The sequence below is a fragment of the Leptotrichia buccalis C-1013-b genome (assembly GCF_000023905.1).
Classification (GTDB): Bacteria; Fusobacteriota; Fusobacteriia; order Fusobacteriales; family Leptotrichiaceae; genus Leptotrichia; species Leptotrichia buccalis.
The window spans coordinates 171,302-632,674 of the sequence record NC_013192.1; the positions used below are offsets into that span (position 1 = coordinate 171,302).

General features: G+C 30.5%; 408 protein-coding genes, 9 tRNA genes, 9 rRNA genes and 4 pseudogenes (2 of these 430 only partly in view). 283 read left to right on the forward strand and 147 right to left on the reverse strand.

Annotation, left to right across the window (positions count from 1 at the left end):
• From def to LEBU_RS00880, 8 genes are all read left to right on the forward strand, one after another.
• Nucleotides 1-222, forward strand: partial view of a peptide deformylase gene (def, locus tag LEBU_RS00845; RefSeq protein WP_012806287.1) — the final stretch only. It extends 297 nt beyond the left edge of the window; the window shows 222 of its 519 coding nt (coding positions 298-519); its start codon lies off the left edge, out of view; its stop codon occupies nt 220-222.
• A gap of 23 nt (nt 223-245) precedes the next feature.
• Nucleotides 246-1,196, forward strand: coding sequence for a methionyl-tRNA formyltransferase (gene fmt / locus LEBU_RS00850; protein WP_012806288.1), 951 nt, complete (start codon nt 246-248; stop codon nt 1,194-1,196).
• Nucleotides 1,197-1,276: 80 nt separating this feature from the next.
• The gene (locus LEBU_RS00855; protein ID WP_012806289.1) at nt 1,277-1,942 is read left to right on the forward strand and encodes a redox-sensing transcriptional repressor Rex; all 666 of its coding nucleotides are present in this window, start codon (nt 1,277-1,279) and stop codon (nt 1,940-1,942) included.
• Between the two features lie 42 nt (nt 1,943-1,984).
• Entirely contained in the window at nt 1,985-2,836 is an 852-nt protein-coding gene (gene folD, locus LEBU_RS00860; RefSeq protein WP_041760721.1) for a bifunctional methylenetetrahydrofolate dehydrogenase/methenyltetrahydrofolate cyclohydrolase FolD, read from the forward strand.
• A 36-nt stretch (nt 2,837-2,872) separates the two neighbouring features.
• A complete protein-coding gene (gene accB, locus LEBU_RS00865) occupies nt 2,873-3,364 on the forward strand; it encodes an acetyl-CoA carboxylase biotin carboxyl carrier protein (RefSeq protein WP_012806291.1) in 492 nt (163 codons plus the stop codon).
• A 41-nt stretch (nt 3,365-3,405) separates the two neighbouring features.
• Nucleotides 3,406-4,689 carry a hemolysin family protein gene (locus LEBU_RS00870; protein WP_012806292.1) on the forward strand — a complete coding sequence of 428 codons (1,284 nt, stop codon included), beginning with the start codon at nt 3,406-3,408 and terminating at the stop codon, nt 4,687-4,689.
• Entirely contained in the window at nt 4,686-5,159 is a 474-nt protein-coding gene (locus LEBU_RS00875; protein WP_012806293.1) for an NUDIX domain-containing protein, read from the forward strand. Before LEBU_RS00870 ends, LEBU_RS00875 begins: the two co-directional genes overlap by 4 nt.
• Nucleotides 5,160-5,226: 67 nt before the next feature.
• Nucleotides 5,227-5,757, forward strand: a complete 531-nt coding sequence (locus LEBU_RS00880; protein WP_012806294.1) for an adenine phosphoribosyltransferase — start codon at nt 5,227-5,229, stop codon at nt 5,755-5,757.
• A gap of 76 nt (nt 5,758-5,833) precedes the next feature.
• Here LEBU_RS00880 and LEBU_RS11820 read toward each other — a convergent pair whose 3' ends face one another.
• Complete coding sequence (locus LEBU_RS11820) at nt 5,834-5,992, reverse strand: hypothetical protein (RefSeq protein WP_012806295.1); 159 nt, start codon at nt 5,990-5,992, stop codon at nt 5,834-5,836.
• A gap of 875 nt (nt 5,993-6,867) precedes the next feature.
• On the opposite strand from LEBU_RS11820, the gene LEBU_RS00885 reads away from it, so the two are divergent.
• The 5 genes from LEBU_RS00885 (at nt 6,868) to LEBU_RS00905 (ending at nt 12,754) form a co-directional block, all read left to right on the forward strand.
• A 16S ribosomal RNA gene (locus LEBU_RS00885) occupies nt 6,868-8,379 on the forward strand.
• A gap of 112 nt (nt 8,380-8,491) precedes the next feature.
• Nucleotides 8,492-11,396: ribosomal RNA gene (locus tag LEBU_RS00890) — 23S ribosomal RNA — on the forward strand.
• 61 nt (nt 11,397-11,457) lie between these two features.
• Nucleotides 11,458-11,570: ribosomal RNA gene (gene rrf / locus LEBU_RS00895) — 5S ribosomal RNA — on the forward strand.
• Together the 16S, 23S and 5S rRNA genes with 1 tRNA gene alongside form the textbook arrangement of a ribosomal RNA operon.
• Before the next feature lie 16 nt (nt 11,571-11,586).
• Nucleotides 11,587-11,663, forward strand: a tRNA-Asn gene (locus LEBU_RS00900).
• A 644-nt stretch (nt 11,664-12,307) separates the two neighbouring features.
• Entirely contained in the window at nt 12,308-12,754 is a 447-nt protein-coding gene (locus LEBU_RS00905) for a DUF6314 family protein (RefSeq protein WP_012806296.1), read from the forward strand.
• A 911-nt stretch (nt 12,755-13,665) separates the two neighbouring features.
• Here the strand turns inward: LEBU_RS00905 and LEBU_RS00910 are convergent.
• From LEBU_RS00910 to LEBU_RS00920, 3 genes are all read right to left on the reverse strand, one after another.
• Entirely contained in the window at nt 13,666-14,217 is a 552-nt protein-coding gene (locus LEBU_RS00910; RefSeq protein ID WP_012806297.1) for a hypothetical protein, read from the reverse strand.
• Nucleotides 14,218-14,306: 89 nt separating this feature from the next.
• Complete coding sequence (locus tag LEBU_RS00915) at nt 14,307-14,783, reverse strand: hypothetical protein (RefSeq protein WP_012806298.1); 477 nt, start codon at nt 14,781-14,783, stop codon at nt 14,307-14,309.
• A 103-nt stretch (nt 14,784-14,886) separates the two neighbouring features.
• Complete coding sequence (locus tag LEBU_RS00920; protein ID WP_012806299.1) at nt 14,887-16,359, reverse strand: hypothetical protein; 1,473 nt, start codon at nt 16,357-16,359, stop codon at nt 14,887-14,889.
• A gap of 315 nt (nt 16,360-16,674) precedes the next feature.
• Between LEBU_RS00920 and LEBU_RS00925 the strand changes: the two genes are divergently transcribed.
• The 11 genes from LEBU_RS00925 to LEBU_RS00975 all read left to right on the forward strand — a co-directional run bounded on the left by LEBU_RS00925 (nt 16,675) and on the right by LEBU_RS00975 (nt 27,962).
• Nucleotides 16,675-17,589 (forward strand): tetratricopeptide repeat protein, encoded by a 915-nt coding sequence (locus LEBU_RS00925; RefSeq protein WP_012806300.1) that lies wholly within the window; start codon nt 16,675-16,677, stop codon nt 17,587-17,589.
• A 32-nt stretch (nt 17,590-17,621) separates the two neighbouring features.
• Nucleotides 17,622-17,945, forward strand: a complete 324-nt coding sequence (gene ylxM / locus LEBU_RS00930) for a YlxM family DNA-binding protein (RefSeq protein ID WP_012806301.1) — start codon at nt 17,622-17,624, stop codon at nt 17,943-17,945.
• A gap of 245 nt (nt 17,946-18,190) precedes the next feature.
• A complete protein-coding gene (locus LEBU_RS00935) occupies nt 18,191-19,051 on the forward strand; it encodes a MurR/RpiR family transcriptional regulator (RefSeq protein ID WP_012806302.1) in 861 nt (286 codons plus the stop codon).
• 138 nt (nt 19,052-19,189) lie between these two features.
• Nucleotides 19,190-20,611: a 6-phospho-beta-glucosidase gene (locus LEBU_RS00940; protein ID WP_012806303.1), complete on the forward strand. Its 1,422-nt coding sequence runs from the start codon at nt 19,190-19,192 to the stop codon at nt 20,609-20,611.
• Nucleotides 20,612-20,772: 161 nt separating this feature from the next.
• On the forward strand, nt 20,773-21,501 hold the full coding sequence (locus tag LEBU_RS00945) for a TraX family protein (protein WP_012806304.1): 729 nt from the start codon (nt 20,773-20,775) through the stop codon (nt 21,499-21,501).
• A 21-nt stretch (nt 21,502-21,522) separates the two neighbouring features.
• Nucleotides 21,523-22,206: a YczE/YyaS/YitT family protein gene (locus LEBU_RS00950; protein ID WP_012806305.1), complete on the forward strand. Its 684-nt coding sequence runs from the start codon at nt 21,523-21,525 to the stop codon at nt 22,204-22,206.
• Between the two features lie 39 nt (nt 22,207-22,245).
• A complete protein-coding gene (locus LEBU_RS00955; protein WP_012806306.1) occupies nt 22,246-22,632 on the forward strand; it encodes a VOC family protein in 387 nt (128 codons plus the stop codon).
• Nucleotides 22,633-22,725: 93 nt separating this feature from the next.
• Nucleotides 22,726-23,319: a flavin reductase family protein gene (locus tag LEBU_RS00960; protein ID WP_012806307.1), complete on the forward strand. Its 594-nt coding sequence runs from the start codon at nt 22,726-22,728 to the stop codon at nt 23,317-23,319.
• Between the two features lie 242 nt (nt 23,320-23,561).
• Nucleotides 23,562-24,602 carry an FUSC family protein gene (locus LEBU_RS00965; protein ID WP_012806308.1) on the forward strand — a complete coding sequence of 347 codons (1,041 nt, stop codon included), beginning with the start codon at nt 23,562-23,564 and terminating at the stop codon, nt 24,600-24,602.
• A gap of 306 nt (nt 24,603-24,908) precedes the next feature.
• Nucleotides 24,909-26,612 (forward strand): ABC-ATPase domain-containing protein, encoded by a 1,704-nt coding sequence (locus tag LEBU_RS00970; RefSeq protein WP_012806309.1) that lies wholly within the window; start codon nt 24,909-24,911, stop codon nt 26,610-26,612.
• An 81-nt stretch (nt 26,613-26,693) separates the two neighbouring features.
• A complete protein-coding gene (locus LEBU_RS00975; protein ID WP_157859497.1) occupies nt 26,694-27,962 on the forward strand; it encodes a prolyl oligopeptidase family serine peptidase in 1,269 nt (422 codons plus the stop codon).
• A 419-nt stretch (nt 27,963-28,381) separates the two neighbouring features.
• On the opposite strand, the gene LEBU_RS00980 is transcribed toward LEBU_RS00975, so the two are convergent.
• The 11 genes from LEBU_RS00980 to rlmD form a co-directional block, all read right to left on the reverse strand.
• On the reverse strand, nt 28,382-28,999 hold the full coding sequence (locus LEBU_RS00980) for an IS630 family transposase (protein WP_083767513.1): 618 nt from the start codon (nt 28,997-28,999) through the stop codon (nt 28,382-28,384).
• Entirely contained in the window at nt 28,903-29,256 is a 354-nt protein-coding gene (locus LEBU_RS12095; protein ID WP_041760465.1) for an IS630 transposase-related protein, read from the reverse strand. The genes LEBU_RS00980 and LEBU_RS12095 overlap by 97 nt, the downstream gene beginning before the upstream one ends.
• Nucleotides 29,257-29,263: 7 nt before the next feature.
• Nucleotides 29,264-29,536, reverse strand: a complete 273-nt coding sequence (locus tag LEBU_RS12415; protein WP_203415711.1) for an ISAs1 family transposase — start codon at nt 29,534-29,536, stop codon at nt 29,264-29,266.
• A 130-nt stretch (nt 29,537-29,666) separates the two neighbouring features.
• Entirely contained in the window at nt 29,667-29,981 is a 315-nt protein-coding gene (locus tag LEBU_RS00995) for a hypothetical protein (protein WP_012806312.1), read from the reverse strand.
• A 74-nt stretch (nt 29,982-30,055) separates the two neighbouring features.
• Entirely contained in the window at nt 30,056-30,730 is a 675-nt protein-coding gene (locus LEBU_RS01000) for a CPBP family intramembrane glutamic endopeptidase (RefSeq protein WP_012806313.1), read from the reverse strand.
• A 280-nt stretch (nt 30,731-31,010) separates the two neighbouring features.
• Nucleotides 31,011-31,139 carry a hypothetical protein gene (locus tag LEBU_RS12340; protein ID WP_269472519.1) on the reverse strand — a complete coding sequence of 43 codons (129 nt, stop codon included), beginning with the start codon at nt 31,137-31,139 and terminating at the stop codon, nt 31,011-31,013.
• 15 nt (nt 31,140-31,154) lie between these two features.
• On the reverse strand, nt 31,155-31,406 hold the full coding sequence (locus tag LEBU_RS11960) for a hypothetical protein (RefSeq protein ID WP_203415701.1): 252 nt from the start codon (nt 31,404-31,406) through the stop codon (nt 31,155-31,157).
• A gap of 31 nt (nt 31,407-31,437) precedes the next feature.
• A complete protein-coding gene (locus LEBU_RS12455) occupies nt 31,438-31,557 on the reverse strand; it encodes a helix-turn-helix domain-containing protein (protein WP_332069749.1) in 120 nt (39 codons plus the stop codon).
• A 377-nt stretch (nt 31,558-31,934) separates the two neighbouring features.
• Nucleotides 31,935-32,294 carry a hypothetical protein gene (locus tag LEBU_RS11965; RefSeq protein ID WP_203415702.1) on the reverse strand — a complete coding sequence of 120 codons (360 nt, stop codon included), beginning with the start codon at nt 32,292-32,294 and terminating at the stop codon, nt 31,935-31,937.
• The gene (locus LEBU_RS11970) at nt 32,276-32,560 is read right to left on the reverse strand and encodes a type IV toxin-antitoxin system AbiEi family antitoxin domain-containing protein (RefSeq protein ID WP_203415703.1); all 285 of its coding nucleotides are present in this window, start codon (nt 32,558-32,560) and stop codon (nt 32,276-32,278) included. The genes LEBU_RS11965 and LEBU_RS11970 overlap by 19 nt, the downstream gene beginning before the upstream one ends.
• Nucleotides 32,561-32,641: 81 nt before the next feature.
• A complete protein-coding gene (gene rlmD / locus LEBU_RS01015; protein WP_238974493.1) occupies nt 32,642-33,415 on the reverse strand; it encodes a 23S rRNA (uracil(1939)-C(5))-methyltransferase RlmD in 774 nt (257 codons plus the stop codon).
• A 76-nt stretch (nt 33,416-33,491) separates the two neighbouring features.
• Here rlmD and LEBU_RS01020 point away from each other — a divergent pair, with 76 nt between their 5' ends.
• The 24 genes from LEBU_RS01020 to LEBU_RS01120 all read left to right on the forward strand — a co-directional run bounded on the left by LEBU_RS01020 (nt 33,492) and on the right by LEBU_RS01120 (nt 53,743).
• The gene (locus tag LEBU_RS01020) at nt 33,492-34,109 is read left to right on the forward strand and encodes a family 1 glycosylhydrolase (RefSeq protein WP_238974494.1); all 618 of its coding nucleotides are present in this window, start codon (nt 33,492-33,494) and stop codon (nt 34,107-34,109) included.
• Nucleotides 34,110-34,241: 132 nt separating this feature from the next.
• Nucleotides 34,242-34,373, forward strand: a complete 132-nt coding sequence (locus LEBU_RS12345; protein ID WP_275268815.1) for a hypothetical protein — start codon at nt 34,242-34,244, stop codon at nt 34,371-34,373.
• A 131-nt stretch (nt 34,374-34,504) separates the two neighbouring features.
• Entirely contained in the window at nt 34,505-34,669 is a 165-nt protein-coding gene (locus LEBU_RS11975) for a GntR family transcriptional regulator (RefSeq protein WP_021747195.1), read from the forward strand.
• Entirely contained in the window at nt 34,642-35,214 is a 573-nt protein-coding gene (locus tag LEBU_RS01025) for a GntR family transcriptional regulator (RefSeq protein WP_203415704.1), read from the forward strand. Before LEBU_RS11975 ends, LEBU_RS01025 begins: the two co-directional genes overlap by 28 nt.
• A gap of 157 nt (nt 35,215-35,371) precedes the next feature.
• On the forward strand, nt 35,372-36,766 hold the full coding sequence (locus LEBU_RS01030) for a UDP-N-acetylmuramoyl-tripeptide--D-alanyl-D-alanine ligase (protein WP_012806314.1): 1,395 nt from the start codon (nt 35,372-35,374) through the stop codon (nt 36,764-36,766).
• A 183-nt stretch (nt 36,767-36,949) separates the two neighbouring features.
• On the forward strand, nt 36,950-38,038 hold the full coding sequence (mraY, locus tag LEBU_RS01035; RefSeq protein ID WP_012806315.1) for a phospho-N-acetylmuramoyl-pentapeptide-transferase: 1,089 nt from the start codon (nt 36,950-36,952) through the stop codon (nt 38,036-38,038).
• A gap of 127 nt (nt 38,039-38,165) precedes the next feature.
• The gene (murD, locus tag LEBU_RS01040) at nt 38,166-39,545 is read left to right on the forward strand and encodes a UDP-N-acetylmuramoyl-L-alanine--D-glutamate ligase (RefSeq protein ID WP_012806316.1); all 1,380 of its coding nucleotides are present in this window, start codon (nt 38,166-38,168) and stop codon (nt 39,543-39,545) included.
• A gap of 27 nt (nt 39,546-39,572) precedes the next feature.
• A complete protein-coding gene (locus LEBU_RS01045; protein WP_012806317.1) occupies nt 39,573-40,739 on the forward strand; it encodes an FtsW/RodA/SpoVE family cell cycle protein in 1,167 nt (388 codons plus the stop codon).
• Nucleotides 40,740-40,789: 50 nt separating this feature from the next.
• Complete coding sequence (gene murG, locus LEBU_RS01050; RefSeq protein WP_012806318.1) at nt 40,790-41,839, forward strand: undecaprenyldiphospho-muramoylpentapeptide beta-N-acetylglucosaminyltransferase; 1,050 nt, start codon at nt 40,790-40,792, stop codon at nt 41,837-41,839.
• Between the two features lie 35 nt (nt 41,840-41,874).
• Complete coding sequence (gene murC / locus LEBU_RS01055) at nt 41,875-43,224, forward strand: UDP-N-acetylmuramate--L-alanine ligase (protein ID WP_012806319.1); 1,350 nt, start codon at nt 41,875-41,877, stop codon at nt 43,222-43,224.
• 51 nt (nt 43,225-43,275) lie between these two features.
• Nucleotides 43,276-44,145, forward strand: coding sequence for a UDP-N-acetylmuramate dehydrogenase (murB, locus tag LEBU_RS01060; protein WP_012806320.1), 870 nt, complete (start codon nt 43,276-43,278; stop codon nt 44,143-44,145).
• 83 nt (nt 44,146-44,228) lie between these two features.
• The gene (locus LEBU_RS01065; protein WP_012806321.1) at nt 44,229-44,894 is read left to right on the forward strand and encodes a cell division protein FtsQ/DivIB; all 666 of its coding nucleotides are present in this window, start codon (nt 44,229-44,231) and stop codon (nt 44,892-44,894) included.
• 77 nt (nt 44,895-44,971) lie between these two features.
• Nucleotides 44,972-46,105 (forward strand): cell division protein FtsZ, encoded by a 1,134-nt coding sequence (ftsZ, locus tag LEBU_RS01070; RefSeq protein WP_012806322.1) that lies wholly within the window; start codon nt 44,972-44,974, stop codon nt 46,103-46,105.
• 199 nt (nt 46,106-46,304) lie between these two features.
• A complete protein-coding gene (rpsF, locus tag LEBU_RS01075) occupies nt 46,305-46,589 on the forward strand; it encodes a 30S ribosomal protein S6 (RefSeq protein ID WP_012806323.1) in 285 nt (94 codons plus the stop codon).
• 70 nt (nt 46,590-46,659) lie between these two features.
• Nucleotides 46,660-47,091: a single-stranded DNA-binding protein gene (locus tag LEBU_RS01080; protein WP_012806324.1), complete on the forward strand. Its 432-nt coding sequence runs from the start codon at nt 46,660-46,662 to the stop codon at nt 47,089-47,091.
• Between the two features lie 95 nt (nt 47,092-47,186).
• Complete coding sequence (rpsR, locus tag LEBU_RS01085; RefSeq protein WP_012806325.1) at nt 47,187-47,426, forward strand: 30S ribosomal protein S18; 240 nt, start codon at nt 47,187-47,189, stop codon at nt 47,424-47,426.
• Nucleotides 47,427-47,575: 149 nt separating this feature from the next.
• Nucleotides 47,576-47,974, forward strand: coding sequence for an IS200/IS605 family transposase (gene tnpA, locus LEBU_RS01090; protein ID WP_012806326.1), 399 nt, complete (start codon nt 47,576-47,578; stop codon nt 47,972-47,974).
• A 4-nt stretch (nt 47,975-47,978) separates the two neighbouring features.
• The gene (locus tag LEBU_RS01095; RefSeq protein ID WP_012806327.1) at nt 47,979-49,076 is read left to right on the forward strand and encodes an RNA-guided endonuclease TnpB family protein; all 1,098 of its coding nucleotides are present in this window, start codon (nt 47,979-47,981) and stop codon (nt 49,074-49,076) included.
• A 244-nt stretch (nt 49,077-49,320) separates the two neighbouring features.
• Nucleotides 49,321-49,983 carry a hypothetical protein gene (locus tag LEBU_RS01100; protein ID WP_012806328.1) on the forward strand — a complete coding sequence of 221 codons (663 nt, stop codon included), beginning with the start codon at nt 49,321-49,323 and terminating at the stop codon, nt 49,981-49,983.
• A gap of 21 nt (nt 49,984-50,004) precedes the next feature.
• Nucleotides 50,005-50,583 carry a DUF937 domain-containing protein gene (locus LEBU_RS01105; protein WP_012806329.1) on the forward strand — a complete coding sequence of 193 codons (579 nt, stop codon included), beginning with the start codon at nt 50,005-50,007 and terminating at the stop codon, nt 50,581-50,583.
• A gap of 229 nt (nt 50,584-50,812) precedes the next feature.
• Nucleotides 50,813-51,172 carry a fluoride efflux transporter CrcB gene (gene crcB, locus LEBU_RS01110; RefSeq protein ID WP_012806330.1) on the forward strand — a complete coding sequence of 120 codons (360 nt, stop codon included), beginning with the start codon at nt 50,813-50,815 and terminating at the stop codon, nt 51,170-51,172.
• A 15-nt stretch (nt 51,173-51,187) separates the two neighbouring features.
• Nucleotides 51,188-52,447, forward strand: coding sequence for an MFS transporter (locus LEBU_RS01115; protein ID WP_012806331.1), 1,260 nt, complete (start codon nt 51,188-51,190; stop codon nt 52,445-52,447).
• A 5-nt stretch (nt 52,448-52,452) separates the two neighbouring features.
• Nucleotides 52,453-52,593 carry a hypothetical protein gene (locus LEBU_RS12100; RefSeq protein WP_012806332.1) on the forward strand — a complete coding sequence of 47 codons (141 nt, stop codon included), beginning with the start codon at nt 52,453-52,455 and terminating at the stop codon, nt 52,591-52,593.
• Between the two features lie 178 nt (nt 52,594-52,771).
• On the forward strand, nt 52,772-53,743 hold the full coding sequence (locus tag LEBU_RS01120) for a hypothetical protein (RefSeq protein WP_012806333.1): 972 nt from the start codon (nt 52,772-52,774) through the stop codon (nt 53,741-53,743).
• Between the two features lie 70 nt (nt 53,744-53,813).
• Here LEBU_RS01120 and LEBU_RS01125 read toward each other — a convergent pair whose 3' ends face one another.
• Nucleotides 53,814-53,972 carry a hypothetical protein gene (locus tag LEBU_RS01125; RefSeq protein WP_006806112.1) on the reverse strand — a complete coding sequence of 53 codons (159 nt, stop codon included), beginning with the start codon at nt 53,970-53,972 and terminating at the stop codon, nt 53,814-53,816.
• Between the two features lie 216 nt (nt 53,973-54,188).
• Between LEBU_RS01125 and LEBU_RS01130 the strand changes: the two genes are divergently transcribed.
• The 7 genes from LEBU_RS01130 (at nt 54,189) to LEBU_RS01155 (ending at nt 61,371) form a co-directional block, all read left to right on the forward strand.
• Complete coding sequence (locus LEBU_RS01130; RefSeq protein WP_012806334.1) at nt 54,189-56,123, forward strand: ABC-F family ATP-binding cassette domain-containing protein; 1,935 nt, start codon at nt 54,189-54,191, stop codon at nt 56,121-56,123.
• A gap of 258 nt (nt 56,124-56,381) precedes the next feature.
• Nucleotides 56,382-56,513, forward strand: a complete 132-nt coding sequence (locus tag LEBU_RS12350) for a hypothetical protein (protein WP_012806335.1) — start codon at nt 56,382-56,384, stop codon at nt 56,511-56,513.
• Between the two features lie 81 nt (nt 56,514-56,594).
• Nucleotides 56,595-57,215, forward strand: coding sequence for a tetratricopeptide repeat protein (locus tag LEBU_RS01135; RefSeq protein WP_012806336.1), 621 nt, complete (start codon nt 56,595-56,597; stop codon nt 57,213-57,215).
• 246 nt (nt 57,216-57,461) lie between these two features.
• Nucleotides 57,462-58,085 (forward strand): protein adenylyltransferase Fic, encoded by a 624-nt coding sequence (gene fic / locus LEBU_RS01140; protein ID WP_012806337.1) that lies wholly within the window; start codon nt 57,462-57,464, stop codon nt 58,083-58,085.
• Between the two features lie 42 nt (nt 58,086-58,127).
• Nucleotides 58,128-59,255 carry a DKNYY domain-containing protein gene (locus LEBU_RS01145; RefSeq protein WP_012806338.1) on the forward strand — a complete coding sequence of 376 codons (1,128 nt, stop codon included), beginning with the start codon at nt 58,128-58,130 and terminating at the stop codon, nt 59,253-59,255.
• Nucleotides 59,256-59,374: 119 nt separating this feature from the next.
• Complete coding sequence (locus LEBU_RS01150; RefSeq protein ID WP_012806339.1) at nt 59,375-59,773, forward strand: hypothetical protein; 399 nt, start codon at nt 59,375-59,377, stop codon at nt 59,771-59,773.
• A 161-nt stretch (nt 59,774-59,934) separates the two neighbouring features.
• Nucleotides 59,935-61,371 carry an SEL1-like repeat protein gene (locus LEBU_RS01155; RefSeq protein ID WP_012806340.1) on the forward strand — a complete coding sequence of 479 codons (1,437 nt, stop codon included), beginning with the start codon at nt 59,935-59,937 and terminating at the stop codon, nt 61,369-61,371.
• A gap of 105 nt (nt 61,372-61,476) precedes the next feature.
• On the opposite strand, the gene LEBU_RS01160 is transcribed toward LEBU_RS01155, so the two are convergent.
• The gene (locus LEBU_RS01160; RefSeq protein WP_012806341.1) at nt 61,477-62,016 is read right to left on the reverse strand and encodes a phosphatase PAP2 family protein; all 540 of its coding nucleotides are present in this window, start codon (nt 62,014-62,016) and stop codon (nt 61,477-61,479) included.
• Between the two features lie 243 nt (nt 62,017-62,259).
• Here LEBU_RS01160 and LEBU_RS01165 point away from each other — a divergent pair, with 243 nt between their 5' ends.
• Nucleotides 62,260-62,712 (forward strand): putative hemolysin, encoded by a 453-nt coding sequence (locus LEBU_RS01165; RefSeq protein WP_012806342.1) that lies wholly within the window; start codon nt 62,260-62,262, stop codon nt 62,710-62,712.
• A gap of 115 nt (nt 62,713-62,827) precedes the next feature.
• On the opposite strand, the gene LEBU_RS01170 is transcribed toward LEBU_RS01165, so the two are convergent.
• The gene (locus LEBU_RS01170; protein ID WP_012806343.1) at nt 62,828-64,297 is read right to left on the reverse strand and encodes a carbon starvation CstA family protein; all 1,470 of its coding nucleotides are present in this window, start codon (nt 64,295-64,297) and stop codon (nt 62,828-62,830) included.
• A gap of 268 nt (nt 64,298-64,565) precedes the next feature.
• Between LEBU_RS01170 and LEBU_RS01175 the strand changes: the two genes are divergently transcribed.
• The 28 genes from LEBU_RS01175 (at nt 64,566) to secY (ending at nt 83,037) form a co-directional block, all read left to right on the forward strand.
• Entirely contained in the window at nt 64,566-65,276 is a 711-nt protein-coding gene (locus LEBU_RS01175; RefSeq protein WP_012806344.1) for an N-acetylmuramoyl-L-alanine amidase family protein, read from the forward strand.
• Nucleotides 65,277-65,394: 118 nt separating this feature from the next.
• Nucleotides 65,395-66,858, forward strand: a complete 1,464-nt coding sequence (locus tag LEBU_RS01180; RefSeq protein ID WP_012806345.1) for an ATP-binding protein — start codon at nt 65,395-65,397, stop codon at nt 66,856-66,858.
• Nucleotides 66,859-67,214: 356 nt separating this feature from the next.
• Nucleotides 67,215-67,583, forward strand: a complete 369-nt coding sequence (rpsL, locus tag LEBU_RS01185) for a 30S ribosomal protein S12 (RefSeq protein ID WP_006806098.1) — start codon at nt 67,215-67,217, stop codon at nt 67,581-67,583.
• Nucleotides 67,584-67,615: 32 nt separating this feature from the next.
• Nucleotides 67,616-68,086 carry a 30S ribosomal protein S7 gene (gene rpsG / locus LEBU_RS01190; protein WP_012806346.1) on the forward strand — a complete coding sequence of 157 codons (471 nt, stop codon included), beginning with the start codon at nt 67,616-67,618 and terminating at the stop codon, nt 68,084-68,086.
• Between the two features lie 156 nt (nt 68,087-68,242).
• Nucleotides 68,243-70,327, forward strand: a complete 2,085-nt coding sequence (gene fusA, locus LEBU_RS01195) for an elongation factor G (RefSeq protein ID WP_012806347.1) — start codon at nt 68,243-68,245, stop codon at nt 70,325-70,327.
• Nucleotides 70,328-70,401: 74 nt separating this feature from the next.
• On the forward strand, nt 70,402-71,586 hold the full coding sequence (tuf, locus tag LEBU_RS01200) for an elongation factor Tu (protein WP_012806348.1): 1,185 nt from the start codon (nt 70,402-70,404) through the stop codon (nt 71,584-71,586).
• Nucleotides 71,587-71,764: 178 nt separating this feature from the next.
• Nucleotides 71,765-72,070 carry a 30S ribosomal protein S10 gene (gene rpsJ, locus LEBU_RS01205; protein WP_012806349.1) on the forward strand — a complete coding sequence of 102 codons (306 nt, stop codon included), beginning with the start codon at nt 71,765-71,767 and terminating at the stop codon, nt 72,068-72,070.
• A gap of 66 nt (nt 72,071-72,136) precedes the next feature.
• Nucleotides 72,137-72,763, forward strand: coding sequence for a 50S ribosomal protein L3 (rplC, locus tag LEBU_RS01210; RefSeq protein WP_012806350.1), 627 nt, complete (start codon nt 72,137-72,139; stop codon nt 72,761-72,763).
• Nucleotides 72,764-72,784: 21 nt separating this feature from the next.
• A complete protein-coding gene (rplD, locus tag LEBU_RS01215) occupies nt 72,785-73,429 on the forward strand; it encodes a 50S ribosomal protein L4 (RefSeq protein WP_012806351.1) in 645 nt (214 codons plus the stop codon).
• A complete protein-coding gene (gene rplW, locus LEBU_RS01220) occupies nt 73,429-73,713 on the forward strand; it encodes a 50S ribosomal protein L23 (protein WP_012806352.1) in 285 nt (94 codons plus the stop codon). The genes rplD and rplW overlap by 1 nt, the downstream gene beginning before the upstream one ends.
• 210 nt (nt 73,714-73,923) lie before the next feature.
• Nucleotides 73,924-74,751, forward strand: a complete 828-nt coding sequence (gene rplB, locus LEBU_RS01225) for a 50S ribosomal protein L2 (RefSeq protein WP_012806353.1) — start codon at nt 73,924-73,926, stop codon at nt 74,749-74,751.
• 228 nt (nt 74,752-74,979) lie between these two features.
• On the forward strand, nt 74,980-75,252 hold the full coding sequence (gene rpsS / locus LEBU_RS01230; RefSeq protein ID WP_006806086.1) for a 30S ribosomal protein S19: 273 nt from the start codon (nt 74,980-74,982) through the stop codon (nt 75,250-75,252).
• A gap of 46 nt (nt 75,253-75,298) precedes the next feature.
• Entirely contained in the window at nt 75,299-75,637 is a 339-nt protein-coding gene (gene rplV / locus LEBU_RS01235) for a 50S ribosomal protein L22 (RefSeq protein WP_012806354.1), read from the forward strand.
• Between the two features lie 25 nt (nt 75,638-75,662).
• Nucleotides 75,663-76,319, forward strand: a complete 657-nt coding sequence (gene rpsC / locus LEBU_RS01240) for a 30S ribosomal protein S3 (RefSeq protein WP_012806355.1) — start codon at nt 75,663-75,665, stop codon at nt 76,317-76,319.
• Between the two features lies 1 nt (nt 76,320).
• A complete protein-coding gene (gene rplP, locus LEBU_RS01245) occupies nt 76,321-76,746 on the forward strand; it encodes a 50S ribosomal protein L16 (protein ID WP_006806083.1) in 426 nt (141 codons plus the stop codon).
• Nucleotides 76,746-76,937: a 50S ribosomal protein L29 gene (gene rpmC, locus LEBU_RS01250; protein ID WP_006806082.1), complete on the forward strand. Its 192-nt coding sequence runs from the start codon at nt 76,746-76,748 to the stop codon at nt 76,935-76,937. The genes rplP and rpmC overlap by 1 nt, the downstream gene beginning before the upstream one ends.
• A gap of 11 nt (nt 76,938-76,948) precedes the next feature.
• Nucleotides 76,949-77,209: a 30S ribosomal protein S17 gene (gene rpsQ, locus LEBU_RS01255; protein ID WP_012806356.1), complete on the forward strand. Its 261-nt coding sequence runs from the start codon at nt 76,949-76,951 to the stop codon at nt 77,207-77,209.
• Nucleotides 77,210-77,308: 99 nt separating this feature from the next.
• Nucleotides 77,309-77,677 carry a 50S ribosomal protein L14 gene (rplN, locus tag LEBU_RS01260; protein WP_012806357.1) on the forward strand — a complete coding sequence of 123 codons (369 nt, stop codon included), beginning with the start codon at nt 77,309-77,311 and terminating at the stop codon, nt 77,675-77,677.
• A gap of 16 nt (nt 77,678-77,693) precedes the next feature.
• Nucleotides 77,694-78,077 (forward strand): 50S ribosomal protein L24, encoded by a 384-nt coding sequence (gene rplX / locus LEBU_RS01265; RefSeq protein ID WP_012806358.1) that lies wholly within the window; start codon nt 77,694-77,696, stop codon nt 78,075-78,077.
• A 25-nt stretch (nt 78,078-78,102) separates the two neighbouring features.
• Nucleotides 78,103-78,657, forward strand: a complete 555-nt coding sequence (rplE, locus tag LEBU_RS01270; RefSeq protein ID WP_012806359.1) for a 50S ribosomal protein L5 — start codon at nt 78,103-78,105, stop codon at nt 78,655-78,657.
• Between the two features lie 30 nt (nt 78,658-78,687).
• Nucleotides 78,688-78,975: a 30S ribosomal protein S14 gene (gene rpsN, locus LEBU_RS01275; RefSeq protein ID WP_012806360.1), complete on the forward strand. Its 288-nt coding sequence runs from the start codon at nt 78,688-78,690 to the stop codon at nt 78,973-78,975.
• A gap of 21 nt (nt 78,976-78,996) precedes the next feature.
• Nucleotides 78,997-79,392: a 30S ribosomal protein S8 gene (gene rpsH, locus LEBU_RS01280; RefSeq protein WP_012806361.1), complete on the forward strand. Its 396-nt coding sequence runs from the start codon at nt 78,997-78,999 to the stop codon at nt 79,390-79,392.
• A gap of 32 nt (nt 79,393-79,424) precedes the next feature.
• Entirely contained in the window at nt 79,425-79,958 is a 534-nt protein-coding gene (gene rplF / locus LEBU_RS01285; RefSeq protein ID WP_012806362.1) for a 50S ribosomal protein L6, read from the forward strand.
• 13 nt (nt 79,959-79,971) lie between these two features.
• Nucleotides 79,972-80,334, forward strand: a complete 363-nt coding sequence (gene rplR / locus LEBU_RS01290) for a 50S ribosomal protein L18 (RefSeq protein ID WP_012806363.1) — start codon at nt 79,972-79,974, stop codon at nt 80,332-80,334.
• Between the two features lie 18 nt (nt 80,335-80,352).
• Entirely contained in the window at nt 80,353-80,862 is a 510-nt protein-coding gene (rpsE, locus tag LEBU_RS01295; protein ID WP_012806364.1) for a 30S ribosomal protein S5, read from the forward strand.
• 21 nt (nt 80,863-80,883) lie between these two features.
• Nucleotides 80,884-81,063 carry a 50S ribosomal protein L30 gene (gene rpmD, locus LEBU_RS01300; protein ID WP_006806072.1) on the forward strand — a complete coding sequence of 60 codons (180 nt, stop codon included), beginning with the start codon at nt 80,884-80,886 and terminating at the stop codon, nt 81,061-81,063.
• 5 nt (nt 81,064-81,068) lie between these two features.
• On the forward strand, nt 81,069-81,683 hold the full coding sequence (rplO, locus tag LEBU_RS01305; protein WP_012806365.1) for a 50S ribosomal protein L15: 615 nt from the start codon (nt 81,069-81,071) through the stop codon (nt 81,681-81,683).
• Nucleotides 81,684-81,729: 46 nt separating this feature from the next.
• The gene (gene secY, locus LEBU_RS01310) at nt 81,730-83,037 is read left to right on the forward strand and encodes a preprotein translocase subunit SecY (protein ID WP_012806366.1); all 1,308 of its coding nucleotides are present in this window, start codon (nt 81,730-81,732) and stop codon (nt 83,035-83,037) included.
• A 104-nt stretch (nt 83,038-83,141) separates the two neighbouring features.
• Here secY and LEBU_RS01315 read toward each other — a convergent pair whose 3' ends face one another.
• From LEBU_RS01315 to LEBU_RS01345, 7 genes are all read right to left on the reverse strand, one after another.
• The gene (locus tag LEBU_RS01315) at nt 83,142-83,834 is read right to left on the reverse strand and encodes an SH3 domain-containing protein (RefSeq protein WP_012806367.1); all 693 of its coding nucleotides are present in this window, start codon (nt 83,832-83,834) and stop codon (nt 83,142-83,144) included.
• Nucleotides 83,835-83,951: 117 nt separating this feature from the next.
• Complete coding sequence (locus tag LEBU_RS01320) at nt 83,952-85,112, reverse strand: YARHG domain-containing protein (RefSeq protein ID WP_012806368.1); 1,161 nt, start codon at nt 85,110-85,112, stop codon at nt 83,952-83,954.
• Nucleotides 85,113-85,639: 527 nt separating this feature from the next.
• Nucleotides 85,640-86,446, reverse strand: coding sequence for a PhnE/PtxC family ABC transporter permease (locus tag LEBU_RS01325; RefSeq protein ID WP_012806369.1), 807 nt, complete (start codon nt 86,444-86,446; stop codon nt 85,640-85,642).
• A gap of 34 nt (nt 86,447-86,480) precedes the next feature.
• On the reverse strand, nt 86,481-87,275 hold the full coding sequence (locus tag LEBU_RS01330) for a PhnE/PtxC family ABC transporter permease (protein WP_012806370.1): 795 nt from the start codon (nt 87,273-87,275) through the stop codon (nt 86,481-86,483).
• Nucleotides 87,276-87,286: 11 nt separating this feature from the next.
• A complete protein-coding gene (phnC, locus tag LEBU_RS01335) occupies nt 87,287-88,036 on the reverse strand; it encodes a phosphonate ABC transporter ATP-binding protein (RefSeq protein ID WP_012806371.1) in 750 nt (249 codons plus the stop codon).
• Between the two features lie 202 nt (nt 88,037-88,238).
• On the reverse strand, nt 88,239-89,741 hold the full coding sequence (locus LEBU_RS01340) for a hypothetical protein (protein ID WP_012806372.1): 1,503 nt from the start codon (nt 89,739-89,741) through the stop codon (nt 88,239-88,241).
• A gap of 135 nt (nt 89,742-89,876) precedes the next feature.
• Nucleotides 89,877-90,773 carry a peptidylprolyl isomerase gene (locus LEBU_RS01345; protein ID WP_012806373.1) on the reverse strand — a complete coding sequence of 299 codons (897 nt, stop codon included), beginning with the start codon at nt 90,771-90,773 and terminating at the stop codon, nt 89,877-89,879.
• Between the two features lie 656 nt (nt 90,774-91,429).
• On the opposite strand from LEBU_RS01345, the gene LEBU_RS01350 reads away from it, so the two are divergent.
• From LEBU_RS01350 to LEBU_RS01400, 11 genes are all read left to right on the forward strand, one after another.
• Nucleotides 91,430-92,941: ribosomal RNA gene (locus LEBU_RS01350) — 16S ribosomal RNA — on the forward strand.
• 38 nt (nt 92,942-92,979) lie between these two features.
• Nucleotides 92,980-93,056: transfer RNA gene (locus LEBU_RS01355), tRNA-Ile, on the forward strand.
• Between the two features lie 16 nt (nt 93,057-93,072).
• Nucleotides 93,073-93,148 (forward strand) — tRNA-Ala (locus LEBU_RS01360).
• A gap of 74 nt (nt 93,149-93,222) precedes the next feature.
• Nucleotides 93,223-96,127 (forward strand): 23S ribosomal RNA (locus LEBU_RS01365).
• Between the two features lie 61 nt (nt 96,128-96,188).
• Nucleotides 96,189-96,301, forward strand: a 5S ribosomal RNA gene (gene rrf / locus LEBU_RS01370).
• A gap of 16 nt (nt 96,302-96,317) precedes the next feature.
• Nucleotides 96,318-96,394: transfer RNA gene (locus LEBU_RS01375), tRNA-Asn, on the forward strand.
• Between the two features lie 1,197 nt (nt 96,395-97,591).
• The gene (locus tag LEBU_RS01380) at nt 97,592-98,236 is read left to right on the forward strand and encodes a histidine phosphatase family protein (RefSeq protein ID WP_012806374.1); all 645 of its coding nucleotides are present in this window, start codon (nt 97,592-97,594) and stop codon (nt 98,234-98,236) included.
• 404 nt (nt 98,237-98,640) lie between these two features.
• Entirely contained in the window at nt 98,641-99,441 is an 801-nt protein-coding gene (gene cobK, locus LEBU_RS01385; protein WP_012806375.1) for a precorrin-6A reductase, read from the forward strand.
• A 320-nt stretch (nt 99,442-99,761) separates the two neighbouring features.
• A complete protein-coding gene (locus LEBU_RS01390) occupies nt 99,762-100,988 on the forward strand; it encodes an ABC transporter substrate-binding protein (protein ID WP_012806376.1) in 1,227 nt (408 codons plus the stop codon).
• A gap of 30 nt (nt 100,989-101,018) precedes the next feature.
• A complete protein-coding gene (locus LEBU_RS01395) occupies nt 101,019-101,711 on the forward strand; it encodes a GTP-binding protein (RefSeq protein WP_006805894.1) in 693 nt (230 codons plus the stop codon).
• Nucleotides 101,712-101,745: 34 nt separating this feature from the next.
• Nucleotides 101,746-102,762 carry an ATP-binding cassette domain-containing protein gene (locus LEBU_RS01400; protein ID WP_012806377.1) on the forward strand — a complete coding sequence of 339 codons (1,017 nt, stop codon included), beginning with the start codon at nt 101,746-101,748 and terminating at the stop codon, nt 102,760-102,762.
• A 167-nt stretch (nt 102,763-102,929) separates the two neighbouring features.
• Here the strand turns inward: LEBU_RS01400 and LEBU_RS01405 are convergent, their stop codons facing one another.
• The 7 genes from LEBU_RS01405 to LEBU_RS11655 form a co-directional block, all read right to left on the reverse strand.
• Nucleotides 102,930-103,319, reverse strand: coding sequence for a hypothetical protein (locus tag LEBU_RS01405; RefSeq protein WP_012806378.1), 390 nt, complete (start codon nt 103,317-103,319; stop codon nt 102,930-102,932).
• Nucleotides 103,320-103,391: 72 nt separating this feature from the next.
• Entirely contained in the window at nt 103,392-103,607 is a 216-nt protein-coding gene (locus LEBU_RS01410) for a hypothetical protein (protein WP_012806379.1), read from the reverse strand.
• 4 nt (nt 103,608-103,611) lie between these two features.
• Nucleotides 103,612-103,758 (reverse strand): hypothetical protein, encoded by a 147-nt coding sequence (locus tag LEBU_RS11830; protein ID WP_157859498.1) that lies wholly within the window; start codon nt 103,756-103,758, stop codon nt 103,612-103,614.
• Nucleotides 103,759-103,800: 42 nt separating this feature from the next.
• Nucleotides 103,801-104,211, reverse strand: a complete 411-nt coding sequence (locus LEBU_RS01415) for a hypothetical protein (RefSeq protein ID WP_012806381.1) — start codon at nt 104,209-104,211, stop codon at nt 103,801-103,803.
• 32 nt (nt 104,212-104,243) lie between these two features.
• Entirely contained in the window at nt 104,244-104,558 is a 315-nt protein-coding gene (locus LEBU_RS01420) for a hypothetical protein (protein ID WP_012806382.1), read from the reverse strand.
• A gap of 484 nt (nt 104,559-105,042) precedes the next feature.
• Nucleotides 105,043-106,218, reverse strand: coding sequence for an MFS transporter (locus tag LEBU_RS01425; protein WP_012806383.1), 1,176 nt, complete (start codon nt 106,216-106,218; stop codon nt 105,043-105,045).
• On the reverse strand, nt 106,202-106,387 hold the full coding sequence (locus tag LEBU_RS11655) for a hypothetical protein (protein WP_238974495.1): 186 nt from the start codon (nt 106,385-106,387) through the stop codon (nt 106,202-106,204). Before LEBU_RS11655 ends, LEBU_RS01425 begins: the two co-directional genes overlap by 17 nt.
• A 506-nt stretch (nt 106,388-106,893) precedes the next feature.
• On the opposite strand from LEBU_RS11655, the gene ahpC reads away from it, so the two are divergent.
• From ahpC to LEBU_RS01440, 3 genes are all read left to right on the forward strand, one after another.
• Nucleotides 106,894-107,460 (forward strand): alkyl hydroperoxide reductase subunit C, encoded by a 567-nt coding sequence (ahpC, locus tag LEBU_RS01430; protein ID WP_012806384.1) that lies wholly within the window; start codon nt 106,894-106,896, stop codon nt 107,458-107,460.
• Nucleotides 107,461-107,507: 47 nt separating this feature from the next.
• A complete protein-coding gene (locus tag LEBU_RS01435; RefSeq protein WP_012806385.1) occupies nt 107,508-108,140 on the forward strand; it encodes a thioredoxin family protein in 633 nt (210 codons plus the stop codon).
• A gap of 292 nt (nt 108,141-108,432) precedes the next feature.
• Entirely contained in the window at nt 108,433-108,909 is a 477-nt protein-coding gene (locus LEBU_RS01440; protein WP_012806386.1) for a thioredoxin family protein, read from the forward strand.
• 128 nt (nt 108,910-109,037) lie between these two features.
• Here the strand turns inward: LEBU_RS01440 and LEBU_RS01445 are convergent, their stop codons facing one another.
• The 3 genes from LEBU_RS01445 to LEBU_RS01455 all read right to left on the reverse strand — a co-directional run bounded on the left by LEBU_RS01445 (nt 109,038) and on the right by LEBU_RS01455 (nt 111,692).
• A complete protein-coding gene (locus LEBU_RS01445) occupies nt 109,038-109,817 on the reverse strand; it encodes a TraX family protein (protein ID WP_012806387.1) in 780 nt (259 codons plus the stop codon).
• Between the two features lie 209 nt (nt 109,818-110,026).
• Nucleotides 110,027-110,971, reverse strand: a complete 945-nt coding sequence (locus LEBU_RS01450; protein WP_012806388.1) for a GNAT family N-acetyltransferase — start codon at nt 110,969-110,971, stop codon at nt 110,027-110,029.
• Nucleotides 110,952-111,692, reverse strand: coding sequence for an MBL fold metallo-hydrolase (locus LEBU_RS01455; RefSeq protein WP_012806389.1), 741 nt, complete (start codon nt 111,690-111,692; stop codon nt 110,952-110,954). Before LEBU_RS01455 ends, LEBU_RS01450 begins: the two co-directional genes overlap by 20 nt.
• A 421-nt stretch (nt 111,693-112,113) precedes the next feature.
• On the opposite strand from LEBU_RS01455, the gene LEBU_RS01460 reads away from it, so the two are divergent.
• Nucleotides 112,114-112,977, forward strand: coding sequence for a lysophospholipid acyltransferase family protein (locus LEBU_RS01460; RefSeq protein ID WP_012806390.1), 864 nt, complete (start codon nt 112,114-112,116; stop codon nt 112,975-112,977).
• A gap of 172 nt (nt 112,978-113,149) precedes the next feature.
• Here the strand turns inward: LEBU_RS01460 and LEBU_RS01465 are convergent, their stop codons facing one another.
• From LEBU_RS01465 to LEBU_RS01580, 24 genes are all read right to left on the reverse strand, one after another.
• Nucleotides 113,150-114,484, reverse strand: a complete 1,335-nt coding sequence (locus LEBU_RS01465; RefSeq protein WP_012806391.1) for a B12-binding domain-containing radical SAM protein — start codon at nt 114,482-114,484, stop codon at nt 113,150-113,152.
• Between the two features lie 25 nt (nt 114,485-114,509).
• Nucleotides 114,510-115,832: a B12-binding domain-containing radical SAM protein gene (locus tag LEBU_RS01470; RefSeq protein WP_012806392.1), complete on the reverse strand. Its 1,323-nt coding sequence runs from the start codon at nt 115,830-115,832 to the stop codon at nt 114,510-114,512.
• The gene (locus LEBU_RS01475) at nt 115,829-117,133 is read right to left on the reverse strand and encodes a B12-binding domain-containing radical SAM protein (RefSeq protein WP_012806393.1); all 1,305 of its coding nucleotides are present in this window, start codon (nt 117,131-117,133) and stop codon (nt 115,829-115,831) included. The genes LEBU_RS01470 and LEBU_RS01475 overlap by 4 nt, the downstream gene beginning before the upstream one ends.
• A gap of 386 nt (nt 117,134-117,519) precedes the next feature.
• Nucleotides 117,520-118,842, reverse strand: coding sequence for a B12-binding domain-containing radical SAM protein (locus LEBU_RS01480; protein WP_012806394.1), 1,323 nt, complete (start codon nt 118,840-118,842; stop codon nt 117,520-117,522).
• Nucleotides 118,839-120,755, reverse strand: coding sequence for a GH3 auxin-responsive promoter family protein (locus tag LEBU_RS01485; protein ID WP_012806395.1), 1,917 nt, complete (start codon nt 120,753-120,755; stop codon nt 118,839-118,841). Before LEBU_RS01485 ends, LEBU_RS01480 begins: the two co-directional genes overlap by 4 nt.
• Nucleotides 120,739-122,067 (reverse strand): B12-binding domain-containing radical SAM protein, encoded by a 1,329-nt coding sequence (locus LEBU_RS01490; RefSeq protein WP_012806396.1) that lies wholly within the window; start codon nt 122,065-122,067, stop codon nt 120,739-120,741. The genes LEBU_RS01485 and LEBU_RS01490 overlap by 17 nt, the downstream gene beginning before the upstream one ends.
• A gap of 115 nt (nt 122,068-122,182) precedes the next feature.
• The gene (locus LEBU_RS01495; protein ID WP_012806397.1) at nt 122,183-122,923 is read right to left on the reverse strand and encodes a hypothetical protein; all 741 of its coding nucleotides are present in this window, start codon (nt 122,921-122,923) and stop codon (nt 122,183-122,185) included.
• A 283-nt stretch (nt 122,924-123,206) separates the two neighbouring features.
• Nucleotides 123,207-123,869 (reverse strand): tRNA1(Val) (adenine(37)-N6)-methyltransferase, encoded by a 663-nt coding sequence (locus LEBU_RS01500; protein ID WP_012806398.1) that lies wholly within the window; start codon nt 123,867-123,869, stop codon nt 123,207-123,209.
• Nucleotides 123,870-123,981: 112 nt separating this feature from the next.
• Nucleotides 123,982-125,808, reverse strand: a complete 1,827-nt coding sequence (locus LEBU_RS01505) for a peptidylprolyl isomerase (RefSeq protein ID WP_012806399.1) — start codon at nt 125,806-125,808, stop codon at nt 123,982-123,984.
• A gap of 230 nt (nt 125,809-126,038) precedes the next feature.
• On the reverse strand, nt 126,039-126,587 hold the full coding sequence (locus tag LEBU_RS01510) for a chemotaxis protein (RefSeq protein WP_012806400.1): 549 nt from the start codon (nt 126,585-126,587) through the stop codon (nt 126,039-126,041).
• 146 nt (nt 126,588-126,733) lie between these two features.
• Entirely contained in the window at nt 126,734-127,903 is a 1,170-nt protein-coding gene (locus LEBU_RS01515; protein WP_012806401.1) for an N-acetylmuramoyl-L-alanine amidase family protein, read from the reverse strand.
• Nucleotides 127,904-128,025: 122 nt separating this feature from the next.
• Nucleotides 128,026-128,292 carry a preprotein translocase subunit YajC gene (gene yajC / locus LEBU_RS01520; protein WP_012806402.1) on the reverse strand — a complete coding sequence of 89 codons (267 nt, stop codon included), beginning with the start codon at nt 128,290-128,292 and terminating at the stop codon, nt 128,026-128,028.
• A 287-nt stretch (nt 128,293-128,579) separates the two neighbouring features.
• Nucleotides 128,580-129,782, reverse strand: coding sequence for a phosphoglycerate kinase (locus LEBU_RS01525; RefSeq protein WP_012806403.1), 1,203 nt, complete (start codon nt 129,780-129,782; stop codon nt 128,580-128,582).
• An 84-nt stretch (nt 129,783-129,866) separates the two neighbouring features.
• Nucleotides 129,867-130,460: a GNAT family N-acetyltransferase gene (locus LEBU_RS01530; RefSeq protein WP_012806404.1), complete on the reverse strand. Its 594-nt coding sequence runs from the start codon at nt 130,458-130,460 to the stop codon at nt 129,867-129,869.
• A 39-nt stretch (nt 130,461-130,499) separates the two neighbouring features.
• On the reverse strand, nt 130,500-131,303 hold the full coding sequence (locus LEBU_RS01535; protein ID WP_012806405.1) for an energy-coupling factor ABC transporter ATP-binding protein: 804 nt from the start codon (nt 131,301-131,303) through the stop codon (nt 130,500-130,502).
• 51 nt (nt 131,304-131,354) lie between these two features.
• Complete coding sequence (locus tag LEBU_RS01540) at nt 131,355-131,882, reverse strand: hypothetical protein (protein ID WP_012806406.1); 528 nt, start codon at nt 131,880-131,882, stop codon at nt 131,355-131,357.
• A gap of 39 nt (nt 131,883-131,921) precedes the next feature.
• Nucleotides 131,922-132,734 carry a hypothetical protein gene (locus tag LEBU_RS01545; protein ID WP_012806407.1) on the reverse strand — a complete coding sequence of 271 codons (813 nt, stop codon included), beginning with the start codon at nt 132,732-132,734 and terminating at the stop codon, nt 131,922-131,924.
• On the reverse strand, nt 132,731-133,294 hold the full coding sequence (locus LEBU_RS01550; RefSeq protein ID WP_012806408.1) for a macro domain-containing protein: 564 nt from the start codon (nt 133,292-133,294) through the stop codon (nt 132,731-132,733). Before LEBU_RS01550 ends, LEBU_RS01545 begins: the two co-directional genes overlap by 4 nt.
• A gap of 61 nt (nt 133,295-133,355) precedes the next feature.
• A complete protein-coding gene (locus LEBU_RS01555) occupies nt 133,356-134,195 on the reverse strand; it encodes an energy-coupling factor ABC transporter ATP-binding protein (RefSeq protein WP_012806409.1) in 840 nt (279 codons plus the stop codon).
• Nucleotides 134,177-134,932 carry an energy-coupling factor transporter transmembrane component T gene (locus tag LEBU_RS01560; protein WP_012806410.1) on the reverse strand — a complete coding sequence of 252 codons (756 nt, stop codon included), beginning with the start codon at nt 134,930-134,932 and terminating at the stop codon, nt 134,177-134,179. Before LEBU_RS01560 ends, LEBU_RS01555 begins: the two co-directional genes overlap by 19 nt.
• Nucleotides 134,933-134,935: 3 nt before the next feature.
• On the reverse strand, nt 134,936-135,529 hold the full coding sequence (locus tag LEBU_RS01565) for a histidine kinase (protein ID WP_012806411.1): 594 nt from the start codon (nt 135,527-135,529) through the stop codon (nt 134,936-134,938).
• 206 nt (nt 135,530-135,735) lie between these two features.
• Nucleotides 135,736-136,458, reverse strand: coding sequence for an acid phosphatase AphA (gene aphA, locus LEBU_RS01570; RefSeq protein ID WP_012806412.1), 723 nt, complete (start codon nt 136,456-136,458; stop codon nt 135,736-135,738).
• Nucleotides 136,459-136,479: 21 nt separating this feature from the next.
• The gene (locus LEBU_RS01575) at nt 136,480-137,124 is read right to left on the reverse strand and encodes a hypothetical protein (protein WP_012806413.1); all 645 of its coding nucleotides are present in this window, start codon (nt 137,122-137,124) and stop codon (nt 136,480-136,482) included.
• A gap of 290 nt (nt 137,125-137,414) precedes the next feature.
• Nucleotides 137,415-138,149: a vWA domain-containing protein gene (locus tag LEBU_RS01580; protein ID WP_012806414.1), complete on the reverse strand. Its 735-nt coding sequence runs from the start codon at nt 138,147-138,149 to the stop codon at nt 137,415-137,417.
• 215 nt (nt 138,150-138,364) lie between these two features.
• On the opposite strand from LEBU_RS01580, the gene LEBU_RS01585 reads away from it, so the two are divergent.
• The 6 genes from LEBU_RS01585 (at nt 138,365) to LEBU_RS01610 (ending at nt 146,020) form a co-directional block, all read left to right on the forward strand.
• Nucleotides 138,365-138,991, forward strand: a complete 627-nt coding sequence (locus tag LEBU_RS01585) for a TetR/AcrR family transcriptional regulator (protein ID WP_012806415.1) — start codon at nt 138,365-138,367, stop codon at nt 138,989-138,991.
• Between the two features lie 22 nt (nt 138,992-139,013).
• Nucleotides 139,014-140,300, forward strand: coding sequence for a TolC family protein (locus LEBU_RS01590; protein ID WP_012806416.1), 1,287 nt, complete (start codon nt 139,014-139,016; stop codon nt 140,298-140,300).
• Between the two features lie 28 nt (nt 140,301-140,328).
• Nucleotides 140,329-141,450 (forward strand): efflux RND transporter periplasmic adaptor subunit, encoded by a 1,122-nt coding sequence (locus LEBU_RS01595; RefSeq protein WP_012806417.1) that lies wholly within the window; start codon nt 140,329-140,331, stop codon nt 141,448-141,450.
• Nucleotides 141,451-141,615: 165 nt separating this feature from the next.
• A complete protein-coding gene (locus LEBU_RS01600; RefSeq protein ID WP_012806418.1) occupies nt 141,616-144,672 on the forward strand; it encodes an efflux RND transporter permease subunit in 3,057 nt (1,018 codons plus the stop codon).
• Nucleotides 144,673-144,711: 39 nt separating this feature from the next.
• Nucleotides 144,712-145,008, forward strand: a complete 297-nt coding sequence (locus LEBU_RS01605; RefSeq protein WP_012806419.1) for a PG0541 family transporter-associated protein — start codon at nt 144,712-144,714, stop codon at nt 145,006-145,008.
• A gap of 187 nt (nt 145,009-145,195) precedes the next feature.
• On the forward strand, nt 145,196-146,020 hold the full coding sequence (locus LEBU_RS01610; protein ID WP_012806420.1) for an FtsZ/tubulin family protein: 825 nt from the start codon (nt 145,196-145,198) through the stop codon (nt 146,018-146,020).
• Nucleotides 146,021-146,151: 131 nt separating this feature from the next.
• On the opposite strand, the gene LEBU_RS01615 is transcribed toward LEBU_RS01610, so the two are convergent.
• From LEBU_RS01615 to msrB, 5 genes are all read right to left on the reverse strand, one after another.
• Nucleotides 146,152-147,819 (reverse strand): sensor histidine kinase, encoded by a 1,668-nt coding sequence (locus tag LEBU_RS01615; RefSeq protein ID WP_012806421.1) that lies wholly within the window; start codon nt 147,817-147,819, stop codon nt 146,152-146,154.
• Nucleotides 147,816-148,598, reverse strand: a complete 783-nt coding sequence (locus LEBU_RS01620; protein ID WP_012806422.1) for a response regulator transcription factor — start codon at nt 148,596-148,598, stop codon at nt 147,816-147,818. The genes LEBU_RS01615 and LEBU_RS01620 overlap by 4 nt, the downstream gene beginning before the upstream one ends.
• Complete coding sequence (locus tag LEBU_RS01625) at nt 148,599-149,069, reverse strand: redoxin family protein (RefSeq protein WP_012806423.1); 471 nt, start codon at nt 149,067-149,069, stop codon at nt 148,599-148,601.
• A gap of 108 nt (nt 149,070-149,177) precedes the next feature.
• Entirely contained in the window at nt 149,178-149,816 is a 639-nt protein-coding gene (locus LEBU_RS01630) for a cytochrome c biogenesis protein CcdA (protein ID WP_012806424.1), read from the reverse strand.
• 24 nt (nt 149,817-149,840) lie between these two features.
• Complete coding sequence (msrB, locus tag LEBU_RS01635; protein ID WP_012806425.1) at nt 149,841-150,920, reverse strand: peptide-methionine (R)-S-oxide reductase MsrB; 1,080 nt, start codon at nt 150,918-150,920, stop codon at nt 149,841-149,843.
• A gap of 415 nt (nt 150,921-151,335) precedes the next feature.
• Here msrB and LEBU_RS12355 point away from each other — a divergent pair, with 415 nt between their 5' ends.
• From LEBU_RS12355 to LEBU_RS01720, 18 genes are all read left to right on the forward strand, one after another.
• The gene (locus tag LEBU_RS12355) at nt 151,336-151,470 is read left to right on the forward strand and encodes a hypothetical protein (RefSeq protein ID WP_275268826.1); all 135 of its coding nucleotides are present in this window, start codon (nt 151,336-151,338) and stop codon (nt 151,468-151,470) included.
• Nucleotides 151,471-151,585: 115 nt separating this feature from the next.
• Entirely contained in the window at nt 151,586-151,921 is a 336-nt protein-coding gene (locus LEBU_RS12105; RefSeq protein ID WP_238974496.1) for an FtsZ/tubulin family protein, read from the forward strand.
• Between the two features lie 52 nt (nt 151,922-151,973).
• Nucleotides 151,974-152,597 carry a hypothetical protein gene (locus tag LEBU_RS01645; RefSeq protein ID WP_012806426.1) on the forward strand — a complete coding sequence of 208 codons (624 nt, stop codon included), beginning with the start codon at nt 151,974-151,976 and terminating at the stop codon, nt 152,595-152,597.
• Nucleotides 152,598-152,928: 331 nt separating this feature from the next.
• Nucleotides 152,929-153,381 carry a D-glycero-beta-D-manno-heptose 1-phosphate adenylyltransferase gene (gene rfaE2, locus LEBU_RS01650; protein WP_041760738.1) on the forward strand — a complete coding sequence of 151 codons (453 nt, stop codon included), beginning with the start codon at nt 152,929-152,931 and terminating at the stop codon, nt 153,379-153,381.
• A 552-nt stretch (nt 153,382-153,933) separates the two neighbouring features.
• Complete coding sequence (gene tsaE / locus LEBU_RS01655; RefSeq protein WP_012806428.1) at nt 153,934-154,386, forward strand: tRNA (adenosine(37)-N6)-threonylcarbamoyltransferase complex ATPase subunit type 1 TsaE; 453 nt, start codon at nt 153,934-153,936, stop codon at nt 154,384-154,386.
• Nucleotides 154,387-154,415: 29 nt separating this feature from the next.
• A complete protein-coding gene (gene tsaB, locus LEBU_RS01660) occupies nt 154,416-155,204 on the forward strand; it encodes a tRNA (adenosine(37)-N6)-threonylcarbamoyltransferase complex dimerization subunit type 1 TsaB (RefSeq protein ID WP_238974497.1) in 789 nt (262 codons plus the stop codon).
• The gene (gene ftsY, locus LEBU_RS01665; protein ID WP_012806430.1) at nt 155,204-156,394 is read left to right on the forward strand and encodes a signal recognition particle-docking protein FtsY; all 1,191 of its coding nucleotides are present in this window, start codon (nt 155,204-155,206) and stop codon (nt 156,392-156,394) included. The genes tsaB and ftsY overlap by 1 nt, the downstream gene beginning before the upstream one ends.
• A 35-nt stretch (nt 156,395-156,429) precedes the next feature.
• Entirely contained in the window at nt 156,430-157,434 is a 1,005-nt protein-coding gene (gene pta, locus LEBU_RS01670) for a phosphate acetyltransferase (protein WP_012806431.1), read from the forward strand.
• Between the two features lie 139 nt (nt 157,435-157,573).
• A complete protein-coding gene (locus LEBU_RS01675; protein WP_012806432.1) occupies nt 157,574-158,770 on the forward strand; it encodes an acetate/propionate family kinase in 1,197 nt (398 codons plus the stop codon).
• 67 nt (nt 158,771-158,837) lie between these two features.
• On the forward strand, nt 158,838-159,260 hold the full coding sequence (locus LEBU_RS01680) for a flavodoxin domain-containing protein (protein ID WP_012806433.1): 423 nt from the start codon (nt 158,838-158,840) through the stop codon (nt 159,258-159,260).
• A gap of 243 nt (nt 159,261-159,503) precedes the next feature.
• On the forward strand, nt 159,504-160,130 hold the full coding sequence (locus tag LEBU_RS01685) for a DUF445 domain-containing protein (RefSeq protein ID WP_041760478.1): 627 nt from the start codon (nt 159,504-159,506) through the stop codon (nt 160,128-160,130).
• A 371-nt stretch (nt 160,131-160,501) separates the two neighbouring features.
• Nucleotides 160,502-161,515 (forward strand): Holliday junction branch migration DNA helicase RuvB, encoded by a 1,014-nt coding sequence (gene ruvB / locus LEBU_RS01690; RefSeq protein ID WP_012806435.1) that lies wholly within the window; start codon nt 160,502-160,504, stop codon nt 161,513-161,515.
• Nucleotides 161,516-161,552: 37 nt separating this feature from the next.
• Complete coding sequence (locus LEBU_RS01695) at nt 161,553-162,266, forward strand: RsmE family RNA methyltransferase (RefSeq protein ID WP_012806436.1); 714 nt, start codon at nt 161,553-161,555, stop codon at nt 162,264-162,266.
• Between the two features lie 162 nt (nt 162,267-162,428).
• On the forward strand, nt 162,429-162,785 hold the full coding sequence (gene rsfS, locus LEBU_RS01700) for a ribosome silencing factor (protein ID WP_012806437.1): 357 nt from the start codon (nt 162,429-162,431) through the stop codon (nt 162,783-162,785).
• A 61-nt stretch (nt 162,786-162,846) separates the two neighbouring features.
• The gene (gene mrdA, locus LEBU_RS01705) at nt 162,847-164,814 is read left to right on the forward strand and encodes a penicillin-binding protein 2 (RefSeq protein WP_012806438.1); all 1,968 of its coding nucleotides are present in this window, start codon (nt 162,847-162,849) and stop codon (nt 164,812-164,814) included.
• Between the two features lie 56 nt (nt 164,815-164,870).
• Nucleotides 164,871-166,742, forward strand: coding sequence for a ribonuclease J (locus LEBU_RS01710; RefSeq protein WP_041760480.1), 1,872 nt, complete (start codon nt 164,871-164,873; stop codon nt 166,740-166,742).
• Between the two features lies 1 nt (nt 166,743).
• Entirely contained in the window at nt 166,744-167,082 is a 339-nt protein-coding gene (gene yhbY / locus LEBU_RS01715; protein ID WP_012806440.1) for a ribosome assembly RNA-binding protein YhbY, read from the forward strand.
• Nucleotides 167,083-167,108: 26 nt separating this feature from the next.
• Nucleotides 167,109-167,570 (forward strand): divergent PAP2 family protein, encoded by a 462-nt coding sequence (locus LEBU_RS01720; protein ID WP_012806441.1) that lies wholly within the window; start codon nt 167,109-167,111, stop codon nt 167,568-167,570.
• 152 nt (nt 167,571-167,722) lie between these two features.
• On the opposite strand, the pseudogene LEBU_RS01725 reads toward LEBU_RS01720, so the two are convergent.
• Nucleotides 167,723-169,072: pseudogene (locus LEBU_RS01725) on the reverse strand (ISLre2 family transposase).
• A gap of 419 nt (nt 169,073-169,491) precedes the next feature.
• On the opposite strand from LEBU_RS01725, the gene LEBU_RS01730 reads away from it, so the two are divergent.
• The 17 genes from LEBU_RS01730 to LEBU_RS01810 all read left to right on the forward strand — a co-directional run bounded on the left by LEBU_RS01730 (nt 169,492) and on the right by LEBU_RS01810 (nt 186,569).
• Nucleotides 169,492-170,229 (forward strand): TlyA family RNA methyltransferase, encoded by a 738-nt coding sequence (locus tag LEBU_RS01730; RefSeq protein WP_012806444.1) that lies wholly within the window; start codon nt 169,492-169,494, stop codon nt 170,227-170,229.
• A gap of 54 nt (nt 170,230-170,283) precedes the next feature.
• Complete coding sequence (locus LEBU_RS01735) at nt 170,284-171,585, forward strand: S41 family peptidase (protein WP_012806445.1); 1,302 nt, start codon at nt 170,284-170,286, stop codon at nt 171,583-171,585.
• Nucleotides 171,586-171,613: 28 nt separating this feature from the next.
• Nucleotides 171,614-172,312 carry a 16S rRNA (cytidine(1402)-2'-O)-methyltransferase gene (gene rsmI, locus LEBU_RS01740; RefSeq protein WP_012806446.1) on the forward strand — a complete coding sequence of 233 codons (699 nt, stop codon included), beginning with the start codon at nt 171,614-171,616 and terminating at the stop codon, nt 172,310-172,312.
• 770 nt (nt 172,313-173,082) lie between these two features.
• The gene (gene ylqF / locus LEBU_RS01745; RefSeq protein WP_012806447.1) at nt 173,083-173,958 is read left to right on the forward strand and encodes a ribosome biogenesis GTPase YlqF; all 876 of its coding nucleotides are present in this window, start codon (nt 173,083-173,085) and stop codon (nt 173,956-173,958) included.
• Nucleotides 173,959-174,051: 93 nt separating this feature from the next.
• A complete protein-coding gene (locus LEBU_RS01750; protein WP_012806448.1) occupies nt 174,052-175,308 on the forward strand; it encodes a glycosyltransferase family 4 protein in 1,257 nt (418 codons plus the stop codon).
• Nucleotides 175,202-176,242, forward strand: coding sequence for a glycosyltransferase family 4 protein (locus LEBU_RS01755; protein ID WP_238974498.1), 1,041 nt, complete (start codon nt 175,202-175,204; stop codon nt 176,240-176,242). The genes LEBU_RS01750 and LEBU_RS01755 overlap by 107 nt, the downstream gene beginning before the upstream one ends.
• Before the next feature lie 500 nt (nt 176,243-176,742).
• Nucleotides 176,743-177,024, forward strand: a complete 282-nt coding sequence (locus LEBU_RS01760; RefSeq protein ID WP_012806450.1) for a cupin domain-containing protein — start codon at nt 176,743-176,745, stop codon at nt 177,022-177,024.
• Between the two features lie 273 nt (nt 177,025-177,297).
• Nucleotides 177,298-178,080 (forward strand): transporter substrate-binding domain-containing protein, encoded by a 783-nt coding sequence (locus LEBU_RS01765; protein WP_012806451.1) that lies wholly within the window; start codon nt 177,298-177,300, stop codon nt 178,078-178,080.
• A 60-nt stretch (nt 178,081-178,140) separates the two neighbouring features.
• Complete coding sequence (locus LEBU_RS01770; protein ID WP_012806452.1) at nt 178,141-178,932, forward strand: transporter substrate-binding domain-containing protein; 792 nt, start codon at nt 178,141-178,143, stop codon at nt 178,930-178,932.
• Nucleotides 178,933-178,953: 21 nt separating this feature from the next.
• A complete protein-coding gene (locus LEBU_RS01775; protein WP_012806453.1) occupies nt 178,954-179,667 on the forward strand; it encodes an amino acid ABC transporter permease in 714 nt (237 codons plus the stop codon).
• A 1-nt stretch (nt 179,668) separates the two neighbouring features.
• Nucleotides 179,669-180,427 (forward strand): amino acid ABC transporter ATP-binding protein, encoded by a 759-nt coding sequence (locus LEBU_RS01780; RefSeq protein ID WP_012806454.1) that lies wholly within the window; start codon nt 179,669-179,671, stop codon nt 180,425-180,427.
• Between the two features lie 824 nt (nt 180,428-181,251).
• Nucleotides 181,252-181,911: an amino acid ABC transporter permease gene (locus LEBU_RS01785; protein WP_012806455.1), complete on the forward strand. Its 660-nt coding sequence runs from the start codon at nt 181,252-181,254 to the stop codon at nt 181,909-181,911.
• On the forward strand, nt 181,892-182,569 hold the full coding sequence (locus tag LEBU_RS01790; RefSeq protein WP_012806456.1) for an amino acid ABC transporter permease: 678 nt from the start codon (nt 181,892-181,894) through the stop codon (nt 182,567-182,569). Before LEBU_RS01785 ends, LEBU_RS01790 begins: the two co-directional genes overlap by 20 nt.
• Nucleotides 182,570-182,596: 27 nt before the next feature.
• The gene (locus LEBU_RS01795; protein ID WP_012806457.1) at nt 182,597-183,379 is read left to right on the forward strand and encodes an amino acid ABC transporter ATP-binding protein; all 783 of its coding nucleotides are present in this window, start codon (nt 182,597-182,599) and stop codon (nt 183,377-183,379) included.
• A gap of 58 nt (nt 183,380-183,437) precedes the next feature.
• A complete protein-coding gene (locus tag LEBU_RS01800) occupies nt 183,438-184,703 on the forward strand; it encodes a dicarboxylate/amino acid:cation symporter (protein ID WP_012806458.1) in 1,266 nt (421 codons plus the stop codon).
• Between the two features lie 32 nt (nt 184,704-184,735).
• Nucleotides 184,736-185,683 carry an ATP-grasp domain-containing protein gene (locus LEBU_RS01805; RefSeq protein ID WP_012806459.1) on the forward strand — a complete coding sequence of 316 codons (948 nt, stop codon included), beginning with the start codon at nt 184,736-184,738 and terminating at the stop codon, nt 185,681-185,683.
• A 37-nt stretch (nt 185,684-185,720) separates the two neighbouring features.
• The gene (locus tag LEBU_RS01810; RefSeq protein WP_012806460.1) at nt 185,721-186,569 is read left to right on the forward strand and encodes a cysteine ABC transporter substrate-binding protein; all 849 of its coding nucleotides are present in this window, start codon (nt 185,721-185,723) and stop codon (nt 186,567-186,569) included.
• Nucleotides 186,570-186,655: 86 nt separating this feature from the next.
• Here the strand turns inward: LEBU_RS01810 and LEBU_RS01815 are convergent, their stop codons facing one another.
• Nucleotides 186,656-187,120: a hypothetical protein gene (locus tag LEBU_RS01815; protein ID WP_012806461.1), complete on the reverse strand. Its 465-nt coding sequence runs from the start codon at nt 187,118-187,120 to the stop codon at nt 186,656-186,658.
• A 339-nt stretch (nt 187,121-187,459) separates the two neighbouring features.
• Between LEBU_RS01815 and LEBU_RS01820 the strand changes: the two genes are divergently transcribed.
• The 13 genes and pseudogenes from LEBU_RS01820 to LEBU_RS01880 all read left to right on the forward strand — a co-directional run bounded on the left by LEBU_RS01820 (nt 187,460) and on the right by LEBU_RS01880 (nt 205,744).
• On the forward strand, nt 187,460-189,625 hold the full coding sequence (locus LEBU_RS01820; protein WP_012806462.1) for a Tex family protein: 2,166 nt from the start codon (nt 187,460-187,462) through the stop codon (nt 189,623-189,625).
• A gap of 134 nt (nt 189,626-189,759) precedes the next feature.
• Nucleotides 189,760-191,337: an L-lactate permease gene (locus LEBU_RS01825; protein ID WP_012806463.1), complete on the forward strand. Its 1,578-nt coding sequence runs from the start codon at nt 189,760-189,762 to the stop codon at nt 191,335-191,337.
• A 217-nt stretch (nt 191,338-191,554) separates the two neighbouring features.
• The gene (ileS, locus tag LEBU_RS01830; RefSeq protein ID WP_012806464.1) at nt 191,555-194,347 is read left to right on the forward strand and encodes an isoleucine--tRNA ligase; all 2,793 of its coding nucleotides are present in this window, start codon (nt 191,555-191,557) and stop codon (nt 194,345-194,347) included.
• A 74-nt stretch (nt 194,348-194,421) separates the two neighbouring features.
• Nucleotides 194,422-194,922 (forward strand): signal peptidase II, encoded by a 501-nt coding sequence (gene lspA, locus LEBU_RS01835; RefSeq protein ID WP_275268887.1) that lies wholly within the window; start codon nt 194,422-194,424, stop codon nt 194,920-194,922.
• A gap of 403 nt (nt 194,923-195,325) precedes the next feature.
• Entirely contained in the window at nt 195,326-196,201 is an 876-nt protein-coding gene (gene glyQ / locus LEBU_RS01840; protein WP_006805766.1) for a glycine--tRNA ligase subunit alpha, read from the forward strand.
• Nucleotides 196,202-196,304: 103 nt separating this feature from the next.
• Entirely contained in the window at nt 196,305-197,528 is a 1,224-nt protein-coding gene (locus LEBU_RS01845; protein WP_238974527.1) for an AAA family ATPase, read from the forward strand.
• Nucleotides 197,518-198,048, forward strand: coding sequence for a hypothetical protein (locus tag LEBU_RS01850; RefSeq protein WP_012806467.1), 531 nt, complete (start codon nt 197,518-197,520; stop codon nt 198,046-198,048). The genes LEBU_RS01845 and LEBU_RS01850 overlap by 11 nt, the downstream gene beginning before the upstream one ends.
• Before the next feature lie 56 nt (nt 198,049-198,104).
• Nucleotides 198,105-200,141, forward strand: coding sequence for a glycine--tRNA ligase subunit beta (glyS, locus tag LEBU_RS01855; RefSeq protein WP_012806468.1), 2,037 nt, complete (start codon nt 198,105-198,107; stop codon nt 200,139-200,141).
• A gap of 370 nt (nt 200,142-200,511) precedes the next feature.
• Complete coding sequence (locus LEBU_RS01860; RefSeq protein ID WP_012806469.1) at nt 200,512-201,612, forward strand: OmpA family protein; 1,101 nt, start codon at nt 200,512-200,514, stop codon at nt 201,610-201,612.
• 250 nt (nt 201,613-201,862) lie between these two features.
• Nucleotides 201,863-202,201, forward strand: a pseudogene (locus LEBU_RS01865) (CGGC domain-containing protein); the annotation flags it as partial.
• A gap of 20 nt (nt 202,202-202,221) precedes the next feature.
• On the forward strand, nt 202,222-202,515 hold the full coding sequence (locus LEBU_RS01870) for an HPr family phosphocarrier protein (protein WP_012806470.1): 294 nt from the start codon (nt 202,222-202,224) through the stop codon (nt 202,513-202,515).
• Between the two features lie 358 nt (nt 202,516-202,873).
• Nucleotides 202,874-204,676, forward strand: a complete 1,803-nt coding sequence (locus LEBU_RS01875; protein WP_012806471.1) for a S1 RNA-binding domain-containing protein — start codon at nt 202,874-202,876, stop codon at nt 204,674-204,676.
• Between the two features lie 129 nt (nt 204,677-204,805).
• Complete coding sequence (locus tag LEBU_RS01880) at nt 204,806-205,744, forward strand: branched-chain amino acid transaminase (RefSeq protein WP_012806472.1); 939 nt, start codon at nt 204,806-204,808, stop codon at nt 205,742-205,744.
• A 192-nt stretch (nt 205,745-205,936) separates the two neighbouring features.
• On the opposite strand, the gene LEBU_RS01885 is transcribed toward LEBU_RS01880, so the two are convergent.
• A complete protein-coding gene (locus LEBU_RS01885) occupies nt 205,937-206,584 on the reverse strand; it encodes a hypothetical protein (RefSeq protein WP_012806473.1) in 648 nt (215 codons plus the stop codon).
• 501 nt (nt 206,585-207,085) lie between these two features.
• Here LEBU_RS01885 and LEBU_RS01890 point away from each other — a divergent pair.
• From LEBU_RS01890 to LEBU_RS01945, 12 genes are all read left to right on the forward strand, one after another.
• Nucleotides 207,086-208,795: a nitrite/sulfite reductase gene (locus LEBU_RS01890; RefSeq protein ID WP_012806474.1), complete on the forward strand. Its 1,710-nt coding sequence runs from the start codon at nt 207,086-207,088 to the stop codon at nt 208,793-208,795.
• Between the two features lie 4 nt (nt 208,796-208,799).
• Nucleotides 208,800-209,864 (forward strand): sulfate/molybdate ABC transporter ATP-binding protein, encoded by a 1,065-nt coding sequence (locus LEBU_RS01895; protein WP_012806475.1) that lies wholly within the window; start codon nt 208,800-208,802, stop codon nt 209,862-209,864.
• A gap of 371 nt (nt 209,865-210,235) precedes the next feature.
• Nucleotides 210,236-211,990: an adenylyl-sulfate reductase subunit alpha gene (locus LEBU_RS01900; RefSeq protein ID WP_012806476.1), complete on the forward strand. Its 1,755-nt coding sequence runs from the start codon at nt 210,236-210,238 to the stop codon at nt 211,988-211,990.
• Nucleotides 211,974-212,303, forward strand: a complete 330-nt coding sequence (locus tag LEBU_RS01905) for a 4Fe-4S dicluster domain-containing protein (RefSeq protein WP_006805883.1) — start codon at nt 211,974-211,976, stop codon at nt 212,301-212,303. The genes LEBU_RS01900 and LEBU_RS01905 overlap by 17 nt, the downstream gene beginning before the upstream one ends.
• A 42-nt stretch (nt 212,304-212,345) precedes the next feature.
• Nucleotides 212,346-213,248, forward strand: coding sequence for a sulfate adenylyltransferase subunit CysD (gene cysD / locus LEBU_RS01910; RefSeq protein WP_012806477.1), 903 nt, complete (start codon nt 212,346-212,348; stop codon nt 213,246-213,248).
• A complete protein-coding gene (locus LEBU_RS01915) occupies nt 213,248-214,933 on the forward strand; it encodes a sulfate adenylyltransferase subunit 1 (RefSeq protein WP_012806478.1) in 1,686 nt (561 codons plus the stop codon). The genes cysD and LEBU_RS01915 overlap by 1 nt, the downstream gene beginning before the upstream one ends.
• Nucleotides 214,934-214,984: 51 nt before the next feature.
• Nucleotides 214,985-216,016 carry a sulfate ABC transporter substrate-binding protein gene (locus LEBU_RS01920; protein WP_012806479.1) on the forward strand — a complete coding sequence of 344 codons (1,032 nt, stop codon included), beginning with the start codon at nt 214,985-214,987 and terminating at the stop codon, nt 216,014-216,016.
• A gap of 139 nt (nt 216,017-216,155) precedes the next feature.
• Nucleotides 216,156-217,004, forward strand: a complete 849-nt coding sequence (cysT, locus tag LEBU_RS01925) for a sulfate ABC transporter permease subunit CysT (protein ID WP_012806480.1) — start codon at nt 216,156-216,158, stop codon at nt 217,002-217,004.
• A gap of 16 nt (nt 217,005-217,020) precedes the next feature.
• Nucleotides 217,021-217,863 carry a sulfate ABC transporter permease gene (locus LEBU_RS01930; protein ID WP_238974500.1) on the forward strand — a complete coding sequence of 281 codons (843 nt, stop codon included), beginning with the start codon at nt 217,021-217,023 and terminating at the stop codon, nt 217,861-217,863.
• 913 nt (nt 217,864-218,776) lie between these two features.
• Nucleotides 218,777-222,346: a pyruvate:ferredoxin (flavodoxin) oxidoreductase gene (gene nifJ, locus LEBU_RS01935; protein WP_012806482.1), complete on the forward strand. Its 3,570-nt coding sequence runs from the start codon at nt 218,777-218,779 to the stop codon at nt 222,344-222,346.
• 175 nt (nt 222,347-222,521) lie between these two features.
• Nucleotides 222,522-225,515 (forward strand): single-stranded-DNA-specific exonuclease RecJ, encoded by a 2,994-nt coding sequence (gene recJ, locus LEBU_RS01940; protein ID WP_012806483.1) that lies wholly within the window; start codon nt 222,522-222,524, stop codon nt 225,513-225,515.
• A 15-nt stretch (nt 225,516-225,530) separates the two neighbouring features.
• Nucleotides 225,531-226,430 (forward strand): diacylglycerol/lipid kinase family protein, encoded by a 900-nt coding sequence (locus LEBU_RS01945; RefSeq protein ID WP_012806484.1) that lies wholly within the window; start codon nt 225,531-225,533, stop codon nt 226,428-226,430.
• 130 nt (nt 226,431-226,560) lie between these two features.
• Here the strand turns inward: LEBU_RS01945 and LEBU_RS01950 are convergent, their stop codons facing one another.
• On the reverse strand, nt 226,561-227,205 hold the full coding sequence (locus tag LEBU_RS01950; protein WP_012806485.1) for a GyrI-like domain-containing protein: 645 nt from the start codon (nt 227,203-227,205) through the stop codon (nt 226,561-226,563).
• 339 nt (nt 227,206-227,544) lie between these two features.
• Between LEBU_RS01950 and LEBU_RS01955 the strand changes: the two genes are divergently transcribed.
• From LEBU_RS01955 to LEBU_RS11670, 11 genes and pseudogenes are all read left to right on the forward strand, one after another.
• Nucleotides 227,545-229,134: a glycoside hydrolase family 57 protein gene (locus tag LEBU_RS01955; RefSeq protein ID WP_012806486.1), complete on the forward strand. Its 1,590-nt coding sequence runs from the start codon at nt 227,545-227,547 to the stop codon at nt 229,132-229,134.
• Nucleotides 229,135-229,349: 215 nt separating this feature from the next.
• Nucleotides 229,350-231,488, forward strand: coding sequence for a S8 family serine peptidase (locus LEBU_RS01960; RefSeq protein WP_012806487.1), 2,139 nt, complete (start codon nt 229,350-229,352; stop codon nt 231,486-231,488).
• Nucleotides 231,489-231,512: 24 nt separating this feature from the next.
• A complete protein-coding gene (gene rlmB / locus LEBU_RS01965) occupies nt 231,513-232,211 on the forward strand; it encodes a 23S rRNA (guanosine(2251)-2'-O)-methyltransferase RlmB (RefSeq protein ID WP_012806488.1) in 699 nt (232 codons plus the stop codon).
• Nucleotides 232,212-232,422: 211 nt separating this feature from the next.
• Nucleotides 232,423-232,989 carry a hypothetical protein gene (locus LEBU_RS01970; RefSeq protein ID WP_012806489.1) on the forward strand — a complete coding sequence of 189 codons (567 nt, stop codon included), beginning with the start codon at nt 232,423-232,425 and terminating at the stop codon, nt 232,987-232,989.
• Nucleotides 232,990-233,198: 209 nt separating this feature from the next.
• Nucleotides 233,199-233,438: a type B 50S ribosomal protein L31 gene (locus LEBU_RS01975; RefSeq protein WP_006806019.1), complete on the forward strand. Its 240-nt coding sequence runs from the start codon at nt 233,199-233,201 to the stop codon at nt 233,436-233,438.
• A gap of 659 nt (nt 233,439-234,097) precedes the next feature.
• The gene (locus tag LEBU_RS01980) at nt 234,098-235,108 is read left to right on the forward strand and encodes a YiiG family protein (RefSeq protein ID WP_012806490.1); all 1,011 of its coding nucleotides are present in this window, start codon (nt 234,098-234,100) and stop codon (nt 235,106-235,108) included.
• Between the two features lie 323 nt (nt 235,109-235,431).
• Entirely contained in the window at nt 235,432-235,650 is a 219-nt protein-coding gene (locus tag LEBU_RS01985) for a FeoA family protein (protein ID WP_012806491.1), read from the forward strand.
• Nucleotides 235,647-236,056: pseudogene (locus tag LEBU_RS12110) on the forward strand (FeoB small GTPase domain-containing protein); the annotation flags it as partial. The gene LEBU_RS01985 and the pseudogene LEBU_RS12110, both read left to right, overlap by 4 nt.
• Nucleotides 236,057-236,104: 48 nt before the next feature.
• Nucleotides 236,105-236,602 carry a hypothetical protein gene (locus LEBU_RS12115; RefSeq protein WP_238974528.1) on the forward strand — a complete coding sequence of 166 codons (498 nt, stop codon included), beginning with the start codon at nt 236,105-236,107 and terminating at the stop codon, nt 236,600-236,602.
• A 36-nt stretch (nt 236,603-236,638) separates the two neighbouring features.
• Nucleotides 236,639-237,838 carry a ferrous iron transporter B gene (locus LEBU_RS12120; RefSeq protein WP_238974501.1) on the forward strand — a complete coding sequence of 400 codons (1,200 nt, stop codon included), beginning with the start codon at nt 236,639-236,641 and terminating at the stop codon, nt 237,836-237,838.
• A 27-nt stretch (nt 237,839-237,865) separates the two neighbouring features.
• Complete coding sequence (locus LEBU_RS11670) at nt 237,866-238,030, forward strand: FeoB-associated Cys-rich membrane protein (protein ID WP_012806492.1); 165 nt, start codon at nt 237,866-237,868, stop codon at nt 238,028-238,030.
• A gap of 329 nt (nt 238,031-238,359) precedes the next feature.
• Here LEBU_RS11670 and LEBU_RS02000 read toward each other — a convergent pair whose 3' ends face one another.
• From LEBU_RS02000 to LEBU_RS02020, 5 genes are all read right to left on the reverse strand, one after another.
• The gene (locus LEBU_RS02000; protein WP_012806493.1) at nt 238,360-239,424 is read right to left on the reverse strand and encodes a tyrosine-type recombinase/integrase; all 1,065 of its coding nucleotides are present in this window, start codon (nt 239,422-239,424) and stop codon (nt 238,360-238,362) included.
• Nucleotides 239,425-239,510: 86 nt separating this feature from the next.
• A complete protein-coding gene (locus tag LEBU_RS02005) occupies nt 239,511-239,729 on the reverse strand; it encodes a helix-turn-helix domain-containing protein (protein WP_012806494.1) in 219 nt (72 codons plus the stop codon).
• A 224-nt stretch (nt 239,730-239,953) separates the two neighbouring features.
• Complete coding sequence (locus LEBU_RS02010) at nt 239,954-240,718, reverse strand: protein rep (RefSeq protein ID WP_012806495.1); 765 nt, start codon at nt 240,716-240,718, stop codon at nt 239,954-239,956.
• A 122-nt stretch (nt 240,719-240,840) separates the two neighbouring features.
• On the reverse strand, nt 240,841-241,044 hold the full coding sequence (locus LEBU_RS02015; protein WP_012806496.1) for a helix-turn-helix domain-containing protein: 204 nt from the start codon (nt 241,042-241,044) through the stop codon (nt 240,841-240,843).
• Nucleotides 241,045-241,395: 351 nt separating this feature from the next.
• The gene (locus LEBU_RS02020; RefSeq protein ID WP_157859500.1) at nt 241,396-241,995 is read right to left on the reverse strand and encodes a protein rep; all 600 of its coding nucleotides are present in this window, start codon (nt 241,993-241,995) and stop codon (nt 241,396-241,398) included.
• Nucleotides 241,996-242,581: 586 nt separating this feature from the next.
• On the opposite strand from LEBU_RS02020, the gene LEBU_RS11550 reads away from it, so the two are divergent.
• Nucleotides 242,582-243,349, forward strand: a complete 768-nt coding sequence (locus tag LEBU_RS11550) for a helix-turn-helix domain-containing protein (protein ID WP_012806498.1) — start codon at nt 242,582-242,584, stop codon at nt 243,347-243,349.
• A gap of 476 nt (nt 243,350-243,825) precedes the next feature.
• On the opposite strand, the gene LEBU_RS02030 is transcribed toward LEBU_RS11550, so the two are convergent.
• From LEBU_RS02030 to LEBU_RS02040, 3 genes are all read right to left on the reverse strand, one after another.
• Nucleotides 243,826-244,374: a hypothetical protein gene (locus LEBU_RS02030; protein ID WP_012806499.1), complete on the reverse strand. Its 549-nt coding sequence runs from the start codon at nt 244,372-244,374 to the stop codon at nt 243,826-243,828.
• A gap of 229 nt (nt 244,375-244,603) precedes the next feature.
• On the reverse strand, nt 244,604-246,652 hold the full coding sequence (locus LEBU_RS02035) for a DUF262 domain-containing protein (RefSeq protein WP_012806500.1): 2,049 nt from the start codon (nt 246,650-246,652) through the stop codon (nt 244,604-244,606).
• 122 nt (nt 246,653-246,774) lie between these two features.
• Nucleotides 246,775-246,978, reverse strand: coding sequence for a helix-turn-helix domain-containing protein (locus LEBU_RS02040; protein WP_012806501.1), 204 nt, complete (start codon nt 246,976-246,978; stop codon nt 246,775-246,777).
• Between the two features lie 133 nt (nt 246,979-247,111).
• Here LEBU_RS02040 and LEBU_RS02045 point away from each other — a divergent pair, with 133 nt between their 5' ends.
• Nucleotides 247,112-247,438: a helix-turn-helix domain-containing protein gene (locus LEBU_RS02045; protein ID WP_012806502.1), complete on the forward strand. Its 327-nt coding sequence runs from the start codon at nt 247,112-247,114 to the stop codon at nt 247,436-247,438.
• Between the two features lie 263 nt (nt 247,439-247,701).
• On the opposite strand, the gene LEBU_RS02050 is transcribed toward LEBU_RS02045, so the two are convergent.
• Complete coding sequence (locus tag LEBU_RS02050) at nt 247,702-248,385, reverse strand: DUF3800 domain-containing protein (protein ID WP_012806503.1); 684 nt, start codon at nt 248,383-248,385, stop codon at nt 247,702-247,704.
• A gap of 885 nt (nt 248,386-249,270) precedes the next feature.
• Between LEBU_RS02050 and LEBU_RS02055 the strand changes: the two genes are divergently transcribed.
• The 10 genes from LEBU_RS02055 (at nt 249,271) to cobJ (ending at nt 257,716) form a co-directional block, all read left to right on the forward strand.
• Nucleotides 249,271-249,546, forward strand: a complete 276-nt coding sequence (locus tag LEBU_RS02055) for an ACT domain-containing protein (RefSeq protein WP_012806504.1) — start codon at nt 249,271-249,273, stop codon at nt 249,544-249,546.
• 51 nt (nt 249,547-249,597) lie between these two features.
• Nucleotides 249,598-250,962: a PFL family protein gene (locus tag LEBU_RS02060; protein ID WP_012806505.1), complete on the forward strand. Its 1,365-nt coding sequence runs from the start codon at nt 249,598-249,600 to the stop codon at nt 250,960-250,962.
• A 192-nt stretch (nt 250,963-251,154) separates the two neighbouring features.
• A complete protein-coding gene (gene cbiT / locus LEBU_RS02065) occupies nt 251,155-251,724 on the forward strand; it encodes a precorrin-6Y C5,15-methyltransferase (decarboxylating) subunit CbiT (RefSeq protein WP_012806506.1) in 570 nt (189 codons plus the stop codon).
• A 250-nt stretch (nt 251,725-251,974) separates the two neighbouring features.
• Nucleotides 251,975-252,667 (forward strand): NAD(P)-dependent oxidoreductase, encoded by a 693-nt coding sequence (locus tag LEBU_RS02070; RefSeq protein WP_275268889.1) that lies wholly within the window; start codon nt 251,975-251,977, stop codon nt 252,665-252,667.
• Nucleotides 252,619-252,828 (forward strand): NAD-binding protein, encoded by a 210-nt coding sequence (locus tag LEBU_RS11980; RefSeq protein ID WP_203415706.1) that lies wholly within the window; start codon nt 252,619-252,621, stop codon nt 252,826-252,828. Before LEBU_RS02070 ends, LEBU_RS11980 begins: the two co-directional genes overlap by 49 nt.
• Nucleotides 252,829-253,517: 689 nt before the next feature.
• Nucleotides 253,518-253,880: a DUF488 domain-containing protein gene (locus LEBU_RS02075; RefSeq protein WP_012806507.1), complete on the forward strand. Its 363-nt coding sequence runs from the start codon at nt 253,518-253,520 to the stop codon at nt 253,878-253,880.
• Between the two features lie 15 nt (nt 253,881-253,895).
• Nucleotides 253,896-254,663 (forward strand): NUDIX hydrolase, encoded by a 768-nt coding sequence (locus LEBU_RS02080; protein ID WP_012806508.1) that lies wholly within the window; start codon nt 253,896-253,898, stop codon nt 254,661-254,663.
• Nucleotides 254,664-254,707: 44 nt separating this feature from the next.
• A complete protein-coding gene (locus LEBU_RS11555; RefSeq protein ID WP_012806509.1) occupies nt 254,708-255,682 on the forward strand; it encodes a hypothetical protein in 975 nt (324 codons plus the stop codon).
• A 50-nt stretch (nt 255,683-255,732) separates the two neighbouring features.
• Entirely contained in the window at nt 255,733-256,755 is a 1,023-nt protein-coding gene (gene cbiG, locus LEBU_RS02090) for a cobalt-precorrin 5A hydrolase (RefSeq protein WP_012806510.1), read from the forward strand.
• 211 nt (nt 256,756-256,966) lie between these two features.
• Nucleotides 256,967-257,716, forward strand: coding sequence for a precorrin-3B C(17)-methyltransferase (gene cobJ / locus LEBU_RS02095; protein WP_012806511.1), 750 nt, complete (start codon nt 256,967-256,969; stop codon nt 257,714-257,716).
• Nucleotides 257,717-257,869: 153 nt separating this feature from the next.
• Here the strand turns inward: cobJ and LEBU_RS02100 are convergent, their stop codons facing one another.
• Nucleotides 257,870-258,913 (reverse strand): hypothetical protein, encoded by a 1,044-nt coding sequence (locus LEBU_RS02100; RefSeq protein WP_012806512.1) that lies wholly within the window; start codon nt 258,911-258,913, stop codon nt 257,870-257,872.
• Nucleotides 258,914-259,262: 349 nt separating this feature from the next.
• Here LEBU_RS02100 and LEBU_RS02105 point away from each other — a divergent pair, with 349 nt between their 5' ends.
• Nucleotides 259,263-259,487: a hypothetical protein gene (locus LEBU_RS02105; RefSeq protein ID WP_012806513.1), complete on the forward strand. Its 225-nt coding sequence runs from the start codon at nt 259,263-259,265 to the stop codon at nt 259,485-259,487.
• A gap of 143 nt (nt 259,488-259,630) precedes the next feature.
• Here LEBU_RS02105 and LEBU_RS02110 read toward each other — a convergent pair whose 3' ends face one another.
• The 3 genes from LEBU_RS02110 to LEBU_RS02120 all read right to left on the reverse strand — a co-directional run bounded on the left by LEBU_RS02110 (nt 259,631) and on the right by LEBU_RS02120 (nt 261,939).
• Nucleotides 259,631-260,833, reverse strand: a complete 1,203-nt coding sequence (locus LEBU_RS02110) for an argininosuccinate synthase (protein WP_012806514.1) — start codon at nt 260,831-260,833, stop codon at nt 259,631-259,633.
• A 22-nt stretch (nt 260,834-260,855) separates the two neighbouring features.
• A complete protein-coding gene (locus tag LEBU_RS02115; protein WP_012806515.1) occupies nt 260,856-261,455 on the reverse strand; it encodes a peptidylprolyl isomerase in 600 nt (199 codons plus the stop codon).
• A gap of 79 nt (nt 261,456-261,534) precedes the next feature.
• Nucleotides 261,535-261,939 (reverse strand): hypothetical protein, encoded by a 405-nt coding sequence (locus LEBU_RS02120; RefSeq protein WP_012806516.1) that lies wholly within the window; start codon nt 261,937-261,939, stop codon nt 261,535-261,537.
• Nucleotides 261,940-262,244: 305 nt separating this feature from the next.
• Between LEBU_RS02120 and LEBU_RS02125 the strand changes: the two genes are divergently transcribed.
• Genes LEBU_RS02125 through LEBU_RS02135 form a run of 3 tightly spaced genes read left to right on the forward strand, consistent with a single transcriptional unit; the run spans nt 262,245 to nt 265,091 of the window.
• On the forward strand, nt 262,245-262,904 hold the full coding sequence (locus tag LEBU_RS02125) for a TraX family protein (protein ID WP_012806517.1): 660 nt from the start codon (nt 262,245-262,247) through the stop codon (nt 262,902-262,904).
• A 15-nt stretch (nt 262,905-262,919) separates the two neighbouring features.
• A complete protein-coding gene (gene nth, locus LEBU_RS02130; protein WP_012806518.1) occupies nt 262,920-263,579 on the forward strand; it encodes an endonuclease III in 660 nt (219 codons plus the stop codon).
• Between the two features lie 54 nt (nt 263,580-263,633).
• Nucleotides 263,634-265,091 (forward strand): D-alanyl-D-alanine carboxypeptidase family protein, encoded by a 1,458-nt coding sequence (locus LEBU_RS02135; RefSeq protein ID WP_012806519.1) that lies wholly within the window; start codon nt 263,634-263,636, stop codon nt 265,089-265,091.
• Between the two features lie 159 nt (nt 265,092-265,250).
• Here the strand turns inward: LEBU_RS02135 and LEBU_RS02140 are convergent, their stop codons facing one another.
• The 16 genes from LEBU_RS02140 to LEBU_RS02215 all read right to left on the reverse strand — a co-directional run bounded on the left by LEBU_RS02140 (nt 265,251) and on the right by LEBU_RS02215 (nt 287,725).
• The gene (locus LEBU_RS02140; RefSeq protein WP_012806520.1) at nt 265,251-265,772 is read right to left on the reverse strand and encodes an OmpA family protein; all 522 of its coding nucleotides are present in this window, start codon (nt 265,770-265,772) and stop codon (nt 265,251-265,253) included.
• Nucleotides 265,773-266,093: 321 nt separating this feature from the next.
• Nucleotides 266,094-269,774 carry an LPS-assembly protein LptD gene (locus LEBU_RS02145; RefSeq protein WP_012806521.1) on the reverse strand — a complete coding sequence of 1,227 codons (3,681 nt, stop codon included), beginning with the start codon at nt 269,772-269,774 and terminating at the stop codon, nt 266,094-266,096.
• 225 nt (nt 269,775-269,999) lie between these two features.
• On the reverse strand, nt 270,000-270,662 hold the full coding sequence (locus LEBU_RS02150) for a potassium channel family protein (RefSeq protein ID WP_012806522.1): 663 nt from the start codon (nt 270,660-270,662) through the stop codon (nt 270,000-270,002).
• A 14-nt stretch (nt 270,663-270,676) separates the two neighbouring features.
• Nucleotides 270,677-272,014 carry a TrkH family potassium uptake protein gene (locus LEBU_RS02155; protein WP_012806523.1) on the reverse strand — a complete coding sequence of 446 codons (1,338 nt, stop codon included), beginning with the start codon at nt 272,012-272,014 and terminating at the stop codon, nt 270,677-270,679.
• Between the two features lie 57 nt (nt 272,015-272,071).
• Nucleotides 272,072-272,557: a MarR family winged helix-turn-helix transcriptional regulator gene (locus LEBU_RS02160; protein WP_012806524.1), complete on the reverse strand. Its 486-nt coding sequence runs from the start codon at nt 272,555-272,557 to the stop codon at nt 272,072-272,074.
• A 27-nt stretch (nt 272,558-272,584) separates the two neighbouring features.
• A complete protein-coding gene (locus LEBU_RS02165; RefSeq protein ID WP_012806525.1) occupies nt 272,585-273,700 on the reverse strand; it encodes an AI-2E family transporter in 1,116 nt (371 codons plus the stop codon).
• Between the two features lie 22 nt (nt 273,701-273,722).
• Nucleotides 273,723-275,048: a ribosome biogenesis GTPase Der gene (gene der, locus LEBU_RS02170; RefSeq protein ID WP_012806526.1), complete on the reverse strand. Its 1,326-nt coding sequence runs from the start codon at nt 275,046-275,048 to the stop codon at nt 273,723-273,725.
• A gap of 458 nt (nt 275,049-275,506) precedes the next feature.
• Nucleotides 275,507-276,001, reverse strand: a complete 495-nt coding sequence (locus LEBU_RS02175; RefSeq protein ID WP_012806527.1) for a DUF441 domain-containing protein — start codon at nt 275,999-276,001, stop codon at nt 275,507-275,509.
• Between the two features lie 146 nt (nt 276,002-276,147).
• A complete protein-coding gene (locus LEBU_RS02180) occupies nt 276,148-281,157 on the reverse strand; it encodes a DUF4132 domain-containing protein (RefSeq protein WP_012806528.1) in 5,010 nt (1,669 codons plus the stop codon).
• A gap of 131 nt (nt 281,158-281,288) precedes the next feature.
• Nucleotides 281,289-281,708, reverse strand: a complete 420-nt coding sequence (locus LEBU_RS02185) for a hypothetical protein (protein WP_012806529.1) — start codon at nt 281,706-281,708, stop codon at nt 281,289-281,291.
• Nucleotides 281,709-282,062: 354 nt separating this feature from the next.
• A complete protein-coding gene (locus LEBU_RS02190) occupies nt 282,063-283,163 on the reverse strand; it encodes a metal ABC transporter permease (RefSeq protein ID WP_012806530.1) in 1,101 nt (366 codons plus the stop codon).
• Nucleotides 283,164-283,166: 3 nt separating this feature from the next.
• Complete coding sequence (locus LEBU_RS02195; RefSeq protein WP_012806531.1) at nt 283,167-284,123, reverse strand: metal ABC transporter permease; 957 nt, start codon at nt 284,121-284,123, stop codon at nt 283,167-283,169.
• Nucleotide 284,124: 1 nt separating this feature from the next.
• Nucleotides 284,125-284,901, reverse strand: a complete 777-nt coding sequence (locus LEBU_RS02200; protein WP_012806532.1) for a metal ABC transporter ATP-binding protein — start codon at nt 284,899-284,901, stop codon at nt 284,125-284,127.
• A 152-nt stretch (nt 284,902-285,053) separates the two neighbouring features.
• A complete protein-coding gene (locus tag LEBU_RS02205) occupies nt 285,054-285,989 on the reverse strand; it encodes a metal ABC transporter solute-binding protein, Zn/Mn family (protein WP_012806533.1) in 936 nt (311 codons plus the stop codon).
• A complete protein-coding gene (locus LEBU_RS02210; protein ID WP_012806534.1) occupies nt 285,982-286,656 on the reverse strand; it encodes a metal-dependent transcriptional regulator in 675 nt (224 codons plus the stop codon). Before LEBU_RS02210 ends, LEBU_RS02205 begins: the two co-directional genes overlap by 8 nt.
• Nucleotides 286,657-287,134: 478 nt before the next feature.
• Nucleotides 287,135-287,725, reverse strand: a complete 591-nt coding sequence (locus LEBU_RS02215) for a biotin transporter BioY (RefSeq protein ID WP_012806535.1) — start codon at nt 287,723-287,725, stop codon at nt 287,135-287,137.
• A 519-nt stretch (nt 287,726-288,244) separates the two neighbouring features.
• On the opposite strand from LEBU_RS02215, the gene sppA reads away from it, so the two are divergent.
• Together sppA and sfsA are read left to right on the forward strand one after the other, a co-directional pair.
• Nucleotides 288,245-290,029, forward strand: a complete 1,785-nt coding sequence (gene sppA, locus LEBU_RS02220; protein WP_012806536.1) for a signal peptide peptidase SppA — start codon at nt 288,245-288,247, stop codon at nt 290,027-290,029.
• Between the two features lie 88 nt (nt 290,030-290,117).
• Entirely contained in the window at nt 290,118-290,870 is a 753-nt protein-coding gene (gene sfsA / locus LEBU_RS02225; protein WP_012806537.1) for a DNA/RNA nuclease SfsA, read from the forward strand.
• A 196-nt stretch (nt 290,871-291,066) separates the two neighbouring features.
• Here sfsA and LEBU_RS02230 read toward each other — a convergent pair whose 3' ends face one another.
• Nucleotides 291,067-291,300, reverse strand: a complete 234-nt coding sequence (locus tag LEBU_RS02230) for a hypothetical protein (RefSeq protein ID WP_012806538.1) — start codon at nt 291,298-291,300, stop codon at nt 291,067-291,069.
• Between the two features lie 216 nt (nt 291,301-291,516).
• Between LEBU_RS02230 and LEBU_RS02235 the strand changes: the two genes are divergently transcribed.
• The 8 genes from LEBU_RS02235 (at nt 291,517) to LEBU_RS02270 (ending at nt 302,452) form a co-directional block, all read left to right on the forward strand.
• A complete protein-coding gene (locus tag LEBU_RS02235) occupies nt 291,517-291,951 on the forward strand; it encodes a J domain-containing protein (protein WP_012806539.1) in 435 nt (144 codons plus the stop codon).
• Between the two features lie 72 nt (nt 291,952-292,023).
• A complete protein-coding gene (locus LEBU_RS02240) occupies nt 292,024-292,842 on the forward strand; it encodes an FHA domain-containing protein (RefSeq protein WP_012806540.1) in 819 nt (272 codons plus the stop codon).
• A gap of 34 nt (nt 292,843-292,876) precedes the next feature.
• Nucleotides 292,877-293,509 (forward strand): FHA domain-containing protein, encoded by a 633-nt coding sequence (locus tag LEBU_RS02245; protein ID WP_012806541.1) that lies wholly within the window; start codon nt 292,877-292,879, stop codon nt 293,507-293,509.
• 212 nt (nt 293,510-293,721) lie between these two features.
• Entirely contained in the window at nt 293,722-296,091 is a 2,370-nt protein-coding gene (locus LEBU_RS02250; protein ID WP_012806542.1) for a PP2C family protein-serine/threonine phosphatase, read from the forward strand.
• Between the two features lie 16 nt (nt 296,092-296,107).
• Entirely contained in the window at nt 296,108-297,382 is a 1,275-nt protein-coding gene (locus LEBU_RS02255; protein ID WP_012806543.1) for a hypothetical protein, read from the forward strand.
• A 170-nt stretch (nt 297,383-297,552) separates the two neighbouring features.
• Entirely contained in the window at nt 297,553-298,473 is a 921-nt protein-coding gene (locus tag LEBU_RS02260; RefSeq protein ID WP_012806544.1) for a serine/threonine-protein kinase, read from the forward strand.
• Between the two features lie 17 nt (nt 298,474-298,490).
• Nucleotides 298,491-301,175: an acetate and sugar kinases/Hsc70/actin family protein gene (locus LEBU_RS02265; protein ID WP_041760762.1), complete on the forward strand. Its 2,685-nt coding sequence runs from the start codon at nt 298,491-298,493 to the stop codon at nt 301,173-301,175.
• 17 nt (nt 301,176-301,192) lie between these two features.
• Nucleotides 301,193-302,452, forward strand: coding sequence for an efflux RND transporter periplasmic adaptor subunit (locus LEBU_RS02270; protein ID WP_012806546.1), 1,260 nt, complete (start codon nt 301,193-301,195; stop codon nt 302,450-302,452).
• A gap of 42 nt (nt 302,453-302,494) precedes the next feature.
• Here the strand turns inward: LEBU_RS02270 and LEBU_RS02275 are convergent, their stop codons facing one another.
• Both LEBU_RS02275 and LEBU_RS11835 read right to left on the reverse strand, forming a co-directional pair.
• Nucleotides 302,495-303,652, reverse strand: coding sequence for a CapA family protein (locus tag LEBU_RS02275; protein WP_012806547.1), 1,158 nt, complete (start codon nt 303,650-303,652; stop codon nt 302,495-302,497).
• A gap of 1,788 nt (nt 303,653-305,440) precedes the next feature.
• Complete coding sequence (locus LEBU_RS11835) at nt 305,441-305,614, reverse strand: hypothetical protein (protein WP_157859501.1); 174 nt, start codon at nt 305,612-305,614, stop codon at nt 305,441-305,443.
• Nucleotides 305,615-306,247: 633 nt separating this feature from the next.
• On the opposite strand from LEBU_RS11835, the gene LEBU_RS02280 reads away from it, so the two are divergent.
• The 4 genes from LEBU_RS02280 to LEBU_RS02295 all read left to right on the forward strand — a co-directional run bounded on the left by LEBU_RS02280 (nt 306,248) and on the right by LEBU_RS02295 (nt 311,043).
• Nucleotides 306,248-307,759 (forward strand): 16S ribosomal RNA (locus LEBU_RS02280).
• A gap of 112 nt (nt 307,760-307,871) precedes the next feature.
• Nucleotides 307,872-310,776, forward strand: a 23S ribosomal RNA gene (locus LEBU_RS02285).
• A 62-nt stretch (nt 310,777-310,838) separates the two neighbouring features.
• Nucleotides 310,839-310,951, forward strand: a 5S ribosomal RNA gene (gene rrf, locus LEBU_RS02290).
• Nucleotides 310,952-310,966: 15 nt separating this feature from the next.
• Nucleotides 310,967-311,043: transfer RNA gene (locus LEBU_RS02295), tRNA-Asn, on the forward strand.
• Between the two features lie 717 nt (nt 311,044-311,760).
• On the opposite strand, the gene LEBU_RS02305 is transcribed toward LEBU_RS02295, so the two are convergent.
• From LEBU_RS02305 to LEBU_RS02325, 5 genes are all read right to left on the reverse strand, one after another.
• Nucleotides 311,761-312,138: a DUF956 family protein gene (locus tag LEBU_RS02305; RefSeq protein WP_012806548.1), complete on the reverse strand. Its 378-nt coding sequence runs from the start codon at nt 312,136-312,138 to the stop codon at nt 311,761-311,763.
• Between the two features lie 93 nt (nt 312,139-312,231).
• A complete protein-coding gene (locus LEBU_RS02310) occupies nt 312,232-313,149 on the reverse strand; it encodes a PTS system mannose/fructose/sorbose family transporter subunit IID (protein ID WP_012806549.1) in 918 nt (305 codons plus the stop codon).
• Nucleotides 313,150-313,167: 18 nt separating this feature from the next.
• Nucleotides 313,168-313,974 carry a PTS mannose/fructose/sorbose transporter subunit IIC gene (locus LEBU_RS02315; RefSeq protein WP_012806550.1) on the reverse strand — a complete coding sequence of 269 codons (807 nt, stop codon included), beginning with the start codon at nt 313,972-313,974 and terminating at the stop codon, nt 313,168-313,170.
• A 15-nt stretch (nt 313,975-313,989) separates the two neighbouring features.
• On the reverse strand, nt 313,990-314,979 hold the full coding sequence (locus LEBU_RS02320; RefSeq protein ID WP_012806551.1) for a mannose/fructose/sorbose PTS transporter subunit IIA: 990 nt from the start codon (nt 314,977-314,979) through the stop codon (nt 313,990-313,992).
• A gap of 673 nt (nt 314,980-315,652) precedes the next feature.
• Nucleotides 315,653-315,728, reverse strand: a tRNA-Thr gene (locus LEBU_RS02325).
• A 141-nt stretch (nt 315,729-315,869) separates the two neighbouring features.
• Between LEBU_RS02325 and LEBU_RS02330 the strand changes: the two genes are divergently transcribed.
• The 13 genes from LEBU_RS02330 (at nt 315,870) to LEBU_RS02390 (ending at nt 330,251) form a co-directional block, all read left to right on the forward strand.
• Entirely contained in the window at nt 315,870-316,913 is a 1,044-nt protein-coding gene (locus LEBU_RS02330) for a DUF2207 domain-containing protein (protein WP_012806552.1), read from the forward strand.
• A 59-nt stretch (nt 316,914-316,972) separates the two neighbouring features.
• A complete protein-coding gene (locus LEBU_RS02335) occupies nt 316,973-318,112 on the forward strand; it encodes a cysteine desulfurase family protein (RefSeq protein WP_012806553.1) in 1,140 nt (379 codons plus the stop codon).
• A gap of 239 nt (nt 318,113-318,351) precedes the next feature.
• Nucleotides 318,352-318,969, forward strand: coding sequence for a metallophosphoesterase family protein (locus tag LEBU_RS02340; RefSeq protein WP_012806554.1), 618 nt, complete (start codon nt 318,352-318,354; stop codon nt 318,967-318,969).
• 53 nt (nt 318,970-319,022) lie between these two features.
• Nucleotides 319,023-320,795 (forward strand): DUF4032 domain-containing protein, encoded by a 1,773-nt coding sequence (locus LEBU_RS11560; RefSeq protein WP_012806555.1) that lies wholly within the window; start codon nt 319,023-319,025, stop codon nt 320,793-320,795.
• 37 nt (nt 320,796-320,832) lie between these two features.
• Nucleotides 320,833-321,624 carry a Cof-type HAD-IIB family hydrolase gene (locus LEBU_RS02350; RefSeq protein WP_012806556.1) on the forward strand — a complete coding sequence of 264 codons (792 nt, stop codon included), beginning with the start codon at nt 320,833-320,835 and terminating at the stop codon, nt 321,622-321,624.
• 34 nt (nt 321,625-321,658) lie between these two features.
• Nucleotides 321,659-325,216, forward strand: coding sequence for a DNA polymerase III subunit alpha (gene dnaE / locus LEBU_RS02355; RefSeq protein WP_012806557.1), 3,558 nt, complete (start codon nt 321,659-321,661; stop codon nt 325,214-325,216).
• Nucleotides 325,217-325,413: 197 nt separating this feature from the next.
• Nucleotides 325,414-326,181, forward strand: a complete 768-nt coding sequence (locus LEBU_RS02360; protein ID WP_012806558.1) for a hypothetical protein — start codon at nt 325,414-325,416, stop codon at nt 326,179-326,181.
• Nucleotides 326,182-326,234: 53 nt separating this feature from the next.
• Nucleotides 326,235-326,789, forward strand: a complete 555-nt coding sequence (gene rsmD, locus LEBU_RS02365; RefSeq protein WP_012806559.1) for a 16S rRNA (guanine(966)-N(2))-methyltransferase RsmD — start codon at nt 326,235-326,237, stop codon at nt 326,787-326,789.
• A gap of 28 nt (nt 326,790-326,817) precedes the next feature.
• The gene (xseB, locus tag LEBU_RS02370; RefSeq protein WP_012806560.1) at nt 326,818-327,039 is read left to right on the forward strand and encodes an exodeoxyribonuclease VII small subunit; all 222 of its coding nucleotides are present in this window, start codon (nt 326,818-326,820) and stop codon (nt 327,037-327,039) included.
• Between the two features lie 118 nt (nt 327,040-327,157).
• Entirely contained in the window at nt 327,158-328,048 is an 891-nt protein-coding gene (locus LEBU_RS02375) for a polyprenyl synthetase family protein (RefSeq protein WP_012806561.1), read from the forward strand.
• A gap of 96 nt (nt 328,049-328,144) precedes the next feature.
• Nucleotides 328,145-328,855 carry a hypothetical protein gene (locus LEBU_RS02380; RefSeq protein WP_012806562.1) on the forward strand — a complete coding sequence of 237 codons (711 nt, stop codon included), beginning with the start codon at nt 328,145-328,147 and terminating at the stop codon, nt 328,853-328,855.
• A gap of 23 nt (nt 328,856-328,878) precedes the next feature.
• Nucleotides 328,879-329,658: a peptidoglycan editing factor PgeF gene (pgeF, locus tag LEBU_RS02385; protein ID WP_012806563.1), complete on the forward strand. Its 780-nt coding sequence runs from the start codon at nt 328,879-328,881 to the stop codon at nt 329,656-329,658.
• 32 nt (nt 329,659-329,690) lie between these two features.
• On the forward strand, nt 329,691-330,251 hold the full coding sequence (locus tag LEBU_RS02390; RefSeq protein WP_012806564.1) for a hypothetical protein: 561 nt from the start codon (nt 329,691-329,693) through the stop codon (nt 330,249-330,251).
• A gap of 68 nt (nt 330,252-330,319) precedes the next feature.
• Here LEBU_RS02390 and LEBU_RS02395 read toward each other — a convergent pair whose 3' ends face one another.
• The 3 genes from LEBU_RS02395 to LEBU_RS02405 form a co-directional block, all read right to left on the reverse strand.
• Nucleotides 330,320-330,898 carry a 5-formyltetrahydrofolate cyclo-ligase gene (locus LEBU_RS02395; RefSeq protein ID WP_012806565.1) on the reverse strand — a complete coding sequence of 193 codons (579 nt, stop codon included), beginning with the start codon at nt 330,896-330,898 and terminating at the stop codon, nt 330,320-330,322.
• 37 nt (nt 330,899-330,935) lie between these two features.
• Nucleotides 330,936-331,526 (reverse strand): bifunctional adenosylcobinamide kinase/adenosylcobinamide-phosphate guanylyltransferase, encoded by a 591-nt coding sequence (gene cobU / locus LEBU_RS02400; RefSeq protein ID WP_012806566.1) that lies wholly within the window; start codon nt 331,524-331,526, stop codon nt 330,936-330,938.
• Nucleotides 331,527-332,616: 1,090 nt separating this feature from the next.
• Nucleotides 332,617-334,605 (reverse strand): elongation factor G, encoded by a 1,989-nt coding sequence (locus LEBU_RS02405; protein WP_012806567.1) that lies wholly within the window; start codon nt 334,603-334,605, stop codon nt 332,617-332,619.
• Nucleotides 334,606-334,968: 363 nt separating this feature from the next.
• Between LEBU_RS02405 and LEBU_RS11565 the strand changes: the two genes are divergently transcribed.
• A complete protein-coding gene (locus LEBU_RS11565; protein ID WP_012806568.1) occupies nt 334,969-336,153 on the forward strand; it encodes a spherulation-specific family 4 protein in 1,185 nt (394 codons plus the stop codon).
• A 273-nt stretch (nt 336,154-336,426) separates the two neighbouring features.
• Here LEBU_RS11565 and LEBU_RS02415 read toward each other — a convergent pair whose 3' ends face one another.
• Nucleotides 336,427-336,690: a SemiSWEET family transporter gene (locus LEBU_RS02415; RefSeq protein ID WP_012806569.1), complete on the reverse strand. Its 264-nt coding sequence runs from the start codon at nt 336,688-336,690 to the stop codon at nt 336,427-336,429.
• Between the two features lie 133 nt (nt 336,691-336,823).
• On the opposite strand from LEBU_RS02415, the gene glpK reads away from it, so the two are divergent.
• Nucleotides 336,824-338,341 carry a glycerol kinase GlpK gene (gene glpK, locus LEBU_RS02420; RefSeq protein ID WP_012806570.1) on the forward strand — a complete coding sequence of 506 codons (1,518 nt, stop codon included), beginning with the start codon at nt 336,824-336,826 and terminating at the stop codon, nt 338,339-338,341.
• A 79-nt stretch (nt 338,342-338,420) separates the two neighbouring features.
• Here glpK and LEBU_RS02425 read toward each other — a convergent pair whose 3' ends face one another.
• The 5 genes from LEBU_RS02425 to tnpA (LEBU_RS02445) all read right to left on the reverse strand — a co-directional run bounded on the left by LEBU_RS02425 (nt 338,421) and on the right by tnpA (LEBU_RS02445) (nt 343,291).
• Nucleotides 338,421-340,103 (reverse strand): ClC family H(+)/Cl(-) exchange transporter, encoded by a 1,683-nt coding sequence (locus LEBU_RS02425; RefSeq protein ID WP_012806571.1) that lies wholly within the window; start codon nt 340,101-340,103, stop codon nt 338,421-338,423.
• Nucleotides 340,104-340,127: 24 nt separating this feature from the next.
• A complete protein-coding gene (locus tag LEBU_RS02430) occupies nt 340,128-341,096 on the reverse strand; it encodes an FAD:protein FMN transferase (RefSeq protein ID WP_012806572.1) in 969 nt (322 codons plus the stop codon).
• Between the two features lie 21 nt (nt 341,097-341,117).
• Nucleotides 341,118-341,585, reverse strand: a complete 468-nt coding sequence (locus LEBU_RS02435; RefSeq protein WP_012806573.1) for a hypothetical protein — start codon at nt 341,583-341,585, stop codon at nt 341,118-341,120.
• Nucleotides 341,586-341,790: 205 nt separating this feature from the next.
• On the reverse strand, nt 341,791-342,888 hold the full coding sequence (locus tag LEBU_RS02440; protein ID WP_012806574.1) for an RNA-guided endonuclease TnpB family protein: 1,098 nt from the start codon (nt 342,886-342,888) through the stop codon (nt 341,791-341,793).
• 4 nt (nt 342,889-342,892) lie between these two features.
• Nucleotides 342,893-343,291 carry an IS200/IS605 family transposase gene (gene tnpA, locus LEBU_RS02445; RefSeq protein ID WP_012806575.1) on the reverse strand — a complete coding sequence of 133 codons (399 nt, stop codon included), beginning with the start codon at nt 343,289-343,291 and terminating at the stop codon, nt 342,893-342,895.
• Between the two features lie 268 nt (nt 343,292-343,559).
• On the opposite strand from tnpA (LEBU_RS02445), the gene LEBU_RS02450 reads away from it, so the two are divergent.
• The 34 genes from LEBU_RS02450 (at nt 343,560) to LEBU_RS02615 (ending at nt 386,628) form a co-directional block, all read left to right on the forward strand.
• Nucleotides 343,560-344,399 (forward strand): NAD(+)/NADH kinase, encoded by an 840-nt coding sequence (locus LEBU_RS02450; RefSeq protein ID WP_012806576.1) that lies wholly within the window; start codon nt 343,560-343,562, stop codon nt 344,397-344,399.
• Between the two features lie 112 nt (nt 344,400-344,511).
• Nucleotides 344,512-346,191, forward strand: coding sequence for a DNA repair protein RecN (gene recN / locus LEBU_RS02455; RefSeq protein WP_012806577.1), 1,680 nt, complete (start codon nt 344,512-344,514; stop codon nt 346,189-346,191).
• Complete coding sequence (locus tag LEBU_RS02460; RefSeq protein WP_041760492.1) at nt 346,167-347,144, forward strand: tyrosine-type recombinase/integrase; 978 nt, start codon at nt 346,167-346,169, stop codon at nt 347,142-347,144. The genes recN and LEBU_RS02460 overlap by 25 nt, the downstream gene beginning before the upstream one ends.
• Nucleotides 347,145-347,148: 4 nt before the next feature.
• Nucleotides 347,149-347,568: a hypothetical protein gene (locus LEBU_RS02465; RefSeq protein WP_012806579.1), complete on the forward strand. Its 420-nt coding sequence runs from the start codon at nt 347,149-347,151 to the stop codon at nt 347,566-347,568.
• A 144-nt stretch (nt 347,569-347,712) separates the two neighbouring features.
• Nucleotides 347,713-348,306: a DUF1694 domain-containing protein gene (locus LEBU_RS02470; RefSeq protein WP_012806580.1), complete on the forward strand. Its 594-nt coding sequence runs from the start codon at nt 347,713-347,715 to the stop codon at nt 348,304-348,306.
• Entirely contained in the window at nt 348,299-349,567 is a 1,269-nt protein-coding gene (gene murA / locus LEBU_RS02475) for a UDP-N-acetylglucosamine 1-carboxyvinyltransferase (protein WP_012806581.1), read from the forward strand. The genes LEBU_RS02470 and murA overlap by 8 nt, the downstream gene beginning before the upstream one ends.
• A 304-nt stretch (nt 349,568-349,871) precedes the next feature.
• Nucleotides 349,872-350,747 carry a methylenetetrahydrofolate reductase [NAD(P)H] gene (gene metF / locus LEBU_RS02480; protein WP_012806582.1) on the forward strand — a complete coding sequence of 292 codons (876 nt, stop codon included), beginning with the start codon at nt 349,872-349,874 and terminating at the stop codon, nt 350,745-350,747.
• Nucleotides 350,748-350,887: 140 nt separating this feature from the next.
• Nucleotides 350,888-351,700, forward strand: coding sequence for a pyridoxine/pyridoxal/pyridoxamine kinase (pdxK, locus tag LEBU_RS02485; RefSeq protein WP_012806583.1), 813 nt, complete (start codon nt 350,888-350,890; stop codon nt 351,698-351,700).
• Between the two features lie 131 nt (nt 351,701-351,831).
• Nucleotides 351,832-352,356 (forward strand): hypothetical protein, encoded by a 525-nt coding sequence (locus tag LEBU_RS02490; protein ID WP_012806584.1) that lies wholly within the window; start codon nt 351,832-351,834, stop codon nt 352,354-352,356.
• Between the two features lie 38 nt (nt 352,357-352,394).
• Nucleotides 352,395-353,285 (forward strand): immunity 49 family protein, encoded by an 891-nt coding sequence (locus LEBU_RS02495; RefSeq protein WP_012806585.1) that lies wholly within the window; start codon nt 352,395-352,397, stop codon nt 353,283-353,285.
• Between the two features lie 243 nt (nt 353,286-353,528).
• Nucleotides 353,529-354,275 (forward strand): Fe-S cluster assembly ATPase SufC, encoded by a 747-nt coding sequence (sufC, locus tag LEBU_RS02500; protein WP_012806586.1) that lies wholly within the window; start codon nt 353,529-353,531, stop codon nt 354,273-354,275.
• Nucleotides 354,276-354,303: 28 nt separating this feature from the next.
• The gene (sufB, locus tag LEBU_RS02505; protein ID WP_083767540.1) at nt 354,304-355,716 is read left to right on the forward strand and encodes a Fe-S cluster assembly protein SufB; all 1,413 of its coding nucleotides are present in this window, start codon (nt 354,304-354,306) and stop codon (nt 355,714-355,716) included.
• 36 nt (nt 355,717-355,752) lie between these two features.
• Nucleotides 355,753-356,880 (forward strand): Fe-S cluster assembly protein SufD, encoded by a 1,128-nt coding sequence (sufD, locus tag LEBU_RS02510; RefSeq protein WP_012806588.1) that lies wholly within the window; start codon nt 355,753-355,755, stop codon nt 356,878-356,880.
• A gap of 88 nt (nt 356,881-356,968) precedes the next feature.
• Nucleotides 356,969-358,174, forward strand: a complete 1,206-nt coding sequence (locus tag LEBU_RS02515; protein ID WP_012806589.1) for a SufS family cysteine desulfurase — start codon at nt 356,969-356,971, stop codon at nt 358,172-358,174.
• Between the two features lie 188 nt (nt 358,175-358,362).
• Nucleotides 358,363-358,803, forward strand: a complete 441-nt coding sequence (sufU, locus tag LEBU_RS02520) for a Fe-S cluster assembly sulfur transfer protein SufU (RefSeq protein ID WP_012806590.1) — start codon at nt 358,363-358,365, stop codon at nt 358,801-358,803.
• A gap of 32 nt (nt 358,804-358,835) precedes the next feature.
• A complete protein-coding gene (locus LEBU_RS02525) occupies nt 358,836-363,215 on the forward strand; it encodes a PolC-type DNA polymerase III (RefSeq protein ID WP_012806591.1) in 4,380 nt (1,459 codons plus the stop codon).
• A 192-nt stretch (nt 363,216-363,407) separates the two neighbouring features.
• Complete coding sequence (locus LEBU_RS02530; protein ID WP_012806592.1) at nt 363,408-363,587, forward strand: hypothetical protein; 180 nt, start codon at nt 363,408-363,410, stop codon at nt 363,585-363,587.
• Between the two features lie 893 nt (nt 363,588-364,480).
• Entirely contained in the window at nt 364,481-366,151 is a 1,671-nt protein-coding gene (locus tag LEBU_RS02535) for a formate--tetrahydrofolate ligase (RefSeq protein WP_012806593.1), read from the forward strand.
• Nucleotides 366,152-366,190: 39 nt separating this feature from the next.
• Nucleotides 366,191-366,685: a pyridoxamine 5'-phosphate oxidase family protein gene (locus LEBU_RS02540; RefSeq protein ID WP_012806594.1), complete on the forward strand. Its 495-nt coding sequence runs from the start codon at nt 366,191-366,193 to the stop codon at nt 366,683-366,685.
• Between the two features lie 25 nt (nt 366,686-366,710).
• Complete coding sequence (locus tag LEBU_RS02545) at nt 366,711-367,832, forward strand: ATP-binding protein (protein WP_012806595.1); 1,122 nt, start codon at nt 366,711-366,713, stop codon at nt 367,830-367,832.
• Complete coding sequence (locus LEBU_RS02550; protein ID WP_012806596.1) at nt 367,825-368,565, forward strand: hypothetical protein; 741 nt, start codon at nt 367,825-367,827, stop codon at nt 368,563-368,565. The genes LEBU_RS02545 and LEBU_RS02550 overlap by 8 nt, the downstream gene beginning before the upstream one ends.
• Nucleotides 368,566-368,598: 33 nt before the next feature.
• Nucleotides 368,599-369,825: a MalY/PatB family protein gene (locus tag LEBU_RS02555; protein ID WP_012806597.1), complete on the forward strand. Its 1,227-nt coding sequence runs from the start codon at nt 368,599-368,601 to the stop codon at nt 369,823-369,825.
• A 238-nt stretch (nt 369,826-370,063) separates the two neighbouring features.
• Nucleotides 370,064-371,731 (forward strand): L,D-transpeptidase, encoded by a 1,668-nt coding sequence (locus LEBU_RS02560; protein ID WP_012806598.1) that lies wholly within the window; start codon nt 370,064-370,066, stop codon nt 371,729-371,731.
• A gap of 38 nt (nt 371,732-371,769) precedes the next feature.
• Nucleotides 371,770-373,554 carry a L,D-transpeptidase gene (locus LEBU_RS02565; RefSeq protein ID WP_012806599.1) on the forward strand — a complete coding sequence of 595 codons (1,785 nt, stop codon included), beginning with the start codon at nt 371,770-371,772 and terminating at the stop codon, nt 373,552-373,554.
• A 174-nt stretch (nt 373,555-373,728) separates the two neighbouring features.
• Nucleotides 373,729-374,448 carry a queuosine precursor transporter gene (locus LEBU_RS02570; RefSeq protein ID WP_012806600.1) on the forward strand — a complete coding sequence of 240 codons (720 nt, stop codon included), beginning with the start codon at nt 373,729-373,731 and terminating at the stop codon, nt 374,446-374,448.
• 15 nt (nt 374,449-374,463) lie between these two features.
• On the forward strand, nt 374,464-375,168 hold the full coding sequence (locus tag LEBU_RS02575) for a radical SAM protein (protein ID WP_012806601.1): 705 nt from the start codon (nt 374,464-374,466) through the stop codon (nt 375,166-375,168).
• A gap of 209 nt (nt 375,169-375,377) precedes the next feature.
• Nucleotides 375,378-376,016: a precorrin-6y C5,15-methyltransferase (decarboxylating) subunit CbiE gene (gene cbiE / locus LEBU_RS02580; RefSeq protein WP_012806602.1), complete on the forward strand. Its 639-nt coding sequence runs from the start codon at nt 375,378-375,380 to the stop codon at nt 376,014-376,016.
• Between the two features lie 15 nt (nt 376,017-376,031).
• Nucleotides 376,032-377,429 carry an ATP-binding protein gene (locus LEBU_RS02585; RefSeq protein WP_012806603.1) on the forward strand — a complete coding sequence of 466 codons (1,398 nt, stop codon included), beginning with the start codon at nt 376,032-376,034 and terminating at the stop codon, nt 377,427-377,429.
• Entirely contained in the window at nt 377,430-378,110 is a 681-nt protein-coding gene (locus LEBU_RS02590) for a hypothetical protein (protein WP_012806604.1), read from the forward strand.
• Nucleotides 378,111-378,220: 110 nt separating this feature from the next.
• Nucleotides 378,221-380,899: a leucine--tRNA ligase gene (gene leuS, locus LEBU_RS02595; RefSeq protein WP_012806605.1), complete on the forward strand. Its 2,679-nt coding sequence runs from the start codon at nt 378,221-378,223 to the stop codon at nt 380,897-380,899.
• A 23-nt stretch (nt 380,900-380,922) separates the two neighbouring features.
• Complete coding sequence (locus LEBU_RS02600) at nt 380,923-381,759, forward strand: SDR family oxidoreductase (RefSeq protein WP_012806606.1); 837 nt, start codon at nt 380,923-380,925, stop codon at nt 381,757-381,759.
• A gap of 246 nt (nt 381,760-382,005) precedes the next feature.
• Nucleotides 382,006-382,920, forward strand: a complete 915-nt coding sequence (locus LEBU_RS02605; protein WP_012806607.1) for a LysR family transcriptional regulator — start codon at nt 382,006-382,008, stop codon at nt 382,918-382,920.
• 203 nt (nt 382,921-383,123) lie between these two features.
• Complete coding sequence (gene metE / locus LEBU_RS02610; protein ID WP_012806608.1) at nt 383,124-385,412, forward strand: 5-methyltetrahydropteroyltriglutamate--homocysteine S-methyltransferase; 2,289 nt, start codon at nt 383,124-383,126, stop codon at nt 385,410-385,412.
• A 73-nt stretch (nt 385,413-385,485) separates the two neighbouring features.
• Complete coding sequence (locus tag LEBU_RS02615; RefSeq protein WP_012806609.1) at nt 385,486-386,628, forward strand: 5-methyltetrahydropteroyltriglutamate--homocysteine S-methyltransferase; 1,143 nt, start codon at nt 385,486-385,488, stop codon at nt 386,626-386,628.
• A 94-nt stretch (nt 386,629-386,722) separates the two neighbouring features.
• On the opposite strand, the gene lgt is transcribed toward LEBU_RS02615, so the two are convergent.
• Genes lgt through kdsA form a run of 3 tightly spaced genes read right to left on the reverse strand, consistent with a single transcriptional unit; the run spans nt 386,723 to nt 389,638 of the window.
• A complete protein-coding gene (lgt, locus tag LEBU_RS02620; RefSeq protein WP_012806610.1) occupies nt 386,723-387,634 on the reverse strand; it encodes a prolipoprotein diacylglyceryl transferase in 912 nt (303 codons plus the stop codon).
• 38 nt (nt 387,635-387,672) lie between these two features.
• The gene (locus LEBU_RS02625) at nt 387,673-388,758 is read right to left on the reverse strand and encodes a pyridoxal-phosphate-dependent aminotransferase family protein (protein ID WP_012806611.1); all 1,086 of its coding nucleotides are present in this window, start codon (nt 388,756-388,758) and stop codon (nt 387,673-387,675) included.
• A 43-nt stretch (nt 388,759-388,801) separates the two neighbouring features.
• Nucleotides 388,802-389,638, reverse strand: coding sequence for a 3-deoxy-8-phosphooctulonate synthase (gene kdsA, locus LEBU_RS02630; RefSeq protein WP_012806612.1), 837 nt, complete (start codon nt 389,636-389,638; stop codon nt 388,802-388,804).
• Nucleotides 389,639-389,825: 187 nt separating this feature from the next.
• Between kdsA and LEBU_RS02635 the strand changes: the two genes are divergently transcribed.
• The 5 genes from LEBU_RS02635 to mnmA are packed head-to-tail and all read left to right on the forward strand — an operon-like array spanning nt 389,826 to nt 395,484.
• A complete protein-coding gene (locus LEBU_RS02635) occupies nt 389,826-390,947 on the forward strand; it encodes a mannose-1-phosphate guanylyltransferase (protein ID WP_012806613.1) in 1,122 nt (373 codons plus the stop codon).
• Nucleotides 390,948-390,965: 18 nt separating this feature from the next.
• Nucleotides 390,966-391,943, forward strand: a complete 978-nt coding sequence (locus LEBU_RS02640) for a KpsF/GutQ family sugar-phosphate isomerase (protein ID WP_012806614.1) — start codon at nt 390,966-390,968, stop codon at nt 391,941-391,943.
• A gap of 19 nt (nt 391,944-391,962) precedes the next feature.
• Entirely contained in the window at nt 391,963-393,420 is a 1,458-nt protein-coding gene (locus tag LEBU_RS02645; protein WP_012806615.1) for an oligosaccharide flippase family protein, read from the forward strand.
• A 33-nt stretch (nt 393,421-393,453) separates the two neighbouring features.
• On the forward strand, nt 393,454-394,332 hold the full coding sequence (locus LEBU_RS02650; protein ID WP_012806616.1) for a glycosyltransferase family 2 protein: 879 nt from the start codon (nt 393,454-393,456) through the stop codon (nt 394,330-394,332).
• Nucleotides 394,333-394,389: 57 nt separating this feature from the next.
• On the forward strand, nt 394,390-395,484 hold the full coding sequence (gene mnmA / locus LEBU_RS02655; RefSeq protein WP_012806617.1) for a tRNA 2-thiouridine(34) synthase MnmA: 1,095 nt from the start codon (nt 394,390-394,392) through the stop codon (nt 395,482-395,484).
• Between the two features lie 50 nt (nt 395,485-395,534).
• On the opposite strand, the gene LEBU_RS02660 is transcribed toward mnmA, so the two are convergent.
• Together LEBU_RS02660 and trhA are read right to left on the reverse strand one after the other, a co-directional pair.
• Nucleotides 395,535-396,089 carry a helix-turn-helix domain-containing protein gene (locus LEBU_RS02660; protein WP_012806618.1) on the reverse strand — a complete coding sequence of 185 codons (555 nt, stop codon included), beginning with the start codon at nt 396,087-396,089 and terminating at the stop codon, nt 395,535-395,537.
• A 46-nt stretch (nt 396,090-396,135) separates the two neighbouring features.
• Nucleotides 396,136-396,819 (reverse strand): PAQR family membrane homeostasis protein TrhA, encoded by a 684-nt coding sequence (trhA, locus tag LEBU_RS02665; protein WP_012806619.1) that lies wholly within the window; start codon nt 396,817-396,819, stop codon nt 396,136-396,138.
• Between the two features lie 517 nt (nt 396,820-397,336).
• On the opposite strand from trhA, the gene LEBU_RS02670 reads away from it, so the two are divergent.
• The 4 genes from LEBU_RS02670 to LEBU_RS02685 all read left to right on the forward strand — a co-directional run bounded on the left by LEBU_RS02670 (nt 397,337) and on the right by LEBU_RS02685 (nt 400,619).
• Entirely contained in the window at nt 397,337-397,963 is a 627-nt protein-coding gene (locus LEBU_RS02670) for a MotA/TolQ/ExbB proton channel family protein (protein ID WP_012806620.1), read from the forward strand.
• Between the two features lie 43 nt (nt 397,964-398,006).
• Nucleotides 398,007-398,423, forward strand: a complete 417-nt coding sequence (locus LEBU_RS02675; protein ID WP_012806621.1) for an ExbD/TolR family protein — start codon at nt 398,007-398,009, stop codon at nt 398,421-398,423.
• A gap of 46 nt (nt 398,424-398,469) precedes the next feature.
• Nucleotides 398,470-399,453 (forward strand): dermokine domain-containing protein, encoded by a 984-nt coding sequence (locus LEBU_RS02680; RefSeq protein WP_012806622.1) that lies wholly within the window; start codon nt 398,470-398,472, stop codon nt 399,451-399,453.
• Nucleotides 399,454-399,542: 89 nt separating this feature from the next.
• Nucleotides 399,543-400,619 carry a M24 family metallopeptidase gene (locus LEBU_RS02685; RefSeq protein WP_012806623.1) on the forward strand — a complete coding sequence of 359 codons (1,077 nt, stop codon included), beginning with the start codon at nt 399,543-399,545 and terminating at the stop codon, nt 400,617-400,619.
• Between the two features lie 101 nt (nt 400,620-400,720).
• Here the strand turns inward: LEBU_RS02685 and LEBU_RS02690 are convergent, their stop codons facing one another.
• The 11 genes from LEBU_RS02690 to LEBU_RS02740 all read right to left on the reverse strand — a co-directional run bounded on the left by LEBU_RS02690 (nt 400,721) and on the right by LEBU_RS02740 (nt 410,683).
• Nucleotides 400,721-401,374 carry a DUF4240 domain-containing protein gene (locus LEBU_RS02690; RefSeq protein ID WP_012806624.1) on the reverse strand — a complete coding sequence of 218 codons (654 nt, stop codon included), beginning with the start codon at nt 401,372-401,374 and terminating at the stop codon, nt 400,721-400,723.
• Between the two features lie 92 nt (nt 401,375-401,466).
• Nucleotides 401,467-402,063, reverse strand: coding sequence for a DUF2278 family protein (locus LEBU_RS02695; protein ID WP_012806625.1), 597 nt, complete (start codon nt 402,061-402,063; stop codon nt 401,467-401,469).
• Nucleotides 402,064-402,703: 640 nt separating this feature from the next.
• The gene (locus LEBU_RS02700; protein WP_041760499.1) at nt 402,704-403,300 is read right to left on the reverse strand and encodes a hypothetical protein; all 597 of its coding nucleotides are present in this window, start codon (nt 403,298-403,300) and stop codon (nt 402,704-402,706) included.
• Complete coding sequence (locus tag LEBU_RS02705) at nt 403,290-403,493, reverse strand: hypothetical protein (protein WP_012806627.1); 204 nt, start codon at nt 403,491-403,493, stop codon at nt 403,290-403,292. The genes LEBU_RS02700 and LEBU_RS02705 overlap by 11 nt, the downstream gene beginning before the upstream one ends.
• A gap of 227 nt (nt 403,494-403,720) precedes the next feature.
• A complete protein-coding gene (locus tag LEBU_RS02710) occupies nt 403,721-405,052 on the reverse strand; it encodes a bifunctional folylpolyglutamate synthase/dihydrofolate synthase (protein WP_238974502.1) in 1,332 nt (443 codons plus the stop codon).
• Between the two features lie 206 nt (nt 405,053-405,258).
• Nucleotides 405,259-405,528, reverse strand: a complete 270-nt coding sequence (gene rpsP / locus LEBU_RS02715) for a 30S ribosomal protein S16 (RefSeq protein ID WP_012806629.1) — start codon at nt 405,526-405,528, stop codon at nt 405,259-405,261.
• A gap of 116 nt (nt 405,529-405,644) precedes the next feature.
• Complete coding sequence (locus LEBU_RS02720; protein ID WP_012806630.1) at nt 405,645-406,001, reverse strand: MliC family protein; 357 nt, start codon at nt 405,999-406,001, stop codon at nt 405,645-405,647.
• A 52-nt stretch (nt 406,002-406,053) separates the two neighbouring features.
• The gene (locus LEBU_RS02725) at nt 406,054-406,701 is read right to left on the reverse strand and encodes a C40 family peptidase (protein ID WP_012806631.1); all 648 of its coding nucleotides are present in this window, start codon (nt 406,699-406,701) and stop codon (nt 406,054-406,056) included.
• Nucleotides 406,702-407,035: 334 nt separating this feature from the next.
• The gene (locus LEBU_RS02730; RefSeq protein WP_012806632.1) at nt 407,036-408,232 is read right to left on the reverse strand and encodes an META domain-containing protein; all 1,197 of its coding nucleotides are present in this window, start codon (nt 408,230-408,232) and stop codon (nt 407,036-407,038) included.
• 554 nt (nt 408,233-408,786) lie between these two features.
• The gene (locus LEBU_RS02735) at nt 408,787-409,968 is read right to left on the reverse strand and encodes a dicarboxylate/amino acid:cation symporter (RefSeq protein ID WP_012806633.1); all 1,182 of its coding nucleotides are present in this window, start codon (nt 409,966-409,968) and stop codon (nt 408,787-408,789) included.
• A 256-nt stretch (nt 409,969-410,224) separates the two neighbouring features.
• A complete protein-coding gene (locus LEBU_RS02740; RefSeq protein WP_012806634.1) occupies nt 410,225-410,683 on the reverse strand; it encodes a DIP1984 family protein in 459 nt (152 codons plus the stop codon).
• Between the two features lie 242 nt (nt 410,684-410,925).
• Between LEBU_RS02740 and LEBU_RS02745 the strand changes: the two genes are divergently transcribed.
• The 6 genes and pseudogenes from LEBU_RS02745 to LEBU_RS02770 all read left to right on the forward strand — a co-directional run bounded on the left by LEBU_RS02745 (nt 410,926) and on the right by LEBU_RS02770 (nt 418,645).
• Nucleotides 410,926-411,891: a thiamine pyrophosphate-dependent dehydrogenase E1 component subunit alpha gene (locus LEBU_RS02745; RefSeq protein ID WP_012806635.1), complete on the forward strand. Its 966-nt coding sequence runs from the start codon at nt 410,926-410,928 to the stop codon at nt 411,889-411,891.
• Between the two features lie 15 nt (nt 411,892-411,906).
• Nucleotides 411,907-412,899, forward strand: a complete 993-nt coding sequence (locus tag LEBU_RS02750; RefSeq protein WP_006804776.1) for an alpha-ketoacid dehydrogenase subunit beta — start codon at nt 411,907-411,909, stop codon at nt 412,897-412,899.
• A gap of 50 nt (nt 412,900-412,949) precedes the next feature.
• Nucleotides 412,950-413,984, forward strand: coding sequence for a dihydrolipoamide acetyltransferase (locus tag LEBU_RS02755; RefSeq protein WP_012806636.1), 1,035 nt, complete (start codon nt 412,950-412,952; stop codon nt 413,982-413,984).
• Nucleotides 413,985-414,708: 724 nt separating this feature from the next.
• Nucleotides 414,709-415,810: pseudogene (tnpB, locus tag LEBU_RS02760) on the forward strand (IS200/IS605 family element RNA-guided endonuclease TnpB).
• 110 nt (nt 415,811-415,920) lie between these two features.
• Nucleotides 415,921-417,612 (forward strand): dihydrolipoyl dehydrogenase, encoded by a 1,692-nt coding sequence (lpdA, locus tag LEBU_RS02765; RefSeq protein ID WP_012806637.1) that lies wholly within the window; start codon nt 415,921-415,923, stop codon nt 417,610-417,612.
• A gap of 37 nt (nt 417,613-417,649) precedes the next feature.
• Nucleotides 417,650-418,645, forward strand: a complete 996-nt coding sequence (locus tag LEBU_RS02770) for a lipoate--protein ligase (RefSeq protein WP_012806638.1) — start codon at nt 417,650-417,652, stop codon at nt 418,643-418,645.
• 58 nt (nt 418,646-418,703) lie between these two features.
• On the opposite strand, the gene LEBU_RS12425 is transcribed toward LEBU_RS02770, so the two are convergent.
• Entirely contained in the window at nt 418,704-419,696 is a 993-nt protein-coding gene (locus LEBU_RS12425; protein ID WP_012806639.1) for an acyltransferase family protein, read from the reverse strand.
• A gap of 294 nt (nt 419,697-419,990) precedes the next feature.
• Between LEBU_RS12425 and LEBU_RS02780 the strand changes: the two genes are divergently transcribed.
• Nucleotides 419,991-421,598 (forward strand): PAS domain-containing protein, encoded by a 1,608-nt coding sequence (locus LEBU_RS02780; RefSeq protein ID WP_012806640.1) that lies wholly within the window; start codon nt 419,991-419,993, stop codon nt 421,596-421,598.
• Nucleotides 421,599-421,686: 88 nt separating this feature from the next.
• Here the strand turns inward: LEBU_RS02780 and LEBU_RS02785 are convergent, their stop codons facing one another.
• From LEBU_RS02785 to LEBU_RS02820, 8 genes are all read right to left on the reverse strand, one after another.
• Complete coding sequence (locus tag LEBU_RS02785) at nt 421,687-424,152, reverse strand: glycogen/starch/alpha-glucan phosphorylase (protein ID WP_012806641.1); 2,466 nt, start codon at nt 424,150-424,152, stop codon at nt 421,687-421,689.
• Nucleotides 424,153-424,458: 306 nt separating this feature from the next.
• Entirely contained in the window at nt 424,459-426,618 is a 2,160-nt protein-coding gene (locus LEBU_RS02790) for an AAA family ATPase (protein WP_012806642.1), read from the reverse strand.
• 140 nt (nt 426,619-426,758) lie between these two features.
• Nucleotides 426,759-428,540: an oligopeptide ABC transporter substrate-binding protein gene (locus LEBU_RS02795; protein WP_012806643.1), complete on the reverse strand. Its 1,782-nt coding sequence runs from the start codon at nt 428,538-428,540 to the stop codon at nt 426,759-426,761.
• Between the two features lie 19 nt (nt 428,541-428,559).
• Complete coding sequence (locus LEBU_RS02800) at nt 428,560-429,492, reverse strand: ABC transporter permease (RefSeq protein ID WP_012806644.1); 933 nt, start codon at nt 429,490-429,492, stop codon at nt 428,560-428,562.
• An 11-nt stretch (nt 429,493-429,503) separates the two neighbouring features.
• A complete protein-coding gene (gene opp4B, locus LEBU_RS02805; protein WP_012806645.1) occupies nt 429,504-430,466 on the reverse strand; it encodes an oligopeptide ABC transporter permease in 963 nt (320 codons plus the stop codon).
• Nucleotides 430,467-430,469: 3 nt separating this feature from the next.
• A complete protein-coding gene (locus LEBU_RS02810) occupies nt 430,470-431,432 on the reverse strand; it encodes an ATP-binding cassette domain-containing protein (protein WP_012806646.1) in 963 nt (320 codons plus the stop codon).
• A 616-nt stretch (nt 431,433-432,048) separates the two neighbouring features.
• Nucleotides 432,049-433,041 (reverse strand): ABC transporter ATP-binding protein, encoded by a 993-nt coding sequence (locus LEBU_RS02815; RefSeq protein ID WP_012806647.1) that lies wholly within the window; start codon nt 433,039-433,041, stop codon nt 432,049-432,051.
• Nucleotides 433,042-433,360: 319 nt separating this feature from the next.
• Entirely contained in the window at nt 433,361-433,813 is a 453-nt protein-coding gene (locus LEBU_RS02820; RefSeq protein WP_012806648.1) for a hypothetical protein, read from the reverse strand.
• Nucleotides 433,814-433,985: 172 nt separating this feature from the next.
• On the opposite strand from LEBU_RS02820, the gene LEBU_RS02825 reads away from it, so the two are divergent.
• Nucleotides 433,986-434,070, forward strand: a tRNA-Leu gene (locus tag LEBU_RS02825).
• 85 nt (nt 434,071-434,155) lie between these two features.
• A tRNA-Leu gene (locus LEBU_RS02830) sits at nt 434,156-434,240 on the forward strand.
• 182 nt (nt 434,241-434,422) lie between these two features.
• On the opposite strand, the gene LEBU_RS02835 is transcribed toward LEBU_RS02830, so the two are convergent.
• The 4 genes from LEBU_RS02835 to LEBU_RS02850 all read right to left on the reverse strand — a co-directional run bounded on the left by LEBU_RS02835 (nt 434,423) and on the right by LEBU_RS02850 (nt 437,939).
• Nucleotides 434,423-435,037 carry a porin family protein gene (locus LEBU_RS02835; protein ID WP_012806649.1) on the reverse strand — a complete coding sequence of 205 codons (615 nt, stop codon included), beginning with the start codon at nt 435,035-435,037 and terminating at the stop codon, nt 434,423-434,425.
• A 180-nt stretch (nt 435,038-435,217) separates the two neighbouring features.
• Entirely contained in the window at nt 435,218-436,333 is a 1,116-nt protein-coding gene (cobT, locus tag LEBU_RS02840) for a nicotinate-nucleotide--dimethylbenzimidazole phosphoribosyltransferase (RefSeq protein ID WP_012806650.1), read from the reverse strand.
• A 1-nt stretch (nt 436,334) separates the two neighbouring features.
• Complete coding sequence (gene hemL / locus LEBU_RS02845; RefSeq protein ID WP_012806651.1) at nt 436,335-437,648, reverse strand: glutamate-1-semialdehyde 2,1-aminomutase; 1,314 nt, start codon at nt 437,646-437,648, stop codon at nt 436,335-436,337.
• Nucleotides 437,649-437,864: 216 nt separating this feature from the next.
• Nucleotides 437,865-437,939, reverse strand: a tRNA-Cys gene (locus tag LEBU_RS02850).
• A 126-nt stretch (nt 437,940-438,065) separates the two neighbouring features.
• On the opposite strand from LEBU_RS02850, the gene LEBU_RS02855 reads away from it, so the two are divergent.
• The 6 genes from LEBU_RS02855 to LEBU_RS02880 all read left to right on the forward strand — a co-directional run bounded on the left by LEBU_RS02855 (nt 438,066) and on the right by LEBU_RS02880 (nt 446,087).
• Nucleotides 438,066-438,323 (forward strand): SemiSWEET family transporter, encoded by a 258-nt coding sequence (locus tag LEBU_RS02855; protein ID WP_012806652.1) that lies wholly within the window; start codon nt 438,066-438,068, stop codon nt 438,321-438,323.
• A 187-nt stretch (nt 438,324-438,510) separates the two neighbouring features.
• Nucleotides 438,511-441,156 carry a valine--tRNA ligase gene (locus LEBU_RS02860; protein WP_012806653.1) on the forward strand — a complete coding sequence of 882 codons (2,646 nt, stop codon included), beginning with the start codon at nt 438,511-438,513 and terminating at the stop codon, nt 441,154-441,156.
• 394 nt (nt 441,157-441,550) lie between these two features.
• Nucleotides 441,551-441,979, forward strand: coding sequence for an NfeD family protein (locus tag LEBU_RS02865; RefSeq protein ID WP_012806656.1), 429 nt, complete (start codon nt 441,551-441,553; stop codon nt 441,977-441,979).
• 30 nt (nt 441,980-442,009) lie between these two features.
• Entirely contained in the window at nt 442,010-442,909 is a 900-nt protein-coding gene (locus tag LEBU_RS02870; protein WP_012806657.1) for an SPFH domain-containing protein, read from the forward strand.
• Nucleotides 442,910-443,078: 169 nt separating this feature from the next.
• Nucleotides 443,079-443,996 carry a 1-phosphofructokinase gene (gene pfkB / locus LEBU_RS02875; protein ID WP_012806658.1) on the forward strand — a complete coding sequence of 306 codons (918 nt, stop codon included), beginning with the start codon at nt 443,079-443,081 and terminating at the stop codon, nt 443,994-443,996.
• A 135-nt stretch (nt 443,997-444,131) separates the two neighbouring features.
• Nucleotides 444,132-446,087, forward strand: coding sequence for a PTS fructose transporter subunit IIABC (locus LEBU_RS02880; protein WP_012806659.1), 1,956 nt, complete (start codon nt 444,132-444,134; stop codon nt 446,085-446,087).
• Between the two features lie 85 nt (nt 446,088-446,172).
• Here LEBU_RS02880 and LEBU_RS02885 read toward each other — a convergent pair whose 3' ends face one another.
• The 4 genes from LEBU_RS02885 to LEBU_RS02900 all read right to left on the reverse strand — a co-directional run bounded on the left by LEBU_RS02885 (nt 446,173) and on the right by LEBU_RS02900 (nt 451,374).
• Nucleotides 446,173-447,453 (reverse strand): hypothetical protein, encoded by a 1,281-nt coding sequence (locus LEBU_RS02885; RefSeq protein ID WP_012806660.1) that lies wholly within the window; start codon nt 447,451-447,453, stop codon nt 446,173-446,175.
• Between the two features lie 181 nt (nt 447,454-447,634).
• Nucleotides 447,635-448,732, reverse strand: a complete 1,098-nt coding sequence (locus LEBU_RS02890; protein ID WP_012806661.1) for an RNA-guided endonuclease TnpB family protein — start codon at nt 448,730-448,732, stop codon at nt 447,635-447,637.
• Nucleotides 448,733-448,736: 4 nt separating this feature from the next.
• The gene (gene tnpA / locus LEBU_RS02895; protein WP_012806575.1) at nt 448,737-449,135 is read right to left on the reverse strand and encodes an IS200/IS605 family transposase; all 399 of its coding nucleotides are present in this window, start codon (nt 449,133-449,135) and stop codon (nt 448,737-448,739) included.
• A gap of 148 nt (nt 449,136-449,283) precedes the next feature.
• Nucleotides 449,284-451,374: a TonB-dependent receptor gene (locus tag LEBU_RS02900; protein ID WP_012806662.1), complete on the reverse strand. Its 2,091-nt coding sequence runs from the start codon at nt 451,372-451,374 to the stop codon at nt 449,284-449,286.
• A gap of 184 nt (nt 451,375-451,558) precedes the next feature.
• On the opposite strand from LEBU_RS02900, the gene LEBU_RS02905 reads away from it, so the two are divergent.
• From LEBU_RS02905 to LEBU_RS02920, 4 genes are all read left to right on the forward strand, one after another.
• On the forward strand, nt 451,559-452,317 hold the full coding sequence (locus tag LEBU_RS02905) for a nitroreductase family protein (protein WP_012806663.1): 759 nt from the start codon (nt 451,559-451,561) through the stop codon (nt 452,315-452,317).
• An 11-nt stretch (nt 452,318-452,328) separates the two neighbouring features.
• The gene (locus tag LEBU_RS02910) at nt 452,329-452,946 is read left to right on the forward strand and encodes an acyl carrier protein phosphodiesterase (RefSeq protein ID WP_012806664.1); all 618 of its coding nucleotides are present in this window, start codon (nt 452,329-452,331) and stop codon (nt 452,944-452,946) included.
• A complete protein-coding gene (locus LEBU_RS02915; protein WP_012806665.1) occupies nt 452,940-453,515 on the forward strand; it encodes a hypothetical protein in 576 nt (191 codons plus the stop codon). Before LEBU_RS02910 ends, LEBU_RS02915 begins: the two co-directional genes overlap by 7 nt.
• Nucleotides 453,516-454,625: 1,110 nt before the next feature.
• A protein-coding gene (locus LEBU_RS02920; protein WP_012806666.1) for an autotransporter-associated N-terminal domain-containing protein crosses the window boundary here: on the forward strand, nt 454,626-461,373 show its 5' portion. The gene runs 3,122 nt beyond the window's last position; only the first 6,748 of its 9,870 coding nucleotides appear in the window; it begins with the start codon at nt 454,626-454,628; its stop codon lies off the right edge, out of view.

A 461,373-nucleotide genomic window follows, 5' to 3' on the forward strand; every position in this document is an offset into this window, starting at 1 on the left:
GCGAAAATCAAAGTAAAATATTTGAATGAAAATGGGAAAGAAGTTGTTGAAGAACTTGAAGAAATGTGGTCCAGAGCATTTCAGCATGAATTTGATCACATTGAGGGAATCTTGTTTACAGATAAACTTTCGGTTATGAATAAAAGGTTAGTTGCTAAAAAATTAGATGTTTTGAAAAGAGATTTTACTAAAGGTAGAATTTATAGGGATTTGGACGAATAAAGTCAGGAAAGTGAGAAAAATTAATGAAGACAATATTTATGGGAACGCCAGAATTTGCGATACCGAGTCTGGAAGTTGTGTTTAAAAATACTGATTTACAGCTTATTTTTACAAAAGAGGACAAAATAAACGCTAGAGGAAATAAAATTATATTTTCGCCTGTAAAGCAGTTTGGAATTGACAATGATATTGAAATTATTCAGCCAAAAAAAATGAAGGATGAAGAGGTTATAAACAAAATTAAGGAAATAAATCCTGATTTAATCGTAGTTGTAGCTTATGGAAAAATTTTGCCAAAAGAAATAATTGATATTCCAAAATATGGAATAATAAATGTGCATTCTTCACTTTTACCGAAATATCGTGGAGCTTCGCCTATCCATTCGGCTATTTTAAACGGCGATACGGAAACAGGTGTAAGTATTATGTACATTGAGGAAGGGCTTGATTCTGGAGATGTGATTTTAAAGGAATATTGTGAAATTACTGAAGATGATACGCTTGGAACTTTGCACGATAAATTGAAGGATTTAGGAGCAGCTGGACTTACAAAGGCATTAAAATTGATTGAAAATGGAGAAGTTCAGGCGGAAAAGCAAGATGATAGCAAAGCCACTTTAGTAAAGCCGATTACAAAAGAGCAGGCAAAAATCGACTGGAATAGTACAAAGGAAGTTATTTATAATCAGATTCGCGGATTAAATCCATTTCCAGCGGCACATACTTCCAATGAAAAAGGCGAAAACATAAAAATTTACAAAAGTGAAAAAATTGATAAAAATTACAAAGATGAAAATGAAACTGAAATAGAAAACGGTACAATTGTTGAAATTATCAATAAAAAAGGGCCTGTTGTAAAAGTTGCAAATGGCGGAATATTGATTTTGGAGGCGAAATTTGAAGGGAAAAAACTTCAAAAGGGAGTAGATATTATTAATGGGCGTAAAATGGTGATAGGTGAAAAATTATTGTAAGAAATATTGAGTATAAATTTAATGTTAAAGCAATAATTTTTATGTGAATAGTGATTTTCTAATTTTCATAGGAGGAAATTATGAAATTAAAAAAATTGGAAATTTCTGAAAGAGTTGTTCAAAGATTGACAGAATATTTATCTATTTTAAAAGAGGCTCGAAAACGAGATGATGAAATAAATTCCATTGAGCTTGCAAAGATTATGAATACAACTTCTGCTCAAGTACGTAAGGATTTATCCACATTTGGTGAATTTGGTGTACGTGGCAAGGGCTACGATATTGATAATTTGATAGAAATTATTACAAAAATTCTGGGAATAGATAAAATTAATCATGTTATAATTGTAGGACATGGAAAAATGGGAGAAATGCTTTCTTCAAATGTTGAAGTTCTAGGAGAAGGTTTTAAAATTGTAGGAATTTTTGACAAAGATGAAAATAAAATTGGAAAAATTGCCGAAAATAATTTAGTTATTCAAGATGTAAGAAATGTTGAAGAGTTTGTAAAAAATATGAAAAATGAATTTAACATAAAGATAGATACAGCTATTTTGGCAGTTATAAAAGAGCAGGCACAATTTGCAGCTGAAGAGCTTGTAAAAAATGGAATTTGTGCGATACTTAATATGACGACTTATAAATTGGAATTAAATAAAAATATAAAAGTGGTAGATATGGATATTTCTGCCAAATTACAGGAACTAAACTTTTGGCGAATAAATAGTCCGAATGAAAAGATATAACAATGAAAGGAGAAACTGCTAAATTTGATTAGCAGTAAAGGTATGACTATAATTGACGGAAAGATGCTCTCAGATAAAATTTTGAAAGAAATTGAAGAAGAGCATAGTGAATTACAGACAGGAGTTGGCAGAAAAGCTGGACTTGCGGTAATTATAGTAGGTGAAAATCCTGCTTCACAAATCTACGTAAGAAATAAAATAAGAGCATGTGAAAGAGTAGGATTTCATTCTGAAACAATTAGACTTGATGAGCATATTACAGAAGAAAATTTACTTTTGGAAATTGAAAAATTAAACAATGATAATAATATTGACGGAATTTTGGTGCAATTGCCAATTCCAAAACATATCAATGAATTGAAAGTTATAAATGCAATCTCGGCTGAAAAGGATGTGGACGGATTTCATACAACAAATATTGGAAAAATGATGATTGGAGATGAAACAGGATTTCTGCCTTGCACACCAGCTGGAGTAATTCAGATGTTTGAAGAATACAATATCGACTTGGAGGGGAAAGACGTTTTGGTAATTGGGCAAAGTAACATTGTAGGAAAACCGATGACACTTTTACTTATAAATAAACGTGCAACAGTGCAGGTTTGTAATTCAAAAACAAAAAATTTACCTGAAAAGCTGCAAAAAGCTGATGTTGTAGTAGCTGCAGCTGGTTCGCCTAAATTAGTAAAAGGTTCAGATGTAAAAGAAGGCGTTGTTGTAATTGATATTGGAATAAATCGGGTAGACGGTAAAATATGTGGAGATGTGGATTTTGAAGAAGTTTCACAAAAAGCATCATACATTACTCCAGTTCCTGGCGGTGTAGGACCAATGACAATTGCGATGTTAATAAAAAATACATTCAAATCATATAAACAAAAAGTAGGTAAATAAAATTTAAAAATAAATAAAAAGAAAGTGAGAAAATTTATGAAAGATAAAATTAAATTTATTGAAGAACTAGCTAAAAGCATGAATGAAAATAAAATTGAGGCAGTAAAATATGAAGATAATAACTTTGAAATTTCACTGACAAAAAAAAGAAAAGAAAGAAACGTTATTTTAAGTCGAGCTTTATCTCAGCCACAGCCTTTAGCACAAGCACCAGTAAGTACTGAAGAAGAAGTAAAAATTGAAGAAACAGCAGCACCAGCTGAACCAAAAGAAGTAGCTCCTGAAGAAATTTCAGGAACAAAGATTACGTCACCAATGGTTGGAACTTTTTATGCATCACCATCACCAACAGCTGCTCCATTCGTAAAAGAAGGAGATTCTGTAAAAGAAGGTCAGACACTTTGTATTGTAGAAGCAATGAAACTTATGAATGAAGTAAAATCAACAGTTTCAGGAAAAATAAAAAAAGTATTGGTAAAAGATAAAGATAGTATAAAAAAAGGACAGGCGTTATTTATTGTTGAATAGTTTTCTGCTAAAAATATAAATTGAAAAAGAAGGGATAAAATTTGGAAGAGAAGAGGATTTTGTTAGATGTTATTCTGTTATTGGTTCTATTGTTTTTTACATCGTTTTTATCAGCTGCAGAGTCAGCTTTATCATCACTTAAACAAATTCATTTAAAAAGTGATTCAAAAGAAAAGGAAAAAACTAGGGAAAGTGAACTTTTAAAATTTTGGCTGGAAAATCCAAATGAATTACTTACAACACTTTTATTTATAAAGACAATTTCATATTCTTCAATGATTTTCACAGGAATTTACCTAATAAAGAAACTTTATAAGGAAAACCATTATGTAGGAATATCATTTTTTGTATTAATAATGCTGATATTATTATTTTCTGAAATGATACCAAGATTAATTGCCAGAAATAATATTTACGGGGTTTCAAAAACTTTGATAATCCCATTAAACACTCTAAGAATTATTTTAAGACCGTTAATTCGATTATTTATCTATATTTCAAGATTAATTGTTGGTATATTTAAAATAAAAGTAAAGGATCAGATGTTTGAAATAACAGAAGATGAAATTTTGACATTTTTAAAGGCTGGAACGGAAAGCGGTGTATTTGAAGAAGGCGAAGAGGAAATGATTACTAGCATTTTTGAATTTTCTGAAACGACAGTTAAGGAAATACTGACACCACGAAGAGATGTTTTTGCATTAGAAGCAGAAAGTAAAATTGACGATGTATGGAATGAAATTCTGGATCAAGGATTCACACGTATCCCAATTTACACCGAAACAATCGACAAAATTGTAGGAACAGTCCACATGAAAGATTTACTCCGTTACGATAAGCAAACTGGAGAAAATCCGCCAATAAAGGACTTTATGAAAGAAGCCTACTTTGTTCCAATTACAAAGCCTTTAGTAGAACTGCTGGAAGAATTTAAATTAAAGCAGCTTCATATGGCAATAGTTATAGACGAGTACGGAGGAACTCAGGGAATTGTAACAATTGAAGACTTACTGGAAGAAATTGTTGGAGAAATAAGGGATGAGTTTGATCAGGAAGAAGAAAATATTCAGCAAATTCGTGAAAAAATATTCGATATAAAAGGAGACACGCCTATTGAAGAAATCAATGACAAATTGGAAATAGAAATTCCATTATCTGAAGAGTACGACACTATTTCAGGATATATTCAGGATAAGTTGGGAAAAGTTGCTGATGTCTTTGATCAGGTAAAAGGCGATAATTTTGTATTAAAAGTAACTGATGTAGATAATAAGCGTGTTGAAAGAGTAAGAGCGGTTATTATTGAACAGGAAAAAGAAGAATGAGAAAGCAAGGAGAAAAAATGGAAGAAGTTAGACCAAGAATACGTGTAGCAGGAATTCTTGTTGAAAATAATAAAATTTTATTAATTCAACATCATAAGAATAATAAAAAATACTGGTTAATTCCAGGCGGTGGAAATGACTGGGGAGAAACCACAAAACAAGCTCTAATTAGAGAGTACAAAGAAGAAACAAATTTAGATATAGAAGTTGATGAATTTTTATTTTTTTCAGAAACAATTTCACCAAATAAAGAGCGTCATGTTTTAAATCTATTTTTCAAAGTTCATCGTAATAACAAAAACGATGATAATATCCAATTAGGAAATGAAGCAGTTCTTACAGATTTGAAATTTGTAACAAAAGATGAATTAAAATCAATTACTATTTATCCAAATATAAAAGAAAATTTACTAAAAATAGTAAATGGAGAAAAAGTGGGAAATTATTTGGGAAGTTTATGGAATGATTAAAATTTTTATTAATTTATTTTAATCAGATACATTTAATAACAAAAATAGAAAAGAGGAAAAATAAAAAATGACAATAGAAGAAAAAAACAAAATAGAAAACTTAATTCGTTCAGTAGAGGATTTTCCAGAAAAAGGAGTAATTTTTAGAGACATTACAACAGCATTAAAAGATAAAGAAGGACTGGAAATTATCATAAAAGATTTTACAGACAGATACAAGGATAAAGGAATAGATTACGTAGTAGGAGCTGATGCAAGAGGCTTCATTTTCGGAGCTGCAATAGCCTACAATATCGGAGCTGGATTCGTTCCTGCAAGAAAACCGGGGAAATTGCCAGCAGAAGTAGAAAGTGTAGAATATTCATTAGAATACGGTAAAAATAGTATAGAAATTCATAAGGACGCTTTCAAAAAAGGTTCAAAAATACTAATAGTAGACGATTTATTAGCAACAGGCGGAACTGCCAAAGCAATGGTTCAGTTAGTAGAAAAATTGGAAGCAAAAGTTTATGAGCTGGCATTTATGATAGAATTAACTGATTTAAAGGGAAGAGAGTTGCTAGAAGGCTATGATGTCTACTCACAGTTAAAATATTAATTTTAAATTTTTATATATGACCTAGTTCAATATATAAGAAAGTTTAGCTATAATATAAAAAATAGACCTGAGAAATTTAAAAATAAAAACTGGAAATTTCAAAGGTCTTTTTATTTATACTAAAACTCCATTTTGCTTTCACTTTACCCTCTCTACGTTCCTCTTTCCAGATTTCTTTTCTTCTCAAAACAACGGGATATTTAAAATGTAATCCCATTTCATTATCATTATGCATTTTCTATAATATCCGCCTTTCCTGAAATAATCACAACCTTTCCTTCATTTTTTAGGCTCTTCCAGATAAATTGCTCCCTTTAAGCCACCATCATTCTTAATCCAGTAAAATATACCAGGTAATAATGCAAAAAAGAATATAATCATCAAGATACCAAAAACGATTCTTTTTTATCCGCGATTTTCCTCCTCAATTTTTAAATTACAAATCAGATTAATCAATAAGTATTTTTATTATTTCCTTTAATTAAATTATATCTTCATTTTATTATAAGTCAATTTAAGATTATAAAATTATTTTTTAAAAATGAATAGTATATTGTCAAGTCTAACAAAACTTTTTTCTATCCAAGTAAAATGCTTGTAATAACTTTATCACATAAAATTTTGCTACTATAAATCATATCCAGAATAATTCTTTCTAATAGGCTATGTCTGAAAACTCAAAATCTATGTTATTTTTAATGTTTTTTTGATTTTACAAATTATACAAATTACGATAAAATCAATGTTTATTATTTTTGATTTTAGAAAAATTTGTTAAAAATTCATTATTTTGATAGTTTTCAGACACGCCCTATTTGATAAGATATATCAGCATATTATTTTTAGTTTTTTTTATATATTTTTTTGTTGCACTTGATTATACAATACACCACTACAAAAAAACCAAATTTTTTGAAAAAAAGTAGTTGACAAATAAATTTAATTATGATAATATATATCTTGTCGATACAAAAAGGTATCAAAGGACAATGATATAAGAATAGAAGAAGCAATAAGTGTAAAAGATAAATATTAATGTCAAGAACTCTTGTCTATAAGATAAGATTCTCGTCAAGACAAAAGGTGAAATTAAATATATGTAAAATATATTGAATGAAGAGTTTGATCCTGGCTCAGGATGAACGCTGACAGAATGCTTAACACATGCAAGTCTTTGGCAAATCTGTGCTTGCACAGCCTAGCCAAGGCGGACGGGTGAGTAACGCGTAAAGAACTTGCCCTGCAGACAGGGATAACAGACGGAAACGACTGATAATACCTGATACAATTGCTAGCACGCATGTGCCCGGCAATGAAAAGTGATGCTGCAGGAGAGCTTTGCGTCCTATTAGTTTGTTGGTGAGGTAACGGCTCACCAAGGCGATGATAGGTAGCCGGCCTGAGAGGGTGAACGGCCACAAGGGGACTGAGATACGGCCCTTACTCCTACGGGAGGCAGCAGTGGGGAATATTGGACAATGGGGGCAACCCTGATCCAGCAATTCTGTGTGCACGAAGAAGGTTTTCGGATTGTAAAGTGCTTTCAGCAGGGAAGAAGAAAGTGACGGTACCTGCAGAAGAAGCGACGGCTAAATACGTGCCAGCAGCCGCGGTAATACGTATGTCGCAAGCGTTATCCGGAATTATTGGGCATAAAGGGCATCTAGGCGGCCAGACAAGTCTGGGGTGAAAACTTGCGGCTCAACCGCAAGCCTGCCCTGGAAACTGTTTGGCTAGAGTGCTGGAGAGGTGGACGGAACTGCACGAGTAGAGGTGAAATTCGTAGATATGTGCAGGAATGCCGATGATGAAGATAGTTCACTGGACGGTAACTGACGCTGAAGTGCGAAAGCTGGGGGAGCGAACAGGATTAGATACCCTGGTAGTCCCAGCCGTAAACGATGATTACTGGGTGTGGGCATGAAGAGTGTCCGTGCCGAAGCTAATGCGATAAGTAATCCGCCTGGGGAGTACGGCCGCAAGGCTGAAACTCAAAGGAATTGACGGGGACCCGCACAAGCGGTGGAGCATGTGGTTTAATTCGACGCAACGCGAGGAACCTTACCAGATCTTGACATCCTACGAATGCCTGTGAGAACAGGCAGTGCCTTCGGGAACGTGGAGACAGGTGGTGCATGGCTGTCGACAGCTCGTGTCGTGAGATGTTGGGTTAAGTCCCGCAACGAGCGCAACCCCTATCGCTAGTTGCCATCATTAAGTTGGGGACTCTAGCGAGACTGCCTGCGAAGAGCAGGAGGAAGGTGGGGATGACGTCAAGTCATCATGCCCCTTATGATCTGGGCTACACACGTGCTACAATGGCCGGTACAAAGAGCTGCAAAACGGTAACGTTTAGCCAATCTTTAAAGCCGGTCCAAGTTCGGATTGAAGTCTGCAACTCGACTTCATGAAGCCGGAATCGCTAGTAATCGCAGATCAGCAATGCTGCGGTGAATACGTTCTCGGGTCTTGTACACACCGCCCGTCACACCACGAGAGTTGTTTGCACCTGAAGCCGCCGGTCCAACCGTAAGGAGGAAGGCGTCTAAGGTGTGGATAGTGATTGGGGTGAAGTCGTAACAAGGTATCCGTACCGGAAGGTGCGGATGGATCACCTCCTTTCTAAGGAGTAACAAACACTGCTTCTTCTTATGTCTATGTTCATTATTAGGACAATGGGAAATGAATAGTAGGTAAAAGATTACAATAAACTAGAGTAAAAGTTATTCTGGAGAAAAAAGCTAATAAGGGCACACGGAGGATGCCTAGGCAACAACAGCCGATGAAGGACGTGATAAGCTGCGATAAGCCGGGAGTAGATGCACATAATCGTTAATCCCCGGATTTCCGAATGGGAAAACCTGCATATCTGGAGGATATGCGTGAAAACGGTAAGCCCGTGAACTGAAACATCTAAGTAACGGGAGGAAAAGAAAGTAAAAACGATTCCCTAAGTAGCGGCGAGCGAACGGGGATAAGCCTAAACCGTGTCAGTGTCAAGCGGACAGCATTGCTGACACGGGGTTGTGGGACTTCCATTAACGGATTGTCATAATGTTTAAGTTGTATGTATGTAAGTAGAATCAGTTGGGAAGCTGAACCAAAGAAGGTGATAGTCCTGTAGAACATAAAATATATATAACAACTGGAAGCACCCGAGTAGCGTCAGGCACGAGGAATCTGGCGTGAATCAGCGTGGACCATGTCACGTAAGGCTAAATACTGTTGTTGACCGATAGTGAAGAGTACCGTGAGGGAAAGGTGAAAAGAACCCTGAGCAAGGGAGTGAAATAGAATTTGAAACCGTGTGCTTACAAACGGTAGGAGCACTTTATGTGTGACTGCGTGGATTTTGGTTAATCATCCTGCGAGTTATGATCAGTGGCAAGGTTAATAAAGCGGAGCCGAAGGGAAACCGAGTCTTAATAGGGCGTTAAGTCGCTGGTCATAGACGCGAAACCTAGTGATCTAGGCCTGTCCAGGCTGAAGCTGAGGTAAGACTCAGTGGAGGGCCGAACTCACCGCCGTTGAAAAGTTGGGAGATGAGATAGGTCTAGGGGTGAAAAGCCAATCGAACTAGGAGATAGCTCGTTCTCTCCGAAATGCATTTAGGTGCAGCCTTGATGTTAAGATATGTGGGGGTAGAGCTCTGTATGATCTAGGGGGCGTACTGCTTACCGAAATCAAGCAAACTTCGAATACCATATATTAATCGTCAGGAGTGAGTCCATGGATGACAAGGTCCATGGACGAGAGGGGAACAGCCCAGACCGCCAGCTAAGGTCCCTAATTATGTCTAAGTGGGAAAGGAGGTGGATATTCACAGACAACCAGGAGGTTGGCTTAGAAGCAGCCATACCTTGAAAGAGTGCGTAACAGCTCACTGGTCGAGAGTATCTGCGCCGAAGATGTAACGGGGCTAAGACATAAACCGAAGCTGCGGAGGTGTGTTTTCACGCCTGGTAGGAGAGCGTTCTGTAGGCCGTCGAAGGTAAGCTGTAAGGCTTTCTGGAGGCATCAGAAGTGAGAATGCAGGAATGAGTAGCGAGAAGGCGGGCGAGAATCCCGCCGGCCGGAAGTCCAAGGTTTCCAGGGGAAGGTTTGTCCGCCCTGGGGAAGTCGGGACCTAAGCATAAGCAAAAATGTGATGGCGAATGGAAAACAGGTTAATATTCCTGTACCACTATTATCGCTTGAGAGACGGAGTGACGCAGGAAGGTATGTGAGAAGACTGACGGATTAGTCTTTCTAAGGGCGTAGCATGGACACGCAGGTAAATCCGCGTGTCTAAATGTGAGACCTGATGGGCAAGTGCATTAGCATAAGTTACAGATCCTACACTGCCAAGAAAAACTTCTATCGATGAAAAATAGTGCCCGTACTGTAAACCGACACAGGTGGACAGAGTGAGAAACTTAAGGCCGACAGGATAACTCTAGCTAAGGAACTCTGCAAAATAGCCCCGTAACTTCGGGAGAAGGGGTGCCTGATATACCTGAAAGGAGAAACACCTCAAGGGGAAACAGGCCGCAGTGAAGAGTCCCAAGCAACTGTTTACCAAAAACACAGGTCTATGCTAAGCTGAAAGGCGACGTATATGGGCTGACACCTGCCCAGTGCCGGAAGGTTAAGAGGAGGAGTGAGAGCTCCGATTTGAAGCCCCGGTGAACGGCGGCCGTAACTATAACGGTCCTAAGGTAGCGAAATTCCTTGTCGGGTAAGTTCCGACCTGCACGAATGGTGAAATGATTTGGGAGCTGTCTTGGCTGGAGACCTGGTGAAGTTGTAATGTCGGTGAAGATACCGACTACCTGCAGTAGGACGGAAAGACCCCGTGGAGCTTTACTGTAGTTTGGCATTGGGTTTTGGCTGTGTGTGTATAGGATAGTTGGGAGACTGTGAAGTTAAGGCGTCAGTTTTAACTGAGTCGTCGTTGGAATACCAACCATATGCCGTTGAAATTCTAATCTGGTAACGGAGACAGTGCTAGATGGGCAGTTTGACTGGGGCGGTCGCCTCCAAAAGAGTAACGGAGGCGTTCAAAGGTTCCCTCAGGCTGGATGGAAATCAGCCTAAGAGTGCAAACGCATAAGGGAGCTTGACTGCAAGACTGACGGGTCGAGCAGGTACGAAAGTAGGAGTTAGTGATCCGGCGGTTCCGTATGGAAGGACCGTCGCTCAACGGATAAAAGCTACCCCGGGGATAACAGGCTGATACTTCCCAAGAGTCCATATCGACGGAAGTGTTTGGCACCTCGATGTCGGCTCGTCTCATCCTGGGGCTGGAGAAGGTCCCAAGGGTTGGGCTGTTCGCCCATTAAAGAGGCACGCGAGCTGGGTTCAGAACGTCGTGAGACAGTTCGGTCCCTATCCACTGCAGGCGCTTGAATACTGTAAAGATCTGACCTTAGTACGAGAGGACCGGGTTGGACAGACCTCTGATGTACCAGTTGTCACGCCAGTGGCATGGCTGGGTAGTCACGTCTGGAACGGATAATCGCTGAAAGCATCTAAGCGAGAAGCCGTCTTTGAGATGAGTATTCGCAGTATCCATGGAGAACACATGGTTGATAGGCCAGAGGTGTAAGTGCAGCAATGCATTCAGCTGACTGGTACTAATATTACATCTGCTTTTTAGTTAATCTTTTACTACTACTATTTATTTCTCATTGTCTTAACTTGACAATTTAATTTTTGAAGTTTGGTGATGTTAGCAGCAGGGATATACCCGGTTACATTTCGAACCCGGCAGTTAAGTCTGTTTACGCCTAAAATACTTGGATTTGTCCCGGGAAAATAGGTAGTTGCCAAACTTTTTTTCTTTTGCGTGTCTCCGTAGCTCAGCCGGTTAGAGCATCTGACTGTTAATCAGAGGGTCGTTGGTTCGAGTCCAACCGGGGACGCCATTTTTTTTTGTAAAAATTTCATAAGGATTTAAAGCAAAAAGCAAAAAGGCATAAAGCATTGTATAGCATGTTAATGAATGATACTATTATAAATATCAAGATAGTAAATTATTGTGAGAAATATGGCTAGCTTAGACAAGAAAACTTTGATAAAGAAGTATTTTTGTCTTTAAAATAAAAATTGCCTTTAATAAAAGTTGTTTTGATTCTTCATAAAGTTATTATTAATTTAAATAAAATAGAAAAACTCAGATAACATATCTTTTACTGAAAGATTAAAATCTTGAAAATTCATAATAAATATGTTTTTTGATAAAATAAATTTTTTAGTTTTAATAAATTGACAAGGCTTTTAAAAAAGGAAAAACATAATAAAAATAGTAAAAACTGCTATTAAATAAAATAATCTAATACTAAATCTCATTAAAAAATAGAAATCATATTACGAACAAAAAGTTTTAATGATATAATTTAAAATTTGTTAAACATTTCCTATTTAGAGGGTGGGAAATAGTATTAGATAGTTGTAAAATAAATTTGTTTAATTTTATACATGAATTTTAAAAAGTATTTGATGTTTGTAAGGTGGTAATTTTTCTTATAAAAATAGCTAAGTAGTAAATGTATTAGGAGATGTTTGAATTATGGGTGGAAATGGTATGGATAGGATTATCGATATTTATGAAATGATGAAAAATGTTAGAAGGATTTCGTTTCAGGCGAAGAGTTTGGAAGGGTCTTCGACAGGTTGGAATTATGCTGGCAAAGGGAATGTTGTGGTTAGAGAAGAAGGAGATAGGTTGTATTTTATTGAAGAAATTATTCTTGATAATGATATTTGGTATAGTGATAGAAAATTATGGGAGTTTAAGGAAAATTATATTGGATTTTATAGGTTTAGAAATGGGGATTATGAGAAGATATTTGAGTTTCTATTTTGTGATGGGGAATTTATGATGAAGAAAGAGTATTTGTGTAGTTCTGATTTATATTATGGAGAAATGAAGATTTGGGATAATAGAATTTGTCTGCTGATAAAAGTAAAGGGGGAAAAGAAGAATGAAGTTTTGGAATACACGTACTTAACATAGAAATGTAGTCAATTCAGGATTTTTGAAAAGTGTTGAAGTAGAGTGTGTTTAGTGTAGGCCTATTTAGAATTTAATAAAATAAATATTCTGAAGCAGGGGTGTTGCCCTTTGTGGAAATGAAAAAACTTAGGTTAGAGAATATATCTAGTATACTTGATACTAAACTTTGTTTAAATAATTAATTTATTAAACCTGTTCGATAACTATGTTGAATTTGAAAATGTAATGAGATAAATATTACTCTGAAGGGAGCGAGACATCTTATTAGAGATAAAAAATATAAAGTTGCCGAACAAGTCTATTAAAAATATTTTTAATAAGAAATTAAAATGTAGTTTTTGCTTGTTAAACTGATTATAGGATTAAAATTTAGAATTTAGATTAGAGGATGTCTGAAAACTCTTAAAATAATGAATTTTTAACAAATTTTTCTAAAATTAGAAATAATAAATATTGATTTTATGATACTTTGTACAATTTCTAAAATCAAAAAAATATTAAAAATAATATAGATTTTAAGTTTTCAGACACAGTCTATTTTTAAATATTGAAATAAAGTAACTTGTACTAAACCCTATTTAAAAAATAGTAATAAAATTTTATAATAATTAGTTTGATAGCCTTGTAAAAAAAATCAAATCTAATTTTTAAGTATTTGTATAGGAGATTTTTATTCAGATTTTGAAAAACTGCTTATTATTAATAAATAAAATTACAAAAGTTTTTAAGACGAATATTTAATGATTAAATTTAATTATAGGATTTTTATAAGTACATAGATTGTAAATAGTACAATCTTGTACAAAAGGCTTTAACTCGATGAATTTTCTGATTTCTACTATTTAAATGAGAAGTAGTATTAATTCTAAAAAATAATCGCTGTCTTTTACAACAACGGTTATCTAAAAATTCTAACTATTTTCTTTTAGATTATATTTTTTTATATAATCTTCCATCATTTTTAATGCTATTGGTTTCTGACACCTTTTAACAAATTCTAAAGCTGTTAATCCCCACTTGTCTTTTATTAATAATTGTAATCCTGATTGGGAAAAAATTAATTTATATAGTGGAATCATTTCGTTTTCATCAACAAAGTAATTAAAAATATTTTTAAAAACTACAATTTTATACGGTTTGTATAATGCTGTTATATCTGCTCCTTTTTCTAAAAAAATTTTGCATAATTCTGTTGTTCCAGTTATATCATTTCCTCCGCCTTGAAATAAAGGAAAAAATAGAGTAGTTCCTTCCTTTGTTCTACTCTTAATATCAGCGCCTTTATTTATTAAAAACATTGATATTTTATAACGTGCTTCGTCATTATTATTTCTTAAAACATCATATAAAATATTACTTTTCAAAACACTTTCTTTATCTTCATATCCTTTTTCAAATAATTCTAAAAAATCTTCATATGTTCCTAACATTGCTGCTGCTGATACTGTTCTATATTCTGACATTTTTATCTCCTTTTTTAATTTTAATGCTTCATTTTTGTTTTTAAAAATATTTAAAATTTAAAGTTGTTTTTATTTTTGTTCTAGTATTCTTAATAATTGCCTTTCAGCACTTCTACTAGCACACATCTATTTTCTATATTCTTTTCAGGATACTTGTCTATATTTTTTAATATATTTTTCTTTTCTTTTTCTGGTACTGAAATATATTGTATTTTTGCTTCCTTATCAATTCCAAATGCTATTCCAAATAACTTTCTTTTTGTATAGAACCATTTTTTTCCAACTATTTCATAAGCATAATCTGTAGCTTCTCGTAATGAAGCAAAAAATTCATCTTGATTAGCAATTTCTCGCATTTTTCCATTTTCATCATCTATATAAAATTTTATTTGCCTTTCTTTAAAAATCTTATAATTTTTTTCATAGTATTCTTTTCTGTTTGCCATATAGCGATTATTTGGACAATCCGATACATTTATTCTTGCTTTTTTTAAATGATTTTTATAAAATAGACCAATAGCAACTATAAAAGTAAATAACAATAATAATTTGAAAAACTTATTCATAGTTGATCTCCTTTCTTTACTTTATTCGTATTTTCAAATTATATTTTCTATATTATTTATATAATCTGGTTTAGATTTTAATACAGGAAAATTTTTAGTAAAATTACTCTTTTTTAGAAGTTCTTTTTATAAAAGAATTTAGATAGCGGTTATTTTTTCTGCTGTTATAAATCATTGTTCGAGAATAATTTCTTTTTTTCTTTAAGTAAGAAAATCTGTCTATTTTGTTTAATATTATGTAGCGTTTAATTAATTTTAGAATATTAAATAATTCTGTGAGTATTGGGAGCAGGAGTATTATAAAAATTAGCAAGTAGGATTTTGAAAAATAGGATACGAGGACGTTTATTATGTCGTAACCTTTTTTTAGATTTTTGTCAAAAAATAGACTGAAGATAAAATCTCTTATTAGTAACGTTTGAATCAAGGCTATTGGAAACATTAGCAGTTTTATTGTTCTGAGGATTGAAAAAACAGATTTTTTTATTGTTAGAGTATTTTTTTCATTTAGCATTAATTTGGATACTATTTTTTCTTTTTCTTCAAATGGAAAATTGTAGTATTCGTATTCTATCAAAATAAAAATTATTAAAAATGTAAACAAAAAATTATTTATAATTTTTTTGATATTTAAACTAGTTCCCATCACACCAAAATCACTAATTTTTTTACTTTCATCCCGTAATTCAAAATTATTGTTTAATATTAAAGTTTCACCAGTTTCCAGCTTAATTATTTTTCCATATACTTCTCCTTCAATAATCTTTTTATTTTTTAGTTTTATTTTTACGGTATCCCAGTTGAAATAAATTATCTTTCCTTTTAGCCATATTGTTTCATTTTTTTCATTTATAAAAGATAAATTTACATTGTTATTGTCGTCAATTACTGTATCTGTGATATTTATATTTCCCTTTTGAGAGTTTTCGTAAGTAAGAATTTTTAAATTTTTATCTACTTTCCATTTTGTTTTTCCATCTTTGTTTACAATTTCGAGAGTGCTGTTTTTTAACTCGTCTATTGAATTTATTTCTGCGTTTTTTATTAGAATGGATTTTTTATTTAATATTTCAAGTTCGTTTTTGTAAGAATTAAGGAAGTAGCCTACTCCAAAGAAAATTACAGCCATTAGAAAAATTTTTTTAATACTATAGTCGTAAAAATAAGCAGTAAAAATTTTCTTTTTAATAATAAAAGTTATAAGCATTGACAAAAACGATAGTATTATTATAATAACAGCTGAAGCATATATAAAGTAGTTGTATCCTTTTAGATTTAACGCAAGATTTAAAAATGAAATATAAAATAGAACTATGAGCAGAAACCTTAAAACATATCTATTTACATTTATAATTTGTATCTTACCATTTTTTATATTTTGAATTTTTTCCAATTGTTTATTTATTTTAGTTTTATTTGTTTTTTTTAATTTTAGCTTGTTATTTAGCAAGGTTGATTTATTATTTAATTCATTTAGTAATTCTGGTTCATTTTCGAGTTCTTTTTTTCTTTTTTGTATAGAATATTTCTTGAAAAATTCAATAATTATTATTTTGCTTTTAAATAGTTCTTTCATATAATTTTCCTTTTTATTGTATAAATTAGTGTTGTTATTATAGCAACTTTATCTTATTATTAGTAAATATTTTACTTTATCTCGAATTAAAAAATAGATTTATTGCTTGTTTTGTGGTATTATAGAATAAGTAGTATGAAATTTTAAAAGAATAAAACCGAATTTCTTTAAAATCGAATTAATGTAATAAGTGTTAAAACTTAACTTGAAAAGTTATAATTTATTCTACCTAAAGCAAATATTATTTAATTTTATCAGTTCGATATTAAAGGGATTTGGGTATGTTATAAAATTTTAGAAAAGAGGAATTAATAGATGAGTGAGAAAGAAATAAAAGTAGATAAAATAGAGAGTAAAAAGCAAAGAATTGAAGAATTAATTGAAAAAAGGGAAGAATATGTAAATAAGGGTGAGATAGATAAGGAAATTGAAGTTCTGAGAGAATTGAGAATTTTATTTAAAAGTGTTTTTGGAGTGGAAAGTGAAGAAAATATAAAAGTTTTAACGGAGTTAGGAAATTCCTTGAAATATATCGGGAAATTTAAAGAAGCGATAAGACTTTTAGCAAGGGCAGAGAAGATTATTATTAAAAAATATGGTGAAAATAGTATGCCTTTTGTTACTTGTAACGCAAACATGGCAGAAGTTTATAGAACTATGAAAAATTATGATAAAGTTGAAGAGAAATATTTTAAGGCAATAAAAACTTATAAAAAAAATGATTTTAGGAATAGCTATGTATTTGCAGGAATTTGTAATAATTTGGGACTTTTTTATGAAGAAAAAGGACATTATCAGGATTCTATAAATTGGCAAAAAAGAAGTTTAGAAGTATTAAAAGATTCGAGAGACAGGGATAGTGAAATACAAAGTGCAGTTGTATTGAGCAATATGGTAAAGTCTTATATAAAACTTAAAGATGAAGAACTTGCTGAAATAACAATGAATGAAACTTCAGAAATATTGAAAAGGGAAATGGGAGAATATAATACTCTTTATTTGAATATTTTAAATAATTGGGCAAATGTTTATTTTGAAAATAAGAATTATAAAAAGTCATTGGAATTGCTGGAAAAATGTGAGAAACTTTGTAGGATTATGTTAGGGACAGAAAATAAAAATTATGGAGATATTCTGAAAAGACTGAAAATTGTCAAAAAGGAAGTTGATAAGAAAAAAATAGAGCGGTATGTTTGGAAAAATCAGGTTATAAAGAAAATAAAAAATTAGATTAAATCAATCTTATGGGAGCTTGGGAAATTATGGATAAATTGGATGACTTTCTAAAGTATTCAGTACTTTTTTCATATTATGGAGAACTTTTTCCAAAAAAGAAAAAGCAGTATTTAGAACTTTATTTGGAAGAAAATAGTTCACTTTCAGAAATTGCAGAACAATATGGAGTTACGAGACAGGCTGTATTTGATAATATTAAAAAAGGTGTCAAAAAGCTGGATGAATACGAAAGTAAGCTTAGGATATTTGAGAAAGAACGGGAATTGAAAAAAAAATTGGAGTATTTGAAAGAAAATTTTACGAAAGAAAATTTGGAAAAAATATTAGAAGATTTTGAATATACGGAATAAATTTATTTTGTTTAATTCTAAAATTTTAATTTATAATCTGAAAAATTTTAAAAATATAAAAATTTTGTTGACAAATAAAAAAGTTAAGGTATAATAAATGTGTAAAGAATATAAAGTTGTGTGTTTAGGTGTTACTATTTGGATTGGGCAAAACTGAAATGCGGGGGAATTATGCCGTTGTGTTTTTCTGCTTTCAGTTTTGTCTTTTTTATTTGGAAAAAAAATTATCTTCAAGGAGATGCAGGATGATTATTAATAAATTAGAGAAGAAAGAAAATTTTACGAATAATGAGAAGGAAATTGCGGATTATATTTTGAGGCATTTGGAGGAGATTCATTTGCTGTCGGCGGAGAATCTGGCGAAAAAGGCATTTGTGAGTAAGGCTACTGTTGTTAGGTTCTGCAGGAAACTTGGGGTTGAGAGGTATAGGGAATTTCAGAGAAGGCTGGATAAGGAAGTTGAGGAAATGATGAAAATTAAAGGACTGCTTAGTGAAGAGCCTGTAAACAGTGAAACAAAATACGATGAAATTATCTCAATTATTCCATCGCTTTATGAAAGAGTTATTGGGGCTACAAAACTTAATTTGGACACAACTGTTATGGAAAAAATTATTGAAAAACTTAAAAATGCTAAGAAAATTGAGATTTATGGAACTGGAATTTCGTATATATTGGCAAAGCTGACTTCGTTTAAGTTTATGACGCTTGGAATTGAGAGTGCGGCTTATGACGGACTTAATGAGCATTATATTATTTCTGCGGAAAAAGGGGAGAAGGATATAGCGCTTATTATTTCGCTTTCAGGGACTAATCCTTATATGATTAGAATTGCGGAATATTTGAAAAAAAGGAATGTATTTGTTGTAGGAATTGGGAATGGATCATCTGAAGAAATAAAAAAAGCATGTTCGGAATATATTGAAATACATGCTCCAAATTATATTTTGAGTTTTGAGATGGTGTCGCTATTTACTGGGATTAATTATGTGCTGGACATATTTTTCACTTCGCTTTTAGTGTTGAATTACTACAAAAATATAAATACTTCACTGGAAGTCAGTAAAAATTATGAGACAAATGAACCGAAAGTATCAAAAAAATAATTACAATAGACATAATTTTGAAACAATGGGGAAAATTGATAAATGCTCTTGTTTTTGTAAGATTTTAGTGTTATATTTTTAATGTAAAGAAAATTATTAAAAATATTAAATACGAAAATTTTTTAGGAGGAGATAGAAATGGGATTTAGAAAAGACTTTTTATGGGGCGGAGCTACTGCTGCAAATCAGCTTGAAGGAGCTTATAATGAGGATGGAAGAGGACTTGCAAATGTAGATTTGTCGCCAGTTGGGGAAGATAGGTTTGCTGTAATTAATGGGGAGCGAAAGATATTGGAATTTGACGATGAGCATTTTTATCCTGCTAAAGGAGCGATTGATTTTTATCATAGATACAAGGAAGATATTGCATTATTTGCTGAAATGGGATTTAAGACTTATAGAATGTCGATAGCATGGACTCGTATTTTCCCAAATGGAGATGAAGAAACTCCGAATGAAAAAGGGCTTGAATTTTATGAAAATGTATTTAAGGAATGTAGAAAATATGGTATTGAGCCATTAGTTACAATAACGCACTTTGATTTTCCTATTCACTTAATCAAGGAATATGGCGGATGGAGAAACAGAAAAGTTATTGATTTTTATAAAAGATTGTGTACTGTAATTTTCACTAGATATAAAGGGCTTGTAAAATACTGGATTACATTTAATGAAATTAATATGCTATTACATGCACCGTTTATGGGAGCAGGAATTGTTTTTGAAGAGGGGGAAAATAAAAATCAAGTTTTGTATACTGCGGCACACAATGAATTGGTGGCAAGCGCTTGGGTTACAAAAATTGGACATGAAATTGATCCAGAAAACAAAATTGGATGTATGCTTGCGGCTGGGAAATTTTATGCACTTACTTCTAAGCCTGAAGATGTATGGACTGCACTTGAAAAAGACAGAGAAAACTATTTTTTCATAGATGTACAGACTCGTGGATATTATCCTGCCTACGCTAAAAAATTTTTTGAAAGAGAAAATATAAACATTGGAATTACAGATGAAGATGAGAAAATTTTGAGGGAAAATCCAGTTGATTTTGTTAGTTTTTCTTATTATACCACTCGTTGTATCTCTGCAGAAGCTGATAGACTTGGAGAAGGAAACTTGCTAAAAACAATGAGAAATCCTTATATCGAAGTGACAGACTGGGGTTGGGGACTAGATCCGTTAGGATTTAGAACGACAATAAATGAAATTTACGACAGATACCAAAAACCGTTATTTGTTGTGGAAAATGGTCTTGGAGCGGTAGATGTTCCAGATGCAGATGGATATGTGGAAGATGATTATAGAATTGACTATTTGAGAGATCATATAAAGGCAATGAAGGAAGCGGTTGAACTGGATGGAGTAGAACTTCTAGGGTATACAACTTGGGGACCTATTGACTTAGTGAGTGCGGGAACTGGAGAAATGAAAAAACGTTACGGATTTATCTATGTAGATAGAGATAACGATGGAAATGGAACATTGAAGAGAAGCAAGAAAAAATCATTCGACTGGTATAAAAAAGTTATCGCAACTAATGGAGAAGATTTGGATTAGCATTTGAAATTATTTATTGAAAAAATTAGTAAAAAAATAAGGGGATTTTTAAAATAGCGAATCCCCTTTGATTTTGTGTGTGAAACTTTTTAAAATGAAACTGAGAAACTTAAATAGCATTAGAATCTTAGAAAAAATGAAAATATAAAGGGGGAACTGATATGAGTATTAATGGCTTGGACAAGATAAAAGTTTTTTCAGGAGCACAATTAAAATATATTGCTTTTTTATCAATGTTGATTGACCACGTGAATAAGGCTTTGATGTATCCTTTGTTAACGGAAAATGGTTTTTTGAGATATGTGAGCGATGTATTTGATATTTTGGGTAGAATTGCATTTCCGATTTTTATGTTTTTTCTTGTGGAAGGTTTTTTTAAAACTAGAAATCGATTTAAATATCTTTTATACTTGATTGTTTTTGGAATTATTTCTGAAATTCCATTTGACTTATTCCAGTCGGCAGTACTTTTTCAGCCAAACTCAAATAATATAATGTTTACATTGGCTTTAGCCTTACTTATGATTTGGATTATTGATGAATTGAAAGTGCCGAAATCACGTGTAGTTCCTAAAATATTCTGGTTTCCTGTTTCAATAATAATCGTTATAACCACTTGTCTGCTGTCGATGATTTGGGGATTGGACTATGAATATCATGGGATTTTGATTGCGTATTTTTTCTATATATTTCGAAATAATCCAATATTGTCGATTGTAGGAGGATATCTTTCGATTATTAAGACCCCATGGGCTTTGTTAGGATTTGGATTGACGCTTACTTATAATGGGGAGAGAGGAAAACAGAATAAAATTTTGAATTATTTGTTTTATCCTGTACATTTATTAATTTTGGGACTGTTGAGGCTGTGTTTTAAAATAGGAATTTAGAATGGAGAAATGGAGAGAAAAATGAACAGAATGATAAGAGCATATGGATTGTTAATATTACTTACAATATTGGCGGGGATGGAATTAGCACTTTTGGTAAAGATGAATGTAGGAGTAGACCCTTGGAATGCAATGGCACTATCTTTTTCGTTTTTGACAGGAATAAAAATGGGAACAATAGCGATAATATGTAATTTTTTATGTGTATTGGGACAAATTATTTTATTAAAAAAGGAATTTAAAAAGACAAATTTTTTACAAATACCTATTTCCATGTTGCTGGGATATGCAATTAATTTTTTTGTATATACAGTTTTTAAAGATATGGAATTTAGTAACTATATTTTCAGAATAACAACTAATATTATAGTACTTGTATCAGTTGCTTTTACAATGGGGGCAATAGTAGTTTTGGGATTGCCAACATTTGCTCTGGAAGGTTTTTGCAGTGCGGTTCATATGAAAACTGGTATTCCTTTTGCGAAATTTAGACAATGGATAGATTTTTTCTGCGTTGGGATTGCCATTGTGTTGACACTTGTATTTCCTATAGAATGGAGTCTACGTGAAGGAACGATAATTAGCATGGTTCTGTTTGGACCTTTACTTGGAATATTTATGCCAAGAATTGAAAAACTCTATGAAAAATGGTATTTAGTTGATGGAAAAAGTCAAATTGAGAAGGAAATAGAAGGATTGGAATAAAAAAATAAATTTTATAAAAAATATTGAAGGAGATTAATTATGAAAATAAATCATGTAGCAATTTATGTAAAAGATTTGGAAAAAACAAGGGAATTTTATGAGAAATATTTTAAAGCAAAGGCAAATGAGAAATATCATAATAAAAATACTGGATTACAGACTTATTTCTTAAGTTTTCCAGACAGTGAAGTAAGGCTTGAAATAATGTCACGTCCTGAACTTTTGGAAAGAAACGATAAAATAATGAATGAAGGCTTTATTCATATTGCTTTTAGCGTTGGAAACAAAGAAAATGTCGATAAATTGACAGAAAGACTTGTAAATGATGGGTTTAGATGTTTAAGTGGGCCTAGGACGACTGGAGATGGATATTATGAGAGTGTTGTTGAGGATTGTGAAGGAAATTTGATTGAAATAACAGAATGATAAAATATTCGTTTGCAAATTGAGAAAAAAGATTTGGAGAGTATAATTACTAAGAAGGTACATAAAAATTTACAGATACGAGGAGTGGTAATTATGTTTAAAAAATTAGAGAAAAATGGGTTTTATTATGGATTTCCAGTATTACTGATGACTACAAAGGATAAAGAAACGGGCAAAAGTAATGTAACTCCGTTATCATCTTCATTTGTACTTGGAAAATCAATAGTTGTGGGAATAGGATTTGGAAATAAAGGATTTAAGAATATTGAAAATGGATCGGATGTAACTTTTAATATTCCAGATGAAAACTTGTACGAAAGTGTGAAAAAGATTGAAAAATTTACAGGCGATACAGAAATATCAGAAGTAAAGCAAAATCTTGGATATACATATTGTGAAGATAAGTTTAAGATTGCAGGATTTACTGAATTAGCTGGTGAAATGGTAAATTCTGTGAGAATAAAGGAGTGTCCAATTCACATAGAGGCAAAAGTTACAGATATTATCAAAAAAGACTGGTTTGCCATAGTAACTTGCGAAATACAGGGAATTTTTGTTGATGAAAAAATAATGAAGGATGATTCTCATATTGATACTCAGAAGTGGAAACCGTTAATTTATAAATTTAGGGAATATACATCGACAGGCGATAGATTGGGATTGAATTTTAATTTTCAGGAAGTTTAGAAAAACGGTAAATTTATATTGTAAAATAAAAAATAGAGATTGTGCAGTAATTTTGAATGAAAAAAAGAAATATTTTTATTCATAATTAATTGTAAAAAAGGTGAAAAAGATACTCTGGTCTTCATTGATTAGGGTATTTTTTATCTAATTAAGAAAAATGATTTGGAAAATAAAAGGGGAGTGTGATAAAATGAGGTTGGAAATAGAAAAAGATATATAGTTGTTAGGAAGGGGAGAATGGGATGATCAAAAAGGATATAAAGAAAATTTTGAGCGAGATTTTAAAATTAAAAGAAATAAAAAACACAAAAGATTTGCCTTTATTGGCAAGTTTAGCAATGGCAGTGCCGATATTAATAGGATTGTTGTCAAACAACCTAAAATTGGGAATTACTGCTTCATTGGCAGCGATTATGGTTGTGTATTTTCCATTGGAAGGTTCGTTTTCTGAAAGAATACTAATGCTGATAGGCTGTTCATTTGGATTTATATCAGTATATACGATAGGATTGATTTTTAGCTTTAATAGAATAATTTCAGTTATAGTCTTTGGAATCACGGCAGGAATCATTCATTGGGCAGTTTCACACTTTAAATTAAAACCGCCAAAAGATTTCTTTTTCATAATGTTATGCTCAACTGCTATTTCAATCCCACATCAAGCAATACCAAAAATTGCAGAAAATATAGGTTATTTAACTTTTGGAACATTGTCAACTTGTTTGATAGTTTTTTTATACTGTCTGATTATTGGGAAAAAATCTAGTTTGAATAAAACTATGAATGTCCCTCATATTCCGTTAGAAATAAAAAAAAATGTTATAGAGTCAGTTATATTTGGAGTATTTTTGAGCATAGCCCTAGGAGCAGGATACTATTTAAATTTGGTAAATCCGTATTGGGTAGCAGTTGCCTGCATTGCCGTGATGCAAGGAAATTCAGCTCGGCATATTTTTCTAAGAAGTATTCAAAGAGTTACTGGAACGTTAATAGGAGTTATTTTTTGTTGGGGAATACTTTTATTAGTAAATAATCCATGGGAAATATGTATTCTCATAATAATATTTCAATTTATTGTAGAATATTTAGTTCCTAGAAATTATGGAATAGCAATGATTTTTATAACTCCTATGACAATTTTTTTATCTGAAGCCAGTACATTGTTCAGCAAAAACCACATTTTATTTATTCAAGGAAGATTTTTTAACACTTTAGTAGGCTCTTTAATAGGAATTGTTGGGGGTTACATAGTGTATCATAAAAAAATTCGGAAAATAATTTAATTAGGGCGTGTCTGAAAACTATCAAAATGATGAATTTTTAATAAATTTTTCCAAAATCAAAAATAATAAATACTGATTTTATCGTGATTTGTATAATTTATAAAATCAAAAAAACATTAAATATAACATAGATTTTGAGTTTTCAGACACAGTCTAGTAAAAATTGAAAAATTAGGATTATAGGTGTTTTACTTATAAAAAATACTAAATTAGAAGATTTAGAAATGTAACTTTAAATTCAGGTTTAAAGAAGTTACTGTAAAATAAAGAAAAAATACTAATAAATAGAAAGAGAGTTTACAAAATATGAAAAATTATAAAGAATTAGAAAAACTATTATTTTCAATGGATGGAAAAAGTTATTCGGCGTATAAATCGCTTAAAGGAGAATATAAATTTGAAAAGTATATTCTTGCGATTGATCACGTGCAGTCAGATCCTTATGCTCCACCTTCAAAAATGAGGGTTATAATGGATAGAAAAATTTGTGGGATTCCTTATGAGCTCACGGATACGAAGGATAAGAATATTGCAGTTTCGGATTTTCTTACGAGAAATTTTTACAGGGAAATTCAGAAAATTGGAAATGACAGTACGGGAACTGGAGGAAGTGGAAGAATTTTTATTGACAGGTGCGGGCAGGAAATTTTGGAAAGAACTTCAGTTCTGATAAAGAGAGATAAAGTTGAAGTGAGGTTTGAAATGGGGATGCCTGCAAGAGGCAGACGGATAATGGGAAAAGCTGCACAGAAAATCATTTTTGAGCAGTTGCCTGAAATTGTAGAGAAATCCATTATTTATGATAATTTGAATAAAAAAGCATTAAATGAGCAGGTAATCCTAGTGCTGGATCAGGAATATGCAAGAAAAATGTTGAAAGAAAAAGGGCTTGTTGCATTTGTGGCTAATGATTCTGTCCTTCCACGTGAAAGTGGAGTTTCGGATAGACCTATGAAAAATGCAGTTAAGTTTAAAAGTCCAGAAAAATTTGAGATTACATTAAAGCTTCCAAGTGGGAAAGAAATAAGCGGAATGGGAATTCCAAAAGGAATTACGCTAATTGTGGGTGGAGGTTATCACGGTAAATCTACGTTACTTGCGGCACTTGAAAGAGGGGTTTACAACCACATTGCTCAAGATGGGAGAGAACTCATAATTTCTGAATCGGATGCGGTAAAAATACGTGCGGAAGATGGAAGAAATGTTGAAAAGGTGAATATAAGCGGATTTATCAATAACTTGCCGCAAAATAAGGATACAAGGGCTTTTTCAACTGAAAATGCGAGCGGAAGCACATCGCAGGCGGCAAATGTGGCAGAAGCGCTGGAATATGGAACTTCTTTACTTCTAATAGATGAGGACACTTCGGCTACTAATTTTATGATTCGTGACGGAAGAATGCAAAAACTTGTGGCAAAGGAAAAAGAGCCGATAACACCGTTTATTGACAGGGTAAAGGAACTTTATGACAATTTTGGAGTTTCTACGATATTGATTGTCGGTGGCTCTGGAGATTATTTTGATATGGCAAATCACGTTATAATGATGGATGAATATGTGCCAAAAGATGTGACAGAAAAAGCAAAAGAGATTGCAAAATTGGATGAAAACAAGAGAGAATTTTCTTCAAATGATAAATTTAAAGGAGTTACACAGCGAATTCCACTCAAAAAAAGTTTTTCGCAATCTGGAAAACTGGATAAAACAAAAGCCAAAGGGAAATACAGTATTCTGTATGGAAAAGAATTAATCGACATTTCAGGACTGGAGCAACTTGTGGATGACAGCCAGACAAACTGCATTGCTGTAATGATTGACTATTTTAAAAATAAGGTGCTGGATGAAAAGCTGACACTTTCGCAAGCGGCTGACAGGATTTATGAAAAAATTGAAAAGGAAGGGCTTGATTCAATTTCTTCGTACACAGGGCATCCAGGAAATTTGGCATTGCCGAGAAAGCAGGAATTTTGTGGGGCGGTTAATAGATATAGGAAATTAAGAATAAAATAGATTGCTTTTAAATTTTTACTTTATTTAATAATTTTATCAATTAAATTTGAAATAAAAAATATTGTAGAGGAAGTGATGGCTATGAGAACTAAAGTATTGGTATTTGTAGGTTTGTTTTTTGTAAGTATGTTAGGAATTGCATCAGAATTAGTTTTTAAAGGTGGATATGATTTTAATACATATTTATCATTAAAGGCAAAAGTATTTGATTATGGGCAAAATATAGTTTCCATTGAAATTGATACAAAAGGGCAAGGGAAAAATATTCAAAATAAACAAATTGCTAAAGATACATTCAAAGTTTTTGCTAAAGGAACTTTGCCAAAAGATACTGGGATTGTGCTTGACGAAAAAACTAAATCTCTTGGAACATTTGAAGTTGAGAGGGAAATTGAGAATATTTTTGTAAATGATAAGGGGAATATTGTTATTAATTTGAAATATGGAAAAGATGTGGCTGGAGCAAATACTTTGAGTTATGTTACTGGGGATGTTTCACGGAATGTACTGATGGATTTGGAATATAAAGTGGAGCAAAAAAAGACGATAAAGGGTTATAAAGCAGGATTTTATAGACAAGGAAAAATTGTTGATGAGGAAGCTGATAAGTTTGTAGCGGCGAAGTCTAAAAGTGGAGTGAATTATCAATATTTTAAACCTGTTAATAAAGATGATGGGAAGAAACATCCGCTTATAATCTGGTTTCATGGGAATGGTGAAGGCGGATACAAGGATTATCGGAATAATGTTTCACAAAAATTGGCAAATCGTGGGGCAGTGGCTTTTGCAGAAGATAAAACACAAAAGATATTTGGCGGGGCTTATGTTGTGGCACCGCAGGCTGATGACACTTGGTACAATAATTATACCAAAGGGTATATAAAATCAGTAAAGGCTATGATTGATGAGTTTGCTTCTGAAAATAATGTTGATAAAAATAGAATTTATGTTTTTGGAGCTTCTGCTGGTGGATATATGTCCTTTAGAATGATGATTGAATATCCAAATTATTTTGCGGCATTTAGTACAAGTGCGGCTGCTCTTGATAAAGCGGCTACTTCTGGTGGAGTTGCAACTACTACACAGGATTTGATGAAAATAAGAAATAAACCGCTTTGGATGGTTCACGCACAAAATGATCCGACTATTTCCTACGAAAATACAAGTAAAAGAGTTTATGACGTTCTTTTAAAATATGGAGCAATACTTTCCTCTTATCCAAATGTAAAAATTGACGGAACTGAATACAATGGACACTGGAGCTGGATTTACAGCCTTAGAAATATGCCCGTGAATGATAAAGGGGAACATTTGTTTGAGTGGATGGCAAAGCAACGTTTGAAAAAGTAAAAATTTTAGATTACTAGAGATGATAAAATGAAATAGAAAAAAGACTTGCTTGGAATAGTAAATTCTAAGTTTAGTCTTTTTTGTTTATAACTTTATTTTTATACTAAACCCTATTTGAAAAATAGCAATAAAATTCTATAGCAATTAATTTGATAGCTTTGCTAAAAAAATCAAATTTAATTCTTAAGTATCCATCTTAAAGACTTTTATAATTTTATTTATAAGTATTATGACTAATAATAGTTTTTTGTAACGTAAGGGCATCAGACGCCATGCCCTTTTTCGCAATAACAGTTATTTTAACATGTATAAATGGCTAATAATGGCGAAACGTTCTACGAACTACCCCGCAGATTATGAATTAGCTATTGAACAACCCTATTATAAAAATTTATTCTCATTTTTATAGTAAAACCTATTTAAAACTGAACTAATTTATTAAATAAAACAGAAGTAACTGCTTCTTCTAGTGTATTAAAATTATGGGCTATGTCTTTTAATTTTTTCTTCATATTAGCCCATAATTTTTCTATTGGATTTAAATCCGGCGAATACGGCGGAAGAAACAATAGACAATGCTCCGTTCCCTTAATTATCTTTTCTAATATATTCTTTCTATGAAATCTCGCATTATCCATCACTATTAGAACTCTCTTCCCTAATTTTTCAATATCTCTTAAAAGTATTTCCCTGAACCATTCTTCAAAAAATTCACTTTCCATTGTTTCCTTGTATATCATACTTCCTATCAATGCATTCCCTATTTTTCCAGCAACCAGATTTATTCTTGAATATCTTAATCCTCTTTTCTTCCCTTCAATAGATATTCCCCTTTTACTCCAGCCATATTCACGGTAGTAATATTCGTCAAAGCCTGTTTCATCAATATAGATTATTTCTCTGCCTGAACTTGCTTCTGATAATTTCTTTAAATATACATTTACTTTTTTCTCGTCCTGCTCCCTGTATTTTGTCTGTTTTTTTTTCTTGTGTATCCTAATTTTTTCAGTGCTACTCTCACTGTCTCCTTTCCACAGCCAAAATCTTTTGCTATTTCACGGATGTATTTATCTGCATTCTTTGGATTTTTCATATATTCATCAAGTTTTTCAGGATCAAGCACCTTAAATTTTCTTTTTCGTGTTCTTGATGAAAGATCTCCTGTTTCCTTCTTAAGTTTTATCCATCCGTACAATGTGCTGGAACTTATGTTGAACTGAAATAATGTTTTTGTTTTTCCATTTTCGTAATAAAAATTTAAAATTCTTTTTCTATAATCTTTTTCATATGCCATAAAGTTATTATACCCTGTTTTTAGGTCGGTTTTGTATAAGTTTCACTATAAATGTTACATCTAGATACCAATGCATACTTTCTACGCTCCAATGACCTCTCACCGCCCTTGAAAACAAATCTATATCTTCTTTCAAACTGCTTATATAATATCTATATTCTTTCTTTTTCTCTCCTTCCTTTATTATCGTTTTTTCTTCCATACCAATGCTTTTTAGACCTTTCCATTCGTTTTTACAAGCTATCCATTTTATTTCCTCAGTATGATAATACTCATGTATCTTGCTCTATGTGTACTTAGCTTGGTACTTACTTTTGAGCAATAAAAAAGGAAGCATCGGCTATTTGCTTTACCTTCCTCTTTTTATAACTCACTTTTAAAAAATTTATTTTTATATTTTTTCTACTTACTCAGCGAACTGAGCAACCGTATATTAAAGACAACAGTACTGTAATCAATATACGAATTATAATATGAGATAATTGTAAATTTCCAACTATATAACCGGTAAAAATTACCAATGGAATCATTAACACTAAGGAAAGATATACAAGCCATGGTAGATTCGTGACTGTAGCCGAAATCAACAAAATAGCTCCGATAAAATATAGCAAGTGAATGCTTTGAAAACCTATCTCTTTCATTTCCGCAATCACTGCAATAAGAGTCAAAATTGCATACAATGCGATAAATGCTCTAGAAAAAATATTAAGTACAATTTTCAATTTTCTTCCTCCTTTTGAATAAAATTATAAGCAAAACTTTTATATCTTAACAGTTCGATTGTAATTAAACTAAGTTATTTGAGATGATTTATATATATAGGTAACATTATCATCATATATGAAATTGAATTATATCCTATATGAGCAAGGATACAAGAAAATATAGAATCAGTATAAAAATAAAGCAAACCTAAAATTATGCCACATATAAATGAAGGTACTATTTGAGCGATATTAAAATGAAGTATTGAAAAAAGTGCGGCAGATATAAGTAAGGCAACAATTTTCCCATAGTTTGTGGAAAGACCATCAAGCAAGAATCCTCTCATTAAAACTTCCTCAAGAATAGGTGCAAGGATACAAAAATCGAGAAAACTGACAATCGGCGATATCTTTATTAAACGGATAATTTGTTGATAGTTTTCTTTACTTGATGGAAATAAATCTTCAAATATGGGATCTAATCCCTTATCTAAAAGAAAATAAAATAATACGGAACACCCTAACGCTAATGTTATTCCTATAAAGGAAATATTTGAAAACAATTGTAGTTTGAAATTTGTTTTTGTTATAAGTAAATTAAGAAATATCGCCATACATAGAACAACAGTGATTAAGTTTAAAACTCTACTTTGTTCAGGTGCAATCTTCCTCCATATTGAAATATCAAGAATTGTATACAGAATCATAAAACCAAACCAAATAAGTACCCAGAGAACGCCTTTTCCAATAGATATTCTATTACTCATATAATCGCTTCTCCTAGTATCAAACAAAAATAAAATCCTAATTTCATATTTATTCACTCTCCTTTTTGTCATACAATCAACTTACTTGACAACTTGTAAATTTGTTTTATTCTAATTTCCAGCTACCAAGCTCAATTTTAATCAACTCTGGAAATTTCTTACTAATATCCCTTAAAACATTTCCAACTGATTTTCTCACATATTCGCTTACATCTTCTTTTAAGTTGGCAATTCTTTCAATAGCTTCATTCGGATTTTCCTTGAAATATGGTATACTTGTCTATATTCTTAGTCCCTCCGTAACAGCTCTCCTTATATTAGGGTTATTGTTTTTTAACCATTCATCAATTATTGGAAGTGCTTTTTCATATCCTATTTTCTTACAAAATTCATCAAATGCCTTTGCCAATACTTCCTGAACTCTCTAATTGTCATCTTTAGAAACTTCATCTCTCATAAATGCTAAAATATCAGCTTGTTCTGATAAATATCCAAAAAGAAATACACCGTACATTCTTACTTGATAAGTATCAGATTTATATGCTAAAAATGCCAAATTCTTAGCATATTCATTATCATTAGATTTATAATCAGTTGAGGCTCTTTTCTCTTCCTCTTTGAAACCATTTTCTATCAAAAAAAATTCTTTTTCTAAACTCGCAATATATTCTTTCAAGTAATCTCGCCTCCTCACGAAAATACTTTATTTAATTTATTTTCCGTTCAACATATTCATCATCAAAAGAGAATACATCGTTAGGTGTACAGTCAAGTCCTTTGCATATTCTCTCTAAATTTTTAAGTATTATCGGCTTGTTCTTTCCCATCTATGCCATAACATTGGTGGTTAATCCTGCCATTGCTATAACATCAGTTTTCTTTAAGCCTTTCTTTGCAAGTTGTATCATAATGGGTTATAGTTTAATGCCATATTAACCCTGTTTTCTTTTGTAATTACCATTGCCATTACTATCACGTACGCACGAAATGTTATGTCTCCCTTTTGACAAAAATAGTATTTTTAAAAAATTCAATACTTGCCATTTTTTATAAAGCTGCTGAAGTATATCTGGTTGCATATATCATAAAAAAGGGGATTATTCATAATTTATTTACTCATACGTTTGTCCTGCAAATAAGCACATCTGAAGCAGAGAGTTCGGATTAACTCCTGTTTTCTTAGATATGTTCCTAATCGCTCCTTTTATTTGTTCCGGTGTTTTCGCAGCAATACCTCCGAATATTGTTTTAAAGCATATTCCATATTCATCATAATAGCGTATTTCGATAGTTTTAATAAATTTTTCTCCTTGCTCGCAAAGTAAGACTTTATCACTTCACTAAACACTTGTACATCTATTCTGTCCTTATCTTTGATAATATCAAGTATGGTTCTTCCTTTGTCATATGCTGATATTTCTCTACCAAAAGGACTGGTTATAGTTATTTTCCCAATATCGTAATAATCTTTTTTTACATACTTAAAAATAATATTATCTCTTGCCGACTTAACTCTGCTGACATTATCTCCTACCTTTACAGTCATCACATAAACAAGGGGCATACGTGTTGATAATCCTTGTAAATACGCCGCTGTTTCGTGAGAAAAAATACCTTTGGGTATTTCTTGTATGAGAAATAAAGATACTCATCAATATTCTCACTTGGAAGTGCATAGAGCCCATTTGTTATTTTTTCAAGTTCCTTTTTTATAGTTAATTCTTTTAGTACATCTTTATGAATACCAAGATTTATAACTTCTTTAGTAGTTATAATTCCATTATTTTCTTTTATTTTTCTAATTAGAAGTTCACGTTTTCTAATTTCCATCACCACCTTTTTGTTCTTAAATTATATTATTTATAAGAACAAAAGTCAATTTTAAAAAAATCGAAAAAAATATTTTCACTATCACTCTTTCTGTATTAATGCTACAACCTCCACATGATTAGTTTGCGGAAACATATCTACAGTTGACACCTTTTCCAACTTGTATCCATTCTCAATCAGAAATTTTGTATCCGTTGCAAAAGTTGCAGGATTACATGAAATATATACTATTTTCTTAATTTTATTCTTTACAACGCTTTTTAGAGCCTTTTCATCTATTCCCCTTCTTGGCGGATCAAATATTATCGCTTCAGCCTTTTCATTTTTTAGTAATTCAGGCAGTACTTTTTCAACTTTTCCATTTATAAATTCTACGTTATCAATTTTATTTTCAACAGCAGTTTCTCTTGCTGCATTTACTGAACTTTCTACACTTTCGATTCCTATTGCTTTTCTAACCTTTGATGAAAGAGCCATTGCGATTGTTCCTGTTCCTGAAAATGCATCAATTACTGTATTATTTCTGCTTTCACCTAGAAATTCTATTGCCTTGTCATAAAGCTTTATTGCCTGTGATTTATTAATCTGGAAGAAAGAATCTGGATATATATTAAACTTTATTCCTTCCATTTCCTCTTTCAAATATTCATCTCCAAATATATGTTTTGTATCTTCTCCAAGAATAACATTATTTGCATCTATTTTCACAGAAATATACACTGATTTTATAAATTTATTTTCATTATACAGTTTTTCAAGCACCTTCACTAGCTGATTGTATTGGGATTTTTTACTTACAACAATTATAAGCATAACTTCATTTTTTTCATTGTTTCTTACTATGACATGCTTCAAAAATCCTGAATCTGTAATTTCATTATAAACTTTAAATTCATTTTTAGTTCCTGCGATTTATGGTAAATTTTCTGAATTGTTGACAGATATACTGGAAAAGGATGGAGTTTTGTGGGAAAGCACAGAAGAGGAACTAAAAATTATTTCAGAAAATACAGTTGACTTTCTGGGAGTGAATTATTATCAGCCTAGAAGAATAAAGGCAAGAGAAATAGAGTTTGATATTTCCAAGAATGGCTGCCTGCCTGATAAATATTTTGAAAATTATGATATGCCAGGGAAAAGAATGAATATTTACAGAGGATGGGAAATTTATCCGCAGGCGATTTATGATATTGCTAAAAATATTCAGGATAACTATAAAAATATAAAATGGTTTATTTCAGAAAATGGAATGGGTGTTGAAGGAGAAGAAAAATTTAAGAATGAACAGGGGATAATTGAAGATGACTATAGAATAGATTTTTTTAGGGAACATCTGACACATCTTCATAGAGCAATAGAAGAAGGATCAAACTGCTTTGGCTACCACACTTGGACACCAATAGACTGCTGGTCCTGGACAAATGCCTACAAAAACAGATACGGATTTATCTCGGTAGATTTACCAACGCAAATAAAGACGATAAAAAAATCAGGGTACTGGATAAAGAAAGTTTCTGAAACTAATGAAATTGATAGTTGGGATATTTAAATTTAAGTAAAACATCTATAACTTCTGAGTTTTGGCTTTAAAGTGTTTTTACTATAAATTTATAAAATTTTGAAAAATAACAAAAAATAGAAATTATTTGGAATAAGCGGAACGCTTGCAACAAATTCTATTATGGGAGGGGTAATACAAATAGTAGGTTTCGTTGTAATGGTGCTTTTATGGATACCGTTTATACTGTATTCCCAAAAGCAGTATGAAGAGGAAAAAAGAAAAAAAGAAAATGAAGCGAAAGAGAAAGAATAGTTATTAAAAATTATGGGCTATGTTATTTGAACAAATATAGTCCATTTTTTCTCCGTTCCACTTTTTTACAATATTGACTTTAAAGGATAAATATTTTATAATGAAAAAAATTATTTAAGGAGATGGAAATAGTGTTAAAATATAGAGAAATTGCTCAGGAATTAAGAAATAAAATAATAAATGGAGATTATATTCCAAATGAAAAGCTTCCAAATGAAAAGGAAATGTGTGAAAAATACAAGGCAAGCAGGATTACCGTAAAAAAGCCATGGATTTACTGGTTTCAGAAGGGCTAATAATCAAAAGAAGAGGCTCTGGAACATTTGTAAAGGATATGAGAGATGACGAAGCAATAGAAATCGCCATGAAAAAGCAATTTATGGGATTTAAAGCAACTCACGGAAATAAAAGGGTTACCTCTGATGTTATAAAGTTCAAAGTTATCCCAGCTTCAGCCGAAATAGCCGAAAAGCTAAAAATAGAAAGAAATGATTTTGTCTATTATATCGAAAGAGTGCGTTATTTAAACGATGAGCCGTATGTTGTTGAATACACCTATATGCCAATATTGATAATTAAAGGGTTAAAGGAGGATGTGTTAAAGGATTCAATTTACGAGTATATAGAAAATACATTAAATTTGAGTATTCAAAGTGCACATAGAGTAATAAAGGCAGATTTGCCGACAGATTTGGAAAAGAAATATTTAAAAATGAAAAAATTAGTTCCTATTTTGGAAGTTGAGCAAATTGCCTTTTTATCAAATGGACAGATTTTTGAATATTCAAAATCACGACATAGGGGAGACAAGATAGAGTTAAAAATGATAGAGGTGAAATGATAAAAATAACATAGTAATTATTAAAATCAGATTATTCTAAATAAATTCTGAAAAATTTAAAAAATATATTGAAAAAATAATCTTCAAATGATATAATTTCATAATGTGAATAAATATAAAAAAAGTATTAAATTAAATAAGAATTTGGAGAAATTTTATGAATAAAAGCGAAGTATTCCAAAATTTTTTTAACAGGGAAAAAATATCAGATTTTAAGATAAATAATGTTTCTATTAATTCAAAAGAACTTAATAAAAATGATATTTTCGTTGCTATTAGAGGTGGGAACAGCTTTGTTAATGAAGCGTTGGAAAAAGGAGCTTTTGCTGTTTATGACAGCGAGGCTGTGAAAATTGATGAAAAATATGCCGAACGTGCATTTTTTGTCAAAGATAGTATTGAATTTTTACAAAAATTTGCTAGGGAATGGCGAAAAAACTTAGATATAAAAGTAATTGGAATTACGGGAAGTAACGGGAAAACGACAGTAAAGGACATGATTTACCACTTGCTTTCACAAAAATATAAAGGGAAAAAGACGGAAGGGAACTACAATAACCATATTGGACTGCCCTTCACTTTGTTACGTGCGGAAAAGGATGATGATTTTATCATTCTGGAAATGGGAATGAGTGATTTTGGGGAAATTGATTTGCTTGGGCAGATTGCCCTGCCTGATATTAATGTAATTACAAATATTGGAGAATCACATCTGGAATTTCTAAAAACGAAGGAAAATGTGTTTTTAGCAAAAACGGAAATTATTCCACATATTAAAAGTACGCTTGTAATCAATGGGGATGATAAATATTTGAAAAATGTAAAAGCTGAAAATATTGAAATTGTAAGGGCTTTGAATTTAAGAAATAATGAATATGAGGATAAGACATCTGATTTTTATTACGGAGATATTCATTTTGATGAAAGTGGGACTAATTTCTTTCTAAAGTATTTTGGGAAAATGTGTCAAAGTACAGTTGAAAGAAATTACAAGACAAATGTTCTAGGAGAACATAATGTACTAAACTTAGTTATGGCGATTGCCGTTGCTAAACAATTTGGAATGGAAGATAAGATTATCAGTGAAGCTGTAAAAAATATAGAACTTACTGGAATGCGGTTTCAAATAATTGAAAACGGGAATACAACATATATCAACGATGCCTATAATGCAAGTCCAATGTCTATGAAAAAGTCGCTTGAAACATTTTCGCTAATTTTTAACGATAAGTTGAAAATTATGGTTCTGGGCGATATGCTGGAACTAGGAGAAAGAGAACTGGAAATTCATAGAGACCTTTTTGATACAATAAAAAATACCAATTTTGACAAGCTGTATCTTTTTGGAGAAAGAATGAAAAGTTTGCTTGAAAAAATAAAAGAAAATATGGACAATGGTAATTTAGAGAATGAAAGTTTAAAAAATAAGGAATTTGAATATTTTGATGAAAAAAATAAAATAAAAGATAGAATACGAGAGATTTCAGAAAGTAAGGCGGTGCTATTAAAAGCATCACGTGGAATGAAACTGGAAGAAATTATAGAAAAATAATATTTGAAATTTGGAAAGGAGAGGAATTTTTTTATTATTGTATACTCAAATTTTTTTAATATTGAAATTATAGAAAAAATTAGAATTTGAGTAATTTGTTTTAAAGTAATTTTACTGTACCACAAATTTACTTGAAAGTTGAAATTACTGAGTATAGATAAAAGGATTCTACAATATAAAATAATGCTATATTTATTACAGGAGTTATTTATAAATAACTGGAAAGTTTTACGTATTTTTAAGTCAATAATGTTAAGGGCCTCTGTAGCATTTATGATTGCATTTCTGTTTATGCTGGTTTTTGGGAAGCCGTTTATTGTCTGGCTGAAAAAGAAAAAATATGGAGATACTGCAAGGGAGGAAGGTCCAAAGTCGCATTTTGACAAATCGGGAACCCCTACAATGGGAGGACTTTTAATAATTGGTGCAATTTTATTCGCAACTGCCATCGCTGGAAATTTTACAAACAAATTTGTCGTATTTTTATTCGTAATTACAATTTTATTTACAACAATAGGATTTTACGATGATTATTTAAAATTAACAAAACATAAAAATGGACTTTCTGGAAAGAAAAAAATATTGGGACAAATGATAATCACGGCATTGACATTTTGGTTTGTTTATAAATTCGGACTTGTCAATAAAACAATTGATTTTTCAATAATCAATCCGTTGATAAAAAATTCCTATTTATATATAACGCCAATTTTATTTTTTGTATTCATAGCATTCGTAATTATTGGGTCTTCAAATGCTGTGAATCTGACGGATGGACTGGATGGACTTGTGAGCGGTCCAATAATTGTAGTGAGCATTACATTACTAATAATAACATATTTGACAGGACATCATAATTATGCAAGATACTTGAATTTATACCATATACCTGAAGTTTCAGAAATAACAGTATATTTAGCCTCAATAATTGGTGCATTAATTGGATTTTTATGGTATAATTTTTACCCTGCTCAAATGTTTATGGGAGATACAGGTTCCTTGACGCTTGGTGGAATTTTAGGAATAATCGTTATTTTTATAAAACAGGAATTATTACTTCCAATCGCTGGATTCGTATTTATTATGGAAGCATTGTCAGTTATGATTCAAGTCTGGCATTTTAAGACTTTTGGAAAAAGAGTATTTAAAATGGCGCCGATTCATCATCATTTTGAATTGTTGGGACTTCCTGAAACGAAAGTTACAATAAGATTCTGGATTGTTTCAATAATGACTTGTCTATTAACATTTGTAATTTTAAAATTAAGATAAATAAAGCGGGGGATTTTTCCCCTGCAATCTAGTTTTATATTTTAAAAATTATATTTTTATTTATTATTTTATTGAAAAATGAAGTAGATAAATAAGAACGTAATTTAAAAAGAGAGGGAAAAATCACATGGATAAAGCGATAGTTTTTGGAGCAGGCTTAAGTGGGCTTGGTGCAAAAGAATTACTTGAAAAAAAAGGATATGAAACATATTTGATAGATGACAAGGTGGCAATGCCTTCAACAGAGGGAATAAAACTTTTGAATGAAGAAAAAATTGAATTTATAGTAAAAAGCCCCGGGATACCTTGGAAAGCTGAACTTTTGAAAGTTGCAAAAGAAAAAAATGTTAAAGTTATTTCAGAAATTGATTTGGCTTATAAATATGTGGATAAAAATGTAAAAATTATTTCGTTTACTGGAACAAATGGGAAAACTACTACTTCTACAAAAATGGCAGAACTATTGAATTTTTCTGGATTTCGTGCTAAACTAGCTGGAAATGCAGGATTTTCATTTGCAAAGCTGGTGGCTGATGAAGAAAAGTTGGATTACATTGTGCTAGAACTTAGCAGTTATCAATTGGAAAATAATCCGCAAATTCATTCAAATATCGCTGGAATAATTAATTTGACACCAGATCACTTGACACGATATAATTCAGTTGAAGATTATTACATTACAAAATTTAATATTTTTGATAAGCAAGTGGAAAGTGATTTTGCATTAATTAATCTGGATGATAAAGAATTTGAAAAATTGTATGAAAGAAATGAAATAAAGGAAAAAATAAAATCTAAGAAGATATATTTGAGTACAGAAACTAAAGGAACAATTTTTGTTTATAAAAATGATATTTGCATAATGAAAGATTTTAAAAAACGTATTGATGAAATTGAAAATTTTGACGAAAATGTGGATAAAGTGTCAGAAATTTTGATGAAAACAGATGAGTTGTCGTTAAAAGGAAAGCATAATCTGGAAAATATGTTATTTTTAATTGGTTCAGCTAAAATTTTAAATATTTCAAATGAAAAAATTTCAGAATTTTTAAAATCAACAGTTGCTTTGGAACATAGGCTGGAAAACTTTTTCATAAAGGGAAATACGATATTTATTAACGATTCTAAAGGTACAAATGTAGAATCGACATTAAAGGCGATTGATTCGTTTGATAATTCGATTATTATGATTTTAGGCGGAGATGACAAGAAAATTGATAATATGCCTTTGATTGAAAGAATTAAGGAAAAGGCTGATTTTGTTTATCTTATCGGAGATAATGCTCAAATTTTGATTGACGATATGGAAAAAATTGGATATAAAAATTATAAGAATTTGGAAACGGTTGAAAATGTACTGAATTATTTGAAAGAAAACATTGATTTTTCAAAAAATCAGACAGTGCTGTTTTCACCTGCAACATCAAGTTTTTGCCAATTTAAAAGCTTTGAGCATAGAGGAAAAGTGTTTAAGGAATTGACAAAAAAAATTATAGGAAATTTTTAGGGAAAGAAAGGTAATCGGGAAAGAAAATTGAAAAGAAAAAAGTGGTTAGGAACATTTTTTATAATTGTAGTTTTAATATTATCTGCATTAAGCCTGATAACAATGGCAAGCTTGAGTTTTCCGCAAGCACAGAAAGAATTTGGAAAAAGCCATTCTTATTTGGCAAGACAGGCATTATGGCTATTAATAGGCGGAATGGGATTTGTATTTACAGCTAATCTAAATTATAAAAAATATAAGGATATAATAAAATATTTTTACATTTTGGGTGCATTTACACTTGTAATGGTGCTATTGATAGGAAGAACATCAAAAGGAGCTACACGTTGGATTTCAATCGGTGGTTTTGCATTTCAGCCTTCAGAATTTGTAAAAATAATATTAATTATAACATTGGCGACATTTGTATATAATTTAAAATATGCTACAAAGCGGGATAAAGTAAAAACTCTTCCGTGGCTGTCATCCATATCAATTCTAGGATTAACTGGAATATATGCAGGTCTTATTATAGCAGAAAAATCATTTAGTAATACAGCTCAAATTGTAATAATTGGACTTACTTATTTACTTATTTCAGAAGTCAAGTTTTCAATAATTGGAATTTTTGTGCCAATAATCGGAATTTTAGGCTGGCTAGGAATAGTAGGAACTGGATATAGAGCCAGCAGGTTAGCGTCTTATGTGGGAGACGACCTTGGATATCATACAACTAATTCGCTGATTGCCATAGGAAGCGGAGGATTTAGTGGACGTTTTTATGGAAATGGTTTACAGAAATATGGATTTCTGCCAGAAATACATACAGATTATATTTTTTCAGGATATGCTGAAGAAAACGGATTTATAGGTGCATTATTTCTGTTAGGATTATACATATCTTTATTAGTCATAATTGCAATTACACTAAGAAAAATAAAAAATGTATATGCAAAATATATTCTAGTCGGAATTTTTATAATGTTCGCCACTCAAGTAATTGGAAATGTTGCAGTTGTCAGCAATGTAATTCCTTCAACAGGAATACCTCTTCCAATGATGAGTTATGGTGGAAGTACAACAATAGTTATGATGTCAACGCTGGGAATAGTATATAATATAATAAGAGCGTTATATAAACAGGAAATGGGAGAAAATCTCGATGAAATGAATGAAATTGACTATGAATTGATTAATCAGAGAAAACGAAGATAAGCTAATTGCAGTTTAAAAAATAAAATGAAAATGAGAGGGAAATAATAAAAATGGAGAAAGTCGTATTTACTACAGGTGGAACTGGTGGTCATATTTATCCTGCCTTATCAATTGCCAAAAAAATTAGAGAAAAAAATATAGATACATTGTTTATTGGGACAAAGCATAGAATGGAAAAGGATATTGTGCCACGTGAAAATTTTAGATTTATTGGGCTGGATGTATTGCCATTAAGATCTTTAAAATCGATATTTAAAATGATTGCAGCAACGATAAGTACAATAAAGCTGTTAAAAAAGGAAAAACCAACAAAAATTATAGCTTTTGGAAATTATATAACAATACCTGTATTAGTTGCGGCTAATGTGTTAAAAATACCGTATTATCTGCAGGAACAGAATCATACAATGGGACAGGCAAACAAATGGTTTTATAAAGGTGCGAAAAAAGTATTTATTGCTTTTGGAAATACACTAGACAGAATAAAAGATAAATATAAAAATAAATTTGTTGTGACGGGAAATCCATTAAGAGAAGAATTTTATGGAAAAGAAAGAAAAGAGGAAAGAAGAAAATTAAATATAAAAGATGACGAAAAAGTGCTTCTTGTAATTGGTGGAAGTCTTGGAGCCAAAAATATAAATGAGGCAATTTTAAAAAAATGGAAGACAATATCAGAAGACAAGAGAATACGGTTATTTTGGGCAACAGGAAAAGATAATTATGAAGCATCGACTTGTAAAATTAGAGATTTTGGAACAGCGGTAGTTGAGCCATATTTTGAAAATGTTCCAGAATTGATGACAGCGGCGGACATTGTAATATGTCGTGCAGGAGCTTCAACAATTTCAGAACTTATTCAGTTGGAAAAACCGTCAATACTTATTCCATATGACTTTGTAGGACAAAAAGAAAATGCAGATGTACTGGAATATGTAAATGGTGCCAAAATTTTTACAAATGAAACTGTAGAAAAGGCAATAGACGAAGCATTGTCAATAGTGCGACAAGCATCAATGCTAGAATTTATGAGTGAAAATGTAAAGTCTTTGAAAAAAGGCAATTCAGCGGAGATAATAGTCAGTGAAATGGGACTTTAAGAAGAAAATAGGAAAATTTGGAGGGAATCAAAATTATGTTAACAAAAATAAATAATATATATTTTAGCGGAATAAACGGAATTGGAATGAGTGGACTTGCAAAAATTCTGGCATCAGACGGATTTAACGTGGCAGGTTCAGATTTGGAAAGAAAACCTGTAACTAAAGATATGGAAGATATGGGAATAAAAGTTTATATAGGGCAAGTAGAAGAAAATGTAAAGGACAAGGGGATAGACTTATTTGTATATTCAACTGCAATAAAAGAAACAAATCCTGAATACAAATATATTGTTGACAATAACATAAAAAAAATAAAAAGAGGCGAGCTGCTTGCAGAAATAATGAATAGATTTGACGGAATAGCAGTTGCAGGAACTCATGGAAAAACTACAACAAGCTCAATGATGAGCGTGGCACTTTTGGAAAAGGAGCCTTTTATCGTGGTTGGAGGAATTATTCCAGAAATTCAGAGCAACAGCCAAATTGGTAATTCTGAATATTTTATTGCAGAAGCTGATGAAAGTGACAATTCATTTTTGTATATAAAACCAAAATATTCCGTTGTAACAAATATAGAAGCTGATCATTTAGATCATCACGGAACATTTGAAAATATAAAAAAATCATTTGAGCAGTTTATTGACAGTACAGAAAGAATAGCTGTTCTTTGTAAAGATACAGTCGAAAAAGTAGGACTTGACATAAAAAATAAAAATGTAGTATGGTATAGCCTAAAAGATGAAACAGCCGATATTTATGCTAAAAATATTAGAGTGGAAAATGGAATTACAAGCTATGAAGTTGTAAAAAATGGTGAAGAATTGGGAACATTCAGCTTGAGTGTACCAGGAAATCACAATGTTTCAAATTCACTTCCAGTAATTTATTTTGCTCATGAATTTAATTGCAATATGAAAAAAGTAAAGGAAAGAATTTTGAAATTTAAAGGTGCAAACAGAAGATATCAAGTTATTTACGATAACAATTTAAGAATAATTGATGATTATGCACATCATCCGACAGAAGTAAAAGTTACAATTAATGCAGCACACAATACTGAAAAAGGAAAAGTAACAGTAATTTTCCAGCCACATAGATACAGCCGTACAAAATTTTTCTTTGATGATTTCGTAAAATCATTAAAAGAAGCCGACGATTTAATCTTACTTCCAATTTATGCAGCTAGTGAAGATAACACATACGGTGTAAGTTCAGAATCACTTGCTGAAAAAATTGGTGGAAATGTAAGGGTGCAGACTCAGGAAGAAATCAAGAATATTATAAAAAATGATAAAAATAGTAAAAATACCTATGTATTTATGGGAGCTGGAAGCGTGTCGAAAATAGCTCATGAAATAGCCAATGATTTGAAGGAAATGTAGGAATAGAAATCTAACATTGAAAAAATCAAGAATTGAGAGAGGAAAATAAAAATGGAAATAATAAAAAATGCCAAAATGAAAGAATATTCAAATATGAAGGTTGGAGGAACTGCAAAGGAGCTTATTTTCATAGATGATAAAAATGAATTAAAGGAAATTCTGCGAACAAGAAATAATATTTTTCTTTTGGGAAATGGTACAAATACGCTTATTAACGATGGAAATTTAGATATAAGCTTTTTATCGTTAAAAAGATTAAAAAAAATAACAGTTGAAGAAAAAATTGAAAATACCAAAAAAGAGGATAGCTATGATTTGGTAAGAGTGGAAGCTGGATTGGACTTGGATGATTTGATAGATTTTATGGAAAAAAATGATTATTCAGGGCTGGAAAATATTACTGGTATTCCAGGATCTGTCGGCGGGCTTGTAAATATGAATGGCGGAGCTTACGGAACAGAAATTTTTGACTGCATTGAGGAAGTGGAAGTTTGCAAAAATGATGGAGAAATTGTAAAAATTAAGACAACAGACTTGAATTTTAAATATAGAACTACTGAAATCAAGGAAAATAAATGGATTGTAATTTCTGCATTATTTAAATTTGGTTTTGGTTTTGACAAGGAGGCTTCTCAAGACAAAAAAAATCAAAGAGAAGTCAAACATCCATTGGATTTGCCGAATCTTGGAAGCACATTTAAGAATCCAGAAGGGACATTTGCGGCAAAACTTATTTCAGATGCGGATTTAAAGGGTTATAGAGTTGGAGATGTTGTAGTTTCACCAAAACATCCGAATTTTGTAACAAATGTAGGAAATGCTACATTTAATGATGTTATTTCAGTCATTGAACACGTAAAGGAAGTTGTTTTTGAAAAATTCGGAGTAAAATTGGAAACTGAGATTATAATTTTAAAATAATTTCAGTTTACAAATAAATTTTAACTTAAGATATTGAATAAAATGTAAAAAAAGTGTATAATATTAGAAAAAATGGAGTAATTATGAAAAGGTCGATTAAAGCACTAATTGCATTGTTTTTGTTAGCTGGAGCGATGTTTTTTGGTAAAAGGTTCATAGATACGGATTATTTTAAGGTTCAGGATGTTTTTATAGATGGAGTCCCAAAATTATTAAAACAGGATATAGCAGCACAGCTTGAGCAAATGAAAGGAAAAAATATCGTATATATAAATACTAACAAAATCGAAAACTTTATAAAAAATGACATAAGAGTAAAAAAAGTATCAATAAAAAAACTTTTTCCTAGTAAAATTGAAGTTGTGCTGGAAGAAAGAGAACCTTATGTATATGTGAAAAAGGGAGAAGAAACACTTTTAGCAGATAAGGATTTAAACATATATGGTGATATTTTAGAAGACCCGTCCAGAAATATTCCAGTAATAGACTATACAAGCGATGAGAGTTTGAATGGGATAAAAACGATACTTTCTAAAATAAAAAATAAAGATTTCTATGCTATGATATCAGAAATAAGACAATCTGAAAAAAATTATGAAATACTTCTTACAAATAACGTAAAAATCATAACAGATACTTTAGTCACAGAAAAAAAATATAATGATGCATATAAATTATACGAGAAAATAAAAAAAGAAAAAGCAATAACTTACATGGATTTAAGGTTTACAGATATTGTTGTGAAATAATATCTTGTGGTAAAATAAGAGAAAGGAGAGGCTACTTTAATTTTAGTTATATAATATTTTTAAGTAGCAAAGAAAAAATGGATAACTTTAGTAATACAGCGAAACTAAAAGTAGTAGGCGTAGGTGGAGCTGGTGGAAATGCAATAAACGATATGATTGAAAGTAATATAACAAGTGTTGATTTTATAGCGATTAATACAGATCAACAGGATTTGGACAGATCTCAGGCTCCAGTAAAAGTACTTTTAGGGCGTGGAATGGGAGCTGGAGCAGATCCTGAAAAAGGGAGGATTGCAGCAAAAGAATCAGAAGAAAAAATAAAAGAAGTGTTAGAAGGAACAGATATGTTATTCATAACTGCCGGAATGGGTGGTGGAACAGGAACAGGAGCATCTCCAATTATTGCTGAAGTTGCAAAAGCGATGGGAATTTTGACTGTAGCCATTGTAACAAAACCGTTTAGTTTTGAAGGACCGTTAAAGAAAAATAATGCTGCAACAGGAATTAATAATTTAAGAGAAAATGTAGATACATTAATAGCAATTCCAAATGACAGATTATTTGAAATACCAGGAATGAATATTTCCCTAATGAATGCTTTCAAAGAAGCAAATGGAGTTTTAAAAATGGGAATAAAAGGGATTTCTGACTTAATTACAAAACAGGGGATTGTAAACTTGGATTTTGCAGATATAAAGTCTATTATGCAAAATTCAGGAATTGCAATGTTAGGATTTGGAGAAGCGAATGGAGATGAAAAAGCTAAAAGTGCAACTGCTCAAGCATTAAACAGTCCACTATTAGAAAAATCCATTGAAGGTGCAAGAAAAATTTTAATAAATGTTACAGCTGGACCAGATATCGGATTACAGGAAATACAGGAAGTTGCCGAAACAATTGCAGAAAAAGCTGGAAATGATAAAGCTAATTTAATATGGGGATACATTATGGAACCTGAATTGGAAGGAACTATAAGTGTATCATTAGTAGCAACAGATTTTCAGGAAGAACTTTTGGCTAGAAGTGAAAACATAGATTCAAGAGCAATTAGATTTGCGCCGCCTAAAAAAGAAGAAGTAGAAGTGGAAAAAAAAACTGAAGAAAAGAAGGAAGTTAAACATCAAATTGAAGAAGAGGATCATGATACAGAAGAAAGATCAGATGAAAGCAGTATCTCAGATTTTGTTTTACCACCATTTTTTGAAGAATAGTGAACTGAAATCCAATTTTAAAAATTACATAAAAAACTCAAATTATTAAAGTCTAATATAAGTTATTTTAAAATTAATACATAAAATTAAAATATTTTTTAAAATAACTTGATTTTATTAGGCTTTTTTGCTATAATAATAGAACCTGCTCTATTTAAGGAAGTAGGGCTAAAAAAGCCATAGGAAAGGAGAAAGAATAATGAGAAATTATGAAATTATGTTTATTTTATCTACACAATTAACAGACGAAGAAAAACAAGCTGGAGTTGCATTTGTAGAAAAAATATTAACAGCTGCTGGAGCAACTGAAGTTAAGACAGAAATCTGGGGAGATAGAAAATTAGCTTATCCAATTAAGAAAAAAGAAAACGGATACTATGTTTTAACAACATTCCAAGCAGATGGAACTAAATTTAATGAAATTGAAACAAAATTGAATATTAATGAATCAATTTTAAAATACATGATTGTTAAAAATGATTAATTTGAAATAACTTAAATTTGAGGTTTTGTTATTTTAACTTTAAAATAAATATAAAATTAGGGGGAAATTTATGAACGTAGTAATACTAATGGGAAGAATGACAAGAGATCCTGAGTTGAAATATACTTCAGGAGGAAAGGCATTTGCAAATTTTTCATTAGCTGTGCAAAAAACAAAAGATGAAGTAGAATTTATTGACTGTACTGCGTGGGAAAAAACTGCAGAAACAATTGCTGAATACTTTAGAAAAGGTAACAGAATTCTTATACAAGGACGTTTGAGCGTAAGTAATTACGAACAAAATGGCGAAAAAAGAAAATCAACAAAAGTTGTTGTAAACAGTTTTGAATTTGTTGAAAGTTCAGGAACTTCTGGGAATAATGGAGGATATCAGCAACAGCAGTCTTTTAGCAATAATACTAAAAAACCAGTATCAGTACAAAATGATACTTATGAAGATGATAACGATGATATGGATGACGATGAAGAGTTTCCATTTTAATAATAGCTAAGTAAATTTTATAAGAGTTCTTTTAACGAAGTAAACTTGAAAAGAAATGAAATTTACTATAAAAGTTTTTAGGAGGTGCAAATTTAATGAGAGCTAAACCAGTTACAGAATTTAAAAGAAGAAAAAGAAGACCAAAAGTTAAATTTAAAGTAGAAGATATTAATTATAAAAATGTTGAATTATTAAAAAACTTTATGAATGATAAAGGAAAAATATCTCCAGCAAGAGTAACAGGACTTGAAGCAAAAATTCAAAGAAAAATTGCCAAAGCAATTAAAAGAGCTAGACAAATCGCTTTAATGCCTTATACAAAAATCGAAAAATAAAGTAATTTAATTTAACAAAAGATAGCAAGAAGTCTCCGGCTTCTACAAGCGGGAGATGAATTGCTTTTTTTTTGTAAAAAAAAATTGAAAAAAGGATATATTTATGATATAATTTATTCAGTGAAATAATATAGAAGTAGGTAATAATAATGTCATATAATAGTAATTATCATTCAGTATTTGATATAAATTATCATATGATTTTTTGTATAAAATATCGAAGAGAAGTCATTAATGATGAAATTTCTAATAGATTGAAAGAGATTTTTGAAAAAATATGTCCGAAGTATAACATTGTTCTTAAAGAATGGGAACATGATGTTGATCATATTCATATGTTGATTAATGCTATGCCTAATACTGAACTTTCTAAGTTTGTAAATACTTACAAAAGTGCTTCCAGCAGGTTGATAAAAAAAGAATTTCCTGAAATAAGGAGAAGATTGTGGAAAGAATATTTTTGGAGTAGAAGTTACTTAGTTGTAAGTGTTGGAGGTGCACCGTTAGAGATAATTAAAAAATATATTCAAAATCAAAAGGAGGTGTAATTTTATGAAATATAATTTAGCATTCAAATACAGAATTTATCCAAATAAGGAGCAAGAATTATTGATAAACAAGACTTTTGGATGTGTTCGTTTTGTTTACAATACAATTTTGTACACTGCGAATAAAATTTATGAAGAAACTGGAAAAAATAAAATAATTACACCTACCAGTTTGAAAAGTGAAAACCAATTTTTGAAAGAAGTAGACAGTCTGGCACTTTCAAATGCTCAATTGAATGTAAAACGATCGTTTACGAATTTCTTTCAGAAGAGAGCGAAGTTTCCGAGGTTCAAATCTAAAAAGACTAGTGTTAAAAGTTATACGACAAATTGTGTGAATAATTCAATACGAATTGAGGAAAACAAATATTTGGTTTTGCCAAAATTGAAAAAAGTCAAATTAAAATATCATAGAGAAATACCGAAGGATTACAAGATAAAGTCAGTAACATTGACAAACAGTAATGGAAATTACTATGTTTCTGTCTTGACGGAATTTGAAAAAGAAATTCAAAAAATGCCAAGTAATGATAAAGTAATTGGACTTGATTTTTCAATGTCTGAATTATTTGTCAGTTCTGAAAACCAAAGGGCTGATTATCCAAAATATTTTAGGATGTTAGAAGAAAAATTAAAGAAATTACAGAAATCATTGTCAAGGAAAGTAAAATTTTCTAAAAATTGGTATAAGCAAAAAGCGAAAATATCAAAATTACATGAGTATATCAAAAATTGTCGAAGAGATTTTTTGCATAAATTATCGAAAAAATTGTCCAAAGAACATAATGCTGTGATTGTCGAGGATTTGAATATGAAAGGGATGAGCCAGGCATTAAATTTTGGGAAAAGTGTAGGAGATAATGGATGGGGAATGTTTTTGAGGATGCTTGAGTATAAGTTGATGTTTTTAGGAAAGCAATTTTTAAAAATAGATAAGTGGTTTCCGTCGTCGAAAACTTGTAGTAAATGTGGAAATGTTAAAGAGGAACTGAAATTATCAGAAAGAAGCTATAAATGTGAGTGCTGTGGAATTGAGATTGATAGAGATTACAATGCGGCACTGAATATAAAAAACATTGGAAAAGAGATGTTGAAATATTAGGAAATAGAAAGACAGGGTAGGAACTGCCCGAAGAGCTTGGTAAATATATTTGGCTAACAAAAGAAGATACTTCCCAAGAAGCTTCCGCTTCTAAAAGCGAGAGTAGTTCACTCTTTATAGTTTAAGACTATTAAAAAATGAGTATTAACTTATTTTCAAATAGTCTTTTTTTTTAGAAAAGATATGGAAAAAATAAGAATAATATTGTATAATGTACAAAATAAATAATTAGGTGGTAGCGAAAATGTTAAATAAGAAAATGATAATATTTTTTCTTTCTTTTTTTCTTTTTGTGGTAAGTTGCAATAAAAAAGAAAATGAATCCAAAAAGAAAAATTCTGAAAATTTACAGAATAAAACCACACAGGAGAATATTTTTTCAAACAATTCAATCGAAAAAATAATTGAAACTTTTTCAAAAAAATCTAAAGAAAATAGAGTAAGTATTGGAAATTTTGAAAAATTGGCTTATGAAAATAAAAACTATTATTACGCCAGAATAAATTCAAAAAGTGACGCCATTTATGCACTTGATTACAGTGGAATAAGTGCTACGAGCATATTTTTGAAGGTTGGAAAAGTAGACGGGGCAAATTTAGGAATAATAGAAAATATGGTTGTGAATTTGATACAGGTATCTGATGAAAACATTAAGGATTCTGAAGCCAGAGTAATTTATGCGAAAATTTTATCCAATCTGGGTGAAAAAGAATTATCAGGATTGTTGACATATACAAATAAGATAACTTATGGCGTGAGAATAGATCCCTTAACAAGTGAATTTATATTCTTTGCCAAAGAATCTGAAAATGAAAGTAATGTAACAAGTATTCAGCAATTTAAAGTGAGTAAAGATAAAAAAGAAAATTTAGAAATATTAGCAAATTTAAAAAAAAATAAAAAATAAATTACGATATCAGGAGGAAAAATGAATTTAGAAGCATTATTCGGACTTTTACAAGGACAGGATTTAGGTAAATTAACAGAACAAATAGGAGGAAGCAGCACACAAGTAAAAAATGGAGTATCGGCAGCTTTACCTGCAATATTGGCAGCAGTCAATAAAAATGCAAATAACAGTGAAAAAGCGGAAGGATTGAACAATGCGTTAAATCAGCATGACGGTTCAGTATTAAATAATCTTGGAAGTTATTTGCAAAATCCTGATTTAAAGGATGGAGCAGGCATTTTAGGGCATTTATTTGGAAATAATACGCAAAATGTAGCAAATGCCGTTTCCCAATCAAGTGGACTTGATACCCAAGGTAGCATGAAAATATTAGAAACTTTAGCTCCACTTGTATTAGGTGCATTGGGACAGCAAAAAAAGGAAAATAATCTAGATGCACAAGGAATTGGAAATTTGACATCAAACCTTGCATCAAACTTTACTGGAGCAGGTGGAATTATAAGTACAGTTACAAATATGCTAGATGCAAATAAAGATGGAAATGTCGTAGATGATGTAATGGGATTAGTTGGGAAATTTTTGGGCGGTAAAAAATAAAATATTGTAAAATAATATATTTAATTAGGCAAAGGGACTATTTTATTTTTAAAGTTATCTCATCAAAGCCTAATTTTTTTATATTTATTAAAACAAAAAACTTATATTTTAATTATTTTGAAATACTAGGTTTTTATCCTTTGTTGGAAAAATTTGTAATAAATTCGTTATTTTAATGGGAAATAGTATAAGTTAAATATTTAAAGATAGAAGTAAAGGATGGTGTGAGATGAAATTTTTAATAATTGGATTAGGTGGGGGAATTGGAGCGATTCTTCGATATTTGATTAGTGTTGTGCCTTTGAAAGTGAGTTTTCCTGTACAGACTTTTGTTACGAATATTTTGGGAGCAATTTTGATTGGGGTTGTTGTTGAGATGGTGGCTGGCAAGGAGATTTCAGAGAATTGGAATTTGTTTTTGAAAGTGGGGATTTGTGGTGGATTTACTACATTTTCTACATTTTCGCTGGAAACGTATAATTTGATTGAGAAGGGAAATACTGGGATTGCTTTGGGGTATGCAATTTTAAGTGTTGTGTTGTCAGTTATTGGGGTTTTTGTGGGAAGAGGAATTGTTAAGATGATTTAAAAAACTGGAGGAAATATGAATAGAGAACATTCAATAGAAAATACGAAAAAATATGCGATACTGGAGGTTATGTTCTTTAACGGGTATTCAGTTGGGATGCAGAGTTTTGTACTTTTGAGTTTGGCGATTTATTTTAATATGAGTTCTTTTTTTATATCAATTGTATCATCTCTGCCAACTGCAGGATATTTGTTGCAAATATTTACTAAGCGGGTAAATATCTTGCTTGGAAGCAGGAAAAAGACGATGGTGATAGCGGCGACTGTTTCAAGGCTGGTTATTTGTGTTATGCCTTTTGCTGTTTTTTTTGATATAAGAAGGCAAGAAGTGTATTTTGCAGTAATGTTTATTTATGCTCTTGTTTCACCTTTTTCAAATAATGTCTGGACGGCTGTAATGACTAAGATTGTTGATAAAAAGGAAAGAGGGAAGTATTTTGGGAAACGTAATTTGTTTTCATCGTTGTCCACTGTAGTTTACACTTTGTTTTACGGATATGTTTTATCAATGCCAGACAGGAAAAATGCAATGCTTATCTTGACAATAGCAATGTCGCTTTCGGCAATAGGCTCGGCGATATTTATGTGTCTTCATTATGTACCTGATTCAGAAAGTGATATGAAAAAAGTGAGCATAAAGACGGCATTTAAAAATAAAAATTTTGTCATTTATTTAAAATTTGCTTCTGTATGGCTGTTTACATGGGAATTTCTAAAGCCAATGACAGAATATTACAGAATAAAAGTGCTTGGTGTAAATACAATGTTCATTTCCCAAATGGGAGTTCTAACAGCGATATTGTCAAGCATACTTTATCTAGTTTATGGAAAATTGTCTGATAAATATGGAAACAAGACAATGTTAAGAATGGGGATATTTTTTACAACATATTATGTGCTTACTTATTTTTCAATGACTCAGGACAATAAAATGTCAATGCTTTTTGCAGCCGCAGTAATTGATGCGATAGGATTTACAGCGATAACATTAAGTTTGCTGAATCTGATGATGGAAGTTTCAGGCGAGCCTGCTGATGCGTATGTTGGAGCTTATGCGATGGTTTCAGGGCTTTCAGCAATATTAGCCGGATTATTTGGTGGAATACTGGGAAAATTTATAAATAACGGAGTAATTTATATTTTTGGGGAACAATTTTACACAATAAGATTTGCCTTTGTTATAGGATTTATTTTGAGATTATTTTCATTGCTGGAATTAACGAGAGTTTATTCATTTGAAAAACATTTGTGTATCCTGGCGGAAGCAGTAGAATAAAAAGCATGTTTTCCAAAATAATGTTTTCAGGCTCAAGATACGTTATTCATTCTAATAAAGGAAAAAATGAGGATTCTAATGAACAAAATGTAGATAAGGAAAAGAATGTTGATGATAAATTGGATGAAACTAAGGAATATAATTGATTTGTAGCCAGCTATAAGAGTAAAAAGTTGCAGAAATTGAGAAGGATAGCATGGAATTAGGATCTCTTTGTTAAAGAGTGTAGAAAAACAAGAAAATTAAATATTAAAAAATATTGTGTTTATCGGGATTTTCAGACTTTTACAACTGAGTAAAAGTTTTGTAGAATAGGAGAATTTTATGAAAAAGATTTTAGAGAAAATTGGGAAAGATGAGTTGTTGGAATATTCACGCTTAGGAGATAGATTTTCTGTTGGGAATTATATTGGAAACAGTAATAACTTTCATATTTTTACATCTATTAATCCGTATGGAAAGTATGAAGGCTACAAATTTTTAAAAGATGAAGAATTGAAGAAATTAGGAAGAAAAAAGTGGTATTTAGAATTAATGAAGGAAAATATAAAAGAGAGACTTTTCAAAGAGGGAAAAACTGTTATTTTAAGAAAAGATAATTTTTTTGAACATTTATTTGAATATTTTATAAAAAATAAAATAAGATTGCAAATTTCTTATGATAGAGATTGGAATAATAATGGCTATTTAATTAAAAATTCAGATGAGTTTTTTTGGTTTCATTTTTGTGATGAAGAAGATGAAAATGAAGAAGAAATTATAAGAAAATACGGAGTAAAAATTATAAGAGCAGGAAAAAATGTTATAAAAGATATTATTGTAGAAAATAGCGAAATTAAAAAAAATAAATTGATAAAAGTTTATGATTTAGATGATGTTTTAGGTGATATTATTTTTCAAGACGATAATCATATTTTGATTAACGAGAAGGATTTATTTTTTGGCGATTATAAATTTACGATATTAAAAATGTCTGATATTGAAGAAATTAACGATAGAATGAATTTAATAGAAACAAAAGATATAAATTTAGAAGAAATTTTTCCAAATATTGTAAAAATGAAAATAGAAGAAGTTTTGAAAAAATGCTTTGAGAATAAAATATTAGTACATTTTGAGCATGAGAAATCATATTCTGAAAAATTTGGAATAATTGAAAGATTTGATAACGAGAAAATAATTTTAAAAGAAATAGATAAAATGACGGGAATTTTTATTGCTAAATCTGAGATAATAATTGAGGATATTTCGTTCTTATTTGTGAGAAATTGCAAAGTTTTGGGAATCGAGAGGTAAAATTTATGAAAAAAGGCTCTGTTCTTGATTGAGTAGAAGCCTTTTTTATTTTTATAGTATTCAGTAGAATTTATTGTCTTATAGGCACTGCACAGATTTCTCCAACACCTGATACATATTCGCATGAGCCTCCACTATTTTTTATCGCTCTTCTCATATTTGCTCTTTGAATTACTCCACAGCTGCTTGCAAGCATTAAAATCATTGCTAAAAATATAAATTTTTTCATTTTATTTTCCTCAACTTTCTAAATATTTTTTTATTATTGAATTCTATAATTGTGAATATTATAACTTAATTTCTCGCAAAATTCAAGTTCTTATAATTTTTTATTATTTTACAAAATTTCACAAACGTTGTAAACAAATATCAAAAATGATATAATTTAAAAATAAATTTAAATAAAAATAATTTGATAAAAATGGGGAAAAGGAAAGGAAATTTAATGAGTTTAGTTCAGTTTAACAAGGTATATAAGCAATTTGCGGGGGAATATATTTTGAGAGATGTTAATTTTACGATTGAAGAAAAGGATAAGATTGGGCTTGTGGGCGTAAATGGGGCTGGGAAGTCTACGATTATCAGGATGCTTTTGGGGGAAGAGCGGATTGATGGGAATGAGAATAATCTTAATGAGTTTGGGGAAATTGTGAAAAGTGGGGCTACAAAAATTGGGTATTTGTCACAGAATACAGAGTTTTCAGATGAAAAAAATACGATTTACGAGGAAATGATGACTATTTTTGAGGAAGAGAGAAAAATTTGGGACGAGATTCAGAAGGTTAATATGCTTTTGGGAACAGCGAACGAAGATGAAATGGAAAAGTTGATTAACAAGTCTGCTGAACTTTCTTCTATTTACGAGGCAAAAAATGGTTATGAGATTGAATACAAAATTAAGCAGGTGCTTACAGGGCTTGAGCTTACTGGGGAATATGAGAATTTGTTATTGCAGGATTTGAGCGGTGGGGAAAGAACACGTGTTTCGCTTGCAAAACTGCTTTTGTCTGAACCTGATTTGCTGATTTTGGATGAGCCGACAAACCATTTGGACTTAATTTCGATTGAGTGGCTTGAGGATTATTTGAAAAAGTATAATAAGGCGTTTTTGCTTGTTTCTCACGATAGAATATTTTTGGATAATGTCTGTACAAAAATTTTTGAGTTGGAAAATAAAAAATTACACAAGTATGATGGTAACTTTTCATCGTTTATTCTTCAAAAGGAGATGATTTTGAAGGGGGAAATTAAGCGGTATGAGAAGGAGCAGGAAAAAATTAAGAAAATGGAGGAATATATTGACAGATTTCGAGCTGGAATAAAGGCAAGACAGGCGAAAGGACGACAAAAAATACTGGATAGAATCGAGAGAATGGAAGATCCTGTATTTAATCCGCAAAGAATGAGGCTAAAATTTGAACCAGCTAAAATGAGTGGGGAAAATGTGCTGAAAGTTAGAAACTTATCTAAAAGCTTTGACGGAAAAAAAGTTTTGAATAATATAAATTTTGAACTTTTCCGTGGAGAAAGAGTTGGGATTATTGGAAAAAATGGGATTGGGAAATCTACACTTCTAAAAATACTTTTGGATAAATTGCCAAAGGATACAGGGGAAATTGAGTTTGGAACAAGGCTAAAAATCGGATATTATGATCAGAATCATCAGGAATTTTCGCAAGAAAATACGATTTTACAGGAAATAAACAATTCACTTGACTTAACAGAAGAATACTTGCGAACACTCGCAGGTGGATTTTTGTTTTCAGGCGACGATGTACAGAAAAAAATTAGCATGTTAAGCGGTGGAGAAAGAGTTCGTGTGGCATTTCTAAAACTTTATATGGAAAAAGCCAATTTTTTGATTTTAGATGAGCCAACTAACCATCTGGATGTTTATTCCATCGAAGTGCTGGAGGACGCTCTGGAGGATTTTGACGGAACAATGTTAGTTGTTTCCCACAACAGACACTTTTTAGATACGGTCTGCAATACAATTTACTGCCTTGACGAAAACGGACTGACAAAATTCAAAGGAAATTACGAAGACTATAAAGAAAGCCTAAAAACAGCAAAATCAGCTTCTCAAGGAACAGACATCGAAATGAAGGAAGAGAAAAAACTTTCATATCAGGAACAGAAAGAACAGTCAAGAAAAATCGCAAAATTGAAACGTGATATTGAAAAACTGGAAAAGGAAATGGAAAAAATCACAGAAATGAGAGAAAACTTAAACGCTGAATACGAAAAAGCTGGAAAAGAAAATAATATGGAAAAACTGATGGAAGTGCAGGAAAAGCTGGATAGGCTGGAAGAAGAAGAGCTGGAGAAGATGGAAGAATGGGATGTGAAGAGTGGGGAGTTGGATAAAATGGAATTGTAAATAAAAAATATTTGTTATATTTTTATGAATTAATTTGAGTATGATTTTTGGAGGCTAGAAAAAATAGAGGCAGTTCTAGTCTTTTTTATTTTTAAAAAATTTCAAAAAAAGTAAATACAAATCGTTGACAAATCAAAAAAAAAGATTATACTAATATTATACTGATTGATTTATAAAAAGAGAGAAATTAATTAGTATAAAACTATATAAAGATAATATAAAAACTAGAGAAGTAATGTTGAGAGGAGGTGTTGAGAAATGGGAGCAGTTGTAGTTTGGCAATGTATGGCATGTGGTCGTGAAATTCGTTCATCTATCAGACCAAATGGTAAAGCAGGAGGAAAGTGTCCTGATACATCAACCGGAAATCATATATGGCAACAAGGATAATTTTTATAGGGAGAGTATAGAAATTTTGTTTTCTTACTCTCTTTATATTTATAAAGATATATTATTTTAGGGAGAATAGGATTGTATAAAGAATATAAAGAAAAAGGATATAAAGAACTAGAAAATTTGGTATTAAAAAATGATTACTATGCAATAAATGAACTTGGAGAAAGGAAATTTCAAGAAGGAAATTATAAAGAAGCATTAGAATATTTTGAAAAAGCATCTAAATTAGGAAGTGATATGGCTATAAATAATATCGGATTTTATTTTTTAGAAATTGAAAATAATTTTGAAGAAGCAGAAAAATATTTTAATAAAGCAATAGAAAAAGAGAACATAATTGCAATAAATAATCTTGGGGTACTTAATATTAATAAGAATAATTATGAAGAAGCAAAGAAATATTTTTTATTAGCAATAGATAAAAAATGTAGTTTTGCATATAATAATTTAGGTGGATTATATGAAAATGTTTATCAAAAATATGAAGAAGCAGAAAAATTATATCAAAGATGTTTTGAAGAAACAGAAGATACAGATTGTTTAATAAATTTAGCATATCTTTATCTAAATTATTATGAAAATAAAAATGGAGCAATAAAATATTTAAAATTAGCAATAAATAAAGGAAATAAAGGGGCAGAGCATATACTTTTTCATGTATTAAATGATGAGGTTTGCAGTTGTAATAATGACTAATAGAAAAGGCTAGAAAAAATATAAAAAATTCTAGTCTTTTTTAGTATCATAAATTTCATAATATATTGTGACAAATATTAAGATAAAAAATAAAGAAGGAGTAAAAAACGTAGTAATAAATATTTTGAGAATCATTCAGATTTTGACTGGGACTTTTTCGGAAAATATAAAAAATAGGTAGAAAAATTATAAAAAAAATTATATACTATTCTTGATAACTATATTTAGGAAAAAAGGGAAAAGTAAATGGCAAATAATAAATACAGCTGGGGAAACGAGAGTGATAAAATTTTAAAAAGGCTAGTTTCTCAAGACGAAGAAGAATTTTTGAGTAAAAAAAGGGTAAAAGAGTTATTTGAGGATGGAATATTAAAAAATATTCAAGTGGGAACCTTTGAAGGCTTGAAGGAAATACATAGATATTTGTTTCAGGAATGTTATGGAACTGCAGGAAAAATACGGAAACATGATATTCGGAAAGGCGATACTGTGTTTTGTCGTGCAATGTATCTTGAAGATAATTTAAAGACGGTTTCTAAAATGCCTGAAAATACTTTTGAGGAAATAATTGAAAAATATGTTGAAATGAATATAATGCATCCGTTTTATGAGGGAAATGGAAGAACGACTAGGATTTGGCTGGATCAGATGTTGATAAAAAGGCTCGGAATGTGTGTGAATTGGCAAAATATCAGTAGAAATGATTATTTGTCGGCGATGAAAAGAAGTATGGTTAATGATTTGGAACTAAAGATGCTTTTGAAGGAGAATTTGACGGAAGATGTGGAAAGTAGAGATATGTTTATGAATGGGATTAATCAGTCTTATGAATATGAAAATATGAGAAAATATGATGTGATAAATATATGAATAAATGTTTGAAATTATACTGATTTGTAAAAGGAGGTTTGAATGAAAAAGCGGTTATTGAAAATATTAATGCTATTATTTTTAATTGGGAATTTAACATTTTCAGAATATGTTGAGAAAGACGGGAAAGTTTTTTATAATGGGAAAGAAGTTTGGGTTGAGGATATGAAGAGTTTTAGGATTTTAAATGATAAAATTGCGGCAGATAGTCAAAATGTATATTTTAGAGGATATAGGACAATTTCGCCATATGGTAGAAATTCAAAAGATTTTATTGGTGTTTTTTCAAAAGAAAGAAAAGAAGAACAAAAAGAAATAAAATATGATGTTAAAAAGATTGAGTTAATTCCTAGCAGAGAAAAAGACAGATATTTTTATTTTTTTAAGTATAATAAAAAAATATATGCTGTGTATGGACTCGGTGGTGAATCTTTTTTTGGAATACAAGATGTAGATTATGAAACTTTTAAAGAAGTATCTGGAAGTTTTGTGAAAGATAAAAATAAAGTTTATTTTGTTAGACTATCTGGTGGATTTTGTAGTTATTCAGGTGATTATTGTCAATCATTTTTTCTTGGTATGCCAGAAATAAAAGGAATAGTTCCTAAAAATTTTAAAGTTATTATAGATAATTCAGATTATGATAAAATATTTGTCGAAAATGACGGGAAACTATATTTTATGAAATCTAATCCATATTCTGAAGAGGATTTTAAACTTGAAGAATTAAAGCAAGTAGATGTAAAAACTTTTAAGCCTTTGGAGTATAAACTTATAAAAGATAAAAATAATATATATTTCTTTAAAGATAATAAATTTATAAAATTTGAAAAGGCAGATGCAAATACATTTGAAGTTATTGGGAACGGCTATGCAAGGGATAAAAGCAATATTTATTTTTTGTATCCAAATTTGGAATATATGATGCCAATAAAAATGGAGGCAGATAGAAAGTCATTTAATTTGATTAAAGTTGGAGAAGACTATACATCTTATGCAAAGGACAGAAAGAATATTTATTGTGAGGGTAGAATATTAGAAGGTGCGGATTATAAAACATTCAGAATTTTTAAAGAAAAAGATGAAAATAGAGAAGAAATTGTGAAAATAAAAGATAAAAATCATGAATATGATGAGAATTGTCAGATAAAAGATAAAAATAAGTTTTAGAAAAATATAAATAAAAATATCTTATGATTAATAAAAGTCATAATTTTTGAGAATAGGATTTGTATATATATTTAATAATTATTATTTAGGAAAGCATAGTAGATAAAAAGGAGATTAAAATGGAAAAATTAGTAAGAAGAGGTGGCGGTGGACATTCTCACGGTGGAGGACATAGCCATTCTCATGGAAGTGGCGGAAGCCATCATTATAGTGGAGGACATTACGGTGGAGAACATAGTAGCAGAGAGCATTCGAGCGGTCATTCGGATGGAGAAGGAACTGGGAAATCTAAAAAATCAAGTGATGATGAACAAGAAAACTCAACATCTTTCTGGGGAAGTCACGGATCTCATTCAAGAAGTTCAAGACGGAGAAATTGTGAAAGTATTGTTGACACTAAGGAAAGGCAGGCTTGTATTGATAGCAATAATAATGCTAATAATCTTGAGGTATTTTTTATTTTTTGTGCTGTCATAGTTTTTATTTTTTTGAAAATAAAAGATTTTGGAAGAAAATAATAAAAAATAATGAACATTATATTGGACATATTTATATTGAATGATAAAAATAGATTTTGACTTGATAGCGTTTAAGATAATGGATAAAAATCGTAAATATAACAGCGAGTGCAAAAAAAGAGAAATAATAAGTTGAGAATGGCAGGAGCAGAAGCTAAAATATGGAAATAGTAATATCAATAATAATCGGAATAACTATAGTTTTTATAATGATAAATTTTATAAATCGTAAAAAAATGGATGAATTTGATGATTTTTCCGGAAAAAAAGAAAATAAGGAAAATAAAGAGGAAACGGATAATGTAGATAGATTTGGACATAAAATCACTTCGATAGATGATATTGTTGAAGTTGATTATTCACAGAATTATGAGGGGAATGATAAAGAAAGGGATAGGAAGTATCGGCATATCATTTTTTTTGCATATGAAAATATAATTTCTGGAAATTATAGAATGGCAAGAGAAGAATTGGAAATGGCGGCAGGATTGAAGGCTAGAGGGAATTATGAGCTGGGGAAATTTTATTATTACTGCAAAAGTGATAATCAGAATGCGGTAAATATGTTTAGATTTGCGTATAATGATGGAATAAATGAGGCGGTTTATTATCTTGGAAAAATTGAGGAAGAATCGGGAAATATTGAACTTGCGATAGACTGGTACAATGAAGGAGCTAAAAAAGGTGACATTAATTCGATAACTAGGCTTGGGAAAATTGCTGAAGAAAAAAATGATTATAAAAAAGCAGAAGAGTTTTACTTAAAAGCGGCTGATACGAAAGATGCTGGGGGAATATATAATCTTGTTAATTTGTACTTTAAGCAGAATATGAGAGAAAAAGTTATTGAATGGCATAAAAAATTGATGAATGAAAAACAAATTACAGGATTAACTTTTGAAATAATTAAAAATATTGAATTTATGCTTGGAAGTGAAAAGGACAAAAAATATGTGGAACTGATTAATCAGGGAAACGAATTTTTGGAAAAAAGAGATTATGAAAATGCTCGAAAATTGTTTACTGAAGCGATAAATTACAATGAAAGAGGTTATTTGGAACTTGCGAAATCGTATTATGCTGAAGGAAAAGGAGAAAAAACTAAGGAAGTGTTTGAAAGGGCTTATGAAATGGGAGTGAAAGAGGCGGCTTATAAATTAGGGCAATATATGGATGTGGTAGAAGGAAATGAAAAAGAATCTGAAAAATGGTATAAAATTGGAAAGGAAATGGGAGATGCCAGAGCGATTTACCAGCTTGCGATGCTTTATGAAACTAGCAGAGAATTTGGGAAAAGTGAGGAAGAAGCATATGGAATATTTGAAATTTCAGCCAATATGAAATATGCTCCTGCAATAATGGATATGGCATTTTACAGCGATAGGGCGGAAAATAAAAATAAAGTTAAGGAATGGACATCTAAATTATTAAATGAAACAGGATTAATTGAACTTGGAAAAAATATGATAGGAGATGCACAGAATCTTTTGGAAGAAATGGGAGAAAAGATTGAAGATAAAATTTCAGAAAAAGATTATGAAATCGAATATGATGAAGATTTAATATATTTCATAAAAAAATTTAAAAGCTGGAATTAAGAAAAAATAGATAAAAAGGGGAAATGATTGGAATTGCAGTTATAAAATACTTGGATTATCAATTATGAAAATACATAAAAAAGCCAGAAAATTCTGACTTTTTACTCAGTTATTTTTTCTATTTAGAATTTTCTCTCCCCAAAATCCTGAAAACAGCCCAATTAAAAGCCCAGCCAAAACATCAGTTGGAAAATGCACAGTCAAGTATAGCCTTGAAAAAGCAATAATAATGCTTGTTATCAGTACGACTGGAAAATATTTTTTTAAATGTTTGTAAAAAACATATACCATTGTAAAAGATGCCGAAGTATGCCCTGAAGGAAATGAAAAATCCTTTGGAGCCTTTATCAAAAGTATAATATCAGATATTTCCTCAAAGGGTCTTGCTCTATGCGTAAAATTTTTCAAAATTACATTTACAATAATTGCATTTATAATCAATGAAATCGCGGCTAAATATCCGATTTTTCGATATTTTTTGATAGAAAGCAGGAATAATGTCACTGCAATCCAGATTAATCCGTGATTTCCTAAGTTGGTAAAAAATATCATTATGCTGTTCAGTAGCTTCGAATTTAAGCTGTGCTGGAAATTGTAAAATAGTTTAATAATAAAAATATCAATATTTTGTATAAAGTTTAGCATTTTTTCTCCTAAATAATGTATTTTTAGAGATATTATATATGAAAAAGCTCAAAAAATAAAGTGAAAATTTTAGAATTTGAACGGAACACTAAAAAATGTTATATTATTGAAAAGTTGAGATTTTTTGTCATAAATAGGAGATAACAACTTTCATTAATATAAAAATAATTAGAAACACAAAAAAAATAAGATATTTTATGATATAATTATATGAAAATTGAAGTTTAAAAAGGAGAAAAGAAAATGAAAAATTTAAAAATATCTGTAAGTATATTTATGATTGCCACCTCTATTGTTGGAATGGCTGCAGCAAAAAAATCAGTAAGAAAAGATACTGCAAAAAAAGGAACTACTAAATCTCCAGTTGTTGGAATGGCGAATCCAGCTTCAACATATTGTGTTCAAAAAGGTGGAGAATCAATAATCGTAAAAGGTAAGGATGGAGAATATGGAGTTTGTAAATTAAAAGATGGAACAGCAGTAGAAGAATGGGAATACTACAGACAAAATAACCCTGATTCTACTTCAAAAAATGAGCCTGTGATTGGAATGCCAAATCCAGCTTCAGTTTTTTGTGAAAAACACGGTGGAAAATCTATTAATGTAAAAGATAAAGATGGGAATGAAGTAGGAAAATGTCAATTTAAAGATGGAACAAAAGTGGATGAATGGCATTATTATAGAGAAAATAATTAATATTTTAAGGGGTTATTATTTTTGATTTACTTTTTAAATAAAAACAGTCAAGCAAAGATTTCTGAATAAAAACTTGTTTGACTGTATTTTATTTACATAACTTTTTTCAAAAAGCCTATTTGGCAACTTTTAAATTTTCAGTTGAATGACTATGTAAATGATGTTTATAGTTAAATAATAATGCTGTACAGATAATAGTAACTATACTTGCAATTAAAATACCGTAAAATTCGATAGTGTGAACAGGAACGTTCTTGAAAAATCTTACAAAACCTTCTGGAGCAATTACAATGTAAGTTGTAACAACCATTGTCATAAACATTGAAGGAATTAATGCAAATACGAATGGTTTTCCTTTTTTAACAAGCCACACTGTTGCAGTCCATAATGAAACTGCCGCCAAAGTTTGGTTTGCCCATGCAAAGTATCTCCAAATTATATTAAAATCAATAGTTGTTAAGTAAATACCTACGATAAACAACGGAATTGCAATTAAAAATCTATTTTTTATTGGACTTTGCTTAATTTTGAAAATGTCGGCAATAATTAATCTTGAACCTCTAAAGGCAGTATCTCCTGAAGTAATAGGACAAGCAACAACACCAAGCACAGCCAGAAATGCTCCAAAAACACCAAGCAACTGAACAGATGCTTTGTTTACAACAACTGCAGGAGTTCCAGCAGCAGCAAGTTCTTTAATTCCACCAAAAACAGTCATTGCAGCAGCAGCCCACACTAACGCAACAACGCCTTCTGCAATCATTGCACCATAAAATACTTTTCTTCCTTCAGTTTCATTTTTTAAACAACGTGCAACCATTGGAGATTGAGTAGCGTGGAAACCGCTTACTGCACCACAGGCAATTGAAATAAATAAGTAAGGAAACATTGAGGTTCCTTTAGGATGTGGATTTCCTTTAAAAATTTCAGTAACTTCAGGAATTGCGAAAGCTCCTGTAAATTGCCCATAAATTAACATCGTTCCAATACCAATTGCCATAAATAATAATGCAAAACCAAAAATTGGATAAATTTTGGCAATAATTTTATCAAGTGGAAGGATTGTAGCCAAAATATAATAAGCGATGATGATGATTGTAAAAGTCATGGCACTCACACCTGGAATCAAATTGTGAAGAATGTCAGCAGGTGATTTTATAAATACAACTCCAACTAATAGCAATAAAACTATTGAAAAAACTCTCATAATTTGCTGCATTACAACACCTAAATTTTGTCCCACAAGTTCACCAATACTACTTCCTTTATTCCTAAGTGAAAGCATACCAATCAAGAAATCATGAACAGCCCCTCCAAAAATACATCCAAAAACAATCCATAAAAATGCGGCAGGTCCCCATAAAGCTCCTGCAATGGCTCCGAAAATTGGTCCTGTTCCAGCAATGTTCAGAAATTGAATCAAAAATGCTTTTGGAGTGCTAACTTGCACATAGTCCACGCCATCGTAATATTCGATTGAAGGTGGAGTTCTGTCAGGCTCTATTCCGAAAACTTTTTCCACAAACTTGCTGTAAAATGCGTAACCTAAAATAAGAGCGACAATCGCTAAAACAAAAGAAATCATAATAAAAACCTCCTATAATTAATATTTATTATTTAATATAAAATATTATTTAAAATAACTTTGTTAATAATATGATAACTTGATTTTGTAAAAAAACAAGTGTAATTTTGAAAAATATTTAACATAAATTAAAAAAAGTTGTTGTTAATTTTGTAATTATATGATAAACTGAAATGATGGCAGTATATTGGAAATAAAATTAAAAAAGGAGATTTTAAAGGGAAATTTTAGATATGCTGGCATTAAATAAAAAATTTCAGGAGGAAAAATGACAAAGGGAATAAAAAAAATGTTATATTTGGTAACAGCAGGTTTGGTAATGGCAGCTCCATTAAATGCGGCTGGAAACAATGAATTAATTTGTATTGACCCAGGACATCAAGTTAGAGGAAATTCAGGACTTGAGGAAGTTGCACCTGGTTCATCAACGAAAAAGCCAAAAGTTTCATCAGGAACAAGAGGAGTTGCAACAAAAAAATATGAATATCAGCTTACACTGGAAGTTGGATTAAAATTAAGGGACGCATTACAAAACAAAGGTTACAAAGTGTTTATGGTACGTGAAACAAATGATGTAGATATTAGTAACAAGGAACGTGCAATCAAAACAAACAATGCAGGATGCTCATTATACATAAGACTTCATGCCGATGGAGTTGACAATTCTTCAGTAAATGGAGCAACAGTATTAACATCTTCAGCCAAAAACCGTTATACACAAAGCGTTCAAAAATCGAGCGACAAATTTTCACGTACACTTTTATCAGAATATATAAAAGCAACTGGAGCTAAAAATCGTGGAGTTTCATACAGAGATGATTTAACTGGAACAAACTGGTCAAAAGTTACAAATACATTAATCGAATTAGGATTTATGTCAAATCCTGCCGAAGACAGAAAAATGTCAACACCAGAATATCAAGCTAAAATGGTAAATGGAATGGTAAATGGTATTGAAAAATATTTAAGAGAAAAATAGTTTAGAAATTTAAAATAAAGTGCTTTGAAGAAATTTGGGTACTTTATTTTTTTATTGAAAAGGTTAAATTAATATTATATAATAGAACGAAAGTAATAATGTAAAGGAGGAGTTTCAAATGTTAATTGAGGAAATATCAAATGGGGAAAATGAAAAAATTGAATTTAAAGAAAATGCTAAAACTAATACATATATAAAAACAGTTGTGGCATTTGCAAATGGAAATGGCGGAAAAATAGTTTTCGGAGTAAAAGATAATGGAGAAATTATTGGAGTTGAAAATGAGTTTGAAGTTATGGATGGAATAATTAATGCAATCTCGGATAGCTGTTATCCAATGATTATACCAGATATAAGTTTGCATACGTTGGAAAATAGAACAATTATTCTTGTGGAAATTGAAGGAGGTAAGAAAAAGCCGTATTATTTGAAGTCAAAAGGGATGCAGAAAGGAACTTATATCAGAAGTGGTGCTACGACTAGAATTATTGAAGAAGATTATGTTTTGAAGGAGTTGGTTTTAGAAGGGGAAAATAAGTATTTTGATCAGCAAGTTTGCCACGAGGAAAGTATTAGTGATGAAGAAATTGAGAAATTTTGTGAATGGCTGGAGAAATTGGCAAGAAAAAATTCTGAAACTGATACAAAAATAAAAAAAGTTACTAGAAATACTTTGTTAAGCTGGAAAGTTCTGGAAGAGAAAAACGGTGAAATTTTTCCAACAAATGCTTATATTTTGTTATCTGGCAAGGAAAACTGGGAAGTTTCACGAAAGATACAGTGTGGTGTATTTAAAGGAGAAACTAGAAGTATATTTGTGGATAAAAGGGAATTTGAAGGATCGATTATTACACAGCTAGAAAAGGCGTATAAATATGTGCTTGAAAAAATAAATTTGAGTTCAGATATTGTTGGAATTTACAGGGTTGACAAATATGAAATCCCGCCTAAATCAATAAGAGAGCTAATCGCAAATGCAATAATTCATCGAAGCTACCTTGAACCAAACGATATTCAAGTCGCACTTTATGATAACAGATTAGAAATTACTTCGCCAGGAATGCTACTTTCAGGAGTAAACGTAAAAAGAATGAAAGAAGGCTATTCCAAACTTCGTAATCGTGCAATTGCGTCAGTTTTTGCATATATAAACATTATAGAAAAATGGGGAAGCGGTATACCGAGAATTATGAATGAATTGGCAGAATACGGACTGGAAGAACCAGAGTTCATAACTTTTGAAAATGATTTTAGGATTAATATTTACAGAAAAAGCTATAATACTATCCAAACTACCCAAGGTAGTACCCAAGATAAAACCAATACTACCCAAACTGTTTCCCAAAAAGAAAAATCTAATATAAAAAATCTTACAGAAACAGACAAAACAATAATAAACACAATAATAAATAATCCTAAAATGTCCCAAAAACAGATAGCTGATAATCTAAATTGGACAGTAAATAAAGTAAAATATTATATGAAAAAGTTTAAACAAAAAAATATTTTAAGATATGAAGGAACAAGTCAAAATGGGAAATGGGAAATTCAGGAAGAAAGGTTAAAATATTTTTTGAAATAAAAACCTTTGAAAAATTATTGAATAAAAATCTTTTTACAGCCCTTGACAAAAGGGCTTTTATAGTATAAAATAATTAGGTTAGAACTCATAACTAAATTTTGAAAAATATATTATTTACTAAAATAATGTGTTTTGAAGTGAATTTTAGAGTAAATCGATATACTTAAAATAAGTATGCGCTTATGTTTGATAAAGTAATTTGCAAAAAAGCAAAAAATTAATAGAATTAAAAACTTTGTCAAATGCAGCTTTATCAAATGTAGATTGAAGAAATGAGCTTTATAAAAAGTTTTAGTTTTGAAAAATAACGCGAGAATAAATATATAAATCAAAGAAATTTGAGAGGAGGAAAACAGATGCCTACTATTAATCAATTAGTAAGATTTGGTAGAAGTACAACTGAGAAAAAGAAAAAATCACCTGCATTAAAAGGTAATCCACAAAAAAGAGGGGTTTGTGTAAGAGTATATACAACTACACCTAAAAAACCTAACTCAGCCTTAAGAAAGGTAGCAAGGGTTAAATTAGTAAATGGAATTGAAGTTACTGCTTATATTCCAGGAATCGGACACAACTTGCAAGAACATAGTATCGTTCTTTTAAGAGGAGGAAGAACAAAAGATTTGCCAGGGGTTAGATATAAAATAATCAGAGGAGCATTGGATACAGCAGGAGTTGTAAACAGAAAACAAGGTAGATCAAGATACGGAGCGAAAAAAGGGTAATTAATTTTTAAAAAAGTAAGGAGGACAATTAAGTGTCAAGAAGAAGAAGAGCGGAAAGAAGAGATGTATTACCAGATTCTCAATTTAACGATAAAGTAGTAACTAAATTCATTAACGGATTAATGAAAGATGGAAAAAAATCATTAGCTGAGCATATTTTTTATTCAGCATTGCAGCAAATAACTGAAGAAACTCAAGAAGAAGGAATTGAAGTGTTCAGAAGAGCAATGGAAAACGTAAGACCTCAATTGGAAGTAAGATCTAGAAGAATCGGAGGGGCAACTTACCAAGTACCAGTTGAAGTAAGAAAAGAAAGACAGCAAACTCTAGCAATCAGATGGCTAGTTAGATATACAAGAGAAAGAAAAGAATACGGAATGGTAAACAAATTGAAAAAAGAATTGATTGCAGCTGCCAACAATGAAGGTGGATCAATTAAGAAAAAAGAAGATACATATAAAATGGCTGAAGCAAACAGAGCATTCGCACATTATAAATGGTAATCTGATTTATTTGAAAACAATTATCGAGTATTTAATAGAGTTTATATTTTTACAAAATTCATTTTTTCAGAACTGGATTTATAAAAATATTGTTTCAAATTTTAAACATACTTCTTAAACAGGAAGTAGCTTACAAAAACAAGGAGGAAAAATTAAATGGCAAGAAAAGTTGCTTTGAAAGATACTAGAAACATTGGTATCATGGCACATATAGACGCCGGAAAAACAACTACAACTGAAAGAATCTTGTTTTATACAGGAGTAAACCATAAAATCGGAGAAGTTCATGAAGGAGCTGCTACGATGGATTATATGGAACAAGAACAAGAAAGAGGAATCACAATTACATCAGCTGCAACGACAGCGTTCTGGAATGGACATAGAATTAATATAATAGATACACCAGGCCACGTTGACTTTACAGTTGAAGTAGAAAGATCATTAAGAGTATTAGATGGATCTGTTGCTGTATTCTCAGCAGTTGATGGAGTTCAACCGCAATCAGAAACTGTTTGGAGACAAGCAGACAAATATAACGTACCAAGAATGGCATTTTTAAATAAAATGGATAGAGTCGGTGCAGATTTTAATATGTGTGTAAACGATATTAAAGAAAAATTAGGTGGAAATGGTGTACCAATTCAATTACCAATCGGTGCAGAAGATAATTTTGAAGGAATTATCGACTTGGTAACAATGAAAGAATATTTGTTTAAAGATGAAACTATGGGAGCAGATTATGAAGTTGTTGATATTAGGGCTGAGTTGTTAGATGATGCTCAAGCGGCAAGAGAACACATGATTGAATCTGTAGTTGAAACTGATGAGGAATTGATGGAAAAATACTTTGGAGGAGAAGAAATCACTGAAGAAGAAATCAAAAAAGCATTAAGAGCCGCTACAATTGAAGGAACTGTTGTACCTGTATTGTGTGGAACAGCGTTCAAAAATAAAGGGATTCAACCATTACTTGATGCGGTAGTTGCTTACATGCCATCACCATTAGACATTAATGGTGGGAAAATTAATGGAACTGATCCTAAAACTGAGGAACCAATCCAAAGAGAAATGGGAGATGACGCACCATTCTCAGCACTAGCGTTTAAAATCATTACAGATCCATTTGTTGGAAGATTATCATTCTTTAGAGTTTATTCAGGAGTATTAGAAAAAGGATCTTACGTATTAAACTCAACTAAAGGTAAAAAAGAAAGAATGGGAAGATTGCTTCAAATGCACGCTAACAAAAGAGAAGAACTTGATGTAGTTTACTCTGGAGATATAGCTGCGGCAGTTGGACTAAAAGATACTACAACAGGAGATACATTGTGTGCTGAAAATGCTCCAATTATCCTAGAAAAAATGGAATTCCCAGATACAGTTATCCAAATCGCAGTAGAGCCAAAAACTAAAGCCGATCAAGAAAAAATGGGAACAGCTCTTGCAAAACTTGCAGAAGAAGATCCTACATTTAAAGTATCAACTAACCAGGAAACTGGACAAACATTGATTTCAGGAATGGGAGAATTGCACTTGGAAATCATCGTAGATAGAATGAAACGTGAATTTAAAGTTGAAGCAAACGTTGGTAAACCACAAGTTGCTTATAGAGAAACAATTAATGGTGCAACAGATGTTGAAGAAAAATATGCTAAACAATCTGGAGGACGTGGACAATATGGACATGTTAAGATGAAAGTTGAAGCTAATCACGGAAAAGGATATGAATTTGTTAACCAAATTACTGGAGGAGCTATTCCAAGAGAATACATTCCAGCGGTAGATAAAGGAATTCAAGAAGCATTAGAAGCAGGAGTTGTTGCAGGATACCCTGTTCAAGATATAAAAGTTACATTGTATGATGGATCTTACCATGAAGTTGATTCATCAGAAATGGCATTTAAAATAGCAGGTTCAATGGCAGTTAAAAAAGGACTTAGAGCCGCTAATCCAGTATTATTGGAACCAATCTTCAAAGTAGAAGTTACTACTCCAGAAGAATACATGGGAGACGTAATCGGAGATTTGAACTCAAGACGTGGACAAGTTTCAGGAATGACTGACAGAAATAATGCAAAAATTATTAATGCAGAAGTACCTTTATCACAAATGTTCGGTTATGCAACTGATCTAAGATCAAAAACACAAGGAAGAGCATCTTACTCAATGGAATTCGAAAAATATGTAGAAGTTCCAAAAAATATTGCTCAACAAGTAATTGATGAAAGACAAGGAAAATAATAAAAATTTAAAATAATAAAATTTAAAAATCTTAAAAAAATTTAAAATTAAAAAATAACGGAGGAATTATAAAAATGGCAAAAGCTAAATTCGAAAGAAATAAACCACATGTAAACATAGGAACAATCGGACACGTAGATCACGGAAAAACTACTTTGACAGCGGCAATCTCAAAAGTGCTGTCTGACAAGGGGCTGGCTGAAAAAGTTGATTTTGAAAACATCGATCAGGCTCCTGAAGAAAGAGAAAGAGGAATTACAATCAACACAGCGCACATTGAGTATGAAACAGACAAAAGACACTATGCCCACGTTGACTGCCCAGGCCATGCAGACTATGTAAAGAACATGATTACAGGGGCGGCGCAAATGGACGGAGCAATCCTGGTAGTATCAGCGGCTGACGGGCCAATGCCTCAGACAAGAGAACATATCCTGCTTGCAAGACAAGTAGGGGTGCCTTACATTGTAGTATTCTTAAACAAAGTTGACATGGTAGACGATGACGAGTTACTGGAACTGGTTGAAATGGAAGTAAGGGAACTGCTTAATGAATACGATTTCCCAGGAGATGACGTTCCAATAATAGCTGGATCAGCATTAGGGGCATTAAATGGTGAAGCAAAATGGGTAGAAAAAATTATGGAATTGATGGATGCAGTTGACGAATATATCCCGACACCAGAAAGACCAGTTGACCAACCATTCCTTATGCCGATTGAAGATGTATTCACAATTACAGGAAGAGGGACAGTAGTAACAGGAAGAGTGGAAAGAGGAGTAATCAAGGTTGGTGAAGAAGTGGAAATCGTAGGAATCAAACCGACTTCAAGAACAACTGTAACAGGAGTAGAAATGTTCAGAAAATTATTGGATTCAGGACAAGCTGGAGATAATATAGGAGCATTATTAAGAGGAACTAAGAAAGAAGAAGTGGAAAGAGGACAAGTACTGGCTAAACCAGGAACAATCAATCCACATACAGGATTTAAGTCAGAAGTATACGTATTGACAAAAGATGAAGGTGGAAGACATACACCATTCTTCACAGGATATAAACCACAATTCTACTTCAGAACGACTGATATTACAGGAGAAGTAAACTTACCAGAAGGAGTAGAAATGGTAATGCCTGGAGATAACATTGAAATGACAGTAGAATTAATTCACCCAATCGCGATGGAAGAAGGATTAAGATTTGCGATAAGAGAAGGTGGAAGAACAGTAGCTTCAGGAGTAGTAGCAACTATTACTAAATAGTTTTCTGTAAAGGACTTTCTTAAAGAGAAAAAACAAAAATAATTATTGCAGATAATGAAAATATTTGTTATAATATTTAGAAATGTAATAGAAAATAGTTCACAAATGCTGAATGAAAGGAGAAATTAGGTTTTATATCTAATTTCTCTAGTTATTAAATTAAACAGGAGGAAAAACTTTGGATAAAATAAGAATATATTTACAATCTTATGATCACAAACTGTTGGATCAATCTGCTAAAAAAATTGCAGAAGTAGCTAAGAAAAATGGTTCAGAATTAGCAGGACCACTTCCATTACCTACAAAAACTAAAAAATATACAGTTTTAAGATCAGTTCACGTGAATAAAGATTCAAGAGAACAATTTGAAATGAGAATTCACAGAAGATTTGTAGAAATTAAAAATTCAAATCAACAAATCGTAAATGCATTAGCATCATTAAACTTGCCATCAGGTGTGGGAGTTGAAATTAAGCAATCGTAAGGCTTAGTACAAGTTGGCTATTTCAAGAAAATTGTCAACCAATATATTAAGGAGGAAAAATAAAAAATGATATTAGGTAAAAAAATCGGAATGACTCAAATTTTCGAAGATGAAAAATTAATTCCAGTTACAGTAATCGAAGCAGGAACTAACTTCATTACGCAAATCAAAACTGAAGAAAAAGAAGGATACAACGCTATCACATTAGCATATGGAGATAAAAGAGAAAAAAACACAACAAAACCTGAATTAGGAATATTTAAAAAAGCAGGAGTTACTCCAAAAAGATTTCTTAAAGAATTTAAAGTAGCTAATCCAGCTGATTTTGCATTAGGACAAGAAATCAAAGTAGATGTATTAGAAGGTATCGAATTTGTTGATATTTCTGGAACTTCAAAAGGTAAAGGGACTGCAGGGGTTATGAAAAGACATAATTTTGGTGGAAACAGAGCTTCACACGGGGTTTCAAGAAACCATAGACTTGGAGGTTCTAACGCAGGAGGAGCCGCATCAAACAGTAACGTGCCAAAAGGTAAAAAAATGGCTGGAAGACTTGGAGCTGAAAAAGTAACAGTTCAAAACTTGCAAGTTATTAAATTTGATGTGGAAAACAGTCTTTTATTAGTAAAAGGTGCTGTTCCAGGACCAAAAAATGGTTATTTAGTTATCAAAAAATCGGTAAAGAAATATTAATAGGAAAGAGAGGAGGATAACATGCCAGTTTTAAATATATACAAATTAGACGGTTCACAAGCAGGAACTATCGAAGTAAATAATGACGTATTTGGAATCGAACCAAATAAACACGTAATGCACGAAGTTTTAGTAGCAGAATTAGCTGAAGCTAGACAAGGATCTGCCTCAACAAAAACAAGAGCGGAAGTAAGAGGTGGAGGAAGAAAACCTTTTAGACAAAAAGGAACAGGAAGAGCTAGACAAGGATCTACAAGAGCACCACACATGGTAGGTGGAGGAGTAGTTCACGGACCAAAACCAAGAAACTATGCTAAAAAAGTAAATAAAAAAGTTAGAAAATTAGCTTTAAAATCAGCTTTAGCAACAAAAATTAGCGAAGGAAATGTAATCGTATTAGATGATTTCGCATTAGAAATACCAAAAACAAAAACATTTATTGATTTTGCAAAAGCATTAAACTTTGACGGTGCAAAACAATTATATGTAACAAATGATGATACTGATAATATAGATAGAGATTATTTCTTATATTTATCAACTAGAAATATTGAAAAAGTTGCAGCAATTAATACAAGAGATTTAAGCATCTACTGGTTAATCAAACAAGACAAAGTAATCTTAACTAAAGAAGCTCTTGCAACTATCGAGGAGGTGCTAGCATAATGCATATTACTGATATTATCAAAAAACCTGTAATTAATACAGAAAAAGCAAGAAATTTATTGGAAAACAATGAATATGTTTTCATAGTAGATAGAAGAGCAAACAAACTTCAAATTAAAGATGCAGTTGAAAAACTATTCAATGTAAAAGTTCAAGGTGTTAATACTTTAAACATTAAATCAAAAAACAAAAGATTCAGAATGTCAATGTATAAAACAGCTGCTATCAAAAAAGCAATTGTTAAGTTGAAAGATGGAGAATCTATAGCAGCTTACGAAGGATAAGACAAATTACAAGAATCATAACATCTATTTCTCGGGGATTTCCCCGAAAAATAATTTTTAGAAAAAGTAAAAATAACTATATTTTTTTGTGGAAATTATTTAGTAAAAATGCTATAATAGATAAGTTATGTAAAATTATAGAAATTATTTGAAATTTTTCAAATAATTATACAAATAAAAAGAGAAATAGGAAGAGAGGGAACATAAGTTATGCCAATAAAAAAATTAAAACCGATAACTAGTGGGACACGGCATATGTCGATATTAGTTAATAAGGACTTAGATAAGGTAAGACCTGAAAAATCTTTAGTTGAACCATTAAATTCATCTTACGGGATTGACAACTATGGACACAGAACAGGTAGAAACAGACATAAAGGACACAAAAGATTATATAGAGTAATCGACTGGAAAAGAAATAAAATTGGAGTGCCTGCAAAAGTTGCAACTCTTGAATATGATCCAAACAGAACTGCAAACATCGCATTGTTACACTATGTTGATGGAGAAAAAAGATATATCTTGGCTCCGAACGGACTTAAAAAAGGTGACATCGTATTAGCAGGAGAAGGTGCGGATATCAAACCTGGAAATGCGTTAAAATTAAAAGACTTACCAGTAGGGACAGTTATTCACAATGTTGAATTAATGCCTGGTAAAGGTGGACAGTTAGCAAGATCAGCAGGAACAGCTGCAAGACTTGTTGCAAAAGAAGGAACTTACTGCCACGTGGAATTACCATCTGGAGAATTAAGACTTATTCATAAAGAATGTATGGCTACAATCGGATCAGTAGGAAATTCTGAACATTCATTAGTATCATTAGGAAAAGCTGGAAGAAATAGACACTTAGGAAGAAAACCTCATGTTAGAGGATCAGTAATGAACCCTGTGGATCACCCACACGGAGGAGGAGAAGGAAGATCTCCAATTGGTAGAAAATCACCAGTTACACCTTGGGGTAAACCTACACTTGGTAAGAAAACTAGAGGTAAAAAACTTAGTGATAAATTCATCGTTAGAGGAAGAAAAAAATAGTAGTTTAAAAATAAAATCAATGTCAATTTTGATAATAGGATTTTTAGATGAAAAACGCAGAAATGGACTGTGCCAGTCAAGCAGACAGATAAAATATCTAAATAACAGTTTGGCTGAATGTAAAAATATTGCTTGATACATTGAATTAAATATTTAGAAAATAAATAATTAAAATGAGATGTATTGAGTAACATTTCTCGATTTAAAAAATGAAATAAGGAGGAAAGAATGGCTCGTTCATTAAAAAAAGGACCTTTTGTTGATGCATATTTATTAGAAAAAATAGAAGCATTGGGAGGTAAAAAACAAGTTATTAAAACATGGTCTAGAAGATCAACTATATTCCCTCAATTTATTGGACATACTTTTGCTGTATATAACGGTAAAAAACATATACCTGTATATGTAACTGAGGAAATGGTTGGACATAAATTAGGTGAATTTGCACCAACTAGAACTTTCTACGGACATGGAAAAGACGCTAAAAAAGGTAAAAAATAATTAAAATAACCGATAGATATACATTAATGAAAGGAGAGGACTTTGAATGGCAGTAGTAGCTAAATTGAAATACCAAAGATTAAGCCCTCAAAAAGCAAGATTAGTTGCTGATATTGTAAGAGGGAAAAATGCATTGCAAGCATTGAATATTTTAAAATTTACAAATAAAAAAGCAGCATTATACATAGAAAAAACATTAAGATCAGCAATTGCAAACGCTGAACATAATAACAACATGGATCCTGATAAATTATTTATTTCAAAAATATTAATTGATAAAGGACCTGTACTAAAAAGAATCAGCCCAAGAGCAATGGGAAGAGCTGATATTATTAGAAAACCAACAGCTCATATCACAGTAGAAGTTGATGAAAGAGAAGATTAATTTAGACAAATAAGGAGGTAAGTCTGTGGGACAAAAAGTAGATCCTAGGGGGATAAGATTAGGAATCACAAGAACTTGGGATTCAAAATGGTTCGCTGAGGGGAAAGAATACGTAAACAACTTTCACGAAGATTTAAAAATAAAAGAATATATTAAGAAAAACTATTACCACGCAGGGATTTCTTCTATTCAAATAGAAAGAACATCACCTACAGAAGTAGCAGTTATTATAGAAACTGGAAAAGCTGGAATCTTAATCGGAAGAAAAGGTCAAGAAATTGAAGCTTTAAAAGTAAAATTAGAAAAATTAACTGGTAAAAGAGTACAAATTAAAGTACAAGAAATCAAAAATCCTAATAAAGATGCTCAATTAGTAGCAGAAAGTATTGCAACAGCAATTGAAAAAAGGGTTGCTTATAAAAGAGCAGTTCAACAAGCTATTCAAAGAGCAGAAAAAGCTGGGATTAAAGGAATTAAAGTTATGGTATCGGGAAGATTGAATGGTGCCGAAATTGCAAGAAGTGAATGGACACTTTCAGGAAGAGTACCACTACATACTTTAAGAGCAGATGTTGATTATGCAACAGCTACTGCACACACTACATACGGTGCTTTAGGATTAAAAGTATGGATATTTAATGGTGAAGTTCTTTCTACTACAAAGGAAGGAGAAAACGAATAATATGTTAATACCTAAAAGAACGAAATATAGAAAACAGTTCAGAGGAAAAATGGGTGGCGTAGCGACTAAAGGAAACAAAGTTGATTTTGGTGAATTTGGACTTGCCGCTAAAGAATTTGGTTGGATTACTTCAAGACAAATTGAGGCTTGTAGGGTAACAATCAATAGAACGTTTAAAAGAGAAGGTAAAATTTGGATTAGAATATTCCCTGATAAACCTTATACAAAAAGACCTGAAGGAACAAGAATGGGTAAAGGTAAAGGTAACGCAGAAGGTTGGGTAGCAGTAGTTAAAAAGAATAAAATAATGTTTGAAGTTGGCGGAGTATCTGAAGAGAAAGCCAAAGAAGCATTAAGAAAAGCTGGACATAAACTACCTATAAAAGTTAAATTTGTTAGAAAAGAAGAAGTAGGTGGTGATAAGTAATGACAATTAACGAAATTAGAGAATTATCATTGGAAGAATTGGAAGTTAAAGTAAATGAATTGAAACAAGAATTGTTTAATTTAAAATTTCAAAAAACTCTTGGACAATTACAAAACACTGCTAAAATACGAGATGTTAAAAGAACAATAGCAAGATTAAAAACTGTTGTAACTGAAAAAACTGGTAAATAGGAGGATCAAGAGTGGAAAACAAAAGAAAAGAAAGAAAAGTAAGAGAAGGAATCGTTGTTTCAAATAAAATGGATAAAACTGTAGTAGTTGTTGAAGAAACAATGAAATTACATAAACTTTATAAAAAGAGAGTAAAAACTTCTAAAAAATATAAAGCACACGATGAGAACAATGACTGTGGAATCGGAGATAAAGTGCAAATTATGGAAACTAGACCATTAAGTAAAGATAAAAGATGGAGAGTTGTTACAATCTTAGAAAGAGCTAAATAGTTCTGACTTTATCAATAAAATTAAAAAGAATGTTTTATTTTCAATATTAAAACAAAAGGCAAATAGCATGAGTTAATATTTGAGAGGAGGAAATTTTAAATGGTTCAACAACAATCGATGCTTAATGTTGCTGATAACACTGGAGCTAAAAAAATCATGGTTATTAGAGTATTAGGTGGATCAAGAAGAAGATTCGGTAAAATTGGAGACATCGTAGTAGCAACTGTAAAAGAAGCTATACCAAACGGAAACGTTAAAAAAGGTGATGTAGTTAAAGCCGTAATCGTTAGAACAAGAAAAGAATTAAAAAGAGCAGACGGTTCATATATAAAATTTGATGACAATGCGGCAGTTATTTTGAATACGGCATTAGAAGTAAGAGGGACAAGAATCTTTGGACCTGTAGCAAGAGAATTAAGAGCGAAAAACTTTATGAAAATAGTTTCTCTAGCACCAGAAGTATTATAGGAAGGAGAGTTAAAACGTGGCTAAACCAAACTTAAAATCAGTACCTAAAAAATTACATGTTAAAACTGGAGATACAGTTATTGTAATTAGCGGTAGATCAAAAGATTTGTTACGTAATGAAAAGAGTACACAAACTGGAGATAAAGGAAAAATTGGAAAAGTATTAAAAGTATTCCCTAAAACTGGAAAAATAATTGTTGAAGGTGTAAATATTAAGAAAAGACATATTAAACCTAATGCAATGAACCCACAAGGCGAAGTTGTAGAAAGAGAAATGCCAATCTTCTCATCTAAAGTAATGCTTTGGGATGAAGGAGCAGGGAAACCTACAAGAGTAAGAAAAGAAATAAGAGATGGAAAAAAAGTGAGAATATCAGTTGTATCTGGTAATGAAATATAATATTTTAGAGAGGAGGATGTAATAAATGGCTGAAAAATATATTCCAAGATTACAAAAATTATACAAAGATGAAATAGTTTCATCATTATTGAAAGAATTAAATTTATCTAATGTTATGCAAGTACCAAAACTTGATAAAATAGTAGTGAATATGGGGATTGGAGAAGCAGTAAGCAATCCTAAGTTAATAGATACAGCTATTGCTGAATTAGCACAAATTACAGGACAACAGCCTATAGCAAGAGCTGCTAGAAAATCAGAAGCTGGATTTAAATTAAGAGAAGGACAAAAAATTGGAGCAAAAGTTACATTAAGAAAAGAAAAAATGTATGAATTCCTAGACAGATTAATTAGTATCACATTACCAAGGGTAAGAGATTTTGAAGGTGTTTCACCTAAAGGATTTGATGGAAGAGGAAACTACACATTAGGATTAAGAGAACAAATCGTATTCCCTGAAATTGAAATTGATAAAGTAGATAAAATCTTTGGATTAGGAATTACAATTGTATCTACAGCACAAAATGATGAGCAAGGAAGAGCTTTATTAAAAGCATTCGGAATGCCGTTTGCAAAATAGTATTATTTTGAAGGAGGTGTAATTTAATCAATGGCTAAAAAAGCGATGGTTGAAAGAAACTTAAAAAGACAAAAAACAGTTGATAAATATGCAGCTAAAAGAGCTGAATTAAAAGAAAGAGCTAAAAAAGGTGATAGAGAAGCAGTTTTAGAATTATCTAAATTACCAAGAAATGCTTCACCTACAAGAGTTAGAAATAGATGTCAAATTAACGGAAGACCAAGAGGATACATGAGAGAATTTGGTATTTCAAGAGTTATGTTCAGACAATTAGCAGGAGAGGGAGTTATCCCTGGAGTAAAAAAATCAAGTTGGTAATTTTGAGAGGAGGAAGAATTAATGTATTTAACAGATCCTATTGCTGATATGCTTACTAGAATCAGAAACGGAAACATGGCTAAACATGCACAAGTTGCAATACCATTTTCAAAAATTAAAGAAAGTATAGCAAATATATTAAAAAATGAAGGATATATAAACGGTTACGAAATCAAAGAAGAAGGAGCTATAAAAGATATAGTTGTTTCTTTAAAAACTGTAGATGGAGAAGCTGTAATCAAAGGGTTAAAAAGAATATCAAAACCTGGAAGAAGAGTTTACACATCTGTAGAAAGTTTGCCTAAAGTATTAGGTGGATTAGGAATTGCCATTGTCTCAACACCACAAGGTGTTATTACAGACAAGGAATGCAGAAAGCATAATGTTGGTGGAGAAGTTCTTTGCTACGTGTGGTAATTTACGCATTTTATAAATTAGGAGGATAAACAATGTCAAGAATAGGTAAAAAACCTATAACTATACCTGCTGGCGTTGAAATCAAGCAGGAAGGAAACACTTTTACTGTAAAAGGGCCAAAAGGGCAATTAGTAAGAGAATTAAGCAGTGAAATTAAAGTAAATATTGATGGTAGTGAAATTACAATTGAAAGACCAAATGATTTACCAAATATAAGAGCTCTTCATGGAACTACAAGAGCAAACTTAAACAATATGATTGTTGGAGTAAGTGAAGGATTTACTAGAGGATTGGAACTAGTCGGAGTAGGATACAGAGTACAAGCTAGTGGAAAAGGATTAACATTATCTTTAGGATATTCACATCCAGTTGAAGTCGAAGCAGTAGAAGGAATTACTTTCAAAGTTGAAGGAAATACTAAAATTTCTGTTGAAGGAATTGATAAACAATTAGTTGGACAAGTTGCTGCAAACATCAGAGCTAAACGTCCACCTGAACCATATAAAGGAAAAGGTGTTAAATACGCTGATGAAGTAATTAGAAGAAAAGAAGGTAAGAAAGGATAGGAGGTAGATTTTAATGGTAAAAAAACTTGATAGAAATAAATTAAGACAAAAAAAACATAGAAGTATTAGAAAAAAAATCGTTGGAACTGCTGAAAGACCTAGACTTGCTGTGTATAGAAGTTTACAAAATATCTTCGTTCAAGTAATTGATGATACAACAGGAAATACTTTAGTTTCTGCATCAACTATTGAAAAAGGTGCAAAAATTGAAAATGGTTCAAATATCGAAGCAGCTAAACAAATAGGAGAAAGAATTGCTAAAAAAGCATTAGATAAAGGGATTACTACTGTTGTATTCGACAGAGGAGGATACGTGTACACAGGAAGAGTTAAAGCTGTGGCGGATGCTGCGAGAGAAGCAGGATTAAAATTCTAAAGATAAGGAGGATATATTTTGGCTAGAGATAGAGATAACAGAGAAAGAGAAAGTGAATATAAAGAAAGACTTTTAAGAATAAGCAGAGTTTCTAAAACTGTTAAAGGAGGAAGAAGAATTTCGTTCTCAGTATTAGCAGCAGTTGGAGATGAAAAAGGAAAAGTAGGTATCGGTTTAGGAAAAGCTAACGGTGTACCTGATGCAATCAAAAAAGCCATTGCAAATGCTAAGAAAAATTTAGTAACTGTTTCATTAAAAGGTGGAACATTGCCACATGAGCAAATTGGTAAATATAATGCAACTTCTGTATTATTGAAACCAGCTTCAAAAGGGACAGGAGTTATCGCTGGTTCAGCAACTAGGGAATTATTAGAGCTAGCAGGTGTAAAAGATGTACTTACAAAAATTAGAGGTTCAAAAACTAAAGATAACGTTGCAAGAGCAACTTTAGAAGGTCTTAAACAATTACGTTCTATAGAAGATGTTGCAAGACTTAGAGGAAAATCAGTTGAAGAAATTTTAGGATAATAAGGTTAGGAGGTAAAATTAATGTCTAAAGTAAAAGTAACGCTTGTAAAAGGAATTAATGGAAGAAAACCTAATCATGTTGCGACTGTAAAATCACTTGGATTAAGAAAAATCAGTCAAAGTGCAGTTCATAACAAAACTGCTGATATTGAAGGAAAAATTAAATTAGTTTCTTATTTACTTAAAGTAGAGGAGGTTTAGAATAGATGAATCTTAATGAATTAAGACCTGCTGCTGGATCGAAAAGAGAAAGAAGAAGAGTAGGAAGAGGACACGGAACTGGTTGGGGAAAAACTGCTGGTAAAGGTCATAATGGACAAAAACAAAGATCAGGTTCATATGTATCACCTATATTTGAAGGTGGACAAATGCCTATTATTAGAAGAATTCCTAAAAGAGGATTTTCTAATGCACCATTTAAAAAAGATATAATAGTAATTACATTGGCTGACATTGTTGAAAGATTTAACGATGGAGATGTAGTTAGTTTACAAACATTAGTTGAAAATGGAATAGTTAAAAACCCTAAATTTATAACAAAATATTCTGATGAAACTTTAAGAAATACTAAAGGTAGAAGAGCTGTAAAAGAATATTTAAATGCAAATGTTGAAGCATATGTAAAAGAAAAAGATTTTACAAGTCTATTAAAAATTATAGGGAATACAGAAGTTAATAAAAAATTAACTGTAAAAGCACATAAAGTTTCTAAAACAGCTAAAGAATTAATTGAAAAAGCTGGAGGAAATGTAGAATTATTAGAAGTAAGATCATATTCAGCTAAAGCAGGAAATAATAAAAAAGAAGATGAGAATAAGTAAGATTTAATATCTTGCTTTTTCTTCATACACTAAAGGAGTGATAGAATTGACTCTAGCTGAAGCAGTAACAAGCAGGGTAAAAGCTATTTTTAATATACCCGAACTAGAAAAAAGAGTAACATTTACATTACTTATGATAATGGTTGCAAGAGTTGGAATTCATATAGCAGTTCCGGGAATTAATACAGAGGCTTTTAAAAATTTCCAGCAGGGAAATGCAATTGCTCAATTTTTAAATTTATTTTCGGGTGGAGCTGTTGAAAGAGCTTCAATTTTTGCGTTGGGAATCGTCCCATACATTAATGCTTCTATTGTATTTCAATTATTAGGAGTAATTTTTCCTAAAATAGATGAAATGCAAAAGGAAGGTGGAAAAGAAAGAGATAAAATAACTCAATGGTCAAGATATGTAACAATTGTATTGGCAATAATTCAGTCATTTGGAATCGCGGTTTTAATGCAAAACCAAGGATTAGTATTGGAACCAGGTCCAAAATTCATACTTAGTACAGTAGTCCTAATTACAGGTGGAACTTCATTCTTAATGTGGATTTCTGAAAGAATTTCAATAAGAGGTATCGGAAATGGTACATCAATGCTGATTTTCTTAAATATTGTTGCGGGATTGCCAACAGTTATCAGTGCTATGTATACTGGATTACCTAGTGGAATGGGGAAAGTTCTATTAGGATTGTCAATTGTAGCATTTGTTGTATTTATTGCCTTAATGGTAATTGTACAGTTAGCTGAAAGAAGAATTCCTATCCAATATGCAGGAAAAGGAAGTCTTGGATTCGGTGGAGGACAAAGTACAGTTGGAAAAAGAACATATTTACCATTAAAAATAAATATGTCTGGAGTAATGCCAATAATCTTTGCATCAGTATTAATGGCAGCACCGCCATTTCTCGTTTCAATGCTAAAAGCTGGAACTTTAAAAAACTTCTTGGCAGCCCAGTTTGAACCAAAAGGTGCTTTTTATCTACTATTGTTTGCAATATTAATTACAGTATTTTCATTTTTCTATACACTTACAATTGCTTTTGATCCAGATAAAGTAGCTGATGATTTGAAGCAAAGTGGGGGAACAATTCCTACAGTAAGAGCCGGAAAGGAAACTGCTGACTATTTGGAAAAAGTTGCTACAAGAGTAACATTTGGAAGTGCGATTTTCTTATCGTTATTGGGTATTATGCCAAATATCTGGTTTGGATATGTCTTAAAACTTCCAGTTATGCTTGGAGGAACAAGTTTGCTAATCTTAGTTGGAACTGCAGTAGAATTGCTATTACAAATAGATTCTTACTTAGCGGTTAAGCAAATGAAGAGTTTTGTAAATAGAAGAAATCGTTAATAGAAATTAATGGTTAAAATAAATTTTAAAAGCACACTGAAATTAAATGTGTGCTTTTCTGTTATTGGCTTTATACTTAGTTTTAGCTAGCAAAATTACTTATCTTATTTAATAATTTCCACTTGGCTTTTGTGTATATATCCTGTACTTGCAGGATAGTCATAAATAATATAATACCAGTCGCCATATCTGTTTATTACCATAAATTCTTGTCCTTTTTCAGCTTTTCCCCAAATTGGAGCATCAGTTTCAGGTAATTTTTTTACATCTGCATTTTCTACAGGTCTTATTTTTTCCATTTCTGTTTTATACTTTTTATCTTCCAAATCATTTAAATTTTTTGAAAATGTTGCTTTTGAATTATTTAATTTTGTTACATTTGAAATTTCTGCGTAATATACAGGAAATCCTGCTCCACAAGTTAGTCTTACTCCTATAGTTGAAACATTAACATTTACTGGCTGAACGGCATATTCTATTTTTTTTCCAAGAAGTTTATTCGCATCTTTAAAATTTTCTTTCAAAAATTTTTCTTTATCCTTACGTGATAATTTAATTTCTATTGTTTTTCCGTTATAACTATTTTTGTCATTAGGAATTAAATCAAACACTATCGGATCATCTTCACCTTCATCATCATAACAGTCTTCATCAATAGTTGCGACAAGTAATCCTTCTATATTTACTGGTTTGAATGATGGCTTATAATCATCGTCAGTATCACTTTTTCCAACAAAACAGAATAACATAACAAGAAAAAATGTAAAAAATGTAATCCTATATTTTTTAATTTTCATGAAAATTACCTCCTTAAATTTTATTAATATTATTTTTTTGATGTGTGTGCCATTCTTTAATTTGTATTATGATTCAAATCAAAGATATTATTTAAATATACAATTAATTTGTTAAATTTATTTTTTTCTTTTTTTCAATATTTCATCTATTATCTTTACTCTGTCTTCATAAATGTATTCAGGTACATAAACCTGTTTATTAGGTTCATACCAGAAAAACTGGCTGAAGTAATTTCTCAAATCTTTTCTTGTAAATTCATGCCCATATTGTGCAAAAGGATAGTTTCTTAGTACTTCAAGCTGAAAAGTACTTAATTTATCCAATTCTTTTATTGCTTTATCGCCTTCAGACCAGCCTTTTAATGCAAGGTTAGTTCCTATTTCGTCTTCAAGCGGATCTCTAAATTTATATCCATTTATTTTTATATCAGATTTCACGCTTGAAATATAACGATTCATTGGTATATGAGAATAAAATTCTTTATCTGGAGCAAAATTTTTGGTTTTATATCTTACATATCCACTTTTTAATTTTGCATATACTATTTCAGAATATCCTTCTTCCAGTTTACTTTTATCCAGAAAAACAATGTCTCCATTTCCTACTATTTCCCATTTTATTGGTTTTCCATCGTTCCAAAATGTATATGGCAAAGAAAATAGTTCATTTTTTCGCATATTTACAATAATTTCAAAATCATCAACTTTTTTGTTTTTCCATTTTGAAATAGTTGTTAATACATATTGATATTCTCCTTTATCATATGTTGAAGTTGCTCCTCTATAAGAATAACTGTGATTTATGGTATTTTCTCCCTTTTTCAAATCAGCTTTAAAGTAATAGACAGATGCCTTGCTATATTTATTTTTATATTCTTTTTCTTCTTCTGCTGTAAAAAATCCTTTATTTAAAAATTCATCCATTTTTCCAATACGAATTTTTACTTCTTTTCCGTTTACAATAGTTTTAAAATTTTTTATGCTCTCAGAATCATATCCTGTACCACTTGGAGCATTATCGGCATCATTATACTCATCAGGCGGTGTTATAAATCCTATTGTTCTACTTCCTGCAGATGAACTGTCAAATACAAAATTTACTGATACATCCATAAACCTATCATCTCTTAAGTTAAATTCTATTTTTTCTTTTTTTATAGCCATATCAGAAATTTGAAGCGGAATAAGATGTTCCCCCTGTGATATAAATTCCCAGTCGTTTCCAAAAGAAAATATGCAAGTTATCAAAAATATCATTATACTCACTAATTTTTTCATAATAATCTACTTCCTTTCTTATAAATATTTATATTTTAATATCTAAGGTTTTTATTTAAATTTCGAAAGTTTTTTGAATAATATATTTCTTAATGATTGAAGTAATGAGGGTTTGAATAAATCAGAAAAATCAAAAAAGTATGTCGTATTTTTCTTTTTTATTTGGTAAATAATTCACATAATTTTGTATAACTTTGTTGTATTTGTAGGTAACAAGAAATTAAGTTAAGTTTTCTATATGTTATTATTATTTTAAAGTTGATTTATTGGTATTGATATGAATGTATTCTGTAAAATTTAAATTTTTTGTGTTAATAAGTAACAAACTCTGTTTATATAATTAATATACCATAAGAACGTTAAAGAAAAATGAAAACTTTGGGATTTTTATATAAAATTTATCAGTCAATACTAAAGGATTTGAGTATATGTTAGAAAAAATAGTTTATGTGGTTACTAATTAAAAAAAAATCTCTAAAAAAGAAATTACTTTAACTTAGAGATTTTTTACTGTTAAAATTTATTCATTAATTTTTCAAATATTTTTTTCTCAATAAATATGAGACAAATTCCAATATAATCGCCACTCCAAATATTAAATACACAAACACCCCGATTTCCCGAATATCAAAATACATTGTCCCAGACATAAACATATCGTATCCAATTCCACCTGCTCCCGCAGCAGCTCCAACAAGAACCGCATTTGTAAAATTGATTTCAAAACGGATAAATGTCCACGATAAAAGGGAAGTGACTGTGCTTGGCAGTACAGCCTGAAAAATGATTTTCCAGGATGAAGCTCCTGTGGCTCTAAGAGCTTCAATAATTCCACTATTGATTTCTTCAATGCTCTCTGAATAGGCTTTTACAAGGTAGGCGACGCTGTGAAAAGTCATTCCGATAATTGCCGCTTCTACACCAACATTTGCAACGACTGAAAACACCATAACCCATAATATTGTTGGGATTGCACGAATAAATGACATACAAATTTTTATAATTCTGGAAGTACGCTGGCTTGATAAATTTTTTGCTGCAAAAAATGATAAAAATAATGCGATAAATGAGCCAATAATTGTTGTAAGCACAGCTAATGCGATTGTTACCGCAAGACTGGTAAAAATTTGGATGTATGTATATCTGTCAGATAATTTAGGAGAAAAGAACATAGTTCCCAGATCTTTAAAAAAATTTTTTGTGGCAATGGCTATATTTACACCGCCAAAATCTATTGTGAGCAGTGTATAAAGTGTTATAATTGATAGCACAGATAAAGTTGCATATAAATAAATTCTTGATTTTGTAAGTTTTCTTATTTTTATTTTATCCAAAAGGAAATCACCTTCTTTTTTACAATTTTTCTTTTTACATCATTTCATTTCTAAGTTTGTTAGATAACATTTCTATTCCAATTACAATAATTGTAACAATTAAAATTACAAGTCCAACGGCATCATAGCGAAAACTTTTATAATAAAGGCTAAACGTAAAACCTATTCCAGTTCCCGTTAAAATCCCAACCAATGTCGATTCTCTCACCCCAGTTTCAATAAAAAACAGAAGCCAGGACAAAAGCTGTGAAGCAACACTTGGAATAACTCCACAAAATATTATCTGAAAATACGAAGCACCAACAGATGTCAAAGCTTCAATCACATCTCCAGCAACATCATCAATTGTTTCAGAAAAGGCACGTGTCAAATATCCAAACGTTATGAGAAATAATGCCAGAAAGCCCGTAAATTGACTTTGCTTAAAGGAAAACACCAGTATTAGCGACCAGGCTACAATTGGCATATTTCTAAAGAAAGAAGCAATTGCTTTAGTTGCAATTTTCGTAAAACCATTAATTCCAGTTGAATTTGAGCCAATTATTGCTAAAAATAATGCAAAAGCTGCTGAAATCATTGTGGAAGTTATGGCTAGCAAGACTGTTTTCAGGACTGAACTAATAATTTCTGGAAAATATTGCAGGGCATTTGATGTTGGGATAAATTTTTGTAAAAGCCATAAAATTCCCGATGGAATCGAAGAAAACGCCATTCCATTTTCAAAGCCTGAAATGATGGAAGATATTGTATAAATTAAAACAATTAAAAAAATAAATATTAGTTTTGAGTAAAATCTTTGCTTAAAAATATCTTTTTTATCTAATTTCATAAAATCTCCTTTTATTCATTTTCTTCATTTTTATAAACAAATTCAATCACATCGTTAGTAAGATTTTCTGTCTTATCATCAAAGACTTTTTCCCCTTTATTCAATGCAATAATTCTGTCAGAATATTTTTTTGCAATATCTACCTGATGAAGATTCACAATACAGGTAATTTTCAGTTCAGAAACAATTTTTCTTAAATAATCCATTATATTTCGAGCAGTTTTTGGATCAAGTGAAGCAATCGGCTCATCACACAAAAGCAGTTTTGGTTTCTGCATAATTGCCCTTGCAATTCCAACCCGCTGTTTTTGTCCGCCTGACAGTTCACTACATTTCTGGTAGGCATATTTAGCCATATTGACTTTTTCCAGAAAAGCAAATGCCTCTTTTTTTTCTTCTTCCGAATAAATTCCAAGTATTCCAGCAATTACTGATTTATAACCAAGGCGTCCATGCAAAACATTTTCAATGACAGTAAGCCTTTCCACAAGATTATAGTTTTGAAAAATCATTCCAATTTCCCGCCTTACAAGATTAATTTCCTTTTTCTTCAATTTTTCAATATTCTGATTTTCAAAAAGAATTGAACCTTCTGAAATATCAGTCATTTTATTAATGCTTCTAAGCAATGTCGATTTTCCCGACCCAGACGGTCCAATAATCGATATAAATTCTCCCTTTTCCACATCAAACGAAACATTTTTCAATGCTTCAGTTCCATTATTATATTTTTTGGAAACATTTTTTATACTTAATAACATAAAAAATCCTTTCTATATAATCTCAAATTGCTTGATAAAAACTAAATAAATCTATTTTAAGTGTTACAATTTTTAAATTTGATATTAAAAGTTTTACTGTACAAATGAAAACTTAAAAAACAAGGCATATCAGTTTTGGTATGCCTATTGTATTTTTAAAATTTTAAATAATTAATAATTTTTAATTCTCAAAGTTCTGTATTTATTGTCCAATATTGATTCTATTAGAATTTTTACTGGAATTTTTACTTGTATTCTGATTTTCAGCATTAGTGTTACTTGAATTTGAATTATTCAAAATATTAATGGTAGAATTATTATTTTGAGAATCATTTTCATTAATTGCTGTAGCTGGTTGTCCAGTAGTAATTATTGTTCCAAGTGAAAGCAAATCTCTCTGCAATTTATCAAGTTTATTTTTTTGAGCATAAACATTATCAATTAATGTTTCAATATTTTTATTATCTTCTTCATACTTAGTCATAATTTGCTGATAATTATTATTTCGTAAATTTTCAATTTTTTTTGTCAATAAAGTTTTTTCTTCGTCAGTCAATACAGTACGATTTAAATTTTTAAAGTTATTATTTTCTAAAATAAGTTCAGAAGAAAGTTTCATAACTTTTCCTTCCAGCAAATCATTTTTTGAATATTCAATAATTGAACTGATTTTATTTGCTGTAAATAATGTTTTTGTGTTCAAAGTATCCTTATTATAAGTAATAATGTAGTCATTATTTTGTCCATTTACCAATGCTTTTGTATTACTATCCAACAAAATTTCGCCATTAATTTTAGAAATATCTCCATTCAATCCACTAACTTTTATTTTACCATTATTGATATTAATATCCGATATTAAGATGTTCAATTCTTTTATTTCCCGTACAAGAGAAGTTGCTTTTAAAGCATTGTTTAGAGAAGTTTCCAAATTTTTCCCTTTATCTAAAAATATATATAAATTCATATTTTGAGCATTACCACTAGAATTTATATTGTTAAAATCATTCAGTGAAATTTCCTTTTCTAGTTTAGTTAGATTATTAGAAACATTTGTAAGTGTAATATCCCTTTCCAGCTCAATTTCTGAAATATTCTTCTCAATATTTTCCTTTTCAGCATTAATAGCCTGTACCAACGGCTTAATTTCGTTATTCAGTTCAATAATTTTTTGAGCCTTATTTTTCAAATCTGTAATTTCACCATAATCCTTTTTCAAAGTGTTAATTTTTTCAATATTTTTAACTTTACTATTGATAAAATTATCTGTATTAGTTGTCAAATCCGTAACTTTACCAGTTGTTTCCTTAATAAAATCATCAGTTGTTTTATCAGTTTTTTCCTGCGCAGTAAGAGAATCTATTTTATTGGTAAAAGTGTCAATTTGAGAATTTTTATCGTTATAAACTTTATCCAGATTTACATCTTCCAATTTTAAATTAGACAATGTCAGTTTTGGCATAATCTTAAATAATCCAGTTCGTATAATTCCGACGGTAGCCCGTCCCTTACCTAAATTTTTTCCATTAACTACAAAATTATCAAAAATCATTTCATGATTTTTCACAGAAAATTTGACATTTTTAAATTCAGAATGTTTAGTTTTTGCCATAATTGAAACAATATTACTAGAAAACATAATACCAAAAAATATTATAATTAAAATTAATAATGCAAAACTTAATAAATATTTTAAATATTTCACAAAATACCCTCCTTTTAGTTAATTTTAGTTTTATTAAAAAATGTATTTAACATATTAAATAAGCTGTTAAAAATAGATGCCATGAATTTTATATCTATTTAAAACAGCTCCTTTCCAAATTATTTGAGTCAAAAACTATTTAATATTTTTTAATGCTTCATCCATATTAGATAATTTAAATTCGTCAGATATGGATTTTAAATATTTTTGTTGTTCAACTTGTCTTTTTTGATTTCTCAATTGAGTTTTTATAGTTTCTTTAACTTTTTCAAATGGAATTAATCCTTTACCATTTCTTTCCAGAACCTTTACAACATATAAATCATTTCCAACAGTAACTACTTTATTTACAATTTGTCCAGCCTTAACATCCTTTATAGCTTCATTTAAAGGACCAAAACGACTTGATAATTGAGTTAATGGAATTTCCTGAGTTTCACCATTTTCAGTAACTCCTTGAATATTTGCATTATATTTACGGGCATATGAAGTAAAATCTGCTGGATTTGCAATAGCTTCCTTTAGTACTTGATTTGCCTTTGCAGAATCTGAAGTATTAAATACAATAAGCTGTAATCTTACAGAATCTTCTTGTCGTGTAAAATTAGCTGCATTAGCATCATAAATATTTTTAGCATCTGCATCAGTAACTTTAGCTTTATCATTTACTTCATTTAACGTAGCCAAACTTGCCAATAATTGTTCTTGTAAAATATCTGTACTTTCAGTATATTTTTTATCCTGATCCAATTTTTTTTCTTTCCCTTTAATTGCAAGTGCCCTATTCAAAGCAATATTTTTAATAATAGACTGTTTCATCTGTGCAATTTGATCAGAAGTAAGGTCTTTCTCATCTACTCCACTTGAATAAAGACTTTTTGCCAGTTCATTATTAACTTCGTTTTCATAAACTTTAATTTGCTTGTCTGGTGATTCAAACAACACCTTTCCACTTTGTCCAGCATTATTTTTACAAGATAATGCAAATACGCATAGTACTGTCAATACACCTATTTTAATTTTATTTTTCATTTTTCCTCCAATAGTATTCAAATTTAATAATATTTACATTTTTAGTATATCATAACATTCCAAACATTTCAAAATATTTTTTATATTAAATTATTTTTTATTGATAAAATATATGAAAAAAATTTATTTGTAAGAAACAGAAAGTTTTCTAATTCTTCTTAAGAGTTAAAATTGTGGAAGAATTTTTTCTAAAATACTTTATGATATAAGGCTTACAATTTACTATTTATTCGGAGAAGCCTAAATCTTTTTTTGAAAAGAACTTATTTATCACTGATTGTAATAACTTTATCATATAAAGTTTTGTTACTATAAATTCAGAATAGCAATAATAATTCTAGCAATAATAATTTTTTCTAAATTTGATAGAGATATCGGCATACCATTTTTAGTTTTTTTAATATATTTTAGAAGTTGCACTTGATTATACAATACACCCAACTAAAAATAACAAAAAAAATTGAAAAAAGTAGTTGACAAATAAATTTAATTATGATAATATATATCTTGTCGATACAAAAAGTATCAAAGGACAATGATATAAGAATAGAAGAAGCAATAAGTGTAAAAGATAAATATTAATGTCAAGAGCTCTTGTCTATAAGATAAGATTCTCGTCAAGACAAAAGGTGAAATTAAATATATGTAAAATATATTGAATGAAGAGTTTGATCCTGGCTCAGGATGAACGCTGACAGAATGCTTAACACATGCAAGTCTTTGGCGAATCTGTGCTTGCACAGGCTAGCCAAGGCGGACGGGTGAGTAACGCGTAAAGAACTTACCCTGCAGACAGGGATAACAGACGGAAACGACTGATAATACCTGATACAATTGCCAGCACGCATGTGCCCGGCAATGAAAAGTGATGCTGCAGGAGAGCTTTGCGTCCTATTAGCTTGTTGGTGAGGTAATGGCTCACCAAGGCGATGATAGGTAGCCGGCCTGAGAGGGTGAACGGCCACAAGGGGACTGAGATACGGCCCTTACTCCTACGGGAGGCAGCAGTGGGGAATATTGGACAATGGGGGCAACCCTGATCCAGCAATTCTGTGTGCATGAAGAAGGTTTTCGGATTGTAAAGTGCTTTCAGCAGGGAAGAAGAAAGTGACGGTACCTGCAGAAGAAGCGACGGCTAAATACGTGCCAGCAGCCGCGGTAATACGTATGTCGCAAGCGTTATCCGGAATTATTGGGCATAAAGGGCATCTAGGCGGCCAGACAAGTCTGGGGTGAAAACTTGCGGCTCAACCGCAAGCCTGCCCTGGAAACTGTTTGGCTAGAGTGCTGGAGAGGTGGACGGAACTGCACGAGTAGAGGTGAAATTCGTAGATATGTGCAGGAATGCCGATGATGAAGATAGTTCACTGGACGGTAACTGACGCTGAAGTGCGAAAGCTGGGGGAGCGAACAGGATTAGATACCCTGGTAGTCCCAGCCGTAAACGATGATTACTGGGTGTGGGCATGAAGAGTGTCCGTGCCGAAGCTAATGCGATAAGTAATCCGCCTGGGGAGTACGGCCGCAAGGCTGAAACTCAAAGGAATTGACGGGGACCCGCACAAGCGGTGGAGCATGTGGTTTAATTCGACGCAACGCGAGGAACCTTACCAGATCTTGACATCCTACGAATGCCTGTGAGAACAGGCAGTGCCTTCGGGAACGTAGAGACAGGTGGTGCATGGCTGTCGACAGCTCGTGTCGTGAGATGTTGGGTTAAGTCCCGCAACGAGCGCAACCCCTATCGCTAGTTGCCATCATTAAGTTGGGGACTCTAGCGAGACTGCCTGCGAAGAGCAGGAGGAAGGTGGGGATGACGTCAAGTCATCATGCCCCTTATGATCTGGGCTACACACGTGCTACAATGGCCGGTACAAAGAGCTGCAAAACGGTAACGTTTAGCCAATCTTTAAAGCCGGTCCAAGTTCGGATTGAAGTCTGCAACTCGACTTCATGAAGCCGGAATCGCTAGTAATCGCAGATCAGCAATGCTGCGGTGAATACGTTCTCGGGTCTTGTACACACCGCCCGTCACACCACGAGAGTTGTTTGCACCTGAAGCCGCCGGTCCAACCGTAAGGAGGAAGGCGTCTAAGGTGTGGATAGTGATTGGGGTGAAGTCGTAACAAGGTATCCGTACCGGAAGGTGCGGATGGATCACCTCCTTTCTAAGGAGTAACAAACACTGCTTCTTCTTATGTCTTTTGGGCGTGTAGCTCAGGTGGTTAGAGCACTGTGCTGATAACGCAGGGGTCGCTGGTTCGAGTCCAGCCATGCCCACCATATTAATTAAAGTCTTGGGGATATAGCTCAGTTGGGAGAGCGCTGCCCTTGCAAGGCAGAGGTCAGCGGTTCGAACCCGCTTATCTCCACCAATTATATTTAGGACAATGGGAAATGAATAGTAGGTAAAAGATTACAATAAACTAGAGTAAAAGTTATTCTGGAGAAAAAAGCTAATAAGGGCACACGGAGGATGCCTAGGCAACAACAGCCGATGAAGGACGTGATAAGCTGCGATAAGCCGGGAGTAGATGCACATAATCGTTAATCCCCGGATTTCCGAATGGGAAAACCTGCATATCTGGAGGATATGCGTGAAAACGGTAAGCCCGTGAACTGAAACATCTAAGTAACGGGAGGAAAAGAAAGTAAAAACGATTCCCTAAGTAGCGGCGAGCGAACGGGGATAAGCCTAAACCGTGTCAGTGTCAAGCGGACAGCATTGCTGACACGGGGTTGTGGGACTTCCATTAACGGATTGTCATAATGTTTAAGTTGTATGTATGTAAGTAGAATCAGTTGGGAAGCTGAACCAAAGAAGGTGATAGTCCTGTAGAACATAAAATATATATAACAACTGGAAGCACCCGAGTAGCGTCAGGCACGAGGAATCTGGCGTGAATCAGCGTGGACCATGTCACGTAAGGCTAAATACTGTTGTTGACCGATAGTGAAGAGTACCGTGAGGGAAAGGTGAAAAGAACCCTGAGCAAGGGAGTGAAATAGAATTTGAAACCGTGTGCTTACAAACGGTAGGAGCACTTTATGTGTGACTGCGTGGATTTTGGTTAATCATCCTGCGAGTTATGATCAGTGGCAAGGTTAATAAAGTGGAGCCGAAGGGAAACCGAGTCTTAATAGGGCGTTAAGTCGCTGGTCATAGACGCGAAACCTAGTGATCTAGGCCTGTCCAGGCTGAAGCTGAGGTAAGACTCAGTGGAGGGCCGAACTCACCGCCGTTGAAAAGTTGGGAGATGAGATAGGTCTAGGGGTGAAAAGCCAATCGAACTAGGAGATAGCTCGTTCTCTCCGAAATGCATTTAGGTGCAGCCTTGATGTTAAGATATGTGGGGGTAGAGCTCTGTATGATCTAGGGGGCGTACTGCTTACCGAAATCAAGCAAACTTCGAATACCATATATTAATCGTCAGGAGTGAGTCCATGGATGACAAGGTCCATGGACGAGAGGGGAACAGCCCAGACCGCCAGCTAAGGTCCCTAATTATGTCTAAGTGGGAAAGGAGGTGGATATTCACAGACAACCAGGAGGTTGGCTTAGAAGCAGCCATACCTTGAAAGAGTGCGTAACAGCTCACTGGTCGAGAGTATCTGCGCCGAAGATGTAACGGGGCTAAGACATAAACCGAAGCTGCGGAGGCGTGTTTTCACGCCTGGTAGGAGAGCGTTCTGTAGGCCGTCGAAGGTAAGCTGTAAGGCTTTCTGGAGGCATCAGAAGTGAGAATGCAGGAATGAGTAGCGAGAAGGCGGGCGAGAATCCCGCCGGCCGGAAGTCCAAGGTTTCCAGGGGAAGGTTTGTCCGCCCTGGGGAAGTCGGGACCTAAGCATAAGCAAAAATGTGATGGCGAATGGAAAACAGGTTAATATTCCTGTACCACTATTATCGCTTGAGAGACGGAGTGACGCAGGAAGGTATGTGAGAAGACTGACGGATTAGTCTTTCTAAGGGCGTAGCATGGACACGCAGGTAAATCCGCGTGTCTAAATGTGAGACCTGATGGGCAAGTGCATTAGCATAAGTTACAGATCCTACACTGCCAAGAAAAACTTCTATCGATGAAAAATAGTGCCCGTACTGTAAACCGACACAGGTGGACAGAGTGAGAAACTTAAGGCCGACAGGATAACTCTAGCTAAGGAACTCTGCAAAATAGCCCCGTAACTTCGGGAGAAGGGGTGCCTGATATACCTGAAAGGAGAAACACCTCAAGGGGAAACAGGCCGCAGTGAAGAGTCCCAAGCAACTGTTTACCAAAAACACAGGTCTATGCTAAGCTGAAAGGCGACGTATATGGGCTGACACCTGCCCAGTGCCGGAAGGTTAAGAGGAGGAGTGAGAGCTCCGATTTGAAGCCCCGGTGAACGGCGGCCGTAACTATAACGGTCCTAAGGTAGCGAAATTCCTTGTCGGGTAAGTTCCGACCTGCACGAATGGTGAAATGATTTGGGAGCTGTCTTGGCTGGAGACCTGGTGAAGTTGTAATGTCGGTGAAGATACCGACTACCTGCAGTAGGACGGAAAGACCCCGTGGAGCTTTACTGTAGTTTGGCATTGGGTTTTGGCTGTGTGTGTATAGGATAGTTGGGAGACTGTGAAGTTAAGGCGTCAGTTTTAACTGAGTCGTCGTTGGAATACCAACCATATGCCGTTGAAATTCTAATCTGGTAACGGAGACAGTGCTAGATGGGCAGTTTGACTGGGGCGGTCGCCTCCAAAAGAGTAACGGAGGCGTTCAAAGGTTCCCTCAGGCTGGATGGAAATCAGCCTAAGAGTGCAAACGCATAAGGGAGCTTGACTGCAAGACTGACGGGTCGAGCAGGTACGAAAGTAGGAGTTAGTGATCCGGCGGTTCCGTATGGAAGGACCGTCGCTCAACGGATAAAAGCTACCCCGGGGATAACAGGCTGATACTTCCCAAGAGTCCATATCGACGGAAGTGTTTGGCACCTCGATGTCGGCTCGTCTCATCCTGGGGCTGGAGAAGGTCCCAAGGGTTGGGCTGTTCGCCCATTAAAGAGGCACGCGAGCTGGGTTCAGAACGTCGTGAGACAGTTCGGTCCCTATCCACTGCAGGCGCTTGAATACTGTAAAGATCTGACCTTAGTACGAGAGGACCGGGTTGGACAGACCTCTGATGTACCAGTTGTCACGCCAGTGGCATGGCTGGGTAGTCACGTCTGGAACGGATAATCGCTGAAAGCATCTAAGCGAGAAGCCGTCTTTGAGATGAGTATTCGCAGTATCCATGGAGAACACATGGTTGATAGGCCAGAGGTGTAAGTGCAGCAATGCATTCAGCTGACTGGTACTAATATTACATCTGCTTTTTAGTTAATCTTTTACTACTACTATTTATTTCTCATTGTCTTAACTTGACAATTTAATTTTTGAAGTTTGGTGATGTTAGCAGCAGGGATATACCCGGTTACATTTCGAACCCGGCAGTTAAGTCTGTTTACGCCTAAAATACTTGGATTTGTCCCGGGAAAATAGGTAGTTGCCAAACTTTTTTTCTTTTGCGTGTCTCCGTAGCTCAGCCGGTTAGAGCATCTGACTGTTAATCAGAGGGTCGTTGGTTCGAGTCCAACCGGGGACGCCATTTTTTTTATTTTTTTTTCCTGTAATTCCACTTCATAGCATGTCACTTACAGTTAGTTATTTTTTAATTTTAATCATCAAATCTATTCTTATACTATTCCCCGTCTAAATAGTACATAATTAGTAAAGAGTTAAAAGTTTTTATCCTTAACATAGTTTCTATTTTATAATGGGATTTAGTATTGGATTATTCTATTTAATACTAAACCCCGTTTAAAAATAAGAATAAATTTTTATAATAGGGTTGTTCAATAGCTAATTCATAATCATTCAGCTTTTTCCTTTTTTATTTTCGTAGGATTGCTCATTGCCGCAAATCCTACAACCTATGGATAGTCTACGACATTTTTTCTGCACTGCCAAAAAACTCGCTATGCTCAGACAGTTTTGTCAGCACAGAAAAATGCTCCGACATATTAGTTTATACTAGAATCTATTTAAAAGATGAAAATTATATCTTAAATTACTTGAAAATATTAGGTTTATCCTCTTTATTAAAAATGTTTTTAATAAATTTGTTATTTAAATGGGGTTTAGTATGAGATACTAATTTTATGTAATCTACTTTGTTTTAAAAATATAATTAAGAAAATTTAAGCAGATAGTTAAAATTTTAGTATGATTAAAGATTATAAAAGTAAGATAAAAGTAGATTTTATGATTTTTGTTGGTATAATTTTATTTTAAGAATAATATTATTTTTTATATATAAAATATAATAAAAAATTAGAAAAAGGTTGAAAAAGTTTTTTTTGTATGATATAAAGTATTAGGAATAAAATAAAAATATTTATAAAATATTTGATAGTTTTATCGTAGTAATTTGGAAATAGTGTGAAATTATTTTATAAATTGAAATTAAGAGTTTAGACTACATTATTTAGGTAGAGAAATTTTCTTGATTTATACTTAGGTTATAGTTTAAGTATAATAGAGTTAAGTGATTTGTCGCTTAAATAGTGTAGTTTAAATTTTTTATGTTATCATAATTTATAAAGCCGAAAAGAATATAAAAAATAAGATAGATTTTGGATTTTTATAGACATCCTAATGTTCAATTGATAAAATAAATAGTCTGACGTTTGAGTAAGATAATTATAATTTTTTGATGGAATGATAAAAGTAGTATAAATTTTAAATTTTTAGATATACTTTATTTATGTAATATTTAAAAATAAACAGAAGAAAGGAAATTAAAATGAATAAAGAATTGAAATTATATATTGTGAGACATGGGCAAACAGAATGGAATGTTTTGGAAAAGTTTCAAGGGCAATTAAATTCACCACTTACAGAAAGAGGAATTGAAAAAGTTGGGAAAATCGGGAAGGAACTTGAAAATGTGAAATTTGAGGCTGTATATACGAGTGAGCTTGGGAGAACTATTGGGACAGCTGAGATAATTTTGGAGAAGAATAATTTTGAGAAGAAAAAAAATATAGAGAAAAGATTGAAATTAAAAAAATTACCTGAATTAAATGAAATTTATTTTGGAGAATGGCAAGGGATGGATTTTAAGGAAATTTTTTTGAAATATCCAGAAGAGGCTCATAATTATTTTTATGATGTAAAAAATTATTGTGCGAAAAATGTGAAAGGAGAGGAATTGAAAGATGGACTCGAAAGATTTTTGTTAGGGTTGAAAAAGATTGTAAATAATAATGAAGAAGGGAATATTTTAATCGTAACTCATGGGACGGTTTTGGAATTATTTTTTAATTATATTGAAAATAAGGAAGCTGATGATTTGGATGAAAGGAAATTAATTGGAAATGGTGAATATCGGATATTTACTTATAAAAATGGAAAATATTTGATGGAAACTTTGGGAAAAAAATTATAAAAAGATGAATAAATCTGAGATTTGAGTAAAATTATTTTCATTATTAGATTTGATTTCAAAATATGCTTTAAACCTGTTAAAATTGAACTGATAAAATTAAGAAAAATTAGGGTTTAAGTAAAATAGTCATAACTTTTGAGTTCTGTTTTAAAGTAGTTTTACTATAATGTTGATAATTTCTGAAATAAAATTTTTAAGAATAAGTAATCGAGTATATTTGGAAACTATAAATTTTAAAATTAATTAGAAATAATAGAAATTTTTTGAAAGTGGAAAAAATATGTAAGGACAGAAATTATTTGGAATACTTGAAAAATAAAAGAGAAACAATTTTTTGTTTTTTAGGAAAATCTTATGATTACAAGAATGTTTACAAAAAATAAGAATAAGAAGAGGAAAATAAAATGATTTGGATAATTGGCGGAACAAAGGATTCTAGAGATATTTTAGATGAAATTTTAAAAGTTAGTAAAGAAAAAATTGTTATCAGTACAGCAACTGAATATGGGGGAAAATTGCTTAAAGATGTGGGAGAAAATGAAAATGTGGAAGTGATTTCTGAAAGATTGAATGTAATGCAGATTGAAAAAATAATTTCAGAAAAAAATATTGATCTGATAATTGATGCAAGTCATCCGTATGCTCAAAATATTAGTAAAATTGTCATTTCGATGGTGAGTTTTTTGAATGAAAGAGCGAAATCTGAAAAGAAAATTTTGAAATACATAAGATTTGAAAGAAAAATACTTGATTATGGAAGTGAAAATGTTTTTAAGTTTGAGAATGTTAAGGAACTAGTTGAGTTTTTGAATCAGTTTGAAAATAAAAATATACTGAGTACTTTAGGTTCAAATGCTTTGGAAGAGATTAAGGGAATTCGGGAAAAAAACAATTTATTTATAAGAATTTTGCCAACAACTTCTTCTATAGAAAATGCAGAAAATTTAGGATATCTTCCAAAAAATATTATTGCTATGCAAGGACCGTTTTCTAAAAATATGAATGTTGCAATGTTGGAAAATTTTAAGATTGATTATTTGATTACGAAGGAAAGTGGAGAAACTGGAGGGGAATTGGAAAAGCTGGAAGCATGTCAGGAATGTAAAGTTGGAATTTTGGCGATTAAGCGACCGGTTTTAGATTATGGAATTGTTTTTAATACAATTTCTGAACTAGTTAACTATGTAAAAAATTTAAGTGTTTAATGTTAATATGAAATTCGATTTTCATTTAAGCATGTTCACAGAGGGTTAAATCGAAAAATTAAATAATTTAAAATTTTGTAATTTTTATGTCCATTTTTGAAATATTATTTTAATGTAACATATATTACACTTATTATTATTAATTTGTGTTATAATTTTTTCATAGTGGACAATTTTACAAAATTTAGCATTAAAAGAGTCAAGAGGATATTTTATCTTTGTTAAAAATCGGCTCTTTTTTAAATATTTAAAATTATTGAATTAAATGGAAATTACATAGATTATTTTTATGAAAAAAATGTAAATTAAGGAGATGAATAATGTTTAGTTTAGACGATACACTTTATGAAATTATAAATAAATATCCTGAAGCTTTGGATTTTTTTATTGCTAATGGGTTTGAGCAATTGAAAAATAAACAGATGCTTGAGGTTATGGGGAAAAATATTAAGTTAAGAATGGCACTTATGTCAAAAAAAATTAATCAAGAACTGTTTGTTGAAAAACTGGAAACATTTTTGCAAAAAGATGCAGATATTGATGTTTCGCTAGATGAGAGCAAGGCTGATGAGAATAGTGACTTAATAATCGAGGGAGTACTGCCTTGCCCTATTAGAATACCACTTTTAGAAGGGATTAAGGAGTGGGTAAATGAGCAGAACGAAAAAAATGACTATACCATTTCGTATACCTTGAAATCAGCAAATTTAGGACTTGACTGGGTTGTAGAAAAAGTTAAGACAGGAAATCCTGATAAAGTTTCGGACGTGCTTCTTTCGGCTGGATTTGAATTATTTTTTGATAAGAATTTGATGGGACAGTACATGGAAAATGGTATTTTTGAAACACACCTTGAAAATATGAATAAAGATTTCTGCAACGAAACTATTGACTTGCGGGATCCTAAAAAGCGTTATGCAATAATGGGAGTTGTGCCAGCAATATTTTTGATAAACAAGACTTCTTTAGGAGATAGAAAAGCACCAGAAACTTGGGCAGACTTGTTAAATGAAGAATTTGAAGACTCAGTTGCATTACCAATGGCTGATTTGGACTTATTTAACGCTCTTCTTGCAAATCTTTACAAGGATTTCGGAATGGATGGAATACACAAATTGGCACGTTCATACAAAAAGAGCTTGCACCCTGCTCAAATGGTAAAAGCTAGAACTCGAACACCAGAAGCCCCTGCTGTCAGCATTATTCCATACTTCTTTTCACAAATGATTGATGGATCAGGAGATTTGGAGGCTGTATGGCCAAAAGATGGAGCTTTGCTAAGCCCGATATTTATGATTACAAAAAAATGTAAGGCAGATAAAATCAAGCCATTTATGGACTTATTTATGTCAAATGAAATTGGAACAATTTTTTCTGCAAACGGAAAATTCCCATCAACAAATCCAAATGTGGATAACCATTTAGAAGAACATCAGAATTTTAAATGGATTGGCTGGGATTACATCTATAGCCATGATATTGGAAAAATTATTCGTGAATGTGAAGATGAATTTAATAATGATGTGCAAAAAAGCCTTGCACAATAAAATTTAAAAAATAAAAAAGGAGAGATAACTATGAATTTAATAATATTTTCAGGCCCACCTTCATCAGGAAAAACAAGCGTTATTCTAAAAACAGTAGAAGCCTTAAAATCACAAGGAATGTCAGTTGGAGTAGTAAAATTCGACTGCCTTTACACAGATGATGACAAATTATACGCAAAAGCAGGAATTCCAGTAAAAAAAGGAATTTCAGGAGCTTTATGTCCAGATCATTTCTTTGTATCAAATATCGAGGAAGTCGTGCAATGGGGAAACAGCCTTGGGCTTTCAATATTAATTACAGAATCGGCAGGGCTTTGTAACAGATGTTCGCCATATATCAAGGACATCAAGGGAGTCTGTGTAATCGACAATTTATCAGGAATTAATACACCTAAAAAGATTGGACCATTATTAAAAGCCGCTGATATTGTGATTATCACAAAAGGGGACATTGTTTCACAAGCTGAACGTGAAGTTTTTGCCTCACGTGTGAACTCTGTAAATCCAAAAGCTGTAACAATGCATGTTAACGGGCTTACTGGACAAGGAGCGTACGAATTAAGCACACTTCTTTATGAGAAAGAACTGGAAATAGACAGCGTTCAAGGAATGGAACTTAGATTTCCAATGCCATCGGCACTTTGCTCTTACTGCTTAGGAGAAAAGAGAATCGGTGAAAAATATCAGATGGGTAATGTCCGAAAAATGAATTTACAGCAATAAAAAAATAGATAAAAATAATAAAAAAGGAAAAAATATGAAAAATAACGATTTAATAAATAAATTGACTATTAGTGAACTTAGTGAGAAATACCCCTTTGCAGAAAACTTTTTTACGGAAAACAACTTGCCTGTGGAAACTTTTCAGGATAAGACATTTCACGAGTTCATCGTAACTTTTGCAGAAGATAAAATTGAGGACTTTGCACTGGATGTTGAAAAAATTGAAGAAAGTCTTGTTGATTACATTGCACAGATGAAACTTTTTTTGGGAATGGAAGAGGAAAATTCGATTGATATGCTTACAATTGTCGCTGGGCAAGATAAATCTGGGAATAAAGAGGGATTTGAGCGGCTTGATATTCATAAGTCAGAAATTATTTCCATTGTAGGTCCTACAGGCTCTGGAAAATCAAGACTTCTTGCCGACATCGAATGGACTGCCCAGAAAGATACTCCAACACAGCGTCAAATCCTTATAAACGGTGAACTTCCAGACAAGAAATGGCGTTATTCCTCAAACAACAAATTAGTCGCACAACTATCACAAAACATGAATTTCGTTATGGATTTATCAGTAAAAGAATTTCTAGAACTGCACGCTCAAAGCCGAATGATTGAAGACATTGACGAAACTGTGGAAAAAATCATTACCGCTGCAAACAATCTGGCTGGAGAGCAATTTGACTTAACTACTGCAATCACAGCCCTAAGTGGTGGACAATCCCGTGCTTTAATGATTGCCGACACAGCTATTTTAAGTTCATCTCCAATTGTCCTAATTGACGAAATTGAAAATGCAGGAATTGACAGGAAAAAAGCCTTGGAATTACTTGTTTCATCAGACAAAATCGTATTAATGGCAACACACGACCCAACATTAGCACTAATAGCAGACAAACGAATTATAATAAAAAATGGTGGAATCAGTAAAATTATTACAACAAGCCCTGAAGAAAAGAAAATTTTGAAAAAACTGGATGAAATGGATGATATTATTCAAAAAATGAGAAGCGATTTGAGAAAAGGGAAAATTTTAAAAAGTGATTTTTAATCCAGAAATTTGTTTTTAAAAATTAATAATAAAAGTAAATTAGGGAGAAATATTCAGAATTTGTTTATTTTCTCTCTTTTTAAATTATATATAAAATTTTTATCCTAATCGATTGTATTTCTTTACCCCATTGCTAAATATTCATCACAAATTTATTTATTTCAAAATTATAAATCATTTATTTCTATTTCAAGATAACTGTTTATTTTCCTAGGCATTTCTAAAAACTTCTTTTTTCCTAATAAAGCTCTTGTGAATTCTTCTATTGTACAACTCCAATCATCATAGTCTCCAAACCAATCTATAAAATCTACTCTGTCTTTGAATATAAAAAAATCTAATGTTTCTCCATAGCCCTCAACACATTCTTTTTCACCATTCTTTATTTTTTCTATTTCTTTTAGAAAATAGTCTATTCCCTCAGATTTTATTTCAGTTAATTTCCTACTAAGAAATACAGAATAACCTATATTATATTTTTCTCCGTTAATAATACTACAGAATTCTCCCCATAATTCTCCATTTTTACTTATATAATAATAGAATTTCATTTTCATTTTATATCTCCTTCATAAATAGGTTGATTATGATTGATACATCCTTACATTTATATTCTTAATTCTAATTTTTTAAATATATATCATAATTTTTTCTTTATATTCCTTTAATTCTTCTTCTGTCATTCTATTCGGTATTTTTAACTTAGAAAATTCATTAACAAAATATTTAAATAAAAATCTATCTTTCATATTTAATATTTCTATCAAACGATTTTTGTCTTGCTCTTCGCAATATTTTTCTATAAATTTTCTTAATATTGCATATTCTTCTATCCAATCTTTCATGATGTTACCTCTTTTCTCTTAATATTAAATCTGTTCTTGGATTTGGTAAAATATCCAATTTATCATATTTTATATCCATTTTATCAACAGGAAGCAATTTAAAAGCACCACCTTTACCATGTTCGGGATACGACATAGTAAATGGTTCCAACTCTTTTCCAGTATCTCCATAAGTATTATGTAAAATATTTACTTATACTTTTTCTAACTTATTATCATCTTCATAATATCTGCTTGCACTTTTTCTTTTATTATTTTCAACATTAAGAAGATAATAAATTCTTTTATCTTTATCATGCCAATAAATTTTTCTAACAGTTGCTTTTTTATCAGGATATTTAATTAATTTAACTTTATCACCTATATCAAATTTTGGTTTACTTGTCAGTTCATATCCTTCTCTTTTTATTCTCATTTTTTCATTGGTTGTTAATAATTCTACTAGTATATATTCTTCATTCTCATCATCTTTTGCACACTTTAATATTGTAGAAGTTGGATCTCCGTATACTTTTTGTTTACTCTCAAAATCATAATATTTTAATCTTGATTCCATATAAGAACCCTTTAAAACACCATAAGTTCCTAAATAATTTTGTTTCATTTATTTCACTCCTTTTTACATGAATTAAATAATTACACTTTTTCAAACTTATTATTGTCTTCATAATATCTGCTTGCACTTTTTCTTTTATTATTTTCAACATTAAGAAGATAATAAATTCTTTTATCTTTATCATGCCTATAAATTTTTCTAAAAGTTGCTTTTTTATCAGGATATTTAATTAATTTAACTTTATCACCTATATTAAATTGTGGACATTTTATTGTTTCATAAAATTCCTTACTTATTCTAATTACTTCTTGATTTTTCCTTCCAAGCATTTTTATACCTACATAATCCAATTCTTCAGTTTTACATTTTAATATCGTCCCCCATAAAATTGACATTGGATAACCAAAATTTTTATTAAAATTTTCATATTTAAAAATATCATCAAAATGGATAATTTTATCTGAAGAGGGAGAATTATTTTTTTACACTCCACATGTTCCTATATAGCTTTTACTCATTATTGACTTTCCTTATTATACTAAATAACAGGTTTTATTTCTTTTTTTTCCTTGTTTCCTTTCTTAATTCCAAAAATTTTTCTATTATTTTTTTAATTCTACATATTTTTCCATTTTATATTTCCTTCCTTAATTTTTTAACTATTCTGGATATTTCAAGACTTTAATTTCTGGTATTTTCCATGGCTCTTGTATAAATACTTGTTCGGTTTCCATTCCACCTAAATACATTATTAATTAAATTTTAGACTAAAACAGTGTTTTATTATTCATTGGTTCCAGTTATATCCAATTTTTCCATTCTTTGGAAGTCATAGTTTTCACAACCAGTATTATTTTATGCCCCGATATTATTCTTTATTCAAGGTTGTCGAACAGATTTATTAATTCTAAAAATTAAATACATAACAACAAAAACAACAACTGTAATATTTATCACAAATAAATTAACAACACTAATTTTTCTTAACAATAAACTCGAAATAAATAACGTTCCGAATGAAAAAATCCTTGAAAAAAATGATTTCATTGAAGTTATTGCACTTATTTTTTCTTTTGACAGGATTTTATTAAAGTGAAATTCAAAATAGTAGTTAATTATAAAAAAAATTGTGCATAATGTTAGGTATATTCCTGTAAATATTAGATTATTTTTTAATATTACTACAGTTATTGCCATTAAAAATATTAAAATTAATAGTAAGTACAATTTTTTCGTATTTATAAGCAGAATATTTGTATTGTATGCAATAATCACAATTATTTGAAATAGCACATACATTACAAAAAAATTCTTTTCTCCAATTCCTTTATCTAAAAAAAGTTTTTGCCATAACTGAAAATGGCTTTGAATAAAAATTTGTATAATTCCAAAAAATATAAAATAATATTTTATCACTTTTTTTTCTTTCAATTCAGAAATACACTCAGCTATATGCTTTTTAAAAATTTGAAAGTTTATATTTTCATTTGCTTTTTTATTCTCATCGGAAAAAAATAAGGCTATTAGAAACATATTGAAAAATATTAAAACAATGGAAATAAAGTAAATATTTACACCTATTTTAAAATAAAGAAAAAATCCTATTCCTGAACCTAAAATAGAAGAAAAAGTCGAAATTTGCTTTTGATATTTTAAAAATTTTTGCAATCCAGTTTCATTATTTTTCAAACTATTTATTAAAACTACATCAATTGTTCCAGTTTCCAGTGCATTTGCCAATCCATATATTGTATATGCGACTGATAACCAAAACAGGCTTTTAAAAAATATAATTAGGAAAAAAGTTATAATCAATGTAAACAATGATAAAATATAGACTTTTTTTCGTGAATATAAATCCGACATTACTCCGCTTGGAATCTCAAAAATAATCATTGAAAGGTTAAAAAAAGACTGCATTAGCACAATCTGCGACATTAACAAGCCTTTTTTCAGAAAAAGTACAGTCAAAATGGAATGTGGCATTGTGGAAGCTAAAAATAGTAAAAAGGTGCTAATATAGTAAACTTTGGTATTTTTATCTATAAGATTCATAATTCTTGCCGCCTTTCCAATCTATTTTATCGTTAAATACTTTTTTACATAGTTCAACATTTGGCTGATAACCTTCAATTGCGGATGTATTATGTTTTGGATGATTTAATGAAAGCAAGAACTCTCCACCACCTGTTTCCATATCCAGCAATTTCATATTATTTTTCAAATACTATTTATGACTGTTCTAAAATCCCAAGGTAAATTTTCCTCTTCTGAATAACGTCCATGAATATGAGAAAAATTTAAGCAATCCCAAATATATCCAAAAATTCTGTGTTTGAATGTTAAATTATATTTCATGAAATTATATATGATCTTAATTTTTAATATATTTTTATTAAGTAAATTATATCATAAAAAATTTTATTTTTTTATTTTTTTGCAAGAAAAGTAATTAATCTACCACTTGTAGAAGCAGGAGACTTCTTGCTAGATTTTGTTAAAAATAGTTATTGTTGAATGATTTTTAATGAGAGAAATAACAGTTGTCTTTGTAATTACACGTACTTTTTCTTATGTAATCAATGTTATAAATCTGAATATTTCATTTTATAAAAAAATTTATAAAAATTTTATTTGACAAAATAATATTTTATGGTATAATGTAATCAAGAAATAATTGTAATCGTTTCAAAATAAAAATAATACTATAATTAAATTAGGAGGAAATTTATGTCTTTAATAGGAAAAAAAATTGAAAATTTTACAGCTCAGGCTTATCAAAATGAAGAATTTAGAGAAGTGAACTTTGAAAAGGACTTTTTAGGAAAATGGAATGTTGTTGTATTTTATCCAGCTGATTTTACATTTGTATGTCCGACAGAATTGGAAGATTTGGAAAATCATAGGGAAGAATTGGAAAAATTAGGATTTAACGTTTATTCAGTAAGTACAGATACTCACTTTACTCATAAAGCGTGGCACGATCATTCTGAAGCAATTGGAAAAGTTAAATATACAATGATTGGAGATCCTACAAAAGCTATTTCAAGAGAATTTGAAGTATTGAATGAAGAAAGCGGATTAGCTTATAGAGGAACTTTTGTTATAAATCCTGAAGGGAAGATTGTTGCTTACGAAGTAAATGATGAAGGAATCGGAAGAGATGCTTCTGAATTAGTAAGAAGAGCAAAAGCTGCAAAATTTGTTGCTGATAACCCAGGATTAGTTTGTCCTGCGAAATGGAAAGAAGGGGAAGCTACTTTAAAACCAGGATTAGATTTAGTAGGTAAAATCTAGGTTTTTTTTAAAAAAGTTATAAAATTGTACTTAAAGAGGAGGGAAAAATGGCTTTATTAGATAGCAATATTGTGGAACAGTTAAAAATGTACTTTGATAAAATTAATGGAAATATTGAATTAGTTTCATTTTTAGATGAAAGTGAAAAATCAAAAGAGCTGGACAGTTTTTTACAGGAAGTAGATGCTATTTCAGGAAAAGTAAATTATGTAAAAAAATCATTTGAAAATGACAAAGCTGATTTGGAAAAAGCAAAAATTACTCGTCCAATATCATTTACAATATTGAAAGATGGAGAAAATACTGGAATTAATTTTTCAGGGATTCCTGGTGGACACGAGTTTAACAGCTTTATTCTAGCTATTTTAGGATTAGCTGGATTAGGGAAAAAATTGGAGGGAGAACAGCTTGCAAAAGCAGAATCAGTTAATAAACCTGTAAATATTGAAACATTTATTTCATTATCCTGTACACATTGTCCAGATGTAGTTCAGGCATTGAACTTAATTTCTGCAAGCAATAAAAACATTACAGCAACAATGGTAGACAGTGCTGTATTCTTTGAAGAAGCAAAAGAAAAAGATATTCAGGCAGTACCAGTTGTCTTTATAGATGGAGAGCAAAAGTCAGTTGGTGCAAAAACTATCGAAGAATTACTGAATCTAGTTGTAAATGCTTAATAAAAAGTAAAATTTGTGAAGAGAGAAAATTGATTTATCTTAAGGAACAGAATAGTTTTTAGATAAAAAGAGCATGGCTTATGAACTAAATGAAAAAATCAAAAAGTTTATGAGTCGTGCTTTTTGTTTTTGAATAAAATAAATTTATTTAAATTACATGATAGTGTGAATAGTAAAAATATTAGCTAGAATAAGGAGAAATACGTAAATAGAGTAAAATTTAAACTTGCAAAAACTTATCTAATAATGATAAAATATTAAAAAGAGAAAATAAATTTGTGAGGTGAAAATAATGGGAACATTTGAAGATTATTTAAAATTTGAAGTTACTGAAGCTCAGGAAGATGAAAAACAGTTGAGAATTATAGAAAAAATTTCTTTATCAGAAGAAACTGAAAAGGCTATAAAAGGTATAGACAAGGATATTACAATTATCGCTGTAGCACAAGTTTACTGTCCCGATTGCCGTGCAACTGTCCCTTTCCTAAAAAAATTCAGCGACTTGAACAATAAAATAAAAATTGACTACCGTTCAAGAGAAACTGCCAAAGAATTTTTTCCAGATACAGATGAAAGAATAAAAATACCTACATTAATTTCGTATGTTGATGGAAAATATAATACTTTTTGGAATGAATTTCCAGATGTAGTGAGAAAGGAAATGGATAAAAATCCAGAAAATTTTGAAGACATTAAGTACAATTTCAGAATTGGAAAATTTAATGCACAAATTGAAAAGGAACTGGTTGACTACTTAACTTCTTTATAAAATAAAAAAATAAAAAGCAGGGAATAAGAATTTTTTACATTTTTTTCCTTGCTTTATTTTATAGACTTCCCCTTTTTCAAAGTCAAGCCGATAAAAGCTAAATAAATAAAAATTATTGTAACTTAACTTTAACTTCTTATTTTCAAAAAGAATGCAAGAATATTCAAAATCCAAAATTGTAAAGGGTAAAAAATATAGAAAAACCATTTGTGAATTGGTGCCTTGCTTCCTTTTTTTCCATTGTACAAAAATATGAATGGTAAAAATAAAAATGTTAAACCGTCGCTGTTATAGCAAAAACTGTCAAACCATGCTCTTGAATTAGGGTATTTAGCAGGATTTAACGATGGCGTAAATAATGGAATATATAACATATTCAAAATTAAAAATGTTATTACTTGCTTTTTTCTATTTCCATAAAATGCCCAAAAACTAATCATTGTAAACAAAGTCTGTATTCCACCTTCAAGCCCCATGATATAATTTCCAATCACAATTGGAACAAAAGAAAATGCCAATCCCAAAATAAAAAGAAAAATTCCTAAAATATTATAAATTACTTTTTTACTACTTCTCCCTTTTTGCAAGAAATAAATTATTGTAAATCCAATCGCAAGACTTAAAAAAATATTATCTACTATTTGATATCTTTCTCCTAGTATGATAAATGAAATTACATTTCCAAATTGCATCAAAATAGCGGCTATCCACAATCTTGCCATATATTTTTTACGGTTTCTTGTATGATAAAAGCCTTCCACTGTAAAAAATGCAAATAATGGTGCCACAAATCTTGTGATTAAATGAATCCAAGATGGTAAAAATCCTGAAAATACAAAAAATACTGAGTCTAAAAACATAAAAAATAAAGCAATATATTTCAACTGATTTGTATTTAATTTTTTCATAAAATCCTCCTAAAATATTATTTTTGTAAAAAATTATAACACTTTTATCAGATAAATTTATAATATTTTATATAAAATAATCTTTATTATTAAAAATAAATAAAATATTTTTAAAAATTGAACTAATAAATATAAAATTTTTATATTTGAAAAAATAAGCACATTATTTTTAATATATTTAGGTGTTGCACTTGATTATAAAATCCAGATTACAAATTCCAAAGCAAAAATTCCCAATCCTCATCCTTAGTTTCTTCATTATTTTCACAATTACAAATTTTCTCATAAAAAACTTTATACATCTTGCTTTTATACTTAAAAACCTTCATTTTATCTAAATTCTTTTCCAAAAACGAGTTCTCATAACTTCCAATCATAAAAAAATCACAATTATAGCCTTTCTTTTGAATAAATTTTACAGCTTTTCTAAATTCATTTTTATTTTTTTCCTCATCTGCATTTTTATCCTTTAAAACAAAATCCATATACAAAAAATTTGAAATTTTATTGATTTCAGGCATTTCTGGATATCCAAAAAAAGCTATTACTTTTCTAAATTTATACAAAAATTTATAAATTTTTTTGTAATCTGTAACAATATATTTTTTATTTGTCTTATTTTTCAGATAAATTTCAAAATTTCCATAGTTCAAAATTTCTTCATCCTTTACTATTAAATCGCCTTTTTTCACATTTTTCAAGCTAAAAAATACAATGTTTTTATAAAATTCATAAATTGGCATACTTTTTCGCCTTTTTGTCAAGATTCTTTGTGCTACTTTATTTTCTTCAAGAATAGTCGTAATTACGGTTTTTACTCCACATTTTTTCGCTTCTGTTATTAACATCTTGTAAGCCTTGCCAAAATTGACTTTATTTCTATATTCTTTTTTTATTCTAAATGAATTTAAATACCCGATATTATTTTTAAAAATAGAACAAGCCCCAACACCAACAAGATTGTCATTTTCAGTATCAATTCCTACCACGATAATCGGAGTTTTTTCGCTATCCTTATGCAATGATTCAAACAAATTCGGCACTTTCTCGTATTTTACCTGTACAAGCGATTCCATTTCCTCTTCATCCAGAATATTTCTTATTTCATCGCTATAATCACTATTTTGAATAATTTTAAATTCTATTTTTTTCATCTTTCCCCAATCTTCTGATTAAATCCCGTGCCATAACTTCTTTCCCAGTCGCAGGAAAAATTTTATCATAGCCATTCAGAACAATCTTTTTCCAACTTTCAATTAATTCTTCCTTATTCTCCCCAAATAAGGGAATTAACGGAAATTTAAAACACAAATTCTGAACCAGATCTCCACAAAACAAATATTTCTCATTATTTTTTTCATCAAAAACTGCAACCGAAACCGAATCATTTGAATGTCCTTTTGTTTCAATAATTTCCATATTTCCAAAACCGTATTCTGAAAGTAAAATCTTTTCCTGTTGTAAAAAATCAATAAAAATCACTTTTTCCATATCAGTTTTCTCCAATTTTGAAAAAATATTTTTACTAAAATTCTTTTTACTTTTCAATTTTTTAGAAATCTTCTCTGTAAATGGATAAAATCCATTTGGAATAACACTTTTTCCTGTTTCTAATATATTTTCAGAATTTCTATGTGCAATAACTCTAACATCTCCAATTTCATCAATGAGCATTTTCAGATTTCCTACATGATCAGAATGGGAATGGCTTAGAACTATCACTTTTATCTTTTTTATATCTCCAATTTTTTGAATCAGTTTTTTCAAAATTTTTTCCTTTTTCACATTTATCCCTGTATCTAGCAATAAATATTCATCATTTTTATTTTTAAATAAATACAAATTATTTAGACCGATTTTTATTTTTTCTATCATTTTTAGAAAGCTCCTTGATATTTTAATGAAAAACCTGCCAGTCCAGTAGATAGAACTGACAGGCATAAGGTGGGAAGAACAATGGGAATTTACTTAATTATTTTTGACTGTTAAAAAATAAAAAAGCAGCGATTATAACTGCTAAAACAGTCAAATCCCAGTTCATCATTGAGACCACCTCCCAACATATCGAACATAACATCAAGGTTTGTGAAGCCTTGACAAATGATTATAACATAAAAAAAAGTCCCATTCAATAATGAACAAGACTTTTTTTTCACAATTTGTTATATTCAATCTGTTGGTTTTTACTCAAAAGTATTATAACACTTCTAAAGATAAATTTCAATACTAAAAAATTAATTTTTTTTATTTTCTGTGGTATAATTTATTAAATAGATTATATTTAAAGGAGCATTTTATGAAAACAACCATAGATTTTATAATATTCTCAATTTTTTTTATTTTTATAAAAATCTTTAATTTTCTTTCACCCAAAATTCGTCTAAAAATATCTGAATTTATTGGTGTTTTGCTTTTTTATCTCATTCCAAAAGGAAGAAAATTGTCGTATCGTAACTTAAATTTGATTTTAAATGAACAAAATAGTTTTAATTATTCAAAGAAAAAAATCAAGGAAATTGCGATAAAATCTTATAAAAATACAGCAAAGTCGTTTTTACTGCCCTTCTGGATTTATGAATATTTTGAAAATTTTTCGCCAAAAATATATAATTCTGAATTACTGGAAAAATTAAAGAGTGAAAATGAACGGATTATTCTTGTTACTTCGCATTTTGGATTTTTTCACGCCAGCCTTTTTCCAACGAGAAACGATACAATGTTTATTCCAATTAGAATTATCTCAAACAAATTTATTGAATCTTATATGGATACAATCCGTTTTAAGAATAACATGACTTATTTTCCAGAACAAAATTACAAATCTTTTTTGAAAAATAAAAATTCAAAGGGCGTTTTTGTGCTTTTAAGTGACGTACGAAAACCAGATGGGGATAAAATCACATTTTTTGGCTTACCTACCACTAATTCAGGCTTTCCTGCCTATTTTTCCAAGAAAGAGAATATTCCGATTGTTATTATTCACAATGAAGTTGATGAAAACAATATTTGCCACATTTTTATAGACAAAGTTATCCATCCTGAAAATTACAAAAATAGACACGAAATAATGAAATCTATTTTAACTGAATACGAAAAAATTATCTTAAAACTGCCAGAGCAATGGTTCTGGTTTCAGGACAGATGGCGGGATGGAATATAACTTTTATTTTTCCTGTCCTTGAGTTTCAATATATCTTTTAAAAACTTACTGAATCTGTTCAATAACATAAGTTTTTTTTATTTTCACAAGGGGTCAATACCCCTTGCTTTAGAACATTTGTTTTATCAAATTCTAAATATAGTCGAACCATTTAAAATAGAACTATTAAAAATTATTTTGGAGCTTCATCCAAGTTTTGTGCATACGGTAAATCATATTTCCCCATAACTTCTTTTTTCAAATTAAAGTTTTGTGCAAAAAATATTGCAAACATTCCCAAATCATGGCTTCGTTTTAACTGCATAAATCCTCTTTTAAGTATTGAACGCCATCCAAAAAAACTTTTTCTTGCATTGGCACATTTTTTGGAAAGCTCATCGGGAGTTTGATCAGTTGGAAGAAAGGAAATTCGCCCATAAGGATAATTTTCATCCAGCCACCATTTTTCACTAAGAAGCCGTTTTTCTTCTCTTAATTTTCTATAAACGCCTGTTTTTGGGAATGGTACAAGATGGTTAAATGCTGCAAAATAAAATCCATGTTTTTTGGCAAATTTTACCGTTTCATCAAAAGTTTCCTTCGTGTCATTTCCATAACCGAATACAAAAGTAGCATAAATTCCGATTCCATAACTATGAATTTTTTCCGTCAGTTCATTTATTTCCCCAACGCCACTTCTCCAGCCTTTCCCCATATCCTTCAAAATATTTGGATTCATCGACTCGTACCCAATCAAAATCATTTTACATCCGCTTTTTTTCATCCAGTAAAGCAATTCATCATTTTTCGCAATGGTAATAGCCCCTTGCGTTACCCATTTTATATTTAATGGAGTAATCGCCTTGCAAATCTCAATCGCATGTTTATGATCCGCCACAAAATTATCATCAATAAAAAAAACATATTTCTTCCCAGAATTTTTTATATCCTGCACAATTTCCTCAATAGGGCGCCTAAAATACTTTTTCTCATAATAAGAATGTATTGCACAGAAATCACACGCAAAATTGCACCCACGCCCTGTTTCAATCAGTGCAAGCGGTGAATATTTCTTATCCTTGTAAATACTCCTGTCAGGCATTGCAAAAGACGTAGTTACTCCATAATACCGTTTTTCCAGCTTATTCTTGCTCAAATCGTTCAACATCTTTGTCCACACGCTTTCCGCGTTTCCCAAAATAATCGAATCAAAATGTTCCAGACATTCGTCAGGCTCTACAGTTGGATGATACCCCCCTGCAAGTACCTTTATCCCTCTTTTCTGAAATTTTTTTGCTATTTCGTAAGCCCTTTTGGCAGTATAAGTTTCCACAGAAATCACAACCAGATCTGTACTTTCCTCATAATTTATAAACTCATTCCTGTCATCCATAAAATTCGTTTCAACATCCTCAGGAGTTAAAGATTTTAAAACTGCAATCATAAGTGGCTCCATATTTTTCCATGTTTTTATATATTTCTGCCCTTTTTTCTTCCCAATGGCAGGCAGTATAAATGTTATTTTCACTGTTTTTCTCCTTTTTTCTCAACTTCTATTTATCAAATTTTATCTTCCCATACTTCCTGAATTTCCGTGCATGCTGCCTAGAAAATACTTCCAGAATGAATTTCAGCCCCTTATTCCTAGAAGTTTTCACTCTTCTTATAATTCGCTTGAAAGTGAAAGTGTCAAGCCACAATTTATAAAATTCCTTCTGCAATGTGTCGTAACTCATATTTTTAGGCTTGAATACGACTGTTTCAGTATCGTAGTAATACCAGTCCTCTGTAAGCAATCTGCCTTCTTCTTTTAACTGATTAAAAAAAGGTGTTCCTGGATACGGAGTAATTATGTTATATCTTGGCACATCTACCCCAATTTCCTCAATAATATCAGGAATTCGGCGAATTGACTCCACTGTGTCAGTTTCCATTCCTATCATAAGTGTGGAAAGGACTGATATTCCATAAGATTGAATTGTTTTTACGAGTTTTTTGTATTCTGCGACATTGTTAAATTTTTTATTTACCCCATCAAGATTTTCCTGAACAAAACTTTCCAAGCCAATAACCAAGCCTATACAGCCAGATTCTTTCATTAACTGAAGAATTTTTTTATCATTACCAATATTTATTGTTGCGGAAGCAGTCCATTTTATTTTTAATTTCTTCAATTCTTCCATTAGCTGAATGGCGTAATTTCTATTGCCTAAAAAGTTTGGATCAAGAAATATCCATTTTTTGGGCTTATTCGTTTTTATTTCATTTATCACGTAGTCTATGCTTTTTATCTGATTTTTTCCAGAATACATCTTTGTGATGGAACAATAGGAACATTTATTGGGACAGCCATTGTTTGCGACGATTGTGCCATAATTTTTGAAATATTTTTTATTTTTCAAAAGTTTTCGGTTTAATGGCTTCGGTTCATAATCATTTCCAACGAGGTTAAAATATTCTCTTTTTGGAGTTCCATTTGTAAAATCTTCAATAAACATCGGAAATGAAATTTCAGCAGCTCCCGTAATTACTGTATCAAAATATTGTAATGCCTCTTCTTTCAAAGCTGTCGCATAATGCCCGCCAATTAATGTATACGCTCCTTTACTTTTCCAAAACTTGGCAATTTCTTTTGCCCTTTTCGATCCTGAAATTACCGAAGAAATACAAATTAAGTCAAATTTTTCGTTTTCATATTTTTTAGAAGTAGCATCCCATTTTTCCACACCTTCATCCACAATAACAACATCAGCGTTATATTTTCTGTCAATTAGTGATTCCAGCGTTATTAACGTAATTTGCGGATAATATTTTCTTTTGTGAATCGAGTTGTATTTGTAAATGTTATCCTTTGCTAAAACAAGCATTATTCTCATAATTTTATTCCTTTTTTGTTATAAACTTCTTTTCGATTGATATAATTTACAGCAAGAAATACAAGAGCATGTTTAAAATTGGCAGCACCGTCAAACAGCCTTTTCCAGATACTCGAATGTCTGTTATATTCCACCTTGCACTTCAAAATTCCAGCCTCAAATTCCTCAATCGTCATATTATATGGCTCAAAGCACGCTTTCCCATAACGAAAGTTCTCGTCCAGCCACCATCTTTCATAAAGAAGTCTTCCTTCTTTTTTTAATCTTTCATAAAAAGGAGTTCCTGGTATCGGCAATGCCGGGTTAAAGCCTGCAAGGAAAAATTTATGCTTTTTAGAAAATTCCAAAATTTCATCAAAGCAGTTTTTATCATCATAATCATACCCAATTACATAGCTTGCATGTACAAGAATCTTATTTTTTTTATAAATATTAATAATTTTTTCATAGTCAAACTCATAATTTGCAACCTTTTTCATTTTCTTAATATTTTTTATATTTATATTCTCAAATCCCAGAAGCATTTCAATGCACCCTGCTTCTGACATCAATTTTATCAATTTCTCATCTCTTGCAATATCGATGCTGCCTTGACAAGCCCATTTTATTTTCAGTTTTTTCAATTCTTCAAACAGTTTTAGAGCTTTTTTCTTATTGGCAAAAATATTATCATCCACAAAATAAACAATTTTCGCCCTCTTATTCGTTCTAAAAATTTCCTTTACCTCATTTATCACATTCTCAACATCCCTATGTTGAAAATCTCCTTTGTGAACTGCCCCAATCGTGCAAAATTCACATTGATGCATACAGCCTCGCCCAAACTGAACTGGCACGACAAAAGAATATTTTTTCCCCTTGTAAATGCTCCTATCATAAACAACATTATTAATATCTGGCAATTTTCTACATTCATACCTCTTTTTCGGCACTCCGTTTTCCAAATCATTTAAAAATTCATTCCAAGTAACTTCTCCACTTCCTACACAAACCGTGTCCGCATGTTCCTGCACTTCATCAGGCATAAGCGAAGCGTGATACCCTCCAATCATCACATAAACTCCACGTTTCCTGTAATTTTCGGCTAGTTCATAAGCCCGTCTAGCAGTCATTGTAAACGTAGAAATTACAACCAAATCAACCTTAAGATCCATCGGAATATCCTCAATCCTATCATCAAAAAGCATAAGCTCATGTTTAGTCTTATCCGTAAGCCCTGAAAGCACCGCAAAAGCAAGCGGCTCTATCGCATCATTGGAACGTTTTCCCCCCATATTTGGGCGTAAAAAAGCTATTTTCATTTTTCTTCTCCTCCCTTTCTTACACATCTGTCTTTATTTTATACTATTCCCCATTTAAATAACGAAATTATTACAAACTTTTCTAATAAAGGGTATAAATCTAATATTTTAAAATAATTAAAATATAATTTTCATTTTTCAATCAGATTCTAGTTAAATAACCCGTCGGAGCATTTTTCTGTGCTGGCAAAACTGTCTGAGCATAGCGAGTTTTTTGTCAGTGCAGAAAAATGTCGTAGACTAGCCATAGGTTGTAGGATTTGCGGCAATGAGCAATCCTACGAAAATAAAAAGAAAAAATATAAATATAAATGAAAAAACTATTATTAATCAAAATTTCTTAACAAAAAAATAATTTATATGATTGTTTATTTAAAATTAACTAATTAATCTACATTTGGAATATCAGAATTATCTGTCATTTTTTCAAAAGTAAATTCCTCCAATTTATCGGCATAATGCCTATACCCCAAGTTAGTATTAAGCATAATTGGTGCAATAACGCTGAATCTTGCGATTCTTTTAAAAATCGAGCTTACTTTATAAGTTTCCCTCCAAGCGTAAATTCCACCTTCCTGAAGTTCCTGTGCTGTCATTTTTTTTGGATGAAATACAGCGTGCTGAACATCGTACATTGTCCAGTTTTTTTCAAAAATTCTACCTTGCTTTTCCAAATCATTATAAAGTTTTGTTTTAGGAAATGGAGTTAATATCGAGTATCTTGGCAAGTCAACTTTCATTTTTATTACTTCCTCCACAGTTCGCTTGAATATATCCTTGTCATCGCCATCTGCACCGAATGTAAAAGTTCCGTTTACAGCAATATCATAATGATGCAGCTTTTTCATAAGCAAATGGTAATCAGCCATAACATTTACCCCTTTATTCATAGCCCGCAGCGATTCCTTCGAGACAGCTTCAAATCCAATAAGCAAGCCTTTACAACCACTTTTTGCCATTAGCCTTATCATTTCGTCATCGTGAACAAGGTTGGAAGTTGCCAGCCCGAACCACCATTTTTTGAGAGGTATCAATTCAATAAACAGTTTTTTAGCATAATTTCTGTCAGCAATCAAATTTAAATCTATAAACAAAACTTCTTTTTTCTTAAAAGTTTCAATTTCTGCAATAATTTCATTAATTGGTCTTTTCAGTAATTTGGGGTATAAAGCCTTCCCAACGCAGAAGGAACAGTCGAAAGAACAGCCTTTTGTAGCTTCAATGCTATTTATGGAAACATATCTTTCCTTTTTCAAAAGTTCCCTTTTTGGTAATTTCAAATTTTCCAGGCTATTTTCCTTCTGCACATAAAATTTCTTTAAACTGTTATTTCTCGCATCTTCCATTATTTCCGTAAAAAGCCATTCAGAACGCCCAATTACAACAGAATCACAATGCTGTATCGCCTCTTCTGGACAAAGTGTCGGATGTGGTCCGCCTAAAATAACCTTTTTCCCTTTGCTTTTAAAGTATCTTGCGTATTTATACACTCTTTCCGAAGTTCCCGTAATAGAAGTCATAACCACAATATCCGCATCTAGTTCAAGCGGTATTTTTTCAATTGTTTCATCATGAATCACAACTTCGATGTCTTCTGGAATATACGCCGCAAGTGTCGATAATGTGAGCGGTGCATAGTGAATCGCCTTCTTAAATGTTCCGTTAAACCTGTACATTGCCCCTGCTGGTGCCAGTAATGCCACTTTCATTCTCCAAATCCTCCTGCAAATTTATTTTCCCAGCCAAAATTTTTATCTAGCAGCCGATATTTTATATCGCCTATTTTCTGCTTTTTCGATTTTTCAGCCGTATAAGTCTTTAATCCATTCTTTTCTATTAAAAATACTCTTACTTTCCTCAACTGTCCCAATTTATACGCATATTCATAATGAAATGCCTTGCATAAACTACTATTAATTTCCTTTTCAATTTGTTTCCAATTAAATTTTCTGCCATCTTTTTTTATTTCTAAGAACAAAGTATAAAAAATTCCCCCCGTTTCATTTTTTACTGGTGCAAACAGCAAAAATTCGCCCTTTATATTATTTTCTTCCAATGTTGTTAAAACCTGTTTTTCCACAAACGAATTTTTTAATTTTTCTCCCACAATATCAGAAAAATTATTTATTCTGCCAACAAACTTTACAATTGGAATTTTATGATAAAATCCTGCAACTTCCACTATATCATTCGTATTATATCTGTAAAGCCCTGCATTTGTCGTAACAACAACGCAATAACGCTCTCCCAGCTCCAATTCATCCAAAAGTTTTGGGCTCCTGTTTTCCAACTTATCATCAGAAACCTGAATAAATTCATAAAAAAACGAGGTATAGGCAGCAACGCTCCCATTTTGCACATTTTCCAGCGGAAAACTTACGATGCATTCCGTTGACATAAGCCCTTTTCCCTGAAATTTCAAATTTATGTTTTTTTTATCAAAATTCAATTTTTCCTTCAATTTTATAAAAATTTCATAGGAATCACTATCCGCCCAGCAGCTCACAAGCGAAAGCTTTTTCCAAATCACAGAGTAATCCACAAAGTTTTCCACAATTTTATTTCCTGATTTAGTTTCCAAATTCTTATTTTCAGCTATGATTTCATTCTCGTTATTTTTTTTCGTAATTTCTAAATTCTGAGTTTTATCATTTTTACTCAAAATATTTTTTTCATGTTCATTAAAATAATTTATCAAAAATTTACTTCTATTTTTTTTCCACAATTTCCTATACTTTTTCTGAATAATCTGAAAATACTTTTTATTTCCCAAATTTTTATCAGCAAAAAATTCAGTGCCTAAATCCTCGCTTTTTACAATTTGACAAATCACTTTATGATTTTTTTCAATAAAATCAAGCAAAATCATAAGAAACGATGGACTCCAGACAGAAATCATCGCAAGATTTTCTGACAAAAGCAGAAACACCGCTGTAATCAGCAAAAAATCCTCCATATTCTGAATACTTTTTATTTTTTTCGGAACTGTAAACAGTTTATTTAAAAAAAATGCAGAAACTTTATCAAAATATGAAGTATCATCTTCGATTCCCACGCGGATTCCTCCGCTAGTTACAGCTTCTCGCTTTAAAATGGGTGAAACAGACCAGTAGGAACTTCCAAGAAAAAGTCTTTTATTATTTTGATATAAATTGTAAATCCATGCAAAAACGCCATTCATATAGCTTTTCAAAAATTTCTCTGTGTATGGGATATATTTCACATTGGATGTGCTACCGCTCGTAAGTTCAAATAGCTTAATCTTATCACTCAAAAGAACATTGTTTTCCCCACTTTTCTCCTTTTCCACAAACTCTTTAATATCCTCATAATTTACAATCGGAATTTTATTCTGAAACTTTTCTATTAATTCTTTTTCATTTTCTGCATTTAAAATTTGGCTTTCTGTTTCAAAATTTTTTAAATATTCTGTATTTTTATTAGTTTTCAATATTTCCAAAAGTATTTTTACTTGCGTTTTCCGAATTTTACTTTTACTTTTTATATTGGAAACAAAATCTTTGTAGGATTTTTTACAAAAAAATATGAATAATCTGTTTAAAATCACATATTTTAAATTTTTTACTTCATAAAATTTACTTTTTTCACCGAATTCTTTCATCTAAATTATCTCCAATTGGCAAATCTTGAAATTTCTTTATAACAGCCTTCTGCCCAAAGCTCAAAAACAGATACATAATGGAAAATGGTATATTTTTTGTTCTTTTTAAAACATCAAAGGTTCTTCCCAAAATATTTTTTACAGAATGATATGCATATCTTACTGCAATACACCTGTCACGAAACTCATTTGTAGAAATATCATAAGGCTCAAAAAATAAATACGAATATTTTTGTGGCTCCAGCCACCACTTTTTGTACAAAAGCCTTCCTTCCTTTTCCATTTTAAAATAAAGTTCGGTATTTGGGAAAGGCACGAGATAGTTAAACTGGACAAATTCCAGATGGTTTTTCTGTGCAAATTTTACAGTATCTTCAAACGTAGTGCCGATTTTTTCCTCAAAACCAAAAACGAATGTGGCATAAATTCCAATATTGTATTTATGTATAATCCGTGTTGATTCCTCAATATCTCCCAGCTTGTAGCTCCATTCCTTTTTCATATTGTCAAGAGCCTCTTTATTTATTGACTCATATCCTATTAAAATAAAAAGGCATCCGCTATCTCGCATAGCCTCAAGCAGTTTCTCGTTTTTTGCCATCGTTATCGCCCCTTGCGAAATCCATTTTTTCTTTAACGGCTTTATCTTCTCACAAAGTTCCAACGCATATTTCGGATCTGCAACAAAGTTATCATCAGCAAAAAATATATATTTTGACTTTATATGCTTCAATTCTTCAATTACACTATCAACGGGTCTTTTAGCATACCGTTTCTTATTAACTGCCGAAATTGCGCAAAATTCACAGTGATGAGGACACCCGCGCCCAGTTTCCACAACTGAAATTAAATATTTTTTCTTAAAAATACTTCTGTCCGGTATTAAAAATTTATTGCTAAGCCCCCCAATATAAAGTTTCTTTTCCGTTCCATTCCTATAATCCTCAATAATTTTCTCCCAAATATCATCAGCATATCCCGTAACTACAGAATCTGCATGCTTCATAGCCTCATCTGGCACAAGCGAAGCATGTGTCCCCCCAACAATAACCTTCTTTCCTTTTTCTCTAAATCTTTTAGCAATCTCATATCCATGCCTTGCCGTATAAGTTTCCAAAGTAATCACAACAACATTTGCATCATTATCATAGTCAATCGCCTCAATCCTCTCATCAATTAGCTCACATTCAATATCATAAGGAGTCAATGCCCGCAAGTAAGCAAACGTAAGCGGCTCAAACGTCCTCAACTGAAAAATATATTTCTGTCCCTTTTTCTTCCCAAATCCAGGATAAACAAACAACATCTTCATAAAATTCACCTTTTTTATTTATTTAACTTCCGATATTTTAACACGTAAATCATTGAATTTTATTTTTTTTCAAAGCAAATTTTACTTTTTGAATCAAACTATTTAGTTTTAAAAATTAAAAAATTTCCTTCAAAACCCGTTTTCCTAAATTCGTCAGATTTTCAAAAGAAATTTCCGCAAGGCACACCAGCTCATCCCCTTTTTTATAATCAGGATTTTTCTCTAAAAAAAACTGTATATTTTTATTTTTCAACTGCTTTTCCGAAAGTACAATGACATTTTCCCTCAAAAAATCATTTGTTCCATCATTTTTTACAATTCCATTTTCCTTGCAATATCTGCTTCCGTATATTTTTTTAGCATAAATATCTTTTATTTTTTTCTCAATTTCACTTTCAACATAATCAACTTTTGGACAAAAATTTTTAAAATACGTTGGCAAATACATATACGTTTTTATTCCTTTAGAAATCAAAAACCAATAAGTTTTCACACCATTTTTCATATTTTTTTCACTTTCCAAAAGGCAATATTTTATCCACTCTTTCTGAAATTCGATTCCCCAAGAAAATCCCTTTTCAATAATTGTATCTCCAGAAAAAAATCCAGAAATTTTTTCACTATTTTCATTATTTTCATTTTTTAACTCGACATTTATTTTCTTTATTGTAGAAAATCCTTTCAATATTTCTCCATCAAATATCAAAAAAACATCATCCTTATCATATAAATCAGCCAGAAATTTCTCTTTCTTCATATTTTCATAATGTTTTTTCATTAAAGAAAACATTTCATTAACAATATTATTATCATTTTTTATACTGTCCATAGAAAAAATTTTACATATCATTTTCATAAAAAACTCCTTATCTTTTATTTATGCTTGAATATTATTTAATTTTATAGAAATATCGTTTAAATTTGGTTCAAAGATTATGACTATTGCTACTTAAACTCCAAGATTCTTTGATTTTATTAGTTTAATATTAAAGGATTTGAGCATATTATAAATTATACCTCAAATTTTATTTATTCCAAAATAACGATATTTGTAAATTTTTGCAAAAACACACATGGACTATAGTATTATTCTTATTATGTTTATACTTATCTTATTAACTATATTTTATGCACTAAATCTATTTTTCATAAATATTTATTTCAGAATTCCTTTTTCCACCTTTTTTCCCATGAACAATAACTAAATTCAGTTTTTTATATTTATTAATTTCGATTGATAAAATATTCATGTTATTTGCGTAAATATATCGAAATACATCGTTTAATCTATCATCTGGCACAATTACAAAAAATTCTCCATAATTTTTCAAAAGTCTTTTTATTTCATAAAAAAGCTCTTCCAATGTCAATAAAATTTCATATTTACTAATTTGTTCTGCTTCATTTTCAGGAAGTTTTCCAGAATTTATCTTTTTGTATGGAGGATTTGAAAAAATAAAATCGTATTCTCCTTTTATTGTTTTTATATCTTCATTAATTGAAGTTATTTTTTCTTCTAAATTATTTATTTTTATATTTTTTTTTAAAATTTCAAATATGTCTTTTTGAATTTCCACAGCAAAAATTTTTTCAAAAATTTCAATTTTAGAAAGTAGCAATGTTATTATTCCTTGCCCAGCTCCAATTTCCAGAATGGTCTTTTTTTCTTTATTTTTATATTTTGTATTAAAATATTTTTTTATAAATTCAGAAAGTAAAATTGCATCTTGTGTTATTTTTAGACCATTTTCATCAATAATCATTTTTTTGTTAACACTTTCAAGATTTTCAATATACCTCATTAAAAACTCCTAACTCTAATTTTTTCAGTTTAACTTTTTTTCTAAATTAATTTGTAAAAAAAAACTGTTTCAAACATTTTACTATTTGAAACAATTTTTAAATTCTAATTTCCTAATTAATACTATCTAATTGTTTATCTGCATATTCATGTGCAAGTTCCAATCTTACACGTTCTTTTGAATTTTCAAATGTTGCTTGTGCAAATGGTATTTCTGAAGTTTTTGCGATTAAATAGTACCCTGTCGCATCATTTCTTTCAAGAATTCCATCTATTTTTAATGCAAAAATTTGATTCATTAATTCATCATTTTTTCCAATTCCTGGAATTGCGTCAGTTTTAACTAATTTTTTGAATCTTTCTTTAACACTGAAGTTGTATTTATCTTGTTTTTCCGCATTATCCCATGTTACTTTTTTACTTTCGATTTCAGCTTTTAAATTTTGAACTTTTTTGATGACTTTTTGTTTTGAAGCTTCAGATATAGTTGGTGTTATTAAAATATGGCTAACTTTAGCAACATTGTCATTTTTTGGATCTTTACTCTGAATATAAATAATGTGGTAACCAAATTGAGTTTTTATAGGTCCTACAATATCTCCCGCTTTACCGTTCTTAACAGCGTTTGCAAATTCTGGAACAAGTTGTGACAAGTCAGCTGTTTCTCCTAAACTTCCACCATTTTTAGCTGATTCTGGATCTTTTGAAAATTCTTTTGCTTTAGCTGCAAAATTATCTTTAGTTGTTGTTTTCATAATTTCATCAGCTTGTTTTTTAGCTCCTTCAAAATCACTTTCACCTGCCTGATATTCTTCTCCAATTACATAACCGCCAATACTATTTTGAGTATTGTAACTATCCCTTTTTGCATTAAATCTAGCTTGTAATGTGGCATCATCAGGTTTGTAGCTGTCTATTAAATAATTATAATATTTTTGAGAATAATCTCTTAATTGATCTACACCTATTAAATCAGGATCAGCCTTTATTCCTGCTGCTTTTGCTTTTTCAGAAATTTTTACAAATTTATCTAGATTTTTTTTCAAAGTTGTCTTTAATTCATTTACTAATTTATCTGAGTAGCCTTGTTGTGTTTGTGAAACAGAATTTATAATTTGCTCATTTACTGCTTCATTTGTATATTTATATTCTCCATTTTGTGCTACAACAGCTTTTACTTTAGTATACATATTCTCGAAATTTTTATCTTTGAATACGATTTTAGTTTTTTCTTTAGCTTTTGCAAGATATGAGTTTAAAATCATAATATTCTTATCTTGTGTCATAGTTTCTTTTATTTGATCTTTTACATCATCAAAATCTTGATTTGCAAAGGATTGAGTGTATTTATTTCTTTCGTAGGCTTTCTTTATTTCTTCTTCTGTAATTTTATCATTTGAAAATATTTTTTCTCTCATTTTTTCTATAATTTTCTGATCTTTTATTGTTTGTTTAAATGATGAAACATTATATCCTACTGATCTTAAATATTCCCCAAACTCTTTTTTTCCAAGCTTTGACTGTTTTCTATAATTTTCGAATTCTTTATTGACATCAGATCCACTAACTTTTATTCCCAAGTTTTTGGCTGATGAAAGTAAGATTTCCTTATTAATTATAAGTTGTAAAACATATTCGTTTACTAAATCATCAGGAACACTTTTTATATTTCCTGAATTTGTTCCTACTTGTGCCAATTGTTGTATTTTTTGTTGAGTTATTTCATTTAGTTCGTTTTTCAATGAATAACTTTCTCTTTCAAAGTCATCACGGTAAATTTTTATTCCATTGACTGTTGCAATTACTTCCCTATGATTTAATGCTCCAAAAACGTTATTTTTCAAAAATAATATTCCTGAAATAAGCATTCCTATTCCGAATATTCCCATCATAATAGCAGAAGCGAGCTGAATTCCTTTTTTGTGACTTCTAAATCCCATTATTTATCTTCCTTTCTATTTTTTTAATCATTTTAATATTATAGCATATAATACACTATTTTTCTATTAGTTTTTCAACAAATCTTATCAATTTAGATAAAAATAAAAGTTGCTTCAGTATTAATAAAGATTTTCTTATTAACACTAAAACAACTTGAATTTTTAATTAATAGTAAAATTTAGCAAATATCTTTTAAATCCTTAGTTACAAATATTTTGAAAAGTTTTAATTATCGTGTATTGATTTCCCCATCTATCTGGATTAGAACACTGTGAATATTAGGGAAATTTTTTAATATTGTATTTGTCACTGCTTGAGAAAATCCGTTAAATAGTTCAGGATTTTTTTTCAGATTCGCAAATTGTGCATTTAATTTTACAACTGTAGTATTTACATTGTCAATTCTAAGATTATAGGCACTTCTAAATTTCATGTCTTCTGTAATATAATTTGAATTTCTGATAATTCCATTTATAAAATCGCCTTCTATTAGGTTCATTTGACGAGGAACCACAATTTCTCTTTCATTAATTATTTTTGTAGAAGGATCATATACGAAGATGGAAATTCTGTTTTGTACTTCATCATCTTTTTGTCTTTCCTGCACTAGATTTTTATTTACAACTACCTGTATCTTATCACTGTGGTCTATATCATAATAATATGTTGCAACTACTCCAGCTGTTATCAAAAAAAGCAATAGCACGAAAAGATTTTTACCAAAAGAACCTTTTTGCTTTTTAGAGTTTTCTTGTTTTATTTTTTCTTTTTCTGGCATAAATTTCTCCTATTTTTGATAATAGTATTCAAATTCCCTAAAATAAATTTATATAAATCTGTAGTTTAAATATAACAGTTAGTTTCAAGCTAAATATCTGAAATAGTAAATTACCAAACTTTAATAAATTATTATTCAGATACTATTTATTTAAAATATTTTCTTATTGCATCCCCAATAACAGCTGCTGTTCTTTCTTGATCATCTGGTGATAAAAATTTAGATAAATCAGAATAATTGTTCATAAATCCTAATTCTACTAATATTGATGGTGAGTTACTTCCACGAAGTACAGCAAAGTTTGCTCCCAGTACACCTCTTCTTCTAAGTCCAGTAAGATTTATCAATCCATCTAAAACTGCTCCTGCAACAGCCTGACTTGTTTTTTGATTTTTCTTGTAAAAAATATCGTTTAAAATAAAATCAGAAAATGGAGTATCTCCATAACTTGAATCAACTTTATTTTCAAATTTTGCTACTTGTGCAGCATAATTATTTTGGTCTTTCTTATTAAAATAATAAACTTCTGTTCCATTTGCTGATGAACTTGAGCCTGAATTTAAATGAATACTTATAAAGAAATCTGCATTTGCATCATTTCCAATTTTTGCTCTTGTATCTAATGGTACAAAGAAATCCGAATCTCTTGTCATTATAACATTGTAATCACGTCTTAAATTATTAGCTAGTCTTGTTGCTACTTGTAATGCTATATCTTTTTCATTATAACCATTTCCACGTGCTCCTGAATCGTGTCCTCCGTGTCCTGGATCTACTACTATTGTGTATCTTTTATTTATTTTTTTAGTATTATTTGCAGGTATTTTTGGATTTTGAACTTGTGTCTGCTGTTGGTTATTTGGTTGTTTAGTAATATTAGTATTGCTTGGTTGTTTTTTTGTTGTTCCGTATCTTGATGTACTTGAAGATCTATTTGGTGTCACTAATTTTGAAGATTCGCTATTAAGTGTCACTTGAAATTCCTTGTTTCTGCTTATAACTTGATAAGTTACAGATGGTTTTAAATATATATATACTACTACGAGGTTATTGTTCTGAACTGTATACACTTTGCTTATGTATTGGTCATTTCTGTTAATAAATGCTGGTACATTTCTTCCCATTTCACTGTCTGTAAAACTTATCATTAGCACATCTTCTGTTCCTACTTTTGTAATTGAAGCACTCGGCATAATTTGACTATTTTCTTTAAATGTTCCTATAATCTTTCCATTACTGTACGATATATTTTCTAAAGTTCCAGAAAATGTAATTGCACTGATGAAAAGTAATAAAAATAATAATATCTTTTTCATTTTTCCTCCTATTTTTTTATTTTTCAATGTATACTTAAATTATTTTAAAAATATACTTTAAGATTTTAAAATTACACAAATTTATAAATTTGAAATTTAGATTTAAATTGTTTTTTAGACTATTATTTTTTTTCTATTCTGTCAATAGCGGATTTTAAGACTGTCATTCTTGCATTTTTGTCAATTTTCATTTCTACAGTTTCTGTAAAAATGTTTACAAGTGTTCCTTGTATACCGCCAACTGTCGTTATTTTATCTCCTACTTTTAGGCTTTCCAATAATGCTGCTTTTTGTTTCTTTTTTTTATTGTTTGAAAGCATCGTTGGTAAAATTAATACTGCCATAAAAACAATGTAAATTAATATTACTACTATTGAATTTTTATCCATTTTTATTTCGTATAGTAAAATTCTCAATTAATTTTTAAACTGAAATTTTAACTTTATACATTCCTCCTTCTTTATTTTAAAATCAATTTTAATTATACCACAATTTAAGTTATGTTTCAATTTCAAAAAGATTATTTTTTAGTTTTTTGTATATTTAAACTTTTTTTATTCAATATTTATAAAAAAATGACTATCTCAAAAAATTAATTTCGAGACAGCCATTTTCGTGATTAAAATGAAAAAATTATTTTTAGTTAACTAAAATAAATTAGTTATTTTAAGTTAGGTTATTTTTCTGAGATAGCATCTACTCCTGGTAATACTTTTCCTTCCAAATATTCAAGCGATGCTCCTCCTCCAGTTGAGATGTGTGAGAATTTGTCAGCAAATCCTAATTGAATAGCTGCTGCTGCTGAATCTCCACCACCGATAATCGTTTTAGCTCCAGATAATTCTGCGATTGCTTTACATACACCAATTGTCCCTTTTGCGAAGTTTTCCATTTCAAATACTCCCATTGGACCATTCCACACTACTGTTTTTGCACCAACTAGAGCGTCTGAGAATAATTTGATAGATGCTTCTCCTATATCTAATCCCATCCATCCATCTTCAATGTCATCTACAGAAACTGTTTTAAATTCTGTATCATTTTTAAATTCTTTTGCTACTACTGTATCAATTGGCAATAACAATTCAACATTTTTTTCTTTAGCTTTTTTGATTAATGAAGCGGCTAATTCCACTTTATCAGCTTCTAACAATGAAGAACCTGTGTTTTTACCTTCAGCTTTCAAGAAAGTAAACATCATTCCACCACCGATGATTACTTTGTCAGCTTTATCTAATAAGTTTTCAATTACACCAATTTTATCAGAAACTTTTGCTCCACCTAAAATAGCAACTAATGGTCTTTCAGGATTGTCAACTGCTCCACCGATAAATTCGATTTCTTTTTCTACTAGGAATCCAACTGCAGAATCTTTAATGTTTGAAGCGATTCCTACATTTGAAGCATGTGCTCTATGTGCAGTTCCAAATGCGTCGTTTACAAAAACGTCTCCAAGTGATGCCCAATATTTTCCTAATTCAGGATCATTTTTAGATTCTTTTTTACCGTCTAAGTCTTCAAACCTAGTGTTTTCAAACATTAAGATTTCTCCATCTTTTAATTCGGCAACTGCTGCTTCTAATTCCGCTCCTCTTGTTTCAGGAATAAATTTAACAGGTTTACCTAAAAGTTCTTCTAATCTTTTTGCAACTGGTGCTAAAGTTTTTGATGCTTTATCAGCTTCTTCTTTTACTTTTCCTAAGTGAGAAAATGCGATTACTTTTCCACCATTTTCTAAAATATATTTTAAAGTTGGAAGTGCTGCTGTAATTCTATTATCATTTGTAATAACTCCATCTTTTATTGGTACATTGAAGTCAACTCTTACTAATACTTTTTTACCTTTTACATCTAAATCTTTTAACGTTTTTTTAGCCATTCTGTTATATCCTCCTAAATTTATTTATAAAATCTTTTCTTCCTACTTGAATTATACCACTCTTTAACTTGATTTTCAAGTTATTTAGCAAACAATCTTAAAAATATATTTTATTTTATTTTTATCAACATCTAATATTTTTTTTAATGGCTTTGGATTTTCACAATGTTCTAAAATTGCCTTCTCAAACCAAGTGACTCCTATCCATTTTCCAAATTTATATCCAGCATTTTTAAAAATTCCAACTTTATTAAAGCCCAAGTATTCGTGCAGTTTATCGCTATTTTCATTGGGATAAGTTACACAGCCGTAAACATTTACGACATTTTGTAATTTCAATATTTCCATTAGCATTTTATATAATTTTTTTCCAATTCCATTTCCAGAATAATTTTCATTAGTATAAATAGACAATTCCGCATCCCACTGATATGCAGCCCTGCTCCAAACTCTGTGTGCATAAGCATAGCCAATAATTTTTTTATCATATTCGCAAACAATGTAAGGATATTCCTCCAAAATTTTCATGATTCTTTCTTTAAATTCCTTTACAGAAGGGACTTCATATTCAAAAGTAATAGTTGTATTTTCAACATAAGGTCTATAAATTTCTAAAATTTCTTTTGCATCATTTTCAGTTGCAAATCTAAAAATTAAATCTTCATTTTTTAACTTCATCAATTCTTTTTCCATTCTAAATTTTTAAAAAAAAATTCATTATTTCTTATAATTTTCCACAAATTCTCCCACAGACAAAACTTTTCCACCTATTTCCATTTCCTTAGCCAAATCACTAATATAAGGCTGTTTTACCATGCTTTTCTCCAATGTATCGAATTGCCAAAAAATATCACGTTTATCTCCATCAGCAATAACTTTTCCATTTGTCATTACAATTACCCTGTCAAAATTTTTTACTACAAATTCCATATCATGAGTTATTGTAATAATTGTCTTCCCTTGCTTTTGAAGTTCGTCAATCAAATTATGCAAAACTCTCATTCCTCTAAAATCCTGCCCTGCTGTCGGCTCATCCATCACAATAACGTCTGATCCCATTGCAATTACTGCGGCTATTGTAACAAATTTTCTCAAGGAATACGGTAAATTGTATGGATTTTCCTTTTGATATTTTTCAAGCTCTGTTAATTTTATAGCGTTTTCCACCATTGTTTTTATTTCATCAGGAGAATATTTTAGTTTTTTTGCTCCAAAGGCTATTTCATCGTAAACATTGTTATGAAATATCTGATCCATCGGATTTTGAAAGACATATCCGACTTTTCGGCTCATTTTGGCAACCGTATATTTCTTTGTATTCCAGTCATCTACAACAACATCTCCGCTTACTGGCTTTAAAAGTCCATTCAACATTTTTACCATCGTTGTTTTCCCAGCGCCATTTTGCCCAATAATCGCAACTTTCTCCCCTTTTTTAACTTCAAGAGAAACATCATTAAGCACATTTTCAGTTCCATTCGGATATTTAAAACTCAAATTTTTTACAGTAATAAAACTCATAGTTTTGTCTCCTTTAAAAATTTTATTAAACAATTATCTTCAATAATTATTTTATTGTTCCAGCTCTTCTTTTTTTCTCTTCATGTATTCTGTAACTGTTCTAAAACTAAAAAAAGCCCCAAATATTATAAAAGTTATTGATACTACTAATAAATTTTTATAAAAAAACCGTTGATTAAAAACTTCATTTAACGAATTAAAAAACTCTGCTGTAAATTTTGTTTTCTCAGTTGAACTTATAAAATATGCCAGTTCAGTCACATTTCCAAGATAAATTGTTATAATTGCTGGAATATATGCGAGAAAAAGGGCTGACAGCAATTCTTTATTTGACGGCTCTTTCTTTTCTTTTGGTGCAAATCTGCTTTTATTCTTATCCTTTTCATTTTCAAAATTTTTTTTATCATATCTGTTTAATCCGTATGTCCAGCCACTACATATCCCTAGAAAAATCAGCGCTTCAAAAAAAGGTATATATTTATTAACAAATATTTTAAAAAGACAGTATAGACAATAAACAATTGTCATCACAAAAAATAACAAAATAATTCCTAATAAACCTGACAAGTATCTTTTCATCAAAATTTCCCTTTCTCACTTTCTAAATTTTCTTATTTTCTAATAGAATTTAGGATATTTTTTATCAAAATTTTCTATCAAGTTTTTTAATAAAATTTCCTGATAAATTACTGTATTTTTAGCTTCAATTTCAAGAATCGTATTCTTTTTCAAATCACTTACTGTAATTGTGCCGATTTCAAATTCAATATTATAATTTTCCCAATCATAAATCTCATTATCAAATGTTACAGACTTATTCGATACTTGTATTTTAGGTGAACTTTCAAAAATCTGAGTCAATTCCTGCAATCCTTCTTCGCTTGAAAATAAAAATTTGTTTTTCACAAAACCTTGATTTTGAAATGGAAAAATCTCAACTCCGCCACTTTCAATATTTTTTACTGCTTTTGAAAAATTTTTTTCTAAAAAACATTTTTGAAATACTGAAAATAAGTCATAATCATACCCGCTTCCGTCTATCTTTTTCCAATTACCGCCATCAGGTCTATACAAAATTTTAGAAAACTTCTTCATTTGAAATAATCTATTATCCTTAAAGAGAAAATATTTTAAATTTTCATAATACACTTTCTCTTTTTTGAAAATAAAATAATCATCATAAAATTCTATATTAGGAAATTTATTTTTGTAATAAAAAACAAACAATCCATTTAATAAGATAAATAGTATAAATAAAACTATTGAAGTTGAAACAGAAGATACGTTAAAGCCTTTTTCCATTTCTTTTGTTACTGAGAAAAGCAATATTATATCCAAAAATATCAAAATTCCTAAAATTTGTATTCTTGGTTTGGAATAAAATATAGTCCAGTCTATTTTTATAATTTTTTTCAGTTTTCCTTCTTTCATAAAATCCCTTTCTCTTCCAATAACTTTCTATAAATCTCAAAATTTTCATTTTCAAAACATACAAAATTTACTTTTTCTATAAAATCATTTTTCTCCAAATATTCTATCACAGCATTAATAGCCGTTTTTGCAGCTAAATCTTTTGGAAATCTGTACACTCCTGTCGAGATATTTGGAAAGGAAATATTTTTCAGTTTATTTTTTTCAGCCAATTCTAAACTTGAAATATAGGCATTTTTTAACAATTTTTCTGCAAACAATTTTGCTTCATTATTTTTTCCTGACTGCCAGACAGGCCCAACTGTGTGAATTACATTTTTGAAAGACATGTTTCCTGCTCTTGTAATAACAGCTTCCCCAATGTTGCATTTCCCTTGAGAAGCACGTATTTTCATACAATCTTCTGTTATTTCCTTTCCGCCTTTTCTATGAATTGCACCATCAACGCCGCTGCCTCCAAGCAAGGAAGAATTTGCGGCATTGACAATCACATCGGCAGGATATTCGGTAATATCGCCTTTTACAAGTACGATTCTATTTTTCAAATCTTTTGGTTTCATAATTTTTCCTTTTAAATAAATATTTTTAAGATTTGCTTAACAATTTTTATTTTTTATTACTTTATTTTTTCAATAATTCCACTGTCTTTTCCTTGGTTATAGGAATTTCTTCAAACTCAACTTTTCTCGCTTTTTCAAGTTCATAGGCAAGTATAGAATATTGTGTCATACCAATTTCCTTTTCCAGCAAAATTTTATTATTTAAAACTTCTTCCGCTTTTCCACTCAAAATTATTTCCCCTTCATCAAGGACAAGTATATTTTGAGCATATTCTGCTATTAATTCCAATTTATGCTCAACCAAAATAATTGTCTTTCCTTCATTTGCCATTAAATTTATAATTTTGAAAATATCTTCTGTTCCTTTTGGATCAAGCTGTGAAGTTGGCTCGTCAATAACTAGAATATCAGGATCCATTGCGATAATTGAGGCAAGTGCCACTCTTTGCTTTTGTCCGCCAGACAAATCGTAAGGGTTTCTTTCACGCAATTTTTCAATTTCAAGCAATTTCAATATTTTTTCAACTTTGGAAATTATCTCTTCTTTTTCTAAACCCAGATTTTCAAGTCCATAAGCAATTTCTTCAAAAACAGTATCTTTAACCCCGCTAATCTGTGTAAATGGATTCTGAAATACAAACCCAATTTTCTGCACAAGTTCCTTTTGAGAATAATCTTTCAGTTCTTTATCTTCCAGCGTTATTTTTCCTGTCAGTTCCCCTTTATAAAAATCAGGAACAAACCGCCTCAACATATTGCAAAACGTCGTTTTCCCGCTCCCATTTTTTCCAATTACAGCCCAAAATTCGCCTTTTTTTATCTCGATATTAATATTTTTCAAAGCTTGTTTATCTTCAAGCGGATATTTGTAGTTCACATTTTCTATTTTGAAATAACCCATAAAACCCTCCACACAATACATAGCACTATAAAAATAGCCAGCATAATTTTCATTATTTTATCATTTTTTGTTTCTTCTATATCATACAATATTGTTCTCTTTTCTCCAATCGAAAATCCACGTGCTTCAAGCATAATTGCCCGTTCCTCAGTATTAGCAATTGAAGAAAGTACAAGCGGAATAAAAACAGGAATAAGCGCTTTTGCCCTGACAAAGACATTTCCTTCAGTTTCAACTCCTCTTGCCTTTTGTGAATCCATAATGACATTTGCCTGTTTTTTCATTTCAGGTATCATTTGCAAAGTAAGCATCAAAATAAATGCAGCTTTTGGATTTAATCCTTTTTTTTCAAGTGCGAGCGTAAAAGTTTTGACAGGAGTTATTAAAGTCAACATTGTCAAAGCAGAAACAACAGCTGTCAGTTTAGAAGTCAAATTTACGGCTTTCATAACGCCTTCCTTGTAAATCGAGATAAAACCAAATTTCATCCACACTTCACCTGATGGCAGAAAAATACTTTGAATAATGAATATCGCTGTAAAAAGCCAGAATAAGCTAAAAAATATTCTTTTGCAGTAAACTTTTGACTTATTTTCAAGAGAAACAATAATTCCACAGATTATTATCATTGAATAGCCGTAAATATAGCTTGGGACAATAAATGCTGATAGTATCAGCGTTAAAGATAAAAATAATTTTGTTAATGGATAAAGCTGTTTAAAAAAATCTTTTTTCATAATTTATTTATCTTCCTTAATATAATTTTCCCCATATTTAAATTTTACTAAATATCTTGGAGACATAGCTTTAATTATCGCCATTGCAACTATTGCCGTTATTATTTTATCAGTTGTTTCTGTAATAAAATTTGTACTAAAAACAGCTGTCCATATATTCTGACCTGTCGCTAAGAAAAATGTAGTTATTCCAAATGTAGAATTTCCTGTATTTCCACCATAAACTAGAACTATTATTGGTGCAGATACAACTATCGCAATAAATACAAGACAAAATGCACATACAAATGTTTTTGTTACAATATTCTTCATTTTAAATCTTGCCAAAAATCCCATACCAAGTGCCATAATTATAGCCACTGGCATAAATGCAAAATATTCAGGAGAAAAACTTCCAGTAATCAGACTTGTAATAACAGCTGTTACCATTCCCACCCAAGGCCCTGCTATAAGGCTAATAAATACTGTCCCAATCGAATCTAGAAATATTGGCACTTGCAATAATTTTGCAATCCCAAATCCTGTAAAATTAATAGCTACCGCTACGGGTATCAACAAACTTGACATTAAAGAAAAATCCTCTTTTAAACTTTTCATTTTTCTGCCTCCTTAAAATTTTATTTACTATATTTTAAAACATATTTGTCAATATTTCAACCTTTGGAGAAAAATTTTGTTATTTTTTTAACAATCATATTAAATACGTATTTTATAAAATAAATTATCAAGCAATTTATAATATAAAAATCAGAAGTACCTTTTTATACTTCTGAAAATGGTTATTATAATTTTTTTATTTTTATTTACCATGCAGAGTTTATTAGAACTTCTTCTCCATAGCCACCATTCATTTTTTGTGGATTTGTAGAGTTGTAAGCTCTTTGAACTCTGATTCCTCTGATTCCTAACTCTCTTGCAGCTAGGATATCGTCATCGCTGTCACCGTAGTGGATGGAAACATTGTGTTTTTTGATGTAGAATGATTTGTCATATTTGTAGCCACCTGTTGGTGTATCGGCTGTGTATTCTACGTAAACTTCTTTTGGCAGTTCAAAGTATCTTTGCAATGTTTTAGAAAGTTTTGTAGAAGTGTAGTTTTTATCTTTTGAATGTTTTGTTCTTCCTGTGATGAAAAATACGTTGTCTCCTCTTTCCAAGTGCATTTTGATTAAATCTTTTGCAGATTGTTTTGGAATTGAGTGTTCATCTCCATTTTCAGCTACATAATCCCAGAATTTCTGGTTATAAAGATAACTTACGGCACCTCTCTTATCTCCTGGAATTTGGAAATAATGTTGTCCGTAGATAAAATATCCGCTTGAATGAAGCAATGTGTCATCAATATCAAAACTTACATTAATTGGACCTTTACCCTCCAAACTTTTCTTAATATCATCAACAGAGACAAAATGAACAGCTTTTTGAACTTTATCTGTTGAATAAAATCCCTCATGAGTATAAGGAACCTTTGGTCCTGCTGCAAATACTACAGATGCAGCAAATAAAAATAATAATGCTTTTTTCATAACATTCCTCCTATATATTTTTTATTGATTAATTATCGTTAGAGTTTTAAGAATTTCTCTATCCTTATCATTTAAAGGTCTATAGTTCCATCTTGTAAATGTTCTGTTTTCATCATCAAAATAATCTTTTAAAACAACATCTCCAACTTTAAGCCCTTTATAAAATTCTTTTTCACCAGGTCTATATTCGCCGTATTCTCCTAATCTGTCATAATTATAGTCATCTTGAGAATACTTTGATAATCCCCAGTAAACTTTGTTGTTTTTTCCATATTTGTCATCATGTTCAAAAGTATAAAATCCATTTTTATCTAAAGTCAATTTTTCAGGTTTACTGATAATCACAGGAGTAAGCCCTTCAAATACTGAATGATTTTCAATTTTTTGAACAAAAGCAGGTGCTTTGGAAAATTTTTTATCAACAACTTGATTATAAAAATAGTCTTTATCCATATCAGCTTTTTGAATATAATAATCGTTTCCTTGTTTGGTAATTTTTATAAAAGTCCAGTAATTTCTCCATTCTCCAATAATATTGTCCATTTCTGAATTTTTTTCTGTACTATTTGTTTTTCCCGCTGTTTCTTTTTGAATATTTGGTAAATTGTTTGAAAATGATATTGTTGAACTCATGATTATGGCTGCTGTTAAAATAATTTTTTTCACTATTATTACTCCTTATTCTTTAATTTTATTTAAATCGTAGCATATTAAAGTAAGATTATACTTTATATTTTTTATTTATTAACTTATAATCTTAAAAAAGAAACTAAAATATCTATATAATATTTAAAAAATTCTTAAAATGTATTATAAACAGAAAAAGCTGAGAGAAATCCCAGCTTGTTAATAATCAAAAGGATTAGCTTTACTAAATTTTACAATTTGAATGTTTTGAATATTAATAAAGATTTTATTCTTAGGAAATATTTTGTTAAAGCTGTGATGAGGGGCTATTATTTTCCTCGATTTTGAACATCTTTTTCTATTTCTAGTTTCCAGCTTTCGTCTAAATATCCTGCTCTTACTCCGTCTATTGCTTTTTCTACTGCTCTGTAGTTGTTTTGAGTTCCGATGCTGTCAGATTTGTATTGTACGGCTCTTGATTTTTTTATTCCTAGATTTTCTGCTGTTCCTATTGCATCTATATTTGCTCCTAAGAATATAAATTCCCATTTTTCATTTTTATTTTGTGCTTCTATTAGTCTTCTTACTGTAGTTAAGTTGTATTCTTTACTTGCATTTTCCATTCCGTCAGTAATTATTACGAATAAAACTTTTTTTGCTTTGTCTTTGCTGCTTAATCTTGCCTGTTCAGATTTTACTTGTGAAATAGTTCTTCCAATTGCGTCTAAAAGGGCAGTAGTTCCACCTGGAGAATATTCTTTTTCAGTTAGCGGTTTTACTTCTGATATTGAAGTATGGCTGTATAATAATTTATATTCATTGTCAAATAGAACGGTTGTAACATACGTGTTTCTATTTTTCGCTTTTTTCTGTTTTTCCAGCATTGAATTGAATCCTCCAATTGTGTCGGATTCTAATCCGCCCATTGAACCGCTTTTATCCAGAATAAATATAAGTTCCATTTTTTCCTGATTTTTTTTGATAGTAGTTTTTTTTGTTTTTGGAGCAGGGATAATGGACAGACTTAAAAGCAGAAAAATAACTAAGTTAAAAATTTTTTTCATTTTAATTCATTCCTTTCGTTTTTTATAATATTTATTACAAACTCCTTCTAATAATAGTGTACCTGAAAAAGTTAAAAATTTCAATAAGATAATTACAAAAATTTAATTTTGGCAAGTAAAAAACGAAATATAAATAATAATTGACAAAACCGACAAAACGTTATATTATATAAAAATGACTTGGAAGTCAATTTTATTTGTTAGGCGGGAGATGTTTGGAAAGAAAAAAAGGGAAAAAAAATCAGAAAAGAAAAAAAATATTAGATAAGGCATGGGAATTGTTTAGGAAAAATGGGTATGAAGAAACGAAAGTGGAAGATATCACTAGGGAACTGGGAGTTTCAAAAGGGAGCTTTTATACTTATTTTAAGACAAAAGATGAAGTTCTGTATGAAATTTTGGAAAGAATAAAAAAAGAAAATGAGGAAAGAATTAGTAAAATTAATGTTAATCAGGAGCCTAGTAAAATTCTGGAAGATTATGTTATCAGTAAAATGAATTATATTGTTAAACTTCTCAATAATATGAAAATAAGCAGTATTAATAGAAATCTTTCAAATTCAAAACTAAAAAACTTTTTTGAAGAATTGAAAAAAGTATCAATTGAATTTATAAAAAAAAATATTGTTGAAAAATTTAACAAAATAAATGGAAATAAGTATAATTTGGAAATTATATCCGAATTTGTATATTTGGCGATAGAAGAATTTTTATACAATGAGTTTGTTTTGAAAAATTTTAAAAATTTAGAAAGTAGCGACTTTATAAATATTGAAAATACTGATGAATTTGAAAATTCATTGAAGGAAGTAATAAAATTTATAAATAATGCATTCAAATAAATTTAGGAAGGAAAAACAAAAGATGAACAAAAATAGAATAAAACTGCTAACGGCATTATTACTTTTACTATCTGGAATTTCCAGTTTTGCACAAAAAATTACGATACAGGAAGCTGCAGAAATGGCAGTAAAAAACAATAAGGACATCAAGGTAGGAATGCTGGAAGTGGAACAGGGACAGATTGATGTGGACAGAAGCTGGAAAAAGAAATTTTTTACAGTAAGCTACAATGCTTCGGCAAATGCGCATTTTAAAGATATTTTGACTAAAAATGTCTTGACCAAGACAGGAGAATCATATCAGCATTATGTATCGTTATCACAGCCAATTTATACAGGCGGAAAATTAAAATTGGGAAATGAAATAAGTAAGGATAATTTGAAATTAGCCGAGCTAAAATTGGATAAAACTAAAAAAGATACGATTTTAAGTACAGTTCAAGCATATATTGATGTTTACGACGCAATCAGTACACTTGGAGTATTACAAAAATCGAAAGAAGCATTAGATGAAAATTATAAAATTCAGACGGAAAAATATAATTTGAGAATGGTTACAAAACCTGAATACAGAGAAGCGGAACGTGGCGTAAAAGATATGGAAGCGCAAATTGTACAGCAACAGGGAAATATTGAAATTGCAAAGGAATCTTTGGGAATATTAATTGGAATACCAGATTCAAAAAATATTGAAATAGTTCCATTTGGAGTAGAAGATAATTTTACTAAGACAGTTGACTTAAAACAAGACTTGGAAAAATTGCAAACTTTGAATACAGAATATAAGATTGCACAAAAGCAGATTGACATTACGAAAAAGAATGTAAAATTAGAAAAAGCTAGCTTTATGCCGACAATCAACGGAACAATAAACTATGGAGCATTAAATGCAAAAAATAAGCCAAAAAAATTATTTGAAACAAAAGAGTTTACATCAGTAGCAGGGGTAACATTCTCTTGGGATATTTTTGACTGGGGAAGAAGAAAGGACAATGTAAAATATGCCGAAAAAACTCAGGAGATTTCTGAAGTTAAGTCAGAACAGACACTAGATCTTGTTAAAGCAAATATGAGAAAAACATATTATCAGCTTCAGGCATTGGAAAAAAGTTTGGAAGCATTGAAAGTTGCAGTGGAAAAAGCTGAAGAGACTTATGAACTGGAAAAGGAAAGATACAAATATAACTTAATTACAATGAATAATTTGCTGGATGCAGAGGCAAAACTAAGATTAAGCCGAGTAAATTATGCAAACTCCAAATTAAAATACTACTATCTAGTATCACAGTATGGGGCATTTTTAGATTAATTTAAAAAATAAAAGCAGGAGGAAAATAATGAAAATGAAGTTATATAATAAAAAAATTATAGTAGGGCTGGCAATACTTGCGATGCTTGCAATATCTTGCGGAAAGAAAAAAACTCAGGCAATTGACAATTCAAGACCAGTAAAAGTACAAATTATTGGACAAAATTCAATTTCTTTGGGATATAAAGCGAGCGGAACTTTGAAAGGAATTGAAGAAGTCCCATATACAGCTACTTCTTCTGGAGAAATAGTTGTAATAAATGCAAAAAACGGTGATAATGTCAGAGCAGGGCAAGTCATAGTTTCAATTGACAACCAGACTGCTAGATCAAATGTGAAAAGAGCAGCTTCAACTGTAAATACAGCTTCATCAAATATCAATTCATCATCGGCAGCATTGGAAGAAGCTAGAATTAATTATGAAAAATACGCTATGTTGTATGAAAAAAGACTTGTAACAGAAACTGAATATCTAAATGCAAAAACTCAGTATAATTCAGCAAAAGCCAACCTGAATGCTTCAAAAAATAATTTAAGTTCTGCACGTGCAGAACTGGATTCAGCAAACGACACAAATAGAAAAACGGTTGTAAAAACTAATACAACAGGAACTATTGCACATATGAATTTGGAACTGCATCAGCAAACTTCAGCAGGAAATCAATTATTTACTGTAATAAATGAAGGGGAAATGCAGCTGGAAGTTGGAGTTTCACCTGAAATAATTAGCAAAATTCATGTTGGAACGCAAGCCAAAGTAAAAATTGATGAACTAAAAGGGGAAGAATTGACGGGAACTGTGTATGAAGTAGCTGCAGCAGCAAATTCATCAAGTAGACAATTTACAGTAAAAATCAAAATTCCTAATTCAAACAGAAGGCTAAAAAGTGGAATGTATGGAACTGCAAGTATAGATACAGGAGCTGAAGACGGATTAATTATTCCTAAAAAAGCTATTGTCGTAAAAGGTGTGGAACAAGTAGTTTACATTGTTAGAAATGGGAAGGCAGTTGCAATTCCTATAAAAATAACTAATCAGAATGAAGAAATGGCAGCAGTTACTGGAAATGGATTAACAGCTGGAATAGAATTGATAGTTGATGGACAGAATGTTGTTCAGAATGATGAAAAAATAAGAAGAGTACAATAGTTTTTTATTTAATTTTTAGAGTATAATGTTTTTTAAGTCAGTCAGATAAATTTTGAAATTTTTTATTTTTCAAATTTATTTGGCTGTATTTTAGAAATTAAGTATAAAAAAATTAATTTAAAGATTCTATAAAAATTAAAGAAATAAATTAAGGAGAAGCAAAAAATGACAGTAGCAGAATTTGCGACGAAAAGAGTCGTTTCTACAACGATGATATTATTATTTATGATTTTTTCAGGATTCATGACTATGCGTTCGATGAAGAAGGAATTGATACCTGATTTTAAGTTTCCAATGGTAGTTATCAGTACGAGCTGGACAGGAGCCGCTTCTGAAGATGTAAAAACTCAGATTTCTAAAAAAATAGAAGATGCGGCACTAAATGTTGATGGGATTAAGAATATTTCAACAAGTTCAACTTATGGAAATTCAAATGTTATAGTTGAGTTTAATTTTGGTACAGATACTGATATAAAGCAGGTGCAAATACAATCAGAAATTGATAAAATAAAAAGAGATTTACCAAGTGACGCAAACGATCCAGTTGTTTCAAAAATGAATATGGCTGGAGGAAATTCAGATATGGCACTAATGGTTGCAATAAGAGGCGGAGACGAGGCTACGATTACTTCTTTTATAGAGGAAACGTTAAAACCTAGACTTAAGAGAAACAGAGGTGTCGGTGATATATCAGTATTTGGAAATGCCACAAGGCAAATAAAAGTGAAACTGGATCCATACAGATTGCAGGCGTACAATTTGTCTCCAAGTGAAATATATGCAAAAATTCAAGCAGCTAATACAATTGTTCCAGGCGGAACGGTAAAAGATGGCAGCAAGGAATTTATACTGAAAGTTGACGGTGAATTAAAAACGTTGGAACAAATACAGAATATTATTATTTCCAATAAAGATAATCAGGTAGTCAGATTGAATGATGTGGCGACGGTTGAATACGGAACAAAGGATAAAACGTCTTATTCTAAATATGATGGACAAGATATGATTTCAGTTATGATTCAGAAAAGTAAGGATGGAAATCTAGTTGAAATTGCAAGTATAGCAAGAAAAGCTCTAGAAGAAATGAAACCTTTATTTCCATCGGGAACAAGCTATGAAATAATAACTGATAACAGTATAAGAGTAAAAGAGGCAATATCTAATGTGACAAGTACGGGTCTTCAAGCGCTGGTCATAACAATAATAGTGCTGCTGGTCTTTTTGAAAGATTTAAGAGCGGCACTTGTTGTTGGAATGTCGATACCAATATCAGCGATGTTTACGTTCTTTCTACTAGGTACACAGGGAATTACGTTAAATATGATTTCGCTTATGGGGTTGGCACTTGCGATTGGATCGTTGGTGGATAATGCGGTAGTTACGTTAGACAATATATTTGATCATATTCAGTTAAATAAGGAACCGGCAATGGTGGCGGCTATTCGAGGGACAAATGAGGTAATACTTCCAATGATAGCGTCAACAGCAACTTCAGTTTGTGTATTTTTACCAATAGTCTTATTTCCAGGATTTGCAAAGGAAGTCTTTTCAGGAATTTCTTTTTCAATGATGTTTGCACTATCTACTTCAATTGTTGTGGCAATGCTGTTTATCCCGATGGCTTCGAGTATATTTTTAAATATTGAGAAAATATCAGGGGCTGCAGGAAAAGCACATAGATTTAATGCGTTTAGAGACAAATACAAGGAGCTTGTAAAAAAAGCGTTGGAAAATAGAAAAGTTGTCATAATTGGGATAGCAGTTCTATTTGTTGTGGTAGTTTTTGGACTTGGAAAAACTGTAAAAAGTGCATTTTTCCCGACGATTGACAATAATGAATATTCAGTGGTGGCATCACTTTCTACTGGACTGGATGTGGAAGTGGCACACGAAATTTCTAAACAAATGGAACAGATAGTAAAAGAAGACCCTGTAACTAAAAATTATACAACGATAGTAAATGCTCAGGCGGCAATAGTAAATGTTGATGTAAAAAAAGATACGATGAAGGCTATGGAACGAGTGCGTCAAAAAATGAGCAATATTCCAAACGTTACAATTGCAGTGTCACCGCAGAAGGCTGGAGGACGTGCAGTTTCAAAGGATTATTCATTCCAAGTTGAAGGAGATAATGCTGAAGAAATCAATAGAATTGCCAATGCGATTATGGCAGATATGAAGCAGCAGAGCTGGTTCAAGGATGTAAAATCATCATCGGAAGGCGGATATCCACAGGCACAGCTGGAAGTAGACAGAGTAAAGGCAGAAAGTTATGGACTGAGTGTTACAGATATCACTAGAATGTTAAATCAGACAGTTTTAGGAGTAGATCCAATAGAAGTAACTCAAGATACTGAAACATTAAAAGTTTATATGGAATTTGAAGACGAGTATAAAAATTCGCTTGAAAAAATATTGAATATAATGATAAAAACTAGCACAGGACAATTTGTAAGGCTGGGAGATATAGCGACAATGAAGGAAGTGGAAGGAGCGGCTTCAATTGAGACTTATAATGGAGCTCAAATCGTAACAGTCGGTGCAAATATGGACAAATCCAAGGGACTGAATGACGCCGCTTCTTTTGTAAATGCTTCGTTCCAAAAAACTAATCCAGCGGCAGGATACAAAATAGCTCCAGCAGGAAATGCACAAAGCCAGAAGGAAATGGGTGGAGAAATTATGAATGCGCTGGCATTGTCAATAGTTCTTATCTATATCGTGCTGGCAGTACAGCTGGAATCATTTGTATTACCGCTAATAATGATGTTGGCATTGCCATTGTCAATGATTGGAGTAATATTTGGACTGGCAGTAACAAGGATACAGCTCAGCATGTTCGTTATGATCGGGATTCTTATGCTGTTTGGGATGGCGGTTAATAATGCCATCGTGCTGTTGGATTTCGTGTCGGGATTACGGCAAAAAGGCATGGAAATTCGAGAGGCTCTAGTGGAAGCAGCAGGTTCAAGACTTCGTCCAATACTTATGACAACACTTACAACGGTACTTGGATGGATTCCAATGGTATTTTCAAGTAAAGGAAGTTCAGGTTATTATCAAGGAATGGCGGTAGCAGTTATGTTTGGACTGTCGTTCTGTACACTCTTGACTTTATTCTTTATACCAGTAGCTTATTCAATTGTTGAAGAAAGAAAGGAAAAAAGACAGAAAGCGAAGGAAGAAAAAAGAAGAGCAAAAAAAATAAATGAAAGAAATTAAAAAATACAATTTTAAATAAAATAGAAAAGAGGTGCTTTTTTGAAAAGAGTTGAGATATACTTTGATTCTTACTTTATTGATAAAATAAAAGAAGAAATGAAAGAATATGGGATTGAGCAATATATTATTATTCCACAAGTATACAGCCGCTGGAGCAGAACATTAAAACATTTTAACAATCACGTCTGGCCTGGAACTGACAGTGTTTTGATAACATATCTGGAGGACAGGCAGGCAAAGGAAATTATGAGGCTTATAAAAATAATGAAAATAGATTTAGGAAAATCAATTTCAATGGGAGCAGCCATGTTACCAGTTGATGACATTATTTTATAATTTAACATCAGCTAGAAAAACTGTCCATATTTTCAAGTATAAGGGGTTGGGACACTTGATTACAGGTGTCCTGATTTTTAAAAAATTTGAATCAAATTAAAAATTTTTAGTTTTTAATATCGTTCTTGAAAAAAATGTGTTAAAATATATAGTATTTTAAAATTGAATTTAAAAGGAGAAAGATGTAATGAATATTGAAAATGAAAAAAATGTTGAGATAAAAGTTGTAGGAATAGGTAAAACAGGGAACAGCGCCCTAAATGAAATAATAAAAGCTGTAGAAGCGGATTTTGTGGCAGTTAGTGAGAAACAGGAAAATTTGGACTTATCGGAGGCTGGGATAAAAATATTAGTAGCTGAAGATTTTGAGAAAAAAATTCAAAAAGCGCTGGAAAATACTGATATGCTATTTATTTTAGCAGAAACAGATGAAGTGGAAAATGTAAAAATATCTACAGCTGTTGCTAAAATAGCGCAATCACTTGATATATTAACTATATCAATAATAGCCGCTCCTTCTGAAGCAGAATTTGCAAAAACTGGAAAAGCGGAATTAAAACAGTTTGCAGATATTGTAATTACAGTACCAACTGAAAAAATATCTGAAGAAATAAATAAAATTTTTATAAAAAATATAAAAGTGATAGAGGATATAATACGAGAACGAGGAATTGTCAATCTTGATTTTGCAGATGTTAATAGTATGTTAAAAAATGGAGGAACAGCTGTATTAGGATATGGAATAGCTGCTGGAGAAAATAAAGAGGAAGTTGTTGTTAAACAGGTATTAAATGAAATTTTAGAAAAGTCCATAAAAAACGCCAGAAAAATATTAATGAATATTCTAGCGGGACCAGAAATTGGATTAGATGAACTAAGTAAAATAACTAGAGCACTTGAAAAAGAGCTAGAAGCTGACGAAGCCTCTATAGTGTGGGCATATGCTATGAAACCTGATATGGAAGGAACAGTAAGTATAACATTAATAGCAACAGATTTTAGTGATGAATAGTAGTCTTTATAAAATAAAAAAGTATCAATTTCCCCTGCAGTTCTTTAATGAACAAAGCTACGGTTTATGCAGGGCTTTTTTATTTCATAGATGTATATATATTGTGGCAAATTTTGGTATTTAGAACAACATTATATTGATTTAAAAGGAATTTTTATAATTACTTCTGCTCCTTCGGTTTTGTTGTCTTTATTTATAAATACGCCATAATTTTTTCCGTAATAGAATTTTATTCTTTTATCGACGTTTTTGATTCCTACTCCTCCAGTCTTGCTTTTTTTGAACTGTTTAGCCTTTTCAAAGCCTATTCCGTTATCTTTGATTAAGATATTGATGGCGCTGTTTTCCCTATAAACATCTATTGTGATGATTCCGTTTTCAGAAAGGTTTTTTATTCCGTGATAGATAGAGTTTTCTACAATTGGCTGGATTATTATTTTTGGAACTTCGATGGAAAGAAGACTTTCGTCTTCTATGTTGAAAAAATAGGAAAGTTTGTCTTCGTATCGCTGCTTTTGTATGAATAAGTATTCTTTAGTGTGCATAATTTCATCTTTTAATGGTATTTTTTCGTGTCCGTTGCTAAGAGAAAGTCTGAAAAAGTTGGCAAGGGACTTTGTAATATTGATTACTTTTTCGTTATCTTTAAATTCTGCCATCCAAATAATTGTGTCCAGCGTGTTGTATAGAAAATGTGGATTAATCTGGCTGTGAAGAGCCTTTATTTCATATTCCCGCAAATATTTTATCTTTTCAACCATTATATTAAAATGTTCTACAAGGTTCTGAATTTCATAGCCTGTTTTTTCACTCAAATGAAATTCCCGTAGATTATTTTCAAAATTTTGCATATGATTTTCCAGTTTTATTAAAGGTCTTAGAATCTTTGTTATTACGATAAATGTAATAATGGAAGAAAAAGCTAATGAAACTAGGAAAATGATAATAACTATGTGAGAAAAATTTTTCTTTAAGGTAACTAAGTCATTTGTGTTTGCAAGGCTTCTTAAATTCCAGTTTGTATTTTCAATCTGTGTTTCGTATAAGTATGTATCTTTATTTTTATTCTTTTCTGAAAATTTTGCAAGACACTTTTTATCAGCAAAGCATTTCACATCTTTGTAGTAAATAATATTGTTGTTTTTGTCTACTATAATATTGTCGATTTGTTTTCCAAAAGAAATGGAATTTAAATATCTTTCAAGAATTTCATATTTAATGTCAAAAACAATAACACCAAGATTTTCTCCCTTTGAATTTTTTATGTCACGGCTGATTGACAGAAACCAGAGAGCTGAGTTCATAGAGGAGGTGGAATTTTTTCTGCTGGGATTAAAAACGGGCATATCTGAATTGTTTATAGCATCGACATACCATTTTTCCTTCATCATATTTTCTGATATTTTCATATCATTGTTTTTGTCACTGGATACAATGTTACCATTTTTCCCGATTACAGTAATATTTTTAATTCCTTTATTACTATCAAGAATCGAATAAATCATTTTTTCAATGCTCTTTTTTGAATCTTCATTTCCTGATATTAAAAAATTTCTAACATCGGCATCAACAGACAAAAGATTAATCATATTTTTCAATTTATCAGCATAAAGAGTAATATAACGGGATGTACTTATAACATTTTTGTTAGTATATTCAATTTCCTTATTCATTATTAGATATTTTGAAGTATAGTAGAAAATGCTGCTTAAAAACAGGATGAATAATAAGTTTCCAATCAGATAGTAAAAAAATAGCTGGAGTAACATTGAATTTTTCATTGTTTTTTTAAATTTCATAATTTCTCCAATACACTTTTTTTAAACTCTTTCGGAGTCATTCCAAAAGTTTTTTTAAATTTTGAATTGAAGTAGTTAAAATTTTCTATTCCCACAAGTTCTCCAATTTCATAATTTTTCAGATCCGTTGTCAAAAGTAGTAATTTTGCCTTTTCCATTCGCATATTATTTAAATAGTCCTGAAAAGGAATACCAAATAAATTTTTAAAAAGCGAACTTAAATATCCTGAGGATAAGTTCATTTCATCCGCCAGTGAATTTAAGTTAAAGGAAATTTCGCTGTATTTGTCTTCAATTTTTTTTGTTAAAATATCCTTATACTTGCTGTAGGAAACATCTTTGGCAGTTTTTTCAGTGTGACTGATTTTATTAATAATTTTTCTGGCTTCGTTGTATTTTCTAGTTTCTTCCAGTCTGTAAATCAGTTTTGAGATTATTTCATTTATATCAGTCTTTGAAACAGGTTTTAAAATATAATCTTCAACTCCGATTTTTAAAGCCTTTTGAGCGTATTCAAAGTAGTCATATCCTGAAATGATGGCTATTTTTACATCATTTTTCAGTTCCTTCATTTCCTGTGCAAGAGTAAGCCCATTTTTAAATGGAATATTTATATCAAGCAAGACAAGATCAGGCAAGACTTCTGAAAAAGTCTTAAAGGCAGAATTACCGTCTTCTGCCTCATAAACATCACTTATCTTATATTTTTCAAAATCAATAAAGGTTTTAATACCTCTTCTTATAATCGGTTCATCATCAATTATTAAAATACTATACACTTATTTAACAGCTCCTTTGATTTGTGCAGCAGTCAGATGTCCCGGCAAAGTTTTAACAATATTCAAGTTCCCATCCAATATAATGTTTGAAGGATATCCCAAAACTTTTGCCCTTTTTAGCACTTCTCCCTTTTCGTCCAGCAAAACAGTAGTATTTTTGTAATTAAGCCCTTTATACCACTGAATAAATTTGGCTGTAGGTTTTTCTCCTTTTTGTCCTGGAGAAGCAATTGTTATAACTGTAAAATTCTTACTTTTATCTGCACTTAAAGAATTAATTTCGCTTAATCCCGAAAGACAGATAGGACACCATGAAGCCCACATTTTAATATATATTTTCTTACCTTTGTACTTGTTAAGGGAAACAGGTTTATTATTAATGTCCTTTAACTGAACTCCTTGCAATGTATTTCCAAATGAAATCGATCCAAAACTCAACAAAGTTACAATTGTTACAATTAATTTTTTCATAAAAATTACTTCCTTTCTGTATTATAGCAAATTTAAAATATTTTTTGTAATTATTTTTTAAGTTATTTTGATTACTAATTGTTTTATAAAATTTAAAAAATAAAATTATTAAAACTTATTCATTATTAGTAAAATTCCCATAAATATAATTAGAAATCCTCCAAAGATTTTAAAATAGTTTGTGTATTGATTTAAAGTTCGTACTTTTTTTAGCAATTCCTGAGAGAAAAAGGAAAATAGAACAAATGGAGTGGCAAGTCCTAAGACGTATATAAACATCATTAGCCCTCCATAGACTGCAGATCCTTTTTCGCCTGCAAGAGTAAGCACCGAGGCAAGAATAGGGCCTACACACGGAGTCCACCCTAGACTAAATGTCAATCCTAGCAAAAAAGCCTGTAATGAAGAATTTTTCTCAATTAAATCCAAATTTACAGATTTATTTTTTTCTAAAAAGTTAAATTTTAAGATACCTGTCTGATGTAATCCCAGTATTATTACAAGTATTCCTGCCAAAACTTTTATAGTGTCATTAAAGAAAATTCCCGTAAGAAAACTAAAACTAAAGCCAATGCTTACAAAAGTAAGTGAAAGACCTAAAATAAATAGAAAGGTATTAAGCACAGTTTTTTTTCCTTTGCTTAAAATTCCCAAATATACAGGAACAATGGGAAGAATACATGGAGATAGAAAACTTGCTACTCCTCCTAAAAATACGCTTCCTACCAGTAATGGCTGATTAAACATAAATTCTCTCCTATCCTGTTCATTTTACTGAACTAATTTTATTAAATATCCATAATGCTCTTTTTCCATATCTTTTAATGGGATAAATTTAATTGAAGCACTGTTTATGCAATAACGAAGCCCGCCTTTGTCTTTAGGCCCATCATCAAAAACATGTCCCAAGTGGGCTTTTCCGCTTCGACTAAGCACTTCTGTCCTTACCATATTAAAACTTGTATCATTTGCATAAGTTACAACATCTTTTGAAATAGGTTTTGTAAAACTTGGCCAGCCGCATCCTGAATCGTATTTATCCTTTGAGGAAAATAATGGTTCCCCTGTTGTTATATCCACATAAATTCCAGCTTCATGATTATCCCAATACTCATTTGAAAAAGAATGTTCGGTATTTTTTTTCTGTGTAACACTGTATTGCAGTGGAGTAAGCCGTTTTTTCAATTCTTCATCACTTGGTTTTGGATAATCTTTTGGATCAATAATAACTTCATCTGCTTTAGTAATATCAATGTGACAATATCCGTTAGGATTTTTTCTTAAATAGTCCTGATGGTATTCTTCTGCGAGTATATAATTTTTCAAAGGCTGAACTTCAACTTGAATTTTATCTGTATATTTTTTCTGCTCTTCTTCAATTTCCTGTAAAATAATTTCTTTATCTTTGGGATTAGTATAATAAATACCTGTTCTGTATTGTCTGCCTCTATCATTTCCCTGCTGATTAATGCTAGTAGGATCTACAACTTGAAAGTAATATTTAAGAAGCTTGCTCAAAGAAATTTTGTTTGCGTCATATTTTACGTGAACTGTTTCTGCGTGATCCGTTGATGCGACAATGTTGTAACTCGTTTTTTCAGTTTTACCGTTCGCATAGCCAACTGTAGCATCCTTTACCCCGTCGATTCTTTCCATATATGCCTCAAGTCCCCAGAAACAGCCACCAGCAAGATAGATTTCCCTGATGTTTTCGTTTCCTGTCTGAATTATATTTTCTTTTTTCGGTTTATTTTCATTTCTGTTCTTTCGATTTTTGTTTTTATTTGATAATACTACTGAAAATAAAGCTAAAGATAGTATTAAGAATAATAGTAAACTTCTAGATTTCATAAAACCGCCTCCCGATTTATATTTAAATATTTTTTTGTATCTACAAGAATAGTATAGTCCAAAAATTCATAAAAAAAAATGAAATATAATAATATTTTTCTATAATTTTATAATATTTGTCAATTTATTAATCAAATTTGATGCAATTAAAAAAATGTTAAGTTAAAATATAAAATTAATATTGCAATTTATGATGATAAAAAAATAAAGGATTGTATAGGAATATTTATTATAAAAATAAAGAAGATATTTTAAATGTTATAAAAGGATATAAAGTGAAAAAACCATATGATTTTTTTATGTTTTCAATTTGGAGATAATTAATTGTATTTTTTGCTAAATATAAAAGATAATTCTCATGAGTAATTTTTGTAGTATTGTAAAATTTATAGAGAATATAGTATAATAGATGTAGATGAAAACAGTTGCAAAAACAATGAAAATATTGACAGTGGTTGTAGCTGCTACATCAATTAATTCAAATGGAGAAAATGAGAAAATCAAGAAATTAGAAGAAGTTTCTGATACTTGTTATAGTTTTGCCTCTTAAAAAATTAGTAGAAGCGGATTCTAGTGCAACTTTTGATAAATTATTTGAAAAAAGAGATGAAATTTTTATAAAACATGTAGAATTTATAACAAATCTAATAAAAAAATAAGGGATAGTGAATCTTGATCTTGATGATATTAAAATAATGCTAGAAAATTCAGGAGAAGGTATAACAGCATTTGGTAAAGGGGAAGGACAGGATAAGGTAAAACTTGTTACAAAACAAATAATAAATAGCCCTTTTATAAAAAATCTTCCAAAAGCGAGAAAGATACTGTTAAGCATTATAGTAGGAGCAGATATTGGATTAACGGATTTACAGGAGGTAACTATGATATTAAATGAAAAATTTGGAGCAGATCAAATAAATATGCTATGGGGATACATTATGGATGCTGAGCTTGAAGATAAAATTGAAGTGGAAATGCTGATAACGGATTTTTTCAAATAAGACAAAAAGTTGAATTATAATGTGAAATATAAGTAAGAAAAGGAGTATAATTATGAAAGATGAAATAATGTCTGTGATAGTAAATTTTGCTGAATGTACTTTAGATGATTTTATTTCAGATGGTTTTATAAAAAAGTTGCCTATTGTTGGTATTGCATTTTCTACGATAAAAATTGGTAAACAAATTCATGATAGAATTTTTATAGAAAAGTTGAAAAGTTTTATTAAGTACATAAATGAGAATCAGAAATGGAAAGAAAAATTTAGTGATGAAGAGGAATGTTATAAAATAGCTAAGCAACTTTTGTATATAATTGATTCATGCGATGATGATGATAAGTTGAAATTAATTGGATTGGCATTTAACTCTTTAGTAAACGGGGAAGTGAGTAAGGATGAATATTTTTATATTGTGAGTTTAATTTCAAAATCATTTTATCCGTTTTTAAAAATATTATTAGATATTGATGAATCTGATAAACGTTTCTTAAATGATGGCACAAAGTATGACCATACAGGTATAACACATCTATTAAATATAGGTGTACTTGATTTTGATGGTCAAACAATGACATTATATAATTCTCAAACGGGTGAAATAGAATCCCCTCTTTCTATAGTTACATTAAATAAGCATAGCGAATTTATAAAGAAATTATTAAGTAAATTGAATTAACAACCTGATTAAGATAACAATAACTTTTAGTTTCTAAGATAATTGATAATTAGATTTAAAATTTTGGAAAAGTAAAGGCAATAGGCTGATACTTTTCTTTTTTTGTTTGTTAAAAAATTTAGAAAAATAAAAGTTGAAAAAAAATAGAAAAATTTTCTTTTTTTGGAAAAAATGTGGTATAATTTGATGTATGCTCAAACCTTTTTAAAATTAAATAAACTTAGGGATTGAGTAAATTATGAATTAAATACGTTATAATTATAAATAGATAAATATATTGGAGAGAAAATTGGGAAAAAGTTTTAAGGATAATTTGCTGACTGCTGATAAAATGAGAGATGAAATAGTGAGATTTCAGAAGGCTGGGAAAAAGGTAGTTTTTACTAACGGAGTTTTTGATATCCTGCATATTGGGCATTTGACTTATCTAGAAGAAGCCAGAAATTTAGGCGATATTTTGGTTGTTGGTGTAAATAGCGATGCTTCGGTTAAAGTGAACAAGGGAGATAAAAGACCTATAAATAGTGAAACAAATAGAGCTTTTGTGCTTTTGGGTACAAAATTTGTAGACTATACAGTAATTTTTAACGAAAAAACACCAGAAAAACTGTTGGATATTTTAAAGCCAGATATTCACGTAAAAGGTGGAGATTACAAAAAAGAAGACTTACCAGAAACAAAAGTTGTTGAAAAAAATGGCGGAGAAGTAAAGATTTTATCCTTTGTGGATAACATTTCCACAACGGAAATTATTAATAAGATTATTGAAGTGTATAAAAAATAAAAAATTTTAAAAATTATAGAAGAAATATTTGTTAATGAAATATATTTTTATTTAATACTAAATTTCATTTAAAAATAAAAATAAATTTTTATAATAAGATTGTTTAATAACTAGTTTATAATCATTCAACTAAATTGTTTTTTATTATTTTTTAGATATTTTGAGTAATAAATATTTTTTCATATTACTATGTTTTTTCTTTTTTATTTTCGTAGGATTGCTCATTGCCGCAAAACCTTATCTTGCATTAAAGGTTTATCCTGATAATTAAAATTGTGGCAAGATTGCTACGCAATAACCTATGGCTAGTCTACGACATTTTTCTGAACTGACAAAAAACTCGCTATGCTCAAACAGTTTTGCCAGCACAGAAAAATGCTCCGACGGATTAGTTTATATTAGACTATATTAAAAAAATGAAAATTATATTTTAATTATTTGGAAATATTAGGTTTATATCCTTTAATTAGAAAAGTTTGTAATAAATTCGTTATTTAAATGGACTTTAGTATAAAAATAGAATTTAATTGATATTTAGAAGTGAGAAAAATTATGAAAAATAAAATATTAACATTTGATAAGATAGATAAATTAGCAAAAAAATTAGCAGAAAAATTAAGAAATGGAGGCTGTCTAGGGCTTATTGGAGATTTGGGAGCGGGGAAGACTACGTTTACTAAGAAGATTTGTGAATGTTACAATGTTACAGAGAATGTAAAAAGTCCAACATTTACTTATGTGATTGAGTATAGTTCTGGAGATGTGCCTGTGTATCATTTTGATGTTTATAGAATTAATGATTCTGAGGAAATTTATGAGATTGGGTTTGAGGATTATATTGGGGAAGAGGGGAGTGTTGTGATTATTGAATGGGCGGACAAGATTTTGGAGGAAATGCCTGAAGATGCGGTGTTTGTTGAGATAAATCATTATTCGGATACGGCTCGTGAAGTTTCTGTTTATACACTTAAAAATGGAGAAAAAATAGATTTTGAAATAGAATAAATTTGTTTATTAATAAAGAAAATTGAAAAATGGAGAAAAATATGTTGATATTTGGGATAACGACTACGACTAAGCTGGCTGGATTGTCGCTTTATGAGAATGATAAACTGCTAGGGGAAATGCATGTGGAAATGGCAAAAACACATTCTACTACGATTTTAGAGCAGATTGATAGCCTTTTGAAATGGACAGGGAAAAAGCTGGATGAAATTGAAAATGTAATTGTTTCGATAGGACCGGGTTCGTTTACGGGTGTTCGGATAGCAATTTCGGTTGTTAAGGGATTGTTTTTTGGACGGAATGTGAATTTTTATGAAGTGAATGAGCTGGATGCACTTGGATTTCAAGCTTATTATAATTTGGAAAAAAATTCTGAAAATAATGAGAATGTGAAAATATATTCATTGATTGATTCCCGAAAAGAAAAAGTTTATTATGCTGTTTATGAGATTTTGCAAAAAAAAGGAAATTTTGAAAATGAAAATGGAAAAAATAAATTAAAATTAGAAATGGTAAAAAGTTATGAAGTTTCCAAACTTGACAAAATTATTGAAGAAATAATTGAAAATAGTAAAATAAATAATAAAGTGTATATGGTTGGCGATGCGATTTTTAATTATAAGGAAAAAATATTGGATAAATTAGGAAATTATATAAAAATATTTGAAGATAAAAATTTAAAAATTAATACAATGACATTTGTACAGATGTTTTTAGATGAAAATTTGAAAAATGCCGATGTGATGAGAAAAACTGATATTTTTAATCTGAAGCCAGATTATTTGGAAAAATCACAGGCGGAAAGGGATAAGAAATAATGCTGAAAAATTTTTTTAAATTTGGAAAAAAGAAAAAAGATGAAAAACAGAAAGAGACTTTGGAAAATCAGATAGAAAAAGAAATTGAGGACAGTCAAAGTGAAATAGATAAAATTAAAGCTGAAACTGAAAAGGAAATAAAAGAAACAGCAGAAGAAATTTTAGGAAAAAATCATAAAAAAGCTGAATACAAAGAAAAAAATTTGAAAACAGAAAAAATTGAAAATGAAATGGAAAAAATAGAAGAAACATCAAATGAAAAAACAAAAAGTAAACCTAAATTAAAGCCTTTAAAAGATAGACTGGCAACTCCGAAAAAAGGATTTTTTGGGAAATTAAAAGAGATGCTTTTAGGAAAAACAATAAATGATGATTTATATGAAGAATTGGAAGAATTGCTGATTCAGTCGGATATTGGAATGAATATGACGATGCAGCTGGTGGAAGAGCTGGAAAGTTCAGTTTCACGAAAAAAACTTAAAACATCGGAACAAATTTACGATGAGTTAAAAGAACTTTTAAAAGCTAAATTGATTTACAATGATGAAGAAAATACTAAGTTAAAATTAAAAAATGGAAAGCTGAATATTCTTTTAGTTGTGGGTGTAAACGGTGTTGGAAAAACTACGTCAATTGGTAAAATTGCAAAAAAATTGAAAGATAGCGGAAAAAAGGTCATTATTGGGGCTGGAGATACTTTTAGGGCGGCTGCTATTGAGCAAGTTGAGGAATGGGGAAAAAGAACAGGTGTGGAAGTTGTAAAACAGGCACATGGAAGTGATCCTGCAGCTGTAATTTTTGATACGGTGAAAACAGCCAAAAATCGTGGATTTGATGTGGCAATACTGGATACGGCTGGAAGGCTTCACAATAAGCGTGATTTGATGAAAGAACTTGAAAAAATAAATAAAATTATACGTGAACAGTCAGGAGAAACTGACTTTGAAACATTGCTTGTAATTGACAGTACGACTGGACAGAATGGATTGGAGCAGGCTAGAATATTTAATGAAATTGTAGATTTGACAGGAATTATACTCACAAAGTTTGATGGAACGGCAAAAGGTGGAATTATTTTCCCAATAACATCGGAACTGAAAAAGCCAATTAAATTTATTGGAGTTGGAGAAGGAATTGAAGACTTGCGTGAATTTGATAAAAAAGAATTTGTAGAAGCTATGTTTGATTAAAAATAAAATAATAAATAAAGGAGATAAGAATTGTTATGAACACATTAACAGAAAAGTTAAAAGAAAAAGCAAAAAAATTGAACAAAACGATTATTTTGCCAGAATCAGAAGACGAAAGAATATTAAAAGCAACTGAAAAAATTATTGCAGAAGGAATCGCAAAAATAGCTTTGGTTGGAAATGAAAAAACATTGAAGGAAAAAGCGGAAAAAATCGGAGTTTCATTGGAAGGAGCGATATTTTACAATCCTAATTCATGTGCTACAATTGATGCAATGTCAGAACTTTTGAAAAAAAGAAGGGAAAAGAAAGGTATGACATTTGAGACAGCAAAGGCGATACTTATGTCAGATCCAAGATACTTTGCATCGATGTTGGTTCATCAGGGAAGAGTAGATGGAATGGTGGCAGGTTCAAATTCACCCACAGCACATGTTTTAAGAGCTGCAATTCACGTAATTGGACCTAGACCAGGATTAAAAACTGTATCAAGTTCGTTTGTTATGATAACGAATACACCTGAATTTGGAGATAACGGAACATTTATTTTCTCAGACGGTGGAGTAATTCCTGATCCTACAGCTATGCAGCTTGCGGATATTGCCATTTCTGCAGCTGAAAAAGCTAAATTTACTGCTGGAATAAAAGAGCCAAAAGTGGCATTCTTGTCGTTTTCTACAAAAGGAAGTGCCGATGGAGTGTCTGTAAGCAAAGTAAGGGAAGCTATAGAAATTTTAAAAGTCAGAAATGTTGATTTTGATTTTGATGGGGAATTACAGCTGGATGCGGCAATTATTCCTGAAGTAGCGGCTTCAAAAGCACCTAATTCTAAGGTAGCAGGACAAGCGAATGTATTGATTTTTCCTGATTTGGATTCTGGGAATATTGGATATAAATTGACACAGAGATTGGCAAAGGCAAAAGCATTAGGACCATTAATTCAAGGATTGGCAAGACCAGTTCATGATTTATCGAGAGGCTGCAGTGTGGAAGATATTGTTGAAGTTGTAGCAATCACAGCTGTAGAATCTGAAATGTAATTTTTGGTGTAAAAACTACTTTAAAGTTGAACGAGAAAAGTAGAATAGTCTTGCTCAAATATTAGAAATATTTAAAAGTTTGATATTAAAAGCGTTCGGGAATTTTAAAAATAAGAATATAAAATTTGGAGGGAAAATTATGAAAGTTTTAGTAATAAATTGTGGGAGTTCATCAGCAAAGTTTGAACTTATTGACATGACAAATGAGCAATCATTAGCTAAGGGGAATTGTGAGAGGATAGGAATTGCCAATCCTATTTTTAGCTATAAAAATCTGCTTACTGGCGAAAAAATTGATAAAATGGAAGTTCCTATGGAAAACCATACTGTTGCAGTAGAACTGATTTTAAAAACGCTTCAAGATGAAAAAATAGGAGTAATTTCAACTGTGGATGAAATTGATTCGATAGGACATAGAATTGTCCATGGGGGAGAATATTATGAAAAATCTGTAATTGTAGACGATGAAGTTATAAAAAATCTTGAAGAAATTGCGCCGCTTGCTCCTTTGCACAACCCAGCACACATAATGGGAATAAAGGTTATTCAAAAATTACTTCCTGGTAAAAAGAATGTAGTTGTATTTGACACAGCTTTCCATCAGACAATGCCAGCAAAGGCGTACATGTATCCTTATCCTTACGAAGACTATACTGATTTGAAAGTAAGAAAATATGGATTTCATGGAACTTCTCACAGATATGTAAGTGAAGTGGCAAGAGAAATGTTAGGAAAAGAGGACTCAAAAATTATAGTTTGCCATCTTGGGAATGGAGCGAGCATTTCAGCAGTTCAAAATGGTAAAGTTGTAGATACATCAATGGGAATGACACCGCTTGCAGGAGTTATGATGGGAACTAGAACAGGAGATGTAGATCCTGCTTCTGTTATTTATATTATGAGAAAAAGAGGACTATCTTTGGATGAAATGAATAACAGAATGAACAAGAAGTCTGGAATTTTGGGAATAATAGGAACAAGTTCAGATTTTCGTGATTTAGATACAGCTAAAAAAGCTGGGGATGAAAAAGCTATTTTAGCTTATGAAATGTTCTGCTACAGAATACAGCTTTATATTGGAGCTTACGTTGCAGCAATGAACGGTATTGACGCAATCGCCTTTACAGGTGGAATTGGGGAAAATTCAGTTGGAGCGAAACAGTATATCTGTGATGCGCTTTCATATTTTGGAATTGAACTGGACAAAGAAAAGAATGCACAGAGATTGCCAGGAAACGTGGAATTATCAACAAAAAATTCAAAAGTTAAAATTTACAAGATTGAAACGGCAGAAGAGCTTGTAATAGCAAGAGACACTTACAAATTAACGAAATAAGAAAATAGCCAGACTTTAGAGTTTGGCTTTAAATAATTTTTTAAATTATAAAGAAAAGAGGGAAATAATGGCAACATTAAATATAATTTATTACACAGGTACTGGAAATACTGCAGATATGGCAAAATACATTGGCGAAGGTGCAGAAAATGCTGGAGCCGCTGTAAGACTGATAAATGTGGAAGAAGCTGATGAAAGTGCAGTTAATGCTGATTTTGTAGCATTCGGATCGCCTGCTGGAGGAGCAGAAGAAGTTGCACCTGAAATGGTAGAATTTATTGAAGGGATAAAAGACAAGATTCTTGGAAAAACAGTTGGGCTTTTTGGCTCCTATGACTGGGGACAAGGCGGATGGATGGAGACTTGGCGTGAAGAAATGATAAATGAAGGATTTTCTATTGTAAATGACGGACTTATCATTCATCTGGCTGTTGATGATGATGAAAAAGTTGAGAAATGCAAGGAATACGGAAGAGTAATAGTTGGTTAGTATACATATATTTTTTATAAAATAAACTGATAAAATTAGGAAATATAAAATTTGAATAAAAGTCATAATTTTTAAGTTTAATTTTAAATAGACTTGTTCGAAAACTATATGTATTTAGAATTTGATAAAACAAATGTTCTGAAGCAAGGGGTCTTGACCCCTTGTGGAAAAAAACTTAGGTTGTCAAACAGGTCTAATGATTCACTACAAGATTGCTCATTTAATATAAATATGGAGGAAAAATTGGGAAATTTATTAATACAGCTTGCCATAATGGTTTTTGTCGGAATACTTATAGGATGGTTTACAAATTATCTGGCAATAAAGCTGCTATTCAGGCCTTATAAGGAAATAAACCTGCTATTTTTTAAAATACAGGGACTAATCCCTAAAAATCGGGACAGAATTTCAGTAAACATTGCTGAAACAATAGAAAAGGAACTTATCTCAGTGGAATACATTACTGAAAAGCTAAAAAATGGCAATGCTTTTAACGATGATATTCTGGATAAACTGCTTGACAAAATTATAGGCGAAAAGCTGAAAAATAGTGTATTAGAAAAAAATCCGCTATTAAAAATGTTTTTAAATGATTCATTAATAGAAAAAATAAAATCATATTTTAAAAAGTCAATTTTGGAAAACAAAGAGGAAATAGTGGAAGAGATAATAAAAATCGCAAAAGATAAAATAAACTTTAAAGAAATAATGTTGGAAAAAATGAAAAACTTTTCACTGGAAGAAATGGAACAAATTATTTTATCCGTATCTAAAAATGAATTAAAGCATATTGAAATTATTGGCGGAGTATTGGGAGGAGTAATTGCATTATTTCAGTTTTTTATAATGCTATTACTAAAACAGATATAAAAAATATTTTAAAATTTTATTTTAGATTATGTTGTTTATAGATATTTTTCTATAATTTTTAATTTTTTTATTTATTTTTGCAGGATTGCTCATTGCCGCAAATCCTTATCTTGCAGTAAAGATTTATACTGATAATTAAAATTGTGGCAAGATTGCTACGCAATACCTATGGCTAGACTACGACTTTTATTTGTCCAACTCCGAAACTCCTCCTTACAGTCGTCAAACAATCGTAGTTGAACAACTAAAAGCTCCGTCAATTTATTAAAACTAAAAAAAATTATTATTAATAAAAATATCTTAAAATAAAAACTATTATCTAATTTAGAAAATTTGGAAAATAAGAAATAAAAAAATATTGAGGAGAAATGATGAATGAGGAAAGAATATTGGAACCTAAGGAATTAGGGGAAGACAATATTCAAAGAAGTTTACGGCCAAGAACTTTTAAGGAATATATTGGCCAGCAGGATTTGAAAGAGAAAATGAATATATTTATAAAGGCTGCTAAAATGAGGAATGAATCGCTTGATCACATTTTGCTATATGGGCCTCCAGGACTGGGGAAAACTACCCTTGCGGGAGTTATTGCCACAGAAATGGGAGTGAACTTGAAGATAACAACTGGGCCTGTACTGGAGAAAGCGGGAGATTTAGCGGCTATTTTGACGTCTTTGGAGGAAAATGATATTTTGTTTATTGATGAGATTCATAGATTGAATACATCGGTGGAGGAAATTTTATATCCTGCAATGGAAGACGGGGAACTGGATATTCTTATTGGGAAAGGACCGTCTGCGAGAAGTATTCGTGTGGAATTGCCACGATTTACGCTAATTGGGGCGACTACGAGGGCAGGACAGCTAAGTACACCGCTTCGTGATAGATTTGGAGTTACTCATAGGATGGAATACTATCAATTAGAAGAATTGAAGGAAATTATACGACGAGGGGCAAATATTCTTAATATTTCATATGACGAGGACGGAATTACGGAAATTGCCAAAAGAAGCCGAGGAACACCTAGAATTGCAAATAGGCTATTGAAAAGGGCAAGGGACTTTGCACTGGTGGAAGGTTCAGGTGTTTTGGAAAAGGAAAGTGTTGATGGTATTCTAAGGCTTCTGGGAGTGGATGATAATGGACTTGATGAATTAGACAGGAATATTTTGCTTTCAATTATAAATGTGTACAATGGTGGGCCTGTCGGAATCGAAACATTGTCGCTTTTACTCGGGGAAGACAGACGGACGATAGAGGAAGTTTATGAGCCGTATTTAGTGAAAATAGGGTTTATAAAAAGAACTCCACGTGGAAGAGTTGTAACGGAGTTTGGATATAGACATTTGGGAATTGAAAAAATATTTGGTGAAAAAGGAAAATAATGTAAAAATTTAAATAAAAAAATGAGGTGAAAAGCTATTGTTGACTGTAATAGCGGAAAAAGAAAATATTGATGAAAATAATGGGAAAATTTTGATAAAGGAAAAGTCAGATTGTAATCACATTCAGAATGTTTATCGTCTAAATATAGGCGATGAATTGCGGATAATTGATGGAGAATATGAATATTTTACGAAAATTATTGAAATTTCAAAAAAGGAAGTTGCTGTAAAAATATTGGAAAAAAATGAAGATAGTTATTCTTTAAATATAAATATTGATGTTGCGATGGGAATTTTAAAAAATGATAAAATGAACTTGGCAATTCAAAAATTGACAGAAATTGGTGTAAAAAGCATAATTCCTTTAAAAACTGAACGTGTTGTCGTAAGAATTAACGAAAAGAAAGAAAAATGGGATACAGTTGCAAGAGAAACTTTGAAACAATGTAGAGGAGTAAAATTTACTGAAATATTACCTGTAAAAAAACTTGCGGAAATTGACTATAAAAAATATGACAAAATAATTTTTGCATATGAAAATAGCAATGAGTCAAAATCTTTATCAGAAATAATAAAACAGAAAGATAAAAATATTTTATATATAATTGGTCCAGAAGGTGGAATCGCACAAGAGGAAGTTGATTTTTTAAAAAATAATAAGGCAATAGAAATCAGTTTGGGAAAACGTATTTTAAGGGCAGAAACTGCCGCAATTGTGGTGTGTGGTATTATTGCCAATTTTTATATGTAATTTTTTATTTTGATAAAATGTAAGAAATAAATTGAAAATTAGTGAAATATATAATATAATATACCTTGATAGTGGTATTTGTAGTAATTTTGTTAAATAAAAATAAACTTGTGAAATAGATTAAAAAAAAATAATATAATTTAAAGAAAGGAAATTTAGAGGATGAGTGAAATAAATAACAGTTATGAAAAGCAAGTTCAAGAGATAATTGCTATTATGGAGGATAAGAAGGCACAGGATATAAAGGTGTATGATATGAGAGGAAAATCACCATTTTTTGATTATTCAATCTTGTGTACGGGAAGTTCTTCGAGAAATATTGAAGCAATAGCGACAGATATAAAAAAAAGTTTGGATAATGTAAGAAATGTGGAAGGGCTTGATGAAGCGAACTGGGTACTTATTGATGCGGGAGATATGGTTATTAGTGTGTTTAGTAAGGATGCTAGGGATTATTACAGGCTAGATGATTTTTATAATGGTGTAAATGCAGAAGAAAATAAAGAAGAAATTGAATAAATTTTAATTTTAAAGTTAAAATGCAAATTATAGATTGTAATAGAATTTGAAGAGGAAAATTATGAGAGAATTAGATAAAGAAGAGAAAAATGTTCGGCTTATTGCCTTTATTGTTTTTGTAGGAGTTGTTTTTTTTATTTTAATTGCACGGCTATTTGTATTACAGATATTAAATGCTTCAGAATATGCTGAACAGGCATTGCAAAATAGAATCAGAACAAATGTGATAAAGGCCACACGTGGAGAAATTTATGATAGAGAAGGGAAACTACTTGCCAAAAATACGACTGGTTATCAGTTGATGCATTCACATACACAGTCTTTGGAAGTTAAAGATGTAGCTTTATTAAAAGAAATAAAAAATATGACGGCAGAACAAATTGATGCCAGACTTTCAAAAGAGCGTAAAATGACGGCTCAGCGTATAAAAGAAACAATATTCGATATAAGACAAATAAGTCAGCTTACAAATTATCCAATTGATTATTTGATAGATAGATTTTTTAAACAGCAAAGAATAGGGACAGATAAAAAAATTCTTGTTATTGAAGATCTGGATAAGGAAACAGCGGCAAGAGCAATTGAAAAAATCGATAATGACAGAATTGATATTGTGGAGTATAATAAAAGATTTTATCCTGAAGATCCTATTGCTTCCCATGTTATTGGATATGTAAAACCAATTAGTGAAAAAGAATTTAAGGAATTGGAAAAGGAAGGGTATAGAAATAGTGACCTGATTGGTAAAAAAGGTGTTGAACGTTCCTATGATAAAGAAATGAAGGGACAGGATGGAAAAGAAAATGTGGAAGTTGATGCTAAAGGAAATGTTATAAGACAGATGGAAACAACAGAAAGTGTTGCTGGAAAAAATGTTTATCTATCTATTGATTTAGAATTGCAAAAAGATATGACAGATGCTTTTGCAGGTAAAAGTGGAGCATTTATCGCAATGGAAGCAAAAACAGGTAAGATTATTACATTTGTTAGTAACCCTGAAATCAGTTTAAATTTATTAAGTTCTAGAATACCTGATAATCAATGGATGGAATTAGTAAACTCAAAATCAAAACCACTTGTAAATAAAGGAATTGCAGGTCTTTATCCACCAGGTTCAACTTTTAAGGCAATAACTGGAATGGGTATTTTGGAATCTGGAATTTCGCCTTCTGCCACTGTAACTTCAACAGGACAATATAGATTTGGTCATATGATATTCAGAGATTCGCATAAATCAGGACATGGAGTTACCAACTTCTTAAAATCTATTGAGCAGTCAGTAAATACCTATTATTATGTTTTTTCTCAAAAAGTAGGAATAAAAAATATAGTAAAATATGCTAAAGAATTTGGAATTGGTTCTAAAACTGGCATTGATATTCCAGGGGAAATGTCAGGAACATTACCAAGCCCAGAATGGAAAAAACGTAGATTTAAGAAAAAAGAGGACCAAAAATGGCTACCTGGAGATTTGATAAATATGTCGATTGGGCAAGGTTATGTACTTGTAACTCCAATTCAAATAGCTTCAGCTTATCAAGCTATCGCAAATAATGGACTGCAATTAAAGCCAACTGTTGTAGATAGATTTGTATCTTATACAGGAAAAGTTGAAAATAATGGTCCAAAAGTAGTAAGAAAATTAAAAGTAAGCGACAAAAATTTAAAATTATTACAAAATGCCTTGAAATTACCTGTAAGTGGACCAGGAGGTACAGCAAAAATACTTAAAATAGCAAATTATCCAGTTTCAGCAAAAACAGGAACCGCACAAAATTCAGGATTTGGTGACCATCACTCGTGGATTGCAGGATATTTTCCATCGGATAATCCTCAAATTGTTTTTGTATCAATTGTAGAAGGTGGAGGATACGGGGGAGTAGCTTCTGGAAATATGGCACTTAGATTTATATTAAAATATAGAGATAAATATGTATTGAAAAAACCGCAACAGGAAATGAAAAAACAAGAGGAAGAAAAGAAAAAAGCTCAGGAAGCAAATAATAATAAAAAATTAGCTAAAAGATAAAGTATAAAAGTAAAGAAATATAAAAAAATAAAAAGAAAGAAGGAGGTGTCTACTAAATGTCAGAAAAAGAAAAAAATGATATTGGTAATCAAATCTTAAAAAGAAATTTTTCAAAAAAAGAAGATATTAATAAAATAAAATCTTCCATGAAGAGATTTAGAAGAAAAAATACCAATAGAAGACATTTAGATGAAAAAAACGAGATACGTTATATTCCAAGAGTAAACGACAGGAACAGACACGTAGACAGAGAAGTGGATGGAAAAGAAGAAAAGATGTACGTAATTCCACTTGGAGGAATTGAGGAAGTCGGAAAAAATATGACAGCATTTCAATATAAAGATGAGATTATTGTTGTGGATGCCGGATTGACTTTTCCAGAAGATGAGCATTTAGGAATAGATGTTATTATTCCAGATTTTTCATATCTGGAATCAAATAAACACAAAATAAAAGGATTACTTTTAACGCATGGACACGAAGACCATATTGGAGCAATACCTTATTTTTATCAAAAATTAGGTTCGGAAAATATTCCAATGTATGGTGGAAGATTGACGCTTGCATTAGCAAGAGCAAAATTTGAAAAAAAAGATGCAAAATTGCCAAAAGAAAAAGTTATTAGCGGAAGAACTATCTTAAAAGTATCAAAATACTTTACAGTAGAATTTATAAGTGTAACTCACAGTATTGCTGACTGTTATGCAATCTGTATAAAAACTCCAGCAGCAACAATTTTACATTCTGGAGATTTTAAAGTGGATTTGACACCAGTTGATGGAGAAGGATTTGATTTTGGAAGATTGGCTCAGCTGGGAGAAGAAGGTGTGGATTTATTGCTTTCAGACAGTACAAATGCACAAATTCCAGGATTTACACCATCAGAACGAACAGTTGGAGAAAGTTTGAAAGACGAATTTTCAAAAGCCGAAGGAAGAATTATTTTAGCTGCATTTGCTTCACACGTGCATAGATTACAACAAATCGTAAATATTGCAACAAAACACGGAAGAAAAATCGCAATTGACGGAAGAAGCATGGTAAAAATCTTTGAAATTTGTTCAAATCTTGGATATTTGAAAATACCAAAGGATATAATGATTGATATTGATAAAGTTGAAACATATCCAGCTGATAGAGTGCTTATCTTATGTACCGGAACACAAGGTGAACCGCTTGCAGCACTTTCAAGAATTGCAAATGGAACGCATAAGTATATTTCGTTAAGGGAAGGAGATACAGTTGTAATTTCAGCAACACCGATTCCAGGAAATGAGAAGGCTGCGACTAAAAATATTAATCAGTTAATGAAACGTGATGCAAATGTAGTTTTTGAAAAAGGAATAGGAATCCATGTATCAGGACACGGTTGTCAAGAAGAACAGAAATTAATGATAAACCTTGTAAAACCAAAATTTTTCCTACCAGTACATGGAGAATATGCAATGATTAAAAAACATAAGGAACTGGCAATAGCGGTAGGAGTTCCTGAAAAAAATATTCTTTTATCAGAAAATGGGGCAAAATTAGAATTGACTAAAAGTAATTTTAGAAGTGTTGGAAAAGTTCCTAGTGGAGCTGTATTTATTGATGGATTTGGAATCGGAGACATTGGAAATGCTGTATTAAAAGATAGACAAAATCTGGCAGATGATGGAATTGTTATTATTTCAATTTCACAATATAGAAATGGAAAATTCAATAAGCAAGTAGAACTTGTAACACGTGGATTTGTGTATAATAAAGATGCAGAAAGCTTGCTTTCTGAAACAAAGGAAATTGTTAAAGCAGAACTTAACAGCATGGAAAATGAAGGAATAAAAGAAATTGGTAAGATTAAGCAAAAATTAAGAGCAAAAGTAGGAGAGTTTTTAAATAAGGAAACAGACAGGGAGCCAATAATTTTGCCAATCATAATGGAGGTTTAGGATGATACAGCTTTCAAGTAAAGAGAGAGCTTTTTTAAGAAAATTGGCACATAACTTAGAGCCAATTGTAAGAATTGGGAAAGATGGAATTGATGAAAATGTATTGAAATCCATCGCAGAAGTCGTTAAAAAAAGAGAATTAATAAAAGTAAAGATTTTACAAAATTCGTCAGTTGAAATTGATAGAGAAATGGCAGACGAAATTGCTCGAGATACAAAATCAGTTTTTGTAGATAGAATTGGAAAGATATTAATATTTTTTAAACCAAAAACTACAAAAGATGCAAAAATTACACCTGAATTTAATGAATTTAGAAAAAGCAGAAAAAATAAAAGATAGAAATTTAAAAAGAGAGGAAAAAATAAATGAGTGGAGGAATATTATTTGGAAACAGACTTCTTGATGTAGCAGCGATTTCGTGTTTTTCAGCACAATTTTACAAAGTTTTTTTTCCTGTGTTCAAGGGTCAAAAACCTCAATGGGCAAGACTTGTCCAAACTGGTGGAATGCCAAGTTCCCACGCTTCAACAGTTGTTTCCCTTGTAACAGGTGTATTTTTGCTAAAAGGACTTAGTTCAATTGAATTTGCAATTTCCATGGTCTTTGCCGGAATTGTGCTGTACGATGCAACAGGAGTCAGACAGCAGGCTGGGAAACATGCAAGAGCTTTAAATACCTTAATAGATGCTATAGAACATCACGAAGGAATAGAGATAATTAATGAAAAATTTAAAGAATTGCTTGGACATACACCAGTAGAAGTATTTTGGGGAAGTGTTCTGGGAATTGTTATAGGACTTTTATTTAAAGGGTATATATTAGGATAAAAATTTAATCACAGTTAGAATTTAGCTGTGATTTTTTACTTTCAAATTTAGTTTTGAAGTGTTTTTTCCATTATTAATTTTTATATTCGACAGAGTAAAAAATATAGGGGCAGTCATTAAATACCACAACAAATCTTTTTTGACTGCTTTTTTTAAAATATTTTACTTTGTGATATTTCTTTCAAAACTTCCCTAATCGGACATTCTCCTCCTCTCAAATATGGCAGATTTGTGCTTTTCCCTGTTTCATTAACAATTTCTGGCAAGCATTCCATCTCTATTACCTTTTCTAGTGAACTCGTTCTTTTTCTGCTAAAGTACAATTCATACGCCTTTTCCCTATTTTTTCCATAGTTTGCAAAGAAAGTGTGGTATAACGCTCTTGCCTTTATCTTTCTTCTTGAAAATGCTTTTCTTTTGGCCTACTTGATAGAAATCTTGAGCATTCGTGGGACACTAGGGCTTCCGTCCTTGAGCCTATGTAATCCTCTTCAGTATATATCCTTCTTATCTTCTCATACTGGTTAAACAGCATCTTCGTCTGGTCTTTTCTTCTCTGACTTACATTCTCCTTTTCCTTAAAATTTTCATAAAAGTTTTCAAGTTCTTTAAAATCGTCTCCCTTTAGCCATTTGTAAAGATTTTTTGATATTTCCTTGTCCCTTTTAGAAATTTCAGCTATGGCTTTTACTAAATGGAACTTGTCATAAATGTGTATTGGCTTGTAAATTCCAAGTTCTCTTACAAAGCTGTCTATCCATATTCCTCCATCAGAGTTCACAATTAGTTTCTTTTTGTCCATATTGTATCTTTTTTCAAGATAGTTAAGTACATACTCCGACACTTCCTCAAGCGATACGGATGTAGGAAACATTATTGTGTGCTTGTCAATGAGTTTGTTCCTGTCTCTGGAGATTTCCTCAATTCCACGATGTATTACAACCATCCTCATATATGTATTTTTACTTCTTCTACACTTCATATGATCTTCATCAATCTCCATATATACTGGCGAATTGTCATCTCTTTCAAATCTTTCAATATTAAGTTTTGGCATTTGAAAAGAATTGACAAGATTATACACGGTAGCCCTTGAAATACCGTAAGTTTTTGCAAGAAATGAAGCTGTAGTATGCTGATATTCAAAAAGTATAGTAAAAATCATCTCTTCAGAAAGCTGTCTATACCGCTTAAGTCCAATTTTTTCATCAATATAGTAGTGAATGCCTGTTTTTTTGTTTACATATTTTCGACGTTCAAAAGTTACATCCCCGAAGGCAGTGGTAACAGTTCTTTTAACAAATCCTTTGCTTTTAAACTTATCTTTTCTTTCGTTGGAATGAAAGAAGTAATCATCAACTCTTTTGACATAAACTCTAAACAGCGTTTCAAAAAGCTTTTGTGACAAACAGCTTAAACTGCTGCTCAAACGGAAGTCTGAAAGAAAAAATATTTTTAAAAAAAGTCTTTACAAGTGAAGAAAAATTTGATATTCTAATCATAGAGGGAACCACCTTTCAATAGGATTTAGCGATTATATTGTAACTGGTTTCCTCTTTTTTGTTAATTCGAAATTTAATTAAATTTATTTGCCCCTATTTTTTTTACTCTGTCTTTTATATTCCAGTAATTTGAAAAAAGTCTTAAAATATGATAGAATAAACAAGTTTATAGGATATTTTTGAATTAACTGGATATATGAAAAATTTAGTTGGATTAAGGAAAATCCGTTTAAAACGGTGCTAATTTTTGACTATGCTATATGATATTAGTAATCAAAAATAAATAGAAAAATAAGAGATATGTTTTATTATATACTAAAACTTTTAAAATAGAGCTAAAAAAAGATATATGTGAAATTTTCGTAACTTCTAAATTTAGCTTTATATTGTTAAGTTTGAGAAATTGGAAAGAGAAGATAATGAAGAAAAGATTAGATTTAATCCTTGTCGAGCGAGAATTTTTTGAAACAAGAGAAAAAGCCAAGCGGGAAATAATGGCAGGAAATGTTATCGTAAATGAACAAGTTGTTATAAAAGCTGGTACAATGTTTAAAGATAACGATGAATTAAATATCCGTGTGAAAGATAAATTGAAGTATGTCAGTCGTGGCGGATTAAAATTAGAAAAGGCTATAAAGGCTTGGGACTTGGATTTTTCAGATAAACTGGTTTTAGATATTGGAGCATCTACAGGGGGATTTACAGACTGTGCATTGCAAAATGGGGCAAGGCGTGTGTATAGTGTTGACGTTGGTAAAAATCAGCTTGACTGGAAATTAAGAAATGATGAGAAAGTCGTTTCGCTGGAAGAAATGCACATAAAAGATTTGAAGGAAGAGGATATTGAAAATAAAAAAGTTGATTTTATTGTAATAGATGTTTCTTTTATTTCTTTAACAAAAGTTATTCCATATTTTAAAAAATTTCTTGCACAATCTGGAAAAATTGTAATGCTAGTTAAACCTCAATTTGAAGTTGGAAGGGAGAAAATTGGAAGAAATGGTGTTGTTGAAAATGAAGAATATCATAATGAAGCAATAAAAAAAATTATTTCTTTTTCAAAAGAAGAAGGGTATGAATTAATTGGCGTGGAAGATTCTCCAATAAAAGGAGCAAAGGGGAATAAAGAATTTTTAATGTTAATAAAATCAAATTAAGTAGATAATACAAAATACTTAAAGGTTTTACATAAGTATAATTTAGGAGGGAAAATGAAAAAAAACAAAATTTTACAGGCGGTATTAGGACTGGTATTGGTGAGTATGCCTTTATTTGCGGCAACTACTATAATAAAAACATCAAGAAATGACAAAAATACAAGTGCTGGATATACCAAAGATTCAACAGAGCTAAACAGAATTGTAGATGTAATTAATATTATTGAAAATAATTTTGTTGGAAAAGAAGCAACACCAAGTAAAAAAGAACTTTATGAAGGAGCTGTTGCAGGAGTAGTAAGCAGATTAAAGGATCCTTACTCGGAATATTTGTCCAAGGCTGATTTAGCAGACTTTTCTGAAGATATGGAAGGGGAATATGTTGGAGTCGGAATGAGCATTAACAAGAAAAAAGGAGAAGCTCTTGAAGTTGTTTCACCATTTATCGGAAGTCCAGCTGAAAAAGTTGGAATTAAAATAAAAGACAAAGTTACAAAAGTTGATGGAAAAGACATTTTACCGCTTACAGCAAATGAAACAGTAAAACTTTTGAAAGGTAAGGAAGGTACAAAAGTTGATGTGGAAGTAGTTAGGGAAGGTAAAAAAGAGCCAATGAAATTTACATTGACAAGAGCAAAAATTAAACTGGAAATGGTTGAAAGCAAAATGCTTGAAAATAACATTGGTTATGTGAGCTTGTTAAGATTTGGAAATCACGTTGGAGCTGAAGTTGAAAAAGCAATTAAAGATTTGCAAGGGAAAGGAATGAAAGGACTAATCTTAGATTTACGTTCTAATCCAGGAGGATCATTACAGGAAGCACAAGATATCGCTTCACTATTTGTAAAAGAAGATTTAATTGTTTATTTGAAATATAAAAATGGACAACAAAGAAATTATAATAGAACTTCAAAAAATCTAGGTAATTTCCCATTAATCGTGTTGACAAATAAAGCAAGTGCAAGTGCCTCAGAAATTGTTACAGGTGCGATTAAAGATTACAAACGTGGGACAATCATTGGAGAAAAAACTTTTGGAAAAGGAATTGTTCAGCAAGTTATACCTTTAAGAACTGAAGATGCAATAAAACTTACTATTGCTCAATATTTCACACCAAAAGGAAATTATATTCATGAAAAAGGAATTGAGCCAGATATAGAAGTTAAAATGGAAGAACTTCTTACATTAAAAGGATATGCTAATGATAGTGAACAAGCTAGAAAAAATAGAGAAAAAGAAATAGAAGATATTATTATAAAAGATAAAGGTAAGGAAGAAGCCGCTAAAATTATTTCGGCAGGAGATGTTCAACTTAAAAGAGCAATTCAGGAAATGAATAAAAAAATAAAAAAATAAGAGAAATTAAAATTTAGGAGAAAAATATATGTTTTATGTTGTTGGTACACCAATTGGGAATTTAGAAGATATAACTTTTAGAGCGATAAAAGTTTTGAAGGAAGTTGATTATATCTTTGCAGAAGATACAAGAGTTACAAAAAAACTTCTCTCTCACTATGAAATCGAAAAAACGGTGTACCAATACCATGAACATAACAAACTTCATCAAATTACAAACATCATTAATCTTCTAAAAGATGAAAAAAAAATCGCACTTGTAACAGACGCTGGAACGCCGTGTATTTCAGATCCAGGCTTTGAGCTAGTAAATGAAATTTTAAAAGCTGGAATAAAAGTCGTTGGAATACCAGGAGCCTCATCAATTGTAACAGGTGCAAGCATTTCAGGACTGGATATGCGAAGAATGGCATACGAAGGTTTTTTACCAAAGAAAAAAGGTAGACAGACGCTTTTCAACAAATTAAAGGAAGAAGAGAGAACAATCGTAATTTTAGAATCTCCAAACAGAATTTTAAAAACTCTAAAAGATATAAAGGACTATCTGGGAGAACGTTACGTTGTAATTACAAGAGAACTTACCAAAATTTATGAAGAAATAATCCGTGGAACTGTTTCTGAAATTATAGAGAAGCTGGAAGAAAAGCCAATTAAGGGAGAAATTGTTTTATTTATAAGGGCAATAAATGATGATGGTGTTTATTTAAAAACAATAAAAACAGAGTGATTTTAATTTAAGATATACTGATTAATAATTTTTATTTCTTATTTTTTATATTAGTTTTTTTTATGCAGAGGTATCAGATGCCATACCTCTTATTTCGTAATAACGCTTATTTTAACATTTTAACTGGTTATCACTTAATAGTTGAGGCGAAAGTCCTATGAACTATTCCCGCTTTACGGAAAACTTTCTTATAAAAGAAAAATAGAACTCGCTTTTGAATATAGGTTATTTTAAAATAAATAAATATATGCTATTTTTAGAGAATTCCAAAAGCTCATCTTCACAATAAAAAGTTAAAATAAATCAAATAGCTGGTATTTGATACAAAAGTTATGGTGAAAGAAACATATTCGTATTTAGTTATTTTTTTCTAACGAAATTTTGCTTATTAAATTTGTAAAATTTTTTAAGAAATTATAATTTTTAACTAGGGCATGTCTGAAAACTCTCAAAATGATGAATTTTTAATAAATTCTTAGACGAGCGGATAGTGCGTAGCACTTTCGCTATTATCTTGAGTATACCATTATTTAAGTATGTTAAAATAACTAATATTGCGAAATAAAGAGAAATGGCGATTGATTTCCCTTGCTTTAATAAAAAAGAAAAGACCTAAAAAATATAAGAAAAATTTGGTTTATAGATTTTAAATATGAATAAATTGTGAGTTTTTATCTTTAATTTTAAAATTAATCTTGATTTTAAGATTAAAAATAAAAATTTAGATAGATTTTTTTATAAAATAGATAGAAAATGGAGAGAATGAAAGAATGAATATAAACTGGTATCCAGGGCATATGAAGAAAACGAAGGATTTGATTGTGGAAAATCTTAAGATAATTGATATTGTAATTGAGATTTTGGATGCAAGGATTCCACTTTCGAGTAAAAATCCTGATATTTCAAAGCTGGCGAACAATAAGAAAAAGATTATTGTGCTGAATAAGGTGGATTTGGTTGACAGTAAAGAATTGAAAGTCTGGGAAGATTATTTTTTGGAAAATAAATTTTCTGATTATTTTGTGGCTTTGAGCGTGGAAAAAGGGACGAATTTTAATGAATTACGGAAAATTACTGATAAAATTTATGCTGAGAAATTGGAAAAGATGAAGAAAAAGGGGCTTCGTAAAACTGAAGTAAGAGCGATGATTGTTGGGATTCCTAATGTTGGGAAGTCTAAATTTATAAATAAATTTGTGAATAAAAATAAGGCAAGAGTTGGGAATACTCCAGGATTTACACGTGGTAAACAGTGGATAAAGATTGATGAAAAATTAGAACTGCTGGATACTCCAGGGGTTTTGTGGCCCAAATTTGAAGATGATGAAGTGGCTTATAACTTGGCAATTACTGGTTCGATAAAGGATAATGTATTGCCGTTGGAACAAATTGCAATGAAATTTTTGGATAAGTTAAAAGATTTAGGAAAAATTGATAATTTGATAAAAGTGTATAATTTGCAAGAGAATATAAATACTGAAGAAATTTTAAAAATGGAAAATCATAAAATTTTAGAAGTTCTGGAAAAAAGATTAGGAATTTCTAAAAATGATGAGCATAACTATGAAATCATTTCGAGAAGACTAATAAGAGATTACAGGATAGGAAAAATTGGAAAATTCTTTTTAGAATATCCAAAAAAGTAAATTAATTTTTATACTTTAAAGAAAGGAGCTATTGCTCCTATTTCGTAATGTAAGTTATTTTACTGATAAATAATTTCAAAAGGAGAAATATCAATGAGAATCGGAATATTTACAGATACATACAGACCACAGGTTAACGGAGTTGTAAGTTCGATTATGACTCTTGAGAAGGAACTTAGGAAATTAGGACATAAAGTGTACATTATTACTACAACTGATCCTGATGCACCAAAAGTAGAGCCAAATGTTCTTAGACTTCCAAGTATGGAATTTAAACCATTACCACAGTATAGGCTGGGAATGGTTTATTCTTCAAGAATAATAAAAAAAATAAAAAAATTAGAATTGGACATTATTCATTCTCAAACAGAATGGGGAGTAGGGACATTTTCGAGATTTGCGGCAATCAATTTGGAAATACCGCTTGTTCATACTTATCATACGTTATACGAGTACTATACGCATTATATTTTTGGTTCGAGATTTGTTTCGGCTGGTAAAAAAATTGCGGCGGCGATTAGTAAGTTTTATTGTGAAAAATGTAATGCATTGATTGTGCCAACACGTAAAGTTGAGGATATTTTGTATTCTTACGGAGTTGACCAGACAATGAATATTATTCCGACTGGATTGGAGCTGGATAAGTTTTATCGTGGAAATTATTCGGATGAAGATTTGGAATTTATGAGAGAAAGTTTTGGGATAGAAAAAAATGATTTTCTTTGTGTCTACATTGGACGGATTGCTGAAGAAAAAAGTATTGATATGTTAATTGATATGTTTTCTAAAATAAAAGATAAGAACTTTAAATTTATGATTGTCGGACGTGGAAGAATTTTGGACGATTTGAAGGCACAAGCTGGAAAACTAGGAATTTTAGACAGGGTTATTTTTACTGGAGAAGTGCCGCACGATAAAGTTGCTGCTTATTATCAAATGGGAGATGTATTTTTGAATGCGAGCATATCGGAAACACAAGGGCTTACATTTGTTGAAGCTATGGCAGCTAAAGTTCCTGTCGTAGCAAGATATGACTTAAATTTGGAAGACTTACTTGTGAAAAATGAGGCAGGGCTTGTTTATAAGACTGAAAAAGAATTTATTGATTCTATAATGCTTTTAAAGGAAGACAAGGAATTTAGAGAAAAAATTATCAAAAATGCTTTTGCTGCTTCGCAAGATTATACGGCACAAAAATTTGGGGAACGAGTGGAAGCAGTTTATAAAAAAACAATAGAGGAGTATGATAGTCGTGAAAGTTTTACTATATTCAGAGGGGAAAAGTTCCTTCAGCAAATCCGGCGTTGGACAAGCATTAAATCATCAGGTAGAAGCCCTTGGAGCAAATAATATTGAAGTTACGCAGGATCCTGAAGATGATTACGATTTAGCACATATAAATACTGTTGCACTAAAATCTTATGAAGTGTTAAAACAGGCAAAGAAAAAAGGAAAGCCTGTAATTTACCATACACATACAACTTATGAAGATTTTCGTGGAAGTATAAAAGGAAGCTACGTTTTGTCGCCAATTATAAAATTTTGGACAAAAAAATTGTACAATGAGGCAGATTATTTAATTTCTCCATCAGAGTACACAAAAAATCTTATAAAATCAAAATATTTGGAAAAAGAAAAGGAAATCAGAGTAATTTCCAATGGTGTAAATATAAATAAATTTAATAAAAATGAAATTTTAAAGGAAAAATTTTTGAATGAATATAAATCAGTGTATGATATAAGTAAACCATTAATTATAACGGCTGGACTGCCTTTTGAGAGAAAAGGCATAAAGGATTTTGTAAAAGTAACTGAAAAATGTAGCGACTACCAGTTTCTCTGGTTCGGTTCATCAAGCGTGAAATCAATGCTGCCTGAAAAAATTCAAAAAATCATTGAAAATCCACCTAAAAATCTTATTTTTCCAGGATATGTGGACAAAGATATTTTAATTGGAGCATTTAGTGCCGCCAAAGCCTTTCTTTTTATGACTTATGAGGAAAATGAAGGAATTGTGGTGCTAGAGGCACTTTCAGCGAAATTGCCGCTTGTAGTGAGAGATATTCCAGTGTATGAAGACTGGCTGGAAGATGGGAAAACGTGTTTTAAAGCTAGGACTAATGAAGAATTTTGTGAAAAAATTAGAAATATCGTGGAAAACAATGTGGAAAATTTGGATGAAATTACAGAAACAGCATATAATATTGCTGCAGAAAGAGATTTATTAAATATAGGAAAAAAATATAAGGAATATTATGAGTATATATTAAATCAAAAAAAATAAATAACTTTTCGTAAAAAATCAATAAATTCAAAAGAGAAAACCGCTAGAATAAATAAAAATGGTTTTCTTTTTTATTTTGGGTATTTCAATTTACATCTATTAGCCTTTATCTCAATTTGTTTTTTATGTGATTCTCTATTTAATACTAATTCTCTTTTAAAAATAGTAATAAATTTTTATAATAGGATTGTTCAATAGCTAATACTATAGTAAAACTAGTTTAAAACAGAACTCAAAAATTATGACTATTTTACTCAAACCCTAAATTATATAATTTCTATCAGTTCAATTTTAAACGGGTTCAAGTATATTTTCATTAAATAGTGAATGTTTAATAAATTACACTATTTTCTAATGAGAAATTAGTATTATATAAGAAAAATTTTATAATCATTGTGACTTTTAAAAAAATTTTGCTTTACAAAATATTTGAATAGGAGTATAATATTTGTATAGCTAAAAGATATTAGTTAATTTAAAATATAGAGGAGATGATTGAAATGGCTGGAATAGTAAAAAATCAAGGTGGATTAGCTTTTAGTGGGGATAATTATAAAGTGGTGAAGGAAATTTTAGATTCAGGAGAAAAAATTCCTTTGCATAATCATGAAGGAGAAGATGTCGTAATTTCAGTTCTGAAAGGAAAATTGGAAATACATTTGAATGATGATGAAATACATACTTTAGTGCCTGGTGATATCATTGGTTTTGATGGGAAGAATCTTGTTAAAGGTACTGCATTGGAGTATACTGAATTTAACGAAACACTTATAAAAAAATAATCTTTACAAAATTAAAAAAATATAGTATAATATTTTCATATACAAATTAAAAGATTAATAACTATGAATATTTTACTATATAATAAAAAAATGCATTTTAATATAATAATATGTATGAATTTGTAGAGTTTATTTTAGAATTAATTGAAAAAATTTTATATGTAAGCTCATTTTAAAGTAAATAAATTGAAAAAATGAGATTACATGCTAGAAAGTCGAATAATCTTATTCGGCTTTTTTCTTTAAAAAATATTTATTTTTGGAGGTCTTGGAATGAAAAAAATTAAATTATTGCTAGGAGTCTTGTTATTACTCATTTTAGCAGTATCTTGTGGAAATAAAGCAAATGCTAGGAAAAAAAGGGTTATAAAAGTAGGGACAGATGGAGTTTATGCACCATTTTCGTTTAAGGATGAAAGTAGCGGGAAATTGACAGGATATGATGTTGAGGTTATTCAGGAAGTTGGAAAAAGGATAAATGCAGATATTGAATTTACAACTGTTCCTTGGGATAGCATATTTTTGGGGCTGGAATCAAAAAGATATGATATTATTGCCAATGAGATTGAAAAAACTAAGGAAAGAGAAGAAAAATATATTTTTTCTGATAAATATTTAGTTTCAGCTGCTCAGATTATTGTAAAAGAGGGAGAGAATAATATAAAGACTTTAAAGGATCTGGAAGGTAAAAGAGTAATTTCAGCAGTTGGAAGCAATTATTCAAAAACTGTTGAGGAGTATAATAAAACAGCTTCTAAAAAGATAGATCTTAATTATTTTGACGGTGGGATTACTTTGACATTGGTAGAAATAGCACAAGGAAAAGCGGATGCAACATTGAGCGACAGACTTGTGGTAAGTTACTATAAAAAACAGCAAGGGGATAAAGTTCAGCTAGTAGGGGAGCCTTTGAGTACAACACCGACATTTTTCCTGTTTAGAAAAGATAGCGAAGAATTAAGAAATGAAGTGAACAAAGCACTTGCTGAAATGAGGGCTGACGGAACACTTGCTAAAATATCAGAAAAATGGTTTGGCGGAGATTATACGAAATAGTTAAAAGATTAGTTTTACTATAATATAAATAAAAAATATAAAAATTTTGGGAGGAAAATCATGAAAAATATTTTGAAAATAACAGGGATTTTATTGATAGGACTATTTCTTATCAGTTGTGGAGGGAAACAAGAAAATAGTAAAAGTGGGAGTAGTGAAGGAAAACAAAAAGTGAAAGTTGGAACAGAAGGAGTTTATGCACCATTTACGTTTACTGATGGAAGTGGGAAATTAACTGGGTATGATGTGGAAGTTGTTGAAGAAATTGGGAAAAGAGCAAATTTAGATATAGAGTTTGTGCCTACACCTTGGGATAGTATGTTTTTAGGGCTGGAATCGAAAAAATTTGACTTTATTGCAAATGAGATTGCTAAAAATCCTGAAAGAGAGAAAAAATATACTTTTTCTGATGATTATTTAGTATCAGCTGCTCAAATTATTGTTAAAAAAGGAAGAACTGATATTAAGACACTTGAGGACTTAAAAGGTAAAAGGGTTATGACAGGAGTAGGAAGTAATTATAACAAGACTTTGACTGATTTTGACAAAAATAAGGAAATAAATTATGCTTATTTTGATGGAAATGTTTCAATTGCACTAGAAGAAATTGCACAAGGAAAGGCAGATGCTACTTTAAATGACAGATTGACAGTAGGATATTTCACAAAGCAAAGAGGAAATCTTGTAGAAATCGTGGGAGAGCCTGTAACAAAAACACCTGTATACTTCACATTTAGAAAAGATAGCGAAGAATTGAAAAATAAAATAAATAAAGCACTAGCTGAAATGAAAGCTGATGGAACGCTTGCCAAAATATCAGAAAAATGGTTTGGTGGAGATTATACGAAATAATTTATAAACAGGAGAAAAGTAATGAATAATAATGTACCTTTTTTAAACTGGGGATTTATGGTAAGAGCGATTCCAGAAATACTGAAAGCATTGCCAATGACTTTGAATATTGCGATTGTTACGATGATATTTTCGCTGATACTTAGTTTTTTTATCGCACTTGTGAGAATAAATAAAATTCCTGTGCTGACAAGGCTTGCTACAATTTATGTGTCCTTTATAAGAGGGACACCTCTTTTAGTTCAAATTTACCTTGCCTATTATGGATTGCCTAAAATATTGGATTATATACATTTAAAGTATGGGTTTAATATAGATGTGAATAATATTCCTGCTATTATCTTTGTTTACGTAGCATTTATTTTAAATGTATCAGGTTATCTGTCGGAAACATTTAGGGCAGCAATTCAGTCGGTGGATAAAGGGCAAGTTGAAGCTGCATTGTCTATTGGAATGACAAAATGGCAGGCAATGAGAAGAATTGTACTTCCACAGGCGATTATAATAACTTTTCCTAATTTTGGAAATACTTTTATAAGTCTGATAAAGGATTCCTCGCTCGCTTTTACAGTTTCAATTGTGGAAATGATGGGAAAAGCAAAAATAATATCAGCTTCGGGGCTGGATATTTTTGAGGCATATATTGTTGTTGCTGGAATTTACTGGGTTGTTTGTATAATTGTGGAAAAAGTCATGGGAATTGTGGAAAAGAAATTGAGAGTAGGTGGACTGTAGAATGATAAAGGTTGAAAATCTAAAATTGTCTTTTGGAAAAAACGAAGTTTTGAAAGGAATAAACTTTAAAATAGAAAGAGGACAGGTAATAAGCATCATAGGACCGAGTGGATCTGGAAAATCAACATTTTTACGAAGCCTTAATTTTCTTGAAACAGCTTCATCAGGAACAATAACTTTTGGAAACGAAACTTTTGACTTGAGCAAAATAAATAAAAAAGATATAAACAGACTTAGAAAAAATACGACAATGGTTTTTCAGAATTATAATTTATTCAAAAACAAAACTGCTCTGGAAAATGTAATTGAAGGGCTTTTAATTGTAAAAAAAATGAATAGGAACGAAGCAACAGAAATCGGATTGAAAATGCTCGAAAAAGTGGGATTAAAAGATAAAGCCGAATTTTATCCAAATCAGCTTTCTGGAGGGCAGCAGCAAAGAGTAGGAATCGCAAGAGCGGTTGCAATGAGTCCAGATGTAATTTTGCTTGATGAGCCAACTTCGGCACTTGATCCTGAACTTATAGGAGAAGTTCTGAAAGTTATAAAGGATATGGTAAAAGAAAATATGACAATGATAATTGTTACCCATGAAATGCAGTTTGCAAGGGAGGTTTCAGATTATATAGTATTTGTTGATGGTGGAACAATTATAGCAGAAGGTAAGCCAGAAGAAATTTTTGTCAATTCTCAAAATCAGAGGTTACAAAATTTTTTGAAAAGGTATTCTGAGAGTGAAACAGATATTTACTCAATATAGCAAAGTAAAAAAAAATCATAAAAAAAGCCTCTAAATAAAAATATTTGGAGGTTTTTTTTTCACATGTATAAAATAATGGACATGAGCTTTCGCTCTACATTTGTAATAACTGATTTATTTAGCTAATATCAGCCTAAGTCTGAGCATAAAGGAGCTACCTTTATACTTCTTAAACTCTATCAAATGATAGTTAAGATATACTGGAATTTCACCAATAACAACAACAAAGCATTCAGAATTTGGTATTCATAATTTAATCTGGTGGATTTTTGCAGTTGTAACTTTAACAATCAATTATAGTGACTTATTCAGTTCACATCAACCACCTAACAGATTTTGATTATTCCTTATAGTTTCTTGAGCTATCACCCTCAAGTCTTTTAAGGTTATTTTCCACAGGAACGTCTATTGAATCTGCCTAATCCAATTAAAGTGCTTTAATCTTCTATCATTACAAATATGCTTATAACTTAATCTTGTGAATGTATACACTCGTTGATTAATGTCGCCACTTTATCAAAAGCCTACATATTCAGTATCCCGAATAATTCAACTCATTTTCCGCTATAACCTCAGCAACTATGCTCTTAGTTTCTTCACTGAGTTATGTCATAAATAAATTATACCCTATAAAACTATTGTTTTCAAATATTATATTTTAAATTTAAAAAAAATTTTTTATAGTTTTTTAAATAAAAAATATATGTATATACAAAAATAATTCTTTACAAATAAAATTTTTTATAGTATAATATTTTCACATACAAATATAAGGAGTAAAAAAATAGAATATATAATAACATTCTTAGAAAGGAAAGACAAAAATGGACTTTAATTTTATAATAGAGAATATTCCTAAATATTTAGAAGCAATGAAATTAACTGTATCTATTGGAATTATGGGAATAATATTTTCAATATTAATTGGAATAATATGTGCATTGATTTTATATTATAAAGTTCCTGTGATAAAGCAGGTTGTAGAAATTTATATTGAACTTTCGAGAAATACGCCACTTGTGATACAGCTGTTCTTTCTGTATTTTGGGCTTCCAAAAATTGGGATTACATTTAATTCGTATATCTGTGCTGTGCTTGGATTATCTTTCCTAGGCGGAAGTTACATGTGCGAGGCATTTCGGAGCGGATTGGAGTCGGTTACAAAAGGGCAGCGGGAATCTGGGTTAAGCATTGGACTTACAGAATCACAGCTTATAACTAACGTAATATTGCCACAGGCATTTACGGTTTCGTTTCCAGCGATAGCGGCAAATATAATATTTCTTTTGAAAGAAACTTCAGTAATAGGGATTTTGGCTTTAATGGAACTGATGTATCTGACACGGGATTTGATAGGGCTTTATTATAAAACGAATGAAAGTCTGTTTATGCTTGTTGCAGCATATTTGATTATTATTTTACCGGTTTCGTTTATTTTAACAGTAATTGAAAGGAGAATAAGATATGCAACTGTCGGGAATTGATGTTATTTTTAAAGGAGTCAATTTGCAAAGGCTTATGGGTGGACTTGTTGTAACAGGACAAATTGCTCTTGTTTCCATAGTATTTTCAATATTGCTTGGATTAATTCTAGGAATAGTTATGACTTCAAAAAATAAAATTATTTATGGAGTATTGAAATTTTATCTGGAAAGTATGAGAATCATTCCCTTGCTTGTGTGGCTGTTCATAATCTATTTTGGAGTTGCAAAAGGCTTTGATTTGCATATTGATTCAGAAACTACGACAATAATAGTATTTGTGATATGGGGAACGGCTGAAATGATGGATATTGTGAGGGGAGCTATTATTTCTCTTCCAAAAATTCAAGGAGAAAGTGCAAAGGCTTTGGGGCTTGATACAATTCAGGTTTATAGATATGTGCTGCTTCCGCAGGCAGTAAGAAGAATTGCACCTGCAGCGGTAAACCTTATAACAAGAATGATTAAGACAACTTCACTTGCGATTTTTATAGAAGTTGCAGAAGTTCTAAAAATAGGACGGCAAATTATAGAATTTTCAAGCAGGAAAAATCCGATGGCACCATTCTGGGTGTATCTGTTCATATTTTTTCTATATTTCATAATTTGTTATCCAATTACATTATTATCAAAAAAAATGGAGAAAAAATGGGCTGTTTAAAAAATAAAGGAAACGGAGGTAAGCAAAATGGCAGATTCGGAAGTTTTATTGGAACTTTCTGATATAAAAAAAGAATACAAAAAAGGCGTACTCGCATTAAAAGGAGTTTCACTTTCAGTAAATAAAAGCGAAGTTGTAGTAATACTGGGGCCTTCTGGATGTGGGAAAAGTACACTTTTAAGATGTGTAAACGGACTTGAAGAAATTCAGTCTGGAGAAATAAAATTACAAGGAAATGTTATCAATAAAGATAAGACAAAATGGCACTTAATACGTCAGAGAATAGGAATGGTGTTTCAAAGTTACGAATTATTTGACCACATGACAGTTATGCAAAATCTTCTGTTAGGACCGCTTAAAGTACAGAAAAGGGATAAAAAGGAAGTTACAGAGCAAGCAGAAAAATTACTTGAAAGAGTAGGGCTTCTGGATAAAAAGAACTCATATCCAAGAGAACTGTCGGGAGGACAAAAACAAAGAATAGCAATTATAAGATCGCTATGTATGAATCCAGAAATAATGCTGTTTGACGAAGTTACAGCGGCACTTGATCCTGAAATGGTAAGGGAAGTACTGGATGTAATGCTGGAACTGGCAAAGGAAGGAATGACAATGATAATCGTTACTCATGAAATGGAATTTGCTAAAGCAGTTGCAGATAGAATAGTCTTTATGGATTCTGGAGAAATCGTTGAAACAAATTATCCGCTGGAATTTTTTAGAAATCCAAAAACTGAAAGGGCTAAGAAATTCTTAAATATATTTAATTTTGAAAAGAAAGATAAGATGGAATCAGCTTTGTTGATATAAATAAAAAATTTAGTAAAACAATTTAGTGAATGCTAATTGTTGAAGGGAGAATGAAAGTATGAAAAAATTATTAGGATTTAGAAAATTGAATTTATTGGCACAGATATTGATTGGTGCGTTATTAGGGATTTTGGTTGGGCAGTTATTTCCATCATTTGCTAAAGAGTTAAAAATACTGGGAGTGCTGTTTACAAGTTTAGTTCAGATGGTTATTGTGCCACTTGTATTCCCGCTAGTTGTTTTATCAATAGTTACAATGAAAAATACTAAAAAGTTTGGAAATCTTGCATTTAAGACATTTTTACACTTTTTCTCAATTACAACGTTAGTAATCACGCTTAGCCTTATTTTAGGGAAAGTGACAGGAATCGATGCAAATATAAAAGCTGGAAGCATTTCTACAGAAGCTATTAAAGATGTTGCTTCTAACATTAATTTGAGCGATTTCTTAACATCAATTGTACCTAAAAATGTATTTACAGCATTTGCAGACGGAAATCTTTTACCAGTTATATTTTTTGCAGTATTTTTGGGAATTGCCTTAATTGCTGTTGGAGATGACAATAAACCTGTGATAGCATTCTTTGAATCTTGGATAAAGGCTATGTATAAGATTGTAGATTATGCCATTGCATTTGCACCTGTGGGAGTGTTTGGACTGATTGCAAGCAATGTGGCGAAAACTGGGCTTGGAGATTTGTACTTGCTAGGACAGTTTGTACTGCTTCTTTATGTTGGATACTTGGCAGCTCTATTAGTTGTATTTCCGATTATTGCATACATATTCAAAGTTCCTTATTTAAAATTATTATCAAATATTAAGGATTTGGTACTGATAGCCTTTACAACAGGAGGTTCTGCAGTAGTTTTACCGACACTTCTTGAACGTAGTGAAGAAAATGGAATATCTGAATCAGTTTCAGCTTTTGCTACACCACTTGGATATTCATTTAATCTTATTGGAGCCTGCATATATATAAGTTTATCAGTAACATTTATAACAAACTTGTACTCAACTCCGCTTACATGGGGGCAATTAATACCGTTAATATTGTTTTTGACAATAATTACAAAGGGAATTGCAGCAGTTCCGTCTGGAGCATTGGTTGTACTGCTTGCAACTGCGGCACAGCTTAATTTACCTGCAGAAGGCATTGCCCTGATTGTATCAGTTGACTTTTTGGCAAATGCTGGACGTACAGCGGTAAATGTAGTTGGAAACACGCTTGTTCCTGCGATTATTGAAAAAACTGCAGAATATGAAGTTGTGGAAACAGAGGAAGTGTATGCTGGACTTCGAGAAAATGCGGCTGTAGTTGAATAAACTTAAAAAATAAAAATAGAAAGGATGAAAATATGTCAAAAGTATATATAATTCATGAAAATATGGATTGGACAAGACATCTGACTGCAAGGCTGGAGGAATTGTCAGTTCCTTATGAAGAACTGGATTTGTCAGAAGGAATATTAAATATAGGGAAAGAGCCTGAAAAAGGCGTGTATTATAATAGAATGAGTGCTTCTTCACATACAAGAGGGCACAGATATGCACCAGAATTAACGGAGCAAGTCTTAACATGGCTGGAAAACAAAGGAACAGAAGCAGTCCGTGTAATTAATGGGACATCTGCTATAAATCTTGAAGTAAGCAAGCTGAAACAATACATCTTACTGCAAAAGGCAGGGATAAATACTCCAAAAACATTGGGAGCTGTGGGAAAAGATCAAATTTTAAATGCCGCAAAGGAACTTGACACATATCCTTTTATCATAAAGCACAACAGAGCTGGAAAAGGGCTTGGGGTAAGGCTTATAAGAAGTTATGAAGAACTTGACAATTATGTAAATGGAAATGATTTTGAAGATTCTGTTGATGGAATAAGTTTGATTCAGGAATATGTGAAGCCTGTGGATGGACATATCATAAGAGCTGAATTTATAGGTGGAAAATATCTTTATGCCGTAAAAGTTGACTCAAGCGATGGATTTGAACTATGTCCAGCAGATTCGTGCCAGATAAATGATAAATTCTGTCCTGTAGGAGAAGAAGCAGCGGAAAAATCAAAATTTAGAATTATCGAAAGATTGCCAGAAAATCAAATTGAAGAATATGAGAAATTTTTGAAAGAAAACCACATAGATGTGGCTGCAATAGAGTTTATCATAAATGAAAACAACGAAGTTTTTGTTTATGACATAAATACAAATACTAACTACAACGCCGATGCTGAAAAAATAGCTGGGAAATATGCTATGTTGGAACTAGCTAAATATTTAAAAGATGAATTGAAAAAATTAGGATAAGAAATAACAAAAACATTAAATAAACTTGGAGGTAATTATGAAAAAGAATTTTGAAAGGCTTGTAAAAATTATTGCAATCTTAGTTTTAGGAGTATTTGCGATAAGCTGTGGAAAAGGTGGAAAGGGAAGTGCTGAACCTGGTTCAATTGAAGCAATAAAAAAAGCAGGGAAAATTAGGATAGGAGTATTCGGAGATAAGCCGCCATTCGGATTTGTTGATGAAAATGGGAAAAATCAAGGGTATGATATTTATTTGGCAAAAAGACTTGCTAAAGATTTATTAGGCGACGAAAACAAAATAGAATTTGTCACATTAGAAGCTGCAAACAGAGTAGAATATTTATTATCAAATAAAGTTGACATTATTCTAGCAAACTTTACAGTAACAGACGAAAGAAAACAAAAAGTTGATTTTGCAAAACCTTATATGAAGGTATCACTAGGGATTGTTTCACCAGAAGGTGCTCCAATAAAAGATGTGAAGGAGCTGAAAGGTAAAAAATTAATAGTTAACAAAGGAACAACAGCTGAAATTTACTTTACTAAGAATTATCCAGATATAGAATTATTGAAGTATGATCAAAACACAGAAACATTTAACGCATTGTTAGATAAAAGAGGAGCTGCACTTGCACACGATAATACTCTAGTATTCGCATGGGCAACAGAAAATCCAGGATTTGTTGTGGATATTAAACAGCTAGGGGAACAGGATTATATTGCTCCAGCTGTAAGAAAAGGGAATAAGGAACTGTTAGACTGGCTAAATACTGAAATAGATGCTCTTACTAAGGAAGGCTTCTTTGAAAAAGCATATAAAGCGACTCTTGAGCCTGTTTACGGAAATAAAGTTGATCCTAAAACAGTAATTATTGAAAATAAATAAACTAAGTAAGTAATAAAAAAACTGCTTCAGAATATTGAGGCAGTTTTACCATATAAACAATTTTTATGATTCAAATTTCTAATATTTTAATCGACTACAAACATTATTTTATAGTTGTTATATGGATTTATAATTACTACTTTTTTAAGTTTTGTATCGTAAGCATAGGCATAATCCGCGTCATCAGCTATTTCTTTAAGAAATACGTTCTTTTCTAGTTTTAATCTTATTTTTTCTTCTTTTATTGGACCAGAACCATCGTGTTCAGGTGACGCATCAATATATTGTGTTATAAAGTATCCTTTACTATCTTTCTGAATTTTGAAACTATCTGACGTATCTGGATAACTAAATGTCTTGTTCAAAAATTTTTCAGCATGCAATTTTCCATCCGTTGTAAATTTTTGATCTATCCCTTTTGCTAATCCACCTGGAAATTCCTGGTCTTGTTGAACATTTTGAGTGTTAGTTTCGGCAGCTGTACTTCCTTTTGCATAAGATACAGCACTTATTGCTAATACTGTCATTAGCATACATAATTTCTTTTTCATGACAAATTCTCCTTTTTAGTTGATTTCAAAATAATGATTTTTTTATACTGTTCTTTGATTAAAATAATTATATAATATAATTTACCGTAAGTCAATATATTTTTTTGAAATTTTTTGATAGCTAACCCAAAAGTGTTATAACATAAAAAATACTCCATTCAATAAAGAACAGAGTACTTTTTTCGCTTTTTTTATTTACACAGATTTATCCTGTTTTTTTACACATTCATTATATTGCAAACGATAAAATTATTCAACTGGTCATTTTTTATAAATTGTGCTAAAATAACTTTGAGAAAATTAAATAAAAAAATTAAATTTTTAAATGGAGGAAAAACATTGGATATTGTAGGTAGTGTGGCAAAAGAACTGAATTTTAAAGTTCCACAAGTGGAAAATACGATAAAACTTTTTGATGAAGGGGCGACTGTGCCGTTTATTGCTAGGTATAGAAAAGAAGTTACAGGGAATCTGGATGAGGAACAAATTCGGGATGTAATTGAGAAAATTACGTATTACAGGAATTTGGAAAAGAGAAAAGAGGAAGTTATAAGGCTGATTGAGGAGCAGGGGAAACTGACGGAGGAATTGCAGAAAAGTATTGTTAATGCGATGAAATTGCAGGAAGTGGAAGATTTATACTTGCCTTATAAGAAAAAGAAAAAAACGAAAGCGGATATTGCAAAAGAACAAGGATTGGAGCCTCTTTCAGAGTTTGCATTAGCCAAAGGAACTACGATGGAGCAGCTAGAAAAAGAAGCTGAGAAATATGTTACGGAAGAAGTGGCGGATGTTAAGGCTGCAATTGAAGGAGTTCACTTAATTATTGCTCAGGATATTTCAGAAAATATTAAAATCAGGGAGTTTTTAAGAGATAAAATTGCAAAATTTGGAATTCTGACTTCCAAAGTTATTGAGAAAAATAAGGAAAATGATGAAAAAGGAGTTTATCAGGATTATTATGAATATTCGGAGCAGATTGGGAGAAGTGCTTCAAATAGGATTCTTGCTTTAAATCGTGGGGAAAAGGAAAAAATCCTGAAAGTTGATATTGACATTGATGAAAAAAACGAAGAAACCATAATAAACTTTATTTTGAATACTTTTGAAAATAAGAATTTAACTGAATTTTTTAGGGGAGTTATAAAGGACTCACTGGATAGATTGGCTTATCCGTCTATAAAAAATGAAGTGAGAAATATTTATACAGAAAAAGCGGAAGAAGAAGCAATTAATATTTTTTCTGAAAATTTAGAAAAACTGCTATTACAACCGCCTTTAGCCAAAAAAACGCTTATGGGACTGGATCCAGGATACAGAACGGGCTGCAAGATGGTTATTATTAATAAAGACGGATTTTATGAAACAAATGACGTACTTTTCCTTGTAGATGGAGTGCATAACGAAAGACAGCTTGCGACTGCGAAGAAAAAAATACTGGATTATGTTGCAAAATATGATGTGGATATTATTGCAATTGGGAATGGGACAGCTTCGAGAGAAACGGAGGCTTTTGTTGCAGATTTGATAAAGGAAATGAAGAAAAAAGTTTCATATTTGATTGTAAATGAGGCTGGAGCGTCAATTTATTCGGCTTCAAAACTGGCAATCGAAGAATTTCCTGATTTAGATGTTACAGCTAGGGGAGCTATTTCCATTGCTAGAAGAATTCAGGATCCGATGGCAGAACTTGTAAAAATTGATCCAAAATCAATTGGAGTGGGAATGTATCAGCACGATGTAAACCAGAAAAAGTTAAATGAAACTCTGGAACAGACAATTGAACACGTGGTAAATAACGTAGGAGTCAATATTAATACAGCTTCATGGGCATTATTAAGTTTTGTTTCTGGAATCAAGAAGAATGTAGCAAAAAATCTTGTGGATTATAGACATGAAAATGGTGATTTTAAGGACAGAAAACAGCTTAAAAAAGTAAAAGGACTGGGAGATAAGGCGTTTGAGCAGATGGCAGGATTTGTGGTTGTGCCTGACAGTGAAAATCCGCTTGATAACACGATTATTCATCCAGAGTCATATCACGTTGCAGAAATCATCTTAAAGGAAGCTGGCTGTAAAGTTGAGGATTTAAAGGCTGACTTGGATGCTGTAAGGCAAAAATTGCAGAAAATAGACTTGGAAAAAATTATTAAGGAAAATGATTTTGGAAGGGAAACTGCAAAGGATGTGTATGAGGCGCTGTTAAAAGATAGACGTGATCCTCGTGATGAATTTGAAAAACCGCTTTTACGTTCGGATATTTTAAATATGGATGACTTGACAGAAGGAATGGTTCTGGAAGGGACTGTGAGAAATGTGGCAAAATTTGGGGCATTTGTTGACATAGGACTAAAAAATGATGCTTTAATTCATATTTCTGAAATAGCAGAAAAATTTGTTTCAGACGCTACAAAGGAACTTTCTGTGGGACAAATTATAAAAGTTAAAATATTGTCGCTGGATAAGGAAAGAGGAAGAGTGGGACTTACTAGAAAAGGAATTTAACATTAAAGAAATATAAAAATTAACAAAATAAGAATAAAAATATAGAAAAACGTTTGTACTTTTGTAAAAAATTTGATAATATATAGTATAAGATGTTAATTATTTTAATAAATTATAGAAAGAAGGTTAGGAAAATGGAATTTTTAGTGGGTTTAATACCAATAATTTTGTTTTTAATTTTGTTAGCAGTTTTAAAAAAATCTGCGTTGTTTAGTACTTATGCGAGCTTGATTGTAGCGATTATTTTGAACTTTGTCATGTCAAGCTGGCGAATTCCAGTTCAAGGGATTATTGCTTCACTTTTTGAAGGATTCGCAGTGGCTTGGATGCCAATTGGATTTGTAATAATAGCGGCGATTTTTGCTTATGATTTATCAGTAAAAAATGGTAAAATTGAAATTATCAAAACGATGTTAGGAAATATTACATCAGATAGACGTGCACAAGCTTTAATACTTGCCTGGGGATTTGGTGGATTTATAGAAGGTATTGCAGGATATGGGACAGCGGTTGCAATTCCAGCGGCAATTATGATTTCTTTAGGATTTTCTCCTATGACAGCGGCGATGATTTGTTTACTTGCAAATTCGACACCGACAGCATTTGGAACAGTAGGGCTTCCTGTTACAACAATGATTTCAAACTTTGGATTAAATGCTCAACAGACAGCATTATTTACATCATTGTTATTGTTACTATTAACTTGTGTTATTCCTTTTATTTTAGTAGTTTTTGCAAATAAAGAAATAGATGGCGGAAAAAATCCAGCTTTTGGAAAAGGAATTTTACCAGTAATTATTGCATCAATTATTGGATATATGGTACAGCCGTTAATAGCTATGGCAACTGGGGCTGAACTTCCTACAATTATTTCAAGTTTAATAGCAATGATTTTAATGATTGTTGCGACAAAAATGTTTGTTAAGGCGGAAGAAGGATTTGAAACTGTGGCAGTTTCTACTAAAGATGCAATTTTAGCTTGGCTTCCATATATTTTAATGGTAGTTTTAATCGTAGGAACAAGTCCAGTTGTTAAAGTTATAAATGAGCCTTTACACGAGCATACAATTTCAACAATTGATTTTTCATTTGGACATTGGGCAACTTGGTTTAGAGATGCAAAAAGTGCAAAAGATGCTGGAGTTGCGTTTAAATGGATTTTGGCACCAGCCGCACCTTTATTTGTAGCAACAGTTATTGCAGGATTTATTCAAAAAGTAAAAGTAAAAGACATGGTTGAAGTACTAGGTCATACAATTTATCATAAATTAGATAAAATGTTAGTAATCATGGGAATTGTAGCACTTTCAGTAGTTATGAAACACAGCGGAATGACAGCAAGTATTGCTAGTGGTCTTAAAACATTGACTGGATCAGGATTCCCATTCATTGCACCATTCTTAGGTACAATTGGAACATTTGTTACAGGAAGTGATTTATCATCTAACTTGTTATTTGGTGGAATTCAAGTAGGAGTAGCGAAAGGATTATCACAAAATCCAGCACTGCAATCATTGTTAATTGCTGCCAATACCGCTGGAGCAACAGGTGGTAAAATGATTTCACCGCAAAATATCGCAATTGTAACATCAGTTTCTGCAGCATTAAATGGAAAAGACGGAGAACTTTTAGGAAAAACTATTAAATATTCTGTACTGTATGGACTTGTTTTAGGTGTTTTGACATTTGTTGGAGCAGGAATGATACATTAGTAACTAAAAATTTGAATAAAATTTAAAAATTTAGATATAATAATTAAAGAAAAAGGAGAATACTAAAAATTTGGTATCTCCTTATTTGTATATTTAAGGACAATAACTAAGAAAAAAATAATATATAAAGCTGAGTTATTTTAAAATGTATAAAATTGTGATATAATAAAAAACATAAATAAAGAGAATAATTTAAAAGAAAAAAATGGGAGGAAAAATGTCGGAAAATAATAATGTGGAAGACAAGGTAGATTATGCAAAAACGCTAAATTTACCAAAGACGAGCTTTAAAATGAAAGCTAATCTGGCTCAAAAAGAACCTTTAACGTTAAGGGACTGGAAAAAAGCTGAAATTTATGAAAAATCATTGAATGAAGGGGCACCATTTTTTGTACTGCACGATGGACCTCCGTATGCAAATGGAGATATTCACATCGGGCATGCGTTAAATAAAATATTGAAGGATATTATTTTAAAATATAAAAGATTAAGAGGTTATAACGCACCATATATTCCAGGATGGGATACGCATGGTCTTCCTATCGAATGGAAAATAATGGAAGAACTTGGAGAAAAGGCAAAAAATATGACTCCCTTGCAAATTAGGCAAGAATGTAAAAAATATGCTTTGAAATGGGTAGAAAAACAAAAAGAAGGATTCAAAAGGCTTGGAATTTTAGGAAACTGGGATAATCCTTATATCACTTTAAGACCTGAATACGAAGCAGAACAGTTAAAAGTATTCAAGGAAATTTACGAAAATGGTTATGTTTACAAAGGGCTAAAACCTGTTTACTGGTCGCCTACGACTGAAACAGCACTGGCTGAAGCGGAAATTGAGTACAAGGATGTAGAATCTCATTCAATTTATGTGAAATTTGAAGGAACTCAGGATTTATTGGATAAATTAGGAGTGGAAGAGGCAAGTATTCTTATTTGGACAACAACACCTTGGACATTGCCTGCAAACTTGGGAGTATTTTTACATCCTGAATTTGACTATGGATTATACAAAACAGAAAAAGGCAATATTGTAGTTGCAAAAGAATTGGCTGAAACTGTATTTAAGACACTTGGAATTTCTTATGAATTATTGAAGGAATTTAAAGGTACTGAACTTGAGAAAACTCATTATAGACATCCGTTCTTGGATAGAGAAGGGCTAGTAATGCTTGGAGATTATGTTACGGTTGATGCAGGGACTGGAGCGGTACATTCGGCACCTGGACACGGGGCGGACGATTACAATTATTCACGAAAATATGAACTTGGAGTATTGTCGCCAGTTGACGACAGAGGGCATATGACAAAGGAAGCTGGAAAATACGAAGGAATGTTTTATGCAAAAGCTAGCAATGTAATTGTGCAGGACTTGACAGAAAGCGGACATTTATTGCATCACAGTAAGTTTGTTCACTCGTATCCGCATGACTGGAGAAGTAAAAAACCTGTAATTTTCAGAGCGACTGAGCAATGGTTCATTAGCGTTGATGAAAGCGATATTAGGGAAAATGCGATAAAAGCATTAGATGATGTGGAATTTGTACCATCTTGGGGTAAAAATAGAATTGGTTCAATGTTAGAAACTCGTCCTGACTGGACTATTTCAAGACAAAGAGTATGGGGAGTACCAATACCATTGTTCTACAACAGAGCGACTGATGAAGTTATTTATGAGCCAGAAATTATGGACAGAGTAATTGAAATGGTAAAAAAAGAAGGAACTGACATTTGGTGGAAATATGAAGCCAAAGAAATTATCGGAGATGAACTTTTGGAAAAATATAACTTGAAAGATGTGGATATTAGAAAAGAAAGAAGTATAATGGACGTCTGGTTTGATTCAGGAGTTTCCCATAGAAGTGTGTTAGTGCCAAGAAATTTACCAAGACCAGCAGACTTGTACCTTGAAGGAAGTGATCAGCATAGAGGTTGGTTCCAGTCTTCATTATTGACATCAATCGCAAGTACAAAAGATGCACCTTACAAGAGAATCCTAACTCACGGATTCACAATGGACGGTCAAGGAAGAAAAATGTCTAAATCACTTGGAAACACAATACTTCCAAAAGATATTACAGAAAAATACGGAGCAGATATTTTAAGATTGTGGGTATCTTCAGTAGATTATAGAGAAGATGTTAGAATTTCAGAAAATATTTTACAGCAAATGTCTGACGCTTATAGAAGAATCAGAAATACAGCCAGATTTTTGATGGGTAACTTAAATGATTTTGATTATGCAAATGATAAAGTTGACTACAATGATATGTTTGAAATTGACAAGTGGGCAATGCACAAACTGGAAGAATTGAAGGCTAAAACGACAGAATTTTACGATAAATACGAATTTTACAGTCTATTTCAGGAAATTACATATTTCTGCTCAATGGAAATGTCTTCATTCTATCTGGACATAGTAAAAGACAGACTTTACTGCGAAGGGACAACTTCAATTGAAAGAAGAAGCACACAGACTGTATTGACAGAAGTTCTGAAAGTGCTAGTAAGAATAATTGCCCCAGTATTGTCGTTTACGGCTGATGAAATCTGGGAAAGAATACCAGAAACGTTAAAAGAAGAAGAAAGTGTACATTTATCAAAATGGATTGAAGCAAGACCTGAATATTTGAATGAAGAATTAGCACAAAAATGGGATAAAATCGCACGATTAAGAAGAGAAGTGAACAAAAAGCTGGAAGCAGAAAGACAAAATGGATTAATAGGACATTCTCTTGATGCAAGAGTTATTTTAAACATTGCCAATGATGAATATTCATTTATAAAAGATTACACAGAAAATGAAGTTTCTGACTTGTTTATCGTATCTCAAGTTAAATTTGTAAATGATAATTTAGCAGAAAGCGAAATCGAAGGAATTAACATCGCTGTGGAAAAAGCGTCTGGAGAAAAATGTGAAAGATGCTGGAAATACGATGAGGAAGTTGGACACAATCACAATCATCCAGATGTATGTCCAAGATGTGCAGGCGTTTTGGAAGAAATGTAACGTAAAATTTATTTTGTAAAATAGGACTAAATACAGCTAAATTAAAAATAACTTATTTAGTTTGTTTTTTACAAATATGTGTTAATAAAAAATGTGAGGAGAAAAGAATGCCTTATATAATTATTATTTTGGTTTTAGCTGCATTAGATCAGATTACAAAGCAGTTAATGTACAACGTATCAGGTGGAGTACAAGGTTTTTCTATACCAATAATAGATAAATTTTTTCACTTGACATATGTTGAAAATCACGGCGGAGTTTTCGGTCTATTGCAAGGAAAAATCAATTTATTTACAATAGCAAGTGCAGTTCTAATTATATACGTAATCGCTGTAGAGTACAAAAACTTTAAGAATTACAGCAAATGGACAAAAATAGGAGTAGTAGTAATTGCCGCTGGAGCCACAGGAAATATGATTGACAGAATTCTTCGTGGATACGTAATTGACATGATAGATTTTCGAGGAATCTGGGCTTTCGTATTCAATGTGGCAGATATGTATGTACATATTGGTATTTATATTATTGTAATTGATTATTTGACGAGAAAATATTTTAAAAATAGTAAAAAGTAGTTACGAATATCTAAATTAAACTTTATTGATTAACAATACTTTTTTATGTAATTATATGTTTTTTCTTTTTTATGAAGCAAAGGGGAACAGTCGCCATCCCCTTTGCAAACCCGGCTTGTCTAAGCATTTTTTTGAAATGAAATTGAAACTCGCTTTTTAATAAAGATTATTATCAACTCTTAAATTGATTATGATTTAAAAGTTTTGAAAAAGCTCAGACAGTCAATTTCATTCCAAAAAAATCACGACAGTTTTAGTTTAGTTACACAAGATAATTTAATTAAATATGAAAAAGAAAAATATTTAATAAATTTGATGAATATAAAGTTGTTATGTTATTCATAGATTTTATTTAGTAAAGATATTTTAGATAGAAAAATAGAGAAAGAAAGGATAGAGATAAATGACTTTTCAGGAAATTATATTAACTCTTCAAAAGTTCTGGGGAGATAAAGGGTGTATAATATCAAATCCGTATGATATTGAAACAGGTGCGGGAACTTTTAATCCAGATACTTTTTTAATGTCGTTAGGTCCTGAGCCTTGGAATGTTGCCTATGTTGAGCCATCACGTCGTCCAAAAGATGGAAGATACGGTGAAAATCCCAACAGAGTGTACCAACATCATCAGTTTCAGGTAATTATGAAACCATCACCAGAAAATATCCAGGAACTTTACTTAGAAAGCTTAGTTGCATTAGGAATTAATCCTAAGGAACACGATATAAGATTTGTGGAAGATAACTGGGAAAGTCCTACACTTGGAGCGTGGGGATTAGGATGGGAAGTTTGGCTGGATGGAATGGAAATTACACAGTTTACATACTTCCAGCAAGTTGGAGGACTGGAAGTTGACATTGTTCCATCTGAAATAACTTACGGACTTGAAAGAATAGCACTTTATTTGCAAAATAAGGACGATGTAAAAGATTTAGAATGGACAAAAGGCGTAAAATACGGAGAAAGAAGATTCCAGTTTGAATACGAATTATCAAAATACAGCTTTGAAGTAGCAGACGTTCCAATGCACTTCCAACTTTTTGATATGTACGAAAAAGAAGCCCAAAACTGTCTAAACAACGACTTAGTATTCCCCGCCTACGAATACGTTCTAAAATGTTCACACACATTCAATAACCTTGACGCAAGAGGAGCAATCAGTACAACAGAAAGAATGTCCTACATTTTAAGAATCAGGGATTTGGCTAAGAAATGTGCAGAGAAATTTGTGGAGGCAAGGGAGAGATTGGGATTCCCATTGTTGAATAAAAATAATTAGACATAAAAGAGGGGGATTCTTCTTTTGAAAGGAGGACTGTGGAATAAAATTATCAATAAAGAATGTTGGAAGATTAAAGGAAGCTGATGTTGAGATAAATGGGATAACTGTTATTGCGGGAGAGAATAATACAGGAAAAAGTACCGTTGGTAAAGTTTTGTGGAGTATATTCAGCAGTTTTTATAAAATTAATGAACAAATAGCTATAGAGAAACAAGAAAGTATTGAAAAAGTAATATTTAATAGTTTTTTAGATTCTATGTATCAAGATAATATGGGATACTTAGATCCTTTTTATAATGAAGAGAAAGAAAAAGAAAATATAAAAAAAGTATCAAAAAAAATAGTAAATACTTTTGAAAATATAAAAGATGATACAGAATTAAAATATTATTTAATAAATACATTGAATAAGATTATTTACTCTGATGTAAATGCTTCAAATTATAAAATAGATGAAATAGTGAAAATTTTGCGAATAACAAATGATAGAATTGGAGAAATTGCAATTTTAAAGAGATTGTTAAAAGAATTTAATAATCAAATAAATAATATTTATTCAGAAGCAGAAGCAGAAATGGAGTTAATAATAAAAGATAAATCCTTAAAAATTGTAATTGAAGATAATAAAATTAAAGATTTAAGAGAAGATATATATGTAAATACAGAAGTTTTTTATATAGATGATCCACATATTGTAGATGAATTAGAGGAAATTTCAATGGAAAAAATTAAATTTTCTCATAGAGGACAACTGATAGAAAATTTATTAAATGTGGAAAAAGAAAGTGTAATTAATGAGTTGCTAGCTGAAGATAGGTGGGAAAAGATAAATGATAAATTAAATGATATTATTCAAGGGAAATTTACAAGAAAGAAAAATGGGCGAAGTTTTTTTTATGAGGAAAAAAACGGTTATGAAAAAATAAATGTAAAAAATTTATCAATGGGTTTAAAAGTATTCACTATTATAAAGTTACTGATTCAGAATAATTCTTTGAAAGAAAATGGAACAATAATTCTAGATGAACCTGAAATTCATTTACATCCTGAGTGGCAAATAAAATTTGCAGAATTAATTGTGTTGTTACAAAAAGAATTTGGAATGCATATTTTACTTACAACACATAGTCCTTACTTTCTCAAAGCTATCCAAGTTTATTCAAAAAAGTATGAAATATCAGACAAATGTAAATATTATATGAGTGAATTGGATGGAGAACAAGCAATTTTAGTTGACAAGACTAGCAAAACAGATGATTTGTTTTATAAGTTAGCTATTTCTTTTGAAAATTTGATGAATGAGGAAGAATTGTATGAAGATTAGTGATTTGAGAATAGAATGTAAGTCAACTTTGAAGAAAACTTCAAAGGATGATAGCAATAATTATATGACGAATTCTGATTTGCAGGTAATTGATTTTGATTGTTTAAAAGATAAATATATAGGGAAGATCGAATTTAATGGATTAGGTGTTAAATCAAATGATGCTTTGTTTATCAAAGGTAAAAATTATGTTTTTATTGAATTTAAAAACGGAGAAATGAAAAATATTAAAGAATTTGAACTTCATAAGAAGATATATGACAGTGTACTTATATTTTGTGATATTTTTGATAAAACGTTGAAAGATACTAGAAAAGAATTGGATTATATTTTAGTTGCTAATTTTTCAAATTCTGAAAGAAATGATAAAAAATTGTTAGATAACTTGTTAAAAACTGTAAAAATTGAGGAAAGGCTGAGAGCTGGGCTAAGAAATTTTAAAGATTATTGCTTCAAAAATGTACACACTTACTCAAAAGAAGAATTTGAGGAAAAATTTGTAAAAAAGATGGAAAATTAAAAATATTGTTTAGAAAAATAGTTAAAAAAAATGTAAATTTGTAAAGGAGAGCAACTATGAATTTTCTTTTTGAAATAGGATTGGAAGAATTGCCTGCACAATATGTGGATAAGGCGGAAAAAGATCTGAAAAAAATAATAGAAAATGAATTAAAGGCTGAAAGAATCAAGTTTTCAGGGATTGAATCGTTTAGTACGCCTAGAAGGGTTACTGCGATTATAAAGGATTTGGCTGAAAAACAGGATGATTTAGATAAAAAAAGCGTAGGGCCTTCGGTTGAGATTGCTTATAAGGATGGGCAACTTACGAAAGCTGGAGAAGGATTTGTAAAGTCTCAAGGTGCTACAGCTGATGATATAAAGATTATTGAAAATGAAAAAGGGAAATATATTTCGATTGAAAAATTTATTGCAGGAAAAAATACTAGGGAAATTTTGCCTGAAATATTGAAAAATGCGATAAAGAAAATAGAGTTTGAAAAGTCAATGAAATGGGCGGACAGAACATTTAGATTTGTAAGACCGATTAAATGGTTTGTAACTTTGTTTGATAATGGAGAAATTTTACCTTTTGAGTTTGAAGGGCTAAAAGGCGGGAATAAGACTCGTGGAATGAGATATTTTGCTTCTCAGGACATTGAGATTAATAATCCGCTTGACTATGAAAAAATATTGCTTGAAAATTTTGTTATCGTAGATGGTGAAAAAAGAAGAGAAGAAATTTTGAAAAGCATAAGGGAAAATGGGGAAAATGATGGAGATACTGCGATAATCAATAAATATTTATTGGATGAAGTAGTTAATGTAGTAGAATATCCTTATGCAATAAAAGGTGAATTTAGCAAGGATTATTTAGAGCTTCCTGAAGATATTATCACGATTACATTGGAAACTCACCAAAGATATTTTCCAGTAAAAGATAAGGACGGTAAATTATCAAATAAATTTATTGTTATAAGAAATGCACCTGAATATTCGGAAACTGTGAAAAAAGGGAATGAAAAGGTTGTAGAGCCAAGGCTTGCTGATGCGAAATTCTTCTTTGACGAGGATTTGAAAAATAAATTTGCAGATAATGTGGAAAAACTGAAGGAAGTTACTTTCCAAAAGGATATGGGAACAATTTTTGAAAAAGTTAAAAGAAGTGAGAAAATCGCTGAATATCTGATTTCAGAGTTAAATTTGACTGATAAGAAGGAAAATATTATAAGAACAGTAGATTTGGCAAAAGCCGATCTTGTTTCAAATGTAATTGGAGAAAAGGAATTTACAAAATTACAAGGGTTTATGGGTTCAGTTTATGCTGAAAAGCAGGGAGAAGATAAAGATGTGGCGCTTGGAATTTTTGAACATTACTTGCCTCGTTATCAAGGAGATGAACTACCTACAACTGTGGAAGGTGCCATTGCTGGAATAGCTGACAAAATGGATACAATAATCGGATGTTTTTCAGTTGGATTAAAACCGACAAGCTCTAAAGACCCTTACGCATTAAGACGTGCGACACAAGGAATTATCCAAGTTGTATTAAATTCAAAATTATCTTTTAACTACAAAAAATTAATTGAAAAGGCTTATGAAATTTTTTCGGCTGATAAAAAAGTGCTAGAAAAAGATGTTGTGAAGGATGTAACAGAGTTTTTTAAGCAAAGAATAATTAACGTACTTTCTGAAAAATATAAAAAAGATCTTATAAACTATGAGATAAATCTTGAAAGCAATGTTGTGGAACTTGATAAAAAATTATCTGAACTTCTGAAATTATCACAAACTGAAAACTTTGAAATTTTGATAAATCTTTTAAAACGTGTAAAAAATATTGTAAAAGATGAAAAAAATATAACTACAGATGTTATCTTTGAATTATTTGAATCAAAAGAAGAAAAAGCACTGCTTGATTTTGCAAACAAATTGGAAAGTATGGAAAATAATGAGTTTTCTAACTATATTGAAGAATTATTGAATAATGCTGATACAATAAATCAGTTTTTTGATAATGTAATTATTAATGTGGATAATGGAAAGCTAAGAACTAACAGAATAGCATTATTGAAAAAATTAGAACTTTCAATTGATAAAATGATAAATATATAAATTTAATTTTTAAAATAAAATTGATTGATTTTACATAAAATTTTAAAAAAATATAGTTATAAAAAAAGAAAAAATTTAATAAAAAAATTAAAATCAACAAATGACTAAAAAGTCAATAAAATTAATATGTTTAATTAAAAAATACACGATAAATATAAGGTTAATGAATAATTTTTACTATGATTTTTTTTGTTGACTTTTTACGGAAAAAATGATATTATTGATTGTAAATAGGAATCCTAATTAAAGAATATTATAAGTAAAGTATTGTTTTTTCCTTTAAAATATTGTATAATTACATTGAAAGGATTAGGAGAAAGCAGTACTAATTTATTAGAGAAAAATAAAATGAAATTCAGGAGGAATTAAAATGAAAAAATTAGTTATTTTAGGAACAGCTTTATTAGCTTTAAATGCTGTAGCATCTGAAGTCCAAATTAAAAGTGGATATGATTTCTACAGAAAATTTAAGAGTGGATCTGCTGAAGATTTTTCAGTAAAAAGAGGTCCAGTTGTTGGAGTGGAATACATCATTGATAACCAAGGTGAATTCGAATGGGGATTAGGAGCAGAATATAAATTCTCAAATACTTCAGGAAAATTAAAAGAAAAAGTAAACGATAACAAAATAGCAAGAAGTGCTCCAGTTTACGCTTTAGGTAAATTTAACTTGATTACTACAAATTCAGGAAATGATGCATTGTATGTATTAGGAAGAGCTGGATATAATTTTGCTCATGAATCAAAAGAATGGGATAAAAATATCTCAGGTGGATTATATGTAGCAGCTGGGTTAGGAACTGAATTTGGACCAGTTTCAGTAGAAGCTATTTATGAAAGATCTAGCCTTAAGGAAAAATCAGCAGGACAAGGAACAAGAACTAGAGATCACGTTGATTCAGCAGGACTTAGATTAGGATATAGATTTGGGCAATTGAAAAACGATAGAGCACCAAAAGTTATAACTCAAATAGTAAATGTACCAGTGCCAACACCAGTGCCAACACCAGTACCAGAACCAACACCAGTACCAGAACCAACACCAACACCAATACCTAATACAGCTGTGTTACCATTTAGCTGTTCAGCAAATGAAAGAAAATGTGTAATTAGAGGATTTAAAGTAGATGGTAGAATACCTAATGAACGTGAAGCAGGAGATTTAAGAGCTATCGCAGGTGTAATTAACCAATTTGCTGACGGTGGATCAATTGATTTCGTTGGACATACAGATTCAACTGGATCAGATGCTTATAACCAAAAATTATCAGTAGCAAGAGCACAAAATGTTGCTAGATTGTTAAGAGAATACGGATTGAAGAACACAATTTCTTACGGAACAATTACTGGACAAGGAGAAAGTAATCCAGCAGATACTAATGATACTACTGATGGAAGATACAATAACAGAAGAGTTGAATTATTCTTCCAAAATGTTGACTTTAGTAATGTAAGATTTATTAATCAGTAATCTAAAGGTTAATAATTTTAAAATAAAATTTTAATATTTAATTAGAGAATCATTTGATAATGGTTCTCTTTTTTATAAAAAAAGGATATAAACATTGATTTTTAATCTAATAAATGCTATTATTTAGATAGATTTATTTTGAGGTGATATTATGGATTTGTCGAAAATTAAATTAGCTGTAATTATTCAATGTGAAATCGCAAAAAGACGTTGCAGCGGTTATCATTGCAGCCAGTGATTTTATGAGAGAAGTGGCGGATTTTCTGAATATCCGATAGATCAGGATATGAGAGTTCTTATGTTTCAATGTGGAGGATGTAATGGAAAAGGAGTAAATTCTCTTTTAATGAATGTAAATAAATGTATAAAAAAGGAAGGTAAGATTATACCTGAAGAAGTGGCTATCCACTTTGCTTCCTGTATTACACTTGATAATCATCATTCTTCCAGATGTATGTTTTTAAATTATATGAAACAACAAGTTTCTAAAACTTCTTTTAAGAATTCACTTATTATGGAAGATACCTGGCATTCGAAAACTGCAACTAAAAGGCGGGCGGAAGGAATTTATAAGACAAATAAAAAATAAAAACATCAGGAGAAGAAATTATGAAGGAAATAATTGTGGAAATAAAGAATGAACAAGGACTTCATGCAAGACCAGCAGCTCTCATTGCTAATATTGCCAAAAAATATAATGTAAAACTGGAAATAGAAAAAATTGGGGAAAATGAAGTTATTGATGGAAAAAATGTAATGGGTATAATGATACTAGGTGCAGCTAAGGGAGAGAAATTAAAACTTAAAGCAGTTTCAGAAAATGAAAATAGTATTGAAGAAGAAAACAGATTACTAGAAGAATTAAGGCAGTTAATTGAAATTGATAAGTTTTTTGAAAAATAATTATGAAAAGTTATTTTATAAATTGAAATTAAAATTGTCGGGAAATTATATTGTAGTAAGATAACGATACAATATTAAAATGTTAATAAACAGAGCAAAAAACAATCCTTTGAGTTTAATAGGTCATTTGTTTGTTGAAAACAAATAGTTTTCTAAAAATACTTATTTTGGCTTATAAGGATAAGTGAGAAATAGTTCATGTCGTTAAGTATACTAATGGAATTTTTATAATGTATTCAAACTTTTTTAGAATCAAAATTTTTAAAATTTGATTTTTAAATAGTTTTATTATAGATAAAAATTAAATATAGAAGAAGGGAGAAGGACTGAACCAAAAGGGACAGTTCTAGAGTGCAAAATGGACGAAAGAGAATTTGAAGTATTATTGGAAGATTATTTACCAGAGGAAAAAAAATCTGGAGATGTAGTTGAAGGAGTGATTACACGAAAAGAATTGGATTATGGATTTCTGGATTTAAATGCTAAAAAAGAAGGAAGAATTTATGCTCATGAAGTACAGGACTTTGAAATTGGAGATAAAATCGAAGTAAAAGTTTTAAGGGAAGATGATGACAATATTATCGTTTCAAAATTTATGTTGGATAAGGCAAAAGAATTGGCATCATTTAATGTGGATGATATTGTAACAGGAGAAATTTCTAGAAAAATTAAAGGTGGATATACAGTAAAAATTGGGAAAAATGAAGCGTTCTTGCCATTTTCACTTGCAAGATTTGAAAAGGATAAGGATTACACGGGACAAAAATTTAAATTTTTAATAAGAGAAAAAAATAAAAGTAATATTACAATTTCAAGAAGTGATTTAATTAAACTTGAAGAAGAAAAATATTTTGAAAGTGTGAATATTGGAGATATTGTTACTGGGAAAGTTAAAGAAGTGTTTGATTTTGGAATTATTTTGGATTTGGGAGCGGCAAGTGGATTTATCCATATTTCAGAAGTTTCTTGGGAGCAAGTTGATAATTTGACTGAAAAATATAAAAAAGGTGATGAAATCAGTGCTAAAATTATTGAAAAAGATGCTGAAAAAAACAGATTGAAATTGAGTATAAAACAATTATCAGAAGATCCTTGGATAAATTTTGCAGAAAATCATAATGTAGGTGATGTAGTTGAAGCGGTTGTAAAAGATGTTCTTGATTTTGGAATTGTTGCAACGGTTGATGGAAATTCAGGATTTGTACATATTTCAGAATTAGCTTGGCATAATGGGGCAAAAGAGCTGAAAAATTACAAGGAAGGCGATAAATTTTCAGCAAAAATTATTCAAATTGAAAACGAAAAGAAAAATGTTAAATTAAGTGTAAAACAATTGTCAGAAAATCCTTGGAATACAGTAAAGGAAAAATATCACATTGGAGACATTATTGAAAAACCGATAACAGAAGTATTTGATTTTGGATTATTGATTTCGTTGGAAAAAGACATTGACGGACTTTTACACGTTTCTGACTTGTCATACAAAAGAGAATCAAACTTGACATCAAAATATAAAGCTGGAGACCTGATTAAATTCAAAATAGTTGACTTTAATGATGAAAAAAACAGAATTACTTTAAGTGCAAAGGCACTGCTTGATGACAGATGGGAAGTTCTTGAGGAAACTTACGACTTTGACAATACGTTTACTGGAAAAGTTATGAATGTTCAGGATTATGGTATTTTTGTGGAATTGGAAAAAGGGATAGAAGTATTTATCCATAGAAATGAATTTTCTTGGGACAAAAGAGAACATAAGAAATACAAAGTTGGCGATGAAGTAGAATTTAAAGTAATTATAGTTGATAAATTGGATAAAAAGTTGTCAGGAAGTATTAAACAGCTAGAAAAATCACCTTGGAAAGAGGCAACTGAGCAATGTAAGAAAGGAAATGTTATAAATACTGAAATTGTGGAAATTCAGGAAAATTTTGTGTTGGTAAAATTGACAGACAGATTTAATGGTATTGTGCCAAAACGTGAATTATCAGAAGAATTTTTAAAGGACATTTCTGAAAAATTTTCTATTGGAGATAAAGTTCAAGCAGTAATTACAGATATTAATGAAAAAAGAAAATCTATTGCATTGTCAGTGAAAAAAGTGAAAGAACAGGAAGAAAAAAAAGAGTTAGATGAACTTATGAAAGTTTATGGAGTATAATTTCAAAAATTCAAGCATATACTAAATATATAGTTAAGTTTAAAAAATAAATTTTACATAATGAAAAAAAAGTGTTAAAATGTAATAGTAAATATTAGAATGCTGAAATTATATGGAGGTAAAATTAAAATGGCAAAAACAGAATTTATGAAATTTGCATATTTCGATAAAGAAATTGTAGAATTTGAAAAAGCGACAGTTAGTATTGCGACACACAGTTTACAATATGGGACAACTTGTTTTGGTGGAATCAGAGGATATTATAGAAATGGAAAAGTAGCGATTTTTAGACTGAAAGATCACTACACTAGACTTATGAGTGCATCAAAAATGTTAGGATTTGAATATTTTATTACTTGGGACGAATTTAAGGATATCGTTACTGAATTAGTTAAGAAAAATGATATAAAGGAAGATTTCTATATGCGTCCGTTCGTATTCTGTAAAGAGCCTAGATTGTCACCTAAAAAAGCTGGACTAGACTTTGACTTGGCAATTTATATGCTGCCACTTGCAGATTATGTAAGCTCAGAAGGCGGACTAAACTTAATGAGTTCAACTTACAGAAAATACAACGATTCAGCAATTCCTACAAAAGCGAAAGCAGGAGGGTCATATATTAACTCATTTCTTGCAACAAGTGACGCTCAAAGAAATGGTTACGATGATGCATTGATGTTTGATGATGCTGGAAATGTTGTGGAAGTATCAGTTGCAAATATAATTCTAGTTTATAGAGGGCAAATAATAATTCCTGATACTGGAAATGCGGCTCTTGAAGGAATCACAGTAAGATCGGCCTTAGAATTGCTTGAATACAATGGTTACAAAATAAACCGTGGGAAAATTGACAGATCAATGGTATTTACAGCTGATGAACTGTTAGTAACTGGAACAGCAATGAAAATTACTTATGCTGAATCATTGGACAGACGTCCTATTGGACAGTTGGACTTTAATGCAAAACCTGAAGCTGGTAAATTTCATAAATTACTAAAATCAGAATATGAAAAAGTAATTAATGGAGAACATGAATTGTCTTCTGAATGGTTATTTGTTGTAGAATAGTTATATTTAATTTCAACAACAGTTTATTGATAGATTTGAATAATTAAGGAATTATTTTCAATTTAATGGGAGTAGTTCCTTTTTTAATGGGATTTAGTATTAGAATTTTTTGATAAAAAAATTGCAAAAAAAAACACGATTTTAAACTTTTAAATATTTTTTAGTTATAAAATCATGCTTATTTCAATTGTTTTATTTAAGGATTTCTACTAAATCTCTCAACATAAATGGAATAAATACTTCACCATTAGCAAAATCTGTTCCTTCACCTTTATTGTAAATCAAGACTACAGCATCATTTTCCATATAAAAACTTTGATTTTTAGAAATAGCGGTAAATTTGTCAACAGGAAGTAATCCAAATTGTCTAAATCTATCGTTAACAGCTGTTGATAGTGGGGTATTAAAATCATCTGTAAATAAATCTTTTAATCTTAATGTGCTTCCATCTTTTAAATTAAATGTAATTCCATCATAAAGTTTTGTCTTTTGACCAGTTTTTGTATTTTTTTCTTCAATTGTGAACAGGACACTTAAGAATAAACTGTTATCAGCTTTAATTTCAGAAGTAATAACATAAAATCTATCCTTAGTTGACTTATAGTCTAAAATAAATTTTTCCATATTCTTGTTCATGTTTTTAACAATATTGGCATTTTTACTACTTATAAACATTGGATAAGAAATTCTCGAACTTCCTAGAGCTTTTATTCTGTGTGAAGACTTTACAATGCTTGTTGCTGCTGATGGAACGAACCCTTGAAATGTGAATGCCTCTCCTGCCGCAAATGACAAATTAAATAAAATTAATGTCATCAAAAATAATGTGAACTTTCTCATTTTTATAATCACCTCAAAATTTTTAAAATTATATAATAACTAAAAAACTAGCTTTTGTTAAATAATCCAAATTTTTAAGTTATTTTAGTATATTATATACTAAATTTGATAAATAATCAAATGTTTTTCTATTCTTGAGCAAGTAAATTTTTTTGAATTTTATTTTTTAAAGTAATATAGACTTTTTAAAATAGAACTTAAGTTAAAAAAGTAGCTTTAATTTTATCAATGTCTAGTTTAAAAATCGTAAAACAAATTTAAATTATTCTTTTTTGATTTTCTAATAAAAACTTTGAATATCAAAATAATTTTTAATATAGAAGTTTTTTTTGAAAAATGATACAATAATTGTAAATACAAGTGTATAAACAAATGTTTGATAAATATATATTTTAGCAAGAAATTTAACAAAATCTAGCAAGAAGTCTCTTGCTTCTAAAAGCAGGAGTAGTTCACTAAGTACCCCATAAGTTTATAAATAAAGAGAGGAATGATGGAAAAATGAAACTGGATAATTTTAAGAGAATTGAAGATTATGAGGCTGAGAGAGAGAAAAAAGAGCTGGAGTTTATTATAAATTTGACAAGGGAAGCTTTGACTGATCCTGAAAAGGAGAAGGAGTGGAATGCAGTTAGGACTTCATTTGCACTTTATACAGAAGGAAGAAAAAAAGGGACGTATATGATAAGACCTCGTTTTTTTGAAAGTAAAATTGACATTGAGGACTTTGAGTATTTGCTGGATGTTGTGCAGAAATATTGTGATAAAAGGCTTCATCTTACGACAAGGCAAGATTTTCAGCTGCATGGAATAGAAAAGGAAAATTTGCCAGAATTATTAGAAGCCATTTCAAAAAGAGGATTTTTTACGAAAGCAACTTGCGGAGATTCGACAAGAGCGGTAATTACTCCTGAAACAACTGGATTTGAAGAAGAAGTTTTTGACGTTTCGCCTCATGCAAAAATTGTGACAGATTATATTTTAAATGGACGTGAATTTATGCATTTGCCAAGAAAATATAAAATTGCTTTTTCAAATAAGGAAGAAAATTCGCTTTATGCAAAAATAAATGACATCGGATTTCAAGCAGTAATTCAAGATGGAAAAAAGGGATTTCGAGTGTATGTTGGCGGGGGAATTGGACCAATTTCAACTAATGCCATTATTTTAAGAGAATTTATCGAGGAAGATGAATTTCTGTATTATATTCATGCAATAAGAAATGTATTTAATGATCATGGAAACCGTAAAATTCGTGCAAGAGCAAGGCTTCGTTATGTTTTGCTAAATTTGGGAGAAGAAAAATTTTTAGAACTGTGTAACGAATACATTTCTAATTTTTATGTTGAAAAAGGGGATAGCCTTAGAGTTTATACGAGAAAATTGTTAGATGAGAGAGAAATTTTAGATAAAGAAAAAGAGCTGGAAAAAATAGAAGTATTTTCTAATGGAGAAAATACAGACGAAAGCATTAAAGATGATGAATTTATAAAAAGTGAAAGAAATATTGTGGCAGGAAAGCACAAAGGAGAATATGGGTATTATTTAAGACCTGCAAGAGGAAATATTTACAAGGAAGATGGAGAAAAATTGATTAAGTTTGTAAAAAGCCTTGATTATAAAGTTGAATTGAAACTTACAAGTTTTCAAAGTATTCTGGTTCGAGGATTGAAAAAAGAAGATTTATTAAAATTAAGAGAAATTATGGAAGAATATTATGGCGAAAACGAATTTTTTAATTCATACTCGTGTATTGGGAGTACAACTTGTAATGTTGGAATTTTAGATACTCCGCCGATACTGGACTATATTTTTAAATATTTTGAAAATGATGAAAAAAGAGAGCTTACAAATTATTTGCCACAAATAAAGATTGCTGGATGTCCAAATTCCTGTGCAACACCGCAGATAGCAAAACTTGGATTTAGCGGAAGACGTAAGAAAGACGGAGAATATTTTGCAATTTTTGCAAGGGGAGAATTTACAGGTAAAACTGTCAAGTTGAATGAAATCGTGGGAGAAATAAAGGCAAGTAAAATTCCATATTTCCTTGAGGACATTGCAAATATTATAAAAGAGGAAAACATTGAATTTGAGGAGTTTGTACATGAGGAAAGGTTTATTGAGCTGATAGAGAAATACAAGGAATTTGAACTTGAAGTGGTTGATTTCAATGATTTCCGTAAAGCTGATATGGAAAGGGCGTGGTAGATGAATGTATGTGGAACTAAAAAATATTAACAAAATGTACAACAGCTACAAAGCGTCAGACAATATAAATTTAGGCATTAGAAAAGGAAAGCTGGTGGCTTTGCTAGGACCAAGCGGAAGTGGAAAATCCACAATTTTACGGATGATTGCAGGGCTTGAAACACCAGATTCAGGAGAAATTATTATTGACGGAAAAGTTGTAAATGATGTTTCTCCAAGTAAAAGGGGAATTGGCTTTGTTTTTCAGAATTATGCGTTATTTCGGTACATGACAGTGTTTGACAATATTGCATTTGGATTAAAGATTGCAAAAGTGAAAAAGTCCATTATAAAGGAACGTGTGGAAAAACTGATGGAGCTTGTGAATATAAAAGGGCTTGGGAAACGGTATCCAAACCAGCTCTCAGGAGGACAGCGACAAAGAGTGGCATTTGCAAGGGCATTAGCTCCTCATCCTGAATTATTGTTGTTAGATGAGCCTTTTGCTGCAATTGATGCTAAAGTCAGACAAGAACTTAGGAACTGGCTACGTGAAACAATTGACAAAGTGGGAATTACGAGCATTTTTGTAACGCACGATCAGGAAGAGGCAATAGAAGTGGCGGATGAAATCATTGTAACAAATAAAGGAAGAATCGAACAAATTGGAAGTCCAAAAGAAATTTATTCCAATCCCAAAACAGCATTTGTAGCCAAATTTATGGGAAACCCAATAGAACTGGAAAATATAAACAGATTTAAAGGTTTTGAAAACTTGAAAAATGGACAAAAAGCAATAATCCGTCCAGAAAACGTAAGTATTATAAAGGCAAATGAAAAATTTAGATATTCAGCTTCAACAGAGAACGGAATTGTTAAATATACATTATTTCGTGGAAAAGAAGTAGAAATTGGTGTACAAATAAACGGCACTTTAATAAAAGGAAATCGTAAAATTGAAGAAGATGCTGTATCTGTGGGAGAAGAAGTCAATATCTATATATATCGTGCCTATGCCTTTGGGAAAAATGAGGAAGTGGAAATTGTGGAAAATGAAAATACAAGAAATCAAAATGATGTCGTTATTTAAAAAAACTAAAAAAAGATTTTTTATATAATATTTAAGTTAATTTGTCTTTGAACTTTTATAGAATATTTATTTGATTAATAATAATTTTTAATTAAAATAACAGTTTATGACTAAATTAAAAATGTCGTGATTTTTTGAAAATAAAAATTACTGTCTGAGCAAAGCGAGTTTAATTTTTGTTTTCAAAAAATGCTTAGACAAGCGGGGATTGTAAAGGGGATGGCGATTGATCCCCTTTACGTTTAGAAAAAAGAAAAAGTATAAAAATTATTAGGAAAGATATTTTTAATAACAATAATCTATAACAGTAAAATTATAAAAAAGTAAGTTTATAGAATAAGTTAAATAGATGTAGGTTGTGAGGTAATTTTATGGCAGAGAATAAGGCTGATAAAAATAAAAATAATAAAGAAAGAAAAAAACTTGAAATAAAGGAATTGGAAACGGATGTATTAATTATTGGTGGGGGAACTGCTGGATGTTATGCGGCGATTACGCTTGGAAAAAATTCTGATTTATCGGTAATTGTGGCAGAGAAGGCGAATATTAAGAGGAGCGGGTGTCTTGCGGCTGGGATTAATGCAATAAATGCGTATAATGTGAAAGGACGTGTGCCACAGGATTATGTGGATTACGCGGCAAAGGATGCCAATGGAATTGTGCGGCACGATTTGTTAATTACTGCTGCGAATAGATTTAATGAGATTACCGCTGAAGTGGAAAAGTTGGGGCTTGTGATTTTGAAAGATGAGAATGGAGAGTATGTTGCACGTGGAAATAGAAATATAAAAATAAATGGAGAAAATTTTAAGCCGATACTTGCTGATGCTGTGAAAAAAACAAAAAATGTGAGAGTTCTGAATACACTTAATATTACGGATTTACTTGTGAAGGACGGGAAAGTTTATGGCGCGGTTGGATTTTCTATAAAAAAAGAAGAAGTATTTGTGATTAGGGCGAAAAAAGTGATAATTTCGACTGGAGGAGCGGCTGGACTTTATAAGCCTAATAATCCTGGATTTTCAAGGCATAAGATGTGGTATCCGCCATTTAATACTGGGGCAGGATATGCAATGGGAATTCTGGCTGGAGCAGAAATGACAACTTTTGAGATGAGATTTATTGCTTTGAGATGTAAGGATACAATTGCGCCAGTTGGAACGATTGCTCAAGGAGTTGGAGCGAAACAGGTAAATTCAAGAGGGGTGGTTTATGAGGACAAATATGGGCTTACGACTAGTGAGCGTGTTTATGGAACTGTGAGAGAAAATCAGCTTGGAAATGGACCTTGTTACTTAAAGACAAGTGGAATTAGTGAAGAAGAAAGTGAAAGTTTGTTAAAGGCATATTTGAATATGGCACCAAGTCAGACATTGAAATGGATTGAAAGCGGAAAGAATCCGAATGAGCAGGATGTTGAAATTGAAGGGACAGAGCCGTATATTGTCGGTGGGCATACTGCAAGCGGCTTTTGGGTAAATACGAACAGAGAAACTACAATTAATGGGCTTTATGCGGCAGGAGATGTAGCTGGAGGCTGTCCACAGAAATATGTTACAGGTGCACTGGCTGAAGGTGAAATTGCGGCACTTGATATAATTTCAAAGTTAGTTGATGAAAAAAAGATTAATTGTGGAAAAATTGATGAAAATGTGGAAAACTTCATGGATGAACAAAAAAATCAAATTATTAATCAGTATGAAAAAATAAGAAATACAGAACCCAAAAGATTCTCAACGGAAGATATGGAAGAAGGAATGCAAAAAATTATGGATGAATATGCGGGTGGAATCTCAACAAATTATCAATTTAATGAAAAGCAGCTAAATTTGGCAAAACAGAAAATTGATCAGCTTATAGAGCTTTCTGATGAGCTTTCGGCAGAAAATATGCACGATTTAATGTTTGTTTATGAGCTGAAAGAGAGATTGATAGTGTGTAAATCACTAATTGAGCATCTTTTTTTCAGAAAGGAAACGAGATGGCATTCGTTTAATGAAAATCTGGATTATCCTGAAACTGACGAAAACTATTTTAAATATGTGAATTCGAGGTTAGTTAACGGAGAACTGGAAGTATTTATGAGGGAAATTGTTAAGGAGGAGAGATATGAGCATAGTAATTGATCCGTATGTGTGTATAGGATGTACAAAATGTACGTTGGTGTGTCCAGGGACTTTGATTGAGATGCAGAAAGTGGATGACATGAAAATTGAAAAGGCGGTTATGCAATATCCGAAAGACTGCTGGGGCTGTGTTTCCTGCGTGAAGGAATGTCCGGTTCAGGCAATTTCATTTTTCCTTGGAGCAGATATTGGCGGAAATGGAAGCACAATGACAACTAAGGAAGAAGGAGATGTTCTGAAATGGATTATTGAAAAAAGAGACGGAACTGTGGAGGAAATTGATATAAACAGGAAAGATGCGAATAAATATTGATGAAATTTTTAAAAAAATAAAAAAAGAAAGGGTGATTTATATATGAATGAATTATCTCATTTAGATGAACTGGAAGCGGAAGCGATATATATTATTCGGGAAGTTGCGGCTGAATGTGAGAATCCTGTCATGTTGTATTCAATTGGGAAGGATAGCTCGGTTATGCTGCATTTGGCGATGAAGGCATTTTATCCTGAAAAGCCACCTTTTCCATTTCTTCATGTGAATACTGGATGGAAATTTAAGGAAATGATAAATTTTCGTGACAGAAGAGCAAAGGAGCTTGGGATTGAAATGATTGAGTATATTAACCCTGAAGGAGTTGAGAAAAATATTAATCCGTTTGATCATGGAGCTTCATTTACAGATATTATGAAAACGCAGGCATTGAAGCAGGCGCTTAATAAATACGGATTTACTGCGGCATTTGGCGGCGGCAGAAGAGATGAAGAAAAAAGTCGTGCAAAAGAAAGAATTTTTTCATTCAGAAATGCAGCTCAAGCATGGGATCCTAAGAACCAGCGGCCAGAAATGTGGAAACTTTACAACACAGAAATTAGTAAAGGTGAAAGTATTAGGGTTTTCCCAATTTCCAACTGGACTGAAAAGGATATTTGGGAGTATATTCAAAGGGAAAATATACCGATTGTTTCACTTTATTCGGCGGCAGAACGTCCTGTTGTGGAAAGAGATGGAAATTTGATAATGGTTGATGATGAGAGAATGAGACTGGAAGAAGGCGAAGATCCTGAAATTAGAATGGTTCGTTTTAGAACTTTAGGAGATTATCCGTTATCAGGGGCTGTGGAGTCAAATGCTGTAACTTTGGAGGAAATAATAGATGAAACGCTAAGTTCGGTGGAATCTGAAAGAACAAGCAGGGTTATTGACAAGGACAGCGGAGCGGCAAGTATGGAAAAAAGAAAAAGAGAGGGGTATTTTTAATGGTAAGATTATTAAAATTTATAACTTGTGGAAGTGTGGATGACGGAAAATCGACATTAATTGGAAATATCCTTTACAATTCTAAGCTACTTTATGCGGATCAGGAAGAAGCGTTAATTTTAGACAGTAAAGTCGGTTCACGTGGAGGAGCAATCGATTATTCGCTGCTTTTGGACGGATTGATGGCTGAAAGGGAGCAAGGAATCACAATTGATGTGGCATATCGGTATTTTACGACAAATAAACGGAGCTTTATTGTGGCTGATACGCCAGGGCATGAGGAATATACACGGAATATGGCAGTTGGAGCTTCTTTTGCGGAAGTGGCAATTTTACTTTTAGATGTTACAAAAGGGGTACTTGTACAAACAAGAAGACATGCGAGAATATGCTCGATGGTTGGAATACGGCACTTTGTCTTTGCGGTAAATAAAATGGATTTAGCAAAATACAGCGAAGAGAAATTTAATAAAATTGTCAATGAAGTGAAAGAATTAGCGAAGGAACTGGAATTAGAAAATATAAAAATAATTCCCGTGAGTGCCACGGAAGGCGATAATGTTACAAAAAAATCTGAAAATATGGACTGGTATAAGGGCGAGAGCATTATAGAATATCTGGAAATAGTGGATGTGACAGAAAATAACGAAAATTCAGACTTTTATATCCCAATCCAGCGTGTATGCCGTCCAAATCACGAATTTAGAGGATTTCAGGGGCAAATTGAAAGTGGAATCATACGAACTGGAGAAGAAATCACTGTTTTGCCAAGTAATGAAACTGCGACTGTCAAAACGATTTTGAATGGAGATAAAAATGTAGAAGAGGCATTTTCTGGACAGGCTGTTACAATTCAGCTGGACAAGGAAGTGGATGTGAGCCGTGGTTCTGTTATCACGAAAAATAAAAATCTTCCAGTTGCAAAATCGGTTGAAGCTGTATTATTGTGGATGGATGATGACAAATTGACAGTTGGAAAGGAATATTTGGCAAAACTTGGAACAAAGAAACTTTCCGCAATATTAAAGGAAATTGTATATAAAATTGATGTGAATACAGGAGAAAAAATTGAAATACAAAGTATCACAAAAAATGAAATTGCTCTTTGTAAAATTGAATTTTCAGATAAAGTTATTGTTGATTTGTTCAAAAAAAATAAGGCTTTGGGAGAGTTGATACTAATTGACAGGCTTTCACATCAGACTGCCGCTGCAGGAGTAGTGAAAAATATTGATACAACTGGGGAAAAACCTTATTTTGAAAAGGATGACATAAAAATTGACGGATACATTTTTGAAGAACTATATTTCGATTTTGAAAATGCGAGAATGTCTAAAGAAGGGACAAAAGAAAGAACATACCATGTTGGCGACGAAGTGCCTCAAAAAGGAGATAGTTTTGAATATCCACAATATTTTGACGTTATATCACTTGAAAGTGAGGCGGCAGTTTTAGTGCGAGACTGTAAAATTTTTGATATTGTTAAATTGGAAGATTATCATTTTACAGGATTGCCAATATTAGACACAGCAGGATTTGGATTGCAGATTAAAACTAGGGAAGATATGAAAAATTATCTTTTAGATTACAATCAAAATGTAAATAAAGTGGAAATTCACAAAAAATGGGCAAAATTTGAAACTTACAGAAGAGTAGTAAGTGGGGATAATTTCTATATGATTTAATATTAATTAGATTATTGAATAGACATATTTCATAAAAAGGGGAACGTGAAGATGTTAAAGAAACTGAAAATACCAGTAATATTTGCTATAATTGTTATTTTTCTTTATTTTATCGGAATTATGCGGCAAAACAGCAAATCTGGAAAAAGTAGGAAAAAATTGGAAATTGTAAATGTTTCCTATGATCCTACTCGTGAACTGTATGAAAAGTATAACAAGTTGTTTATAGAATATTACAGGCAAAAATACGGACAGGATGTAAAAATTTCCCAATCGCATGGAGGCTCAGGCTCACAGGCACGTTCGGTAATTGAAGGGCTTGATGCGGATGTGGTAACTTTGGCACTGGAAAATGATGTGGCACTTCTTGAGAAGGTAGACTTACTTGAAAAAGGTTGGGTAAACAAATTTCCAGGAAGCTCTTCTCCGTATACCTCTACAATCGTTTTTCTTGTAAGAAAAGGAAATCCGAAAAATATTAAGGATTGGAACAGTTTGACAGAAAAAGGAATAAAAGTGATAACACCTGATCCGAAAAGCAGCGGTGGAGCTTGCTGGAATTTTTTGGCAGCGTGGTCATACGGACGTGAAAAATTTGGAAATGATGAGAATAAGATTCAAAATTTTGTGAAAAATATCTATGACAATGTGACAGTAATGGATTCGGGGGCAAGGGCAGCAACTACGACTTTTGTGGAAAATAATCAGGGAGATGTACTGATTGCGTGGGAAAATGAGGCGATTGCTACGATTAGGGAGTATCCTGAAAAATATGAGATTGTCTATCCGAGTGTGAGCATTTTGGCACAGCCTACAGTAGCGGTAGTTGACAAAGTTGCAAAAAGCAACGGGACTTATCAGATAAGTACAGAATACTTGAAATATCTGTATTCAGAAAAAGCGCAGGAAATAATCGCTGAAAGTGGCTACAGACCCTACAATCAGAAAATTCTAAAAAAATATGAAAATAAATTTGACTTGAAAATGAAACTGACAAAAATAGATGATTTTGGCGGTTGGAAAAAAGCCTATGAGAAATTTTTCAATGAAGGTGCATTATTTGATAAAATTTATGAAAATTAGAAGTATAAATTATTTCAAAATTAAATAGCAATAATATTTGTGCAGCAAAGGTTCATTGTCAAAAAGTCTTTTTATTTAATATAAGAGAATAGCAAAAAAATCTTTTAATTAGAGATATTGTTATGAAAGGAGTGAAAAAATGAAAATATTAGCATTAAAAAGAAAAGAGCAGTCTGTAATTCCAGGATTTGGACTTGCATTTGGAATATCATTGACAATGCTGTCAATTCTGATATTAATACCTTTAGCCTCGATATTAGTTTATTCCTTTAGGCTATCACCTCTTGAATTTTGGAAACTTGTAACAGAAAAGCCAGTTTTAAATGCATTTTTTACAAGCGTCCTCTGTTCATTTATCGCTGCCGCTGTAAACTGTGTTTTCGGAGTAATTTTAGCGTGGGTGCTTGTAAGATACGACTTTTTTGGAAAAAGATTTTTAGACGGAATGCTTGAATTGCCTTTTGCCTTGCCTACTGCAGTTGCAGGAATCACACTTTCAAAAATGTATTCTGATACTGGGATGGTTGGAAAATATTTTGCAAAAATTGGGATAAAAATTTCATATACTCACGTTGGGATAATAATTGCCTTAATTTTTGTAGGAATTCCTTTCGTGGTAAGAGCAGTTCAACCAATTCTGGAAAAGCTGGACAATCAGTACGAAGAAGCGGCATACATCTTAGGTGCAGACGGAAAGACAACTTTTTGGAAAGTAATTTTCCCCGAAATAAGACCTGCTTTATTAACAGGATTTGGACTTGCCTTTTCAAGAGGGCTTGGAGAATATGGAAGTGTAATTTATATTTCAGGAAACAGCCTAAAAGAGCATACACAAGTTGTTTCCTATGTAATTATGCAAAAATTAAATTATGTGGATTATCCTTCTGCCACTGTAATTGCTCTAGTTATGCTAATATTTTCATTCACACTTTTATTTTTAATAAATTTTGTTCAAATGAACCAGTTCAAGCGGACAAACAATGTTTAGGAAAGGGAAAAGAGTGATGGATAAAAAAAATAACATTATAAAGTATGTATTAATAGGAATAAGTATCCTATTTGTCGGTATTATGTTAGTATTGCCACTAATTGCAATTATTGTAAATTCGCTTCAAAAAGGCTGGGCATTTTACATAAGAAGCTTAACAGATAAATACGTCCTTTCAGCTTTGAAAATTACAGTAATTGCAACAATATCAGCATTAATTATAAATACTTTTTTTGGAATAGCAGCAGCATGGCTTCTCACAAAGTTTTCATTTCGCGGAAAACATATTTTGGCAACGCTAATAGACATCCCTTTCTCGATTTCTCCAGTAATAGCAGGTCTTGCCTTCATTATGACTTTTGGAAGAATGGGCTGGGCAGCACCTTATATTGAGCATCTAAATAAATTTTTTGTACTTGACATAAAAATAGTGTTTGCAATTCCAGGAGTAATTTTAGCTACTGTATTTGTAACTTTCCCTTTTATTTCAAGGGAAATAATTCCGATTCTGAATGCACAGGGAAAAGATGAGGAAGAAGCGGCCGCATTAATGGGAGCAGACGGATTCACGATTTTCAGAAAAATAACATTACCACAAATAAAATGGGGACTTCTTTACGGAATTATCCTTTGCACAGCAAGAGCGTTAGGAGAATTTGGAGCAGTAAATGCATTATCAAAAGCGAGAGGAAAAACATTCACTTTGCCACTAGAAATAGATGCTTTATACCTATCAGGCTCATCAGAGTCAATAGTATCAGCATTTGCAGTATCTTCACTTTTGGTAATAATTTCAATATTTATTCTGATTATAAAAAATATTATTGAACATAAATCTAAAAATAAATTTATTAAGTAATTTATTTTTATAATAGGGTTGCTTGATAGTTAATTCATAATCATTCAACTAAATTGTTTTTTATTATTTTCTGTATATTTTAGTTAATAAATATTTTATTATATTACTATGTTTTTCCTTTTTTATTTTCGTAGGATTGCTCATTGCCGCAAATCCTACAACCTATGGCTAGTCTACGACATTTTTCTGAACTGACAAAAAACTCGCAATGCTCAAACAGTTTTGCCAGCACAGAAAAATGCTCCGACGGATTAATTTATACTAGAATCTGTTTAAAAAGTGAAAATTATGTTTTAATTATTTTTTTTACGAAATTTTGCTTGATGATTTTAAGCAAATAATAGGCTGTGTCTGAAAACTTGAAATCTATGTTATTTTTAATGTTTTTTTTATTTTATAAATTATACAAATCACGATAAAATCAGTGTTTATTATTTTTGATTTTGGAAAAATTTGTTAAAAATTCATCATTTCGATAGTTTTCAGACACGCCCTAGTTTATAATTAAATTAAAAATGTCGTGATTTTTTTGGAATAAAAATGATTGTTTGAGCGAAGTTTTACGTAGCGAGTTTCATTTTTATTTCAAAAAAATGCTTAGACGAGCCGGGATTGCAAAGGGGATGGCGACTGTTCCCCTTTGCTTTATAAAAAAAAGAAAAAATATAAAAATTACAGAAAAAATCTTTATTAATAACAATTTTATAAAAATTAAAAATAATTATTTATATGTCTAAGAATAAAATTTATTGAGCTTATAAATAGTGTATTTACAAAAAATAAAAAATAATAGAAAGAAAAGTTAAAAAGTAATTGCAAATTTGGATTAGAAAATATATAATTATAATATATGTAATTGAAATTTTATAATTTAAGAAAAAAGTTATAAAATTTCTAATTTTTGGAGGGAAAAATGACAAAAAATATGAAAACAATGGATGGTAACCAAGCTGCAGCTCATATAGCGTACGCATTTACGGAAGTTGCCGGAATTTATCCGATTACTCCGTCGTCAACTATGTCAGAGCTTGTAGATCAATGGGCATCATACGGAAAGGAAAATTTATTTGGAATGCCGGTAAAGGTTGTGGAAATGCAATCAGAAGCTGGAGCTGCAGGGATTGTACACGGATCGCTTCAGACAGGGGCTTTGACTACGACGTTTACTGCTTCTCAAGGATTGCTGTTAAAAATACCTAATATGTATAAAATATCTGGGGAATTGCTGCCAGGGGTAATGCATGTTGCGGCAAGGGCAATTTCTACACAAGCGTTATCAATATTTGGAGATCATCAGGATATTTATGCGGCTAGAATGACAGGATGGGCTATGCTTTCGACAAGTTCGGTTCAGGAAGTTATGGATCTGGCTGGAATTGCACATTTGACGGCAATCAAGTCGAGAGTACCTGTTATGCACTTTTTTGATGGATTTAGGACTTCGCATGAGATAAATAAGATAGAAGTTATGGATTATGAATTTTTGGAGAGTTTGCTTGATAAAAAAGCTGTGCAGGAATTTAGAGAAAGAGCCTTAAATCCAGAAAATCCTGTAACAAGAGGAACAGCTCAAAATGATGATATTTATTTTCAGGCAAGAGAAGCCCAAAATAAATTTTATGAAGCTGTACCTGATATTGTAAATGATTATATGAAAAAAATTAGTGAAAAGACTGGACGGAATTATGCACCTTTTGTTTATTATGGCTCAGAGACGGCTGAAAGAGTTATTATTGCAATGGGTTCTGTAAATGAAACAATCAAGGAGGTTGTGGATTATCTTAATAAAAATGGCGAAAATGTGGGAGCATTGAATGTTCATTTATATCGTCCATTTTCTAGCAAGTATTTTTTTGATGCAATGCCGAAAAGCGTGAAAAAAATCGCTGTACTTGACAGGACAAAGGAGCCTGGAGCATTGGGAGAGCCATTATATATGGATGTAAAGGCACTTTACTATGGACGCGAAAATGCACCTGAAATTGTGGGTGGAAGATATGGACTGTCGTCAAAGGATACAACACCAGAACAAATTGTGGCAGTATTCAAAAATCTTGCACAAAAGGAACCTAAAAACAACTTTACAATCGGAATTATTGACGATGTTACATTTACATCCCTGGCACTGGAAGATGAGGTGTTTACTGGAAATGAGGATGTGAAAGGTTGTCTATTCTTTGGGCTAGGTTCAGATGGAACGGTTGGAGCAAATAAAAATTCAATAAAAATTATTGGAGATAAGACAGACTTGTATGCACAAGGTTATTTCGCATACGATTCTAAAAAATCAGGTGGGGTAACACGTTCGCATTTGAGATTTAGCAAAAAACCGATACGTTCGACTTATCTAGTAAAAAAACCTAATTTTGTTGCTTGTTCAGTGCCTGCGTATCTGGGAAAGTACGATATGATTTCAGGACTGCGGGAAGGTGGAATATTTTTATTAAATACAATTTGGGATAAGGAAAAACTGTTAAAATATGTTCCAAATGAAATAAAAAGAGAACTTGCACGTAAAAAGGCTAAATTTTACTTGATAAATGCAACAGAAATCGCAAAGGAAATTGGACTTGGAAATAGGACAAACACGATTATGCAGTCGGCATTTTTCTATCTTTCGGAAGTAATTCCTCACGATGAGGCAAAAGAATATATGAAAGAATACGCTGAAAAAAGCTACGGAAGAAAAGGACAGGATATTGTTCAGAAAAACTGGGATGCTATTGACAGAGGAATTGATGGCTTGGAAGAAGTTGAAGTATTGCCAGAATGGGCAGACCTTGAAGTTAACGAGCAAATTATTGAAGCTGCAAAACCTGAATTTATCAAAAAGATTGCAGATCCGATTAATCTTATGAAAGGTAATGAATTGCCAGTTTCTTCGATTATAGAAAACGGAATGGTGGATGGAAGCTTCCAGCATGGAACAGCACATTATGAGAAAAGAGGAATAGCGGATGAAGTGCCAGAATGGCAGCCTGATATGTGTATTCAGTGTAACCAATGTGCTTATGTATGTCCACACGCTGTAATTCGTCCTTTCTTGATTGACGAGGAAGAAATGGCAAAAGCTCCAGAAGGAATGCCGACAATAAAGGCACTAGGACGTGGAATGAACGACTTGAACTATAAAATTCAAGTATCACCACTGGACTGTACAGGATGTAGTGCTTGTGTAGATGTGTGTCCTGCTCCTCGTGGAAAAGCCATTGTTATGAAACCAATTCAATCTCAAATTGAAAGAAATGAAGTTGAATATACAGATTACTTATTTAACAATGTTTCATACAAGGACAAAATTTTAGGAAAAAATACTGTAAAAGGTTCACAATTCGCAAAACCGCTGTTTGAATTTTCTGGAGCGTGTGCAGGTTGTGGAGAAACGCCTTATATTAAATTGGTAACACAGTTGTTTGGAGAACGTATGATTGTGGCAAATGCGACAGGATGTTCTTCAATTTATGGAGCGTCTGCACCGTCAACACCTTATACAACTGCTGAAAGCGGCTGCGGACCTGCATGGGCTTCTTCATTATTTGAAGATAACGCTGAATATGGGTATGGAATGTTTCAGGCTGTAAATACAATTCGGCTTAGAATTTTAAAAAGAATGGAAGAAATAAAAGCAGATGTTTCAAATGAACTAGCTGATTTATTTACCATTTTTGCTGAAAATTTTCATGATGGAGATAAAACTACTGAAATTCGAGATGAACTGGTAATCTTATTAGAAAAGGAAAATAACGAAAATCCGAATGAAAAAGTAAAAAGCAATACTCAAGAAATACTGGAGCTAAAACAATACTTAATAAAAAAATCAATGTGGATGTTTGGAGGAGATGGATGGGCTTACGATATCGGATTTGGAGGTCTTGATCACGTCCTGGCTTCCGGAGATGATGTAAATGTTCTTGTACTTGATACCGAAGTTTATTCAAATACAGGAGGACAGTCTTCAAAATCTTCGAGAGCAGGAGCAGTTGCAAAATTCGCAGCATCGGGAAAACCAGTCAAGAAAAAAGATTTGGCTGCAATACTGATGACCTATGGAAATATTTATGTTGCCAAAGTATCGATGGGTGCAAATCAAAATCAGACACTAAAAGCAGTAAGAGAAGCAGAGGCTTATCCAGGACCATCAATAATAATCGCTTATTCACCTTGTATAGAACACGGAATAAAAGCTGGTATGGGTAAATTCCAGACAGAAGAAAAATTGGCAACAGAAGTAGGATACTGGCCAATTTTCAGATATGATCCAAGACTCGCTGAAAAAGGGAAAAATCCATTACAGCTGGACACAAGAAATCCAGCTTGGGATAAATACGAAGACTTCCTGCTAGGAGAACGAAGATATGCAACCCTAGCCGCAGAGTTCCCTGAAAAAGCAAAAGAATTACTGGAAGCAAACCTAAAGAATGCCAAAGACAACTGGAATTACTACAAACGAATGGCAGCAATGGATTATTCAACAGAAGAATAAAATTAAATTAAAATAAAATTTATTTTTTTATAAAAAGAAATTCCCCTTTATTTTAGGGGTTTTTCTTATTTTTTAGAAAAAAATTAGAATAGCTGGCATTTATTTTGATAAAAAAATGTGGTAAAATTATTAAGTATAAAAATAAAAGGGGAAAATATAAAAGAGGAGATAAAATATGAGAAATACGAAATGGGCTGCAAAAACTATTCCTAATCCACGACAGGAGAGGGAATACATTGAAAGAGATAATAAGCAGAAAGATGATGAAAAAACAAAAAAAATGAAAAAAAGTAAGACTGAAAAACAGAATTTTGAAAATACGAATTTAAGTTCGGTAATTGATAATGATATTTTGAAAATACTTTATTCGCGGGGGATAACGACAGAGAAGGAAATAAGGGAGTTTTTGAATCCAAAACTTGGAAACATTCAGAATCCTTATGGACTGCAGGATATGGAAAAGACAGTTTTGGAAATTGAAAAGGCGATAAAGGAACAGAAAAATATTTGGATATATGGAGATTATGATGTGGATGGAATTACTTCGACATCTATTTTGTATATGGCGTTAAAGGAGCTTGGGGCGGAAAATGTGAACTATTATATTCCAATTCGGGATGAAGGGTATGGATTGAATAATGAAGCATTGAAAAAAATAAAAAAATCTGGGGCAGATTTGGTAATTACAGTGGATTGTGGAATTACAGCATTTCCTGAAGTAGAATTTGCAAATTCTATAAACTTGCCGATAATTATTACAGATCATCACAATTTGCATGGGGATAAAGTTCCGGATGCTATCACCGTTGTGAATCCAAAACGTCCTGAAAACGACTTCTCCTTTGAATTTCTAGCGGGAGTTGGGACTATTTTTATGGTAATTCTTTGTCTTTATGAAAGAATTGGGAAAAAGGCAAAAGCATATAAATATCTAGATTTAGTAGCAATTGGTACAGTTGCGGATATTGTGCCGCTGATGGAAGAAAACAGGATTTTGACAAAATTTGGGCTGGAGCAGCTTAGCCGTTCTAAAAATAAGGGGCTTAGATTTTTGCTGTATAAATTGTTTAGTATACAAAATTCAGATTTTAATGAGAAAACCGAGTATAATTCGTATGATGTGGGCTTTATTATAGCACCTGTCTTTAATGCGGCTGGAAGGCTTAAAGATGCAAAAATGGTGGTAAAATTACTAATTTCGGATAATGATAGAGAAATTGAGATAATCGTAAAGGAATTGATTAATAAGAATTTTGAGCGGAAAGAATTGCAGAATGAAATTGTGGAAAAAGTGGAAAAACATATTGAAGAAAGCGATTTGAAGGAAGATTATGTGATTGTAGACTATTCGCCTGAATATCATCATGGTGTAATTGGTATAGCGGCTTCCAAAATTGTGGATAAATATTATAAGCCGGCTATTATTATTGAAGTGAAGGAAGATGAAGGAATAGCAGTTGGATCGTGCCGAAGTATTGGGAATTTTAATATTTTGGAGGCGTTGCAGTCAATGCCTGAGCTTTTTGTAAAGTTTGGGGGGCATTCTGGAGCGGCTGGATTTACGATTGGAATAAAAAATTTGGAATTATTTAAGAAAAAAATAAATAAATTTGCAAAAACAAAACTGAAAGAAGAGGATTTTGTAAAAATAATAGAAATTGATAAGCAAATCCCAATTCAAAAGATTTCGTACGAATTTTTCCAAATAATAGAACTTTTAAAGCCGTTTGGCTTTGGAAATCCAATGCCGACTTTCAGGACAAATAACGTACTTTTTGAAAATATAAAGTTCATTGGAGAAAATAAAAATCATATAATGTTTGACATAAAGCAAAAGGGATTTTTTAATAGAAATGCTGTCTGGTTTAATTCTGGCGAGTATTTTAAGGAACTGAACGAGAATTTATTTTACGATATTGTTTACAAATTGAAGACGGAAATGTTTCAGGACAGGTATTATACGAAGGTGTACATTGAAGATGTAAAAGTTTCCAAATTGAAAGACGATACTTTATTGTATTATCATTCGCTTTTTAATACATCTTTTCCAATAAAATCAGTATTCTACACAAATATTGAGCTGGAAAGTGAGAAAAAAATAACAATGAAAATAGAATTTGACCAGATTTCACTTTTTCAAGGAAGAAAATTTATCGGAAGGCTTGATTATGGCATTTCTAACTTGTTAATTTTATTAAATCAATATTATAACTGGAATTTTACCGTGAAAATTGAGAATGTGAAACAGACTTCAAGCCACAATATTGTGAATATTTTAATAAAAAAAGATTATAACTTCAAATGTTACGACCATTTACAAGCTGGAATTTTTAAGAAAATAAAAGAATTTCTTATTGGAAAAATGGAATATAATTCTCAAACTAAAAATTTATTGGCACAGTTTTTTAAGCAAAATAAAAATTTGATTATAAAAAATATTTTTGGTGAAAATGAAAAATATAAATATAAAATATCAAATTTTGAAAACTTTTTACTGACGGTTGGAATTTATTATAAAAAAATAACAGGTAAAAAAAGCCAGATTGTAATAAATTCAGAAAAAGAGCCGACTTTTAACAATTTTATAAAAACGTATTTTGACATAAATGAAAAATATTCAGAAAATGACTATCCATTTACATTATTTTATAACTATGAAAATTTAGAAGAAATGGAAAAGATTGTAAAAGATGATTTTTCAGTTAAAAATGAAATAATTTATGATGCGGAAAATAAGAATATTGCTGAAATTGAAGTTAATGAAGAAATAAAACAGATAGAATACAGAAAAGTAGAAAAAATTGAATATAAAAATCGCGAAAATACAGAAAAGAACGTGAAAAAACAAGAAAAAAATATTCAAAATTCAAATGAAAGTGAAAAAAAGCAAAATTTGGAATTTGAAAAAAGATTTTGCATAATAGTAAATTCTGAAGATTTGATGATAAAAACAGAAAATTTGGCTGAAAGTAATATTGCAGAAATAAATACTCAAATTGAAGTGCCTAAAAATGTAGTATTTTTAGAAAATTCTACGAAAAAGGAAAGAAAAAAGGCAAAAAATATTTTTTTGGAATATTTACCGATTGAAGAAAAAATTAAATTGAAAAAGCTATTAGAAGATGGAGAAAAAATTTATTCAGATTATTCAATTAATGAGATTTTGTAAAAAATAGGAGGAGATATGGAAAAATTAAAAAAGGCTATTCTAGTTTACAATCCAAAATCTGGAAATGCCAATACAATTTTAAGCAATTTTGACTTAATTACGAGAAAATTGCTGCAAAAAGGGATTACTTTGACACTTTACAGCATAAGTTGGGACTATGACTTGTTTACAGAAATTTTGCAAAATGAAAAATATGACATTTTAATTTTATCTGGTGGAGACGGAACTTTGAGCCGTTGCTTGAGCGAACTTTATTCTAAAAACATTGAATTTCCTGAAGTTGCAATATTTCCGACAGGAACTTCAAATGATTTTGCAAAAGCATTAAATATCGGAGAAAACATTGAAAACTGGATAGAAAAAATTACAGAAAAAACTGCTAAATATGTTGATTTTGGGCTAATTAATAACAAAACTGTATTTTTGTCTTCATATGCTGGCGGACTCTTTACACAAATTTCCTATAATACTGATAAAACTTTGAAAAAAACATTTGGAAAAGTGGCTTATTATATAAATGGAGTTGGGGAACTTACGAATATAAAGGCTTTTGATTTGAATATTGTTTTGGATGGAAATGAGAAAGTTAAGGAAAAAGCAATTCTTTTTGTTATTCTAAATGGGAAAGGTGTTGCAGGGTTTGATAATGTGATTGACGATGCGAGCATGAATGACGGGCTTATGGATATTTTAATTATAAAAAATATTGACAATTTATTAGATGTTCCCAAAATTTTGATGGATTTGATGAATAATAATTTGACGGATAATGATTATACAAGAACTTTACGTGCGAAAAAATGTAAAATAGAAAAAGTCAAAGAAGATATTAATTTGAGCATTGATGGCGAAGAAGGGGAAAATATGGATGTGGAGATTGAGTTTATTGAGAAAAAATTAAAAGTTTTTCATTAAAAATAGAATGATAAGGTCAAAATATTTTAAAAATTTAATTATAAAAAAGAGGAAATCAATTACAATATAATATGAAATTTATTAGAAATTGGTTTCCTTTATGACTAGAGTGTCAGATTTTTTCTATTTTTTAAAAACTTTTTTGTTTTTTAATAGGCTGTCTTATTATTGTCTTTAATTTATTTGTATCTGTCTTTCTTGGATCGCTTAAATAAATTTCATGATGGTATCTTTTGCCAGCTAAATCAAGATTATAACCATTTTTTTGTAAAAAGTCATTCATTTTTTGAATAGTTTTAGGCTCATTATCATAAGAGCCAATGTGCATGCACTGTACACAAAATCCTTCAGCATAACTAAAAAATTCAACTTTTGAAAAATCTTTTTTCTTTTTTTCAGTTGCTCTATTTATTGCCCATTGAACATCATTCCTTTTTACAAAATCAGGCACTCTAATTAATGAAATCCAGTTAAATAATTCCTTATTTAATAAATAATTTTCACTTTTTTCATTTTCTTGCCACCAAAGACCTTCCAATGGCGGAATAACGTATTCAAAAAAGTCTTTGATTTGATATTCTGTCTTATAGCTCATTTTAAGGGTGTAAGCAACTCCGTATAACATTTCAACTGCTTTTTGATATTCTCCCCCTTTTTCATTTGGATTTCCTTTTCCTCGTACTGCGATAAAATTTATTTTTGGAATTTCTATAATTTCAGGATTTTGTGAAGGTCTATAAAATTTTTTAAATTCCTTTTTAAAGTCAAATGCCATAGTATCATCTCCTACTTATTATTTTATACTGAATTTTCATTTTTTATATGTTCAGTTAATTTAATTATATCAAATATAATATGACGACTATATGTCATATTAAAAAAATAAATTAAAAAAAATTTGTTAAAGATTATCATTTTGACAGTTTTTAGATATATCTTGATTATAGAATCAGCAGATTTTAAATATGAATTAAAAATTTAGTTTTGAAATAAAAAAAATATATTAGAATTTTAATAAACTTTTTATAAAAACGTTTTGAATTTTTTGGAAAAATATGGTATAAATATAGTATATAAAAAAAATTTTAGAAATAGAAAGTATGGAGGAAAAATTATGAATGGTTATTTGAGTCTTGTTTTACACGCACATCTGCCGTATGTAAGACATCCGGAATATAAAGAATTTTTGGAAGAAGATTGGCTGTATGAGGCAATTACGGAAACTTATATTCCTCTATTGGAAATGTTTGAAAACTTAACAAGAGACAACATACCTTGGAATATGACAATTACAATGTCTGGGACACTTGTAAATATGATGAATGATGGATTACTACGTGAAAGATACGTTCGTCACATAAATAAATTAATTGAATTTTGTGAAAATGAAGTAGAAAGACTTAGTCCATATCCTGATATGCTAAATGTTGCAAGACATAACTTGTGGTTTAATACAAGAGCTAAACGAGTATTTGAAGAAAAATATGGAAGAGATTTAGTAGGAGCATTCAGAAAATTTCAGGATCAGGGAAATCTGGAAATTATTCCAGTTACAGCAACACACGGATTTTTACCAGTAATGAAAGATTATCCAGAAGCAGTAAATGCTCAAGTATTTATGGCAAAAAAAGATTACATCAAAAATTTTGGAAGAGAACCAAAAGGAATCTGGCTAGCTGAATGTGCTTATTATCCAGGGCAAGATAAATTCCTAGAAAAACATGGAATAAGATATTTCTTAGTTGATGCACACGGAATTATGCATAGTGATCCAAGACCAGTTTATGGTATTTATTCTCCAGTTTATACAAAAAATTATGTAGCAGCGTTTGCCAGAGATTTGGAATCATCTGAACAAGTTTGGAGTTCTGAATCAGGATACCCTGGAGATGGACTTTATAGAGAATTCCATAAAGATGCTGGATATGAGCTGGATTATGAACTTGTAAAGCCATATTTACATAGTGATGGAGTAAGAAGAAACATAGGAGTAAAATATCACGCGATTACAGACAAAAAAGGAACTTACAAAGCAGTTTACAATCCTGAAGCGGCAGCAGCAAGAGCAAAAGAACATGCCTACAACTTCGTCTTTAATCGTTCAAAACAAATTGAATATCTAGCTTCAAAAATGAAATATAGAAAACCAATCGTAGTATCACCATATGATGCAGAATTATATGGACACTGGTGGTATGAAGGACCTATATTCCTAGAGTGGGTATTCAGAGCAACGGCAGAATCTGATTTTTCTACAATAACACCATACAAATACTTAGAACAATACCCTACAAACCAAATAGTTGATGTAAGCATGTCAAGCTGGGGAGCAAATGGTTATTACGACGTTTGGATTGACGGTTCAAATGACTATGCATACAGACATTTACACAAAGCTGCACAAAAAATGATAGAATTGGCAAACGGAAGAGAACCATATAATGAATTAGAATATAGAGCGTTAAATCAAGCAGCAAGAGAGTTATTAATGGCACAGACATCTTGCTGGGAATTTATAATGTTCACGGGAACAATGGTTGGATATGCTCATAAGAAAATAAGTGACCACGTTCACAGATTATTCAAGATTTATGAAGATTTCAAAAATGGAAGAATAGACGAAGGATGGCTTAATGAAATAGAAAGCAGAGATAATATTTTCCCTGAAATTGAATATAGAATGTACAGAACTGACTGGTTATAATATTGAATATAATCAAATATTTGAAAAATATGAGTTAATATGAATTTTTTGAACCATTACAAAATATAGAAAGTGAAAGAATCTCTTAAAATATGATGTGTAAAAGACATTAAAGAGATTCTTTTTAATTTTTTGAAAATTATAGCATATAATGATATTATACAAAAAAGCAAGAGCTGTTAGTAAATAAAAAAGAAATGGAGATTTATTTAAGAATGAAGAAAAAAATTATACTTCTGGCACTAATAACCTCATCAATTCTTAATGCCGCAAAACTTATATACACAAATTCAAATACTCCTATATATGAAGGAACAGTAAAATATGCAAAGCGTACTCAAGAATCTTATAGAGTTAGAAACTATTTTTATGATTCTATTATAGGAACAGCTGAAAATGAGATATGGAAAAAACTTATGGGAACTTCAAGAGATACATTTAATATACTTCTTGTTAAAGATTCAAATTATAAGGATAAATTCAGTGCAGACGGTTATCATATGTTAGGCATGTTAAGAGCTTTTGAATTTGGGGCAGGCAAAGGATATGCTGTAAAAAACTCACATAATGTATTTATTACGAGTAAAATAGCTCCTCAACAAATTCAAAGTGGACTAGTTACTATTTCTACGATGGCTCCCTCAGGGTCTCGTTCAAATTGGACAAAAGATTCAATTTACTTTGGAGATGTCATAAATGAACTTGCAGGTTCTTATCATATAACTCCCAGATTTCTCGGAATTACTTCTGACAATTCAAATCTCTACGTAGAAGCTCTTCCGAATGACAATACTGTAAATAAGGAAAAGAGACTTAAAGGTGATGATGTAGAGGCAGTTACTCCTTCACAGGAAACTTTTTCATTTCCAATGTTTGGAACAGAAGTTCAGAAAATGTTTCGTTCTGACAGAATAAGAGTTAAAGATTTTTCTTGTGGATTAATTAAAAATCCTAAACAATCTTTTGGAAATATAAGAGGAATTGACGGAGGCTATGAAAAGAATACAAAAGAACCATGTACAGTTAATGATAACAGGGGAGCGGGCAAATATCCTTCTTATGCTCTTTATGCACGTGCGGAAACAATTATTGCTGATGGTCAGGTGAATGATGGAGAACGTTTTTCTTCAGGAGCTTCGTATGCTGCTCCAAGAGTATCAGGAGTAATTTCTGTAATACTTGATAAATTTAAAGGGCTTTCATATTCTCAGGCTAAAAATATTCTTCTTACTACAGCAAAACGTGATTATGATATGCTTGATACATATATAGGCTGGGGAATTGTAGATAAAAATAAAGCTCTTAATGGACCAGCAGCACTTAATGCAGGACTTATTGAAGAACAGAAGTTTTTTACAGGAATGTACGATAAAATTTTTGATGGTTCTGACAATATTTATTTTTGGGCAGATGTGCAGAATGAATGGAAATGGACCAATGATATTCAGGGAAATCTTAAATACACTCCATCGGGAGAAACTATTCTTAATACAGTAATAAATACTACTGATGAAGATGGAGATGCCTCAAATGTTCTAGTGGCATTTGCAACTGTTAGAAATGTAAATTTTAAGAATATTATTCCAAGTGAGTATAATTATTATGAAAGCACTTCAAAATATAAACCAGGATTACGTAAGGCGGGAAAAGGGACGCTTATAACAACAGGAAATCTTAATTATCCTGGACGGACTGAGATTCTTGAAGGAAAAATGATTATGAAAGGTTCAGTTCCTAAAAGTGAAATTTATGTGTATGAAGGGGCGACACTTGAAATTTCTGGAGAAAATTATTATCAGATTAATCTTGTTGGCGGAAATCTTACGATAAATGGAAATCCTAATATTCAGACTCTTTTTATTGAAAATGATAATTGGTCAATTAATGGAAAAGGGGATCTTACAATTGGAAAAGTCATTGCTAATGAAAAAGTTCAAAAAGATTTTAAAAATTCTTCAGTTAAGGTTGAAGAATATTCAAATAAGAATTCTAAATATGTTGAAAAAGATATTATTGTAAATCCAAAAAAGTATCAGGATATTCCAAGAGAATATTTCTTTTCAGACTTTAAATCAGAAATAAAAAATTTTTCGACTAGAAATTCTCAAAAAGTATACAATGAAATGGTTAAAAGATATACAAAAATGGAAAATGCCCCAGAGAAAGTGAAAGAAATTATTCCTGGATATAAAAATGGAAAGTTCCTTATGGACACAAGCCCTTATTCAGACCCTACAAGACCTGAAGAATTTACAACTTACCCTAATCCAGTATTTTCAAATGATACTTCACTTTCAATAAAAAAGAAAGATTTTGAGATAACAAATTTTAAAAATATAATAAAAAATAAATAAAAATATGTAAAGGAAAGAGAGAAAATGGAAAAAATAATAGGAATAAACCCAGTGATAGAAGTATTAAAATCAGATAAGAATATTGAAAAGCTGGAAGTTTATAAAAAAATCAAAAAGGAAACAATAAAGGAAATATTGAATTTAGCAAGTAAAAGAAATATAAAAATATTTTATACTGATAGACGAACTGAGAATTCACAAGGGGTTGTGGCACTTGTTTCGGAATTTGATTATTATGTTGATTTTACTGCATTTCTAGAAAAACTTCTGAGAAAAGAAAAATCTATAGTTGTTGTACTGGATCAGGTTCAGGATCCGAGAAACTTTGGGGCGATTATAAGAAGTGCGGAGTGCTTTGGAGTAGACGGAATTATTATTCAGGACAGAAATAGCGTGAAAGTTACGGAAACGGTTGTAAAATCATCGACAGGAGCGATTGAACATGTGGATATTGTAAAAGTTACAAATATTTCTGATACGATTGACAAATTAAAAAAATATGGATATACAGTTTATGGTGCGGAAGCTGATGGGCAAAATTATTATTATCAAGAGAATTACCCAGAAAAAGCGTGTCTTGTACTCGGAAGCGAAGGGAATGGAATGCGTAAAAAAGTGAAAGAACATTGTGACAAAATTGTAAAAATACATTTGAAAGGGGAAATAAACTCGCTGAATGTATCTGTGGCTGGGGGGATAATATTGTCGGAGATGTCGAAATAGTAAGATTTGGAATTTTCTCATTGAAAAAAGTTAGTTAATATAAAAGTAAAAGTTATAAAATTCCGAAAAAAAAGTATTTATAATAATAGGAGGTCAAGATTCTTTGGAAGAGGATAGAAAAAAGTAAGAAAAATAAAAAATATTGTATTTATTAGAAGTTTTAGACTTTTACAAATAATTAACAAAAAATGTTTGATAGGAGAGAATTTTAATGGAAAAGCAAAAATATATTTTAAATAATACTTATGGAATCAATGGGATAGAAAAAATATCTTTGAAGGAAATAATGAAAATTTTTTCTGTACCTGAAGAAGTAGAAATGAAATTGAGCGATGATAAAATAACAATATCAATAGATTTGATATATAAAGGATTGAAAATATACTATTCATTATATTTTTTTGTTGAAAATCTTAAAAAACCAGAGAATCAATCTTTGACTTTTTGTATGGAAAAATTGTACTTGAATAATCGGGAAAGTATAAAAGTGGGAGATGAAATAAAGACAGTTCTTCCTAAAATAAGGAAATATCTTAAAAGAAACAATAAAAATTTGAATTTTAAATATGAAGAAGATAAATTTTTTGGGGAGTATTTATTTGATGATGGAAATATTCATATCTTTTTTGAAAAATTTGGGAGTAAAAAAGTAATGGATGATATAATGATAAGTTTGCCTTATGAAGATATATTGCCAGAAAATAAGGAAGTTTTGGCAGAAATTAGTAAAATAATGGAGATAAAAAATAAAATAGATGGATTATTTTGGGATGAATAAAAAAGAGCTGATAATTGTAAAATTGAAAAAATGTAACATAAACGCTTGAAGACATGATTGAATGTTTTCAAAATATAGAAAAGTAGGATCTTAATATTTCCTCTAAATTTTTACAATATCGAGACTTGAAAATTAAAGAAAAATATGGTATTATTATATGAAATATTGAAAATAATCATAGTTATAAATAGAAAGGAGCATAGGCAATTATGAAAAAAGATTTACATCCATCATACGGATTTGTAGTATTTGAAGATACAAGTAACGGAGAAAAATTCTTAGGAAAATCAACTAAAACTTCTAAAGAAACAACAACTTTTGAAGGACAAGAATATCCAGTAATAAAAGTTGCAACAAGTTCAACTTCTCACCCATTCTATACTGGAAAATCTAAATTTGTTGATGAAACTGGAAGAGTTGATAAATTTAAGAAAAAATACAACTTATAATTTTAAAGATATTGGAAACAGGGATGAGTTATTATTCTCTGTTTTTTATTTTATTATTTTTTTATGAATTGATGAAGTAAAATATTTAGAGACAAATAATTTATACTTAACCAAAAAAGAAAAAGGAGTTAGCGGAAATACTGCTTTGTCAGACAAAGTAATAAAGAAATAAAAATTTTACTAGATATTATTAGGGCGTGTCTGAAAACTCTCAAAATGATGAATTTTTAACAAATTTTTCCAAAATCAAAAATAATAAACACTGATTTTATAGTGATTTGTATAATTTATAAAATCAAAAAAACATTAAAAATAACATAGATTTTGAGTTTTCAGACACAGCCTAATAAAGCGGGAAAAAATACAAATATTCTGTCTTCAAGATAAAGTAAGAATTCAATAAAAAAGGCATTGAACGAAATTTCACAAACAAAAATATTTTAAAAACAACAGTAGAAAGGAATTTAGTATAATTTTTATTGATTGTTCGTAAATATTTTACTTAGTATTTGTGTTTTTTATTTGACATTATTTACAAAAATTATTATAATTATGTAACAGGTTAAAATATATTTTGAATAAAATAAAAAATTGGGTAAGATGTCGCAATTAGTATTGCAATTTTATGTTATGAAACAAAGGAGGAGTATAAAAAATATATGAAAAAAATAGGAGTAATTGTGGTAATAATGCTAATTATTGCACTTTTATCATTAAAAACAGGAAAGGATGAAAAAAACGCGGGAAATAAAGTTACCAAGGAACAAATCGTATTAGAAAAAAATAAAGAGAAGTATAATAAACATATACGATTTTATAATAGAATTCTAAACATTGATAAAGGACTTTTGTATTATTTTGAAGATGCAGGAATGGAAAAAAAATTTAAAGTTATTCAAGATGAAGATATAAAGGCTGATATTGCAATAGATAGAAATTTTATTGATAAACTAAAGGAATTGGAACAAAACGAAGATAAAAAAAGCGAGTTGGATAAAAAAGCTATAACTATGATTCCTATATTAGAAAAAATGTTGCCAATTGCTGATGAAATGAGAACTTATTATAAAAATAAAGAATATTTGAAAGATAAATATGCAAAAGCTCAAACTTTACACACAGAGTTGCTTGCTATTTTGGATAAGTATAACCAAGTTACAAAGGCTTACAAGGATTTATTTGAAAAAAAATCTGATGAAATAAAGAAACTAATGATAAAAGATTACGATAAACGAAGAGAATTTATTACGTACAATCAGTTTATGTTTATTGAAGAAGGTAACAATATCATAAAAGAAATACATAAACAGGGACTGGATGCAAGTGACTTTACTACTAAGGGTAATCCTAAAAAATTTAAAAAAATAGAAGAAAAGATGATAAAAGCTCTCGTAAAATTTGAAAAATCCTTAAAAAATGAAAAACAACTTAAAAAAGAAGGATATACAGTTGGAGAACACAATGACTTTATTCAGAAAGCAAATAAATTTAAACAATCTGTAAATGTGTTTATTCAAAAAATAGAGAAAAAGGAAAAAGCTTCCCATTCGTCTGCAAGTGACAGTTTTTTCGCACAGACAGAGGAAGGAACACCAGAAAATATATTATCTAATTTTAATGAAGTTATAAAAGAACACAATAAATTGTTAATGAAGAAAACAAAAAAATAATTATTTAATAGAAATAGAAAATAGGAGTAAATAAAGATACTTATGAAGAAGCATTTTTGAGATGGAAAAATATCTCAAGATTGCTTTTTTATTTTTATAAATATAATATTTTAAGTTATAACTTTCTAAATATTTTATAAAAGAAAAAAAACTTTCATTATTTTTTAAAAAGGTATAAAATTACTTTGATAATTAAAACTTTTGATTAACATAATATTTGTTACATATTTGAAATAGTTATAAAAAAGTTAATAGTAAAAGAATTTATGTACAAATATTTTTGTAAATCTAAAAATATATAAAATGAGAGGAGAGAATCTGAAATGACATTAGTGGAAGGTAAAGTCGGAGAAAAATTTCTATTAAAAGACATTGATGAGCGAAAATTGGACACGCGTTTATTGAGTCTTGGAGTTTGCAGAGGAGATGCATGCACGATTGAAAACATCGCAAATGGAAATATTCTCATAAAGACAGTGGAAACTAAAATCGTAATCAGTACAAATTTAGCAAATCACATTCAAATTGAGGTGGTAAAATGATAAACGTAGCATTTGTCGGAAATCCTAATGTAGGAAAAACTGCCTTGATTAACCAAATTTCACACGCAAGTTTAAAAATAGGAAACTGGCCAGGTGTAACAATTGAGAAGAAGGAAGTTTTTTTTAAGATAGGCAATGAAGATATAAAACTTATCGATTTGCCGGGAATTTATAATTTATCAATAAATACACCTGAAGAACGTGTTTCAAGGGATTTTCTGTTAGATGAGAAAGTTGATGTGATAATCATGTTATGGATTCGACATCGCTTGAAAAAAATATTTATTTAACGGCATTAGTAAAGGAACTTGGTATTCCAATGGTGATGGCGCTTAACTTTGAGGATGAATTTAAGAGAATTGGCTACAAATTGGATGTGGAAAGATTTGAAAAGCAGCTTGGTATTCCAGTAGTCTTTACAAGCGGAAAATCTGGTAATGGCGTAGACAAGCTTATGGAAAAGGTTGTGGAACTTTCAAAACAAAGTTCATCAGAAAATAAACAGCACAGACTTTTATTTGACAAGGAAATTGAAAATAACATTGAAACTTTGAAAAATAAATTGAAAAATGAAAAGTCTTATGAAAAAGTGTTAGAAAAATATCCACTTGACTGGCTTGTAATCAAAATTTTGGAAAGTGACACTAATATTTTGGCAAGAGTAAAAAATGAATTTGAAATTGATTTATCAAATGTTGGAAATGCTGAAAAAAAAGAGCTTGAAGAACATTATGGAATTGATCCTGAAGATGCGTTGGCAAGAGCAAGATACGGAACTGTCCGTGGAATCATTTCGGCAAATTTAACAAGAGGTACTGGAGATAAATTCGCATTGACAGATAAAATTGATAAAATACTTTTAAATAAATTTTTTGGTGGACTTGCATTTCTTGCTATAATTTATGCAGTATTTGTTATTGTATTTGACGGAAGTTCTCCGTTTATCGACTAGATTGACGGTTTTTTTAGCGACTTTGTAATAAAATATGTGGGACACGCTATTGAAGGAGTGCCTGACTGGCTAAGCAGCTTTGTGCTGGAAGGGATTCTTGCTGGAGTAGGTTCAGTCTTGACATTTGTGCCACTTATGTTCTTTATCTACTTTTTTATGGCGATTCTTGAAGAAAGCGGATATATGGCACGTGTAGCATTTATTCTGAACAAGATGATGACAAAGGTTGGACTTTCTGGAAAAGCATTTATCCCAATGCTAATCGGATTTGGGTGTACAGTACCTGCAATTTATTCAACAAGAACGCTAGAAGATGAGAAAACAAGAAGGCTGACAGGAGTTATTGCCACATTTATGTCTTGTGGTGCAAGACTTCCGGTCTATTCACTGCTTGCAGCAGCATTTTTTAGTAAACATGCAGCTTTAGTTGTAGTTTCAATTTATCTTTTTGGAGTATTTATGGCTCTTTTTGTGGCATTTATACTAAAAAGATTCAATTATTTCAAAGGAAATAACACAGAACTGTTAATAGAACTACCTCCATATAGACTCCCAAGTGCAAAAGTTGTATGGAACAATATGAGAGCAAAAACTTTTGCCTATGTAAAAAAAGCAACTACAATAATTTTAGGAATTTTATTAATTATCTGGTTTTTTCAATATTTTCCAAATAAAGGAGATGCTGAAAATTCTTACTTAGGACAAGCGGCAAAAATGGTACAGCCTGTATTCAAGCCAACTGGTTTTGGTGACAGATGGGAACCTGTGGCTTCCATTGTGCCAAGTATCATCGCAAAAGAAACGGTTGTAGGATTTTTAGGACAAATTTTGTTATCGCAAGAAGAAGATGAGAAACAAGAATATAATTTCTTAGGCGATCTAAAAGATCAAGGAATTGGATTAGGAAATGCTGTAATTGATTCTATAAAATCTTTGGGACATGTCGCAACATTCAAAATTGCAACATTGGAAATGAAAAATCAGGAAGAGCTTGACGAAGATGCAGGAGGAAACATTGTTCCAGCAATAAGAAACTTATGGAACGACAAATACGGTCCAATAAGAGCTTATTCATTTATGCTGTACGTTCTTCTTGTAGTGCCATGTGCTGTGGCGATGGGAGCATTAAAACAGGAATTTGGATGGAAATTACTAACATTCCAAGTATCGCTGCTATTAATCCTGCCTTATGTTGTGTCAGTATTATTCTTTAATGTCGCAAAATTAATTATGTAAACACTAATTTTGAAAGGAAGTAAAAATATGATAAAAACAATTATTGTTGGAATAATTGCGGTTTTAATTGCATTTGCAGTATTTAGAAAAGTTTACAAAGATTATAAAAAAAATAAAAATCTTTGTGGAACAGATTGTTGTAGCTGCTCAAGCGGTTCAACTTGTGGGTCTCATAAAAAAGAAATTAAATAAAATTATTATTCAAATGAAAAAAAAAGAATAAAAAAAAAATATTATAAGAAATATACTGTATAATTATATCTGACCAATAGAAAAAGTGAAAACTTTTTTCTTCAAAACTCCTTTTTAAATATGCTATCACAAGGGTAGCATATTTTTTTTGCCAATTTTTTACAAAGCAAGGTAATACAGTACCAAAAAGGTATTCTATTACCTTTTTCATTTTTTATGATTTTCTATTTTTTTGTAATTTTTCCAAAAAAGGTACTCATTTACCTTATCCGTTGGACTAGCGTTGGACTAAAACTAATGTCAAGAAAAAAGCCTATAATTAAGGCTTTCTATGAAGTTTTTCTAAAATTTAAACTATTCATTGATAACTTTAGTTTTTGTTTATCTGTTTGAATATAATATTGTTTTGTTGTCGCAATATTTTCGTGTCCCATTATATCTGTTATCACAATATTATTTATTTTTTGATTACTCATAAGTGTCGCTAGTGTTTTTCTGCAATCGTGAGGTTTATGTTTATTAATTTTTAAAGTTTCCAATGTTTTATAAAATTTCTCACGAAAATAATTTTTTCTTAAAGGCTTATTCTCATTCTTTTTTTTACTGAATATCCATTTATCATTGTATATTAAATAATCTGTTGGACTGTTCTCATAAAGCTCTTTTATAATTTCAACTATATCTTTATGAATAGGTATGCTTCTATTTTTCCCTTTTCTAGTTTTATTTCCACCGTGTATAAATTCCTGCTGTAAATCTACATTTTCCTTTTTCAATTCTACAGTTTCTTCGATTCTCATACCTGTATAAATCATAATTAAAATATATTTTACCCATATTATATCCGTGTTTTCCCATAATTTTTCTATTTCATCATAATTAAAAGGTTTTTTTTCTTTGGTTTCAGTTTCTTTTGGTAAATTTATAAATTCTGCTCTATTTTTTTCCAATATGTCTATTTCTCTCGCATAGTCCCAAAAAATTTTTAAAAATCCTTTTGTTATACTTTTAGTTGAAATACTACAATTTAAATCATTTATTAGATTTTGCAATACTGGAGTGCTAATATCTTTAAAAACCAGATTATGTAATTCTTTACATCGTTTAAAACTATTGATGTAACTGTTCAAAGTATTTTTAGCAACAATATCTTTTTTACTGTTTTTAAATAACTCAAACAAATCTTTAAATTTAATTCTATGATTTTCTAAATTGTAAGGATTATTAAAATATTTATTTAATATTTCTGTTGCTTCTTTTTTAGTGCTGAAATATCCCAAAGAATGTCTTTTTTTAGTTACAGGATTAGTAACTCTAACTCTAAAAGGATTCGTTCTATTTATTTTAACTTTTGTTATACTCCCTGTACCATTTGCATTTTTATACTTTTTCATATTTTCTCCATTCTGAAAATCCAACTAAAAAGCATTATCTGCTTTATAATTTTAATATTATTTTTCTTTCATTGCAATATATTTATTTAAAAAAATATCTGTACTAATTCATCATTACTCAATTCTAACAATTCTTTTAATTCATATATTTCTGATTGTGTAAAAAAATTTTTTCCATTCATTTTTTTATTTAGTCCACTTTCTGATATATTCATTTTTTTTGATATTTCTTTATAGTTCAATTTCTTCTTTCTAATTCTACTTTTCAATGTATAGTATACTAATCTCTTATCTTCTAAATTCATATTTACCACTCTACTTTCTCTATTTTTATTAGTATATTTTTAGCTAGAATAAGTTAAAATAAGTTGCAAATTTTTATATATTACGTTTTTTGATTTTTAACTTGTATTTTAGATATATTTTCTGTTTATAGCTTTCAATAATTTAAAAATTTATTGCATAAAATTATTTTTTTTTTTGATTTGTTATTATCAATCAAAGGGGCTAAGTCTAACAGGAAGTATTCTTATTCTTTAAATTTACTCCAATGATATATTCTTTTCCTTTTTATAATATTTAGATAAGCAGAAAGGATTGTCTTATTTTCATCATTATCAAAAAAATTTTTCAATCTTTTCTTTTTAGAATGAGTTAAATAAGATACTGTTTTTTGTATTTTTTCTTCTGTACCCAATTTTTCTAAATGAACATTGGTTTTAAATCCATTTAGAATATTCCATTTAGTCTGTATCATTTCTTTTAATTTTTTCATTTTAAAATGTTTGTATATCCCTTTTATTGTAAATAGTAGAATATGTAAATGAGGAAGAAAAGAATTTCTTTCAGGATTGTAGGCTATTTCCATTACTCTTAAATATCCTTTTACAGTCTTTTTCAAAAAAGGACTTTTGACTAATTTATTAAAGTTTGTCCTTACTACATTTAATTCATTTTGTAATCTACTTTTATCATCAATTTCAACATTTTTTCCATTTATTGTCAGTATAAATATCAAATATCTATTTTTAAAATTTTCTATTTTCTTCATTATTTCAAAATATTTGGCACTTCTGTCTATTTCATCACATATAGGACAGCTTCTCCGTTTACATCTTAAATTTTTAGTAAATTTCATTGAGTTTTCGTGGCATTCAATATAATTATTAAAACAGGTATTAATACTGCTGTATTCAGATTTTGATATTATTTCGTATTCAGAATACCATTCAAGAGCCTTTAAATAATAATTTTCTTTCTCTTCTTTCACTTTTTCTGTATCTATTTTTATCACTCCTATTAATTTTTAATTTATTTTTTGAAAAGAGTATGGTACAATAAAAGTGGCTGTGAGTGATTTTATAAGTTTTCTTATAAAATTGCTCCTTTTATTTATCATACTCATTTTCTTATCTCCTAATCTGCAAAAAATATTTCTGTCATTTCAACTGGGTCTAACCCTAATACTTCCATAATCTCTTTCATTTCATTCTGCTTAAATGGTTTATGCTGGTTAATTTTATAACTCATTGCTGTTCTTCCTATCTTTATCTTTTTGGCTAATTGTTCAGCCGTATAACCTTTTTCTACACACTTAGCTTTCAATTTCTTGATATTCATATCTTTTCCTCCTATTGCTTTCTAACTTTGTTTTTACTTTTTTTCTGTTATTCAACTTTATTTTTAAAGTTTTTTTTACAATTCTTTTTTAATAACCCAATAGGTGCATTGTTGCCTATTATCATTCTAGTTTTCTTGTATTTTTTTATCTTTTTTTAGTCGGTATTTCCATAGAGGACACCTTGTATAAAAGCACTTTTTTACTTTATCTTTGTCATCATCACAACATTCAAGGCAATACCGTTCAATAGCTTGTTTTTCAGTATTATTTTCACTCATAATCAAATTCCTTTCATATTATTTTTTTAATTTTTTACTTCTGTAATTTCTTCAATAACAGTTAAACTTACACTATTTAGTCTTTACCACTACCCAAAGGTACAATTTTTTGTTTCTGATAGACTTTAAATACACCATCAATACTTCCTTATCTAAATCAAAAAAGTTAATTAATCTTTTCTTTTTTGACGTTGTAAAATAAGATATTGTTTTTTCTATCTTACTTTCTCCTACTCTTTTAAATTGTATGTTCAATTTTTCTCCCTTTAATTTTTCCCATTCAACACTTATTTTATCTCTTATTTCATTCATTTTAAACTTTTTGTATGCTCCTCTTATTGTAAATAAAATAATATGTAAATGCGGGAGGAAATTATTTCTTTCAGGAATATAAACAAGTTCTACTACTTTTAAATACCCTTTTACAATATTTTTAAAAAAAGACTTCTTTATCAACTTTCCAAATTTCTCATTATTTTCTTTCATTTCCTTTTGTACTTTTTCACAATCAATTTCAACATTTCTGCCATTTAAAGTTAAAGAAAACATCAAATACTTATCAGAAATTTTCTCTATTTTTTCTATTACTTCAAAATATTTCCTTGCTTTGCAATAATAGTTGCAAATAGGACAATACTTATTTTTACATCTTGCCCTTTTTTTAAACTTCAACCCATTTTGATGACAATAATCAAAGTTGTCATAACATTTTACAATTTTATCTAAATCTTTTATAGATATAATTTCTTCAAATCTATCATCACTATAAATTTCAAATGTCTTTTCATACTACTTTTTTATTTCATCATAGTCCATATTACTCCTCTCTAAATTTTATTATTATTTATATAATATTTTCTAATACATATTTAAACTATACAGCACCTCATAACCCATAATTTATCAATTTTAAAATTTCTACCCCTATTCTTTAAAAATTCTATCTTATATAAAACTTTACTTTCCTTTGCTTCTCCTCCTTTTCTATTTTACTAATTAATAATAGTAGAGTTGCGTCAATTCTGTCCGTATCACTCTTATCCGTGCTATTACTTATTTATAATTAGCAAAAAATTCACAAAATAATCTTAATTACTATTGCCTTTTCTTTAAAATATCAATTTCTGTTATTTTAAATAAGGCGTATAAACTTTTGTACGTTATAAGTATAACATATAAAATTTTATATGTCAACACTCTTTTAAAAAAAATTTTTTTATGCTATAATAAATCAAAATAAAAATAGGTGGTTATTATTATGAAAATAAATGAAAAATTAAAAGACCTTAGACTAAAAAATAATATGACACAGCGAGAATTAGCAGAAAAATTGGGAATTTCTATTCCTACACTACAAAAATATGAATATGGTACGTTAAAGATAAAAAATGAAGTTATCTTATCATTATGTGATATTTTTGACATTTCTCCTGATGATTTTTTTAATGAAAAAAGAAATGACATATTCAAAGAAACGGATAATTTATTAAAAGAATTAGATAAATTTAAAAATACAGATATAATAAAAGAATTAGATGAATTTGAAAAAAAAGAATATAGAAAAAATAGAGCATTGCTTGTCATTGAAAAAATAAGAAAAGATATGCAAAAAAAGGAAGAAATAGAAAAACAAAGACAAATTAAATTATCTGATTATAGAAAAAGGGTAATTAACGAAAAAATGGAAACATTTGAAGACTTTTATTATTATGAAGAAGACTTGGAAATAAATCAATTGGAATTTAAAAATTTATTTCCACTTATACAATTTTTGATGTCTTATTTTGATTTAGATATTGAAATTAACAGAGAAATGGAACATTCTCCGTATGTAAAAATTTATAGCGAAAAACTAAAAATAAAATACGAATTGAGTACCGAAGGGTTTGAAGAATTTTTAACTTTCTTAAATGATGATTTGATACATAATTTCTTTAGTTTATTAAATTATCGTTTTTCTAATGAGTTTGAAGAAGAGCAAGATGATGAGTATGAAATAATTGAAGATGAGGAAGATGATGAGTGATATTATTTTAGCTAATATAGAAATTTTAACAATATTCAAAAAGAGTGTAGTCTGTATTTTTACACTCTTTGATTTCAACTTCTAAATTTATTTTATTGATTTACTTTTTCTTAATTTTTCTTATATCTTTTAACTAATTTTTTTAAAATAAGTTGCAAATTCTTGTATCTCATTTCTTACTTAATATTCAAAATAAATTACTTATTTTTAATTTCCAACAACTAAAAATTTATTTTATAAAATTATTTTTTACTTGATTGTTCTTGTCCAAAGGGGATTAAGTATAGAGGGATTTATTTTTGTCCTTAATTTGAGCGGAAAAGGGGGTACAAAGCGATTTAAAAAGTTTTTGGATAAAATGTACCAATAATTATTTTAACACTCTAAAACGCTAAAATTTGTTCTATTTTATTTCAAAAAATTTATTTGTTATAAAAAAAGTTGCTTACAATTTAGAAAGAAGCAACTTCTTTATTTTATTTTTCATATATAGTTATTTTCATTCTATACTCTGTATACCCTGAATAATCTGTATAGTTAGCATTAAGTCCTTGTCTATATGTTTCTCTTCCAAAAGCCCCTACTGCTTTACTAAAAACAGAGCCACCCGATAATCCAGCTTCAAGATAAACAGTATAATAATCAAGATTAAGTTTCATAGTATCATCAGTTATATAATACAATGAATCCAGTTCCCAATTTACACCGTCAACAATTTCTCTTCTTAATCCTATTATCCCGCCTACATTAGTTAATAAATAATTTATAACATTTCCACGGTTTTTCCCAAAATAATACGGAACTCTTAATTCTACTTTAGTGACAGCATTACCTTTATAAAAAACTCTTGCTCTCGCATCACTAACTGTGTACTCGAAATAACTACCTGTTTGTTTTTTATATTTAAAATCACTATTTTTAGGAACTTGTTTAGAATAAATTTTTATTTCATCAACAGAATTAAAAGCAAATGTTAAAATTCCTAATAAGAAAAATAAAAAAATTATATTTTTTTCATAAAACACTCCTTAATTTTAAAATAAATTTTATTTACAATAATTTTCGCAAATAATCTACACGAATCATTATCAAAGTTTTATATTCGTCTTTGTTGGTTAAGAATACGAGAAATATGTAAAATCGGAGCAACTTGTCATTAATACTCCTATTATTATTGAAAAAATTCTTTTCTTCATAATAAAATCATCTCCTTCCTGATTTTTTGTTTACCTAAAATATTTTATAACTTAATTATCACTTTCTTTTCAAAACAAAATATATTTCATCACTTAATTCAAAATTAGAAGCTATTATATCTGCATAACTTAAAATCGCATTTGCATTTAAATTACTCTCAATATATAAATCATTACTAATCTCTATTGGTTGTCTAAGTTTAAAGGTTGAATTTGAGAGTATAACCCTTTCTTTTGTTTGAAAATTAGGATTATAAATTAATTCTTTAAATGTATCAGAATCAAAATCATACAATACAATACATAATTTTTCTAATAATCCTTTCCAAGATTTTACAGGATATGGAATACCATCAATTATTAATTTATCAGGTTTTTCTCCAGTCACGTTAATACTTGAATTTAACAAATACTCTTTTCCATACTCTATATTATTTAATTTTTGTATTTTATAACCTGCTGGAATACTCCAAATTTCTTTTGACTTTTCATATAACTGTTCAGCTCTATTTTTAATTTCATTGTCTGTCCATATTTGATAATCATCTATATTTTTTGTTATCTCAATATTTGATTTTTTATAAAACTCTTTTTTTGTTTTGAAATTCTTATTATAACGTAATAACTCATTTTCTATTAAGGATGAATTTCCTATTGTTCCCAAATATTCTAAATGAGTATTTTCAAATTTCTTTTCCCCCAATTCTAATTTCCATTCAGAATTTAAATTTTCAGGCATAATATATTCTATATTTAAATTAGAAACATCGTTAATTACATTATTTGAAATTTGTTCTTCAAGTTCTTTAAGGGTATATTTAAGAAGTTCCTTATTTTTTTCAAAATTATACTTTATAAAATTAATTTTAAATTCTTCATTTCTTGGAAATATAGTTTCTAATCTTCGCTCCATTAAGTTTTTTTCTATTTTAAAATATATATCCTTCTCATCTTGATTTTCTAATATTTTTTTAGGTATACTTGCAAAAACTTTATTAATAGAACTAGTTTTATATCCACAAATTGTCCTTCTAAATATATAAGATATTAACAAATCTATTATTTTTAAAAGTTTATCCTCATCTAATTTTTTATAATAATAAGTATCTTCAAATATTGAAAGTAATAGTGGATAAACAGTTGTGTTTTTTAAGTATTTAAAATGCTTTAATTTTTCATTTATTTTTTCATTATTTGAATTTGCATTTAAAAACCAATTATAATATTTTGAATAGGTAACAAGTTCTTCTAAAACAGCCTCTTCATTTAACTCTTTTTGAATCCTCATATATTCTTTAAAATCATCGTAAACTTTATTTTTGTTTGCAATTTTTCCAGTTTTCATTGTTAAAAAATCTCGAATAAAATCAGATATTTTCTTATTTGTCAATTCTATCTCAATTTTTAACCAGAAATTTTTATATAATACTGTCTGTTTTTCGTATTCAGAGTTCATTAATAAATAATTTCGTATTAAATCAGCTTGGGTAAGTGATAATCCTGTCGAATTTAAACTTTCAAATATAAGTTGTGGATTTTCTGATTTTTTATCTTTTTCTAATTTTATAGTTACTAATTCAATTTTATATAATGCTGAATATATTTGTTCTGCTGAATAATGAGAATTTTCTAGTAACTCTTTAAAGATTTTATAATTTCTACAAACATTTGAATTCAAGGAATCATCATTATTATCAATTAATTGTTTGTATGATACACTATCACTTTCGATAGGTTTTAAACGTATTCTTATATTATCTGGAGATTTTTTATTTATTAAATATTGCTCCCATATACTTTCTTTTGTATCTTCTGAAATTATTTTTTCGTGTAAGGCTTTTAATAATAATGAAATAGAAGTTATTCTTTGTTGCCCGTCTATCAAAACATATTCTTCATAATCCCTTTCTATTTTTGTTAATACATATACAACAGTTCCTAAAAAATGTTCAATTTCTTCATTATGTTTAATTATATTTTCTATATCAGTAAACAATTTTTTACAATTTTCTTCTTGCCAATCATAATTTCTTTGATATACAGGGATATTAAATGTTTTTTTCCCTTTTCCAATAAAATCTAATATTCTTATTTTTTTTGCTTCCAAATTTATCACTCCATTAATTTATTTTATTTTTATTATTTTTAATTTTAAATATCTATACGCCAAAACTTATCAACCTTATTTTTTTTATTTATCTCCTTCAATCTTTTTTACCAAAAAGCAAATTAATTGTTAAAAAAAATATCCAAAAACTCAACATCACTCAACTCATATTCCTTCCTAATAAACTTCATCTCTTTAATCGTAAAATTACTACTCCCATTTATTTTTCTTGAAAATGCCGAAGGAGTTATTTTTAGCTTATGTGCCAATGTTTTGTTGTTGTCTTCGTGTAAACTCATTTTTGATTTTAAAAGATTCCTTTTCATTTTAAATCTCCTATCTATTGCTAATTGGTAAAATAATTATATCATAAATTTGAATTTTGTCAAGTGGACTTCAAATAAATTGATAAAATATCAATTTTATGGTAAAATTCATTGATTTTAAAGGAGAATTGCTATGGAAAATGTAGGAAAAAGATTAAAGAGTTTGAGGGAAAAGTACAAATTTTCTTTGGAAGAAGTAGCCAAAAAGATAAAATCATCTGCTGGAGCTATTTCACGATACGAAAATAACGAAAGGAAAATAAATAGTGAAAGTTTGATTGGACTGTCAAACTTATACAATGTTTCCCCTGAATACATATTATACGGTATAAAAAAAGATTCCAGCAATTTGGAATCATCTGTTATATCGTTTTTTAATAATGAAAATATAGACTTCAAGGAAAAGGAAGAATTGTTTAATAAAATTCAAAATGCCTTTTTCAAAGAAAAATTTAGATAAAATTTATCTGTATTTTAAAGCTGTATCAAGTAAAATTAATAATAAAGGTTATTTATAACTTTTAAATTTGCAGGGCCTATTTTTTAAGTGAGGCCCTTTTGTTATTCATTCATATAACCGTGTATCAGCCTTGTGGCGTTCGTTTAAAATTTTTTTTGATAAATACCTTGCCTTGAATAAAATAAGTCTCAAAATGATACTATTTTTATCAAAAATAATTTTAAACAAAAAATAAAGCTATTTATCGCTCTAAATTTCAGTTTTTATGGTAACATCTTAATATATATTGTTTTTTGTATGGGTTTATCATTTAAAATACCACCATACAAATAATTAGCCGTTATGTCTGCCAATCTTATCATAGGTATTTTTTCAGATTTACAATGCTTCACTTCTAAATTTTTTAAATTTTTAAAGATAGGTTCAAAATATATTTCATAATTGGAATTAAAAGTACCTCTTTTAAATTCTTGTAATAATCCTTCTTTAAAATCATACTTCCCATTAGTTGCTGTTGTGTGTTCATCTACAAACACATAAATATTTTCAACTTCATCTTTTTTTATTCTTCTTTCAGCTATTAACTTTTTAAAACAATCTTTAATTCCAATTTTATAAGCATAATCTAGGTATCGCTGTTTATCTTTTTTATCTGCAAAAATTTTTTTATGTATTTCCTTTTGATTTATTATAATACCAAATTTTATAATATTGCTAGTTGCATTCATAATTTTATATTTTTGTTTTCCATTTAATATATTAGCTTTTATTTCCACATTTTTAAAATTTTCATTGTTATTTTTTAAAGTTCGTTCAATATTTTTATATTTTCGATTCATCACATCTCTATCATTTTTATTTAAAAAAATAACACCACCATAAACATAGTATTCGTTATGGTTAATATCAAAAACTCCAGATTCATCTGAATAAACGTATATATCCATAAAAAAATCCTTTCAAAAAAAATACCACCAAAACGGTGGTCTCTGTGGCTGGCGTTCTTAGATAACGCTTAAACTTTCATTCAGTAACATCACAGATATACAGCGTAAGTACCCTTACCTGCAATATAATTATATAATAAAAATATACAGAAGTCAACTTTTATTTTAATTTTTTATAATAATTTATAAATAATCCATAATTAACGGTTGCTAATTTTCTCAAAAAAATTATATATATTTTAAAGCCCGCACTAAATAAAATCAAGAAAATAGTGCCATATTTATAGGGATGGCTTTCCAAAATGTAGAGACTTTATCTCATAGGTTTTGTCAAAGATACACTCTCGGATAACTCCGTATAAGCCCCATAGAGAACGTTTAAACTCATTTTTGATATTTTCCCCTTGAATAACAAAAATAAACTCTTAAATCGGCTCTTAAAAAAACTCACTATCTAACATAGTGAGAAAAAATAATACAATAACTAAATTTAATATTGTTTCTAGTTGGATTTTCCATTTTTAAAATTTACAGATAATGTTGAATTTTTTTATAAAATTAGAGATTTTTATTCTAACAATTTCTTGTTGGACTAACGTTGGACTATTTTTAAAATTCAGTCCTTGTTTTACTAGGTTTTCTTTAAAAAGGATGTTGATTCTTCAAAACTTCATAAAAATATTTTAAAAAGAGTGTATAAAAAAATTTAATGTGATGTTTAGGCTGTTCTTAAATATTTTACTTTGTTTATTTTTTAGTATAAAAATTAAAATATTAAAATACCTGTCTCTATTTTCAATGTAAATTTTTCTTGCGAAATACCTAGATTTATGAGATAATTTTAATATATTAAAGTATTTAAATTTTAAAATTGGAGGTATCAGAATGAACGATAGAATCGTTATCACAGTTATTGGAACAGATAAAACAGGAATTGTTGCGAATGTATCGACAAAGTTAAGTGAACTTAATTTGAATATTATTGATATAACTCAAAAAGTGTTTGAAAATGATATTTTTGCGATGATTATGCTTGTGGAAGCTCCTAAAAATACGGATATAAAAGGATTACAGGAAGAGTTTAAGGCGGTTGAGGAAAAGATTGGAGTAAGAGTTTACTTGCAGCATGAAAATATTTTCAAGGCGATGCACAGAATATAATTTTTCAGAATTTTTCGAGAGCAATTATTATAAGGAATTTAGGAGGGAAAAATGAATTTATTACCTGATGAGATACTGGAAACTATAGATATGGTAGAAATGCAGCACCTTGATGTGAGAACTGTCACAATGGGAATAAGCCTGCTTGATTGCATTGATACAGATGCCGAAAAGACAGCAGAAAACATTTATAACAAAATTACAGAAAATGGAAAAGATTTAGTAAAAATCGCCGATGAAGTAGCAAGCAAATACAATATGCCAATTATTAACAAAAGAGTTTCAGTCACTCCAATTTCAATAATTGGAAACGCAACAAATACAGAAGATTACACAATTTTCGCAAAAGCGCTAGATAAAGCGGCGAAAACAATCGGAATTGACTTTATTGGAGGATTCTCAGCACTTGTGGACAAAGGTTTTACAAAAAGTGATGTTAAGCTTATAAACAGTATTCCGAAGGCACTTTCTGAAACAGACAGAGTTTGCTCCTCTGTAAATGTAGGCTCTACAAAGTCAGGAATCAACTTGGATGCTGTAAAAATGATGGGAAAAACTGTAAAGGAACTGGCTGAACTTTCCAAAGATAAAGACGGACTGGCAGCTGCAAAATTTGTCGTATTTACAAATGCTGTTCCAGATAATCCATTTATGGCGGGTGCATTTCATGGGGTAGAAAATCCAGATGTTGTGCTAAACGTTGGAATTAGTGGGCCAGGGGTTGTAAGACACACACTTGCTAACATTTCAAAAACGGCAAAAATTGATGAAATAACGGAAGCAATAAAAAAAGTAAGTTTCAAAATCACAAGAATGGGAGAATTAATCGGAAAAGAAGTTGCTGAAAGACTTGGCGTTGAATTTGGAATAATCGACTTGTCACTTGCACCAACTCCAGCAGTAGGCGATAGTGTTGGAAATGTACTGGAGGAATTTGGACTGGAAGCAGTCGGAGCTTATGGAACAACACTTGCACTTGCAATATTGAATGACGCTGTAAAAAAAGGCGGAGCAATGGCTGCAACTCGTGTCGGAGGCTTGACAGGAGCATTTATCCCAGTAAGTGAAGATCAGGGAATGATTGAAGCTACAAGCAAAGGATATTTAACACTTGAAAAACTGGAGGCAATGACTTGTGTATGTTCTGTTGGACTTGATATGATAGCTATTCCAGGTGATACCTCAGAAGCTGTAATTTCTGGAATAATAGCCGATGAAATGGCAATCGGCATGGTAAACAGCAAAACTACTGCAGTCAGAATAATCCCAGTTCCTGGTAAAAAAGCAGGGGATAGAGTAGTATTTGGGGGACTTCTTGGAGAAGCAGATATTATAAACATAAATAATTTAGATTGCTCTGTGTTAATTAATCGTGGTGGAAAAGTAGCTCCGCCAATTCAGGCATTGAAAAATTAATTTAAAAATATACTCGAACCCATTTAAAACCGAACTATTGAAAATTATATAAATTTAGGGTTTGAGTAAAATAGTCATAGCTTTTGAGTTCGGCTTTAAAGCAGTTTTACTATACAACAAATAAAAAATAGAAAGTTAGGATTTACTCTTGGCTTTCTTTTTAAACTATAATATAAAATAAGGAGTAATAAAATGTATCATATAAAAGATGAAGAATTTTTAAGAGGAAAAGTTCCTATGACAAAAGAGGAAATTCGTTTTGTAAGTCTTGGAAAAATGGAGATGAAAGATGACGATATTTGTCTTGACATTGGTGGTGGAACTGGTTCTGTAAGTATGGAAATGGCGAGATTTGCACGAAACGGAAAAGTTTTTGTAATCGAGAGAAATGATGAGGCAGTTGAGCTAATTCATAAAAACAAGGAAAAGTTAGGATTGGAAAATATTACTGTAATTAAAGGAATGGCTCCAGATGGACTAAAAGACTTAAATACAAAGTTTAATAAAATTTTTATTGGAGGTTCTGCTGGAAATCTGGTGGAAATTATAAAATATTCTTATGATAACCTTGTTGACGATGGAATTTTAGTACTAAATTTTATCGTACTGGAAAATATTTTCACGGCTGTTGAGGAATTAAAAAAATACGACTTTAAAGATGTGGATATTTGTCAATTAATTGTAAGTAAAAGCAGAAAAATTAAGGATTTTAATATGATGATGGCAGAAAATCCAATTTATGTGATTACTGCGAAGAAATAGTGATAGATTGTATAATAAAATGCAAAAAATTTATTACAAAATTGTGTGTATTTACAAAAATATGTTATCGTGTTATTATATTATTATGAGTTATCAAAAAATTTAGAATATGATAATTTATAAAGAAAATAATGTAAACACCTGTAAAAGCATTGGCTCAAAGTGTTCCAAATGTTATGATGAATGGGCATCAGGATTGGTTGAGCGGACTAGTTAAATTTGCAAAAGGAGAAATAAAATAATAGCTAAAATAGGTTGGATAGGATTGGGGCAAATGGGGACTCCTATGGTAGAAAATTTATTAAAAGCTTCTGTAGATGTGACAGTTTACAATAGAAGTTTTGATAAAACTTTACCACTTGTAGAAAAAGGAGCTAAAAACACAAAAAATGTGGAAGAAATTTTTGAACAAAATGATATTATATTCTTTATGATTTCAAATTATAGTGCAGCACTAGAAATTTTAAATGAAAATGTCTTATCAAAAATAAAAGGTAAAAAAATAGTAAATATGAGTACTATTTCACCTACTGAAAGTAAAGCTGTAGGAAAACTTGTTATTGAAAATAATGGAAAATATATTGAAGCACCAGTATCTGGATCAGTAGGAGCTGCTACTGCTGGAGTTTTATTAATATTAGTTGGTGTAAATGAAGCTGATACAAAAGATTTATATTCAATTTTTGATATTTTAGGAAGTAAAACATACTATTTTGGAGAGTTAGGAAAAGCAACTGGAGCAAAATTAGTATTGAATTCTTTACTTGGAATATTTGGAGAAGCTTATAGTGAAGTATTATTATTAGCACAAAATTTTGGAATAGATACAGAAACTATTGTAAATGCTATTTCAGATTCTAGAATGAGTTCGCCACTATTTCAGGAAAAAAAGATATGTTTACAAACAGAGAATATCCTGCAGCATTTATGCTTAAACATATGACAAAAGACTTGAAATTATCAAATGAAGAAATCGAAAATAGAAAATTATCATTGCCATTAATTCAAAATACAACTAAAAATTATTCAGAAGCATTAGAACAAGGGTATGGAGAACAAGATATGGCAGCTATTTTTGAAATTTTAAGTAAGAAAAATAATTAATTATAAAGTATTTTAATTTTAAACATACATAAATTATATATCAAAAGTCTATTAAAAAAAATAATAGACTTTTTTATTATGTTCTCAAATCTGTTTAAAATCAAACTATAAAAAAAATAAAAACCTAATACTATTCCCCGTTTAAATAGCGAATATTTAATAAATTTTGAATTACATACTATTATTAGTAAAGAATTAAAACTTTTTGTCCTTAACATAGTTCTATTTTATAATGGGATTTAGTATCAGATTATTTTATTTAAATATAGGTTTTTACTATTTTTATTAGTTTTTTCTTTTTTTCGCAGGATTGCTCATTGCCGCAAATCCTTATCTTGCAGTAAAGGTTTATCCTGATAATTAAAATTGTGGCAAGATTGCTACGCAATACCTATGGCTAGACTACAACTTTTTTTTCCCGACTCCGAAACTCCTCCTTATAGTCGTCAAATAGTCGTAGCTGAACAAATAAAAGCTCCGTTGGTTTATTAAAACAAAAAAATTATATTTTAATTATTTTGAAATACTAGATTTTTATCCTTTGTTGGAAAAATTTGTAATAAATTCGTTATTTAAATGGGGTTTAGTATAAAACTAATTTTGAAGTTATTACAAAAATTAAAAGTATTTTTAAAAAAAATATGTTATAATTACAAAAGATATAAATTCAAAAAAAGGAAAGATTAAAAATGAATAGATTAAATTGGAAAAGAATTTATGAAGAACCTGAAAAAAATGATGGTTTTAGAGTGTTCGTAGATAGACTGTGGGCAAGGGGAATAAAAAAAGAAGATGCCAAAATTGATTACTGGGCAAAAGAAATTACACCTACAAAGGAGCTTAGGGAAGATTATCACAAAGGAAGAATTAATTTTGAAACGTTTTCAGCAGGATATTTGAATGAATTGGAAAAAAATCCTGATTTTGATAAGTTTTTACAAAAAATAAAAACTGAACTAATTTCAAAAAATGTTACAATGGTTTTTGCAAGCAAGATTCCTGAAATTAGTCATATTCCGATTTTAAAAAAGTATTTGGAAAATAAATTATAAAAAGAGGAGAAAAAGATGATTGCAACATTATGCTATCTTGAAAAGGATAATAAATATTTGATGTTATACAGAAATAAAAAAGAAATTGATATAAATAAGGGAAAATGGATTGGTGTTGGCGGAAAGCTGGAAAATGGAGAAACTCCTGAACAGTGTTTGGTGCGGGAAGTTTGGGAAGAAACAGGATATAAATTGAATACTTATAAATATAGAGGAATTGTGATTTTTAACTATAATGAAGATGAGCCTTTATTTATATATGTTTACACAAGTTCAGATTTTTCTGGAGTGGAAAAGGAATGTGATGAAGGAGACTTGAAATGGATTCCAAAAGATGAAGTTTTAAACTTAGAATTATGGGAAGGTGATAAAATATTTTTAAAATTATTATTTGAAAATTCTCCATTTTTCTACTTAACTTTAGATTATGAAAATGACAACGTAATTAACTCAAAGCTAGAGTTTAAGCAAAAATATAGCTGTTTTGAAGTTTTTGTACCAGAAAATTATGTGGAAAAAATTGTGGAAAACTTGCAAAGATATTCGCTTTTAACAGAAGGGTTTTATGCAGATGTTTATTCTACGACTGATACAGTTGGGCATTGGAAAACGTTGGAAGGCGGGAATCCTTTTGATGGGGAAGTTGGAAAAGCGAGTATAGCCAATGAGAAAATAATGCGATTTCGGGTAAAAACAGATTTTGAAGAACTGGCGTATCATTTGGTAAAAGAAGCTCATCCCTACGAAACGCCTGTAATTAATGTGTTTAGGATGGAAGTTTAAAAATTTTTTTAGAAAAATTAAAAAAGTAGGAAGGAAAATTGGTTATGAAAAAAATAATTTACGCAATTACTGTTTTTTTAACAATAAATTTTGGCTTGAATGCGTATACTTTGAGGGAAAATGTTCAGGAAACACTTTCAAAAAGAGGAGTGAAGCAAAGTGTAATTGATGAAACAGCGGACTTTTTGTTAGATTCAAGAGGTAAAATATCTATTATTCCACAGCAAGATGAAATTGATAGTTTGATTGACAGAGCAGAAACGTTGCTGAAAAAAGATAAAAATAATATCGTGATTAAGCAATATTTATCGTCAATGTATTTGAAAAAAGGTGGAAATAAGAATACTTTAAAGGCACAAAAAATAAATGAAGAAAACTTAAAAGATAAAGGAATTACCGATTTTGAAAAATGGAGTGTAACAGGACTATATTATTACCAAATCGGAGAAAAGAAAAAGGCTCAAGAATATTTTAACAAAATTAAAGAAAAATACAAGGAAAAGCCTGCCGTTTATAATTTAATTGAAATAGTGATGATGGATATTGATGTATTAAGAGACAGCAAAAATTTTAGCCAACTTATCGTAGATACTGCAACTAATGAAAAAAAGATGAAAGAAATTCAGGAAATATCTAAAAAACAAGTTGAAAAAATGAAAATAGTTAAAGATTTCTTTCAATCAGAAGAAAGTAAAAGAGAATTTGGTGTTGTAGATGAGTTAGTTTACTCTTTTGATTTATTATTAAATCTTTCAAAAATTAATGAGATAATGCAAAAAGATTTGAAACAGGATGGAGAATTTAAAATAAAAACTATAAGAGAAGCAACTGATTATTATTTAAAAAATATTGCAAATAATGAAAAAATGACAGAAGATTCAATAAAATACAATATAATATTGGAAAATATGTATTTGAGAATAATGGTAATATTAGTGTCAGATGATGAAAAAGAAAGTGCAGAATTTTCAAAAAAATTAGAAAAAAGTAAACTTTATAGAATATTTGAAAAACTATAAAAATAAGTATAAAAAAATTGCTTAAAAATCAAATATGAAAAGGAGAGAAAATGAGAACAGCAATTTATTGCGTAAGTAAAAACGGATATAAAACTTGTTTAAAAGTAAAAGAAAATGTGTACAATAATTTGCATATTTACGTATCAGGAAGAGTAGCTAACTTGCTAAATCTTGAAAATGAAAATAACGAAAATTTAATTGTAATAAATGAAAGAGTGCCAATTTTGCTGGAAAAGACATTTAATAAATATGATTTACACATATTTGTCGCAGCGACTGGAGCAGTTGTGAGAATTATTGAAGGAAAATTTAAAAGCAAGGATACTGACCCAGCAGTTATAACGATTGATGATCACGCTAATTTTGTGATTTCATTGCTTTCGGGACATCTTGGAGGGGCAAATGAAGAATGTAAAAAAATTGCGAATGGAATTGGAGCGATTCCAGTAATTACAACAGCATCTGATGTTGGTGGAAAAATAGCGGTTGATACACTATCACAAAAAATCAAAGCCAAATTAAATGATTTGGATGGAGCAAAGAGAGTAACTTCGTTAATTGTAAATGGAGAAAATGTAAGCCTTCATTTACCAAAAAATATTGTAAATCACGATGAAAATAGTGCTGGAGCAATAATTGTGTCAAATAGAAAAAATATTGAAATCTCAAAAATTATTCCACAGAATATTTTTATTGGTATTGGATGCAAAAGAGGAGTTAGCAAGGAACACATTATCGAAAAACTAAAATATGCAATGGATAAACAGAATTTGGAGCTTTCAGCTATAAAAATGGCAGGATCTGCATGGGTAAAATCTGATGAAATAGGACTTCTTGAAGCAATGGAAGAGCTTGATATTCCAATAAAATTTTTTAAAAAGGAAGAAATTTTGAAACTGGAAGATTTGATTGAAGAAAAATCGGAATACGTAAAAAAAACTATTGGAGTTTATGGAGTTTCTGAGCCTTGTGCATTTCTTGCTTCCAGCGGGAAAGGAGCATTTTTAGCAAAAAAAATAAAACTGGATGGTATGACATTGTCGATTTTTGAAGAGGATTCGAGAAGTGTATAATTTGAAGTTTTAAAATAAAACTAGTAATTTTTGAATTTTGATAAAATTGATAAATTTTTTAATAATTATTGTATACTCAAACTTCTCTAAAGTCAAACTATGAAAATAACGGTTATAAATTTTTTTTACAGTGAAAAAAATTGATTTATAGTTTGATTTTAAAGGGGTTTGAGGATATTTTAAAAATAAACAAAAAATAAGGAGAGAAAAAATGAACAAAAATGGAAAAATTTATGTAGTAGGAATTGGGCCTGGAAAAAAGGCAGATATGACTTTTAAGGCTTATGAAGCAATGGAAAAAAGTGATATAATCGTTGGGTACAAAACTTATACTGACTTGATTAAAGAATATTTTCCAAATACGGAAATAAAAAGTTCAAGTATGATGAAGGAAGTTGACAGATGTATCGAAGTTCTAGAGCTTGCAAAATCTGGGAAAAATGTAGCTTTGATTAGTAGCGGAGATGCTGGAGTATACGGTATGGCTGGAATTATGTATGAAGTTGTTGATGAAAAGGACGATGTAGAAATTGAAGTAATCCCAGGAATTACTGCGGCAAATGCTGCAGCTGCAATCGTTGGAGCACCAATTATGCACGATTATGTAACAATTAGCTTAAGTAATCTTTTAACAGACTGGGAATTAATAAAAAAACGTATTGAACTCGCAGCACAAGGTGATTTTATCATAAGTTTATACAATCCAAAAAGCAAAGGCAGAACAACACAAATTGTTGAAGCACAAGAAATTATGTTAAAATACAAATCAAAAGATACTCCAGTTGCAATTGTAAGAAATGCTGGACGTGAAACTGAAGAGCATGAAATTACAACACTTGAGAAAATGCTTGACTCTGAAATAAATATGCTTACAATTGTATTAATTGGAAATTCAAATACTTTTGTGAAAAAAGGGAAAATAGTTACACCTAGAGGGTATGAGAAGAAATATGAATACTAGTGTAAAATAGTAAAAATTAATAAAAAATATTGAAAGATTGTCTCTAAAATTAAATGACATTCTAAAATCAAGAAAAGTAAAAAATAAAACAATCGGACTATCTAAACTATAAAATTATCAGATAGTCCTCTTCAATATTGTTATTTTTATTCACTAATTTCTCACAAGACTTGCATTAATTATAGCATACAGGTTTTTCGCATCTTTTTCAAATTTTACGCTATACTTATAACCTTTTCCAGTTTTTTCTATATTTTCAGGCAGTTTACTCAATTCAAGCCCATTTTCTGTATTAATTAGAATAACTTTTAAATTTTTTATATTTTTTACAGGTTTATTTTTAAAGACTACATTTATATCAAGGTTAATTTGTTTATTTTTCTCAACAAGTATTTTTTCCTTTTCAGTTTCAGATAAATCTGTAACTTTTGGAGAAATTTTTACAATTTCAGGCTTTTCTGGGGCAGCTCCTTCACTGTTTGTAAGAATTAGTATTTTGTCATTTTGTTTTGCCGTATTTGATATTTCAAATACAATTTTTTCAAAATTCTTAATATCCTTTACTTTAACATTTTTTGCTTTCAAATCAAGTGTATTTCCAGTTATGACATCAACAGGTGTAGGTTTATTATCTTTTATGTTTATATTACGACTCCCTCTTCCTCCAAACAGTACACTTTCTTCCCCAAATGTTACTAAATTACCTTCTATTACAATTTTATTATTTATCGCAGAGCCTCTATGGCTATAACCACCATAAACATTACCACCAATTTTAGATTTTCCTTTTATTGTTATTGTATTATTACTTACTACTGAACTTTGTCCAGCACCACCATAGACACTTCCACCTCTTACTGTCTTCACTCCATTTTTTTCCCAATATCCGTTTGTTGCAAGAATACCGCCATTAATAATCACGTGGTTATTTTTTATTTCAGAAAATTTGTTATTGCTGTCTTCTGCTGCTCCAAATACACGCTCAAGAGGTTTTCCGCCAGAATTGATATAGATTGTATTGCCTTCAGAACTTGAGGAAATACCAAATGAATTTTCCAGTTTTTCAAATCCTAATATTTGGATGGATTTACTTTCTTTTGGATAAGTCACTGTTTCTTTTGCAATAAGATTCGTACTCAATATTGTGATCCCTGCCAAAATAATTAACACTTTTTTTAATTGATTTCTGATTTTCATAATATCATCCTCCTAAAAATAAAATATTTTTTCAAAACTATATACTAATCCCAATTTTATTTATTTAATGACAAAGGGGATTGTCTCTTTCTTAAAAAGTATAAATGGTTTAAATAGGAAATTGCATTAAATACATTTTACTCCTAATTAATTTGAATGTCAATTATTAAGTTACTCAAAATATTTTTTTTTATAAAAAAGGTGTATTGTATAATCAAGTGTAACAATTCTGATAAAGTTGTCTCGTCCACTAAAACTGTATATGAAATGATTCATAAAGGACAAATAGATGGAATAAAGCTATATTTGCTTCCAAGACTTGTTAAACTTAAGCCTAGAAAGAAGAAAAATGGTCATAGTAAATCATCCTAAGAAGAACAAAAAAGTTTTAGGAAATTCTATTGAGAAAAGGCCTGAACATATTAACAGCCGTTCAGAAAAAGGGTATTATAAAATTGATGCAGTCAAGGGGAAAAATGGGAAAGAAAAGGAGATACCAAAGATACAGGAAGCATTAAATGGAAGATATAGAAAAATATTTTTTATATTATTTTTACTTTTTTGTTGCACTTGACTTGAGACAATACACCTTTTTATAAAAAAATATAGCTCAACTTCTTCAAAATAAACTAATTTAAATTAGATAAAACTAGGATTTTACTAGAATAATCATAACTTTTGAGTTCACTTTAAAGTAGTTTTGCTATATTTTTCTAATTATTTATGTTTTTTGTATGCTCTAATTCTATTTGGCAGTGAAAATAATTTTATAAATCCTTCAGCGTCTTTATGGCTGTACAATTCACTTGCTCCAAATGACGAAATTTCTTCATCATATAATGCAAAATCAGTAAATCTTCCAGCTATTTTCACACTTCCCTTGTACAATTTCAATTTTATCGTACCTGTCACATTTTTAGAAGTTTTATCTATAAATGCGTCAAGACCTTCCCGTAAAGGTGTGAACCATTGTCCAGAATAAGCTATACTTGCATATTTTTGTGAAATCATTTTTTTAAAGTCAAATGTGTCTTTGTCTAAAATCAATGTTTCCAGATCTTTTAAAGCTTCCATCAGCAATGTTCCACCTGGAGTTTCATAAACTCCTCTTGATTTCATTCCAACCAGTCTATTTTCAACAATATCAATTACTCCGACACCATTTTCTCCAGCGATTTTATTTAGCTTTGTCAATAGTTCCACTGGTTCCAGTTCCTCACCATTTACTTTCACAGGCCATCCCTGTTCAAATGTTATATCTACATAAGTTGGCTTGTCGGGTGCTTTTTCTGGAGGAGTTGTCATCATATAGACAATGTCTTCCTTATGCTCATTTTCAAGCCCTTCAATATCTCCGCCTTCATGTGAAATATGCCAAAGATTTTGATCTCTTGAATAAATTTTTTCTTTTGTTACAGTAATCTTTATATCATTTTTCTGTGCATAATCAATTGCATCTTCTCTTGAAGAAATATCCCACATTCTCCAAGGTGCTAGTATTTTTAGTGTTGGATCTAAAGAAAAAACTCCAGTTTCAAATCTAACCTGGTCATTTCCTTTTCCTGTACAACCGTGACAAATATATGTTGCACCTTCCTTATGTGCTACTTCAACAAGAACTTTTGAAATAAGGGGTCTTGCAAAGGAAGTCCCAAGCAAGTATTTATTTTCATAAACTGCTCCTGCTCTTAACGCACGGAAAGCGTAATCTTTTACAAATTCAGCTTTTTTATCTTCTACATAAACTTTAGAAGCTCCTGATTCGATAGCCTTTACTTTTACAGCTTCCATATCTTCTTCCTGCCCGACATTTACACAGCAGGCGATTACTTCTAAATCATAATTTTCTTTTAGCCAAGGTATAATAATTGATGTATCAAGTCCACCTGAATAGGCTAAAACTACTTTTTCTTTTGCCATTTTGTTCCTTTCTTAATGTTAATTAAAATTTATTTGGAAAATTTTGTTTTAATACTTTATTCCAGCTGTCAACTTTACTTTTCTGAGTTTTCAAAAAGCTGTCTACATCTCCTTCAACTGTAACTTTTGTCATAATATCTCCATTAGACAATTTTTTTACAACATCCAAATCAGCATTAGATACAACTTCTCCAAAAATTGTATGATTACCGTTTAACCATTCAGTTGGAACAGTTGTAATAAAAAACTGACTTCCGTTTGTTCCAGGTCCGGCATTTGCCATAGCCAATTTCCCAGCTTTAGAAAAGTTTAAGCCATTATTTACTTCATCTTCAAATTTATATCCTGGACCTCCCATTCCTGTTCCAGTTGGATCTCCACCTTGAGCCATAAAATTTTCAATAACTCTGTGGAATTTTAATCCGTCGTAATACCCATGTTTTGCTAAATTTACGAAATTTGCTACTGTTACAGGTGATTTTTCTGGCAATAAATTAATATTGACATCACCTTTTGCAGTTGTAATTTTTACTTTCATTTTATACTCTTTACTGTATGATACCACACCGACAGTCGTCATCAATAAAAGCGATAACATTAGCAATGATAATTTCCTGATCATACATCTCCTTTCATTTTTATATTTGATTTATTTATTTTATCACATTGTGAAATATTTTCAAATAAATTTTTTCAATTCTTTATTTTCCGTCAAACACAGTCGGATATGCTTTGTCATTATTAAATGCCCATGAACCATCATGATAATAGATATTATTTTTTGAATCATAAACTAAATTTCGACCAGCTTTTAAATGCATATATTTATATTTTTTCAAATATTTTTCAGTTTTTTCAGTGTTTTGAATTAGAATACCAACTTTTACATCATTGTAAGTTTCACCATCAAATACACACTTTTCAAAGTCAATATCCACTCTGTAATCTTTATTGTTGATTTTTTTAAACTCACTATGACTTTTAGGAATATTGCAATAAGAATTTTTCTGTAATTTTGCAGTTTGTTCATGAACCTTTTTAGTTTCATTATCTCCAGCAAACATAACCATAGACACAGCAAATAATGCTAATATACTTTTTTTCATAATAAAATTCCTCCTAAATGTATTTTTATAATAATTTACTATAGTATATCATATTTTTATTAAATTTTCTAATCTTACTTTCTTCTTTTTTGCTTTTAAAATATAAAAAACTCCTTGAAATTAAATTGAAAAAATGATATGATTAAATATGTTAAATTACATAAAAATTGTATAAATAAAGGTTTTTTTTCTATAATGAAAATATAATTTCCCAGAAAATACTAATTTTTTAAGTTTTAAAAGTTAAAAAATAAAAAAAATATTTATATTTTATTATAGAAAATAAATACTATTTAGGAGACACATTGAATTTATTTATTTTAAAAATAATTGGAATAATAATAATGTTTTTGGATCATTGGCATTATATAGTTGGCGGAGATAAAATATTAAATGTTATTGGACGGGTTTCCTTTCCAATATTTGCATTTACACTTAGCGAAGGATATATTCATACACGAGATTTAAAAAAATACTTATTTAGATTGTTTATTTTTGCTATAAGTATTCAGATGCCGTCTATTCTGTTTAACTATAATTATCCAATGAATGTATTTTTTACATTATTTTTGGGGCTTTTGGCAATTTATATTTTTAATTTTAAAAATTTTTGGTTAAAATCGCCATTTGATTGGATTATAAAATTTATTCTAATTTCAATCATATTACTTTTATCTCAAAAATTTAATTTAGATTATAAAGCTTACGGAATTTTATTAATAATGAATTTTAATATTTTTAGAAATAATAAACTTTATATATTAATGAATTTTCTAATTTTGAATCTAATTAATCTTATTTTTCCAAATATTTTTAATTTAAGTGATATACAATTTTTTTCGTTAATTTCATTAATTTTTATTTTTATGTATAATGGTGGAAAGGGAAGAAGTATGAAATACTTTTTTTATTTATTTTATCCGTTACATTTTTTTATTTTGGAAATAATAAAAACTATTCAATAAATTTGGGGAGAAAAAATGACAAAAAAAGAAAGATTAAAAAAAATATTTCCAATATTAAAAGAAAAATTTGGTGAGCCAAAAGCAGCACTTGAATTTGAAACACCTTATCAGCTTATGGTAGCAGTAATTTTGTCAGCTCAATGTACTGATGCACGTGTAAATATTGTTACAAAAGAACTGTTTAAAGTGGTAAAAGAACCAGCAGATATAAGGAAAATGAATCAGGAAACTCTTGAAAAATACATAAAATCTACTGGTTTTTATAAAAATAAGGCTAAAAATATAAAATTAAATGCTGAAATGATGCTGGATAAATATAAAGATATAATTCCGAAAAAACTTGAAGAATTAATAGAACTCCCTGGTGTTGGAAGAAAAACAGCAAACGTTGTTTTAGGGGAACTTTGGAACATTCGGGAAGGAATTGTTGTAGACACTCACGTCAAAAGATTATCCAATCGGATAGGCTTTGTAAAAAACGACAATCCAGAAATTATTGAACGTGAACTTATGAAATTTATTCCTAAAAAATACTGGTTTGTATATTCACATTATTTAATTTTACATGGACGGGATAAATGTATCGCAAGAAAGCCCAAATGCGAAATATGTGAAATTAGAGATTATTGTAAATATAATGAAGAAAATTTAAAAAAAAGCAAAATTAACAACTAAATATAACAATAATATATATCATATACAATAAAAAATAATATAGAAAGGAAAAAAATGTTTAAAAAAGGAAGAAGAATTTTAATTTTAGGGGTATTATTTACAGTTTTACTGTATGCAGAAGGTGAACAAGAAAATAGTGGTGGATCTACTCCAAAAGAAAGTGAAGTAACTATTAAGGAAGAAAGAAGAAAAACACCCGCTGTAAAAGAAAATGAAAGTCGTAATGAAGTAGAACAAGTATCAGGACGGTCAAGTTCAAAATATTCTGATCACAATAGCAAAAGAAATAAACATCAAAAACATGAAGGAAATACTGTATCAAAAGGTGAACTAACATCTACTAATAGTAAAGAAAAAAATATTTCAACAAAAAATAACAATAATAAACCTATACAAAAGAAAAAATTTGTAAAGGCGATTGAACGTGAAAAAGAGGGAGAATCTGAATATCAAGGGGAAGTGATAAAATTTATTGCAACTACCGATGGGAAAATTTTAAAAGATAAAATGTCAAGACAGCAACATCCGATTGCATCTCTTACAAAAGTTATGAATATTCTAGTAGCGCTTGATCAAATAGACAGAGGAAATGCAAAAATTGACGATAAGGTATGTTTTACTCCTGATACTGTAAATATGGGAGGAAGCTGGTTAAATGCCAAAGCTGGAGATTGTTACACATTAAAAGATTTGCTTCGTGCAGAAATTATATATTCGGCAAATAATGCGGCATATATGGTAGCTAAACATATTGGAAAAGGAAATCTTGATAATTTTGTAAAACTTATGAATCAAAAAGCAAAAGAACTAGGAATGAACGATACGCACTATTACACTCCTGCAGGACTTCCAACTTCAATGACAAACAAAGGTATGGACACTTCTACAGCCTATGATATGTATCTGCTTGGAAGAAGAGCTATAAGAGATGAAAGACTTAAGGCATGGATGAAGGAATCTGAATTGGTTTTACAAAATTCTGAAGGTGAAGACGTTATTTATAATAACAGGAATCATTTATTAAATAAATTTGGAATTTATGGATTAAAAACAGGATTCCATGTACAAGCTGGATATAATATGATTGTTTCAAGTAAAATAGGAAATCTTGAAATTATCTCAGTTACACTTGGAAATAAAAGTGATGACGCAAGAACCAAAGATCAAACGCAAGAGTTTACTCAGCTTGAAAAACGTATGATTCCAGTCTACAAGGCAGGACAGGAAATTGGAAATAAATTTAGAATAAAAGGCACAAAAGAGAAAAAAATAGCAGGTGTATTATCAACTAACGTGTATCAGATTGATAATACAAACTATAAATTTGAAGTGAAAGATCTAAAAATTACAACTGAAAATGGTATTTCAAAAGGAGATGTAATTGGTAAGCTGGAAGTTTTGTCAAATGATAATGAACTTGTAAATACAGTTGACATTATAGCATCAAATGATTATAAACAATTATCAGTATTTGGACGTATTTTAAGATTCGTAACATTTGGATTAGCATAAAAAATAATAAAAAACCTCTAAATAATATATGAAAAATAAATATATATATCTAGAGGTTTTTTTCAATAAGATTTTAAAACATTAGCAACAGATTTAATATTCAACAGTTTCTGAAACTCTTTAATAAAATTAAATAACTTTAGAGTTAAGTATTATAAATTACATAAACTTTATTTCAATACGTCTATTTACTGATCTTCCTTCCTCAGTATCATTTGAAGCAATTGGGTTAGCATCTCCATTTCCTTTGGTTTCTATTATTTTTTCAGGAGCAAGACCTAATTCTATTAATTTTTCTTCTACACTTTCGGCTCTTCTTAACGATAATTCTCTGTTGTACTCTTTAGTACCTTTAGAATCAGTATATCCAGTAATCGAAATTTTATGATTTTTACTCTCAATATAATTTTTTAATTTTTCTAGTACAGGAGTATATTCTTCTTTTATCGTAGCACTATTAAAATCAAATTTTAACGCATTTGCATCTAATACGATAATGTCATTCTCTTTAATCTTATCTTCTTTAGTATTTAAATCATCTATATTTACTCCTTCTATTTCAACAGCAGTTGTTTTCATTGCATTATTACGTAAATTTGATGTTGTAATTTTTTTAGCTGTTGATGGTGCGGACACTAATAATACAGATAACATTGCAGTTATTTTTGATTTTTTTTCCATATTTTCCCTCTCTTTCTTTTCTATTATTTATTTATTTTTTTATTTAATTATTACTTTCTAATAATAATTGTAACATATTTTTTTTAATTTTCATAGTAATTTTTTCAGAATTATAATTATTTTAATTATTAAATATTTATATGTTTAAGTTCTTTTAATATCAAATTATTTAAACAAATCTATCATCTGAATAAAAAATAATTAAGATATTCAAGTTTAACTTTAAAGTAAGTTTTATATATGAAAGTTTTTTTATATATTTCAAAAATAAAAAACATTAGATTATATCAATTTTCTTGATTTTCCAATGTTTTTTATATTTTATAGCCCCGCCCCAAATTCAAATCCTTTTCCAGAATATTTAAATTGTGCGTTCTTTTCTGGGAATGGTGTCACTCCAAATTTTAATGAAACTACTGGATAATAACCTAGTTTTTTGTTATTTGGCTTATCCCATTTCATTCCTGCTCCGATTTCCCATTCTATATTTTCAAATCTATGACTTAAAGTTGCCATTCCTAATGTCAACTTATTAACTTTTTTTGCATACCATGAACTTTCGTAAATTTCTGGATCTGATGCTTTTGAAGCTCCATTTTGAACATATTGGAATGTTCCTCCAATCCACCACGGTTTATCAGGATCCCTTGAAAACATATATTTTCCTTCAAATTCGTGTTTTCTAAAATCAAATGTGCTGTTACGAGTTGAAGCTTTTCTGTAAATTCTATCTGGACGTTCCATTATAAAAGCATATCTTAAAAACATTTTTTCCAAATATCCACCTTCAACTTTGAAACTTAAATCATTAATTCTTTTAACACCTTTCATTCCAGTCGGATTTGTCGCGTCTGAACCATCAATTTGCATATCCATTCCTATTTGAAAATATTTTTTCTGACTTCTCAAATTTTGTAATTTTGTATTAAAATCATTTAAACTAAATTTATTTTGACGGTAGTTTTCTTCTTCCACAAAACTTTTATATGCTTCTTCTTCTTCATTGCTTAAAAATAGCCTGTCATCACTATTAACAACAATTTTATCAATAGCAGATTTATTTGAATTATTAATAGAAAATTCCTGTGTATTAGAATTTTTTACCATATTAATATTGTTTATTTGATTCTCAATTTCAGAAATCTCAGTTTTCTTTGTTGTTTCTTTTTTTTCTAAATCAGCTGCAAATCTAGGTTTGGCATTATTTTCATATTTATATAAAAATCCAATCGTTGTATAGTCCTTTCCACGAATATATCTGTCATCTGCCGCGTTCATCGGCGTATTATTAATATCCCTGTATTCTTTTTTACCAAATCCAAAATTTATTTTGAAATAATGATCTGATTCAAATTTTTTATTTTTCATTTTTGAAGTATCGTAAACAAATCCAAATCTGTTGTAGTCTGTTTTTAATTTTAAGGCTGGATAACCAAAAGTAGCATTATTCCCAAAAATATCATTTGTTTTATTTCTAGATTTTGTATATTCAACTCCCCATTCATTAAAATTAACTCCAAGACTTCTTTCTTTTAAAGATTCCTTATATATTCTTTGATTCCATCCAAGACTTGTATTATACGGGAATAATTGTTTATTTTTATCTGTAAATTTATATAAAAAATTATCTCCCGCATTTGACAAATATCCGTATTGAATTTCCCTATTAAAGTTTCTTTCTGATCTGAAGTTTTCAAATTCATATTCTTCATTATTTTCAAAATCAAAACTAACAAATCTTTTATTTGCGATATCAGCTTTCAAATAATTTCTAACATATCTATTTTTTAACCAGTCATATTTAAAATGCCTGTCATCTCTCATTGTTAAATTATAATTAAAAGTAACATTTCCAATATGATAATTAAAATTATTTTTAAATCCTAATGCATTTGTTGGAACTTCTACGATATCATAGCCATTATATGTTGCACTTCCTGCATTTGTCCTTTGAAGAGTTAATATTGCATCATTTGTGACTTTTACATCATATTTATTATTTCTTTTGGCTGTATTGTCAAAAAATGTTGTATACAATCTTGTATCAAGGGTAAAAATTGTCATTGATGGACTTTGTTTTATTGTGTCTCCGCTGGCATCTCTTGCAACCTTATAACCTGACTTAGAATCTAGATCTTCAACTTTTCGTCCATTTACAAAATCTGGTACTGCCAAATTGCTATAATCACGATTTTCAAATGCCATATTGTATCCAATAAAAGAATCCTTGAATGGAATATCAATTCTGTCATTTCCTACGTTAAATTTTTGCGATCTGTATTTTTCGTAAATAATCTTTTTGGGACGACGAATTTTTTCATTATCTTCGTATATTTCATAAATTCTGCTTTCATCAGTCGTTAATGGGTTTAAGAATAATGCGTTATAATTTTCATTATCACGTGTATAATCATATTCGTATTCTTTCTTTCTTATATCAATCTGTTTCACTTGTGCACCAAAATATAAAGTATTTGTCAAATTTTGATACTGTGTTCTAGGTTTGTAACCAAAAAAGTCGCTTTCCTTGAATGGATAATAATTTCCGAAAGTCAATCCCCATTCATTTCTTCTGTCATAAGCAACATTTTGTACCCAGTGAATAGTTTTATCATCACCACGATCACGCATTCCTTTAAGTTCACCATATTCATCCTTATCTGAATCCAAATAATTAAATTTTATTTTGGGTCCTCTAAGATTAATTTCATAACTTCTTTTTTTTCTGTATGAATTTAAATCTCCAACATATCCTGGATTAATATCACGAAAATCTTCATTATCGATTGTTATTCCCATATCCTTGTTTCCATTTGTATATTTTATACTTTTGTATAAATCGACATCGGTTCTACGTGGATCTAGATCTTCGTCTTTCATAATTTTATCATTTATTTCGGTTAGAGCTTTAAGTGCATGCTTATCTTGAGTCCAGTAATATTTAGCATTTAGTTCTCCATTTTGTCCGAGTTCCTGATTTATGTTAAAATCCCAGAAACCAATATGTTTATATTTATCTACAAATGCAGTATAATCATCTTTTAATTCTGTTCCATTTACTGCATACATCAAATTTGTTGTAATATTTTGATAATTTAAATTCCAGATTCCATATCCTGCATCATAAAATTTCATATTTTCTTTTTCTTTTTTGGGAGTATTTTTCACTTTATGATTCCATTTGAAATCCCATTCCTTTTTATGATTTCCTATAGGAACTACAACCCTATTTATAAATATATTTCCAGAATTATTTCCCCAAAAAGAATAATCATTTGAAAATTTTAATGCTAATTTCTTTTTAGTACTTAGCTCAAAATCTACAAATCCTTGAGCGAGCGGACCTAAATCATAGTCAAATCCCATAATTCCAAAAAAACCTCTATCACTATCCATACCAATATATGGAAATAATGTTGCCCTTTGTGTATAAGGCTTTAATGAAGTTACATAATATGGCAATTTTAACCACGTCTTTCCACCTGCAACAATTCCAATATTTCTAGCTATAGCTTTTCTGTTTGGATAAATTTCGAGTTCTTCTGCATTTATTTTATAACTTGGGTTTTCATAAGGACTCGTTGTAAACCATCCATTTTTTATAAAAATCCGTTTATTTCCTTCAGCCAAAGTTTCTTCTCCGCCATAACGTAATTTTAAATTAGTGTCATAACTTTCAGAATTAAATATTTTGGCTAATTTTGTATCCATATCAAAAATAAGGTTATCAGCTTTTATAATCTGAGAACCTTGAGTAAATTCAACATTTCCGGATCCTGAAATAATATTTCTATTAGCAATCTTTTTTAGTTTATCTGCATTTATTGTATAGTCTCCGTATCTTACAGTAACGTTACCTTCAGTCTCTATTTCTTCTGTTTCCAGATTTATTGTAGATTTTTCTGTTTCCAAATCTATAATTTCTCCAGCTGCCTTTAATTCGCTGAAAAGTATAATATAAAACAGTAAAATAAACAATCCTTTATATTTTATTCTTTTCATATTTTCAACCTTTTATTATTAAATGTAGTAGTCATTTTAAAATCAAACTTAAAATTATAACCATTCTACCTAAACCCCAAGGTTATTTATTTAGTAGATCGATTTTCAGGGGTGTGAGTGTAGTTCGATTTTGATAGGATTAGAGCATAATTTGCTAAATTATACCATATTTTTATTGTTATAACAATTTATTTTATATTTGAAACTTTTTAAGTAATTTTATTCTTACAAATTATATTTTTTCCAAAATAATGCCATTTTTTCTATATTTGCAATTACTAATAATATATCACTTTCACTTATTGCAGTATTTGGAAGAGGCATAATATTTAATTCTTCTTTGCTTTTTATTCCAATAATATTCATTTCGTACTTATTTCTCAAATTTAATTCTATAAGATTTTTCCCAACAAAATCCTTTGGTGCTTTTATTTCAAACATTCTATATTTTTCTGAAAACTTAAAATGTTCTGTTATATTTGGTCTTATTACTCCAAGTGCTGTTTCTTTGGCCATTGTTTCTTCTGGGTAAACAACCGATGTCGCTCCAATTTTTTTTAAAATTTTACCTTGTAATTCATTCTTTGCTTTGCAAATTATTGTTTTTATTCCTATTTCCTTTAAAATTACAGTAATAAATACGCTAGACTGAGTATTTTTGCCAATGCATACAAAAGCCGTATTAAAATCATCATTAACAACCTTTTTGATTGAATTTTCGTCTGTTACATCCAATGTAATTGCATCACTTGCAATTTCATCATCAATTACTTTTTGCACACGTTCTTCCTGTTGATCTATCGCGAGTACCATTTTACCATTTTCATATAATGTCTGTGCTATACTTCTACCAAATGTTCCGAGTCCAATTACTAAGTATCCTGCCATTTTTCACCTCTTTTTTATCCTATCAAAATATCTTCTTTTGGATAAACATATCTTCCTTTTGAATTTTTAACTTTAGACAATGCCAATGCTATTGTTAATGGTCCTACTCTTCCAACAAACATTGTAATCATAATTAATAATTTAGAAATATCCGATAATTGTGGTGTTAAATCTCGCGATAATCCCACCGTTCCAAAAGCAGATACTAATTCAAATCCTAATTCTATAACTCTTATATCTTCTAGCCAAATTAATAAAAATAATATTACAACAACATACATAATTGATATAAAAACAATAACCATAGCTTTATTATATATTTTCCAGCTAATTCTTCTCTTATTGTATTCCAAATGTTCCTTATTTTTTATAGTTGTAACTATCCCAAAAAGTATCAATCCAACTGTAGTAGTTTTTATCCCACCACCTGTTGAGCCAGGTGAGGCTCCAATAAACATTAATACTACAAACAAAAAAACTGTAGGTTCCCGCAGTTCAGCTATGGAAATTGTATTAAATCCAGCTGTTCTTGTTGTTACACTTTGAAAAAAAGCAGCTCCTATTTTTTCAAAAAATGGCAATGTTCCTAATGTTTTATTATTTGAATACTCTAAAATAAATGTTAAAATTGTCCCAAATATTATTAGAAAAATTGACATTTTTATAGCTATTCTTGTTGTTGTTGTAAGCCTTCTATCTTTTTTTAGAAAATATTGATAAATATTAAGAATTGCTGCAAAACCTATTCCGCCAAAAAAAATTAACAATGGAATTATAGTATTTATGATTACACTGTTTTTAAAATCACTTAAATTATTTGTAAATAATGCAAATCCAGCATTACAGAATGCAGAAATAGAATGAAATATTGAATAATAAATCGCTTTCTTATAATCAAATATTTGTATAAATTTTAAAAACAATATTGCAGCCCCGATAATTTCTATTGTAAAAACTGTTATCAAAACTTTTTTTACAAATTTTTGTATTTCAAATGTCGTATTAGCATTTATATCTTCCTGTATCAGCTTTTTTGTAAAATATCCCATTTTTTTAGAAATCATCATTACAACTATTGCTGAAAATGTGATAATTCCTATTCCGCCAAGCTGAATTAATATCATAATAACTGTTTTTCCAAATAAATTATAGACTTTGCTCACATCATTTACTGTAAGCCCTGTTACACAGACAGCCGATGTTGCAGTAAACATACCCTCAAGCAAATTTGTCTTTTGTCCATTTTCTGTTGCAATTGGTAAAGAAAGTAAAAAGCCGCCTATTAATATAATTATTATAAATGACGCTAATATTATTATATATGGTGATATTTCCTTTTGTTTCTTTAACATCAGAATCGCCTAACTTTCTTTTTTAAAAACTTTTTTCGATTTCCAATTTTTAATTTTTTAAATAACCCAGAAATCAAATTCTTCAATCATATTTTCATATGTTTTGTCTTTTGCCAGTAAATTTGTAAATTCCCTAAAATCTTCGCCAGTTTTTCTTAGATATTCATCATTTCCAACCAGTTCTTCAATTTTATCTCCTATTCTTTTCCATGCCTTATTAAGCTCAGGTATGACTTTTAGCCCTTCTTCTGTTATCTTAGTAAAAGAATTCTTTCCTGATTTTTCTCTTTCTACATATCCTTTTGAAACTAATTTATCTACAAACCTTGTAACTGTTGATGGAGCTATTGCTAAAGCTTCTGATATTTGATTTACTGTGAGACCATTCTTTTCTTCTTTTAATATAATCATTAAAAAAGCATGAGTTGGATAAATACCCAGATTTTCAAATGATTCTTCTGCTATTTTGTTAACCATTCTAAACATTTTTGAAATCGTAAAATAAATACACTTTTGAATTTCTATCGTTCCTTTGCTATTCATAAATTTTTTTACTCCTTTATTTTTTATTTATTTATTTTTTACTATATATTTTTCCCAACAGAATACCCATGTTAATTTAATAATAATATACACAGGAATCGCAATAAATGCACCGCTGATTCCAAATAATGCCCCTCCAATCAAAACTACCAGAAGTGTTGTAATTGGATGCATTTCCACTGATTTTCCTGTAAGCCATGGTTTTACAATGTTCGCTTCTATTGTCTGAACAATTGTAATTAAGACCACTATCAAAATTACCAGCTTGAATGATTTTGTAAAAGCATACAGTATTGCTGGAATCAATCCAATAAATGGTCCTATAAACGGAATTACATTTCCAAATCCTACTATTACTGAAAAAAGCATACTGTAGTCCATTTTCAGAAAATAAAAAATTATAAATGATATAATTCCTACAATCATACTGTCTAACGCAGTTACTAGAATATATTTTCCAATAGTTTCATCCATATTTTTTATTAAAATAATCAAATCTTCTCTTCCAATATTTCTAAAAAAACGTTTGACTCCATTTTCAATATTATCATAACTGAAAATTAACATTATTGTAAAAATAGGTGTCATAAATAACAGACTGAATGTACTGCTTATTAAGGAAAAACTTGAACCTAAAACTTTTATGGCATTTGATATAATTATATCTTTAGAACTCATAAGAGAACTTCGTAAATCAATATTGTTACTTTCTAAAAATCCAAAAAAGTTATTTTGCAGTTTATCCTGATTTTTTAAAAGGAAATCTATAAGACTGGAAACTTGTTTTGTAATAATTGGTACAATTGTTAAGATTATATATAGGAAAATTATGAAAAATACTGATAAAACCAGTAAAATCGCAAATGTCCTATTTAATTTTATTTTTTTCTTTCCTTTATGTTTATTATCTGTTTCAAAGCCAGCAACTTCCTTTTTTTCACTTATCATGTCTATAAATGGCATAAGACAATATACTATTACAAATGACAAGATAAACGGGAAAATCGTACTTATTACCAGTCTTATCGGTTTTGCAAAATAATCATAAACTTTGAAAAACAGCAATATCGCCAGAAGTACCAATACTGCTATAATTAAAAGATTTCTTAACTTCAGAAAATTTTTTTCATCATAAAATTTCATTTAATTTTTTATCCTTCCGTTTTTATCCAAATGATTTTTCACTTTTCCTATTAAATACAATATCAATCGGACATCCTTCAAATCCGAAATATTCCCTTAATTTATTTTCAATGTATCTTTGATAAGAAAAATGTATAAGTTCTGGATTGTTTGCAAAAAATACGAATTTTGGTGGTGCCTGACTTACCTGTGTAGCATAATTTATTTTTACAGCTCTTCCTTTTCTTGTAGGCACTGGATTCTGTGCTATCATTTCAGCTAAGATCTGATTTAACAATCCTGTTGTTATTTTTTTGTGATATTCTTCGTTAATAAATTTAGCTTGCTCCAGAATATTTAATGTTCTTTTCCCTGTCAATGCTGAAATTGTAACAATTGGCGCATAATCCAGAAATGCCAAGTCAGCTTTTACAAGCTCAGTAAACTCTTTCACACTATTGTTATTTTTTTCAATCAAATCCCATTTATTAACTGCAATAATAATGGGCTTTCTCTCCTCATAAATCATTCCTGCAATTCTTTTGTCCTGATCTGTCAAAAGCTCTGTCGCATCAAGCATCAGCACACAGACATCAGCCCTTTTTATCGCTTTCATTGCCCGAAGTATGCTGTAATATTCGATATCATCTTCCACTTTGGATTTTCTACGAATTCCAGCTGTATCAATTAAAGTATAAGTTTCTCCATTGTATCTAAGGCTTGAATCAATTGAATCTCTTGTAGTTCCCGCAATATCACTTACAATCGAACGTTCTTCATTCAAAAGTTTATTTACAAGCGAAGATTTACCAGCATTTGGTCTACCAAGAATCGCAATATTAAGTCCATCTTCAATTTGTTTTATTTTTTTATCTTCAAACTTTTCAATTACTGCGTCCAGTAAATCTCCCAAATTTGTCTTATGTTCCCCAGAAATTCCGATAACTTCCTCAAATCCTAATCCATAAAACTCAAAAATATTTTCCTGATCACGCAGATAATTGTCAATTTTGTTTACAGCGACAACAACTTTCTTATCCTGTCTTCTAAGTACTGTTGCCACATCTTCGTCAAGTCCAGTAATTCCAGCTTTTCCATCTACCAGAAATATAATCACATCCGCCTCGTCAATTGCAACTTGTGCCTGCTGCTTAATTTTCCCCATCATAAAATCTTCTGTCCTAGGCTCAAGACCTCCAGTATCCACCAGAATAAATTCCTTTCCTGACCATTCTATTTCACGATATAGCCTGTCTCTTGTAACTCCAGGCTCATCTTTTACGATGGATAGCCTATCTCCCACCAACTTATTAAATAACGTTGATTTTCCCACATTAGGTCTGCCAACAATTGCTACAGTGTGTTTCATTTTTCCTCCATTTTATTATATATATTTTATGTCTTAATAATTCTCAAAAACAATATTATATTTATTTTATCATATTTTTGGCATTTTTATTAGTTTTTTTTAACGAAAAGAAAAACTTTTAGAAATTATTCGGAATCTTTTTTTATTGAACTAATGGAATTAAGTGTCTTTAAAGTTTGTATACACACTTTGATTTTATAACATTAATCTGATAAAACTAAATAAATATACAATTTTGCTATATATTTTATACTATTTCCCGTTTAAATAGCGAATGTTTAATAAATTTTGAATTACATACATTTAGTAAGGAATTAAAACTTTTTGTCCTTAACATAGTTTCTATTTTATAATGGGATTTAGTATTAATTTTATTTTTCACTATTCAGTTAGTAAAAAACTGCACCTCCAATCTTTATCCCAGATTTTCAGGTACAGTAAATTAATTAAAAATAATTTTATTTTTTGAAAAATAATTCAATAACTCTCAAAATACAAAAAGTAATTCCGCTAGCAATAACAGGCCCTGCCGCAATTCCTTTGAAAAACACAACTCCCATTATTGTTCCAATTACTAGAGCGACTGTAATTTCAGGCTGCCCCGAGAGTAATCCTACTCCTTTTGAAGAAAGGATGGAAACAGAAATTCCACTTATAATCGCAACCCATCCAATCGGAGATTTAAAGGCATTTAATAAATGAGAAAAACCAATTTCTCCTGTAGCAATAGGAATTAAAATAGCAACTGTGATTACTAAAACACCCCAATTTATACCTTCTTTTCTAAATTGAATCATAAAATTTTGAATATCAATTCCTTTTAATTTATAATTTTCTGTGATATTAAATAAAACTTTTAAAATTAACACAAAAATTGTTGCATAAACTATAGATTTATTCTGTGTAATTGCACCAACTAATAAAATTAGCCCTAAAAAAATAAAACTTTCCAAAATTTTTCCTTTCTATTTTTGTTATTTTATACTAAATTCCATTTAAAAAATAAAAATTATATTTTAATTATTTGATAACAAAAGACCAAGAATCCCTTGCTAAAAAAAATTTTAATAAATTCATTATTTACAATGGGAAAATAGTACTATTTAATTTGTTCTAAAATAAACGGATCCTTTATTTTAGTGTCTTCTGCAAATAAAATGATTTTACTCATAATTTCAGCTGTTTTGGGATCTTCATCAACAAATGGTAGAAATATCCTTCCTCTATGCTGAGAATGTATTGGAAGTACATTTATTTCAGCTCCTGCTCTCTGATGAACTACTCCACTTCCCAGATGAACTGTGTATTCTGCACGTTCGCCTTTTATTATAGCATGTTTTTCAGTAAATGTAATATTTTTAAGTTTAAATAATTTAAGATTAAACTCAACAATAGCTTTTCTCATTTCAACAGTCGAATGACTAGCTTCAGGATCAACACCGCCAACATGAGCTACACTTACAGCCAGATCCACATCTCTCATTACTTCTGTAAAGATTAAATCAGGAATATCATCTATAAGCATCGGTTTAAAGGTCTTTCTGTCGTAAAAACAAACCCATTCAAGTGTTGGAGCTTCAATATCAGATGGAGAAAACCAGTCTGCCATTGCATAAATTTTTGCTATAATATTATTTTTATAATAAATTTTTTGCAGCCCTTCTTCATAATCAGCAACCCATCTTCTATTTTTTAGTACAGCAACAGTTTTATTTGGCTGAATTTGATGTCCAGCATATCTTAATGAATTTTCCTTGCCTTTTTCATCCTGAGTTTTTATATAAATTTCTCTAAATATCTGTTTAAACGGCTGTTTTATCTGTTTTGTGAATAGGTCTTGCTGGTACTCGCTCCATTTTCCACTGTTATACAAATCAAGAGCATGAGCAATTTTTAACACTTGACTTTCTTCAAGTTCAAGAATTTCTCCATTTACAGTTACAAGAGTACCATCACTGTAGTAACCAAGATTGTTTTCAGATTTGAAAACGAGAGTGTCCAGCAATGGTGAAATTACAGGATTTTCCATTAGATTTTTTATTTCATAATTGTAGAATTCTGTACCGTCTTCCATTGCCTCTTCTAGCATTTTTTTAGAACGTCTATATTGTTCCTTCAAATTTTTATTAACTTCCTTAATTTCTTCAATATATTTATTTTTCTTTAGTTTTACTGGCATTGTTTTCAAAGTTTTTCCATTTTTTTCAAAAACTGTTTTAGTTTGTCCAAATTCATCAATTTTTATAAACACCGATATTTCGTCAATTATTTTTGGCTCAAAATATTTTTGCATTTCATTAATTAAAGCTGTTTCCATACTCCAAATTAAACGAATTACATCTGAATATCCAGCATTTCTTGATAAATTTTCAAGCGATATTTCAAAAGCCTTTGCCTCGCTTGCCCGACGCTGAGCTCCAAACTGCTTACTTTCTTTTAGAAATTTCTGCAAAAATTTGTACCTATGAAGTAAATCTTTGTCACGAGCCTTTTTTAATGGAATTAATGAATAGCTAGCAACCAAGTCTTTATTTCTCTTGTCTTGAATCTTTGTTTCAGTTTCCTTTAATTTTAACTTTCCTTGTACAGCGTCTGCAAACATTCTTGCCCGTGAATGCTTTGCTCCATCTGATACATATTTTGCCGCCTCATAAAGCATCTCAAATCGTTTTTTCCCCAATTCTTTATAAGCAGACTTGAACCAGTCAATATCAAAAGCTCCCACAGCCAAATCTTCAACTGAAATAGGAGTATATTTGGCAAATAGACTTTCCATATTTTTAGACACATCACTTATATGAGCATGAAAATAGTAACAGGCACTTTCCATTCCTTTCCAGCCTAAATATTTCTGAATAAGTGGTATCCAACGTGGTGCATACATTGCCACTTCTATAAGCCGCTGTTGACTAATTTTGCTTCCTTTTATTTTTTTAGCAAATAGTTCACTGGTATCTGTTTTATCAGGAATACTGTTTTTCAAAAGATGACTCAAATTTGATTTTTTGGAATCATCACTGTAATAATAGGAATAATAACCACCTCTTTCCAGCTTTTCATTACCCAGTGCCATCAAAATCTTGATAAGATTGTCAACACCTTTTACAATCGGTATCTGATGAATCGTATTTGAGTATTCCACAGGATTCTCCCCTCTTTTAAACTCTGAATCCAAAATGTAGTCAATTATTTTTTGCCCTTCTGTTCTAAAAAATTCCATAACTTTCTGTTCATCTTGATTTTTTTTAGAATCTTCATTATTATAAATAAAATTACACAAAGTTCTTATATTATCCTTTACGTTTCCGCGATTAAGTACTTCAATATAAAACTCGTCTTTTGTAATAATTCCTTTTGTTACAGCAAAAGCAAATTCATAAAGTGAAATGAGTTCGCCATTTAATTCTCCATTTTTCTTTTGTATATAATTGTACATTTTTTTATAAATTTCATATTTTAGGATAAACTGCTCACCAAATTCCTTCTCATTTGGATAATATCCCATATTATTTTTAGCCTCTCGAAAAATTAGGTTATTGTCAAAAATGCTTGAATACATTTCTTTGGCGTCATCTCTTCCCCAATGATTTTTCCCCTGCTTTGTCAAAATCTTGCTTTCATCCAAGTGATTGTAAACATAAGAAAATACAGTTTTTCCAAATTTATAACAATATTTTTTATTTTTTTCTTCATTTTTGTATTCATTTATAAGCAGATGTATAATTTGAGATATTTTTCCAACTGAATAATAATATCCTTTATTTACCTCAAAATGTTTTAAATCATTATTTTTTCTTTGCTCAAATATTATTTTTTCAATTAGGTTATTTGCACCAAATCCAAGCATTTCATTCGTATAGTTTAAATATTCCTTTGCTGAAAATCTTTCCTTTGTGAATAAATACAGCTGATATAGCGTTTTAAAATCCTTAATTTCTGTTTTGTAAAATTCCCGCCATACTTCCTCCAGTGGATAATCCTCTAATTTCTGATTTCCATAATCGTATTTTCTATCCGAAGAAAAAATAGGAGAAAATGTATTAGAAAGCAAAGCTTCTTCTCCATAAACAGTTTTGTACTCATAATTTTCGTATTTCACATACAAATCGTTTAATTTTTTTACAATTTCCAAAAGTTCATCAATAGACTTTGTAAATATTTTTTTTATATCTAATTTTTCCTCTAAAAATTCTTTATTTTCAAAATTTGGCTCATAATCAGTGTTATATTTAAGTGCCTCATTAACAGCTTTTTTCTCTTCCCTATTAATTTCATTAATTAAAACAATTTCACTTGAAGTAGGCTCTTTCACAAGGTTTACATACTTTTTCAATGTTTTCACATCGTCTTTTTTCTCATTTTTAGCCTTCAAAATCAAGTCAAATGCAGCGAGTCGTTTATTTACATCCTTTGTCTTTATAAGATTTTCAACACTTTCATAAAATGCCGTCTTTTTCTGCAAATAAAGTAAATTAATCAGATTTTTACGAACTTCTGAAGTTTTTAACTTTAGCATTCCTTCCATTTCTTTACAATATTTTTGGACTAAATTATGTTTTTTAGCTATTTCAAAGGCTTTATTAGTTACTGCACCGTCTTTTAAACTATCAATCACAAATTTTGCATGATTTTCATTCTCAAATTTTTGAGCAACAAGCTGTAGAATATCCTCTTTTGTATAATAATTAAGAAATTTTGCATAATCCAAAATTTTATCAATATATTCACCTTTCAAAAATAGCGATATTATAGCCATTTTATCAGCAATTGCCACTTTATACAAAGTAACTGAATACCATGGAAAAATACAAGGCGAAAAATCCTTTCTAACTTTTGTCATTTGTTTAACTAAATTTTCAAATATTCCAAAAAACTCTTTTGCCTCATCTTCATTTTCAAAAAAATCAGTCAATTTAACTTTTCCATTATTTATTCTCTGAAAAATTTGATAAGTATTTACATTTCCCACAAGATTCCCTGAATAACATGCATAAATTTCCAAATCATCGGGATTTTTCTGAATAACTTTTTTTGCAATTTTTTGAGATAATTTTGGATTTTGAATAATATCAAGGTAGTAGGAAGCAAGCAAAACAGTGTGGCGTTTTCCAGTATTTATAAGTTTTTCAATCGCTTTTACAGCCATCGAAACATCTTCTCTTCCTTTTTGCCAAAGCCCTAGCAAAACTTCCACATTGTCCTCACTTTTCAAAAGCTCATCAGCATATTTCGGATTTTCCACGAGTTTATTGATAATCTCAATTTCCTTTTTGCTAACTCTGTCTGCATACATTTCTCCAATTCCAGTCCATGTTGCCAAAGCTCTTTTTACTGATGAAAAACGTAATAAATCATTATCATAAACAATTTTAAACATATAATCAAAGTTTTCAGCAGTTCCACCATCCATCGTTTCGCATATAGCCTGTCGTAGCCCTTCCTGAAGCTTTGCAGCCAATAGTAATTTCCCAACTAATTCTACAAGCTCGCGATTATTTGACGAAAAAATTGCCCTAAAAGTTGTATAATCTAATACAAATGTATTGTTATCACTCAAAATCATTTCTTTCAAAAACTCAATAACTTCTTTATTGCTTCTATTAATTTCAGCTAAAAGATAAGATTCTGCGTCAATATTCCCATACTGTTTCGTATCATACTCTTTTTTCAAAATTTTCATAATATCCAATTCCAAAATATGGAATTCCACAAAACGTGTCAAAATATCCCACATATCCCGCAAATGATCTCTATAATTTGAACTTAGTATCATTTTTCTATAATATCCTTTTGTATAAGGAGTTTGTACAGTTTTTTCACAAACTTCAATAAAAAGTTCCCTAAAATACTTTCCTATCATCACATCCAAAGCAGGATAAATTTCTTTTGGAAAAATATCTTCAAGCCTAACATTTTTAACATTTTTAATTTTCTTTTTTATTTCTACAAGCGCAAAAATTTCATACTCATATTCTCCAGTTTTAACAGTACCTTTCAATGCATTTTCAATAAATTTTCGACTTTCTGAATTTAATTTTTCCTTTTCCTTTGACAATTTCATTCTGTAACTATTTTTCAATTTGTCAGGAATACTGTAATCTATTACCATAATAAATTCTCCTTATAAATTATTTATTAAATATTTATTTTAAAACATTTTTCTCAATCTAGTTTTTAAACTACTTTATTTAATAACAGTTTTTCCTAATATTTTTTATTTTAATCATTGGCGAATATTAATTACCACATTCTCCCAGCTAACATCGTAAGTCTAACAAATGTCAACTCGTCATTCTCGTTCAAATTTACCTCACTATGTATTTCTCCCACTTCTTCATCATTCACAAAAATTCTGTAAATTCCATCTTCATAACTTTGCAGTGCATTTTCAATCGCCTTTTCCAAATCCTGCTTTTGTTCATTATAATCTACCCCAAACGAAATTTTTCCAGCATCCGACAAATCATTAATTTTCTTATCAGTCAAATACGGAACAATGTCGTTTTCAGTAGAACCTTCATTAAATTTTTTCACATTTATTGTAACAAATTCTGTCAAAAGTTCCTTTACAGTCTTTATTTCTTCATTAATTTCGTATTCTTTCTTATCAATTTTATTTTTTTTCTTTCCAATTTGTTTTACATTTACATAAACTTTCATATTTTTTCATTCACTTTCATTATTTTTTTATATTTTATCATATATTCCTGTTATTTAACATTGCGAAAACTTTTAAAATAAGCTCGAATTTTCATAACTATAGAAAAAATATTTTAAAACCGAACTCAAAAATTATAACGATATTATTCAAAATCTAAGATTGTTTTATTTTTACGAGTTTAATTATATACTCGAACCCTTTTAAAATAGAACTGCTAAAAATTGAAAAATCTAGGGTTTGAGTAAAATAGTCATATCTTTTGAGTTCAGTTTTAAGGCAGTTTTACTATAAAACAAGAATTTAAAAATACTTATAAAAAAATCAGCCTTCATACAAAGACTGATAATTAATTATTATTTATTGTTTAGCTGTAAATATTTTTCTCCTTTTTCAGAAAGTTTATAAACCGTGCTATCCACATAAATATATTTTTCCTTTTTAGCTTTTTCAATAACTTTATTTAAAAATCCTTTATTCCAACGTAAATGATTATCAATAGTGTCAATTCCACATTCATCTTTTTCCTGCTTAGTATTTACATGGTTTGATAAATGGATTAGCAAAATTCTGACAGAAAAAGTCATTTTTTGAGTTCTTTTTCGATTTATTGTAAAAATAAGTCCTTTTTTGGGAGAAAAAATTAGTGTTAAAAGGAAAATTACTCCGATTGCAACTGCGATACTTCCTGCAATTGAAATGTCAAAAAATCTTGCAAAATGAAATCCAATGATACTTGCCACAGCTCCCAAAACGAGACTTAATCCTATCATTACTTTTAGCTTATCTGTTAATAAATACGCTGTAATTGGAGGCCCAATCATAAATGCAACCACCAGTATTGAACCTACTGCCTCAAATGAGGATACTGCTGTCATTGACACAAGCGACATTAGCATATAGTGAATTAATACTGGCTTCATTCCAAGTGTTATTGCAAGAGCCTTATCAAATACTGATATTTTTAATTCCTTGAAAAAAATAACGACAAAAGATAAGTTTATTAAAAATATTACAAAAGTTGTAACTAGCCCTTTTGCAACACTAAAACCAAATATCTGTACCCGATTAAATGGTGCGAATGCCAGTTCTCCCAATAATACCGAATCAACGTCCAAATGTACATTTCCAGCATATTTTGAAATCAAAATTACGGCAATACTGAATAGCAACGGGAAAACCACTCCAATTGCAGAATCTTCCTTAACAAGCCTTGTCGAATTAAGAAGTTCCACAAGGTAAACTGTTAAAACTCCAACTATTCCTGCACCTACTATTAACAAAGGAGAATTCAAATCATGAACTGCAAAAAATGCAACTACAATTCCAAGTAAGATAGTATGCGTAATCGCATCTGAAACCATCGCCATACTTTTTAAAACCAGAAATGTTCCCAAAATTGAGCAGGCACTTGCCACCATTATTGCAATTAACTGTATTTCAATTGAAAAATCCATAATTTATTTCCCCCTTTCCAAATTATTTATTTTAAAATTATTTAATCCAGCTTTTTTATTTTCAAGTTTTTCTCTAAATTCTTTTTTTCTTTTCTGATTTCTTATAATTTTAAATACAATCCCTCTTTTATTTGAAAAAAGAATACTAATAATTACGATTATGCTTATAATTATAACGATAACAGGCCCGGTAGGCAAATTACTTTCACTTATACTAATCAAAGTTCCAAGCAAACCTGATATTCCTCCAAAAAATGCTGCCAAAATTACCATGATTGAAAGTTTGTCTGTCCATTGCCGTGCAGCAACTGCTGGAGAAATAAGCATCGCACTTATTAAAATTACTCCTGCCGCCTGAATACCGATTATTACAGTAGTTACAATCAATATGGAAATCAATATTTCAATTTTTTTACTTGGAAATCCCAATGTTTTGGCAAAATCAGAGTCAAACGAAACAATTTTAAATTCCTTCCAGAAAAGAATAATTATAATTAAAAGAATAATCCCTGTAATGAAGATAATATTTACATCTCTTTTAATAAATGTCGATGCTTGCCCAAAAATAAATTTATTTAATCCCGATTTATTTGCACCTGGCAATTTATTCAAATAAGAAAGTAAAACTAATCCTAACCCAAAAAATACCGATAAAATCAATGCTAAAGCACTATCAAATTTTATTTTTGTATAATTTTGAATTAATTGAATTAAACCAATACATACAATTCCTGTTATTAAAGCACCTAGCAGTAAAATTTCTGTATTTTTTACATTTGTAAATAAAAAAGCTAAGCAAACTCCAGGAAGTGAAGCATGAGAAACGGCATCTCCCAATAAACTTTGCTTTCTTAAAACTGCAAAACAGCCAAGTATTCCTGAAACCATTCCAAGCAATAGACAACCAAGTGCAACTGTTCTGAATGTATGATCTGTTATAAGAAGATTTAATATATTCATTTTATCGCTCCTTTTCAATTTCAGACAGATTTCCATTATTTTGAGTTGCTTTTTTACTCTTATATGTTTTTTCAATATTTTCAGGAGTAAAAATTTCTTCCACAGGTCCAGAAGCTATAACAGACACATTTATAAATGTCACATAATCAAAATAATCCTTTACCGTCTGCAAATCATGATGAACAGCAATTACAGTTTTTTTCTCATCTCGCAATTTTTTTAAAATATTTACAATAGATTTTTCCGTTTTACTGTCGACACCTTGAAACGGCTCGTCCATAAAATATATTTCAGCATCCTGCACTAATGCCCGTGCCAAAAACACCCTTTGCTGTTGTCCCCCTGACAGCTGGCTTATCTGTCTGTCTGAAAACTCATCCATTTCCACCTTATGAATTGCTTCTTTCGTCTTTTCCTTATCAATTTTTCTAACTTTCTTTAACCACCCGACTTTTCCATAACGCCCCATTTCCACAACATCAAATACAGTAGTGGGAAAATCCCAGTCAACACTTCCTCTTTGTGGTACATAAGCTATCTTATCCCGCACTTTGCTATATTTTTCATCATAAAATTTTACTTCTCCAGTAACAGGCTTTAGCAAATCAAGCATTGCTTTAATTAAAGTAGATTTTCCAGCCCCATTCGGGCCTACTATAGCCATAAGAATCCCTTTTTTAATATCAAGCTCAACATCCCATAAAACAGGTTTATCCTCATAAGCTATCGTCAAATCTTCAACTCTTATAATAATATCATCAGAAACATTTTGATTCATTTTATTTTTCTCCTAAATTCTAAAAAGTATAACATAGCAAAACAACTTCTCAAGAATTTTTTATATTTATACAATAAAATAGGAATAATAAACAAAGTTGTTCTGCTATATTTTTTAATTATTTATATATTATTAATAAAAATAATTACCGATTATTTTAACGCATTTACAATTGTATCAGCATTTGCCTTAACTGTTTTAATATAAGTTTCAGAATTATGTGCTTTATCTCCCAATGAGTCTGAATACAATTCTCCACCTATCTTAACTTCTTTTCCTCTAGCTTTTACAGCTTCCTGCAATGCTTCTATACTTTTTTTCGGAACAGAAGATTCTACAAATATTGCTTTTATATTTCTTTGAACAATGAAATTAGCTAAGTCGCTTATGTTTTTTGTACCAGTTTCAGAATCTGTAGAAACTCCTTGTATTGCTTTTACTTGTAGTCCAAATTGTTCTCCAAAGTAGTTGAATGCATCGTGAGCTGTTACAAGAACTCTGCTTTTTTCAGGAATTTCATTAATTCTTGTTTTTACATAAGTTGTAAGTTCATTTAGTTCAGCTTTATATTTTTTTAGATTTTCTTTGTAGTAGTCGCTATTTTTAGGGTCAAATTTACTTAATTCAGCTTCTACAGCTTCAGCTTCTTTTTCCCATAATTCTGTATTGAACCATACATGCGGATCAGGAGTATTTTGGTCAACTAGATGAATTTTACTTTTATCCAGTTTATCTCCAACATTTAATATATTTTTGTTTTGAGAAGTTAATTTTTCAAAAATTTCTGTCATTTTACCTTCCAAATGTAGTCCACCATAGACTATAATGTCAGCATTTCCAAGTTTTTCAATATCTCCTGCACTAGCACTATACAAATGTGGATCTACTCCTTCTCCCATAAGTCCAGTAACTTCGACTTTATCTCCACCAATTGTTTTTACAAGATCAGAAAGCATTGTCGTTGTTGTCGTAACTTTTATTTTTTTACCGGATGTAGCTCCACCTTTTCCACAAGATATTAGTAGCATCATTGCTACACATACTGCGATTACTAAGTTTAATTTTGTTAATACGTTGTTTTTACTCATTATCTGTCTCCTCCAAATCTTTATTTTTTTTATAAACCTCAATCATATCTGCTGCATTAAAAGCCACTATTTTTTCATTATTTTGCTCACTTTTCAAATATATTGGTCCATTAAACGGATCTTTTCTTTCTACAATATATTTTTCTTTTAAATTTATATCCAAATCCCGTAGATAATCATATAATTCTATATTATCCTCCACACTTAATATAACAATTTCATCATCTTCCTCAGCTTCAGATAATTTTATAATATTTTCTTCATCCAAGTTTTCCAAATCATAGAAAATTGGACTGCCATGTGGACATTCCTTAGGATAAAATAAAAATTTTTCCAGTTTTTGGAGAAGTTTATCGCTCGTTACATGTTCCAGAATTTCTGCTTCTTTATGTACATCTTCTTTCTCATATCCTAGTTTTTCAAATAAAAAAACTTCCCAAACACGGTGTTTACGTATAATGTCTAATGCAAAATTATTTCCCTTTTCAGTAAGTTTTACTGTTTTTTTGTCAATAGTTAAATATTCATCATTTACCAGCTTTTTTATCATTTCGCTGACTGAAGCTGGAGAGATATTTAAATATTCTGCAAGTTTTTTATTGGAATATTCCTTTTTTTTCTTCAGAGTGTATATTCCCTTTAAATAATCTTCTATACTTCTGCTCATCCCAACTCCTTTCTATTTATTTAGCCTAGCCTAACCATATATTTAGGTCAGCCTAACAACAATATTATATTACCACCATATATTTAAATTGTCAAGATAGATTTAATAATTTTTTCAGATTTCAAAAAAAGCACACTTGCATTATTAAATGCTTGTGTACTTAAATAACAGAAAAATAAAATATTTAAAACTTAGATAAAACATGATTTCGAATGAATTATCCAAGTTTTTTATATAACTTTCTAAATCAATTTTAATGTTAATTTTCTCCATTTTTATTTTACAACATTTTTTTAAAATAAAGTGTAACTTTGGTTACAATAAAAAAATTCCTATTTTAAATTTTACTAAAAAATAATAGGAATTTTATTATATATTCAAAACTAGTTTGGTTTTATGGATATTTTACCATATTTTTATAATATTTACTAAAAATTTGTAGAAACAATTTTCATTTGAATTTTTTTTGTCTCATAAATTAATTCTTTTCATCATTATTATTTTTTGGAATAAATTTCCATAATGTTGGAACAAGCAATGTTACAGCAGTTGATTTTAATGCATCTCCTGGAAGGAAAGGCAATACACCAACCATGAATGCATTTTTACCTGGTAAAAATAATGATAATTGCAATGCACCTAATATCAAGATAATTGTACTAGAAAGTATTAATGAAAGAATTGTTTTTACGTAAGATTTTGTAACTCCTTTATCAGCTAAATATCCTAAAAGAATTGTAGAAACAATATATCCTAAAATATACCCTCCTGTTGGTGAAAATAAAGAACCTGCTTTAGCACCAGCAAAAATTGGAGCACCTAAACTACCTGCCGCAACATAGGAAAGGATTGTTGCAGTTCCTAATTTTCTGCCATATAGTAACGCCATTAATGTAACTCCAAATGTTCCAAGTGTTATTGGTACTGGAGTATAAGGTAATGGAATCATAACTTGAGCCATTAAACTCAAAAATGCTACTCCACCTAATACTAAAAGAACATTTTTTAAAATTTCTTTTTCTTTTGATTCAATTTTTACAATATTGCTAATTAAAGTATTTTGCTTCATAAGAAAACCTCCATAAATTTTATTTTTGTCAAATATTCCATAAATTGAATATACAAATGATTCATGAAATAATTTCCAAATTTTTCATTGTATTATAACACTTGTTATATAAAAAGTCAATTATATTTTGAGATAGAAATGAAGTCAAATACTTAAGAGCAAACAATAAAAATCACACTAAATTTCTCTTGGCTCTTTTTTTGAAATATTTTTGTTTGTGAGAGTTTTTCAATGTTTTTTTATTGGATTTCTACTTTGTCTTAAAAACAGAATATTAAAAAACTCTCTTTATAAGAAACGAAAAATCTGTTATTTAAATGGTAGAAAAAAATACTTTTCAATAAGATTTGTTGATTATATTCTAGATGATTTTCTCTAGTTAAGTACAAATTATTTGACCCTAAACATTTTATTCTATCTTGAAAAATAATATAATTGCTATTTGTTAGTTAAAATGATATAATTTGGACTAACTAATAATCTTAACAATATGTAAATCTATGAGGAGGAAAATAAAAAATGAAATTTTTAGACTTTTTGAAAAAATTTTTGATATTTTCATTAAAAGAAATATATTCATTCTTTTTAAAGATGTCGCTATTTATATTTGTAATTTTTATTATTGGAATTTCTGCAATTGCAATTTTTAGTTCCAAAGATAAAAATGAAAAAATGAAAAAAAGCTATGAATATATACTTTTTAATGTTTCTGACGTTACAGAAGATAAAATTGTCGGTTCAAATTTTTTATCAGATGAAAAATTATCATACATGGATATTTTAAATAGTTTGGATGATATTAAAAATAATAATCAAGTAAAAGGTGTTGTTATTGCTTTAGACACTATAAACTTATCATCTGCTAAAATTGAGGAACTAATTAAAAAATTTGAAGAATTAAAAGCAAATAATAAAAAAGTATATGCTTTTGGTGCTTATATCACAAATTCCAATTATAAACTGGCTTCCATAGCAGATGAAGTTGTTATGGTACCGTCCGCTTCAGCAAGCCTAGATTTGACAGGATATCATTATTCAGATCTTTATTATAAGGGGCTATTTGATAAGATTGGAGTAAATATGGAAGTTGTCCGTATTGGAAACTATAAGTCTTATGGGGAAGAATATATTGGAAATGATATGACGCCGGAATTACGTTCTGAATTGACAAGAATTTTGGAAAACAGATACAACAAATTTATTACTGATGTTGCTAAAAACCGTAAAGTTGATAAAAATGCTTTGAATAACGATATTGTAAATGGAAATATTACTAATTTAACACCATTTTCAGCACGTGATAAAGGTTTAGTTGATAAATTGGAACAATTTTCTACTTTTACAGAACGATTGAATATTCGTGAAGATAATATTGCAGATATTACAGATTACTATCAAAAAAGAGTACAATATGAAAAAACTGGAAATTCAAGAAATGGAACTATCGCTGTAATTTATGCTGAAGGTTCGATTTTATATGATGCAAACGGCGTTACAGAAGGAACTATTACACCTGACAATATTCTTCAAAAAATTGAAAAAGCTACACAAACTAAAAATTTAAAAGGGATTGTACTTCGTGTAAATTCAGGTGGAGGTTCGGCACTTGCTTCTGAAGTGATTTATCAGGAACTGTCAAAACTGAAGATTCCAGTTTATGTTTCAATGGCGGATACTGCTGCTTCTGGAGGTTATTATATCTCAACGGCAGGAAAAAAAGTCTTTGCAAACAGTGCTACGATTACTGGCTCAATCGGTGTAGTTTCAATGCTGCCTAAATTATACAATGCCCAAGATAAATATGGGGTTCGTTCAAATTCAATATCAAAAGGAAGATATTCCGATATTAATGATAGTTTTGCTCCATTATCAGAGGAATCACGTGCTAAAATCAGTCAATCAATGGAAGAAACATACAAAGAATTTAAATCACGAGTTTCCAAAAATCGTAAAATTGATGAAAATACTCTTGAAAATTATGCACAAGGGAAAATTTGGCTTGGAGATGAAGCTAAGGATATAAAACTGGTTGATGGGATTGCGAGCCTTGATGAAGTTATAAAAATTATGGCAAAAGATTTGAACTTACGTAAGAATTATGCTGTGGAAAATATTTATCTGGAAGAAGATTTTTCTCAAAAATTAAAATCCCTTTCAAATATGATTACAGCAAAATTCAATTTATCTGCACAACTGGAAAAAAGTATTCCACAAGCTAAAAAAGCATTTAATGAATACGATTTTGCAATGCAAAATCAAAATAAACCATTGTATTATTTAACATACAAATTAAATTTATACTAAAAATAAATTTTTAAACGGAGAAAATAAAAATTATTTATTAAAACTCCGTTTTTTATTTGATTTATAAAAATTAAAGGAAGTAAAATTAATGAAAATTCAAAATAAAACTGGTATTTATACAATAAATTATGATAAAATTGTAGGTTTTAAAGAGAGGGTAACGAGGTTTACAGTCAAATTTAGCTTTAAAAAAAATTTAAATTCTAAAGAAAATCCGAAAGAAGATTTTGCACATTTACACGATACGGGACGATTAACAGAATTACTTATTGATGGAGCTGAACTACTGATAAAAGAAGCAGACAGAAAAAATCTGAAACGTAAGACAAAATGGGATGTTATTGCGGTAAAAGTTCATGGAGAAATTATTCTTATAAATACAGCTTTTCATCGTTATATTACAGAATCAATATTTCATAATGAAAAAATTTCTCCTTTTGAAAAACCTTTATATATAAAGCCAGAAATTAAATATAACAACAGCAAATTGGACTTTTATCTGGAAACTGAAAAAGATAAAATTTACATTGAAGTAAAAGGCTGTACTTTAGTAAATGGCAATACTGCCCAATTTCCAGGCTCTCCTTCCACAAGGGCAATAAAACATTTAAAAGAATTGATAGAACTTAAAAAAGAAGGTTTTAGAACAGCTGTGATAATTTTAATATTCAGGAAATCAGAAATCTTTGCTCCTGAACACACTATAGATAAGAAATTTTCAGAAACTTTTTATGAAGCATTGGAAAATGGAGTGGAAATTTATCCTATTCTATTAAAGTATGGAGAAGATGGAAATGTATATTTTGAAAAAAATGTAGAAATAGCTGAAAAATCATTTTAATATTAATTTTAAAAAAGTTTACCATATCAATAAATTTAAGCTGTTTTGTGTTCAAATTCTAAAATATAATTTAAAATAAAAAAAACTGCACCTTCTGTTTTGTGTCTAAGATTTTAGGTGTAGTTCATTTATTTTTGGTACAGTCTTTTTTGAGCAATATGATGTAAAGATTCTATATTTAAATATTTTTATTCTATTATTTCTTTCTTCTTCTTTGAGATTCCTCTTTTTTTACTGGATGTTGTTTTATAAAGTTTTTAATTCTTTTATCGTCTTTACCTGGTGATTTCTTTTTAGGCGGTAATTTCTTTTTGGGTTGACTAATATTAGTTTTTGGTTTTCGTATATTTGTAGGCGGAACAGCAAATGACACTATTGATATTCCTGTAATTCCTAAAACTGCGATTATTTTCTTTAAAGTATTTTTCATATAAATCACTCCATTCAAATTTTTATTTCTTTTCTAGAACACTAATATAGTATCATTTAATTTTGTCAAAATTATGTAAAATTTATGTCTTTTTTGTGAAGTTTAAAAATTTATTTTTTTAAATATAAAAATATGATTAAAAAATAATTGACAAAAGTTAAAAAATATAGTATTATTTAAATATAGTTAAAATAAAATTAATAAAAAGGAAGGAAAATGGATTATTATAGAATACTAGAAATAAAAGAAGATGCCGATTTTTCAGAAATAAAGAAGAAATATAGAAAATTGGCGATAAAATATCATCCTGACAAAAATCCTGGAGATGATGAAGCTGTAAAAAAGTTTCGGGAAATAACAGAGGCTTATGAAGTTCTTGGAGATGAGAAAAAGAGGAAGGAGTATGACAACAAGAGAAAATTTAAAAATGGACAGGAAAATAATAAAAATAAAAATTTAAAAAATAAAAATAATTTTTCTGATAATAATTTCTCGTTTGGAAAAGAATTTTTTAAAAGTGCGAGTGAAATGAAAGAAATGTTTGAAAATAGTTTTAATTTGAATAAGATGGGGAAGAAAAAGGTGGAGATGGAAAAGGAGAATATTAAAGGGCGGTTTGAAAATTTTTTTGATATGCAGAGTAAAAAATAAAATTATATTTTTGAAAAGGCAAGTTTTATTTAATTTGTATAATTTGCAATTTATATGGAAAGGAAAGTAATTATGTTTTGGATTTTTAGGAGAATTTTTGGAAATTTTAGGAATATTTTTAGAAAACCGCTTGGTCGTGGGAGTATTTATAGGCTCGAAAGATTAAGAAGTGTTACAGGAATTAAAAAAAATAAAAATTTTAATATTGAAAAAAATAGCATTAGTGTGGATAAGGGAATTAAAAAATATGAAAAACGGAAATTAAATGCTAGAAACCAGAAAAGTTACAAGTTTTTGAGCCTAAAAAATATTTTAATAATGTTAATTTTGATTATTACATTTGTTTTTGTACATTTTTCTGGATATTCAACAAAGAGCCTTTATCTTTCAATATTTGTTTACATTGGAGTTACACTTTATTTACTTATTGTGGAAAGATTTTTTGAGAAAGTTGAAGTGGAGGAGGAAATTAGAAATATAAAGAACGAGCGGGAAAGAGAGCATAGTGTGTTTTTAGAAAGAGTCAAGGAAATAGAGAATTTAGAGAAAAAGCAGATTGAGCATATATTTTTGAAAGATTCAGAAGATTATGATATGAAAATCTGGAAAGTTGGAAGAGCGACTTCACTTCTGATTGGAAAAGAAACGCCTAGAAATCGGGTGGATATAGATGTGAGTGAAGGAATTTATTCTAACTTGGTTAGCAGAGCTCACGGGATTTTAAATCGAGTGAATGGAATTTGGTATTACGAAGATTTAGGTTCTCAGAATGGAAGTGGAATCGAGAGAAATTTAGACAAGCGAAAAATGAAATTAAAGAAAAATATACCAGTAAAAGTAGAATCTGGAGATATAATTTATTTGGCGACTACAAAAATATTATTAAAGTAATTTAAAAATGAATAAATAGGAGGAAAAATTTAAAATGAAGTTGGATAGATGTAAAAATGGACATATGTATGATGTTTCAAGATATAGCTTGTGTCCGTACTGCAAATCTGAAGGATTGGAAACAGAAGTTCTGGAAGATAAAATTAATTTAGTGGAAGAAATGGAAGATGAGGATAGAACGACTGCATATTGGTCAAAAGATAGCGTGGTTGACCCTGTTGTGGGATGGATTACGTGTATTGAAGGACATGACAAGGGGAAAGACTACAGGATTGTGAGCGAAAGGAATTTTATTGGACGTGGTGAGAATATGAATATTCAAATTTTAGGAGACAGCATGATTTCAAGAAAAAATCATTGTTCAATAAGCTATAATCCTAAACAGCGAAAATTTATGCTAACTCCTGGAGATGCCAACGGACTTATATATTTGAACGGAGAAGCTGTTTATAATACAGTTGAGTTGCGGGCTTATTCAGTTATGGAAATGGGAGAAAGTAAATTTGTGTTTGTGAATTTGTGTGGAGATTATTTTGACTGGGAAAAGGAGAAATCGAGAGAAGACGATTCTGAAAAATTCAGAAATAAAAATTTTAGGAAAAAAAGTAGTAAAAAGGGAAATTTAGAAGTAAAAATTGAAGATTATGAAGAAATGTTTCAAAACTAAGTTGGAAAAATCTAAATATACTCGAACCTATTTAAAATTGAACTATTAAAAATTATATAAACTCAGGGTTTGAGTAAAATAGTCATAGCCTTTGAGTTCGGTTTTAAAGTAATTTTACTATAAATTTAGAATTTTGATAAAAAGCTATAATTTTAGAAAAAAATGATTTTACTTAAAAAATTAAAAATAAATATAAGGGGAGAAATTGGGGAATGAGGAAAGATGAAGCAAAATTTATTACAAAATTTTTGAGTGAAGCTGGAACAAAGGCTGAAAATAGTGATTTTTTTGGATATGTTTTGCTTGATAATTATGCAATCTGGGTTGTGGCGGATGGATTTGATGAAGAAAATGGGGCAAAGATAGCTGCAAAAATAGCAGTAGAATCTGTAATCGAATATTTTATGCTACGTCCACGATTTAACTATGAAGTAATAAAGGAAATGATGAACTATGCAAATCTGAAAGTAAAGGAAAAACAGGAAGAAACTCAAAAATATTCTCTTATGCACACTTCCCTATTAATTATTATCAGCAATTACAATTCAATTTTATATGGAAATATAGGAAACACAAGATTTTATCACATTAGAGGAGGCTATATCGTTTCTCAGAGCAGTGATGATACGATTGCACAGCTTCTGGTAGAAGAAAAAGCGTTAAATACATCCGATATGCGATTTCATAGGCAAAGAAATGATTTGCTGCAGGCAATTGGAGATTTTGGAAAAATTAAGCCAAATATTATAAAAGAGCCGATTGAACTGCTTGAAAAAGATATTTTTTGTATGACAACAGTTGGTTTTTGGGAAAATATTGACGATTACGATATGGAAAATGATTTATCTCGGTTTGAAGATAAGAAGCAATGGCTAAATTCGTTGGAAAAACGGATACTTGCATCTTTAAGGGAGAATATTGAAAATTATACAATTGCAGGAGTGGAAATTCAGGCTGTTGCAAGTAAGGAGCCAATGGAAAAAGATAAAGCTAAAATTATAAAAAAGATAGCTTTGGGAGTATTAATTGCAGTTGTAATTATTTTATTTATTGTGATTTGGAATGTAAAAAGGAGAAATAATATTTTACAGGCGGCAACACAGTATGAAAAGCTGGCAGATGAGGAAGTAATAAGGAAAAATTTTAATAATTCGATTGATAATTTGAAATTGGAAATTGGAGAATATGAAAAGTTAAAGCCGAAAAGCAGAGGAGTAATAGGCTTCCTTACAAATGCTGAAAATAAGAGAATGGAAGCGGATAAAAAAATTAAGGAAATAAGCAAAAAAATTGATGAAACTGAAAAATTGAAAAGGGCGTTTTCGGATATTAATGAAGGAAATGAAATGTTTAACAGCGGAAATTATGATGAAGCAAATGTAAAATATCAGCAAGCTAAGTATAATTTGAATGAGAACAGCTATAAAAGAGATGAATTGAATACAGAAGAAATCTTAACCACATTAGATTCGCGGATAAATTCGACTGTTAAATTAAAGGAAGCAAAAAGTTTGGAAACCGCTGGAGATAATGCAGTTACTCAAGGAAGCTATAATTTGGCAAAAGTAAGCTATAAAAATGCGTCTGACATGTATTTGGAAAATGGGCGTGCTGATTATGTTTCACAAGTTGAAAAAAAGCTGGAAAATATAGCAGAGAAAGAAAAAACTGCATATAGTGGAGCAATGCTGGCAGAAAATAAGGGTGATTCCTTGGCACAAAGCAACATAAATTCATCAAGAGAAGCATATTATCAGGCACGACAAATGTATCAGGTATTAGGCGATACTGTGAAAGTCGGGGAAATTGACAATAAAATTCAGGAATTAAATTCGCAGCAAAATGCTGAACTGCAAACTGCAAATAACCTTGTTCAGGAAGGGCTTTCCCAAATAACAGCCAACAATCCTGCTCAAGCAATAAGCATTTTCACGCAGGCAAAAAATATTTATCGTAAAATGAAAGATGAAAATAATGCAAAAGCTGTGGAAAAATTCATAAATCAGGCACAGGAATTTATAAAGTTTGAAAGCCAGAATGCCGAAAAACTGAAACAGCAGGAAATAGAATATTCAGAACAGTTAAAACAGCAACAAATGCAAGCACAACAGGAATTATCAATAAAAGAAACGGAAATCAAGGCACAGCAGCAGGAAATGGAAAAGGAACGGGAAAGACGAGAAGAAATATCCAGAAAAATGGAAAATGCGATAAATCTGGAAATACAAGCTGATACGATGGTTATAAACGGAAATTACGAAGAAAGTATTTCAAAATATGAAAATGCTAAAAAAATACTTGAAGAAATTAATGAAACAGGAAATTTTGGAAATCAGATGGCTAAAATTGAAGATTTGAATAAAAAAATAGGAAAAAGTGAAGGATATTTATTAAAACAGAAGGGGGATGAAAATTTTAAAAATAAAAAGTGGAAGGAAGCTGTGGAAGAGTTTAAAGGTGCAAAGGATAATTTGCAAAAGAATGGGGCAAAAAAGGAAGAGATAGAGGAAATCGAAAAAAAATTGAAAAAGGCTGAAAAAAAAGCAAATAGGAAGTGGTGGCAATTTTGGAAAATCTTTTAGAAGAAATGGAGGTAAAATGGTAAAAAATATCAAACTGGACACTTATTTTTTTAAGGAATACGAGAAAATAGTTGAAAAAAATACATATTCTGCATATGTTCCGAATGGAAATAAGGGGATTTGGAGTATAGCTAGCTATAATGAAGGTAAAAAAAAGAAGAATAGTAATTTTGAAAAAATAAATTTAGCACAGATTGGAGTGCGGAAAACTATTGAGAAATATTTTGAAAATAATGATTTTTCAATTGAAAATATGGAAAAAATAATGAAAAATTCTAGTAAAAAAGTTATTTTTGAGAAAATGAATTTAGAAAAAAATATTGAAAATTTAGAAAGAATTGAATCTGAAAGTTTATATTCTCAGTTAAATATTATGATTGATAAAGATAATATAATTGTTGGAAATTCAGGAAAAACAGCGTTTATTTTATATCGTGGAAATAAAATTTTTGGAAAAATAAGTGAGGAAGAAATAAAAAATATAAAATTAGAGAAAAATGATTATTTACTGGCTGGGAGTCCTGAGTTTTGGGAGGTTATTGATGAAAATGAACTTACGGAGATTCATATTGATAAGAAAAGTAAGGAGAATATTGAAAAAAATTTAAGTGAAAAAGTAAAAAAATTTGAGAAGAAAATAAATAAAGTTATTCCATTTTTTTCGATTTTTGTCGAAGAGATTGAGAATATTGAAGAAAATAATTTGGAAGATATTGAAAATCGTAAGGGTAATAATCATGAAAAAATATTCTCAAAATATTTGTTTTTAGCTATAGTATTTATTTTTATGTTTGTTTCAGTTGGAAAAAATATTCAGAAAAATCATTTGAAAAGTTCAAAAAATCCTGTTATTAAAAACAAGGTTTCTAATAAAAATTTTACAATAAATAATTTTATTAAAAGCAATCTGAGCATTGTAAAGAAAGTAAAAAATGATGATTTTGAAAAGGTAAAAATTAAGTTTGGAAACGATTTTTTTGAGAATGAAGAAATAAAAAAGGAAACTAAAATAGAAAAAGAGAAAAAAGAAAAAACTAAATTTAAAAATAATTTCAAAAGAAATATTGAAAATATGATAATTTCTAAAAATAAAAATGTGGACAACAAAATGGAGAAACAATATAAAAGTGTGAAAAAATCGAAATATAAGCGAATTAGAAATAAAAATTTATATGTGGAAAATAAAAATTTTAAAGATGAAAAAAATAATAAAATTTCAGAATTGGAAAAAGAAATCGAAAAAAACTGGGAAATTCTTGGAAGAGATAGAAATGGGAATGTTTTAGGATAGAAATTAAATTTTTAGTTTTTTTAGATATATTTGAATATTCGAATGTTTAATTGTAAAAAATTAAACGAGTCCAAAGTTTGAGTAGAATTTTCATAACTTTTGGATTTTGTTTTAAAGCGGTATCGCTATAATATTATTAAAAATTACTGTATAAAAAGGAAAAAAATAAAATGAATTTTTTATCAAAAGGAACCAGACTTAAAAAAAAATATAAAATTATAAATTATGTAGCAAAGAGCAAACTTTCAAATATTTATTTGGCGAAAAATGAAAAAAATGAGAAAGTAATTATTAAGGAATGTTTTCCAGAAGAAATTGTTATTCGGAATGGGAGATATGTTTTTACTAATAAATATAAAAAAGACTTTGAAAACTTTAAGAAAAATTTTTTTAAAGAGAAATGTATTTTGGAAAGATTTTTGAAAAAATCTAAAAAGCGAAAAACGAAAAATGAAAGTGGAATTGTAAAAATTGTTGATTTTTTTAGTGAAAATGACACAAATTATATTGTTACAGAATATTTTTGCGGAATTACTTTGAAAAAATATATTTTGGAAAATAGAATTGGAAAAAAAGGGCTGGAAGTAAATGAGATTTTGAAAATATTTTTTAAAATTGCAGATTTAGTTTGCCAAATTCATAAAAAAAATATTATTCATTGTGATTTAAAGCCTTCAAATATTTTGATTAATGTTAGGGGAAATATAAAGATTATTGATCTTGGAACTAGTGTGGAAAAAGGTGGAAAAATTGAATTTATAAAGGTTTCGGAAGGATATTCGCCGATTGAAATTTATTCTGAAAAAATAAAGATTGATGAAAGAAGTGATGTTTACTCGCTAATGGCAATTTTGTACTTTATGTTCTGTGGAAAAAAAGTGGATGGAGTAATTGAGAGATTTTATAAGCCAGAATTGGAATTTGAGCGGGAAGTTATTTTGGGATTTGAAAAGATTGAAAAATTTAAGAAAATGGAAGAAGTTATAAAAAAGGGGCTTGAGTATGAAAGGGAAAAAAGATTTGGGAGCGTTAAGGAAATGGTGGAAGAAATAAAAAAATTTGAGCCAAAAGTTTTGAAAAATTGTAAATGAAAGGGAAAAAGTTAAAAATGAAACTGTTTTATGAGGAAGAATTAAGAAAGAAATCCTATTATGAAATGTATCAGATTGCGATTGAGGAAAATTTGGTAAATGTTCATCTGGAAACTCCTACAAGGGAGGAATTAATTGCTCTTCTGATGAAATATAGGGGAGTCAAGGAAAATTACTGCATAGATGAATACAATAAAAATGGACTTGCGAACGTTCAGCATTTATTTGACAGTAAACTTGGGGAAAGGATTCATAATGAGAATAAAATAAAAGTTCCACATAAAATTATTTTGTATAAGGAACTTGACTTGATGAAGGAAGATAACTATAAAATCGAAATTCCTGAAAACGTAAGCAGTGCAAATGTTTTTCTTATAAATGCAAATAATTATCTATGTGGAATTTTCCAGCTGGAAAAGGATTTAAAAAGTAGAAATAAATATTTTTTAATAAGCAGGAAAAAATTTTTTAGAGTTGAAAAATTGAGAAATAATAAATTTTCATTTTTGTTTTTTAAAGAAAGTGATTTAAAATTTATTCATAAATTCTATAATTTAAAGGAAGATGAATTGGAACCGCTTTATCCGTACCAAATGGATTATTACAAAGTTGAAATTGAAAATTTTATTGTAAGAAATCTAGAAATGACAAATACTCCGCTTTGTATTGATTTTGGAACTGTAAATACCGCTGTAGGAGCATACTTAGATAAAAATTACGTGAAAGAGCTGCCAACTAATGATATTTTAAATGGAAATGTTGTGATTGATGCGATAAATTATGTGAAATTTGATGATGGAGAAAGACATTACCGTGAGATTTTTCCAACACTTGTTTATGTGGATGATTGCAGCGATTCTAAAAATATAAAATATTCGTTTGGTTATGATGTTTTGAGAAAATTGGAAAAAAATGACTATATTGTCAATGGTTCGATTTTTTATAGCTTAAAAAGGTGGGTTCATGAACATAATAAACTTGAGAAAATTAATGATGAATTTGGAAATATTTTGTATGTGAAAAGGAAGGATATAATAAAGGCGTATTTGAAATATGTTGTAAATCGTGCGGAATATATGTTCAAATGTAAATTTAAAAAGATTCACGCTTCCAGTCCTGTAAAATTGAAGGAACAGTTTTTGACAATGTTTCAGGAAATTTTTACAGTGGAAAATAATTACAGGAGAAAAAATTCTAAAAATAAGGAAAATTTTGAAAAAGAAATTAACGAAAGTAATAAATTCTCCAATGAAAGACATTATGAATATGAAATTATTCGTGAAAATGCAATGGATGAAGCAATCGCAGTGCTTTACAATACGATTGAAATACAGATAAAAAAGGGAAGATATAAGGAAAATGAGGAATATAGCGCATTAATTATTGACTGTGGCGGTGGAACTACAGACTTAGCGGCTTGTAAATATGTAATTAATAGAGACAGGATTTCATATTATCTGGATATAAGGACAAGTTTTGAAAATGGAGATGAAAATTTTGGCGGGAATGATTTGACTTATAGAATTATGCAGTTTTTGAAAATTGTGCTGGGAGCAAAATATTCTAAAAATCAGATTATTTCAATTAATGATTTGATAAAATATGACAATGATATGATTTATAAAGTAATTGATGATGGCGGAGTTGAAAAAATTTTTGAAAAAATGAATTTGGAATATGAAAAATATGAGAACATAATTCCAACAAAGTATTCACATTTTGAAAATAAAATGAGTGAAGAGTATAGAAAAATACGGAATAATTTTTATATGTTATGGGAAGCCGCTGAAAATTTGAAAAAGGAATTTTTTACATCTGATGGAAGACTGCGAACTCGTTTTGATATTCCAAGAAATTATGAAAAACGGAACGATATTCATATAACTCAGTTAAAAAGCTGGAAAATACATACTTACGAAAATAGAATTTTTCATACGATAACGGATTACCCAAAAAATATTTTTACAATAAAAGAAATCGAAAAAATAGTAAAAGCAGATATTTACGGGATGCTCAGAAAGTTTTTGAATACTTATTACAAAGAAGGTCTGCTTTTTGAATATTCATTGATAAAATTGAGCGGTCAGTCAACGAAAATCAGTACATTTCAGGAAGTATTAAAGGAATTTGTACCAGGAAAAATGATTGAATATAAGGAATTGAGTCACCGTGATGATTATGAGCTGAAACTGAACTGTTTGGATGGAGCTATAAAATACCTTGACTATAAAAGGTTTGGGCATATGGATGTGGAAATTGTGAATGAAGTTCCGCTTGTGCCGTATTCGGTGTGGGTGGAAAAATATGACGGAGAAAAAGTCGAGATGATACAGACTTCACGAAAAGCTGATATTTTGATAGGGCAAATTGATAAAAAAATATCTGCGGAAGAATTGAAAATTTATGTTTATAATGCTGAAGGTGAATTGAAAAAGGAAATGATTTATAAAAATGAAGATGACTATGAAGAGATGGATGCAGAAGAAATTTTACCTGAATTTACAAACATAATTTCTCAAAATGATACAGATACAATTCAAAACAATACAGTAAGATTTTTCGTTTATACGGATTTGAATAACTGGGGATTTTTTATCGTTCCAATTCAAAGGAAAGCCGATCAGCTTTATCTGGGACGTAAGGAGTATTTCCCTTATGAAGATAATTTAAGTGAAAATTCTTATTTTGATGGAAATCATTAGAGAAGGAGAGCAGATTTTTGAGAAAAAAAGATGAAATAATTTGGATTTTACCTACAATATTAATTTTTATTCTTCTCTTAATGATAAAATTCTGTATTCCGAAAATTAATAAAAAATATGTAATCGAAAAGATAACACGTGAAAATATTGAGTTATTTGTAGATATGAAGGGAACTGCTGTTGCAAGTAATGTTACTAAAATAGGAATAAATTTAAATCTTTCTGTCGATGATGTTTACTATAAGACAGGAGATTTTGTGAAAAAGGGCGATATAATAGTAAAATTTAGCGATTATCAGAAAAATAATATCAATGAGAAAAAAATGCTGCTTGCAATTAAAAGTTCACAATTAAGAAATTTAGAAAAACAGAAAAAATTAGGAGCCGACGTTAATCAGAAAATTCAGGAATTGCAAGGAGAAATTTCGGCACTAAAACTAGAAATACAGCAAGAATTAAAAAATATGCCATTAATTCAAAGAGTTGTAAGAAGTCCATTTGATGCCTATATTGTGAAAATTAATGCTTTAAAGGGAGGAATTACAAATGAAAATGAACCGGTATTGATTTTGGCAAGGAAAGAAAATTTAAAAATAGTTAGTGAAAGTGTAGTGAATGAAAAAGTAAAAAATTTAAATATTGGGAATATTGCAGAAATTGGTATTTCTAAAAGAGAAAATAAAAAAGCTGGTAAAGAAAAGACACTCGAAAAGTTAGTAAAAATTGAAGACGGAAAAAATAAGGAAATTTTATCAAATAAGAATTTAAAAGAAAGTTCAGATTTATATTCAGAAAAGAAAATTGTTGAAGGAAAACTCTTTAAAATTAATAAAATTAATAATATGAGTATATTTGAATTTTTTCTAGATTCGTTTAAAGAATTATTTTTGAATGAAAATGTGGATATTCGTGTATTTTATCAAAAGAAGGAAAATATTCTGACAGTTCCTAAACAAGCTGTTGTCTTAAAAAATAAGAAGAGTTATATTTATTTGATTGATAAAAATAATTTGGTTAAAGAAAGGGAAGTTTTGGTTGGAATTGATAATGGGGAAAAAATTGAAGTTTTGGGGACTGATATTGAGGAAGGAATGGAAATTGTTGGAAATCCTGATGAAAAGATTGGGAATAATGTAATTGTGGAACGGAAAAAAATTCAGGATGAAGAACTGGAGAATAAAAGAAGGTTGGAAAAACTTGAGAAAGAAAATGAAAAATTAGAGAATAGAATGAATGAAAATGAAAGGGAAATTATTAGATTAAAAAGAAAACAATAAAAAATCAGGATAAAAGCTACCCTGATTGTTAAAAAGATTATTTTAATTAGAGCTGTCAGATTTTAAAATTTTTCCGTCTTCATTAACAGAAAGCCCATTTCCTTTAGGAAAGTCAGATTTATTTAATGAGATGATTTTCTTAATAACCGATTTTTCATTGTCTACAAAAGGACCAAAACTTCCATGAGTTTGTCTTACGGGAATAATTTCTCCAGAAATGAAGTTACCTTTGTCATCTGTTTTTATTTTAAAAATAGGAGCAAGTCCCATAGAACCAGAAATATTAATTTTCCCATAAGTTGCAAAATTTCCACCGCTATAGGAAATAAATTTGTTTTTATAAAGTTCAATTGCACGTGTAACATGAGGGCCTTGACCGAAAATAATATCAGCTCCATTATCTATCGCAAAATGAGCAAATTCGTAGACATTTCCACGATTTTCACCATGAAAAATTTCATCTTTTCTTGGAATATGTTCTGCACCCGCACCTTCAGCACCACCATGAAACATAACAACTAATATGTCAACTTTTGGTCTTAAATCAGTTAAAAGTTTTTTTACATAACTGTAATCACTTAATTTTACAGTAACTAAATTGGGAGCAAAAGAAACAAATCCAAATTTTTTGCCATCTTTTTCTAAAACTGCGCTTTCAACGATTCCTTTTATTCCCGCATATTTTATACCTAAACTATCTAAATTTTTCATAGTTTCCCTGATTCCAGTTTCTCCAAAATCATTACTGTGATTATTAGCGATACTTAGATAGTCAAATCCAGCTTCCTTAAAATACTTTCCATATCTGGATGGACTTCGGAAAACATAGCAGACACTCGGATTACCACAGCTTTTAGGCTTTCCGCCAGTATCAAATAATGTACCTTCAAGATTTCCGACAGTTATATCTGCATTGTGTAAAATATCTTGTGTATTTTGAAGAATGTTTGCATCATTTTTAGGAAGCAAATCTTGAGATGGATAATTTGAGCCAAGCATTATATCTCCGACACCGATTATTGTAAATTCTTTTTTTTCATCATTTTTGTTAGCGGCATTTTGTTGATTGTTAAAATTTTTTTCAGAATTAATAAATTTTGTTATAAAGTCTTTAAAATCAGAATTTGTACTAATAGCTGCAAATGACAGGACTAAAAAAACAGAAATACTCAATAAAATTAATAAAATATATTTTTTCATAAATTCCTTTCCTAATATACTCGAATACCTTTAAAATCAAACTGATAAAATTGCTTGAGTATATTGTTTTCAGCAGATAATTATAATTTTTTAAGTTTGACAGGTATTACTATAAATGTTTTTTGATTTGTTTAGTATATTTTACACATTTTTAGTATAAAAAGCAATACGTCTTTTAGGAATTTAGGACAATAGCATGTTGAAATTTCCTTTTTTCAGTTAGTAACAAACAATTAACAAAGAGAGACTGCTAAATTTTAAATATTTTTTATATTGTATTGTTATTTGGATAATCTTTTTTACTATTCAATTTTTCATCAAATTTTATTATAATTTAACAACATTTTCCTACTTAGTAAAGAAAATAAATTTATATTTTCTTATATTATCAAAAAATATGCATAATAAATCAATTGTATAAAAAAAATATTGATAATAATTTCTAAAACGTGGATACCGCAATGATAAAATTCTCAAATACTCACTTTAAGTTTACATACTGGACAGTAAAAGTGATTCCTTCTAAAAGTTTTGTACATCTGTCTCTGATAGAAGTAGTGTCTTAACATAGCAATATTTTTTTAAAATCAATCGTATTTGAAGTTTATACTTAGAAAAAATATATACAAGTTTACCATTTTAAAATGTTTAGGCATAAGATGGATTAAGATTTATGAAATAAATTTTTCAATGGGCATAGTAATATAAGTTTTTTTATCGTTATTCAGGTTATTAAATAAAGAAAGAGACTTTATCATTCAAGTAATATCAGTAATTCCGTATTCAGTAATAAGGTATTTTTCAAGGACTTGAGAATGCTTTTGTGCTGTTGATGGTGTATTACCGACATTTAAAGAAGAATCTTTTATTTTCCTTGAAAAGGCTTGTGGCAGTATTTTTAAATAGCTTTTTTTAATTTTTGTTAGGATAGTTATTGCTTTCAATAATTTTAAGGAGATAGTATTTTCATTGTTTTGCGATAGTGTTAACGTTAAGATCTCATTTTTTGAACGTAAAATCGCTTAAGGAAACGATGGCATAGACATGTAGATTGTATTTCAAGTTTCTTTTGAAAATATGAATAGCAGAAATCAGTTCATAGTAAAAATGTCAGAGTTAGTGCTGAATACTTCGGGATTTTCTTTTTTCTCTTTTTTTTCTTACTAAATATTTATAAAAAATAAATTTGGATACTTAATTAACAGCAGAAGAAAATTTTAACAAATTCTTTAGAGATATTCTTGCAAGTGAGGAATTTGTGAATAAAAAGTTTAATGAATCCAAAATGTTAGAAATTAATAATTTTTTTATAAAATTTGAAGGAATTTAGTAAACTCTGATTGTTACTAAAGATATATTTTAGTTTGTTTTGTATAAAGTATTTATTGTATAATACTATACAAAAAATCAGAGGACAAAATGCTAAAAAAATGCATAGAACTAAATATTTAAAAGTCGGATATCCGCCAAAACTGTCACTTTTTGATTTGTAATTATGTTGCTCTATTATCGTAACTACATAACCATGGAAACATTTTTGACTACGGTGTTGTCAAATTCTTTATATTTTTCCATTTTTTAACAACAGCATTTCTATATATAAAAAAATAATTTTAAATATCTTCTTACATTTAATGATATAATATATTTTTTATTATCCTACTAAATTTCTTTCTAAATTCTTTGGCATCTAAAATAGTCCTCCAATATCTTCTTTTAAAGCCTTTTGACTTCCCTTTACTTGAAGGTAAAAGTATTCCTCTTCTTGATTTTCTTTATGATTTCTTTTTAAGTTCCTATTACATCTATTATCACTACGCATTCTTTTAGTGATATTTTATCAAGCAGCCGCAATATTACTTCTATTTCCTTTCTTTTTCCTTCCGCCGCTACTTGTGAATAACAGATTCCATCTTCTTCAGAATATGCAGACATTATGTCTAACGGAGCATTATTTTTCATTCCGTTTAAAAATTTTCCATCAATATTAAGTATTTTTCTTATTTTTTATTTTCTCCGGAAATTTTTAGCTCTATCTATTTTCTTAAAAGAACTTCTATTGTTTCAGACTCTATTGTAATCATAACTCTTTAAATTGTATCATGTGAAGGTATGCCGTTTGGTAGTTCCAGGTATCTTTTAATGTCTTGAAATACATCTTTGCAAATTTTTCAATCTTTTTCCGGTATTCAAAATTCGCAAGGAGTAATTATGACAATATCAGTCAATTTATGTTTTATTTTAGAAAATTACCTTTCATCCTCTATTTGAGTAATGTATATTAACAATTCTTTTAGATTTAGTTTATCTTCTAACATCTTTACTAGTTTCTTTCTTAAGATACATTAATATTACACCTCTTTTTTTAGATTTCTTTCATGCGTTTGTCGTGAAAAGTTGAAAAAAAGTAGTTGACAAATAAATTTAATTATGATAATATATATCTTGTCGATACAAAAAGGTATCAAAGGACAATGATATAAGAATAGAAGAAGCAATAAGTGTAAAAGATAAATATTAATGTCAAGAACTCTTGTCTATAAGATAAGATTCTCGTCAAGACAAAAGGTGAAATTAAATATATGTAAAATATATTGAATGAAGAGTTTGATCCTGGCTCAGGATGAACGCTGACAGAATGCTTAACACATGCAAGTCTTTGGCAAATCTGTGCTTGCACAGCCTAGCCAAGGCGGACGGGTGAGTAACGCGTAAAGAACTTGCACTGCAGACAGGGATAACAGACGGAAACGACTGATAATACCTGATATAATTGCCAGCACGCATGTGCCCGGCAATGAAAAGAGATGCTGCAGGAGAGCTTTGCGTCCTATTAGCTTGTTGGTGAGGTAACGGCTCACCAAGGCGATGATAGGTAGCCGGCCTGAGAGGGTGAACGGCCACAAGGGGACTGAGATACGGCCCTTACTCCTACGGGAGGCAGCAGTGGGGAATATTGGACAATGGGGGCAACCCTGATCCAGCAATTCTGTGTGCACGAAGAAGGTTTTCGGATTGTAAAGTGCTTTCAGCAGGGAAGAAGAAAGTGACGGTACCTGCAGAAGAAGCGACGGCTAAATACGTGCCAGCAGCCGCGGTAATACGTATGTCGCAAGCGTTATCCGGAATTATTGGGCATAAAGGGCATCTAGGCGGCTAGACAAGTCTGGGGTGAAAACTTGCGGCTCAACCGCAAGCCTGCCCTGGAAACTGTTTGGCTAGAGTGCTGGAGAGGTGGACGGAACTGCACGAGTAGAGGTGAAATTCGTAGATATGTGCAGGAATGCCGATGATGAAGATAGTTCACTGGACGGCAACTGACGCTGAAGTGCGAAAGCTAGGGGAGCGAACAGGATTAGATACCCTGGTAGTCCTAGCTGTAAACGATGATTACTGGGTGTGGGCATGAAGAGTGTCCGTGCCGAAGCTAATGCGATAAGTAATCCGCCTGGGGAGTACGGCCGCAAGGCTGAAACTCAAAGGAATTGACGGGGACCCGCACAAGCGGTGGAGCATGTGGTTTAATTCGACGCAACGCGAGGAACCTTACCAGATCTTGACATCCCACGTATGCCTACGAGAGTAGGCAGTGCCTTCGGGAACGTGGAGACAGGTGGTGCATGGCTGTCGACAGCTCGTGTCGTGAGATGTTGGGTTAAGTCCCGCAACGAGCGCAACCCCTATCGCTAGTTGCCATCATTAAGTTGGGGACTCTAGCGAGACTGCCTGCGAAGAGCAGGAGGAAGGTGGGGATGACGTCAAGTCATCATGCCCCTTATGATCTGGGCTACACACGTGCTACAATGGCCGGTACAAAGAGCTGCAAAACGGTAACGTTTAGCCAATCTTTAAAGCCGGTCCAAGTTCGGATTGAAGTCTGCAACTCGACTTCATGAAGCCGGAATCGCTAGTAATCGCAGATCAGCAATGCTGCGGTGAATACGTTCTCGGGTCTTGTACACACCGCCCGTCACACCACGAGAGTTGTTTGCACCTGAAGCCGCCGGTCCAACCGTAAGGAGGAAGGCGTCTAAGGTGTGGATAGTGATTGGGGTGAAGTCGTAACAAGGTATCCGTACCGGAAGGTGCGGATGGATCACCTCCTTTCTAAGGAGTAACAAACACTGCTTCTTCTTATGTCTATGTTCATTATTAGGACAATGGGAAATGAATAGTAGGTAAAAGATTACAATAAACTAGAGTAAAAGTTATTCTGGAGAAAAAAGCTAATAAGGGCACACGGAGGATGCCTAGGCAACAACAGCCGATGAAGGACGTGATAAGCTGCGATAAGCCGGGAGTAGATGCACATAATCGTTAATCCCCGGATTTCCGAATGGGAAAACCTGCATATCTGGAGGATATGCGTGAAAACGGTAAGCCCGTGAACTGAAACATCTAAGTAACGGGAGGAAAAGAAAGTAAAAACGATTCCCTAAGTAGCGGCGAGCGAACGGGGATAAGCCTAAACCGTGTCAGTGTCAAGCGGACAGCATTGCTGACACGGGGTTGTGGGACTTCCATTAACGGATTGTCATAATGTTTAAGTTGTATGTATGTAAGTAGAATCAGTTGGGAAGCTGAACCAAAGAAGGTGATAGTCCTGTAGAACATAAAATATATATAACAACTGGAAGCACCCGAGTAGCGTCAGGCACGAGGAATCTGGCGTGAATCAGCGTGGACCATGTCACGTAAGGCTAAATACTGTTGTTGACCGATAGTGAAGAGTACCGTGAGGGAAAGGTGAAAAGAACCCTGAGCAAGGGAGTGAAATAGAATTTGAAACCGTGTGCTTACAAACGGTAGGAGCACTTTATGTGTGACTGCGTGGATTTTGGTTAATCATCCTGCGAGTTATGATCAGTGGCAAGGTTAATAAAGCGGAGCCGAAGGGAAACCGAGTCTTAATAGGGCGTTAAGTCGCTGGTCATAGACGCGAAACCTAGTGATCTAGGCCTGTCCAGGCTGAAGCTGAGGTAAGACTCAGTGGAGGGCCGAACTCACCGCCGTTGAAAAGTTGGGAGATGAGATAGGTCTAGGGGTGAAAAGCCAATCGAACTAGGAGATAGCTCGTTCTCTCCGAAATGCATTTAGGTGCAGCCTTGATGTTAAGATATGTGGGGGTAGAGCTCTGTATGATCTAGGGGGCGTACTGCTTACCGAAATCAAGCAAACTTCGAATACCATATATTAATCGTCAGGAGTGAGTCCATGGATGACAAGGTCCATGGACGAGAGGGGAACAGCCCAGACCGCCAGCTAAGGTCCCTAATTATGTCTAAGTGGGAAAGGAGGTGGATATTCACAGACAACCAGGAGGTTGGCTTAGAAGCAGCCATACCTTGAAAGAGTGCGTAACAGCTCACTGGTCGAGAGTATCTGCGCCGAAGATGTAACGGGGCTAAGACATAAACCGAAGCTGCGGAGGCGTGTTTTCACGCCTGGTAGGAGAGCGTTCTGTAGGCCGTCGAAGGTAAGCTGCAAGGCTTTCTGGAGGCATCAGAAGTGAGAATGCAGGAATGAGTAGCGAGAAGGCGGGCGAGAATCCCGCCGGCCGGAAGTCCAAGGTTTCCAGGGGAAGGTTTGTCCGCCCTGGGGAAGTCGGGACCTAAGCATAAGCAAAAATGTGATGGCGAATGGAAAACAGGTTAATATTCCTGTACCACTATTATCGCTTGAGAGACGGAGTGACGCAGGAAGGTATGTGAGAAGACTGACGGAATAGTCTTTCTAAGGATGTAGCATGGACACGCAGGTAAATCCGCGTGTCTAAATGTGAGACCTGATGGGGAAGTGCATTAGCATAAGTCACAGATCCTACACTGCCAAGAAAAACTTCTATCGATGAAAAATAGTGCCCGTACTGTAAACCGACACAGGTGGACAGAGTGAGAAACTTAAGGCCGACAGGATAACTCTAGCTAAGGAACTCTGCAAAATAGCCCCGTAACTTCGGGAGAAGGGGTGCCTGATATACCTGAAAGGAGAAACACCTCAAGGGGAAACAGGCCGCAGTGAAGAGTCCCAAGCAACTGTTTACCAAAAACACAGGTCTATGCTAAGCTGAAAGGCGACGTATATGGGCTGACACCTGCCCAGTGCCGGAAGGTTAAGAGGAGGAGTGAGAGCTCCAATTTGAAGCCCCGGTGAACGGCGGCCGTAACTATAACGGTCCTAAGGTAGCGAAATTCCTTGTCGGGTAAGTTCCGACCTGCACGAATGGTGAAATGATTTGGGAGCTGTCTTGGCTGGAGACCTGGTGAAGTTGTAATGTCGGTGAAGATACCGACTACCTGCAGTAGGACGGAAAGACCCCGTGGAGCTTTACTGTAGTTTGGCATTGGGTTTTGGCTGTGTGTGTATAGGATAGTTGGGAGACTGTGAAGTTAAGGCGTCAGTTTTAACTGAGTCGTCGTTGGAATACCAACCATATGCCGTTGAAATTCTAATCTGGTAACGGAGACAGTGCTAGATGGGCAGTTTGACTGGGGCGGTCGCCTCCAAAAGAGTAACGGAGGCGTTCAAAGGTTCCCTCAGGCTGGATGGAAATCAGCCTAAGAGTGCAAACGCATAAGGGAGCTTGACTGCAAGACTGACGGGTCGAGCAGGTACGAAAGTAGGAGTTAGTGATCCGGCGGTTCCGTATGGAAGGACCGTCGCTCAACGGATAAAAGCTACCCCGGGGATAACAGGCTGATACTTCCCAAGAGTCCATATCGACGGAAGTGTTTGGCACCTCGATGTCGGCTCGTCTCATCCTGGGGCTGGAGAAGGTCCCAAGGGTTGGGCTGTTCGCCCATTAAAGAGGCACGCGAGCTGGGTTCAGAACGTCGTGAGACAGTTCGGTCCCTATCCACTGCAGGCGCTTGAATACTGTAAAGTTCTGACCTTAGTACGAGAGGACCGGGTTGGACAGACCTCTGATGTATCAGTTGTCACGCCAGTGGCATGGCTGAGTAGTCACGTCTGGAACGGATAATCGCTGAAAGCATCTAAGCGAGAAGCCGTCTTTGAGATGAGTATTCGTAGTATCCATGGAGAACACATGGTTGATAGGCCAGAGGTGTAAGTGCAGCAATGCATTCAGCTGACTGGTACTAATATTACATCTGCTTTTTAAGTTAATCTTTTACTACTACTATTTATTTCTCATTGTCTTAATTAGACAATTTAATTTTTGAAGTTTGGTGATGTTAGCAGCAGGGATACACCCGGTTACATTTCGAACCCGGCAGTTAAGTCTGTTTACGCCTAAAATACTTGGATTCGTCCCGGGAAAATAGGTAGTTGCCAAACTTTTTTCTTTTGTGTGTCTCCGTAGCTCAGCCGGTTAGAGCATCTGACTGTTAATCAGAGGGTCGTTGGTTCGAGTCCAACCGGGGACGCCATTTTTTTTAATTTTTCTTTCCTGTAATTTCACTTCATAGCATATCATTTACAGTTAGTTATTTTTTAAATAGTTACTATCAAAAAAAGAAAAGTAAATTTATGTTTTTTTATACATAATGATTAGGCTGTGTGTGAAAACTTGAAATCTATGTTATTTTTAATGTTTTTTTGATTTTATAAATTTACAAATCACGATAAAATCTGTGTTTATTATTTTGATTTTAGAAAAATTTGTTAAAAATTCATCATTTTTAGAGTTTTCAGACACGCCCTAAGTGAATATTTGATGAATTTTAAAAGAAGCGACGAGAAAATGGATTGAATTGATCCCTAAAAAGTTAGACATAAAATTTAATTAGTCAGCAATGGGAGTTAATCCTTTTGATTTTTCTCTTATTCAAAAATATGGTTGATAAAATGATTGAAAAAATATTAATAATACTTTCTAAGAGATGGATACCTGGTAAAATTTACAGACAAAAAAAGAGAAGAAATTATCTCAAAAGATTTCTACTTCTGCTTCTGAAAGTATCAATTGTTTTTTTAAACTTGTTGGAAAACTGTAATATGATTAATATGATTTTTTAGAATGAATGATAAAAAAGATGCTCATAAGGTTGAATATAAAAGATAAAACTAGAGTTGAGTATATCTAAACTTGGGATTTTTTATTTCCTTTATTTAAGTATACTCAGTAATATAGGACTTTAAATAGTTTATTTGTTTTTTTTAAATAGATTAAATATGTTTTTCATGGACAATAAAGGCTTATTTCGTACGATTTTTTCATTTCCTAAGAAATCACGCATGATTTTTAACGTCTTTCCAGCATTTTTTACAACAAAATTATATGTTCCAGCATTTTTTGTATCTATGAAAAAACCACGAATATACTTGTCTTTGAAAAAAAGCTGAGCTCTTACTCTTATAATCTCATTCCAAGGGATTTGGATATAATCTTCAGGATTACGACTGTTATAAAATTCAAAAGCATTGTTTCCTACAAGAATATTTCCATTTTTATTGCCAAACATTCCATTTAATGTGTTTGCTTTTGTTGTATACAGAACTTTTGTATTCATTGAAATAGCCAATTTTATTCCTCATTTCTTTTTCATTTTTTTATTAGAAAAAAAGCTGGATTTTTAATTCCAACTTCTTTTTTTGTATAAAATCATTATAGTTGTTTAAAATATTCCAACTAAGTGTCCTAAAATTCCCACTGCAAATAATCCAAATATAATTACAATTGGACTTACTTTTCTCTTAAGCAACCACATACATAGGAAAGTCAATAGTAAAGCCGCTAATCCTGGTACTAGTTGATTTAAGTTATCTTGTAAAGTTGTTACTTTTTCTGGAGAAAGCGATAGTCCTTTTGCTACATCTCCAAGAATTTTTTGTAACTGAGTACCGTCTACAGAACCTTTTGGAAATTCTATATAAGCCCCTTTTGCTAAAGGAACTTTTGATACAACCATTGGGAAATTAATTGTTGTCCAACGTTGAACTAGTATTCCCATAACGAACATTCCTAAAATGGATGCTCCTTTAGTAATAGTTTGTAATAAACCACCTGATAAGTCTTTTGTAATTTCAGCACCTTTTTGGTAACCAAATTCTTGAGTATACCATAAGAAAGCCACACGAATTACATTCCATACAATGAAGAAAAATAAAGGAGCTATAAGTGATCCATCTGCCGCCAATGAAGCCGCAATTGCTCCTAAAATTGGACGTACTGTAAACCAGAATACTGGATCTCCAATTCCTGCAAGTGGTCCCATCATTCCAACTTTTACCCCTTGGATAGCCGCATCATCAACTGGAGCCCCATTAGCTCTTTCTTCTTCCAGAGCTAAAGTTACTCCTAAAATAGGCGCGGCAATATATGGGTGAGTATTAAAGAATTCCATATGTCTTTTTAAAGCTGCTGAAGCATCATCTTTATTTGGATATAGTTTTTTTAATGCAGGAATTATAGCGTAAGCCCATCCTCCATTTTGCATACGTTCATAGTTCCAAGAACCTTGAAGAAATTGTGAACGTAACATTATATTAAAACGATCTGATTTTTCTAATTTTACTTTCTTATTTTCTGCCATTTCGTATTCCTCCTTTAATTAATAGTCATTTAAAATGTCACCTAACGGATCTCCAGAAGAAGATGCTCCTCCGTCTCCTCCACCGTTACCTTTGTTGTTTGTAACATTTAAGTAGATAATAGCTGCAGCAACACCAATAATTCCTGTAGCAATTAATGTAAGCTCTTTTACTGGTGCTAATGCAAAACCTAGGAAGAAGAATGGCCATACTTCTTTAGTTGCCATTAAGTTAATAACCATTGCATATCCTACTGCTACAACGAATCCACCACCAATACTCATTCCCTTAGTAAACCATTCTGGCAGTGCTCCTAGAGCTCCTTGGATAATAGAAGGATCAAGAAATACTAATAAAAGAGCAGGTATCACGATACGTAAACCTTGACACGCAAGTGCTATCATATGCCATAATTCAACACCTTTAAAGTTACCTTTTTCTGCTTCTCTATCAGCTTGGTGAACAATAACTACTGATAAAGTTCGAACAACCATAGTTAAAACTAGTCCCGCAGTTGCAAGAGCGACAGCTGTTCCAATTACGGTACCTTGATCTTTAAAATTATTTTTTGCAAAAATTATAGCTGAAGCTACAGAAGCAAGAGCCGCATCAGGCGCAACAGCCGCTCCTACATTTGCCCAACCTAAAGCCATTAATTGTAAAACTCCACCTAGCATAACACATTCTTTTATGTGCCCTGTCGCAATTCCAATTAACGAACATGCAATAATTGGCTGATGGAATTGGAACTGATCAAGGATTCCTTCCATTCCTGCTAGAAATGCGACGATTAATATTAAAATAATTGATAAAATATTAAAATCCATAATAACCTCCTAAAATTAAAGTTTTAATCCTTCGTTTTGTTTTTCTGAAATTAGTTTAAATAAGTCTGCTCTCTTGTCAGCAGCAACTTTTCTTACATCAAATTGAACACCTAAATCTCTAAGTTTCTTATAAGTGTCAACATCATTTTGATCCATTGAAAGTACATTATTTACCATAACTTTTCCAACAGTATGTGCCATTGAACCTACATTTAATTCCTTGATTTCTACACCTCTTTCAATTACATAAAGTGCATCCTGAGGGTTTTCAAATAGCAATAATGCTTTTGTATTTCCGAATCTTGGATCTTTTGAAACTTCTACTAATTTGTCAAGCGGAATAACATGTGCACGTACACCTGGAGGTGCTGCCTGCTCGATTAATTTTTTACGTAGTTCATCTTTTGAAACTGTGTCTGAAACAACAATAATTCTGTTTGGATTAGTTGCTTTTGTCCAGCTTGTTGCTACTTGTCCATGTAATAGACGAGTATCAATACGTGCTAATACAAATTTAATTTTTCCATCTCCAATAACTGTTCCTTCTGGAATGGCACCTTTAGGTGTATCATCCTGTGCTACAGCTTTTGGACCTTCATCTTTAGGTTGCAGACTTTCTGGACGAACTCTGATTTGATCTTTTCCTTCTGGAACAATAGCTTCTGCTACTTCGTGAGCTGTTTCCATATCTTCTCTTTCTGATAAGGCAGCTAGAAGCATTGGTAAATTAAGTCCTGCAACAATAGCTCTTGTTTCAGGTGCTTCTTCAAAGAAACGGTTTGACTGATTAAAAGGACTTCCTCCCCATAAATCAACAATAAATAGAACTTCTTCAGTTCCTAATTTTGTAATGGCATCCTGAATTTTTTTGTATAAATCATCAGGACCTTCACTTGGCATAAAGACAACTGATTCAAGTGCTTCTGTTTCACCTAGAATCATTGAAGCTGACTGTTTTATACCAGCTGCGAATTCACCGTGACTTGCAATGATAATTCCTACCATTTTGAACCTCCTTCTAAATAAAATATTTTTTTTATTCACTTATAATTTTAATTTTTTCATAAATTTTAAGGACTTTTTATAAAAATTAAAAATGAATAATCTCATAGTATAAGTGTACCACATTTTTTTAGATTTTCAAGTGTATTATTTAAATTTTAAAAAAATAATTTCAGTACACTTTTTATTAGTTTATAATACTGAAATAAATACATTTTAATAGCTTAATAGCATAAATAATTTTTGATAGTATATATAGGATGTTAAGATAATAAATATCTTTTAAAAAGAAATAATTATGAAATTCTGATTTTATTAAAAAAAACAGTTATCGCTGCATTAGATGATTTAATTGGAGCCTTCTATAAGAAGGAATCTTTTCATGAAGATAAACTTGTAATATTAAAGTTATTTGAAGGGAAAATTTTGAAAAATAGATTTGTTTTTAAATATTCTGAATTATATAGGCTGTGTCTGAAAACTCAAAATCTATGTTATTTTTAATGTTTTTTTGATTTTACAAATTATACAAATTACGATAAAATCAATGTTTATTATTTTTGATTTTCGAAAAATTTGTTAAAAATTCATTATTTTGATAGTTTTCAGACACACCCTAATAAAAAAAAAACTATTTTATAAAAATAAAATAGTAATATGAGTGATTTTTATGAAATGGTGCCGCTTGTCGGACTCGAACCAACCACCTACTGATTACAAGTCAGTTGCTCTACCAGATGAGCTAAAGCGGCAAAAAAATTAACAAAATTATTATAACGAATTTTTTTTTAAATGTCAAGGAATTTTTGTTTTTATTGAAAGAAATTTTTTTTAATGATATAATTGTGATAAATATTTGGCTGTTTGGAAGGTAGATATTAAGGAGTTTACTGATGAATAAATTTTATGTTATTATAATCGAGATTACTGTGGTTGTACTTGCTGGAATATATTCTATCTTAACGTGGCATTTTTTTGGAAGAGATCCCAAAAGAAAAGCTATTGTTCCTGAATTTACGGAGTCAGATTATATTTCTGCAATGTTTGTGGCATATATTAATGGCGAGAGAGATTCAAAGGAAATATTGAAATTAGGGGTATTATCATTAATGTTGAAGGGTTATATTTCTGAAGTTGCTGAAAATGGCACAGGAAATAGGAAATATGTTTTGAATCTGAAAAATAGGGATAATTTGAGATTGAGAAGGGAAACTTTGTTTGAAGAGGAAAATAACTTGCTGGATGTTCTTTCGGAAAATGAATTGTTTGAAAATAAACTGGGAATTATCAGATATAAAAATCGTATTGTATATTTTTTGGAAAAGAAATATAAAAGGATAATTTATAAAAACAATTATATATTTTTTATTCCAATAATATTTGGAATAGGAGTTTCTATAGTTTTTATCTTATTAGAATTATTACAAGGAAATCTTGAAAGTGCAATTATCGGAACAATGTTTATATTTATATGGCTTGAGTATGTACATGGAATGTCTAGAGGAATTTTAAAATTTTTATATACAATAGTTATGCTTGGAATAATTGTTGCTGTAATGGTGTATATGGAGATTTATTTGGGATTAAACCTATTTATTTTGGGAATAATGTTTTTAATTTATGAAAAGGTAATAGGAAAATATACAGTTTCAGGACAACGGAAAATGGAGTATATTGAAGGGCTTAAAATGTATTTTGAAACTGCAGAGAAAAATAGGATGGATAAATTTGAAACAGAAGAAGAGAAAATTAATTATTTCACTCAAATATACCCATATGTTATTGCACTTAAAATGAAAGATAAAAAAATAGGAATTTTTAAAGATTCTTTAGATTTTGTGAATACGATGGGAAGTTATGCTGACGCTCAATATTATGTTAACGAATATATAGAAGCACAATTTCCAATTCTTAGAAAACGACATATATTTTGGTAAGACAAGTGAACGATTGAAAAGATAAGAAATAACAAATTAAAAGGAGAAGAAATTTAAAAATGAAAATAGTGTATTTGGATAATGCAGCAACTACAAAAATGTCAGATAAAGTAATAAATGAGATGACGAAATCATTTAGCGAAAATTATGGAAATCCATCGTCTGTACATACATTAGGGCAACGTGCAAAATCGACTGTGGAGAATGCAAGACATATTGTTGCAAAAAATTTGAAAGCAGAAACAACTGAAATTGTGTTCACATCTGGTGGAGCTGAAGGGAATAATCTTGTGATAAGGGGATTTTTGAAAGCGAATAAGGATAAGGAGAAACATATCATAACGTCTAAAATAGAGCATTCTACGATTTTGAAGACCTTTGAACAATTAGAAAAAGAAGGATATGAAGTTTCGTATATTGGCGTTAATGAAACTGGAGTTGTAGATATCGAGGAATTGAAACGGGAATTGAGGGAAGATACGGCACTTGTTTCAATAATGTTTGTGAATAATGAAACTGGAGTTATTCAGCTAATTAAGGAAATTGGAGAAATTTTGGCAGAGAGAAATATATTTTTTCATACGGATGCAGTTCAGGCAATAGGAAAATTGAAAATTTTGCCAAAAGATTTGAAGATAAATGCTTTGACAGCAACAGCTCATAAATTTTACGGGCCTAAGGGAGCAGGATTTGTATTTATTGATAAAAAATATTCAGTTGAAAAGGAAATCTGGGGTGGCTCGCAGGAAAGGAACAGACGGGCTGGAACAGAAAATGTTCACGGAATTTTGGGACTTGGTGTGGCACTTGAGGAAGTTTATGAAAATTTGGAAGAAATATCAGAAAAAGAAAATAAACTGCAAAATTATCTAGAAAATAAACTGAAAATTGAAATTGAAAAACTTGGAAAAAAAATAAAAATAAATGGAGAAAAAGCTAATAGAATAAAAACAACAACGAATGTATACATAGAAGGAGTGGATATTCAAATGCTGCTAGTAGCACTAGATTTGAGAGGAATCTGTATAAGCGGCGGTTCTGCGTGTATGTCAGGCTCGCTTGAAAATTCACACGTTTTGAAGGCTATGGGACTTACTGACGAGGAATTGAAAGGTTCGTTTAGAATTAGTATTGGTAAAGATACTACTATTGAAGAAATAGATTATTTTGTAGAAAATTTAATTGAAGTTATTTTATAAATTAGTTTTTAATATTTCAACCAAAAGATTTCTTCATAATCTTAAATTCTATTTATTAATTTTTTATTTTGATATATTTTGATTAATAATTATTTTTTCGTTTATATTTTAATTTCTTTTAACGTAAAGGTATTATTCTTTTTATATTAAAAAAACATAAAAATTAATAAAAAGTATTTATTGACAACAGCTCATTTTATAAAATAAAAAAACATATTTAAAATTGGAGATTAAAATAAATGAAAAAAAATGAGAAGAAAAAGAAAAAATATAAATTTTTGTGTGTGAGTGATATTGAGATTTTGGCGGATATGGAAGAGGAGTTTTTGAAGCAGAGGTTTAAGGATGTGGATTTTATAATGTCTGCTGGAGATGTTTCCAATAATTATCTGGATTATCTTGTTTCGGTGCTAAATAAGGATTTGATTTGTGTTAATGGGAATCACACTTATAATAAGGATTACCCGCTGGGATTTGCGAAAGTGATTAATGGGAAATTTATAAAATATAAGGGGCTTCGGATATTGGGACTTGATGGGAGCAAAGTTTATTCGTTTCAGGAACATCAGTATAGTGAAAGTCAGATGAAAATGAAAATTTTGAAAAATATTTTTTTTCTTCGTAAAGGAGTTGACATTGTTTTGAGCCATGCTTCTCCAGAGGGAATACACGACAGGGATGACGGAGTTCATAACGGATTTAAGGTTTTTCATAAGGTTATACAGCATTTTAAGCCAAAATTGTGGATTCATGGGCATATACATTTGTCTAATTTTATGAATTATCAGGATACGCTGGTTGGAGAGACGATGGTATCGAATACGTTTGGGTATAGAATATTTACGATTGAAAAATAGATTTAGATTTTGATTCAGGAAAAGGATATTTTATTTGGATGTTTGGAGGAAAAATGGAAAATAGGACTTTGATGAGTGTGATGGAGGCGGAAGAGGCTTATAAAAAATTTTTGAAGTCGGCAAGAGGGATATTTGGTTTTAGTTTTAAGAAAAAGGAAAATCTGAAGTCGTTTTCGGAAATTCAGAAGGAAGAAAATGCCTATAATAGCGTTAATTTGGGAATAAAGGAAGTTTCACTTGATAAAATTGTAGGAAGTGTTGAAAAATATGCAGATTTTGATAAAAATTTTGTTCCTAAAAATAATGTTGTAAAGCAGAGATGGATAAATATTTACATTGGATATACATCGGATAGTATGCTTCCGATGGTTATTCTTTATAAAATAAAGGATAATTACTATGTTTACGACGGCAATCACAGAGTTTCGGTTGCGAAATTTCTAAATTTTGCGACTATTGAGGCACAGGTGGAGGAATTTTTGCCGACAAAGGATACGAAGGATAAGGTTATTTATCGGGAACGTATGATTTTTGAGAAAGAAACAGGGCTTTCTGATATTTCACTTTCAGAGCCGATAAAATATAAATATTTGCAAGAAGAAATTGAAAGCTATAAAATTCTTTTGAATAAGAGAAAAATTGAAAATACGGATCTGAAGGAAGCATCGAAAAAATGGTATGTAAATGTATTTTTACCAATAAAAACAATACTTTCAAAAAATGAAATAATTAAAAATTATAAGGGAAATCTGGATGATGTTTTTTTGTCTTTTTTAGAGCATAAATATTATTTGAGTAAAAATATTGGAAAAAATGTGGGATATTTGTATAGCATGATTAATTTTATAAATCTTGTAAAAACAAACGAAAATAGGGATTTGGAAAATATTTGTGAAATTCAGACGCAGGAATTGATGGAAAAATATAAAAAATTGGAAAAGATTGATAATGAACTTATAAATACAGATTTTAAAAAGAAAATGGGGAAAAATAAACTTTTGAAAAATAAAATAATAAATTATTTTTCGCAAGGAATAGAAAAATTACCTAACAAATATTCTGAATATTTATTTAAGAATGAGGAAGTTGCAAATGACGCTGTGTTGGAGAAGTTTGGTAATTATATTTTAAATTATGTGAAAATTTTGGATGCTCAAAAGAATAATAACTTGAATAATGAAAATAAAGTTTTGGAAAAAAGTGAAGATACTCTTGATGAAATAGAAGTAAATAAGGAAAAAAGTGAATTTGAGAATGTTGAAACTGATGTGTTGAATTATATACTTGAAATATTTTTGCCGATTGCTGAAATATTTTTGGAAATAAATGAAAAAGATGGATTTATTTTCAATGAATACGAAAAATTGCAAAATGAGTTTTTTAATTTGTTAAAATTGAAAAATTTACTTGAAGCAGAGGGAAAATTTGTAAAATACGAAAATATAATGAGTGAAAGTATAAAACTTGCCATTGATACAAAAAATAAAAAAATGCTTACTGGAGTTCAGGAATTTCTTGTTTCAGAAAAGAAAAAAGAATTTTTGAAAAACTTGAAAAAGCCAGAAATTTTTCAGGAAATACTGGAAAAATATGGAGAAATAAAAAAATACGAAACTTATGTAAAATTTTTTATAGCACTTGATAATTTTGGAGAAGAGGAATTTTTGAATAATTTGGAAAAAGATTTAAAAGAATTTTATTTGCAAGATGATAATGTGGTTGAGTATAAGACGGAAAAAGTTATGAAAATTGAAAATAGCAGCATTTTTGAAGATGATTATGAAATTGGATTTATAGATTTTTTTTGTAATAAATTTGTTTGGTAAGTTATTTTAAAATTTGTTAATAGGGAAGGGAATTAAAATGAATAATATAAAAGCGATATTTATGGATTTGGATGGAACAGTGCTGACAAGTGAGCATAAAGTTTCGGAAAATTTGATAAAAAAATTGAGAGAATTGGAAGAAAAGGGAGTGAAAACATTTATTGCAACTGGGAGAACCTTTATTTCTTCAAAGCCTTTTGTGGAAATGCTGGAGATAAAAAATCCAGTAATTAACTATAATGGAGGAAGAGTTACAAATCCGTTAAATAATGAAGTTATCTTTGAGAAACCTGTTGAGGCACAAGATGTTAAGGAACTTATTAAAGTTTCGAGAGAAAAGGGAATTCACTTAAATTTATATATGGATGACAAGTTATATATTGAAAATGAAACAGATGAAGGTAAAAAATATTCAGAAAGTGTCGAAATTCCATATTATGTTAAAAATTTTGATGAATTCATTGGAAAAACTTCTACAAAAGCATTATTTATTACAGAAAATTCGATTTTACTGGAGTTGAAAAAGGAGCTGGAAGAAAAATTGCCACATATAAATTTTGTATTTTCAAAGCCACATTATCTAGAATGCTTGAATAAGGAAGTAAATAAAGGACTGGCAATAAAGGAACTGTTGAAAAAATATGATATTTCTCCAGAAGAAACAATGGCATTTGGGGATCAGTGGAATGATTTGGAAATGTTGAAGTTTGTGAAATATGGGTATCTTATGGGAAATGCCACGGAAGAACTAAAACAGGAATTTTCAAAAGATAAAATAACTCTGTCAAATGATGAAGATGGGATTTATGAAGTGATAAAGGCACTTTAGGTATTTTTATAAAAATAGAAATTAGGTAGAAATTATGGAAAATAAATTTGTACATTTGAAATTGCATACGGAGTATTCACTGCTTGAAGGAGTAGGGAAAATAGATGAATATGTTGAAAAGGCTAAGAAAACAGGAGTAAAAGCACTTGCAATTACTGATACTTCGATGTTTGGGGCAATCGAGTTTTTTAAGAAGTGTAAAAATGCTGGAATAAAGCCGATTATTGGACTTGAGGTGTTTCTTGACGGACTGGAGAAAGTGGGGGAATTTTCGCTTACTTTACTTGCTAAAAATCAGAATGGGTATAAAAATTTATCAAAATTGTCGTCAATTTCATATAGCAGGTTTACACGGAATAGGAATAAGATTAAGTATGACGAATTGAAAAAATATTCGGATGACTTATATATTTTGTCGGGCGGGATAAATAGTGAAGTTGTAAAGGGTATTCTAGATTTGGAAAACACTCAGGTTAGAAGGGTTGTTGAAAAACTTGGTAAAGATTTTGGGGATAATTTTTTTATTGAAGTTCCTGCTGTGGAAAGGCTGGAAAAGGCTAGGAAAATGCTTTTTGACATTGTGCGTAAAAATAAATTTGATAATTTTGTTATTACGAATGATGTTTATTATCCAAATCGGAAAGATGCAGTTTTGCAGAAAATCGTGGAGTCGATAAAAGAGGGAAGCAAAATTGATACAGAAAAATCGGAAAATAGTGAAATTTTGTATGATGATCTGTATTTAAAATCTGAAAATGAAATAGAAAAAAGTTTTGAAAATAAGGAATATAGTGAATTTTATGAAACTGGAATTAATAATGTGGAAAAAATTATGGAAAACTGCAATGTTGATTTTGAGTTTCATCATTTTAAATTTCCAAAATATTCGTTGCCGCAAAATATAAGTGAAAAGGAGTTTTTACGAAATCTAGTATTTGAGGGGCTTTTTCACAAATATTTGAAAAAATCTGTTTCAGATTCTGAAAAATTGCAGTTGGATAAAAATTTTGAGATAATTCAAAAAGAGATTGCAAAAGATGAAATTGCTGGGCAGAAATTGAAAGAAGTTAAAATTCGGGAAGAATTATTAAAGAATAATTTGGAAAATGTTTTGGAGCGTGCAGAGTATGAGCTGGAAATTATTGATAAAATGGGATACAATGGATATTTTATCATTGTCTGGGATTTTATAAAATTCTCACGTGAAAATGGGGTTTATGTTGGGCCTGGAAGGGGTTCTGCGGCTGGGAGCATTGTTTCGTATGCCTTGAATATTACAGAAATTGACCCGCTTGAATATAACTTGATTTTTGAACGTTTTTTGAATCCTGAACGTATTTCGATGCCTGATATTGACATAGATTTTGATCAGGAACAGCGGGAAATTGTTATAAATTATGTGGTGAATAAATACGGGGCAGAGTATGTGGCACATATTATTACGTTTGGAACGCTAAAGGCTAGGCTTGCGATTCGTGATGTGGGACGTGTGTTAAATGTTTCGCTTGTAAAAGTCGATAAAATCGCTAAAATGATACCGTTTAATACGGAACTGAAAGATGCTCTGAACAATATTCCTGAATTTAGGAAAATGTATGGAACTGACAGGGAAATAAAAAAGGTGATTGATTATTCGCTTAAATTGGAGGGGAAAGTGCGACACGCCTCTGTTCATGCGGCTGGAGTCGTTATTTCCAAAGATGTGCTAAGTGATGAGATTCCGACTTATTCTGATGGGAAGACAAAGATTGTTTCGACGCAGTATCAGATGAAGGAACTGGAAGAGCTGGGAATTTTAAAAATGGATTTTCTTGGCTTGAAAAATCTCACGATTTTGCGGAAAACTGTGGAAAATATTGAGAAAAGACGAAAAACAAAAATTGTATTAAATGATATTCCTCTAAATGATGAAAAAACGTATGAATTGCTTACAAAGGCTGATACAATGGGAGTTTTCCAATGTGAGTCGGCTGGAATCAGAAGCCTTATGAAGAAAATGAAAATTGAAAAATTTGAGGACATAATCGCATTGCTTGCACTGTACCGTCCAGGACCTTTGCGAAGTGGAATGGTGGATGATTTTATTAATGTGAAAAATAACAGGACTGAGATAAAATATATTGATGATTCGCTAAAATACATACTTGAGGAAACTTATGGAATAATTTTGTATCAGGAGCAGGTTATGAAAATTGTGAGTGAAATGGCAAATTATTCACTTGGAGAAGCTGATGAGCTACGGCGTGCAATTGGAAAGAAAAATCCTGAACTAATGAAGAAAAATCGTGAAAAATTTGTAACAAATGCTGAAAAAAACGGAGTTTTTTCGAAAAAGGCAAATGAAATTTATGATTTAGTGGAAAAATTTGGTGGATATGGATTTAATAAGTCACATTCGGCGGCTTATGCCTTGATTGTTTACTGGACAGCGTATTTTAAGGCAAATTATCCATTGGAATTTTTTGCTGCGATAATAACAACCGAAGTGCATAATCTGGATAGATTTGTTGTTTTTGTGAATGAAGCGAAAGAAAAAGGAATTAATATATTTTTACCAGATGTGAATTTGTCTGATTATGATTTTGAAATTGAAGAAAGTTTTGAAAATAATAACGAAATAAAAAAAATGGGAATTAGATTTGGACTATTTGCGGTAAAAGGTATTGGAGCGGCTTTAATTAATGAAATAAAAAAAGAAAGAGAAAATGGGGATTTTTCCTCTTATGAAGATTTTGTTTATCGGATGAAGCAAAATGGGATTACGAAAAAGCAGTTGGAATCGTTTATTTTATCAGGAGCTTTGGATAAATTAAACGGGAATAGATTTGAAAAATACAAGTCTATTGATAAAATTTTAGAATATAGCCAGAAAAAATATGAATCTGAAGAGGATTTGCAAATGATTTTATTTAGTGGCGAGAAGAAATTTAAAGGTAAGTTTGAAATGGAAAAGGCTGATGAATTTCCTCAAAAAGTTTTGCTTGAAAATGAGAAGGAATATCTTGGAATTTATGTTTCAAGCCATCCGTTAAATGAGAAAAAAAGATTGATAAATATAATTTCCCATAATAAAATATCAGAAATTTCACAAAAGGAGTTAAAAAAAGTACGAATTATTGGAATAGTAAAAAATGTAAAAAAATTTGCAACACGAGCTGGAAAAGAGCCGATGGTAAAATTTGAAATGGAAGATTTTCAAAAAAACATTGAAGTTGTTTGTTTTCCAAGAGAATACGTAACTTTTGGCTATAAAATTACGGAAGGGCAGATTATGGTGCTGGAAGGAATTGTAAATTCTGAGCAAAATAAAAATACAGTTATTTTAAATAATATTTGTAACATTGAAAATCTGGAAGAAAATAAAAATCTAAAATTATACATCTTAATTGACGAAGAAGTGAAAGAAAAAAATCAAAAACTAAAAGAAATTATTTTAAAAAATAAAGGAGATAATCAAGTATTTTTGGCATTTAAAACGAATGAGAAAAAGGAAGTTGTGAAATTATCTAAGAAATATAATGTGAATTTGTCGCTGAAATTTATTAGGAAAGTTGCAAAATTATTTGGAATTGAGAGAATAAAATTAAGATAAATAGTTTTATAAAATAGATTTTATTATAAAAATTATGGTTAAGAAAATTTAAAAATAATTTAATTAAATAGGAATAAGTTTAATCTTAATTTTTTTTAATGAAATTAAAATTTATATTATTGAATAGTTCTGATATATTTATTTGATTTTAAGAAGAATTAGTTATATAATAAGAAAAAATTTAAAGGAGCGAGAAGATGAATTTTTTTGCAAAAAAATTGAAAAACTTTTTTTCAGTAATATTTGTTATCGCGATATTTATTACATTTACTGTTCTAACGTTTTCAGAAAATTCAGAATTTCTGGCAATTGGGAATTTAAAAATTGTACGGCAAGAGCCATTAGTAATAAAAAGGGAGGATTTAAATATTACAATTGAAAAAAATAGGACAATAAAAGTAAATAGTGTCTATACATTTGAAAACATTGGAAATTACAATGTAAAATCAACATTTATGTTTTGGCTTGATACAAATGTGGAAAAGACTGATAAAAAGGATTTTAGTAATAAAAATACAAATAATCGAGGAAAATTTGTAAAAAACATAAAATTTTTGACAGATTATAAAAAAGCACAAAGTCTGCGAGCAGTCATTAACTTTGATGAAAGTATTTATGAAAATCAGGTTACAGACAATATTCAGCGTGAATGGTTTGCCATTTCAAAAGTAATTCCATCAATGGAAGAAGGAAAAGTGGCTGTTTATTATGACTTAATAAATACTAAATTTTCAAGAAATAAAGATTTTGTGTATAGTTTTGATTTAGTGGAAAACTTTTTTAATAAGAACAAAGCAGAAGTTTTATACGTAAATATTTATAATAAATCAGATTTAAAAATTAAGAATATAGATTTTAAAGGTTATGAATTTAAAAATATCAGTAAAAATAATAAAAAAGAGCATTACCAGCTGCTTGAAGGCGGCGTAAACTTAGATGGAAAACTTGTAATAAAATTTGAGTAGATTTTAAATTTATTTGAGATAAAAATTAAATATAAAAAACGAAAAGAGGAAAAATGAGAATTGTAGCAGGAGTACTGAAAAATAGGAGAATAAAATCAAGGGAAGGAAGAGAAACTAGACCTACGCTAGAAAGAATAAAAGAGGCAATTTTCAGCATAATTGGAGAAAAAGTTGCAGATGCCAAATTTTTGGATTTGTATTCAGGAACTGGGAATGTTTCGTTTGAAGCACTTAGCCGTGGGGCAAAAAGAGCAATTATGATTGAGGAAGATAAGGAGGCTCTTAGAATAATTATTGAAAATGTAAATCATTTAGGCATAGAAGAAAAATGTCGTGCCTATAAAAATGATGTTTCTCGTGCGATAGAAATTCTAGCGAGAAAAAATGAAATATTTGACATAATATTTTTGGATCCGCCTTACAAGGAAAATATTTCAACAAAAACGATTGAAAAAATATCAGAAGAAAATCTTTTGGAACGAGATGGAATTATAATTTCAGAACACAGCACGTATGAGAAAATGGCTGATAAAATAGGTAATTTTGTGAAGTACGACGAGAGGGATTATAATAAGAAGGTGGTTAGTTTTTATAGGTTTGAGAATTAAATAAAAAATATGAAGGAGAAAAATAAAAATGGCAGTAAAAAAACAAAGTTATGAAGAAAATATTGCACAAATTGATGAAATTTTGGAAAAATTGGAAAGTGAAGAATTGTCGCTAGATGATTCGATTTCTGAATACGAGAAGGCGATTAAGCTCATTAAAGATTCGGAAAAATTGCTTGAATCTGGAGAAGGGAAAGTTATGAAGGTGCTTGAAAAAAATGGGAAACTGGAAATGGAAAAGTTTGAATAAAGATAGGCAGATTTTCAAAGATAGTAGAATATTTAAAATTTTTGAGTTCAGTTTTGAAGTAAATTTATTTTAAGAAGATTGTTTTTTAAAAATAAAAATTTGAGTGATTGGGGGTAAAATGTTACGGGAATATTTGGAAGATAAAAAGAAAATTGTAGAAGGCAATTTAAAGGAATTACTTGGCAATTATGAAAATAAATATCCTGAAAAATTGTCGGAGGCAATGGAATATGCGGTTATGAACGGAGGAAAGCGAATACGTCCTATTTTGATGTATATGATTTGTGATTTGTTTGAAAAAAATAATTGTAAAAGTTATGATAAAATTAAGGAAATTGCTGCTGCACTTGAGTTTATACATTGCTATTCACTTGTTCACGATGATTTACCAGCGATGGACAATGATGATTACAGACGTGGTAAACTTACAGTTCACAAAAAATACAATGAAGCAATTGGGGTTCTTGTGGGAGATGTTCTTTTGACAGAAGCCTTTGGAATAATTGCTAATTCTAAAAGTTTAGGAGATAAAAATAAGATTGAAATTATTTCGAAATTGTCTGAATATGCAGGATTTTTTGGAATGGTTGGCGGGCAGTTTGTGGATATGGAGTCTGAAAATAAGAAAGTGGAAATTGACACATTAAAATATATTCACGCTCATAAGACTGGAAAATTACTGACTGCTGCGATTGAATTGCCAATGATTGCTTTGGATATTGAAAGTGAAAAGCGTGAAAAAATGGTAGAATATTCAAAATTATTGGGAATTGCCTTTCAGATTAAGGATGATATTCTGGATATTGAAGGGAATTTTGAGGAAATTGGTAAAAAATCGAATGATGCTCAAAATGAAAAGACGACTTATCCGAGTATTTTTGGGCTTGAGAAAAGCAAAAAGTTGTTGCAGGAATATTTGGAAAAAGCAAAAAAGATTATTGAGAATGAGTTTGAGGGAAATCAATTATTTTTGGAATTAACGGATTATTTTGGGAATAGAAAAAAATAATAAAAGATTTCTGATGATTTTTTCGATAATTTTAGGTTATGTGATAATGACGTTTTTATAAAAAATAAAAAAATAGTTAGAAGGAAGTGAGATATTATGAAAATAAAAAAATTACTGATGATGGTATTAGTGCTGTTATCTGTACAAATGTGTGGGCCTGAACCTAAATTGGACTACAACGTTACAAAAAGTGAAAGTTACAAAATTTCTGAAAAAAAAATGAAAAAGAATTCATTAGAAGTAAAAAAAGGTTTTGAAGCTGACAATGATAAATTTAGAAATAAAGCTAAAGAAGTCACTAAAAAATTTATAGAAGATATGATGGCAAAAGAATTTCAAAATAAAAATGAAACATTTGCTACTCAGGCAATGAAACAAATGGTAGTTAATATGATAGAAAAAGGTATCGAGTATCAAAAAAGTAAAATAGAAGAAATTAGATTTTTTAATGATGAAGAAGTGCAAATTACTCAGAAAGTAAAAGTTTTTGATAATAGCAAAGGGAACATTGCAAAACTTCAAAATGAATATGAACTTTTAAAGCTTGTTGCACAAAAATTGCAATATAAAGATATACAAGATATGTCATCTCAAATGGAAAAAATGGATAAGAAAGAAGCTTTTTCTAAATTTATGAATGGTATAAGCGGAGTTATAGAAGATGAATTTAAAAAAGAAGAAAATTATACAGAAATGACTACAACTGTTAATATGAATAAAGTAAATAATACTTGGCATATAAAAAATTTAGATGAACAAATTAAAGCGATAGAAATGATATTTTCAAATTTATCAAACAGTATGTAAAAAATATAAAAGGATAGATAGTTATGTTTATAGAAAATAAAAGTTATTATTATATTGAAGAATTTGAAAAATACGGTATTACGGCAGTTTATACAAAGAAAATCGCTGGAAATATGTCTGATTATTGCCCAATCGAAAATCAGGAAGAAGGAATACAAAAAAAAAATCGTGAAAAGTTATTAGAAGACTTGAATTTAACAGATAAACAGGAAGTGATGGCATTTCAGACACATTCTAACAATGTAAAAACCATTGATGAAGATACAACGAAATATTATTATGAAAAAGAAGAAGATATTGATGGATTTCTGACAAAAAGGAAAGATATTGCAATTTTTACATTTTATGCGGATTGTTTGCCGATTTTTGTATATGATAAGGAAAATCAGGTTATTGGGGTGTGGCATTCAGGATGGCCGGGGACATTTAAGGAAATAATGAAGTCAGGACTTTTGGAAATGAAAAAAAATTATGGAACGAAAATTGAGAATGTAATAATGGCATTAGGAATTGGAATCGGACAAAAGGACTATGAAGTTGGAAATGAGTTTTATGATAAGTTTATGGAAAAATTTGGAAAAAGTGATGGCAAAATTGTAGAAGAATCATTCTGGTTTAATGAAGAAACAAAAAAATATCATTTTGACAATACAAAATTTAATGAACTTATGGCATTGAAATTTGGGATAAAAAAGGAAAATTTGATTATAGCAAATGAAAGCACATTTAATGAGAAATTTCATTCTTATAGAAGGGATGGAAAAAATGCTGGAAGGGCTACAGCAATGATTAGTTTTAAATAAATAAAAAATATATTTTAAGAAAGGAAAAATTTATGAAAAAGATTTTAACATTAGCATTTTTAGTAATTGGAGTGACAACATTTTCTGCTAGCTGTGACTGGTTTAAAGAGAATACAGAATATGCAGATAAAATGGTGGAACTTGTAAAGAAAGAGAGATTGACAAACAAGGTTTATTGTGATACGGACCAAAAAAAAATGGTTTATGAAACTGTGGATAACGATACTAATGAAAAATATATAGAAATAGGATTAAGTTACAACAAGAACAAGAAAAATAGTTTTACTTATGAAGATATTTTAAATTCTTTTGTGGAATTTGAAAAAGATGTAGATAAATTATACCCTTGGGTAAATTTAACAAAACTAGAGTATCAAAATGCTCCAAGATACTATAATTACAGAATGTACGTATATAATCCCGAAACTCAAAATGAATACATGGCTTTCCTAGTTACCTATGATACATCTAATGGAACTTGGAATAAATATTACAGTAATGAATTTTGGAACGGAGAAAATGAAAATGAAAAAGAAATAATAAACGTAATAAAAGAAACTGGATTAAAAGAAACAGATGATATAATTTACTAATTAAATTACGCCAAAGCACTCATAGTATTAAAAATGAGATGAATGGCGTATTTTTTCTAATAATTTAATTAAATAACTTTATTTTCACTAACTATAAAATTTAAAATCATATCATGACTTTCTGTTGGAACTTCATCAACTATTTGAAAATCATAACATATACCAATAAACAAAACTTTTTTATTTTTTTCTCTAACTTTTTTCAAAAACGTATCATAATATCCACCGCCAAATCCAATTCGATTTTTTTCAAAATCAAAGACAACTGCTGGAACAATTACAATATCCAAAATGTTTTCGTTATAAAAATCGCTGGAAGAAGATTCATAATATCCAAATTTATGTAATACAAGCTCATTTTCGTTATATTTATTAATTTTCATTTCTCTATTTTTACTATCTGTAATTTTTGGAATAAAAAAACTTTTCTCAGGATAAAGTTTCATCAATTTTGTGATTCTCACTTCATTTTTCATATCCATAAAAATCATTATATTTTCAGCATTTTTTATAAATTTTTCTAAATTTTGAATAATTAAATCACTTTTTTTTTCTACTTCTTCAGTGGATAAATTATTTCTTTTTTTCAAAATTTCTTGTCTAATTTTATCCTTTTCTAGCTGTAAGTTTAACTTTTCATTTTTCATACAAAAATCTCCCCTTTTATAAAAAATATTTTTTAAATTATTTAATTTTCATTGGAATGCCAGACACCACAAAATAAACTTCATCAGCCCTTTTTGCCACAGCCTGATTCATTTTTCCTGCAATTTCACGAAAATAACGTCCCAATGGATAACTCGGCACAAGCCCCAATCCCAGCTCATTTGACACAATTATCGTATTTTCAAATTGATTTGTTATATTCAGCAGTTCATTTACTGTGTTTTCCACATTTTTGTCCAACTTTTCCACAATTTTTACATAAGATTTTTTGTCAAAATTATCCCAGTCAACATCCTTTTCCTCAAAAATTATGTTAGTAATCATAGTTGTAAGACAGTCCACAAGCATATTATTCTTAATGCCATTTTTTGTTTTAGGAAAATATTCATTTAAACTATTTTCAAAATTTTTATAAGTTTCCACAGTTCCCCAATTGTTTTTCCTTCTCTCCTTATGCAACCTCACCTTTTCCTTCATTTCCTCATCAAACACAAGCGATGTTGCCAAATACACATTTTCCTGCTTCCCATTATTCAAACTTAAAATTAACTCTTCAGCAAACTTGCTTTTCCCACTTTTTGCCCCGCCAGTAACAAAAATTAATGCCATTCCTTTCACTCCCTTTTCACAATTTTCTATAAACAAAAAAACAACCTCATATAAAAGTTGTTGTTTTTAATTTTTTGTTCCAATCCTTGTTTTAATGGATTCACTATTCTTACAATATAAAGAAGAAATAAAAAGGGCAATCAGGACCATGTTTCAATCCTTATTTTAATGGATTCACTATTCTTACGAGCTTGGATTTGCTTTAAAAGAAATTCAAGAAATTCAGTCTCAATCCTTGTTTTAATGGATTCACTATTCTTACATCCCGTACTTTTGAGAAAACCCTTTACTTATCAATGTTACAAGAATTTTTTCAGACATTAAAATCGCATTTTTTTGATTAATTTTTGTCATTTTTTGCTGTTTTTTTAGCATTTTCCGTAACTCCTAACTAGCATTTTTACTGGCTTTAAGTGGATTTTTCTCTGCATTTTTAATTTTTAGTAGTGGTAGGAATTTTTTCTACAAACTTATTGTACCATATTTTTTTGATTTTTCAAAGTTTTTTATAAAAATTTCCCCGTCTAAATATTTTATATTAAACTCCATTTAAAAAATAGAAATAAAATTTTACAACAATTAATTTGGTAGTCTTGTTAAAAAAAATCTAATTTTTAAGTATCCGTCTTAGAGACTTTTATAATTTTATTTATAAATATTATGATTAATAAATATTTTTTCGTATTTTATTTATATGTTTTTTTAACGAAATTTTTCTTATTTAATATTTTCTAAAATTTAAGAATTTAAATATAATAATTTTTATAATTTTATGTAGAATGTCGTGATTTTTTTGGAATAAAAACGATTGTCTGAGCGTCAGCGAGTTTCGTTTTTGTTTCAAAAAAATGCTTAGACGAGCCAGGGTTGCAAGGGAAATGGCGATTGATTTCCCTTGCTTATATAAAAAGAAAAAACATAGAATTAAGAAAAACATTTGTTAACAATAAGCAGTTTTTTAAAATCTGAATAAAAATCCTTATATGGATAATTAAAGACATTTTAATAGTTAAATAGATTGTATAATAGTATAGTAGTATTAAATTTCTCTCTTTTCTCAAACTATATAAAAAATATTTTTAGTTAAATTTTATTTTTTTCTGCTGTCAATTACTTTTTGTGCCAAGTCTCCCATTAATTCTTCGTACCTTACAAGTTTCATTTCAAAGTATCCACGTCCTTGAGTGATGGCTTTCAATTCGTTGGCGTATTTGAATGTTTCTGACATTGGGGCTTCGGCTATTATTTTTTGTTTTGTGCCTTTGTGAGCTTCCATTCCCATTACTCTACCACGTTTTTTGTTGATGTCGCCCATTACATCTCCAATATATTCTTCTGGAATGATAATTGTAAGCTCCATAATTGGTTCAAGTAAAATTGGTTTTGCTGCCAGCATTCCCTTTTTGAAAGCCAAGTTTGCGGCAATTTTAAAGGCTAATTCTGAAGAATCTACGTCGTGATATGAACCATCGTATAAAACGGCTTTTATGTTAGTTACTGGATAACCAGCTAGAACTCCCTCTTTTAGTGATTCTCTTAATCCTTTTTCTACCGCTGGAATGTATGATTTTGGAACGCTTCCACCTGTAATTGTTTCTTCAAAGACAAAGTCTTCGTCTACGTGCGAAAATTTGATTAGGACATCTCCGTATTGTCCGTGTCCTCCTGATTGTTTTTTGTGTTTTCCTTGAACTTCGGAAGTTCCTTTAATTGTTTCACGATATGGAACCTTTAATTCGATAGTTTTTATTGATATTCCAAATTTAGCTTTTAATTTTTCGATAACTGTTGCAGAATGAAGTTCTCCTTGCACTCCAAGTACTGTCTGCCCTGTTTCAAGGTTTCTATGCCAAGTGAAAGATGGATCTTCTTCCATCAGTCGATTTAATCCAGATGACATTTTTTCATCATCATTTTTGTTTAATGGCTCTATTGCTACGAATAGCTGTGGTTTTGGGAAAGTTATGTCTTTTACTGAAGCTTCTTTTTCATTAGTTGAAAGGGTATCAGAAGTTTTTGTGCTGTTAAATTTTGAAAATACGACAATATCTCCAGCAATCGCCTTTTGAAGTTCGTCCATTTTATTTATTACAAATGTATGAATTTTTCCAATTTTTTCCTTTATTTTTTTATTTACATTGAAAACTTCACTATCTTGCTTAATTTCACCAGAATAAACTTTTGCGTAGGAAACTTTTCCTAAGAAAGAGTCAATTGTAGTTTTGAAAATTTGGCATACAAATGTATTTTTTTCAGGCTGAATTTTTTCAATATCAATTGGTGCTGGTAAATAGTCCTTTACCATATCAAAAGTCGTATGAAGTCCAATATTTTTCAATGTTGAACCACAAATAACAGGAATTACGGAACAGTCAAGCACTCCTTGTCTAAGTCCACGATGAATTTCAGCTGTTGTAAATTCTTCGCCGTTAAAATATTTATCCATTAGTTCTTCATCAGTTTCAGCTACCGCTTCTAAAAGCATTTCCCTAATTGGATTTATTTCATCATCCATATCGGCTGGCATATCTACAGTCGCACATTCATTTTTATTTTTATCAAATTCCCTTGCAAACATATCAACTACATTAATATGTCCACGAAATTCGTCTCCACGTCCCCAAGGCACATGAAACGGTGCGATTCTTTTACCGTATTTTTCTCTTAATTGTGAAAGAATTTTTTCATAATCGGCTTTTTCATTATCAATTTTATTTACAAAAATAAATCTTGGAATATTTCTGCTGTCCGTCAGCTCCAAAGCTGTTTCTGTCCCAACTGTTAAATCAGTAGTTCCGTCAACAATGATAATTGCTCCGTCAACTGCCGCAAGTCCCGATTCAACTTCACCAAAGAAATCTCCATATCCAGGAATATCCACAAAATTAAATTTTGAAGTCTGATATTCTATCGCGTGTAAACTTAAGGAATTTGTAATTTTAGTATCATTTTCGTTATTTACAATACGGTTGGTAAGCCCAGCCGTAAATTCCAGCCCTTCCACCATATTACTTTTTCCTGAACCGCTATGCCCTAAAATTCCGACATTTCTAATGTTATTGCTGTCATATATTCTCATAACACTTCCTCCTGTGATTATTATTCAAAAAAATTTACTCTATATTAAATTTTAACTTGAAATGAAAAAAAATCAAGTTAATTTTAAAAAATAATTTTAAAAGGTTAAAAATTATAAATTTGTAAGCCTCATTTTAAAGCAGTTATGAAAAATAAAAAAATAAATTTTTTCCTTGAAATAATAAAAAAAAAATGATAACATATATAGTCAAATTAAATATAACAAACTTTAAAATTAAAATAGTCGAGATTTACTCTAAAAGTACTAATAAATACAAAATTTTAAAGTTTTTGGACGTATTGGTCAAAAATTTGAAAATTGTTTTAGAATAATAATATTATTGTAAATACAAAAGGGGAAAAAATGGAGAGAAAAGTAAAAAATGAAAATAAAGGATTGGAAGCTTTTGGAAATGATGAAATTTTTGATATTATTAAGAATAATTTGAAAAATGATAAGGAATACAAGGTAAATTTTGGATATATGAATGGTTTTCACAAAAGTAAAATTGATAATAGCCAAAAACTTTTCAAAAATTCTTCATTTAATCAAAATATTTCTGATTCAAGTGAAAAAAATCAGTTTAATTTTTCATCTGAAAATTCAATTCCTTATGTTATAATCAATCTTTCTGATGATTTTTCATATGAGAACAGTTCTAAATATATTACTCAGATAAAAAAAAATAACAAATTAGGCATAAAAAATCTTGGTTACGTTACAACAAACGAATATTTAAAAAGTATTGACAAAATTTATTCTGAGATTGATAAATATATGGAATTTTTTGGTGAAAACTATATTTCAGGAATTTTTTTTGATGAATTATCTTCTGGAAAAAACTTATCAGAAGTAAAATACATGTCCCAGCTATACAATTACGTTAAAACTAAATATCCTGATTCATTAGTTGTCGGAAATCCTGGAGGAACTATTACAGATGAGATGTCAAAATATGCTGACTTATGGCTGACAAGCGAAGTTTCCGCTGATGACTATATTAACAACTGGATTCCCAGAAATTATGAATTTGAAAATAATCCTGCAAATTCGAGTCATATTGTTCACGTTATCCATTCTGCAAAGCCAGAGCAGTATGAAACTCTGGTAAATTTGTCAAAGGAGCGGAATGCAGGTTTTTTGATGATTATAAATGCTGATGAAAATGTGGAAAATGAAGATTTAATTGATGAAGATGATTGTGATGATGAAATTTTGGATTTTGACAAAATGGAGATTATAGAAAATGATGAAAACATTTCACATGAATTTGTATCATCAGGAAAATATAATATTGCTGGAGATTTAAAAATAAGCAATTTGGATTTGTTTACACTTTTGAATGATTATTATAAAAATAGCACAAAAAGAGATTTTTTTAAAAATATGTTTAATAACAATTTCGATTTTGGATATAATATTTCAAATGAATTTAAAATTGATTATTCATATAAAATAAAAGATGAAATTGGAAATTTTGAAATTAAATTGACAAAAAATAAAAACTTTAGTTTTTTTTACTCTTCAATTTTTAAAAATGTAATATAAAATTAGCTATAGGAAATCCCATTTAAATTTTTATATAAAAAAGCTTACTAAAATGATTAGAGTAATCATTCAAATAAGCTTTTTAGCAAAAACTATATATCAGATTTATTTAGAGTGCTGTAATTGTTGCAAACAGTCCGAAAATTACAGAAAGTGCTGTTCTAATTCATCCTAAGATTTTTAAGTTTTTTTCGTTTATTTGTCTTTACTATCTTTTCTGTTAAAGTAAACTGTTCTCTTTTATTGCATTGAAGACTGAGCTTCTTGCTATAGTTAAATTGCTGTAATAAAAGTCAAAAATCCTAATATTACTCCTGCCGCATTTGGCACAATTAAAATATAATCTTTTTTAGGTTCTTTAGTCCATCCGTAAATTACCCATATTAAACATGAAATTGAGGCGGAAAGTGGTTGCCACGGCTGTGCTTTTTGTCCACCTATATTGGCAATAATTTGGGGAATATATGTTATAAATACAATTATCCCTATAAATGCTCCTATTGAGCCAACTAGTGTGTTAATTTTCTTTTTGTTCATTTTTCTCTCCTTGTGTTTAAAAAGTTTAGTAATTTTTACTACATTTTATATTTTATCACAGATTCTATCGCTTTACAAGTTAAAAATTTGACAAATAACTTTCTCAAGTTATAATTTATTAAAAGGAGGTTTTATGGATAATCAAAAAAAATATATAATCGCTCTAGATCAAGGAACAACTAGCTCACGTGCAATTATTTTTGATAAAAATTTGAACATTATTGAGAAAGCTCAAAAGGAATTTACACAAATTTTCCCGCAACCAGGGTGGGTTGAGCATAATGCTATGGAAATATGGGCAAGCCAGCGTTCCGTTCTTACCGAAGTTATCGCACAATCTGGAATTTCTCTAAAGGACGTTGCAGCAATTGGAATTACAAATCAAAGGGAAACTGTAATCGTGTGGGATAAAAATACTGGCGAGCCTGTCTATAACGCAATTGTCTGGCAATGCAGACGAACGGCTGAAATTTGCGAAGAATTGAAAAATCGTGGACTCGAAGATTATGTAAACGAAAATACAGGACTGATAATCGATGCTTATTTTTCTGGGACAAAAGTAAAATGGATTCTTGACAATGTGAAAGGTGCAAGGGAAAAGGCTGAAAATGGGGAACTGCTTTTTGGAACGGTTGATACTTGGCTCGTGTGGAAACTAACTGGCGGAAAAGTGCATGTTACTGATTTTACAAATGCTTCCAGAACTATGCTTTTTAACATAAAAAATTTAGAATGGGACAAAAAAATTTTAAAGGAGCTTAATATTCCAGAAAGTATGCTTCCAGAAGTTAGAAATTCAAGTGAAATTTATGGAAAAACAAGAATGGGAATTACAATTGGTGAAGAAAACGGCACTTCTATTCCAATTTCAGGCATCGCTGGAGATCAGCAGGCGGCGTTGTTTGGGCAGGCTGGATTTCATACTGGAGATATAAAGAATACTTACGGAACAGGCTGCTTTATGCTTATGAATACAGGAAACAAATGTATAAAATCAAATAATGGCTTACTTACAACTATTGCCATTGGGATTGATGGAAAAGTGGAATATGCTCTGGAAGGAAGTATTTTTATTGGTGGGGCTGTTATCCAGTGGTTTCGTGATGAATTAAGGTTTTTTGACAAGGCTTCTGATACAGAATACTTTGCACAGCAAGTTGATGATAATGGTGGAGTTTATCTAGTTCCAGCATTTGTTGGATTAGGCTCGCCATACTGGGATATGTACGCCCGTGGTACAATCGTTGGGCTTACCCGTGGATCTAATAAAAATCACATAATTCGTGCTGCCCTCGAATCCATCGCCTACCAGTCAAAAGACTTGATAAACGCAATGAAAGAAGATTCAGGTATTGAAATAAATTCTCTAAAAGTCGATGGTGGTGCAACAGCAAACAATTTCCTAATGCAATTTCAAAGTGATATTTTAAATACAAAAGTTTTACGTCCTGAAATTATCGAAACAACTGCATTAGGCGCTGCATATTTAGCTGGACTCGCCGTTGGATTTTGGAAAAATAAAGAAGAAATCAAAAAGAACTGGCGTTTAAACAAAGAATTTTTACCAAATTTATCTGAAAATTTAAGGAAAAAATATTATAAATGCTGGAAAAAGGCGGTTGAAAAGGCTAAAAGCTGGGAAGAAGATTGAAAAATATAACAAATAATACAAAAAACAGTGAAAGTAAAATTCCACTGTTTTTATTTTTTCAAGTATATTATTTTTTACATTATTCCACTATCTTCATCCCTTTTTCTTTCAATTCCCCAGCATACTTTTGCGCCGTCGTATAATCCGTAATAATCACAAGCTGATTTCCACTCTGAATCAATGTATCTCCACGTGCAATGCTGTCCTTCCCAGCTTTACGCACACTTACAATCAGAAGATTTTCAGGCAAATTCAAATCTTTAACTGTCTTATTATCAAATTCTGAATTTGCACCCACAGGAATCAAAAGCGTAACAATTTTATCTTTCGCGTTTTTCCTATTTGATTTTACACCAATATCAATTTTTTTGTTTTTCCACCATTTTTCAAGCATTTCAAGCCTTCTGGCATGCTTTTCATTTTCACTATTCTGTTTATCTTCTGCCAAAATTTGCTTATGAAACATATTGAAATAAAGCCGTTCATAAATAGGTTCCATTTTCAATAATTCTGTAAAAATATAAGTTATTGTACAGACAATTATTAGCATATACAAATATGAAAAATTCCCTGTCATTTCCAAAATCAATGTAATTCCTGTAATTGGCGCTCTTACAACCGCTGTAAAATAAGCCGCCATTCCCAACAGCATAAAATGTACAATGATTTCATTTGGAATCGAAAAATAATGGTTCAAAATTTCTCCATACACTTTTCCTGTCAAAGCCCCTATTACAAGCATTGGCAAAAAAATTCCTCCTGGTGCTCCTGTTGCGTAGCAAAGCATTGTATAAAAGAATTTTAGGACTAAAATTATAATAAGTGTTCTAAGAAGCACATTTTTTCCAAACATTTCTTCAATAAGTTCGTGCCCACCGCCTGTTATATCGCTAAAAAACACAGCTATAGCATAGGCGATAATCATAAATAACAACATTTTCACATATTTATTTAATTTCCATTTTTTATATTGTCTTTGAATAAGCAGCAAAAAATAACTGAATGCTTTTCCAGTAATTGTGATTATAATGCAAAAGATCACTGTTATAATTGCAAATATATAATATGGTATATCTTTTGGAAGCATAAAATTATATTGAAAGGATGTATGCGAGCCTAAAATCATTCTTGAAATAAAATTTGAAGTTCCACTTGCCACAAGAGTACAAATTAACAGTAACGGCGAGAAAAATTTATGCAATTCTTCCAGTGAAAAAATTACTCCTGCAAGTGGCGCGTTAAATGTAGACGAAATCCCAGCACTTGCTCCACACGTCACCAAATATTTTTCTTCTACTTCTGAACGCTTTGTAACTTCCTTAATTCCAGAACCTACCAAAGCCCCCAAATGCACCGAAGGCCCTTCACGCCCCATAGACATTCCAGTCCCAATTGCCAAAATTCCTCCCACAAATTTTGTAACCAGTTCTCCAAACCACTTAAACTTAACCTTTTTCGTAAGTAATCCGCTAACCTGCGGAATTCCGCTCCCGCTAATCAGTGGATATTTTGATAGCATAAACTGCACTGCCATTCCCATCAGAATAAAAACAATTATCCCAATAATTATTTTTGGAAGTTCCAGATTTGTTGTAAAAAATTCCCGAAATATTGACATTTTTTTTAATAATAAAGTATACGTTCCTACGATAATTCCTGAAAAAATTCCCACGAGAAAACATAGAAATATCAATACTATGTTATTCCGTCTTGACTTTAACGAGCTTATATCCCGCAGTTCATGTAAAACATCTTTTGCCATTTTATTTCCTTCTTCCATTCTGTTTTAAAAATATTTCTCCATATTAAAATAAAAAATTTCCCCATCTTTATCAATCAAAAATCCTGAAATCTCCATTTCTTTAGACAATTTTCCCATAATTTCATAAAATTTTTCAGGTGTCTGGTTATACATTCCTGTCGAAATAATATCGCCAAAAAAAGCATTTTCTGTAATTACTCCAACTTGCTTATTTTGAGATGGAAATCCTGTTTTGGGACTTATAATATGCCCGTATTTTTCGTTATTTATCAAAAGATATGTATTTTTTTGATTGGAAGTTGAATAACTTTTATTTTTTATTTTTATTTCAAATAAATCGTTGTATTCATCGTCGCCAGCATATTGATTTTGAGTTATTTTAATCGGCATTCCCTTTTTATTTCGCAATATTTCCCTTTCCTCTTCAGGATTTTCAGCGATAATCCCCCATTCATCAATAGCAATGATACTACTCCCGCCAGCATTTACAATTGCGTCCTTTATTCCAATTTTTTTCATTTCTTCAACTATTTTTTCTATTGCGTATGCCTTTATAAATGAACCTGTTATAATTTCCTGATTCTTTTCAATTTTTATCCGATTTCTCTTTTTATCAATAATTATTTTTTTGTAATCCACAAGCCTTTTTGCTTTTTTTATTTTATCCAAAGACGGCAAAATAGGATTTTGTTTATAAAATCCCCAAAGTCTTATGAGAGGCATTATCGTAATGTCATATTCTCCGCCAATAATTTTTGACAAATGAATAATTTTGCTCAAAATTTTTATAGTTTCATCATTTACTTTTACAAAATGCCCGCTATTTTTATTTATTTTATCAATGTACGAATTTTCTGAATATGAATTATACTTTTCATCTATATCTTCCAAAATCCCAAATAATTTGTCAAAGATAGAATCATCATAAATTTCAGGAATTTTAATTTTTATGTCTGAATGGAATAAAAATCGTACTTGAACTTTATACATCATATTTTTCACCTATTTAATACATTATTTTTTCGATGTATCAAGTTTAAATTTATCTTTAACATCAGTATCGTCTAGTTTTAAATCACCACTATTTTTAGGCTGCTGTTGTGTATTTGAGTTTTGGTTATTCTCGGATTTTTTTTCATTTCCGCTTTGTTCATTTTGATTGACGGGTTTGTTTTGTGGCTGTTGAGCAGATTTTGCTTCTGTGGGATTTCCATTATTTTGAGGTTTTTGATTGCTTCCAGCTGATGAAGTTGCCTGTTCACTGTTTTTGCCTTCAGTTCCTGTTTTTGCTCCTGCAGATGAAGTTGCTTTTTCACTGACTTTTCCTTCTTTAGCAGTTCCATTTACTGACGATGTGGCTTTTTCGCTAGTTTTACCTTCTACTGTAGTTTGTGCTTTATTTTTTGTAAATTGTTTGTAATTTCCGAATGCAATTAACGAAACTGCCCCTAAAAATAATATTATTTTTTTTTTATTGCTCATTGTTTTTCTCTCCTTTTTTTATAAATTACATTTATATTTTTTTTCATTTATAACATTATACAACATTTTCCATTTTTTTTCATTTATAAATTATGTGAACTACTCCCGCTTTTAGAAGCGGAAGCTTCTTGGGAAGTATCTTCTTTTGTTAGCCAAATATATTTACCAAGCTCTTCGGGCAGTTCCTACCCTGTCTTTCTATTTCCTAATATTTCAACATCTCTTTTCCAATGTTTTTTATATTCAGTGCCGCATTGTAATCTCTATCAATTTCAATTCCACAGCACTCACATTTATAACTTCTTTCTGATAATTTCAGTTCCTCTTTAACGTTTCCACATTTACTACAAGTTTTCGATGACGGAAACCACTTATCTATTTTCAAAAATTGTTTCCCTGAAAACATCAGTTTATACTCAAGCATTCTCAAAAACATTCCCCATCCATTATCTCCTACACTTTTCCCAAAATTTAATGCCTGGCTCATCCCTTTCATATTCAAATCCTCAACAGCCACAGTATTATACGCTTCAGACAATTTTTTCGATAATTTATGTAGAAAATCTCCTCGGCAATTCTTGATATACTCATGTAATTTTGATATTTTCTCTTTTTGCTTATACCAATTTTTAGAAAATTTCACTTTTCTCGATAATGATTTCTGCAATTTTTTCAATTTTTTCTCCAACATCTTAAAATACCTTGGATAATCAGCCCTTTGGTTTTCAGAACTGACAAATAATTCAGACATTGAAAAATCAAGTCCAATTACTTTATCATTACTTGGCATTTTTTGAATTTCTTTTTCAAATTCCGTCAAGACAGAAACATAGTAATTTCCATTACTGTTTGTCAATGTTACTGACTTTATCTTGTAATCTTTCGGTATTTCTCTATGATATTTTAATTTAATTTTTTTCAATTTTGGCAAAACCAAATATTTGTTTTCCTCAATTCGTATTGAATTATTCACACAATTTGTCGTATAACTTTTAACACTAGTCTTTTTAGATTTGAACTTTGGAAACTTTGCTCTCTTCTGAAAGAAATTCGTAAACGATCGTTTTACATTCAATTGAGCATTTGAAAGTGCCAGACTGTCTACTTCTTTCAAAAATTGGTTTTCACTTTTCAAACTGGCAGGTGTAATTATTTTATTTTTTCCAGTTTCTTCATAAATTTTATTCGCAGTGTATAAAATTGTATTGTAAACAAAACGAACACATCCAAAAGTCTTGTTTACCAATAATTCTTGCTCCTTATTTGGATAAATTCTGTATTTGAATGCTAAATTATATTTCATAAAATTACACCTCCTTTTGATTTTGAATATATTTTTTAATTATCTCTAACGGTGCACCTCCAACACTTACAACTAAGTAACTTCTACTCCAAAAATATTCTTTCCACAATCTTCTCCTTATTTCAGGAAATTCTTTTTTTATCAACCTGCTGGAAGCACTTTTGTAAGTATTTACAAACTTAGAAAGTTCAGTATTAGGCATAGCATTAATCAACATATGAATATGATCAACATCATGTTCCCATTCTTTAAGAACAATGTTATACTTCGGACATATTTTTTCAAAAATCTCTTTCAATCTATTAGAAATTTCATCATTAATGACTACTCTTCGATATTTTATACAAAAAATCATATGATAATTTATATCAAATACTGAATGATAATTACTATTATATGACATTATTATTACCTACTTCTATATTATTTCACTGAATAAATTATATCATAAATATATCCTTTTTTCAATTTTTTTTTACAAAAAAAAAAGCAATTCATCTCCCGCTTGTAGAAGCCGGAGACTTATTGCTATCTTTTGTTAAAAATTATTTTAGAAAATTTATGGAAAAAAAAGTCTAAAAATGGTACAATATTCCACAAAGGCAAGTGAGCAAAAAAAATTTTAAAAAAGTATAATTTTTAATATTTTAAGAAAAAAAGAGGCATTTATTATGGAAAAATCTGAAAAATTGAAAAATAATGATTTAAATAGAAAAAATAAAGTAGAAAAAGTTAGAATTGTAAAAAGCGGATATGGAAACGAAAATTTGTTGAAGGATTTTTATGATTATTTAAAGGAAAAAAATATTCAGGAAGTTTTCGGAGTGGAAGAAGCGGATTTGATAATTTCACTTGGTGGTGATGGAACAATGCTTATTGCGGCAAAAGAAGCGATTACAGGAAACATACCTGTGCTTGCAGTAAATATGGGTTCACTGGGATATCTGGCCGAAGTGAAGCCTCAAAATGCGGTTAAAATGTTGGAAGATTATGAAAATGGAAATTATAAGATAGAAGAAAGAGCATTTTTAGAAGTAAAATACGAAGATAATATCTTTTATGCATTAAATGAGCTTGTAATAACAAAAGGTGGACATGAGGCACATTTAATACAAGTTGAAGTCTATTCAAACGATATTTTTGTAAATAAATACAGAGCTGACGGAATTATTGTGGCAACTCCCACAGGATCCACAGCCTACTCACTTTCAGCAGGCGGTTCAATTGTTCACCCTGGATTAAATGCCCTGTCAATAACGCCATTAGCTCCACAAAGCCTAACAGCACGTCCAATTATCGTAGATGGCTGTGAAGTACTTAGTTTTAAGGCAACTTCCAGAGATGAGGCTGTTCACTTGAATATTGACGGAAATCAGTGGTTCCAAATTCAGCAAAATGATCTTGTATCAGCAAGATTGTCGAAGAAAAAAATTAGAATAGTAAAACCAATGGATAGTGATTATTACAGTATTTTAAGACAAAAATTAAAATGGGGAGATTCTGTATTATAATTATTAAAATAAGAAATATAAATGAAAAATTAATTATTAAATTAAAATAGCATAAAATATAATTTACAGGTAAATTTGTAATTATAAAAAATAAAATAGTGAAAGGAAGGAAATGCTAAGAGAATTAAGATTAAATAATTTAGCGATAATAAAAAATCTGGACTTGGAATTTAATGAAAAATTTATTGCATTGACTGGAGAAACTGGGGCTGGAAAATCAATTATTTTAAATGGAATTTCACTATTAATTGGTGAAAGAAGTCATATTGACATGATTAGAAATGGGGAAGAAAACCTTTTTGCAGAAGGTATTTTTGAATTAAATGAAAATCAGAAGAAAAGGCTAAATGAGCTTGGATTTGAAATAGAAGATGACGAGCTGATTATAACTCGTTTTTTTGACAGAAGTTCAAAATCTAAAATAATGGTAAATGGGAAAAGACAGACTTTATCAAGATTAAAGGAGCTTATGGTAAACATTATTGATTTAGTCGGGCAGCACGAACATCAGTTTTTGTTAAATAATGAATATCATTTGCATTTACTGGATAGATTTTTGAATGATGAAGGAAAGGAGCTTTCCAGAAAGATTCGTGAAAATGTAAGTGAAATCAAGAAATTAAATTTAAAAATAAAAAATATTGAAGATGAAAAATCTAAAATTGCAGAAAAAAAAGATGTACTGGAATTTCAATTTAATGAAATTAATGAACTGGATTTAAAAGAAGATGAAGATAATGAACTGGAAGAAGAATACAGAATTTTGTTTAATGCTGGAAAAATTAGCGAAAAACTGGAAGAAACTTCTCAATTGCTAAAAGAGGGAGAATTCTCCATTCTGACTGCACTAGGGCGGGCAAAAAGAAATTTGGAGCAGCTTTCAGATTTGTCAGAGTCCTACAGTGAACTTTCTGAAAAAATAGAGTCTGTTTTATACGAAATTGAAGAAATTTCCTATTCTGTGGACAATTCTATCGGGGACGTTGAAATAAATGACACTAAACTGGAAAAAATTGTGGAAAGAATTGATAAAATTAATAAATTAAAAAGAAAGTACGGCTCGACAATTACGGAAATTCTGGAATTTAAAAATAAAATTGAAAAAGATTTGTCGCTAGTAAATTTTGAAAATGAAGAGCTGGAAAATCTTAAAATTCAGAAAAAAGAGCTTGTAAACCAGTATTTTCAGGATAGTGAAAGATTGAGCGAAATTCGGATGAAAATTGCAGAAAATCTGCAAAATACAGTGGATATTCAATTAAGCGACTTGAATATGGAAAATGCAAAATTTAAAGTGGAAATAATCAAAAAAGAAGAAATCACAGCTCACGGAACAGACAATGCAGAATTTTTAATTACAACAAATGTCGGAGAAACTTTCAAGCCGCTTGCTAAAATTGCGTCAGGTGGAGAAATTTCACGTATAATGCTTGCTCTAAAAAGTGTATTTTCTGAAGTTGACAATATTTCAGTATTGATTTTTGATGAAATTGATACTGGTATTTCTGGAGAAACAGTACGAAGAGTGGCGGAAAAATTAAGAGAACTTTCAAGAAATACACAAATTATCTGCGTAACCCATTCTCCGCAAATCGCTGGAAAGGCTCAGCAGCAGTTTTTTATCAAAAAGGAAATTGAAAATAATTTTACGGAGACAAAAGTTCGAGAACTAAATACAGAAGAGAGAATAAGGGAAATTGCAAGAATTATTTCAGGAGATAACATTACTGAAGCATCTGTAAGCCACGCCAAGGAGATTATGGGATTATGGGACAAAAAAGTGCTGATATAGATAATTCGGAGAAAAAATTAGAAATTTCTGAAAAGAAAAAGTTAAATTTGATAAAAGATAATTTTGATAAAAAAAGTAAAATATCAGTTAAAAATCAAATGCAGCTGAAAAACTTCCTGGAATTTCTAAAATTTGAAAAAAGAAGTTCCCAAAACACATTAAATGGGTATAATCGTGATTTAACACAATTTTTTCTGTTTGTAAAAAAAGATTTTTCTGAAATTGGAGAAAAAGAAATATCTAGTTATATTGATAATTTGAATAAAAAATTGAGAAAAAATTCAGTTTTGAGAAAAGTTTCAGTATTAAAGACATTTTATAAATTTTGTTATTTGAATAAGTTGATTACAAAAGACCCTGCTGGAATAATAAAAAACTTAAAGCGTGAATATCAGCCGCCTGAAACTTTAACATTAGAAGAAATAAAGCAGATTGTGGATAATTGCCCCAACACACCTGCTGGAATACAAAATCGACTAATTATTAAGTTACTAATTGTAACAGGAGCAATGATTTCAGAAATTTTAAATTTGAAAATAAAGGATATTGAAAATCAGTATGATAAATTTATAAAAACTCTTGGAAAAAATTCAAAATATCAGATAAAATTAATTGACAATAGTTTTGAAATAGAAATTAAAAATTATCTGGAAATTTACAGACCAAAGTTAAAAAATGCAAATGAAAGTTTAAAAATATTTCCCGATATTCGCCGCGAAAAGTTTTGGAAAAACTTAAAAATTATTGCCCAAAATGCAAAAATTGAAAAAAATGTATATCCGCATATTTTTAGAAATTCTTTAGTTGGAATTTTATCTGAAGCTAATGCTGATATTTGCATTATTCAGGAAGTATTGGGAAAAGTGAATATTACAACGGCAAAAATTAAAAAAAATGTGGAAAAATCTAAATTAAAAATGATTTATAACAATATAAAGTTGGGAGATGATTAAGTAGATGAAAGAAAAACGTGAATTAAAAAAAGATAGGGATGAAAAAATAAGAATACTAATAATTACAACTATGGTATATTTTATATTTTTCCTTATAGAGAAAATGGAACTAATAACTTCATATCTGGGAATAATTATACTGATTTTATTATACATGTATGCAAATTTTAATTTGATAAACTTATTTTTTACAAGTAAAAGAACTACTTTTAAAGTATATGCTTTTCTACTTTTGGAAGTAATTTATTTGTTTACAGGAAATATTTCAATGTTAGGGTCAATATTGTACATAATATTGTTTTCACTCTTGATTTTTTCCATAAGAAAAGACGAAGGACGGGAAGAGATTCCTAAAATAACTAAATTTGTTCAAATATTTATTGTATTTAAAGTTGTTTTTGTTTTATCAATGTTGATTTTTTAATTTTCTTTTAAACTATATAGAAGTTATAAAAAATGGTTGAGAAATATAAAAAAAAGTAGTATAATGACAAAATGTAATAAATTTTTAAAGAGTTAAAATATATTAAAATTTTTGATATTTATTTAAATGAATTGGAGAATTAAAATGGAAACTAGCATTAACAGTAGTAGAACTGATGTTATGAAATATATGGAAGAAGTGACAGATAGAGCGGTAAATGCACAAGTTGAAAAAAATCTATTTCTTGGAGAATACAAAGAAAGAATTATAAAAGCCCTTACATTTGATGAAATTAGAGAAAAAGGTATTTATTATGAAATAGAAAAAGCTTTGGAAAATAAAGAGGTTGCAAAAATGGTTATTTCAAGACATGCAAATTTTGACGATATAAAAAAATATATTGAAATAGCTAAAAGAAAAAAAATACCATACAAAATGATAGACAATTTACTCTGTGAGGGTCAAATAGCATTGGTGGTAGTGGCAAAGGATGCCATTACTCATGAAGATGGAGATGAAATTGTGGTAACCTCAAAACTGGAAACTTGTCATATAAAACATTTACCAGATGTATACTATGAAGCTATGGAAAGTGCAATTTGTGATTTTCATATGAATATCATAAATAAAGAAATGCCAGAATATGCAAAAAATTATAAAAACTTAACTTTTATGGATAAACTATTAGGATCAAAATGTCCAATATGTCAAAAATTAGGAGGAAAAAAACGTGGTTGATGGATTTAGAATAACAGGAAAAACGCCTTTAAACGGAGTAATAAAAGTAAGTGGAGCTAAAAATGCAGCTCTTCCAATAATTATCGCAACTCTTGTTGCAAAAGGGGAATATATCTTAAAAAATGTTCCAAACTTGAGAGATATTAGAGTAACAATGAAATTGCTTGAAGATTTGGGAATGATAACTGAAAAATTAGATAACAATACTTATAAAATTATAAACAATGGCTTTAAAAGAACTGAAGCAAGCTATCAGATTGTAAAACAGATGAGAGCCTCATTTTTAGTAATGGGACCAATGATTGCAAATTTAGATGAAGCAGTAGTTTCACTTCCTGGAGGATGTGCAATAGGTTCAAGACCTGTCGATTTACATTTAAAGGGATTTGAAATGCTAGGTGCCGATATTACGAGAGTACACGGATATGTTCACGCAAAATCTGATAATTTAAAAGGAGCCGAAATTCCTTTAGGTTTCCCAAGTGTAGGAGCAACACAGAATATCATGATGGCAGCTGTAAAAACACCTGGTAAAACTATCATTTCAAATGCAGCAAGAGAGCCTGAAATCGTTGATTTAGGAAATTTCTTAAATAAAATGGGAGCAAAAATTACAGGACTTGGAACACCAAACATTGAAATTGAAGGAGTGGAAGAGCTTCATGCAGTAGAATATTCAATTATGCCAGATAGAATTGAAGCAGGAACTTATGTAATAGCAGCACTAGTTACAGAAGGAGATTTAAAAATTCAGGATGCAAGACTTGAAGATTTGGGAGTATTTAAATCCGAACTTGAAGCTATGGGCGTAAAATTCAAACAGGATGGAGACATATTATCTGTAATCGGAAAAGTGAAAGATTTGAAGCCATCAAAAATAAAAACATTGCCGCATCCAGGATTTCCAACAGATATGCAGCCTCAAATGATGTTATTACAAACATTAGTAAATGGTGGAAGCTCAATGGAAGAAACTGTCTTTGAAAACAGGTTTATGCATGTGCCTGAATTTAACAGAATGGGTGCAGATATTACGATAAGACATGGAGTTGCTTTTGTAAATGGAGGATTGCCATTAACTGGAGCGGAAGTAATGTCTTCGGATTTACGAGCAGGAGCTGCACTGGTTCTGGCGGCACTTGCGGCAGATGGAGAAACAATTGTAAACAGAGTTTATCATATTGACAGAGGTTATGACAGACTGGAACTGAAATTAAACACTGTTGGAGCAAAAATTGAAAGAATCAAACTAGATATTTAACTTTATATAAAACTGAAAAAATTTAAGACGTGGGTATATTTTAGAAAAAAAACTAGAAAATACCCACAATTTTAATTTTATTTTATTACTTTTCTTTTTCCAAAAAATCAAACATTTTCTAAAAACTTTAAAAAACAAATTTAAAAACTTGGTATAACTAAAATTTATATTAAAGAAAAGCTAAAAAATATAATTAAAAAATTTACAAAACATATTTTTTGTAGTACAATATGTTTGGAAATACAAATTTAAATTATTCTTAGAAAAGATAAATGTAAAAAAAATTTGAAATTGGGAGGTTTTAATGAAAATAAAAGATTTATTTGAAAAAAAGGAGCGTTTAATTTCTTTTGAGATTTTTCCGCCAAATAAAAATTTTTCGGAAGAGAAATTAAAGAATGTAACTGCTGAATTAGTGGAGTACAAGCCTGATTTTATTAGTGTTACATATGGTGCTGGCGGGAAAACTAAAGGCGGGACTATTGAAATGGCTTCTCACATTAAAAATAATTTGAAAACGGAAGTTTTGGCTCATTTGACTTGTGTTGGAAGTAAAAAAAGTGAAATTCACGATTATTTGCAGGAAGCAAAAAGTAAAAATATAAAAAATATCTTGGCACTTCGTGGAGATGTACCACAGGGAGAAACGGAAGAAATTTACGATAAAGGTGATTATAAATATGCTTCTGAGTTAATTAGCGATTTGAGAAAAAACAGCGAATTTAATGATTTTTCAATTGGCGGGGCATTTTATCCTGAAACTCATTATGAAAATAATGATTTAGTTGATCTGTTCCATTTGAAAAATAAAGTTGAAGCTGGAACGGATTTTTTGGCTTCCCAAATGTTCTTTGACAATGACGTTTTTGTAAAATTTAAGGAGCAAGCTGAAAAACTGGATATCAAAGTTCCATTGATTGCGGGAATTATGCCAGTTACAAATGCCAAACAAATAAAAAGAATTATAGAACTTTCCAAATGTTCTGTACCTGAAAAATTGGATAAATTGCTGGAAAAATATGGAGATAATCCAGAATCTATGAAAAAAGCTGGAATAATGTATGCAAGTGAGCAAATTATAGAACTGTTGGCCTATGGAATCAAGGGAATTCATATTTATACGATGAATAAACCTGAAATTGCAAAGGAAATTATGAAAAATATTGAATTTGCAAGATAAATTTTAAATATTTATTTAACAAATTAATTTTTGAAATATTTGATTGTATAGCCATTTTTATTTATGTTTTTTTTTATAAAAAAAAGGTTATTGATAATTTGAAACTGAAATAATTAAAATACAAAACAGGAGGTACCAAAATGTCTATAAAAAAAGTATTAACAATTGCAGGATCTGATACAAGCGGAGGAGCTGGTATACAGGCGGATCTGAAGACGTTTCAGGAAAGAGGAGTGTATGGAATGAACGCTCTAACAGTTATTGTTACAATGGATCCTAAAAATAGCTGGGCTCACAAAGTTTTTCCAATTGAATTGAATGTTATAAAAGAACAAATTGATACTGTTGTAAATGGAATTGGAGTGGATGCATTAAAAACTGGTATGCTTCCAACGGTGGAAATTATTGAATATGTGGGTTCTGTCTTGAAAGATTTAAAAAATCCGATTGTAATAGATCCAGTTATGGTTTGTAAAGTAAATAGCGGATCAACTGAAAATCTTTTTCCAGAGAATGTAACAGCAATGAAAAAACATTTACTGCCTTACGCAACTGTCGTTACACCAAACTTATTTGAAGCCGCACAGTTAGCTGGAATGGAAAAAATTGACACGCTTGAGGAAGCTAAGGAAGCAGCTAAAAAAATATGTGACTTAGGTGCAAAAAATGTTGTTATAAAAGGAAGAAAGTTTTTCGCTGGAGAAAAATCAATTGATTTCTTATACAATGGAAAAGATTTTGAATTTTTTGAATCTGAAAAAATTGATACAGAATGGAATCATGGTGCAGGATGTACTTTCTCCGCCTCAATCACAGCAGAACTGGCAAAAGGTGCCACAGTAAGCGAAGCAGTCTCCACTACAAAAAAATTAATCACAGAAGCCTTGAAACAGTCCTTTAAATTAAACAACTATACTGGACCTTTAAATCACAAGGCATTTGCTTTAAAATAATAAGTAATAAAAATATGTTTTTAAAAAGTATTCTCTTTGGAGTAGGTGTTTAAGAGGATACTTTTTTTGTAAAATTTTAACTTATACAAATAAAATTTTTTTATCTGAAAATCAACAGGAGAATATAAATAATGGAAAAAATTAGTCTTGAAAAACTGAAAAATTTAATGTTGAAAAAATATAGAAAAGAAATAAATTTTCGACAGTTACAAAAAGAGTTTTTTAAAAATGATGATGAAAGAATAGAGTATATAAAAACAGAGTTGGAGAAAGCATATAATGAAAAAAATGGAAAAAGTATAAATACTTTGATTTTAGCAATATATATGTTTGAATTACATAGTGAAAAATTTGTTGATATTTTATGCAAATTAACAAAAGAAGAATGGCATGGAAAACATGAAGATATAGTGTTTTATCTCCAGCAACTAGAATTACCTTCTACAATAGACTGTATATACGAACTGGCAATTTCAAATTTTGAAAAATATAGTTGGGATGATAATTTTGCATTAGTGAGAAAATGCTGTTTTGCTTTGGGAGATATTAATACTCTTAAGGCGAAAGAAAAGCTGGAATTACTCTTGCAGAGTGATGAAGAAATGATAAGGAAACATGCAATGGAACAGTTGGAAAGATGTGATTTTTCAGATTAAGCAAATAATAAAAATTAGAGTGGAAATGAGGAATATATGTGAATGTTTTAATTGATGAACAAAAGTTCAAAGAAAATTATGAAATTTTATCTGATTATAAATTTGATTTTGAAATGGAAAAAAGATGTATAGATTACATTAAAAATAAAAAGGGAAATCAATTATCCTGTATGAGAACATTATCATCAGAGTATAAAGTACTTGCTTCAAAAAATTTATTGATAGAAAATAATTTAAATTCTTTTAGGTTAAACTGCCATATTTCAGAAAAATTAAAAATTTTAGGAACTTCTAAAGAATCAAAACTTTATAAGGCTAGCTATAGTTTATTTGGATTAATTATGTCAAATAATAAAGAATGGATAAGTTTTTTAAAAAATAATTTAAACTATATAACTTCAAATGATTTTAATTCAAAAGAGAACACCTATATAAAATCAAAAGATTTACATCGAAATTCTTTTTTATCAAAAACAACTATTTTAGCACTATTAGGAGATTTTGAAGAAGTAGAAAAAAGAAGCAAAAAATATTTGGAAGAACCATTAACTAAAAGTTATTATGCATATACAAAATATGATTTTATGTTTTTTGAAGCATTAGTAAATAAAAATACAGAAAAAATGAAACGAGCAATACATAAATTATTAGAACCTAAAATAGCTAAAAAAATTCTTTTTGATACAGATATTAATTATAGTTTTTATTTGAATATTTATGTATTAATGTATTCTAAAATAGCATTATTACATGGATTTGACTTAGGAATTAATGATAAAATGGCTCCTAAAAATTTAATTGATAATACCTCACTACAAAGTTATGAAGAACCATACGATTTTATGAAAAAAATAGATTTGGTAACATTGACACCTGAAAAATGGAAAGAATGGACAGAAGATTACTCAATAATTGTACCGATTACTTAATTTAAATATTAAAATACAAATTATTATATAGAAAAATATAAATAAATTATTTTCACAATTGATTTTATTACAATTTTTTGATAAAATATATAAGTACAATTTGATTTGATAAACAAATAAATTTATGATAAAATCAGTTTACGAAATAATTAAAAAATTGATATGTTTCACTCAAATTTTTGATTTGATTAAGTTTGGTGAAATATTAGATATATTTAGAAAAATTTTGGAGGTAAAATTAATATGAGTTTGTTAGAATTGAAAAACGTAAAATCTGAAGTAGAGGGGAAGGAAATCTTAAAAGGACTGAACTTGACTATAAATAAAGGAGAAGTTCATGTAATTATGGGTCCTAATGGGGCAGGAAAATCTACACTTGCAAGTATTCTTGTGGGACATCCAAAACACGAGCTTGTTGATGGAGAAATTATTTTGGATGGAGAAAATATTAATGAAGATGCTGTTGACGAAAGAGCTAAAAAAGGTATTTTCTTGTCATTCCAATATCCTGAGGAAATACCAGGACTTACAGTAGAGGATTTTTTGAGAACTGCAAAAGAGGCTGTTACTGGGGAAAAGCAGTATTTAATGCAATTTCATAATGAATTAGTGGAAAAAATGGAAAAACTTCACATTAATCCTGAATATGCGGATAGACATTTAAATGTTGGATTTTCTGGTGGAGAAAAGAAAAAGAATGAAATTTTACAGATGGCAGTTTTAGAGCCAAAATTGGCTATTCTGGATGAAACTGATTCTGGGCTTGATATTGACGCAACAAAGATTGTATTTGAAGGAGTCCAAAAATTAAAGACTAAGGATACGGCTTTGCTTATAATTACACACTATGATAAGGTTCTTGAATATATGAAGCCTGATTTTGTTCATATTCTGATGGATGGAAAAATTGTTAAGACAGGTGGACAGGAATTAGTGGAAAGCATTGAAAAAGATGGTTATGCTAAAATGAAAAAAGACTTGGGATTATAATTAATACAGGATAGAAAGTGTGGGAAAAATGGAAAATAGAAAAAAAACGTATGTTGCGGATATTGAGCGTGGTGTATATGATATAAAAGATGAAGGGCATTACAGATATAAAGTTGATAAGGGGCTTACAGCAGAAATTATTAATAAAATTTCAGATAGAAAAAATGAGCCTGATTGGATGAGAGAATTTAGATTAAAAGCGCTAGAAGTTTATGATTCAAAGCCAATGACTGATTGGGGTCCTGACTTGTCAGATCTTGATGTGAATGATATTGTGCATTATTTAGAGCCTGATTCGGCACCTATGAATGAAAACTGGGATGACGTACCAAGTTACATAAGAGATACTTTTGATAGACTTGGGATTCCCGAGGCTGAGAAACAATCGCTTGCAGGAGTAGGGGCGCAATATGATTCAGAAGTGGTTTATCATAGTATCCATAAGGATTTGGAAGAACAAGGAGTAATTTATACCGATATTGAAACTGCTATTGTGGAATACGAGGATATAATGAAGGAACATTTTATGAAATTAATTTCAATTAATGATCATAAATTTGCCGCATTGCATGGAGCTGTGTGGTCAGGTGGGTCTTTCATTTACGTACCAAAAGGAGTAAAAGTAAAAATGCCACTTCAATCGTATTTTAGATTAAATGCGCCTGAAGCTGGACAATTTGAGCATACACTTATAATTGTAGATGAAGGAGCCGATTTGCACTTTATTGAAGGATGTTCAGCACCAAAATACAAAAAAAATGTACTTCATGCAGGAGCAGTGGAATTGATTGTAAAAAAAGGAGCAAGATTACGGTACTCTACAATTGAAAACTGGTCAAGAAATATGTATAACTTGAATACAAAAAGAGCATTAGTTGAAGAAGATGGTGTAATAGAATGGGTCTCAGGATCCTTTGGTTCAAGAGTTTCCATGCTTTATCCAATGAGCATTTTAAAGGGAGATCGTTCAAGATGTGAATTTACAGGAGTTACATTTGCTGCAGCTGGACAATATCTTGACACAGGATGTAAAATTATTCACCAAGGAAAACAGACAAGCTCAACTGTTCACTCGAAATCAATTTCAAAAAATGGTGGAACAGCTTTTTATAGAGGACTTTTAAAAGTATTGCCAGAAGCAACAGGATCAAGGTCAACTGTGGAATGTGAATCGCTAATGCTGGATAATCTGTCAAGTTCCGACACTATACCAATAATTGATATAAATAACGACAGCGTAGATATTGGGCATGAAGCAAAAATTGGAAGAATAAGCGATGAAGCGATATTTTACCTTATGTCAAGAGGTATCAGTGAAGATGAAGCGAAGGCGATGATTGTAAGAGGATTCGTTGAGCCAATTTCTAAGGAGCTTCCGCTTGAATATGCTGTAGAGCTTAATAAATTGATAGAGCTGGAACTTGAAGGAACTATTGGATAATTTAAAGACATTGCTTAAAAAATGAGAGGAGTAAAAATGTTAGAAAAATCAAGCATACAAAATCTTGATAACAGTGATTACAGATTAAAAATTTTTGAAGAATATAAAACACTTGAAAAAGTTAATTGGAAAAGGGTTGGCTACAAATATGAGGAGCCTGAAACTTTTAAGGAATTTAATAATCTGGAAGTTAAAAATGAAAATCAAGATGGAGTTGTTATAAAAAATATAAATGATTCCCTGCAAGAACTTGAAAGTTTGAAAAACGATAATGATTATGGATTGGGAGATTTTTTCAAGAAACAGAACTTTGCTTTTTATAATGAAGGTAAATATTTGAAAATAAAAGAGAGAAAAACTGTTGAAAAGCCAATTTACTTAAATTATCGTGCAAATAAAGAAAATAATTTTTTAGTTGACTACAATGTTATTGAAGTGGAAGATTTTGCAAAAGTTACAGTAATAATTACTTATGATTCAGAAGATGATACACCAGTTTATCACAATGGGATTATAAAAGTGTTTACAGGACGAAATGCAGAAGTAAAAATTATAAAAATACAAACTTTAAATACAAATAGTTCCAATTTTGAATCATCTAAGATAGAAACTTTGGGACAAGGAAAAACTCAATATTACAGCGTTGAACTAGGTGGAAAGATTAATGCAATAAGTCATAAATCTTATCTTGAGGAAGATTCAGCAGAAGTTTATGTATGGCCTGCATACCTTGCTGATGAGGATAGAAAGCTGGACTTGGAATATTCTGTAGTTTTCCGTGGACGTAGAACAATTGGAGAGCTTCAAGGAAGAGGGGCTGTAAAAGATACGGCTAAAAAAGTATTTCGTGGAAACCTTTACTTTAAGCAAGGTTCTAGTAAATCTGAAGGACGTGAAGGGGAATTTGCTATCTTGTTAAATGATAAAATAAAGGCTGACTCTATTCCAACATTATTCTGTAGCGAAGATGACGTTATCGGAGAACATGCCGCTTCTGTCGGAAAAGTTGATGAATCAAAATTATTTTATCTAATGAGCCGTGGACTTTCTGAAGGAAGGGCAAAAAAATTAATAGTAGAATCTTCGTTCCGTCCAATAATGGATAACATTGATGACGAAAAGTTAAGGGAAAAATTATTTGAAGAACTGGAAAGAAGAATTTAAGAACTTAAAAATATGAATTTGAAAAATTACCCACTAAGTGATATAATTTTTGTATTGCTTGTGGGTAAAATTGTATAGGGAGAGAAAAATGAATTACAGAAAAGAATTTCCAATATTTAAGAACAGAAATAATCACTATCTTGATACAGCGGCAACTTCACAAAAGCCAAAAAGAGTGCTGGATAAAATTATGGAATATTATGAAAAATATAATGGTAATCCAGGACGTGGTTCGCATACTTTGTCTATGGAAGCCTCAAACTTGATGGCAAACGCACGTAAAACTGTACAGAAATTTATTAATGCAAAATATCCTGAAGAAGTGATTTTCACAAAAAGTACGACAGAATCAATCAATTTGATAGCCTATTCCTATGGAATGGAATTTATAAACGAAAACGACGAGATAATTCTAGGAATTTCAAATCATCACGCAAATATTGTCCCTTGGCAATTTGTAGCTAAAAAGAAAAATGCTAAGATAAAATTTGTTTATCTTGCTGAAAATGGACAATTTGATATTGAAGATTTTAAAAATAAACTGTCAGATAAAACAAAACTTGTGGCTATTTCTGCTGTGGTAAATGTTACAGGAGTTATTCAGCCAATAAAGGAAATTATTGAAATTGCACGAAATAAAAATAAAAATATACGTATTCTTGTGGATGCTGCACAGTCGATGCTACATTTTAAACATGATGTTCAAGAACTGGATGCAGATTTTCTTGTATTTTCAGGACATAAATTATTTACTCCAATGGGAATTGGAGTTATGTACGGAAAAAAGGATATTCTTGATAAAATGCCGCCTTTTTTATACGGTGGAGATATGATTGAGTTTGTAACGGAGCAAGAATCAACATTTGCACCACTTCCAAATAAGTTTGAAGGCGGGACTCAAAATGTGGAAGGTGCAGTAACTCTGGAAGAAGCAATTAATTTTATTGAAGAAATTAGTTACGAAAAAATTAATGAAATTGAAAATTCGCTTACGAAAATTGCTTTGGAAAAATTGAAAAAATTGGATTTTGTGGAAACATATTTTACCAAAAATGTTGAAAGTGCTGGAATTATTGCCTTTAATGTAAAAAATGTGCATTCTCACGATGTGGCATTTATACTGGATTCTTATGATGTGGCAGTTCGTTCGGGGCATCATTGTGCACAGCCTTTAATGAAGTATTTGGGAGTGTCGTCTTGCTGTCGTGCAAGTTTTAGCATTTATAATAATGAAGAAGACATTGATAAATTAATAGAGGGACTTCTGAAAGTGAAGGAAGTTTTTGAATTATAAAAAAGTACAAAAATTAGAGATATAAAAAATTATGAAATTTAAATAATAAAAGTGTTTACGAAGCAAAAAGGCAAGATTCCTTGTCAAAAATGAAGAAAAATAAGAAAAGTTAAAATTGAGAAATGTTTTTAATAAGACTTTATAAATTTTACAAATTACTAAAGAAATAATTGAAAAGGAGGTTTAATATGAATTTAGAAAAAATATACCAACAGACAATACTGGAATACAGTAGACGTAAGGAACTGAATCGTGAAATTGAAAATCCGACGTTTGCAGAGCGTGGACATAATCCAAACTGTGGAGATGACTTGACGCTGGAAATAAAAACTGATGAAAATGATGTAATAACAGATGCGGCTTTTATTGGAAGCGGATGTGCTATTTCAACGGCTTCTATGGCTATGCTAATTGACTTGGTAAAGGGAAAGACAATGGAAGAGGCGAAGGAAAAAGTGGATTTATTTTTTAAAATGATGAAGCAGGAAGAAAAATTGACAGGTGAGGAAAGTAAAAAGCTGGGAGATGCGGTGCTTATGGAGTATGTGGCTCAAATGCCTGCGAGAGTTAAATGTGCAACGCTTAGTTGGCATTCGTTGAAAGTTATTGTAGAGAAAAACGAAAAATAGATTTTGTTTAAATCAGAGATTGAGGGGATAAAATGAGTACAAAGTATTTGAAAATCAAGCCTTCGAAAGATTTTTCCAGAAAATATGAAATTAGAAATTTTGAAATTGAATATGTTAGCCTATTTTCCAGAAAAAAAGAAATGCAGGTGTTTATAAAAGTTAATAGCTTTAATGCGGATAATGAGATACAGGATTTGAGACAGCTGCTTTATAAAAATTTTGAATCTGAAGGATTGAAATTGCGGATGAAGATGGATATTAATTCAGAACTGATAAAAAAGGATGTTGTTGGCTTTATAAAATTTGCAATTGAAAGTTATAAATGTGAAAGCCAGAGATACCAGTACATTTTTGCAAGTTATGAAGTTGAAAATCTGGAAGATACGATATTTATAAAATTGCCGTCACATCATTTGATAGAAGAGGCAAAAAGAGTTGAAATTAAGGACAGACTTACGCAAAGGATTCATGATTGTGTGGACAATTTAATAAAAATTGAGTTTGTAAATGGGGATTTTAAAGAAATTAAAGAAAAAATAAAAGCTCAAAATGAATTAAATTCAATAAAATCGAGCGAATTGCCTCAATATGAAAATAGTAACGGAAATTTTAACAACGGGAATAGCAATAGTAATTTTTCAAATGGTGGAAATTTCAGTAATAATAACAATAATGGTAATAATAATGGAAATGGATTTAGACGAAAACAAATTCCTGATATGGATGCAGTGGCTTTTTCTACGCTTGATATTTTGAATGATGGAGAAAATGTTGCATTGGAAGGTAAAATCTTTAATTTGGATATGAGAGAAACTAAAAATGGGAAATTAATGTGTGATTTTATGATTACAGATTATACAAATTCCGTTAGCTGCAGAATTTTCTTTAGTACAAAAAAAGATGTTCAGGTTAAACTTGGCGACTGGGTAAAAGTTACAGGAACATTTGAATCGGATATGTACACTGGGGAAAAATATATAAGAACTCAGAAAGTGGAAGCCATTGACTCCAAAGATGTGAAAAAAGAAGACAATGCTCCAAAAAAAAGAATAGAACTTCATGCACATACAAATATGAGCGAAATGAGCGGAGTTATGTCAATCAAGGATTATGCAAAAAGAGCGAAAGAATTTGGACATAGCGGGATTGCTGTGACAGATTATGGAGTGGTGCATTCGTTTCCGTTTGCATTTAAGGAGGCAAATGAGGATTTTAAGGTTATTTTTGGGATGGAGGCGTATGTAGTCGATGATGAGCAGGACTTGATTACAAATCCTAAGGACAAGATGATTGAAGATGAAATTTATGTTGTATTCGATATTGAAACGACTGGATTTGATCCGTTTAATGACAAGATAATTGAAATTGGAGCTGTAAAAATGCGTGGAAGGGAAGTTATTGGAGAATTTTCTGAATTTGTAAATCCTGAAATTCCAATTCCTCAAAAAATAACAGAACTTACAACAATTACTGACGAAATGGTTGCAAATGCTGAAAAAATAGAAACTGTGTTGCCAAGATTTCTGGAATTTTGCACAGGCACGACAGTAGTTGCTCACAATGCGAAATTTGATGTGGGATTTATCAAGCAAAAAACTATTGATCAAGGACTTGAGTATTCCCCAAGCGTAATTGATACGTTGCCCTTGGCTAGAACATTGCTTCCAGAGTTGAGAGGATATGGACTTGCTAATTTGGTAAAATATTTTGGAATTACACTTGAAACACATCACAGGGCTGTTGATGATGCGAAGGCGACTGCGGAAGTTTTTCAGAAATTTTTAAATATGATTTTAAGTAAGGGAATTTTGAAACTGATTGAAATTAATACGGATTTACAGCCGAATATTCAAAATTCTGAAACATTGAATACGATGATTTTGGTAAAAAATCAGGCTGGGCTTCGTGACTTGTACGAGCTTGTATCACGTTCACATATAGAATTTTTCGGGAAAAGAAGACCTAGAATACCAAAAAGCTTATTAAACAGCATGAGAGAAAATTTGTTAATTGCAAGTTCTGCTTCGGCTTCTGAAAGAAATAGGGGTGAATTGGTAAATCTTTATTTACGTGGAACTGAAAAAGATGATATTGAAGAAAAAGCAAAATTTTATGACTACATTGAAATTCATCCTACTGCAAATTATACTGACAGAGTAGAAAAAAGAAGCAAGGAAATTGAAAATTACGATATAATCAGGGAAATGAACAAATATTTTTACGAACTTGGGAAAAAACTGAATAAAATTGTGGTTGCGACAGGAGATACTCATTATCTGGAAGAACGTGAAGTAATTAACAGAAATGTCTTGCTTCTGGGAAGTGGAACGATGTGGAAAACTGAAGTTGCAGAAGGTGTTAAAGAATATGAATTTTTTGACAGAAAACTTTATTTCAAAACTACTGAAGAAATGCTGGAAGAGTTTAAATATTTGGGAGAAGAAACGGCTCAGGAAGTCGTTGTGGAAAATACACATAGAATCAGTGATATGATAGAACAAGTGCGACCAATTCCGACTGGATTCTATCCGCCGAAAATTGAAGGTGCTGAAGATGAAGTAAGGAAAATGACTTATAGTAAGCTGAAAGAGCTTTATGGCGAAAATATTGACCCAGATTTGAAGGAAAGAGTGGAAAAAGAGCTTAATTCGATTATTCAAAATGGATTTGCGGTACTTTATCTGATTGCACAAAAACTTGTACATAAATCGGTGGATGCAGGTTATCTTGTAGGTTCACGTGGTTCAGTTGGATCTTCAATAGTTGCCTATCTTATGGGAATTACCGAAGTGAACGGACTTTATCCACATTACAGATGTCCTAAATGTAAGCATACGGAATTTATGAACGAGGAAGGAAGCGGAGTTGACTATCCTGATAAAAATTGTCCAGAATGTGGTACAAAATATATAAAAGATGGACACGCCATCCCATTTGAAGTATTTATGGGATTTAATGGAGATAAAGTGCCAGATATTGACTTGAACTTTTCTGGGGAATATCAAGGGGAAATTCATAAATATACGGAAGAGCTGTTTGGAAGCGACAATGTCTTTCGTGCGGGAACGATTTCTACGCTTGCTGAAAAGAATGCTTTTGGATATGTGAAAAAGTATCTTGAAGAAGTGGAAGGAACGCCTGAAATAAAGGAAAGAAAAGCGGAAGTTATGAGAATTGCAAAAGGCTGTGAAGGTGCGAGAAAAACTACTGGACAGCATCCTGGCGGAATGATAGTAGTTCCGAAAGACAAGTCAATTTACGATTTCTGCCCAATCCAGCGTCCTGCCAATGATATGAAAGCTACTTCAAAAACAACCCATTTCGATTATCACGTAATGGACGAACAGCTTGTAAAACTGGATATACTGGGACACGACGATCCGACAACACTTAGAATTTTACAGGATTTGACAGGTGTTGATATTTATACGATTCCGCTTGATGATAAGGAAGTAATGAGTTTATTCAGCGGTACAGAGGCACTTGGTGTAACTCCAGATGAAATCGGCTCTCCGACAGGTACATCAGGAATACCTGAATTTGGTACATCTTTTGTAAAACAGATGCTAGTTGACACACGTCCAAAAACTTTTGCGGAATTAGTCAGAATTTCTGGACTTTCACACGGAACAGACGTTTGGCTGAATAATGCACAGGATTACGTAAGAAGTGGAATTGCAACCTTGAGTCAGATTATCACGGTGCGGGATGACATTATGAATAAACTGATTGATGATGGACTGGATAAATCATTAGCCTTTTCCATAATGGAGTTTGTCAGAAAAGGACAGCCTACGAAAAATCCTGAAAAATGGCGGGAATTTTCTAAAACGATGAAGGAACACGGTGTAGAGCAGTGGTACATTGATTCATGCGAAAAAATAAAATATATGTTTCCGAAAGGACACGCTGTGGCTTATGTAATGATGGCAGTGAGAATCGCCTACTTCAAAGTCCATTACCCAATCGAATTTTATACAGCTTTCCTAAATAGAAAAGTCGGAGATTTTAAAATGACAACAATGTTCAGACCAGTAGAAGACTTGAAACAGGCAAAAATGGAGTTGGACAGAAAAGGAACTTTAAATGTGAAGGAAAAACAAGAATTATTTTTGTATGAAATTTTAATTGAAATGCACTACCGTAAAATCGAGCTGGAACAAATTGACATTTATAAATCTGAAGCGAAACTTTTCACAATACAGGACGGGAAAATCAGAATGCCATTAATCGCAATGGATGGACTAGGAGAAGCTGTTGCTGAAAATATTGTTTCTGAACGAAAAGTTGACTTTTTATCAATCGAAGATTTAGTAAAACGTACAAAATTGAATAAAACGATTGTGGAACTGATGAAAGAATATGGATGTTTGAAGGATTTGTCAGCAACAAATCAGCAGACATTATTTTAGAAAATAATACAAAATTAATTCCGTTTTCAATATAAATAAAATTTTGAAAATAACAAATTGAAGAAATACAGAAACACCTTGTATTCCAACATAAAATATTGTAAAATAAAAATATAAAAACATAAGCAGTTAATACATAAAATGAAATAATAATTTGACACGGATATTTAAAACAGAAGGAGATGATGTGCGATGTTTAAGAAAATTTTACTGATGATTATTCTTGCAATGTCTGTTGTGGGGTGTGAGCTGTTTGATGCAAAAAGATGGGATAGAATAAATCGAGAAGATGCTGAAAGAGGAGAAACATGTTATAGGAGGGCTAGTGGTGAGTATTACTGCAAGGATAGATACGGAAACAGAACATACTAGCTATGTGTGATATGAAAGAGATAAGACGAATAACGGCAGTTTAAAAACAATGAATTTGAAGGACAGGGGGCTTTCCAGATGAGGGGAATGTGTTCCTGTCTTTTTTGGTTTAAGTATCGGATTTATTACAAACTTTTCTGATAAGGGGTATAAATCTAATATTTTCAAATAATTAAAATATAATTTTCATTTTTCAATCAGATTCTAGTATAAATAATCCGTCGGAGCATTTTTCTGTGCTGGCAAAACTGTCTGAGCATAGCGAGTTTTTTGTCAGTGCAGAAAAATGTCGTAGACTAGCCATAGGTTGTAGGATTTGCGGCAATGAGCAATCCTACGAAAATAAAAAGAAAAAACATAGTAATATGAAAAAATATTTATTAATCAAAATATCTAAAAAATAATTTAATTTAATGATTATGAATTGGCTATTAAACAACCCTATTATGAAAATCTTGTATGGATACTTAAAAATTAGATTCACAAAACTACCAAATTAATTGTTATAAAATTTTATCTCTATTTTGCCTGTTATCTTTAATATAATTTAATTCTCCGTTATTTTACATTCTTCCAAATTTGAAGGTTAAATCTCGTATTTATTCTTGTAAAGACAGGTTTTTTGAAAAATGAAAAAGACGAATTGCAGTTAAAAATATTGACATTTATAAAAAGATATAATATGATGTATTTATGATAATATAATGTTATTTAGAATTGTAGGTTAATTTAGAAAAATAGCCTCAGTTGTAGAAGTTAAGAACTAATATGAATTTCTAAAGAAAAAGTTATAAAAAGTGAACAAATTATAAATGAATATCGGAAAAGTCTCTTAATTAACATGACTTTTTCGATTTTTATATAAATAATAAAAAATATAGGAGGATATAAGGATGACAGATATTGAAATTGCTCAAAATGCGAAATTGAAAAAAATCGGTGAGATTGCAGAAAGTATTGGACTTACAGAGGATGATTTTGAGCCGTACGGGAAGTATAAGGCTAAGGTTAGTTTGGAAGTGTTAAAGAGAAATGCAGGGAAAAAAGATGGGAAATTGATTTTGATGACGGCTGTCACTCCTACGCCTCCGGGGGAAGGAAAGTCCACTGTTACTGTTGGATTGACTCAGGCGTTGAACAAGTTTGGATATAAGTCGATTGCGGCACTTAGAGAGCCGTCTTTAGGGCCTGTGTTTGGGATGAAAGGTGGAGCTGCCGGGGGTGGAATGTCGCAAGTGGTACCTATGGAAGAGATAAATTTACATTTTACAGGGGATATTCACGCAATTTCGGCTGCACATAACTTGATTTCTGCGTGCATTGACAATCATATACATTTTGGAAATGAACTTGATATTGATGTGAATAATATTACTTTTAAACGTGTGCTTGATATGAATGACAGAAATTTGAGAAGTATTGTTGTTGGGCTTGGGCCAAAGGTAAATGGCGTGCCTCGTGAAAATTCGTTTCAGATAACAGTTGCTTCAGAAATTATGGCGATTTTCTGTCTTGCCGACTCTATTACTGACTTGAAGGAAAGAATTGGCGAAATAGTTTTTGCATATAACAGAAAAGGGGAAATGCTTAAAGTTAAGCAGCTCAATATTCAAGGGGCAGTAGCGGCATTACTAAAAGATGCGATAAAGCCTAACTTGGTACAGACTTTGGAAAACACACCTGTATTTATTCACGGTGGGCCTTTTGCGAATATTGCACATGGATGTAATTCGTTGCTGGCTACAAAAATGGCTTTGAAATTGTCGGATTATGTGGTTACGGAAGCTGGATTTGCGGCTGATTTGGGGGCTGAGAAATTTTTGGATATAAAAGCTAGGCTTGGGAACTTGGAGCCAAATGTTATTGTAATCGTTGCGACAGTTCGTGCGTTAAAGCATCACGGCGGAGATAAGGACTTGAAGTCGGAAAATATTGAAACATTGACAAAAGGGCTTGTAAATCTTGAAAAACATATTGAAAGCATGCAAAAGTACAATTTGCCAGTTGTTGTGGCAATCAACAAATTTATAACTGATACTGACGCTGAAATTCAAGTGATAAAAGACTTTTGTGCAAAAATGGACGTGGAAGTTGCCAATTGCGAAATTTGGGAAAAAGGTGGAGAAGGTGGAAAAGAACTTGTGGAAAAAGTTATGAACGCTATTGAAAAGAATGAAAAATCAGATAAAAAATATACTCCACTTTATGATTTAAACTTGTCGATTCAGGAAAAAATAGAAAAAATTGCAAAAGAAATTTATGGAGCGGATGGAGTGAACTTTGCACCAAAAGCACTTAACAATATTAAAAAATACGTAGAAAACGGCTATGACAAATTGCCAATATGTATCTCAAAAACACAAAAATCATTGTCAGATAATCCAAATCTGCTAGGACGGCCAACAGGCTTCACAATTACAATCAATGAAGTAAGATTATCAGCTGGAGCAGGATTCTTGGTGGCAATGGCTGGAGAAATTATAGATATGCCGGGGTTACCTAGAAAGCCAGCGGCAGAGTTAATTGACATTGATGAAAATGGGGTGATTTCAGGATTATTTTAAATTTAATATACAGATATAATAGAATGGAAAAACATAAAAATGGAAAATACAAAAGTAAAAATGCGAAGACGGGACAGAGAAATTACAGACAATGAAAAAATAAAAGAAATTATAAAAGCCTGTGACTGTTGCCGTCTTGGCTTAAATGACAACGGAAAAGTCTACATTGTCCCACTAAATTTTGGCTTTACCGAAGAAAACGGAAACTATACATTTTACTTTCATGGTACAAGAACAGGGAGAAAACTTGATATAATAAAAGAAAATAACTATGCAGGATTTGAACTTGACACAAATCACGAAATTTACACAAAAGGTGATAAAGCCTGCAATTATACCGCCAGATTTCAAAGTGTAATCGGAAATGGGAAAGTTGAGATTATTGAAAATTCGCAGGAAAAAATAAAGGCGTTGCTGGAACTGATGAAGCATAATACCGGAAAAACAGAATGGGAGTTTGATGAGAGAATGTTGAAGACAGTTTGTGTGTTTAAACTTGTAGTTGAGGAGATGAGCTGTAAGGAGCATGATTAGAGAAAAAAAGATGTGAGGAGGGAAGATGTTAAAAAAATTCACAGTTCAAAATTTTAAAAATTTTGAAGATATTACATTGGACTTTGGAAATATTAGAAATTATAATTTTAAAGAAAATGTAATAAAAAATAATATAATTTCTAAAATGTTGATATTGGGAAAAAATGGAAGCGGTAAATCAAATGTCGGGCTTGCAATTTTTGATATTATTAACCATTTAACAGATAAAGAGAAAAGACTTAATGAATACAAAAATTATTTAAATTATAATTTAAGCAATAAAGATAATGCTTTTTTTTGCTACATTTTTCAATTTGATAGTGATAGGGTAAAGTATGAATATAAAAAAATTGACAGTGAAACAATAGTAGAAGAAAAACTTTATATAAACGATAAATTATGCATTGAGTATAACAAAAATAAAAAAATAGTAAAAATTGAAATAGAAGAATATGTTAAAAATTTTGAAAATTTTAATAAGGATTTATCTGTTAATGAATTTGAAAAAATATCATTAGTAAAGTATATTAAAGGAAATATCTTGCTTATAAAAGAAAAGGCATTATATAAATTTTTTGATTTCATTGACAATATGTTATGGATTCGTTCCTTGCAGGAAGGCAATACATATATGGGTTATAGTAATGGGAGCGAGAAAATATTAAAAGGGATAATAGATTTAAATAAAGTTAAAGAATTTGAGAAATTTTTAGAAGAAGCTGGAATAAAGCAAAAATTAGTACAAAATGAGGATAGAATACTGATAGAGTTTAAGTCAGGAAAACAAGTGGATTTTTATAAAATTGCTTCAAGTGGAACTAAAATTTTGGCATTGTTATTTTTTTGGATGGAAATTTCCATAAAAAACGTAAGTTTTTTATTTATAGATGAGTTTGATGCCTATTTTCATTATTCATTATCAAAATTCATACTTGAAAGATTATTTTCAAATGACAATATAAAACAAGTAGCATTATCTTCACATTCGACAAGTTTGATAGATAATGAAATTTTACGTCCAGACTGTTATTTTGTTTTAAATGATAAAGGTAAAATTAAACAATTTTCAGAAATTACTGATAAAAAAATAGAGGAATACCACAATATAGAAAAAATGTATCGTACAGAGGTATTTGAATATGAGTAAAATTTTGATGCTTACGGAAGGGAAAGATCCTGATAAAAAACTTATAGAGCACGTAGTAGAAAAATTTCAAATAAAAGGGGAAGTTATTTGGGCAAAAATTGGAACAATTTATGCTTTTTATAAAGATATTAAAGAAAAGTATGATGAAAATATGGACATTATCAGATATATAAAATACAAATATTCAGATAAAATCAGTAAAGAATTTAAAGCAAGTGAAATATCTTATGTATATTTATTTTTTGATTATGATTTACATTCAAAATTAAATGAAGAATATAAAAATATTGAAAAAATATATGAAAGAATAAATGAAATATCAGAAATAAACAGTTTTTTTGAAAATGAAACTGAGAATGGTAAGTTATATTTAAGTTTTCCGATGATAGAGGCATACCATAAACCTATTGGTTGCAATTATATTTATGAAAAAAATAACTTTGAAGAAAAATTAGAAGATTTTACGGACTTTAAAAAGAAAATAAAAAACGAAACTGGAAATATGGGAATGAAAGCTATTAAATCTCAATATAAAAAAGTCATAAACTTTTACATTGATAATTCAGAAAACATATTGGAAATGAAATTTAAGGATGTAGAAAAAAATAAAATATTAAAATTTCAAAATGAATTATTGAAAGAGGAAAATAAAGTAAAGATTTATCCATCAATACCAATATTTCTAAATGAATATTATGAAATTGAAAAATTACAGGAAAAACTAAAAATTTAATGTAAATTCGTTTAAAAAGAAAGAAGTGAAAAAATGTCAAAAAAATATGATTTTGAAATAATCCTAAGTAGAAAAGGGCAAGGTTCGTATAAATGGGAACAGATGTATGAAGTGCTTCCAGAGCTGGAAGACGATATTGTTCCGTTTTCTGTGGCGGATATGGAGTTAAAGATTGCTCCTGAGATAACAGAAGGAATGAAAAAATATATTGATGAAGCGGTTTTAGGGTATTCGGGGACTTATCCTAAATATTATGAGGCTGTTATAGGCTGGATGGAGAGAAGGCACGGTTTTAAGGTGGAAAAAGACTGGATTTTGTGTACTCCTGGCGTGGTTTCAGCTATATATGTTGCAATTAAGGCTTTTGCGAAGGAAAATGAAGGTGTGATTATGTTTACGCCTGTTTATTATCCGTTTTATAGTGCGATTACTTCAAATAAGAGAAAATTGGTGGATTGTGGCTTAGTTGAGAGTAAAAATGAGAATGGGGAAATCAAGTATTCTATTGATTTTGAGAAGTTTGAGGAATTTGCAAAGGATGAAAATAATAAGGTACTACTTTTGTGCAGTCCTCATAATCCGCTTGGAATTGTGTGGAGCAGGGAAGATTTGAAAAAGATTGGGAAAATTGTGGTTGAGAATGATTTGATTGTGATTTCTGATGAGATTCATTTTGATATTGTGATGGCTGGGCATAAACATACGGTTTTTCAGACTTTATCAGAAAAATTTGCTGAGATTACAATAACATGCACTGCCCCTACAAAGAGTTTTAATCTAGCTGGAGCAGGAATCTCAAATATAATTATCAAAAATGAGAAACTACGTAAAAAATTTAAGGCTGAAATGGAAAAAATGTCTATGCATGTTTTTGCAACATTATCATATAAGGCATGTGAACTGGCTTATGCAGAAGCAGAAGAATGGCTGGATGAATTTTTGCTGTTGATTGATAAAAATCAGAAATTGGTAAATAAATTTTTTGAAGAGAAGTTTATCAATTTAAAAGCCCTGTTAATTCAAGGGACTTATTTACAATGGCTGGATTTTCGGTCGTTGGGGCTTAAAAATAAAGAACTTGCAGAGTTTATGAATAAAAAAGCAAGAATATTTTTTAGTGAAGGATATACGTTTGGGAAAGCTGGAGGCGGATTTGAGAGAGTAAATCTGGCTGTACCAACAGAATATTTGGAAAAAATGCTGGAAAGGCTTTATGAAGTGTTAAAAATTGAATTTCCTAAATTTTGCAAGAATAAGTAAAAAATAAACTAATTTATAATTTACTTTTTTAGGGGTATTGTGGTATAATATACCGACAACTTTAAAGTAGAAATGATTACTATTTTTGTTTTAAAGTTGGAAATTAGAGGCTGAATTTTTTTACTTAAAATAAATCTTTAATAAAAAAGGATGGAAAAAATGAAAGAAGTAAGTAGCTTGTTAACTCATAAGCAGAAATCTCAAAGAAAGAATAATAAATGAAGATGGAGGGGAATTTGTGACAAAAAAATTAAATAATATAATTGAAACAGGGAAAGAAAAAATGAAAGTAAAGAATTTAAAAAAAATAGAGATTGGATTATTGGCATTAATTAATGCTATTATAGGATTTAATGCAAATGCAGCTAACAATAATACAAAAATAGAGTTACCTAAAGAATATTCAGAAAATATTACTATCGAAGGTCAAGAAAAAGATGTATTTGACTATGATTTTAATAATGATGGAATAAATGAAAAAGTTGTTGTGAGTTATAGTGCAGTGGATAATTTACTTAATGCAGTTGTTTCCATTTATACAAATCAGGGTGGTAAGGACATTTTAACTTATCAGGTAGCTTTTGATAAGAAATTTAGTATTAAAGAAATTCAGGAAATGCAGAAAATGCTTGATAAAGTGAAAGAATATTATCCTGAATACTCTAAAAATATTCAGCCAAATGAAACTAGATATGTTACAATTTACGGAGATAACAGAAATAGTGATATTTCATTTGATAAAGTAAAATTTGACAATCATTCTCCAAAAGATTTGAATAATTTTTTATTTATCAAAAAATCATCAGCTATGCTAGATGCTCCAAATGGAAATGCAGTAGCCAGTTTAAAATTCAGTGAAAAACCGCTAATATTATTTGACATGGTATCTGATGCATCAAATTCTCAGACAAAATGGTATTATACAGAATTTACTAAAAGAAACGATACTAACATGGCAAGAAAAGTTAAAAAGGATAAAGATGGTAAAACAGTTGCAGAAAATTCTACACCTGTTAGAGGATTTGTCGCAGGAAGTGAAGACAATGTTAGCAGAAGAGGGTTCTATTGGGATAAGATGGTTAAAAGAATGGAACTTATAAATAGATTTATTACTGAAACAATAAGCTCTGGAAAAGATTTGTATATTATTACAGAATATAAACCTTTATCGCATGATAAACCAAGTGAAAAGGATAAATTTGGAAATAAAAATAATCAAAGTATTGTTGGATATACAAATTCAAAACGGGAAGGGGAAAAAATAAATATTCCTGACCAGACTGTATTCAGAGTAATTGGCGAAGAAAATAAAATGCTAAAAATTGAAACACCATTTTATGGAGGACCTTATTATATTGAAAAAGTTGAAGGAACTTATCAAAAAGCAGAAAATATAAAAGGTGAAGTAAATAAATTTATAGCAATTGACCCAAGTAGCCAGACTGAAGCAATTTTCCAAAGAGATCCTAAAACTGGGAAATATGATGTTATAACATATTCATTTGTAACTACAGGAAAAGATGGATACGGTTCATATGAAACACCGCACGGAGCATTTCAAGTGGCATTTACAAGACCATACATGACCTTTACAAGAAGAGCAAGGGGAGGCGACAGAACAATTGCTGGAAGATCTGATCTGGCGATTGCAGGAAGTGCCAGATATGCAGTAAGAATCAGCGGTGGAGGTTATATGCACGGAATTCCTGTAGGACTTAACTTCAAAGGATCTACACTAAATACGGGAATTGCAAGTAAAATTGGAACATACAAAGATTCTCATAAATGTGTAAGACATTTTGATGATCAAATTGAATTTATCGTTGGATGGGTAAATGCAGACAGTAAAATTAAGGATAAAGATAATACAATACCTGAAGAACCTGTAATAGCATTAGTTTTATAATCCAACTTTAAAATAATTAAGGTAAGGAGATGAACTATATGATAAAAAGAACAAAATTAAAAAAATCAAAATTTTTTATTGCAGCATTGACTATGCTTTCTATAATGTCTGCAAACAGTTTTTCCGCTTCAAAAAAATCTTCACAACAAAAACAACAGCATACAGAATGGAAACAAATTACATTGGAACCTGATTTGGATGGAGATGGAATTAAAGATAAAATAGATGTGGAGTATGCAGAAATGGGTGGTAACATTTACTTAAAATTTACTCCATATGTATTTACTGAAAAAGCTAAATTTGAAAAAGGAAAGCAAGTGGAAAAAACAATAACTAAATCTGATTTTGAAGAAAAATTTGATAATTTTGTTAAAGGATTTATAGCAGAATATCCAAAGAAAAATGGAGGCTCACAACCAGCTGTAACAGAACAGCCAATTGAAACTCAAGATACAAATGCAGAAACTCCAGCTCCGGCTGTAGAAAATAAACCTGAAGAAACAGCAACAACAATAAATAACAAGACTGACGAAACGGATAAAAAACCTGTTTCGCAAAAAAAAAATACAGTCAATTCTGAGGGGAATACGGAAAACGATAAAGCATTAGACAGTCTAAGAGAAAGTAATATGGTAAAAGCCCAAAATACAGTGTTGGATAATAAAAATAATGATAACTCAAATAATTCTGCTCAAAATCAAAATATAAATAGTTCATATTCTTATATCAAACAGTATTTTGGCAAAAGGACAGAAAACCTTACTTTCAATTTTGGATACGATAAACATTCTCCAAGAGATATGGATGAATTTGTATTCATAAAAACTGCAACAAGCATAAGAAAAGAACCAAATTCTAATGCCAAAGTCATAAAATCGGCTACTTATTCACAAAAATACAAAACTACAGGAATCGTTAAAACAAATGTGGGAAATAAATCAGATGAATGGTACGAAGTATTTTTTGATAATCAGCTTGGCTACATTCCAAAATCAGCTGTGGAAAAAAGGGAATTTGACTGGAATGACATGATGAAAAAAGTTGATAAGACAAATAAATTTATAAAAGAAGCAGTTAGCGCAAATAAAAAAATATATGTCTTAGACGATTATGTTCCACTTGGTGGCGGTGAATCTGGAAAACGAGATAAATTTGGGAATCGTGCTAATCAAAGTGAGTTTGGATATATAGATAAAAGTTTTAAGGATTATATAAATATTCCAGATAGAACGATTATGGTTGTAGAAGAAGAAAATGATAAATATGTAAAAGTTAAGATAGATGCGTATGACAACGGTGTCTATTATTTAAAACCTTCTTCAAAAAAATATTTAAAAGAAGCGGGAATTACTGGTGAAGTAAGTAGATTCATCTATGTCGATAGATCTAGTCAGAATGAAATGATTATTGAAAAATCAGGAAATGGATGGAATGTCGTAACTTCTTCATTTGTAACAACTGGAAAGGATGCTGGAAATTCATTTGCTACACCATATGGAACATTCTTAATTGCTTATTCAAAACCTGTAATGTCATATACAGGTTCTGGAGGTGGCGTCGTTGGCGATGCTAAGTATGCAGTAAGATTTAGTGGCGGTGGATATATGCATGGCATTCCCTCCGTTTTTGAGCCAAAGAACACAAGAGAACAACGAAAAGCTGCGACAGCTAAGAAAATTGGGACTTATCCAGAATCACATAAATGTATAAGACACTATGATGACCAGATTAAATTTATTTATGAATGGTTAGGAAATTCGAGTCCAGGACATTCAGAAGGATTTAGAGTACCTAGCGTTCCAACAGTTATGCTGGTAAAATAGGAGAGCTATAAATTTTAAACAAAAATAAAATTGATTCAGATGTTTGGGAGAAGCCATCTATAAAAAAAACCTTTTGGAAACACATATTATTCAAAAGGATAGTATGTGTTTTTAATTTGTCTAAAAAATAGGGAAAAATTTAATAAATAATAAAAATTATAAGGAGGAAAAATTTTGGAATTTTTTAGAAATTTTCAGTTTGGAGTAAATGAATTAATGTGGCTAGGCTACTTGCTGCTGAATTTTACAGCGGTAATATTAGCTTATAGATTTTGGGGAAAAGCAGGATTGCTTTCAGTTGTACCGCTTTCAATAGTTATTGCGAATATTCAGGTTGGGAAAATGATGACTTTGTTTGGTGTGGATACGACGATGGGAAATATTGCATTTGGTGGGATTTACTTAGCATCAGATATACTTTCGGAAAATGAAGGGAAAAAGTATGCTAGAAAAGTCGTTTCACTTGGTTTTGCTTCAATGCTGTTCACAACATTTATTATGCAAATCGTCCTAAAAATACAGGTAGCACCGTCTGATACTATGCAAGGGGCTTTAAATCAAGTGTTTGGATTTATGCCAAGACTGGCAGTAGCAAGTGTGACTGGATTTGCAGCTTCACAGGCATTTGACATTTGGTCTTATCAAGCGATCAGAAAATTACGTCCAGACTTTAAAGATATTTGGATTAGAAATAATGCAAGCACAATGTTGAGCCAAATACTTGATAATATAGTATTCTCATTTATGGCATTTTTAGGAGTTTATTCAATGAAAGAAATAATTGTAATTATATTTTCAACTTATTTCCTAAAAGTAGTAATTGCATTATTGGATACACCGTTCGTGTATATTGCAACAATTTGGAAAAATAATGGAAAAGTAAATGAAGAGTAAGAAAAAGGAAGAGAAATGATAAGATATAGTGTAATAAAAGAAAAGAATCCTAGAGAAATAGTGCTTTTAAAAGGATTCAGCTGTGCATACGGGAAATGTGCATTTTGTAATTATATTTTGGACAATACAGATGATGAAGAGGAAATGAATAGAGTAAATTTGGAGGCGATTAATCAAATTACTGGAGAAACTAGAGCTTTGCAAGTTATAAATTCTGGTTCTGTCTTTGAGCTGAATGATTTTACACTTTCTAAAATTAAAGAAGTCTGTCAAGAAAAAAATATAAAAATATTGTATTTTGAAGCATATTTTGGATATATAAATAGGCTTGATGAAATTCGAAAATATTTTAGTGAGCAGGAAGTTCGGTTTGCTATTGGAATTGAAACTTTTGACAATGAATTTAGAACAAAAGTTCTGACAAAAAACTTTGTTACAAATGATAAAGTTTTAGAAAAAATAAAAAAAGAATATAAAATGGGACTTTTTATGATTTGCATAAAAGGACAGACAAAGGAAATGATTTTGCGTGATATAGAACTTGCTCAAGAATACTTTGATGAAATTGCACTTAGTGTCTTTGTAAATAACGATACAAAAGTGGAGCGTGATGAGGAACTTGTAAAATGGTTTTTGACTGAAATTTATCCAGAATTGAATAAAAATCAGAATATTGAAATTTTGGTAGATAATAAAGATTTTGGAGTATATGTGCAGTGATAGTTTTAATTTTTAGAGAAAAAACGAAAAGCAGTGGAATTTTAGTTTCACTGTTTTTTTAGATATTTCTATTATTATTTTAAATGCTGTTTTTTTTTAAATTATGTTCAAATTCCTTTAATATCGAACTAATATTTTTTCTTTAATTTTTCACATATTTGGGGTATAATAAACACATAAAAAAATGAAAAAATAATATTAGGAGAAAAATGAAAAATAAAATAAATGTACTTGGTTTAGGACCGGGAAATTTGGACTATACTTTGCCAGTTGTATTAAAAGAAATTGAAAAATCAGATATAATAATTGGTGGAAAAAGACATATCGAAAGTCTTGGAAAATATGCAGAAAATAAGGAATATTGTTATATTAATGCTGATTTGCAAAGAGTTTTAGATTTTATCGAAGAAAATCGAAATAAAAAAATATCACTAATCTTATCTGGTGATACAGGTTTTTATAGTATGTTAACATTTATGAGAAAACATTTTGAAGCAAAGGAACTTAACGTAATACCTGGAATTTCTTCAATTCAGTATATGTTTGCTAGAGTTTCTGAATATTGGAACGATGCTTTTGTATCAAGTGTTCATGGACGAGAAGTTGAGTATGTTCAAAAATTACGTGAATTTGGGAAAATTGGACTTTTAACAGATAACAAAAATACACCTCAAAAAATAGCGGAAATACTGCTTGAGAATGGCATGGAAAAGGCTATTATTTTTGTTGGAGAAAATCTATCTTATGAAAATGAGAGGATTTTAGAATTTTCAGCAAAAGAAATGGTGAAGGTTGATGAAAAATTTGAGATGAATGTGGTTGTTATTTATTGGAATGGGAAGGAATAATGATTGGAGAGGAATATGAAAATAAAATTTAAAAATTTAGGTCCTATTGAAAGTGGAGAGATAGATTTTAATGATTTAAAAGGAATTAATTTGATAATTGGGAAGAATAATACTGGGAAGACTTATTTGAGTTACTTAATTTATAGTTATTTTAAATTTATGGATAAATTTAACATTACAAGTTTTACATTTTTAAATAACATTGTATTAAATGAAAAAAAAATTATTGATTATGATTGGTTTCAAAAAAATTATGAAGAAGAAATAAAAATAAAATTGAGAAAAGAATTAATTACAACATTTCATGTACATAATGATTTTTTTAGAAATTTTGAAATAGTTAATATAGATTTAACTGATGAAATGAAAAAATTTAAAGAAAAAGACGCTGAAAGTAGAATATTGGTAGCATCAAAAAATAAAATTAAAGAAAATAAAACTATAATAACTAAGAAAAAAGAACATGAAATTATTTTTGAGATAAAAGATTATTTTAAAAATTATGAAGATGAATTTAAATCGGACTCATTTGATGCAGAAATAATAGGTATAAGTCGAAATTTTAAAGAAAAAGAGATGAAACAGTTTGGATTAGAATATCTTTTTAGAAAATTATTATTAAACATTTTTATTAAAATATATTTTTTTCCAGCAGAAAGAAGCGGTGCTGTTTTATTTTATAATCAATTATTAGAAAATAGAAATAATATTTTAAGAAATTTGGAACTATCACAAGATATGAATTTATTAAAAGATGTTTCAAGATATTCTGAACCTGTAAATGAGTATATAATACGATTAAATCAATTGGAAGAATATGAAAACAGGGAAGAAACAGAAATTTATAAAAATCTTGTAAAAGATATTGATATTCAAAATATAATTGAAGGAGAAATAATAATAAAATCTAACCAGATTATTTATAAAAATGAAAATGATGTTGAATTAAATATGGGATTAGTTTCTTCAACTGTAAAAACTTTAGCGGGGTTCTTTTTATATTTAAAATATCAGGCACAAAAGGGAGATATAATTTTTATTGATGAAATTGAATTGAATTTACATCCTGAAAATCAGAGAAAAATAATGAAACTTATAAACTATTTATCAAAACAAGGATTGAAATTTGTTATTAGTACGCATAGTCCAGTAATTACGCAGGAAATGAATAATATGATTATGTTTGAAAAATGTAAGGATAAAATTGATGATGAAATAATAAAAGAATATTCTATTGATAGACAAAATTATGGATTAAGACAGGAAGATGTTAATATTTATTTTTTAAATAATAAAACGATAGAGCAGGCTGAATTTGGAGAAGATGGGGTAATAACGGAAACATTTAATGAAGTTTTAGGAGAAATAGATAATTTGTATCAGGAATTATTATTTGCAATGGAGGAAGAATAAATGTTTGATTTTATAAATAATAATTTTGATAATTCATTTTCAGAAATAATAAAAGAAGAATTATATTTAGAAGAAAAAAAGAATAAAAGAGCAAATAATAAAAGAGTAAATAATACTGGACTTCATAAAGTAAAAGTTTTGTTTAATCCAGACAAATATCAGGTCTTGAAATTGACTTTGGACATAAATAATATTGATGAAAATTTAAAAAGGTTATTGCCATTTTTTAAAAAAGAAATTAGTTCAGTTGATAATGTATTATTTGTAAAAAGATTAAAAGATAATAAATATTTTTTATTTCATATTGAATTAAAATCTAAAACAATAGATAATAAACTTGTGAAAAAATATTATTCATCAGCAAAGTTGTTGTACTTTATATTTGAAATGTTGTATTTAAATTATAGAGATGAAAAAGAAAAGGAAAAAAGGATATTAGATTTTGATTTTCCTAAAAAAATTTATAACATTCCTGTATTAATTGCATCAAAGAGTAGTAGTGGAGGTGTCGAAGAAATAAAAGTAAGGAATAAAGAGGATATTTTTTACAATAATCAGAATTTTAAATATCTTTGTCGTTATTGTGGTTTGAAATCACAAAAAGGAATTATAATTCTTGAAAAGATGTGCAATAAAGTAAATACATTTGAGAGTTCATTGGATGAAATAGAATTTTTTTAAGCAAATTAATTTTTGAAAAATCTACTAAATATGATAAAATAATAGATATTATAAGTTAAACTAAAAACCAAAATTTTAAAAATAAATATTGAAAAAAATGGAGGAAAATAATGATAAAGGAATACAAACCGTCGGAAATTGAGAAAAAGTGGCAGGATAAGTGGTTTGAAGAGGATGTTTTTAAATCGGAAAATAAGATTGAGGGGAAAGAGAATTATTATGTGCTTGAGATGTTTGCGTATCCATCTGGAAAGCTTCATGTCGGGCATTTGAGAAATTATGCGATTGGAGATGCGATTGCAAGATACAAGAAGATGAAAGGGTTTAATGTGCTGCATCCGTTTGGATGGGACAGTTTTGGACTGCCTGCGGAAAATGCTGCAATTGACAATGGGGCACATCCTGGGAAATGGACTAAAGCGAACATTGACAACATGAGAAGACAGATGAAGCTTATGGGGCTTTCTTATGACTGGAACAGGGAACTTAGTACTTATACTCCAGAATACTATAAGTGGAATCAGAAATTTTTTATTGAGATGTATAAAAAAGGGCTTGTTTACAAGAAAAAATCTTATGTAAACTGGTGTCCTGACTGTAATACGGTTTTGGCGAATGAACAAGTTGAAGACGGGAAATGCTGGCGTCACGGTAAAACTGATGTTATTCAAAAGGAATTGTCGCAATGGTACTTTAAAATTACAGAATATGCAGAAGAATTGCTGCAGGGGCATGAGGAACTTAGAGGACATTGGCCAGAGCAAGTATTGACAATGCAGAAAAACTGGATTGGAAAATCAACAGGATCTGAAGTTGACTTTATTTTAGATTATAAATTTGAAAATGATGGAAATTCACATTTAAAATTGAATGATAATGGAGAAGTTGTGATTTCTGTGTTTACAACAAGACCTGATACGCTTTATGGAGTTACGTATGCAACTGTTGCACCAGAACATCCGTTAGTTGAGGAAATTATTTTGAAAGAAAATCCTTCGATAAGAGAAGCTGTTGAAAGAATGATAAATGAGGATAAAATTGCACGTACAGCCGAAGATAAGGAAAAAGAAGGAGTATTTTCTGGACTTTATGTGATTAATCCTGTGAATGGTGAAAAAGTGCAGTTATGGATTGCAAATTATGTGTTAATGGATTATGGGACTGGAGCGGTAATGGCAGTGCCGGCACATGATGAAAGAGATTTTCAGTTTTCTAAAAAATATAATTTAGATTTGAAAATTGTTGTAAATCCTGTTGATAAAAATGGGAATTTGGAAGAAGTTTCCGTTGAAAAAATAGAAAATGCTTTGGTAAATTCAGGAGTATTAGTAAATTCAGAAGAATTTAACGGATTAAATAGTAATGAAGCAAAAGAGAAAATTACTGAAAAATTGGAAAAAATTGGACTAGGTAAGAAAACAGTAAATTACAGACTGCATGACTGGCTAATCAGCAGACAAAGATACTGGGGAACTCCAATTCCTGTGATTTATGATGAAGATGGGAATATTTACTTGGAAGAGGAAGCAAACTTGCCTGTGAAACTGCCTACAGATATTGAGTTTAGCGGAAAAGGGAATCCACTTGAAACTTCTGAGGAATTTAAAAATGTGATTTTACCAAATGGGAAAAAAGGGAGAAGAGAAACCGACACAATGGACACTTTCGTTGATTCTTCATGGTACTACTTGAGATATTTAGATTCTCACAATGATAAAGAGCCGTTTAAAAAGGAAGATGCAGATAACTGGACTCCAGTTCACCAATATATCGGTGGAATTGAGCATGCGGTAATGCACTTGCTTTATGCAAGATTTTTCCACAAATCATTAAGAGATTTGGGATATGTTGACACAAATGAGCCATTTAAACGTCTTTTGACACAAGGAATGGTTTTAGGACCTTCTTACTATTCTCAAAATGAAAGAAGATACTTGTTCCCAAGAGAAGTGGAAATGAAGGATGGAAAGCCTGTTTCTAAGGAAACTGGAGAAGAATTAGCAACAAAAGTTGAAAAAATGAGTAAATCTAAAAATAACGGAGTAGATCCAGAAGAAATCGTGAAGGAATACGGATCTGACTCTTCAAGAGTGTTTACATTATTTGCTGCGCCGCCTGAAAAAGAGCTTGAATGGAATATGAATGGTCTTGCTGGAGCTTATAGATTTATAAACAGACTTTATCTGTTAATTTCATCAACAGCTGATTTTGCTGATAAAAATGTATCAAAGGAAAATAATTACGGAATTAATTTGGATGCGAGAAGTGAGAAAGACAAGGAAATTCAGAAAAAATTACATCAGACAGTGAAAAAAGTTACAGACAGCATTGAGGACGATTTCCACTTTAACACAGCAATTGCTGCAATAATGGAACTTCTAAACGATATGACAACTTACAAGCAAAATGTAATCGACAAAAACGATATTTCGTCAGAAAGTAAAAAAGTATGGCACGAAGTTCTTGAAAAAGTGATTTTATTAATTGCACCTTTTGCACCGCACGTGGCAGATGAATTATGGAGTGATTTAGGAAATACAACATTGACTTTTGAGGAAGAGTGGCCAGCATTTGATGAAAAATTAACTGTGGAAAATAACTTTAACTTGGTTTTACAAGTAAATGGAAAAGTTAGGGATATGCTGCCTGCACAAATTGGAATTTCAAAAGATGATGCTGAAAAATTGGCATTTTCTTCGGAAAAAGTTCAGAAATTTATTAAAGGGAAAGAAGTTGTTAAGGTAATTGTTGTGCCTAATAAGCTGGTTAATATTGTTGTAAAGGGATAAATGGAAAAATAGGAGAAGATAAAATGGCTAAAATAGCAGTAACTGGAGTGACAGGAAATTTAGGTGGCATGGTTTCAAGATTATGCAAAGAAAATGGGATAAAAGTGAGAAATTTGGCTAGAAATAAGGAAAAAGCTGAAAAAATGGGATTTTCTGATGTTTTTAAATCAAATTATGATAAATCAGAGGATACTATAAAATCATTGGAAGGAATTGATGTGCTTTTTATGGTGTCAGGTTCAGAAAATTCTGACCGTGTTCAACAGCATAAGGATTTTATTGATGTGGCTAAAATGGCAGGAGTTTCGCAAATTATTTATCTTTCCTTTTACAATGCTTCAAAAAACTCTGTATTTACACTAGGAAGAGATCATTATGCAACTGAAGAATACATTAAAGAAAATGGCTTTAAATATACGTTTTTGAGAGATAATTTTTATGCGGATTTTTTTGTAAATTTATGCAGAGAGTATGGTGAAATAAAAGGGCCTGCTGGGAACGGGAAAGTTTCAGTTGTGGTGTGTTCAGATGTTTCGGAAGTAGTTGCAAAAATTTTAGAAAATCCAGAAAAATGGGAAAATCAAGTTTTAAATATGACAGGACCTGAAGACTTAACGATGGAGGAAATTACAAAACTTGCAAGTAAATATTTAGGTAAAGAAATTAAGTATATTGCTGAAACGGTAGATGAGGCTTACGAATCACGTAAAATCTGGAAAGCTGAACAATGGGAATACGATTCGTGGGTTTCAACTTATACTGCAATTGCCGAAAATGAGCAATCAGGAGTTTCAAACGATATTGAGAAAGTTTTAGGACGGAAAGCTACTTCATTGATGGAATATTTGAAACAATTGTAGTTAAAAAAATAACAAAGTAATTTAATAAATTTTTGCAATTTATACTATTCCTTATTTTAAGTAGCAGAATTGTTATAAATCTTGAATAACATACTATTTAGTAAAGGATTGATTCAGTTTTGGATAAATAAACATTATTTTTTAAATGGAATTTTAGTATTAATTTGACAAATCAAACTACGTAAATAGATAATGAAAAGTCGGCATTAAAGCTGGCTTTTTATTGTATTTAAGAAGGAGGTTAAAATGACATTGCAACAGTTAAAGTATGTAGTTACAGTCGCTGAAAAAGGAACATTAAGTGATGCGGCGAAAGAGCTGTTTATTTCACAGCCAGCATTGACTAAAGCTATAAAAGAGCTAGAAGATGAGATGAATATCAGAATTTTTAGCAGAACGAATAAGGGGGTTATTGTTTCTAGGGAAGGGGATAGATTTCTTGGATATGCAAGGCAGGTTTTGGAACAGACAAATTTGCTGGAGGAAGAGTATAAGAAAGGGAATAAGATAACTCGGAGATTTTCGGTATCAACTCAACATTATTCCTTTGCAGTGAATGCTTTTGTGGATGTGATTAAGAAGTTTGGGGAAAATAAATATGATTTTACGCTTAGGGAAACGCAGACAAATGAGATTATTGAGGATGTGAGCAAGAGGAAAAGTGAAATTGGAATTTTGTACACTTCTGGGGCGAATAAAAATGTAATTGAGAAAATGATAAAAAGAAATAACTTGAAATTTATCGAACTGTTTACAGCAAAACCGCATGTTTTCATCAGCTTTAATCATCCGTTAGCAAAAAAGGAAAGCATTAGCCTTGAAGATTTGAAGGAATATCCGTATTTATCGTTTGAGCAGGGAGATTATAATTCTTTTTATTTTTCGGAGGAGATATTGAGTACACTTGACAGAGATAAAAATGTAAAAGTGAGAGACAGAGCGACTTTGTTTAATTTGGCAGTTGGGCTTAATGGGTATACGGTAAGTACAGGAATAATCAGTAAAGAGCTGAATGGGGAAAATATTATTGCAAAACCACTGGAAGTGGACGAGTATATGAAAGTTGGAATTATAATGCAGAAAAATATTGAACTGAGTGTTTATGGGAAAGTTTATGTTGAGGCTTTGAAGGAGCATTTGAAATATACTGAAATTCCGTAAATTAAAAAAATGATATAACTAATAGTTATAACAAACTGAAAAATAAATATATTTTACAGAAATTAAATATTTGTATATAATAATTTCATCAAAAATAGTTAGTAATATTAAATTAGAATTTTAAAATTAAAAGGTGTTATGCTGATATAATTTTATAAACTTTTGAAAAGGACAGATATTACTATAATAAAGGAGATGAGATTATGAAAACAGCAATTGTTGGATACCCTAGAATTGGGGAAAATAGAGAATTAAAATTTGCAATAGAAAAATATTGGAGAAATGAAATTACAGAAAATGAACTTTTGAAAATAGCGAAAGAGCTTAGAAAAAATCAATGGTTAAAACAAAAGGAAGAAAAAATTTCATTTATTCCAGGAAATACATTTTCATTTTATGACGGAATACTGGACACAATAATTTTATTAAATGCGATCCCAAAGCATTATAGAGATTTAGGGTTAAATGAACTGAATACATATTTTGCAATTGCTAGAGGTTATCAAGGGGAAAAAGGAGATGTAAAGGCTCTTTCAATGAGAAAATGGTATAACACAAATTATCATTATATGGTGCCTGAACTGGATGATTATGCAGAAATTAAGTTAAATTCAGATAAAATATTTAATGAACTTGAGGAAGCTGAGAAATTAGGAGTGAATACTCATCCGTCAGTGATTGGACCATTTACATTTTATAAATTGGCTAAAACAACTGGAAATAAAGATAAAAAAGATTATTTAGATGATATTGTCAATGCTTATGTAGAATTGTTGAGAAAGTGTAACAAAAAAAATATCGAGTGGATTCAAATTGAAGAACCGCAATTGGTAACAGATCAGACAGAGGAAGATATTAATTTGTTTGAAGAAATTTATATGGAGATTTTGAAAAATAAGAAAGATGTAAAAGTATTACTTCAAACATATTTTGGAGATGTGAGAGATTGCTACAAGACAATAACAGAACTTGATTTTGATGGGATAGGTCTTGATTTTGCTGAGGGAAGACAAACTCAGAAATTAATAGCTGAAAAGGGATTTCCAAAAGATAAAGTTTTATTTGCAGGAGTTGTAAATGGGAAAAATATTTGGAAATGTGACTATAAAAAAGTTTTAAATATATTGAATAATTTAAAGGAAAAGGTTAAAAATGTAGTAATAACGACATCTTGTTCATTGCTTCATGTGCCTTATACTTTGAGAAATGAAAAAAAATTATCAGAAAATATATTAAGACATTTCTCGTTTGCTGAGGAAAAATTATCAGAATTAAAAGAATTGGGAGAATTGAGTCAAATTCTTTGGGAAAGTTCATTGGAAAAAGCACAGGAAAATGAATTTTATATAAAAAATCAGGAAATCATAACTTCTGAAAGAGGCATGGAAGACAAGGAAGTCAGGGATAAAGTTGAAAAATTGACGGATAATGATTTTGTAAGAAAAGGTACAAGAAAGGAAAGACAGATAATACAAAGAGAAAAGTTGAATATTCCTTTACTTGCAACAACTACAATAGGATCTTTTCCACAGACGAAGGAAGTGAAGCTAAACAGAAGTAAATTTAGAAAAGGCGAAATTAATAAGAAAGAATATGATAAAAATGTATTCAGTTTCATAAAAGAATGTATTGAATTACAGGAAGAAATAGGGCTTGATGTGCTTGTACATGGAGAATATGAAAGAAATGACATGGTTGAATTTTTTGGAGAAAATTTGGCAGGATATATATTTACAGAAAAAGCGTGGGTTCAGTCTTATGGAACAAGATGTGTAAAACCGCCAATAATTTTTGGAGATGTGAAAAGAACTAAACCAATTTCAGTTCTATATTCAGAATATGCTCAAAAATTAACTGAAAAACCTGTTAAAGGAATGCTTACAGGGCCTGTAACAATACTAAACTGGTCATTCCCAAGAGAAGATATTTCATTAAGCGAAATGGCATTTCAAATTGGACTTGCCATACGAGAAGAAGTATTGGATTTAGAAAAAGCAGGAATAAAAATAATTCAGATAGATGAAGCTGCACTTAGGGAAAAATTACCGTTAAGAAAAGAAGATTGGCATAAGGAATATCTTGATTGGGGATTGAAGGCATTTAGACTTTGCCATAGCGGAGTAAAAGTGGATACACAGATTCATACACATATGTGCTACAGCCAGTTTGAAGATATAATAAAAGATATTGATAATATGGATGCTGATGTTATAACTTTTGAAGCCTCAAGATCAAAATTGACAATTCTCGATTTCTTGAAAGAAAATAATTTTGAAACAGAAGTAGGGCCTGGAGTTTACGATATTCATTCTCCTAGAGTACCTTCAGTTGAAGAAATTGTAGTAGCTTTGGAAATAATGATTGAAAAAATTGGAAAAGAAAAATTATGGGTAAATCCTGATTGCGGATTAAAGACAAGAGGAATTGTAGAAACGGTAAAAAGTTTGGAAAATCTTGTGAAAGCTACGGAAATTGTGAAAAGCAGATTATAAAAGTGTTGCCAAGTATACTTTTAACAGAATTTTTGATAATTTTATAAAATGAAAAATAAGGGAGTTGATAAATATGTGTACAATAAATGCACCTCACAGACACGATACAGTAGGAAGTTTTTTAAGACCTGAAAGATTGAAAAAAGTTAGAAATGATTTTGAAAAGGGAAGAATTGACAGGGAAGAATTGACGAAAGTTGAGGATGAAGAAATTAAAAAAATTGTGGATAAACAAATTGAATTGGGATATACAAGTGTAACAGATGGTGAGTTTAGACGAAGTTACTGGCATTTGGACTTTTTCTGGGGATTTAATGGAATTGGGCATATTCATGCTGATAAGGGGTATGAATTTAATGGAGTTGTTACTCGTGACGATACTGCGATTGTTACTGGAAAAATTAGTGGGGAAAATCATCCATTTGTGAAACATTATACGTTTTTGCGAGATTTGGTAAAAGATAAAAGAGGTGTAGAAGCTAGATTTACAATACCTGCTCCAGCACAGTTTTATGCAGAACTAGTAAGAGAAGATAAGCACGTTGCGGCACTTTTGAAAGTTTATCCTGATTTTAAAGGTTTGGAAGATGATATTGTGAATGCTTACAAAACTGTTATAAACGATTTGTATAATGAAGGGCTTAGAACTTTGCAAATTGATGACTGTACTTGGGGATGTCTTGTAGATGACAACTTCATTGCTTCATTTATTGAAAAAAGTGACAGAGATAAAGAAGTTATTAGGCATGAATTTTCAGAAAAATTTTTGAATATAAATAATAGGGTATTTCAAAATAATCCAAAAGATTTGGTGATTAATACACATGTTTGCCGTGGAAATTATGCGTCAACTTGGTTTGGGCAAGGCGGGTATGACAAGATTGCGGATGAACTTTTTGGAAAAGAAGATGTGAATGCTTATTATTTGGAATTTGATACAGAAAGAGCGGGTACTTTTGAATCGCTTGCAAAGGTTTCTGGAGATAAAAAAGTTGTTTTGGGATTAATAACTTCTAAAAATCCAACATTGGAAGAAAAAGAAGTTATAATTGCTCGTATAAGAGAGGCTTCAAAATATGTGCCACTTGATAGGCTTTATCTGAGTCCGCAGTGTGGATTTGCTTCGACAGAAGAAGGAAATAGACTTACAGAAGAGGAGCAATGGGCAAAATTGAGATTTATTAAAGAAATTGCAGATGAAGTATGGGGAAAATAGTATATTAAAAAAGGAGATGTTTCGTTTTATAGAGACAACTCCTTTTATTGTGTTTATAATGTTTAATCAATGTATTAAATAGTTAGTTATAAAATTAATTTTTATTATTTTCAGAATTTTCCTTTTCTGCAGGTACAAATTTTCTTTCAGGACGACTGAAATATTTTATACCGACAATTCCAATGATAATCATAATTATGCTTATTATATATGGAAGCCTTATTCCAAAAATTAATAAATCTTCTGCTCTGAATGTACTTACAAATGTTCTGATAATTGCATATATAATCAAATAAATCATTGATAGAACACCAGGATTATATTCTTTTTTTCTAAAGTAGAACCAGAGTATTAAAAATCCAATTAAATTTAAAGCTCCTTCATAAAGCATAGCGGGATGTAATGGTAAATTTGGAAATTCTGATCCTGCAGGAGTGTCTAGCGGAAAAGTCAGTCCCCAAGGTACTAATTGCTTAAATTGTGCCTGTTCAGCAACTCCTAGTGTTTGATATTTTGCCCACCATTCGCTAAATTTTCCTGAAAAAATTACATTCCATGGGGTAAATGTAGGAACTCCATGGACTTCTCCATTTGCTAGGTTTCCAAATCTTCCTAAAAATTGTCCAAATAACAAAGGTCCAACTCCCATATCTGTAAGAACCCATAAATTTACTTTACTTTTTCTTGCAAACAGGCAGGCTCCTACAAATGCACCGATAATTCCTCCATGAATTGCAAGTCCACCTTGCCATATGTAAAAGATGGATAAGGGATCGCCAGCATAATCAGAAAATTTGAAGATAACATAATATAATCTGGCACCAATTAATCCTGCCACTATCGTCGCAAAGACAAAATCTTCAATAGTTTTTCTGTCGTCAACGCCTCTTTTTTCGGCAACATCATCCGCAAGGCAAATAAACATTCCAAAAAGAAAAGCTAGAATATACATCAAACTATAAATTCTAAGTTCAAAACCTCCAATTTTAAATAAATATGGTCTCATTTATTTATGCTCCTATATTTCTTTTATTTTGTATCATTTTACAATTGTTTTTTTATTTCTTCCTCAAAAATTACGAAGAAATCATCAATCTGCTCTTTTGAGATTTGTCCTAAAATTCCAATTCTCATAAGGCTTTCTGCATATTTTCCTTTTCCACCTGTAACAGTGTATCCTTTTTCTTCAAGTGCAGTAATAACAGATTTTATTATAATTCCTTCTCTGTATACTGAGATTAAGGTATTTGTTCTATTTTCTTCATTTTTTACTAATAGTTCAAATCCTAATTTTTGTGCTTTTTCTTCAACATATTTTCTCAAATCACGTTTTTGATTAATTGTATTTTCAATTCCATTTTTTACCAAGTCTTTTAATGATTGGTTCAATGCCAAAATTAAAGCAATTGCTGGAGTGTACGGTGTTTCTGCACTAGCGTCAAAATATTTTTCATATTGTTTTAAATCAAAATAATATTTTGGCAAATCAGATGTTTCCATAGCTTTTTTAGCTTTATCACTTACTGCTACAAACGCCAATCCTGGTGGTATTAAAAATGCTTTTTGGCTTCCTGCAATTGCAACATCTACGTGCCAGCCATCAAAATCAAATTCATTTACCACAAGTCCACTAATTGTATCTACAACTAATAAAATTTCAGTATTTTTAGTCAAATCTCCAAGTGCTTTTATATTATTCAAAATTCCAACTGAAGTTTCACTGTGAGTTGCTAAAATTCCCTTTAAATCAGGATTTTCAGCTATTACTTTCTTTACATCGTCTAAATTATAGCTTTCTCCAAATTCATATTGAAGATTAATCATATTTAAGCCATAAATCTCTCCAATTTTTCTAAATCTGTCTCCAAAATATCCAGTATTTATAGCCAAGACTTTATCGCCTTTTGAGAAAAAGTTTACGATTGCGGCTTCCATTGAACCTGTTCCAGATGAAGTAAGGATTGCTACATCATTTGTAGTTTTGAAGATTTTTTTCAAGTTTTCATTATTTTCTTTCATAATTTCTCTAAATTTAGGCGTTCTGTGATGAATAATATCGCTTCCTAAAATTTCTAAATATTCTTCTGGTATATTTGTTGGTCCAGGTGTTAATAATAGTTTTGAACTCATAGTTTTATTTCCTCCTAAAATTTTTGTTTTAAAGTTTTAATTTTTATAATTCCTTTGTTAATTTATCATATTGCAGCAATTTTTCTAAAATATTTTCAACGTCGTCTAATTTTAGCATATTTGGTCCATCAGACAGTCCTTTGTCAGGTTCAGGATGAACTTCTGCAAAAACTCCGTCAACTCCAACAGACACAGCCGCTCTTGCTAGTGGATACACATAGGCACGATTTCCCCCCGAAGTTTCCCCTTGTCCTCCGGGTATTTGTACTGAATGTGTTGCATCAAATACAACAGGATAACCAAATTTTCTCATTTCCAAAAGACCACGCATATCTACAACTAAATTATTGTATCCAAATGAAGCTCCACGTTCACAAAGCATTATATTTTCGTTTCCAACTTCTTCAAATTTCTTCACAACATTTTTCATATCCCAAGGTGCTAAAAATTGTCCTTTTTTGATATTTACAGCTTTTCCAGTTTCAGCTGCAGCTACAAGTAAGTCAGTCTGTCGCGATAAAAATGCAGGTATTTGAAGTAAGTCAATTACTTTTGCAGCTTCTTTGCATTGCCAAGGTTCATGAATGTCTGTCGCAAGAGCCACACCGTATTTTTCCTTAACTCTTGATAAAATTTCCAGCCCTTTTTCAAGTCCAGGTCCCCTAAAGGATGAAATAGAAGAGCGATTTGCTTTATCAAATGAAGCCTTAAAAATATACTGGATTCCAAGTTTATCAGTAATTTCTTTCATTTTTCCAGCTACTTCCGTAACCAAATCTTCTGATTCAATTACACAAGGTCCAGCAATTAAAAAAATCTTGTCATTACCAATTGTAATTTTATCAGTAATTTTTACTTTTTTCACTTTATTTATCAGCATAATTCTTATCCTTTCTAAATATTTTTCTTATGTTTTATTTTATCATAATATTACTTTTTTTGCTAATTTTTTTCTAAAAAAACTAAAATATTCCTTTTGATAAAAGAGATAAATTATGTTATACTTTGAGTGAAATAATAACGATTAAAATAAAAATTAATATTTAAATAAAAAATGGGAGAAAAATATGGATAGGGTAGCTTTAATTATGGCAGGAGGAAGTGGAACAAGATTTTGGCCGCTGTCTACAAATGAGAAACCGAAGCAGTTTTTAGATTTAGTATCGGAAAAAACAATGATAAGGGAAACTATTGACAGGATAAAGGATTTAATTTCTGTAGAAAAAATATTTATTTCTACAAATATTAAGTATTTTGATATAATAAAAAAAGAATTACCTGAAATTTCAGATAGAAATATTATTTTTGAGCCAATGGCGAGGGACACTGCGGCTTGTATTGGATATGCTGCCTGTATTATTAAAAAAATTTATAAAGACAGTGTAATGGCTGTTTTACCGTCAGACCACTTGATAAAAAAGGAAAAAGAATTTTTAGAAAGTCTGGAATTTGCATTTTTAGAAGCTGAAAAAAATAAAATAGTTACGCTTGGAATTAAACCCACTTATGCAGAAACTGGATATGGATATATTGAGTATGTGGACAATAGAAAAAAAGGGAAATATGAGAAAAAAACTATAGCTGAAAAAACATTTAAATCCTATAGAGTAAAAAGATTCAGAGAAAAGCCGAATAAGGAGCTTGCTGAAAAATATATAGAACAAGGAAATTATCTTTGGAATAGTGGAATGTTTGTATGGAAAACAGAATTTATTTTGCAGGAAATAAAAAAACATATGGAAACTCATAAACTTGTTTTGGAAAATATTGAAGAATTATTGGAAAATGTGGATTTATGTGAAATTTATGGAGAGAAATTAAGTAATTTTGTAAAAGATGAATTTGATAAATTTGAAAAAATTTCAATAGATTTTGGAGTTATGGAGCACACAAAGTCAGTAAGTGTAATTCCTGTGGACATTGGCTGGAATGATGTAGGAAATTTTAAGTCACTTGAGGACATATTCCCAAAAGATGAAGATAGAAATGTTGTACAGGCTGAAAATTTTGAAAAATTTGAATCTGAAGGAAACATTGTGATTAATAAGGAAAATGATAAAATTATTGCTGCAATTGGACTTGAAAATATTGTAATTGTAAATACAAAAGACGCATTACTCGTGTGCCATAAAGATAAAAGTCAAGAAGTTAAGAAAATTTTAAATAAAATAGAGTTGAAAAATAAATAAAAAATGTAGGGAGAAAAAATGCAAATTGATATTATAAAGGAAGCTAAAAGTGTATTTGATATTGAAATCACAGAATTGGAAAAATTAAAGAACAGAATTGGAGATAGTTTTCAAAAATTAGTTAATACAATTATGGAACTTAAAAATAATAAAGTTGTTGTAACTGGAATAGGAAAGTCTGGGATAATTGGAGAAAAAATTGCTGCTACTCTTGCTTCAACAGGGACAACAGCAGTATTTTTGAATGCCGCTGAAGCATTGCATGGTGATTTGGGAATAATAAGTAATGGAGATGTGGTGATTGCCATATCAAATAGCGGAAATTCTGATGAAATTTTGAGTATTTTGTCCCCAATAAGAAAAATTGGTGGAAAAATAGTTGGCTTTACTGGAAATCCTAATTCTACATTGGGAAAATATGCTGATATAACAATTAATGTTGGAGTGGAAAAAGAAGCATGTCCGCTGGGACAGGCGCCAATGAGTTCAACTACATCTACTCTTGTAACTGGAGATGCTCTGGCTGTATGCCTTATGAAACTAAAGAATTTTTCAGAAAGTGATTTTGCCAAATATCATCCTGGCGGAAGTCTTGGAAAGCGATTGTTATTACATGTTTCAGACCTTATGCACATTGGGGAAGAACTGCCTGTAGTAAAAAAAGATGAAAAAATTGAAAATGTGTTAATGACACTTACTAAGAAAAAACTGGGAGCTGTATGTATTTCTGATACAGGTTTTGGAAATGGAAAGTTGCTTGGAATTATAACCGAAGGGGATATTCGGCGTGCATTGGAGCATAAGGAGAAATTCTTTGACTATAAAGCTTCAGATATAATGATTTCTACACCAGTAACGATTGAGAAGGATGCTATGGCACTTGATGCGCTTCATTTGATGGAAAATAGAAAAAGCCAGATTAGTGTTCTACCAGTTGTAGAAAATGGGAATGTTGTAGGGCTTATAAGAGTTCACGATTTAATAGGATTAAGATAAGAAGGGGAATTATATTTGAATGGATAATAAAAATTTACTGAAGGGAACTATGGTTTATTCCTTAATGAATTTAGTCACAAAAATGGGATCATTTATATTTTTGCCCATAATTACTAGACTGTTGACACAGGAAGAATTTGGGATTGTTGGAACTCTGGCTCCGATTACTTCATTGTTTACAGTAATTTTAGGTTTGGGACTATATAATGCCCAGATGAAAAAATATGTTGACTTGAAGGAAAATGAAGATGAATTTGGAAGCTACATGTTTTCTTCAACTTTAATAATAGTAGTTTTTAATGTAGTGACATATATTTTTTTATTTACTCCGCCAGCCCAGAAACTATTTTCATACATTGTCGATTTAAGCAAGGTGAGCTACTATCCGCTAATAATCGTCAGTATTTTGATTGCCACATCAAACGCCTTTAACAATCTTGCAGTAACTTTATTTAGAATGAAAAGAATGTACATGAAAGTTGCAATAGGAAGTGTAGTAAGTCTTTTTACCACATATATTCTGGCAATTTACTTTATACAGTATCTAAAATGGGGAGTTTTTGGAAATCAATTTGCAAATTTAATAGCATTATTAATAGTATTTCTGTTTTATTTCAAGGATTATTTTGGGAAATTCAGGTTCAAGCTGAATTTAGATTATGTGAAATATTCTCTTAGAAATGGATTGCCACTGATTTTTATTGAGCTTACGGATCAAGTGGTAAATTTAAGTGACAGGCTTGTTTTGGCAAAATTTGTTTCACTTGCTGTAGTTGGAGGATATACGCTTGCATTTACTGGTGGAAGGGTTTTATCGGTTATTACGGGTTCTTTTGTAAACAGCTGGACACCAGAATTTTATGAGGCAATGAAGGAAGATAGGACAAATCCGAGAATAACACGAAGCGTGGAAAACTTTATTGCAATTATTTCCTTTGCGTGCGTAATTGCACAGTTGTTTGCTCCAGAAGGTATAAAGCTGATATTTCCAAAAAGTTATTATCAGGCGATAAATTATATGCCTTTAATTCTAGCTGGAATTGTTGTTCAGGCACTATTTTGCCTTGATTATTTTTTTCATTTTCACGAAGACAGCATATACATTTTTTATTTTACAATGTTTGCAATGATATTTAATTTAGTTGGAAATATAATTTTTATACCGAAATTTCCAGAAATTGGGCCTATTATTGCGGCGTGGACAACGTTACTTGCCTTTTTATTTAGAGCGATAATGGAAATGATAATTATAAGGAAAAAATATAAGATTTCGTTTAATTATAAAAAATTATTTTTATATTTCATCATTATTGTAAATCCTGTGATATTCTATTTATCAAATGATCAGCTTTCGTGGATGAAATTTGGATTGAAAATAGTTTATTTGGCGATAGTGACAAAATTGCTTGTAAATAGGGAAGTTTATGCTAAAATTACAAATCTTGTGAATGGAATAAAAAGAAAAATTTTAAAATAATTGTTAAAATTTAGAAAAAATGAAAGGAGGAAAATGAAATTTACGGTTTTTACACCTACTTTTAACCGAAAGGAACTACTTGAAAAATTGTACAAATCGCTGCAAAAACAGACTTATACCGACTTTGAGTGGCTTATTGTAGATGATGGCTCAACTGATGGAACTGGAGAAAAAGTAAAAGAATTTCTTGAGGAAAGTAAACTTGATATAAAATATTTTTATAAGGAAAATGGCGGAAAACAGAGAGCTTATAATTTTGCAACGGATAAGGCAAATGGAGAGCTTTTTATTTGTCTTGATTCAGACGATGAATATGTGGAAAATGGGTTTGAAACGATTTTAAAATATTGGGAAAAGTATGAGAAAGATGCCAATATTGCGGGAATGGGCTATTTATCAATGTATCCAGATGGAGAAATTATTGGCTCAAGTTTTCCAGAAAAAGAGATGATTTCAACACAGTTTGATATTTACAATAAATACGGAGTTAAGGGCGATAAAGGGCTTATGTTTCGGACTGAAATTATAAAAAAATATAAATTTCCAGTTTTTGATGAGGAAAAATTTATTACAGAAGCTGTTATATATAACAGAATTTGTGAAAAATATAAGATGGTTTATGTAAATGAGAAAATCGAGATAAAGGAATATCAGGAAGATGGATTGACAGCAAAATACAATAATTTACTGCTGCGAAATCCGAAAGGACAGGCTCTTTATCATAATGAAATCAATACCCAAAATTTGTCTTTTAAGCAGAAAGTTCTAAATAATGCTGTTTATTACAAATTTTGCAGGGCAGCAGGATATAAATTTGGAAAAATATTTAAAGAAAATAAAAATAAATTGTTTTTAATTTTTGCTTTAGGAATTGGGGAATATATGTGGCAAAAAGAGAAAAATAAAAAATAAGATTTCGAGTTTGGAAATGGAAGAATTAGGAATTTTAGGAAAGAGAAAAAATATGAAATGAACAAAAAATTAGATGATAAAAAGGTAGTAGTTGGAATGAGTGGCGGCATAGACAGTTCTGTCGCTGCTCTTTTATTGAAACAGCAAGGCTATGAAGTGATTGGAGTTACTTTGAAGCATTTACCTGACGAACTTTCAGAAAATCCAGGAAAGACCTGCTGCTCACTGGATGATATAAATGATGCGAGATACACTTGCTACAATTTAGGTATTCCACATTATGTCCTAAATGTCGTGGAAGAATTTAAAAAAGATGTAATGGAATATTTTATAAAAATGTACAATGCAGGAAAAACTCCTTCGCCTTGTGTAATTTGCGATGAAAAGGTAAAAATAAAAAAACTCGTAGAATTTGCTGATAAAATGGGAATAAAATACATTTCGACAGGGCATTATTCAAAAGTTAGCGAGAATAATATGCTTTTATGGGATAAAAATAACCGAAAAGATCAGACTTATATGCTTTATCGGCTGGATAAGGATATTGTGGAAAGGTTTTTATTTCCACTTGCAGAATACGAAAAATCAGAAGTTCGTGAAATTGCAAGACAAAATGGTATTCATACCCATAACAAGCCTGACAGCCAAGGAATCTGCTTTGCTCCCAACGGATATATTCCATTTTTGAAAAAAGTGCTTGGAAATGATGTGAAAAAGGGAAATTTTGTGGATAAAAATGGTAAAATTATTGGAGAACACATAGGTTATCAGTTTTACACGATTGGGCAGCGGCGTGGACTGGGGCTTAATTTAGGAAAGCCGTTTTTCGTGCTGGAGCTTCGACCTGAAACAAATGAAGTTGTTGTGGGGGATTTTGAAGAATTGTTAATAAAAGAAATTGAAGTGATAAATTATAAATTTCATTACAGTTTAGAAAATATAATTGGGAAAAAATTAACTGCACGTCCAAGATTTTCTTCAAAAGGACTGACTGGGGAGCTGAAAATTTTGAAAAATGAAGAAAGTAATGAAAATAGGATAATTTTTGAATTTGACGAAAAAACTCATGAAAATTCAGAAGGGCAACATATTGTATTTTATTTAAATGATGAAATTGTTGGAGGTGGGGAAATAAAGCTGTTACTGAAATAAAAAAAGAAAAAAACTCATTAAATTGGGTCATTTTCTTTTTTTTATTTTGATTATTTTCTGTCAGAAAGCCTTTTCCCGCGATTATCTATCAGTGCCTCAGCTCCACCTGCTTCATATTTTTTTACCCAAGAATAAATTTGCTGATAAGAAATATCAAATTTTTGGGTAGTTAAATTATAATCATAATCATGTTTTTGACAAAAAGTCACAGCTTCAATTTTTGATTCGACAGATTTTCTTATATGTTTTTTAAATATTTTGTAATTTCCGTTCTCATCTACACTTTTTTTATAGTCCCTAATCCAGTAATTTAACACACTTACAGAAGTTATACCGTATTTTTTACAAATTTCAAAAAGGGAACCTTCATTGTTCAAATAACTTTTTACTGCTTTTATTCTAGTTTCACGAGTATAATGTTTATTTTTTTCATCAACCATTATACTTTTTTCTCCAAGTTCAAGATATTTTTTTTTCCAAGTCATTAATGAAGATTTTGCAACATCGTATTCTTTTGCTAAATTTTGTATAGTTTCCTTACCTTTTAGTATTTTCTTTACAAGTTCTATTCTTAACTCATTAGATATTTTTGATTTTCTGCCCATTAAATTTCCCTTTCTTTAAAAAAATGTATTTTATATTGCTTATTTCTTAAACTAAATAGTAGACTGCTAGAAAGTGCGAAACACTTCCCAAAATAACAAAAATATGCCAAATCATATGATTAAATTTACATATTTTCCAAGAGTAAAAAATTGTTCCAAGCGAATACAAAACTCCACCTGCGATTAAATAAACCAATGAAACACGATTTATGTTATTTATTAAGTCACCCCACGCAAATACAATCATCCATCCCATTATTAGATAAAGCAATGTTGATAATAATTTGAATTTTCCTGTAAAAAATGCTTTAAATGCAATTCCTAAAAAACATACCGTCCATTGAATTATTAAAACAATTTTATTTGTTGGCGGATTGACAACAAGATATAAAAAAGGAGTATATGAAGCGGCAATTAAAATATAAATTGCAGAATGATCGAAAATCTCAAAAATCATTTTAGCTGTTCCAGGCTTTAATCCGTGATAGATTGAAGACATTGTATAAAGAACAATAAGTCCGCTTCCAAATGCCATAAATGATATAATTGTTCCAATATCACGTGTCCAGCTTGCACGGATAATTAAAATAATGAAAGCAATAATGGCAAGTCCAGCACCTACAGTATGGCTAACAAAATTTGCAATTTCTTCTCCACGTGAAAAATCTTCAGCTTGTTTATGTATTTTAGCCAATAATTGTTTATTTCTATTTTTTGTTTTTTTACTCATAATTTTCCTTTCAAATATATTTAAATTCTTTCAAAATCAATGCAGAATTTAAATAACACAGTAACAATTCCTAAACTCAGTTTACTATACAGAAATATTTTTTACAAAAATCTAATATTTCTAGATATTTTTATAAATTTATTTAAACATAAATATTAAACTAATTTTAAAACACTAAATCTGTTATAATGATAGCATATTAAAATTTAATAATATATTTTATTTTTCTTATAAATTTATTTCATTTGACTATTTATCACAATAATTCATTTTTTAGATTAAAAAAATTTTAATTATTTTCTAAAAATATCACCTGTTATAATACTCTAGAATATTATAACAATTATTTTAATTATATTCAACTCTAAATTCAAGTATAGTTTATTATTAAAAATAAAATATATAAACTTTTGCTTTATTTATAAGGATTTAAGATAGAGTGAATAAAAGTTTGACACAGAAATATTTTTATAGTAAAATACTTTTATTATATAAAATATAAGAAAGAGGGCAAAAAATGTTTAAATATCTTATCAATGGCGGAATATTTATGTGGGTAATTTTATTTGCTTCAATATGTGGACTTGCCATTATTCTTGAAAAAACCTATACATTTCTTACAAAGGAAAAAAAATTGACGGAAAATGAAAAAAATAAACTTTATAAATCACTTAGGACGGGAAACAGAGAAGAAATTTTAAGACTTTGCAAAGATAAAACTGATTCGGTTTCCAAAAGTGTGACAAAAATTGTTTCCAATATGGATATTAACTTTGCTGAACTTGATAATTCTCATAGACAAGTTATTGAAGGTATTATAAGCGAAAGTATTTTAGAGCAGACTACAGAGCTTGAAAAAGGTATGAGCCTATTAGGAACTGTTGTAAATGCAGCACCGCAATTGGGACTTTTGGGAACTGTTACAGGGATGATTACAGCATTTTCAGCACTTACTCGAAATGGCGAAAGTACTGCAAGAATTGTTGCTAGTGGAATTTCAGAAGCACTTTACACAACTGCATTTGGATTAATTGTAGCGATACCAGCATTAGTTTTTTATAATTATTTTAATAGGCAGATTGATATAATTGTGGCTGAAATGGAAAGGGCAGCTTTACAGTTTTTGAGCAGAGTAAAAGATTAATTCTAAAATGTAAATTAATTTTATAAAAATTTAGGAGAAAAGTATGAAATTTTCTAAAAGACGAAGAAGGCAAAATGTGGATATTTCAATGTTAAATTTAATTGATGTGATTTTTATGTTACTAATATTTTTTATGATAGCAACCACATTTAATAATTATTCACAATTTCAATTATCAGTTCCTAAGACGTCTACAAAGCTGGAACAGAAGGAAAATACTAAAATTGAAGTAATTTTTAATAAAGATAAAAAATATTTTTTGAAGATAAATGATAATATTCAGGAGGTTTCAAAGGAAAATATTTCTTCTGAGTTTTCAAAATTACCAAAAGAAGTATTAAAAAATATAACTTTGACAGCGGATGAGCATTTGGAATATAAGGATATTGTAGATACGATGAGCATTTTAAAAAATATGAATATTGAAAATATAAGTTTAAATATTCAAAATAAGAATTAAAACTACAAAAAATTAAATATGTATAAGTTATGAATGGATGTGAAAAATGAAATATTACATAATTTCAGCTGCAATAAACTTTGGAATACTTCTTATTCCTATTGCAACTCCAGTTTTAAAACAGAAACTTGAAGAAAAAAAAGAAAAGCAGACTATTGTTGTTGACTTAAAAAACAGCATTTTGGAAGAAAATAAGACAAAAAGCACAGTTGATACGGATAGTAATGAGGAAAGTAACGGAACGGCTGGATTACAAAAGGGAAATCCACAAAATAAAAACAATGCAATTTCCGAAACTCAAAACATAGAACCAAGTAAACAGCCTAAAAATCCAAAACAGCCCAAACTTTCACCAGAACAACCAATACAGCCAAAACAACCACAGCAACCAGCACCACAACCTCCCAAAGTTCCTCAAAACACCCCACCAAAAGAACAACCAAAACCTACATCACGCCCAATTATCCCCCCAGTTACCTCCACCCCTAAAACTGCCACACAACCAGTAATTTCACAATCCACAGGAAATTCTGCCAGTACAAAACCAGTACAAAACACCATAACTGCTTCAAACTCCACTATTTCCAACAATTCTGGACATAAAAACACTCCTTCAAATTCAGGAACTTCACATGGAAACAAAAATGGAAATACTACCAACGGAAGCTCTACAGGTAGCAAAAATGGAAATGGAACAGGAACAAGCGGAAATTCAACTAGTTCTGGAAATGGAAATGATAAAAAATCTGGAAGCACACGAGGAGGTGGATGTCGACGTGGCGTAGATTTTTCTGTTTCTTACAACAGCCATCTGGAAGTACCAACTGCAAATCAACGGTTAAAACGAAAAGAAACCATTGTTGCTACAATCAGATTTACCCGTGGTGGCTCTGTCGCTATCCAGTCTGTTACAGGAGGAAACAGTCAGTCTCAAGCTGCTGCAAGAAGAGCGGCTAGTAATGTACACGTAAGTTTTTTAACAGACAACTGTTCTTCTGGAATAGTTACATTGCAATTTAATATTAATTAAAATTTCTTACAAAAAATAAATAGAAAAAATTTTGAATTTGTGTTACACTTTAAAAGTAAAAAAATTTTAATAAAAAAGAGGAAAAAAATATGGAAAAAAGAACTGAAAAATTATCAAGAATTTTAAATGAACTGAATATTGATGGATTATTTATTACAGATTTGTATAACCTTCGATATTTTACTGGGTTTACTGGGACAACTGGAGTTGCTCTTGCGACAAAAAATGGAAATTTTTTCTTTTCGGATTTTAGATACAAGACACAGGCTACTAAACAAGTTAGTGAAATGGGATTTGAATTTGTAGAAGTCTCACGTGGCTCACTTCAGACAGTTGGAGAATATATAAAAAAATTTGGGCTAAAAAATGTGGGATTTGAGGATGTGAATGTGGCATTTTCTCTTTATCAAACGATAAAAGACATTTTCAAAGTGGAATTAGTACCAGTTGGAAATAAACTTGTAATGGAAAGAATGGTAAAATCAGAAGAAGAAATTGCACTTATTAAAAAGGCTGTGGAAATCAGTGATGTGGCATTTTCAGAGGCTTTAAAAATTATAAAGGAAGGTGTTTCTGAAAAGGAAGTTTCTTCATATATGGAATACATTCAAAGAAAACTAGGTGCTGATGACCGTTCATTTACTACAATTTTTGCCAGCGGATACCGTTCAGCTATGCCGCACGGAGTAGCTTCTGACAAAAAAATTCAAAAGGAAGAATTTATTACAATGGATTTTGGGGCATATTATGAAGGATATGTGTCAGATATGACAAGAACTGTTTATTATGGAGACAATATTTCTGATAGACATGTAGAAATTTATAATACTGTTCTAGAAGCACAAATATTGGGTGTAAATACTATAAAAGAAGGCATTATGTCAGATGATGTTGACAAAGTTGTTAGAAACTTTTTAACTGAAAAAGGATACGGCGAGTATTTTGGACATGGACTGGGACACGGAATCGGTGCTGAAATTCACGAATTACCTTACTTATCAAGTGCTTCACATATTGAACTAAAAGAAAACATGGTTGTAACTTCTGAACCAGGACTTTATTTTGATGGATGGGGCGGAGTTAGAATTGAAGATGATGTTGTAGTTAAAAAGAATGGAAGTGAAGCATTGAATAAGAGTAATAAAGAATTAATTATTTTACATTAATGAATAACAAATATCTATAACAAGGGGTCTTGATCCCTTAAAAAACACAATATATATGAAAATAGGGAATGTCCCATAATTTGAGGCACTCCCTTGTTTTTTTAAGAATACATTTTTTTAAATAACGTTGGACATACTTCCTTCATGCTGTTTGGAAATTGTGTACACCAATGAAATATTATTTTTGGATATTTTTTATTAATATATCCTATTTTTCGTTTGTAATTGTTCAATTTTTTATTGTAGCTATCAATAAAATCATCTTGAAAAATAGTTTTATTGTTAATTTTGTAATTTTCTTTATTCAAGATATTGTGCGAATAATTTTTTCTGGAAAAGGCGTAAGCTGGAATAAAAGCAAAATTCTCATTTTCAAAATAATTTGTCAAAAGTTTTTTTTCAAAAGATATGTTTATATATTTTGCTAAATTATCCTGATTTTTTATAATTGAATAATATATTTTTTCCCCTTGCGAAATTAGCCAAAGCCGAAAAAAATCAAAGCTCCAGCTCGCTGTGTCGCCGTTCACAAGATACGAGGCACACCACAACTTTTCATTATAACTTTCACGCATCAGCTCGGTTGTAATTATTTCAAAATCAAAAATTTCTTCATCTGTTTTTTTTGATAAAATATTTATTAGATAATCTACAAATTCATTATTATTTTTAGCATTTTCATGTGATATAGAAATATATTTCCAAAAATCTTTTCTTTTCATTTTGAGTTTTGGAACAATATTTTTCATAACCATTTTTTTTACACGCCCTTTCTTTTTTAGATTTATATTTTTAACTTATTTAATAGAATAAGTCTAGTTTTTAAAATGATTTTTTATTATATTAACTATACATCTAAGTTTTGGCTAACAAATGCAATAAATATAACCGCAATTTTATTATTTTGCTTATTTCGAAAAAATAATCCTCCATCAGAATAAGGTGCATCGTGTTTTTTAAATTTACCCGTACTTCCCTGATTCATATGAATATCGTGTAATCCTTTTCCATTTGCATAAAGACGTCCAAATGCAAATACTTCATAATCATCATTATTAATAGCTTTCATGACATATTTTTCAATAATTTCCGTGAGAAAAATATTTTTTTCATCAAAGCCTTTCATTTGAATCATTTTTTCATGTGGAAATAATTTCATTTTTATATAATCTAAATGCAAATTTTCGTTACATTCTGTAATTCCAACTTTTTGTAACAGCATTTCCTGAATAATGTCTTTTTGGGAATTGTAATTTTTTGTATAGTAGACTTTTAAATTTGAAGAAATAATTTCATTTTTCTTTGCATAAATACTCCCAATATTAACTGCCAAATCGTACTTTTTTCCGTTGTTATCTGTTGCTACAATATGATAATGTGCCCTTTTATCAAAATCATACCATTTATCTATAATTTTTCCTCTAAACATCACATATTTTTCCATATTATCCTCTTTTTACTATACATTCAAACTTCTTTTAAATCTATCATTTGAATAAAATAGTTATAGTTTCTAAATTTAATTCTAAAGTAGTTTTATTATGAAATCATTTTAAAATTTAACTTAAATTCCAATATTATTTAATTTCTCATTATAAGTATAACATATTTTTTATAAAAGAAAAGGGATTGGAAATTTTATTAAAAATTTTTTTAAAATTATAAACAAAAAAATAATCGCTGTATTTTACAACAACGATTATTTAAAAAATGATTCCGTAAATAAATTTATATTAAATATAACAATCAATGTTACTAATATAAAGTTTATTTTTTTGATATTTTCATCTTTTCTTTGTTTAATCAAATCTTCCTGTTCCTTAATATTAACAACAATACTTGAAACTTATTTGACTAAATATTTTTTACCAATCTTTAGTTAATTCTAAATAAAAATTTAGTTTTTCATTATTACACTCCCTCTGTTGTTTCTTGCCAGTTAGAACTTACTGAATATACTAAAATTTGTTTATCTATCTGTTTCAAAAATAAATTACCATATCCTTTCTTACTTATTCAAATTTACTATCAACACAATGATGAGTAAATCCTTTTTTTGATTTTGTGTACACTCAATCTAGTTCTTACATTTTTTCTAATAAATAATCATAAATTTCTTGTATTTCTTTTGAATGTTCATCACTTTCATAAAAACTTGCTAAAGCATAATAATTTTCTGAGAATTTTTTTAATTTTAAAATTAATCCTTTTTTATCCTTTAATGTCTGTACATCTTTATTAACATTTATAATTTTATAATCTTTTCTATCACTTCCATTAAATATTTTTTCTATGTCTCTTTTATCATAACTTTGAGAGACTCTTAAATCCTCTATTACAAAAAAGCCTATTTTCTTTTCTTCATCATATAGATAATAACCATCTTTTATTTTTTTTAATATAAAGCTTTTAGGAAGATTAACATTAAAAGTTTCATTATTTCCAGCTTTTACCATTACAGTTTCTCTTTTCTTTAATGACTCAAAATAACTTTTAAATTCTAGAAAATTTTCTTTTGCAAAGATTTCCACTCCCTCAATTCCATTTTTTTTTGGTGATGGAGTACACCCGTATTGTTCACATATCCCCCAGCCTACCATTGTAGTTAAACAAGAATTTAATCCAAATATTAACATTACAAACAATAAAGTATATTTTAATTTCCTCATTCTATTTACCAATCCTTTCTCTTAAATTTTTTAAAACATCTTCTAAATTGTTGTTATTATTTTGTTGCAAATTATTTTTTCTTTCAAAATTTTGAATTTCTGTTCCACTTCTTTCTAATGAAGGATTTCTAGGATCTGTATTTCTCAATTCTTCTTTTAAAACATTGTTTCTTTGTTCTACTAAATCTTTATCGTAGTCTGGCATTCACTCTTGGAACATTCATAAGCATATCTTTTACATTTTTCTTTCTTTTTTATTTTTTTCATATTCATTTAGACTTAAAATCTTATTTTACTATATATTTTGTTATTATATCATATTTCTACATATTCGTACATTCTAGCCTTTAATTTTTCAAATCTTTTATTATGTGTTTATTTTTTCGATGTCGTGTGAAACAATTCTATACAGGCATGAAATAATTCTCTTTTCTACTGTAAAAAATGCTCATTCCTTTTGCCGCACAATTTCTTAAATTTCGCAATTTCATAAAAAGAGCCACAAACCACTATCGCCTTATACCGACTATTCTTTTGCAAAACCATCTGTTTTGCTTGATTATAGGCATCTAAAATATTGTCTTCAAAGATAATATTATTTGTCAAAATATTTGAATTTTCTAGATTTTTCTTTATTTCGTTGGCAGAAAGTCCGTAAGTAACCTCTTTTAGAGAAGTTATAAAAATTTTGTAATTTTTTTCCAAAATTTTCTCAAAAATATTCGCAATGTCCTTTGTTCCAAGTATCGAAAGAATAAAAATTACTTCATCATTTTTAAAAAGTTCATTCAAATTTTCTACAAGGACTCTTACAGAATCATGATTATGAGCTACATCCAGTATTGTAATTGGTTTTGGTGAAAAAATCTCAAACCGCCCAGCCAGCGAAATTTCATCAAGTCCTTTCTGAATAATTTCATCGCTGATACCATAAATTTTAGCAATTTCATAAGCAATCAAAAAATTATTTGCCTGAAATTTTCCAAAAAGTGGCAATATAAATGTTTTTTCCAAATTATGTTTATTTTTTTTATCTTCAATATTTTCAGATTCGTCTAAATTTTCACTTTCCAAAATCTTCACAATTGTCTTATAATTTTGAGTATCCAGTTCGACTTGTAAATTCTCATACTTTTTCAAGATATTTACTGAATTATCAGTTTCCTTTTTTACAGCATTCTCCAATTCAGGTAAATTTTGAGCATAAATGCATAACTGCCTATTTTTTATAATTCCAGCTTTCCTATCTGCAATTTTGTCAAGGGAATTTCCTAGTAGACTCACATGGTCAAAACTTATGTTTGTTATAACCGCAATAGTTGAATTTACAACATTGGTAGCATCATATCGTCCACCAAGACCAGTTTCCAGAAATATAAAATCAGGATTTTTTTCTTCAAAATAAAGTAATGCCATAAAAGTTGCTATTTCAAAAAAATTTATTTGAAACGAATTTTTTTCCAAAATATCCATAACAACTTCATAATACTTTACAACATCCTCATCAGAAATCATCTTTTTATTTATCAAAATTCTTTCATTAAACTTCAAAATATGTGGTGAAGTAAACTTAGCAACTGAATATCCTCCTGCAAAAAATATATTTTCTAAAAACGTAGCTGTTGAACCTTTCCCATTTGTTCCCGCGATATGAATAATTTTCTTATTTTTACAAGGCTCTCCCAGTAGCTCATAAATCTTTTTCAATTTTTCATTATTTTGATTCAAAGATTCTTTAGTTATCTTTTTGTTAATCGTTCTCATATTAAAAATTTTTTCTAAAACTTCATTTATTTTCATATTTATTTTGATAGTTATTCTCTCCTTTCAATTTGACTATATATTTGACCTTAGATTTATTTAATTTCTATTGATACAATAAAAAATAGATTCAAGAGTATTTTAATTTTAAATTCCCTGAATTTTGGGTAAATAAAAAGACACCAATACAAGTGCCTTTCTGTAAATAGTTATTTTTTCTTAGTTTCTTGGAATTTTGCCCAAACACCAGCTTTTGTTAAAATGCTTTTAACAGTTTCAGTTGGTTGAGCTCCATGTGATAAGTATTTTAAGATTTCTTCCTCTTTTAATACTACTTGTTTTTCTTCTTCAGCAAGTGGATTGAATGTTCCTAAGTAAGCAACTGCTTTTCCATCTCTTCTTGATAAAGCTTCCATAGCTACTATTCTATAAAAAGGAACTTTTTTTCTTCCTAATCTAGTTAATCTTAATTTTAACATTAAATTTTACCTCCATTTATTTAATAACTTGAAAATTTATTATTTTAAGTATGATATGATTATACTAAAAATTTAAAAAGTTGTCAAGTTTTTTTTCTTTACGATAAAGAAACCTCTTATTTGACAATATGGCATGAGATATCATTTCCGTCCTGATTAAGTATGGCATTGTTTCCCTTTATATGAATCTCATTTTTTCCATCGCTGTATCGTAAGCCACTTGCAGAAACAACTTGATCTAATTGAAAACTGGAATTTGATAGTTTATCAATAAGTTGAATTTTATCTGCTGTAATATAGAGTACGATAAATTCTTTTCCATTACAGTTAAATCTTTGAGAGGCAATTTTTTTCCGGGTATCATTTATTACTGGATATTTTTTTACTTCGTTGCCGCTATTACTATATGAAGTACAGCTCAATAATAATATGCTGCCAAATATTGTTATTAATTTTTTAGTTAATTTTATCATCGATATACCTACTTTTTATTTGATAATAATTTTATGATGTCTGACTCTAAATTTAAGCATTATGAGCTCTTACTCCATATTTAAAATACTTTCTCCAATAAGGACTTTTAAGAGAAGATATGACAACTCCTTTTGAAGATGAAGCATTTATAAATAAAGAGTTTCCAACATAGACAGCTGTATGGTTTATTCTGTTTTCAGGCTTGAAGTAAACAATATCTCCTGATTTTAAATCTTTAGCTGCAACTCTTCGTCCTTTTTTTATTTGCTGAGTTGAAACTCTTGGTAATTCTTGGTTAAAAGTTTCACGGTAAACTCTACGTGTTAAGGCTGAACAGTCGATACCGTCTTTTGAATCTCCGCCTAATCTGTACTTTGTACCTTTCCATTTACTGTATGAAGTTAAAAGTTTTTTTTCTATTTTGACTCTACGTTTTTCTTGAGCTGAACCTGAAGTCATTACTTTAGTGTGCTTTTGTCTTAATTCTGACATTTTAGTTTCAAGAAGAGGGCTTGTGTTTTTTGATGGGATACTGTAAATCCCTGTATTTTTTCCACTATTGCTTGTTTTAGTGCTTGAATTTTTATTTGGAGTGTGGTTACTGCTTACCTTTTTACTTTTTGTGGTCTTTGCCTGCAGATTTGAACCTACAAAGGCAGATACTACACAGACAGCTGTTATGAACTTATTTTTTCTCATATATTTTTTTTATTCCTTTCAAAATTTATTTTATTGTCATAGCAGAGCTATTTAAAACTCAAACATTTATGTATTTATGTAATTTTTATCAGTTTGATTTTATTTATTTGAGTATTTTTCAATATGATAATTGTATCATTTATTTAAAAAAAAGTAAATTGATTATTTTTGGCAGAACAAAAAATGTAAGGTTAGCTTATAATCAATTGCCTATATTTATTAACTTAGCTGAGGAATTTTAATAAAAAAAGTGCCATTTATCTTATAACGGATATTTTTTTCATTCTAGATAAAAAATATGAGTTACAAGTAAATAGCACAAAATATTAGAATATTACATTTCTTTAAATGTCAATGTTTTTCCATCGTCTGTCGTAAAAGTCAAACGATTATTATCTAATTTAATTTTTTTTGAATTTTGTAAAATATTTAAATACTGGCTTTCAAGTTTCATAAATTTATCTGGTCCTGCCATTTTTGTAGAGCCGATAGGTCCAATCATAATAATATCTGATGCCATTATATAATTTGAAAAATAGTTGTTTACTCCTGAATCACCATGTATTCTGTCTTCTGAAAAATTAAGTGTAATTCTTGTTTCATTTGTTGTCAATATTTTTCTCATCTTTCTGTCAGAAATATCAATAAGTTTCCAGCTAGTATTCAATAATCTTTTTTTCAAATTTAAAAGAGAAAGTGAATCTTTGTCTTTCTGATTAACTGTATTTGGATTTTTGAAAGTCCAAATATCTCCATCCTTGTTAGTTAAAGTTAAAGTATCCTTACTGTACTTAATTACAGGGTTGGATTGCAGAATATCAAAGAAATCCTGTTCGAGATTCATTAAATCTAAAGAACCTCCCATCAAAGTTGAAGTTACTCTGGTAGAAAGAGTAGAATTTCTGTTAATTTTATAATTTCCTGAATATCCGTTAATTCCACCAGAACCATTAATCTTATTTTTTGAAAAATTAATCGTAACATTTGTGTTTTCTGAAATATAAGACTTCCACCCATTTTTATTAATTTGAGTTAATTTCCATGAAGTTCCATTTAAATTTGAAAGAGGAAGTGAATCCTTGTCGTTCTGATTAATTGTATTCGGATTTTTAAAAGTCCAAATATCTCCAGCCCTGTTAGTTAAAGTTAAAGTATCATTGTTGTACTTAATTATAGGGTTGGATTGCAGAATATCAAAGAAATCTTGTTCGAGGTTCATTAGCTCTTGAGAACCTCCTATCAAAGTTGAAGTTACTGTAGCAGAAAGAGTGGAATTCCTGTTTAATTTATAACTTCCTGAATATCCGTTAGTTCCTCCAAATCCGTTGATATTGTATTTTAAGAAATTAATTGTAACATTTGCTTTTTCTGGAATACGGGAATTCCGTCCATTTTTCCTGATTTCTGTCAATTTCCACGAAGTTCCATTCAAATTAGTGCTAACAGCGACTCTTTTCACAGCTGCATTTAAAAAACCACAGCATAAAAGAAGCATTGTAAAAATTCCAACTAAAAAAAATCTTTTTTTCATTTTAAAAACCTCTTTTCATTATTTTTTTCTCTTTTCCTTTGTTAATTAAATACTATCATATTTTCATTAAAGAATTATGAGAATTTTTAAAATTATTTATTTTTTATTTTTATTAATTGCATAGTAAAATCACCTTAAAACCGAACTCAAAAGCTATGACTATTTTACTCAAACCCTAAATTTATATAATTTTTAATAGTTCTATTTTAAATGGGTTCGAGTATACAATTAATAAAAAACCTGCAGGTTATAATTTCCTGCAGATTTTCGGAGGCATAAAATGGCAATTTGTCATCTATTTGCTAAAGATTAGGTATAAAACCACAACCATAACAACGAAAACAACAATATCACCATTTATCATTATCTTTCACCTCCCTCCATATCAAACTTGAGGCGGTGAACCTCAAAATATTATAACACAAAAAAATACCCCAATCAAATAATAATAGATAAGGGCATTTTTTTCACCTGTTTAGTTTGATATGGATGATGTCCATTGTTTTCATTAATAATTATAACACAAATTTTTCATTTTTTCAATCATATAATATTTATTTTTTTATAAATTTATGATAAATCCAGTCTACTATAATGGCAATTGCATTATCCCCAGATACATTTGCGGCTGTTCCAAAGCTGTCCTGCGTTATATAAAGTGCGATTAGCAGTGAAGCTAGTGGACTGTTTGAAGCGATTCCAACCATTCCTAGAAATGGAAGTGCTGACATTATTGCTCCTCCAGGTGCTCCGGGTGCAGCTACCATTGCGACTCCTAGAACTAATATGAATGGAAAGATTGTCGAAATTCCGTAAGACATATTGTTCATCATAAGCACAGTAACAACACAACTTGTGATAGTAATAATGCTTCCTGCCAAGTGGATTGTGGCACAAAGCGGGACTACAAATTCACGAATTTCAGGAGATATTCCATTTCGTTTTGCACATTCCAGATTTATTGGGATTGTGGCTGCTGAAGATTGCGTTCCAAGTGCTGTAAAATAGCCAGGAATTTGATTTTTTAAACAAGTAAACGGATTTTTTCCTGAAAGTCCTCCAGCGAATGTGAATAAGGCTGAAACATATAAAACATGTAAAATTACTACACAGACAAATACTTTTAGGAAAATTGAAAGTGTTGCAAACATTTGTCCACTGTAAGTCATATTCATAAATGTTCCAAAAATGTAAATCGGAAGTAGTGGAATAACTGAAGTACTTAGTAATTTTGTAATAATTTTTGAAAATTCACGAAAAAGGTTGTAAGTAGTCTGCCCTTCTCCTCTATTTCTAAGCCAGCTAATTGAAAGTCCCATTATAAAGGCAAATACAATTGCTGAAGTTACGTCAAACATTGGTGCAAGCGGAATTTCAAAGTAAGGTGTCAAAAGATTTTTTTCAGGATTCTCTACCGCTGCAAATGAGGCAAAATTAAGAATTTTTGGAAAAATATTGGTTGCCATAAGATAAGCCAAACTTCCTGCAATAATTGTAGAAAGGTAGGCTATTAAAGTCGTAATCCCAAGTAATTTTCCTGCTCCTTGACGTAAATCTGAAATTCCTGTCACAACAAATCCGATTATCATAAACGGAATGACAAAAGATAAATACTTACTAAATAGTGACGAAAAAGTTACAAAAATCCTAATAACAGGACTTGGTAAAATTAATCCTAGCAGGATACCAAGCGTTATTGCGATAATTAAACGTGGCACAAGCCCGATTTTTTTCATAAAATGTTTTCTCTCCTTATAAATTTTTATATAACTAAAATAAATCCCGCAACCCAACCTCAATATTATTAATTAACATATGGTAGTAACATTTACAGTGATTTATACAAATGTAACAATACTGGGATTAATCGTAATTTTTGTAATTTCCCCGCATTACTCCAATTTTTGTAAGATATTTTTCCCCTAATATCCAAAGGTTTATGCTCACCTTAATAATATTTACACCTAAAATTTATTTTTTAAATTATATTTTTTATTCTTCAATCAAATCAATAGTCCAGTTTGCTTGCTGTAATTTTGTATCAGTTTCACGAATTTCCTTAGACAATTTATCTAGCTGTTTTTGCTGCGCTGGAACATTAACCGTACTAAAAACCTTTATTTCTGTTGTGGAATAAAGATTTATCTTTTGGCTTGCAATTTCTATAAATTCACGCAGGATTCCTGCTTTTTGTGAGAGTGTGTCCTTTTTTGCAATTAATTCAACCAATGAAATTCCGTCAATTTTTGAAAGAGTATTTGTTTTGTTTATTTTTATTATTAAATCATTTAATTGAGAAATTAAGCTGTCTAATTCAATTAATAAAAGTTCAGGATTTTCGGTAGGTTCTTCGTGTTCCTGAACTTTAGCATTATTATTAAGTCTTGTTTTTAATTGTGCGATTCTTTTTTGAATATCTGCACGTAAAATAAGAGCTTCAGCAATTTTCATTCTATGATACCTCCGATTTTTAATTTTTTAGTACTTAAAGTATAATAGAAAAATTAGAAAATGTAAAGGAAATTTTTATGTTTTTTATTGTTAAAAATTATATCCAAGATATTTTTTTAACTTGTAAATATTTGTTGTAATGGTTACAAAATTATGTTAAAATTAAAAGAGAAATTTTGGAATACAAAATATTGACTACTAAAATAAAATTTTACAATACAAATATAAAAATGGAGGAAATTATGGAATTATCAAAAGGTAAATTGCTAAATATTTATGAACGAATGCTTAGCATTAGAAATTTTGATTTAAAGGTAAACCAGCTTGTGAAAAGAGGAATGGTGCCTGGAATGACACATTTGTCAGTAGGAGAAGAAGCGGCGAATGTTGGTGCTATTGCAGCGTTGAATGCTGATGATTTGATAACATCTAATCATAGAGGGCATGGGCAAGTTATCGCTAAAGGTATTGACTTGAATGGAATGATGGCTGAAATTATGGGAAAGGCTACTGGAACTTGTAAAGGTAAAGGTGGTTCAATGCACATTGCCGATTTAGAAAGTGGAAACTTAGGAGCAAATGGAATTGTTGGTGGTGGACACGGAATGGCAGTTGGTGCGGCTTATACTCAAAAAGTTAAAAATACTGGAAAAATTGTAGTTTGTTTCTTTGGAGATGGAGCTACTAACGAAGGAAGTTTTCATGAGGCTATGAATTTGGCATCAGTATGGAATGTTCCTGTTATATTTTATTCAATTAATAACGGTTATGGAATCAGTACGTCAATTAATAAAGTTACAAATGTAGAACATTTGTATAAAAGGGCTGTGGCTTATGGAATGCCAGGATATTTTATTGAAGATGGAAATGATGTGCTGTCAGTCTATGAAACTTTTGAAAAGGCTGTGGAGCATGTAAGAGAAGGAAAAGGACCAGTTTTCATTGAAAGTATAACTTACAGATGGTTTGGACATTCTAGTTCAGATCCAGGAAAATATAGAACAAAAGAGGAAGTTGACGGATGGAAGTTAAAAGATCCTAACTTAAAATTCAGAAATTACTTACTTGAAAATAATATTGCAACAGAGGAAGAATTAGTAGAACTTGAACAAAAATCGAAAAAACAGATTGAAGATGCAGTGGAATTTGCAAAAAATAGTCCAGAACCTACGTTGGAATCTGCATTTGAAGATATATTTGCGAATTAGAAAAGGAGATAAAAAATGGAAACAAAGTTGATGTCTGTAAAAGAGGCGATTATTACAGCGATGTCAGAGGAAATGAGAAAAGATGAAAATGTATTTTTAATGGGAGAAGATGTAGGAATTTTTGGAGGAGATTTTGGAACATCGGTCGGAATGCTGGAAGAATTTGGGCCAGAAAGAATAAAAGATATGCCAATTTCAGAATCTGCAATTTCTGGAGCTGCAATTGGTGCGGCAATGACAGGGCTTCGTCCAATAGTTGACGTAACATTCATGGATTTTATTGTTTATATGATGGATAACATTATAAATCAGGCGGCAAAAACTAGATACATGTTTGGTGGAAAAGGGCAAGTGCCTGTAACATTCAGATGTGCGGCAGGTTCTGGAGTTGGTTCAGCTGCACAGCATTCACAGTCACTTGAGTCTTGGTTCACTCACATTCCAGGAGTAAAGGTTGTTGCACCAGGAACACCTGCGGATGTAAAAGGGCTTTTAAAATCAGCAATTCGTGATAATAACCCAGTAATTTTCCTTGAATATAAAGCACAATACAATATGAAAGGTGAAGTTCCTACAGACCCTGAATTTATTATTCCTTTAGGAAAAGGTGAAATTAAAAAAGAAGGAAAAGATATTACAATTGTAACTTATGGAAGAATGTTGGAAAGAGTAATGAAGGCAGTAGAAATTGCAGAAAGTGAAGGGATTAGCGTAGAAGTGGTAGATCCTAGAACATTGATTCCGCTAGACAAGGAAATTATTTTGAATTCTGTTAAAAAAACAGGAAGAGTAATCTTAGTAAATGATGCTCACAAAACAAGTGGATTTATTGGAGAAATTTCTGCAATTATTTCAGAAAGTGACACATTTGACTATTTGGATCATCCAATTGTGAGATTAGCTGGAGAAGATGTACCGATACCTTATAATCACGCTCTTGAAACAGCGATGGTTCCAAGTGTGGAAAAAATTGTAGAAGCAATTAGAAAAGTAAAAAATAAACAGTAAAGATAGTAAAAATAATATAAAAAAGAAAATAATATAGAAAGGAAAAAGCTATGGAAAATAATGAGTTAAGAGCGACTCCTGCAGCACGTAAATTAGCGCAGCAGATGGGACTTGATCTGTTTCATGTAAAAGGCAGTGGAGCTAATGGACGTATTCATAAGGAAGATGTGGAAACATTTAAATTTGAAAAACAAATAAGAATATCGCCACTTGCTAGAAAAATAGCATTAGATCATAACATTGAACTTGAAAATGTTGTTGGAACAGGGCATAATGGGAAAATAATGCGGGATGATATTTTGAAATTGATTGCTAAGCCACAGGAAACAGAAGACTTGGCAAGACATGAAAAGGCTGTTGTTGCAGAAGAAAAAGCAGTCGCACAGCAAGATATAGAAATCGTGCCGATGACGGCAATGAGAAAAGTTATTTCAAAACGTATGACGGAAAGTTACCTGACTGCACCTACATTTGCACTTAATTATGAAATTGACATGACAGAAGCTATTGCATTAAGAAAGAAAATACTTGATACAATTTTGGAAAGTACAGGAAAGAAAATTACAATAACAGATATTATTTCGTTTGCAGTAATCAAAACTTTATTGAAGCACAAATTTGTAAATTCAAGTCTGTCAGAAGATGGGACACAAATTATTCTGCATAATTATGTAAACTTGGCGATTGCAGTAGGATTTGATGGTGGACTTCTTGTGCCTGTTGTAAAAGGCGCTGATAAAATGACACTTAGCGAGCTAGTTGTTGAATCTAAGAAAATAGTGAAAAAAGCGCTAGATATGAAGCTGACACCTGATGAGCAAACTGGAAGCACGTTTACAATCAGTAATCTTGGAATGTTTGGAGTGCAAAGCTTTAATCCAATAATAAATCAGCCAAATTCAGCAATTTTAGGAGTTTCTTCCACAGTTGAAAAGCCAGTTGTTGTAAATGGCGAAATTACAGTTCGTCCAATGATGACTTTGACACTTACAATTGATCACAGAGTGGTAGATGGACTTGCGGGAGCTAAATTTATGCAAGACTTGAAAAATGCTTTGGAAAATCCAATCGCTTTGTTAATTTAATATTTTAAAATTTTTATTATATTTTTCAAAGTTATAAAAAATAAAATAAGAAAACAAATAAACTTTTTATGATACTTATTATTAAATAGTAATAACAAGGATTTTTAATTCATTGTAAAAAATTATATAAGGAGGAAAATAAATGGCTACTGAAGTAATAATGCCTAAAGCTGGAATTGATTAAAAATATGGTCATATACTCGTGTCATAAGAAATGAGTTAGACCCTTAAGTATAGTCAGTATATATAGAAATATGTATGTAGCGGTAGCAATAAAAAGTTATCCAATACTGCTCGAATTGCTGGAAACCCCTAAAGCTAGTATAACTACAACATAATATCTAGTTAGATATAAGTGTGAAAGTGTCGAAAGAAGAAAAAATATACTAGATGACATAAGGTTAAACCCTAAGTGTTAATATAAATGGGCAATCAGCAGCCAAGACCGAAAGGTAAGGTTCAACGACTATTCCTCCTGAGGGAAGTACACCAAAGCTGGTGGAAGTGGGCAGACCCAAACAGGTAGAGCTGTGGGATAAGATATAGTCTGTGCTTATGCGAAAGTATAAGAAGTTCATAGGAGAACTGCACAAAAAGTAGCGAATTTGTGTGAACGACAACCTCTAAAACGACTAAAGTTTCAGGTTCATATATTTTACTTTTTCCTTTGTTTTGAATGTAAAAAATGATATAATATATTCAAAATCAAAGGAGGTGAAATCACTTGGAAAAAGCGTATAAATTTAGATTTTATCCAACTAAAATACAAATAGAAAAGTTAAGTAAAACTTTTGGATGTGTGAGATATATTTATAATTATTTTTTAGATTTAAAACAAAAACTGTATGAAACTGAAAAGAAATCAATGTCATTCAACAAATGTAGTAAAGAATTGACAATTTTAAAGCAGAAAAAAGAATGGTTAAAAGAAGTTGATAAATATTCTTTACAAAATTCTTTAAGAGATTTAGATAGAGCTTATAAAAACTTTTTTAGTGGAAATGGTTATCCAAAGTTTAAATCTAAGAAAGATAATAGAAAATCATATAGAACTAGTTATACTAATAATAATATTGATTTTTTGGATAAATGGATAAAAGTTCCTAAATTAGGAAAATTAAAGATAAGAGATAAAAATTTTAAACCACAAGGTAGAATATTGAATGCGACAATATCTCAAGAACCTAGTGGGAAATACTATATTTCTTTGTGTTGTACAGATGTTAAAATTGAAAATCTAAAAACTTCAAATAAAGAAATTGGAATAGATTTAGGAATAAAAAATTTTGCTGTAACAAGTGATGAAACCACAATAGAAAATTCAAAATATTTGCAGAAATCTTTTGAAAAACTGGTATTATTTCAAAAAAGACTGTCACGAAAAACAAATGGTAGTTCAAATAGGAATAAGGCTAGAATAAAAGTGGCAAAATGTTATGAAAGAATAGCAAACCAAAGAAAAGACTTTTTACAAAAATTATCAACAAAACTAATAAAAGAAAATGATACAATTTGTATAGAAAATTTGCAAGTTAAAAATATGGTAAAAAATCATAAATTGGCGAGAAACATATTAGATGTATCGTGGAGTGAGTTTACTAGAATGTTAGAATATAAAAGCAAGCTGGTATGGAAGAGAAATAGCGAAAGTTGATAAATTTTTTGCAAGTAGTCAGATTTGTAACTGTTGTGGATATAAAAATAAAAAAGTAAAAGACTTAAGCATAAGAAAATGGACTTGTCCAGAATGTAACACCAGCCACAATAGAGATGTAAATGCAGCGAAAAACATATTAAAGGAAGGATTAAGAATACTAGAGGCTTAAGTAAAAATATATGAACCATAGGAACTATGGGGATAGCTTGGTAAATTTAGTTGGCTAACAAAAGTAACTATTACCCAAGAATCCTGCAACGTAAGGAGTGGGAGGTTCAGATGACGGAAGGGCAGATTATAAAATGGAATAAAAAAGAAGGGGAAAAGGTAGAAGAAGGGGAAATTTTACTTGAAATAATGACAGATAAGACAAGTATGGAACTGGAAGCAGAAGAATCAGGATACTTGATAAAAATAGTAAAAGGAGATGGAGAAACTGTACCTGTTACAGAAATTATCGGATATATTGGTGCAGAAGGAGAAGTGGCTCCAGAAGCAGGTTCGGCAAGTCCAGCACTAGAAAATACAGCTTCTCAATCAGTACCTGAAAAAGTGGCTGCGGCTAGCGAACCTAAAAAAGAAAAAGCAGAAGATGAATTTGATATTGTTGTAATCGGTGGAGGGCCTGCTGGATATGTAGCGGCAATTCGTGCAGCTCAGCTTGGTGCAAAAGTGGCAGTTGTGGAAAAAAGTGAATTTGGTGGAACTTGCCTGAACAAAGGATGTATTCCTACAAAAACGTTTCTTAAAAATGCTGAAATTATCGAAGGTATCGAAATGGCAGGCAAAAGAGGAATTATTTTGGAAAGTGAAAAATACACAATTGATATGCCAAAAGTTGTACAGTTAAAAAATGATATTGTAAAAACATTGACAAATGGTGTGAGAGGACTTCTGAAAAGCAATGAAATCAAAATGTATAATGGAATCGGAAAAATCAACAAGGATAAAGATGTCGTTGTAAATGGAGAAACTGTTTTACGAGCTGATAAAATTATCTTGGCTGGTGGTTCAAAAGTTGGAAAAATTAATATTCCAGGAATTGAAAGTAAAAAAGTGCTTACAAGTGACGATATTTTAGATTTACAGCAAATTCCAAAATCACTTACTGTAATTGGTGGAGGAGTTGTAGGAATTGAGCTTGGACAAGTATTTTTATCATTTGGAAGTGAAGTTACAGTTGTGGAAATGATGGACAGAATTGTGCCAGGAGTAGACAGAGAATCTTCAGTTGTACTTAGAAAAGAGCTTGAGAAGAAAGGTATGAAAATATTGACTTCCACACAAATTAAGGAAATTTTTGATGATGGACATAATTTAACAATTAAAGTTGATGGACATGATGACATTGTTTCTGAAAAAGCGTTATTGTCAATAGGAAGAGTACCTGACTTGGAAGCTGTTGGAGAGCTTGAACTGGAAATGGAAAAAGGGAAAATCAAAGTTGATAAATACATGGAAACAAGTATATCAGGAATTTATGCGCCTGGAGATATAAACGGAATTAAGATGCTTGCTCATGCAGCGTTTAGAATGGGAGAAGTTGCGGCTGAAAATGCGGTTCAAGGAAATCACAGAGAAATCAGACTTGAAACAACTCCATCGGCAATATACACAGTACCAGAAGTGGCAATGGTTGGACTTACAGAAGAAGAAGCAAAAGAAAAATACGACATCAAAGTTGGTAAATTCCAGTTTGCAGCAAATGGAAGAGCATTAGCATCTGGAGAAACAGCAGGATTTGTAAAAGTTATTACAGATAAGAAATATGGAGAAATTTTAGGAGTGCATATTGTAGGGCCTTCGGCTGCGGAAATTATTAACGAAGCGTCAGGGCTTATGGCGATGGAAATTACAGTAGATGAAGTAATCAAAACAATTTATGCTCATCCAACTTATTCAGAAGCCTTATTTGAAGCATGTGCAGACGCACTTGATGAAGCAATTCATTTGCCTAAAAAAAGGAAATAATAGTAAAAACTAAAATTTTGAAGGGAATTTTAAATATATGAAATACTATGTTAATAAATCGAATGACCCAGCATTTAACATTGCTTTAGAAGAATACTGCTTTAAACAGCTACGTGACATTGATGAAATATTTTTACTTTGGATAAATGAGCCAACAATTGTTGTGGGAAAATATCAGAATACAATTGAAGAGATAAATACGGAATATACACGTGAAAAGGGAATCCACGTTGTTCGTAGAATTTCTGGCGGAGGTGCAGTTTACCACGATTTAAACAATTTAAACTACACGATTATTTCCAATAAGCAGGAGGACAAGGAAGGCTTTAACTTTAAGGAATTTTCAAAGCCAATTATAGAAACTCTGGCAGAATTGGGTGTAAAAGCGGAATTTACAGGTAGAAATGACTTGGAAATAGATGGACAGAAGTTTTGTGGAAACGCTCAGGCGTATATAAAAGGACGTGTAATGCACCATGGCTGTCTATTATTTGATGTAAATTTTGGAGAATTGGGAAATGCATTAAAAGTTTCAAAGGATAAAATTGAATCAAAAGGTGTAAAATCAGTAAGAAGCCGTGTTACAAATATTCTTCCTCATTTGAAACAGCCAATCACAGTAAACGAATTTGGTGAAAAAATAATGGAGTACATGAAAAAACATTATCCAGAAATGGAAGAATACAAATTTACTCCAGAAGAGTTAAAAATAATTGAAGAAAATGCAGAAAAGAAACATAGAAACTGGGAATGGATTTATGGAACTTCTCCAGAATTCAATATAACTCGTGAAAAACGTTTCACAAATGGAAAAATCCAAATTTTTGCCACAGTAGAAAATTCCAGAATTAAAAATATCAAATTTTATGGAGATTTCTTTGGAAAAAATGAAGATTTGAGTGAAATTGAAAATTTATTGAAAGATACGAAATATACAAGGGAAGCTGTGAAAGAAAAACTGGAAACAGTTGATATTGAGGAGTATTTTTCTAGATTTACGGTAGATGAAGTTGTGGAAGTTATTGTTGGATAATAATTAATAAAGTAGGCACTTTGGAGACAGAGTGCCTTTTTTCTAAAAAAAAATAAGACTAAACAGCCTTATTTAAATATTTTTTACATAAATATTGATAAAATTTATTTTCAATAAAATATTTAGTCAAATTTGAAACAAAGAATACTATTAAAAAATAAATTGCAAAATCTGCGTGAGTTCGTATTTCTCCTATAAATTTTTCAAATAAAATATACAATGGTCTATGCAAAATATATATTGAGTAACTTATGCTTCCAAGGTAAATAAAGATTTTATTTCCCAAAAATTTACTGAAAAATCCATTATCCAAATATAGGAATACGATTAAAGGTATAAAAGACAGGGAAATAACAGTAGAATTATACGGCAGAAACTTATTATATGGAGCAAATAACAAAAATATAATGTAAATTATTGTAAAAAATGAATAAATATTTCTTTTTTTAATATTTTTTATTTTATCATAAAGCAACATACCGAGTGTAAAAGTGCTAATGTACATAAGAGGATTGTATTTTATAAATTCAAGGACTGTTCCACTGTTAGAATTTAGCTTGAAAAGATAATTGAAAAAATAATAGACGTACAAATTGATGATTAATACAAAATATACAAAATATTTATTTTTTTTAAATTGTAATAATGCTGGAAATAATAAAAGTAAAAAAGCTAGTACAGAAAGATACCACGCAGATGAATTGTAACTTAGTGATCTGTTAAAAATCCATGACTGTACCAGAAGCATATTATATATAATTGTTCCTTTAAATTTTAGTGTTAGTATGAGTGATAAAAGGTAGACAGGATAAAATTTAAAAAATCTGGTCTTGTAAAAAATTTGAGTATCAAGATTCTTATTTGAGTAAACGTATGTTAAAAGAAATCCTGAAAGTAAAAAAAAGAAAAATACCCAAGCAATCCCATGTTCTAATAAAAATGGAATTTTTCCCAAAGAAAATGAAGAATGCACTGTAGCATGATAATAAAGTACTGATAATGCTCCGATAAACCTAAAAATCTCAAATTGATTATATTTTTTTATAATCACCCGTAATCACTCTCTCTCTTTTTAAAATATATGATTGCATTATATCATATTTACAATTAAATTTCATTAATTTTTTTAAAAGATAATTAGATTTATTTAATATTAAATCAATAAAAATCAAATTTTATTAAAATTTTAAATTATTATGATTTTGAAAAGATTTCACTGTAATGGAAAAATATTTATTAGAAACGTAATAAATGATACACCTTTTTTATACAAAATATGATAAAATAATTTTGAAAACCAAAGTATTTTTTGAAAATATAAGTTGAAAAGGAAAAGGTGATTATTATGGCAGGAGATATGAAAAAATATTTGAATCTAGATTTTGAAAAAATAGAGAAAATGACACAAATTAAGAAAGATTATATTGAAGGAAAAACTGATTTTGAAACTACAAAGAAACTTGTAAGAGAAAATTTCGACAAAATGACAGCAAGTGAATTTGCTTATTCAGAGCAGAAAATTAAGGAACTGGGATTTGATGATAATACTGTTCACAATAAAATGAATGATGTTTTGGGGCTTTTTGAAGATATTATTGTAAAAGATGAGTTTACTTTACCTGAAGGACATCCAATAAATACATATATTCTGGAAAATAAGGCGGCTAGAAAGTTAATTGCGGAAATGAAAGAAGAATACGGGAAAAAATTTATTAAAAATAAATGGCTAGAATTTTATGATAAACTGTCGCAATTCAATCCGACGCATCTGGCAAGAAAACAGCACCAGCTTTTTTCAATTTTGGAAAGTAAAGGATTTGACAGACCGTCGAGAATAATGTGGAGCTTTGATAATGGAGTTCGAGATAGTATAAGTGAAGCGAGAAAACTTTTAGAGAATGACAAAATTGAAGAATTTTTGGAAAAACAGGAAAATGTGTGGGAATTGACACTGGATATTATGCACAAGGAAGAAGAAGTGCTATTTCCAACATCAATGAAAATGATAAGTGAAGATGAATTTAAAGCGATGCGTGCTGGAGATGATGAAATCGGCTACTTCCTTATTGAAAAGCCTAAAGGCTTCTACCCTGAAAATTCGGAGCAATTAAATGATACTTTAGCTTCAAATTCAGAGCATAATATCTCAGAAGCTCAGAATATTGTTCAAAATACTCAATCAGCTGGAAACTTTATGAATGATCTAGCAACCCTTATGGCAAAATATAATATGGGAAATCAAAAGGAAGAAAACGAAGTTTTTGATGTAAAACAAGGAAAATTGACACTTGAGCAAATTAATCTGATTTTTCAGCATATGCCTGTAGACCTTTCTTTCGTAGATGAAAATGAAATTGTAAAATTCTACACAGATACAAAACATAGAGTTTTCCCAAGAAGTGCTGGAGTAATTGGACGTGATGTGAAAAATTGCCACCCAAGAGAAAGTGTAAGTTCTGTACTTGAAATAATTGATAACTTTAGAAGTGGAAAACAAGATGAAATTGACTTCTGGCTGGAAATGCGTGGGAAATTCATTTACATTTACTATGTTGCCGTAAGAGATGAAAATGGCGTATTTAAAGGTGTGCTGGAAATGATGCAGGATGTTACAAGAATAAGAAGCCTAACAGGTGAAAGAAAACTAGTAACTTGGGAATCAGAAGGAAAACAAGAAAAACAAGAAAACTATGAAGAAAATAAAAATGAATTTAAAAGCAAATATAATTTTACTGGAAAAACAGTAATAGGAGATATTGTAAAAAAATATCCATATATTAAAGAATATATGCCATTAATCTCTCCTGAATACAAAAGACTTTTAGATCCTATTCAATATATGATGATGTCTAAAATAGCGACTCTCCAAATGATTGCAATGCGTGGGGAACTGGAACTTGATTATTTGATTATGATGATTGAAGCTAAAATTGATGAAGAAGAAAATAAATAAAATCTAGAATATAAAAAAGACTACTTCAATAATTATTTTATTAGAAATAGTCTTTTTTGTTATTAAATTTTATTTAGATATTTCCTGATTAACTTTCAATATAATCTTGTACTTGAACTGGCTCAATATTCCAAATTTCTTTCGCATATTCAGCAATCGTTCTATCTGAACTGAATTTACCTGCATTTGCAATATTTTTAAGAGCTTTTCTAGTCCATTCTCTTCTATCTTTGAAAGCATTTTGAAGTCTATCTTGAGCTTCTCTGTACGATGCGAAATCTTTTAATAGGAAATACACATCTGGACGAGAACCATCTACTCCGTATAACAATGAATTTTGTAGTTCTCTGAAGATTCCTGTATGATTATCGTCATAAGTTCCGTCACCTAACTGATCCACAACTTTTTTAAGCCCTTCCACGCTGTTATATTCGTCAAATGGATTGTACCCTCCATGTGCTTGATAATTTTCAACTTCCTGTGCAGAAAGTCCAAAGATAAAGGCATTCTCAAGTCCAACTTCTTCAACAATTTCCACATTTGCTCCATCCATTGTTCCAAGAGTTAATGCACCGTTTAGCATAAATTTCATATTACCAGTTCCAGATGCTTCTTTACTTGCTGTAGAAATTTGTTCTGATACATCTGCTGATGGGAATATTTTTTCTGCAAGTGAAACTCTGTAGTTTTCAAGGAATACAACTTTGATTTTTCCGTTAATGTCGCTGTCGTTATTTACTTTTTCTGCAACGGCATTGATTAATTTGATAATTCCTTTTGCACGTCTATATCCAGCTGCTGATTTTGCTCCAAATATAAATGTTCTTGGTTCAACATCCAAATATGGATTTTCTTTTAATCTATTGTACAAGTCCATAATATGAAGTACATTTAATAATTGTCTCTTATATTCGTGTAATCTTTTTACTTGAATATCAAAGATAGAGTTAGGATTTACTTCAATTCCTGTTGTATCTTTAATATATTTAGCTAATTTTTCTTTATTATGAAGCTTAATTTCAGAAACTCTGTTTAATATGTTGTCATCATCCAAGTATTGCTCCAATTTTTTAAGTTCGTATAAGTTTGTAATCCATTTGTCTCCGATTAATTCTGTAATTAGTGCTGCTAATTCAGGATTTGCTTTTAATAGCCATCTTCTTTGAGTAATTCCGTTTGTTTTATTTAGGAATTTTTCAGGATATAATTCGTTCCATTCTTTTAATTCGATGTTTTTAAGAATTTCAGTATGTAGTGCCGCAACTCCGTTTACTTTGTGTGAACCTACTATTGCAAGCCATGCCATTCTAACTTGTCCATTTCCAATGATTGACATTTTATTAATTCTTTCCCAATCTCCAGGATATTTTTCCTGTAATTCTGCAACGAATCTTCTGTTAATTTCTTCAATAATTTGATAAGCTCTTGGCAATAATGGCTGGAATAATGAAATATCCCATTTTTCCAAAGCTTCTGACAAGATTGTATGGTTTGTGTAAGCAAATACATTTTTACAAATGTTCCAAGCTTCATCCCATCCTAATTTTTCTTTATCCAAGAAAATTCTCATCAATTCAGGAATTGCAACTACTGGGTGAGTGTCATTTAATTGAATTGCAACTTTATCTGCAAATTTAGAAAAATCATTTCCAAATACAGATTTATATCTTCTTATAATATCTTGCAATGAAGCTGATGTAAAGAAGAATTGCTGTTTTAATCTTAATTGTTTTCCGTCTTTTTCAGTATCATTCGGATATAATACTCTTGAAATATCTTCAGCCTGTACTGCTTTTGCAGAAGCCTGTAAATAAGTCTGGTCATTAAACAATTTTAAGTCAAATCCTTCAGGCGATCTCGCTTCCCATAATCTCAGTGTATTTACAGTATCGTTTCCATAACCGATAACAGGAACATCGTAAGCCACAGCGTGAACTGTTTCAGTATTTACACGTTTAAAGTATTCTTTTCCAAATTCGTCACGATGAACTTCAATTTGTCCTCCAAATTTTACTTCAAATACTCTGTCCATTCTTTTAATTGACCAAGGGTCACCATATTTTGTCCAGTCATCTGGATATTCCATCTGGAATCCATTTTCAATTTTTTGCTCAAACATTCCGTATTTGTATCTAAGTCCGTATCCATGCCCTGGTAATGATAATGTTGCAAGGGAATCAAGAAAACATGCGGCAAGTCTTCCAAGTCCTCCATTTCCAAGTCCTGCATCCATCTCACGATCTTCAATTTTGTTAATATCTACGCCTAATTCATTCAATGTTTCTTTTATAACGTCATTAATTTGCAAATTAATCAGATTATTCCCCAAAAATCTTCCCATTAGGAATTCTGCTGAAAAATAGTACATTTGCTTTACCTGTTTTTTAGCATAAGTCTTTTTAGTATTGTACCATTTTTCCATTGCGTAATCCAAAGCTACTTTTGAAATCGCATTATATAACTCAAATTCATGAGCTTCTTCAAGAGTTTTTCCATATTGCCTTCTCAGTTCCCTAAGAATATTGTCCTTTAATTCAGCTTTGTCAATTTTCATATTTCCTCCTAAATATTTTATTTTCACTTCACTTTACCACTTTTTCAGCATTATTTCAATACTTTTTATTAAAATTAATATCATTTAGCCGTTATCTTAATTTTGTATAATGAATATTCTAAACTTTATTCTTAATATTATTCAGTTAAATCGCCTTTTTTGACTTACTCTTATAAAATAAAACTTTCTTATATAAACAATACGTTAAGTAAAAAAAGATAAATTTGCTTTCCTTGCAAAAAAACTCTAACCAAGTAATTTTAGTTAGAGTCTTTATTTCTTACGTATTAAACTTTAAATTATCAACTATTCAGTATCTTTTTTTGAAGATTTTTTATTTTTAGACACTTTTTTTTCTTCAGTTTTCTTATCTGTTTCTGATTTTTCCTTAATAACCAAAATACCATCTTCCAAATCAGCAACAAGATGTTTTGCATCAAGGTTTTCAAGATGGAAATCAGTCACATTATCACGTATTTGCTGTTCAATTACACGACGTAGCGGACGTACTCCCATAACTTCATCATATCCTTCTTCTGTCAAAAATTCTTTTGCTGCATCAGATACAGCTAAATCAATTTCTTTTTTAGAAAGAGTTTTATTTACTTCAATAAGCATTAAATCAACAATTTGTGATAAGTCTTTTTTATTAAGATGCGAAAATTCAATCACAGCATTGAACCGATTTAAAAATTCTGGACGGAAGTATGGTTTCAATCTTTCTATAATTTCCTGTTTGTCTGCATTCTCAACAAGTCCTTTTTCATATCCAAATCCAGCATTTGAAGTAGCTATAATTACAGTATTTTTAAAATTTACAGTATTTCCCTGTCCATCAGTTAAACGTCCATCATCTAATACTTGTAAAAGAAGCGTTATAACTTGCGGATCAGCTTTTTCAATTTCATCCAAAAGAATAATTGAATAAGGATTACGACGTACTCTTTCAGTCAAAGTATTATTATTGTCATCATATCCAACATATCCAGCCGTTGTTCCAATAAGTTTTGAAACTGCAGTTCTATCAGAATATTCTGACATATCTAATCTAATAATAGCATCCTTAGTTCCAAACATATCAAGTGCTAGTTGTTTTGCAAGTTCAGTTTTCCCGACACCTGTAGGACCTACAAAAAGAAAACTTCCAATTGGACGGTTACCTTCGTCAAATCCTGCACGGTTACGACGAATTGCACGCGCAACTGCTTCAACTGCTTTATCCTGACCGATAACTTTTGCTTTTAGACGTTTGTTCATTCCTTTTAGACGTTCAATATCACTTGCTCCCATTTGAGAAACGGGAATTCCTGTCATTCTTTCTACAGATTCAGCCACATCATTTATTGTTGCTGTAACTTTCATATCTTCAGTATGATTTTTTATTTTATTTTCTAATTCCTCAATACGATTTTTTGCATTAAGTGCAGCTTCATAATCTTCAGATTTTACTGCCTCAGCTTGTTTTACTTTCTGTTCTTCAATTTGATGTTCTACTGCATGAACATCCGTTACAGGATGTTGAGCAGCCAAATGTGCTGCCGTCACATCAATTAAATCAATTGCTTTATCTGGCAAGCTACGTTGTGGAATATATTGTATTGAGAAATCAACTGCTGCTTTTAAAACATTATCAGGTAAAATTACATTGTGATGTTTTTCATATAAATTACGAATTCCTTGAAGTATTTTATATGTGTCTTCCGCTGATGGAGCATTTACTTTCACTTCATTGAAACGACGTGCAAGTGCGGCATTTTTTAATATTGTATTACGGTATTCATCTTGAGTAGTTGCTCCAATAACTGTCAGTTCCCCACGTGAAAGAGCAGGTTTTAAAATGTCGGCAAGCCCTTTAGAACCACCATCTCCAGTATTTCCTGCACCTAAAATCTGATGAATTTCATCAAAGAAGAGTATAACATTTCCAAGTTCCTTTACTTCCTTCAAAAGATTCTGAATATTTTCCTCAAAACTTCCACGATACTGTGTGCCTGCTTCAAGTCCCGAAATATCAATTGAAATAATTTCCTTATTTTTAATAGCGGCAGGAACATCCCCATTTACAATGGCTTGAGCTAGTCCTTCTACAACAGCTGTTTTCCCAACACCTGCATCACCTACAAGAACTGGATTATTTTTTGTACGACGTGAAAGAATTTCCGAGGTTTCCTGAATTTCCTTGTTACGTCCTATAACTGGATCTAGTTTTCCATCACGAGCTTCCTGTGTAAGATTACGTCCAAGTTTTGCAAGAATTCCATCTTGTTTAACATTTTGCCCTTGAGATGCTTGAGTCTGCATTTCATTATTTATTGGCAATTGTCCCGTTGCACGATATTGTGCAAATTCTTCAGGTGTAACTTCTCTTCCGTTTATCAGATAACGGCGATTTTCAGAATTAAAACCTCTCATTCCTCCCATTAACGAATTAAAAAGATCATCCATACTGTTAAAATCTCTACTCATAAATTACTACCTCACTTTTTTATAAATTTTAAATAATTTTATTGTTTGTTGCTTTAAGTTTACTCTTAATTATTATGTAAGTCAAGAACTAAAACCATAATTATGAGGTTTCTAATAATTTTATTATAAAATTCAAAAATCTATCTCATTGGTGTAATTGCCGTTAATTCCCACTTATGAATTCCCTCATCTTTTTTTGATGAATCATATCCAATGTACACATTTTTTAGCCTTTTATTTACTGGATAAAGTTTATATCTGTACATTAATGGAACTTCTGCTGCTTGCCCAATGTAGTATTTTTGCCAGTTTTTGTATGCTTCTGCTTTATAATTTGGAACTGTCAGTGATTTTTCTCCTAATATTTCACCTATTAATCTATCGTTTTCATCCGAAACAAAACGTGAAAAGTTAAGCTGGGATTTTCTTCCTGCTGAGCCAGTTGGATCTAGACTTGTTCCAACTCCCCATGCTCCAAAGAATACATCTATATCTTTAGAATCTCCCTGCACTTTTTTGTAAAAATTCTGAAAAGCTAGCAATCTTCCAGATGTAAGAACAGCTTTTATCCCTATTTTTTTCCAGCTTTGAATATAATTTTGAGCAAGCGGCTCTGCCACATCTCCTCCTGCCATAAATGCCATCTTTATTTCAAAAGGCTTTCCATTTTTATCTTCACGTATTCCATCGCCATTTACATCCTTGTAGCCTGCCTCATCCAGCAACTGTTTTGCTTTTTCAGGATTATACGGATAACCTTGCAAGTCCTTTGGAAAATATTTTTTGAAAACAGGAGGAATTGCCGAAGTTGCTTGCTGCCTTAGTCCAAAATAAAATGCCTGTGCTATTTCCTCAACATTTATCCCATATACAAGAGCCTGACGTAATCTCACATCTGACATCTTGGCATTCGGATCTGTCACATTTTCCCCTTTAGTCTTGTCATAATGCCCCAATTTAAAGGCTAAATACGAATAATACAAATCCTGCTGTCCCAAAGTTTCTATGTTTTTTAAATCTTTGTAATTATTGTAAAGAGAATCAGGCATGCTTATTACAAAATCATATTTCCCAGCTTTTAATGCTGCCACTATGGATTGTGAATTTACTACTTGCACTATTGCCTTTTCAATTTTCGGCTTTCCTTTGTAATAATACGGGTTTGCCGTAAATTCCAGACTCTCTCCACGTGAAACTTTTGTCAAATTATATGGACCCAATGTTACTGGTTTTATCCTAATTTTATCCGATGAAATCAAGTCCTTTATCGGAATACCTTTTAAATAGTGTTTTGGTATTGCATTTCCGGATAAACCGTTTGCAACTGTGTAAATACTTTGTCCCAGTTGTAAAAAGGAAATTTCCACCGTTTTATCGTCTATTTTTTTTATTCCTGAAATATTTTGGGCTTTCCCATCGTGATATTCTTTCATCCCAACAATTTTCTGAGTTTCTTCAGTATATCTCACACCTGTATAATCTTTATTTCCTATAATTTCATAAGGGAAAATAATGTCATCAGCTGTTAGAGGCTGTCCGTCAGACCATTTTATGCCATCTTTTATTTTTATTGTAGCTTTTTTATTTTTTGCGTCAACTGTAAGAGTTGCAGGTCCTGTATCTGTTATCTCAAAATTTTCATCCACTTCAAATATACTCGAACTTAAAAACATTGAGATAATCTCACCATCATAGCCATCTGAATAAAATGTTTCATTAAAAACCCCAACCAATGGATCATCCTTTACTATCGCCACTTGCAAAGTTCCGCCTTCCACCGCAGGCTCATTGTTTGACGTTTTTTCTGGAAATAATGATAAATTTAGTTTTGCACCTGGCATTTCACTTCTCTTTTTACCAGGATTGCACGAAACTACGAATATTAATACAAGAAGCGTGATTATTAATTTCCATTTTTTCATACTGTTCTCCTTTTTTATTTTATCCTCTTCTCTGTTTTGCGTCAGCCGCCCTGTTTAAAGCCTGTCCGACATAATTGATACAAAGCATCATAATTAAAATCAATATTGACGCTGGGAGCCAAATCCATAATTTTGTTGACAATACTTCTGGATCCGCTGCATAACCAACCAAAGTCCCAAGGCTCGGAGTCGAAAGTGGCAATCCAAAGCCAAGAAAACTAAGCCCTGTTTCAATTCCAATATTTCCAGCAAATCCTAATGTCAATTCCACAATTATAATTGAACTCAAATTAGGTAGTATTTCCCTGAAAATTATCGTAAAATCCTTTGTTCCCATAGTCTTTGAAGCCAAAATATAATCTTTTTGACTTTCGGCAAGTGCCTTACTTCTAATCAGCCTTGCTGCTCCAACCCAGTAAAATGCACTCATTATTAGCACAAAAGTTGCTATAGTGTACTTTGGAACAATAGTAACAAACACAATAATTATCATAAGTGTAGGCAAAATTGTAATAAAGTCGATAACCCTCATAATCACATTATCCACCCATTTCCCATAATATCCTGCAATAAGTCCAAAAAATATTCCAATTCCTGATGTTAAAATCGTTATTGTGAAACCAATAATAATCGAATTTCTGGCACCTAGTATCAACTGCCCCAATATTGAACGCCCTCCAGAGTCAGAGCCTAGCCAAAATCCCTCTTTCATAGGAATGGCATATTTATCCAGAAGGCTTATTTTCATAATTTCCTTCTGATTTGCAAAAAGTGATCCAATAAAAATTATTCCAAAAAGTATGATAAGAATAATAAGCGAAGCAAGTGCCAGCTTGTCCTTTAAAATCTCCCTTACAATAACACTAATTCCAGTCGGTTTGTCGCTTTTCTTAATTTCGTCAAAATTTTCTACTTTTTCGTTATTTTCCTTTAAAATTTCATTATTAGACATCCCTTCACCACCTACTCTATTCTAATTCTAGGATCAACAATACTAAGAATAATGTCTGAAAGCAAACTTCCAAGCAATGTTAAAAATCCAAACAGCAGTATTAATGCTGTGACAACGCTGTAATCCCGTGTTATAATTGAATTTACAAACAGTCCTCCCATTCCAGGATAACTGAATATTTTTTCAATAAAAATTGAACCTCCTAGAAGCCCTGTTATCGAATATCCAAAAAATGCTGCAATTGGTAAAATCGAATTTCTGAAAATGTGTCTTGAATAAACCTTATTTTCTGGCACTCCCTTACTTTTCGCCGTTTTCACATAATCCAGATTCTTAGCGTCAATTACTTCATTTCTCAAATACTGCACAATCCAAGTTGTTCCCAGCAACGCATACGTAACCGCAGGCAATATAATGTGATAAATCCTGTCCAAAATATGTCCCAAAGTGCCAGTACTAAGCCCAGCCGTCACAGATCCAGTTGTTGGAAACCATCCAAGCGTATATCCAAAAAACCAAATCATTATAAGCGAAAGCACAAAAGTCGGAATCGCATAGCTTACATAATTATAAAATGTGACAAATTTATCAAGAAATGAGTTCTGATAACGTCCAGCAAGCATTCCAAGCGGTATTGCAATACAATATGTCAAAATAAGGCTAAGCAGTGACAAAATAAACGTGTTTACTGCCCGTTCCCCAATAAGCGTCTTTACAGGAACATTATAAGTATAGCTCATTCCCAAATTTCCAGAAACGGCATTTTTTAACCATCTTACATACTGAATATGCCAAGGATCCAGCAATCCTGCCTTTCTTCGTAATTCTTCAAGTGCCGCAGGATCAGTCTGCGGTGTAATCAGCCCAGTAAACGGATCTCCCGGCATAAGTTTTGCCAGAACAAAGATTAATAGGCTAAGTATAAATAATTGCGGTATCATAACCAGAATTCTTCGTAAAACTGTTTTCCACATTGATTATTTTCCCCCTTTTCCATTATTTTTCACTATTTCATCTTTAAGAGCAACAAAATGGGTATCTGTCAATTTTTTCAAATCAAAGACACGCCCATTTTCATCATAATATTTTTTTTCATTTTTCAAATATTCCTTTTCAATTTCTATCCTTCTTTTTTTATTCTTTAGCCTTTTTTCAGGATGTACTTCTGGAATTGCGGCAATTAGGCGTTTTGTGTAAAAATGTTCAGGATTTTTATAAATATCATTTTTTGTCCCAGTTTCCACAAACCTTCCACGATACATTATAAACATATAATCGCACATATGCTTTACAACTCCCAAATCGTGGGAAATAAAAAGATAACTTAGTCCAAACTGCTCCTGAATGTCCTTCATATAATTCAAAACTTGTGCCTGAACTGACAAATCAAGTGCCGACACAGGCTCATCCGCAATAATTAACTTAGGTTTTGTCGCAACAGCCCGTGCAATTCCCAGCCTCTGTCTCTGTCCGCCAGAAAATTCATGAGGATATTTGTAAATATCTTCCCTATTCATTCCTACAATTTCCAGCAGTTCCGATACTTTCCTTTTTTCCTCATCTAAAGTCAAATTCTCAAAATTTCTCAAAGGCTCAGAAATCAAGTCAATCACTCTTTTCTTAGGGTTTAAGCTAGACAACGAATCTTGAAAAATCATCTGCACATTCCTATTATACTCACTTCTTCTATTCCTAAATTTTCCATCAATTTCCTTACCTTCATAAATAATCTTTCCACTTTTTATCTTCTCCAGCCCAATTATCGCTTTGCCAATCGTAGACTTCCCAGACCCCGACTCTCCCACAAGTCCATAAGTCTTCCCTTTCTCAATCGTAAAATTGACACCGTCTACAGCATATACGTAATCAATTACCTTATTGAAAAAGCCCCCACGAATAGGATAATGAACCTTCAAGTCTTTCACTTCAATAAAACTCATATTTCTATTTATTCCCTTCTTTAATATTATTTAATAACCTAAATTTTAAAATATTTAATTTATTTTAATTAATAATTTTTTTCTTTTATATTTTTAGTTTTTTTAACGCAGAGGTATCAAACGCCATACCTCTGCACTCCCGCTTTACGCAAAACTTTCTTATAAAGAAAAAATAAAACTCGATTTTGAATTAAGATTATTTTAACATTAATAACTGTATATAATTTAAAATTTAATCCAAAATCTCAGACAGTTATTTTTTCTTTAACGAAATTTTGCTTAATTTTTATTTTAGTTAGATTATTTGCATCAATTAAACTAAAAATTGTCATGATTTTTTGAAAATAAAATTAACTAAACATATTTATATGTTTCTTTCGTCATAACTTCTATAATAAATCCGTTTGTAGAATTAAATTCACTTTATATTTGTGAAAGTGAGCGAAGTTTTACACAGCGAGTTTAGATTTCGCTTTCAAAAAATGCTTAGACAAGCCAGGATTGTAAAGGGGGGCGAATAACACCCTTTATGTATAAAAAAAGAAAATACAGAAAAAATATTTATTAACAAAAAATTTATTATATTAAAATTTTAAAAATAAGTTAACTCTATGATTTATTTTTCAAAATGAAAATTTTTCCAGCAAGTACATCTTACAAAATGATTTTCTCCAACTTCATGTAATGTTGGATTTTTTTCGTGCTCACTTTCCTTTATCCATGGGATTCTTTGAGAAAAACGGCATCCTGTTCTAGTTAATTTAGTCAATGACGGAACAATTCCTTGAATTACGTGTAATTTTTCAGATTCTGTGTCAAGTTGCGGAATTGAGTTTAGTAGAGATCTTGTGTAGGGATGTTTTGGGTTATTGAACAAATCATTTACGTTTGCAATTTCTACAATTTCTCCAGCGTACATTACTGCCACTCTGTCCGCCATTTCGGCAACGACGCCCAAATCATGTGTAATCAGTATAATCCCAGCATTTATTTCACTTTGCAAAGTTTTTAGCAAATCCAGTATTTGTGCCTGTATTGTAACGTCCAATGCTGTTGTCGGCTCATCGGCTATAATAATTTCAGGTTTGCAGGAAAGCGCTATTGCAATCATTACTCTTTGACGCATTCCTCCAGATAATTCGTGTGGAAATTGCCTTGCTACACGTTTTGGATTTTTTATTCCTACATTCTCCAGTAATTCCAGCATTCTGGCTTCTCTTTCAGTTTTGGACAATTTTGTATGATAAATCATTCCCTCTTCAATTTGTTCTCCTATTCTCATAAGCGGATTTAAAGCCGATAGAGGATCTTGAAATATCATGCCAATTTTATTTCCCCTAATTTTATTATATTCTTCCTCATCAATTTCTACCAAATTTTTCCCTTCAAAATTGATTTCTCCTGTCAATTTGGTATTAATCGGATTATGCAGTCCAATAATAGATGTCGCAAGCGTACTTTTCCCACATCCTGACTCTCCCACTATCGCTAATATCTCATTTCTTCTAAGTTCCAGCGAAACATTATCCACAGCGGGAAAATATTCATCTTTTATCCGAAAACTTGTAACAAGATTATTGATTCTGATTAGTGTTTCAGTCTGTTCCATAATTTTCTCCTTATATAAAATTTTTATTAAAATTCAACTTCAAAATTGATAAAAATGATTCAAACATAAAATTATCATAATTTTTTCTTTCAATTTTAAAGAAAGATTACTATAACATTGTAACATATTTTTTATTTTTTTACCTGTAATTTTTTATTTTTCTCAATTTGTCCTTAATAATTCTTATGCGATAAATTTTCAATAATTCTATTTTTATTGTGTGCCAAGATACTCTCAAAGCTACTTATTAATAAAAATGAGACTGTTTCATAAATTAGTCTTATAAGACAGTCCCATTTTTTATTATTAGCTTTCGTATTTATTTATAATATGTATAAGATTTCAGTATGCGCTCAGTTAAAGAAGAATTTTTGGAAACATCTTTTGCAGGTTGTGAAATCTGTACACAATATTTATTTTTTTTATATCCTATGAAACACATAGTAATTATAGAAATACCTGATGAATAATTAGTAAAAACATATTCTCTGGATTTGGAATCATAGGTTGCTTTTGTAGTATTGGAATCATCTACTTTCCAAGTTCCTTTATCTGAACTGTAAATATTGTCAAAATTAACAGTACTAGGATAAACAGAAATTTTTACATTTATATTCAAATTTTTGTTTTCAAAGTTTTGATAATTATTAGTTCCGTCTCTTGATTCGAAACCACTTGGCAAGTCTACTGAACCTATACCTGCACGAGAAAATGTTTGTGTAAATCCTAAAATAGAAGTAAAAAATAAAGCTATAATAATTAATTTTTTCATAGAAATTCCTCCTCTATATTTTTATTTGCGAGCTTTTATAAGTTTTTCCCTTTTTCTGTTAATAATATTATACCTTATTCTTTATACATTTGTTGTAAATAAATCCATTTTTTGATTGACATTCTAAAATTTTCTTTGTATAATAAAAAACGAAGTATTTATTTAAATTTGTGCGAGTGTGGTGGAATTGGTAGACACGCTATCTTGAGGGGGTAGTGGCAGTAGCCGTACGAGTTCAAGTCTCGTCATTCGCACCATTATAAATAAATATAAATTCTAAAATAAAAAATCTTAGTTCTTAAAAATTATACTTTTTCAAACAAATCTAATAGCTTAAATTATGCGAGTGTGATGAAATTGGTAGACATGCTATTTTCAGAGAGTAGTGGCAGTAGCCGTACGGGTTCGACTCCCGTCATTCGCACCATTTACCTAAATTAAAATTATTAAAAAATATCATTTCTAGTAACCTTTGAAATGTTAAATTTTCATACACAGTCTAGTTTAATGTGAATATATTTTACTAGATTACAAAAAAAAACTCTCCTTCATTTTTGAAAGAAAGTTTTTTATTCTATTTTTAAATTATTGTTCAATTATTTTAGATTATTAAAATCCAAATGAGTAACCTACTCCTAAAGTAAGTGTTCCATGGTTAGTATTAAATTTACCTTCTTCTTTATATCCAGGCATATTAAAGCTATATTTTGTTTTCATAGTATTTACATTGTATGATAAGTCAGCAACAAAGTTTTTGTATTGAAGTCCTGTTCCTATTCCATAGTAAATTCCTGATTCAAATTTTAAGCTTTCATCAGCAAGTATATTTTTTGATTCTACTTTTCCTGAAGTAATTGCAAGTCCTAAATTACCTTTTACATAAGGTGTAATTTCAGAAGCATTTTTAAAGTTATATCTAGTTGTAAAGAAGATAGGTACTGAATTAATCCCTTTCATAGTAAGTCCTGGATAATTTTTGCTACTTAATTTGTTGTATCTGTAGGCAATTCCTCCACCGATTTCAAGATTTTCTGCGATTGGTGTTCTGTATTCTCCAGTGATTTCAAATCCATTTTTTAAAGCATCATCATTAATTTTCCAATTTTGGTTATCAGTATCTTTAAATGTTGCACGGTTTGTTAGGTCACCACCTACTCTAACTTCGATTACATCTGCCATAGCAATTGAGCTTACTAGTGCACCTAATAGTAATAATTTTTTCATCAAAATTACCTCACTTTCAAGTTATAAATTTTTATTTTGTTAAGCACTTAATTTATAGCAGATTTTTAATGTTTTGTCAAATTTTCATTTAAAAAAATAATATTAAAAGTTAATAATCTGATGTTACTATACAAAATTTTACTAAAATTAATATCTATTCTTAGAATTGGTAGGCGAGACTTAGTTTACATCAGGATATTTTCTGACAACTTTTGTAATGTTGCAAGCCCCTTCAATCACAGGAAACATCATAACTGCCCCAGTTCCTTCCCCTAGTTTCATATTCATAAAAAGCATTGGTTTTAAATCCAGTTCTCGCATAATATATTTCATTCCAGGTTCTTCACTCAAATGTGAGGCAATCATAAAATCTTTGCAAATTGGACAGATTTTATATGCAACAAGAGCGGCAACTGCCGAAATAAAGCCGTCTATTACGACTGGAATCCGATTTTCTGCACATCCTAAGAACGTTCCTGTCATTCCCGCAATATCTAATCCTCCAACTTTTGCCAGGACATCTATTATTTTTTGTTTATAGATTTCTTCGTTCATTTTATTTTTTTCATTTTTACTAAAAAAATTTGTCAGTTCATTAATATCAATCGCTTTTTTTACAACATTTTTTTTATGTTCCAAAGTTTTATCATCAATACCGCTTCCATAACCAACAATATCATCTAGCGGCAAATTTGTCAGAACCTTTAAAATAGCACTACTTGTCGTGGTATTTCCAATCCCCATTTCTCCAGTTGCAAACAAATTATACCCCTCTTTCACAAACTTATTAACTAGTTCAATTCCTGTATTTATAGCTTTTACAGTTGTTTCATAACTCATTGCGGCTTCTTTAGCAATATTTTCAGTTCCAAATTCCATAAGTTTTTTTTCAATAGTTCCTGTAAGATTAATTTCTTTTTTTGTATCTGAACGTTTGTCAATTCCCAAGTCAACTACTTTTACATCTGCATTGTAAACTGCTGCCAAAGCATTAATCGAAGATTTTCCGTTTAACATTGCCTCAACTACATATTGTGTGATAACACGTTTTGATTTGCTTATTTTTTCATGTTCTACTCCGTTGTCAGCTGCCATTACAAGTACCATCTTTTTTTTTGGTTTATAATTTTCACTCATTCCTTCAAGTTTGATTGCTAGCTCTTCCAGTTTTCCGAGTCCTTTTGGAGTTTTGAGCAATGAATTAAGTTCGTTTTCCTTTTTTTTCATTCTAATTTTATCCAGAGGTTTAATTTTTTTTATTGTATCAAATAAAATTTTTTCTGATTTTTCCTTCATTTTATTTTTCCTCATTTTTTATTTTTTCAGAAATTTTTTCAAAAGTTTTTTCTGTGCCTGTCAAAAATTTTTCCATATCTTCATTATTATGAACATAAGAAATAAAATGTGCTTCGTATTTTGAAGGCGGTACAATTATTCCATTTTCAAGCATTGTGTCAAAATAAATGCTATAAAATTCATCGTTTGAGGAAATTGCTTTTTCCAGAGTGTCGACTTTTTCCTTTGAGAAAAATATTGTGAACAAGCTTCCAAAATGATTTACGCTTGCTGGAATGCTGTATTTTTTTATTAATTCATTAATCTGATTTATTAAATTTTCTGTTTTTGTATTGATATTTTCATAAATTTCAGTATTTTTTTTCAAAATAGAAATTGTTTCTATTCCAGCTGCAACTGAAATTGGATTTCCAGAAAGAGTTCCAGCGTGATAAACATTTCCGACAGGAGAGATTAAGTCCATAATTTCTTTTTTTCCGCCAAAACCGCCAACTGGATAACCGCCACCAATTATTTTTCCTAAAACTGTCAAATCAGGCGTAATTCCAAATACTTCTTGAGCTCCACCTAAAGAAATTCTAAATCCTGAAATCACTTCATCAAAAATCAATACAACTTTTTCTTTTTTTGTAATTTCACGTATTTTTTCTAAATATTCCTTTTTCGTTTCAATAAGCCCCATATTTGCTGGAATTGGCTCAATAATCACACAGGCAATATCCTTCTCACTTTCCAAAGTTTCCTTTAATTTTTCAAAATCTCCAAAAGGCAGTGTTATCGTATCTTTTACAACTCCTTCTGTAATTCCATTACTATCCTGATGTACAAACGTCAAAAGTCCCGAGCCAGCCTTTACAAGAAGCGAATCAGAATGTCCATGATAACACCCTTCAAATTTTACAATTTTATTTTTTCCAGTAAATGCACGAGCCAGTCGTACGCTAGCCATAGCCGCCTCCGTTCCCGAAGTAGTAAGTCTTAATTTTTCAATCGAAGGAAAACAGCTTTTTACAAGTTCAGCCAGCTCCACTTCTTTTTTCGTCGGCAATCCAAAGGAAGTCCCATTTTCCAGCTCCTTTTTCACAATTTCCAAAACTTGCGGATAATTATGTCCCAAAATCATAGGTCCCCAGGAACCAATCATATCCACATATTCATTACCATCTTCATCATAAAGTTTGCTCCCATTTCCACTTTTTATGAAAATTGGATATTCTTTATCTACAGACTGAAATGCTCTGACTGGGCTGTTTACACCTCCTGGAATAGCTTTTTTTGCTTTTTCATAAATTATTTTTGAATTATTTGTATTCATTAAAAATTTCCTCTTTTCTAATAATATTTTTATTTCTTTTCATTTTATCATATTTATTTTAATTTGAAAATATGTTTGAATTCTTTTAATACCGAGCTGATAAAATGTTTGAAAATTTTATATTATACAGTAAAAATTCAATTTTGAAAAAATAAAAAAAAATAACCACATTTCGTAGTTATATCTTTTTGACATTATTTATCACTAATCAATTAATGGAGGCGACAACCGGATTCGAACCGGTGTACAAGGTTTTGCAGACCTCTGCCTAAGCCACTCGACCATGTCGCCACTTGACTTTGATTAGTCTACCATATTTTTTTTACTTTGTCAAATATTATTTTTGATTTTTTGAATGTTTTGTGATATACTGTTACCGTAATTGATCTACTAAAATGGGAAAGATTGGAGGACAAAATGAGCGAAAAAAACTTGAAAATTTTAGGATGGATTGGAACATTGCTTTCTGTAATAATGTATGTGTCTTATGTTCCGCAAATAATGGGAAACTTGCATGGGAATAAAACATTTTTTCTACAGCCTTTAGCAGCAACGATTAACTGTACAATATGGACAAGTTATGGACTTTTAAAGGAAAAAAAAGATTATCCTCTTTCAGCAGCAAACCTGCCAGGAGTAATTTTTGGATTACTTGCAACAATTACAGCGTTTTAAATAATTTAATTTTAAAAATTTATTATTAAAAAGTTCATTTGAATGATGTTTGATCATTTTAGTGAGCTTTTTTTGTTAATTTTTTTATATAAAGTAGAAAAAAAATTATCTTTATGCTAAAATATGATTTGTAAAATGAAGAAATTTAAATAAAAAATATATAAAAATTAAAACAGGAGGAAAAATAATGCCAAATGAACTGAATAAAGTTTATTCACCAAACGAGATAGAAGATAAATGGTATAAAATATGGGAAGAAAAAGGGTATTTTAATGCACAGCACAATGCAGAAAAGCCAGGATATTCAATTGCTATTCCGCCACCAAATGTTACAGGGATTTTGCATATGGGGCATATGCTTAATAATTCAATACAGGATACAATTATTAGATACAAGAGAATGAGTGGATTTGATACGCTTTGGATTCCAGGAATGGATCATGCCGGAATTGCTACACAAAACAAAGTTGAGAGAATGCTGGCTGATGAAGGAACTTCTAAAGAGGAAATTGGATATGATGAGTTTTTGAGAAGAACTTGGGAATGGAAGGAAAAACATGGCGGGCTAATTACAAAGCAGCTTAGAAAACTGGGAGTTTCGCTGGACTGGACAAGAGAGAGATTTACTATGGATGAAGGGCTTTCGGAAGCTGTAAAAGAAGTGTTTATCAAACTTTATAATGATGGGCTTATTTATCGTGGAGAATACATTGTAAACTGGTGTCCGCATGATAAGACTGCACTTGCTGATGATGAGGTGAATCATGAGGATAAAAATGGAAAAATCTGGGAAATTAGATACCCGATTAAAGATAGTGATGAAGAATTTGTAATTGCTACAACTCGTCCTGAAACAATGCTTGGAGATACAGGAGTTGCAGTAAATCCTAATGATGAAAGATACAAACATCTGATTGGAAAAACTGTAATTTTGCCGCTTATGAATAGAGAAATTCCAATTGTGGCAGATGAGTATGTAGATATGGAATTTGGAACTGGGGTAGTTAAAATGACTCCGTCACACGATCCTAATGACTTTGAAGTGGCAAAAAGAACTGGACTTGCATTTTTAAATATTTTTACAGAAGATGCTCACGTAAATGAAAATGGTGGGAAATATCAGGGGCTAAAAAGATTTGATGCTAGAAAGGCTATACTTGCTGATTTGAAAGAGCAGGGGCTGCTAGTTGGAGTAAAAGATCATAAAAATGCTGTGGGGCATTGCTACAGATGTAATTCGGTTATTGAGCCAAGGGTTTCTACGCAATGGTTTGTAAAAATGGAGCCGCTTGCAAAAAGAGCATTGGAAGTTGTAAAAAATGGAAAAATTCAAATTACGCCGAAAAGATGGGAAAAAGTTTACTATAACTGGCTGGAAAATATAAGGGACTGGACAATTTCACGTCAAATCTGGTGGGGACACAGAATACCTGCTTATTATTCAGAAGATGGAACAGTTTTTGTGGCAAAAAGTCTGGAAGAGGCAAAAATTCAGGCACGTGAAAAATTTGGAAAAGATGTGAACTTGACGGAAGAAACAGATGTGCTTGATACTTGGTTTTCATCAGCATTGTGGCCATTTTCAACATTGGGCTGGCCAAATGAAACTGAAGATCTGAAAAAATTCTTTCCGACAAATGCACTTGTTACAGGTGCAGACATATTGTTCTTCTGGGTAGCAAGAATGGTAATGATGAGCCTTTACATAAAAGATGAAATTCCATTTAATTATGTTTATCTACACGGAATTATACGGGATGAAAAAGGTAGAAAAATGAGTAAATCTCTAGGAAATTCGCCTGATCCCCTTGACTTGATAGCAAAATACGGTGCAGACGCAATAAGATTCAGCTTCTTGTACAATACTTCACAAGGACAGGATATTCATTTTTCAGAAAAACTGCTTGAAATGGGTTCAGCTTTTGCAAATAAAGTGTGGAATGCGTCAAGATTTGTATTGTCAAATTTGGAAGATTTTGATGTTTCAACAACTGTGGATAAGTCGGAGTTAAAACTTGAAGATAAATGGATTTTATCCAAATTACAGACTGCTTCAAAATTGATTAATGAAAATATGGAAAAATATGAATTAGATGCTGCTGCAAAATTGACTTATGAATTTTTCAGAGGGGATTTCTGTGACTGGTATGTGGAAATTGCCAAAACACGTGTTTATGGACAAGAAGGTAGTGATAAAGTTGTGGCACAATGGGTATTAAGACACGTTCTTGATAAGGGGCTGAAAATGCTGCATCCATTTATGCCGTTTATTACCGAGGAAATTTGGCAAAAATTACAGACTGGCGAAGAAACAATTATGTTATCAGACTTTCCAAAAGAGGAAAAAGAGTTTATAAATATTGAGGCTGAAAAGGAATTTGACTATCTGAAGGAAGTTATTTCGGCAATTAGAAATATTCGTGGAGAAACAAATGTTTCGCCATCTAAAAAAATTGAAGTTATCTTCAAGACAGCTGATGAAAATGCAAGAAATATTTTGCAAAATAATGCCAAAATATTGGATAAACTGGCAAATATTGAAAAATATGAATTTAATCTGGAAATTCCAAAGCTGGTAGGATTTAGACTGGTTGAAACAACTGAAATTTATGTTCCGCTCGCTGATTTGATTGATTTGGATAAGGAAATTGAAAAATTGGAAAAAAGTATTGCAAAAATTCAAAAAGATTTAGATAAAACTTTAAAAAAATTGTCCAATGAAAGTTTTGTTAAGAAGGCAAATCCTGAGGCTGTGAAAAAAGAAAGAAGAATAAAAGAGGAGCTTGAAAATAAAATTGCTAAATTAACAGAATCGATGAGTTTATATAGATAATTTTTGGACAGGAGCATTATTTTTATGCTCTTGTTTTGGAATTTAAATAATTTTGAAAAATTTTTATAAATAAAGTTGCAAAATTAAAATTATGTTGTAAAATATATTAAGTAAAATAAATTTAAAATGGAGGAAATATGAAAAAACTTTTAATATTGGTTTTATTGGCTATTGCCTTGAGTTCATGCGTATCAGCCAATGTAGGCGTTGGACCTGGTGGAGTGCATGGCGGAGTTGGAGTATATTTTTAAAAGATTGGAGAAAAAATTATGAAAAAGATGTTTATTCTGTTTATGATTTTATTTGCAATTACTGCTTGCAGCAGTGCGAATGCTGGAAGTAAGGGAAAAGGTGAAGTTAGAATTGGTGTAGGTTTTTAAAGGAGGCGATTAAAATGGGAGCATTATTTTGGGCAATTTTGTCAGGGACTTTTGCAGTTTTGGAAATTATTATTCCTGGACTTGTAACAATATGGTTTGCTCTTTCGGCATTAATTGTAATGTTTTTTTCAAATTTTTCCAATGATTCGACAATTGAATTTTTCGTATTTGCAGTGCTTTCACTAATTTTTTTGATTTTTACACGTCCAGTTTTACGTAGATATATTGACATGCAGAAAAAAAATGGCTTTAATTCAAGCATGAAAGGAGCGGATGTAAAAGTTGAAAAAATCGTGGATGCTAGAAGAATTGAAAAGGAATATGAAGTAAAATTTAAAGGTTCCATCTGGACAGGAATAAGTGAAGAAATTTTTTCAGCTGGAGAAATTGTAAAAATTAAGGAATTTAGAGGAAATAAAATAATTCTAGAAAGAAAATATTAATTTTAAAATGAAAATATAGGAGGTAATATTATGTTGTTTTTACCATTAGTTGTTGTTCTTATTGTAACTACATTAATTTATGTTTTAAAAGCAGTAAAAATTGTGCCAGAATCACGAGTTCTTATTATTGAAAGACTAGGAAAATATGACAGATCCTTAAGCTCTGGACTAAGTTTTTTAAATCCATTTTTTGACAGAGTTGCAAGAAGTGTATCATTAAAGGAACAAGTTGTGGATTTCCCGCCTCAGCCAGTCATTACAAAAGACAATGCCACAATGCAGATTGATACAGTCGTTTATTTTCAAATAACTGATCCAAAGTTATACACTTATGGAGTGGAACGTCCACTTTCAGCGATTGAAAACTTAACGGCTACAACTTTGAGAAATATTATTGGAGATATGACAGTTGACCAAACTTTGACTTCAAGGGATATTATTAATACAAAAATGCGTCAAGAACTGGACGATGCAACAGATCCATGGGGAATAAAAGTAAATCGTGTGGAATTAAAAAGTATTTTGCCACCAGCCGACATTCGTGTTGCAATGGAAAAGGAAATGAAGGCAGAGCGTGAAAAAAGAGCAAATATCTTGGAAGCACAAGCAAAAAGAGAAGCCGCAATACTTGTTGCAGAAGGTGAAAAACAAGCTGCAATTTTAAGAGCTGAAGCTAAAAAAGAAGAACAGATAAAAGAAGCCGAAGGACGAGCAGAAGCTATTTTATCAGTTCAAAAGGCACAAGCAGAAGCATTAAGGTTATTAAACGAAGCAGCACCGACAAAAGCGGTATTATCACTAAAAGGAATGGAAACTTTTGAAAAAGTTGCAGATGGACAAGCAACAAAAATTATTATTCCAAGCGAATTACAAAATTTGGCTGGAATGGTAAGTGCATTTTCAGAGCTTTCTAAAACAGATAAACAATAAAAAATAAATTTAATGTAATTGAGAAATGCTGGATAAATATCCAGCTTTTTTTAAATATTAAAAGATTGAAAATGTTGTTAATAATGTTTGACTTTTAAACTTTCTAATGTTATAAATATATAGTGGAAAATAATATTTAGAAATATAGTTAGATTTGAGGAGGAAAAAGATGATTTACACATTGACATTAAATCCAGCGTTGGATTATGACATGTATCTTAAGGACGATTTGCAGGCTGAACATTTGAATCTTGCTCATGAAGTAAATTACAGAGCGGGTGGAAAAGGAATTAATGTTTCAAAGGTACTGAAAAATTTGGATGTAGAATCTACAGCAATTGGATTTGTTGCAGGATTTGTTGGAGATTTTATTATCAGGGATCTAAAAAAGGATAATATCAAATCTGAATTTGTGGAACTTGAAGGAAATACTAGAATTAATGTAAAAATTAATGGTAACGACAAGGAAACTGAACTTACAGGGGTTTCACCAGAAATTACAGCTGAGAAATTACAGGAATTAATTAACAAAATTTCTGATTTAAAAGATGGAGACATACTTGTACTTTCAGGAAGTGTCCCAGCTTCAATCAGCAGCAAAATTTACAAAGAGCTATCTGAAAATGTAAAAGCTAATGTAGAAATTGTGCTTGATACAAGAGGAAATTTATTGCAGGATAATATTCACAACAATCTTTTTGTTAAGCCAAATATTCATGAACTAAGAGAAATGTTTAATGAAAAATTGGAAACAAAAGCTGAAATTGTAGAAAAATGTAAATTCTTTTTGGATAAGGGCGTTAAAAATGTTATTCTTTCTAGAGGTGGTGAAGGTGCATTGCTTGTAAATAAAGACTTTGTGCTGGAAGCATCAGTTCCAAAAGGACAGCTGATTAATTCAATCGGAGCGGGAGATTCAATGGTTGCAGGATTTATCGCTGGATTTGTAAAAGGTCTTTCTCCAGAAGATTCATTTAGGCTTGCAGTTGCTTCAGGAAGTGCGACAGCTTATTCTTATGGACTTGCAGAAAAAGATTTGGTAAACAAATTGTATGATGAAATTGAGATTTCAAAGGAAACTTTCTAAAAATAGACTTGTATTAACGAAAATTAAATTTTAATTTGAATAAAATAGTTATGATTTTTGAATCGAGTTTTAAAGTAGTTTTACTATGGTAAAAAATAAATTTAAAAAAATAAAATAAATAAGGATGGTGTAAAGATGAAAATATCAGATTTACTGATTAAGGACAGAATAAATCTGGATGTGAAATCTACAAATAAAGTAGATATTATTAAGGAACTTGCTAGATTACATGAAAAAACAGGTGTTTTAAACGATTATGATGGTTATGTTAAAGCATTAATGGCAAGGGAAGAGCAAAGTTCGACTGGAATTGGAGAAGGAATTGCAATTCCGCATGCGAAAACAGAATTTGTAAAAAAACCTGCACTTGCTATGGGTAGAAAACCTGAAGGGATTGACTATGATTCATTGGACGGTGAACCTGCGACACTGTTCTTTATGATTGCAGCTCCAGACGGTGCAAACAACACTCATATTGAAACACTTGCAAGATTATCACAATTATTACTGGATGATGATTTTAAAGAGGCACTAGAAAACGCAAAAACTGCTGACGAAGTATTGGAAATTATTAACAAGGCTGAAGCAGAAAAATTTGCAGAAGAAGAAAAGAAAGAAGCAGTACCTGTACAAACTTTATCAGACGAAAATGCTCCTTACATAATCGCAGCAACAGCCTGCCCGACAGGAATTGCCCACACTTATATGGCGGCAGAAGCACTTAAAAAAGCAGCTGATGAAATGGGAATAAACATAAAAGTTGAAACAAACGGTGCTGATGGTAGAAAAAATGTCTTAACTGATGAAGATATTAAAAAAGCTACAGGTGTAATTTTAGCAATTAACAGAAATATCGAAGTTGATAGATTTGATGGAAAACCATTAATTCAAGTAGAGGCAAAAGAAGGAATTAATAATGCAAAAGCATTAATTCAACAAGTTTTAGATGGAAAAGCTCCTATTTTCCACGCAAGCGGATCTTCTACAGCTTCTTCAGAATCAGCTTCATCTGAGAAAAAAGGACTTTATAAACACCTGTTAAGTGGAGTTTCATACATGCTTCCGTTAGTAATAAGTGGAGGTATCTTAATTGCGTTGGCATTCTTGGTTGATACACTAACTGGGCATGCAAATGCAGGAAAAGATTTTGGTTCAACACACGAATTGGCAAAATTATTAATGACAGTTGGAAAAGCGGCATTTGGACTTTTCTTACCAATATTAGGTGGATATATAGCTTATAGCATTAGTGAAAGAGCGGCTTTATCTGCAGGATTAGTTGCAGGATTCTTAGCAACAACTCCTATAATTAAAGATGGTCCTGTTTCAGGATTTATTGGAGCATTAATTGGTGGATTTTTAGCAGGATATGTGGTTAAATTCCTAGTGTGGGCTTTTGCAGGACTTCCAAGAGCGTTGAATGGACTAAAAATGATTTTATTCTATCCAGTATTTTCAGTATTAATAACAGGTACAATTATGTGGCTAGTAGTCAACCCATTAGCAACTGCATTAAATGTATGGATGAATAATGGGCTAGCTTCAATGCAAGGTGCAAGTGCAGTCTTATTAGGTGCTTTACTAGCAGGGATGATGGCTGTAGATATGGGAGGCCCAATAAACAAAGTTGCCTATGTATTTGGAACAGGAACATTGACAGCGGCTACTATGACTAGTGGCGGAACTTTCCCAATGGCAGCAGTTATGGCTGGTGGAATGGTTCCTCCAATTGCAATCGCACTAGCTTCACAAATCTTTAAAAATAAATTTACTGAGCAAGAAAAAGAAGCAGGATTGACTAACTATATTATGGGATTATCATTTATAACTGAAGGAGCAATTCCTTATGCGGCCGCAGATCCAGCAAGAGTTATTCCAGCAAGTGTTATTGGATCAGCAATAACTGGAGCTTTGGTAGGATTATTCCAAATTAAAATACCTGCACCTCATGGTGGAATTTTAGTAATGGGATTAAGTAAAAATGCAGCTGGACATAGTGGATTCCTAATGTATTTAATTGCAATTCTAATTGGAAGTATAATTGCAGCTATTGTACTCGGGTTCTTGAAACCATCTATAAAAAAAGATTAATTTAAAAAATAAACAAAAAACCGCTTTATTTGATTAATTCATTTAAAACGGTTTTTTCTTTTTTTCTCATTTTTAACCAACACCTTTATTGTATTGTCTTTTCCTCTTCATAATTTATTTCCAGAACTTCCTTAATTTCATTCCCAAAATAAATTATTTTCGCCTCATTTGATATTGCCTGTGTCAATTCAAAAACGTTATTTTGTCCTAAAATTTTTTCTGCCATTTCAAAGCTTTCGAGACTATTTAAGTTTGGATCAAGTACCATTTCAATCATTGCTTGTGCATAACCTAAATCTGCGGAATTTTTTAAATATTTAAAATAATCATTTTGTAAAGTTGTTTCTGTTTCTGTAAATTTTTTGTTTTGCAGTTTTGAAAGTTTATAAAAAGATTTATAATTTCCATTTTTTGCAGATATTTCGTACCAATTTATTGCATCATAAAGATTGTTCTCGTATTCGTTGTATTTTCCTAGCTGATAAGCCGCTTCTGACCGTATTTGTTTCAAAAAATTATTTTTAAAAATTTTTTCCAGTTTTTCATATTTATCAGATTTTGCAAATTTTCCATAAAATTTAGCGAGTCCCACATTTCCATATTCATTGTATTCAGCCGATTTTTTATAAAGAAATTCAGCATTAAAATCTTTTTGTAATTCAAGAGTTTTAGCATTTTCTGCACATTTTATATATTCTTTGTCTTTTTCATCTCCAAGCATACAATTAATATTGTGTAAAATTTCTTTTGTCAAATATAAAATATGACTTCCATTTGTCAACTTATCCTGAATTTCCTTAATTTTTTCAAAATTTTTTCCCCAGAAATAATATTTTGCAAATTCATAGAGATTTTTGGCATTTTCGCCGTATTGTAAAATGTAGTAGAAATATCCGTCGATTGCCCAGAAGTTTTGTTCCATAATTGCAATGTAAAATAGTTTCATAATAGACTGTTCGGAAAAGTTAAAGCTTGTGACGTACCAGTTTCGAGCCAGATTCATATTTCCGCTTTTTTCTTCCAGCAAGCCTAGATAATATCCAGCTTTTATAATTCCGTTTTCAAATGCAATGTATAAATTACTTTCAGCCTTGCTCAAATTTCCTTCGCAAAAATAATAATATTTTCCAAGTTCATAATATCCCATTCGATGAAGTTTTCTCATTTTTTTCAGAATTTTTTTTGCTTTAGTAAATTCTCCATTTTTTATAAAGTTTTCCACTTTTTTCAAATTTTTATTATATTCCAGAATATTCCCCTCTTCATCCACAGTATATCCAGTTTTCCTTTCCAATTCCTCCAAAGTCCGAATATTCACAAAAATGTTCCCAATCCGTTGATTTATCCCCTTTAAATAATTTTTCATTTTTCTTCCATCTTTCTTTTTTATTTTTTTGAAATTATACACTTGAAATACTTTGATGTCAAACTAGACAGTGAACTACTCCCGCTTTTAGAAGCGGAAGCTTCTTGGGAAGTATCTTCTTTTGTTAGCCAAATATATTTACCAAGCTCTTCGGGCAGTTCCTACCCTGTCTTTTTATTTCCTAATATTCCATCATTTCTTTTCCAATGTTTTTTATATTCAATGCCACATTGTAATCTCTGTCAATTTCATTTCCACAGCACTCACATTTATAACTTCTTTCTGATAATTTCAGTTCCTCTTTAACGTTTCCGCATTTACTGCAAGTTTTCGACGATGGAAACCACTTATCTATCTTCAAAAATTGTTTCCCTAAAAACATCAACTTATACTCAAGCATCCTCAAAAATATTCCCCATCCATTATCTCCTACACTTTTTCCCAAATTTAATGCCTGGCTCATCCCTTTCATATTCAGATCCTCAACAACCACAGCATTATATGCTTCAAACAATTTTTTCGATAATTTATGCAAAAAATCCCTTCGACAATTTTTGATATATTCATGCAATTTTGATATTTTCGATTTTTGTCTATACCAATTTTTAGAAAATTTCACTTTTCTTGACAATGATTTTTGTAATTTTTTCATTTTTTTCTCCAACATCCTAAAATATCTTGGATAATCAGCCCTTTGGTTTTCAGAACTGACAAATAATTCAGACATTGAAAAATCAAGTCCAATCACTTTATTATTACTTGGATTTTTTTGAATTTCTTTTTCAAATTCTGTCAAAACAGAAACATAGTAATTTCCATTGCTATTTGTCAATGTTACCAACTTTATTCTGTAATCCTTTGGTATTTCTCTATGATATTTTAATTTTATTCTTTTCAATTTTGGCAAAACCAAATATTTGTTTTCCTCAATTCGTATCGAATTATTTACACAATTTGTCGTATAACTTTTAACACTAGTCTTTTTAGATTTGAACCTCGGAAACTTCGCTCTCTTCTGAAAGAAATTCGTAAACGATCGTTTTACATTCAATTGAGCATTTGAAAGTGCCAGACTGTCTACTTCTTTCAAAAATTGGTTTTCACTTTTCAAACTGGCAGGTGTAATTATTTTATTTTTTCCAGTTTCTTCATAAAATTTATTCGCAGTATACAAAATCGTATTGTAAACAAAACGAACACATCCAAAAGTCTTGTTTATCAATAATTCTTGCTCCTTATTTGGATAAATTCTGTATTTGAATGCTAAATTATATTTCATGAAATTACACCTCCTTTTGATTTTGAATATATTTTTTAATTATCTCTAACGGTGCACCTCCAACACTTACAACTAAGTAACTTCTACTCCAAAAATATTCTTTCCACAATCTTCTCCTTATTTCAGGAAATTCTTTTTTTATCAACCTGCTGGAAGCACTTTTGTAAGTATTTACAAACTTAGAAAGTTCAGTATTAGGCATAGCATTAATCAACATATGAATATGATCAACATCATGTTCCCATTCTTTAAGAACAATGTTATACTTCGGACATATTTTTTCAAAAATCTCTTTTAATCTATTAGAAATTTCATCATTAATGACTACTCTTCGATATTTTATACAAAAAATCATATGATAATTTATATCAAATACTGAATGATAATTACTATTATATGACATTATTATTACCTACTTCTATATTATTTCACTGAATAAATTATATCATAAATATATCCTTTTTTCAATTTTTTTTTACAAAAAAAAAGCAATTCATCTCCCGCTTGTAGAAGCCGGAGACTTATTGCTATCTTTTGTTAAAATTTATTTTTTAAAAGTTATAACTTACACCGACATAATAAGTTCTTTCAGCTTCTGGAATATAGCTGTCTCCGTTTTTGTATCTATAGTACTTTTTATTAAATACGTTTTTAATTCCCGCCTGAAGTCCTAGACCTGTTTTGTGAGTATAGTTCATTCCTAAATCTGTTGTAGAATAAGCCTTAATTTTTTCGTATTTTTCATCTACTGAATCAGAGAAGTAATTTAAGTCTGCTGTTATATTCAGTCCTTTTACAACTTCATAGTTAGCTCCCAAAGTTGCTTTAATTCTTGATACATACGGTATTTTTTTACCTTTATCAGTTCCTTTCGTTATTTTTGCATCTATGTAAGAAACTGACTCATTTATTCTAAATGGTTCTAAATATTGTTCGGCAAACAGTTCGATACCTTTTCTTTCGGTTTTGGGTAAATTTCTGTGTGTCCAGTGAATACCGTGACCTATCATATTTCTAAGAATTTCATCATCTTTTTTTGTATAAAAACCTGTAATACTTACAAATGATGGACCAAGTATATCTTTTACACCAATTTCATAAGTATCGTATTTTTCAGATTTTAAATTGTTTAGAATATATCCTGTAGTAGGAGTTTTGTCTACCATTTCAGCTGGAGATGGAGATCTGTAACCTCTTTCATATTTTGCATAAACATTTCCAGTATCCGAATATTTAAAGTTCAATCCTGCTTCATAGGCATTGTTGTTCTTTTTGGATTTATTATTGACAGAATTTGTCCCGTCTGTTCTGTAAATATCATAATCAGCATGTTCGTATCTATAGCCTAAGATTCCATCCAGTTTATCTGTGAACGAATGTTTATTCTGGATAAAGACTGAATGTGTGTCTTTTTCCATATCAATATCAACATTGGAAGTTGAGAATAGTTTTTGACTCCACATATATAGTCCGCCATAAGCATTTCTGGAAGATTTATTTTTTATATATTCATATCCGAAAATAATATCGCCAGAGCCATAATTATATTTTCCCTTTAAATCAATTCCATTTTTTGTATCTTTAAATCCTCCTTTTGTTATGTGATTTACTTGTCCTGCTGAAAAATTTGGCATATTCCCTCCAGGTCTAGAACTGCCACCAGGATTAGGTCGAGAATTACCAGGTCGCATTCCTGAAAGATTTGCTTTTTCTGCTGGAATGCTTTGTTCGTATTTTCTAACAGTTTTTTGATTGTATCCCAAAAGTGAGAAGGCAAGATTGTCAGTTGGCTTAATTTCGTAATTTAAGCTAAATTCAGTCCTTTTTAAATTGGAATCAGTCAAAGTATCCCCGTCTTGTCGTCTATCTCTATCCATTTGGACTTTTTTAATTCCATCGGATTCCTTCGTATCTTCATCATATCTTGTCGCCTTAAAGCTCAAAGTTTGATTATCTGTGATATCATATGTAAATCCACCTCTTAAGTTTTTCCCATTTTTTTTATCTCTATATCTGTAACCTTTCCCGTCAATACCTTCATACCCTAAATTCAATAAAAATTTATCAGCAAATTTAACGCTTGTTCCAATACCGTATTTGTTCGTATCAAATGAACTGTTCTGATAGTAGATTTTACTTTTCATAAACTCATCTTGAGTTTTCTTCGTAATTATGTTAATTACTCCACCAGTAGTCCCTCCACCGTAAAGTACAGTTCCTCCACCATTGACAATTTCTATTTTTTCAATATCTTCTACTGCGATAGAGTTTAGCGGCAAAATTGCATGTGAAGTGTCCAGTATGTTCAAAGGAGTGCCATCCACAAGAATTTTTACATTTTTTGTAGCTCCCTGCTCCCCTTGACCTCTTACATCTGCAATGTATCCAAATCCATTATTTACAAAATTTATGCCTGGCGTATGTTTTAGTACTTCTTCTACAGTATTGTACCCTTTATCGTGAATATCCTGATAAGTTACGACAGTTGTGTTTTTGATTTGTCCACTTTTTTGTATATCATCATTTTTGATGCCTGTTACTACAGTTTCTTCCAACATTATATCAAATGTATCATTTTTCTCTTCTCCAAATGCCATTAGTGAAGCGGCAATTAAACTTAAGATCATTAATTTTTTTAGCATATTTTTCTCCTTATGTCTGTAATCTTATAATTTATTTATTGTATACAAATATTTTGATTATACAAGTATATTACTATAAAATATTATGTGTGTCAATATTTTTTGAAAAAAGATGACAGTTTGACAATAAAAATATAATGTGATAACATTTAGTTGAATAAACTGGAAAATAGGAGAGTTTAAAATGAATGAAACAATAAAACAATTGCAAGATAGACGTTCTGTAAGAGAATTTACTGGAGAAAATATAAAAGAGAAAGATTTACAGGCTATACTTTATACAGCGCAAAGAGCTGCAAATTCAGTTAATGGACAGCAAACTTCATTAATTGTAATTAGAGATAAGCAAAAACTGGAAAAAATTGCTGAATTATGTGGTGGACAGAAGCATATTGCAGAAGCAAGCGTTTTTGTATTTGTAGTAATGGATTTTTATCGTGGAGTGTATGCTGCGGAATCTGTTGGAAAAAGAAACATCGGACCGCTATCTGCTGATGGAATACTAGTTGGAGCTATAGATGCGGGAATTGTGGTAAATGCACTGCAAACAGCCGCTATTGCACTTGGTTATGGAACTACTGTAATTGGGGCGATTAGAAAAAATTCAAAAGAAATTATAAAAATGCTGGGATTACCAAAATATGTTTTTCCATTAATTGGAAGCACGATTGGAGTGCCTGCAGAAAGACCGCTAACAAGAGTAAAACCAAGAGTTCCACTAGACACGTTTGCATTTGAAGATAAATATGATGCGGAAAAGGTTAAGGAAGGTGTAGAATTTCACGAAAAGGATATAAACAAATGGCGCAAAGAAAATGGAACGCCGCAACTTCCTTCATACAAGGAAATGATTGTAAGAATTTATGAAAATTTCTACAATGAATCGAAAAAAGAATTAGAAGAGCAAGGATTTAAATTTGCTGATAAATTGGAAGAAGAATAGAAAGAAGAGTTATGAATTTTTTAGCACATTCATTGATTTCACTTGAAATTGATGAAAAAGAAAATAAAAAAACATTATATGCAAATTTTGCTGGAGATTTTTATAAGGGATTAGTGGAAACAATTGAACTTCCAGATGAATTAAAAGAAGGGGTTGTTCTACATAGAATAATTGATAAGATTTCTGACAGGAATGAAAATTTTTTGAATGAATTGCTGACGGAAAAATTTGGAATTTTTAAGGGAATTGTGTCGGATATGTATATTGATCACTTTTTATCTAAAAATTTTGATAGTTTATTCAATGATAATCTTAATAATATTGAAAACAAAATATTGTATAATATAAAAATTAATGAAAAATTTTTCCCCGACAACTTCAAAAGAACTTTCCAATGGCTCAAATCTGGAAAAGTAATGTCAAGTTATCAAAATATCAATTTTTTGGAAAGAGCATTTTATGGAATTTCTCAAAGAGTTAGAAAAGGAGAAATCTTAAAATCAGCCATAATAGAATTACAAAAAAATTATAATCTTTTTGAAGAAAAAGCAATAAAAGAATTTTTCTACGTAAAATCAGAAAGTATAAAAGTGTTTAATAAAAATAGGAGGATAAAGAAAAAATGTTAAAATTAAAAAGAATGTTAATAAGTCTGTTGGTCTTAGGAAATATGGTTGCGGTGTCTGGAGTTGCTAATGCGGCACCAGCTAAAAAGGAAACAGAGCAAGTGAAAACATATGATTCATTGAAAACTGCAGCATCAGATTATGCAAAGGCGTTACAGGAAATCTCAAATTACGGCTCAAGAGAGATGCTAAAATCGATAAACCCTGATGTTGACGTGTATATTTCAAAGGTAAATAATCCCACATTGAAAAAGCAATGGGAAGATACAAATACAATGCTTCTGGAACAGTTTGAAGTGTCAGTTTATAAAGTAGATGAAAAAGGTGACAAAGGTGAAGTTGTGTTTCTTATAAAAGGATATGATGAAGCTGCTTTAAATAAGTATCTAGGAGATAATACTAGCAAATACGTAACAAAAGTCGATAAAGCAAAGGGAGAAGTGGAAGTTGATATTGACAAGTACATAAAGCTTCAATATGAATATTTGAAAAAGACAAAGAAAATAAATCTTGCTACATCGACAATTAATTTTAAAAAAGATAAGAATAACAAATGGCAAGTTGTTAAATAAAAATTAAAATAAAAGAAGGCTATCAAACGAGATGGTCTTTTTTTATTGAAAATTTAATAAAACTAGTATAAAAATGGAATGATAACAATATTTTTAATAAATTTATACAAATTAATTTTATTTAAAAAAATAATGTAATATTTTTTTTTATATTTAATACTTTTTAAAATTTAAAATGATTTATTCCAGTTTCCAAAAATATTTTCTAAGTAAATATGAAACTTATAAATTAATTCTAAATTAAAAAAAATAATGAGAATTGTATTTTTTTACGAAAAAACTTGACATATTTTTGCTAATAGGGTATACTAAGGTTGTTTCAATAGTCTTTTAAATGAGACGGATAAATTTATAAATATTAAAGAAGGAAAAAATCTTGAAAATAAATAAATTTTGTAAAGTTAAGCTATTTTATCCGTTATAATTTAAAAACTTGGATTATGAAAAGAATCTAATTTGAAGATTATAGGAATGTAATACAAAAAATTTGGGATAGGAAATTTCTCATATTTATAAACAATAAAACTAATTTTAAACATTATTAAAATTTAGTACATCAGGTCTAAATTAACATAATATAACGTAAATGTAAGTTTTAACTTATACGAGACCATATTATGTTGTTTTTTATATAAAGACGATAATTTCGGAACTGATATTAGTATTTATATAATGAGAATAAAGCTTTATTCTTAATAAATATGAGACAAATTTCCTGTCGGAAGCACGAAATTTATAAAATTTTGAAATTGTCTAAAGCACGAATTGAATATTGCTTTTCTGGTAAAATTAATTCGTTATCTATTTTAAATTATTGTTATGAAAAAGGTTAAATTGTTGAAATCACTATCAATCACTTATTTAAAATTTTGACAAAATCATCGAATCATAAAATAATCACTTGTGGACATTTTAAAAAATATAAATAGCGAACTTTCTGCAATTCTGTACATTCATAATTTGAAAATTATATTCTTTAAAATAACCATAGTTTTAAATTCTTTTGTTAAGTTTAAGACTAATCTCTCGGATATCTATCTGAGTTATGATGAAACATTTTTATATTGAATAATAGTCTTTTGGCTATTATCTAATTTTAAGGAGGAAGATATGAGTAATAACTTACGACAGATCGCTAAAGACTTACGATCGTTTGTAAAAAGATGTAAAGATGTACACTATTCTGACAGCCTATTGATTACATTCCTTGTAACAGGTCTTTTGACAACATTCGCACCTTCAATTATACGTGCTGATGTTGCTGAGGATCAACAGGAGGTATCAGCTCAGGCGTATGATACGATAACAGACCTTAGACAGTCATTCCTACGTGCTAAGAAAGAAAATCAAAAAGCCCTTAGAGGAGCAAATGCTGAATTAGCACAATTATTAAAAGAAGGAGACCAAGTTGTAAAAAGTCCATGGGCTTCATTCCAATTTGGAACTGGATATACAAATAACGACTGGGGAACAAGTTATAAAGGTCGTGGTGGTAAAAAATTAGAATACTATTCTAGAACAAACGATCTAACTAAATATGTATTCGATGCAAGTAAACATCAATATGGGGCAACTAACTTGAATTTACCAAGAAATCAAGAGCCTAATACATTGGCAATTACTCCTGCTAATATTCATGAACCATACAAACCTTATGATGTTACTAAGTTAGATGCAATAGCATTGCCTACAGCACCAACATTTGAACCAAATATGCCAGCACCTAATGGTGTTACACCTTATGACTTTACTTACTATGGTACAACTGCAAGCAGAAGTGCAAGTACAGCAGTTAGTGAAGATGTAATAGCAAATAATGCTGTTAGATTTAACAACTTAAATTCAGGCTATGCAACTTATACAAGTAATACTAATGAAACTCTATCAAGTAGCGCCGTTACAGCAAATACTAATGCTAATACACCATCTAATGGTGGAACATTCGATATTGGTACTACAAATAAGCGTCTTTATGATTCTGGTTGGTGGTGGAGCAGCAATCATGGTACAGAGTTCGCAAGTGTAACTTCAATTAATGATGGAAACTTCAACATTTATGATCGTCATACAAGCAGTGCTAGTTGGGTTGCAGGAACTTTCAATACTGACAGTAACTATTCTGGAGTTGTTGTAAATGGAGGTGGCCCTTATTCAGGATATGATGATGGAGCTTATGGTGCTGCACCTACTAGAACTTACACTGGAAATAGTCAATCAGATTTAGAAGCAAATGCTCGATTTCATGCGCGAGTAGCATATGCAGCTGCACATCCTGAAGTACATTGGAATACAATAACGACTCTTTCAGATGCTGCTCTTGGTTTAACTTTTGGTTATACGCATCCTGACCCAGCACCACTTGATCCCACTCGTCAAGCTTATGCTGCAAAATTAAATGGTACAGAAATTTCATGGCAATCACGTGATACTGGTGTAGTAACATATTCTCCAACAGCGTGGACTACTGGACATCAATATAATCACAAAGCTGATTCATCAATTAAAATAGCAGATGGAAATGTGTCATTGTACAAGAATAACTTTACTATTGTTGACGGAAACTCAAGAAAACGTACAGGACTTCATGTAGCAACTGGTGGAACAGCGAGATTGACAGGATTAAATGTATTTAGTATTAGTGGTAAAAATAATAATGGTACATTGGTTGATGGTGGAACGTTAAACACAAGTGGAACTAACACATATAAGATTACTTCAGGAAGTGAGAATAACGGTATAGAGATTGCTAGTGGAACAGTAAAAATGAGAGATACTACTAATTTTGATATTAGTGGAACTAAAAATAATAATGGAATATTGTTGACTACTGGTGATTTAGACACTGAAGGTGTAAATATGACTCTTACTGGAACTGAACACATCGGTTTCAATAACCAAGGTGGTACTTCTGCTAAGATAAAAGGCGGTACTTTAAAAATTGCTAGTGGAACTACAAAAAGTAATCTTATTTATGCAAATGCAGACACAGAAACTAAAGAGATAACTTTTCAAGTTGGAACTACAGCTAACGGAAACAATAATGGTGTATATGTAAATGGTAGTGCCAAACTTACTGACAAAGGTTCTAATTATACTGTAAATGGTAGTGAAAATAATGGTATCTATAGTAAAACTAGTGGAGATATAAAAGTTACTGACCCTACATTTACTATAGGTGGAGATAAGAATAATGGTATATATGGAACAAGTACTGGTAATGCTAATATAACAGTTGAAAGAGCGGCACTAGGAGCTTCAAATGATTTTACAGTAACTGGAACTAATAATAATGGTATTATAACAAATGGTACTGGTAATTTGAAAGTTAATAGAATTAGATTTGATGTTAGCGGAATAGCTAATAATGGTGACCCTGGTGCTCAAAATAATGCCATTTATATAAAAGGTGCTGCTCCAACAGAAATTGTCGGTTCGGCATTTACAATAAGCGGTAGAGATAATAATGCAGTCTTAGCAAAAGGTGCTGCAGCACTAGATATTAAAGGTGAAACTTCGTTTGATATTTCTGGTAATGAAAATAATGGAGTGTACATAGACGGTACTGCTTCAACAACAGCTTACACAGATTATAATTCAAGTTTCACAGTAACTGGAACAAATTCCAATGCTGTTTACGCTAAAAAAGGTGCTGTGGAATTAAAAGGTACTTCTATGGACATCCAAGGATCTAATAATAATGGATTAATTGTATTTAAACAATCAGATGTAACACCTGTAAAAATAGGAAATAATGGTTCTCGAAGAGCTTCATTTACAGTATCTGGTGATGGTAATAATAATGGTATATATGCTACAAATGGTTCTACAATTGATTCGATAGACGGAGCGAACTTTACAGTTAGCGGTAATGGTATCGGATTGTTGGTAGGGGATTCTACTGGTAAGGCTAAAGTAACAACAATCAAAAATGCTACTTTTAATGTAGATAATACAGAAGCTGTAAGTGATGGTACTGGTACTGGTATTTATCTATATCAATCAGAAGATACAGTACTTGGAGATAATGCTAGAATTGATGGTAATGGTAATGATATTTTAATTACTTTAAGAAACCGTGATCATAATAATAAGATAACTCTAGGAGGAGGTCCTGGAACTAACCGTACATTACTTAATGCAACTGGAGACAATAATGTTGGTATAAATATTCAGGAAGGAAGAACAAACCAAACTACTACAGCTGAAATTCTTACAGATAGTCAAAAAGGATGGAACTTGCATTTTGAAGGTAAAAATAATACTGGTATTAAAAACAACTATTTCGCAAATACACTGACAATTAAAAATGAACTTCCAAATAACTCATCTCCATCATCATTGTATGATAGCGGGGTTATGTCTATTTACGGAGATGACGGTATTATGTTTGCCAACCTTGGGTATGTACAAGCTGGAACATTAAGGTTAGATGGTATTAGTATGCAAGGTAAACGTAGTATTGGTGCTGCTTTCTTAAATAATCAATACCGTGAAATTGGAACGCCACCTCTTAACAATGAACTTGGAAATAGTGGTATCTTTAATGGTACTGGTGTAGCTCTTCAAGGTTCAATTGGTGCTAACTCAGGTCCTCACTTAGATTCATCAAACAGTGTAGCAATATTTGCAAACACTGGACAAAGAAAAGAATTCCGTGAAACAGCAGTTGGACATGGAAGTGGTTCATCTGCAGCAATATCAGATCTTACTGTTACAGGACTTAACGTTGGGTTAAACCAATTTGCAAATAACAGCGTGCTTTTATGGTCTGAAAGAGGAACTAAGATAAAAGTGACTAATACTCTTGGTACTGCAGGAACATATACATCAAGTGGAGGAAATGGACATGTTTCAGATGGTGTTATGATTGAAGGTGGAAAAACAGTACATGGATATAATACTAATGATGACGTAGTTTCTACAGGATCAGTAATTGCTTATGCAACTGGATTCCTTGATGCTGGTAAACACGGATATAGCAATCTTCCTTCAATTTCTTATCTTCCATCAGAAGTAGAATTTGGTACAGGCGTAAATGTTGACATGGTTGCTAAAAAAGGGACAGCTTTACTTGCAAACCATGGAGCCAAAATTACAGCTAAAGGGGTAAGAGCAGGGGGTATCGAATCTATCCTTGCCTATGCTGACGGAAAACACACTACAATTAATAATGGTATTGTAGATTATACACCTTCACAAATTGAAATTGATGGACACGTAATCGCAGCAGACAACAACTTACTAGGTAAAAACAACGTTGCAGGAGTTCTTGATGCAGGTAAAGTTAAAGCAGTAGATTTACCTAATACATACAACAATATTGCCGCTTATGCAACTGGTGGAGGAACAGTAACTATTAAAGGTGCTAAGGTATCAGACACTGTTCTAGAAAAAGCAAGTGGAACTTTAGATCCGGCAGCTGCTCCAGCTACTAAAGAATCATTAGTATTTGGTATGGCAGCATATGCAACAGGAGAAGGTTCAGTAGTTAAATATGATAATTCCGCAACTTCAGTAGTTACAGGTGTTTATGGTGGAGTTTATGCAACTGATAAAGGACAAGTTGAGTTTGCAGGAGATATGATAAACCAAAATAACTATGGTACAACTATTACTACTAAAACTACAGCTGATGGTTCTGTAACAGCAATGGGAGCTAATGCAGAAAGAAGAAATGGTAGAGGAACATCATCAGATGTAAAAGATAACAAAGGAAATACAACTACAAATGATCATAAAAATGTTACTCCATTTTATGTAAAACGTACAAGAGAAGGAGATACAACTATTGATGATTCAGGAATTGTATTTACATCGAAAAAAACTAATATTGATATGTATGATGGTATTTTACTTACAGGAAATCAATATAATGTAAACAACTATACTGCTGGAAATACTTATAATACTATAAGAGATTATTATAAAGATGCTACTAAACCAGCTGGTCTTGAAGGTGACAAATGGACTATGGCTAAATATCGTGGAATGTCAAATGTAACAGCCTCTATATTGTCAGACCATTATGCAGTTGAGTTAGGTGTAATTAATCAAGCAGATGGATTGAAATGGGATGATGACGGTAACACTAATGATCCTGCATCTCCTGTAAGAACTAACTATTTAGGTAGTATAGGTGAAAATTTTGCTGGAGAAATGAATATTGTAAATAAAGATTTATCACATAATGCTACAAATGCTTCTAATACAAAAGTTGGAAATAGATTTAACAGTACATTGCTTAACAGTACATTGGAAATCGGTTCTACTGAAGTAGATCTTGAAGATGCTGATAAAACTGACGTTTCTACAGTAGGTTCATCAGTAAATGATCCATTTAATGATATCAAGATGGAAGGAACACTTGTAACTATTAAGTCTGGTACAACAGTAAAAGGAGATGTGGCTGATGGATATAGAGCTGGTCAAGGTCTTAATATGGCTAATAGATTGAATCGTTGGGAAAGTCCTACTTCTGTAACTTCTAGATGGATTAAAAATGGAAATGATAAGTCAGGATATGTAAATAAAGGTAAAATTGATGTATATGGTGGTTCTAAAACAGCTCCTATTACAGGTATGAACGTTGCATTCGGAACTGCTCAAAATATTGGTTCAGCTACAGACGGAGAAATTAAGATAGATCATGGATACGGAATCTATGCAACTGATGCAAGTCTTATTAAGAATACTGGTAAGATTGAAGTAACTGGTAAATATGCTCCAACTAATATCTCTACATTACGTTCAAATAGAAACTTTAGTGCTGAACCTGCTCCAAGCGGAAATAACTATGGTATTGCAGGAATTTCAGATACGGAAATAATAAATTACAATGTAAATGATGACTGGTCACAAACTATCAACGCTTTAGATATTGAACAAAGTGGAGCTAATGCTGAAACTAAAGTTGAAGGAGACTTAGCAGTTGGTATCTATGGTGAAAATAGAAATAATGCGTTAGCTTCTAATATTAAGATTAAATACGATAATTCGTCTCGTACAAATGCAGGTATAGATGTTTCAAATCCTAATGTTACATTATCTACAGCACGTGGTGTAGGTATTGCTCTTGTAAATGGAAGCAGTACAACTTATGCTGATGGAGCATTAAATGCAGGTGGAGAAATTACATTAAAAGGATTTGGCGGTAATATAGGACAATTTGGTGCAGCTCATAATGATATCCTTACTGGTAAAAATGGTGTAGGTGTTTATGCAGAAAGTGCTGAAATTAAAGTTGATTCTGCTAAGTTCGCTGTTGAAACTAAGGATAATGGAATTGGACTATGGGCAATGGACGATACTGTTATTGCACGTGGTGCAGATCATGACAAGATATTCAACTACAACTACTATGGAGCTAAGGATAAAAATGGATTTGCAATGGCATTTGGTGGAAGAAATACTAATGCTACAACAGCTGCAAACTACATGGATATCTTATTCTCAAATACAGCTGATGCAACAAATGTAAATCTTAAAAATGAAGATGCTACTGGTAGAACAGGAACAAATAAAGGTATTGTAGGACTTCTTGTAAATACTAACGATGCAGCTGATAAAGTAACAAACTATGGTAAGATTGAAGAAGATACATCTTCAAAAACTAACCTTAAAGCATATGGTGCTCTTGTAAATAAAGGAACATTTATCAATCATGGAGATATTACACTTAATGCTTCATTAATGAATGATAAGAACAGTACTATAACAACTGCTGACATGAAGAAAGTAAATGTTGGAATTCTTGCAAATGATCACTCTGAAAGAGCAAGAGATAATTCATATATTGAAAACTATGCTAACATTACAATTGGACAAGATGCAGATAGTAAACATAACGTAGGAAGCTGGG

Excerpts from the sequence above, each read along its gene's own strand:
- LEBU_RS01780 (WP_012806454.1), top strand. The coding sequence starts at position 179,669 with ATGATAAAGGTTGAAAATCTAAAATTGTCTTTTGGAAAAAACGAAGTT.
- LEBU_RS02440 (WP_012806574.1), bottom strand. The coding sequence starts at position 342,888 with ATGAAATATAATTTAGCATTCAAATACAGAATTTATCCAAATAAGGAG.
- LEBU_RS02755 (WP_012806636.1), top strand. The coding sequence starts at position 412,950 with ATGGAAAATAATGAGTTAAGAGCGACTCCTGCAGCACGTAAATTAGCG.
- LEBU_RS00880 (WP_012806294.1), top strand. The coding sequence starts at position 5,227 with ATGACAATAGAAGAAAAAAACAAAATAGAAAACTTAATTCGTTCAGTA.
- pta (WP_012806431.1), top strand. The coding sequence starts at position 156,430 with ATGAACACATTAACAGAAAAGTTAAAAGAAAAAGCAAAAAAATTGAAC.
- LEBU_RS02780 (WP_012806640.1), top strand. The coding sequence starts at position 419,991 with ATGGCAGGAGATATGAAAAAATATTTGAATCTAGATTTTGAAAAAATA.
- LEBU_RS00975 (WP_157859497.1), top strand. The coding sequence starts at position 26,694 with ATGAGAACTAAAGTATTGGTATTTGTAGGTTTGTTTTTTGTAAGTATG.
- LEBU_RS02870 (WP_012806657.1), top strand. The coding sequence starts at position 442,010 with ATGTTGTTTTTACCATTAGTTGTTGTTCTTATTGTAACTACATTAATT.
- LEBU_RS00905 (WP_012806296.1), top strand. The coding sequence starts at position 12,308 with ATGGGTGGAAATGGTATGGATAGGATTATCGATATTTATGAAATGATG.
- LEBU_RS01380 (WP_012806374.1), top strand. The coding sequence starts at position 97,592 with ATGAATAAAGAATTGAAATTATATATTGTGAGACATGGGCAAACAGAA.
- LEBU_RS02535 (WP_012806593.1), top strand. The coding sequence starts at position 364,481 with ATGACAGATATTGAAATTGCTCAAAATGCGAAATTGAAAAAAATCGGT.
- lgt (WP_012806610.1), bottom strand. The coding sequence starts at position 387,634 with ATGAGACCATATTTATTTAAAATTGGAGGTTTTGAACTTAGAATTTAT.
- sufD (WP_012806588.1), top strand. The coding sequence starts at position 355,753 with ATGTTAGAAAAATCAAGCATACAAAATCTTGATAACAGTGATTACAGA.
- rfaE2 (WP_041760738.1), top strand. The coding sequence starts at position 152,929 with ATGAGAGATGAAATAGTGAGATTTCAGAAGGCTGGGAAAAAGGTAGTT.
- LEBU_RS02795 (WP_012806643.1), bottom strand. The coding sequence starts at position 428,540 with ATGAAAAAATGGAAATTAATAATCACGCTTCTTGTATTAATATTCGTA.
- rpsP (WP_012806629.1), bottom strand. The coding sequence starts at position 405,528 with ATGTTAAAATTAAGATTAACTAGATTAGGAAGAAAAAAAGTTCCTTTT.
- LEBU_RS02545 (WP_012806595.1), top strand. The coding sequence starts at position 366,711 with ATGTTAAAAAAATTCACAGTTCAAAATTTTAAAAATTTTGAAGATATT.
- LEBU_RS01950 (WP_012806485.1), bottom strand. The coding sequence starts at position 227,205 with ATGGCATTTGACTTTAAAAAGGAATTTAAAAAATTTTATAGACCTTCA.
- LEBU_RS02425 (WP_012806571.1), bottom strand. The coding sequence starts at position 340,103 with ATGGCAAAAGATGTTTTACATGAACTGCGGGATATAAGCTCGTTAAAG.
- LEBU_RS02005 (WP_012806494.1), bottom strand. The coding sequence starts at position 239,729 with ATGAATTTAGAAGATAAGAGATTAGTATACTATACATTGAAAAGTAGA.
- LEBU_RS02320 (WP_012806551.1), bottom strand. The coding sequence starts at position 314,979 with ATGGTAGGAATTATCATTGCAAGTCACGGTGAATTCGCAGCTGGTATA.
- LEBU_RS01615 (WP_012806421.1), bottom strand. The coding sequence starts at position 147,819 with ATGAAATTTAAAAAAACAATGAAAAATTCAATGTTACTCCAGCTATTT.
- LEBU_RS01755 (WP_238974498.1), top strand. The coding sequence starts at position 175,202 with ATGATAGTCGTGAAAGTTTTACTATATTCAGAGGGGAAAAGTTCCTTC.
- LEBU_RS02615 (WP_012806609.1), top strand. The coding sequence starts at position 385,486 with ATGTGTACAATAAATGCACCTCACAGACACGATACAGTAGGAAGTTTT.
- LEBU_RS01630 (WP_012806424.1), bottom strand. The coding sequence starts at position 149,816 with ATGTTTAATCAGCCATTACTGGTAGGAAGCGTATTTTTAGGAGGAGTA.
- LEBU_RS02240 (WP_012806540.1), top strand. The coding sequence starts at position 292,024 with ATGTTTTGGATTTTTAGGAGAATTTTTGGAAATTTTAGGAATATTTTT.
- LEBU_RS02435 (WP_012806573.1), bottom strand. The coding sequence starts at position 341,585 with ATGAGCAATAAAAAAAAAATAATATTATTTTTAGGGGCAGTTTCGTTA.
- crcB (WP_012806330.1), top strand. The coding sequence starts at position 50,813 with ATGAAATTTTTAATAATTGGATTAGGTGGGGGAATTGGAGCGATTCTT.
- LEBU_RS02375 (WP_012806561.1), top strand. The coding sequence starts at position 327,158 with ATGTTACGGGAATATTTGGAAGATAAAAAGAAAATTGTAGAAGGCAAT.
- rplB (WP_012806353.1), top strand. The coding sequence starts at position 73,924 with ATGCCAATAAAAAAATTAAAACCGATAACTAGTGGGACACGGCATATG.
- LEBU_RS01970 (WP_012806489.1), top strand. The coding sequence starts at position 232,423 with ATGGAAAAGCAAAAATATATTTTAAATAATACTTATGGAATCAATGGG.
- LEBU_RS11980 (WP_203415706.1), top strand. The coding sequence starts at position 252,619 with ATGTTTACAAACAGAGAATATCCTGCAGCATTTATGCTTAAACATATG.
- cbiG (WP_012806510.1), top strand. The coding sequence starts at position 255,733 with ATGAGAACAGCAATTTATTGCGTAAGTAAAAACGGATATAAAACTTGT.
- LEBU_RS02730 (WP_012806632.1), bottom strand. The coding sequence starts at position 408,232 with ATGAAAAAAAGATTTTTTTTAGTTGGAATTTTTACAATGCTTCTTTTA.
- LEBU_RS00935 (WP_012806302.1), top strand. The coding sequence starts at position 18,191 with ATGATTATTAATAAATTAGAGAAGAAAGAAAATTTTACGAATAATGAG.
- LEBU_RS01800 (WP_012806458.1), top strand. The coding sequence starts at position 183,438 with ATGAAAAAATTATTAGGATTTAGAAAATTGAATTTATTGGCACAGATA.
- LEBU_RS00955 (WP_012806306.1), top strand. The coding sequence starts at position 22,246 with ATGAAAATAAATCATGTAGCAATTTATGTAAAAGATTTGGAAAAAACA.
- LEBU_RS02415 (WP_012806569.1), bottom strand. The coding sequence starts at position 336,690 with ATGAACAAAAAGAAAATTAACACACTAGTTGGCTCAATAGGAGCATTT.
- LEBU_RS02890 (WP_012806661.1), bottom strand. The coding sequence starts at position 448,732 with ATGAAATATAATTTAGCATTCAAATACAGAATTTATCCAAATAAGGAG.
- glyQ (WP_006805766.1), top strand. The coding sequence starts at position 195,326 with ATGACTTTTCAGGAAATTATATTAACTCTTCAAAAGTTCTGGGGAGAT.
- LEBU_RS00875 (WP_012806293.1), top strand. The coding sequence starts at position 4,686 with ATGAGAAAGCAAGGAGAAAAAATGGAAGAAGTTAGACCAAGAATACGT.
- LEBU_RS02000 (WP_012806493.1), bottom strand. The coding sequence starts at position 239,424 with ATGAAAAAGTATAAAAATGCAAATGGTACAGGGAGTATAACAAAAGTT.
- LEBU_RS01625 (WP_012806423.1), bottom strand. The coding sequence starts at position 149,069 with ATGAAAAAATTAATTGTAACAATTGTAACTTTGTTGAGTTTTGGATCG.
- LEBU_RS02260 (WP_012806544.1), top strand. The coding sequence starts at position 297,553 with ATGAATTTTTTATCAAAAGGAACCAGACTTAAAAAAAAATATAAAATT.
- rpsF (WP_012806323.1), top strand. The coding sequence starts at position 46,305 with ATGAGAAATTATGAAATTATGTTTATTTTATCTACACAATTAACAGAC.
- LEBU_RS01165 (WP_012806342.1), top strand. The coding sequence starts at position 62,260 with ATGAAAAATTTAAAAATATCTGTAAGTATATTTATGATTGCCACCTCT.
- LEBU_RS11820 (WP_012806295.1), bottom strand. The coding sequence starts at position 5,992 with ATGCATAATGATAATGAAATGGGATTACATTTTAAATATCCCGTTGTT.
- sufB (WP_083767540.1), top strand. The coding sequence starts at position 354,304 with ATGGAAAATAGAAAAAAAACGTATGTTGCGGATATTGAGCGTGGTGTA.
- tnpA (WP_012806575.1), bottom strand. The coding sequence starts at position 449,135 with ATGTCATATAATAGTAATTATCATTCAGTATTTGATATAAATTATCAT.
- LEBU_RS02800 (WP_012806644.1), bottom strand. The coding sequence starts at position 429,492 with ATGTCTAATAATGAAATTTTAAAGGAAAATAACGAAAAAGTAGAAAAT.
- LEBU_RS01900 (WP_012806476.1), top strand. The coding sequence starts at position 210,236 with ATGGCAGAGAATAAGGCTGATAAAAATAAAAATAATAAAGAAAGAAAA.
- kdsA (WP_012806612.1), bottom strand. The coding sequence starts at position 389,638 with ATGCTGATAAATAAAGTGAAAAAAGTAAAAATTACTGATAAAATTACA.
- LEBU_RS02600 (WP_012806606.1), top strand. The coding sequence starts at position 380,923 with ATGGCTAAAATAGCAGTAACTGGAGTGACAGGAAATTTAGGTGGCATG.
- LEBU_RS01545 (WP_012806407.1), bottom strand. The coding sequence starts at position 132,734 with ATGAAAGAAGGAAAACTGAAAAAAATTATAAAAATAGACTGGACTATA.
- LEBU_RS02905 (WP_012806663.1), top strand. The coding sequence starts at position 451,559 with ATGAATGAAACAATAAAACAATTGCAAGATAGACGTTCTGTAAGAGAA.
- LEBU_RS01170 (WP_012806343.1), bottom strand. The coding sequence starts at position 64,297 with ATGATTTCTTTTGTTTTAGCGATTGTCGCTCTTATTTTAGGTTACGCA.
- LEBU_RS02540 (WP_012806594.1), top strand. The coding sequence starts at position 366,191 with ATGGAAAATACAAAAGTAAAAATGCGAAGACGGGACAGAGAAATTACA.
- LEBU_RS02625 (WP_012806611.1), bottom strand. The coding sequence starts at position 388,758 with ATGAGTTCAAAACTATTATTAACACCTGGACCAACAAATATACCAGAA.
- LEBU_RS01775 (WP_012806453.1), top strand. The coding sequence starts at position 178,954 with ATGAATAATAATGTACCTTTTTTAAACTGGGGATTTATGGTAAGAGCG.
- fusA (WP_012806347.1), top strand. The coding sequence starts at position 68,243 with ATGGCAAGAAAAGTTGCTTTGAAAGATACTAGAAACATTGGTATCATG.
- LEBU_RS01985 (WP_012806491.1), top strand. The coding sequence starts at position 235,432 with ATGACATTAGTGGAAGGTAAAGTCGGAGAAAAATTTCTATTAAAAGAC.
- pgeF (WP_012806563.1), top strand. The coding sequence starts at position 328,879 with ATGTTTATAGAAAATAAAAGTTATTATTATATTGAAGAATTTGAAAAA.
- LEBU_RS02860 (WP_012806653.1), top strand. The coding sequence starts at position 438,511 with ATGCCAAATGAACTGAATAAAGTTTATTCACCAAACGAGATAGAAGAT.
- LEBU_RS01175 (WP_012806344.1), top strand. The coding sequence starts at position 64,566 with ATGACAAAGGGAATAAAAAAAATGTTATATTTGGTAACAGCAGGTTTG.
- LEBU_RS02405 (WP_012806567.1), bottom strand. The coding sequence starts at position 334,605 with ATGAGAATATATGACAGCAATAACATTAGAAATGTCGGAATTTTAGGG.
- murD (WP_012806316.1), top strand. The coding sequence starts at position 38,166 with ATGGATAAAGCGATAGTTTTTGGAGCAGGCTTAAGTGGGCTTGGTGCA.
- LEBU_RS02080 (WP_012806508.1), top strand. The coding sequence starts at position 253,896 with ATGATTGCAACATTATGCTATCTTGAAAAGGATAATAAATATTTGATG.
- LEBU_RS02315 (WP_012806550.1), bottom strand. The coding sequence starts at position 313,974 with ATGGATTTTAATATTTTATCAATTATTTTAATATTAATCGTCGCATTT.
- rpsR (WP_012806325.1), top strand. The coding sequence starts at position 47,187 with ATGAGAGCTAAACCAGTTACAGAATTTAAAAGAAGAAAAAGAAGACCA.
- LEBU_RS02245 (WP_012806541.1), top strand. The coding sequence starts at position 292,877 with ATGAAGTTGGATAGATGTAAAAATGGACATATGTATGATGTTTCAAGA.
- LEBU_RS01405 (WP_012806378.1), bottom strand. The coding sequence starts at position 103,319 with ATGAAAATGAAATTCTATTATTATATAAGTAAAAATGGAGAATTATGG.
- LEBU_RS02855 (WP_012806652.1), top strand. The coding sequence starts at position 438,066 with ATGAGCGAAAAAAACTTGAAAATTTTAGGATGGATTGGAACATTGCTT.
- LEBU_RS02690 (WP_012806624.1), bottom strand. The coding sequence starts at position 401,374 with ATGGTTATGAAAAATATTGTTCCAAAACTCAAAATGAAAAGAAAAGAT.
- ftsY (WP_012806430.1), top strand. The coding sequence starts at position 155,204 with ATGCTGAAAAATTTTTTTAAATTTGGAAAAAAGAAAAAAGATGAAAAA.
- fmt (WP_012806288.1), top strand. The coding sequence starts at position 246 with ATGAAGACAATATTTATGGGAACGCCAGAATTTGCGATACCGAGTCTG.
- rplR (WP_012806363.1), top strand. The coding sequence starts at position 79,972 with ATGGTAAAAAAACTTGATAGAAATAAATTAAGACAAAAAAAACATAGA.
- LEBU_RS01400 (WP_012806377.1), top strand. The coding sequence starts at position 101,746 with ATGAAAAATAACGATTTAATAAATAAATTGACTATTAGTGAACTTAGT.
- LEBU_RS02670 (WP_012806620.1), top strand. The coding sequence starts at position 397,337 with ATGTTTAAATATCTTATCAATGGCGGAATATTTATGTGGGTAATTTTA.
- LEBU_RS01770 (WP_012806452.1), top strand. The coding sequence starts at position 178,141 with ATGAAAAATATTTTGAAAATAACAGGGATTTTATTGATAGGACTATTT.
- phnC (WP_012806371.1), bottom strand. The coding sequence starts at position 88,036 with ATGTTATTAAGTATAAAAAATGTTTCCAAAAAATATAATAATGGAACT.
- LEBU_RS02165 (WP_012806525.1), bottom strand. The coding sequence starts at position 273,700 with ATGAAATTTTATGATGAAAAAAATTTTCTGAAGTTAAGAAATCTTTTA.
- aphA (WP_012806412.1), bottom strand. The coding sequence starts at position 136,458 with ATGAAAAAAGCATTATTATTTTTATTTGCTGCATCTGTAGTATTTGCA.
- LEBU_RS01130 (WP_012806334.1), top strand. The coding sequence starts at position 54,189 with ATGAGTTTAGTTCAGTTTAACAAGGTATATAAGCAATTTGCGGGGGAA.
- LEBU_RS02880 (WP_012806659.1), top strand. The coding sequence starts at position 444,132 with ATGAAAATATCAGATTTACTGATTAAGGACAGAATAAATCTGGATGTG.
- LEBU_RS02650 (WP_012806616.1), top strand. The coding sequence starts at position 393,454 with ATGAAATTTACGGTTTTTACACCTACTTTTAACCGAAAGGAACTACTT.
- yhbY (WP_012806440.1), top strand. The coding sequence starts at position 166,744 with ATGATACAGCTTTCAAGTAAAGAGAGAGCTTTTTTAAGAAAATTGGCA.
- LEBU_RS01120 (WP_012806333.1), top strand. The coding sequence starts at position 52,772 with ATGAAAAAGATTTTAGAGAAAATTGGGAAAGATGAGTTGTTGGAATAT.
- LEBU_RS01095 (WP_012806327.1), top strand. The coding sequence starts at position 47,979 with ATGAAATATAATTTAGCATTCAAATACAGAATTTATCCAAATAAGGAG.
- tsaB (WP_238974497.1), top strand. The coding sequence starts at position 154,416 with ATGGAGAAAAATATGTTGATATTTGGGATAACGACTACGACTAAGCTG.
- LEBU_RS02450 (WP_012806576.1), top strand. The coding sequence starts at position 343,560 with ATGGAAAAATCTGAAAAATTGAAAAATAATGATTTAAATAGAAAAAAT.
- rsmD (WP_012806559.1), top strand. The coding sequence starts at position 326,235 with ATGAGAATTGTAGCAGGAGTACTGAAAAATAGGAGAATAAAATCAAGG.
- LEBU_RS01025 (WP_203415704.1), top strand. The coding sequence starts at position 34,642 with ATGGATTTACTGGTTTCAGAAGGGCTAATAATCAAAAGAAGAGGCTCT.
- LEBU_RS01150 (WP_012806339.1), top strand. The coding sequence starts at position 59,375 with ATGGAAAAATTAGTAAGAAGAGGTGGCGGTGGACATTCTCACGGTGGA.
- LEBU_RS02310 (WP_012806549.1), bottom strand. The coding sequence starts at position 313,149 with ATGGCAGAAAATAAGAAAGTAAAATTAGAAAAATCAGATCGTTTTAAT.
- LEBU_RS12100 (WP_012806332.1), top strand. The coding sequence starts at position 52,453 with ATGTTTTCCAAAATAATGTTTTCAGGCTCAAGATACGTTATTCATTCT.
- LEBU_RS02135 (WP_012806519.1), top strand. The coding sequence starts at position 263,634 with ATGTTTAAAAAAGGAAGAAGAATTTTAATTTTAGGGGTATTATTTACA.
- rsfS (WP_012806437.1), top strand. The coding sequence starts at position 162,429 with ATGAGTGAAATAAATAACAGTTATGAAAAGCAAGTTCAAGAGATAATT.
- LEBU_RS01455 (WP_012806389.1), bottom strand. The coding sequence starts at position 111,692 with ATGATAGAAAAAATAAAAATCGGTCTAAATAATTTGTATTTATTTAAA.
- rpmD (WP_006806072.1), top strand. The coding sequence starts at position 80,884 with ATGTCTAAAGTAAAAGTAACGCTTGTAAAAGGAATTAATGGAAGAAAA.
- LEBU_RS11565 (WP_012806568.1), top strand. The coding sequence starts at position 334,969 with ATGGAGAGAAAAGTAAAAAATGAAAATAAAGGATTGGAAGCTTTTGGA.
- LEBU_RS01710 (WP_041760480.1), top strand. The coding sequence starts at position 164,871 with ATGTCAGAAAAAGAAAAAAATGATATTGGTAATCAAATCTTAAAAAGA.
- LEBU_RS02565 (WP_012806599.1), top strand. The coding sequence starts at position 371,770 with ATGATAAAAAGAACAAAATTAAAAAAATCAAAATTTTTTATTGCAGCA.
- LEBU_RS01510 (WP_012806400.1), bottom strand. The coding sequence starts at position 126,587 with ATGCCAGAAAAAGAAAAAATAAAACAAGAAAACTCTAAAAAGCAAAAA.
- LEBU_RS02635 (WP_012806613.1), top strand. The coding sequence starts at position 389,826 with ATGGATAGGGTAGCTTTAATTATGGCAGGAGGAAGTGGAACAAGATTT.
- LEBU_RS01395 (WP_006805894.1), top strand. The coding sequence starts at position 101,019 with ATGAATTTAATAATATTTTCAGGCCCACCTTCATCAGGAAAAACAAGC.
- LEBU_RS01795 (WP_012806457.1), top strand. The coding sequence starts at position 182,597 with ATGGCAGATTCGGAAGTTTTATTGGAACTTTCTGATATAAAAAAAGAA.
- LEBU_RS02140 (WP_012806520.1), bottom strand. The coding sequence starts at position 265,772 with ATGGAAAAAAAATCAAAAATAACTGCAATGTTATCTGTATTATTAGTG.
- LEBU_RS01895 (WP_012806475.1), top strand. The coding sequence starts at position 208,800 with ATGTATGTGGAACTAAAAAATATTAACAAAATGTACAACAGCTACAAA.
- LEBU_RS02770 (WP_012806638.1), top strand. The coding sequence starts at position 417,650 with ATGAAATACTATGTTAATAAATCGAATGACCCAGCATTTAACATTGCT.
- LEBU_RS02585 (WP_012806603.1), top strand. The coding sequence starts at position 376,032 with ATGAAAATAAAATTTAAAAATTTAGGTCCTATTGAAAGTGGAGAGATA.
- LEBU_RS01450 (WP_012806388.1), bottom strand. The coding sequence starts at position 110,971 with ATGAAAAAAATAGAATTTAAAATTATTCAAAATAGTGATTATAGCGAT.
- LEBU_RS01565 (WP_012806411.1), bottom strand. The coding sequence starts at position 135,529 with ATGAAAAGTTTAAAAGAGGATTTTTCTTTAATGTCAAGTTTGTTGATA.
- cysT (WP_012806480.1), top strand. The coding sequence starts at position 216,156 with ATGAAAATATTAGCATTAAAAAGAAAAGAGCAGTCTGTAATTCCAGGA.
- LEBU_RS02470 (WP_012806580.1), top strand. The coding sequence starts at position 347,713 with ATGGAAACTAGCATTAACAGTAGTAGAACTGATGTTATGAAATATATG.
- LEBU_RS02815 (WP_012806647.1), bottom strand. The coding sequence starts at position 433,041 with ATGGAACAGACTGAAACACTAATCAGAATCAATAATCTTGTTACAAGT.
- LEBU_RS01930 (WP_238974500.1), top strand. The coding sequence starts at position 217,021 with ATGGATAAAAAAAATAACATTATAAAGTATGTATTAATAGGAATAAGT.
- LEBU_RS12455 (WP_332069749.1), bottom strand. The coding sequence starts at position 31,557 with ATGGGAAAGAACAAGCCGATAATACTTAAAAATTTAGAGAGAATATGC.
- LEBU_RS02250 (WP_012806542.1), top strand. The coding sequence starts at position 293,722 with ATGAGGAAAGATGAAGCAAAATTTATTACAAAATTTTTGAGTGAAGCT.
- LEBU_RS01500 (WP_012806398.1), bottom strand. The coding sequence starts at position 123,869 with ATGAGGTATATTGAAAATCTTGAAAGTGTTAACAAAAAAATGATTATT.
- LEBU_RS12115 (WP_238974528.1), top strand. The coding sequence starts at position 236,105 with ATGGAAAAGGTTGTGGAACTTTCAAAACAAAGTTCATCAGAAAATAAA.
- LEBU_RS01720 (WP_012806441.1), top strand. The coding sequence starts at position 167,109 with ATGAGTGGAGGAATATTATTTGGAAACAGACTTCTTGATGTAGCAGCG.
- LEBU_RS02185 (WP_012806529.1), bottom strand. The coding sequence starts at position 281,708 with ATGAAAGTTTATGTAAATGTAAAACAAATTGGAAAGAAAAAAAATAAA.
- tsaE (WP_012806428.1), top strand. The coding sequence starts at position 153,934 with ATGAAAAATAAAATATTAACATTTGATAAGATAGATAAATTAGCAAAA.
- LEBU_RS01870 (WP_012806470.1), top strand. The coding sequence starts at position 202,222 with ATGAAGGAAATAATTGTGGAAATAAAGAATGAACAAGGACTTCATGCA.
- LEBU_RS02015 (WP_012806496.1), bottom strand. The coding sequence starts at position 241,044 with ATGAATATCAAGAAATTGAAAGCTAAGTGTGTAGAAAAAGGTTATACG.
- LEBU_RS02105 (WP_012806513.1), top strand. The coding sequence starts at position 259,263 with ATGGTCATAGTAAATCATCCTAAGAAGAACAAAAAAGTTTTAGGAAAT.
- LEBU_RS02215 (WP_012806535.1), bottom strand. The coding sequence starts at position 287,725 with ATGAAGCAAAATACTTTAATTAGCAATATTGTAAAAATTGAATCAAAA.
- nth (WP_012806518.1), top strand. The coding sequence starts at position 262,920 with ATGACAAAAAAAGAAAGATTAAAAAAAATATTTCCAATATTAAAAGAA.
- LEBU_RS02155 (WP_012806523.1), bottom strand. The coding sequence starts at position 272,014 with ATGTTAAAGAAACAAAAGGAAATATCACCATATATAATAATATTAGCG.
- LEBU_RS01945 (WP_012806484.1), top strand. The coding sequence starts at position 225,531 with ATGGAAAAATTAAAAAAGGCTATTCTAGTTTACAATCCAAAATCTGGA.
- LEBU_RS00910 (WP_012806297.1), bottom strand. The coding sequence starts at position 14,217 with ATGTCAGAATATAGAACAGTATCAGCAGCAGCAATGTTAGGAACATAT.
- LEBU_RS01560 (WP_012806410.1), bottom strand. The coding sequence starts at position 134,932 with ATGAAAAAAGATTTTTTTAAACAGCTTTATCCATTAACAAAATTATTT.
- LEBU_RS02525 (WP_012806591.1), top strand. The coding sequence starts at position 358,836 with ATGAGTACAAAGTATTTGAAAATCAAGCCTTCGAAAGATTTTTCCAGA.
- LEBU_RS02335 (WP_012806553.1), top strand. The coding sequence starts at position 316,973 with ATGAAAATAGTGTATTTGGATAATGCAGCAACTACAAAAATGTCAGAT.
- LEBU_RS01875 (WP_012806471.1), top strand. The coding sequence starts at position 202,874 with ATGGACGAAAGAGAATTTGAAGTATTATTGGAAGATTATTTACCAGAG.
- LEBU_RS01890 (WP_012806474.1), top strand. The coding sequence starts at position 207,086 with ATGAAACTGGATAATTTTAAGAGAATTGAAGATTATGAGGCTGAGAGA.
- rplN (WP_012806357.1), top strand. The coding sequence starts at position 77,309 with ATGGTTCAACAACAATCGATGCTTAATGTTGCTGATAACACTGGAGCT.
- LEBU_RS11560 (WP_012806555.1), top strand. The coding sequence starts at position 319,023 with ATGGAAAATAGGACTTTGATGAGTGTGATGGAGGCGGAAGAGGCTTAT.
- LEBU_RS02550 (WP_012806596.1), top strand. The coding sequence starts at position 367,825 with ATGAGTAAAATTTTGATGCTTACGGAAGGGAAAGATCCTGATAAAAAA.
- LEBU_RS02680 (WP_012806622.1), top strand. The coding sequence starts at position 398,470 with ATGAAATATTACATAATTTCAGCTGCAATAAACTTTGGAATACTTCTT.
- recN (WP_012806577.1), top strand. The coding sequence starts at position 344,512 with ATGCTAAGAGAATTAAGATTAAATAATTTAGCGATAATAAAAAATCTG.
- LEBU_RS02060 (WP_012806505.1), top strand. The coding sequence starts at position 249,598 with ATGAATTTATTACCTGATGAGATACTGGAAACTATAGATATGGTAGAA.
- LEBU_RS01435 (WP_012806385.1), top strand. The coding sequence starts at position 107,508 with ATGGCTTTATTAGATAGCAATATTGTGGAACAGTTAAAAATGTACTTT.
- LEBU_RS01600 (WP_012806418.1), top strand. The coding sequence starts at position 141,616 with ATGACAGTAGCAGAATTTGCGACGAAAAGAGTCGTTTCTACAACGATG.
- LEBU_RS02265 (WP_041760762.1), top strand. The coding sequence starts at position 298,491 with ATGAAACTGTTTTATGAGGAAGAATTAAGAAAGAAATCCTATTATGAA.
- ylxM (WP_012806301.1), top strand. The coding sequence starts at position 17,622 with ATGGATAAATTGGATGACTTTCTAAAGTATTCAGTACTTTTTTCATAT.
- LEBU_RS02040 (WP_012806501.1), bottom strand. The coding sequence starts at position 246,978 with ATGAAAAGGAATCTTTTAAAATCAAAAATGAGTTTACACGAAGACAAC.
- ylqF (WP_012806447.1), top strand. The coding sequence starts at position 173,083 with ATGAATATAAACTGGTATCCAGGGCATATGAAGAAAACGAAGGATTTG.
- LEBU_RS12345 (WP_275268815.1), top strand. The coding sequence starts at position 34,242 with ATGGGAGGGGTAATACAAATAGTAGGTTTCGTTGTAATGGTGCTTTTA.
- LEBU_RS01750 (WP_012806448.1), top strand. The coding sequence starts at position 174,052 with ATGAGAATCGGAATATTTACAGATACATACAGACCACAGGTTAACGGA.
- LEBU_RS01315 (WP_012806367.1), bottom strand. The coding sequence starts at position 83,834 with ATGAAAATTAAAAAATATAGGATTACATTTTTTACATTTTTTCTTGTT.
- rplP (WP_006806083.1), top strand. The coding sequence starts at position 76,321 with ATGTTAATACCTAAAAGAACGAAATATAGAAAACAGTTCAGAGGAAAA.
- LEBU_RS02180 (WP_012806528.1), bottom strand. The coding sequence starts at position 281,157 with ATGGTAATAGATTACAGTATTCCTGACAAATTGAAAAATAGTTACAGA.
- recJ (WP_012806483.1), top strand. The coding sequence starts at position 222,522 with ATGAGAAATACGAAATGGGCTGCAAAAACTATTCCTAATCCACGACAG.
- LEBU_RS01860 (WP_012806469.1), top strand. The coding sequence starts at position 200,512 with ATGAAAAAATTAGTTATTTTAGGAACAGCTTTATTAGCTTTAAATGCT.
- pdxK (WP_012806583.1), top strand. The coding sequence starts at position 350,888 with ATGTCTATAAAAAAAGTATTAACAATTGCAGGATCTGATACAAGCGGA.
- xseB (WP_012806560.1), top strand. The coding sequence starts at position 326,818 with ATGGCAGTAAAAAAACAAAGTTATGAAGAAAATATTGCACAAATTGAT.
- LEBU_RS01390 (WP_012806376.1), top strand. The coding sequence starts at position 99,762 with ATGTTTAGTTTAGACGATACACTTTATGAAATTATAAATAAATATCCT.
- LEBU_RS02235 (WP_012806539.1), top strand. The coding sequence starts at position 291,517 with ATGGATTATTATAGAATACTAGAAATAAAAGAAGATGCCGATTTTTCA.
- LEBU_RS02390 (WP_012806564.1), top strand. The coding sequence starts at position 329,691 with ATGAAAAAGATTTTAACATTAGCATTTTTAGTAATTGGAGTGACAACA.
- cysD (WP_012806477.1), top strand. The coding sequence starts at position 212,346 with ATGAATGAATTATCTCATTTAGATGAACTGGAAGCGGAAGCGATATAT.
- dnaE (WP_012806557.1), top strand. The coding sequence starts at position 321,659 with ATGGAAAATAAATTTGTACATTTGAAATTGCATACGGAGTATTCACTG.
- LEBU_RS01730 (WP_012806444.1), top strand. The coding sequence starts at position 169,492 with ATGAAGAAAAGATTAGATTTAATCCTTGTCGAGCGAGAATTTTTTGAA.
- rplE (WP_012806359.1), top strand. The coding sequence starts at position 78,103 with ATGGCTGAAAAATATATTCCAAGATTACAAAAATTATACAAAGATGAA.
- LEBU_RS02330 (WP_012806552.1), top strand. The coding sequence starts at position 315,870 with ATGAATAAATTTTATGTTATTATAATCGAGATTACTGTGGTTGTACTT.
- LEBU_RS02350 (WP_012806556.1), top strand. The coding sequence starts at position 320,833 with ATGAATAATATAAAAGCGATATTTATGGATTTGGATGGAACAGTGCTG.
- LEBU_RS01440 (WP_012806386.1), top strand. The coding sequence starts at position 108,433 with ATGGGAACATTTGAAGATTATTTAAAATTTGAAGTTACTGAAGCTCAG.
- cobT (WP_012806650.1), bottom strand. The coding sequence starts at position 436,333 with ATGAAGGAAAAATCAGAAAAAATTTTATTTGATACAATAAAAAAAATT.
- rplO (WP_012806365.1), top strand. The coding sequence starts at position 81,069 with ATGAATCTTAATGAATTAAGACCTGCTGCTGGATCGAAAAGAGAAAGA.
- LEBU_RS01610 (WP_012806420.1), top strand. The coding sequence starts at position 145,196 with ATGAATATTGAAAATGAAAAAAATGTTGAGATAAAAGTTGTAGGAATA.
- LEBU_RS00965 (WP_012806308.1), top strand. The coding sequence starts at position 23,562 with ATGATCAAAAAGGATATAAAGAAAATTTTGAGCGAGATTTTAAAATTA.
- LEBU_RS02785 (WP_012806641.1), bottom strand. The coding sequence starts at position 424,152 with ATGAAAATTGACAAAGCTGAATTAAAGGACAATATTCTTAGGGAACTG.
- LEBU_RS01065 (WP_012806321.1), top strand. The coding sequence starts at position 44,229 with ATGAAAAGGTCGATTAAAGCACTAATTGCATTGTTTTTGTTAGCTGGA.
- LEBU_RS01735 (WP_012806445.1), top strand. The coding sequence starts at position 170,284 with ATGAAAAAAAACAAAATTTTACAGGCGGTATTAGGACTGGTATTGGTG.
- LEBU_RS00960 (WP_012806307.1), top strand. The coding sequence starts at position 22,726 with ATGTTTAAAAAATTAGAGAAAAATGGGTTTTATTATGGATTTCCAGTA.
- LEBU_RS00915 (WP_012806298.1), bottom strand. The coding sequence starts at position 14,783 with ATGAATAAGTTTTTCAAATTATTATTGTTATTTACTTTTATAGTTGCT.
- ahpC (WP_012806384.1), top strand. The coding sequence starts at position 106,894 with ATGTCTTTAATAGGAAAAAAAATTGAAAATTTTACAGCTCAGGCTTAT.
- LEBU_RS01105 (WP_012806329.1), top strand. The coding sequence starts at position 50,005 with ATGAATTTAGAAGCATTATTCGGACTTTTACAAGGACAGGATTTAGGT.
- rplV (WP_012806354.1), top strand. The coding sequence starts at position 75,299 with ATGGCAGTAGTAGCTAAATTGAAATACCAAAGATTAAGCCCTCAAAAA.
- sppA (WP_012806536.1), top strand. The coding sequence starts at position 288,245 with ATGAAATTTTTAGACTTTTTGAAAAAATTTTTGATATTTTCATTAAAA.
- LEBU_RS02640 (WP_012806614.1), top strand. The coding sequence starts at position 390,966 with ATGCAAATTGATATTATAAAGGAAGCTAAAAGTGTATTTGATATTGAA.
- rpsH (WP_012806361.1), top strand. The coding sequence starts at position 78,997 with ATGTATTTAACAGATCCTATTGCTGATATGCTTACTAGAATCAGAAAC.
- LEBU_RS02340 (WP_012806554.1), top strand. The coding sequence starts at position 318,352 with ATGAAAAAAAATGAGAAGAAAAAGAAAAAATATAAATTTTTGTGTGTG.
- LEBU_RS11550 (WP_012806498.1), top strand. The coding sequence starts at position 242,582 with ATGAAAATAAATGAAAAATTAAAAGACCTTAGACTAAAAAATAATATG.
- LEBU_RS01490 (WP_012806396.1), bottom strand. The coding sequence starts at position 122,067 with ATGAAGATGTTGTTTGTTTATCCTGGATTTGGGAAGAAAAAGGGACAG.
- LEBU_RS02195 (WP_012806531.1), bottom strand. The coding sequence starts at position 284,123 with ATGAATATATTAAATCTTCTTATAACAGATCATACATTCAGAACAGTT.
- LEBU_RS02685 (WP_012806623.1), top strand. The coding sequence starts at position 399,543 with ATGGAAAAAAGAACTGAAAAATTATCAAGAATTTTAAATGAACTGAAT.
- murB (WP_012806320.1), top strand. The coding sequence starts at position 43,276 with ATGGAAATAATAAAAAATGCCAAAATGAAAGAATATTCAAATATGAAG.
- rplC (WP_012806350.1), top strand. The coding sequence starts at position 72,137 with ATGATATTAGGTAAAAAAATCGGAATGACTCAAATTTTCGAAGATGAA.
- LEBU_RS02255 (WP_012806543.1), top strand. The coding sequence starts at position 296,108 with ATGGTAAAAAATATCAAACTGGACACTTATTTTTTTAAGGAATACGAG.
- sfsA (WP_012806537.1), top strand. The coding sequence starts at position 290,118 with ATGAAAATTCAAAATAAAACTGGTATTTATACAATAAATTATGATAAA.
- LEBU_RS02395 (WP_012806565.1), bottom strand. The coding sequence starts at position 330,898 with ATGAAAAATGAAAAGTTAAACTTACAGCTAGAAAAGGATAAAATTAGA.
- LEBU_RS02150 (WP_012806522.1), bottom strand. The coding sequence starts at position 270,662 with ATGGCAGGATACTTAGTAATTGGACTCGGAACATTTGGTAGAAGTATA.
- LEBU_RS01885 (WP_012806473.1), bottom strand. The coding sequence starts at position 206,584 with ATGAGAAAGTTCACATTATTTTTGATGACATTAATTTTATTTAATTTG.
- tuf (WP_012806348.1), top strand. The coding sequence starts at position 70,402 with ATGGCAAAAGCTAAATTCGAAAGAAATAAACCACATGTAAACATAGGA.
- LEBU_RS01515 (WP_012806401.1), bottom strand. The coding sequence starts at position 127,903 with ATGAAAAAGATATTATTATTTTTATTACTTTTCATCAGTGCAATTACA.
- ruvB (WP_012806435.1), top strand. The coding sequence starts at position 160,502 with ATGAATGAGGAAAGAATATTGGAACCTAAGGAATTAGGGGAAGACAAT.
- opp4B (WP_012806645.1), bottom strand. The coding sequence starts at position 430,466 with ATGTGGAAAACAGTTTTACGAAGAATTCTGGTTATGATACCGCAATTA.
- LEBU_RS02530 (WP_012806592.1), top strand. The coding sequence starts at position 363,408 with ATGTTTAAGAAAATTTTACTGATGATTATTCTTGCAATGTCTGTTGTG.
- rpsS (WP_006806086.1), top strand. The coding sequence starts at position 74,980 with ATGGCTCGTTCATTAAAAAAAGGACCTTTTGTTGATGCATATTTATTA.
- LEBU_RS00945 (WP_012806304.1), top strand. The coding sequence starts at position 20,773 with ATGAGTATTAATGGCTTGGACAAGATAAAAGTTTTTTCAGGAGCACAA.
- LEBU_RS02100 (WP_012806512.1), bottom strand. The coding sequence starts at position 258,913 with ATGAAAATCAGAAATCAATTAAAAAAAGTGTTAATTATTTTGGCAGGG.
- LEBU_RS02210 (WP_012806534.1), bottom strand. The coding sequence starts at position 286,656 with ATGAGCAGAAGTATAGAAGATTATTTAAAGGGAATATACACTCTGAAG.
- LEBU_RS02735 (WP_012806633.1), bottom strand. The coding sequence starts at position 409,968 with ATGAAAAAAATCGGGCTTGTGCCACGTTTAATTATCGCAATAACGCTT.
- LEBU_RS01805 (WP_012806459.1), top strand. The coding sequence starts at position 184,736 with ATGTCAAAAGTATATATAATTCATGAAAATATGGATTGGACAAGACAT.
- LEBU_RS01765 (WP_012806451.1), top strand. The coding sequence starts at position 177,298 with ATGAAAAAAATTAAATTATTGCTAGGAGTCTTGTTATTACTCATTTTA.
- metE (WP_012806608.1), top strand. The coding sequence starts at position 383,124 with ATGAAAACAGCAATTGTTGGATACCCTAGAATTGGGGAAAATAGAGAA.
- LEBU_RS01790 (WP_012806456.1), top strand. The coding sequence starts at position 181,892 with ATGCAACTGTCGGGAATTGATGTTATTTTTAAAGGAGTCAATTTGCAA.
- mnmA (WP_012806617.1), top strand. The coding sequence starts at position 394,390 with ATGAACAAAAAATTAGATGATAAAAAGGTAGTAGTTGGAATGAGTGGC.
- LEBU_RS01425 (WP_012806383.1), bottom strand. The coding sequence starts at position 106,218 with ATGAATCTTATAGATAAAAATACCAAAGTTTACTATATTAGCACCTTT.
- LEBU_RS02885 (WP_012806660.1), bottom strand. The coding sequence starts at position 447,453 with ATGAAAAATTATTTAAAGGGGATAAATCAACGGATTGGGAACATTTTT.
- LEBU_RS02575 (WP_012806601.1), top strand. The coding sequence starts at position 374,464 with ATGATAAGATATAGTGTAATAAAAGAAAAGAATCCTAGAGAAATAGTG.
- folD (WP_041760721.1), top strand. The coding sequence starts at position 1,985 with ATGACTATAATTGACGGAAAGATGCTCTCAGATAAAATTTTGAAAGAA.
- LEBU_RS02900 (WP_012806662.1), bottom strand. The coding sequence starts at position 451,374 with ATGCTAAAAAAATTAATGATCTTAAGTTTAATTGCCGCTTCACTAATG.
- LEBU_RS02645 (WP_012806615.1), top strand. The coding sequence starts at position 391,963 with ATGGATAATAAAAATTTACTGAAGGGAACTATGGTTTATTCCTTAATG.
- LEBU_RS02190 (WP_012806530.1), bottom strand. The coding sequence starts at position 283,163 with ATGGATTTTTCAATTGAAATACAGTTAATTGCAATAATGGTGGCAAGT.
- LEBU_RS01905 (WP_006805883.1), top strand. The coding sequence starts at position 211,974 with ATGAGCATAGTAATTGATCCGTATGTGTGTATAGGATGTACAAAATGT.
- LEBU_RS01850 (WP_012806467.1), top strand. The coding sequence starts at position 197,518 with ATGAAGATTAGTGATTTGAGAATAGAATGTAAGTCAACTTTGAAGAAA.
- murC (WP_012806319.1), top strand. The coding sequence starts at position 41,875 with ATGTTAACAAAAATAAATAATATATATTTTAGCGGAATAAACGGAATT.
- sufU (WP_012806590.1), top strand. The coding sequence starts at position 358,363 with ATGAATTTAGAAAAAATATACCAACAGACAATACTGGAATACAGTAGA.
- LEBU_RS02740 (WP_012806634.1), bottom strand. The coding sequence starts at position 410,683 with ATGAAAATTGCTGAAGCTCTTATTTTACGTGCAGATATTCAAAAAAGA.
- LEBU_RS01345 (WP_012806373.1), bottom strand. The coding sequence starts at position 90,773 with ATGAAAAATAAAATTAAAATAGGTGTATTGACAGTACTATGCGTATTT.
- rpsN (WP_012806360.1), top strand. The coding sequence starts at position 78,688 with ATGGCTAAAAAAGCGATGGTTGAAAGAAACTTAAAAAGACAAAAAACA.
- LEBU_RS02915 (WP_012806665.1), top strand. The coding sequence starts at position 452,940 with ATGTTAAAATTAAAAAGAATGTTAATAAGTCTGTTGGTCTTAGGAAAT.
- LEBU_RS02145 (WP_012806521.1), bottom strand. The coding sequence starts at position 269,774 with ATGAAAAGAATAAAATATAAAGGATTGTTTATTTTACTGTTTTATATT.
- LEBU_RS02430 (WP_012806572.1), bottom strand. The coding sequence starts at position 341,096 with ATGATGTATAAAGTTCAAGTACGATTTTTATTCCATTCAGACATAAAA.
- LEBU_RS02230 (WP_012806538.1), bottom strand. The coding sequence starts at position 291,300 with ATGAAAAATACTTTAAAGAAAATAATCGCAGTTTTAGGAATTACAGGA.
- LEBU_RS02160 (WP_012806524.1), bottom strand. The coding sequence starts at position 272,557 with ATGAATAGCAAAGGAACGATAGAAATTCAAAAGTGTATTTATTTTACG.
- LEBU_RS01100 (WP_012806328.1), top strand. The coding sequence starts at position 49,321 with ATGTTAAATAAGAAAATGATAATATTTTTTCTTTCTTTTTTTCTTTTT.
- nifJ (WP_012806482.1), top strand. The coding sequence starts at position 218,777 with ATGACAAAAAATATGAAAACAATGGATGGTAACCAAGCTGCAGCTCAT.
- LEBU_RS01470 (WP_012806392.1), bottom strand. The coding sequence starts at position 115,832 with ATGAGAATAATGCTTGTTTTAGCAAAGGATAACATTTACAAATACAAC.
- LEBU_RS01555 (WP_012806409.1), bottom strand. The coding sequence starts at position 134,195 with ATGGGTTATTTCAAAATAGAAAATGTGAACTACAAATATCCGCTTGAA.
- LEBU_RS01550 (WP_012806408.1), bottom strand. The coding sequence starts at position 133,294 with ATGAAACCAAAAGATTTGAAAAATAGAATCGTACTTGTAAAAGGCGAT.
- LEBU_RS11965 (WP_203415702.1), bottom strand. The coding sequence starts at position 32,294 with ATGCCCCTTGTTTATGTGATGACTGTAAAGGTAGGAGATAATGTCAGC.
- LEBU_RS02910 (WP_012806664.1), top strand. The coding sequence starts at position 452,329 with ATGAATTTTTTAGCACATTCATTGATTTCACTTGAAATTGATGAAAAA.
- LEBU_RS01415 (WP_012806381.1), bottom strand. The coding sequence starts at position 104,211 with ATGAAACAAAATTATTTAGGAACTTATGGTGTTTTAAAGGGTTCTTAT.
- murG (WP_012806318.1), top strand. The coding sequence starts at position 40,790 with ATGGAGAAAGTCGTATTTACTACAGGTGGAACTGGTGGTCATATTTAT.
- LEBU_RS00940 (WP_012806303.1), top strand. The coding sequence starts at position 19,190 with ATGGGATTTAGAAAAGACTTTTTATGGGGCGGAGCTACTGCTGCAAAT.
- LEBU_RS02660 (WP_012806618.1), bottom strand. The coding sequence starts at position 396,089 with ATGGGCAGAAAATCAAAAATATCTAATGAGTTAAGAATAGAACTTGTA.
- LEBU_RS02675 (WP_012806621.1), top strand. The coding sequence starts at position 398,007 with ATGAAATTTTCTAAAAGACGAAGAAGGCAAAATGTGGATATTTCAATG.
- LEBU_RS01410 (WP_012806379.1), bottom strand. The coding sequence starts at position 103,607 with ATGAAAGATTGGATAGAAGAATATGCAATATTAAGAAAATTTATAGAA.
- mrdA (WP_012806438.1), top strand. The coding sequence starts at position 162,847 with ATGAGAGAATTAGATAAAGAAGAGAAAAATGTTCGGCTTATTGCCTTT.
- LEBU_RS01980 (WP_012806490.1), top strand. The coding sequence starts at position 234,098 with ATGAAAAAAATAGGAGTAATTGTGGTAATAATGCTAATTATTGCACTT.
- LEBU_RS02205 (WP_012806533.1), bottom strand. The coding sequence starts at position 285,989 with ATGAGTAAAAACAACGTATTAACAAAATTAAACTTAGTAATCGCAGTA.
- yajC (WP_012806402.1), bottom strand. The coding sequence starts at position 128,292 with ATGGATAAAAATTCAATAGTAGTAATATTAATTTACATTGTTTTTATG.
- LEBU_RS02460 (WP_041760492.1), top strand. The coding sequence starts at position 346,167 with ATGGGACAAAAAAGTGCTGATATAGATAATTCGGAGAAAAAATTAGAA.
- LEBU_RS01080 (WP_012806324.1), top strand. The coding sequence starts at position 46,660 with ATGAACGTAGTAATACTAATGGGAAGAATGACAAGAGATCCTGAGTTG.
- LEBU_RS12355 (WP_275268826.1), top strand. The coding sequence starts at position 151,336 with ATGAAAACAGTTGCAAAAACAATGAAAATATTGACAGTGGTTGTAGCT.
- LEBU_RS12095 (WP_041760465.1), bottom strand. The coding sequence starts at position 29,256 with ATGGCATATGAAAAAGATTATAGAAAAAGAATTTTAAATTTTTATTAC.
- LEBU_RS01330 (WP_012806370.1), bottom strand. The coding sequence starts at position 87,275 with ATGAAATTAGATAAAAAAGATATTTTTAAGCAAAGATTTTACTCAAAA.
- rplD (WP_012806351.1), top strand. The coding sequence starts at position 72,785 with ATGCCAGTTTTAAATATATACAAATTAGACGGTTCACAAGCAGGAACT.
- cobK (WP_012806375.1), top strand. The coding sequence starts at position 98,641 with ATGATTTGGATAATTGGCGGAACAAAGGATTCTAGAGATATTTTAGAT.
- accB (WP_012806291.1), top strand. The coding sequence starts at position 2,873 with ATGAAAGATAAAATTAAATTTATTGAAGAACTAGCTAAAAGCATGAAT.
- LEBU_RS01915 (WP_012806478.1), top strand. The coding sequence starts at position 213,248 with ATGGTAAGATTATTAAAATTTATAACTTGTGGAAGTGTGGATGACGGA.
- LEBU_RS01155 (WP_012806340.1), top strand. The coding sequence starts at position 59,935 with ATGGAAATAGTAATATCAATAATAATCGGAATAACTATAGTTTTTATA.
- der (WP_012806526.1), bottom strand. The coding sequence starts at position 275,048 with ATGAAACACACTGTAGCAATTGTTGGCAGACCTAATGTGGGAAAATCA.
- LEBU_RS01815 (WP_012806461.1), bottom strand. The coding sequence starts at position 187,120 with ATGAAAAAGAAATTATGTATGCTAATGACAGTATTAGCAATAAGTGCT.
- LEBU_RS01475 (WP_012806393.1), bottom strand. The coding sequence starts at position 117,133 with ATGAAAATAGCTTTTTTACGCCCAAATATGGGGGGAAAACGTTCCAAT.
- LEBU_RS01160 (WP_012806341.1), bottom strand. The coding sequence starts at position 62,016 with ATGCTAAACTTTATACAAAATATTGATATTTTTATTATTAAACTATTT.
- rpmC (WP_006806082.1), top strand. The coding sequence starts at position 76,746 with ATGACAATTAACGAAATTAGAGAATTATCATTGGAAGAATTGGAAGTT.
- LEBU_RS02045 (WP_012806502.1), top strand. The coding sequence starts at position 247,112 with ATGGAAAATGTAGGAAAAAGATTAAAGAGTTTGAGGGAAAAGTACAAA.
- ftsZ (WP_012806322.1), top strand. The coding sequence starts at position 44,972 with ATGGATAACTTTAGTAATACAGCGAAACTAAAAGTAGTAGGCGTAGGT.
- LEBU_RS02360 (WP_012806558.1), top strand. The coding sequence starts at position 325,414 with ATGAATTTTTTTGCAAAAAAATTGAAAAACTTTTTTTCAGTAATATTT.
- fic (WP_012806337.1), top strand. The coding sequence starts at position 57,462 with ATGGCAAATAATAAATACAGCTGGGGAAACGAGAGTGATAAAATTTTA.
- metF (WP_012806582.1), top strand. The coding sequence starts at position 349,872 with ATGAAAATAAAAGATTTATTTGAAAAAAAGGAGCGTTTAATTTCTTTT.
- LEBU_RS02725 (WP_012806631.1), bottom strand. The coding sequence starts at position 406,701 with ATGAGAAAAAATAAGTTCATAACAGCTGTCTGTGTAGTATCTGCCTTT.
- LEBU_RS01975 (WP_006806019.1), top strand. The coding sequence starts at position 233,199 with ATGAAAAAAGATTTACATCCATCATACGGATTTGTAGTATTTGAAGAT.
- LEBU_RS01115 (WP_012806331.1), top strand. The coding sequence starts at position 51,188 with ATGAATAGAGAACATTCAATAGAAAATACGAAAAAATATGCGATACTG.
- LEBU_RS02380 (WP_012806562.1), top strand. The coding sequence starts at position 328,145 with ATGAAAATAAAAAAATTACTGATGATGGTATTAGTGCTGTTATCTGTA.
- LEBU_RS01595 (WP_012806417.1), top strand. The coding sequence starts at position 140,329 with ATGAAAATGAAGTTATATAATAAAAAAATTATAGTAGGGCTGGCAATA.
- LEBU_RS02075 (WP_012806507.1), top strand. The coding sequence starts at position 253,518 with ATGAATAGATTAAATTGGAAAAGAATTTATGAAGAACCTGAAAAAAAT.
- leuS (WP_012806605.1), top strand. The coding sequence starts at position 378,221 with ATGATAAAGGAATACAAACCGTCGGAAATTGAGAAAAAGTGGCAGGAT.
- msrB (WP_012806425.1), bottom strand. The coding sequence starts at position 150,920 with ATGAAATCTAGAAGTTTACTATTATTCTTAATACTATCTTTAGCTTTA.
- cbiT (WP_012806506.1), top strand. The coding sequence starts at position 251,155 with ATGTATCATATAAAAGATGAAGAATTTTTAAGAGGAAAAGTTCCTATG.
- LEBU_RS01645 (WP_012806426.1), top strand. The coding sequence starts at position 151,974 with ATGAAAGATGAAATAATGTCTGTGATAGTAAATTTTGCTGAATGTACT.
- LEBU_RS11555 (WP_012806509.1), top strand. The coding sequence starts at position 254,708 with ATGAAAAAAATAATTTACGCAATTACTGTTTTTTTAACAATAAATTTT.
- LEBU_RS01760 (WP_012806450.1), top strand. The coding sequence starts at position 176,743 with ATGGCTGGAATAGTAAAAAATCAAGGTGGATTAGCTTTTAGTGGGGAT.
- pfkB (WP_012806658.1), top strand. The coding sequence starts at position 443,079 with ATGATTTACACATTGACATTAAATCCAGCGTTGGATTATGACATGTAT.
- tnpA (WP_012806575.1), bottom strand. The coding sequence starts at position 343,291 with ATGTCATATAATAGTAATTATCATTCAGTATTTGATATAAATTATCAT.
- LEBU_RS11835 (WP_157859501.1), bottom strand. The coding sequence starts at position 305,614 with ATGAAAAATAATGCTCCGTTAGACATAATGTCTGCATATTCTGAAGAA.
- LEBU_RS01320 (WP_012806368.1), bottom strand. The coding sequence starts at position 85,112 with ATGAAAAAATTAGTGAGTATAATGATATTTTTGATAACTTGCATATTT.
- LEBU_RS00970 (WP_012806309.1), top strand. The coding sequence starts at position 24,909 with ATGAAAAATTATAAAGAATTAGAAAAACTATTATTTTCAATGGATGGA.
- LEBU_RS11670 (WP_012806492.1), top strand. The coding sequence starts at position 237,866 with ATGATAAAAACAATTATTGTTGGAATAATTGCGGTTTTAATTGCATTT.
- rplF (WP_012806362.1), top strand. The coding sequence starts at position 79,425 with ATGTCAAGAATAGGTAAAAAACCTATAACTATACCTGCTGGCGTTGAA.
- rlmB (WP_012806488.1), top strand. The coding sequence starts at position 231,513 with ATGGAAAAAATAATAGGAATAAACCCAGTGATAGAAGTATTAAAATCA.
- LEBU_RS02710 (WP_238974502.1), bottom strand. The coding sequence starts at position 405,052 with ATGAGAACGATTAACAAAAAGATAACTAAAGAATCTTTGAATCAAAAT.
- LEBU_RS01480 (WP_012806394.1), bottom strand. The coding sequence starts at position 118,842 with ATGAAAGTGGCATTACTGGCACCAGCAGGGGCAATGTACAGGTTTAAC.
- LEBU_RS02115 (WP_012806515.1), bottom strand. The coding sequence starts at position 261,455 with ATGATCAGGAAATTATCATTGCTAATGTTATCGCTTTTATTGATGACG.
- ileS (WP_012806464.1), top strand. The coding sequence starts at position 191,555 with ATGTCGGAAAATAATAATGTGGAAGACAAGGTAGATTATGCAAAAACG.
- LEBU_RS01590 (WP_012806416.1), top strand. The coding sequence starts at position 139,014 with ATGAACAAAAATAGAATAAAACTGCTAACGGCATTATTACTTTTACTA.
- LEBU_RS01920 (WP_012806479.1), top strand. The coding sequence starts at position 214,985 with ATGTTAAAGAAACTGAAAATACCAGTAATATTTGCTATAATTGTTATT.
- glpK (WP_012806570.1), top strand. The coding sequence starts at position 336,824 with ATGGATAATCAAAAAAAATATATAATCGCTCTAGATCAAGGAACAACT.
- LEBU_RS01485 (WP_012806395.1), bottom strand. The coding sequence starts at position 120,755 with ATGAAAGAATTCGGTGAAAAAAGTAAATTTTATGAAGTAAAAAATTTA.
- LEBU_RS01785 (WP_012806455.1), top strand. The coding sequence starts at position 181,252 with ATGGACTTTAATTTTATAATAGAGAATATTCCTAAATATTTAGAAGCA.
- LEBU_RS01445 (WP_012806387.1), bottom strand. The coding sequence starts at position 109,817 with ATGAAAAAATTAAATACAAATCAGTTGAAATATATTGCTTTATTTTTT.
- mraY (WP_012806315.1), top strand. The coding sequence starts at position 36,950 with ATGCTATATTTATTACAGGAGTTATTTATAAATAACTGGAAAGTTTTA.
- hemL (WP_012806651.1), bottom strand. The coding sequence starts at position 437,648 with ATGAATACAAATAATTCAAAAATAATTTATGAAAAAGCAAAAAAAGCT.
- LEBU_RS02200 (WP_012806532.1), bottom strand. The coding sequence starts at position 284,901 with ATGAATCAAAATGTTTCTGATGATATTATTATAAGAGTTGAAGATTTG.
- LEBU_RS01675 (WP_012806432.1), top strand. The coding sequence starts at position 157,574 with ATGAAAGTTTTAGTAATAAATTGTGGGAGTTCATCAGCAAAGTTTGAA.
- LEBU_RS02750 (WP_006804776.1), top strand. The coding sequence starts at position 411,907 with ATGGAAACAAAGTTGATGTCTGTAAAAGAGGCGATTATTACAGCGATG.
- rsmI (WP_012806446.1), top strand. The coding sequence starts at position 171,614 with ATGTTTTATGTTGTTGGTACACCAATTGGGAATTTAGAAGATATAACT.
- cobJ (WP_012806511.1), top strand. The coding sequence starts at position 256,967 with ATGAACAAAAATGGAAAAATTTATGTAGTAGGAATTGGGCCTGGAAAA.
- LEBU_RS02275 (WP_012806547.1), bottom strand. The coding sequence starts at position 303,652 with ATGAAAAAATATATTTTATTAATTTTATTGAGTATTTCTGTTTTTTTA.
- LEBU_RS02055 (WP_012806504.1), top strand. The coding sequence starts at position 249,271 with ATGAACGATAGAATCGTTATCACAGTTATTGGAACAGATAAAACAGGA.
- trhA (WP_012806619.1), bottom strand. The coding sequence starts at position 396,819 with ATGAGTAAAAAAACAAAAAATAGAAATAAACAATTATTGGCTAAAATA.
- cobU (WP_012806566.1), bottom strand. The coding sequence starts at position 331,526 with ATGGCATTAATTTTTGTTACTGGCGGGGCAAAAAGTGGGAAAAGCAAG.
- LEBU_RS00855 (WP_012806289.1), top strand. The coding sequence starts at position 1,277 with ATGAAATTAAAAAAATTGGAAATTTCTGAAAGAGTTGTTCAAAGATTG.
- LEBU_RS01880 (WP_012806472.1), top strand. The coding sequence starts at position 204,806 with ATGGCAAAAACAGAATTTATGAAATTTGCATATTTCGATAAAGAAATT.
- LEBU_RS01505 (WP_012806399.1), bottom strand. The coding sequence starts at position 125,808 with ATGGGATTTAGAAGTCACAAAAAAGGAATTCAGCTCGCTTCTGCTATT.
- LEBU_RS01030 (WP_012806314.1), top strand. The coding sequence starts at position 35,372 with ATGAATAAAAGCGAAGTATTCCAAAATTTTTTTAACAGGGAAAAAATA.
- LEBU_RS01525 (WP_012806403.1), bottom strand. The coding sequence starts at position 129,782 with ATGGCTAAAAAAACGTTAAAAGATTTAGATGTAAAAGGTAAAAAAGTA.
- LEBU_RS12350 (WP_012806335.1), top strand. The coding sequence starts at position 56,382 with ATGGGAGCAGTTGTAGTTTGGCAATGTATGGCATGTGGTCGTGAAATT.
- LEBU_RS01145 (WP_012806338.1), top strand. The coding sequence starts at position 58,128 with ATGAAAAAGCGGTTATTGAAAATATTAATGCTATTATTTTTAATTGGG.
- LEBU_RS02705 (WP_012806627.1), bottom strand. The coding sequence starts at position 403,493 with ATGCCAGACTACGATAAAGATTTAGTAGAACAAAGAAACAATGTTTTA.
- LEBU_RS02820 (WP_012806648.1), bottom strand. The coding sequence starts at position 433,813 with ATGAAAAAATTAATTATTATAGCTTTATTTTTTACTTCTATTTTAGGA.
- rpsL (WP_006806098.1), top strand. The coding sequence starts at position 67,215 with ATGCCTACTATTAATCAATTAGTAAGATTTGGTAGAAGTACAACTGAG.
- LEBU_RS01460 (WP_012806390.1), top strand. The coding sequence starts at position 112,114 with ATGAAAACAACCATAGATTTTATAATATTCTCAATTTTTTTTATTTTT.
- LEBU_RS02050 (WP_012806503.1), bottom strand. The coding sequence starts at position 248,385 with ATGGATATATACGTTTATTCAGATGAATCTGGAGTTTTTGATATTAAC.
- LEBU_RS02605 (WP_012806607.1), top strand. The coding sequence starts at position 382,006 with ATGACATTGCAACAGTTAAAGTATGTAGTTACAGTCGCTGAAAAAGGA.
- lpdA (WP_012806637.1), top strand. The coding sequence starts at position 415,921 with ATGACGGAAGGGCAGATTATAAAATGGAATAAAAAAGAAGGGGAAAAG.
- LEBU_RS02110 (WP_012806514.1), bottom strand. The coding sequence starts at position 260,833 with ATGGCAAAAGAAAAAGTAGTTTTAGCCTATTCAGGTGGACTTGATACA.
- LEBU_RS02810 (WP_012806646.1), bottom strand. The coding sequence starts at position 431,432 with ATGAGTTTTATTGAAGTGAAAGACTTGAAGGTTCATTATCCTATTCGT.
- LEBU_RS01810 (WP_012806460.1), top strand. The coding sequence starts at position 185,721 with ATGAAAAAGAATTTTGAAAGGCTTGTAAAAATTATTGCAATCTTAGTT.
- LEBU_RS02120 (WP_012806516.1), bottom strand. The coding sequence starts at position 261,939 with ATGAAAAAAAGTATATTAGCATTATTTGCTGTGTCTATGGTTATGTTT.
- LEBU_RS02790 (WP_012806642.1), bottom strand. The coding sequence starts at position 426,618 with ATGAGTAGAGATTTTAACAGTATGGATGATCTTTTTAATTCGTTAATG.
- LEBU_RS01580 (WP_012806414.1), bottom strand. The coding sequence starts at position 138,149 with ATGAAAAAAATTTTTAACTTAGTTATTTTTCTGCTTTTAAGTCTGTCC.
- LEBU_RS00925 (WP_012806300.1), top strand. The coding sequence starts at position 16,675 with ATGAGTGAGAAAGAAATAAAAGTAGATAAAATAGAGAGTAAAAAGCAA.
- LEBU_RS01420 (WP_012806382.1), bottom strand. The coding sequence starts at position 104,558 with ATGTCAATTTTATGGGGGACGATATTAAAATGTAAAACTGAAGAATTG.
- sufC (WP_012806586.1), top strand. The coding sequence starts at position 353,529 with ATGAGTTTGTTAGAATTGAAAAACGTAAAATCTGAAGTAGAGGGGAAG.
- LEBU_RS02745 (WP_012806635.1), top strand. The coding sequence starts at position 410,926 with ATGGAATTATCAAAAGGTAAATTGCTAAATATTTATGAACGAATGCTT.
- cbiE (WP_012806602.1), top strand. The coding sequence starts at position 375,378 with ATGAAAAATAAAATAAATGTACTTGGTTTAGGACCGGGAAATTTGGAC.
- LEBU_RS02835 (WP_012806649.1), bottom strand. The coding sequence starts at position 435,037 with ATGAAAAAATTATTACTATTAGGTGCACTAGTAAGCTCAATTGCTATG.
- LEBU_RS01535 (WP_012806405.1), bottom strand. The coding sequence starts at position 131,303 with ATGAGTTTTATTACTGTAAAAAATTTGAGTTTTAAATATCCGAATGGA.
- LEBU_RS00950 (WP_012806305.1), top strand. The coding sequence starts at position 21,523 with ATGAACAGAATGATAAGAGCATATGGATTGTTAATATTACTTACAATA.
- LEBU_RS02720 (WP_012806630.1), bottom strand. The coding sequence starts at position 406,001 with ATGATAAAATTAACTAAAAAATTAATAACAATATTTGGCAGCATATTA.
- LEBU_RS02465 (WP_012806579.1), top strand. The coding sequence starts at position 347,149 with ATGAAAGAAAAACGTGAATTAAAAAAAGATAGGGATGAAAAAATAAGA.
- LEBU_RS02555 (WP_012806597.1), top strand. The coding sequence starts at position 368,599 with ATGTCAAAAAAATATGATTTTGAAATAATCCTAAGTAGAAAAGGGCAA.
- LEBU_RS01495 (WP_012806397.1), bottom strand. The coding sequence starts at position 122,923 with ATGAAAATGATATGTAAAATTTTTTCTATGGACAGTATAAAAAATGAT.
- LEBU_RS01180 (WP_012806345.1), top strand. The coding sequence starts at position 65,395 with ATGTTAATTGAGGAAATATCAAATGGGGAAAATGAAAAAATTGAATTT.
- tnpA (WP_012806326.1), top strand. The coding sequence starts at position 47,576 with ATGTCATATAATAGTAATTATCATTCAGTATTTGATATAAATTATCAT.
- LEBU_RS01955 (WP_012806486.1), top strand. The coding sequence starts at position 227,545 with ATGAATGGTTATTTGAGTCTTGTTTTACACGCACATCTGCCGTATGTA.
- LEBU_RS02490 (WP_012806584.1), top strand. The coding sequence starts at position 351,832 with ATGGAAAAAATTAGTCTTGAAAAACTGAAAAATTTAATGTTGAAAAAA.
- LEBU_RS01530 (WP_012806404.1), bottom strand. The coding sequence starts at position 130,460 with ATGAAGTTAAAAAATGAAGATTTAATTTTTAGATTTGCAACTGAAAAT.
- LEBU_RS02865 (WP_012806656.1), top strand. The coding sequence starts at position 441,551 with ATGGGAGCATTATTTTGGGCAATTTTGTCAGGGACTTTTGCAGTTTTG.
- LEBU_RS02695 (WP_012806625.1), bottom strand. The coding sequence starts at position 402,063 with ATGGAAAAATATGTGATGTTTAGAGGAAAAATTATAGATAAATGGTAT.
- LEBU_RS02515 (WP_012806589.1), top strand. The coding sequence starts at position 356,969 with ATGAATTACAGAAAAGAATTTCCAATATTTAAGAACAGAAATAATCAC.
- LEBU_RS00920 (WP_012806299.1), bottom strand. The coding sequence starts at position 16,359 with ATGAAAGAACTATTTAAAAGCAAAATAATAATTATTGAATTTTTCAAG.
- rplW (WP_012806352.1), top strand. The coding sequence starts at position 73,429 with ATGCATATTACTGATATTATCAAAAAACCTGTAATTAATACAGAAAAA.
- LEBU_RS11970 (WP_203415703.1), bottom strand. The coding sequence starts at position 32,560 with ATGGAAATTAGAAAACGTGAACTTCTAATTAGAAAAATAAAAGAAAAT.
- LEBU_RS01540 (WP_012806406.1), bottom strand. The coding sequence starts at position 131,882 with ATGAAAAGATACTTGTCAGGTTTATTAGGAATTATTTTGTTATTTTTT.
- LEBU_RS01125 (WP_006806112.1), bottom strand. The coding sequence starts at position 53,972 with ATGAAAAAATTTATATTTTTAGCAATGATTTTAATGCTTGCAAGCAGC.
- LEBU_RS01960 (WP_012806487.1), top strand. The coding sequence starts at position 229,350 with ATGAAGAAAAAAATTATACTTCTGGCACTAATAACCTCATCAATTCTT.
- LEBU_RS01825 (WP_012806463.1), top strand. The coding sequence starts at position 189,760 with ATGGAATTTTTAGTGGGTTTAATACCAATAATTTTGTTTTTAATTTTG.
- glyS (WP_012806468.1), top strand. The coding sequence starts at position 198,105 with ATGAATTTTCTTTTTGAAATAGGATTGGAAGAATTGCCTGCACAATAT.
- LEBU_RS02590 (WP_012806604.1), top strand. The coding sequence starts at position 377,430 with ATGTTTGATTTTATAAATAATAATTTTGATAATTCATTTTCAGAAATA.
- LEBU_RS01680 (WP_012806433.1), top strand. The coding sequence starts at position 158,838 with ATGGCAACATTAAATATAATTTATTACACAGGTACTGGAAATACTGCA.
- LEBU_RS01000 (WP_012806313.1), bottom strand. The coding sequence starts at position 30,730 with ATGAGTAATAGAATATCTATTGGAAAAGGCGTTCTCTGGGTACTTATT.